Annotated in this window: 396 protein-coding genes, 1 other RNA gene, 8 pseudogenes and 1 CRISPR repeat array (2 of these 406 only partly in view); of the genes and pseudogenes, 233 read left to right on the top strand and 172 right to left on the bottom strand. The window is 68.0% G+C overall.

Going from position 1 to position 449,704, the window contains the following annotated elements:
- The 4 genes in view from L1Z78_RS25390 to L1Z78_RS25375 are tightly spaced (at most 11 nt apart) and all read left to right on the top strand, a layout consistent with a single transcriptional unit that may run on beyond the window.
- On the top strand, positions 1 to 269 hold the final stretch of the coding sequence (locus L1Z78_RS25390) for an acetate--CoA ligase family protein (protein WP_234639100.1). The gene continues 1,822 nt to the left of window position 1, outside the view; 269 of the gene's 2,091 nt are visible here — the last part of the coding sequence; the start codon falls outside the window, past its left edge; its stop codon occupies positions 267 to 269.
- Positions 266 to 1,627 carry an acetyl-CoA carboxylase biotin carboxylase subunit gene (locus L1Z78_RS25385; protein ID WP_234639099.1) on the top strand — a complete coding sequence of 454 codons (1,362 nt, stop codon included), beginning with the start codon at positions 266 to 268 and terminating at the stop codon, positions 1,625 to 1,627. The genes L1Z78_RS25390 and L1Z78_RS25385 overlap by 4 nt, the downstream gene beginning before the upstream one ends.
- Positions 1,628 to 1,638: 11 nt before the next feature.
- A complete protein-coding gene (locus tag L1Z78_RS25380) occupies positions 1,639 to 1,863 on the top strand; it encodes an acetyl-CoA carboxylase biotin carboxyl carrier protein subunit (protein ID WP_234639098.1) in 225 nt (74 codons plus the stop codon).
- Positions 1,860 to 2,315 (top strand): PaaI family thioesterase, encoded by a 456-nt coding sequence (locus L1Z78_RS25375; RefSeq protein WP_234639097.1) that lies wholly within the window; start codon positions 1,860 to 1,862, stop codon positions 2,313 to 2,315. The genes L1Z78_RS25380 and L1Z78_RS25375 overlap by 4 nt, the downstream gene beginning before the upstream one ends.
- 5 nt (positions 2,316 to 2,320) lie before the next feature.
- Here L1Z78_RS25375 and L1Z78_RS25370 read toward each other — a convergent pair whose 3' ends face one another.
- Genes L1Z78_RS25370 through L1Z78_RS25360 form a run of 3 tightly spaced genes read right to left on the bottom strand, consistent with a single transcriptional unit; the run spans position 2,321 to position 4,856 of the window.
- Positions 2,321 to 2,749 carry a hypothetical protein gene (locus tag L1Z78_RS25370; protein ID WP_234639096.1) on the bottom strand — a complete coding sequence of 143 codons (429 nt, stop codon included), beginning with the start codon at positions 2,747 to 2,749 and terminating at the stop codon, positions 2,321 to 2,323.
- Positions 2,750 to 2,784: 35 nt separating this feature from the next.
- Positions 2,785 to 4,173: a heavy metal sensor histidine kinase gene (locus L1Z78_RS25365; RefSeq protein ID WP_234639095.1), complete on the bottom strand. Its 1,389-nt coding sequence runs from the start codon at positions 4,171 to 4,173 to the stop codon at positions 2,785 to 2,787.
- Complete coding sequence (locus L1Z78_RS25360; protein ID WP_234639094.1) at positions 4,170 to 4,856, bottom strand: heavy metal response regulator transcription factor; 687 nt, start codon at positions 4,854 to 4,856, stop codon at positions 4,170 to 4,172. Before L1Z78_RS25360 ends, L1Z78_RS25365 begins: the two co-directional genes overlap by 4 nt.
- A gap of 155 nt (positions 4,857 to 5,011) precedes the next feature.
- Here L1Z78_RS25360 and L1Z78_RS25355 point away from each other — a divergent pair, with 155 nt between their 5' ends.
- From L1Z78_RS25355 to L1Z78_RS25335, 5 genes are all read left to right on the top strand, one after another.
- Positions 5,012 to 5,386 carry a hypothetical protein gene (locus L1Z78_RS25355; protein WP_234639093.1) on the top strand — a complete coding sequence of 125 codons (375 nt, stop codon included), beginning with the start codon at positions 5,012 to 5,014 and terminating at the stop codon, positions 5,384 to 5,386.
- A gap of 137 nt (positions 5,387 to 5,523) precedes the next feature.
- Positions 5,524 to 6,858 (top strand): TolC family protein, encoded by a 1,335-nt coding sequence (locus L1Z78_RS25350; protein WP_234639092.1) that lies wholly within the window; start codon positions 5,524 to 5,526, stop codon positions 6,856 to 6,858.
- A complete protein-coding gene (locus L1Z78_RS25345) occupies positions 6,855 to 8,222 on the top strand; it encodes an efflux RND transporter periplasmic adaptor subunit (RefSeq protein ID WP_234639091.1) in 1,368 nt (455 codons plus the stop codon). Before L1Z78_RS25350 ends, L1Z78_RS25345 begins: the two co-directional genes overlap by 4 nt.
- Before the next feature lie 23 nt (positions 8,223 to 8,245).
- Positions 8,246 to 11,446 carry an efflux RND transporter permease subunit gene (locus L1Z78_RS25340; protein ID WP_234639090.1) on the top strand — a complete coding sequence of 1,067 codons (3,201 nt, stop codon included), beginning with the start codon at positions 8,246 to 8,248 and terminating at the stop codon, positions 11,444 to 11,446.
- A 203-nt stretch (positions 11,447 to 11,649) separates the two neighbouring features.
- Positions 11,650 to 12,000, top strand: coding sequence for a DUF4148 domain-containing protein (locus L1Z78_RS25335; RefSeq protein WP_234639089.1), 351 nt, complete (start codon positions 11,650 to 11,652; stop codon positions 11,998 to 12,000).
- Positions 12,001 to 12,052: 52 nt separating this feature from the next.
- Here the strand turns inward: L1Z78_RS25335 and L1Z78_RS25330 are convergent, their stop codons facing one another.
- Positions 12,053 to 12,475 carry an XRE family transcriptional regulator gene (locus L1Z78_RS25330; protein ID WP_234639088.1) on the bottom strand — a complete coding sequence of 141 codons (423 nt, stop codon included), beginning with the start codon at positions 12,473 to 12,475 and terminating at the stop codon, positions 12,053 to 12,055.
- Positions 12,476 to 12,595: 120 nt separating this feature from the next.
- Between L1Z78_RS25330 and L1Z78_RS25325 the strand changes: the two genes are divergently transcribed.
- Positions 12,596 to 13,615 carry a hypothetical protein gene (locus L1Z78_RS25325; protein WP_234639087.1) on the top strand — a complete coding sequence of 340 codons (1,020 nt, stop codon included), beginning with the start codon at positions 12,596 to 12,598 and terminating at the stop codon, positions 13,613 to 13,615.
- Between the two features lie 6 nt (positions 13,616 to 13,621).
- Here the strand turns inward: L1Z78_RS25325 and L1Z78_RS25320 are convergent, their stop codons facing one another.
- The 3 genes from L1Z78_RS25320 to purU all read right to left on the bottom strand — a co-directional run bounded on the left by L1Z78_RS25320 (position 13,622) and on the right by purU (position 17,055).
- A complete protein-coding gene (locus L1Z78_RS25320) occupies positions 13,622 to 15,133 on the bottom strand; it encodes an FAD-linked oxidase C-terminal domain-containing protein (RefSeq protein WP_234642264.1) in 1,512 nt (503 codons plus the stop codon).
- A 151-nt stretch (positions 15,134 to 15,284) separates the two neighbouring features.
- Positions 15,285 to 16,178: a LysR substrate-binding domain-containing protein gene (locus tag L1Z78_RS25315; protein ID WP_418921652.1), complete on the bottom strand. Its 894-nt coding sequence runs from the start codon at positions 16,176 to 16,178 to the stop codon at positions 15,285 to 15,287.
- 28 nt (positions 16,179 to 16,206) lie between these two features.
- Entirely contained in the window at positions 16,207 to 17,055 is an 849-nt protein-coding gene (gene purU / locus L1Z78_RS25310) for a formyltetrahydrofolate deformylase (protein ID WP_234639085.1), read from the bottom strand.
- Between the two features lie 73 nt (positions 17,056 to 17,128).
- Here purU and L1Z78_RS25305 point away from each other — a divergent pair, with 73 nt between their 5' ends.
- Positions 17,129 to 19,084: a putative bifunctional diguanylate cyclase/phosphodiesterase gene (locus L1Z78_RS25305; RefSeq protein ID WP_234639084.1), complete on the top strand. Its 1,956-nt coding sequence runs from the start codon at positions 17,129 to 17,131 to the stop codon at positions 19,082 to 19,084.
- 64 nt (positions 19,085 to 19,148) lie between these two features.
- Here L1Z78_RS25305 and L1Z78_RS25300 read toward each other — a convergent pair whose 3' ends face one another.
- Positions 19,149 to 20,012, bottom strand: a complete 864-nt coding sequence (locus L1Z78_RS25300; RefSeq protein ID WP_234639083.1) for a ChaN family lipoprotein — start codon at positions 20,010 to 20,012, stop codon at positions 19,149 to 19,151.
- 148 nt (positions 20,013 to 20,160) lie between these two features.
- On the opposite strand from L1Z78_RS25300, the gene L1Z78_RS25295 reads away from it, so the two are divergent.
- Positions 20,161 to 20,334: a hypothetical protein gene (locus tag L1Z78_RS25295; RefSeq protein WP_234639082.1), complete on the top strand. Its 174-nt coding sequence runs from the start codon at positions 20,161 to 20,163 to the stop codon at positions 20,332 to 20,334.
- 4 nt (positions 20,335 to 20,338) lie between these two features.
- Here L1Z78_RS25295 and L1Z78_RS25290 read toward each other — a convergent pair whose 3' ends face one another.
- Genes L1Z78_RS25290 through L1Z78_RS25280 form a run of 3 tightly spaced genes read right to left on the bottom strand, consistent with a single transcriptional unit; the run spans position 20,339 to position 24,661 of the window.
- Positions 20,339 to 21,580: an MFS transporter gene (locus tag L1Z78_RS25290; RefSeq protein WP_234639081.1), complete on the bottom strand. Its 1,242-nt coding sequence runs from the start codon at positions 21,578 to 21,580 to the stop codon at positions 20,339 to 20,341.
- Complete coding sequence (locus L1Z78_RS25285) at positions 21,577 to 22,626, bottom strand: class I SAM-dependent methyltransferase (protein ID WP_234639080.1); 1,050 nt, start codon at positions 22,624 to 22,626, stop codon at positions 21,577 to 21,579. The genes L1Z78_RS25290 and L1Z78_RS25285 overlap by 4 nt, the downstream gene beginning before the upstream one ends.
- Positions 22,627 to 22,660: 34 nt before the next feature.
- Entirely contained in the window at positions 22,661 to 24,661 is a 2,001-nt protein-coding gene (locus tag L1Z78_RS25280; RefSeq protein ID WP_234639079.1) for a TonB-dependent receptor, read from the bottom strand.
- A gap of 129 nt (positions 24,662 to 24,790) precedes the next feature.
- Here L1Z78_RS25280 and L1Z78_RS25275 point away from each other — a divergent pair, with 129 nt between their 5' ends.
- Together L1Z78_RS25275 and L1Z78_RS25270 are read left to right on the top strand one after the other, a co-directional pair.
- Positions 24,791 to 25,744 carry a helix-turn-helix domain-containing protein gene (locus tag L1Z78_RS25275; RefSeq protein WP_234639078.1) on the top strand — a complete coding sequence of 318 codons (954 nt, stop codon included), beginning with the start codon at positions 24,791 to 24,793 and terminating at the stop codon, positions 25,742 to 25,744.
- A gap of 233 nt (positions 25,745 to 25,977) precedes the next feature.
- Positions 25,978 to 28,416 carry an adenosylcobalamin-dependent ribonucleoside-diphosphate reductase gene (locus L1Z78_RS25270; RefSeq protein WP_234639077.1) on the top strand — a complete coding sequence of 813 codons (2,439 nt, stop codon included), beginning with the start codon at positions 25,978 to 25,980 and terminating at the stop codon, positions 28,414 to 28,416.
- Positions 28,417 to 28,439: 23 nt separating this feature from the next.
- Here the strand turns inward: L1Z78_RS25270 and L1Z78_RS25265 are convergent, their stop codons facing one another.
- Positions 28,440 to 28,895, bottom strand: a complete 456-nt coding sequence (locus tag L1Z78_RS25265; protein WP_234639076.1) for a thioesterase domain-containing protein — start codon at positions 28,893 to 28,895, stop codon at positions 28,440 to 28,442.
- A 104-nt stretch (positions 28,896 to 28,999) separates the two neighbouring features.
- Between L1Z78_RS25265 and L1Z78_RS25260 the strand changes: the two genes are divergently transcribed.
- From L1Z78_RS25260 to L1Z78_RS25245, 4 genes are all read left to right on the top strand, one after another.
- Positions 29,000 to 29,572, top strand: coding sequence for a hemerythrin domain-containing protein (locus L1Z78_RS25260; protein ID WP_234639075.1), 573 nt, complete (start codon positions 29,000 to 29,002; stop codon positions 29,570 to 29,572).
- Positions 29,573 to 29,655: 83 nt separating this feature from the next.
- A complete protein-coding gene (locus L1Z78_RS25255; RefSeq protein WP_234639074.1) occupies positions 29,656 to 30,753 on the top strand; it encodes an AbrB family transcriptional regulator in 1,098 nt (365 codons plus the stop codon).
- A gap of 369 nt (positions 30,754 to 31,122) precedes the next feature.
- Entirely contained in the window at positions 31,123 to 31,551 is a 429-nt protein-coding gene (locus L1Z78_RS25250; RefSeq protein WP_234639073.1) for a hypothetical protein, read from the top strand.
- 123 nt (positions 31,552 to 31,674) lie between these two features.
- Positions 31,675 to 32,790 (top strand): PDDEXK nuclease domain-containing protein, encoded by a 1,116-nt coding sequence (locus L1Z78_RS25245; RefSeq protein ID WP_234639072.1) that lies wholly within the window; start codon positions 31,675 to 31,677, stop codon positions 32,788 to 32,790.
- A gap of 16 nt (positions 32,791 to 32,806) precedes the next feature.
- Here L1Z78_RS25245 and L1Z78_RS25240 read toward each other — a convergent pair whose 3' ends face one another.
- The 8 genes from L1Z78_RS25240 to L1Z78_RS25205 all read right to left on the bottom strand — a co-directional run bounded on the left by L1Z78_RS25240 (position 32,807) and on the right by L1Z78_RS25205 (position 42,297).
- Entirely contained in the window at positions 32,807 to 33,373 is a 567-nt protein-coding gene (locus L1Z78_RS25240; protein WP_012203049.1) for a glycerol-3-phosphate responsive antiterminator, read from the bottom strand.
- A gap of 1 nt (position 33,374) precedes the next feature.
- A complete protein-coding gene (locus L1Z78_RS25235) occupies positions 33,375 to 34,910 on the bottom strand; it encodes an FAD-binding oxidoreductase (RefSeq protein WP_234639071.1) in 1,536 nt (511 codons plus the stop codon).
- Entirely contained in the window at positions 34,904 to 36,595 is a 1,692-nt protein-coding gene (locus L1Z78_RS25230) for a glycerol-3-phosphate dehydrogenase/oxidase (RefSeq protein ID WP_234639070.1), read from the bottom strand. Before L1Z78_RS25230 ends, L1Z78_RS25235 begins: the two co-directional genes overlap by 7 nt.
- Positions 36,592 to 38,133: an FGGY family carbohydrate kinase gene (locus tag L1Z78_RS25225; protein ID WP_234639069.1), complete on the bottom strand. Its 1,542-nt coding sequence runs from the start codon at positions 38,131 to 38,133 to the stop codon at positions 36,592 to 36,594. Before L1Z78_RS25225 ends, L1Z78_RS25230 begins: the two co-directional genes overlap by 4 nt.
- Positions 38,134 to 38,146: 13 nt before the next feature.
- On the bottom strand, positions 38,147 to 39,595 hold the full coding sequence (locus L1Z78_RS25220; protein WP_234639068.1) for an MFS transporter: 1,449 nt from the start codon (positions 39,593 to 39,595) through the stop codon (positions 38,147 to 38,149).
- A gap of 244 nt (positions 39,596 to 39,839) precedes the next feature.
- On the bottom strand, positions 39,840 to 40,133 hold the full coding sequence (locus tag L1Z78_RS25215; protein WP_234639067.1) for a DUF3567 domain-containing protein: 294 nt from the start codon (positions 40,131 to 40,133) through the stop codon (positions 39,840 to 39,842).
- A 216-nt stretch (positions 40,134 to 40,349) separates the two neighbouring features.
- Entirely contained in the window at positions 40,350 to 41,516 is a 1,167-nt protein-coding gene (locus tag L1Z78_RS25210; RefSeq protein WP_234639066.1) for a DUF3108 domain-containing protein, read from the bottom strand.
- Between the two features lies 1 nt (position 41,517).
- The gene (locus L1Z78_RS25205; protein WP_234639065.1) at positions 41,518 to 42,297 is read right to left on the bottom strand and encodes an IclR family transcriptional regulator; all 780 of its coding nucleotides are present in this window, start codon (positions 42,295 to 42,297) and stop codon (positions 41,518 to 41,520) included.
- Positions 42,298 to 42,422: 125 nt separating this feature from the next.
- On the opposite strand from L1Z78_RS25205, the gene L1Z78_RS25200 reads away from it, so the two are divergent.
- From L1Z78_RS25200 to L1Z78_RS25180, 5 genes and pseudogenes are all read left to right on the top strand, one after another.
- Positions 42,423 to 43,445, top strand: coding sequence for a fumarylacetoacetate hydrolase family protein (locus tag L1Z78_RS25200; protein WP_234639064.1), 1,023 nt, complete (start codon positions 42,423 to 42,425; stop codon positions 43,443 to 43,445).
- Positions 43,445 to 44,437, top strand: a complete 993-nt coding sequence (locus L1Z78_RS25195; RefSeq protein WP_418921718.1) for a TraB/GumN family protein — start codon at positions 43,445 to 43,447, stop codon at positions 44,435 to 44,437. Before L1Z78_RS25200 ends, L1Z78_RS25195 begins: the two co-directional genes overlap by 1 nt.
- An 80-nt stretch (positions 44,438 to 44,517) precedes the next feature.
- Positions 44,518 to 45,491, top strand: a pseudogene (locus tag L1Z78_RS25190) (Bug family tripartite tricarboxylate transporter substrate binding protein).
- Positions 45,492 to 45,678: 187 nt separating this feature from the next.
- A complete protein-coding gene (locus tag L1Z78_RS25185; protein ID WP_234639062.1) occupies positions 45,679 to 46,143 on the top strand; it encodes a helix-turn-helix transcriptional regulator in 465 nt (154 codons plus the stop codon).
- On the top strand, positions 46,140 to 47,411 hold the full coding sequence (locus tag L1Z78_RS25180) for a type II toxin-antitoxin system HipA family toxin (protein WP_234639061.1): 1,272 nt from the start codon (positions 46,140 to 46,142) through the stop codon (positions 47,409 to 47,411). The genes L1Z78_RS25185 and L1Z78_RS25180 overlap by 4 nt, the downstream gene beginning before the upstream one ends.
- Positions 47,412 to 47,439: 28 nt before the next feature.
- Here the strand turns inward: L1Z78_RS25180 and L1Z78_RS25175 are convergent, their stop codons facing one another.
- Positions 47,440 to 49,191, bottom strand: coding sequence for an ABC1 kinase family protein (locus L1Z78_RS25175; RefSeq protein ID WP_234639060.1), 1,752 nt, complete (start codon positions 49,189 to 49,191; stop codon positions 47,440 to 47,442).
- Positions 49,192 to 49,273: 82 nt separating this feature from the next.
- A complete protein-coding gene (locus L1Z78_RS25170) occupies positions 49,274 to 51,349 on the bottom strand; it encodes a molybdopterin-containing oxidoreductase family protein (protein ID WP_234639059.1) in 2,076 nt (691 codons plus the stop codon).
- Between the two features lie 172 nt (positions 51,350 to 51,521).
- Between L1Z78_RS25170 and L1Z78_RS25165 the strand changes: the two genes are divergently transcribed.
- From L1Z78_RS25165 to L1Z78_RS25150, 4 genes are all read left to right on the top strand, one after another.
- Positions 51,522 to 52,682: an ABC transporter substrate-binding protein gene (locus L1Z78_RS25165; protein WP_234639058.1), complete on the top strand. Its 1,161-nt coding sequence runs from the start codon at positions 51,522 to 51,524 to the stop codon at positions 52,680 to 52,682.
- Between the two features lie 26 nt (positions 52,683 to 52,708).
- Positions 52,709 to 53,917 (top strand): M20 aminoacylase family protein, encoded by a 1,209-nt coding sequence (locus L1Z78_RS25160; protein WP_234639057.1) that lies wholly within the window; start codon positions 52,709 to 52,711, stop codon positions 53,915 to 53,917.
- A 98-nt stretch (positions 53,918 to 54,015) separates the two neighbouring features.
- Entirely contained in the window at positions 54,016 to 54,705 is a 690-nt protein-coding gene (locus L1Z78_RS25155; RefSeq protein WP_234639056.1) for an ATP-binding cassette domain-containing protein, read from the top strand.
- Between the two features lie 89 nt (positions 54,706 to 54,794).
- Positions 54,795 to 55,049: an acyl-CoA-binding protein gene (locus L1Z78_RS25150; protein WP_234639055.1), complete on the top strand. Its 255-nt coding sequence runs from the start codon at positions 54,795 to 54,797 to the stop codon at positions 55,047 to 55,049.
- Positions 55,050 to 55,109: 60 nt separating this feature from the next.
- Here L1Z78_RS25150 and L1Z78_RS25145 read toward each other — a convergent pair whose 3' ends face one another.
- The gene (locus tag L1Z78_RS25145) at positions 55,110 to 56,120 is read right to left on the bottom strand and encodes an isopenicillin N synthase family dioxygenase (protein WP_234639054.1); all 1,011 of its coding nucleotides are present in this window, start codon (positions 56,118 to 56,120) and stop codon (positions 55,110 to 55,112) included.
- A gap of 604 nt (positions 56,121 to 56,724) precedes the next feature.
- On the opposite strand from L1Z78_RS25145, the gene L1Z78_RS25140 reads away from it, so the two are divergent.
- Genes L1Z78_RS25140 through L1Z78_RS25115 form a run of 6 tightly spaced genes read left to right on the top strand, consistent with a single transcriptional unit; the run spans position 56,725 to position 61,556 of the window.
- Positions 56,725 to 57,753 (top strand): ABC transporter substrate-binding protein, encoded by a 1,029-nt coding sequence (locus L1Z78_RS25140; protein WP_234639053.1) that lies wholly within the window; start codon positions 56,725 to 56,727, stop codon positions 57,751 to 57,753.
- Between the two features lie 10 nt (positions 57,754 to 57,763).
- Entirely contained in the window at positions 57,764 to 58,279 is a 516-nt protein-coding gene (locus tag L1Z78_RS25135) for a nucleoside deaminase (protein ID WP_234639052.1), read from the top strand.
- Between the two features lie 38 nt (positions 58,280 to 58,317).
- Positions 58,318 to 59,355, top strand: a complete 1,038-nt coding sequence (locus tag L1Z78_RS25130) for an ABC transporter substrate-binding protein (RefSeq protein WP_234639051.1) — start codon at positions 58,318 to 58,320, stop codon at positions 59,353 to 59,355.
- A 55-nt stretch (positions 59,356 to 59,410) separates the two neighbouring features.
- Positions 59,411 to 60,253: an ABC transporter ATP-binding protein gene (locus L1Z78_RS25125; RefSeq protein ID WP_234639050.1), complete on the top strand. Its 843-nt coding sequence runs from the start codon at positions 59,411 to 59,413 to the stop codon at positions 60,251 to 60,253.
- Positions 60,254 to 60,288: 35 nt separating this feature from the next.
- Positions 60,289 to 61,056: an ABC transporter permease gene (locus tag L1Z78_RS25120; protein ID WP_234639049.1), complete on the top strand. Its 768-nt coding sequence runs from the start codon at positions 60,289 to 60,291 to the stop codon at positions 61,054 to 61,056.
- 14 nt (positions 61,057 to 61,070) lie between these two features.
- Positions 61,071 to 61,556, top strand: a complete 486-nt coding sequence (locus L1Z78_RS25115; protein ID WP_234639048.1) for a nucleoside deaminase — start codon at positions 61,071 to 61,073, stop codon at positions 61,554 to 61,556.
- A gap of 10 nt (positions 61,557 to 61,566) precedes the next feature.
- Here L1Z78_RS25115 and L1Z78_RS25110 read toward each other — a convergent pair whose 3' ends face one another.
- On the bottom strand, positions 61,567 to 63,303 hold the full coding sequence (locus L1Z78_RS25110) for a phosphoethanolamine transferase (RefSeq protein ID WP_234639047.1): 1,737 nt from the start codon (positions 63,301 to 63,303) through the stop codon (positions 61,567 to 61,569).
- A gap of 124 nt (positions 63,304 to 63,427) precedes the next feature.
- Here L1Z78_RS25110 and L1Z78_RS25105 point away from each other — a divergent pair, with 124 nt between their 5' ends.
- Both L1Z78_RS25105 and L1Z78_RS25100 read left to right on the top strand, forming a co-directional pair.
- Complete coding sequence (locus L1Z78_RS25105; protein WP_234639046.1) at positions 63,428 to 64,102, top strand: response regulator transcription factor; 675 nt, start codon at positions 63,428 to 63,430, stop codon at positions 64,100 to 64,102.
- Positions 64,095 to 65,522, top strand: a complete 1,428-nt coding sequence (locus tag L1Z78_RS25100) for a sensor histidine kinase (RefSeq protein ID WP_234639045.1) — start codon at positions 64,095 to 64,097, stop codon at positions 65,520 to 65,522. Before L1Z78_RS25105 ends, L1Z78_RS25100 begins: the two co-directional genes overlap by 8 nt.
- Here L1Z78_RS25100 and L1Z78_RS25095 read toward each other — a convergent pair.
- Positions 65,474 to 66,730, bottom strand: coding sequence for an aminopeptidase (locus tag L1Z78_RS25095; RefSeq protein WP_234642263.1), 1,257 nt, complete (start codon positions 66,728 to 66,730; stop codon positions 65,474 to 65,476). The genes L1Z78_RS25100 and L1Z78_RS25095 overlap by 49 nt on opposite strands.
- Before the next feature lie 22 nt (positions 66,731 to 66,752).
- Here L1Z78_RS25095 and L1Z78_RS25090 point away from each other — a divergent pair, with 22 nt between their 5' ends.
- The 3 genes from L1Z78_RS25090 (at position 66,753) to L1Z78_RS25080 (ending at position 69,050) form a co-directional block, all read left to right on the top strand.
- Positions 66,753 to 67,361, top strand: coding sequence for a hypothetical protein (locus L1Z78_RS25090; protein ID WP_234639044.1), 609 nt, complete (start codon positions 66,753 to 66,755; stop codon positions 67,359 to 67,361).
- 92 nt (positions 67,362 to 67,453) lie between these two features.
- Positions 67,454 to 68,716, top strand: a complete 1,263-nt coding sequence (locus L1Z78_RS25085) for a class I SAM-dependent methyltransferase (protein WP_418921651.1) — start codon at positions 67,454 to 67,456, stop codon at positions 68,714 to 68,716.
- A 10-nt stretch (positions 68,717 to 68,726) separates the two neighbouring features.
- Positions 68,727 to 69,050: a DUF1840 domain-containing protein gene (locus L1Z78_RS25080; protein WP_234639042.1), complete on the top strand. Its 324-nt coding sequence runs from the start codon at positions 68,727 to 68,729 to the stop codon at positions 69,048 to 69,050.
- Between the two features lie 36 nt (positions 69,051 to 69,086).
- Here L1Z78_RS25080 and L1Z78_RS25075 read toward each other — a convergent pair whose 3' ends face one another.
- Positions 69,087 to 70,070, bottom strand: a complete 984-nt coding sequence (locus L1Z78_RS25075; protein ID WP_234639041.1) for an aldo/keto reductase — start codon at positions 70,068 to 70,070, stop codon at positions 69,087 to 69,089.
- Positions 70,071 to 70,181: 111 nt separating this feature from the next.
- Here L1Z78_RS25075 and L1Z78_RS25070 point away from each other — a divergent pair, with 111 nt between their 5' ends.
- Both L1Z78_RS25070 and L1Z78_RS25065 read left to right on the top strand, forming a co-directional pair.
- Complete coding sequence (locus tag L1Z78_RS25070) at positions 70,182 to 71,066, top strand: LysR family transcriptional regulator (protein WP_234639040.1); 885 nt, start codon at positions 70,182 to 70,184, stop codon at positions 71,064 to 71,066.
- A 53-nt stretch (positions 71,067 to 71,119) separates the two neighbouring features.
- Positions 71,120 to 71,626 carry a hypothetical protein gene (locus L1Z78_RS25065; RefSeq protein WP_234639039.1) on the top strand — a complete coding sequence of 169 codons (507 nt, stop codon included), beginning with the start codon at positions 71,120 to 71,122 and terminating at the stop codon, positions 71,624 to 71,626.
- A gap of 83 nt (positions 71,627 to 71,709) precedes the next feature.
- On the opposite strand, the gene L1Z78_RS25060 is transcribed toward L1Z78_RS25065, so the two are convergent.
- The 8 genes from L1Z78_RS25060 to L1Z78_RS25025 all read right to left on the bottom strand — a co-directional run bounded on the left by L1Z78_RS25060 (position 71,710) and on the right by L1Z78_RS25025 (position 81,725).
- Entirely contained in the window at positions 71,710 to 72,699 is a 990-nt protein-coding gene (locus tag L1Z78_RS25060) for a tripartite tricarboxylate transporter substrate-binding protein (protein ID WP_234639038.1), read from the bottom strand.
- 268 nt (positions 72,700 to 72,967) lie between these two features.
- On the bottom strand, positions 72,968 to 74,215 hold the full coding sequence (locus L1Z78_RS25055; RefSeq protein WP_234639037.1) for a phenylacetate--CoA ligase family protein: 1,248 nt from the start codon (positions 74,213 to 74,215) through the stop codon (positions 72,968 to 72,970).
- A gap of 192 nt (positions 74,216 to 74,407) precedes the next feature.
- On the bottom strand, positions 74,408 to 75,241 hold the full coding sequence (locus tag L1Z78_RS25050) for an ABC transporter ATP-binding protein (RefSeq protein ID WP_234639036.1): 834 nt from the start codon (positions 75,239 to 75,241) through the stop codon (positions 74,408 to 74,410).
- A 191-nt stretch (positions 75,242 to 75,432) separates the two neighbouring features.
- On the bottom strand, positions 75,433 to 76,749 hold the full coding sequence (locus L1Z78_RS25045) for an ABC transporter substrate-binding protein (protein ID WP_234639035.1): 1,317 nt from the start codon (positions 76,747 to 76,749) through the stop codon (positions 75,433 to 75,435).
- A gap of 215 nt (positions 76,750 to 76,964) precedes the next feature.
- On the bottom strand, positions 76,965 to 78,029 hold the full coding sequence (locus L1Z78_RS25040) for a branched-chain amino acid ABC transporter permease (RefSeq protein ID WP_234639034.1): 1,065 nt from the start codon (positions 78,027 to 78,029) through the stop codon (positions 76,965 to 76,967).
- 21 nt (positions 78,030 to 78,050) lie between these two features.
- The gene (locus L1Z78_RS25035; RefSeq protein WP_234639033.1) at positions 78,051 to 78,980 is read right to left on the bottom strand and encodes a branched-chain amino acid ABC transporter permease; all 930 of its coding nucleotides are present in this window, start codon (positions 78,978 to 78,980) and stop codon (positions 78,051 to 78,053) included.
- A gap of 10 nt (positions 78,981 to 78,990) precedes the next feature.
- Positions 78,991 to 79,776: an ABC transporter ATP-binding protein gene (locus tag L1Z78_RS25030; RefSeq protein WP_234639032.1), complete on the bottom strand. Its 786-nt coding sequence runs from the start codon at positions 79,774 to 79,776 to the stop codon at positions 78,991 to 78,993.
- A gap of 14 nt (positions 79,777 to 79,790) precedes the next feature.
- Positions 79,791 to 81,725, bottom strand: coding sequence for an AMP-dependent synthetase/ligase (locus tag L1Z78_RS25025; protein ID WP_234639031.1), 1,935 nt, complete (start codon positions 81,723 to 81,725; stop codon positions 79,791 to 79,793).
- A gap of 318 nt (positions 81,726 to 82,043) precedes the next feature.
- On the opposite strand from L1Z78_RS25025, the gene L1Z78_RS25020 reads away from it, so the two are divergent.
- Positions 82,044 to 82,775, top strand: a complete 732-nt coding sequence (locus L1Z78_RS25020; RefSeq protein ID WP_234639030.1) for a Crp/Fnr family transcriptional regulator — start codon at positions 82,044 to 82,046, stop codon at positions 82,773 to 82,775.
- Between the two features lie 15 nt (positions 82,776 to 82,790).
- Here the strand turns inward: L1Z78_RS25020 and L1Z78_RS25015 are convergent, their stop codons facing one another.
- The 3 genes from L1Z78_RS25015 to L1Z78_RS25005 are packed head-to-tail and all read right to left on the bottom strand — an operon-like array spanning position 82,791 to position 86,129.
- Positions 82,791 to 83,999, bottom strand: coding sequence for a CaiB/BaiF CoA transferase family protein (locus tag L1Z78_RS25015; RefSeq protein ID WP_234642262.1), 1,209 nt, complete (start codon positions 83,997 to 83,999; stop codon positions 82,791 to 82,793).
- Positions 83,999 to 84,964, bottom strand: a complete 966-nt coding sequence (locus L1Z78_RS25010; protein ID WP_234639029.1) for a Bug family tripartite tricarboxylate transporter substrate binding protein — start codon at positions 84,962 to 84,964, stop codon at positions 83,999 to 84,001. Before L1Z78_RS25010 ends, L1Z78_RS25015 begins: the two co-directional genes overlap by 1 nt.
- A 13-nt stretch (positions 84,965 to 84,977) precedes the next feature.
- Complete coding sequence (locus tag L1Z78_RS25005; RefSeq protein ID WP_234639028.1) at positions 84,978 to 86,129, bottom strand: acyl-CoA dehydrogenase family protein; 1,152 nt, start codon at positions 86,127 to 86,129, stop codon at positions 84,978 to 84,980.
- 99 nt (positions 86,130 to 86,228) lie between these two features.
- On the opposite strand from L1Z78_RS25005, the gene L1Z78_RS25000 reads away from it, so the two are divergent.
- Positions 86,229 to 87,053 (top strand): IclR family transcriptional regulator, encoded by an 825-nt coding sequence (locus L1Z78_RS25000; RefSeq protein ID WP_234639027.1) that lies wholly within the window; start codon positions 86,229 to 86,231, stop codon positions 87,051 to 87,053.
- A 27-nt stretch (positions 87,054 to 87,080) separates the two neighbouring features.
- Here L1Z78_RS25000 and L1Z78_RS24995 read toward each other — a convergent pair whose 3' ends face one another.
- Complete coding sequence (locus tag L1Z78_RS24995; RefSeq protein ID WP_234639026.1) at positions 87,081 to 87,656, bottom strand: hypothetical protein; 576 nt, start codon at positions 87,654 to 87,656, stop codon at positions 87,081 to 87,083.
- Between the two features lie 499 nt (positions 87,657 to 88,155).
- Here L1Z78_RS24995 and L1Z78_RS24990 point away from each other — a divergent pair, with 499 nt between their 5' ends.
- Positions 88,156 to 89,610 carry a pseudouridine synthase gene (locus L1Z78_RS24990; RefSeq protein WP_326491958.1) on the top strand — a complete coding sequence of 485 codons (1,455 nt, stop codon included), beginning with the start codon at positions 88,156 to 88,158 and terminating at the stop codon, positions 89,608 to 89,610.
- 58 nt (positions 89,611 to 89,668) lie between these two features.
- Here L1Z78_RS24990 and L1Z78_RS24985 read toward each other — a convergent pair whose 3' ends face one another.
- From L1Z78_RS24985 to aqpZ, 3 genes are all read right to left on the bottom strand, one after another.
- A complete protein-coding gene (locus L1Z78_RS24985; RefSeq protein WP_234639025.1) occupies positions 89,669 to 90,349 on the bottom strand; it encodes a Fe2+-dependent dioxygenase in 681 nt (226 codons plus the stop codon).
- A gap of 133 nt (positions 90,350 to 90,482) precedes the next feature.
- Positions 90,483 to 92,708 carry a TonB-dependent receptor gene (locus L1Z78_RS24980; RefSeq protein WP_234639024.1) on the bottom strand — a complete coding sequence of 742 codons (2,226 nt, stop codon included), beginning with the start codon at positions 92,706 to 92,708 and terminating at the stop codon, positions 90,483 to 90,485.
- Between the two features lie 217 nt (positions 92,709 to 92,925).
- Entirely contained in the window at positions 92,926 to 93,630 is a 705-nt protein-coding gene (gene aqpZ / locus L1Z78_RS24975) for an aquaporin Z (RefSeq protein WP_234639023.1), read from the bottom strand.
- A 236-nt stretch (positions 93,631 to 93,866) separates the two neighbouring features.
- On the opposite strand from aqpZ, the gene htpG reads away from it, so the two are divergent.
- From htpG to L1Z78_RS24955, 4 genes are all read left to right on the top strand, one after another.
- Positions 93,867 to 95,813, top strand: coding sequence for a molecular chaperone HtpG (htpG, locus tag L1Z78_RS24970; RefSeq protein ID WP_234639022.1), 1,947 nt, complete (start codon positions 93,867 to 93,869; stop codon positions 95,811 to 95,813).
- Positions 95,814 to 96,178: 365 nt separating this feature from the next.
- Positions 96,179 to 99,787, top strand: coding sequence for an IPTL-CTERM sorting domain-containing protein (locus L1Z78_RS24965; protein WP_234639021.1), 3,609 nt, complete (start codon positions 96,179 to 96,181; stop codon positions 99,785 to 99,787).
- 152 nt (positions 99,788 to 99,939) lie between these two features.
- A complete protein-coding gene (gene xrtH / locus L1Z78_RS24960) occupies positions 99,940 to 100,476 on the top strand; it encodes an exosortase H (protein ID WP_234639020.1) in 537 nt (178 codons plus the stop codon).
- A 10-nt stretch (positions 100,477 to 100,486) separates the two neighbouring features.
- A complete protein-coding gene (locus tag L1Z78_RS24955; protein ID WP_234639019.1) occupies positions 100,487 to 101,242 on the top strand; it encodes an exosortase H-associated membrane protein in 756 nt (251 codons plus the stop codon).
- Between the two features lie 36 nt (positions 101,243 to 101,278).
- Here L1Z78_RS24955 and ureG read toward each other — a convergent pair whose 3' ends face one another.
- The 10 genes from ureG to L1Z78_RS24905 all read right to left on the bottom strand — a co-directional run bounded on the left by ureG (position 101,279) and on the right by L1Z78_RS24905 (position 109,145).
- Positions 101,279 to 101,920: an urease accessory protein UreG gene (gene ureG / locus L1Z78_RS24950; protein ID WP_234639018.1), complete on the bottom strand. Its 642-nt coding sequence runs from the start codon at positions 101,918 to 101,920 to the stop codon at positions 101,279 to 101,281.
- Between the two features lie 22 nt (positions 101,921 to 101,942).
- Complete coding sequence (locus tag L1Z78_RS24945) at positions 101,943 to 102,659, bottom strand: urease accessory protein UreF (RefSeq protein WP_234642260.1); 717 nt, start codon at positions 102,657 to 102,659, stop codon at positions 101,943 to 101,945.
- Entirely contained in the window at positions 102,652 to 103,308 is a 657-nt protein-coding gene (gene ureE / locus L1Z78_RS24940; RefSeq protein ID WP_234639017.1) for an urease accessory protein UreE, read from the bottom strand. The genes L1Z78_RS24945 and ureE overlap by 8 nt, the downstream gene beginning before the upstream one ends.
- A 5-nt stretch (positions 103,309 to 103,313) precedes the next feature.
- Positions 103,314 to 105,017 carry an urease subunit alpha gene (ureC, locus tag L1Z78_RS24935; protein ID WP_234639016.1) on the bottom strand — a complete coding sequence of 568 codons (1,704 nt, stop codon included), beginning with the start codon at positions 105,015 to 105,017 and terminating at the stop codon, positions 103,314 to 103,316.
- An 11-nt stretch (positions 105,018 to 105,028) separates the two neighbouring features.
- The gene (locus L1Z78_RS24930) at positions 105,029 to 105,346 is read right to left on the bottom strand and encodes an urease subunit beta (protein WP_234639015.1); all 318 of its coding nucleotides are present in this window, start codon (positions 105,344 to 105,346) and stop codon (positions 105,029 to 105,031) included.
- 15 nt (positions 105,347 to 105,361) lie between these two features.
- Positions 105,362 to 105,973, bottom strand: a complete 612-nt coding sequence (locus L1Z78_RS24925) for a HupE/UreJ family protein (protein WP_234639014.1) — start codon at positions 105,971 to 105,973, stop codon at positions 105,362 to 105,364.
- An 11-nt stretch (positions 105,974 to 105,984) separates the two neighbouring features.
- Complete coding sequence (locus L1Z78_RS24920; RefSeq protein WP_012203116.1) at positions 105,985 to 106,287, bottom strand: urease subunit gamma; 303 nt, start codon at positions 106,285 to 106,287, stop codon at positions 105,985 to 105,987.
- Positions 106,288 to 106,304: 17 nt separating this feature from the next.
- On the bottom strand, positions 106,305 to 107,210 hold the full coding sequence (locus tag L1Z78_RS24915; RefSeq protein ID WP_234639013.1) for an urease accessory protein UreD: 906 nt from the start codon (positions 107,208 to 107,210) through the stop codon (positions 106,305 to 106,307).
- 191 nt (positions 107,211 to 107,401) lie between these two features.
- Positions 107,402 to 108,610, bottom strand: coding sequence for an MFS transporter (locus tag L1Z78_RS24910; RefSeq protein ID WP_234639012.1), 1,209 nt, complete (start codon positions 108,608 to 108,610; stop codon positions 107,402 to 107,404).
- 46 nt (positions 108,611 to 108,656) lie between these two features.
- Entirely contained in the window at positions 108,657 to 109,145 is a 489-nt protein-coding gene (locus tag L1Z78_RS24905; protein WP_234639011.1) for a RidA family protein, read from the bottom strand.
- A 123-nt stretch (positions 109,146 to 109,268) separates the two neighbouring features.
- On the opposite strand from L1Z78_RS24905, the gene soxR reads away from it, so the two are divergent.
- The gene (gene soxR / locus L1Z78_RS24900) at positions 109,269 to 109,742 is read left to right on the top strand and encodes a redox-sensitive transcriptional activator SoxR (protein WP_234639010.1); all 474 of its coding nucleotides are present in this window, start codon (positions 109,269 to 109,271) and stop codon (positions 109,740 to 109,742) included.
- A 21-nt stretch (positions 109,743 to 109,763) separates the two neighbouring features.
- Here soxR and L1Z78_RS24895 read toward each other — a convergent pair whose 3' ends face one another.
- Positions 109,764 to 110,933, bottom strand: a complete 1,170-nt coding sequence (locus L1Z78_RS24895) for an MFS transporter (protein WP_234642259.1) — start codon at positions 110,931 to 110,933, stop codon at positions 109,764 to 109,766.
- A 270-nt stretch (positions 110,934 to 111,203) separates the two neighbouring features.
- On the opposite strand from L1Z78_RS24895, the pseudogene L1Z78_RS28025 reads away from it, so the two are divergent.
- Positions 111,204 to 111,685: pseudogene (locus L1Z78_RS28025) on the top strand (hypothetical protein).
- Positions 111,686 to 111,763: 78 nt separating this feature from the next.
- Here L1Z78_RS28025 and L1Z78_RS24890 read toward each other — a convergent pair.
- Positions 111,764 to 112,714: a diguanylate cyclase gene (locus tag L1Z78_RS24890; RefSeq protein ID WP_234639009.1), complete on the bottom strand. Its 951-nt coding sequence runs from the start codon at positions 112,712 to 112,714 to the stop codon at positions 111,764 to 111,766.
- Positions 112,715 to 112,832: 118 nt separating this feature from the next.
- Positions 112,833 to 113,894 carry a serine/threonine protein kinase gene (locus L1Z78_RS24885; RefSeq protein ID WP_234639008.1) on the bottom strand — a complete coding sequence of 354 codons (1,062 nt, stop codon included), beginning with the start codon at positions 113,892 to 113,894 and terminating at the stop codon, positions 112,833 to 112,835.
- A gap of 64 nt (positions 113,895 to 113,958) precedes the next feature.
- Between L1Z78_RS24885 and L1Z78_RS24880 the strand changes: the two genes are divergently transcribed.
- Positions 113,959 to 114,699 (top strand): 2'-5' RNA ligase family protein, encoded by a 741-nt coding sequence (locus tag L1Z78_RS24880; RefSeq protein ID WP_234639007.1) that lies wholly within the window; start codon positions 113,959 to 113,961, stop codon positions 114,697 to 114,699.
- On the opposite strand, the gene L1Z78_RS24875 is transcribed toward L1Z78_RS24880, so the two are convergent.
- The 4 genes from L1Z78_RS24875 to L1Z78_RS24860 form a co-directional block, all read right to left on the bottom strand.
- Complete coding sequence (locus tag L1Z78_RS24875; protein WP_234639006.1) at positions 114,700 to 115,116, bottom strand: organic hydroperoxide resistance protein; 417 nt, start codon at positions 115,114 to 115,116, stop codon at positions 114,700 to 114,702. It abuts the gene before it with no gap.
- A 64-nt stretch (positions 115,117 to 115,180) separates the two neighbouring features.
- Positions 115,181 to 115,648, bottom strand: coding sequence for a MarR family winged helix-turn-helix transcriptional regulator (locus L1Z78_RS24870; RefSeq protein WP_234639005.1), 468 nt, complete (start codon positions 115,646 to 115,648; stop codon positions 115,181 to 115,183).
- A 76-nt stretch (positions 115,649 to 115,724) separates the two neighbouring features.
- Positions 115,725 to 116,540: a crotonase/enoyl-CoA hydratase family protein gene (locus L1Z78_RS24865; protein WP_234639004.1), complete on the bottom strand. Its 816-nt coding sequence runs from the start codon at positions 116,538 to 116,540 to the stop codon at positions 115,725 to 115,727.
- A gap of 153 nt (positions 116,541 to 116,693) precedes the next feature.
- Entirely contained in the window at positions 116,694 to 117,542 is an 849-nt protein-coding gene (locus L1Z78_RS24860) for a 3-hydroxybutyryl-CoA dehydrogenase (protein ID WP_234639003.1), read from the bottom strand.
- A gap of 145 nt (positions 117,543 to 117,687) precedes the next feature.
- Between L1Z78_RS24860 and L1Z78_RS24855 the strand changes: the two genes are divergently transcribed.
- Positions 117,688 to 119,280, top strand: a complete 1,593-nt coding sequence (locus L1Z78_RS24855) for a GMC family oxidoreductase (RefSeq protein WP_234639002.1) — start codon at positions 117,688 to 117,690, stop codon at positions 119,278 to 119,280.
- 13 nt (positions 119,281 to 119,293) lie between these two features.
- On the opposite strand, the gene L1Z78_RS24850 is transcribed toward L1Z78_RS24855, so the two are convergent.
- The 7 genes from L1Z78_RS24850 to L1Z78_RS24820 form a co-directional block, all read right to left on the bottom strand.
- The gene (locus tag L1Z78_RS24850; RefSeq protein ID WP_326491957.1) at positions 119,294 to 119,707 is read right to left on the bottom strand and encodes an ABC transporter permease; all 414 of its coding nucleotides are present in this window, start codon (positions 119,705 to 119,707) and stop codon (positions 119,294 to 119,296) included.
- 31 nt (positions 119,708 to 119,738) lie between these two features.
- On the bottom strand, positions 119,739 to 120,953 hold the full coding sequence (locus L1Z78_RS24845; protein WP_234639001.1) for a GGDEF domain-containing protein: 1,215 nt from the start codon (positions 120,951 to 120,953) through the stop codon (positions 119,739 to 119,741).
- 75 nt (positions 120,954 to 121,028) lie between these two features.
- A complete protein-coding gene (locus L1Z78_RS24840; RefSeq protein WP_234639000.1) occupies positions 121,029 to 122,525 on the bottom strand; it encodes an AMP nucleosidase in 1,497 nt (498 codons plus the stop codon).
- 3 nt (positions 122,526 to 122,528) lie between these two features.
- On the bottom strand, positions 122,529 to 124,601 hold the full coding sequence (locus L1Z78_RS24835) for a putative bifunctional diguanylate cyclase/phosphodiesterase (RefSeq protein WP_234638999.1): 2,073 nt from the start codon (positions 124,599 to 124,601) through the stop codon (positions 122,529 to 122,531).
- A 250-nt stretch (positions 124,602 to 124,851) separates the two neighbouring features.
- Complete coding sequence (locus L1Z78_RS24830; protein ID WP_234638998.1) at positions 124,852 to 125,355, bottom strand: GlcG/HbpS family heme-binding protein; 504 nt, start codon at positions 125,353 to 125,355, stop codon at positions 124,852 to 124,854.
- A 146-nt stretch (positions 125,356 to 125,501) separates the two neighbouring features.
- Positions 125,502 to 126,143 (bottom strand): response regulator transcription factor, encoded by a 642-nt coding sequence (locus L1Z78_RS24825; protein ID WP_234638997.1) that lies wholly within the window; start codon positions 126,141 to 126,143, stop codon positions 125,502 to 125,504.
- On the bottom strand, positions 126,140 to 127,681 hold the full coding sequence (locus tag L1Z78_RS24820) for an ATP-binding protein (protein WP_234638996.1): 1,542 nt from the start codon (positions 127,679 to 127,681) through the stop codon (positions 126,140 to 126,142). The genes L1Z78_RS24825 and L1Z78_RS24820 overlap by 4 nt, the downstream gene beginning before the upstream one ends.
- Positions 127,682 to 127,755: 74 nt before the next feature.
- Here L1Z78_RS24820 and L1Z78_RS24815 point away from each other — a divergent pair, with 74 nt between their 5' ends.
- From L1Z78_RS24815 to cas6f, 9 genes are all read left to right on the top strand, one after another.
- Positions 127,756 to 128,748, top strand: a complete 993-nt coding sequence (locus L1Z78_RS24815) for a cation diffusion facilitator family transporter (protein ID WP_234638995.1) — start codon at positions 127,756 to 127,758, stop codon at positions 128,746 to 128,748.
- Positions 128,745 to 129,215, top strand: coding sequence for a D-aminoacyl-tRNA deacylase (gene dtd, locus L1Z78_RS24810; RefSeq protein ID WP_234638994.1), 471 nt, complete (start codon positions 128,745 to 128,747; stop codon positions 129,213 to 129,215). Before L1Z78_RS24815 ends, dtd begins: the two co-directional genes overlap by 4 nt.
- Before the next feature lie 100 nt (positions 129,216 to 129,315).
- On the top strand, positions 129,316 to 131,091 hold the full coding sequence (locus L1Z78_RS24805; RefSeq protein WP_234638993.1) for a dipeptidase: 1,776 nt from the start codon (positions 129,316 to 129,318) through the stop codon (positions 131,089 to 131,091).
- Between the two features lie 117 nt (positions 131,092 to 131,208).
- On the top strand, positions 131,209 to 132,222 hold the full coding sequence (cas1f, locus tag L1Z78_RS24800; protein WP_234638992.1) for a type I-F CRISPR-associated endonuclease Cas1f: 1,014 nt from the start codon (positions 131,209 to 131,211) through the stop codon (positions 132,220 to 132,222).
- The gene (gene cas3f, locus L1Z78_RS24795) at positions 132,219 to 135,689 is read left to right on the top strand and encodes a type I-F CRISPR-associated helicase Cas3f (RefSeq protein WP_234638991.1); all 3,471 of its coding nucleotides are present in this window, start codon (positions 132,219 to 132,221) and stop codon (positions 135,687 to 135,689) included. Before cas1f ends, cas3f begins: the two co-directional genes overlap by 4 nt.
- Positions 135,690 to 135,693: 4 nt before the next feature.
- A complete protein-coding gene (csy1, locus tag L1Z78_RS24790; RefSeq protein WP_234638990.1) occupies positions 135,694 to 137,145 on the top strand; it encodes a type I-F CRISPR-associated protein Csy1 in 1,452 nt (483 codons plus the stop codon).
- Positions 137,142 to 138,212, top strand: a complete 1,071-nt coding sequence (csy2, locus tag L1Z78_RS24785) for a type I-F CRISPR-associated protein Csy2 (protein ID WP_234638989.1) — start codon at positions 137,142 to 137,144, stop codon at positions 138,210 to 138,212. The genes csy1 and csy2 overlap by 4 nt, the downstream gene beginning before the upstream one ends.
- Positions 138,213 to 138,266: 54 nt before the next feature.
- Entirely contained in the window at positions 138,267 to 139,295 is a 1,029-nt protein-coding gene (gene csy3, locus L1Z78_RS24780) for a type I-F CRISPR-associated protein Csy3 (protein ID WP_234638988.1), read from the top strand.
- 5 nt (positions 139,296 to 139,300) lie between these two features.
- Positions 139,301 to 139,867: a type I-F CRISPR-associated endoribonuclease Cas6/Csy4 gene (cas6f, locus tag L1Z78_RS24775; RefSeq protein ID WP_234638987.1), complete on the top strand. Its 567-nt coding sequence runs from the start codon at positions 139,301 to 139,303 to the stop codon at positions 139,865 to 139,867.
- A 130-nt stretch (positions 139,868 to 139,997) separates the two neighbouring features.
- Positions 139,998 to 145,006: a CRISPR direct-repeat array (repeat unit 28 nt; unit sequence GTTCGCTGCCGCGTAGGCAGCTCAGAAA).
- Positions 145,007 to 145,114: 108 nt separating this feature from the next.
- On the opposite strand, the gene L1Z78_RS24770 is transcribed toward cas6f, so the two are convergent.
- The 3 genes from L1Z78_RS24770 to L1Z78_RS24760 form a co-directional block, all read right to left on the bottom strand.
- Positions 145,115 to 145,375, bottom strand: coding sequence for a hypothetical protein (locus L1Z78_RS24770; RefSeq protein ID WP_234638986.1), 261 nt, complete (start codon positions 145,373 to 145,375; stop codon positions 145,115 to 145,117).
- Positions 145,376 to 145,638: 263 nt separating this feature from the next.
- Positions 145,639 to 146,397: a sulfite exporter TauE/SafE family protein gene (locus L1Z78_RS24765; RefSeq protein WP_234638985.1), complete on the bottom strand. Its 759-nt coding sequence runs from the start codon at positions 146,395 to 146,397 to the stop codon at positions 145,639 to 145,641.
- A gap of 149 nt (positions 146,398 to 146,546) precedes the next feature.
- Positions 146,547 to 147,491, bottom strand: a complete 945-nt coding sequence (locus L1Z78_RS24760) for a LysR family transcriptional regulator (RefSeq protein WP_234638984.1) — start codon at positions 147,489 to 147,491, stop codon at positions 146,547 to 146,549.
- Positions 147,492 to 147,612: 121 nt separating this feature from the next.
- Between L1Z78_RS24760 and L1Z78_RS24755 the strand changes: the two genes are divergently transcribed.
- The 3 genes from L1Z78_RS24755 to L1Z78_RS24745 are packed head-to-tail and all read left to right on the top strand — an operon-like array spanning position 147,613 to position 150,891.
- Positions 147,613 to 148,584: a Bug family tripartite tricarboxylate transporter substrate binding protein gene (locus tag L1Z78_RS24755; RefSeq protein ID WP_234638983.1), complete on the top strand. Its 972-nt coding sequence runs from the start codon at positions 147,613 to 147,615 to the stop codon at positions 148,582 to 148,584.
- A gap of 22 nt (positions 148,585 to 148,606) precedes the next feature.
- Entirely contained in the window at positions 148,607 to 149,863 is a 1,257-nt protein-coding gene (locus L1Z78_RS24750) for a CaiB/BaiF CoA transferase family protein (protein ID WP_234638982.1), read from the top strand.
- 41 nt (positions 149,864 to 149,904) lie between these two features.
- Complete coding sequence (locus L1Z78_RS24745) at positions 149,905 to 150,891, top strand: MDR family oxidoreductase (protein ID WP_234638981.1); 987 nt, start codon at positions 149,905 to 149,907, stop codon at positions 150,889 to 150,891.
- A 24-nt stretch (positions 150,892 to 150,915) separates the two neighbouring features.
- Here L1Z78_RS24745 and ybeY read toward each other — a convergent pair whose 3' ends face one another.
- Together ybeY and L1Z78_RS24735 are read right to left on the bottom strand one after the other, a co-directional pair.
- Positions 150,916 to 151,374, bottom strand: coding sequence for an rRNA maturation RNase YbeY (gene ybeY / locus L1Z78_RS24740; RefSeq protein ID WP_234638980.1), 459 nt, complete (start codon positions 151,372 to 151,374; stop codon positions 150,916 to 150,918).
- 43 nt (positions 151,375 to 151,417) lie between these two features.
- Positions 151,418 to 152,395, bottom strand: coding sequence for a PhoH family protein (locus L1Z78_RS24735; RefSeq protein ID WP_234638979.1), 978 nt, complete (start codon positions 152,393 to 152,395; stop codon positions 151,418 to 151,420).
- A 125-nt stretch (positions 152,396 to 152,520) separates the two neighbouring features.
- Between L1Z78_RS24735 and ruvA the strand changes: the two genes are divergently transcribed.
- Both ruvA and ruvB read left to right on the top strand, forming a co-directional pair.
- Positions 152,521 to 153,093 (top strand): Holliday junction branch migration protein RuvA, encoded by a 573-nt coding sequence (gene ruvA / locus L1Z78_RS24730; protein WP_234638978.1) that lies wholly within the window; start codon positions 152,521 to 152,523, stop codon positions 153,091 to 153,093.
- Positions 153,094 to 153,100: 7 nt separating this feature from the next.
- Positions 153,101 to 154,168, top strand: coding sequence for a Holliday junction branch migration DNA helicase RuvB (ruvB, locus tag L1Z78_RS24725; RefSeq protein WP_234638977.1), 1,068 nt, complete (start codon positions 153,101 to 153,103; stop codon positions 154,166 to 154,168).
- 10 nt (positions 154,169 to 154,178) lie between these two features.
- On the opposite strand, the gene L1Z78_RS24720 is transcribed toward ruvB, so the two are convergent.
- From L1Z78_RS24720 to L1Z78_RS24700, 5 genes are all read right to left on the bottom strand, one after another.
- Positions 154,179 to 154,895, bottom strand: coding sequence for an MgtC/SapB family protein (locus tag L1Z78_RS24720; protein ID WP_234638976.1), 717 nt, complete (start codon positions 154,893 to 154,895; stop codon positions 154,179 to 154,181).
- A 63-nt stretch (positions 154,896 to 154,958) separates the two neighbouring features.
- Positions 154,959 to 157,718, bottom strand: a complete 2,760-nt coding sequence (mgtA, locus tag L1Z78_RS24715; protein WP_234638975.1) for a magnesium-translocating P-type ATPase — start codon at positions 157,716 to 157,718, stop codon at positions 154,959 to 154,961.
- Positions 157,719 to 157,736: 18 nt separating this feature from the next.
- On the bottom strand, positions 157,737 to 158,120 hold the full coding sequence (locus tag L1Z78_RS24710; protein ID WP_234638974.1) for a hypothetical protein: 384 nt from the start codon (positions 158,118 to 158,120) through the stop codon (positions 157,737 to 157,739).
- A gap of 211 nt (positions 158,121 to 158,331) precedes the next feature.
- Positions 158,332 to 158,544 (bottom strand): hypothetical protein, encoded by a 213-nt coding sequence (locus L1Z78_RS24705; RefSeq protein ID WP_234638973.1) that lies wholly within the window; start codon positions 158,542 to 158,544, stop codon positions 158,332 to 158,334.
- Between the two features lie 253 nt (positions 158,545 to 158,797).
- A complete protein-coding gene (locus L1Z78_RS24700) occupies positions 158,798 to 160,672 on the bottom strand; it encodes a lysoplasmalogenase family protein (protein WP_234638972.1) in 1,875 nt (624 codons plus the stop codon).
- Between the two features lie 168 nt (positions 160,673 to 160,840).
- On the opposite strand from L1Z78_RS24700, the gene L1Z78_RS24695 reads away from it, so the two are divergent.
- Positions 160,841 to 161,851 (top strand): Bug family tripartite tricarboxylate transporter substrate binding protein, encoded by a 1,011-nt coding sequence (locus L1Z78_RS24695; RefSeq protein ID WP_234638971.1) that lies wholly within the window; start codon positions 160,841 to 160,843, stop codon positions 161,849 to 161,851.
- Positions 161,852 to 161,881: 30 nt separating this feature from the next.
- Here L1Z78_RS24695 and L1Z78_RS24690 read toward each other — a convergent pair whose 3' ends face one another.
- A complete protein-coding gene (locus L1Z78_RS24690) occupies positions 161,882 to 162,523 on the bottom strand; it encodes a histidine phosphatase family protein (protein WP_234638970.1) in 642 nt (213 codons plus the stop codon).
- A gap of 82 nt (positions 162,524 to 162,605) precedes the next feature.
- Positions 162,606 to 163,106, bottom strand: a complete 501-nt coding sequence (locus L1Z78_RS24685; RefSeq protein WP_234638969.1) for a DUF2501 domain-containing protein — start codon at positions 163,104 to 163,106, stop codon at positions 162,606 to 162,608.
- A 351-nt stretch (positions 163,107 to 163,457) separates the two neighbouring features.
- On the opposite strand from L1Z78_RS24685, the gene L1Z78_RS24680 reads away from it, so the two are divergent.
- From L1Z78_RS24680 to L1Z78_RS24665, 4 genes are read left to right on the top strand one after another with little or no spacing between them, the layout of a single operon-like run.
- Entirely contained in the window at positions 163,458 to 165,050 is a 1,593-nt protein-coding gene (locus tag L1Z78_RS24680; RefSeq protein WP_234638968.1) for an ABC transporter substrate-binding protein, read from the top strand.
- Positions 165,051 to 165,056: 6 nt separating this feature from the next.
- Positions 165,057 to 166,022, top strand: coding sequence for an ABC transporter permease (locus L1Z78_RS24675; RefSeq protein ID WP_234638967.1), 966 nt, complete (start codon positions 165,057 to 165,059; stop codon positions 166,020 to 166,022).
- Positions 166,019 to 166,957 carry an ABC transporter permease gene (locus tag L1Z78_RS24670; RefSeq protein WP_234638966.1) on the top strand — a complete coding sequence of 313 codons (939 nt, stop codon included), beginning with the start codon at positions 166,019 to 166,021 and terminating at the stop codon, positions 166,955 to 166,957. Before L1Z78_RS24675 ends, L1Z78_RS24670 begins: the two co-directional genes overlap by 4 nt.
- A complete protein-coding gene (locus tag L1Z78_RS24665; RefSeq protein WP_234638965.1) occupies positions 166,954 to 168,669 on the top strand; it encodes an ABC transporter ATP-binding protein in 1,716 nt (571 codons plus the stop codon). The genes L1Z78_RS24670 and L1Z78_RS24665 overlap by 4 nt, the downstream gene beginning before the upstream one ends.
- A gap of 51 nt (positions 168,670 to 168,720) precedes the next feature.
- Here L1Z78_RS24665 and L1Z78_RS24660 read toward each other — a convergent pair whose 3' ends face one another.
- From L1Z78_RS24660 to L1Z78_RS24645, 4 genes are all read right to left on the bottom strand, one after another.
- Complete coding sequence (locus L1Z78_RS24660; RefSeq protein ID WP_234638964.1) at positions 168,721 to 169,392, bottom strand: DUF4136 domain-containing protein; 672 nt, start codon at positions 169,390 to 169,392, stop codon at positions 168,721 to 168,723.
- Positions 169,393 to 169,471: 79 nt separating this feature from the next.
- Complete coding sequence (gene ttcA, locus L1Z78_RS24655) at positions 169,472 to 170,428, bottom strand: tRNA 2-thiocytidine(32) synthetase TtcA (RefSeq protein WP_234638963.1); 957 nt, start codon at positions 170,426 to 170,428, stop codon at positions 169,472 to 169,474.
- Between the two features lie 4 nt (positions 170,429 to 170,432).
- Positions 170,433 to 170,804 (bottom strand): dihydroneopterin aldolase, encoded by a 372-nt coding sequence (locus tag L1Z78_RS24650; protein WP_234638962.1) that lies wholly within the window; start codon positions 170,802 to 170,804, stop codon positions 170,433 to 170,435.
- Between the two features lie 39 nt (positions 170,805 to 170,843).
- A complete protein-coding gene (locus L1Z78_RS24645; RefSeq protein WP_234638961.1) occupies positions 170,844 to 171,629 on the bottom strand; it encodes an SDR family oxidoreductase in 786 nt (261 codons plus the stop codon).
- 116 nt (positions 171,630 to 171,745) lie between these two features.
- Here L1Z78_RS24645 and L1Z78_RS24640 point away from each other — a divergent pair, with 116 nt between their 5' ends.
- Entirely contained in the window at positions 171,746 to 172,759 is a 1,014-nt protein-coding gene (locus L1Z78_RS24640; protein ID WP_234642258.1) for a class I SAM-dependent methyltransferase, read from the top strand.
- A 19-nt stretch (positions 172,760 to 172,778) separates the two neighbouring features.
- Here the strand turns inward: L1Z78_RS24640 and L1Z78_RS24635 are convergent, their stop codons facing one another.
- Positions 172,779 to 173,666, bottom strand: a complete 888-nt coding sequence (locus L1Z78_RS24635; RefSeq protein WP_234638960.1) for a hypothetical protein — start codon at positions 173,664 to 173,666, stop codon at positions 172,779 to 172,781.
- A 139-nt stretch (positions 173,667 to 173,805) separates the two neighbouring features.
- Here L1Z78_RS24635 and L1Z78_RS24630 point away from each other — a divergent pair, with 139 nt between their 5' ends.
- From L1Z78_RS24630 to L1Z78_RS24620, 3 genes are all read left to right on the top strand, one after another.
- The gene (locus L1Z78_RS24630) at positions 173,806 to 174,000 is read left to right on the top strand and encodes a DUF2905 domain-containing protein (protein ID WP_234638959.1); all 195 of its coding nucleotides are present in this window, start codon (positions 173,806 to 173,808) and stop codon (positions 173,998 to 174,000) included.
- 74 nt (positions 174,001 to 174,074) lie between these two features.
- The gene (gene trxC, locus L1Z78_RS24625; RefSeq protein ID WP_234638958.1) at positions 174,075 to 174,509 is read left to right on the top strand and encodes a thioredoxin TrxC; all 435 of its coding nucleotides are present in this window, start codon (positions 174,075 to 174,077) and stop codon (positions 174,507 to 174,509) included.
- A 231-nt stretch (positions 174,510 to 174,740) separates the two neighbouring features.
- Positions 174,741 to 178,193: an autotransporter outer membrane beta-barrel domain-containing protein gene (locus L1Z78_RS24620; RefSeq protein WP_234638957.1), complete on the top strand. Its 3,453-nt coding sequence runs from the start codon at positions 174,741 to 174,743 to the stop codon at positions 178,191 to 178,193.
- 36 nt (positions 178,194 to 178,229) lie between these two features.
- On the opposite strand, the gene L1Z78_RS24615 is transcribed toward L1Z78_RS24620, so the two are convergent.
- A complete protein-coding gene (locus L1Z78_RS24615; RefSeq protein WP_234638956.1) occupies positions 178,230 to 178,913 on the bottom strand; it encodes a response regulator transcription factor in 684 nt (227 codons plus the stop codon).
- 65 nt (positions 178,914 to 178,978) lie between these two features.
- Between L1Z78_RS24615 and L1Z78_RS24610 the strand changes: the two genes are divergently transcribed.
- The 4 genes from L1Z78_RS24610 to L1Z78_RS24595 all read left to right on the top strand — a co-directional run bounded on the left by L1Z78_RS24610 (position 178,979) and on the right by L1Z78_RS24595 (position 182,398).
- Positions 178,979 to 180,931, top strand: coding sequence for a sensor histidine kinase (locus L1Z78_RS24610; protein WP_234638955.1), 1,953 nt, complete (start codon positions 178,979 to 178,981; stop codon positions 180,929 to 180,931).
- 28 nt (positions 180,932 to 180,959) lie between these two features.
- The gene (locus L1Z78_RS24605) at positions 180,960 to 181,097 is read left to right on the top strand and encodes a hypothetical protein (protein WP_234638954.1); all 138 of its coding nucleotides are present in this window, start codon (positions 180,960 to 180,962) and stop codon (positions 181,095 to 181,097) included.
- A gap of 9 nt (positions 181,098 to 181,106) precedes the next feature.
- Positions 181,107 to 181,331 (top strand): hypothetical protein, encoded by a 225-nt coding sequence (locus L1Z78_RS24600; RefSeq protein WP_234638953.1) that lies wholly within the window; start codon positions 181,107 to 181,109, stop codon positions 181,329 to 181,331.
- 236 nt (positions 181,332 to 181,567) lie between these two features.
- Positions 181,568 to 182,398, top strand: coding sequence for an IPTL-CTERM sorting domain-containing protein (locus L1Z78_RS24595; RefSeq protein WP_234638952.1), 831 nt, complete (start codon positions 181,568 to 181,570; stop codon positions 182,396 to 182,398).
- A gap of 3 nt (positions 182,399 to 182,401) precedes the next feature.
- On the opposite strand, the gene L1Z78_RS24590 is transcribed toward L1Z78_RS24595, so the two are convergent.
- Complete coding sequence (locus tag L1Z78_RS24590) at positions 182,402 to 183,655, bottom strand: multifunctional CCA addition/repair protein (RefSeq protein ID WP_234638951.1); 1,254 nt, start codon at positions 183,653 to 183,655, stop codon at positions 182,402 to 182,404.
- 36 nt (positions 183,656 to 183,691) lie between these two features.
- A complete protein-coding gene (locus L1Z78_RS24585; RefSeq protein ID WP_234638950.1) occupies positions 183,692 to 184,384 on the bottom strand; it encodes a glutathione S-transferase family protein in 693 nt (230 codons plus the stop codon).
- Positions 184,385 to 184,472: 88 nt separating this feature from the next.
- On the opposite strand from L1Z78_RS24585, the gene queC reads away from it, so the two are divergent.
- Positions 184,473 to 185,225: a 7-cyano-7-deazaguanine synthase QueC gene (gene queC, locus L1Z78_RS24580; RefSeq protein ID WP_234638949.1), complete on the top strand. Its 753-nt coding sequence runs from the start codon at positions 184,473 to 184,475 to the stop codon at positions 185,223 to 185,225.
- Between the two features lie 165 nt (positions 185,226 to 185,390).
- Here the strand turns inward: queC and L1Z78_RS24575 are convergent, their stop codons facing one another.
- Entirely contained in the window at positions 185,391 to 185,963 is a 573-nt protein-coding gene (locus tag L1Z78_RS24575; protein WP_234638948.1) for a 5-formyltetrahydrofolate cyclo-ligase, read from the bottom strand.
- A 15-nt stretch (positions 185,964 to 185,978) separates the two neighbouring features.
- Between L1Z78_RS24575 and L1Z78_RS24570 the strand changes: the two genes are divergently transcribed.
- Together L1Z78_RS24570 and L1Z78_RS24565 are read left to right on the top strand one after the other, a co-directional pair.
- Positions 185,979 to 187,958 carry a lytic transglycosylase domain-containing protein gene (locus L1Z78_RS24570; protein WP_234638947.1) on the top strand — a complete coding sequence of 660 codons (1,980 nt, stop codon included), beginning with the start codon at positions 185,979 to 185,981 and terminating at the stop codon, positions 187,956 to 187,958.
- Positions 187,959 to 188,066: 108 nt separating this feature from the next.
- Complete coding sequence (locus tag L1Z78_RS24565; protein WP_234638946.1) at positions 188,067 to 188,630, top strand: DUF4124 domain-containing protein; 564 nt, start codon at positions 188,067 to 188,069, stop codon at positions 188,628 to 188,630.
- Positions 188,631 to 188,639: 9 nt separating this feature from the next.
- Here the strand turns inward: L1Z78_RS24565 and L1Z78_RS24560 are convergent, their stop codons facing one another.
- The 5 genes from L1Z78_RS24560 to L1Z78_RS24540 all read right to left on the bottom strand — a co-directional run bounded on the left by L1Z78_RS24560 (position 188,640) and on the right by L1Z78_RS24540 (position 197,258).
- Entirely contained in the window at positions 188,640 to 189,320 is a 681-nt protein-coding gene (locus L1Z78_RS24560; RefSeq protein ID WP_234638945.1) for a Fe2+-dependent dioxygenase, read from the bottom strand.
- A gap of 77 nt (positions 189,321 to 189,397) precedes the next feature.
- A complete protein-coding gene (locus L1Z78_RS24555) occupies positions 189,398 to 191,698 on the bottom strand; it encodes a catecholate siderophore receptor Fiu (RefSeq protein ID WP_234638944.1) in 2,301 nt (766 codons plus the stop codon).
- A 198-nt stretch (positions 191,699 to 191,896) separates the two neighbouring features.
- Positions 191,897 to 194,215 (bottom strand): catecholate siderophore receptor Fiu, encoded by a 2,319-nt coding sequence (locus tag L1Z78_RS24550; protein ID WP_234638943.1) that lies wholly within the window; start codon positions 194,213 to 194,215, stop codon positions 191,897 to 191,899.
- 234 nt (positions 194,216 to 194,449) lie between these two features.
- The gene (locus tag L1Z78_RS24545) at positions 194,450 to 195,409 is read right to left on the bottom strand and encodes an MBL fold metallo-hydrolase (protein ID WP_234638942.1); all 960 of its coding nucleotides are present in this window, start codon (positions 195,407 to 195,409) and stop codon (positions 194,450 to 194,452) included.
- A 148-nt stretch (positions 195,410 to 195,557) separates the two neighbouring features.
- Positions 195,558 to 197,258: an AMP-binding protein gene (locus L1Z78_RS24540; protein ID WP_234638941.1), complete on the bottom strand. Its 1,701-nt coding sequence runs from the start codon at positions 197,256 to 197,258 to the stop codon at positions 195,558 to 195,560.
- Between the two features lie 174 nt (positions 197,259 to 197,432).
- Here L1Z78_RS24540 and L1Z78_RS24535 point away from each other — a divergent pair, with 174 nt between their 5' ends.
- Positions 197,433 to 198,416: an esterase/lipase family protein gene (locus L1Z78_RS24535; protein WP_234638940.1), complete on the top strand. Its 984-nt coding sequence runs from the start codon at positions 197,433 to 197,435 to the stop codon at positions 198,414 to 198,416.
- Here L1Z78_RS24535 and phhA read toward each other — a convergent pair.
- Together phhA and L1Z78_RS24525 are read right to left on the bottom strand one after the other, a co-directional pair.
- Entirely contained in the window at positions 198,359 to 199,249 is an 891-nt protein-coding gene (gene phhA, locus L1Z78_RS24530) for a phenylalanine 4-monooxygenase (RefSeq protein ID WP_234638939.1), read from the bottom strand. The two genes, L1Z78_RS24535 and phhA, sit on opposite strands and share 58 nt — an antisense overlap.
- Positions 199,250 to 199,313: 64 nt before the next feature.
- Positions 199,314 to 200,390, bottom strand: a complete 1,077-nt coding sequence (locus L1Z78_RS24525) for a Bug family tripartite tricarboxylate transporter substrate binding protein (RefSeq protein WP_234638938.1) — start codon at positions 200,388 to 200,390, stop codon at positions 199,314 to 199,316.
- A gap of 376 nt (positions 200,391 to 200,766) precedes the next feature.
- Between L1Z78_RS24525 and L1Z78_RS24520 the strand changes: the two genes are divergently transcribed.
- From L1Z78_RS24520 to rfbC, 10 genes are all read left to right on the top strand, one after another.
- Positions 200,767 to 201,249: an Lrp/AsnC family transcriptional regulator gene (locus L1Z78_RS24520; RefSeq protein WP_234642257.1), complete on the top strand. Its 483-nt coding sequence runs from the start codon at positions 200,767 to 200,769 to the stop codon at positions 201,247 to 201,249.
- A gap of 125 nt (positions 201,250 to 201,374) precedes the next feature.
- Entirely contained in the window at positions 201,375 to 202,100 is a 726-nt protein-coding gene (locus L1Z78_RS24515) for a GNAT family N-acetyltransferase (RefSeq protein ID WP_234638937.1), read from the top strand.
- A gap of 107 nt (positions 202,101 to 202,207) precedes the next feature.
- On the top strand, positions 202,208 to 203,089 hold the full coding sequence (locus tag L1Z78_RS24510; RefSeq protein ID WP_234638936.1) for an HlyC/CorC family transporter: 882 nt from the start codon (positions 202,208 to 202,210) through the stop codon (positions 203,087 to 203,089).
- A 43-nt stretch (positions 203,090 to 203,132) separates the two neighbouring features.
- Positions 203,133 to 204,770 (top strand): apolipoprotein N-acyltransferase, encoded by a 1,638-nt coding sequence (gene lnt, locus L1Z78_RS24505; RefSeq protein WP_234638935.1) that lies wholly within the window; start codon positions 203,133 to 203,135, stop codon positions 204,768 to 204,770.
- Between the two features lie 186 nt (positions 204,771 to 204,956).
- Positions 204,957 to 205,481 carry a bifunctional 3-hydroxydecanoyl-ACP dehydratase/trans-2-decenoyl-ACP isomerase gene (gene fabA, locus L1Z78_RS24500; protein WP_234638934.1) on the top strand — a complete coding sequence of 175 codons (525 nt, stop codon included), beginning with the start codon at positions 204,957 to 204,959 and terminating at the stop codon, positions 205,479 to 205,481.
- Positions 205,478 to 206,701, top strand: coding sequence for a beta-ketoacyl-ACP synthase I (gene fabB / locus L1Z78_RS24495; protein WP_234638933.1), 1,224 nt, complete (start codon positions 205,478 to 205,480; stop codon positions 206,699 to 206,701). Before fabA ends, fabB begins: the two co-directional genes overlap by 4 nt.
- A gap of 165 nt (positions 206,702 to 206,866) precedes the next feature.
- On the top strand, positions 206,867 to 207,937 hold the full coding sequence (gene rfbB, locus L1Z78_RS24490; RefSeq protein WP_234638932.1) for a dTDP-glucose 4,6-dehydratase: 1,071 nt from the start codon (positions 206,867 to 206,869) through the stop codon (positions 207,935 to 207,937).
- A complete protein-coding gene (gene rfbD / locus L1Z78_RS24485) occupies positions 207,934 to 208,836 on the top strand; it encodes a dTDP-4-dehydrorhamnose reductase (RefSeq protein ID WP_234638931.1) in 903 nt (300 codons plus the stop codon). The genes rfbB and rfbD overlap by 4 nt, the downstream gene beginning before the upstream one ends.
- A 41-nt stretch (positions 208,837 to 208,877) precedes the next feature.
- Positions 208,878 to 209,768 carry a glucose-1-phosphate thymidylyltransferase RfbA gene (gene rfbA, locus L1Z78_RS24480; RefSeq protein WP_234638930.1) on the top strand — a complete coding sequence of 297 codons (891 nt, stop codon included), beginning with the start codon at positions 208,878 to 208,880 and terminating at the stop codon, positions 209,766 to 209,768.
- The gene (gene rfbC / locus L1Z78_RS24475) at positions 209,765 to 210,310 is read left to right on the top strand and encodes a dTDP-4-dehydrorhamnose 3,5-epimerase (RefSeq protein ID WP_234638929.1); all 546 of its coding nucleotides are present in this window, start codon (positions 209,765 to 209,767) and stop codon (positions 210,308 to 210,310) included. Before rfbA ends, rfbC begins: the two co-directional genes overlap by 4 nt.
- Positions 210,311 to 210,380: 70 nt before the next feature.
- Here the strand turns inward: rfbC and L1Z78_RS24470 are convergent, their stop codons facing one another.
- From L1Z78_RS24470 to L1Z78_RS24460, 3 genes are all read right to left on the bottom strand, one after another.
- A complete protein-coding gene (locus L1Z78_RS24470) occupies positions 210,381 to 210,797 on the bottom strand; it encodes a hypothetical protein (protein ID WP_234638928.1) in 417 nt (138 codons plus the stop codon).
- Positions 210,794 to 211,516: a DUF433 domain-containing protein gene (locus L1Z78_RS24465; RefSeq protein ID WP_234638927.1), complete on the bottom strand. Its 723-nt coding sequence runs from the start codon at positions 211,514 to 211,516 to the stop codon at positions 210,794 to 210,796. Before L1Z78_RS24465 ends, L1Z78_RS24470 begins: the two co-directional genes overlap by 4 nt.
- 103 nt (positions 211,517 to 211,619) lie before the next feature.
- Entirely contained in the window at positions 211,620 to 212,495 is an 876-nt protein-coding gene (locus L1Z78_RS24460; protein ID WP_234642256.1) for a LysR substrate-binding domain-containing protein, read from the bottom strand.
- Between the two features lie 169 nt (positions 212,496 to 212,664).
- Here L1Z78_RS24460 and L1Z78_RS24455 point away from each other — a divergent pair, with 169 nt between their 5' ends.
- The 6 genes from L1Z78_RS24455 to L1Z78_RS24430 all read left to right on the top strand — a co-directional run bounded on the left by L1Z78_RS24455 (position 212,665) and on the right by L1Z78_RS24430 (position 220,064).
- Positions 212,665 to 214,116 carry an NCS1 family nucleobase:cation symporter-1 gene (locus L1Z78_RS24455; protein ID WP_234638926.1) on the top strand — a complete coding sequence of 484 codons (1,452 nt, stop codon included), beginning with the start codon at positions 212,665 to 212,667 and terminating at the stop codon, positions 214,114 to 214,116.
- A 10-nt stretch (positions 214,117 to 214,126) separates the two neighbouring features.
- Positions 214,127 to 214,852 carry a GntR family transcriptional regulator gene (locus L1Z78_RS24450; protein WP_234638925.1) on the top strand — a complete coding sequence of 242 codons (726 nt, stop codon included), beginning with the start codon at positions 214,127 to 214,129 and terminating at the stop codon, positions 214,850 to 214,852.
- A 157-nt stretch (positions 214,853 to 215,009) separates the two neighbouring features.
- A complete protein-coding gene (locus L1Z78_RS24445) occupies positions 215,010 to 216,053 on the top strand; it encodes a putative 2-aminoethylphosphonate ABC transporter substrate-binding protein (protein ID WP_234638924.1) in 1,044 nt (347 codons plus the stop codon).
- Between the two features lie 15 nt (positions 216,054 to 216,068).
- A complete protein-coding gene (locus L1Z78_RS24440; protein ID WP_234638923.1) occupies positions 216,069 to 217,142 on the top strand; it encodes an ABC transporter ATP-binding protein in 1,074 nt (357 codons plus the stop codon).
- Positions 217,139 to 218,917, top strand: coding sequence for a putative 2-aminoethylphosphonate ABC transporter permease subunit (locus L1Z78_RS24435; protein ID WP_234638922.1), 1,779 nt, complete (start codon positions 217,139 to 217,141; stop codon positions 218,915 to 218,917). The genes L1Z78_RS24440 and L1Z78_RS24435 overlap by 4 nt, the downstream gene beginning before the upstream one ends.
- A gap of 31 nt (positions 218,918 to 218,948) precedes the next feature.
- Entirely contained in the window at positions 218,949 to 220,064 is a 1,116-nt protein-coding gene (locus L1Z78_RS24430) for a TIGR03364 family FAD-dependent oxidoreductase (RefSeq protein ID WP_234638921.1), read from the top strand.
- A 12-nt stretch (positions 220,065 to 220,076) separates the two neighbouring features.
- On the opposite strand, the gene L1Z78_RS24425 is transcribed toward L1Z78_RS24430, so the two are convergent.
- Both L1Z78_RS24425 and L1Z78_RS24420 read right to left on the bottom strand, forming a co-directional pair.
- The gene (locus L1Z78_RS24425) at positions 220,077 to 221,243 is read right to left on the bottom strand and encodes a zinc ribbon domain-containing protein (protein ID WP_234638920.1); all 1,167 of its coding nucleotides are present in this window, start codon (positions 221,241 to 221,243) and stop codon (positions 220,077 to 220,079) included.
- Between the two features lie 73 nt (positions 221,244 to 221,316).
- Positions 221,317 to 222,423, bottom strand: coding sequence for an SPFH and helix-turn-helix domain-containing protein (locus L1Z78_RS24420; protein ID WP_234638919.1), 1,107 nt, complete (start codon positions 222,421 to 222,423; stop codon positions 221,317 to 221,319).
- Positions 222,424 to 222,707: 284 nt separating this feature from the next.
- Here L1Z78_RS24420 and glyQ point away from each other — a divergent pair, with 284 nt between their 5' ends.
- From glyQ to L1Z78_RS24390, 6 genes are all read left to right on the top strand, one after another.
- On the top strand, positions 222,708 to 223,646 hold the full coding sequence (glyQ, locus tag L1Z78_RS24415; protein WP_234638918.1) for a glycine--tRNA ligase subunit alpha: 939 nt from the start codon (positions 222,708 to 222,710) through the stop codon (positions 223,644 to 223,646).
- A 35-nt stretch (positions 223,647 to 223,681) separates the two neighbouring features.
- The gene (gene glyS / locus L1Z78_RS24410; RefSeq protein WP_234638917.1) at positions 223,682 to 225,796 is read left to right on the top strand and encodes a glycine--tRNA ligase subunit beta; all 2,115 of its coding nucleotides are present in this window, start codon (positions 223,682 to 223,684) and stop codon (positions 225,794 to 225,796) included.
- Positions 225,797 to 225,850: 54 nt separating this feature from the next.
- Positions 225,851 to 226,420 (top strand): D-glycero-alpha-D-manno-heptose-1,7-bisphosphate 7-phosphatase, encoded by a 570-nt coding sequence (locus tag L1Z78_RS24405; protein WP_234638916.1) that lies wholly within the window; start codon positions 225,851 to 225,853, stop codon positions 226,418 to 226,420.
- A 121-nt stretch (positions 226,421 to 226,541) separates the two neighbouring features.
- Complete coding sequence (locus L1Z78_RS24400) at positions 226,542 to 227,282, top strand: lysophospholipid acyltransferase family protein (protein WP_234638915.1); 741 nt, start codon at positions 226,542 to 226,544, stop codon at positions 227,280 to 227,282.
- A gap of 16 nt (positions 227,283 to 227,298) precedes the next feature.
- Positions 227,299 to 228,183 (top strand): M48 family metallopeptidase, encoded by an 885-nt coding sequence (locus tag L1Z78_RS24395; protein WP_234638914.1) that lies wholly within the window; start codon positions 227,299 to 227,301, stop codon positions 228,181 to 228,183.
- A gap of 84 nt (positions 228,184 to 228,267) precedes the next feature.
- Positions 228,268 to 228,708, top strand: a complete 441-nt coding sequence (locus L1Z78_RS24390; RefSeq protein ID WP_234638913.1) for a rhodanese-like domain-containing protein — start codon at positions 228,268 to 228,270, stop codon at positions 228,706 to 228,708.
- Between the two features lie 4 nt (positions 228,709 to 228,712).
- Here the strand turns inward: L1Z78_RS24390 and L1Z78_RS24385 are convergent, their stop codons facing one another.
- Genes L1Z78_RS24385 through L1Z78_RS24375 form a run of 3 tightly spaced genes read right to left on the bottom strand, consistent with a single transcriptional unit; the run spans position 228,713 to position 231,889 of the window.
- A complete protein-coding gene (locus tag L1Z78_RS24385) occupies positions 228,713 to 229,876 on the bottom strand; it encodes a CaiB/BaiF CoA transferase family protein (RefSeq protein ID WP_234638912.1) in 1,164 nt (387 codons plus the stop codon).
- Entirely contained in the window at positions 229,876 to 230,886 is a 1,011-nt protein-coding gene (locus tag L1Z78_RS24380; protein WP_234638911.1) for an NADPH:quinone oxidoreductase family protein, read from the bottom strand. Before L1Z78_RS24380 ends, L1Z78_RS24385 begins: the two co-directional genes overlap by 1 nt.
- Before the next feature lie 4 nt (positions 230,887 to 230,890).
- Positions 230,891 to 231,889 carry a tripartite tricarboxylate transporter substrate binding protein gene (locus L1Z78_RS24375; RefSeq protein WP_234638910.1) on the bottom strand — a complete coding sequence of 333 codons (999 nt, stop codon included), beginning with the start codon at positions 231,887 to 231,889 and terminating at the stop codon, positions 230,891 to 230,893.
- A 151-nt stretch (positions 231,890 to 232,040) separates the two neighbouring features.
- Between L1Z78_RS24375 and L1Z78_RS24370 the strand changes: the two genes are divergently transcribed.
- A complete protein-coding gene (locus tag L1Z78_RS24370; protein WP_234638909.1) occupies positions 232,041 to 232,940 on the top strand; it encodes a LysR family transcriptional regulator in 900 nt (299 codons plus the stop codon).
- Between the two features lie 3 nt (positions 232,941 to 232,943).
- On the opposite strand, the gene L1Z78_RS24365 is transcribed toward L1Z78_RS24370, so the two are convergent.
- The gene (locus L1Z78_RS24365; RefSeq protein WP_234638908.1) at positions 232,944 to 233,879 is read right to left on the bottom strand and encodes a LysR family transcriptional regulator; all 936 of its coding nucleotides are present in this window, start codon (positions 233,877 to 233,879) and stop codon (positions 232,944 to 232,946) included.
- A 103-nt stretch (positions 233,880 to 233,982) separates the two neighbouring features.
- Here L1Z78_RS24365 and L1Z78_RS24360 point away from each other — a divergent pair, with 103 nt between their 5' ends.
- Positions 233,983 to 234,957: a Bug family tripartite tricarboxylate transporter substrate binding protein gene (locus L1Z78_RS24360; protein WP_234638907.1), complete on the top strand. Its 975-nt coding sequence runs from the start codon at positions 233,983 to 233,985 to the stop codon at positions 234,955 to 234,957.
- Positions 234,958 to 235,133: 176 nt separating this feature from the next.
- Positions 235,134 to 235,892, top strand: coding sequence for an Asp/Glu racemase (locus L1Z78_RS24355; protein ID WP_275444451.1), 759 nt, complete (start codon positions 235,134 to 235,136; stop codon positions 235,890 to 235,892).
- 59 nt (positions 235,893 to 235,951) lie between these two features.
- On the opposite strand, the gene lysM is transcribed toward L1Z78_RS24355, so the two are convergent.
- The gene (gene lysM / locus L1Z78_RS24350) at positions 235,952 to 236,422 is read right to left on the bottom strand and encodes a peptidoglycan-binding protein LysM (RefSeq protein WP_234638906.1); all 471 of its coding nucleotides are present in this window, start codon (positions 236,420 to 236,422) and stop codon (positions 235,952 to 235,954) included.
- Positions 236,423 to 236,607: 185 nt separating this feature from the next.
- Here lysM and L1Z78_RS24345 point away from each other — a divergent pair, with 185 nt between their 5' ends.
- The 20 genes from L1Z78_RS24345 (at position 236,608) to L1Z78_RS24250 (ending at position 257,096) form a co-directional block, all read left to right on the top strand.
- On the top strand, positions 236,608 to 237,420 hold the full coding sequence (locus L1Z78_RS24345; RefSeq protein WP_234638905.1) for a type III pantothenate kinase: 813 nt from the start codon (positions 236,608 to 236,610) through the stop codon (positions 237,418 to 237,420).
- Positions 237,421 to 237,587: 167 nt separating this feature from the next.
- Positions 237,588 to 239,294: a type II secretion system ATPase GspE gene (gene gspE, locus L1Z78_RS24340; protein WP_234642254.1), complete on the top strand. Its 1,707-nt coding sequence runs from the start codon at positions 237,588 to 237,590 to the stop codon at positions 239,292 to 239,294.
- Complete coding sequence (locus tag L1Z78_RS24335) at positions 239,287 to 240,504, top strand: type II secretion system F family protein (RefSeq protein WP_234638904.1); 1,218 nt, start codon at positions 239,287 to 239,289, stop codon at positions 240,502 to 240,504. The genes gspE and L1Z78_RS24335 overlap by 8 nt, the downstream gene beginning before the upstream one ends.
- A 32-nt stretch (positions 240,505 to 240,536) precedes the next feature.
- Positions 240,537 to 240,977 carry a type II secretion system major pseudopilin GspG gene (gspG, locus tag L1Z78_RS24330; protein ID WP_234638903.1) on the top strand — a complete coding sequence of 147 codons (441 nt, stop codon included), beginning with the start codon at positions 240,537 to 240,539 and terminating at the stop codon, positions 240,975 to 240,977.
- A gap of 62 nt (positions 240,978 to 241,039) precedes the next feature.
- Entirely contained in the window at positions 241,040 to 241,486 is a 447-nt protein-coding gene (locus tag L1Z78_RS24325) for a GspH/FimT family pseudopilin (RefSeq protein ID WP_234638902.1), read from the top strand.
- Complete coding sequence (locus L1Z78_RS24320) at positions 241,486 to 241,890, top strand: type II secretion system protein (protein ID WP_267966994.1); 405 nt, start codon at positions 241,486 to 241,488, stop codon at positions 241,888 to 241,890. Before L1Z78_RS24325 ends, L1Z78_RS24320 begins: the two co-directional genes overlap by 1 nt.
- Positions 241,887 to 242,570 carry a prepilin-type N-terminal cleavage/methylation domain-containing protein gene (locus L1Z78_RS24315; RefSeq protein ID WP_234638900.1) on the top strand — a complete coding sequence of 228 codons (684 nt, stop codon included), beginning with the start codon at positions 241,887 to 241,889 and terminating at the stop codon, positions 242,568 to 242,570. The genes L1Z78_RS24320 and L1Z78_RS24315 overlap by 4 nt, the downstream gene beginning before the upstream one ends.
- A 47-nt stretch (positions 242,571 to 242,617) precedes the next feature.
- Positions 242,618 to 243,358, top strand: coding sequence for a general secretion pathway protein GspK (locus L1Z78_RS24310; RefSeq protein WP_234638899.1), 741 nt, complete (start codon positions 242,618 to 242,620; stop codon positions 243,356 to 243,358).
- Between the two features lie 65 nt (positions 243,359 to 243,423).
- Complete coding sequence (locus L1Z78_RS24305) at positions 243,424 to 244,563, top strand: PilN domain-containing protein (RefSeq protein ID WP_234638898.1); 1,140 nt, start codon at positions 243,424 to 243,426, stop codon at positions 244,561 to 244,563.
- The gene (gspM, locus tag L1Z78_RS24300) at positions 244,560 to 245,135 is read left to right on the top strand and encodes a type II secretion system protein GspM (RefSeq protein WP_234638897.1); all 576 of its coding nucleotides are present in this window, start codon (positions 244,560 to 244,562) and stop codon (positions 245,133 to 245,135) included. Before L1Z78_RS24305 ends, gspM begins: the two co-directional genes overlap by 4 nt.
- A complete protein-coding gene (locus L1Z78_RS24295; protein ID WP_234638896.1) occupies positions 245,132 to 245,860 on the top strand; it encodes a hypothetical protein in 729 nt (242 codons plus the stop codon). The genes gspM and L1Z78_RS24295 overlap by 4 nt, the downstream gene beginning before the upstream one ends.
- Before the next feature lie 38 nt (positions 245,861 to 245,898).
- Complete coding sequence (gene gspD / locus L1Z78_RS24290) at positions 245,899 to 248,436, top strand: type II secretion system secretin GspD (RefSeq protein WP_234638895.1); 2,538 nt, start codon at positions 245,899 to 245,901, stop codon at positions 248,434 to 248,436.
- Between the two features lie 199 nt (positions 248,437 to 248,635).
- Entirely contained in the window at positions 248,636 to 248,938 is a 303-nt protein-coding gene (locus tag L1Z78_RS24285; protein WP_234638894.1) for a hypothetical protein, read from the top strand.
- Between the two features lie 224 nt (positions 248,939 to 249,162).
- Positions 249,163 to 250,863 carry a cell surface protein gene (locus tag L1Z78_RS24280; RefSeq protein ID WP_234638893.1) on the top strand — a complete coding sequence of 567 codons (1,701 nt, stop codon included), beginning with the start codon at positions 249,163 to 249,165 and terminating at the stop codon, positions 250,861 to 250,863.
- 107 nt (positions 250,864 to 250,970) lie between these two features.
- A complete protein-coding gene (locus tag L1Z78_RS24275) occupies positions 250,971 to 251,873 on the top strand; it encodes a peptidylprolyl isomerase (RefSeq protein WP_234638892.1) in 903 nt (300 codons plus the stop codon).
- A 218-nt stretch (positions 251,874 to 252,091) separates the two neighbouring features.
- A complete protein-coding gene (locus L1Z78_RS24270; protein ID WP_234638891.1) occupies positions 252,092 to 252,892 on the top strand; it encodes an ABC transporter permease in 801 nt (266 codons plus the stop codon).
- Entirely contained in the window at positions 252,889 to 254,178 is a 1,290-nt protein-coding gene (locus L1Z78_RS24265; RefSeq protein ID WP_234638890.1) for an ABC transporter ATP-binding protein, read from the top strand. Before L1Z78_RS24270 ends, L1Z78_RS24265 begins: the two co-directional genes overlap by 4 nt.
- Before the next feature lie 3 nt (positions 254,179 to 254,181).
- Positions 254,182 to 255,243: an acyltransferase gene (locus tag L1Z78_RS24260; protein WP_234638889.1), complete on the top strand. Its 1,062-nt coding sequence runs from the start codon at positions 254,182 to 254,184 to the stop codon at positions 255,241 to 255,243.
- A 49-nt stretch (positions 255,244 to 255,292) separates the two neighbouring features.
- Positions 255,293 to 256,192, top strand: a complete 900-nt coding sequence (locus tag L1Z78_RS24255; protein WP_234638888.1) for a class I SAM-dependent methyltransferase — start codon at positions 255,293 to 255,295, stop codon at positions 256,190 to 256,192.
- A 43-nt stretch (positions 256,193 to 256,235) separates the two neighbouring features.
- The gene (locus tag L1Z78_RS24250) at positions 256,236 to 257,096 is read left to right on the top strand and encodes a class I SAM-dependent methyltransferase (protein ID WP_234638887.1); all 861 of its coding nucleotides are present in this window, start codon (positions 256,236 to 256,238) and stop codon (positions 257,094 to 257,096) included.
- Positions 257,097 to 257,144: 48 nt separating this feature from the next.
- On the opposite strand, the gene L1Z78_RS24245 is transcribed toward L1Z78_RS24250, so the two are convergent.
- Positions 257,145 to 260,972 (bottom strand): methyltransferase domain-containing protein, encoded by a 3,828-nt coding sequence (locus L1Z78_RS24245; protein ID WP_234638886.1) that lies wholly within the window; start codon positions 260,970 to 260,972, stop codon positions 257,145 to 257,147.
- A 436-nt stretch (positions 260,973 to 261,408) separates the two neighbouring features.
- Between L1Z78_RS24245 and L1Z78_RS24240 the strand changes: the two genes are divergently transcribed.
- The 6 genes from L1Z78_RS24240 to slmA all read left to right on the top strand — a co-directional run bounded on the left by L1Z78_RS24240 (position 261,409) and on the right by slmA (position 267,451).
- Positions 261,409 to 262,182 carry a glycosyltransferase family 2 protein gene (locus L1Z78_RS24240; protein WP_234638885.1) on the top strand — a complete coding sequence of 258 codons (774 nt, stop codon included), beginning with the start codon at positions 261,409 to 261,411 and terminating at the stop codon, positions 262,180 to 262,182.
- A gap of 5 nt (positions 262,183 to 262,187) precedes the next feature.
- Complete coding sequence (locus tag L1Z78_RS24235; RefSeq protein WP_234642253.1) at positions 262,188 to 263,291, top strand: glycosyltransferase family 4 protein; 1,104 nt, start codon at positions 262,188 to 262,190, stop codon at positions 263,289 to 263,291.
- Between the two features lie 122 nt (positions 263,292 to 263,413).
- The gene (gene argB, locus L1Z78_RS24230) at positions 263,414 to 264,304 is read left to right on the top strand and encodes an acetylglutamate kinase (protein ID WP_234638884.1); all 891 of its coding nucleotides are present in this window, start codon (positions 263,414 to 263,416) and stop codon (positions 264,302 to 264,304) included.
- Between the two features lie 125 nt (positions 264,305 to 264,429).
- The gene (locus tag L1Z78_RS24225; protein WP_234638883.1) at positions 264,430 to 265,149 is read left to right on the top strand and encodes a response regulator transcription factor; all 720 of its coding nucleotides are present in this window, start codon (positions 264,430 to 264,432) and stop codon (positions 265,147 to 265,149) included.
- Positions 265,150 to 265,186: 37 nt separating this feature from the next.
- Positions 265,187 to 266,674 carry a sensor histidine kinase gene (locus tag L1Z78_RS24220; RefSeq protein WP_234638882.1) on the top strand — a complete coding sequence of 496 codons (1,488 nt, stop codon included), beginning with the start codon at positions 265,187 to 265,189 and terminating at the stop codon, positions 266,672 to 266,674.
- Positions 266,675 to 266,755: 81 nt separating this feature from the next.
- On the top strand, positions 266,756 to 267,451 hold the full coding sequence (gene slmA / locus L1Z78_RS24215) for a nucleoid occlusion factor SlmA (protein WP_234638881.1): 696 nt from the start codon (positions 266,756 to 266,758) through the stop codon (positions 267,449 to 267,451).
- A 130-nt stretch (positions 267,452 to 267,581) separates the two neighbouring features.
- Here slmA and L1Z78_RS24210 read toward each other — a convergent pair whose 3' ends face one another.
- Together L1Z78_RS24210 and L1Z78_RS24205 are read right to left on the bottom strand one after the other, a co-directional pair.
- Positions 267,582 to 269,549, bottom strand: a complete 1,968-nt coding sequence (locus L1Z78_RS24210) for an AAA family ATPase (protein ID WP_234638880.1) — start codon at positions 269,547 to 269,549, stop codon at positions 267,582 to 267,584.
- A gap of 2 nt (positions 269,550 to 269,551) precedes the next feature.
- Positions 269,552 to 269,797, bottom strand: coding sequence for a hypothetical protein (locus L1Z78_RS24205; RefSeq protein ID WP_234638879.1), 246 nt, complete (start codon positions 269,795 to 269,797; stop codon positions 269,552 to 269,554).
- 440 nt (positions 269,798 to 270,237) lie between these two features.
- On the opposite strand from L1Z78_RS24205, the gene L1Z78_RS24200 reads away from it, so the two are divergent.
- From L1Z78_RS24200 to L1Z78_RS24160, 9 genes are all read left to right on the top strand, one after another.
- Entirely contained in the window at positions 270,238 to 270,933 is a 696-nt protein-coding gene (locus L1Z78_RS24200) for a TetR/AcrR family transcriptional regulator (RefSeq protein ID WP_234638878.1), read from the top strand.
- A gap of 45 nt (positions 270,934 to 270,978) precedes the next feature.
- Positions 270,979 to 272,784, top strand: coding sequence for an acyl-CoA dehydrogenase C-terminal domain-containing protein (locus L1Z78_RS24195; RefSeq protein WP_234638877.1), 1,806 nt, complete (start codon positions 270,979 to 270,981; stop codon positions 272,782 to 272,784).
- A 70-nt stretch (positions 272,785 to 272,854) separates the two neighbouring features.
- On the top strand, positions 272,855 to 273,295 hold the full coding sequence (locus L1Z78_RS24190) for a DUF2147 domain-containing protein (protein ID WP_234638876.1): 441 nt from the start codon (positions 272,855 to 272,857) through the stop codon (positions 273,293 to 273,295).
- Positions 273,296 to 273,349: 54 nt separating this feature from the next.
- Complete coding sequence (locus tag L1Z78_RS24185) at positions 273,350 to 275,752, top strand: 3-hydroxyacyl-CoA dehydrogenase/enoyl-CoA hydratase family protein (protein ID WP_234638875.1); 2,403 nt, start codon at positions 273,350 to 273,352, stop codon at positions 275,750 to 275,752.
- Between the two features lie 23 nt (positions 275,753 to 275,775).
- Positions 275,776 to 276,972 carry an acetyl-CoA C-acyltransferase gene (locus L1Z78_RS24180; RefSeq protein ID WP_234638874.1) on the top strand — a complete coding sequence of 399 codons (1,197 nt, stop codon included), beginning with the start codon at positions 275,776 to 275,778 and terminating at the stop codon, positions 276,970 to 276,972.
- Between the two features lie 161 nt (positions 276,973 to 277,133).
- Positions 277,134 to 278,039 carry an alpha/beta fold hydrolase gene (locus L1Z78_RS24175; RefSeq protein ID WP_234638873.1) on the top strand — a complete coding sequence of 302 codons (906 nt, stop codon included), beginning with the start codon at positions 277,134 to 277,136 and terminating at the stop codon, positions 278,037 to 278,039.
- A gap of 37 nt (positions 278,040 to 278,076) precedes the next feature.
- Positions 278,077 to 278,907 carry an acyl-CoA thioesterase gene (locus L1Z78_RS24170; RefSeq protein ID WP_234638872.1) on the top strand — a complete coding sequence of 277 codons (831 nt, stop codon included), beginning with the start codon at positions 278,077 to 278,079 and terminating at the stop codon, positions 278,905 to 278,907.
- An 18-nt stretch (positions 278,908 to 278,925) separates the two neighbouring features.
- Positions 278,926 to 279,720 (top strand): enoyl-CoA hydratase, encoded by a 795-nt coding sequence (locus L1Z78_RS24165; RefSeq protein ID WP_234638871.1) that lies wholly within the window; start codon positions 278,926 to 278,928, stop codon positions 279,718 to 279,720.
- On the top strand, positions 279,714 to 280,205 hold the full coding sequence (locus L1Z78_RS24160) for a thioesterase family protein (protein WP_234638870.1): 492 nt from the start codon (positions 279,714 to 279,716) through the stop codon (positions 280,203 to 280,205). The genes L1Z78_RS24165 and L1Z78_RS24160 overlap by 7 nt, the downstream gene beginning before the upstream one ends.
- Before the next feature lie 34 nt (positions 280,206 to 280,239).
- On the opposite strand, the gene L1Z78_RS24155 is transcribed toward L1Z78_RS24160, so the two are convergent.
- Positions 280,240 to 281,625, bottom strand: a complete 1,386-nt coding sequence (locus L1Z78_RS24155) for an MATE family efflux transporter (protein WP_234638869.1) — start codon at positions 281,623 to 281,625, stop codon at positions 280,240 to 280,242.
- Positions 281,622 to 282,098, bottom strand: a complete 477-nt coding sequence (locus L1Z78_RS24150) for a MarR family winged helix-turn-helix transcriptional regulator (RefSeq protein WP_234638868.1) — start codon at positions 282,096 to 282,098, stop codon at positions 281,622 to 281,624. The genes L1Z78_RS24155 and L1Z78_RS24150 overlap by 4 nt, the downstream gene beginning before the upstream one ends.
- Before the next feature lie 221 nt (positions 282,099 to 282,319).
- Here L1Z78_RS24150 and L1Z78_RS24145 point away from each other — a divergent pair, with 221 nt between their 5' ends.
- Positions 282,320 to 282,991 (top strand): bactofilin family protein, encoded by a 672-nt coding sequence (locus tag L1Z78_RS24145; protein ID WP_234638867.1) that lies wholly within the window; start codon positions 282,320 to 282,322, stop codon positions 282,989 to 282,991.
- Between the two features lie 75 nt (positions 282,992 to 283,066).
- Here the strand turns inward: L1Z78_RS24145 and L1Z78_RS24140 are convergent, their stop codons facing one another.
- Positions 283,067 to 283,543 (bottom strand): acyl-CoA thioesterase, encoded by a 477-nt coding sequence (locus L1Z78_RS24140; protein WP_234638866.1) that lies wholly within the window; start codon positions 283,541 to 283,543, stop codon positions 283,067 to 283,069.
- Positions 283,544 to 283,584: 41 nt separating this feature from the next.
- On the opposite strand from L1Z78_RS24140, the gene L1Z78_RS24135 reads away from it, so the two are divergent.
- Entirely contained in the window at positions 283,585 to 285,411 is a 1,827-nt protein-coding gene (locus L1Z78_RS24135; RefSeq protein WP_234638865.1) for an ABCB family ABC transporter ATP-binding protein/permease, read from the top strand.
- A 4-nt stretch (positions 285,412 to 285,415) separates the two neighbouring features.
- Here the strand turns inward: L1Z78_RS24135 and L1Z78_RS24130 are convergent, their stop codons facing one another.
- Positions 285,416 to 287,359: an alpha/beta hydrolase family protein gene (locus tag L1Z78_RS24130; protein WP_234638864.1), complete on the bottom strand. Its 1,944-nt coding sequence runs from the start codon at positions 287,357 to 287,359 to the stop codon at positions 285,416 to 285,418.
- 153 nt (positions 287,360 to 287,512) lie between these two features.
- On the opposite strand from L1Z78_RS24130, the gene L1Z78_RS24125 reads away from it, so the two are divergent.
- From L1Z78_RS24125 to L1Z78_RS24090, 8 genes are all read left to right on the top strand, one after another.
- On the top strand, positions 287,513 to 288,277 hold the full coding sequence (locus L1Z78_RS24125; RefSeq protein WP_234638863.1) for a GntR family transcriptional regulator: 765 nt from the start codon (positions 287,513 to 287,515) through the stop codon (positions 288,275 to 288,277).
- 62 nt (positions 288,278 to 288,339) lie between these two features.
- On the top strand, positions 288,340 to 289,419 hold the full coding sequence (locus tag L1Z78_RS24120) for an aromatic ring-hydroxylating oxygenase subunit alpha (protein WP_234638862.1): 1,080 nt from the start codon (positions 288,340 to 288,342) through the stop codon (positions 289,417 to 289,419).
- Between the two features lie 86 nt (positions 289,420 to 289,505).
- Positions 289,506 to 289,988 (top strand): MarR family winged helix-turn-helix transcriptional regulator, encoded by a 483-nt coding sequence (locus L1Z78_RS24115; protein WP_234638861.1) that lies wholly within the window; start codon positions 289,506 to 289,508, stop codon positions 289,986 to 289,988.
- 233 nt (positions 289,989 to 290,221) lie between these two features.
- On the top strand, positions 290,222 to 291,571 hold the full coding sequence (locus L1Z78_RS24110; RefSeq protein WP_234638860.1) for an MFS transporter: 1,350 nt from the start codon (positions 290,222 to 290,224) through the stop codon (positions 291,569 to 291,571).
- A 21-nt stretch (positions 291,572 to 291,592) separates the two neighbouring features.
- A complete protein-coding gene (locus tag L1Z78_RS24105; RefSeq protein ID WP_234638859.1) occupies positions 291,593 to 292,666 on the top strand; it encodes an aromatic ring-hydroxylating dioxygenase subunit alpha in 1,074 nt (357 codons plus the stop codon).
- A 27-nt stretch (positions 292,667 to 292,693) separates the two neighbouring features.
- Positions 292,694 to 293,665: a PDR/VanB family oxidoreductase gene (locus L1Z78_RS24100; RefSeq protein ID WP_234638858.1), complete on the top strand. Its 972-nt coding sequence runs from the start codon at positions 292,694 to 292,696 to the stop codon at positions 293,663 to 293,665.
- A 62-nt stretch (positions 293,666 to 293,727) separates the two neighbouring features.
- Positions 293,728 to 294,675 (top strand): 2-hydroxyacid dehydrogenase, encoded by a 948-nt coding sequence (locus tag L1Z78_RS24095; RefSeq protein WP_234638857.1) that lies wholly within the window; start codon positions 293,728 to 293,730, stop codon positions 294,673 to 294,675.
- Positions 294,676 to 294,767: 92 nt separating this feature from the next.
- Complete coding sequence (locus L1Z78_RS24090) at positions 294,768 to 295,169, top strand: LysR family transcriptional regulator (protein ID WP_234638856.1); 402 nt, start codon at positions 294,768 to 294,770, stop codon at positions 295,167 to 295,169.
- A 396-nt stretch (positions 295,170 to 295,565) separates the two neighbouring features.
- On the opposite strand, the pseudogene L1Z78_RS24085 reads toward L1Z78_RS24090, so the two are convergent.
- The 3 genes and pseudogenes from L1Z78_RS24085 to L1Z78_RS24075 form a co-directional block, all read right to left on the bottom strand.
- Positions 295,566 to 295,886: pseudogene (locus L1Z78_RS24085) on the bottom strand (transposase); the annotation flags it as partial.
- A gap of 136 nt (positions 295,887 to 296,022) precedes the next feature.
- A complete protein-coding gene (locus L1Z78_RS24080) occupies positions 296,023 to 296,838 on the bottom strand; it encodes a hypothetical protein (protein ID WP_234638855.1) in 816 nt (271 codons plus the stop codon).
- A 62-nt stretch (positions 296,839 to 296,900) separates the two neighbouring features.
- Positions 296,901 to 297,300, bottom strand: a pseudogene (locus tag L1Z78_RS24075) (transposase); the annotation flags it as partial.
- A 9-nt stretch (positions 297,301 to 297,309) separates the two neighbouring features.
- Between L1Z78_RS24075 and L1Z78_RS24070 the strand changes: the two are divergent.
- Positions 297,310 to 297,735, top strand: a pseudogene (locus L1Z78_RS24070) (NAD(P)-dependent oxidoreductase); the annotation flags it as partial.
- A gap of 18 nt (positions 297,736 to 297,753) precedes the next feature.
- Here the strand turns inward: L1Z78_RS24070 and L1Z78_RS24065 are convergent.
- On the bottom strand, positions 297,754 to 298,500 hold the full coding sequence (locus L1Z78_RS24065) for a TetR/AcrR family transcriptional regulator (protein WP_234638854.1): 747 nt from the start codon (positions 298,498 to 298,500) through the stop codon (positions 297,754 to 297,756).
- 354 nt (positions 298,501 to 298,854) lie between these two features.
- Here L1Z78_RS24065 and L1Z78_RS24060 point away from each other — a divergent pair, with 354 nt between their 5' ends.
- Positions 298,855 to 299,187, top strand: a complete 333-nt coding sequence (locus tag L1Z78_RS24060; protein WP_234638853.1) for a hypothetical protein — start codon at positions 298,855 to 298,857, stop codon at positions 299,185 to 299,187.
- On the opposite strand, the gene L1Z78_RS24055 is transcribed toward L1Z78_RS24060, so the two are convergent.
- Together L1Z78_RS24055 and L1Z78_RS24050 are read right to left on the bottom strand one after the other, a co-directional pair.
- The gene (locus L1Z78_RS24055; protein WP_234638852.1) at positions 299,184 to 299,600 is read right to left on the bottom strand and encodes a hypothetical protein; all 417 of its coding nucleotides are present in this window, start codon (positions 299,598 to 299,600) and stop codon (positions 299,184 to 299,186) included. The two genes, L1Z78_RS24060 and L1Z78_RS24055, sit on opposite strands and share 4 nt — an antisense overlap.
- A gap of 3 nt (positions 299,601 to 299,603) precedes the next feature.
- Positions 299,604 to 300,023, bottom strand: coding sequence for an LIC_13387 family protein (locus L1Z78_RS24050; protein WP_234638851.1), 420 nt, complete (start codon positions 300,021 to 300,023; stop codon positions 299,604 to 299,606).
- Between the two features lie 179 nt (positions 300,024 to 300,202).
- On the opposite strand from L1Z78_RS24050, the gene L1Z78_RS24045 reads away from it, so the two are divergent.
- On the top strand, positions 300,203 to 300,808 hold the full coding sequence (locus L1Z78_RS24045; RefSeq protein WP_234638850.1) for a TetR/AcrR family transcriptional regulator: 606 nt from the start codon (positions 300,203 to 300,205) through the stop codon (positions 300,806 to 300,808).
- Positions 300,809 to 300,866: 58 nt separating this feature from the next.
- Here L1Z78_RS24045 and L1Z78_RS24040 read toward each other — a convergent pair whose 3' ends face one another.
- From L1Z78_RS24040 to L1Z78_RS24030, 3 genes are read right to left on the bottom strand one after another with little or no spacing between them, the layout of a single operon-like run.
- Positions 300,867 to 301,910 (bottom strand): DctP family TRAP transporter solute-binding subunit, encoded by a 1,044-nt coding sequence (locus tag L1Z78_RS24040; RefSeq protein WP_234638849.1) that lies wholly within the window; start codon positions 301,908 to 301,910, stop codon positions 300,867 to 300,869.
- Between the two features lie 32 nt (positions 301,911 to 301,942).
- Entirely contained in the window at positions 301,943 to 303,241 is a 1,299-nt protein-coding gene (locus tag L1Z78_RS24035; RefSeq protein WP_234638848.1) for a TRAP transporter large permease, read from the bottom strand.
- Positions 303,238 to 303,783, bottom strand: a complete 546-nt coding sequence (locus L1Z78_RS24030) for a TRAP transporter small permease (protein ID WP_234638847.1) — start codon at positions 303,781 to 303,783, stop codon at positions 303,238 to 303,240. Before L1Z78_RS24030 ends, L1Z78_RS24035 begins: the two co-directional genes overlap by 4 nt.
- A 205-nt stretch (positions 303,784 to 303,988) precedes the next feature.
- On the opposite strand from L1Z78_RS24030, the gene L1Z78_RS24025 reads away from it, so the two are divergent.
- From L1Z78_RS24025 to L1Z78_RS24005, 5 genes are all read left to right on the top strand, one after another.
- Positions 303,989 to 304,924, top strand: coding sequence for a LysR family transcriptional regulator (locus L1Z78_RS24025; protein ID WP_234638846.1), 936 nt, complete (start codon positions 303,989 to 303,991; stop codon positions 304,922 to 304,924).
- Positions 304,925 to 305,355: 431 nt separating this feature from the next.
- Positions 305,356 to 306,255: a transporter substrate-binding domain-containing protein gene (locus L1Z78_RS24020; protein ID WP_234638845.1), complete on the top strand. Its 900-nt coding sequence runs from the start codon at positions 305,356 to 305,358 to the stop codon at positions 306,253 to 306,255.
- A 115-nt stretch (positions 306,256 to 306,370) separates the two neighbouring features.
- Positions 306,371 to 307,123 (top strand): amino acid ABC transporter permease, encoded by a 753-nt coding sequence (locus tag L1Z78_RS24015; protein ID WP_234638844.1) that lies wholly within the window; start codon positions 306,371 to 306,373, stop codon positions 307,121 to 307,123.
- Between the two features lies 1 nt (position 307,124).
- Complete coding sequence (locus L1Z78_RS24010) at positions 307,125 to 307,796, top strand: amino acid ABC transporter permease (protein ID WP_234638843.1); 672 nt, start codon at positions 307,125 to 307,127, stop codon at positions 307,794 to 307,796.
- A gap of 26 nt (positions 307,797 to 307,822) precedes the next feature.
- Positions 307,823 to 308,560 carry an amino acid ABC transporter ATP-binding protein gene (locus L1Z78_RS24005; RefSeq protein ID WP_234638842.1) on the top strand — a complete coding sequence of 246 codons (738 nt, stop codon included), beginning with the start codon at positions 307,823 to 307,825 and terminating at the stop codon, positions 308,558 to 308,560.
- A gap of 77 nt (positions 308,561 to 308,637) precedes the next feature.
- On the opposite strand, the gene L1Z78_RS24000 is transcribed toward L1Z78_RS24005, so the two are convergent.
- The 9 genes from L1Z78_RS24000 to L1Z78_RS23960 are packed head-to-tail and all read right to left on the bottom strand — an operon-like array spanning position 308,638 to position 318,955.
- Positions 308,638 to 309,393 (bottom strand): ABC transporter permease, encoded by a 756-nt coding sequence (locus L1Z78_RS24000; protein ID WP_234638841.1) that lies wholly within the window; start codon positions 309,391 to 309,393, stop codon positions 308,638 to 308,640.
- Positions 309,390 to 310,196 carry an ABC transporter ATP-binding protein gene (locus tag L1Z78_RS23995; protein ID WP_234638840.1) on the bottom strand — a complete coding sequence of 269 codons (807 nt, stop codon included), beginning with the start codon at positions 310,194 to 310,196 and terminating at the stop codon, positions 309,390 to 309,392. The genes L1Z78_RS24000 and L1Z78_RS23995 overlap by 4 nt, the downstream gene beginning before the upstream one ends.
- Entirely contained in the window at positions 310,193 to 311,212 is a 1,020-nt protein-coding gene (locus tag L1Z78_RS23990; RefSeq protein ID WP_234638839.1) for an ABC transporter substrate-binding protein, read from the bottom strand. The genes L1Z78_RS23995 and L1Z78_RS23990 overlap by 4 nt, the downstream gene beginning before the upstream one ends.
- Positions 311,213 to 311,236: 24 nt before the next feature.
- Positions 311,237 to 312,457 carry a xanthine dehydrogenase family Fe-S subunit gene (locus tag L1Z78_RS23985; protein ID WP_234638838.1) on the bottom strand — a complete coding sequence of 407 codons (1,221 nt, stop codon included), beginning with the start codon at positions 312,455 to 312,457 and terminating at the stop codon, positions 311,237 to 311,239.
- Complete coding sequence (locus L1Z78_RS23980; RefSeq protein WP_234638837.1) at positions 312,454 to 313,338, bottom strand: FAD binding domain-containing protein; 885 nt, start codon at positions 313,336 to 313,338, stop codon at positions 312,454 to 312,456. Before L1Z78_RS23980 ends, L1Z78_RS23985 begins: the two co-directional genes overlap by 4 nt.
- A 10-nt stretch (positions 313,339 to 313,348) precedes the next feature.
- The gene (locus tag L1Z78_RS23975) at positions 313,349 to 315,730 is read right to left on the bottom strand and encodes a xanthine dehydrogenase family protein molybdopterin-binding subunit (RefSeq protein ID WP_234638836.1); all 2,382 of its coding nucleotides are present in this window, start codon (positions 315,728 to 315,730) and stop codon (positions 313,349 to 313,351) included.
- 33 nt (positions 315,731 to 315,763) lie between these two features.
- Positions 315,764 to 317,248, bottom strand: coding sequence for a TRAP transporter large permease (locus L1Z78_RS23970; protein WP_234638835.1), 1,485 nt, complete (start codon positions 317,246 to 317,248; stop codon positions 315,764 to 315,766).
- Positions 317,245 to 317,805 (bottom strand): TRAP transporter small permease subunit, encoded by a 561-nt coding sequence (locus L1Z78_RS23965; RefSeq protein WP_234638834.1) that lies wholly within the window; start codon positions 317,803 to 317,805, stop codon positions 317,245 to 317,247. The genes L1Z78_RS23970 and L1Z78_RS23965 overlap by 4 nt, the downstream gene beginning before the upstream one ends.
- 40 nt (positions 317,806 to 317,845) lie before the next feature.
- The gene (locus tag L1Z78_RS23960) at positions 317,846 to 318,955 is read right to left on the bottom strand and encodes a TRAP transporter substrate-binding protein (RefSeq protein WP_234638833.1); all 1,110 of its coding nucleotides are present in this window, start codon (positions 318,953 to 318,955) and stop codon (positions 317,846 to 317,848) included.
- Between the two features lie 319 nt (positions 318,956 to 319,274).
- Between L1Z78_RS23960 and L1Z78_RS23955 the strand changes: the two genes are divergently transcribed.
- The 4 genes from L1Z78_RS23955 to L1Z78_RS23940 are packed head-to-tail and all read left to right on the top strand — an operon-like array spanning position 319,275 to position 322,707.
- Complete coding sequence (locus L1Z78_RS23955; RefSeq protein ID WP_234638832.1) at positions 319,275 to 319,580, top strand: non-heme iron oxygenase ferredoxin subunit; 306 nt, start codon at positions 319,275 to 319,277, stop codon at positions 319,578 to 319,580.
- A complete protein-coding gene (locus L1Z78_RS23950; protein ID WP_234638831.1) occupies positions 319,580 to 320,878 on the top strand; it encodes an NAD(P)/FAD-dependent oxidoreductase in 1,299 nt (432 codons plus the stop codon). Before L1Z78_RS23955 ends, L1Z78_RS23950 begins: the two co-directional genes overlap by 1 nt.
- 12 nt (positions 320,879 to 320,890) lie before the next feature.
- Positions 320,891 to 322,180, top strand: a complete 1,290-nt coding sequence (locus tag L1Z78_RS23945; RefSeq protein WP_234638830.1) for an aromatic ring-hydroxylating dioxygenase subunit alpha — start codon at positions 320,891 to 320,893, stop codon at positions 322,178 to 322,180.
- Positions 322,181 to 322,182: 2 nt separating this feature from the next.
- Positions 322,183 to 322,707 carry an aromatic-ring-hydroxylating dioxygenase subunit beta gene (locus L1Z78_RS23940; RefSeq protein ID WP_418921650.1) on the top strand — a complete coding sequence of 175 codons (525 nt, stop codon included), beginning with the start codon at positions 322,183 to 322,185 and terminating at the stop codon, positions 322,705 to 322,707.
- A gap of 217 nt (positions 322,708 to 322,924) precedes the next feature.
- On the opposite strand, the gene L1Z78_RS23935 is transcribed toward L1Z78_RS23940, so the two are convergent.
- The gene (locus L1Z78_RS23935) at positions 322,925 to 323,428 is read right to left on the bottom strand and encodes a MarR family winged helix-turn-helix transcriptional regulator (RefSeq protein WP_234642252.1); all 504 of its coding nucleotides are present in this window, start codon (positions 323,426 to 323,428) and stop codon (positions 322,925 to 322,927) included.
- A gap of 117 nt (positions 323,429 to 323,545) precedes the next feature.
- On the opposite strand from L1Z78_RS23935, the gene L1Z78_RS23930 reads away from it, so the two are divergent.
- Genes L1Z78_RS23930 through L1Z78_RS23915 form a run of 4 tightly spaced genes read left to right on the top strand, consistent with a single transcriptional unit; the run spans position 323,546 to position 327,015 of the window.
- The gene (locus L1Z78_RS23930; RefSeq protein WP_234638828.1) at positions 323,546 to 324,508 is read left to right on the top strand and encodes an amidohydrolase family protein; all 963 of its coding nucleotides are present in this window, start codon (positions 323,546 to 323,548) and stop codon (positions 324,506 to 324,508) included.
- A 9-nt stretch (positions 324,509 to 324,517) separates the two neighbouring features.
- The gene (locus L1Z78_RS23925; protein WP_234638827.1) at positions 324,518 to 325,369 is read left to right on the top strand and encodes an alpha/beta fold hydrolase; all 852 of its coding nucleotides are present in this window, start codon (positions 324,518 to 324,520) and stop codon (positions 325,367 to 325,369) included.
- The gene (locus tag L1Z78_RS23920) at positions 325,356 to 326,408 is read left to right on the top strand and encodes a 2,5-dihydroxypyridine 5,6-dioxygenase (protein ID WP_234638826.1); all 1,053 of its coding nucleotides are present in this window, start codon (positions 325,356 to 325,358) and stop codon (positions 326,406 to 326,408) included. Before L1Z78_RS23925 ends, L1Z78_RS23920 begins: the two co-directional genes overlap by 14 nt.
- A complete protein-coding gene (locus L1Z78_RS23915; protein ID WP_418921649.1) occupies positions 326,383 to 327,015 on the top strand; it encodes an isochorismatase family protein in 633 nt (210 codons plus the stop codon). Before L1Z78_RS23920 ends, L1Z78_RS23915 begins: the two co-directional genes overlap by 26 nt.
- Positions 327,016 to 327,026: 11 nt before the next feature.
- Here L1Z78_RS23915 and L1Z78_RS23910 read toward each other — a convergent pair whose 3' ends face one another.
- Complete coding sequence (locus L1Z78_RS23910; RefSeq protein ID WP_234638824.1) at positions 327,027 to 327,950, bottom strand: MurR/RpiR family transcriptional regulator; 924 nt, start codon at positions 327,948 to 327,950, stop codon at positions 327,027 to 327,029.
- A gap of 76 nt (positions 327,951 to 328,026) precedes the next feature.
- Here L1Z78_RS23910 and L1Z78_RS23905 point away from each other — a divergent pair, with 76 nt between their 5' ends.
- Together L1Z78_RS23905 and L1Z78_RS23900 are read left to right on the top strand one after the other, a co-directional pair.
- A complete protein-coding gene (locus tag L1Z78_RS23905) occupies positions 328,027 to 329,196 on the top strand; it encodes a M20 family metallopeptidase (RefSeq protein ID WP_234638823.1) in 1,170 nt (389 codons plus the stop codon).
- Between the two features lie 14 nt (positions 329,197 to 329,210).
- Complete coding sequence (locus L1Z78_RS23900) at positions 329,211 to 330,227, top strand: Bug family tripartite tricarboxylate transporter substrate binding protein (RefSeq protein ID WP_234638822.1); 1,017 nt, start codon at positions 329,211 to 329,213, stop codon at positions 330,225 to 330,227.
- A 24-nt stretch (positions 330,228 to 330,251) separates the two neighbouring features.
- On the opposite strand, the gene L1Z78_RS23895 is transcribed toward L1Z78_RS23900, so the two are convergent.
- Genes L1Z78_RS23895 through L1Z78_RS23865 form a run of 7 tightly spaced genes read right to left on the bottom strand, consistent with a single transcriptional unit; the run spans position 330,252 to position 339,517 of the window.
- The gene (locus tag L1Z78_RS23895) at positions 330,252 to 331,232 is read right to left on the bottom strand and encodes a Bug family tripartite tricarboxylate transporter substrate binding protein (protein ID WP_234638821.1); all 981 of its coding nucleotides are present in this window, start codon (positions 331,230 to 331,232) and stop codon (positions 330,252 to 330,254) included.
- Between the two features lie 45 nt (positions 331,233 to 331,277).
- Entirely contained in the window at positions 331,278 to 332,543 is a 1,266-nt protein-coding gene (locus L1Z78_RS23890) for an alkyl sulfatase dimerization domain-containing protein (RefSeq protein ID WP_234638820.1), read from the bottom strand.
- Positions 332,540 to 333,895: a DUF1254 domain-containing protein gene (locus L1Z78_RS23885; protein WP_234638819.1), complete on the bottom strand. Its 1,356-nt coding sequence runs from the start codon at positions 333,893 to 333,895 to the stop codon at positions 332,540 to 332,542. The genes L1Z78_RS23890 and L1Z78_RS23885 overlap by 4 nt, the downstream gene beginning before the upstream one ends.
- Positions 333,892 to 335,268, bottom strand: a complete 1,377-nt coding sequence (locus L1Z78_RS23880; protein WP_234638818.1) for a DUF1254 domain-containing protein — start codon at positions 335,266 to 335,268, stop codon at positions 333,892 to 333,894. The genes L1Z78_RS23885 and L1Z78_RS23880 overlap by 4 nt, the downstream gene beginning before the upstream one ends.
- A gap of 28 nt (positions 335,269 to 335,296) precedes the next feature.
- The gene (locus L1Z78_RS23875; protein WP_418921648.1) at positions 335,297 to 336,277 is read right to left on the bottom strand and encodes a Bug family tripartite tricarboxylate transporter substrate binding protein; all 981 of its coding nucleotides are present in this window, start codon (positions 336,275 to 336,277) and stop codon (positions 335,297 to 335,299) included.
- Positions 336,274 to 338,439: an acetate--CoA ligase family protein gene (locus L1Z78_RS23870; protein WP_234638816.1), complete on the bottom strand. Its 2,166-nt coding sequence runs from the start codon at positions 338,437 to 338,439 to the stop codon at positions 336,274 to 336,276. Before L1Z78_RS23870 ends, L1Z78_RS23875 begins: the two co-directional genes overlap by 4 nt.
- A 10-nt stretch (positions 338,440 to 338,449) precedes the next feature.
- Positions 338,450 to 339,517 (bottom strand): porin, encoded by a 1,068-nt coding sequence (locus L1Z78_RS23865; protein ID WP_234638815.1) that lies wholly within the window; start codon positions 339,515 to 339,517, stop codon positions 338,450 to 338,452.
- A gap of 153 nt (positions 339,518 to 339,670) precedes the next feature.
- Here L1Z78_RS23865 and L1Z78_RS23860 point away from each other — a divergent pair, with 153 nt between their 5' ends.
- The 6 genes from L1Z78_RS23860 (at position 339,671) to L1Z78_RS23835 (ending at position 344,818) form a co-directional block, all read left to right on the top strand.
- A complete protein-coding gene (locus L1Z78_RS23860) occupies positions 339,671 to 340,399 on the top strand; it encodes a Crp/Fnr family transcriptional regulator (RefSeq protein WP_234638814.1) in 729 nt (242 codons plus the stop codon).
- A gap of 6 nt (positions 340,400 to 340,405) precedes the next feature.
- A complete protein-coding gene (gene pyrC, locus L1Z78_RS23855) occupies positions 340,406 to 341,446 on the top strand; it encodes a dihydroorotase (protein WP_234638813.1) in 1,041 nt (346 codons plus the stop codon).
- A 204-nt stretch (positions 341,447 to 341,650) separates the two neighbouring features.
- A complete protein-coding gene (locus L1Z78_RS23850; RefSeq protein ID WP_234638812.1) occupies positions 341,651 to 342,556 on the top strand; it encodes an NYN domain-containing protein in 906 nt (301 codons plus the stop codon).
- Positions 342,553 to 343,371 carry a DUF3025 domain-containing protein gene (locus L1Z78_RS23845; RefSeq protein ID WP_234638811.1) on the top strand — a complete coding sequence of 273 codons (819 nt, stop codon included), beginning with the start codon at positions 342,553 to 342,555 and terminating at the stop codon, positions 343,369 to 343,371. The genes L1Z78_RS23850 and L1Z78_RS23845 overlap by 4 nt, the downstream gene beginning before the upstream one ends.
- Before the next feature lie 81 nt (positions 343,372 to 343,452).
- Positions 343,453 to 344,331: a protease HtpX gene (gene htpX / locus L1Z78_RS23840; RefSeq protein ID WP_234638810.1), complete on the top strand. Its 879-nt coding sequence runs from the start codon at positions 343,453 to 343,455 to the stop codon at positions 344,329 to 344,331.
- A 163-nt stretch (positions 344,332 to 344,494) separates the two neighbouring features.
- Complete coding sequence (locus tag L1Z78_RS23835) at positions 344,495 to 344,818, top strand: hypothetical protein (RefSeq protein WP_418921717.1); 324 nt, start codon at positions 344,495 to 344,497, stop codon at positions 344,816 to 344,818.
- Between the two features lies 1 nt (position 344,819).
- Here the strand turns inward: L1Z78_RS23835 and L1Z78_RS23830 are convergent, their stop codons facing one another.
- On the bottom strand, positions 344,820 to 345,731 hold the full coding sequence (locus L1Z78_RS23830) for a LysR family transcriptional regulator (RefSeq protein ID WP_234638808.1): 912 nt from the start codon (positions 345,729 to 345,731) through the stop codon (positions 344,820 to 344,822).
- Between the two features lie 297 nt (positions 345,732 to 346,028).
- On the opposite strand from L1Z78_RS23830, the gene L1Z78_RS23825 reads away from it, so the two are divergent.
- The 16 genes from L1Z78_RS23825 (at position 346,029) to L1Z78_RS23750 (ending at position 364,468) form a co-directional block, all read left to right on the top strand.
- Positions 346,029 to 348,146: a 3-hydroxyacyl-CoA dehydrogenase NAD-binding domain-containing protein gene (locus L1Z78_RS23825; RefSeq protein ID WP_234638807.1), complete on the top strand. Its 2,118-nt coding sequence runs from the start codon at positions 346,029 to 346,031 to the stop codon at positions 348,144 to 348,146.
- 107 nt (positions 348,147 to 348,253) lie between these two features.
- A complete protein-coding gene (locus tag L1Z78_RS23820; RefSeq protein WP_234638806.1) occupies positions 348,254 to 349,435 on the top strand; it encodes an acetyl-CoA C-acyltransferase in 1,182 nt (393 codons plus the stop codon).
- Positions 349,436 to 349,445: 10 nt separating this feature from the next.
- Positions 349,446 to 350,642: an acyl-CoA dehydrogenase family protein gene (locus L1Z78_RS23815; RefSeq protein ID WP_234638805.1), complete on the top strand. Its 1,197-nt coding sequence runs from the start codon at positions 349,446 to 349,448 to the stop codon at positions 350,640 to 350,642.
- Between the two features lie 22 nt (positions 350,643 to 350,664).
- A complete protein-coding gene (locus L1Z78_RS23810) occupies positions 350,665 to 351,801 on the top strand; it encodes an acyl-CoA dehydrogenase family protein (RefSeq protein ID WP_234638804.1) in 1,137 nt (378 codons plus the stop codon).
- Positions 351,802 to 351,817: 16 nt separating this feature from the next.
- The gene (locus tag L1Z78_RS23805; RefSeq protein WP_234638803.1) at positions 351,818 to 352,618 is read left to right on the top strand and encodes an oxepin-CoA hydrolase, alternative type; all 801 of its coding nucleotides are present in this window, start codon (positions 351,818 to 351,820) and stop codon (positions 352,616 to 352,618) included.
- A 40-nt stretch (positions 352,619 to 352,658) separates the two neighbouring features.
- A complete protein-coding gene (locus L1Z78_RS23800) occupies positions 352,659 to 353,912 on the top strand; it encodes a CaiB/BaiF CoA transferase family protein (RefSeq protein WP_234638802.1) in 1,254 nt (417 codons plus the stop codon).
- A gap of 81 nt (positions 353,913 to 353,993) precedes the next feature.
- Positions 353,994 to 355,013 carry a Bug family tripartite tricarboxylate transporter substrate binding protein gene (locus tag L1Z78_RS23795; RefSeq protein ID WP_234638801.1) on the top strand — a complete coding sequence of 340 codons (1,020 nt, stop codon included), beginning with the start codon at positions 353,994 to 353,996 and terminating at the stop codon, positions 355,011 to 355,013.
- A 65-nt stretch (positions 355,014 to 355,078) separates the two neighbouring features.
- Positions 355,079 to 356,092 (top strand): Bug family tripartite tricarboxylate transporter substrate binding protein, encoded by a 1,014-nt coding sequence (locus L1Z78_RS23790; protein WP_234638800.1) that lies wholly within the window; start codon positions 355,079 to 355,081, stop codon positions 356,090 to 356,092.
- Positions 356,093 to 356,099: 7 nt separating this feature from the next.
- Positions 356,100 to 357,074, top strand: coding sequence for an NAD(P)H-dependent flavin oxidoreductase (locus tag L1Z78_RS23785; RefSeq protein WP_234638799.1), 975 nt, complete (start codon positions 356,100 to 356,102; stop codon positions 357,072 to 357,074).
- Between the two features lie 35 nt (positions 357,075 to 357,109).
- Positions 357,110 to 357,859: an electron transfer flavoprotein subunit beta/FixA family protein gene (locus L1Z78_RS23780; protein ID WP_012203332.1), complete on the top strand. Its 750-nt coding sequence runs from the start codon at positions 357,110 to 357,112 to the stop codon at positions 357,857 to 357,859.
- A gap of 113 nt (positions 357,860 to 357,972) precedes the next feature.
- Entirely contained in the window at positions 357,973 to 358,905 is a 933-nt protein-coding gene (locus L1Z78_RS23775; protein ID WP_234638798.1) for an electron transfer flavoprotein subunit alpha/FixB family protein, read from the top strand.
- Positions 358,906 to 359,030: 125 nt separating this feature from the next.
- A complete protein-coding gene (locus tag L1Z78_RS23770) occupies positions 359,031 to 360,017 on the top strand; it encodes a tripartite tricarboxylate transporter substrate binding protein (RefSeq protein ID WP_234638797.1) in 987 nt (328 codons plus the stop codon).
- A gap of 86 nt (positions 360,018 to 360,103) precedes the next feature.
- A complete protein-coding gene (locus L1Z78_RS23765) occupies positions 360,104 to 361,648 on the top strand; it encodes a class I adenylate-forming enzyme family protein (protein WP_234638796.1) in 1,545 nt (514 codons plus the stop codon).
- Between the two features lie 56 nt (positions 361,649 to 361,704).
- Entirely contained in the window at positions 361,705 to 362,475 is a 771-nt protein-coding gene (locus tag L1Z78_RS23760) for a class II aldolase/adducin family protein (RefSeq protein ID WP_234638795.1), read from the top strand.
- A 7-nt stretch (positions 362,476 to 362,482) separates the two neighbouring features.
- Positions 362,483 to 363,412: a 2-hydroxyacid dehydrogenase gene (locus L1Z78_RS23755; RefSeq protein WP_234638794.1), complete on the top strand. Its 930-nt coding sequence runs from the start codon at positions 362,483 to 362,485 to the stop codon at positions 363,410 to 363,412.
- 69 nt (positions 363,413 to 363,481) lie between these two features.
- Positions 363,482 to 364,468, top strand: coding sequence for a tripartite tricarboxylate transporter substrate binding protein (locus L1Z78_RS23750; protein WP_234638793.1), 987 nt, complete (start codon positions 363,482 to 363,484; stop codon positions 364,466 to 364,468).
- A 567-nt stretch (positions 364,469 to 365,035) separates the two neighbouring features.
- On the opposite strand, the gene L1Z78_RS23745 is transcribed toward L1Z78_RS23750, so the two are convergent.
- Positions 365,036 to 366,055: a GlxA family transcriptional regulator gene (locus tag L1Z78_RS23745; RefSeq protein ID WP_234638792.1), complete on the bottom strand. Its 1,020-nt coding sequence runs from the start codon at positions 366,053 to 366,055 to the stop codon at positions 365,036 to 365,038.
- An 85-nt stretch (positions 366,056 to 366,140) separates the two neighbouring features.
- On the opposite strand from L1Z78_RS23745, the gene L1Z78_RS23740 reads away from it, so the two are divergent.
- Positions 366,141 to 367,505 carry an amidohydrolase gene (locus L1Z78_RS23740; protein WP_234638791.1) on the top strand — a complete coding sequence of 455 codons (1,365 nt, stop codon included), beginning with the start codon at positions 366,141 to 366,143 and terminating at the stop codon, positions 367,503 to 367,505.
- Here L1Z78_RS23740 and L1Z78_RS23735 read toward each other — a convergent pair whose 3' ends face one another.
- Both L1Z78_RS23735 and L1Z78_RS23730 read right to left on the bottom strand, forming a co-directional pair.
- The gene (locus L1Z78_RS23735; RefSeq protein ID WP_234638790.1) at positions 367,506 to 368,054 is read right to left on the bottom strand and encodes a VUT family protein; all 549 of its coding nucleotides are present in this window, start codon (positions 368,052 to 368,054) and stop codon (positions 367,506 to 367,508) included.
- Positions 368,051 to 369,835: an NAD(P)/FAD-dependent oxidoreductase gene (locus tag L1Z78_RS23730; RefSeq protein WP_234638789.1), complete on the bottom strand. Its 1,785-nt coding sequence runs from the start codon at positions 369,833 to 369,835 to the stop codon at positions 368,051 to 368,053. Before L1Z78_RS23730 ends, L1Z78_RS23735 begins: the two co-directional genes overlap by 4 nt.
- Before the next feature lie 304 nt (positions 369,836 to 370,139).
- Here L1Z78_RS23730 and ggt point away from each other — a divergent pair, with 304 nt between their 5' ends.
- Positions 370,140 to 372,131, top strand: a complete 1,992-nt coding sequence (ggt, locus tag L1Z78_RS23725; RefSeq protein WP_234638788.1) for a gamma-glutamyltransferase — start codon at positions 370,140 to 370,142, stop codon at positions 372,129 to 372,131.
- A gap of 1,069 nt (positions 372,132 to 373,200) precedes the next feature.
- A complete protein-coding gene (locus L1Z78_RS23720) occupies positions 373,201 to 374,154 on the top strand; it encodes a tripartite tricarboxylate transporter substrate binding protein (protein WP_234638787.1) in 954 nt (317 codons plus the stop codon).
- A 6-nt stretch (positions 374,155 to 374,160) separates the two neighbouring features.
- Here the strand turns inward: L1Z78_RS23720 and L1Z78_RS23715 are convergent, their stop codons facing one another.
- From L1Z78_RS23715 to pcaB, 3 genes are read right to left on the bottom strand one after another with little or no spacing between them, the layout of a single operon-like run.
- A complete protein-coding gene (locus tag L1Z78_RS23715) occupies positions 374,161 to 375,561 on the bottom strand; it encodes a class II fumarate hydratase (RefSeq protein ID WP_234638786.1) in 1,401 nt (466 codons plus the stop codon).
- Between the two features lie 4 nt (positions 375,562 to 375,565).
- Positions 375,566 to 376,561 carry a tripartite tricarboxylate transporter substrate-binding protein gene (locus tag L1Z78_RS23710; RefSeq protein WP_234638785.1) on the bottom strand — a complete coding sequence of 332 codons (996 nt, stop codon included), beginning with the start codon at positions 376,559 to 376,561 and terminating at the stop codon, positions 375,566 to 375,568.
- Positions 376,562 to 376,597: 36 nt separating this feature from the next.
- A complete protein-coding gene (gene pcaB, locus L1Z78_RS23705) occupies positions 376,598 to 377,980 on the bottom strand; it encodes a 3-carboxy-cis,cis-muconate cycloisomerase (protein WP_234638784.1) in 1,383 nt (460 codons plus the stop codon).
- A 97-nt stretch (positions 377,981 to 378,077) separates the two neighbouring features.
- Between pcaB and L1Z78_RS23700 the strand changes: the two genes are divergently transcribed.
- The gene (locus L1Z78_RS23700) at positions 378,078 to 378,824 is read left to right on the top strand and encodes a GntR family transcriptional regulator (protein WP_234638783.1); all 747 of its coding nucleotides are present in this window, start codon (positions 378,078 to 378,080) and stop codon (positions 378,822 to 378,824) included.
- Positions 378,825 to 379,003: 179 nt separating this feature from the next.
- On the opposite strand, the gene L1Z78_RS23695 is transcribed toward L1Z78_RS23700, so the two are convergent.
- The 13 genes and pseudogenes from L1Z78_RS23695 to L1Z78_RS23635 all read right to left on the bottom strand — a co-directional run bounded on the left by L1Z78_RS23695 (position 379,004) and on the right by L1Z78_RS23635 (position 394,243).
- Entirely contained in the window at positions 379,004 to 379,306 is a 303-nt protein-coding gene (locus L1Z78_RS23695; RefSeq protein ID WP_234638782.1) for a BrnA antitoxin family protein, read from the bottom strand.
- The gene (locus tag L1Z78_RS23690) at positions 379,281 to 379,559 is read right to left on the bottom strand and encodes a BrnT family toxin (protein WP_234638781.1); all 279 of its coding nucleotides are present in this window, start codon (positions 379,557 to 379,559) and stop codon (positions 379,281 to 379,283) included. Before L1Z78_RS23690 ends, L1Z78_RS23695 begins: the two co-directional genes overlap by 26 nt.
- A gap of 133 nt (positions 379,560 to 379,692) precedes the next feature.
- Positions 379,693 to 381,507: an ABC transporter ATP-binding protein gene (locus L1Z78_RS23685; protein ID WP_418921716.1), complete on the bottom strand. Its 1,815-nt coding sequence runs from the start codon at positions 381,505 to 381,507 to the stop codon at positions 379,693 to 379,695.
- Positions 381,392 to 382,006 carry a hypothetical protein gene (locus tag L1Z78_RS28200; protein ID WP_418921715.1) on the bottom strand — a complete coding sequence of 205 codons (615 nt, stop codon included), beginning with the start codon at positions 382,004 to 382,006 and terminating at the stop codon, positions 381,392 to 381,394. Before L1Z78_RS28200 ends, L1Z78_RS23685 begins: the two co-directional genes overlap by 116 nt.
- Positions 382,007 to 382,257: 251 nt before the next feature.
- Positions 382,258 to 382,671: a hypothetical protein gene (locus tag L1Z78_RS23675; protein WP_234638778.1), complete on the bottom strand. Its 414-nt coding sequence runs from the start codon at positions 382,669 to 382,671 to the stop codon at positions 382,258 to 382,260.
- A 332-nt stretch (positions 382,672 to 383,003) separates the two neighbouring features.
- A pseudogene (locus L1Z78_RS28195) lies at positions 383,004 to 383,189 on the bottom strand (RHS repeat-associated core domain-containing protein); the annotation flags it as partial.
- Positions 383,190 to 383,527: 338 nt separating this feature from the next.
- Complete coding sequence (locus tag L1Z78_RS23665; RefSeq protein ID WP_234638776.1) at positions 383,528 to 383,848, bottom strand: barstar family protein; 321 nt, start codon at positions 383,846 to 383,848, stop codon at positions 383,528 to 383,530.
- On the bottom strand, positions 383,845 to 388,704 hold the full coding sequence (locus tag L1Z78_RS23660) for an RHS repeat-associated core domain-containing protein (protein WP_234638775.1): 4,860 nt from the start codon (positions 388,702 to 388,704) through the stop codon (positions 383,845 to 383,847). The genes L1Z78_RS23665 and L1Z78_RS23660 overlap by 4 nt, the downstream gene beginning before the upstream one ends.
- A 30-nt stretch (positions 388,705 to 388,734) precedes the next feature.
- Complete coding sequence (locus L1Z78_RS23655) at positions 388,735 to 389,169, bottom strand: DcrB-related protein (RefSeq protein WP_234638774.1); 435 nt, start codon at positions 389,167 to 389,169, stop codon at positions 388,735 to 388,737.
- A gap of 15 nt (positions 389,170 to 389,184) precedes the next feature.
- On the bottom strand, positions 389,185 to 391,287 hold the full coding sequence (locus L1Z78_RS23650; protein WP_234638773.1) for a type VI secretion system Vgr family protein: 2,103 nt from the start codon (positions 391,285 to 391,287) through the stop codon (positions 389,185 to 389,187).
- A gap of 208 nt (positions 391,288 to 391,495) precedes the next feature.
- Positions 391,496 to 392,260, bottom strand: coding sequence for a hypothetical protein (locus tag L1Z78_RS23645; protein ID WP_234638772.1), 765 nt, complete (start codon positions 392,258 to 392,260; stop codon positions 391,496 to 391,498).
- A 178-nt stretch (positions 392,261 to 392,438) separates the two neighbouring features.
- On the bottom strand, positions 392,439 to 393,473 hold the full coding sequence (locus L1Z78_RS23640; RefSeq protein WP_234638771.1) for an LLM class oxidoreductase: 1,035 nt from the start codon (positions 393,471 to 393,473) through the stop codon (positions 392,439 to 392,441).
- Positions 393,474 to 393,553: 80 nt separating this feature from the next.
- Positions 393,554 to 394,243, bottom strand: coding sequence for a glutathione S-transferase family protein (locus L1Z78_RS23635; RefSeq protein WP_234638770.1), 690 nt, complete (start codon positions 394,241 to 394,243; stop codon positions 393,554 to 393,556).
- A 101-nt stretch (positions 394,244 to 394,344) separates the two neighbouring features.
- Here L1Z78_RS23635 and L1Z78_RS23630 point away from each other — a divergent pair, with 101 nt between their 5' ends.
- Positions 394,345 to 395,241, top strand: a complete 897-nt coding sequence (locus L1Z78_RS23630; RefSeq protein WP_234638769.1) for a LysR substrate-binding domain-containing protein — start codon at positions 394,345 to 394,347, stop codon at positions 395,239 to 395,241.
- A gap of 144 nt (positions 395,242 to 395,385) precedes the next feature.
- Here the strand turns inward: L1Z78_RS23630 and cysK are convergent, their stop codons facing one another.
- The gene (gene cysK / locus L1Z78_RS23625; protein ID WP_234638768.1) at positions 395,386 to 396,303 is read right to left on the bottom strand and encodes a cysteine synthase A; all 918 of its coding nucleotides are present in this window, start codon (positions 396,301 to 396,303) and stop codon (positions 395,386 to 395,388) included.
- A gap of 128 nt (positions 396,304 to 396,431) precedes the next feature.
- Here cysK and L1Z78_RS23620 point away from each other — a divergent pair, with 128 nt between their 5' ends.
- Positions 396,432 to 397,376, top strand: a complete 945-nt coding sequence (locus L1Z78_RS23620; protein ID WP_234638767.1) for a LysR family transcriptional regulator — start codon at positions 396,432 to 396,434, stop codon at positions 397,374 to 397,376.
- A gap of 5 nt (positions 397,377 to 397,381) precedes the next feature.
- Here the strand turns inward: L1Z78_RS23620 and L1Z78_RS23615 are convergent, their stop codons facing one another.
- From L1Z78_RS23615 to L1Z78_RS23600, 4 genes are all read right to left on the bottom strand, one after another.
- Complete coding sequence (locus tag L1Z78_RS23615) at positions 397,382 to 398,746, bottom strand: amidase (RefSeq protein ID WP_234638766.1); 1,365 nt, start codon at positions 398,744 to 398,746, stop codon at positions 397,382 to 397,384.
- 50 nt (positions 398,747 to 398,796) lie between these two features.
- Positions 398,797 to 399,474 carry a DUF2848 domain-containing protein gene (locus L1Z78_RS23610; RefSeq protein ID WP_234638765.1) on the bottom strand — a complete coding sequence of 226 codons (678 nt, stop codon included), beginning with the start codon at positions 399,472 to 399,474 and terminating at the stop codon, positions 398,797 to 398,799.
- 74 nt (positions 399,475 to 399,548) lie between these two features.
- Positions 399,549 to 400,868 carry an MFS transporter gene (locus L1Z78_RS23605; protein WP_234638764.1) on the bottom strand — a complete coding sequence of 440 codons (1,320 nt, stop codon included), beginning with the start codon at positions 400,866 to 400,868 and terminating at the stop codon, positions 399,549 to 399,551.
- A 253-nt stretch (positions 400,869 to 401,121) separates the two neighbouring features.
- Entirely contained in the window at positions 401,122 to 402,021 is a 900-nt protein-coding gene (locus L1Z78_RS23600; protein ID WP_234638763.1) for a DMT family transporter, read from the bottom strand.
- A 96-nt stretch (positions 402,022 to 402,117) separates the two neighbouring features.
- Between L1Z78_RS23600 and L1Z78_RS23595 the strand changes: the two genes are divergently transcribed.
- Both L1Z78_RS23595 and rnpB read left to right on the top strand, forming a co-directional pair.
- Positions 402,118 to 402,912, top strand: coding sequence for an AraC family transcriptional regulator (locus tag L1Z78_RS23595; protein ID WP_234638762.1), 795 nt, complete (start codon positions 402,118 to 402,120; stop codon positions 402,910 to 402,912).
- A 56-nt stretch (positions 402,913 to 402,968) separates the two neighbouring features.
- An RNA gene (gene rnpB / locus L1Z78_RS23590) (RNase P RNA component class A) lies at positions 402,969 to 403,394 on the top strand.
- A 50-nt stretch (positions 403,395 to 403,444) separates the two neighbouring features.
- Here rnpB and L1Z78_RS23585 read toward each other — a convergent pair.
- Both L1Z78_RS23585 and L1Z78_RS23580 read right to left on the bottom strand, forming a co-directional pair.
- On the bottom strand, positions 403,445 to 404,188 hold the full coding sequence (locus L1Z78_RS23585; RefSeq protein WP_234638761.1) for a S4 domain-containing protein: 744 nt from the start codon (positions 404,186 to 404,188) through the stop codon (positions 403,445 to 403,447).
- Positions 404,189 to 404,231: 43 nt separating this feature from the next.
- Positions 404,232 to 405,902 carry an MBL fold metallo-hydrolase gene (locus L1Z78_RS23580; protein ID WP_234638760.1) on the bottom strand — a complete coding sequence of 557 codons (1,671 nt, stop codon included), beginning with the start codon at positions 405,900 to 405,902 and terminating at the stop codon, positions 404,232 to 404,234.
- Between the two features lie 115 nt (positions 405,903 to 406,017).
- Between L1Z78_RS23580 and dapF the strand changes: the two genes are divergently transcribed.
- From dapF to L1Z78_RS23450, 26 genes and pseudogenes are all read left to right on the top strand, one after another.
- Entirely contained in the window at positions 406,018 to 406,878 is an 861-nt protein-coding gene (gene dapF, locus L1Z78_RS23575; RefSeq protein ID WP_234638759.1) for a diaminopimelate epimerase, read from the top strand.
- A complete protein-coding gene (locus L1Z78_RS23570) occupies positions 406,875 to 407,588 on the top strand; it encodes a DUF484 family protein (RefSeq protein WP_234638758.1) in 714 nt (237 codons plus the stop codon). The genes dapF and L1Z78_RS23570 overlap by 4 nt, the downstream gene beginning before the upstream one ends.
- A 13-nt stretch (positions 407,589 to 407,601) precedes the next feature.
- Positions 407,602 to 408,621 carry a tyrosine recombinase XerC gene (locus tag L1Z78_RS23565; protein ID WP_234638757.1) on the top strand — a complete coding sequence of 340 codons (1,020 nt, stop codon included), beginning with the start codon at positions 407,602 to 407,604 and terminating at the stop codon, positions 408,619 to 408,621.
- Between the two features lie 132 nt (positions 408,622 to 408,753).
- Positions 408,754 to 409,863, top strand: a complete 1,110-nt coding sequence (locus tag L1Z78_RS23560) for a CobW family GTP-binding protein (RefSeq protein WP_234638756.1) — start codon at positions 408,754 to 408,756, stop codon at positions 409,861 to 409,863.
- Positions 409,864 to 410,082: 219 nt separating this feature from the next.
- Positions 410,083 to 410,889: pseudogene (gene dksA / locus L1Z78_RS28120) on the top strand (RNA polymerase-binding protein DksA).
- Between the two features lie 45 nt (positions 410,890 to 410,934).
- Positions 410,935 to 412,711: pseudogene (locus L1Z78_RS23550) on the top strand (STAS domain-containing protein).
- Between the two features lie 50 nt (positions 412,712 to 412,761).
- Positions 412,762 to 413,307, top strand: a complete 546-nt coding sequence (hslV, locus tag L1Z78_RS23545; RefSeq protein WP_234638754.1) for an ATP-dependent protease subunit HslV — start codon at positions 412,762 to 412,764, stop codon at positions 413,305 to 413,307.
- A 102-nt stretch (positions 413,308 to 413,409) separates the two neighbouring features.
- Entirely contained in the window at positions 413,410 to 414,729 is a 1,320-nt protein-coding gene (hslU, locus tag L1Z78_RS23540) for an ATP-dependent protease ATPase subunit HslU (protein ID WP_234638753.1), read from the top strand.
- 408 nt (positions 414,730 to 415,137) lie between these two features.
- A complete protein-coding gene (mraZ, locus tag L1Z78_RS23535) occupies positions 415,138 to 415,566 on the top strand; it encodes a division/cell wall cluster transcriptional repressor MraZ (protein WP_234638752.1) in 429 nt (142 codons plus the stop codon).
- A 15-nt stretch (positions 415,567 to 415,581) separates the two neighbouring features.
- Positions 415,582 to 416,511 (top strand): 16S rRNA (cytosine(1402)-N(4))-methyltransferase RsmH, encoded by a 930-nt coding sequence (gene rsmH, locus L1Z78_RS23530; RefSeq protein WP_234638751.1) that lies wholly within the window; start codon positions 415,582 to 415,584, stop codon positions 416,509 to 416,511.
- 40 nt (positions 416,512 to 416,551) lie between these two features.
- Positions 416,552 to 416,836 (top strand): cell division protein FtsL, encoded by a 285-nt coding sequence (gene ftsL / locus L1Z78_RS23525; protein ID WP_234638750.1) that lies wholly within the window; start codon positions 416,552 to 416,554, stop codon positions 416,834 to 416,836.
- A complete protein-coding gene (locus L1Z78_RS23520) occupies positions 416,833 to 418,581 on the top strand; it encodes a peptidoglycan D,D-transpeptidase FtsI family protein (RefSeq protein ID WP_234638749.1) in 1,749 nt (582 codons plus the stop codon). The genes ftsL and L1Z78_RS23520 overlap by 4 nt, the downstream gene beginning before the upstream one ends.
- Positions 418,578 to 420,107 (top strand): UDP-N-acetylmuramoyl-L-alanyl-D-glutamate--2,6-diaminopimelate ligase, encoded by a 1,530-nt coding sequence (locus L1Z78_RS23515; protein WP_234638748.1) that lies wholly within the window; start codon positions 418,578 to 418,580, stop codon positions 420,105 to 420,107. Before L1Z78_RS23520 ends, L1Z78_RS23515 begins: the two co-directional genes overlap by 4 nt.
- Positions 420,104 to 421,519 carry a UDP-N-acetylmuramoyl-tripeptide--D-alanyl-D-alanine ligase gene (locus L1Z78_RS23510; protein ID WP_234638747.1) on the top strand — a complete coding sequence of 472 codons (1,416 nt, stop codon included), beginning with the start codon at positions 420,104 to 420,106 and terminating at the stop codon, positions 421,517 to 421,519. Before L1Z78_RS23515 ends, L1Z78_RS23510 begins: the two co-directional genes overlap by 4 nt.
- Positions 421,510 to 422,688, top strand: coding sequence for a phospho-N-acetylmuramoyl-pentapeptide-transferase (mraY, locus tag L1Z78_RS23505; protein WP_234638746.1), 1,179 nt, complete (start codon positions 421,510 to 421,512; stop codon positions 422,686 to 422,688). Before L1Z78_RS23510 ends, mraY begins: the two co-directional genes overlap by 10 nt.
- A gap of 4 nt (positions 422,689 to 422,692) precedes the next feature.
- Positions 422,693 to 424,669 (top strand): UDP-N-acetylmuramoyl-L-alanine--D-glutamate ligase, encoded by a 1,977-nt coding sequence (gene murD / locus L1Z78_RS23500; RefSeq protein ID WP_234638745.1) that lies wholly within the window; start codon positions 422,693 to 422,695, stop codon positions 424,667 to 424,669.
- Complete coding sequence (gene ftsW, locus L1Z78_RS23495) at positions 424,666 to 425,931, top strand: putative lipid II flippase FtsW (protein WP_234638744.1); 1,266 nt, start codon at positions 424,666 to 424,668, stop codon at positions 425,929 to 425,931. Before murD ends, ftsW begins: the two co-directional genes overlap by 4 nt.
- Positions 425,928 to 427,019, top strand: coding sequence for an undecaprenyldiphospho-muramoylpentapeptide beta-N-acetylglucosaminyltransferase (murG, locus tag L1Z78_RS23490; protein WP_234638743.1), 1,092 nt, complete (start codon positions 425,928 to 425,930; stop codon positions 427,017 to 427,019). Before ftsW ends, murG begins: the two co-directional genes overlap by 4 nt.
- Entirely contained in the window at positions 427,016 to 428,449 is a 1,434-nt protein-coding gene (gene murC / locus L1Z78_RS23485) for a UDP-N-acetylmuramate--L-alanine ligase (RefSeq protein ID WP_234638742.1), read from the top strand. Before murG ends, murC begins: the two co-directional genes overlap by 4 nt.
- Entirely contained in the window at positions 428,446 to 429,417 is a 972-nt protein-coding gene (locus L1Z78_RS23480; protein ID WP_234638741.1) for a D-alanine--D-alanine ligase, read from the top strand. The genes murC and L1Z78_RS23480 overlap by 4 nt, the downstream gene beginning before the upstream one ends.
- Positions 429,414 to 430,217, top strand: a complete 804-nt coding sequence (locus L1Z78_RS23475) for a cell division protein FtsQ/DivIB (RefSeq protein WP_234638740.1) — start codon at positions 429,414 to 429,416, stop codon at positions 430,215 to 430,217. The genes L1Z78_RS23480 and L1Z78_RS23475 overlap by 4 nt, the downstream gene beginning before the upstream one ends.
- Before the next feature lie 83 nt (positions 430,218 to 430,300).
- A complete protein-coding gene (gene ftsA / locus L1Z78_RS23470; protein ID WP_234638739.1) occupies positions 430,301 to 431,530 on the top strand; it encodes a cell division protein FtsA in 1,230 nt (409 codons plus the stop codon).
- A 119-nt stretch (positions 431,531 to 431,649) separates the two neighbouring features.
- On the top strand, positions 431,650 to 432,888 hold the full coding sequence (gene ftsZ, locus L1Z78_RS23465) for a cell division protein FtsZ (RefSeq protein ID WP_234638738.1): 1,239 nt from the start codon (positions 431,650 to 431,652) through the stop codon (positions 432,886 to 432,888).
- 92 nt (positions 432,889 to 432,980) lie between these two features.
- Positions 432,981 to 433,904: a UDP-3-O-acyl-N-acetylglucosamine deacetylase gene (lpxC, locus tag L1Z78_RS23460; RefSeq protein ID WP_234638737.1), complete on the top strand. Its 924-nt coding sequence runs from the start codon at positions 432,981 to 432,983 to the stop codon at positions 433,902 to 433,904.
- Between the two features lie 13 nt (positions 433,905 to 433,917).
- Complete coding sequence (locus L1Z78_RS23455; protein WP_234638736.1) at positions 433,918 to 434,094, top strand: hypothetical protein; 177 nt, start codon at positions 433,918 to 433,920, stop codon at positions 434,092 to 434,094.
- Positions 434,095 to 434,171: 77 nt separating this feature from the next.
- A complete protein-coding gene (locus L1Z78_RS23450) occupies positions 434,172 to 435,023 on the top strand; it encodes an alpha/beta fold hydrolase (RefSeq protein ID WP_234638735.1) in 852 nt (283 codons plus the stop codon).
- On the opposite strand, the gene ruvC is transcribed toward L1Z78_RS23450, so the two are convergent.
- From ruvC to L1Z78_RS23420, 6 genes are read right to left on the bottom strand one after another with little or no spacing between them, the layout of a single operon-like run.
- Positions 435,017 to 435,565 (bottom strand): crossover junction endodeoxyribonuclease RuvC, encoded by a 549-nt coding sequence (ruvC, locus tag L1Z78_RS23445; RefSeq protein WP_234638734.1) that lies wholly within the window; start codon positions 435,563 to 435,565, stop codon positions 435,017 to 435,019. The two genes, L1Z78_RS23450 and ruvC, sit on opposite strands and share 7 nt — an antisense overlap.
- 17 nt (positions 435,566 to 435,582) lie before the next feature.
- On the bottom strand, positions 435,583 to 436,299 hold the full coding sequence (gene mtgA, locus L1Z78_RS23440; protein WP_234638733.1) for a monofunctional biosynthetic peptidoglycan transglycosylase: 717 nt from the start codon (positions 436,297 to 436,299) through the stop codon (positions 435,583 to 435,585).
- Between the two features lie 7 nt (positions 436,300 to 436,306).
- Complete coding sequence (gene aroE / locus L1Z78_RS23435; RefSeq protein WP_234638732.1) at positions 436,307 to 437,167, bottom strand: shikimate dehydrogenase; 861 nt, start codon at positions 437,165 to 437,167, stop codon at positions 436,307 to 436,309.
- 34 nt (positions 437,168 to 437,201) lie between these two features.
- On the bottom strand, positions 437,202 to 438,065 hold the full coding sequence (locus L1Z78_RS23430; RefSeq protein ID WP_234638731.1) for an energy transducer TonB: 864 nt from the start codon (positions 438,063 to 438,065) through the stop codon (positions 437,202 to 437,204).
- A 41-nt stretch (positions 438,066 to 438,106) separates the two neighbouring features.
- Positions 438,107 to 440,176 carry a ribonuclease catalytic domain-containing protein gene (locus L1Z78_RS23425; protein ID WP_234638730.1) on the bottom strand — a complete coding sequence of 690 codons (2,070 nt, stop codon included), beginning with the start codon at positions 440,174 to 440,176 and terminating at the stop codon, positions 438,107 to 438,109.
- A 59-nt stretch (positions 440,177 to 440,235) separates the two neighbouring features.
- Positions 440,236 to 440,820, bottom strand: a complete 585-nt coding sequence (locus L1Z78_RS23420) for a YqiA/YcfP family alpha/beta fold hydrolase (protein WP_234638729.1) — start codon at positions 440,818 to 440,820, stop codon at positions 440,236 to 440,238.
- 194 nt (positions 440,821 to 441,014) lie between these two features.
- On the opposite strand from L1Z78_RS23420, the gene rodA reads away from it, so the two are divergent.
- The 4 genes from rodA (at position 441,015) to L1Z78_RS23400 (ending at position 446,308) form a co-directional block, all read left to right on the top strand.
- Complete coding sequence (gene rodA / locus L1Z78_RS23415; RefSeq protein ID WP_234638728.1) at positions 441,015 to 442,184, top strand: rod shape-determining protein RodA; 1,170 nt, start codon at positions 441,015 to 441,017, stop codon at positions 442,182 to 442,184.
- A 351-nt stretch (positions 442,185 to 442,535) separates the two neighbouring features.
- Positions 442,536 to 443,996 carry a metalloprotease TldD gene (tldD, locus tag L1Z78_RS23410; RefSeq protein WP_234638727.1) on the top strand — a complete coding sequence of 487 codons (1,461 nt, stop codon included), beginning with the start codon at positions 442,536 to 442,538 and terminating at the stop codon, positions 443,994 to 443,996.
- A 94-nt stretch (positions 443,997 to 444,090) separates the two neighbouring features.
- Positions 444,091 to 444,726 carry a hypothetical protein gene (locus L1Z78_RS23405; protein ID WP_234638726.1) on the top strand — a complete coding sequence of 212 codons (636 nt, stop codon included), beginning with the start codon at positions 444,091 to 444,093 and terminating at the stop codon, positions 444,724 to 444,726.
- A 424-nt stretch (positions 444,727 to 445,150) separates the two neighbouring features.
- Positions 445,151 to 446,308, top strand: a complete 1,158-nt coding sequence (locus L1Z78_RS23400) for a 3-deoxy-7-phosphoheptulonate synthase (protein ID WP_234638725.1) — start codon at positions 445,151 to 445,153, stop codon at positions 446,306 to 446,308.
- A 58-nt stretch (positions 446,309 to 446,366) separates the two neighbouring features.
- Here the strand turns inward: L1Z78_RS23400 and L1Z78_RS23395 are convergent, their stop codons facing one another.
- Positions 446,367 to 446,735, bottom strand: a complete 369-nt coding sequence (locus L1Z78_RS23395) for a YqcC family protein (RefSeq protein WP_234638724.1) — start codon at positions 446,733 to 446,735, stop codon at positions 446,367 to 446,369.
- A 234-nt stretch (positions 446,736 to 446,969) separates the two neighbouring features.
- Between L1Z78_RS23395 and L1Z78_RS23390 the strand changes: the two genes are divergently transcribed.
- Positions 446,970 to 447,287, top strand: coding sequence for a hypothetical protein (locus L1Z78_RS23390; protein WP_234638723.1), 318 nt, complete (start codon positions 446,970 to 446,972; stop codon positions 447,285 to 447,287).
- A 70-nt stretch (positions 447,288 to 447,357) separates the two neighbouring features.
- Here the strand turns inward: L1Z78_RS23390 and mpl are convergent, their stop codons facing one another.
- Positions 447,358 to 448,797: a UDP-N-acetylmuramate:L-alanyl-gamma-D-glutamyl-meso-diaminopimelate ligase gene (gene mpl, locus L1Z78_RS23385; protein WP_234638722.1), complete on the bottom strand. Its 1,440-nt coding sequence runs from the start codon at positions 448,795 to 448,797 to the stop codon at positions 447,358 to 447,360.
- Positions 448,798 to 449,037: 240 nt separating this feature from the next.
- On the opposite strand from mpl, the gene L1Z78_RS23380 reads away from it, so the two are divergent.
- A complete protein-coding gene (locus L1Z78_RS23380; RefSeq protein ID WP_234638721.1) occupies positions 449,038 to 449,646 on the top strand; it encodes a hypothetical protein in 609 nt (202 codons plus the stop codon).
- Between the two features lie 10 nt (positions 449,647 to 449,656).
- Positions 449,657 to 449,704, top strand: partial view of a TlpA family protein disulfide reductase gene (locus L1Z78_RS23375; protein ID WP_234642251.1) — the beginning only. It continues 495 nt past the right edge of the window; 48 of the gene's 543 nt are visible here — the first part of the coding sequence; it begins with the start codon at positions 449,657 to 449,659; its stop codon lies beyond the right edge, outside the window.

Raw genomic sequence — 449,704 nt, 5'->3', positions numbered from 1 at the left:
TGCAGTTCCTTGTCGCCCCCTTCATTGCCCGGCAGGCGCTGGATGCCATTGCGCGCCTGGCCATCGCCCCGGCCTTTGCGGCCGTTCGCGGCATGCCCGCCGTGGAGCTGCAGGCCGTGGCCGCCATGATGGTGCGGCTGGGCGACTGGATGCTGGCCCAGGGCGGGCGCGTGCAGTCGGTCGATGCCAATCCCGTGCTCGTGGCGCGCGGCGCGCAGGCGCCGGTCATCGTCGATGCCGTGGTTTGCCTGGCCCGGGAGGACGCATGAGCGACGCCATCCATCCGATCCGCCGCGTGCTGGTCGCCAACCGGGGCGCCGTGGCCGCGCGTGTGATCCGCACGCTGCGGCGCATGGGCCTTGAATCCGTGGCCGTGTACTCCGAAGCCGATGACGGCCTGCCCTATGTGCGCGCGGCCGACCAGGCCGTGTGCATAGGCCCGGCGCCCGCCGCGCAAAGCTATCTGGACCCCGCGCGGCTGCTGCAGGTGGCGCGCGAGACGGGCGCCGATGCCGTGCACCCGGGCTACGGCTTTCTCTCCGAGAACGCGGAGTTCGCCGAGGCGGTGCAGAGCCAGGGCCTGTGCTTCATCGGCCCCTCGCCGCACTGGATACGCACGCTGGGCCACAAGACCCAGGCGCGGGCCTTCATGGCCGCCCAGGGTATGCCGCAGGCACCCAGCTCGGCCGTGCTTCACGGCCTGCAGGAGGCGCAGGCCGAGGCCGCGCGCATCGGCTTTCCCGTGCTGGTCAAGCCCGCAGGCGGGGGCGGCGGCATCGGCATGCTGCCCGCGCACGATGCACAGCAGTTGGAGGCTGCCTGGTCCAAGGCCAGCGGCATTGCCGCCAAGTACTTCGGCACGGCCGAGCTGTACCTGGAAAAGCTGATCGAGTCGCCGCGCCACATCGAGTTCCAGGTGCTGGCCGACCGCCATGGCGCGGTGCGCGTGCTGTTCGAGCGCGACTGCTCGGTACAGCGCCGCCACCAGAAGGTGGTGGAAGAGGCCCGCCCCGCAGGCATTCCCGCGCAGGCCCTGGCCGACATGCGGCAGCTGCTGGCCGGCCTGCTGGCGCGCACGGGCTATGACGTGATCGGCACCGTGGAGATGCTCTACACGCCGCAGCACGGCTTTGTCTTCCTGGAGATGAACACGCGGCTGCAGGTCGAGCATGCGGTGACCGAGGAGATCACGGGCATCGACATCGTCGAGGCCCAGATCCGCCTGGCCGCCGGCGAGCGCATGCGGGATGTGCTGCCCGCCGAGCCCGTGGCCCGCGGCCATGCCATCGAGGCGCGCATCTATGCCGAAGACCCCGTGCGCTTCCTGCCCTCGCCGGGGCGCCTGGACCGCTTCGAGATGCCCCAGGGCGAAGGCCTGCGCGTGGAGACCGGCTATGCCCAGGGCTGCAGCGTCACGCCCTTCTACGACCCCATGGTCGCCAAGCTCGTGGCCCATGGCAGCGACCGCGCCCAGGCCATCGTGCGGCTGCGCCAGGCGCTGGCGCAGACCCGCATCGAGGGCGTGAAAACCAATATTCCCTTCATCGAACGCATCCTCGGCCACGCCGATTTCCTGGACCTGCGCATCGATACCAGCATCGCCCAGCGCGTGCTGGCCCACCTTTGAAAGGCATACCCATGACCACCACCCCGAACATGATCACAAGCCCCATCGCCGGCCTCGTGGCCGCCGTGGAAGCCGCCGAAGGCGGCACCGTCGCACTGGGCGACACCCTCATCATCGTGGAGTCCATGAAGATGGAGATTCCCGTGGAAAGCGAGGTGGCCGGCACCGTGCGCCGCATGCTCGTGGCCGTGGGCGAGCCCGTGGCCGAAGGCCAGGCGATTGCGGAGATCGGATGAACGCCGCTGGAATCTCCACCGCCCCGGACCTTGAGGCCGCCGCGCTGGCGCGCGGCTACTTCGGCATCGACGTGCCCTTCATGTCCCATATCGGCCTGGAGCCCGTGAGCCTGGCGCCCGGGCTGGCCCGCACGCGCCTGCCCATGCGCCCGCACCTGGCCAACAGCCGGGGGCATGGCCATGGCGGCGTGCTGATGAGCGCGCTGGACTTCACGCTGAGCGCGGCCGCGCGCTCGTCCAACCCGCTGGGGCTGGGCGTGGTGACCATCGAGATGAGCACGCATTTCCTCGCCTCGGCCACCACCGACCTGCTGGTCGAGGCACGCGTGCTGCGCGCAGGGGCGCGCACCGTGTTCTGCGAGGGCAATGTGCTGGACAGCGCGGGCCAGGCCGTGTGCACGGCGCGCGCGGTCTTCAAGCTGCTGGCGCTGGAGGGCGCCCAGGCCGCCTGACCGGTTCAGGCCGCTCCGTCCTCGGGCGCCTGCGGCAGCAGGTGCTGGCCGATCTGCTGCCAGGCCTTGGCCGCGTCATGCTGGCCGCCGAACATGTGGCAGCTGGCCGCCGTCATGGCCAGGCGGCCGTTTTCGGGTTCCAGGTCGAACGCCAGCTCGCATTGCGCGGCGGCGTTGCGCCACATCACCACGGCGTCTGGCGAGTCTTCCTTTTGCAGCGCATGGGCTTCGGCCATCCAGGCCTGGGCCAGGCGAAACGCGCCCTCGGCTTGGTCGGGGTCGGCCTTGTGGGCCAGGTAGAACTGCTTGCCGGCCTGCTGCCACAGCGCCCGGGCCTGGGCAAAGTCCTGGGTGGCGGCCCGCTGCGCCTGGGCCACCAGGGCATTGCCTTCGGCCAGCAGCGTTTCGTAGGAGGAGGGGGCGTCTTGCGTCATGGGGCGCCATTGTGCCGCCGCCCCGGTGCCTGTGTTCAGGCCGGGGAATCGCGCGGCGGGCCCGGGCTGTCCGGCAGCTCCAGGCCGATGCGCGTGAAGCCGCCTTCGGACTCGGCAAAGCAGCGCCCGCCATGCATGCGCGCGATGGCCGCGACGATGGCCAGGCCCAGCCCATGGTTGCGGTCGGCCTGGCTGCGCGCGGCGTCGGCGCGGTAGAAGCGGTCGAACAGGCGCGGCAGGTGCGCAGGGTCGATGGCCGGCCCCTGGTTGAGCACGGCCAGGGCCACATCGCCGGCCCCAGAATGGCGTATGCAGGGGCGCGCGCCGATCTGCACGGTGATGGTGGAGCCGCGCGCGGCATACCGCGTGGCATTGCCCATCAGGTTGGACAGGGCCCGGCGCAGCAGCCTGACGTCGACCTCGGCGGCGGCATCTCCCTCGACGCTGACCTGCAGGTCGGCCTCGTGCAGCGCGGCCTCGTGGAACTCGATGACCTCATGGGCCAGCGCGGCCAGGCTGGACACGGGCGCCAGTCGCGCGCCCTGGCCACGGTCGGCATGCGAGAGGAACAGCATGTCGGCCACGATGCCCGCCACGCGCCGCAGGTCCTCCAGGTTGGAGGCCAGCACCTCGCGCAGCTCGGCCTCGCTGCGCGGCTTGCGCAGGGCCAGTTCGCAGCTGCTGATCAGCGTGGTCAGCGGCGTGTTCAGCTCATGGGCGACATCGGCGTTGAAGGCCTCCATCTGCCGGTAGGCGGCCGACAACTGGTCGAGCAGCGTGTTGAACTGGGCGACCAGCGGCCGCAGCTCCTGCGGCTGGCCGCTGGGGTCCAGGCGCCGCTGCAGGTCCTGGGCCGAGAGCTGGCGCGTCTGCTCGGTCAGCTCGCGCAGCGGTGCCAGGCCCAGCCGCACCAGCCAGATGCCCGACAGCGACACGGCCAGCGAGCCGCCCACGGCCGCCAGCGCCAGCGTCCAGGCCAGCAGGGACAGGCGCCTGTCGTCGCCGCTGCGGTCCAGCGTGAGCGTGGCGAAGGCGGTCTGCCCGGTGTCCGCGAGCACCACCTCGAAACCGCGCTGCATGGTGCGTCCCGCAGGGGCCAGGCGCTTGCGTTCGTAGATCACCTGCCCCCGGAAATCGGTGATGCGCAGCGACAGCTCGTCCAGGCCGGTGAGGAAGTCGTCGAGCATGTGGGCCATGCCGGTCGGCTCGTGGACGTTGCGGCTTTCGGTCATCAGATGCAGCACGGCCTGCTGCTTGATGTCCAGTGTCTCGTGCTGGTGCTGGTCGAACGTCATGGCCGCCACGACGTAGACGGCCATGCAGACCAGGCCCAGCCCCAGCATGGTCTGCAGCGCCAGCCAGCGCGAAAGGCGTCGTCCCAGGTGGGGAATGTCCACGGCGGGAGCGTCGCTGTCCTGGCTCACGGCGCGCGCGACTCCAGCACATAGCCCATGCCGCGCACCGTGTGCAGCAGCGGCTGCTCGAAGGGCTGGTCCAGCTTCAGGCGCAGGCGCCGCACGGCCACCTCGACCACGTTGGTCTCGCTGTCGAAGTTCATGTCCCAGACCTGGGAGGCCAGCTCGGTGCGCGACAGCACCTCGCCCTGGCGGCGCAGCAGCAGGCTCAGCAGGTTGAACTCCTTGGCCGTGAGGTCCAGCCGCTGGCCGGCGCGCGTGGCGCGGCGCCGTATCAGGTCCAGCTCCAGGTCGGCCATGCGCAGCATGGTGGTCTCGGGAGCCACCTGGCTGGGTCCGCTGCGGCGCAGCAGCACATGGATGCGGGCCACCAGTTCGGAAAATGCGAAGGGCTTGACCAGATAGTCGTCGGCACCGCCTTGCAGGCCCTTGACGCGGTCCTCGACCTGGCCGCGCGCGGTCAGCATCAGCACCGGCGTCTGCTTGGACTGGCGCAGCGCGGCCAGGACGGCCAGGCCATCGATGCCCGGCAGCATGCCGTCGAGCACGATGAGGTCATAGGACAGCTCGGTGGCCAGGTGCAGGCCATCGATGCCGTCGTGCGCGACATCGACCACGAACCCCTCCTCGGTCAGGCCCTTGCGGAGGTAGTCGGCCAGCTTGATTTCGTCTTCGACGACCAGCAGTTTCATGCAGGGCATTGTCGGTGAATGCCTCCATTTGTGGAGATGACAAATTTGTCATTTTTCGGTCAGGAGGGGGTCGCTGCGCTGTTTCTAGAGTCGCCAGGGTCCACAATGCAATCTCCATCGAGTCCCACCCTCCGTCCGTCCAGCCCGCCTGCGCCATGACCCGGCACCGTTTCACTGCACTCGCCATCCTCGTGATCGCCTTGCTGTTCCAGTGGACCTGGGCGGCGGCGGCAGGTCTGTGCCGCCATGACGGGCATGAGAACACGCACTTCGGCCACCATGGCCATGTGGCCAGCCTGCACGTGAAGGATGCGGGCCAGGCCGGCGCCCAGGCAAAGACCCTGGACGACGGCACGGCCTCCTGGCCGGCCTCGGATTGCGGCTGCTGCCACGCCTGGGTGGCGGCCCCGTCGCTGGAGCGGCTGGCACCTGCCGCCGTGCCGTCGCCGCCGGCCGACTTCTCCGAACCTCCTCCACGCTACGACTCCGTGGCGGAATTGCGGCCCGACCGTCCTCGCTGGCAGGGCTGACGCCGGCCGCTGGCGCGAGCCGCCAGGGCTTTCGGCCCGCATCCGCGCGGGTCGCCCCGATCTCGCTTGCGCATCCCTCACAGAGCTGCGGCCTCGCCGCATGCCCGGGCCATCCGGTCCGGGCCAGGAGTTTCCTTATGCTTTCATTCCCGTCCTTTCCGATGAGGACAATCCGCCAGGGCTGCTGGAGCGCGGTGGCCGTGGCGGCGTGCCTGGCAGCGGGCGCGGTGGCCGCCGCCGAGCCCGCTGGCGACAGGGCCAGCACCGCATCGGCTGCCGTGGCCTTGCCGGTGCTGACCCTCGAACAGGCCACGGCCCTGGCGCTGGAGAACAATCCCGACCTGCGCGCCGCGCGCCAGGCGCTGGCCGCCAGCGAAGGCTCGGTGCTGCAGAGCCGGACCCGGCCCAATCCGGAGCTGTCCTTCCTGCAGGAGGACACGCGGCGTTCCACGCGCACGGTGACCATGCAGTGGAACCAGACGGTGGAGATCGGCGGCAAGCGCGCGGCCCGCATGCGCGTGGCCGAGCGCGGGCGCGATGTCGCACTGGCCGATCTGGCCGGTGCCGAGGCCGCGCTGCGCGCCGACGTACGCGCGGCCTTCTATGGCGTTCTGGCCGCGCAGCAGCGCGTGCAGCTGTCGGGCCAGACGCTGGAGATCGCCCGCAACGTGCGCGAGTCCGCCGCCAAGCGCGTGGCGGCCGGCAAGATCCCGCCGCTGGAGGAGACGCGGGCGCGCGTGGCCGAGTCCGGTGCCCAGCTGGAGCTGGGCCGTGCCCAGTCGGCCCTGCGCGTGGCGCGCAGCCAGATGCAGGCGCTGTGGGGCGATGCCGTGCGGCCCTACGGCGAGGCCGATGGGGCCGTTGACGACCTGCCCGGCGTGCCTTCGCTGGCGTCCCTGCAGAAGCGCATGGAGCAGGCACCGGTCCTGTTGGGCGCGCGCCAGACCCTGGAGCAGCGCCGCGCTGCCGCGGACCTGGAAAGCGCCCGCCGCATTCCCGATCCCACGCTGAGCCTGGGCGTCAAGCGCGCCACCGAGGTGGGCCGCAACCAGCTCGTGGTCGGCATCTCCGTGCCCCTGCCCGTGCTCGACAGCAACCGGGGCAACCAGCTGCAGGCGCTGCGCCTGGCCGACCAGGCCGAGGACCAGTTGCAGGCCACACGCATCCAGCTGCAGACGCAACTGTTCGAGGCCCGCGAGCAGCTGCAGACCAGCCGCCTGCAGGCCGGCCAGCTGTCGGGCGAGGTGCTGCCTGCCGCGCGTTCGGCCTATGAACTGGCCTCGCGCGGCTTCGCGCTGGGCAAGTTCGCCTATATCGACGTGCTGGACGCACAGCGCACCTGGTCCGAGGCCCGCGTCCAGTACCTGGACCAGTTGCTGGCCACCCACCGCGCCGCCGCCGACATCGCCCGCCTGCTGGGCGAGGAACCCGGCCTGACACCCCAATCCGAACCCGACCGTGCCGCACCATGAACCCCACACCTTCCACCCCTGCCATGACACCGCGCCGTACCCTGGTGGCGATTGCCGCCATCCTCGCGCTGGGCGCACTGGCCGCCGTGCTGATCCTGCGCAGCGGCCCTGATACGGGGGCCGCCAAGTCCGACGGCCATGGCCACGGGCACAGCGAGGCTGCAAGCCATGCCGATGAAGAACACCACGGCAGCGCTGCGGGCGGCAAGGCCGCCTCCGGTGCAGCAGAACACAAGCACGACGAAGGCCATGCGGACGACGAGCACCATGAGGAGTCCAAGGACAAGCCGGCCCCCAAGGCCGGTGCCGAGGCCGGGCATGACGACGACGAGGGCCTGATCGCCATGGATGCCCAGCGCACCCGCACGGCCGGCGTGTCGCTGGCCGAGGCGGGCCCGGCCACGGTGCGCTCCGTGCTGCAACTGCCCGGCGAGATCCGCTTCAACGAAGACCGCACGGCCCACGTGGTGCCGCGCGTGATCGGCGTGGCCGAGAGCGTGCCCGCCAACCTGGGCCAGGTCGTGAAGAAAGGCCAGTTGCTGGCCGTGCTCAGCAGCGCCACGGTGTCCGAGCAGCGCAGCGAGCTGGCGGCCGCGCAAAAGCGCCTGGCGCTGGCGCGCACCACGCATGCGCGTGAAAAGCAGCTGTGGGAGGAAAAGGTCTCGGCCGAGCAGGACTACCTGCAGGCCCAGCAGGCGCTGCGCGAGGCCGAGATCGCCGTCTCCAACGCGCAGCAGAAGCTGGCCGCCACCGGCGCGGGAGCGGGGGGTGCGGGCGGGCTCAACCGCTTCGAGCTGCGCGCACCCTTCGATGGGGTGGTCGTGGAAAAGCATTTGTCCGTGGGCGAGGCCGTGCAGGACTCCACCCAGGTCTTCACCATCTCCGACCTGCGCTCGGTCTGGGCCGAGATGCGCGTGGCCGCCTCCGACCTGCCCGCCGTGCGCGTGGGCGAGAAGGCCACGGTGCGTGCCACGGCCTTCGACTCCGCGGCCACGGGCGAGGTGGCCTACGTGGGCTCGCTGATCGGCCAGGACACGCGCACGGCGCCGGCCCGCATCACCCTGCCCAACCCCGATGGCGTCTGGCGCCCGGGCCTGTTCGTGAACGTGGAGCTGACGGCCTCCTCGCAGCAGGTGCCGCTGGCCGTGGCCAGTGCGGCCATCCAGCGCCTGGAAGGCCAGCAGACCGTGGTCTTCGTGCCCGTGCAGGGCGGTTTCCGCGCCCAGCCCGTGCGCATCGGCCGCACCGATGCCAAGAACACGGAAGTGCTGGAAGGCCTCAAGCCCGGCCAGTCCTACGTGGCCGAGGGCAGCTTCGTGCTCAAGGCCGAGCAGGGCAAGGCCACGGCCGAACACGCGCATTGATGCGTTCATGAACGGAGCACTCCATGTTTGAACGCATCATCCGATTCGCCATAGAGCAGCGCTGGCTGGTGCTGCTGGCCGTGCTGGGCATGGCGGGCCTGGGCATCTACAACTACCAGCGCCTGCCCATCGACGCCGTGCCCGACATCACCAATGTCCAGGTGCAGATCAATACCCAGGCCAGCGGCTATTCGCCGCTGGAGACCGAGCAGCGCATCACCTATCCCATCGAGACGGTGATGGCCGGCCTGCCGAACCTGGAGCAGACGCGCTCTCTGTCGCGCTACGGCCTGTCCCAGGTCACCGTGGTGTTCAAGGACGGCACGGACATCTACTTCGCGCGCCAGCTCGTGGGCGAGCGCATACAGCAGGCGCGCGACAGCCTGCCTGCGGGCATCACGCCCACGCTGGGCCCCATCTCCACGGGCCTGGGCGAGATCTACCTGTGGACCGTGGAGGCCGAGGAGGGCGCCAGAAAACCCGACGGCACGCCCTACACGCCCATGGACCTGCGCGAGATCCAGGACTGGGTGATCAAGCCGCAGCTGCGCAACGTGCCCGGCGTCACCGAGATCAACTCCATCGGCGGCTATGCCAAGGAGTACCTGGTGGCGCCCGCGCCCGAGAAGCTGTCGGCCTACGGCTTCACGCTGGCCGACATCGTCACGGCGCTGCAGCGCAACAACACCAACGTGGGTGCGGGCTACATCGAGCGCCAGGGCGAGCAGTACCTGATCCGCGCGCCGGGCCAGGTGCGCGGCATCGAGGACATCCGCGAGGTCATCGTGGGCTCGGCCCAGGGCCTGCCCATCCGCATCCGCGACCTGGCCGAAGTCGGCCTGGGCCGCGAGCTGCGCACGGGCGCGGCCACCGACAACGGCCGCGAGGTGGTGCTGGGCACGGTGTTCATGCTGATCGGCGAGAACAGCCGCACCGTCTCGCGCGCCGTGGACCAGCGCATGGCCGAGATCAACCGCGGCCTGCCGCACGGCGTCAAGGCCATCACCGTCTACGACCGCACCAACCTCGTGGACAAGGCCATCGCCACGGTCAAGAAGAACCTGGTCGAGGGCGCGGCCCTGGTCGTGGTCATCCTCTTCCTGTTCCTGGGCAACCTGCGCGCGGCGCTGATCACGGCGCTGATCATCCCGCTGTCCATGCTGTTCACCTTCACGGGCATGGTGCAGTACAAGGTCAGCGCCAACCTCATGAGCCTGGGGGCGCTGGACTTCGGCATCATCATCGACGGTGCCGTGGTCATCGTGGAGAACTGCGTGCGCCGCCTGGCCCACGCGCAGGAGGCGCGCGGCAGGCTGCTGACGCGCAGCGAACGCTTCCACGAGGTGTTCGCCGCGGCCAGGGAGGCACGCCGCCCGCTGCTGTTCGGCCAGCTCATCATCATGGTGGTCTACCTGCCCATCTTTGCGCTCACCGGCGTGGAGGGCAAGATGTTCCACCCGATGGCGCTCACGGTGGTCATCGCGTTGGCCGGCGCCATGCTGCTGTCCATCACCTTCATTCCCGCCGCCATCGCGCTGTTCATCGGCAAGAAGGTGGGCGAGAAGGAGAACCGCCTCATGGGCTGGGCGCGCCGCGCCTATGCGCCCGTGCTGTCGCGCGTCATGGCCGCGCCGGCCGTGGTGCTCACGGCCGCCGGCGTGGCCGTGGCGCTGTCCCTGCTGCTGGCCACGCGGCTGGGCAGCGAGTTCGCGCCCAACCTCAACGAGGGCGACTTCGCCATCCAGGCGCTGCGCATCCCTGGCACCAGCCTCACGCAATCGATAGAGATGCAGATCCAGATCGAGAAGACGCTGAAGAAGGAGTTCCCAGAGATCGACCGCGTGTTCGCGCGCACCGGCACGGCCGAGATCGCCTCCGACCCCATGCCGCCCAACATCTCGGACGGCTACATCATGCTCAAGCCCCGCAGCCAGTGGCCGGACCCGGCGCGCCCGCGCGAGGAACTGCTGGCCGCCGTGCAGGCTGCGGTGGACCGTGTGCCGGGCAACAACTACGAGTTCTCCCAGCCCATACAGCTGCGCTTCAACGAGCTGATCTCGGGCGTGCGCAGCGACGTGGCCATCAAGATCTTCGGCGACGACATGGCCGTGCTGGAGAAGAACGCGCAGACCGTGGCCGGCATGCTGCAGCAGATCGCGGGCGCCTCCGAGGTCAAGATCGAGCAGACCTCGGGCCTGCCCATGCTCACCGTGCACATCGACCGCGAGAAGGCCTCGCGCCATGGCCTGAACATGGGCGACGTGCAGGACGCCATCAGCACGGCCATGGGCGGTACCGAGGCCGGCACGGTGTTCGAGGGCGACAAGCGCTTCGACATCCAGGTGCGCCTGCCCGACATGGTGCGCAACGACGTGGAGGCCCTGGGCCGCCTGCCGATCGCCCTGCCGCGCGGTGCCGACGGGCGCATCGGCTTCGTGCCGCTGTCGGCCGTGGCCCGCTTCGAGATCGCGCCCGGCCCCAACCAGGTCAGCCGCGAGGACGGCAAGCGCCGCATCGTGGTCAGCGCCAACGTGCGCGGGCGCGACATCGGCTCCTTCGTCGGCGATGCCCAGCAGAGCCTGGAGAGCCTCACGCTGCCGCCCGGCTACTGGACGCGCTGGGGCGGCACCTTCGAGAACCTGGAGTCCGCGACCCGGCGCCTGCAGATCGTCGTGCCCGTGGCGCTGATGCTGGTCTTCGTGCTGCTGTTCGCCATGTTCGGCAACGTGCGCGACGGGCTGGTCGTGTTCACGGGCATTCCCTTCGCGCTCACGGGCGGCATCCTGGCGCTGTGGCTGCGCGACATCCCGCTGTCCATCTCGGCGGCCGTGGGCTTCATCGCGCTGTCGGGCGTGGCCGTGCTCAACGGGCTGGTGATGATCTCCTACATCCGCTCGCTGCGCGAGGAAGGCCGCAGCGTGTTCGATGCCGTCACCGAAGGCGCGCTCACGCGGCTGCGCCCCGTGCTGATGACGGCCCTGGTCGCCTCGCTGGGCTTCGTGCCCATGGCCATCGCCACGGGCACGGGCGCCGAGGTGCAGCGGCCGCTGGCCACGGTGGTGATCGGCGGCATCCTGTCGTCCACCATCCTGACGCTGCTGGTGCTGCCGCTGCTGTACTGGCTGGTGCACCGCAAGGATCCTTCGGAAGCCCAGGGCGGCGGTGACGGCGACGGGCCGGTTTCGGGAGGGGCTCTGCCCCAGGGCGGTGTACCCGCCGTTTGACGGCGGATCCGCCCTTGACAGGCCACGGCAGGCTGCCGTGGCCTTTTTTTTGCGAAGTTGTGTGTCGGAAATATGACAGCAATGTCACCACCCTGTGCGGCTGCCGTGGGGGGCCGGTTTCTACATTGGAGTCCTCTCCCCGGCGCCCTGCCCTGCGGGGCGTGGGGAGAACGAATAACCAACGCCCTGAAAGGAACCCGACCATGACGCAACGCCGCTTCCCCTCCGCTTCCCTGATCGCTGGCCTGGCCGCCGCCGCAGCCCTGGCGCTGCCTGGCGCCGCGATGGCCGCAGGCTATGTGCACCCGGCCAACAACGAGGCGGGCGCCACCATCCACCCCTCGCATTTCCAGAGCAGCAAGACGCGCGCCCAGGTCATGGCAGAAGCCGCGGCGGCAGTCCGTGAGGGCGGCAGCTCGCGCTTCAACCAGGGTGTCTATCCTGCCCAGGCACAGCAGGCGGGCTCCGGCAAGACGCGCCAGGAAGTGATCAACGAGCTGCTCCAGGAAACGCCGGCACAGCGCGATGCACGCCAGCGCTCCATGGGGGGCTGATACGGGCGGGGCCGCTGGTGCCCGTCGACGAAGCCGCTGACGCGCCGCATGCTCAAGAGCCTGCGGCGCGTTCCGCTTCCTCGGCCTCGTGGGCGCGGGCGATGGCCAGGATCACGTCGCGCGCCAGCCGGCGCTTGGGCACGGGCAGGCGCAGATAGATCTTGAACAGTTCGTTGTCCTCGTAGCCCAGTCCTGCGGACCAGCTGCCCTTGGGCTCGCGCACCTCGCGTACGGGCTGCGGCGCGCGGATGAATTCTTCCAGCGGCACCTGCAGCCAGTCGGCCAGCGCTGCCAGTTTCTTGTTGTCGGGCATGGTCCTGCCCAGCAGCCACAGGCGCACACCGTGCAGGGACATGGGCTTGCCCCAGAAACGGGTATTGAATTCGCGCTCCAGCACGGAGGGTTTGGCCTCATAGCCCCGGGCCTCCATGGAATCACGTAATTTCTGCGCAAACCGCTGCTTTGCATCCTGCATGCGGGAACGCTATGGGATAAGTCCGGGAGCGCAGTGACTATTGAAACAAATCACGTTGACAGCTTGATTGATAGTTAACATCCAGGGCCGAACCTGGAAATCACATGCGGAGGAGGACACATGCGTTGGCAACGAATGTGGCCGTCGGCGGCGGGCCTGGTCCTGCTGCTGGGCGGTTGCGGCGGTGACGATGGCGGGGTCCTGGCCGTCAAGGCGGCTCCCTGGGGCGCCGCCTCAGGCACCTCGATAGGCCGGGTGCTGGGGGAGCGGAAGGCCTGCGCACGCAGCACTTGGCGCAGCGTGGGCGATGGGGGCGGTGGCCGCATCGTCGAGTACGCCTGCGAGCGCGACGGTGTGCATGGCTACCTGCAGGCCAGACTGCGCCAGGAGGGCGAACTGTTGCAGCGCGGTGCCCAGGGCGAGCAGGCGCGGTTCGAGGCCCGGCTGCGCGGAGGCTGGCGCGAACTGCTGGGCCTGCAGCGCCAGCGCCAGGAGATGCTGGCCCGCCACGCGCTCGAAGCCCGCAAGGAGGATGAGCGCATGCGTCGGCACCTGGAGGACATGCGCCTGCTGGAGGAGATGCGGGACTGCCGCAGCTTCCGTCCGCAGCAACTCAGTGCCGAGGCCTCCCCGCAGCGGCTGGTGCTGTCCGCCGAAGCCTGCGCACGCACGGGCCGCGCCGCCGTGGCCATCTATGGGCGCGAGCGGGAGCAGGTGCTGGCCCGGCTGCGCGCGGAGCTGCCGCGCCATGACGAGGCCCGCCTGGGGCGCGAGGCCGCCTTGCAGGCCCTGGACCGCACGCTGGAGCAGCAGGAGGCGGCCATGCGCCGGCAGGAGGAGGACAGGCCCGAGGCCGGCGAGCGCATACGCCAGGCCCTTGCAGGGCAGATGGAGACCATGCGCCGGCAGATGAGCCTGGTCGGCCGCGTGCGCGAGCGCATGCGCTGGAATGTGAGCGGCCCGCGCGTCACCTATCTGGACACGGCCGTGGCCATGGAGTGCGGCATGCGCACGCTGACCCAGGCCGTCGCGCTGGAGACCCTGGCCGAAGACCTGGCCGAGGACCTGTCCGTGCCCCGGCAGGGCAGTACGCTGGCCCGCGTGATCGATGGATTGTGGATGCGTTGCAGCAGGCCTTGAAACGCCCTAATACCTGGGCAGGTCCGGATGGGCGATCTGCCCGCCGCGCACCAGCATCTTCCCGTACTCGGCGCAGCGGTTGAGCGTGGGAATCACCTTGCCGGGGTTGAGCAGGGCCTGCGGGTCGAAGGCCGCCTTGAGAGCGAACATCTGGTCGTTCTCGGCCGTGGTGAACTGGGTGCACATGGAGTTGAGCTTTTCCACGCCCACGCCATGCTCGCCCGTCACCGTGCCGCCCATGGCCACGCTGGTCTCCAGGATGTCGGCGCCGAACAGCTCGCAGCGGTGCAGTTCGTCGGGGTCGTTGGCATCGAACAGGATCAGCGGGTGCAGGTTGCCGTCGCCCGCGTGGAAGACGTTGGCGCAGCGCAGGCCGTATTTCTTCTCCATCTCCTGGATGGCCAGCAGGATGTCGGCCAGGCGCTTGCGCGGGATGGTGGAGTCCATGCACATGTAGTCGGGGCTGATGCGCCCGCTGGCGGGAAAGGCATTCTTGCGCCCGCTCCAGAAGCGCAGCCGCTCGGCCTCGCTTTCGCTCACCGTGATGGCCGTGGCGCCCGCGCTGCGCAGCACTTCGCTCATGTGGGCGATCTCTTCCTCGACTTCCTCGGGCGTGCCGTCGCTCTCGCACAGCAGGATGGCCTCGGCCGTGAGGTCGTAGCCGGCCCTGACGAAGTCCTCGACAGCGGCCGTCATGGGCTTGTCTATCATCTCCAGCCCGGCCGGGATGATGCCGGCCGCGATCACGGCGGCCACGGCGTCGCCGGCCTTGCGCACGTCGTCGAAGCTGGCCATGATGCAGCGCGCCAGTTGGGGCTTGGGGATCAGCCGCACGGTGACTTCGGTGGTCACGGCCAGCATGCCTTCGCTGCCGACCAGGATGGCCAGCAGGTCGAAGCCCGGCGTGTCCAGCGCCGTGGAGCCGAACTCCACCGGCTCGCCCTCCACGGTGAAGCCGCGCACCTTGAGCACGTTGTGCACGGTCAGCCCGTACTTGAGGCAGTGCACGCCGCCCGAGTTCTCGGCCACGTTGCCGCCGATGGTGCAGGCGATCTGGCTGCTGGGATCGGGCGCGTAGTACAGGCCGAAGGGCGCGGCGGCCTCGCTGATGGCCAGGTTGCGCACGCCGCACTGCACCACGGCCGTGCGGCTGGCCGCGTCGACCTGGAGGATCTTGTTGAACTTGGCCAGCGACAGCGTCACGCCCATGGGATGGGGCAGTGCACCGCCCGACAGCCCGGTGCCCGCGCCGCGCGCGATCACGGGCACCCGGATGGCGTGGCAGGCACGCAGCACGGCCTGGACCTGGGCCTCGGTCTCGGGCAGGCAGACCACCAGCGGGCGCTGGCGGTAGGCCGTGAGGCCGTCGCACTCATAGGGCGTGGTGTCCTCGGCATGCCACAGCAGGGCATGCGCGGGCACATGGCGGGCCAGCGCGGCCACGACCTCGGCCTGGCGCCGTGCGCGCTCGGAGACTGTGGGCTGCTGGTGGGCCGCATCGGCGGCGGCCGAGGCCATGGCGCCGGGAGCGGGGCTGGCTGGGGAGCTGGCGGAAGTCATGGAGCCTGACTTTAGGCGATGCCGCCGTCTTTGTGCAGCGGGACTGCGCTGATGTTTATTGCAACGGCGCGTGAAATCCGTGAAATCCGCGAAATCAGTTATGGGCGCCTCAGCAGGCCATCGCCCTCTTCAACCATTCCGCGAAGGCGGCGCACTCCCAGCGGTCCATGGTGCCGGTCCTCCAGCACAGGTAGTGCGCATGTGGGCTGGCCGTGTCCACGTCGAACAGGCGCACCAGGGTGCCGTTGTCCAGCCAGGGCGCGCCCAGCTTGTGGCGCACCAGGGCGATGCCCATGCCGGCCGAGGCCGCGTCGCACATCAGGCCGATGTCGTTGAACTGCGAGCCCTCGTGCGGCTCGGGCCAGTCCAGCCCGGTGGCGCCGAACCAGGTGCGCCAGGGCTCCAGCGGGCTGCGCAGCAGCGGCATGCCTTCCAGGTCCTCGGGCTGCTCGAACGGGCCGTGCTCGCGGATGAAGGCCGGCGAGGCCAGTGGCGTGACCATGTCGCGCGCCAGCTCGATGTGCTCCACGTCGGCATAGTGTCCGGGGCCGAAGCGCACCATCAGGTCGGCATCCTCGGCGATCACGTCCAGCAGCGGGATGGAGACCTGCAGCGCGATGTCGATCTCCGGGTAGGTCTCCGTGAACTGGCGCAGCCGGGGAATCAGGATCACGCGCGCGAAGGTGGGCGTGACCGCGAGCTTGAGCCGCCGCCGGCCGGGCGCCGTCACCTCGCCCGGAAAGCGCTGCAGCGCGCCCAGGCCTTCGCGCACATGGGCCAGGTAGGCGCTGCCCTCGGTGGTCAGCGAGAAGTCCGAGCGGCCGAACAGCCGCGTGCCCAGGATCTGCTCGAGCTGGCGCACGCGGTGGCTGACGGCGCTGGGCGTGACGCACAGCTCCTCGGCCGTCTGCGTCACGCTGCGCAGCCGCGCCAGCGCCTCGAAAGTGAGCAGGCACTGTATGGGCGGGATGCGGCGCGCGCCGCTGCCGGCCCACGGGTTCATGCTGGCCATGGACGGCAGGGGGCTGGCGTCAGCGGAAGACCACGGTCTTGTGGCCGTTGAGGATGACGCGGTGCTCGCTGTGCCACTTGACGGCGCGGGCCAGCACCTGGCTCTCGGTGTCGCGGCCGCGGGCCGTCAGGTCCTCGACGGTGTCGGTGTGGTCGGCGCGGGCCACGTCCTGCTCGATGATCGGGCCTTCGTCCAGGTCGGCCGTCACGTAGTGGGCGGTGGCGCCGATCAGCTTCACGCCGCGGTCATGGGCCTGGTAGTAGGGCTTGGCTCCCTTGAAACTGGGCAGGAAGCTGTGGTGGATGTTGATCGCACGGCCGGCCAGCTTGGTGCACAGGTCGTTGGACAGCACCTGCATGTAGCGGGCCAGCACCACCAGCTCGGCGCCTTCGGCCTCGATGATCTCGAACTGCTTGGCCTCGGCCTGGGCCTTGGTCGCGGCCGTGACCGGGATGTGGTGGAAGGGGATGTTGTAGCTGGCGGCCAGCTGGTAGAACTCGCGGTGGTTGCTGATGATGGCGCGGATGTCCACCGGCAGCAGGCCGCTTTTCCAGCGGAACAGCAGGTCGTTGAGGCAGTGGCCTTCCTTGCTGACCATGAGGACGGTACGCATGGCCTCGTCCTTGGCGTGCAGGCGCCACTTCATCTGGTACTGGCCGGCCAGCTCGGCCAGGGCCGCCTTCAGGGCGGCGGGATCGCAGCCGTTGCAGGCGAACTGCACGCGCATGAAGAACAGTCCGGTGGCCGGGTCGTTATACTGCGCGGCCTCTTCGATGTTGCCGCCCTGTTCGAGCAGAAAGCCCGAGACGGCATGTACCAGACCGAGCCGGTCGGGGCACGAAAGGGTAAGAATATAGGCTTGGGTCATAGCGGCGCAATTGTCGCAGCATGCACACGACCCTGCGCAAGTCACACGTTCTACGAACGTTCTGAGGAACACCATGCAAGATCAGGGAGAGCAGCCCCGAATACCGCTCTGGGGCGCCATGACCCTGTATGTCTGCGCCGGTCTGTTGTGGCTCTGGGGCGTGGAATGGCTGCTGGCGCACCTGCAGATACCGCCCGGACCGGCGGGGCAGCGGCGCATGCTGTCCTCGGTGGCCCTGGTGCTGGTCACGGCCCTGGGCGGCGGCTGGATGCTGTGGCGCCTGCGCTGCGGCGAACGGGCTGCCCGCGCCGCACTGCAGGCCGGCCGCGAGGCCGACGAGCGCCAGCGCCTGGCCACCGCCGTGGTGGACAACACCATGGAAGGCGTGGTGGTCACCGACGCGCGCAGCCGCATCCTGTCGGTCAACGGCGCCTTCACGCGGCTGCTGGGCTATACCGAGCAGGAAATGCTGGGCCAGACCCCGCGCATGTTCAAGTCCGGCCGCCACGACCAGGCCTTCTACGAAGCCATGTGGGACAGCATGCGCGCCACGGGCCACTGGCAGGGCGAGATCTGGAACCGGCGCAAGAATGGTGAAATCTTCCCCGAGCGCATGTCGCTGAGCGCCGTCAGGGATGCACAGGGGCGGGTCACGCACTACGTGTGCATGTTCACCGACATCTCGGCCGAGAAGGCACGCGAGGCCCAGCTCGAATTCCTGGCCCACCGGGACATGCTCACCGGCCTGCCCAACCGCGTGCGCTTCACCACCATGCTGGAAGAGGCCGTGGCCGAGGCCGCAGCCACCCAGGGCGCGCTGGCCGTGATGCTGCTGAACATCGACCGCTTCAAGGACGTCAACGACAGCTATGGCCATGCCATAGGCGACCAGGTGCTGCGCCACATCGCGGCCCGTGTGCACGACTCCCTGGGGCCGCAGGACCAGATAGGGCGGATGGCCGGCGATGAGCTGGCCGTGCTGTTCAAGGGCATGAGCGAGCGCGGCGACGCCATTGCCCGCGCGCGCCAGCTGATCGCGGCGGCCGGCCAGCCCTGGAGCTCGCCCGACGGCCTGTCCGTGACGGCCGGCGTCAGCGTGGGCATCTGCATGTACCCGTCCCATGCCGGCAATGCGCAGGACCTGCTCCAGGGCGCGCATGCGGCCGTCTATGGCGCCAAGTCGCGCAGCGGCCGCGCCTGGTGCTTCTTCGAGGAAGACATGACCCTGGCAGCGCGCGAGCGCCTGGCCATGGAGGCCCGCCTGCGCCAGGCCATCGAGCTGGGCCACCTGCGCCTGCACTTCCAGCCCCAGATCGACCTGGCCACGGGCCGCCTCGTGGGCGCGGAGGCCCTGGTGCGCTGGCTGGATCCCGAAGAAGGCCTGATCTCTCCGGCGCGCTTCATTCCCGTGGCCGAAAGCTCGGGCGTGATCGGGCCGCTGGGCCTGTGGGTCTTGCGCGAAGCCTGTGCCCAGGGCCAGCGATGGCGCGAGCAGGGCCTGCCCGAGATGACCATTGCCGTCAACGTCTCGCTGCACCAGTTCCTGCTGACCGACATCGCGGGCGCCACCGCCGAGGCGCTGGCGACCACGGGCTTCGCGCCGCACTGCCTTGAGCTGGAGATCACCGAAAGCGCGCTGGCCGAGCGCCCCGAGGAGGCCCTGGCCGTCATGCGGCGCCTGCGTGCCCAGGGACTGCGGCTGGCCATCGATGACTTCGGCACGGGCTACTCCTCGCTGGCCCACCTCAAGCGCTTTCCGCTGGACCTGCTCAAGATCGACCAGGGCTTCATCCGCGACATCCCGCACAGCGCGGACGACATGGCCATCAGCGGCTCGGTGATCGCGCTGGGGCATGCCATGGGGCTGAAGGTGCTGGCCGAGGGGGTGGAGACGGCGGAGCAGCTGGCCTTTCTGCGCGGCAAGGGCTGCGATTTCTTCCAGGGCTATCTGTGCAGCAAGCCGATGGCGGCGCAGGCGTTCGGGGAGTGGGTGCAGGGCAATGAGGGGATGTGGCCCGTGGGCTGCTGAGCCTTGCCGTTCCCGATGGCTGTCTTTGGACCGGCAGGGTCAAGGGGCAACGGACCCGGCCAGCTCAGCCGGCATCCGCCCGGGGCGCTGGCGGATTCCTGAACTTCTCCCGCAACTCCACGCAGTGGTCCCTGGCTGGCAATGCATCCGTCGTCTGCAGCCAGTCCGCATCCGCCGCATGCGCCAGCGACTGCTCCCCCGCCTGTGCCACGGCCACCTTGGCCCCCGTGCCCTCGGGCAGCCAGGTTGGAATGCCCACGCCGCGCAGCACATGGCCCCTGCCGGCCACCAGCAGCACGGTCTTGCCCGGACGGACCGCCTCCCGGGCTGCCTCGGCCATGCTGGCATCGCGGGCCAGCTGGATGCGCGCCATGGGCGCCAGCTGGGAGGTGGGCAGCAGGTCGCAGTGGCCTTCGCGGATGGCGTCGAGCTGGCGCTGCCAGCCGTCGGGGGGCAGATGGTGGTCCAGGCGCTCGTCGCGCATGGCCTCGTGCATGCGCCGGCGCGGCAGGTTGCCGCCGAGCACGGGCACGCCCGCGCGCACGGCCGCCATCACCACGGCCCGGTAGCGGGGCCAGGGCCAGTCGGCATCCTGCCAGTGCAGGGCCTGCTGCACCACGTCCTCGGCGGCGTCGCGCCCCAGGTTGGCGGTCGATCCCGTGCGCGGCGCCATCTCGATCACCAGCGCGGCCAGCCGCTCCTGGCCGGCCAGCTGCTCCACCGTGGCCCGCTGCCAGGCCTGGTGGGCCTCGGCGTCGTGCTGCTCGCCCAGCAGCACGATAGGTGCGCCGGCCCACTCCTGCAACTGCTGGCTCCAGTTGCGCGCCGTGGTGGGCGGGAGGGTGCAGCCGGCCAGGGCGGCCGCCAGCAGGGCCGCCGCAGCCAGGCCGGACAGGCGCGAAGAGGGAGTGGGTCGTGGCTCTTGCATCCCGCCATGCTAAACACTGCCTGCGCGCTGCGGCGGCATAGGCCATGCGGGCGTTGGGGGCAGCCGTGCCGGGTGCACGCATGCTGCGCCGCGCTGCGCCGCTGTGGCAGGATGGCGCGGTTCAAACGCATGTGAGAGGGGGCGCATCTTGGCGCTGTACCGGGACATCAAGAGCCGATTGATTGCCGACATGCTGGCCGATGGCGGCACGCGCGTGCCGGGGCTGGCGCGCCACGACCGTGCCCTGGCCGCGCAGGCGCAGGGGCTGGAACTGCCGCCTGCGCTGCTGGCCCAGCTGCGCGCGCTGGCGGCGGCCGTCTGACCGCTCAGCGTGCGTCCTGCGCGGCCCACCCATCTCCCGCACAACGCAACGCCCACAGCCACGCCAGCCCCGCCGCCACTGCCAGCCCGGCCAGCATGGCCGCCGCACCCGCGGCGTCCAGCGCTACGCCGGCCGCCAGCGGCACCAGCATGCGGCTGCCCGCGAACAGGCTGGCCTGCAGGCCGTAGTCGAAGGCCTGCCGGCGCGGGCGGGCGAACTGCATCATCAGCCCGAACACGCAGGCCGAGGAGGCGCCCATGGTCGCCGCCACGCACAGCGCGGCAGCGACCATGCCGGGCGCGGGGCCGCCCGCCGCGACCACGGCGGCCAGCAGGGCCAGGGCCGCGACGTTGAGCGCCGCATACAGCGGCAGGGCGCGCGCCGTGCCCAGGCGCCGCGTCAGCGCGGGCGAGGCCGCCGCTGCCAGCGCCGCCACCACGCCGCCGCCCATGCCGGCCAGCAGGGCGGCCTGGGCGGGCGCGAAGCCGTGGTCCAGCATCAGCGGCTTCAGGTAGAACCAGGCCGCGCCGATGAAGGGGAAGTAGCTGACCAGCACCAGGGTCCAGCGCCGGGCGCCGGGCTGGGCGCCATAGCCGCGCACCATGGCGGCCAGGCCTTCGCGCGCCGGTGCCTGTGCATCGGCCGGCACGTCGTTCGGCTCGCCGCCGACGATGCAGGCCAGCAGCAAGGCGCCCAGCCCCAGCGCGCCGGCCAGGCACGCAAAGGGCGCACGCCAGCCCCAGCGCGCCTGCACCAGCAGCATGGCGCCCCCGCCCACGATGGCGCCCAGCGACAGCGCCGCCGCGCGCACGCCACCGGCGCGCATGCGTTCCTCGGGCGGCAGCAGGCGGATGGCCAGTGCGCTGACGGGAATGTCGGCCCAGGTCGCGGCCAGCGCGGCGGCGCAGGCCAGGCCGAACAGCCAGGCGCGCTCGGCCAGCAGTTCCTGCCAGCCCAGGGCCAGCAGCACGCCCGCATAGCCCAGGCACAGGACCAGAGCCCAGGCGCGGTAGCGCGGGCCGCCCGAGGCGCCGCGTGCCTCCACGGGCGCGGCCAGCGCGAACTTGACCAGCGCGGGCAGGCCCGCGAGCTGGAACAGGCCGATGGCCGTGCCCGACCAGCCATGCTGGCGCAGCACCAGCGGCAGGCCCAGCCACAGGTAAACGCTGGGCGCCGTCAGCGCCAGGTGCAGCCAGCCGAACAGGGCCTGCAGCAGCCAGGCAGGACGCGGGCTGGCGGCCTTCATGGCGCGGCCTTGCGTGCCACCAGCACCGCCAGCGGCGCCAGCGGGAAGTCCCGCGACTCGCTGCGTTCGATGCGCCCGAAGCCGGCCCGGGCCAGCAGCGCCTCGATCTCGCCGCGCCGCGTCACGCGGCGGCCCAGCAGGCGCATGGGCAGGTAGCAGGGCAGGGTGCGCAGCGCGGCCTCGGGCGTGTCGTCCACCTCGGCATGGGCGCAGACGAAGACGCCGCCGGGTGCCAGCGCGTCGAAGACCTTGGCGATCACCGCCGCCGCATCGGGCACGAAGTGCAGCACGGACGAGCACCAGACCAGGTCGTAGCCGCGGCCTATGCCGTCCTGCGCCAGGTCGCCGCCCAGCGCGGTGAAGCGCTCGGCCAGGCCGGACTGGCGGGCGTTGTCCGCAGCCACGGCCACGGCCTCGGGCCAGTCGAAGACGCTGGCCCGCAGCGCGGGATGCTGGCGCAGCAGGGCCAGGGCGATCCATCCGGGGCCGCCGCCCAGGTCCAGCATGTGGCGCGCGCTGGCGGCTTCGGGCACCTGTTGCAGCAGTCGCAATGCAGCGGGCACGCTGACGGCGCGCTGCTCCTGGCCGATCTGGGCGCGCGCGGCGGCGGCCCAGCCTTCGGCATTGCCGGTGGCCATGGGCGCGCCGTCGCCTTGCGGGCCATGCTCCACCAGGCCGCGCAGCAGCGAGGCCGAATGGCGCAGCGAGCGCAGGCGGAACAGCCAGGCCGCGCCGCAGGACTCGGGCGATGCGCTGTGCAGGTAGCGCAGCGCGTCGGTGGCGAGCAGATAGCTCACGGGCTGGTGCTGGCCGCGCCGCAGCAGGCCCATGGCCCACAGCAGCTCCAGCCAGTGGGCGGTATTGGCCGTGTGCCAGCCCTGGACGCGGGCCAGCTCGGCGGCCGTGTGCGGCGTGGCCAGTCGGTCCAGTGCGCCGGATTCCAGGGCCAGCACCAGGGCCTCGGACTGGACCTGGGCGGCGGCCAGGTTCCACAGCGGCTGCAGGGCGTGGCCGGTGGCGGGAGAGGCGGGGGGATGGGTCGTCATGGAAGATCCTTCATCGTGTCGTTGCATGCTGTCGTCACATGCGCCAGGTCAGGCGCACGCCGAACTCGCGCGGCGGGCTGTAGACCACGACCTGGCCGTTGAGGTAGCCCACGGCGTCGTAGCGGCGGTCGGCCGCGTTGCGCAGGTAGGCGGCGATTTCCCAGGGGCCGCTGGCATAGCCGGCCGACAGGTGCACCAGCCCGTAGCCGGGGCGGCGGTAGCTGTTGGCGGCATCCAGATAGACCTTGCCCGTGCCCTGCACGGCGGCCTGGGCCCACCAGCCGCGGGGCGCGTCGTAGCGCAGGGCCACATGCAGGTTGGCGTCGGGTGCGAAGGGGTTGCGCCGGCCGTCGTAGACGGCATTGCCGTCGCGGAACGTGCCGAAGCGCGTGCGGTTCAGGCCCAGCGCGGTCTTGAGCTGCCAGCCGCCGCCGAACACATAGTCCAGCTCCAGATCCAGCCCCGTGGAGCGCGCCCGCGCCGCATTGGTGATGTAGACCACGCCCGGCAGGCCCATCTGCTGCACCTGCATGTCGCGCACCTGCTGCGTGTAGAGCGAGGCCGCATAGCGCAGCCGCTGGCCCGGCAGTCGGCCCTTGGCGCCGACTTCCCAGGCGCGCACGGTCTCGGGCTCGTAGGCCGCATAGCCCATGGCGGGCGAGAACACGTTGAAGCCGCCCGCGCGGTAGCCCTCGCCGAGGCTGGTGTAGACCTGGGCCTGGGGCGACCACTGGTATTGCAGCGACAGCTTGGGGCTGAAGCGCGACCAGTCGTCGCTGCGCGCCGCCGCGCCCACGGGCGCGAGTTCCACGCGGTTGCGCTCGATGCGCGCGCCGGCCGCCAGCGTCCAGCGCTCGGCCAGGGGAATCGTCCAGTGCGTGAACAGTGCCGCCGTGCTGCCTTTCAGGCCCGCCGTGGGCTGCATCAGCGCAGCGGGCAGCTTTTGCTCATAGCGCAGGTCATGGTCGTCGCGGTCCAGGTACAGGCCCGCCAGCCAGCGGGCACCGCCCAGGGCCTGCGATTGGCCCTCCAGGCGCAGTTCCTGCGAGGTCGTGGCCAGGCGGTAGTCGCGGCCCACGTGCAGCAGGTCGGCGGGCTGGAAGTCCGTGTCCTGCAGCACGCGGTCGTCGAACACATTGCGTGCCGTGATGGAGCGCAGCTTCAGCCCCGAGGCGAAGCGGTGCGACACATCGAGCGACAGCGTCTGCCCGCGCGAGCGGTTCCAGCCCGCCGTGCCCGAGTTCACCGTGGCGCGCGGCGCGCTGATGCTGCCCCATTGCGCGGCGCCATCGTCCCAGCGCTGCAGGGCATGGCGCAGCGTGGCCTCGGTATCGGCCGTGGGCGTCCAGCGCAGGGCCAGGCGGCCGCTTTGGCGCTCGCGGTCGTCCACGCGCTCGCCCGTGCCCTGGTGGCGGATGAAGCCGTCCTGCGCGCGCCATTCGCCCGACAGGCCGATGGAGAGCTGGCCCGGCACCAGGGCGCGGCCCAGCTCGAAGCTGCCTGCGCGCTGGCCGTGGTTGCCGGCCTCGGCGCTGATCGATGCATGGGGCGTGTCGCCGGGCTGGCGCGTGGTGATGCTGACCACGCCCGCTTCGGCATTGCGGCCGTACAGCGTCGATTGCGGGCCGCGCAGCACCTCCACGCGGTCCACGCCCTGCAGGCTGTGCTCGAAGCCCTGGGCCATCAGCGTGGGCACGCCATCGACCAGCAGCAGCGTGGACGATGAGAACGACACGAAGTTGGCCGTCAGCCCGCGCATCACGGGCGGCTGCACGCCCGACTGGCCGAAGGCCTGGAAGCTGAAGCCCGGCACCTGGGCCGACAGCGCATCCAGCCCGCGCACGCCCGCCGATTCCAGCGCGGCGCCATCGAAGGCGGAGACGCTGGCGGGCACGGCGTCCAGGTTCTCGGCCTGCTTGTTCACGGTGACCGTGATCTCGGGCAGGGGGGCGTCGGGCGCCTGATCCTGGGCGGCGGCCACGCAAGGGGGCAGGGCCAGCACCAGCGCGGCGGGCCAGCGAAGGGGGAAGGTCATGGTGTTCTCGTCCTCTCCAAAGGGCATCTCGTTGGCATCCGATGCTAGGGAAGATGAGAATCGCTATCATTTGAAAACCTATGCGCGCCGGAGCATTTCGTATGCGCAGCGCATCCACACCCGCCCGCCATGCCTTCCCGCACCCCGTCCACCTCGGCCCTGCCACAGCCCTGCGCGCCGGGCTGGACGCGCCACGCCCTGCCGGCCGAGCTGGGCGACTGCCACTGCGAGCGCTTCACGCTGGGCGACGGCATCGTGCTGGCGCGCTCGCACTACTGCCCGCTGCGCGACCTGGTGGAGGAAAGCGTCCATGCCGACCGCTCGGACCAGGGCCGCACCCTGGTCATCACGCTGGGGCTGGCGGGGGATTCAGGGTTTGTGGCGCGCAGCGGCGCCACGCTGCGCTTCGGCGCGGGGCAGACCACGCTGGCGGCCTTTCGCGGCAGCCAGGGCGAACGCCACTACGCGGCCGGCCAGCCGGTGCGCCAGCTGCGCCTGCTGCTGTCGGGCGCGGCGCTGGACCGCTATCTGGGAGCCGAGCTGTCGCAGCGCATCACGCAGGTGGACGGCGTGCGCCAGCTGGACCGCCGTGCCTCGCTGCCCGGCAGCCTGGCCCTGGTGCGCCGGCTAATGCAGCCCGCCAGCGCCCAGCCCACCGATGCGCTGGACCGCCACATCGCCATGCTGGGCCTGGCCGCGCTGGAGCTGCGCCACCTGGCGCCCGCGCCACAGCGGCCCGAGGCGCCGCCGCGCTGGTCCGCCGACGACCTGGCCCGGCTGGAGCGGGCGCGCGAACTGCTGACCTCGCACATGGACCGCGACCTGACCCTGGCCTACCTGAGTGCCGCCGTGGGCCTGAACGAGCACCGCCTCAAGCAGGGCTTTCGCGCCGTCTTCGGCAGCACGCCCCAGGCCCTGCTGCTGGAGCTGCGCATGCGCCGCGCCTGGGCGCTGCTGGAGACCGGCTGCCAGGTGGCCCAGGCCGGCTGGCAGGTGGGCTATGCGCATCCGTCCAACTTCAGCGCGGCGTTTGCGCGGTTTTACGGACGCAGCCCCAAGTCGGTGTTCGGGCGCCGCTCCTGATCCTTTTCGCCAAGTGCGCCATTCCAGGGTCCGCGCAAGGGTCATGGTGCCGGGGTGCCTGAAGCCCGTCCGCGCCTTGCTGGCAGGCGGGCGGCTTGCGTTGCCGCAAGCTCCGTGCAGGGCCGCCGCCCCCAATTCCGCCCGGTTGGCGCATGATGGACAGCTGTCTGTCGCCCGAGTCCCGAGCCCGTGCCAGGGACAGCGGCAGGCCAGTCAACACGGGAGCCATGCCAATGCATCGCGACAACCTGGGCCGCGCACAGGACGCGGCGGATCTGCAGCCCATCAGCCTCGATGTGCTGCGCGAGAAATACCTCAAGGACGGCGAGACCGGCGTGGGCCAGCTCTACGCCCGCGTGGCCCGCGCCCTGGCCTCGGTCGAACCCGAGGCGCGGCGCGCCGAATGCGAGGCCCTGTTCCTGGCCAACCTGCAGGCCGGCGCCATCGGCGCCGGGCGCATCATGAGCGCGGCCGGCACCGACCTGCAGGCCACGCTGATCAACTGCTTCGTGCAGCCCGTGGGCGACTGCATCCAGGGCGTGGACGACGGCGGCTACCCCGGCATCTACGAGGCCCTGCGCGAGGCCGCCGAAACCATGCGCCGTGGCGGCGGCGTGGGCTACGACTTCTCGCGCATCCGCCCCCGGGGCGCCGAGGTGCGGGCCACCGCCTCGCTGGCCTCGGGCCCGTGCAGCTACATCAACGTCTTCGACCAGTCCTGCGCCACCGTGGAAAGCGCGGGTGCGCGGCGCGGCGCCCAGATGGGCGTACTGCGCATCGACCATCCCGACGTGCTCGAATTCATCACCGCCAAGCGCACGCCGGGCCGCTGGAACAACTTCAACGTCTCGGTCGGCGTCAGCGACGCCTTCATGCAGGCCGTGGCCGAAGACCAGCCCTGGCACCTGGTGCACCGCGCCCGCCCCGGCGCCGCCCTGCTGGAGCAGGGTGCCCACCAGCGCGAAGACGGCCAGTGGGTCTACCAGACCGTGCAGGCGCGCACGCTGTGGGACACCATCATGCGCTCGGCCTACGACTTCGCCGAGCCCGGCATCCTCTTCCTGGACCACATCAACGAGGACAACAACCTGCGCTACTGCGAGGAGATCGCGGCGACGAATCCTTGCGGCGAACAGCCGCTTCCGCCCTACGGCTGCTGCGACCTCGGCCCCGTCATCCTCACGCGCTTCGTGCGCCATCCGTTCGGTTTCGCGGGCGAGCCTGCGTTTGACTTCGAGGCCTTCGAGCGCGCCGTGGCCGTGCAGGTGCGTGCACTGGACAACGTGCTGGAGCTGACCTGGTGGCCGCTGCCGCAGCAGCGCGAGGAAAGCGAGGCCAAGCGGCGCATCGGCGTGGGCTTCACGGGCATGGGCAATGCGCTGGCCATGCTGCGCCTGCGCTACGACGCGCCCGAGGGCCGGGCCATGGCCGCGCGCATTGCCGAGCGCATGCGCGATGCGGCCTATGGCGCCTCGGTGGAGCTGGCGCGCGAGAAGGGGGCCTTCCCCCAATTCGACGCCGATGGCTACCTGGCCGAAGGCAGCTTCGCCAGCCGCCTGCCCGAAGCGCTGCGCCAGCGCATACGCCAGCACGGCATACGCAACAGTCACCTGCTGTCCATCGCGCCCACGGGCACGGTCAGCCTGGCCTTTGCCGACAACGCCTCCAACGGCATAGAGCCGCCGTTCTCCTGGACCTACAAGCGCAAGAAACGCACGGCCGATGGCGGCAGCGCCGAGTACGCGGTCGAAGACCATGCCTGGCGCCTGTACCGCTCGCTGGGCGGCGACGTGCAGCAACTGCCCGACTATTTCGTCAGCGCGCTGCAGATGCCTGCGGCCGGCCACATCGCCATGATGCAGGCCGTGCAGCCCTTCGTGGACACGGCGATCTCCAAGACCGTCAACGTGGCGGCCGACTATCCCTACGAGGACTTCAAGGACCTGTACCGCCAGGCCTGGAAGGCCGGCCTCAAGGGCCTGGCCACCTACCGGCCCAACACCATCCTGGGCGCGGTGCTCGAAACCCATGCGCCCGCGCCTGCCGAGCAGCAGGCCGCGCCTGCGGCAGTGCCGGGCACCGCGCCCGACCCGCTGCGCAGCGTGATCGAAAGCCGCCCGCAGGGCGCGCTGGACGCCGTGGCCGAGAAGATCGAGTACTGGACCCAGCAAGGCCCCAAGCGCCTGTACCTGGTCGTCTCCTTCCTGCCCGTGGTCCTGCCCGATGGCCGCAAGGTGGACCGCGCCATCGAATTTTTCATGCCCGTGGGCCAGAGCGGCGAATCCCAGCAATGGGTGACCTCCAGCATGCGCCTGCTGTCACTGGCCGCGCGCGGCGGCTTCCTGGAGCGCGCTCTGAGCGACATGCGCAAGGTGGCCTGGGACCGGGGCCCCGTGCGCCTGGGCACCCACCAGCGGGACGACGGCACGCGCGTGCCCATGTGGCACGACTCCGAGGTGGCCGCCATCGCCTATGCGGTGCAGAACATCCTGGCCCGGCGCGGCAGCGGCGCACCGCCCGCGCCATCGCCGCTGCCCGAGCCCGAAGCTCTGGCCACCGACCCCATGGTCATGGCCGGCCGCAAATGCGAGGAATGCGGCGCCCATGCCGTGATCCGCAAGGACGGCTGCGAGTACTGCACGGCCTGCGGGAACCTGGGGAGCTGTGGATGAGGGGCGTGCGCGCGGGGCGCCTGTCAGCGGTGCAGCACGTACTGACCCGTGAAGCGGACGGCGTCCGCCTGCGCGCCTGCGTTCACCACGCGCGCCTGCAGGACCAGCCTGGCGCGGCCATGGCGCGCATAGGTCGCCAGGAAACGGTCCCACTGCGCCTGCGGGGGCGCATCGCACAGGGCCAGGGCGTCGCCCGTCACGGGCAGGGGATAGCTGATCTGGGATTCATGGATAACGATGTGCCCGTCGGCAATGCCTTGCTCGCGCAGCCGCAGGTGCAGCCAGCCCCAGCCCGCGAGCACGGCGCCGCAGTACAGGCTGCCACCGAACATGGTGTGCTTGTGGTTGACATTGGCCTGCAGCGGCAGCTGCAGACACAGTTGGCCGTCACGCCAGTGGAGCACCCTGAGACCCATGCTGCGGGTCAGGGGGATGTCCTGGTGAAGTACGGATTCGAGATACTCGCTGTCCTGGTTCATGCAAGGTCCTTGGGCTGGGCTGCGCGCAAGTGCCGGCACTCCCGCAGCGGCCGCCATCATAGACAGCGGCCGGCGCCAGCGAAGACAAGGGAAAGGACCGACGCATGAACCGCCATGCCGCCCCCCGTCCACGCGGCCTGCCGTTGTGGAACGCGCCGGCCGTGGGCTTCGAGAAGCCCTTCGAAATGCTCGAGGCCTGCCACGAGCGCGTGCTGCGCATGCTGGCGCTGCTGGAACGGCTGCGCGTGCATCTCCAGACCAAAGGTTGCGATGACAGCGCACGCCAGGCGGCGCGCGACATTCTGCGCTACTTCGACCAGGCGGCGCCGCTGCACCATGAGGACGAGGAGCTGCATGTCTTCCCGCCGCTGCTGAAACAGGGCGATGCGCAGACCGTGGCCCTGGTGCAGCGTCTGCAGCGCGAGCACGGCCTGATGAGCGCCGACTGGGCGCTGGCACGCCGGCCGCTGCTGGACATGGCCGAGGGGCGGTCCCAGGGCTTTGGCGCGGCTGACGAGGAGCTGTTCGAACGTTTCGCGGCCTGCTATGCCAGCCATGTCGAGAATGAAGAGCGGCTGGCCTACCCCCAGGCGCGCGGCCTGCTGCCGGAGGCAACGCAGGCGGCCATGGGCCGCGAGATGGCCGTGCGCCGGGGCGCGGACCTGTCACGGAGGTAGCGCTGCGGCGGCGCCGCCGACAGCACGCGGGAGCCGACGCGGCGATACTCGCAGGCTTTGGACCTGTCTTCGCCTCGCCTGCCATGCCCGAGCGCCGCCCCCTTTTCCTGCTTCGCATCGCACTGACCCTGCTGGGCGCCTTCGCTGCCGCCCAGCTGTGCCTGTGGCTGCGCACGCCGCTGCCCTGGATGCTGGGGCCGCTGATCGCCACCTCGCTGGCCTCCATCCTGGGCGCGCCCACGGCCAGCTCGGGCCGGCTGCGCAACGGGGGGCAGTGGATCATCGGCGCCTCGCTGGGCCTGTATTTCACGCCGGCCGTGGTGCAGTTGATCGCGGGGCTGTGGTGGGCGATTGCCGTGGGCATCGCCTGGGCGCTGCTGCTGGGCTGGGGCTTCGGCGCCTGGCTGTACCGCGTGCATGCTCCACGCATGCCGCAGATTCCGGCCGCCGAGATGCGCGCCACCACCTACTTCGCGGGCGCCATCGGCGCGGCGTCCGAGATGACGCTGCTGGCCGAGCGCGAGAACGCGCGCACCGACCTGGTGGCGGCCAGCCACAGCCTGCGCCTGGTCATCGTCACGGTGACCATTCCGTTTGCGCTGCAGTGGAGCGGCATGCACGGGCTGGAGGGGCTGACGCCGCCCAGCATCCGCATCGTCGAATGGCCGGGGCTGGCGCTGCTGGCCGTGCTCACGGGCCTGGGCGCCTGGGCCATGGACCGGCTCAAGCGGGCCAACCCCTGGTTCCTGGGCGCGCTGCTGGTGTCCATGCTGCTGACCATGTTCGGGCAGGAGCTGTCGGCCGTGCCCCAGGTCCTGGTCAATGCTGCGCAGCTGGTGATCGGCGTCAGCCTGGGCGTGCGCTTTCGGCGCGAATTCCTGCACACGGCGCCGCGCTGGCTGGGCTCCGTCGCCGTGGGCACGGTGGGGCTGATGGTGATCTGCGCGGGCTTTGCCTGGCTGCTGCACCTGGCGGTGGACCTGCCCTGGGTCACGCTGCTGCTGGGCACCTCGCCGGGCGGCATTGCCGAGATGGCCATCACGGCCAAGGTGCTGCAGCTGGGCGTGCCCGTGGTCACGGCCTTCCAGGTCTGCCGACTGATCGCCGTGCTGCTGCTGGTGGCGCCCATGTTCCGGTGGCTGGAGGCGCGCGGGCGCTTCGGTGGCCGGGCCGTGCAGTAGGACCACCCGGCCGCCCTTTTTTGCCGCTAAACTGCCCGCAAGCCGAAAGGCCCGGTGCGTAGAAACACCTTCCGTAGCGTTGCAGCCCCCACGTTCAAGCGGGGCTTTGTCATGCCTTATCTCGTCGGATTGGCGCATTCGCTTGCGCCTGTTCGCAAGGTTTCGGGCGTGGTGGGGGCTATCCGCAAGGACGCCCGCACGACTACGGACGTGTTTCTAACCACCACGTCCACCTTGTTGCGCGTAGAAACGCATCGGGTGGTTTCTGTGATCTCGTAGGAAAACAGACCATGACCGTATCCATCTCCACCAGCCAATGCGCTGTGCCTGTCCCCACCTGTCCCCTTCGCCCTAAGGAGGACTGACACCATGGCCTCTCGTAAAAACGCTGCCCGCGAGGCAGCGCAGGCGCAGCCTTGCCCGCAATCCGCCCGGCCCACCTGGCCCACCTGGCAGCAGGCCATGCATGTCTCCCTGGTCATGGTGGAGGGCCTGCTGGTGTCGCTGACCCATGCCTGCCGCAACCAGCGGGGACACAATGCGCGCCAGTTCGAAGTGGAATGCGCGGTGGAACTGGCGCTGGCCCACATACGGCGCATGCAGGCCGACCCGCCGCCCGACCACGAGGCCTTCGAGCAGCAATGGCGCATGGCGGCCAGCGCCGTGCAACTGGCCGACAAGGCCTTCAAGCTGCCACGCTCACGCTATGGCCGTTCGCTCAGGGACATGCGCCTGCATTTCGATCTGCTCAAGGACCTGGTGGAGCGCGTGGAGGTAAGGGGCCGGCGCGCGGCCTGAGGGGCCGGGCTCCGGGCGCAGTGTCCGGCAGCGCCATGCGTGCTGCGTTGGGCGCAGTGGCGCAGCACCAAGGCATTGGCCGGGCCACAGGCCCGGGGTATTCTGGGCCGAGGAGGTGACAGCATGACAAGGAAGACGCCTGCGGCGGGTGACCCTGCCGCCCTGCCGGCTGGCTATGCCGGTATCCATGGGGGCATCGTGGAGTTGCTGGACGCCGCGAGGCAAGCCGCGGCCCGCAGCGTCAATGCGTTGATGACCGCCAGCTATTGGGAGATTGGGCGCCGGATCGTCGAAGCCGAGCAGAAGGGGCGCAGACGCGCCGGCTATGGCGAGCAGTTGATGGAGAGGTTGTCCACCGATCTGAGCGACCGTTTCGGGCGCGGATTTGGCGTCAACAACCTGCAGAGCATGCGGCGCTTCTTCCTCGTATATCCACAGACTGGAATTTCCCAGACACCGTCTGGGAAATTGAGTTTGTCCGAACTGGCCCAGGTTTTCACGTTGCCATGGTCCGCCTATGTCCGGCTGCTGTCGGTCAAGGATGACCATGCCCGCCGGTTCTACGAGGCCGAGGCGTTGCGCGGTGGCTGGAGCGTGCGCCAGCTCGACCGGCAGATAGGCAGTCAGTTCTACGAGCGCACGGCCTTGTCCAGGGACAAGGCGGCCATGCTCGTCAAAGGGTCCGTGCCAAGGCCCGGGGATGCCGTGACCCCCGACGATGCGATCAAGGATCCGTATGTGCTGGAGTTCCTCGACCTCAAGGACGAGTATTCGGAGTCCGACCTAGAAGCGGCCCTGATACAGCGGCTGGAAGACTTCCTGCTGGAGCTTGGCGAAGGCTTCACCTTCGTCGGGCGGCAGCGTCGGCTGCGGATCGACCAGAACTGGTACCGCGTGGATCTTCTGCTCTTCCATCGCAAGCTGCGCTGCCTGGTCATCATCGACTTGAAGCTGGGCAGCCTGACCCATGCCGACGTGGGGCAGATGCACATGTACTGCAACTATGCCAAGGAGCATTGGGCCTACCCGGATGAGAACCCGCCCGTGGGTCTGATCCTGTGCGCCGACAAGGGCCATGCCCTGGCGCGGTATGCGCTGGATGGCTTGCCGACCAAGGTGATGGCGGCCAACTACCGGATGGTGCTGCCGGATGCCGAGTTGCTGCAAAAAGAGCTGGAGAGCACTCGACGCATGCTGGAGTCTCGGCGATTACTCCGCACTGATGCCGGCCAAGCATGACGCTTGCCTCAGCCCTTCACCACAGCCCACTGTCGCTGGTCGACACCGCAATCGCGCCCCCGGCCAGCGCCTGCTGCACCTGCTCTTGCGAACACACGAAGCCCGAGGCCACGAGCGGCGGCAGGATGCGGCGCTCCGCTTCGGTGATGTGGGCCAGCATGGGGGCGGGCATGATCTGCACGAGGTTGGGGTCGCTCTGCTCCACGGCCTTGATGCTGCGCGGCCAGGTGGAGCGGTCGGTGACGAAGACTTTTTGCATGGTCAGCAGCCCGGCCTTGTTGGCGCGCTGGATGGTGGCCACGCGCGTGGACAGCAGGCTGCTGGCGCCCAGGTCCACAAGGTAGTCCACGCCGCCCTTGTCGGGCGAGATGCCGTCGCAGCTGTCGATGTTGACGATGGCGATCTTGCCCGCCCCGGTGATGGTGGAGATCACCGAGCGCAGGCGGCGCAGTTCGATGTTGGCGACGATGGCGACTTCGGCCTGGCTGGCCAGCAGCGCGTCCATCTGCTCGGCCCCGTACAGGGTGGCGATGACGGGGCGGCGCGCCAGCCGCGCGCCCAGGGAGTTGTCCGGGCGGCCCATGTCAGAGTTCCAGCCCCAGCTTGCCGGGGTTGAGCAGGTTCTTGGGGTCCAGCATGCGCTTGGCCGCCTCCAGAAGGGGGAAAGCCGTGCCCAGCGCCTGGCGCATGTAGGGCGCGCGCAGCAGGCCCACGCCGTGGTGGTGGCTGAGCGTGGCGCCGTGGCGCAGCAGCACGGCGTTGGCCGCGTCCCAGGCCGCGCGGTACCACTGGGCGCGCTGGTCCACGGCCACCTCGCCGCGCAGCGAAAAGTACAGGCAGGCGCCATCCACATAGGCATGGGACTGGTGGGCAGAGCCGGCCAGCGTGCCGGGCACGGCCTGCAGTGCGGCGACCACTTCCTCGTAGATGGCCGGCAGGTCTTTCCAGGGCCCGCACATCTCCAGCGTGTCGGCGACAAAGCCCGGGCCTTTCTTGAAACCCTCGGCGCTCTTGCCGGTCAGGTAGCGCGTGTCCAGCCAGCGCTCCAGGGTGGCGGCGCCGTCCAGTCGTTCACCCAAAGGTGCGCACACACGTTCGCAGATGGCCATGACGGCATCGACGATCTCGGGCGCGCCTTCGTCGGCGATCAGCAGCACGTGGAGGTCGCCGCGGCCGAATTGCACGCCGCTTTCCAGCGCGTCGTACAGCCGCAGCGCGGCGGGGTTGGCGCCTTGCTGCAGGATCTGGCGGCAGGCCTCCAGGCCCTGGGCAAAGCTGGCAAAGCCATAGGCGACGGCGCGGCCGTGGTCGGGCAGGCGGTGCAGCTTGAAGCGGATGCGCACGATCACGCCCAGCGTGCCTTCCGAGCCGATGAACAGCTGCTGCAGGTCCGGGCCGATGGCCGCGCGCGCGTAGCCGCCCACGGTGACCAGGCGGCCATCGGCCAGCACCACGTCCATGCCGTGGACCATGTCCTCGATCTTGCCGTAGCGCGTGGACAGCTGGCCCGCGCCCCGGCAGGCCACCCATCCGCCCACGGTGCTGATGCCGAAGGACGAGGGCCAGTGGCCCATGGTCATGCCGTGGCGGCCCTGTATGGTTTCCTCGAACACGTCGCCGAACATGCCGGCCTCGACTTCGACGATCTGGCTTGTCTCGTCCATGGCGATGAAGCGGTTGAGTTCGCACAGGTCCAGCACGATGCCGCCGCGCAGCGGCAGGGCCGCGCCCGTGACGTTGCTGCGCCCGGCCGAGACGGTGACGGGGATGGCGTGCTGGTCGGCAATGCGCATCACGGCCTGCACCTGCTCGACGGTGGAGACATGGGCGATGACGGCCTGCGGCGTGGCCGGGTGGCCCGAGGTCTCGGCCACCATGGTGCGTGCCCACCAGTCGCGCGTGCCGGCCACGACCTCGGCGTGCGCGGTCTGCACGCGGTCGCAGGCGGCGCGCAGCGCCGCGAGCACGGCCTCGGGCACGGTTACGGGTTCGTGCTGCAGGTTGGAGGAAGGACCTTCGGATGCAGGTGCGGCCTGCGCCGCCCAGCCTGGGGTCGTGGGGGCGCCCACCACGTAGTTGCGGCGGTTGTAGCCGCGGGCGATTGCGTCTTTGCTCAGCATTGGATATCTCCCATCAAGATCTGTTTTTCGCGTGTGGTGGCGCGGCGGTAGTCGTGGACCTGTTGCGCGACCAGGGCCGCTGGCAGTCCGAGTTCTTCGGCCAGGATCTCGCCCACGCGCTGCGCGGCGTGGGCCGAGGCATCGCGCGCCATGAGGCGGGCGCGCAGGCGGCGCGAGAGCACGTCGTCCACGCTGGCCGCCATTTCGTGGCGCACGGCGTAGAGGACCTCGGCCTCGGTATGGGGCAGTCCCTGCACGATGGGCCGGGCCAGTTCGGGGCGTGCGGCCAGCAGGTCGCTGACGAAGCGCGCCTCCGTGCCGTAGCGCTCGCCCAGGTGGGCAGACAGGCCGCCCGTGGCCGTGATGGCCTGGGCGTCGTAGCCGGCCGCGCCCAGCACAAAGGCCGAGGTGGTGGTGCAGCGCGTGCGCCGGCCCAGCAGCTTTTCCACGGCGTCCACGGTCTGCTCGGCCATGTGGCGCGAGGTGGTGAGCTTGCCGCCCACGATGGTGACCAGGCCGTCGGCCGCCACATGGATCTCGTGGTTGCGCTTCATCTCCACGGTCTTGCCGCCGGGCGGGCCGACCAGGGGGCGGCAGCCTGCGATGGAGCCGACCACATCCTCGGGCGACAGGTCCACCTTGAGTGCGGAGCGTGCGCCTTCCAGCAGGAAGTCCAGCTCGGTGCGCGTGCAGTGCACATCGTCCAGGCCGCCCGCGTAGTCCTCGTCGGTGGTGCCCAGGTAGGAGACATCGCCCCAGCGCGTGATGGTGGCCCGCCGGCTGCGGCCCGGCACGGGAATGGTGACGGTGCAGTCGTTGCGTATGCGCAGCCAGGGGATGGCCACGTGCACGCCCTTGGCGGGGCGCACGTGCAGCCGGGGCTCCTGGCCGGGCTTGCGGCCATCCCAGTCGCGCAGCCACACGCCCGTGGCCATGACCACGCTGCGCGCGCGCACCGTGATCTCGCGGCCATCGGCCTGGACGATGGCGCCATCCACGCGGCCGTGGGCGTTGCGCGTGACGGCGGTGGCCTGGCCGTGGTTGAGCACGGCCGCGCCGTGGAAGGCCGCGGTGCGCGCCACGGCCAGCGTGAGCCGCGCATCGTCCACGCGCGCGTCGAAGTACATGTAGCCGCCCAGCAGCTGCTCTTCGCGAAAGCTCGGGCAGTGCGACAGCACCTCGGCCTTGCCCAGCTTGCGGTGCAAGATGCCTTCGCGCCAGCCGCCGGCCAGGTCATAGGTCCACAGCAGGCTGCCGAAGGCCTTGGCCAGGCGGGCGTCGAAGACGCCGTCGCGCTCCATCACGGGAAACAGGAAGGGCAGGCGCTGCACCAGGTGGCGCGCATTGCGGCGCAGTCGCTGGCGCTCCAGCAGCGAGTGCCGCACCAGGGCCAGGTTGCCCTGCTCGATGTAGCGCAGGCCGCCGTGCACCATCTTGGAGGACTTGGACGAGGTGCCGGAGGCGAAGTCGTCCTTCTCCACCAGGGCCACGCGCAGGCCGCGCAGGCTGGCGTCCAGCGCCGCATAGACGCCGGTGATGCCGCCGCCGATGACCAGCAGGTCGAAGGCCTCGTCACCCAGCCGCGCGAGCTGGTCCGCGCGCTGCAGCTGCAGCGGCGCGGTCTGGGTCAGTGCGGCGCTGTCCCTGCGTTCCTTGCGTTCATTGCCAAAGGGCCATTGCATCATGCGCAGCCCTCCAGGGCGGCGCTGCGCCCGGGGGCCCGGGCGCGGGCCAGTTCGTCGCCCACGCGGGCGCGCCAGATGCGGCGGCGCTCGCCGCGCTCGTCGGCGGCCATGCGCGGGGTGAAGACCGCTTCGGTGCGCAGCGTGGCGCAGGCCTGCTCCAGCCCGTCCCACAGCAGGCCTGCGCTGCCGGCCATGAAGGCGATGCCGCGCAGGCTGGCCTTGTCGGTATCGGCCAGGCGGCGCACGGGCAGGCCGCCCAGGTCGGCCTGGATCTGCAGCAGGGCATCGCTGCCCGACAGGCCGCCGCCCACCAGCAGTTCGCCCACCTCGGTGCCCGAGGCGGCCTCGTCCGCCTGCACGCAGGAGGCCACGGAATGCGCAATTCCTTCGAGGATGGAGCGCGCCAGCTGCGGCCGCGAGGTGGCCATGGACACGCCCGAGATCGAGGCCCGCGCGCCCGGCTCCATGGCAGGCAGGCGCAGGCCGGTGAGCGCGGGGATGAAGACCAGGTCGGCCGGCGTTTCGGCATCGCCGGCCAGGGCGCTGATCTGCTGCGGGTTGTCGAACCACTGCAGCTTCTCGCAGATCCAGTTGAGCGCCGAGCCGGTGGTGGGCACATAGGTCTCGATGGCATAGCGCGAGACACCGCCCATGCGCCGCGCCGTCATGGTCAGCGAGCTTTCATGGGCCGCGTCATGCGCGGGCAGTTGGGTGCCCGTGAGCACATCGACGAAGCTGCCCGTGCCATGCACGCACAGCGCCTGGCCCCGCTCCAGGCAGCCCAGGCCCACGGCCGCTGCATGCTGGTCGCCCGCGCAGGCCAGGATGGGCACGGCCAGGCCCAGAAGATCGGTGCGCGTGCGGCCGAAGTCCTGCACGTCCTCGCACAGGCGGGGCAGCAGCTTGGCGGGAAATTCCAGCGCGTCCAGCCAGTCCTGCAGGTAGCGGTGCTCACCCAGCGCATAGGCATTGCCCGAAGTCACATTGGTGGGCGTGGTGACCACGGCGCGCGCATCCGACAGATGCCACAGCAGCCAGGAGTCGATGGTGCCGAAGGCCAGGCGGCGCTGCTGCCAGGCACGGGCCACGGCCGCATCCTCACGCAGCTTGCGCGCGGCCCACAGGTAGGGCGAACGCACGCCCACGGGCCGGCCCGCGTGGCGGATCAGCCGGGCGTCCCAGTCGCCGGCCAGCAGGGCCAGTTCGTCGCGGTGGCGCGAGTCCTGCCAGACCATGATGGGCGCCAGCGACCGGCCCGTGACCGTATCCCAGAGCACGGCCGAGCAGCGCTGGTTGGCGATGGCCAGGGCCTCGATCTGCTGGCCGCTGCCCCGGGCGCGGGCGATGGCGCGGCGGCACACGTCCAGCGTGCGCTCCAGCAGCAGGTCGGCGTCCTGCTCGACCACGCCGGGGCGCGGGCAGTGGACCTGCAGCGGCAGGTAGTCCTGGGCGGACACCTGCCCGTCGCGCCCCACGACGGCGGCGCGCGTGCCCGAGGTGCCTTCGTCGATGCAAAGGATCACGGCTTCATGGTGCATGGGGAGATCTTTCTCAGGCAATGGATTGGGCCGTCTTGGCGGGCGGGGCGGCGTCATCGGCGAACTGGGGAGCGCCGGGCTCGTCGTCGGGATTCACCGTGGTGCGCGTGGGGTCCCAGCGGATGGAAAAGCAGACCACGCTGGCCACCAGCGGCACCACGGACAGGATGAGGAAGGTGTTCTCCAGCCCGTACTGCTGGCGAAACAGCGGAAACACCAGCAGCCCCAGCGCCGCGCCCATGGCGCCCAGCGCGCCGATCACGCCATTGGCGCCCGCGCGCAGCTCGCTGCGGAAGGACAGCGTGGACAGGCTCTTGCCGTTGGCGCCGGGCCCGCCCGAGTGAAAGAGGATGAACAGCGAGGGCACGGCCACGGCCAGCCAGATGGGCATGCGGCCGTTGAACAGGCCCAGCACCAGCAGCATCAGGAACACCAGCGCAAAGCCAAAGGCCGAGGCCCGCCGCAGGCCCAGGCGGCGCCCGATGACGGGCGACAGGAAGCCGCCGACGATACCGAACACGTTGAACACCAGCGCGCCCAGCGTGGCCTCGCGGAAGTCCTTGCCGAACAGCGAGGCGCTGATCAGCGGCAGGTACCAGCCCACGGCGAAGTACTGGATGGACTGGCCTATCTGCACCGTGGCCGCCAGCACGGTGCGCGGCAGGTAGATGCCGCGAAAGATCAGCAGCACATTGGCCAGGCCGCGCCGGGCCGGGTTGAGCACGGGCAGGCGCTCGGCGGGCGGCGCGGCCCTGAAGGTCTGGCCGTAGATGCGCGTCATGGCGCGGGCCGCGTCGTCCAGCCGCTCCTTGCGTGCCAGCCAGGTCGGGCTTTCCACCAGCAGCGCGGCCTGCAGGCCCAGGATGGACACGCCGAACACGGCGGTGGCCGCGACCGAGTAGCGCCACAGCGAATCGCCCACGTCCCAGGAGTGGAACCACAGCGCCAGCACCAGGTTGCTGCATACGGCCATGTACCACATGCCCTGCCAGACGTTGAGCCGGCTCTTGAGGCGTGCGGGCGTGAACTCGGCCAGCACCGCCATGGCGATGGCGAAGTCGATGCCATAGGCCGCGCCCACGAAGAAGCGGCCGAAGAGGATGGTGGCGTAGTCGGGCGCCATGCTGACCAGCAGCGCGCCGGCCACGGCCAGCACCTTGGCGATGACCAGCGGGCGCATGCGGCCCCAGCGGTCGGCCATCCAGCCGCCGATGGGGTTGAAGGCGATGGACACCCAGGAGGCCAGCGACGTCATCCAGGCCACCTCGGCCGGCGTGAGCTGCTGGTCGCGCGTCATGGGGCCCAGGCCCACGCTCAGCGCGGAGTTGGAAAAGGCGTCGAGGAAAAGGCCGCCGAGCGCCAGCCACCAGATGGTGCCGGCACGGCCCGAGATGCCGGGGCGTTCGTCGATATGGGCGATGACATCCTGAACGCCGCGGATCCTGTGGATGCTGGTCTGCATGCTGGCCTCCTGTGTTTCTGCAAGAGGCCGGCAAACCGTACAGGCGCGACAAGACCATCTCACAGATGGTCTTCAAATCTTGAACCTGTGCCCGGGATTCTAGGGAGCGGGCAGGGATCGCGGATCGGTGAAAGCCCGGGGCCTGTCCGCATGCCCAGCAAAAAGCCCGCCGCACCAAGGATGCGGCGGGCTTGCCGAAGGCTTGTCCACCCGGTCCCTTCACGGGGCCGGGTGCCCTGTCCTGTCAGTGCACCACGACGGGCTGCTGGGCCAGGCCGGCGTAGCGTTCCAGGGCGTCCTCGACCTCTTCCTCGGTCGGGGCGTCCTGCTGCCAGGCGATGATCTGCTTCTGGAACATCTCGGCCCAGGACCCGTCCAGGTACACCTCCTTGCCCGAGCGCTTGTCCACGATCTCGAAGCCGTGGCGGGGCAGCTGGGGCGGTGCATCGGCGGCCGCAGGGCCGGACGCTGCGTCCGGATCCACATCGGGACGCAGATGGAGCACCACAAAGGATTCGGAGTCGTAGAGCATTTGCATGGTGTTCCCTTTCTTGCCCGTTGCCGAGCATCGCACAGCACAGATGGCTGCGAAGCGCCGGATTTCAAGGACCGTGGGGCCCCCTGTCCACCGCAGGCGCTTGCACACAGTATTCCATGGATTGGCATGCTCGGCGGCGGGCGCCGTCGGCCGCGCTGTGGTAGGCGGGCGGCAGCGGCGCCTGCCAGTGCCGGCCTACCGGGAAACTCCCTGGGATCAGGGCGCCTGGCGGCTCTTGAGCTGGAGGTCGGCGAAATCGCCGTTGTCCTGGGCCAGGCGGATGCGCACGGGCAGGTATTGCAGGCCGGGGGCCAGCCACAGCGAGGCTTGCTGGTCGTCGCCGGGCGCCGTGACCTTGTCCAGGCGCAGCGCCGGCGTGCTGCCCATGGGCAGGTCCAGGGTCTCGGTCTCGCCCACGCGAAAGCTCCAGCGGTCGGCGCGCCGCGCGCTGACGGTGATGAAGCTGATCTGCGAGCCCGCCGGGTAGCGCTGCGGCGCGCCCGCCAGCAGGGCGGACAGTTGCAGGAACACGCTGAGACGGTCCTGGGCGCCCGGGGCGATGGGGGCATCCGGCGCGCCCGAGCTGAAATGCGCCGTGTTCTGTTCGAAGGCCAACTGGGCCGACTGCTCCTTGCGGGCCTTGTCGTCGAAGCGGCGCGGCTCCAGGCCCTGGGCGGTGATGCGGCCCTCGCTGGCCTGCGAGCGCGAGCCCAGCAGGAACAGGCTGACCTCCTGGCGGGCCTGGTACTGGCCGTTGGCATGGCGCCAGACCAGCTCGGCGCTGGCCGAGTAGTTGAAACGCTTGGCCTGTCCCGTGACGGCAAACGACAGCCGAGCAGGGTCGGGCAGTTGCACGGGCACGGGCGCGTCGGAAGCCAGCGGCGTGCCGCCCGGCGAGGTGATCTCCATGCCCTGGGGCGTGCCGCCCGTGGGGGCGGGCTGGAGCTCGGGCCGGGGTTGCGCCTGGGCGGCGGACTGCGGTGCAGGGTCCGCACCGGCCAGCTCCGTGCCCGTGTCCGTGCCGGCCACGGGAGTGTCTGCCGTGGAGGCTTCGGCCGGCGCTGCGGAGGGCAGGGGTTCCACGGTCTCGCGAATGGGCGTGTCCAGCGGTTCGGGCGCCGCCACGGCCGGCGCAGGGTGCCGGACCGGGGGGCGGGGCTTGGGCTGTGCCCTGGCAGGGGCCGGCGTGTCGGGTACCGCGGCGGGCTGCGCGGTCGGTGGGGAGGGTGGTTCGGGCAGGGACAGAGCGCGTGTCTGCAGGGCAGCCACCTCGGTGCGCTGCGACGGGATCTGGTTCCACAGCGGCAGGCCCAGCAGCGCCAGCGCATGCGCGCCCAGCACCGCGGCGGTGAGCAGGGGAAGAGCGCGCTGGCGCCGGTCCATCTCAGGCCTTCCAGCCGAGATCACGGGAGAGCTGCTCGCAGGCCAGGCGCAGCGGCGCATCGATGGCGCCGCCGTATTCGGGGTCGAAGGTGGCGACCGAGCCCAGCGTGGTCAGCCCCAGCACGATATGGTCCGAGGCGTCGAACACCGGTGTGCAGAACGCGACGATGCCGGGCAACACGGTGTCGACCACGCGCGCCGTGCCGCGTTCGCGCACCTCGGCCAGCATGGCGTCTATGGCCTGGGGCGTGAGCGGCAGGTCCTTGCGCTGGCTGCGCCGGGCGTGCTCGACCTCGGGGTCCAGCAGCGCGGCCGTGGCCTCGCGCGGCAGCCAGGCCGCGAAGCAGCGCCCCGTGGCCGAGGCCAGCATGGGCATGACATCGCCCAGGCGCAGGTTGGCGGTGACCGAATGGGCGCTTTCCTCCCAGTGCACGATGGTCGGCCCGTGGTTGCCCCAGACGGCGATGGCCGTGGTGTGCCGCAACTGTTCCGTGAGCGCGGGCATGCGTTCGCGCGCCAGCCGCACGGGGTCCAGCCGCGCCAGCGAGGCCAGGCCCAGCTTCAGCGAGGCGGGCCCCAGGTCGTAGCGGGAGGTGCGTGCGTCCTGGGTCACCAGGCCGATGCGCTGGAAGCTCACCAGGTAGCGGTGGGCCTTGGCGGCGCTCATGCCGGCGTCGGAGGCCAGGTCCTTGAGCATCTGGGGGCCGCATGCGCGCGTCAGCGCCTCCAGCAATGTGAAGCCGACCTCGACGGACTGTATCCCTGCGCGTTCCTTGTCCATTGCAATAGAATTGTGTTTTGTTTAGTTAAATCAATTTAACTTATCGTAATTTGTGGCGGGGCGCGGAGGGAATCCGACGCCCTGTCCCAGGCCGCGGTCGCGCAGCGAAGGCACGGAAAGACACCATGAAACTTGCCACTTACAAGGACGGATCGAGGGATGGGCAACTGGTCGTGGTCTCGCGCGACCTGGGCCAGGCCCATTATGCGACCGGCATCGCGAGCCGGATGCAGCAGGTGCTGGACGACTGGAGCTACATGGCGCCCCAGCTGCAGGATCTCTACCACCAACTCAACAGCGGCAAGGCGCCCCATGCCTTTGCCTTCGATCCGCGCCAGTGCATGGCGCCGCTGCCGCGCGCCTACCAGTGGGCCGACGGTTCGGCCTACATCAACCATGTGGAACTGGTGCGCCAGGCGCGCGGCGCCGAGGTGCCCGCCAATTTCTACACCGACCCGCTGATGTACCAGGGCGGCAGCGACGATTTCCTGGGTCCCTGCGATGAGGTGGTGGTACCCAGCGAGGCCATGGGCATCGACTTCGAGGCCGAGATCGCCGTCATCACGGGCGACGTGCCCATGGGCGCCACGCCCGAGCGCGCGCTGGGCGGCGTGCGCCTGGTCATGCTGGCCAACGATGTGAGCCTGCGCAACCTGATACCGAACGAGCTGTCCAAGGGCTTCGGCTTCTTCCAGTCCAAGCCCGCCACGGCCTTCAGCCCCGTGGCCGTGACGCTGGACGAGCTGGGCGATGCCTGGAAGGGCGGGCGCCTGCACCTGACACTGCAGTCCACCTGGAACGGCCGCAAGGTCGGCATGTGCGATGCGGGCGAGGACATGAGCTTTCATTTCGGCCAGCTCATCGCCCATATCTGCAAGACGCGCAATGTGCGCGCCGGCTCCATCGTGGGCAGCGGCACCGTGAGCAACAAGGGCGTGGAAAGCGGCAAGGGCAAGAACAAGCGCATGGAGTGGCCCAGGGGCTACAGCTGCATTGCGGAGAAGCGCTGCATAGAGACCATCCAGGACGGCGAGCCCAAGACCGAGTTCATGCGTTTTGGCGACACGATCCGCATCGAGATGAAGGGCAAGGACGGCCAGAGCATCTTCGGCGCGATCGACCAGACCATCGCCGAGCCCGCCGAATGATGCCCGCCATCATCTGCCGGCTGCGCCGTGGCCTGGCGACCCTCGCGCTGCTGCCCGTGGCCATGGCGTTTGCCGGCTCCGGGCCTGTCCAGCCTCCTGCGGCCTGCCCGCCCGAGGCCCGCATGCCCGGTCCGGACGAAATGCAGGCCCTGCAGCGCAAGGCGCGGGACCGGGGGCTGCTGTGGCGCGTCGAATACCGGGGCCGCACCAGCTGGCTCTACGGAACCATGCACGCCGCCAGGCGCGAATGGAGCGTGCCGGGCCCCGGGGTGACACAGGCGCTGCGCGCCTCCGACAGCCTGGCGCTGGAACTGAACATTCTCGACCCCGAGGTGATGCAGGCCGTATACGCCGGTCTGCGGGCCCGGCCCGACGCGCCGCCGCTGCCCGCGGATCTCGGCCGCAGGCTGGACGAGCAACTGCGCCTGGCCTGTGCCGGCCCTGAACTGGCCGCACTGCGCCCCGACGCCCAGGTGATGACCCTGCTGTCCCTGGCCGGCCGCGGCGAGGGGCTGGACGCGGCCTATGGCATCGATTTCTCGCTGGCCGGCATGGCGCGCGCGCTGAACAAGCCCGTGCTGTCGCTGGAGACGCCCGAGCTGCAGCTGCGTGAACTGGTCTCGGACGATCCCGCGCGCGTGGCCGAGACCGTGGAGTCCGGCCTGCGCCAGCTGGAAAGCGGCATCGCCTCCCGCAAGCTGGGCCTGATCGCGCGCGTCTGGGCCGATGGCCGCATCCATCTGCTGGAGAACCTTCCCGACTGGTGCGACTGCATGGCCAATGCCGCCGAGCGCGCCGACTACGACCGCATGGTCTATGGCCGCAACCCCGGCCTGGCGCGCGAAGTGGCGCGGCAGATTCGCGCCGGCCGCAGCGTGTTCGCCGCCGTGGGCGCCCTGCACATGGTGGGGGCGCGCGGCCTGCCGGCGTTGCTCGCCGCCCAGGGCTTCAAGGTGCAGCGCGTGGAGTTCCCCGCAGCCAGTCCGTCCTGAACCACACGGCCGCTGCCGCCATGAACAAGAACAACAGTGCGAGGCCAGGACCATCCACCCCCATCCCACAGGAGACAACAATGGACCGTAGACAATTTCTGACCGCCATGGCGGCCTCGTCGGCTGGCATGGCCGCGCCCTTCGCGCAGGCGCAGGACTGGCCCGCCAGCACCATCCGCTGGGTCGTGCCCTACCCGCCGGGCGGCGGCACGGACGTGCTGGCGCGCACCGTGGCCGAGGCCATGCGCCAGGCGCTGAACCAGACCATCGTGGTGGACAACCGCCCCGGCGCCTCCACCAACATCGGCGCGCAGATCGTGGCCACGGCCAAGCCCGACGGCTACACCATCATGTCGGCCGACAACGCCGTGCTGGCCTACAACGAGCACCTGTTCAGCAAGCTGCCCTTCCACCCCGAGAAGGACTTCACCTACATCGGCGGCATCAGCCGCTTCCCGATGGCGCTGGTGGTCAATCCGAACTTCGAGGCCAGGACCTTCAAGGACTTCCTGGCCTACGTGAAGGCGCATCCGGGCCAGGTCAACTATGCCTCGCCGGGCAATGGCTCACCCACCACCTGGCCATGGAGATGTTCAAGAACCGCACCGGCACCTTCCTGACCCACATCCCCTATCGTGGCGCCGCGCCTGCGCTGGCCGACGTGATGGGAGGCCAGGTGCCCTGCATGTTCCTGGATCTGGCCTCGGGCCTGCCCGTGATCCAGTCGGGCAAGGTCCGCGCCCTGGCCATCGGCACGGCCAAGCGCGTGCCCGGCCTGCCCGAGCTGCCCACGCTGGCCGAGGTCGGTGTGCCCGATACCGAGGTCTATGCCTTCCAGGGCATCCTGGGCCCGGCCAAGATGCCGCCCGCCGTGGTGCAGCGCCTGAACGTCGAGCTCAACAAGGCGCTGGGCAATCCCGCCGTGGTCAAGCGCATGCAGGACTTCGGCATGGAGGCGCTGCCAGGCACGCCCGAGCAGTTCCTGGCCATGTCGCGGGCGGAGTCCAGGCGCTGGGGGGCGATCATCAAGAGCGCGGGCGTGAAGCTGGATTGAACCGGTGCCGTCTGGGCCTGCCCTCTGCTGGAGGGCAGGAAAATACGCCAATTTATTCATAGATGATGAATTTCCGTAGTGATACGGATACCTATGAATAAGTTGGCGTTGTTGTTTCTGCAGGAGTCGATCTGGGTTCGATTATTCATAAAGTTGCGTGAAAACGGTATTTGACTACCATCTATGAATGCCCAAGAAGAATGCCGCTCCCTCGGAGTACCCGCAGGCCGTGCTCCAGCAGATTGCGTTGCTGGCGCAGAACATCGTCATCGCCCGCAAACGCCGGGGTGAGACGCAGGCCCAGTGGGCCCAGCGGCTGGGCGTGTCCCAGCCCACCATGGCGCGCATCGAGCGCGGCGATCCCTCCGTCTCCGTGGCCTCCTATGTGATGTGCCTGTGGCTGATCAATCAGGCCCGGGGCCTGGCCGACCTGATTGCACCGCCCAACGACCACGCGGCGCTGGAGCGCGAGGTCGCCAAAGTCCGTGGCCGGGGCATGCCCGGTCCCAGATCCGCTCCCAGGCGTGGCGCCGAGCCCGCCACCGGACCCGTCGCCCAGGTGCATGAGGCCGTGCGGAAGGCCCAGGCGAGCCGGAATGCCACGGCCGCAGGCCTGGCCGATCTGCTGACGCAGAAGGCCTCGCGTCCATGACCGCCGCTGCTGCCGCACCCGGCATCCATCCGCGCAGCTATGTGCCCCAGGACCGGCTCTACGCCTGGGCCCTGGTGAATCCCGCCGCGCCCACGCTGATCGGCGAGATCGGGCTGTCGCCGCTGGTGGCCGATTGCGCCAGCTTCGCCTATGCGGCCGACTGGTGGCAGTTCCCGCTCAGCGAGGATTTGCCCTTGCTGGCCGGTACGGTGTTCAGCGCAGGCGAAAAGGGCAGCGCGCCCGGCGCCCTGGACGATGCCCGCCCCGACCGCTGGGGCGAGCGCATCATCCGCCACATCGATCGCCCGGCGCGGCTGTCCATTCTGGAGATGCTGCTGTTTGCGGGCGACGACCGTTTTGGTGCGCTGGGCGTGTCCGTCTCCGCGCAGCAGTACATTCCGCGCCAGCTGGGACCCTACGCCCGGGTGCAGGATCTGGCGCAGTTGGCGGTTGCCCTGGAGGATGTGCAGACGCAGACCCCCATTGCGGCAGACATGCAGCGGCTGATACAGCCGGGCGTCACGCTGGGCGGCGCCAGGCCCAAGGCGCTGCTGCAGACGTCTTCCGGCAGCAGCGTGGTCAAGTTCGGGGAATTGGGCGATACGGTCGATGTCCCTCTGATCGAGCACGCCACCATGACGCTGGCCGCCCGTGCGGGCATCCAGCCGGCGGTCACGGCCGTCTTGCCGCTGTCCGCGCGTCGGCGCAGGCCCGCCCATGCGCTGAGCATCGAGCGCTTCGACCGCGCCGGCCCCTACCGTGTGCACTGCCTTTCAGCCAGGACGGTGCTGCGCGCCGCCGGGCTGCAGGACAGCTATGGTGCCCTGGCCTCCATGCTGCTGCGCCTGGCCCACCCACAGCGCCAGGCCGCCATGCGGCAGGAGCTTTTCAAGCGAATGGTGTTCAACATCCTCATGGACAACACCGACGACCATGAGCGCAACCACAGCCTGTGCCTGGGCTTTGACGGCTACTACCAGCTCTCGCCAGCCTACGACGTGGTACCCACGCTGCAGAACCTGGGCTACCAGCAGATGGAGGTTGGTGAGCATGGCACCGAGTCCACGCTGGACAACGCGCTCACCGGCATCGGCGAGTTCGGCCTGCAGCGACCGCGCGCCATCGAGCTGATCCGCGAGGTGGTGCAGGTCGTCGATGGCTGGCAGCCGCACTTTGCGCAACTGGGCGTGGACCCGGCCGACATGGAGCAGCTGCGCCACAGCATTGAGCGCGACGCGCTGCGGTTGCAGCGGGATGCCTTCCGCTAAAACCCGTGTGTGCAGCCCGTGACAGCCATCAATCCAGCGCCTTCTGCCGGCGCATGGTGATGAACAGGACGGCCAGGCTGGCGCCAGCGCCGGCCACGCCCAGGGCGGCGAACAGGGGAACGCCCCACAGGCGCGGGCCCATGGTCAGCAGGCCGGGGGCCAGGCCGAGGATGAAGGCGCCGGAGACCACGGCCAGGGCCAGCCGGGTGGCGGCGCGTTCCAGTGCGAGCGAGAGGCGGTCGATGTGGCGTATGTCCAGGTCGGCCTGCACCCGGCCCGAGCGCAGTCTTTGCATCACCAGCCGCAGGGTGTGCGGCGCGTCGTCGGCCAGTTCCATCCACTGCGCCATGGCGGCGCGGCGCTGGCGTGCCAGGCTGCGCAGGGAGTAGCGCTGCAGCAGTTGGGCCTTGACCAGGGGCGTGGCGGTCTCGACCACGTCGAACTGCGGATCGAGCTGCAGCAGCACCTGGTCGGCGGTGATCAGGGCCTTGAGCAGCAGGGCCATGTCCGCCGGCAGGGCCACGCCGGTTTCCCGGGCCAGGGCCATGAAGTCCTGCAGTGCGCGCGACATCACCAGCCGGCCACTGCCCGCGCCGGGGCCGTGGCGGGTGACGAAGCGGTCCACGGCGACCTCGATGCGCGCGGCCGAGGGGGAGGCATGGCCTGGCGACTCGTTTTCGGCGGCCCAGTCCAGCAGCACGCCGGCGAGGCTGCGGCTCTGGCCCTCGACCAGGGCGCGCATCAGGCCCAGCACCTGGCGCCGGCGCCGGGGCGACAGGCGGCCGACCATGCCGAAGTCGATGAAACCCACGCGGTTGCCGGGCAGGGCCAGCAGGTTGCCGGGATGGGGGTCGGCATGGAAGAGCCCGTCGCGCAGCACCATCTGCAGGAACGCCCGGGCGCCCCGGCGCGCCAGCAGCGGGCCATCCAGCGCGGGGTCGGTGCCCACGGCCGAGGCCGGGACGCCGGCCACATAGTCCTGCACCAGCAGGCGCGGCCCGCTCAGGGCCCAGTGGATGCGCGGCACGACGATCTCGTCCTGGTTCGCGAAGTGCGCGGCCACGGCGTCGCCGTTGTGGGCCTCGACGGTGAAGTCCAGTTCCTCGCGCAGCGCCTGGCCCAGCTGGCGCGTGACCTCGCGCGGGCGCAGGCGGGCCAGCTGCGGCCACTGCGCCTGGGCCAGCAGCGCCAGGTGTTCGAGCAGGCGCAGATCGGCCTCGATCTGCGGGCGCAGCCCGGGGCGCTGGACCTTGACTACGACATCGATGTCCGGGCCGGGAATGGCTTCGTTCGCGTCACTGCCCTCCTGACGTGCGGTCTCGGCCTTGAGCCGGGCGCGGTAGACCTGGGCGATGGAGGCCGAGGCCAGCGGGACGGGGTCGAAATGCGTGAACACCTGGTCCACGGGCAGGCCCAGCGATTGCTCGATCAGCGGCCGGGCGGTTTCCCAGGGCAGGGGCGCGGCATGGCTGTGCAGCTGCTGCAGCGCGGCCGTCCATTCGGGCGCGAGCAGGTCCGAGCGTGTGGCCAGGATCTGGCCCAGCTTGACGAAGCTGGGCCCCAGGTGCTCCAGCGCCATGCGCAGGCGTTCGGGGCGGCTGGCATCGAGCGGGTGTTCGGCGGCGGGGCCGGGGCTGGAGCTGGCCATGCCGCCGCGTGGCGCGAAGCGGGCCAGGCCCAGCGTGTCCACGAGGTCGGCCAGTCCGAAGCGCAGCAGCACGCCGACGATTTCCTGCAGCCGGGCCCGGTCGCGCACGGCGACCACGGCGGTTTGCAGCATGGGCATCTCCTGTCGGTGGTGGCGATGCGGTCCATTGTGCCGACACCGGCGGGCCCGCGCGCCATGCCCCGGATAAGCGCCTTCAGGCTGTGGCGGCCAGCCGCTGCACCTGCACCGCGCAGTCGTAGAAGCTGGGCGCACGGCCCAGGTCGGTCAGGCGCTGGTGGGTCAGTTCGTTGACGTTGGTGCCGTTGTCGCCGTGCTTGCGCCACCAGATGCCCAGCCCGTTGACCACGCCCTGGCGTGCGCGGCCGTTGAGCGTCGCGTGGCATTCGTAGCTGCCCCGGTCGTTGAAGACGCGTACCCGGTCGCCCTCGGCCACGCCGCGCCGCGCCGCATCCTCGGGGTGCAGTTCCACCAGGGGGCGGCCCTCCATGGTGCGCAGGCTCTTGACGTTGACGAAGCTGCTGTTGAGGAAGTTGCGCGCGGGCGGCGAGATCATGGCCAGCGGATAGCGCGGGTCGGTGTCGCCGGTCTCGTAGTTGGGCAGGTAGTCGGGCAGCGGGTCGAGCCCTCGCCGTGCCAGCTCGGCGCTGGCGAATTCGCAGCGGCCCGAGGGCGTGGCGAAGCCGCCCTCGGCGAACGGCGCCTCGGGAAGGGCCAGGGTGGCGAAGCCCTTGTCCAGCAGCTCGGCGAAGTCCACGCCGCGCCCTTCGAAGGCCTCGCGGCACAGCTGCTCGTCATCCGTATGGAAGTGGGGCGCGGCGAAGGCCGTGTCATGGGCCGCCATGTGCGCGGCCAGGTCGCGGAAGATCTGTGCATTGCTGCGTGCCTGGCCCAGCGGCGCGATGGCGGGGCGGTTGAGCAGCACGTCGGTATGGCCATAGCTGCCGTGGATGTCCCAGTGCTCGATCTGCGTGGTGGCGGGCAGCACATAGTCGGCCAGATCGGCTGTGTCGGTCATGAACTGCTCCAGCACCACGGTGAACAGGTCCTCGCGGGCAAAGCCCGCCACGACCTTGGCCGACTCGGGGGCCACGGCCACGGGGTTGCTGTTGTAGACCACGATGGCATCCACGCGCGGGCCGAAGGCCGCATCGCCCGGGTGCAGCAGCGCGTCGCCGATGGTGCTCATGTTGATGGTGCGCGGGCGGCGATCGCCGAGCAGGCGCGGCATCTGCAGGTGCGCGCGCTGCGCGGGCAGGGCGCCCGAGGCGGACAGCAGCAGGCCGCCCGCGCGGTGGCGCCAGGCGCCGACCAGGGCCGGCAGGCAGGCGATGGCGCGCACGGCATTGCCGCCGCCGCGCGCGCGCTGCACGCCGTAGTTCAGGCGGATGGCGGCGGGCGCGGTCGTGCCGTAGTCGCGCGCCAGCTGGCGGATCTGTTCCACGGGCAGGCCGCAGACCTGGGCCGCGCGCTCCGGCGGCCATTGCAGGGCGCGCTCCCTGAGCGATTCCCAGCCCAGCGTGTGCCGCTCGATGTAGTCATGGTCCAGCCAGCCGTGGGTGATCAGCTCGTGCATCAGCGCCAGCGCCAGCGCGGCGTCGGTGCCGGGCAGCAGCTGGAGGTGCTCGTGGCACTTGTCGGCCGTCTCGGTCTTGCGCGGGTCTATGCACACCAGGCGCGCGCCGTTGCGCTTGGCCTCCAGCGCGTAGCGCCAGAAATGCAGGCTGCTGCCGATGCTGTTGCTGCCCCAGATGAGGATCAGCCGGCTTTCGATGAAATGCTCCACGCGCATGCCCAGCTTGCCGCCGTAGGTCAGGGCCAGGGCCTCGCCGCCCGCGCTGGAGCAGATGGTGCGGTCCAGCAGCGAGGCGCCCAACTGGTGGAAGAAGCGCCGGTCCATGCTCTCGCCCTGGACCAGGCCCATGGTGCCCGCGTAGCTGTAGGGCAGGACGGACTCGGGGTCGCGCGCCGCCAGGGATTGCAGCCGTGTGGCGATGTCGGCCAGGGCCTCTTGCCAGGACACGGGGCTGAACTGCCCGCTGCCCTTGGGGCCCGTGCGCTTGAGCGGTGTCAGCACACGCTCCGGGTGGTAGCTGCGCTCGGTGTACTTGCTGACCTTGGCGCAGAGCACGCCGCCGGTGTGCGGATGGGCGGGGTTGCCCTGGACGCGCGTGGCCACGCCGTCCTGCACCGTGGTCACCAGCGAGCAGGTGTCGGGGCAGTCGTGCGGGCAGGCGCCCAGGACCTGGGAGGTTGGCGTGGCGGAGGACATGGTGGGCGAGGCTTTTTTGGGAATGGGTACGAAGTCTGCGTAAAAACCGTGAAAGGCCAGGGGCGGCGCGGGACTTGCGCGCCGGATGCGCAGCTTGTCCTTATTATGCGGACCCTTCCGGCGGCCTGCATGGGGCGGGAGCGCCGACTCCCGTGACGACGACAGGTATTTCATGCACCGACCAGAGACGGCCTTCAGCCGCAGACAATTCATCGCAGCAGGCACCGCTGCCGCGGCAGCCGCGTGGAGCGGCGTGGCGCGCTCCCAGGATTCCGGCGGCACCATCGTGCTGGGCCAGTCCTGCGCAATGACCGGGCCTGCGGCCCAGATCGGCCAACCCTTCCACGAGGGCGCGAAACTGTATTTCGAGCAGCTCAACGCCCAGGGTGGCGTGGGCCGGCGCAACATCGAGCTGCGCGTGGTCGACGACGGCTACGAGCCCGAGCGCTGCGTGGCCAATACCCAACGCTTCCTGTCCGACGACGTGTTCGCGCTGTTCGGCTATGTGGGCACCTCGACCAGCATGGCCGCGTTGCCGCTGCTGCAAAAGGCGCGCGTGCCCTTGTTCGCGCCGCTGACCGGCGCCGACGCGTTGCGCCAGCCCCAGCTGGCCCACCTGGTCTACAACGTGCGCGCCTCCTATGCCGACGAGACGGCTCTGATGGTGCGCCATCTCACCGGCCTGGGCCTCAAGAAGGTGGCCGTGCTGCACCAGAACGATGCCTACGGGCAGTCGGGCTTTGAAGGCGTGAAGGCGGCCCTGGCCGCCAAGGGGCTGGAGCCCGTGGGCGCGGCCACCGTGGAGCGCAATTCCGCCAACGTGGCGGCGGCCGTCAAGGCCCTGGTGCCGCTGGGGGCCGACGTCATCGTGCAGATCGTCACCTGGTCGGCCAGCGCGGCCTTCGTGCGCGCCGCGCGCCAGGCAGGCTTCGGCGGCCAGTTCTACAACGTCTCCTTCGTGGGAACCCAGGCGCTGGCGGAGGCGCTGGGCAAGGACGCCGAGGGCGTTGTCGTGACCCAGGTCGTGCCATCGCCCTTCCAGACCTCGCGCCAGATCACGCGCGAGTTCCTCACGGCCATCCAGAAGGGCGGTGGCAAGCTGGCGGCCAGCTACTCCAGCCTGGAGGGCTACCTGACCGCGCGGGTGTTCGCCGATGCGCTGCGCCAGGCTTCGTCTGGCGGCAAGCCCACGCGCGACGGCCTGGTGGCCGCGCTCGATGGCCTGCATGGCCAGCAGGTGGCCGGCTTCCCTCTGGTCTTCAAGGCGCAGTCCACCAGGCAGCGTTTCGTGGAGTTGTCCATGCTGACCGCCGACGGCAAGGTCCGGGTGTAGGCTAGCGCCATTCGAAGGAGAACCCCATGGCCTTGCTGCAGGAACTGCTGGACAGCGCACCCGAGATCACCGCGCTGCGCCGCGACATACACGCCCATCCCGAACTGTGCTTCGAGGAGTTGCGCACCGCCGACCTCGTGGCCCGGCAACTGCAGGACTGGGGCATCGCCGTGCACCGGGGCCTGGGCCGCACGGGCGTGGTGGGCACCATCCACGGGCGCGACGCAGGTGCCTGCGGCCGTGCCGTCGGCCTGCGCGCCGACATGGACGCCCTGCCCATGCAGGAGTTCAACACCTTCGAGCATGCCAGCCGCCACGCGGGCAAGATGCACGCCTGCGGGCATGACGGCCACGTGGCCATGCTGCTGGGCGCGGCCCAGTACCTGGCGGCGCACCGCGACAGCTTCGAGGGCACGGTGCACCTGATCTTCCAGCCGGCCGAGGAGGGCGGCGGCGGCGCGCGCGAGATGGTCGAGGACGGCCTGTTCACGCAGTTCCCCATGCAGGCCGTGTTCGGCATGCACAACTGGCCCGGCATGCGCGCGGGTGCCATGGCCGTGGGCCCGGGGCCGGTCATGGCGTCGAGCAACGAGTTCCGCATCGTCGTGCGCGGCAAGGGCGGCCATGCGGCCATGCCGCACATGGTGATCGATCCGCTGCCCGTGGCGGCCCAGCTCATCCTGGGTCTGCAGACCATCGTCAGCCGCAACGTCAAGCCCATCGAGGCCGGAGTGGTCTCGGTGACCATGGTGCACGCGGGCGAGGCCACCAACGTCGTTCCCGACAGCGTGGAGCTGCAGGGCACGGTGCGTACCTTCACGCTGGAGGTGCTGGACCTGATAGAGCGGCGCATGAAGGCCCTGGCCGAGAGCATCTGCGCCGCGCATGACACGCGCTGCGAGTTCGAGTTCGTGCGCAACTACCCGCCGACCATCAACTCCGCACCCGAGGCCGAGTTCGCCCGCCGCGTCATGGCCGAGGTGGTGGGCGAGGCCAACGTGCTGCCCCAGGAGCCTTCCATGGGCGCCGAGGACTTCGCCTTCATGCTGCTGGAGAAGCCCGGCGCCTACTGCTTCATCGCCAATGGGGACGGTGACCACCGTGCCATGGGCCACGGCGGCGGGCCCTGCACCCTGCACAATCCCAGCTACGACTTCAACGATGCGCTGATCCCGCAGGGCGCCACTTTCTGGGTGCGGCTGGCACAGCGCTGGCTGGCCGAGCCCACGCGCTGAGGAACTGCCGCGCGGCCTGACATGTTCATGTCACAGGGGGCGCATAGCATGCGCCCCCTGTGACATCCTTCCCCTTTCCTGCGGACGGCCCCCCGGGCATGGCACTGCATATCCGGCAACGGCGCCTGCGCCATGGCGGGCAGGCCGCGGTCCAGACCATGGACCTGCGGATCGCGCCCGGCGAAATCCTGGCCCTGTCGGGCCCGGCGGGCTGCGGCAAGACCCGTGTGCTCAGGACGCTGGCCGGCCTGGATCCGCCCGGGCACGCTGCCGTGGACCGCGATGGCTGCCGTGTGTCCTGGGGCGGCGCATCCTCTCCTTTCCCGATGCGGGACCTGGGCCTGGTGCTCCAGGGCGACAATCTGTCGTCCGACATGAGCGTGCAGGGCCATGTGGGGTTGCCACTGGCACTGCGCGGACTGCCGCAGGCCCAGGTTCGCGAGGGCGCCCTGCAGGCGCTGGCATTGCTGGGGTTGCAAGGCATGGGCGAGTACCGGCCCGCCAGCCTGTCGGGCGGCCAGCGGCAGCGCGTGCTGCTGGCGCGCTCCCTGGTGGCGCGACCACGCCTGGTTCTATGGGACGCGCCGCTGTCACTGCTGGGCCGAGACCTGCAGAAAGCTCTGTGGCTGGAGCTGGCAGCGTTGCTGCGCCATCTGGGCTGCACGGCCGTCTACGCCACGCAGGACTTCGAGGAGGCGTGCGCCATCGCGGACCGCGTGGTCGTCATGGACCACGGACGCATCCCGCAGGAGTTCGTCCCGGCGGCGCGGTTGGAGGCCGCCGACTGAGGTGGATGTCAAAAAAAGCACGATCGTTCTAAATCGCGCTTTTTTCGCTACACTGTGCCGCTACACGAACCGCCCACAGGAGACCCGCCATGTCCGATCTGAACGCCGCCTTCGAGGCCGCCGTCAAGAATTCCACCTCGATCAGCGAGCGCCCCGACAATGCCACGCTGCTCAGGATCTATGCGCTGTACAAGCAGGCCACCGAGGGCGACAACGAGGCCAAGAAGCCCAGCTTCACCGACATGGTGGGCCGCGCCAAGTGGGATGCCTGGGAAAAGCTCAAGGGCGCGACCACCGACGAGGCCAAGCAGCAGTACGTCGATCTCATCGAGTCGCTGCGCTGATCCTCGCCACCCCTGATCGCCGACAAGGCCCCGGACTCCGGGGCCTTGTCGTTTCCAGCCTCAATACCTGTTGGAGAAATTGGCACTGATGCGCTGGCGCAGGTATTCGGCGCCGGTGATGGGCGGATATTTCCGGCCCGGCCCCTCGATCACCGCATCCTCGTTGGCCTGGCAGAAGAAGGCCAGGCTGTAGCGGGCGCCCTGGTATTCATGGGGCAGCGGGTTGCGCACGCGGTGGAAGTTGCTGGGCAGCTGGTCGTCGCTCCAGCGCGTGAGCATGTCGCCGATGTTGCAGGTGATCACGCCTTCGACGGGGTCCACGGGCGTCCATTGCTGGCCTTCGATTTCCTTGCCCGGCAGCACCTGCAGGCCGCCCTGGCCCGCGCGCTGGAACAGCAGGGTCAGGCAGTCGAAGTCGGTGTGGGCGCCCGCACGCCACAGGCCCAGCTCGTCCTGGAGCGCGGGATCGACGGCGAAGTAGTGCAGCATGCGCAGCGTGCTCTGGTAGGCAGGCACCGAAGGGTCGTGGGCGCGCGTGAAGAAGTCCGCGTCAAAGCCCAGCTTGTAGGCAAAGCACGACAGCAGCTGCATGCCCACCTGCCAGCACTGGCGCTCGAAGCCCAGCGTGGCCTGCTGAAAGCCCGGCAGTTCCTGCTCGGTGGGCCACAGCCCGGCCATGCGCGGGCGCGTGACCTGGTAGGACTCCTTCTGGTCGGGGGTGCGCGTGGACGGCCGGATCTGGGCCTTGTGCTCCCAGCCCGCATTGCGCGACAAGGGCCATTGCGCCTTGACCTCGGGCGGCAGCGCGAACAGCTGCTCGGCACGCTCGAATGCTGCGTCGATGTCGGGCTGGGGGATGCCGTGGCCCGACACCTGGAAGAAGCCGATCTCCACCGAGGCCTGCCACAGGGCCTCGGCGATCTCGGCCTTGCGGTGCGCGAAATCGGAGATGTCGATGACGCGCACCTCGCGCGTGCGGATCTCCTCGCCCTGGCCGCCCATGCGGGCCTCCTTGGCCAGTTCGCCCAGCGCGTAATCGGAAGGCAAGGCAGGGTTGGCAAGCGTGTTCATGGTCTGTTTCCTTTGCCGCAACGGCAGTGGCAAGGGACGCGACGGCCCGGGGCCGCGCATCGCTCTTGAAGTGGTGGACAGGGCAGGGGAGGCCACCAGGCTGCCTCCCCACCCGCTTCAAGAGCAATGACCCGCGCCGGCAGGACCGGCATGCTGAACGCTTCTACTCTTGCCCATCACCCAAGCAAACAGCGCGCCAGCCCCCAACTGCCCGTAGTCCTCCCGGCCAAGTCCCATCGTGGTGCAGTTCGGCCCCAGCCCTTGGCGCCTTGCCCGCATATGGCGGGTTTTGCACCAAGCTGATGCATGCCGCTCCATGCGGTCAAAACTGGCGCGGCCCAAGCGCGGGGACGCCGAGCAAGAGCCGCCTCGCGGCGATGGCGTCGTCCCCCTCCCTCGCGAAGCGAGTAGAGAGGCGCCGTGCAACGGGGGAAGCGGCGCAGCCGCTCAGGGGGTGGTACGCACTTTGCATACAAGGACCCACGAGTAGAAGCGTTCAGCACGCGCCCTGTGCGCGTTGCCCGGAAATTGCTCATGTCGCACCGGCTGCGGGCCCTGGCCCGCCCGGTCCCATCGTTCGATCGAGGCCTGAGAGTTCCCCACCATGCAACGCCGTCATTTCATCGCCGCCCTGCCCGCCGTCTGCGCCTGCGCCGCGCTGCCGCGCGCCTTCGCCCAGGGCAAGGCGCCAATCCCGCTCAAGTTCACGCTGGACTTTCGCGTGACCTCGCAGACCGCGCCCTTCTTCGTCGCCCTGCAAAAGGGCTACTACCGCGACGAGGGCCTGGACGTGGGCATCGACGTGGGCTCGGGCTCGGTGGCATCGATCACCCGCGTGGCCAGCGGCGCCTACCAGCTGGGCCTGGGCGACATCAGTTCGCTGATCGAATTCCAGGCGCAGAACCCGGGCGCGGCGCGCGTGCAGGCGGTCTACCAGTACTACAACCGTGCGCCGTTCGCCATCATCGGTCGCAGGGACCGGGGCATCACCGGCGAGTTCGCCAGCCTCAAGGGCAAGAAGGTGGCCGCCGCCGCCGTGGAGTCCACGCGCCGCGTCTGGCCGATGGTGGCCCAGCGCCAGGGCCTGCCCGCCGACCTGTTCGCCTGGTCCACCACGGAGTTCTCGGCGCGCGACAACGTGGTGGTGCGCGGCGACGTGGATGCGGCCACCTATTTCCATGATTCGGCCGTGTCGCTGTTCGCGCGCATGCCGGCCGAGCAACTGTCGGTGCTGCGCTATACCGACGCGGGCGTGCAGCTGTACGGCAATGCCATCCTGGCCTCCAGTGCCCTGGTGGCCGAGCAGCCCGCCGTGGTGGCGGCCTTCCTTCGCGCCAGCAACCGCGCCATCCTCGAATGCCTGGCCCAGCCGGCGCTGGCCGTGGCCGCCGTGCGCCAGCGCGAGCCCATCCTGGACGAGAAGCTGGAGGCCGCGCGCTGGGCCATCACCGCCCAGTACCTGGCCGCGGCCGACACGCGCCGCCATGGGCTGGGCGATGTCGATGCCCCGTTGCTGGCCCGGCAGGTGGAGCAGGTGGGCCAGGCCTTCGGCCTGAAATCCGTGCCGTCATCGGATGCGCTGTTCAACCGGGCCCTGCTGCCGCCGCTGGCCGCCCGCATGGCCAAGGCCTGAGGAGACGGACATGAACGCTCCCCTCCCCGCACTGCCGGAACAAGCCACGCTGGATGAGCGCGACGGCCTGTACCTGCGCCGCGCCATCGCCCTGGCCGACCGGGCCCGCGAACGCGGCAACCGGCCCTTCGGCGCCCTGATCGTGGCACCCGACGGCCGCGTGCTTGCCGAGGCCTCGAACGCCAATGGCGAGAGCGGCGACTGCACGGCCCATGCCGAGCTGTCGGCCATCCGCCTGGCCAGCCCCCTGTTCGACCGTGCCCAACTGTCCGGCGCCACGCTGTATTCATCGGCCGAGCCCTGCGTGATGTGCGCGGGCGCCATCTTCTGGTCGGCCATCGGCCGCGTGGTCTACGGCATCGATGCCGTGCGCCTGCGTGCCTTCCGTGGCGAGCGCCTGGACCAGAAGGATGCCGAGCTGTCCTGCCGCGACGTGTTCGGCGCCTCGTCCCACGCCATCGAGTGCATAGGCCCGGCCCTGGTTGCCGAGGCCTCGGCGTCGCACGAGGGCGCCTGGAAGCCCTGAACCCCCTGTTTTTCATTGCCATCAGAGAGGAAGCCACCATGCAAAAACGACTGTTCCTGCACACCGTCCTGGCACTGTCCGCCAGCGCGGGCCTGGCAACAGGCCCGACACAGGCCCAGGCCGCCACGCCGCTGAAGTTCCAGCTCGACTGGCGCTTCGAGGGGCCGGCCGCCTTTTTCCTGCAACCCGCCGCCAAGGGCTATTTCAAGGAGGCGGGGCTGGACGTGGCCATCGACGCGGGCAGCGGCTCGGGCGGCGTGGTGCAGCGCGTGGCCTCGGGCGCCTATGACCTGGGCTTCGCCGACCTGGCGGCGCTGATGGAGTTCCAGGCCAACAACCCGGACATGCCCAATAAGCCGGTGGCCGTGATGATGGTCTACAACAACACGCCGGCCTCGGTGATGGCGCTCAGGAAGAGCGGCATCACGAAGACGGCCGACCTCACGGGCAAGAAGCTGGGCGCGCCGGTGTTCGACGCAGGCCGCCGGGCCTTCCCGCTGTTCGCCAAGGCCAACCAGGTCGGTGCCGTGCAGTGGACGGCCATGGACCCACCGCTGCGCGAGACCATGCTGGTGCGCGGCGACATCGATGCGATCACTGGCTTCACCTTCACCTCGCTGCTGAACCTGGAGGCGCGCGGCATCAAGGCGGCCGACGTGGTGGTCATGCCGTTCGCGGACCATGGCGTGAAGCTCTACGGCAACGCCATCATCGCCAGCCCGAAACTGATCAAGGAGAACCCGGCGGCGATCAAGGCCTTCCTGCAGGCCTTCGCCAAGGGCGCCAGGGAGGTCATCGCCAACCCGGCCGCCGCCATCGCCTACGTGAAGGAGCGCGACGGCATCGTCAATACCCAGCTGGAGACGCGCCGCCTGCAGCTGGCCATCGACACCGTGGTCAACAGCGCCGATGCGCGCGCCGAGGGCTTCGGCCAGGTCGTGCCCACGCGGCTGTCGCTCATGGCCTCGCAGGTCTCCGACGTCTACGCGACCAAGACCCGCGTGAACGCGGCCGAGGTCTGGAACGGCAGCTTCCTGCCGCCCGCCGCCGAACTGAACATCCTGCCCAAGAAATGATCTGCCGGGCGTGTCCGCCATGGGGCGGCACGCCGGCCCTTGCCCCTTGCCTGCCATGAAATCTCCCACATCCGACTCCGACCCCGGCGACTTCTTCGTGGAGTTCCGCGACGTCTGGCTTGCCTACAACGAGGAGTTGCTGCGCGCCAACCACTTCGCGGTGGAGGCCATCGACCTGCAGGTGCGGCGCGGCGAGTTCATCGCCATCGTCGGGCCCTCGGGCTGCGGCAAGTCCACCTTCATGAAGCTGACCACGGGGCTGAAGATGCCCTCCATGGGCCGCATCCTGGTGGACGGCCAGCGTGTGACCGGGCCGCTGAAGATCTCGGGCATGGCCTTCCAGGCGCCGTCCCTGCTGCCCTGGCGCACCACCGTGGACAACGTGCTGCTGCCGCTGGAGATCGTGGAGCCGCACCGTTCGCAGTTCCGCGTCAGGCGCAAGGAGTACGAGGCCCGCGCGCGTGCCCTGTTGCAGAAGGTGGGCCTGGGCGGCTTCGAGGACAAATACCCCTGGCAGCTGTCCGGCGGCATGCAGCAGCGCGCCAGCATCTGCCGCGCGCTGATCCACGAGCCCCAGATGCTGCTGCTGGACGAGCCCTTCGGCGCGCTCGATGCCTTCACGCGCGAGGAACTGTGGTGCGTGCTGCGCGACCTGCAGGCCGAGCAGGGCTTCAACGTCATCCTGGTCACGCACGACCTGCGCGAAAGCGTGTTCCTGGCCGATACCGTCTATGTGATGAGCAAGGGTCCGGGCCGCTTTGTGGTGCGTCGCGACATTGCGCTGCCGCGCCCCCGCGACCTGGAGCTGACCTATACGCGCGAGTTCACGGACATCGTGCACGAGCTGCGTGGACACATCGGCGCCATGCGCAAGAGCGGCGCGGCCATCCATCAGTAAAACCCATCCAGTCAAGCGAATCGGAATCTCTCCCCATGCACAAGAAATACGCGGAACGCTGGGCACCCTGGGTGCTTCTGGCGGCGGTCATCCTGCTGTGGCAGGTCATCTGCTCGGCCTTCGAGGTCTCGGAGTTCATCTTTCCCAGTCCCTGGGCCATCGGCAAACAGCTGGCCGAGTTCAGCGGCATCATCGCCGCCCATGCCTGGCGCACCTACTGGGTGACGATGGCGGGCTTCGGCCTGGCCATCGTCGTGGGCGTGCTGCTGGGCTTTCTGATCGGCTCCTCGCGCCTGGCCTATGCGGCCTTCTATCCGCTGATGACGGCCTTCAATGCCCTGCCCAAGGCGGCCTTCGTGCCCATCCTGGTGGTGTGGTTCGGCATTGGCGCGGGCCCGGCCATCCTCACGGCCTTTCTGATCAGCTTCTTCCCCATCATGGTCAACATCGCCACGGGCCTGGCCACGCTGGAGCCCGAGCTGGAGGATGTGCTGCGCGTGCTGGGAGCGCGCCGCTGGGACGTGCTGATCAAGGTGGGCCTGCCGCGCTCCATGCCGTACTTCTACGGCTCGCTCAAGGTGGCGATCACGCTGGCCTTCGTGGGCACCACGGTCAGCGAGATGACGGCGGCCAACGAGGGCATCGGCTACCTGCTGGTGTCGGCCGGCTCATCCATGCAGATGGGACTGGCCTTCGCGGGCCTGATCGTGGTGGGTGCCATGGCCATGGCCATGTACGAGCTGTTCAGCGTGGTCGAGAAGCGCACCACGGGATGGGCCCACCGGGGCTCCCAGGGCGAGTGAGGGAGAATCCGGCCATGACGCCTCTGACCGACGAACAGGCCGCCCGCCAGCTGCGGCGCGCGGGCGCCGTGGCCGAACGGGCCATGGCCATGGGCCGCCACCCCTTCGGCGCGCTGCTGCTGGCGCCCGACGGCGAGACCGTGCTGGCCGAGCAGGGCAACATCGACACCGTGAACCACGCCGAAGCCACGCTGGCGCGCACGGCGGCAGCCAACTATCCGGGCGCCTACCTGGCGCAGTGCACCCTGGTCACGACCTTCGAGCCCTGCGCCATGTGCGCTGGCACCATCTACTGGGCCGGCATAGGCCGCGTGCTCTACGGCGCCGAGGAAACGGACCTGCTGGCGCTGACCGGCAGCCATCCCGAGAACCCCACGCTGTCCCTGCCCTGCCGCGAGGTCTTCGCGCGCGGCCAGCGCGTGGTCCAGGTGACCGGCCCGGTGGCCACCGTGCGCCAGGAGATGCTGCAGCCCCACCGGGGCTTCTGGCAGCAGCGCTGAAGACGGCCGGTCAGCTGCGGCAGCCGGCCAGGGCGTCCAGGGGCTTCTGGTAGGTGGGGCTGGCCACGTCCAGCAGGCCCAGTGTCGTGTGATAGAGGTTGTCGTGCGACAGCGGCGCATCGAGCTGTCCGCGCACGCAGCGCTCGGACACGCCCGTGCGCGCGCCCAGGTTGCCCAGCCAGGCGACCATGGGAATGTGCTTTTGTTCGTCCGGCGCCATGGCGTAGGGCATGCCGTGCAGGTAGATGCCCATCTCGCCCAGGGATTCTCCATGGTCCGACATGTAGATCATGCCGGTCTGGTACTGCGACTGCCGGGCGGCCAGCCAGTCGATGGTCTGCGACAGGAAATGGTCGTTGTAGCGGATGGAGTTGTCGTAGACGTTGACCACCTGCTCGCGCGTGCAGCTGGACAGCGCATTGGTCAGGCACTCGGGCTGGAAGGGCTTGGTCTCGGGCGTGGAGCGCTTGTAGTAGGCCGGGCCATGGCTGCCCATCTCGTGCATGACCAGCACCACGCCGCGTTCGCGGCGCTCGCGCGGCAGGGCCTCGATGCGTTCGTCCAGGCCGCTGAGCAGGATGCCGTCCAGGCATTCCCCGTCGGAGGAGCACAGCGCCTTGCCGTCGGCGGTGCCCAGGCGGTCGGCCGTGCTGGTGTTGGGAATGCGTTCGCACACGCCCTTGCAGCCGGCCTGGTTGTCTATCCACAGCACGGCCAGGCCGGCGTTGTACAGCACGTCGACGAGGTTGTCGTAGTCCACCTTGCTCTTGTAGAAGCCCGCGCGGCCGAGGTGGGAGAACATGCAGGGAACGGATTCGCGCGTGCTGGTGCCGCAGGAGGTGACATTGCTCCAGTTGAGCACCTGCCGCTTGGCCAGCTCCGGCGTGGTGTCGCGCGCGTAGCCGTTGAGGCCCCAGTTGGCGGCGCGGGCCGTCTCGCCCACCACGATCACGAACAGCGGAGGCTTGCGCTCGGCCGCGTAGGTGGCGCCCAGCGTGGCACCGGCGGCGATGCTGGCGAAGGGGCGCTTGGGCCGAAGGATGGGCTTGAGCGCGGCGTCCAGCGTGGCCAGCACGGGGCTGACGGGGTTGAGCATGTGGCGCATCCAGAGGTTGTTGCGGATCACGGGCGCCAGCTCCCGGTACGAGGCGAAGACGGAGACCGCCACCAGCAGCAGCGCGGCGGCCAGCAGTGTCAGCGTGCGCAGCACCGTCTGCGTCGAACTGCGAGGGCGACTGACGCGCAGCCGCAGCAGCCAGGCCGTGGGCAGGCCGGCGACCAGCAGCAGCTGCAGCAGCAGGTGGGGGTTGAACAGGTCGCTGCTCTCGCGCCAGTCGGTCTGCAGGATGTTGTTGACCATGCCGCCGTCCATCACGGTGCCATAGGCCACCATGAAGTACTGGGCGCCGCCGGCCACCAGCAGCAGGGCGATCCATAGCGGCTTCATGCCGCGCGGCCAGGCCGTCAGCGACAGCAGCAGCAGGATGCCGCCCAGGCCCAGGGGCAGCAGCCGCAGCAGCAGGGGCAGCAAGCCGCCGTCATAGCCTTCCAGGTGGGGCAGGCGCAGCCACAGCGCCCAGTTGGTGGTCAGCAGCAGCCACAACGAGAGCACGATCACCACGGCTTGCGGGGAGCGCGGCGCGCTCCAGACCTTGCGCAGCCCCTCCAGGATGCGAGCCGGGCCAGGCGTGCGCAGGGACGAATCGGCGCCAGGCAGGCGCGCGGGGGCGGTCAGACGATGGGACATCGCGCCAGCGTAGAATTTCAAGCTTAAGAACATCTGAACCCCGCGTTCAGCTTGCGTTCAGCTTGTGCTGCGCGGCAGCACCGTCCGAGATGGCCCCCGGGGGCGTCCATACGTTCAGACATCCATGCGAATCCTGCTGGTCGAAGACGACGAGGCCCTGGCCCAGGCCGTCAGCAGCTACCTGCGTTCCAAGTCCTTCCTGATCGACAGCGTGCCTTCGCTGGAGCAGGCGCGGGCCTGCCTGGCCGGCGCCAGCTACGCGGCCGTGCTGCTGGACCTGCACCTGGCCGATGGCGACGGCCTGGCGCTCATGCCCACGCTGCGCCGCCTGGCCCAGCCGCCCGTGACCATCGTGCTGACGGCGCGCGACCAGGTCAGCGACCGCATCCGGGGGCTGGACGCCGGTGCCGACGACTACCTGGTCAAGCCCTACGACCCCGAGGAGCTGCTGGCCCGCCTGCGTGCCATCAGCCGGCGTGGCGGCGGCCTGCAGGGTGGGCAGGACGCCGTGCTGCGCCTGGGCACCCTGGAGATCGACCTGGCCCGGCAGATGGTGCGTGACGGGGGCCGCACCCTGCTGCTCACGCCCAAGGAGTGGGCGCTGCTGCGCGTGTTCACGGCCCAGCCCGGTCGCGTGCATGCGCGCGAGCATCTGCTCGATGCGCTCTACGGCTTCGACGCCGAGGCGGACAGCAACACGCTGGAGGTGTTCATCAGCCGGCTGCGCCGCAAGCTCGGGCGCGAGCGCATCCTGACCGTGCGCGGCACGGGCTACCGGCTGGCCGTCGAACATGGATGAGCCGGTGCGCTACAGCCTGGCGCTGCCGCCGCGCCTGGCCGACCAGCTGGCCCGCGAGCTGACGCTGGCGCTGGCCGCCGTCTGGATGGTCTGCCTGCTGGCCCTGGCCTGGTATGTCAGCCACATCGTGCACCGCAACTTCGACCAGGAGATGGTGGACAGCGCCCACCGCCTGCTGGAGGTGGCCGTGCACCAGCTGGAGCAGCAGGACCACTCCAGCGATGGCGTACAGCATCCCCACGTGGCCCGGCAGCCCGGCGACGAAGCCGAGGATCTGGTCTACCAGTTGCAGGACCGCCATGGCAATGTGCTGCTGCGCACCCAGGCTGCGCCCGTCGCGGCCTTTCCCGTGCCCATGCGCGAGGGCTTCCATGAACGCGAGGGCTGGCGTATCTATGTGGTCGCACATCCCCGCCAGCCCCTGTTCCTGACGCTGGCCGACCCCATGGTCGAGCGCAGCGAGGCATTGCAGCGCGCACTGCTGGCGCTGGGATCGGTCATGCTGGTGACGCTGGTCCTGATGGGCTGGGTGTTGCGCGCCACCGCACGCCGGCGCCTGCGCGTGCTGCGCGACATGCAGCTGCAACTGAGCGAGCGTGGGGGCGCCAACCTGGAGCCACTGGACCTGGCGGCCATGCCGCGCGAGCTGTGGCGGCTGGGCCGGGGCATCAACCACCTGATGCAGCGCCTGTCGCACGCGCTGCAGGTCGAGCGCTCGATGGCGGCCAATGCGGCCCATGAGTTGCGCACGCCGCTGGCGGTGGCCACGCTGCGTCTGCAGACGGCCCTGGACAAGGGAGTGGACAACGCGGATGTGCGCGCCGCCCACGCGGCGCTGGAGCGGCTGCGCCAGCGCACCGAGAAGCTGCTGCAGCTCTCGCGCGCGGCCTCCGGTTCGGCGCTGGCCCAGGACGATGTGCGCCTGGACGCGCTGGCCAGCATGGTCGCCTCCGAGTTCTGGCAGCAGTCGGAGTCCACGCAGCTGCGGCTGGATGTGGTGCTGCCCGAGCAGCCCTGCGGGCCCGTGGCCGGCGACGTGGACACGCTGGCCATCGCCTTGCGCAACCTCGTGGAGAACGCGCTGCGCTACAGCGAAGGCTCCGAGGTGCTGCTGGAGGTCTGCGACAGCCGCACCGTGCAGGTGCGCGACGAGGGGCCGGGCATGAATGCGACGGCGCTGGGCACGGCGCGCGAGCGGCATGTGCGCCATGTGGACGAGTTGCGCATGCCCCAGGGCGCGATGCGCGAACTGGCGTCGCCGGGCTATGGGCTGGGCCTGTCCATCGTGTCGATGATCGTGGCCCGGCATGGCGGCCGGCTGGAGCTGCAGTCGCCGCCGCCCGGCAGTGCCAGCGGCCTGCTGGCGCGCATTCACCTGCCTGGCGCGGAACCCTCCCGGGACGCCGACGCGCCGTCCTGATCCCGGGCGCAGGCGGGCGGGACCGGCGCGCCCGCCGGCATGTGGGCGCACAGCCGGGCGGTGCGCTGCGCCACGGGCAGGTCGGCCCACTGCCGGACCTCGGCATAGAAGCGCTGCCAGCCCTTGGCCGAGTCGCCACCGGCCTGCCGCCGGGCTTCGTTCCACAGCACGGTGAAGGCAGGCACCCAGTCGTCGTAGGCGGCCAGCGCGCCGAAGCTGGCATTGTTGGCCTCGGCCACCCACCGGTCCATGCGCGCCTGGTGGCGGGCGTATTGCTGGCGCTGGGCCTCGGTGGCCAGCAGCGCGGCGTCCGCATGGCGCCATTGCTCGCGCAGCGTGGCGTAGTCCTCGCGGAACTGGCGGTAGATGCCGGCCTTGGCCTGTTCCATGTCGGCGCCGCGCAATGCCGGGTCCTGGAACAGCTGCTGCAGCGCCTGGCGCGTGCGTCCCGTCAGCGCGCGCCACTGCGTGCGGCGTGACTGGCCCGCCTCCCAGCGCGCCCGAGCGCCGGGGCTGGCCTCGGTTTCCAGCCACAGGGGCGTGCCCAGCCGCTCCACGGCGGTGGCGAAGGATTCGTTGAAGGCCGTGTCGCCGGCCACGTAGACGACCTGGTGGGCCAGCTCGTGGAACAGCAGGCCTGCGAATTCGCCCTCGCCCCAGCCGACGAAGGTGTTGAGCAACGGGTCGCCGCCCAGCCAGTTCAGGTAGCCCAGCGTGGAGTAGGCGGGCACGCCGTAGGTGCTGGACTCCAGGCCCTGTCCGGCCAGTTGCCGCGCCTGGGCGATGGCGTCGGCTTCGGCGAAATAGCCGCGGTAGCCCACGCAGCCGGCCACGGGGAAGCACCAGCGGTGCAGCTCCAGGCTGTCGTGCGGTGCGGCCACCACGTTCCACACCGCGAAGGGCCGCTGAAGGTCGGCGTAGCGCCGGTAGCTGGCGTTGTCGGGCAGGCCCAGGCGGTCCACGGCGAAGCTGCGCATGCGCTGTGCGGAACGCAGGCGCTCGCGCAGCGCGGGAGCAAGGTCCGCATCCTGCAGCCACTCGTCAATGGGGCGGCTGGCCTGCAGCAGGTGCAGTTGCCCGCGCAGGCTCTGCCAGTAGTAACCCATTCCGTCACCGGCGCCCCGGGTGGCGCAGCCGCCCAGCAGCAGGCCTAAGCCCACCAAAAACGCAGGCAAGCCACGCCTGACTACACTCAAGCCTTCACGCACCCCTGGCCTCCTTGCTGCTTTCATGGACTTCTTCACGCTGGCGATCATTGTCTTCATCGCAATCTACCTGCTCAAGACACAGGAACAGCGCCGGCATACCCTTTTGCTGGCCCAATATCTGGGGCGGTTTCAGATCGAGAAGCTGATGGGGGGGCTGATCGAAGGCTATCTGCGCGCCCTGGGCGAGAGCGACGAGCAGCGCCGTGCCCAGATCTGGACCGTGCTGGACAACACCGAGGCCAGCCTGGCCGAGCAGTTCCAGCGCTTCGCCAAGGAACTGGCCACGGCCGAGCCGCAGCGCACGCGCGTGAACACGCTGCCGCTGGCGCTGCCCTACCTGGACCGGCTGTTCCCGTCGTCGGGCTTCGACCTGCGCGAAGCGATGCAGCTGCATGCGCGCGGCATCGCCGCCGTGCGCGTGGCCGACAGCGCCAACGAGGACGAGCGCCGCGCGCGCGCCTTCATGATGACGGCCGAGCTGTTGCTCATGCAGTACACCTGCCATTGGTTTTGCAAATCGCGGGCCGTCGCATCCTTGCGGCTGGTCGCTCGCCACAAGACACCCTTCGAGCAAGTGCTTGCTTCGGTGTCCGCCCAGACCCGGCGCGACTATCAGCAGCTGATTTCCTGAGGGAAAGCGTCCGGCGAGATGGCGCCGGGCCTTGCTGCACGCGGTCCTGGCCGCGGTTGACGCAGTGCATGATGCTGTCAAGAATGAACAGCATGACACAAGTGCTGAGCTCCATCGAGGCGCGGCTGGCGTCTCTTCCCGTTTCCGTGGCCGTGGTCCTGCCGTCCGGGCAGCGCGCCGGGCCTGCGGATGCCCAGGTGGTCCTGCATTTCCAGAGCCTGGCGGCCATGGCCAGCCTGGCCGCAGGACAGATCGGCACCCTGGGCAGCGCGGTCGTCGAAGGGCTGGTGCAGGTCGAAGGCCGCATGCGCGACGTGATGGCGGCCGCGGCCAGCCTGCTGCAGGCCGACCCGGTGCGTGGCACTTCCCACTGGTGGGTCCACGCCATGGCCCGCATGCGCTCCATGGCCGCGCACACGCTGGCGCGCGATGCCCGGCAGGTCCAGTTCCACTACGACATCTCCGACGACTTCTACGGCCTGTGGCTGGATCCGAGGCGTGTCTATTCCTGCGCCTATTTCCGCGATCCGCAGATGACGCTGGCCCAGGCCCAGGAAGCGAAGCTGGACCACATCTGCCGCAAGCTCGACCTGCGGCCCGGCGAGCGTTTCCTGGACATCGGCGCGGGCTGGGGTGCGCTGCTGCTGTGGGCGGCGGAGCACTACGGCGTCACGGCCACGGGCATCACGCTCTCGCACAACCAGCACCGCCACGTGCAGCGGCTGATCGCCGAACGCGGGCTGCAGGACCGCGTGGACATGCAACTGCTCGACTACCGCGCGCTGGCACCCGGCCAGCCTTTCGACAAGATCGGCTCGGTGGGCATGTTCGAGCATGTGGGCCAGGCCCAGCTGCCCGAGTATTTCCAGGCCGTGCACCGCCTGCTGCGGCCCGGCGGCCTGGCCCTCATCCATGGCATCACGGCCGGGGGGGTGGACAACACCCAGCTGGGCGCCGGCATGGGCGAGTTCATCGACCGCTACATCTTCCCGGGCGGCGAGCTCATGCATGTGAGCCGCGTGCTGCACGACATGGGCCACAGCGGCCTGGAGATGGTGGACACCGAGAACCTGCGCCCCCACTACGCGCGCACGCTGTGGAACTGGTCCGACGCGCTGGAGGCGCAGCTGCCCGAGGCACAGCGCATCCTGGAGGCGCACGCGGATGCCGAGGGCGCCGCCAAGGTGCTGCGCGCCTACCGCCTCTACCTTGCCGGCTGTGCCATGGGATTCGAGCGTGGCTGGATCGCCCTGCACCAGATGCTGTGCACGCATCCCGACGGCCGGCTGGAGACCGGGTCCATGGTCGGTGCGCAATCGGGCTATGCTTTCAACCGCGAGTACATGTACCGCTGAAAGGATTGCCATGCTCTACAAGTTCAAATCCCGCGCCACCGCCGACGTCATCATGCTCGAGTCCAACGGGCGCCAGGTCCTGGAGATCATCGGCAAGACGCCGGGGGCCAGCGGCATCATCACGGCCCAGCAGATCCCGGCCGCCATCGAGGCGCTGGAAGCGGCCGTGGCCGACGACGATGCCCGCCGCAAGGCCCGCTCCGACGAGTCGGCACAGGAGGGCGGCCAGGACGATGCGGCTCTGGCCGATGCCGTCAGTCTGCGCCAGCGCGCCGCGCCCATGATCGACATGCTGCGCCGCAGTGCCGCCGAGGGCCGCGACGTCACCTGGTGACCGGCCTGACGGCGAGAGGGTGGCCTGACGGCCTGCTCAGGCGTTGACGCCCTTCATGCCTTCCTCCGTATAGCGCTGCCCGGCCACGGGCAGTTCGTCGCTGGCGCGCCGCAACTCGTCCAGCTCGGCGGGCGACAGCGTGATCGACAGCGCTCCCAGGTTGTCCTGCAGGTGGGCAATGCGCCGGGTGCCCGGGATGGGCACTACGTCCGGCCCCTGCGCCAGCAGCCAGGCCAGGGCCACTTGGGCGGCCGAGCAGCCCTTGCGCCGTGCCAGGGCGGACACCCCCTCGACCAGCGCCTGGTTGGTGTCGATGTTGCCGGGCTGAAAGCGCGGCAGGCTGGCCCGGAAATCGCCTTCCTCGAAGGCCGTTCCGCCATGAAAGCGCCCTGTGAGAAAGCCGCGCCCCAGCGGCGAATAGGCCACCAGGCCCACGCCCAGCTCGCGGCATGCGGGCAGCACTTCGTGCTCCACCTCGCGCGTCCATAGCGAGTACTCGGTCTGCACGGCCGTGACCGGGTGCACGGCATGGGCGCGCCGCAGCGTGGCCGCGCTGACCTCGCACAGGCCGATGCGGGCGATCTTGCCTTCCTGCACGAGCCGGGCCAGGCCTTCCATGGTCTCCTCGATGGGCCGGGCCGCATCGATGCGGTGCACGTAGTACAGGTCGATGCGCTCCACGCCCAGGCGGCGCAGCGAATCCTCGCAGCTTTGCCGGGCGTACTGCGGGCTGTTGTCCAGGCTGCGCCGGTACTCGCCGGCCTTGCGCACGATGCCGAACTTGGTGGCGATCTTCACGCGCGGCCGGCGCGAGGCCAGGAACCGGCCGATCAGCTCTTCATTGTGGTGCGGCCCGTAGATGTCGGCCGTGTCCAGGAAATCGATGCCGGCATCGACGGCGTGGCCCAGCGCCTGCAGCGCCAGGGCATCGTCGCGCGGGCCATAGAACTCGCTCATGCCCATGCAGCCCAGGCCCAGGGCGGATATCGACAGATCGTGGCCAAGCGTGCGTTGTTGCATTGCACTTCCTCCTGCTGAAACAAGGCCGCAGTATGGTTTTTCCGCGCAGGCCTGCCTACTGCGAAAATCGCGATTCGATTTTCCATTTCCGGAAAGACAAGGAGCCTGGCATTGCAGTGGGACGACGCCCGCATTTTCCTGGCCATCGCCCGGACGGGCAGCCTCAGCGGCGCGTCCGCGGCGCTGGGGCTGGGCGTGGCCACGGTCTCGCGCCGCCTGGACCGGCTGGAGGCCGCGCTGGCCGTGCCCTTGTTCAGCCGCCACCAGAGCGGCTATCGGCTCACGGATGACGGGCAGGCGCTGCTGGCGCCGGCCGAGGCGCTGGAGCATGCGGCCCGGGCCCTGGGCGAGGCAGCCCACAGCCAGGCGCAGGTGGCGGGCGTGGTGCGGCTGGCCACGGCCGAGAACCTGGCCAATCCGCTGATCTTGCCCTCGCTGGCGCAACTGTTCGAGCGCCATCCCGGCCTGCGCGTGCAACTGGTCAGCGGCGTGCAGACACTGAACCTGCACCGGCGCGACGCCGACCTGGCCGTGCGCATGACCCAGCCTGCGGCCGGCCACCTCACCATACGGCGCCTGGGCACCCTGGGTTTTGGCCTGTATGGCGCGCCGGCCTATGTGCACAACCGCATCGCGCAGGCCGGTGCTGCGCCGTTCGATGGCGATGCCTTCATCGGCTGGGACGAGGACCATGCCCATCTGCCCGCGGCCCGGTGGCTGGCCCGTACCCTGCGCGGGCGGCCACTCAGGCTGGAGACCAATACCCTGTCCGCGCAGCTGGCCGCCGTCGAGGCCGGGCTGGGGCTGGCGGTCCTGCCGCACTTCCTGGCGCGGCGTGGCGGTCTGGCCTGCGTCGCGCGGCAGCTGGGCGCGGACCAGCCGATCTGGCTGGCCATGCATGCCGATCTGTGCCATTCGCGGCGGGTGCGGGCCGTGGCCGATCACCTCATCGCGCTGTTCGAGGCCCAGCGCGCCGACCTCGAAGGTCTGGCCTGAGCCCGGTCCGTGGTAAACACGGCATCCGGAGATACCGAAGAGAAAGGACTTTCATGCATCGCCACTGCCGACCTCTGCCCTGGCTGGCCGCGCTGGCCGCCTCGGTGGCGCTGGCCGCCTGCGCGGACAGGCCCAGGGCATCCGCCGGCCCGCAGGCGCCGCCGGGGGCGGCCGCTGCCGTCTATTCCCTGCTGTTCCTGGACAATGCCTCCAACCTGGGCCCCAAGGCCGCAGCCTACTGCGTGGGCAATGGCCGCGGCTGGGCGCTGCTGGATCCCGACGCCGGCACACTGGCCCTGCTCGGCGGCCAGTCCCTGGTCCGCCCCGCTTCCGCCTGCGACGTGGGCAAGGGGGGAGAGCAGGTGCTGGACCGGGCCAGCGGCCGCCCGGCCCTGATGTTCGGCGTCGAACTCGTGCACTGCACGGCCACCGGCGCCGAATGCCTGCTGCGCGGCAGCTACTACGAAGGGCCCGGCAATGCGCAGAGCAACCTCTACAACGCCAGGCTGCGCGGTGGCGTCTGGCAGGCCGTGATGGCGCTGCGCGGGCCGGCACCCTGAGGTATCGCCCCCATGAAAAAACCCGGCAGGGCCGGGTTCTTTCGGGGGATGTCGGAGCGATCAGCCGTACCGCGGCTCCAGGCTCAGTCGGCGTAGGTGCCCGCCGCCTTGATGACCTTGCCCCACTTCTCGATCTCGGACTGGACGAACTTCTTGTGGCCTTCGGGTTCGATGCGGCCGTCGCTGGCGATCACGGCGCCCAGGGCTTCCTGGCGCTTGATGAACTCGGGGTCCTTGAGCGCGGCCTTCATGGCTTCGTTGACCTTCTTGACGATGTCCGCCGGCGTGCCCTTGGGCGCGTACAGGCCGTGCCAGATGGTGACCTGGAAGTCGGGCACGCCCACTTCGGCCAGCGTCGGCAGGTCCTTGAGCGCGGGCATGGTCAGGCGCTTGGGCGTGGTCACGGCATAGGCCTGGACCTTCTTGGCCGTGATCTGGCCCGTGGTGTTGGTGGTCTGGTCGCACAGCAGGTCGACCTGGTTGCCGATCAGGTCGGCAATCGCAGGTGCGGCGCCCTTGTAGGGCACGGGCGTCATTTCCGTCTTCATGGCGGACTGCAGCATCAGGCCGCACAGGTGGGAGGCGGAACCGATGCCGGCGTTGGCCAGGTTGACCTTGCCCTGGTTCTTGGCGATCCAGTCCTTGACCTCGGCGAAGTTCTTGGCCGGCAGCGAGGGGCGACCGATCAGGGTCATGGGCACGTCGTTGATGATGCCGGCGTACTCGAAGTCGCCCAGCACGTTGAACGACAGCTTGCGGTACAGCGACGGGATCGTGGACATGCCGATGTGGTTGATCAGCAGTGTGTAGCCGTCGGGACGGGCGCGCGCGGCCTTGGCCGTGCCGATGGTGCTGCCCGCGCCGTCGGCGTTGTCCACCACGATGGTCGCATTGTTCAGCTGCTTGCGCATGGATTCGGCCAGATCGCGGGCCACCTTGTCGGTGGGGCCACCTGCGGTGAACGGCACGATGAGGGTGATCGTCTTGCCGGCGGCAGGGTAGTCCTGGGCGTGGGCGCCGACGGCCGCACCGGCGGCCAGCGCGATCGCTGCGATCTTGAACAATGCTTGCATGGTGTCTCCAAGTGAATAGCGTGCAAATGATAGGGGGCGATGCGCATCCACCCTTGAGGGCAAACACGCAAGAAAACCGAATGCACGGGGTGACGGATTTTAAGAATTGTTTCTATTGCGTCGCAGCAGATTCCCTTTGGATTGATCTAGTGCAAACCCTGGGAGCCTTGACAGATAACGCTTTTTCAGGAGCAGGCATGTCCCGATCGCAGGGGCGCCGTCCCCCTCCCGCAGGAGAGGGGGACGGCGCCCAGCGCCTCAGGGGGTGCTACCGATACGAGCGCGCATCTTCGATCACCTTGCCATCATTGGGCAGGGTTCCGGGCAGCACCATCTGCACGTCGCCGCGCAGCTTGGTGACTTCACGCACCGCATCCGACAGCTGCTGGGCCAGCCCGGGCGAGGTCTCGCGTGTTTCCACCAGCAACTGCATCTGGTCATTGGCCATTTCGCCCGTGACCACCAGGCGCGCCTTGCCGACCTGGGGGAAGCGGCGCACCACCTCGGCGATCTGGCCGGGATGTACGAACATGCCGCGCACCTTGGTGGTCTGGTCGGCGCGGCCCATCCAGCCCTTGATGCGGACATTGGTGCGGCCCGTGGGGCACTGGCCCGGCAGCACGGCGGAGAGGTCGCCCGTGCCGAAGCGCACCAGCGGATAGTCGGGGTTGAAGGTGGTGACCACCAGCTCGCCCACCTCGCCGGCCGCCACGGGGTCGCCCGTGCCGGGGCGCACGATCTCGACGAGGACCTGCTCGTCCAGCACCAGGCCTTCGCGGGCCTCGGTCTCGTAGGCGATCAGGCCCAGGTCGGCCGTGGCATAGCACTGGTAGCCGGCGATGCCGCGCTCGGCCAGCCAGTCGCGCAGCGAGGGCGGGAAGGCCTCGCCCGAGACCATGGCCTTGGTCACAGACGCGATGGACAGGCCCATCTCGATGGACTTCTCCACGATGATCTTCAGGAAGCTGGGCGTGCCCACGTAGCCGGCGGGCCGCAGATCGGCCATGGCCTGCACCTGCTGCTCGGTCTGGCCCGTGCCGCCCGGGAATACCGTGCAGCCCAGCGCATGGGCGCCGCTTTCCATCATCGAGCCGGCGGGCACGAAGTGGTAGCTGAAGCAGTTGTGCACCAGCTCGCCGGGCCGAAAGCCCGAGGCATGCAGCGCGCGCGCCATGCGCCAGTAGTCGGCGCGGCGGCTCTCGGGTTCGTAGATGGGGCCGGGGCTGCCGAACAGCCGGGGCATGGGCTGGCCCAGGCCGATGGCGTTGAAGCCGCCGAAGATCTGCGCGGGCCGCTGCTCGGCCTGGCGCTGCAGCAGCTCGTACTTGCGCGTCACCGGCAGGCGGGCCAGGGCCTCGCGGCTGGTGATCTGCGCGGCATCGACGCCGGCCAGGATCTGGGCGAAGGCGGCTGAGTGTTGCTGCGCATGGGAGATCTGCCGGGGCAGGGCGGCCAGCAGCGCCGCTTCGCGTTCGTCAGGGGTGCGCGTCTCCAGCGCGTCGTAGAAGGCACTCATGGCTAGTCCTGTAGGTGGAAAGGGCAGATGGAGTCCGGCCAGTGGTGAAAGAAAGATTCCAACAATCCTTGTGCCGCCCCTTGCCCGCGAAACCGGCGCGGCCCAACCCCAGGGACACCGAGGAAGGGCCGCCCCGCGCCGAGGGTGTCGTCCCCCTTTCAGGGGGAAGGCGCGAAGCGACTCAGGGGGTATTCATGCAAGCCAGCGCTTGCGGCGCTTGTAGCTTTTCACGTCCTTGAAGCTCTTGCGCTCGCCACCGCCCACGCCCAGGTAGAACTCCTTGACGTCCTCGTTGCTGGCCAGGTCGGAGGCAGCGCCGTCCATGACGATGCGGCCGCTTTCCATGATGTAGCCGTAGTCCGCGTACTTGAGGGCCATGTTGGTGTTCTGCTCGGCCAGCAGGAAGGTGACTTTTTCCTTGCTGTTGAGGTCCTTGACGATGTGGAACACCTCCTCGACGATCTGCGGCGCCAGGCCCATGGAGGGCTCGTCCAGCAGCACCATGCGCGGATTGGCCATCAGCGCGCGGCCGATGGCGCACATCTGCTGCTCGCCGCCCGAGGTGTAGGCCGCCTGCGAGGTGCGACGGGTCTTCAGGCGCGGAAAATAGTTGTAGACCTTTTCCAGGTTGGCCGCGATCTCGCCCTTGTCGGTGCGCGTGTAGCTGCCGGTCATCAGGTTTTCCTCGATGGTCAGGTGGGCGAAGCAGTGGCGTCCCTCCATGACCTGGACCACGCCGCGCCGGACCAGGTCCGAGGGGCTGAGGTTCTCGATGCGCTCGCCCTCCAGCTCGATCGTGCCCTTGGTGACCTCCCCGCGCTCGCCCTTGAGCAGGTTGGAGATGGCGCGCAGCGTGGTGGTCTTGCCCGCGCCGTTGCCGCCAAGGATGGCCACGATGCTCTCGCGCGGCACCTGGAGCGAGACGCCCTTGAGCACCAGGATCACATGGTTGTAGATGACTTCGATGCCATTGACCACGAGCAGCGGAGCGCTGGCGGCCGGGGCTAAGGTGGATGCGGTGGTCATGGCGTCGTCCATGGGCGTTGATACAGAGATGGATGCGGTGGCCGCAGCTTGCGAAGCATCTCGGTGGACCGCGCGCAGCGTATGAAACTGGCGCGGCCCAACTCAGAGACACCGAGGAAGGGCCTATGCCGGCCGCGCCGCCCCGCCCCGAGGGTGTCGTCTCCCTTTCAGGGGGAAGGCGCGTCAGCGCCTCAGGGGGTGCAACTCCTCACTTTTACGTTCTTTTCCTTGGCGTACTTGTCCGCGTACTCCTTGACCAGCGGCTCGACCATGGACTTGTCGGCCTGGTACCAGTCGGAGACCACTTTCCACTTGGCGCCGTCCCACTGGGCGATGCGCGACCAGTCGGTGCCCAGGTGGTTGTCGCAGCTGGTCTTGACGGGGCGGATGATCTTGCCGAAGCCCAGCTCGTTGAGGCGCTCTTGCGTCAGGTTCAGGTTCTCCAGGCCCCAGCGCACCTGCTCGGAGGTCATGACCTTGCCCTTGCCGAACTTCTCCTGCGCGGTGCGGATGGCCTCCACCTGCAGCATGGAGATCACCATGCCGCGCGTATGGGCCATGGCGCCCAGTTCCTTGGGGTCGGTGGCGGTGCCCTGGCCCTTGTCGTAGACCATGGACTTGACGTCCTCGTGCACCTTGTCGTGCTCGGCCGTGTTGTGGATGGTCACGGTGTTGTAGCCCTTGGCGCCAGCGCCGATGTCCTTGACGTCATGGTCCGAGCCGGCCCACCAGATGGCGTACATCTTCTCGCGTGGATAGCCCGTGGCCTGGGCCTCGCGCACGGCCGTGGGCGTCATCACGCCGGCCGACCACAGCAGCACATAGTCGGGGCGCTGCTGGCGGATCTGCAGCCAGGTGGATTTCTGTTCCACCCCGGGCGCGGTCACGGGCAGCAGGGTCAGGTCGAAGCCTTCCTTGGCCGCGCGCTTTTGCAGCAGCGGGATGGGTTCCTTGCCGTAGGGCGAGTCGTGGTAGACCAGGGCGATCTTCTTGCCCTTGAGGCTGCCCTTTTCCTTCTTCAGGATGTCCTGGATGATGGAGTCGGCGGCCGTCCAGTAGTTGCCCAGCAGCGGGAAGTTCCACTCGAACACCTTGCCGTCGGCCGACTGCGACAGGCCGTAGCCCGTGGTGATGATGGGCATCTTGTCGCCGGGCGCCTTGTCGGTCACGGCGAAGGTGATGCCGGTGGACTGGGGATCGAAGCCGGCGGCGCCGCCGCCCTTGCCCTTCAGGCGCTCATAGCATTCCACGCCCTTGGCCGTGTCGTAGGCCGTCTCGCATTCCTCGTAGGCGATCTTCACGCCATTGATGCCGCCCTTGGCGTTGACCAGCTTGATGTAGTCCTGCTTGCCGTCGGCCCATGGAATGCCCAGGGGCGCGAACTGGCCCGTGCGGTAGACCAGCAGCGGCACGAACTGCTCCTGGGCCTGGGCGGCAGGGGCCGCCACGAGGCCGCCGATTCCGGCGGCGACGGTGGCGGCGGCGATGGCGACTTTCTTGAACATCATGACGTTGTCTCCTAGTTGGCTGGGGAAGATTCCCCGGTTATCCGGCACTCTGTGGCGCCTTGCGTCGATCAGAATCAAACATCCCATATTTCCTGGCGCCATGTTGGAAACTGGCGAGGCCGAGATCAGGGACACCGAGCAAGGGCCGCCCCGCAGCGAGGGTGTCGTCCCCCTTCAAGGGGGAAGGCGCGAAGCGACTCAGGGGGTACTCCATCTCAATGCGGGAAGGGCCAGACGCGCAGCTTCTGGCGGGCCGTGGCCCACAGTTTGGCCAGGCCATGCGGCTCCACGATCAGGAAGAACACGATCAGCGCACCGAAGATCATGTGCTCCAGGTAGGTGGCCGTGGCCGTGGACAGCGGCAGGCCCAGCCAGTGGGGCACCTGGTTGAGCAGCAGGGGCAGCAGCACGAAGAAGGCCGCGCCGAAGATGCTGCCCACCACCGAGCCCAGGCCGCCGATGATGATCATGAACAGCAACTGCAGCGAGCGGTCCAGGCTGAAGGCCGCGGGCTCCCAGGCGCCCAGGTGCACGAAGCCCCACAGCGCGCCGGCCACGCCGACGATGAAGCTGCTGACGGCAAAGGCGCTGAGCTTGGCGTAGGTGGGGCGGATGCCGATCACGGCGGCGGCCACGTCCATGTCGCGCATGGCCATCCACTCGCGGCCGATGGCGCTGCGCACCAGGTTCTTGGCGGCCAGGCCCAGCACGCACAGGATGCCCAGGCACAGCAGGTATTTCTCCATGGGCGTGTCGATCTTCCAGCCCGCGATGGACAGCGGGCCGGCGCTGACCGAGCCCGAGGAGGAGTTGTTCGTCACCCAGGCGGCGCGGCTGGTCAGCCAGTCCATGAAGAACTGGGCGGCCAGCGTGGCCACGGCCAGGTACAGGCCCCGGATGCGCAGGCTGGGCAGGCCGAAGACCACGCCGAAGACCATGGCCAGCACGCCGCCGCCGATCAGGGCCACCAGCAGCGGCATGCCCTCGAAGCGCGCCTGCAGGTTGTAGGCCGCATAGGCGCCCACCGCCATGAAGGCGCCGGTGCCCAGAGAGATCTGGCCGCAGTAGCCGACCAGGATGTTCAGCCCCAGCGCCGCCAGCGACATGATCAGGAAGGGGATCAGCACGGCCTGGAAGGTGTAGTCGCTGACCGCGAAGGGAATCACCAGGAAGGCGAAGGCCAGCAGCAGCACGATGGCCCAGCGGTCCTGGGCGACGCCGAAGATCTGCTGGTCGGAGGCGTAGCTCGTCTTGAATTGACCGTTCTCACGATAAAACATGGTGCAAGTTCTCCGTAACGGTCAAACGCGATCAATGATTTTGTCGCCGAACAGCCCCTGGGGCCGCACGAGCAGGAAGCACAGGGCCAGGCCGTAGGCGAACCAGGTCTCGATGCCGCCGCCGACCAGGGGGCCCAGGTAGACCTCGGAGAGCTTTTCGCCCACGCCGATGATCAGGCCGCCGATGATGGCGCCGGGCAGCGAGGTCAGGCCGCCCAGGATCACCACGGGCAGGGCCTTCAGGGCCACCAGCGACAGCGAGTACTGCACGCCCAGCTTGGAGCCCCAGATGATGCCCACCACCAGGGCCACGCCGCCGGCCACCGACCAGACGATGACCCAGATGCGCGACAGCGGGATGCCGATGGACTGGGCCGCCTGGTGGTCGTCGGCCACGGCGCGCAGGGCGCGGCCGGTCTTGGTCTTCTGGAAGAACACGCTGAGCGCGGCCACCAGCAGCGCGGCGATGCAGGCCGCGTACAGGTCTTCCTGGCTCAGCAGCACGCCGCCCTCGAACAGGCCGTCGAGGATGAACATGGGGTCCTTGGGCATGCCCACGTTGATGCTGTAGACGGCGCTGCCGAAGATCATCGGGCCCAGGCCGTCGAGCAGGTAGGCGATGCCCAGCGTGGCCATCAAGAGCGTGATCGGCTCCTGGTTGACCAGGTGGCGCAGCGCCAGCCGCTCGATCACCCAGGCCACGACCACCATGATGGCCAGCGACACGCAGATGGCCAGCAGGTTGGTGAACCAGCCGGCCTCCAGGCCGGTCCACTTCGGAATCCACTCGGAAAAACGCGCCATGGCCAGGGCCGAGAACAGCACCATCGCGCCCTGGGCGAAGTTGAACACGCCCGAGGCCTTGAAGATCAGCACGAAGCCGATGGCGATCAATGCGTACAGCGTGCCCACCATGAGGCCGCCGAACAAGGTTTCCAGGAAAAATCCCATGTCTGTCCCCTCAGTGGCTCGTGCCAAGGTAAGCGCGGATCACGTCTTCGTTCTGGCGCACCTCGTCGGGCGCGCCGTCGCCGATCTTCTTGCCGTAGTCCAGCACGACCACGCGGTCGCTGATGTCCATGACCACGCCCATGTCGTGCTCGATCAGCACGATGGTGGAGCCGAACTCGTCGTTGACATCGAGGATGAAGCGGCACATGTCCTGCTTTTCCTCCACGTTCATGCCTGCCATGGGCTCGTCCAGCAGCAGCACCTGGGGCTGCATGGCCAGGGCACGGCCCAGGTCCACGCGCTTTTGCAGGCCGTAGGGCAGCTGGCCCACGGGCGTCTTGCGGTAGGCCTGGATCTCGAGGAAGTCGATGATGTGCTCGACGAACTCGCGGTGGCGTATCTCCTCGCGCGCGGCCGGGCCAATGCGCAGGGCCTGCATCAGGATGCCGCTTCTGATCTGCAGGTTGCGGCCGGTCATGATGTTGTCGATCACGCTCATGCCCTTGAACAGCGCCAGGTTCTGGAAGGTGCGCGCCACGCCCATCTCGGCCACCTGGCGGCTGTTCATGTGGCTGAAGGTCTTGCCCCGGAAGGTGATCGAGCCCTCGGACGGCGTGTACACGCCGTTGATGCAGTTGAGCATGGAGCTCTTGCCCGCGCCGTTGGGGCCGATGATGGAGCGGATCTCGTGCTCGCGCACATTGAACGAGATGTCCGTCAGCGCCTTCACGCCGCCGAAGCGCAGGCTGATGTTCTTGATGTCCAGGATGACATCGCCGATCTTCTTGTGTGCCATTGCAGCGACTCCCTTCAGGCCTTGGCCGCGGACGCGGGATGGGTCTTGGCATCGACGATGGACAGCGTGGCGCTGACGCTGCCCGTGCGGCCATCCTCGAACTTCACCTGCGTCTCGATGAACTGCTCGCGCTTGCCCGTGTACAGCGCATCGACCAGCACGCCGTACTTGTCGGCGATGAAGCCGCGGCGCACCTTGCGGGTGCGGGTCAGCTCGTCGTCATCGGGGTCCAGCTCCTTGTGCAGCACCAGGAAGCGCGCCACCTGGGTGTCGGCCATGCCGGCCTCGGCGGCCAGGTCGGCGTTCACCCGGGCCACGCAGTCGGCCACCATCTCCAGCACCTTGGCCTTGGAGGCCAGGTCCACATAGCCGCCATACGGCAGGCCCTGGCGTTCGGCCCAGTTGCCCACGGCCTCGTAGTCGATGTTGATGAAGGCGCAGACCTGGTCGCGGCCGTGGCCGAAGCACACCGCCTCCTTGATCTGGGGGAAGAACTTGAGCTTGTTCTCGATGTAGTTGGGCGCGAACATGGCGCCGCGCGCGGTCTTGCCCACGTCCTTGGCGCGGTCGATGATGCGCAGCTGGCCGCCGGCATCGATCAGGCCCGCGTCGCCCGTGTGGAACCAGCCGTCGGCGTCGATGACCTCGGCCGTGGCGTCGGGGCGCTTGTAGTACTCCTTGAGCACGGACACGCCCTTGAGCAGCACCTCGCCGTTGTCGGCGATCTTCAGCTCGATCCCGGGCGCCGCCTGGCCCACGCTGCTCAGCTCCACCTGGCCGTCGCGCTGGATGCAGACATAGGCGCAGGTCTCGGTCTGGCCGTACAGCTGCTTGAGATTGATGCCGATGGAGCGGAAGAAGCGGAACAGCTCGGGGCCGATGGCCGCGCCCGCCGTATAGGCCACGCGGATGCGCGACAGCCCCATGGCGTTGCGCAGCGGGCCGTAGATGCACAGGTCGCCCAGCGCGTACTGCATGCGGTCGAGCAGGCCCACGGGCTTGCCGTCCAGGATGTCCGACCCCACGCGGCGTGCCACGGCCATGGCGCGCTCGTACATCCAGCGCTTGAAGGGCGCCGCATCCTCCATGCGGATGGACACCGAGGTCAGCATGCCCTCGAAGATGCGTGGCGGCGCGAAGTAGTAGCTGGGGCCGATCTCGCGCAGGTCGATGGACACGGTCGATGCCGACTCGGGGCAGTTGATGGTGAAGCCGGCCACCAGCCATTGCGCGAAGGAAAACAGATGGTCGCCGACCCAGGCCGGGGGCAGGTAGGAGATCACGTTGTCGCCAGGGCCCAGGCGGTCCACCTGGGCGCCGCCGCGCGCCGACTCGCCGAAGCTGCGGTGCGTCTGGCACACGCCCTTGGGCTTGCCCGTGGTGCCCGAGGTGTAGAGGATGACCGAGACATCGTCGGGCGACAGTGCGGCCAGCATCGCATCCCAGGCGCCCGGGTGCGCGGCATCCCAGTCCTTGCCCTTTTGCAGCAGGGCCTCGGTGCTGATCAGACCCGGCTGGTCGTAGTGGCGCATGCCACGCGGGTCGTCATAGACGATGTGCCGTATGCCGGGCACGTGTTCGCGCACCTCCAGCAGCTTGTCCACCTGCTCCTGGTTCTCGGCGAAGGCGAAGTCGATCTCGGCATCCTCGATGACGAAGCGCATCTCGGCGGCCACGGCATCCTGGTACAGCGGGATCGGCACGCCGCCCAGCGCCTGCACGGCGATGAAGCCCATGTAGACATGGGGCCGGTTGTCGCTGACGAAGGCCAGGTTCTGGCCACGCGCCATGCCCAGCGCGGCCAGGCCGCAGGCCATGTGGCGCACGGTGTCCAAGGCCTCGCTCCAGCTCCAGGTCTGCCAGATGCCGTATTCCTTCTCGCGCAGCGCCGGCGCCTGGGGGCGCTCGGCGGCATGCTGGAGCAGCAGGTGCGGGAACGTGGTCGTCATTCCATGTCCTTGGGAGTTCGATGAACGGGTGCCGCGGAACCCTGGGGCCCAGGCCGCAGCAAACCGGCTTGGACTGCATCCTAGGTCTGGCTTTGACGTCGTGGTGTCTGTTTGACGACAATTTGAGGGAAAGCCATCATCGGGAAAACCTGCCGTAACAAATGGTGCCAAAAGGGTCGCTTGCGTTGCATCAGGGCTTGCATTGCCGGGGGACGGACATTTCGCTGCCATTGGCGGGCACCGGCCTGCTCGTGGAAATCCCGCTTACGCGGGCCGCCGGGCTCGGGCAATGCTTGGATGGTTTTTGATGAACCATCCATGAGCCAAGAACTGTCACTGCACCAGCGCCGGCGCGCGCCACGGTCCGAGGAACTCGCAGGCATTCCCTGGCTGGCCGTGCTCCAGCCCGCCGAGCGGGAACGCGCCCAGAAGGCGCTGGTCGTCGGCGATGCCCAGCCGGGCGACTATGTCTGCCGCACGGGCCGGGCCCCTACCTACTGGTTCGGCGTGGTCGAAGGCCTGCTCAAGATGAACACCGACGGCGTGGACGGCGCCAGCATGACGCTGGCCGGCCTGCCACCGGGTGGCTGGTTCGGCGAGGGCACGGCCGTCAAGCGCGAGCCCTACCGCTACAACGTGCAGGCCATACGCAGGAGCGTGGTCGGCGGCCTTCCCATCGACACCTTCCACTGGCTGCTGGACCACTCCATCGGCTTCAACCGCTTCGTCATGAGCCAGCTCAACGAGCGCCTGGGCCAGTTCATCGCGGCCCGCGAGATCGACCGCCTCACCAATCCTGACCTGCGCGTGGCGCGCAGCCTTGCGGCGCTGTTCCATCCGCTGCTGTACCCGGGCGTGGGCGATGTGCTGCGCATCACCCAGCAGGAGCTGGCCTACCTCGTGGGCCTGTCGCGCCAGCGTGTCAACGAGGCCTTGTCGGTGCTGCAGCGCGAGCATGCCATCGTCGTCGAGTACGGCGGATTGCGCGTGCTCGATCTGGAGGCGCTGCGCAGCGGGCTGTTCACTGCCCAGCGCAAGGTGGCGGCCTGAGGGGCGCCTCGATTCTCAGATCACGCCCTCCAGACGCAACTTCTCCTGCTGCCGCGCATCCAGCCCCAGGGCGGCATAGATGGCGGCGTTGTCCTGGCCCGTGGCCGGGCCGGTGCGGGGCGAGGGCGCCGTGCGGCCGGTGAAGCGCGGCACGGGTGCCGGTGCGGTGAGGGCGCCCAGTGCGTCGTCCGCCAGCGTGATGAAGCTGCCGCGCGCCGCGAAATGCGGGTCCGCCAGCGTGTCCTGGGCCGAGTGGATCCTGCTGAACGGAATCTCCCGCGCGGCCAGCGCCTGGGCGGCCTGGGCGAAGTCGCGTTCACGGCACCAGCGTGCAACGATGGCGTCGATGTCTGCCAGGTTGCGGATGCGTGCGGCGTTGTCCGCGAAGCGCGCATCCGCCGCCAGCGCGGGTTGTTCCATGGCCTCGCACAGCCGCGCAAAGATGGCATCGCCCGTGGCCACCACGGTCAGCCAGGCGCCGTCACGGGTCTGGTAGACGTTGGACGGCGCGGTGTAGCCGGCGCGCGAGCCCATGCGCGAGCGCGCCCTGCCACCGAGTTCGTATTCGGCCGCCAGCGGGTCCAGCAGGCGCAGCAGGGCCTCGGTGGCGGACAGGTCGATCTCCAGGCCGCGCCGCCGGGCCGCAGGCAGGGCGTTGCGCTCGGCCAGGGCTGCCGCGATGGCGAAGGCGCCGAACAGTCCCGCCACCACGTCGCCCAGCGGGTAGTTCATGTGCTGGGGCGGGCCATCGGCCTCGCCCGTGAGGTGGGTGAAGCCGCTCATGGCCTCGAAGATGCGCGCAAAGCCGGGGCGGCGTGCATAGGGGCCGGTCTGGCCGAAGCCCGTCACGCGCAGCACGATCAGGCGCGGGTTGTGCGCATGCAGCGTGGCCAGGTCCAGGCCCCAGCGGTCCAGGGTGCCGGTGCGGAAGTTCTCCACGAGCACGTCGAAATCCGCGATCAGCCGCAGGAACAGCGCGCGGCCCTCGGGCTTGCGCACGTCCAGCGAGACGCCCTGCTTGCCCCGGTTGGCCGTCTTCCAGAAGATGGCGTGGCCTTCATGCACGGGCGCCAGGCTGCGCAAGGTGTCGCCGCCGCCGGGCAGCTCCAGCTTGACCACCTCGGCGCCCAGGTCGCCGCACAGCGTGGCCGAGAAAGGGGCGGCCAGCACCGTGGCCATGTCGAGGATGCGCACGCCTTCGAGGGGGTAGCCATGGCGTTCCATCACTGGCCTTTCAGGTCCACGTTCTTCATCACGGGCTCCCAGGCGCGGCGGTCTTCGGCCACGCGCCGGTGGAAATCCGCCGTCTGCGTGGGCAGCGGCGTGGCACCCAGGCGCACCAGCTTGGCGCGTGTCTCGGGCAGGGCCATGGCCTTGGCCAGCGCCTGGTTGAGCGTGGCCACGATCTGCTGCGGCGTGCCTTTGGGCGCGGCCAGGCCCACCCACAGGCCGGTATCGAGGCCGGTCACGCCCAGTTCGGCAAAGGTGGGAATGTCGGGCGCGGCCGCAGAGCGGCTCTTGCCGGTCTGCGCCAGGATCCGGATCTGCCCGCCCTGCATGTAGGGCAGGGTGCCGCCCAGGTTGTTGCACATCACGGGGATGTGGCCGGCCATGAGGTCGTTGACGGCCGGGGCGTTGCCCTTGTAGGGCAGGTGCTGCATCTTCGTGCCGAGCCGGTGGTTGACCATCTCGCAGACCAGGTGCGAGGGCGTGGCCGTGCCCGCCGAGCCGAAGGACAGCGTGCCGGGCTGGGCCTTGTCGGCGGCCACCAGTTCGGCCAGCGTGCGGTAGGGGGCCTTGGCGTTGACGGCGATGACGTTGGGCAGGTCCGCCACCAGGCCGATGTACTCGTAGTCGGTCAGCGGGTTCCACTTGAGGTGGGCGTGCACATGGGGTAGGAAGACATTGCTCAGGCCCGCCATCAGCAGGGTGTAGCCGTCAGGGGCGGCGCGCGCGACCAGCTCGGAGCCGACCAGGCTGCCGGCGCCGGGCCTGTTCTCCACCACCACGGGCTGGCCCAGGGCCTGGCCCAGTTCGACCGACAGGGCGCGGGCCACGAGGTCGGTGCTGCCCCCGGCCGGGAAGGGCACGATCACGCGCACGGGCCGCTCGGGAAAGGCGGCATGCGCGCAGGCGCACAGCATGAGCAGGCCCATGCCTGCCAGGGAGGTTCTGGGGGCGGTTTTCATGGCGTCTCCGGTGTCAGCCGCGCTCGCGCAGCATGTGCCTGGCGATGTTGAGCTGGTGGATCTGGCTGGTGCCCTCGTAGAGGCGGAACACGCGCACATCGCGGTAGTGGCGCTCGATGGGGCTGAAGTCGGCCACATAGCCGGCGCCGCCGAACATCTGCACGGCGCGGTCGGCCACGCGGCCGCACATCTCGGAGGCGAAGTACTTGCACATGGAGGCGGACAGTGCCACGTCCTCGCCGCGGTCGCGGGCGCGCGCGGCCTCCAGGATCATGGACTGGGCGGCGAAGATCTCGGTGCGGCAGTCCGCCAGCAGGGCCTGCACCAGCTGGAAGTTCGCCACCGGCTGGCCGAACTGGCGGCGCTCGCTCACATGCGCCAGCGCCAGCTCCAGCATGCGCATGGCCGGGCCCGTGCACAGCGCGGCCAGGTGCAGGCGCTGCTTGTTGAGCACCTTCATCACGGTCTTGAAGCCCTGGCCCTCGCGCCCGCCGATGATCTGGTCGGCCGGCACGCGGCAGCCGTCGAAATGCACGTCGGAGACGGGCGAGCCGGCCTGGCCCATCTTGCGGTAGGGCTGGCCGGTGGACAGACCCGGCGAACGCTCCACGAAGAAGGCCGTGAGTCCTTCGCTGCCCGTGCTGCCCTGCTGCGTGCGGGCGATGACGGTGAAGACATCGGCCAGCGGTGCGTTGGTGATGAAGCGCTTCGTGCCGTCCAGCACGTAGTGGTCGCCCTCGCGGCGTGCCGTGGTCTGGATGTTGCTGGCTTCGGAGCCCGCGTCGGGCTCGGTCAGCGCCAGGCAGCCCGTGAGCTCGCCGCGCGCCATGCGCGGCAGCCAGCGCTGCTTTTGCGTCTCGGTGCCATCGGCGACCAGGGCCTCCGAGCCTATGCCGGTGTTGGTGCCCACGCGGGCGCGCAGCGCCACCGAGGCCTGGGACAGCTCGAAGGCGCACAGCACCAGTTCCTCGGTACTCAGGCCCAGGCCGCCGTAGGCCCGGGGAATGCTCCAGCCGAAGTAGCCCTTGTCACGCAGCTCCTGGACCACGGCGGGCGGAATGTCGTCGTCGCGCTCGACCTGCTCTTCCAGCGGATGCCAGCGGTGGCGGACGAAATGGCGGATGTCTGCAATCAGGGCCTGCAGGCGGGCGTCGTCTTGGATCATGGGCCGCACTGTAGGAAGCGCGGCGGCGGAGGCCGCACTGCCGTTTCAATTATTGAAACGCAGTTGCGGCATGGCGCCCGGCTTCCGCACAATCGCTGCGTGACCCAAGCACCGATCGCCCATCAGCCCAGGGACTCGCAGGATGTCTGCCGCATCCGTGAGCAGGACCCGTATTTCGCGGGCACGCTGGCCAAGGGGCTGATGATCCTGCAGTGCTTCGTCAGCGACCCGCGTCCGCATGCCAACAGCGAGCTGGCCCGGCGCCTGGGCCTGCCACGGCCCACGGTATCGCGCCTGTGCCGCAGCCTGCAGACCATGGGCTACCTGGACCATGACGAGCGGCTGGACCGCTACTTCGTCGGCCCGGCCGCCGTGGCCCTGGGCTACCCGTATGTGATCAACACCCCGCAACTGGCCCAGCTGCGCCTGCCCATGCAGGCCCTTGCCGATCGTGTGAAGGGGGCCGTGTCGGTGGGCGTTGCCATGGATCTGGACGTGGTCTACCTGGAGACCTGCGCCTGGGAGGGCGGCACGCTCAAGCGCCCGGGCGTGGGGGCGGTGCGCGGCGTGCTGGAGACCGCCATGGGCCGGGCGGGCCTGGCACAGCTCGGGGTCGGCGAGCAGCAGCACTTCCTGCAGCGCGTGCAGCACCAGCGGCCCGATGAATATGCGCGCTGCCTGGACAACGCCAGGGAGAGCATTGCCCGATATCAGGACAGGGGCTTCGCGGTGAACATGGGGGATTCCGGCCTGGGTGTCTGTGCCGTGGGCGCGGCCTCGCGCATCCGCTATGGCACGCGCCGGCTGCTGTTCAACTGCGCCGTGCCCGGCCTGCGCATGCCGGGCCGCGCACTGGTCCGGGACGTGGGCCCCCAGCTCGCGCAGCTGGTGGCCCTGTGCGACCGGCTGCCCGCGGACCGCTGAGCGGCGGGCGGGCAGCAGGCTCCGGATTCAGAAGATCGCCAGCACGAGGCCGATGGCCAGCAGCACGCCGAAGGCGATCCAGCCGTTCTTCTGGTCCAGGCCGCCGATCTGGCGCAGTGCGTCTTCGCGCGCGCCCCCCGTCAGCCCCATCTGGTTGATCTGCTGTATGCGTGTGACCAGCCATTGCAGATAGGTGCGCTTGACGGTGAACGAAATGGCCACGGCGATGCCCAGCACGCGGCCGGCGCCGGCCGTGCCGGGCATCAGCAGATTGATGATCACAAGCGTGACGAAGGCGACCACGGCATAGGCGTAGACCCGGCGCGCAATCGCCCAGGACACACCCATGAAAGGAATGGCCGTCCAGCAGGGACTGAGCCCGGCAAAGAAACCTTTTTTGCCATTGACCATGCGCTCCCAGAGCGGGCGGTATTTTTCCGCATTCTCCCCGATGGCGGTTTCCATATCGGACCACTGGATTCCGGTCAGGTCCATCTTGGTGATAAGAAGTGCCTTGAATTGTTCTTTCAATGGCGGAGAGTTCGATAGATGGGGTGTATCGCTCATGGTTTTCCTTGCTGAATGAGGCTGGAGTATGGGCATGAAGGCCCGGAGGCCGCAACGGGCAATGCGCACAGGTCGCCGTATCGAAGAAGGCTCTTGGCTTCCTGGCGCGCGCCATTCTATGGCGCGACAGGCATTCCATTGCGAATCGAATGATCCGCATTGCCGTGGATGGGAATGGTGTGCAGCGGGGTGGAAAACTATTTATTACATAAGGAACGATATGTTTCGCATGCCTTCATTCGGAATTCTGGCCGGTTTGCGAAGTTTCTTTACTCATCGGTTCTTGCTGGTCTTTTGAAAACCGGTGCGATGGCATATCGGGGCGGATACAACGCATGCCGTTGAAGGTCGATGGCTTCCCATATCGTCGGGCATGTGCGCCGTGCCGGCCGTGGGCTGCAGGTGCCCAGGTGCGGTGCCGGCGGCTGCGTCCCGGGCCGGGCACGGCGAGGCCGGCCCGATAGCCGAGCGCAATGCCCGTATTGGTCGCAGGGCGCCGCCGTGGCGGGCCGTGGCGCGCGACAATGGCGGCCTGATGTCATCCCCTACTTCTTCCAAACCGCCCCGGCCCGGCACCGACGAGGCGGCAGCGCCCTCGGCGCGCCCTGTGCTGCGCCGTCCCGCCAAGCCCCAGGCCGAGCCTGCCGGCGATTCCCGCCGCCCCTCCTCCGGTGGCGCGGGCAAGTCCGCAGGCGCACGCGGTGCGCGCGGCGACCGCAATGAACGTGGCGACCGCAACGAACGCGGCGGGCGCAATGAGCGCTACGAGCGCTCCGACCGGCGCGATGCCGCCCCCCGCGCCAGCGCACGGGACCAGCGTCCCCGCACGGGCGGCTTCGGCCGTGCAGAGGACCTGGAACGCTCCCAGCCTCGTGGTGACTGGCGCGAATCCGGCGGCGGCGAAGGCCGTGGCCCGCGCGAGCAGCGCGACACCCGTGAGGCACGCCCCCCGCGTCCACCGCGCCAGGACGAGCGCCGCGATCGGCCCCATGGCCAGCGCGACGAGCGGCCACGCGAAGGATTCCGTGATGGTCCGCGCGAAGGCGGCTTCCGGGACCGTCCCCGTGACGATGTCCGCGGGCCCCGCCGCGACGATGCCCGTGGCCCGCGCCGTGATGTGCCGGCCGAACCTGCCTACCGCCCGCTCAGCGGCATCCGCACCTATCGTCCTGCCGATGGCGGCAGCCGAGAGATCCCCGTCAAGCGTGCCCCCGCGCCCGTGCAGGCGCAGGTGCCCGGTGCCGTGCGCATCAACAAGCGCCTGGCCGACATGGGTCTGTGCTCGCGCCGCGAGGCCGACGAATGGGTGGAAAAGGGCTGGGTGCGTGTCAATGGCGAAGTTGCCGTCATGGGCCAGAACGTCGTGGCTTCCGACCGCATCACGGTGGAGCGCGAGGCACGCGAGCGGCAGGACCAGCAGGTCACGATCCTGATCCACAAGCCCATGGGCTACGTCAGCGGCCAGGCCGAGGATGGCCATGAGCCTGCCGTGACCCTGGTCACGCCACAGAACCACTGGAACCAGGACAGCAGCCGCACGCGCTTCAACTTCGCGCAGCTCAAGGGCCTGGCGCCCTGCGGCCGGCTGGACATCGACTCCGTGGGCCTGCTGGTCCTGACCCAGGACGGCCGCGTGGCGCGCCAGATCATCGGCGAGGACTCCGAGGTGGACAAGGAGTACCTGGTGCGCGTGACCTATGGCGACCGCGACATCGACGTGCAGTCCGTGTTCCCGGCCGAGCAGCTGGAGCGCCTGCGCCACGGCCTGTCGCTGGATGGCGAGGCACTCAAGCCCGCCCAGGTGGACTGGCAGAACCCCGAGCAACTGCGCTTCGTGCTCACCGAAGGCAAGAAGCGCCAGATCCGCCGCATGTGCGAGCTGGTGGGCCTGCGCGTCGTGGGCCTCAAGCGCATCCGCATCGGCCGCGTGACGCTGGGCAACCTGCCTGCAGGACAGTGGCGCTACCTCGGTGCACATGAGAGCTTCTGACGCCTCGTGAGCCCCTGCTCCGCCTGCCGCGTGCGCTCGCACAATACATGCTGCAGTTCTAGGCCTGCGACCACATCCTCAACAGGTTGTGGTAGGTGCCCGACAGCGCCGAGAGGCTGGGGTCGCCCGGGTGGCGCACCGTCAGCTGCTGGATCTGCTGGTCCAGGTCGAAAAGCAGGCGGCGCTTTTCGTCCGAGGCCACGAGGCTGTGGGTCCAGAAGAAACTGGCATAGCGCGTGCCGCGCGTGACCGGGTTGACGCGGTGCAGGCTGGTGCCCGGGTAGACGATGGCGTCGCCCGCGGCCAGTTTCACGCTCTGGTGACCGAAGCTGTCCTCCACGACCAGCTCGCCGCCCTCGTATTCGTCAGGCTCGCTGAAGAACACCGTGGTGGACACGTCGCTGCGCACCTTGATGGCCGTGCCGGGGATGGTGAAGATGGCGTTGTCGATGTGGTTGCCGTAGGTGCCGCCGCCCTCGTAGCGGTTGAAGCGCGGTGGCAGCACCTTCAACGGCAGCGCCGCCGACATGAACAGCGGGCTGGCGCCCAGCTTGTCCAGGATGAGGTCGCCGATGGCCTGGCCCGCCGGGCTGTCCAGCGGCAGCTGCAGGTTGGCCTTGACCTGGGCCGCGAGGTGGCCTGCCGTGGCGCGGCCGTCCTGCCATGCGGCCTGCTCCAGTGCCTGGCGGCACTGGCGTACTTCGTCGGGGCTGAGCAGGGCGGGTATGCGGAGCATCATGGCAGGCGGTCCTCAGGGGCGGAATCAATGAGTGTCCCGCAAAAAAGCCCCGCAGGCGGCGATGGCCTGCGGGGCTTTGCGGTGATCTGCGCAGCGTCAAGCCGCTGCGCGTTCGCCTGGGGCGATCGGCAGATCAGTACGTCCACTTGAGCGAGGCCACGGCCGAGCGGCCTGCCGCCATGGTCGCGTAGTGGGGCGAACGCACGCCGCTGTAGTAGACCTTGTCGCCCAGGTTGTACAGGTTCAGCTGCAGAGTCAGGTTGCGGTCGATCTGGTAGGCCACCATGGCGTCATAGCGCGCATAGCCATTGGCGCCCTTGGTGACGATGCCGCCATCCACCGTGGAGCGGATATAGCCCTGGTTCACGCTGCTCTGGGCGTAGATGCCCAGGCCGATGGTGAGCCTGGCCATGGGCTTGTAGCTGGTCCACAGGCTGAAGCTGTGCTTGGGCGTGTTGGGAAACGGCAGGCCATTGGCCACGTTGCCCGCACCCGCGTTCTTCTGCTCGCTGTCCATGTAGGTGTAGCCGCCGAAGACGCTCAGGCCGGGCAGCACGCTGCCCGAGAAGCCCAGCTCCACGCCGTTGACCACCTTGTTGCCACCCATGTAGGTGACGCCGTTCTCGGTGATGCGCGCGTTGGTCACATCGTTGCGGAATAGCGCGGCGGTCAGCGCCAGGCGCTTTTCCATCAGATCCCACTTGGTGCCCAGTTCCAGCGAGCGGGTCTTCTCGGGCGCCAGATTGGCCAGCTGGTCGGTGGAGATGCCCAGGTCCTCGTTGCCATTGCCCAGCATGGAGCCGCCGGGGCGCGAGGAGGTGCCGATGCTGGCGTAGATGCTGCCGTTGGTGGCCGGCTTGTAGACCAGGCCCAGCTGGTAGTTGAACAAGGTGTCCGAGCGGCTCAGGTCATAGGCCGGCGTGTTGCGGCCGGCGGGGCCGGAAGAGCTGAGCTTGTAGTGGTCCATGCGCAGACCGGCATTGAGCAGCCACTGGTCGTTGAACTTCAGCGTGTCGAAGCCGTACAGGGCGACGGTGTCGATCTGGTTGTGGCTGGGGGAGCCCAGGGTCACGGGCAGGTTCCACAGCGGGCTGCTGTCCGGGTTGTTCAGCGAGGCGCACCACAGGCTGGCGGCCGTGCAGGTGGTGTTGGTGGTCTGCACCGCCGCCGTGCGGGATTCGGCCTTTTCCTTGGACAGCTCCAGGCCGAAGGCGTAGCTGTGGCCCACGCCGCCGGTCTGGGCCTTGCCCGTGAACTCCGAGAGGTTCTGCAGCGTCTTGATGTCGGCCACGCGTGCATTGCCGCGGCGGAACACGTAGCCGTTGACCACGTTGCCCTTGCTGTCGTCGGGCTGGGTCCACAGGTAGTCCTGCTCGGTCTTGCTGTAGCGCAGGCTGTTGCGGAACTTCTGGGTGTCGGTGAACCTGTGCTCGACGGTGGCCGTGAACAGGTCGCTCTTTTCCTTTTCGTAGTCGCGGCTGGTCAGGCCGTACCAGTTGTCGCGGTTGCCGCCGTAGGTGGGCCGGACCACGCTGCCGCCGGGCAGGCCGGCCGCGGCCGTGTTGCCGTACAGGTAGGGCACGCCGCCATCGGGGATGTTGTCGGTCTGCAGGTGCTGCCAGGACAGCGAGACCTCGGTGGGCGTGCCCATGCCGAAGGTCACGGTGGGGGCGATGCCCCAGCGCTTGTTCTCGGGACCGTTGCGGCCGGGAACGTCGGCATCGTGCACCATGGCGTTCAGGCGCAGGCCCACGCCTTCGCCGAGTACGCGGTTGGCGTCGATGGTGGCACGCTTGTAGCTGTCGGTGCCCAGGCCCACGTCACCCGTGATGAAGTTCTCGTTCCTGGCCTTCTTGGTCACCAGGTTGATGGAGCCGCCGGCACCGCCACGGCCTGCGTAGGCCGAGTCCGCGCCCTTGATGACTTCCACGGCTTCCAGGTTGAACACCTCGCGCGTGCCGGCCGCGATGTCGCGCATGCCGTCCACGAAGGTGCTGGCCTGGGCGTCCATGCCGCGGATGAAGGGCTGGTCGCCCGAGGGGTTGCCGCCTTCGCCATTGCCGAAGGTGATGCCGGGTGTGGAGCGCAGCGCGTCCTGCAGGCTGGTGGCGCCGGTCTGCTTGATGATTTCCTCGTTGATGACCTGCACCGTCTTGGGGGTGTCCACCAGCGGTGCGGTGAACTTGGCCGAGGAGGCGTTGTCCGTCTTGACCGGAGCGTCGGTTGAGGACGTCACGTTCACGGTGCCCAGGGTGGTGTTGGCCTGGGCAAGGGCCGAGGTGCCCGCGAGGCTCAGGGCCGCGGCAAGGGCCAGCTGGGTGAGGTTCGCGGGGGGGAGGATTTGTTGGAATGTGTGCATGTTCGCTCCGATGAAAGCCCGCGAATTGTTATTGCGAATCACTAGCGTTCGGTTTCTATTTCGTAAAGTTGGCCTGTTTGACCCAGGTAAAAGTCCTTCTCGTTGCCGTCAAGCAACAAATGAAAACCGTGTTTCACCAAAGGTTCAAGCAAAAAAAGGCGGCTGTCGCCAGCCGCCGGGGTTTTCTGCCAGGCGCCTCGTGCGCCCCTGCGTGGCCTTACTCGTCGGCCGGGCCTGCCAGCAGGGCCTTGTAGATCACGGCACCGATCAGGGCGCCTGCAATCGGGGCCACCCAGAACAGCCACAGCTGCGAAATCGCGATCTCCGGGCCGAACAGGGCCGGGCCCGTGCTGCGTGCCGGGTTGACCGAGGTATTGGTCACGGGGATCGAGATCAGGTGGATCAGCGTCAGGCACAGGCCGATGGCCAGGCCGCCGAAGCCGGCGGCGGCCCGTTTGGCCGTGGCGCCCAGGATGACGATGAGGAAGATGGCGGTCATCACCACCTCGGTGACCAGGGCCGCCGTCAGGCCGTAGCCGCCCGGCGAATGCGTGCCGAAGCCGTTGGTGGCGAAGCCGCCGATGTCGGCGCCGGCCTTGCCCGTGGCGATCACATAGAGGATGGCCGCGCCCGTGATGGCGCCCAGCACCTGGGCCACGACGTAGCCGGGCACCTCGCTCCAGGCGAAGCGCCCGCCCATGGCCAGGCCCACGGAGACGGCCGGGTTGAAGTGCCCGCCCGAGATGGGCCCCAGGGCGTAGGCGCCCGTGACCACGGTCAGGCCGAAGGCCAGCGAGACGCCGACCAGGCCGATGCCCACCTGCGGGAAGGCGGCGGCCAGCACGGCCGCGCCGCAGCCGCCCAGGGTCAGCCACAGGGTCCCGAGGAATTCGGCGGACCATTTTTGAACAGAGGTGTGCATGGAAAATCTCCAGAAGCAGGCCCGCCGCTGCGCCCGGGCCCTGCGCGCACTGACCGCCCTGCGGCGGAAAGTGGCGTTGTTATAGCCCCGCTCCCGCGCTGGCGTGAGGGCGAAAAAGTGAACAATCGTCCCGGGCTTGCGCTGTCCACCGGTCGGTAGGATCTTGATAATGCGCACGCCGGCCCGAGATAAGGGCTGATTTTTTCTCTGTTGTGAACCCATAGGACACCGTCTGCATGAGCAAGCAAACCCATTCCTTCCAGGCCGAAGTCGCACAACTGCTGCACCTGGTCACGCATTCGCTGTATTCCAACCCCGAGATCTTCCTGCGCGAACTGGTCTCCAACGCCTCGGATGCCTGCGACAAGCTGCGCTTCGAGGCCCTGAACAATGCCGCGCTCTATGAGGACCAGCCCAACCTGGAGGTGCGCGTGTCCTTCGATGCCTCCGCCAAGACGCTGACCATCGCCGACACCGGCATCGGCATGAGTGCGCAGGAAGCCATCGACAACCTGGGCACCATCGCCAAGAGCGGCACCAAGGCCTTCATGGACAAGCTGTCGGGCGACCAGAAGGCCGACTCGCAGCTGATCGGCCAGTTCGGCGTGGGCTTCTACTCGGGCTACATCGTGGCCGACAGGATCACCGTCGAGACGCGCCGCGCGGGCCTGCCCGCCTCCGAGGGCGTGCGCTGGACCAGCGGCGGCACGGGCGAGTTCGAGGTCGAGCAGATCGAGCGGGCCCAGCGCGGCACCAGCATCACGCTGCACCTGCGTCCCGAGGCCGAGGAGTTCCTCAACGGCTGGAAGATCAAGCAGGTCATCGCCAAGTATTCCGACCACATCAGCCTGCCCATCCTCATGGAAAAGGAGGAATGGAAAGATGGCGAGAACGACCAGCCTGGCGCCATGGTCAAGACCGGCGCATGGGAGACCATCAACAAGGCCAGCGCGCTGTGGACGCGTCCCAAGAAGGACATCACGGCCGAGCAGTACCAGGACTTCTACAAGGCCATCAGCCACGATTTCGAGGCTCCCCTGACCTGGAGCCACAACCGTGTCGAGGGCAATACCGAGTACACGCAGCTGCTGTACATCCCTGCCAAGGCCCCGTTCGACCTGTACAACCGCGACAAGAAGGCGGGCGTCAAGCTCTACGTCAAGCGCGTCTTCATCATGGACGATGCCGAGGCGCTGATGCCCGGCTACCTGCGCTTCGTCAAGGGCGTGATCGACTCGGCCGACCTGCCGCTGAACGTCAGCCGCGAGCTGCTGCAGGAAAGCCGCGATGTGCGCCTGATCCGCGATGGCTCGACCAAGCGTGTGCTGTCCATGCTCGAGGACCTGGCCAAGCACGACCGGCACGAGGCCTCCACCGACGCCGAAGGCGTGACCGATGTGGTCAGCGAGGAGGACAAGGCCAAGGAAGGCAAGTACAGCCAGTTCTACGCCGAGTTCGGCGCCGTGCTCAAGGAAGGCCTGGGCGAGGATTTCGCCAACAAGGAGCGCATCGCCAGGCTGCTGCGCTTTGCCTCGACAACCAGCGAGCAGGCCTCGGTCTCGCTGGCCGACTACAAGGCCCGCATGAAGGAAGGCCAGGACGCCATCTACTACATCACGGCCGACACGCTGACCGCTGCCCGCAACAGCCCGCAGCTGGAAGTCTTCCGCAAGAAGGGCATCGAGGTGCTGCTCATGGCCGACCGCGTGGACGAATGGGCCATGGGTTACCTGACCGAATTCGACGGCACGCCGCTGCAGTCCGTGGCCAAGGGCGCCGTGGACCTGGGCAAGCTGCAGGACGAGGAGGAGAAGAAGGCCGCCGAGGAAGCCGCCGAGGCCTTCAAGCCGCTGCTGGCCAAGCTCAAGGAGGCCCTCAAGGACAAGGCCGAGGACGTGCGCGTGACCACGCGCCTGGTGGACTCTCCCGCCTGCCTGGTGGTACAGGACGGCGGCATGAGCCTGCAACTGGCACGCCTGCTCAAGCAGGCCGGCCAGCAGGCGCCCGACGCGCGGCCCGTGCTCGAGGTCAATCCCGAGCATCCGCTGGTCAAGAAGCTGGACGGTTCGGTGCATTTCCATGACCTGGCCAACATCCTGTTCGACCAGGCCGTGCTGGCCGAGGGCGGCATGCCCGAGGACCCGGCCGCCTACGTCAAGCGTGTGAACGCGCTGCTGGCGTGAGTTCCTCACAAGGATTGCCCAGGCGCATTCCCTAGGCCTCAGTGCCTGCTCACTGCCGCGCAAATGCGCGGCAGATCAGCCTTCCAAGCCGGTGCCAGCCAAGCTGCCACCGGCTTTTTCACGTCTGCGCTCCGTGAGGAAAACCGGCAATCGATGGCGGACTCACAAAAAACTCACAAACACTTCCAAATACTCACTTTTGTTAAATATTACAGATCGTATTTACTTTTGGTAATAAAGAACCATCATGCCTCCTTTTGGTGCGTCCGGTTGTCGGCTTTTTGACAGAGCTGTGTCAGCCGGGCATCTCGCGCGCCCATGCCTGCGGCATTCGGCGCTGTCAACGAAGCAAAAGAGAGGTTTGTATGGCTTTCACGAGAAAGGGCTGGCTGGCGCGTGCGCTGCTGTCCGGCGGCTTGCTGGCAACGGCGGCTGCCGTGGCGGCGCCGGCCGACACCGACATCCTGGTCAACCAGGATGGTCTCTACGACGGGCAGGACGCATCGGCAGGCCCTGCCGGCGGCACCTTCACCTATGTGGCCAAGGTCAGGCACAACAACATCGGTCCCGACGCCGTTGGCGTCACCCTGACCGAGGTGCTGCCCGTGGGCGCCGTGTTCCAGGGCTACAGCAGCAGCCCGGGCGGCATCACCTGTACGGCACCGGCTGCCGGCACGGTGCTCACCGCGGCCAACAACACGCTGGTCTGCAACATCGGCAGCCTGGCGCCTGCCGATGGCTTCAAGTCCGTGGCCTTCCAGGTCATCCTGCCGGTCGTGGGCACCAACTGGCGCGCCGTGGCCAGCGCGCGCATGGCCTCGCCCGACTACGACAACGACCAGAACAACACGCAGCTCGATCGCAACTTCACCACCACCGAGGCGGCCGACCTGGCCATTGCGGTGGCGGCTCCCGCCAGCGTGGCCAACGGCGGTGCCTTCCAGTACACCATCGACGTGCAGAACAAGGGCCCGTCCGAGGTGCCGGCCGGTGGCCGTACCGTGGTGCGCTTTCCCGTGCCCAACGGGGCCGTGATCACTGGCGCGCCTGCAGGCAGCGGCTGGAGCTGCACGCCCGCCACGGGCTATCCGCTGATCTCGGGCGAACTCAGCTGCACGCGCGGCGGACCCGTGGCGCCGGGCGCCGTGCTGCCGGCCATCACCGTGCCGGCCATCGCCAACATGAGCGGCACCATTGCCGGTGCGGCCAGCGTCAAGGGCTACAAGGACGCCAGCACCGAGATGCCTGACGGCCAGTCCGGCAATAACACCGCCGGCGCCGCCGTGGTGTCCAGCGGCAGCGAGTTCGTGGATGTGTCACTGCGCAAGCAGGTGGCGCCCACCGTGCTCGATGCGCTGCAGGCAACCGATGTGATCTACACGCTGCAGCCGCGCCGCGAAGGCGGCTCCCTCGTACCGCGCGATCTCACCATCACCGACACCCTGCCGGCCGGCGTGACCTTCACGGGCTTCGAGGGCAGCACGGCGCCCTGGAATTGCGGCCACAACAGCGGCACCATCACCTGCACCCACGCGGGCGAGTACCCGGTGGCCGGCTACGCCAACATGCAGGCCATCCGCTTCAGGGCCAGCGTGGCTGCGGGTGGAACGCCGGGTGCGCAACTGGTCAACCAGGGTGTGATCGGCGTGCCGCCCGAGCTCAACGAGCCCAACAAGAGCAACAACAGCGACAGTGCGGCGGTGAGCTTCAGCAACGACGCACGGCTGCGTCTGGTCAAGGCCGGCCCCAGCCGCCCGGTGCTGGCGGGCCAGGAGTTCAGCTACACGATCACGGTGACCAACAACGGCCCCATGCCCGTGCTGCCGAATCAGCAGATCACCGTTTCCGACAACCCTGCGGACGGTCGCATGGCCATCGTCGGCATGTCCGGCGCAGGCACCGGCGCGGGTGACTGGACCTGCTCCACCCAGAGCTGCACCTCGATGGCAGGCCTGGCCGTGGGCGCCAGCCGCCAGATCACGGTCAGGGCCAAGGTCACGCTGGCCTCGGGCTATCTGGACTTCACCAACAATGCCTCGGCGGGCGTGATCGGCCGGGACAATGCGTCGGCCAGCACCTCGGCCACGGTCACCGTGTCTGCCGACAAGGTGGATGTGGGCATCGTCAAGAGCGTGGTCAGCCCCGTGCCGCCGGCCTCCATCAAGAGCGGCGAAGAGGTCACCTACCAGCTGGTGGTGAAAAACCATTCGGCCACCACGACCGTGACCAATGTGCGCGTGCGCGATTCGCTGCAGTCCCTGGTCAAGCAGACCGACGGCGTGCGCATCGTGGGCGGCAACCCGGTGGACGAGGCCGGCAACCCCGTGCCCTACAAATACCCGGGCGGCGGCTATGTCTCCAGCCGCATCGTCTCCGGCGTCAATGCCAGCTGTGGCACTCCTTCGGGCAATGCCAACAGCGAGACGCGCGATCTGACCTGCGACATCACCTCCATGGCGCCGGACGCCGAAGTGGTGATCGAGGTCGTGATCCGCCCCAAGCGCGCCACCACCGGCAGCTATGCCAACGCGGCCTCGGCCCAGTCGCTGGACATCCATGACGCCGATCCCGGCAACGATTCCTCGACGGCCAGCATCACCGTGCAGGCCATCGCGGAAATCGCCGCGCAAAAGCAGGTCTCGCCCAAGGTGGCGGCTGCGGGCGAACCCATGACCTATACGGTCACGGTGCCCAACTACGGCCCCTCGTCGGCCGCCAATGTGACGATGAGGGATGTGCTGCCTGCGGATGCCATCTTCATCGGTACGCCCACGGTCTCCGGCGGCGGCACCTGCACGCCGGCCGCCACCGATGGCATCAGCGGCGGAACGCTGGAATGCGCCTGGGCCAATCCGCTGGCTGCAGGTTCGCAGTACACGGTGAGCTACAGGATGCGCTCGCGCGGCGACCTGGCCGCCGACACGGAGATCGCCAACACGGTCGCCGTGGACACCACCACCGAGGAACTGACCAAGGCCAACAACCAGGCCGAGGCCAAGGCCAGGCTCAAGCGTGCCGAGCTGGACGTGAACATCAGCATGCGCCACACGTCCGACGGCCTGGTGCTGGGCGAGGACACGGAATACACCATCACCGTGACCAATTCCGGCCCTTCCTACGCCACCCAGGTGGTCGTGACAGACAAGTTCCCCGCATCGGGCTCCACGGCCACCTTCAGCTACCAGAACGGCCTGACCCTGGCCGGCATTCCCGGAGCTTCCGCATCCTGGTGCGGCGTGCAGCCGGCGCTGAACGCGACCAGCGGTCCCCTGCAGTGCACCATCCCTTCGCTGGCACCGGGCCAGAGCCTGACCATCAAGTTCAAGATGCGGGCGCAGGATCTGCCAGGCAGGGCTTCGGGGGGCACCATCTACCACGAGGCTTCGGTCAAACCCTTCGAGACGGAATGGCTGAGCAATGGCGGTGACGTGATCGTCAACAACACGACCACGGACCGCACCTCCACCAGCCGCCTGGGCAATGCCGTGGATCTGGGCATCGGCAAGCAGGGGCCGGCCGGTCCGCTGGACGATGGCGATACCGCCACCTACACCCTCACCGTGACCAACTATGGCCGCGATCCCCAGTCGCCCGCGGGCGCCTCGGTGACCGATGTGCTGCCGGCGGGCCTGGAGTTCATCTCGGCATCGGCGGGCTGCAGCTACGCCGGCGCCACGCGCACCGTGACCTGCGGCGTGCCGCAGCTGGCCAAGGGCGGCACGGCGGTCTTCACGCTGGAGACCCGGCTGGAAAAGCCCTACAAGGGCGCCCGCCCGCTGAGCAACTCGGCCTCGGTCTCGGTGCCCGGCGACGGCAACCCGGACAACGACAAGAGCACGACCACCACGCCGCTCAAGCCGGGTCCGGACAACACGGCCCGCATCCCCACGCTGTCGCAATGGGGCCTGGTGCTGATGTCGTCCCTGCTGGCGCTGATGGCGCTGGGCGCGGTGCGCCGGCGCGAGCATTCGTGATGGCTGTCCTCTGACGGCAAGGGCCGGTGGCGTGGCGCACGCCCCGGCCTTTGTTGTCATCAGGCCATCCGAAGATAATGCGGGGGCCTGTAGAGGGAAACTGTGTGCAACTGCCAGGTCGCAGGACCGGCAACCAAGACCTACGACCTGCCATGCTGCGCTTCTTTCTGATCTTTCTCGCCATCCAGCTGACGATGTTCGGGCTGAACCTGCTGAGCTGGGTGCAGCAGCACATCGTGCTGCCCTGGACGTCCTTCCTGGCCCATGTCTGTGCCTCGCTGGTGACCTGGTTCGACAGCACTGCATCGGCCGCGGGCAAGGTGCTGTGGAACACGGCCACGGGCTTTGGCGTGTCCATCGAGGCCGGCTGCAACGGGCTGGAGGCCTACATCGTGCTGTTCGCCGCGGTGATGGCCTTCCCCTCGTCGTGGCGCCAGAAGCTGGTCGGGCTGGTGGCCGGCTTCGTGGCCGTGCAGGCCATCAACGTGCTGCGCGTCATCAGCCTGTTCTATCTGGGCCAGTGGAGCACCACGGCCTTCAATTTCGCGCATGAATACCTGTGGCAGGCGCTGATCATGCTCGACGTGCTGGTGTTCTGGCTGCTGTGGGTGCGCTGGAGCGGCCGCAGGAGTCCGTCGCAGGACGGCGGCGCCGAGCCCCCGCTGCCCCCTGCCGCCGTGGCGGCCTGAGGAACGCCCGATGATCGGACGCAATCCCATCTCGCGTTTCGCCGCCCTGGCCATGGGCGGCATCGTGGTGCTGACCCTGGCCTGGACGCTGGCGGCCGGCTGGCTGGCCGTGCCGGTCTCGGGCATGAGCAAGTGGGTCCTGGAGAGCGCCGCCAGCGGCTGGGTGCAGCGTGTGGAGCTGGAGGCGCCGCGCAACCTGGTCGTCAATTCCTCGGTCCAGGTGTCCAACGAGCAGACCGGCTGGCGCCGCGCCGAGGCCATCGTCGAGGTCGACCCCGCCCGCTACGGCTACGGTCTGCCGGTGCTGGTGGCGCTGCTGCTGGCGGCCTGGGGGCCGGGTCGGTGGTGGCGCATCGCGCTGGGCTATGTGGCGCTGCTGCCGCTGCAGACCTTCAGCGTGGTCTCGCAGGTGCTGATGCAGCTGTGCCTGGTGGCCGGCCTGGACCTCAATGTGCTGGGCATACAGCCGTGGCAGCTGGAAGCCATCGTCTATGCCTACCAGATGGGCGGGCTGATGGTGCCCACGCTGTGCCCGGTGCTGCTGTGGCTGGCGCTGGACATGGGTTTCGTGCGCCGTGTGCTGCTGCCGGCCTGGAACCGCAGCCGGGCGCCTGCCGTCGCACCGCAGCCCATGGTGGCGCCCAAGCCATCGGCATGGCGCCAGACCGATGGTGCCGCCACCTCCACCGGCCATCCGCTGGTGTCCTCCAGCAGCGCGGCCACCCTGCCCAAGGCCAAGGCGACCAGCCATACGCCACAGCGCTGAGGGCCGGTTGCGGGGTCGGCTGCGGGGCCGATCGGATCAGCCCTGCGCGGGCATGGGCGGCAGCAGGCCGCGTTCGGTGATGAAGTCGATCACCTCGCGCAGGCCCAGGCCGCTTTTCACGCTGCCCATCACATAGGGCTTGTGGGCGCGCATGCGCCGGGTGTCGGCTTCCATGATGTCCAGGTTGGCGCCCACGTAGGGCGCCAGGTCGGTCTTGTTGACCACGAGCAGATCGCTCTTGGTGATGCCGGGTCCGCCCTTGCGCGGAATCTTCTCGCCACCGGCCACGTCGATCACGTAGAGGGTCAGGTCCGACAGCTCGGGGCTGAAGGTGGCGGCCAGGTTGTCCCCGCCGCTTTCGATGAAGACGATGTCGGCCTCGGGGAACTGGCGCAGCATGCGGTCCACGGCCTCGAGGTTGATGGAAGCATCTTCGCGTATGGCCGTGTGCGGGCAGCCCCCGGTCTCCACGCCCATGATGCGCTCGGGCGGCAGGGCCTCGGCCACCGTCAGCAGGCGCTGGTCTTCCTTGGTGTAGATGTCGTTGGTGATGACCACCAGGTCGTAGTGCGCGCGCATGGCCTTGCACAACATCTCCAGCAGCGTGGTCTTGCCGGAGCCGACAGGGCCGCCGATGCCGACGCGCAGCGGGGGGAGTTTCTTGGTGCGGGTGTTCATGGTGGACTGGGGGAAAGGTTGTTCAGGAGCGGAAGAGCCGGGAGTACTGGTGTTCGTGCCGTGCCTGCAGCACGCTCCATTGGGGCAGCATGGTGTCCAGCCGGGGCGGCATCTCGCTGGCGCGGCGGCGGGCCTCGCCCACGGCCTGCCCCAGCAGCGGATGCAGGGCCAGCAGCAGGCTCTGGCCCGCCACCTGGCCCAGCGGCACGGCCTTGATGGCGGCGGCCACCTGGTTCTCCAGCCAGGCAAAGCCATAGGCCAGCAGGGCGTGGTCCTCGTCCGCATCCACGGCGGCGCAGGCGCAGGCAAAGGCCGTGGGATAGGCAAGGCCGGGTCCCTCCACCAGGGCGCCCAGTTGTGCGATGCGGGGCGCAAAGGCCTCGCCCCCCCAGGGCACAGCGCGCAGCAGGCTGTGCAGCGACCAGCCCATCTGCAGCGTCTCGGCACGGGCCTCGCGGCTGTCGCGGCTGGCAATGAACCACTGGTTCCATTCGTGCACCGCACCCTCGTCGCCTGCGCTCCAGGCCCTGCGCAGCAGCAGCCACAGCGGCGCCTCGCAGCGTGCAAAGCCGTGGACCAGCGCATCGGCAATCCAGGTGCGCGCCGTGCCGGCATCCGTGACCAGACCGTGCTCGATGGCGGCTTCCAGCCCCTGCGAATAGCTGAAGCCGCCCACGGGCAACTGGGGCGAGGCCAGGTGCAGCAGGGCGCACAGGCCCTGTATCGACAGGTCAGCCATGCGGATGGTCGTGGCCGTGCCCGTGTCCGCAGCAGCCTTTGTGAGCATGGTCATGGCTGTGGTCGTGGCCATGTTCATGCCCGTGGGAATGATCGTGGGAATGGTGGTGGGCGTGGCCGTGTGCGTGCCCATGGTCATGCAGCGCATACACGCTTTGCGCCAGCGCCTGGTCCTCGGCAAAGCTGGCGTCATGACCGTGGCGGTGGCCGCCGCCATAGGCGCCGGCCTCGGGCTCGAAGGGCGCATCCACCAGGGCCACCTGCGCGCCCAGGCGCAGAAGCATGTCATGCAGCACGGGGTCGTTTTCCAGGTGCAGGTGCGTGGGCGTGACCTCCACCGGGATATGCCGGTTGCCCAGGTGGTAGGCCGCACGCAGCAGGCCCAGCGGCGTGGCCGCCGTCACGCGCAACACCGCCTGGGGCGCTGCGCGCACGGCGACCAGGGAGCCATCCTCGGCCACCAGCACATCGCCGCCGCGCAGCACGCTGCCGCGCGCCAGCACCACGGCCAGATCGCGCCCCGTGGAGTCTGTTGCCGCAAAACGGCTCTTCTGGCGCATGTCCCAGTCCAGTTCCAGCGTGGCGGCGCGCCTGACCAGCACGGCGGCAAGGCCCCCGCCCTGGGGCATGTGTTTGTTGACGGTGAGCATGTTGATCAAAACAGAAAATACCGCTGCGCCATCGGCAGCTCGGTGGCGGGCTCGCAGGTCAGCAACTGGCCGTCGGCGACGACCTGGTAGGTCTCGGGATCGACGCTGATGTCGGGCTGCCAGTCGTTGTGCACCATGTCGCGCTTGCTCACGCTGCGGCAGTGCTCCACCGCCACGGTGCGCTTGCGCAGGCCGTAGCGGCCGGCCACGTCGGCCTGCTGCGCGGCCTGCGAGACGAAGGTCAGGCTGGCCGGCGCCACGCCGCTGCCCTGGCCTGCGAACATGGGGCGGTAGTGCACGGGCTGGGGCGTGGGGATGCTGGCGTTGGGGTCGCCCATGGCGGCGCTGGCGATGCTGCCGCCCTTGAGGATGAGGCTGGGCTTGACGCCGAAGAACGCAGGGCGCCACAGCACCAGGTCCGCCAGCTTGCCCACTTCCACCGAGCCCACGACATGGGCGATGCCATGGGTGCGTGCGGGGTTGATGGTGTACTTGGCCACGTAGCGCTTGACGCGGAAGTTGTCGTGGCGCGCGTTGTCGCCCGGCAGGCTGCCGCGCTGGACCTTCATCTTGTGCGCCGTCTGCCAGGTGCGCAGCACGACCTCGCCCACGCGGCCCATGGCCTGGCTGTCGCTGGAGATCATGGAGAAGGCGCCCAGGTCGTGCAGGATGTCCTCGGCCGCGATGGTTTCGCGGCGGATGCGGCTTTCGGCGAAGGCGATGTCCTCGGCAATCGATGCGTCCAGGTGGTGGCAGACCATGAGCATGTCCAGGTGCTCGTCCAGCGTGTTCACCGTGTAGGGGCGCGTGGGATTGGTCGAGGACGGCAACACGTTGGCCTCGCCGCAGACCTTGATGATGTCCGGTGCATGGCCGCCGCCCGCGCCTTCGGTGTGGTAGGTGTGGATGGTGCGGCCCTTGAAGGCGGCGACCGTGGCTTCCACGAAGCCGCCCTCGTTGAGCGTGTCGGTGTGGATGGCGACCTGGGTGTCGGTCTCGTCGGCCACGCCCAGGCAGCAGTCGATGGCGGCGGGCGTCGATCCCCAGTCCTCGTGCAGCTTCAGGCCGATGGCGCCGGCGGCGATCTGCTCGCGCAGCGGCGCGGCCTGGCTGGCGTTGCCCTTGCCCAGCAGGCCGATGTTCATGGGGTAGCCGTCCACGGCCTGCAGCATGCGCTCCATGTGCCAGGGGCCGGGCGTGACCGTGGTGGCGAAGGTGCCCGTGGCCGGGCCCGTGCCGCCGCCGATCATGGTGGTCACGCCGCTGGTCAGCGCCTCGTCGATCTGCTGCGGGCAGATGAAGTGAATGTGGGTGTCGATGCCGCCGGCCGTGACGATCATGCCCTCGCCCGCGATGATCTCGGTGCCGGGCCCGATGACGATGGTCACGCCCGGCTGCATGTCCGGATTGCCGGCCTTGCCTATGCCTGCGATCAGGCCGTTCTTGATGGCGATGTCGGCCTTGACGATGCCCCAGTGGTCGATGATGACGGCATTGGTGATGACGGTGTCGGCGCAGTCCGCCGCCATGCGCTGGCTCTGGCCCATGCCGTCGCGGATGACCTTGCCGCCGCCGAACTTGACCTCCTCGCCGTAGATGGTGTGGTCCTTCTCGATCTCGATGACCAGGGCCGTGTCGGCCAGCCGCAGGCGGTCGCCCACGGTGGGGCCGAACATCTCGGCATAGGCCTGGCGCGTGATGCTTGCCATGAACGTACCTTTCAGAGAGGTCCCATCACCTTGGCGTTGAAGCCGAAGATGATGCGGTCGCCGGAGATTTCCACGAGTTCCACGGTGCGCTCCTGCCCGGGCTCGAAGCGCACGGCCGTGCCGGCCGCGATGTTCAGCCGCCAGCCGCGCGTGGCGGCGCGGTCGAAGTGCAGGGCCTCGTTGACCTCGAAGAAGTGGAAGTGCGAGCCCACCTGCACGGGCCGGTCGCCGGTGTTGGTCACCGTGACGGCCTGCACGGGCCGGCCTGCGTTGAGGACGATCTCGCCGGGCTCGGCCAGCAGTTCGCCGGGGATGGTGCGTTCGGTCATCGAGGGCTCCCTGGCTCAGCCGGCCAGCGCCACGGCGCCATAGCCCATGGCGGCCACGCCGGCCAGGCGCGCGGCCCAGGCCCTCGCGCCGCCGCCGCGCAAGGCCCGGCCGAAGGCCACGCCCAGCGCATGCAGCATCAGCGTGGTGCCGACCATGCCCGCCATGTAGGCCCAGAACACGGCAGGTGCCAGCGCATGCGGGAAGACCTCGCCATGGGCAAAGCCGTGGAACAGCGCGAAGGCGCCCGCCAGCACCATGGCCAGGGCCACGGGCAGGCGGCGCTGGGCCACCAGCAGCAGGCCGAAGGCCAGCAGCGAGGCGGCCACCATGGGCTCCACGGCCGGCAGTGCCAAAGGGGTCTGCGTCAGCGCCAGGCCCAGCGCCATGCAGGCGGCAAAGGCCACGGGCGGCAGCCACTGGCGCTTGAGCATCAGCCCGCACCACAGACCCAGCGCCACCATGGCCAGCAGATGGTCCAGGCCCGCGATGGGGTGGGACAGCCCGGCCATCAGGGCCTGCATGGCGCCGTCGCCGGCGTGCAGGTGCACGCCGGCCCCCGTATGGGCGCTGGCGGCCGTGGCGGCGGCCAGCAGGGCCGGTGCGAGCAGAAGGCGGGGATGGAACATGGCGGATCTCCTCAAACGATCGGATGGTGGACGGTCACGAGCTTGGTGCCGTCCGGGAAAGTGGCTTCGACCTGGATGTCCGGGATCATTTCTGGAATGCCCTCCATCACATCGGCGCGCGTCAGCACCGTGGTGCCCAGGTGCATGAGCTCGGCCACGGTCCTGCCGTCGCGCGCCCACTCCAGCACGGCGGCGCTGATCAGCGCCACGGCCTCGGGGTAGTTGAGCTTCAGGCCGCGCGCCTTGCGCCGCTCGGCCACCAGGGCGGCGGTGAACAGCAGCAGCTTGTCTTTTTCACGGGGCGTGAGTTCCATTGGTCAGTCTCCGTTGATCAGGTGGCCCACAGGCGGGGAGGGCGGGCTTCTTGGTTCAGCAGGGCCGGGCGCAGCAGGCGCCAGCCTTCATGCAGCACGGCGCGCGCGGCCTGCATGCGCCGCGCCAGCACGCGCAGCAGCAGCACGGACGGAGCACCGCCCTGGCCGGCCAGCAGGCTGGCGCCGGCGCGCACCTCGTCGCTCCAGGGCAGGGTGGTGGCCAGTTGTTCATTCAGGCCCGCCAGCGCACCGCCTGGGTCCGGCGCTGCCGCCCAGAGGCTGGCCTGGATCGGAAAGCCGGCCCAGGCCACGGGGCTGTCCAGCAGCGTGTCGGTGGAGCGCAGTTCGCCCTGCTCCAGCCACAGGGGCAGGCCGCCATGGCACAGGCGGTTGTCCAGGCGCAGGCGCGCCGCTGCGCCGTGGCCCTGCCATTGCTCGCCTGCGCCGTAGCGGCCCAGCACCACGGCATCCCAGCCGATGGCGCGCGCGCCAGGTGCCAGCTCCAGCTCCAGCGCCATGGTGGCGTCGGCGCCCGCGAACAGCATGTTGTCCTGGGGCAGCCATTCCAGCGTGGCGCCTTCCTCCACGCGCAGCCGCACGCGTTGCGCGGCCGGCCGGCCCTGGGACTTGTACCAGCGCGTGGCTCCGGGTGTTGTCAGCAGGGCGTGGGCGCCGGGCGCCACGCAGACATCGATCCTCAACTGGTCGCCCCCGGCGATGCCGCCCGGCGGATGCAGCAATACCGCGTGGCAGATGCCGGGCCCTTCGGGATGCAGCGGTTTCTGAACACGCAGGGGGCCGCTGTGGCGTGCCTGCGCCAGCACCGTGCCCTGGGCCGCGCGCCGCTCGAAGCGCAGGTCCAGCAGGGCCTGCCAGCCGGCACAGGCGGCAGAAGCAGCGGTTGTCTGGGGGATGGCGGGCATGAAGGATCGGGCGTGCAGGATGGTGCAAACGCCCTCCTTCATGCATTAAGCGTGCCAATGTGGTGCGCCACCGGGTTGCGCCTGCCTGGTGCGCGCTGCCCCGGATTGGTGCAATGGTTGCACGCCAGTGCATGCGCCATGGCACGCTGGTGGTGCCTGCGGCGCTGCCCAGGCCGCGGGCTGGTGCAGGCCTATGGGGCGCGGCGGGCCAGCGTCCGGTCCCGGGCGACCACGGCCAGCGTGGCCAGGCTCAGCGCCAGGCCCGCGAGGCTGGCGCCCGACCAGCCCCAGTGCAGCCAGACGTAGGAGCCCACGGCCGAACCCAGCGAGGCGCCGATGAAGTAGCCCGTCATGTAGACCGCGTTGATGCGCGAGCGTGCCGCAGGCGCCAGTGCGTAGATCACGTTCTGGTTGCTGATGTGCAGGGCCTGCAGCGCGGCATCGACGATGAGCAGGCCCGCCAGGAACCACCACAGACTGGTGCCGCCCAGCCACAGGGCCCCCCAGCCCGCCAGCATCAGCAGGCCGCCGGCCAGCGTCGTACGCTGCTCCAGGCCCCTGTCTGCCAGGCGGCCCGCCATGTTGGCCATGAGGGCGCCCGCCACGCCGACCAGGCCGATCAGTCCGATCTGTGCATCGCCCAGGCCATAGGCCGGCCCTGCCAGCAGCAGCGCCATGGTGGAGAACAGCACGCTGACGGTGGCAAAGCCCAGTCCGCCGATCAGGGCGCGGCTGCGCAGGCGCGGCTGCTCGCGCAGCAAGGTCAGCAGCGAGCGCATCACCTGACCGTAGCCGATGCGCTGGGATGGCCGTGCCTCGGGCAGCACGCGCCGCAGCGCCAGGGCCGTGCCCGCCGTGGCGATGGCGCCCGCCCAGTAGACGGCGTTCCATCCGCCCAGGTCGGACAGGACGCCGGCCACGCTGCGCGCGGCCAGGATGCCGATCAGCAGGCCGCTCATGACCAGGCCCACGGCGCGCCCGCTGGCGCCGGGCGCCGCGAAGCTGGCCGCCATGGGCACCAGCACCTGGGCCGCGACCGAGAACAGGCCCGTCATCAGCGTGCCGGCCGCCAGCAGCCCGAAGCTGTGCGCCATGCCGCTGGCCAGCATGCCGAGGGCCGCCAGCAGCATCAGGCACAGCACCAGGCGGCGGCGCTCCAGCATGTCCCCCAGCGGCACGAGCAGCAGCAGGCCCAGTGCATAGGAGACCTGAGCCATGGTCACCGTCAGCGAGGCACGCGCCTCGCTGATGCCCAGATCCACGGCGATGGAGTGCAGCAGCGGCTGGTTGAAATAGTTGGCGCCCGCGCACAGGCCGCAGGCCGTGGCCATGAGCAGCAGGGTGCTGTGTGGCAGCACGGGGGTCGAGGTGGCGGACAGGGCAGGGGGAGAGCTGTGCATGGGATCAATGCCTGTGGTGTCGGGTGGTGGGTGGCTGCCGCATGGTTCAGACCCACAACGGTGCCCGCGCGGGCCGGTCCGTGACCGGCAGCGCGGCCACGGCATCCACCTCGATCAGCATGCCTGGCAACGCCAGCCTGGGCACGGGGATCAGGGTGCAGGCCGGAAAACGTGGCAGGCCTTCCTGACCGGGCCCGCCTGCGCTCCAGTGCCGCCGTACGGCGGCCTGCCAGTCGTTGAAGCGCTGTTCCGAATGGTCGACGATGAGCAGCGTCAGCTTGACCACCCGGTCCATGTCCGCGCCCGTGGCCTGCAATGCGAGCTTCAGATTGGACAGGGCCTGCACGGCCTGGGCCGCGAATTCCGGGGGCAGATCACCCGCCTGGTTCTCACCGCCCTGACCGGAGACGAACACCCATTGTGCCGGTCCCTCGACGGCGACCACGTGCGTGTAGCCGTTGGGGGAGGCATCGTAGAGACCATCGGGCTGGAGATGGTGGAGCGTGGGGGGCGTCTGGAGCGCGTCGTGTTGCATATCGTGACTCGAATCTGTGGATGCCGGGAGTGGCGAGGCTGGCAGTTTGAAACCTCAACCATTGTTGAGGTCAAATGTCCTCCCGCTTGGGCCTACTAGGGCCGGGCCTATTTCTCCTTCGCCATGCCTCCGTCCTTTCCCGCACCTGCCATCCTTTTCGAGCCTGAAGCGCCAGCCATTCTTTCCGTTGGCGAAGTCGCCAGGCGCAGCGGCATCACCGTCTCGGCCCTGCACTTCTATGAGCGTCAGGGCCTGATCGAGAGCCTGCGCACCGCCGGCAACCAGCGCCGCTACGCGCGGTCCGTGCTGCGGCGCGTGGCCGTCATCAAGGTGGCCCAGCGCATGGGCCTGCCGCTGGCCGATATCGCTCAGGCATTGCAGAGCCTGCCCAGCGGACGCACGCCGACGCAGGCCGACTGGTCCGCACTGTCGGCACGCTGGCGCCAGGCGCTGGATGCGCGCATCGAAGGCCTCACCCAGCTGCGCGACCAGCTCGACGGTTGCATAGGCTGCGGCTGCCTGTCCCTGAAGGTCTGCCCTCTGCGCAACGATGGCGACTGCCTGGCCGAAGGCGGCCCCGGTCCGCACTTTCGCTGAAGCCGGGCCGGTCGGCGCCTGTCAGTGTCTGGGCATGGGCAGGGTGGGCGTGCGCGTGCACATCCAGCCCAGCCAGGCGGCCAGCGCGCCCATGACGATGCAGTAGGCGACCAGGGCCTCGGTGAGGCCGATATGGTCGGACAGCCAGCCCAGGCCCAGGATGGGCACGATGGTGCCTACATAGCCCACCACCAGATAGGTGGACAGCAGGCCCGTGCGGTTGGCCGGCGTCGAGACCTTGTTGACGATGGACATGCCGGCCAGATTGCACAGGCCGTGGCCCGCCGCCGTGGTGATGACGCTCAGGGCGAACAGCAGGGCCGAGCCGACGAAATTGTTGACCAGCAGCAGCAGATTGCAGGCCACCAGGCAGGCGAAGCCCAGGATGGCCGAACCCTTGGTCGGGCGCGGGCGTGCCAGGTACTGGAAGCCTGCCGAAAGGAACAGGATCACGCCGATGGACAGGCCGGACACGGCCGGACCGTGCCAGGGCACCATGCGCTGCATGAAGCTGGGCGCCAGCGAGGCGAACAGGCTGAACATGCCGAAGGCGCAGAACGCACACATGCCGCCCAGGGCGTAGTGCCGCGCGAAGCGCCGCTCGGGCAGCGTGATGGTGGGCATGAAGTCGCGCCAGTTCAGCGCGGGTGCCTGCTCCGGTCGCTGGTCGGCCGGCCCGGGGATGCGCACCTGGTACAGGGCGTAGATGGCCAGCAGGCCCAGGCCCAGCGAGGGGATGTAGGCCGAGACCAGCGGCCGGGGCAGCCACTGGGCGATCAGCCCGCCGACCACGGGGCCCAGGCCGAAGCCGAAGGCGATGGTCAGGCTGGTCGTGGCCGCGGCGCGCTGCAGGTCGCCCCGGTTGTTGAGCCGCGTCATGCCCACCGAGGCCGAGGTCGTGATCAGCCCCGAGGCCACGCCGATGACCACGCGGCCCAGCGCGAAGCTGGGCACGTTCCAGGCCATGGCCGAGACCAGAACGCCCAGCGTCATCAGGATCAGGCCCGCGCGCAGCACGGCGACGAAGCCGAAGCGGTCCGTCAACCGGCCCAGGAACAGCAGGCTGGCCAGGGCGCCGAACATGTAGGCGACGAAGATCTGCGTGATGTGGCTGGGCAGCAACCCCCAGGCCTGCTGGTAGAGGGGATACAGCGGGCTGGCCAGGGCCGTGCCCATGACGCCCACGCACATGGAGAAACACACCCACGCATAGGGTGGCCAACGGGTTTGCATAAAAGGGTGCGAGAAGAGGGAAAAGCGGCTGCCGGCAAGGGCGCTGCCGACAGCGCAGGGCATCTGGAATGACCCCCGGGACAATGGGTGAATTCTAGGAAACCCGCGCGCAGCAGGTGCGGTGGCTCCCGCGAGCCCCTGGCTGGGACCCGGGCATATGGCTGTCATGCGGCGGCCACGCGCGGGTGTACCCTGTAGCGGTCACTTGCATTCATCCAAGAATCCGGTATGCCAGCTCCCTGCTTTTCTTCCCTCTCTTGGCCGCGCGTCTGCCCGAAGGCCTGGACTCTGCTGGGCGCCTGCGCGCTGTTGCTGGGCGGCTGCGGCTCGGTGGGAGGGGGCGTGGGTATCGGCATCCCTGTCGGGCCGGTGTCTGTGGGCGTGGGACTGGGCAGCGGCGGGCTGAGTGCCGGCGTCGGTACGGGCGTGGGGCCGGTGGGCGTCGGCGTGGGGTCAACCAGAGCGGCCAGGTACTGGGCAGCGCGGGGGTGGGGGGGCCTCCACGGGCGTGGGGGGGCGCAAGGGTCGGCGTGGGCGTGGGCTCGTCCACGGTGCTCCATGACCCGCAGCGCAGTGCCTCCCAGCCCTCCCCGCGGATGGCGCAGGAGCCCGGGCCCGTGGCACCTTCCCCGGCCCCCGCGGGTGCCGTGCAATGGCGCGACGCCAGCGGACAGATCGTGCCGGCCTGCCGGGTGGAAGGCCGCTGCTGAGTCAGGGCCCCTGGGTTTGCATGCAGTTTCCCCCGGAGCAGCAAGGCAAGTGGCGCCGCCGCCCGGAGGGAGTTCCTTTCAATCCGACCAGGCGATGCGGTCCCGCCCGGCTCCCTTGGCCAGATACAGGCGGCGGTCGGCGTCGGCCAACAATTGCTGGGCGCTGTTGGAGGGCGAGGGCACGATGCTCGCGATGCCCATGCTCACGGTCAGCGCCGCGCCCAGCGGCGAGGCTGCATGGGGCAGGTCCAGCGCCCTGAGTGCATCGACGATGCCCTGGGCCACCAGCACCGCTCCGTCCAGCGCGGTATGCGGCAGCAGGCAGACGAACTCTTCCCCGCCATAGCGTGCCAGCAGGTCGCCTGGGCGGTGCAGCGCGCCCTGGATGGCATGGGCCAGCTGGCCCAGGCAGTCATCGCCGACCAGATGGCCGTAGTGGTCGTTGTAGGCCTTGAAATGGTCCACATCGATCATGACCAGGGACAGGGGCTCGCCCAGCCGCTGCAGGCGCAGGAACTCGCGCGCCAGCTGGGCGCCGAAGAAGCGGCGGTTGGCCACTCCCGTGAGCCCGTCGCTGTGCGACAGCAGCTGCAGCATCTGGCGTTGCTGCGCGATCTGCAGATGGGTGCGCACGCGCGCCTTCAGCACGGGCGAGCGAAAAGGCTTGGTCACGAAGTCCACCGCACCCAGGTTCAGGCCCAGCTCCTCGCAATGGGGCTCGGTCAGCGCGGTGAGGAAAATGACGGGGATGTGCGCGGTCTCCAGGTCCGTCTTCAGACGCCGGCAGACCTCGAAGCCATCCATCTGCGGCATGCGGATGTCCAGCAGGATCAGGTCGGGCTGGTGCTGGCGGGCCAGGGCCAGTGCCTCCTCGCCGGTGTGCGCCACGAGCAGGTCGCACAAATCCTTGATCACATGGCCGATGACGGCGGCATTGTCCGGAACGTCGTCGACCACCAGCACCTTCTGCGCGGCAGGCAAGGGCTGTAGCGGGTTGGGCAGTGACGGTGGAAAGGCGGAGTAGGGCATGGCCTGGCGGATTTCGGGCCGAGAATACCCCGGAACCCCTCAGGCTGGATAGGGCATGGGGGTCAGGGACAATTTGTAAAGATTTCTGTCCCTGATGTGACAGACGACTTGATGTCGGTCAAGCGTACAGCGGCTCTTCCTGCATGGCCTCGATCTGCTCGTTGAGCATGTCCACCTGGCCGCGCCAGTAGTCGGGGGTTCCGAACCACGGGAAGTTGATGGCGAAGATGGGGTCATCCTGGCGCCGTGCCAGCCAGGCGCTGTAGTGGATCAGGCGCAAGGTGCGCAGCGGCTCGATCAGGGCCAGCTCGCGCCGGTCGAAGGCGCGGAACTGCTCATAGCCGTCCAGCAGGGCGCCCAGCTGGCGGGTGCGCTGGGCGCGGTCACCAGACAGCAGCATCCACAGGTCCTGCACGGCCGGGCCGGTGCGCGCGTCATCCAGGTCCACGAAGTGCGGCCCGCCACGGCCTTCGTCGTCCAGCGGCGTCCACAGCACGTTGCCGGGATGGCAGTCGCCATGCAGGCGCAGCGTGCGCGCTGCCTGCAGGCCGAAATGGCCCGTCGCACTCAGGCCGTCGGCGGCGGGTGCCATCAGATCCAGCGCGCGCTGGCAGGCCGCCTTCCAGGCGGATTCCACCTCCAGCGGAATCATCTGCTGTGACAGCAGCCACTGCATCGAATCCTGGCCGAAGCCGGCCAGGTCCAGCGCCGGGCGGTGCGCGAAGGGCCGTGCCGCGCCCACGGTATGGATGCGCGCCAGAAACCGCCCGATCCACTCCAGTACCTCGAAATCATCGAGTTCGGGCGGCCGCCCACCGCGCCAGGGGCTGACCGAGAAGTCGAAACCCGCATGGCTGTGCAGGGTGGCGCCCCCCAGCACCAGTGGCGCCACGGCGGGCACCTCGGCCGTGTGCAGTTCGGCGCTGAACGCGTGCTCTTCGAGGATTTGCTCGCGGCTCCAGCGGCGCGGGCGATAGAACTTGAGCACCACGCGCTGGCCGTCTTCGAGCACGGCCTGGTAGACGCGGTTCTCGTAGGAGGCCAGGGCCGTGAGCCGGCCGTCGCCCCACAGGCCCACGGCGGCCAGGGCGTCGAGCACCACGTCGGGCGTGAGCCGGGCATAGGCGTGGCGGGCCTGCGGCGAGGCGTCGAGATCGGGATCGTGCGGTGTGGCGGACATGGGGCGATTGTCGCCGGGCTGGCTTAAGCTCTGCACCTGTCTGTCCTCCACCGATTCGCGCACCGTGCCGCTGCTGCCCCATTTCCTGCAATCGCATGCCATCGCCAGCGTTGCCGCGGGCGCATCCGAAGCGCAGGACGGTGGCGCCGATGACTGGCGCGGCTGGCATCGCGGCCGCAAGCGTTATGCGGTCTGGGTGCTGGAGGTCGATGCGCAGGCTGCCGTGCGGCAGGCCTGCGCACAAGCGCGCGCCCAGCTGGCCGATGCCCTGGTGCCGCGCTACCGGCGGCAGTGGCATGTGACCGTTGCCACGGCGGGCTTCCTCGACGGCGATGCGGCCTTGCCCGATGCCTATGGAGTGTTGCAACTGGCGCGGGATCTGCACGCGCTGCAAGCCATGCCGGCCGCCGCGCTGCAACTGGAGTTCGGTGGCTGGGGCAGTTTCGAGATGGCGCCCTACCTGATGGTCCGCGACACGGACACTGCGGGCGCCACGTTGGCGGGGCTGCATGGCGCACTGGTGCCGGCCGGGCGGGAACTGGCGCTGACCGAGCCGCTGCGCCCCTATGTGCCCCATGTGACACTGGGTGCATGGAGCGGCGCCTGGCCGCGTGCCCGGGTGCAGCAATGGATCGGCGGCCTGCCGGGACTGGAGCCCTGGCAGGCCGCGCTGGACGAGATCGCGCTCGTCAGCTATGCGGCCGGCGAGCCGCACGGCCCGCTGGCCTGCCATGCGCGCTACGACCTCAGGAGCCGCCGGCTGCGCTGGCTGCAGCGGCCGGACAGATGGTGCGCCGGCCTCTGATCAGGCCAGCGTGATCTGCACGTCGATATTGCCGCGCGTGGCGTTGGAGTAGGGGCAGACCTGGTGGGCCGCATCGACCAGGGCCTGGGCCTGGGCGCGGTCCATGCCGGGCAGGCTGACCTTCAGGCGCGCGGCGATGCCGTAGGCGTTGGGGATGGTGCCCAGGTCCACTTCGGCGTCAATGGCCAGGTCCTGGGGCAGGGTGATCTTCTGCTTGCCGGCCACGGCCTTGATGGCGCCGATGAAGCAGGCCGAGTAGCCCGCGGCGAACAACTGCTCGGGATTGGTGCCCGTGCCGCTGGTGCCCGGCGAGGACAGGGTCACGTCCAGGCGGCCATCATCGGTGCGCGAGGCGCCATCGCGGCCGCCGGTGGTGTGGGCGCGGGCGGTGTACAGGACTTTTTCGAGCTGGGCCATGGTGTCTTCCTTTGGCAAAGATATCCGGCTGTGCGGACGGGTGGAGGAAATCGTCGGGTCGTCTTCAGTCGTTGTCGCGTGGCGCCAGGCGCTCGCGCAGCGTGCCGAGCTGCCGCGTCAGGGCCTGCAGTTCGGGCAGGGTGCACTGGGTGCTTTGCAGCACGCACGGGGGAATCTTTTCGGCTTCGGCGCGCAGCGTGCGGCCCTGTTCCGTGAGCGTGATGCGCACGCGCCGCTCGTCGCTGGCATCGCGCAGCCGTGCCAGCAGGCCCGCGCCTTCCAGGCGCTTGAGCAGGGGCGTCAGCGTGCCCGAGTCCAGGGTCAGCCGTTCGCCGATCTCCGACACGGTCAGGCCGTCACGCTCCCAGAGCACCAGCATGACCAGGTACTGCGGATAGGTCAGGCCGATGCGGTCGAGCAGGGGCTTGTACAGCTTGGTCATGGCCAGCGATGCCGAGTACAGCGCGAAGCAGACCTGGTTGTCCAGCTTGAGCAGTTCGGAGGTGTCGATGGGCATGGTGTTGCTTGGCATGGGGTGAATTATTGCTGTCAATTAAATTGTGCGCAATATTTTTGCGAAAAAACCCCGACGAAATCGGGGTCGCAGGCTATCGGCCCGTGAAACGCGCCGGCCGCTTCTCGATGAAGGAGCGGACACCCTCGGCGGCGTCCTCGCTGTTGGCGAGACGCTGCTGCACGGGGATGAAATCGGCCACGGCGGCGGCCTGGCCCAGCTCGATGGCCTTGAGCACGTTCAGGCGCGTGGCGACCACGGCCTGCGGGGCCTGGGCGGAGATCCGCTCGGCAATGCGAAAGGCCTCGTCGAGTTCCTGGCCGGCCGGGACCACCTTCTGCACGAAGTTCAGGCGATAGGCCTCGGCACTGTCGAACTCGTCGGCCGTCAGCAGGTGCAGCATGGCATTGCCCACGCCGGCGCGCTCGGCCATGCGCAGCGTGGCACCGCCCGTGGGCATGATGCAGCGCTGCACCTCCAGTTGCGAGAAGCGGCAGTCGTCGGCCGCCACCACGATGTCGGCGCCCAGCATCAGTTCGATGCCCACGGTGAAGCAGATGCCCTTGACGGCCACGACCATGGGCTTGGCGCGGCGGCGGTAGCCGGTCAGGCCGTAGTCGTGCGGTTCGACCAGGCCCTGGGGTATGGCCTTTTTGCCCGTGCGCAGGAATTCGGCCATCACCGGCAGGTCCAGCCCCGCCGTGAAATGGCTGCCGAAGGCGTGCAGCACGCCAACGCGCAGCTCGGGATCGTCTTCCAGGCGGGTATAGGCCTCGGCCAGCTGCTGGAACATGGGCGGCGTCCAGCCGTTGCGCTTGGCGGGGCGGTTGATGCCGATCAGCAGCACATGGCCGCGCACTTCGCAGCTGATGCAGCCTTCGGGCGGCGGGGTGGGGGTGTCGATGTCCATGGGTGTCTCCTGCGCTGCAACCATAGTGGAGCGCCGGGGACGCCGCAGTCGCGCAGAAGACGCCCGGGCCAGGCAGGGCGCATCCAGGAAAAAAGGCGAAGGAGGGCGCCTGCTGCGCCTTCACTTCGCCTTCACGCTGTCGCGGGATACCGATCAGTAGGTGTACACGCCGCGGCCCGTCTTGCGGCCCAGGCGACCGGCGGCCACCATTTCCTTGAGCAGCGGGCAGGGGCGGTACTTGCTGTCGCCGAATTCCTTGAGGTAGACCTCCATCACGGCCAGGCACACGTCCAGGCCGATCATGTCGGCCAGGGCCAGCGGGCCGATGGGCTGGTTGCAGCCCAGCTTCATGCCGGCGTCGATGTCCTCGGCCGAGGCCAGGCCCTCGGACAGCACGAAGAAGGCTTCGTTGATCATGGGCACCAGGATGCGGTTGACCACGAAGCCCGGGGCGTTCTTCACGGTGATGGGGCTCTTGCCCAGGCGCTCGGACAGGGCCTTGACGGCGGCATGCGTCTCGTCGCTGGTCTGCAGGCCGACGATGATCTCCACCAGCGCCATCATGGGCACGGGGTTGAAGAAGTGCATGCCGATGAACTTGTCGGCCCGGGTCGTCACGGCGGCCAGCTGGGTGATGGAGATCGACGAGGTGTTGGTGGCGACGATGACGTCGGCGTCCAGCAGGCCATCGAGCTGCTGGAGGATCTTGACCTTGAGCTCGTAGTTCTCGGTGGCGGCCTCGATGACCAGCTGTGCGCCCTTGAGGGCGGCGTAGTCGGTGGAAGTCTTGATGCGTGCCAGGGCCGCGGCCTTGTCGGCCTCGGTCAGCTTCTCCTTCTTGATCAGGCGGTCCAGGCTGCCCGAGACGGTGGCCAGGCCCTTCTGGACGGCGGCATCCGAGATGTCCACCATGACCACATCGATGCCGGACACCGCGCAGGCCTGCGCGATGCCGTTGCCCATGGTGCCTGCGCCGATGATGCCTACGGTTTGAATTGCCATGACTGTCAGTCTCCTCAAACGAACAAAGTGAATGCGATCCAGCGATCGTAGCGGGATTCGGAGCATCCACCGGGTTTGCCCCGGCTTGCGGCGCCGCGCAGGCGACTGCAACAGTGGATGGCTACACCGCAGGGAAGGGGCAGGCATGCTGGATTACATCGTGATCGGAGGCGGCTCGGCGGGCTCGGTGCTGGCCGGGCGGCTCAGCGAGGATGCGCAGACGCAGGTGGCGCTGCTGGAGGCCGGGCCGGCCGACTCCAGCGTGCTCATCCACTGTCCGGCGGGCATGGCCGCCATGGCCAAGGGCGGGCGCCACAGCTGGGGCCTGTCCACCGTGCCCCAGCCGGGCCTGGGCGGGCGGCGTGGCCACCAGCCGCGCGGCAAGGTGCTGGGCGGCTCCAGCGCGGTCAACGCCATGGTCTATGTGCGCGGCCAGCCGGCCGACTACGACCACTGGGCCGCCCAGGGCAATCCGGGCTGGAGCTGGAGCGAAGTCCTGCCCTACTTCCTGCGCGCCGAACACAACGAGCGCGGCGCCGACGCCTGGCATGGCACGGGCGGCCCCCTGAACGTGGCCGAGCTGCGCGATCCCAACCCGCTGTCGCAGGCCTTTGTGCAGGCGGGCGTGCAGGCCGGCCATGCGCACAACGGCGATTTCAACGGCCCGACGCAGGAAGGCGTGGGCCTCTACCAGGTCACCCAGCGCAATGGCGAGCGCCACCACGTGGCCAAGGCCTATCTGGCGCCGCACCGCGCGCGGCCCCATCTGCGTGTGGAAACCGGTGCCCAGGTGCTGCGCATTCTGTTCGAGGGCCGGCGCGCCGTGGGCGTGGAATACCTGCAGGGCGGCAGCGTGCGCCAGGCGCACTGCCGGCGCGAGGTGCTGCTCAGCGGTGGCGCGCTGCTGTCCCCGCAACTGCTGATGCTGTCAGGCGTGGGGCCGGGCGAGCACCTGCGTTCGCTGGGCATCGATGTCGTTCACCACCTGCCTGGCGTGGGTGCCCATCTGCACGACCACCCGGATGTGGTGCTGGTGGTCGATGGTCCCCAACTGGCCGACAGCTTCGGCCTGTCCCTGGGAGGCGTACGCAGATTGCTGGCCGCCGTGGGCCAATGGCGCAGCCAGCGGCGCGGCATGCTGACCACCAATTTTGCCGAGGCGGGCGGCTTCATCCGCAGCAGCCCCGGCGAGGCCGCGCCCGACCTGCAGCTGCACTTCGTGGTGGCCAAGCTGGTGGACCATGGGCGCAAGACGGTCTGGGGCCACGGCTATTCCCTGCATGTCTGCGTGCTGCAGCCGGCCAGCCGCGGCAGCCTGCGCCTGGCCAGCGCCGACCCGCTGGCCCTGCCGCTGGTGGACCCGGCGTTTTTCTCCGACGCGCAGGACCTGCGGCGCATGGTGAACGGCGTGCGCCGTGCGCGCGAGATCCTGGCCCAGCCTGCGCTCGCCGGTCTGGGCGGACGGGAGATGCCGGCCTCGGCCCGCGCGCAGGACGATGCGCGCATCGAAGACTTCATCCGCAGCCATGCCGACACCATTTATCACCCCGTGGGCAGCTGCCGCATGGGGCCGGGGCCCATGGACGTGGTCGATGCGCAGCTGCGCGTGCATGGCATCCAGGGGCTGCGCGTGGTCGATGCCTCGGTCATGCCGCGCATCGTCAGCGGCAACACCAATGCGCCCACGGTGATGATCGCGGAGAAGGCGGTGGACATGATCCGCGCCGCAGCGCGCTGAAGAACGGCCGGATTCAGGCCCTGAAGCGCCTGCGCGTCATCGCCAGCGCAAACCAGTAGGCTGCCACCGTGGTGGCGGCCAGCGCCAGGCCGTGGCGCAGCGGGTGGGCCGGCCATTCGTCCATGAACAGCGGGCGTACCAGCTCCACGGCATTGGTCAGCGGCAGCCAGTCCGAGGCCAGGCGCACGGCCTCGGACAGCTGCTCGCGCGGGACGAACATGCCCGACAGGAACATCATGGGCGTGAGCTTCAGCGTGAAGTAGTAGGTGAAGAAGTCGTAGCCCTGGGCCAGGGCGTTGGAGATCAGCGCGATGCTGGAGAACATGATGCCCGCGCACAGCAGCACCGGCCAGGACACGAGCAGCTTGGGTGAGTGGCTGATGCCCAGGGCCAGCATCACGCCCAGGATGGCCGTGACCGCAGGCATCGAAGAGCATGGACATGCGGTGACCCTGGGGCTAGGGGCCGGTGGCCAGCACCGAATCGGAGGTGCGGTCCGGCGCCGTGCCCGCCGGGCGCTGTTCAGGGGGACCCAGCCGTACCATCGTCCAGCAGTCGCGCCCGCGGCGCTTGGCGGCGTAGAGCGCGGCGTCGGCCGGTGGCAGCATCAGCTCCAGGCACAGCCCGCTCCAGACCTGGGGGGTGTGGGCGCAGCCGGCGCTGAAGCGCACCTCGAAGCCCAAGGTCTGTACCGAGGCCTGGAGCAGCGCGGACTGCAGCCGGGTGCACAGGCTGTCCACGCCGTCTGCCGAGGTGTAGAGCAGCAGGCAGAACTCCTCGCCGCCCCAGCGCGCGGCGATCTCGTCGCCGCGCAGCTGCTGCTGGAGCAGCCGTGCGAACAGGCACAGTGTCCGGTCGCCCATGGCATGGCCGTGTTCGTCGTTCACATGCTTGAAGTGGTCCAGGTCCAGCATCACCAGGGCCAGTGGCTGGTGGTGGCGCTGCGCATGGGCCAGCATGGCGGGGGCGCGTTCCAGCAGGGCGCGGCGGTTGGACAGTCCGGTGAGCGTGTCCTGAAGGGCCATGTCGCGCAGTTGCTGGCTGGTCTCGTCGCGCCAGGCCACGAGCACGGCCACCATCAGCAAGGTGCTGCTGAGCGTGGTCAGCAGCGCGAAGATCTGGTTGGCACCGCTGTCCGCGGTGAAACTGGGCAGCCAGGGCGTGGCCAGGGCCAGGTAGCTGCGAACGAGCAGCATCAGCCCCATGAAGGCGGCCACGCCGCACATCAGATAGCGCCAGCTGTGCGCCACGGGCCGGTGCGGGCCCAGGCACAGGCCGGCCAGCGCCAGCAGGCACAGCCCGTGGATGGCGCTGAACCAGCCGGTGCGCAGGGCCATCTGGGGCAGCAGCAGCGCAAAGCCCAGCGGTCCCAGTGCGCACAGGGCGATCAGCCCGCGCTCCAGCAGCGGCGGGCGCGGGCCCAGCCACTCGCGCAGGGCACGCGCCATCTGCCATTGCGCCATCGCGGCGCAGGCCGCCGCAGCCAGGGAGAGCAGGTCGCGCCACGGCAGGCCCTGCGGCAGGCGGCTGGCAGCCAGGATGAAGGTCCAGGCCAGGGCCTGGAGCAGGAAGAAATGCTGGGCATGGCGCGCGGCACCACTGACACGGCGGCCCATGGCCAGGGGCAGGGCCGCCGACATGGCCATCATGTTGATGGCCACGACGGCGGTCATGGAAAAGAAGTCCAGGGGCGGCAGCGTCGATGGCATGGGCGTCCCTGGATGACGGTGCGGCTCGAGGCGCGGGCGCTACTGGAACGCCACCTCCGCGAAGCTGCGCAGCTTGCGGCTGTGCAGGCGCTGGGAGCCACCGTCGCGCAGGATGTCGATGGCGCGCATGCCGATGCGCAGGTGCTGGTCCACGCGCTCGCGGTAGAAATGGTTGGCCATGCCGGGCAGCTTGATTTCGCCGTGCAGCGGCTTGTCGGAGACACACAGCAGCGTGCCGTAGGGCACGCGGAAGCGGAAGCCGTTGGCTGCGATGGTGGCACTTTCCATGTCCAGTGCCACGGCGCGACTCTGGCTGAAACGGCGCTGGGGCAGGTTGTCGGGCAGCAGCTCCCAGTTGCGGTTGTCGGTGCTGGCCACGGTGCCGGTGCGCATGATGCGCTTGAGGTCGGGGCCGTCCATCTGCGTCACGTCGGCCACGGCCTGCTGCAGCGCCAGCTGGATCTCGGCCAGCGCGGGAATGGGCACCCACAGCGGAAGTTCCTCGTCCAGCACATGGTCCTCGCGCACATAGGCGTGGGCCAGCACATAGTCGCCCAGCTGCTGGCTGTTGCGCAGTCCCGCGCAGTGGCCCAGCATCATCCAGGCGTGCGGACGCAGCACGGCGATGTGGTCGGTGATGGTCTTGGCGTTGGCCGGGCCCACGCCGATGTTGACCATGGTGATGCCGCTGTGGTCTGCGCGCACCAGGTGGTAGGCCGGCATCTGCGGCAGGCGCGGCGGCGGCGTGCCCAGCTCGTCGCCCGCCTGGGCCGGCAGCCCCGTGCGGCGCGTGACCACGTTGCCGGGCTCGATGAAGGCGATGTATTCGCTGTCCTCCCTGGCCATCTCTGCATGGCCCAGGCGGATGAACTCGTCGATGTAGAACTGGTAGTTGGTGAACAGCACGAAGTTCTGGAACCACTCGGGCTGGGTGCCCGTGTAGTGGCGCAGCCGGTGCAGCGAGTAGTCCACGCGCGGTGCCGTGAACAGCGACAGCGGCAGCGCCTGGCCGGGCTGCGGGCGCCAGGTGCCGTTGGCGATGCCGTCGTCCATGGATTCGAGGTCGGGCAGGTCGAAGACGTCGCGCATCAGCAGGCGCCGCTCGCGCGACAGCGTACCTTCGATGTGGTCGTTCTCGGCGAACGAGAAATGGATGGGGATGGGCTTGTCGCTCAGTCCCACCTCCAGCGGCACGCCGTGGCTCTTGATCAGCAGGCGGAACTGCTCGGCGTAGTAGCGCGAGAAAAGGTCGGGGCGCGTGAGCGTGGCCTCGTGCGTGCCCGGGCCCTCGACGAAGCCGTAGGCCAGCTGCGTGTCCGCGCGCGCCACCGTGGAGGTGTGCATGCGAACGAAGGGGTAGTAGGCATGGATGGGGGCGGCCGGCGTCTCGCCCGTCACGAAGCGCTGCATGGCCGAGCGAAGGTGTTCGATCTGTTCGCGGTAGAGCTGCTGGACATGCTCCAGGGCCCGCAGGGGGTCGGTGTGCAAGGTGGCCGGGGCCCTTTGGGCCTGCGAGGGGTTGTGAAGCAAAACCATGCTCTATTGTCGTTGGACTGGGTGACTGTTGTGCAACTGCCAGGCCCGTGCCCGCTCGGCAGGCAGGGGCGGTGCCACGAGGTACCCCTGCATCATGCCGCAGCCCAGGTCGCGCAGAAGGGCCAATTGGGCCGGTGTTTCCACGCCTTCTGCCACGATGTCCAGGTGCAGGCTGCGCCCCATCTGCACGATGGCGGTGACGATGGCCGTGTCGTCCTCGCTATCGGGGACGTCGGCGATGAAGGAGCGGTCTATCTTGAGCTGGTTGATCGGGTGGCGGCGCAGATAGGCCAGCGAGGAATAGCCGGTGCCGAAGTCGTCGATGGCCAGGCCCACGCCCAGAGCCTGCAGCGCCTGCAAGGTGTCCTGCACCTGTCCGCTGGTGTGCATCAGCGTGGATTCGGTCAGCTCGATATGCAGCCAGCGTGCCTCCAGGCCGGTCTCCTCCAGCACCTGTGCCACTTCGCGCGCCATGTCGCGCTGGCGAAATTCCAGCGCCGACATGTTGACCGACAGGGGCACGGGCGCCAGGCCCTCGTCCTGCCATTGGCGTGCCTGTCGGCAGGCCTCGCGCAGAACCCAGTGGTCTATGGCGGAAATCAGGCCGCGTGCCTCGGCAAAGCCGATGAACTCGCCGGGAAGCACCAGGCCGCGCTGGGGGTGGCGCCAGCGCACCAGCGCCTCGAAGCCCGCCAGGCGGCCATCGGCGGTGAAGGTCTGGGGCTGATAGTGCAGCTCGAACTCGTTGCGTTCGAGGGCGCGGCGCAATTGCTGCTCCTGCATCAGCATCTGGGTGGCCTGGCCACTGGGGGCGGGGGCGTAGAACTGCAGGTTGCGCCGGCCGCTGTCCTTGGCCATGTGCATGGCGGTCTCGGCGCGGTTGAGCAGCTCCTCCGGCCCCAGGCCATCGCCCGGGTACATGGCGATGCCCATGCAGGGCGATATCACCAGCGGCGTGCCCTCGATGGAGCAGGGCGCCTCGATGATGCGTTGCAGGTGGCTGGCCTGGGTCTCCGTCTCCTGCGGGTCGAGGTCGCCCGTGAGCACGACCACGAACTCGTCGCCGCCCACGCGCGCCACCAGGTCGTGGGAACGCACGCTGCCGCGCAGGCGCTGGGCGACTTCGCACAGCAGCAGGTCGCCCGCGTGGTGGCCCAGCGAGTCGTTGATGGTCTTGAAATGGTCCAGGTCGATGATGATCACGGCCAGGGCGCGTTGCTGCACCGAGGCCAGCGACAGCGCCTGGCGCAGCAGCTGGTTCAGGCGCACGCGGTTGGGCAGCTGGGTCAGCTGGTCGTGCTGGGCCAGGAAGTCCATGCGCTCCTGGGCCAGCTGGCGCAGCGTGATGTCGCGCACCAGCACGATGCGGTAGGGCTCGCCGTCATCGGGCATGGTCTTGGCCTCGATCTCCACGGGGATGCGGTGGCCGTCCTTGTGCTGTATGGCCCCGTCGAAGCGGTCTTCGCGGCCGCTGCGCATGTACTGCAACGCATAGAGGCGGTATTCGGGGCAGATGTAGTCGAGTATGGGCCGCCCCACCAGCTCGTCCAGGCTGTAGCCGGCCAGGCGCGACAGTGCCTCGTTGCCATCGATGATGAGGCCGTCGCGGTGCATGACGATGGCTTCGGTCGTGACCTCGGTGAACTTGCGCATGCGTTCTTCGCTGTCGCGCACCTTCTGCGCCACCTGGTGGTGGTGGCTCACATCGGTGATCTGCACCACGGCGCCCTGCAGCCTGCCGTGCTCGAAGTGCGGCAGCAGCATCGACTCGATATGGCGTGGCGGGCCGCCGGGCTGGGGCACCTCGCGCTCGTAGCGCACATGCTCTCCGCGCAGGCCGCGCTCCACATGTGGCGCGATGACCTGCCACACGGACTCGCCCACGATCTCGCGCACCGTCTTGCCCACCGCCTCGGCGGGCGTCAGCCCGAAGTTGCGGGCGTAGTGCACATTGGCAAAGCGGCAGCGCAATGTGCGCGCGTCAAAATAGGCCAGCATGGCTGGCGCAGTGTCGGCGATCAGCTGCAGCAGCGCATCATGGGCATCTGGATGTTGCGCGTCGACGTTCTCTGGCATGCGTCCCCCTCGCAGGGGATTTATAGCGGAATCGTAGAGATTTTGATAGCACTGCGTAGGTGGGTAAGCGGCCGCTGACACCTGGGGCCGCGTGCCGCTGTCCGGCGGTTGGAGCAGCGTGTACCCGCTGTCTTTTTTTTGCAGCGTCACCTGGCCGGCGCAGGGCAGTCACGTGTGCTCGCACATTCCTGCCGGCGCGAAACGCCCGGGCCGACGCCTTGCGCGAACCCGGGCCTTGGGGGCGGGCCGGTTACTTGAGCAGGTCCTGCACCTGGCCCAGCGCGGTCTGGGCGCATTTGTCGTCCAGGTGGCCGCCCGGCGCACCGCCGATGCCCACGGCGCCGATGACCTCGTTGCCCGCCTTCACGGGCAGGCCACCGCCCAGCAGCAGATAGCCGGGGATGTTCACCAGATTGGCGGCGCCGGGGTTCTTCTGCGCGCCTTCCATGATGGCCAGCGTGCTGTTCTTGGCCGAGGCGGCGGTGTAGGCCTTCAGGCGGCTGGCCTCCAGCGTGTGCGGGCCGGCGTTGTCGGCCCGCTGCACGGCGCGCACGGTGCCGGCACGGTCCACCACGGTGGCGGTGACGGCATGGCCGTCGGCCGCGCAGGCGGCCACGCTGCGTGCCGCGATCTGGTTGGCCAGCTCCAGCGACATGTTCTTTTCCGTGCGCACGGCGTCGGCCTGGGCCGCGGTGGCGATCAGGCCCAGCGTGAGAGCGGCAAGGGTGGCGAGGGCGGTGGCGGGGCGTGGCATGTGGTTCTCCTTGAGGGTGGATGGACCCCGGGGCGCGGGGCCCTGGCGGCATGCATGCAATGTAGGAAACGCCACCGCCGCACACCATTCGGACGGCTACGCCCGGCGCTGCGTAGAAATACGGAGGGGCCGAAGAAGGTGCCGGCTCAGCCGCCGGGCGAGCCGTCCGCCAGACGGGCATAGCGGCGGATCAACTGAGCCAGGCTGGGCGCCTCCAGCTTGGCGAACAGGTTGGCGCGGTGGGTCTCCACCGTGCGCGGGGACAGCTCCAGGCTGCGGCCGATCTCCTTGTTGGTCAGGCCCTGGACGATCAGCGACAGCACCTCGCGCTCGCGGGCGGACAGCTGGGCAAAGCGCTGCTGGGCGTCCCGGTCGCCCTGCTGGCGCTCGCGCGATTGCACATGCTGGCGCACGGCACCCTGCAGGGCCTCGATCAGCACCTCGTCGTCCACCGGCTTTTCGAGGAACTCCGCCGCACCGGCCTTGAAGGCCCGCCGGCACATGTCCACCGTGCCGTGGCCGGTGAGCAGGATCACCGGCTGGTCCACGCCCTCGTCCGTCAGCCGGGTCAGCAGCGCCAGTCCGCCCATGCCGGGCATGCGCACGTCCAGCACGATGGCACCGATGCTGTGCCGATCGAACCGCTCCAGGAACTGCAGCGGATCGGCCCAGCGCTGCACGCGCAGGCCGACCGTCCCTATCAGCAAGGCCAGGCTGTCGCGTACCGCCTCGTCGTCATCGACCAGATGGATCAGCGGGGAAAGGTCCTGGGCGGGTGCGGCGGTCATGGGGCGGATGCTTGTACGGGGTCGGTGGGGGCCGCGGGCAGCAGCAGCTCGAAGCGTGCTCCGCCGACCGTGGAGGGTGTGGTGGATGCGCCCAGCGCCAGGCTGCCGCCCATGGACTCGGCCAGGCTCTGGCTCAGCGTCAGACCCAGGCCCAGGCCCTGGGCGCGGCCCGTGGCAAAGGGGGTGAACAGGCGCTGGCGCATGTCGGGTGCCACGCCAGGGCCGTTGTCCTGCACGGCCACCAGCAGCCGGGCGTCGCTGCGTGCCAGCTCCACGAGCAGGTGGCGGCCCGCGGGCGGCTGCCCGTCCATGGCCTGCAGTGCATTGACCAGCAGGTTGTGCAGTATCTGCTGGAGGGCGACGGGGTCGGCCTGGGCGGCCGGCAGATCGGTGGCAGCCTGCACCCTGGCCTGGACCTGGCGGCGGCGCAGCTCGGGCTCCAGCAGGTGCAGGGCCTCGGCCACGGCCTGGGGCAGGTCCAGCGCCCCGGCCTGCGGCGCCAGGCCCGGGCGCTCCACGAGGCGGCGCAGCCGCCCCACCACGGCGGAGGCGCGCTTGGCCTGCTCCGCAGCCCGCACCATGGCCTGGCGTGCCGCGTCGATCTCGGGGGGCTCCTCGGCCAGCAGCCGGCGTGCGGCCTGGCTGCTGGAGAGCACGGCCGTCAGCGGCTGGTTCAGCTCATGCGCCATGCCGGCGGCCAGCTCGCCCAGCGTATTGAGCCGCGCCACCTGGCCCAGGCGCAGCAACTGCTCGGCGCGGCGCTGCGCCACGCGCTGGCGCAGCAGGGAGCGCAGCACGGCCATGAGCAGGGCACAGCCTGCGGCCCAGCCCAGCATGGCCGTCCAGGGCAGCACCGCGGCGTTCAGCGGCTGGCGCAGATGCAGGACCAGGGGCTGGCTGGGCGAGGCCAGGGTCTTGCTGACCTGCCAGGACCAGTCTGCCCAGCCGGGCGGCTCCCGGCGCACGGGCCCGCCTTCCTGGATCACGAACGCCTGCCCGCCAAGGGTCAGCCAGGCGCGCACCGCGCTGGTGGCCGGGGGCAGGGGCCATTCGTCGGCCGGGATGGTGGCGCGCAGATCCAGCAGCAGCGCATAGCTGGCGGGCAGCCCGGCCTGCACCAGGTACAGGCGTCCCTGGGCCAGATCGGCCAGGGCCAGTTCGGCGTGGCCGCTGGCCTGGGAGCGGCGCTCGGCCTCGGCCATGCCAGAGGGCCAGGGCGCGGGCCAGGGCGCGGGCCAGGGCGCGCCCTCGGCGGCGCCACGGCGGGCCGCATCGAGTACCTGGGGATACAGGCGCGGCAACTGCTTCCACGAAGCCTCCCCGGCACTGGGCTGGCGAGGCTGGAGCAAGGCCAGCGTGCCCAGGATGGCATCATGCTGCACCATGCGCTGGCTCAGCAGCCGGTGGGCAATGCGGGCATCGGTGTCGAACACCTCGCGCAGCGCCTGCAGGCGCGCGTGCGCCAGCCAGGCCGCGCCGCAGCCCGCGGCCAGGGCCCAGGCCAGCACCCACCATGCCGATCGCCGCCACCAGTTCATGGCGCGGATTCTGGCATGCGGGGCCGCGCAGGCGGTGGTCTAATCCGGGGCAATTCCACCCACCGCAGCGCAGCATGGCCGAGAACCCCTCCTCTTTTGCTTCCGTCGCCGACGCCTCCTGGATGGCGCCGCACAGCCTGCTGCGCCTCTCGGTGGCCGTGGCCCTGCTGACCATCGTGCTCAAGACCCTGGCCTGGTGGCTGACGGGATCGGTGGGGCTGCTGTCGGACGCGCTCGAATCCTTCGTCAACCTGGCCGGCGCCGTGTTCGCGCTGGCCATGGTCACCATCGCCAAGCGGCCGGCCGACACGGATCATCCCTACGGGCACCACAAGGCGGAGTACTTCTCCGCGGGCTTCGAGGGCATCCTGGTCATCGGGGCCAGCCTGGCCATCGCCTGGGCCGCCGTCGCGCGGCTGTGGAACCCGCAGCCGCTGGAGCAGCTGGGCTGGGGCCTGGCGCTGTCCGTGGTCAGCTCCGCCCTCAATGGGCTGCTGGCCGTGGCCATGCTGCGCTCGGCGCGCCGGCACCGGTCGATGGCGCTGGAGGGCGACGCGCGCCATCTGCTCACCGATGTCTGGACCTCGGCCGGAGTCGTCATCGGCCTGCTGGCCGCATCGCTCACCGGCTGGCTGTGGCTGGACGCGGCGGTGGCCATCGCCGTGGCGCTCAACATCTGCGTGCAGGGTGCGCACTTGGTCTGGCAGTCCTCCCAGGGCCTGATGGACCAGGCCCTGGACGCCCCCGAGCGCCTGCGCATCGATGTGGTGCTGGACCGCCACGCCCACCGCGAGCAGGGCGTGGTCTTCGACAACATCTCCAGCCGCCGTGCGGGCGAGCGCAGCTTTGCCGACCTGCACATGCATGTCCCCGGTGACTGGAGCGTGGCCCGCGCCGCGCGGCTGCGCACCGAGATCGAGGCCGAACTGCTGCAGGCCGTTCCCGGCCTGTATGCGCGCATCGAACTGCTGCCCCTGGGCATGCAGACCGCCATGGAGGCAGCCATCGAGGCGGCGGGCCAGGCGGACACTTCTTCCACAACCATCGACGAGAGCCCCCGACCATGATCAGCATCCTTCAGCGCGTGAAAGAGGCGCGCGTGGAAATCGACGGCCAGGTTGCCGGCCGCATCGGCGCCGGCCTGCTGGCCCTGGTCTGCGCCGAGCGCGGCGATACCGAGGCCGAGGCCGACCGGCTGCTGGCCAAGATGCTCAAGCTGCGCATCTTCGCCGACGAGGCCGGCAAGATGAACCGCAGCGTGCAGGACCTCGACGGACAGGGCGCCTGCGGCGGACTGCTCATCGTCAGCCAGTTCACGCTGGCCGCCGACACCGGCGGCGGCAACCGCCCCAGCTTCACGCGTGCCGCGCCGCCGGCCGAAGGCGAACGCCTGTACGACTACATCGTGCAGCGCGCGCGTGCCCTGCATCCCGAAGTCGCCACGGGACGCTTCGGCGCGGACATGCAGGTGCACCTGCTCAACGACGGGCCCGTGACCATTCCGTTGTCCATCGCGCCCGCCGCCCCGGCTTGACCTGGGGTGGAAGCTGGCGTCATTTGCGAGTGCGGCCCGTCCTGAAGACACCTGCAAAGACCGTATTCTTGCGGCCTCAGCATTCAACGACAGACCGACCATGAAGAACCACCCGTTCAAAGCCTCCACCCTGGCCCTTGCCATGAGCATGGCCCTGGCGTGGAGCGGCGCGGCCGGCGCCGACACCCTCAAGAAGCCCGCGCTGGACGCCCTGGCCCAGGCCCAGCCCCGCCCCGCCGATTTCGCCGGCTTCCTGCGGCAGGCCGCCGCCAGCCAGCCCGAAGTCGCCCAGGCCGTGCAGCGCCATGCGGCAGGCGCCGCTCTCGCGGGCGACGACCTGACGAACATTGCGCGCCTGCTGGGCCTGTACACGCGGCTGACGCAGGAGCAGGCCGTGCTGTCCAGCATCGAGCGCATGGTCGCCCTGCCCACCGTGCGCGACCCCAAGGTGGCGCCGCACGAAAGCCCGGCCATCCTCGCCTTCGGCGCGCTGGTGCAGCAGATGGCCAAGGACTTCGGCCTGCAGTACCGCAACGTGGACAACCGCATCTTCGAGGTCACGCTGCCCGCGAACGCGGCCCGTGCCACGGACGCCGGCGCCGATGAATTCGGCATCCTCACCCATGCCGACGTGGTACCTGTCGTTCCCGCCGAATGGGTGCTGGACGGCCAGGCCATCGACCCCTTCAAGGTCACGCGCGTGGGCGACAAGCTCTACGGGCGCGGCACCATCGACGACAAGGGGTCGATTGCCACCGTGCTGTTCGCCATGAAAGCCGTCAAGGACAGCGGCCTGCCGCTGTCGCGTGGCATCCGCCTCATGATCGAGACCACGGAGGAGACCGGCGGCGACGCCATGAAGTACTACCAGGGCAAGACCACGCTGCCGGCCTACAACATCGTGCTGGACAGCAAGTACCCCGCCGTCGTCGCCGAGAAAGGCTCGGGCGCGCTCAAGGCGGTGTTCGACGACGTGAAGGCCGATCCCGCCGTCCCTGCCATCACCGCCATGGCCGGCGCCGCCTCGGCGAATGCCATCGCCCAGACCGCGACGGCCGGCATCACGGCGACCGATGAGGCTGCCATCGCCGCCATCGCCGCACGGCTGGAGGCCGCCAAGGGCGACTTCACGGCCAGCTATGCGGGGCAGGGCGGCCCGTTCGCCATCGACATCCAGCGCAGCGGCACCACGGCCACCGTCAAGGTCACGGGCGCATCGGCCCATGGCTCGCGCCCCGAGGAAGGCGTCAACCCTGTGCCGCGCCTGACCTTGTTCCTGCAGCAGGTGCTCATGCCCACCCAGGGCGTGGCCCTGGTCCAGTCCAATGCCTACACCCAGGCCGTGCGCTACATCAACGGCGCCTTCGGCCTGGACTACCTCGGCAAGCAGTTGGGCGTGGCCTATGCGGACGACTTCATGGGCCCGCTGACCCTGTCGCCCAACCTCATCAAGGCCGTGGACGGAAAGCTTGAAGTCACCACCAACGTGCGCATGCCGCGCGGCAAGACGCCCGAGCAGCTGCAGGCCGAGGTGCAGCAGCGCATCACCCGCTGGAGCGAGGCCGCCAAGGTTCCCCTCAGCCTGCAATACACCCAGGGCCACTGGATGGCGCGCGACCCCAAGGGCGCCTGGCTGGCCACCCTGCTCAACATCTTCGGCGACACCACGGGCCTGGACGCCCGGCCCGTGTCCACGGCCGGCAGCACCACCGCGAAGTTCATGCCCAACGCCATCAACTTCGGCCCCGCCATGCCCGGCAAGAAATACACGGCGCACAACGCGCTGGAATACAAGGAGGTGCCGGACCTGCGGGCCGACATGCAGATGTTCACCGAGATGCTGGTGCGGATCGGGAATCTGAAGCAGATGCAGTGAGCATTGGCAATCCGCCGAATGCAAAGGCGCCTTGTGAAAGCGAGGCGCTTTTTCATTCCCGGGACGAGCCATCGAAGGGGATTGGCAATTTGATACAACCTCCCGTGGGAGGCTGCAATGCAGGACATCAAAAGCCAGGATCTCAAGACCATTCTTCATTCCAAACGCGCCAACATCTACTACCTGGAACATTGCCGTGTCCTGGTCAATGGCGGGCGAGTGGAATACGTGACAGACGCCGGCAAGAAAAGCCTGTACTGGAATATTCCCATCGCCAATACCACCAGCATCCTGCTGGGGACGGGTACCTCCATCACCCAGGCTGCCATGCGGGAGTTGGCCAAGGCGGGTGTACTTGTCGGCTTTTGCGGGGGTGGGGGCACCCCGCTGTTCAGTGCCAACGAGGTGGATGTGGAAGTGGCCTGGCTGACTCCGCAAAGCGAATACCGGCCCACCGAATATCTGCAGGCCTGGGTGAGATTCTGGTTCGACGATGAACTGCGCCTGCAGGCGGCCAAGCAGTTGCAGGCCTGGCGCTTGCAGCGCTTGCTGTCCGAATGGAATACCCGCTCCCTGCGCGAAGCGGGTTTTGCGATAGACATCGAGCGCCTCAAGGCCCTGGTGCAGCAATTCACGGGGCTGATTGCCCACGCGCCTGATGTGATGACGCTGCTCACCGACGAAGCCCGACTGACCAAGGCATTGTTCAAGCTCGCGGTCGATGCCGTCGGCTATGGGGACTTCACGCGTGCCAGGCGGGGCACGGGCACCGATGAGGCCAACCGCTTCCTTGATCACGGCAACTATCTGGCCTATGGCCTGGGCGCCACGGCGACCTGGGTATTGGGGCTGCCGCATGGCCTGGCGGTGCTGCATGGCAAGACACGGCGCGGCGGCCTGGTGTTCGATGCGGCCGATCTGGTCAAGGACGCGGCCATCCTGCCGCAGGCCTTTCTGTCGGCCATGCGTGGCGATGACGAACAGCAGTTTCGCCGCCAGTGCATTGAAGCGCTCACGCGCAGTGAATCGCTGGACTTCATCATCGATACGCTCAAGCTCATCGCCACCGATACGGCCCGCATGGCACGCCCCGAAGCGCCTGGACCGGATGGCACAGGAGGTGGCGAATGAATGTGCTGCTCGTGTCCCAATGCAGCAAGCGGGCGTTGACGGAAACGCGCCGCATCCTCGACCAGTTTGCCGAGCGCCGTGGCGACCGCACCTGGCAGACGCCCATCACCCAGGCGGGCCTGGACAGCCTGCGCAAGCTGCTGCGCCAGAGCGCGCGCAAGAACACGGCCGTGGCCTGCCACTGGATTCGCGGGCGCGATCACAGCGAGCTGCTGTGGATCGTCGGGGACGCGCGCCAGTTCAATGCCGAAGGGGCCGTGCCCACCGATACCACCACCCGCAACGTACTGCGCGCCGAGGATGAAAGCCACTGGCACCATCTGCCGCTGATGACGGCGCTGGCCGCGCTGGCGGCCCTGGTGCACGACCTGGGCAAGGCCACCAGGGCGTTCCAGGAAAGGTTGGGAAACCCGGGCCTGCGCGAGCGCAATCACTATCGCCATGAGTGGGTGTCGGTGCGGTTGTTCCAGGCCTTCGTGGGCCATGACGATGATGCGGGCTGGCTGCGGCGCCTGGCTGAAGAAGGTGCCGATGCCGGGGCATTCGAGACACAGTGGACCCGGTCGCTGCTGCGGGACGGCATCGATGAGCCGAAGGCCATGGAGCGGCTGCCCTTCGCAGCGCTGCACAGCGCGCCGCTGGCCCAGGCCGTGGCCTGGCTGGTGCTGACCCACCATCGCCTGCCTTGCATGCCCGTGCCGGTCGGCCGGCAGGGGGCCGATGACGACCTGGAGTCCGATCGCCGCCAGTGGTCACGCTTCGGCGCACGTCCCCGTTTCGTCAACAGCAATGAGATCGAGCGGTTGCTGGAATGCATCAGTGCCGACTGGAATGAGCCGCGCGAAGCAGTCGATGCCGCCAAGGTCCGCGCCCATTGGGACTTTCCAAGCGGTCTTCCGGTGTCCACCGCGCCCTGGCGCAGGCAGGCCGCACGCTACGCGCGCAAGCTGCAGGAGCTGATGGCCCGGTCCATGGATGCACAGGCCCTGGCCGACCCTTTCACCCTGCATGTGTCGCGCCTGTGCCTGATGCTGGCCGACCACCATTACTCCAGCATCGAGGACGAAGTCCGGCGCAAGCCCTACCGCAACGCCGGCTACCCGCTGTACGCCAACACCCGCAAAGGCCAGGGGCCAGCACCGTCCTTCAACCAGACGCTGGACGAGCACCTGCTGGGCGTTCAGGCCCATGCCACGCTGGTGGCGTGCTCGCTGCCCACGCTGGCACGCAGCCTGCCGGCCCTGCTCAACCATCGCGGCCTCAAGAAACGCAGCAGCAACCCGCGCTTCCAGTGGCAGGACAAGGCCGCCGACCTGGCGGCCAGCATGCGCCACCGCAGCGCCAGCCAGGGCGCCTTCATCGTCAACATGGCGTCCACGGGCTGCGGCAAGACGCTGGGCAATGCCCGCATCATGAACGCGCTGGCCGATCCCGCCGTGGGCATGCGCTGCGCCTTCGCCATCGGGCTGCGCACACTGACGCTGCAGACAGGGCGCGTGTTCCAGAACGACCTGGGCCTGGGCGACGAGCAGCTCGCCATCCAGGTCGGTGGCGCGGCCAGCCGCGCGCTGTTCGAGCACTGGGAGGCACAGGCCGAAGCCAGCGGGTCGGCCTCGCGCCAGGCGCTGCTGGACGAAGGCGGCCAGGTGCTCTTCGAGGGCAATGATCGGCACCCGCTGCTGCAGCGCCTGACCGACGATGCCCAGGTGCGTTCCCTGATCGCCGCGCCCGTGCTGGCCTGCACCGTGGACCATCTGACGCCTGCCACGGAAAGCCTGCGCGGTGGCCGCCAGATCGCACCCATGCTGCGGCTCATGACGAGCGACCTGGTGCTGGACGAGCCCGATGACTTCGACATGGCCGACCTGCCCGTGCTCACACGGCTGGTGCATTGGGCGGGCCTGCTGGGCTCGCGCGTGCTGCTGTCCTCCGCCACCTTGCCGCCCGCGCTGGTGCGGGGCCTGTTCCTGGCCTACCGCGCGGGACGCGAGATCTGCCAGCGGCACCGTGGCGAGCGGCCCGGCGAGTCCATCGCCATCTGCTGCCTGTGGATGGACGAGTTCCACCAACAGGCGCTGGACTGCGCCGATGGCCCCGCATTTCGCGCGGGCCATGACAGCTTTGTGCAAAAGCGCGTGGCCCGGCTCGCCAAGGCCGAAGTGCGTCGCCTGGCCACCCTCGTGCCCCTGCCTGCCCAATGGCACGGTGCCGACCTGGCGATACGGCGCCGCGACTTTGCCCGCATCGCGCTGGAGCAGGCCTGGCAGTTGCACCAGCGCCCGCAAAACCACGCCATCGACCCCGCCAGCGGCAAGCGCGTGAGCTTCGGGCTGGTCCGCATGGCCAACATCGATCCGCTGTTCGACGTGGCGCTGGCGATGTACGGCCAGGGCGCTCCCGCGCTGGGCGTGCGCGTGCACCTGTGCGTCTACCACTCGCAGTTTCCGCTGCTGGCGCGCTCCAGCATCGAGCGGCAGCTGGACACCGCGCTGGACCGGCGTTCCCGGGACGGCGCCGACCCAGTCTTCCAAAGGCCGGCCATCCGCGCACTGATCGATGCCAGCCCCGAGCCGCATCAACTGTTCATCGTGCTCGGCTCGCCGGTCACCGAAGTGGGCCGCGATCACGACTACGACTGGGCCGTGGTCGAGCCCTCGTCCATGCGCTCGCTGATCCAGCTGGCCGGGCGCGTGCGGCGGCATCGGCCGGGCGCGGTGGGCGAGGCCAACCTGCGGGTGCTGGGCAGCAATCTGCGGGCTTACGAAAAGCCCGGCCGGGCGGCATTTTGCAAGCCGGGGTTCGAGATGGACCCGGTACCGGACAAGACGGACTCGGCAAGGTACTTCCATTTGCGCTCGCACGATCTGCAGGCGCTGCTGGCAAAACACACGAAAGGCGAAGTGCCATGGCCCGTGGACGCCCGCGCGCGCATTGAAGTCGCCAATGAACCGCTGCACCCCGGCAGGCACCTCGTGGACCTGGAACACGCCCGCATGCACGACGCCATGCTGCCGCGCGAAGCCGGCAGCCCGCACGCCCCGCCCGTGCTGCGCGACGCCAGCCTGCACTGGAGCAGCCCCGCCCGCCTGTGGCTCACCGGCCTGCTGCCGCAGTTCCAGCGCTTTCGCTATGACCCGCTGCCGCGCGTGGATGTGGTGTTTCTGCCGGACGAGGAGGAAGAGGGCTTGCAACTGCACCGCGTCGTGGATGGCCAGCGGCGGGGCGACACGCTGTATGTGCCGGTGCAGGACAGCCTGCTAGCCCTTCAGCCGTTGCATTTCACCGGGAAGGAGTCCGTCACGCCCTGGGGGCAGGTGGATCTGATGCGGGAACTGGTGGCCCTGGCGGAGGGCAAGGGGATGTCGCTGGGGGCGTGCGCGGCACGGTATGCCGTGGCCAGCCTGCCGGACAAGGCGCAGGGGTGGCGGTTTCATGATGTTCTGGGTTTCAACAGAAAGGAGGGCTGAGAACTTGACCGAAGTAACGCAACCTACAGAGCGAAGCTTGAAGGTCCTGCAAATCATGCTGGATCATGTTGCGACGCGATTACGGGCGGCTTTGACCCGTTTGGAGGGAAAGGACGACGCTGCTACAAGAAAGCGCAAGGAAGATGCGCAGGAAAAGTACCAGCTAGCCTCGATTCTGGAAAAAGGGGGCAGAGCAGCCCCGGCAATTGCCTTGGCGAGCCATACCGCAAAGGGAATTCATCCAGACCTGAAGGTCAAGGAGGCTACGAACCTCGCAGTGGATTTTTCCGGGCTCCCTTCGCTCAAAGAAATTGGTTCCCATGTCCTGGCGCCCGGCAACGGTTTGATGGATACCACTGGAGATGGCGCATACAACGCGGCCGCATACGAGCTGTATCTGCTCTTGGATTGTCCGTTTGAGGGGCAGACGCTGGGTTCCCTTTTGGCATCTCATGACGATGATGTGATGTTTGCATTCAGCCAAGGCACTGATGGCGAGACCGATAAGCCATTGCCGTGGTCACGATTGCTGGATGAGAAATGCCCCAAACCAGCGGTGCATGGGCGCAGCAAGCAAATCTACTGGCTTGCAAAGGGAGTTGATCCGTCTGATGACAAGGCATATGAAATCCTTGCGCCGCTATACCCAGCATCGCTGGTGCATGAGGTTTACAAGCAGGTTCATCAGCATCGCTTTGGTGAAACCAACAAGGCTGCTCGCCAAGCGCGTAAGGACAAGAAAGCATACGACGGCGTATGTCATGAGTATCTCCATCTGGCGGTGCAAAAGATGGGTGGAACAAAGCCACAAAACATCTCTCATCTCAATAGCGAACGCTTGGGTACGAACTATCTGCTGGCCTCACTGCCGCCCGTCTGGCGCAGCAACGAGATCCGGCTGCCTGTGCACGCCAGTTCCGTGTTCGAGAAGGTATTCATTGGCCGCCCGCAAGTGCGCAAGACCGTGCGAGAACTGCGCGCCTTTCTCGCTTCTGATCCGACGCCAAACCTGGAAACCCGGCAGCGCCGCAGTTCACTGATTGACGAGCTTCTCGATGAGATGGTGTCCTTGGCCGGCGAGTTGCAGCAGGCGCTTGCACCTGGGTGGACGCGCGAGACCGAGCGCTTTGAGCGTCTGGTGTCTGAAGAGCAATTGTGGCTGGACCCTCTGCGCACCGAACTGCCTGGCGAGGCTGATTTCGCTGACAGGTGGCTAAAGATGGATTGGCCGGCAGAGGTTGGCAAACGCTTCGCCAACTGGCTCAACAAGCAGCTCCTTGGCCAACTGCCCGTCGGCGACGCCGAAGCACGCGAGTGGAAAAAGGAACTGCTCACCGACGAGGACGGCTTTGTGCAGCAACTGCGCGAGCTGCGTAAACGGCTGGATGCGCCGGCCTATATTCCCATACGCAAAACACACGATGAGCTGGTCGGGCACAAGGAGGGGGCGGCATGACGCAAGCCATCCTGACTTTTCCCCATCTGCGCGTGCAAAACGCCAACGCCATCTCCAGCCCGCTCACCCACGGCTTCCCGTCAATCACGGCTTTTACCGGCCTGATGTGGGCGCTGGAGCGCAAACTGGCGCAGGCCGGCATCCCCTTGCGACTGCATGCGGTGGGCGTGGTCTGCCACCACCACCAGGAGCAGGTGACCCAGGGCTATGTGCGCAGCTTCAACCTCACTCGCAACCCGGTGGACAAGGACGGCAGCACGGCCGCCATCGTCGAGGAAGGCCGCATCCACCTCGATATCTCCCTGGTTTTCACCGTCTCGGAAAAACGCGCCGCAGGCACGGCGGCCACCCTGGTGCAGGGTGCCGGCGAGCAGATGCAGCAATGGGCCGACAAGGCCGGCGAGGTGCTATCGCAGATGCGTGTGGCGGGCGGCAGCCTGCTGCCCACCCGTGCCGCGCCGGGCCGGCGAGTGCGCCCCAGGCTGTCCGTGCTGGCCGAAGACGCCACGGAGCGCAGCCGCCAGTTCCGCGAATGGCGGCGCCAGTGGCTGCCCGGCTTCGCCCTGGTGGGGCGGGACGATCTGCTGGCAGACCGCCTGCAGCGGTTGCGCGCCAAGGCCCCGCAGACCACGCTGCTCGACGCCTGGCTGCATGCCGCGCGCTTCAACCATGAGCCCGTGGCGCCCGAGCCGGGCCAGCCTGCGCCCGCCGACGGCAAGCAGCCCTGGGCCGACCCCTGGCGCGGCCCCGGCAGCGGCTGGACCGTGCCCATTCCCGTGGGCTATGCGGCGCTGTCCCCCCCGCATGCGGCGGGTGAAGTGCTCAACAGCCGCGATGCCACGACGCCGCTGCGCTTCGTGGAGTCGGTGTACTCCCTGGGCGAATGGATCAGCCCGCACCGCCTCACGCACCTGGAGCAGTTGCTCTGGCACGCCGAAACCGATGAGGCCCGGGGCCTGTACCGCTGCCGCAGTGGCTATGCGCCTGACCCGGCCCAGATCGACGGCGCCGCAGACCCCGCCGACACCGGGGCGCAAGACGACGATGACGCCTATCCCTACACCTGAGCACCGTCCTCTTTGCTCCGACCTTCACAACGCATTGCCCAAGGATTGATCACCATGTCGAACGCTCTCAAGACCGCTTCCGTCCTCGCCTTCGAACGCAAGCTCGACCCCTCCGACGCCGTCTTCCACGCAGGCCGCTGGGACGACCAGGCCGCATCCGCATCCTGGGCACCCGTGCGGCTGCAGGAAAAGTCCGTGCGCGGCACCATCTCCAACCGCCTCAAGACCAAGGACCAGGACCCCGCCAAGCTCGACGCCGCCATCGAAAACCCCAACCTGCAGACCGTGGACGTAGCCGCCTTGCCCCCCGATGCCGACACGCTCAAGGTGCAGTTCACGCTGCGCGTGCTGGCCGGCGCGGGCACGCCCTCGGCCTGCAACAGCGCCGAATACCAGGCCAGGCTGGCGCAGATCGTGCATGCCTATGTGGCGGGCCACGGATTCACTGAACTGGGCAACCGCTATGCGGCCAACCTGGCCAGCGGCCGCTTTCTGTGGCGCAACCGCGTGGGCGCGGAAAGCGTGCAAGTGCAGGTGGTCCATCTCCAGGACGGCAAGGCGGCCAAGGCGTGGTCCTTCGACGCCTTGGCGCAGAACCTGCGCAAGCTGGACGGACTCGACGAACAAGTCCAGTCGCTGGGCGCCGTGATCGCCGACGGCCTGGCCGGCCGGCGCCATGTGCTGCTGCAGATCACGGCCTTCGTGCGGCTGGGCGCCGGCCAGGAAGTCTTCCCGTCACAGGAGCTGATTCTCGACAAGGCCAGCACCAAGAAGAGCAAGACGCTCTACCAGATCGGCGAAAAGGGCCAGGAAGTCGCCGCCATCCACTCCCAGAAAATCGGCAACGCCCTGCGCACCATCGACACCTGGTACGACGGCGCGCAGGACCTGGGACCCATCGCGGTCGAGCCCTATGGCTCCGTCACCACCCAGGGAAAGGCCTACCGCCAGCCCAGGCAAAAGCAGGACTTCTACACACTGCTGGACGAATGGCTGCTCAAGGACAAGGCGCCCGCCGTGGAGCAGCAGCATTTCGTGATGGCCGTGCTGATCCGTGGCGGCGTGTTTGGCGATGCGAGCTGAGCGCCATGACCACGCACTACATCGACATCACGCTGCTGCCCGACCCGGAGTTCAGCCATGCCCACCTGCTGGGCGCGCTGGTCGCCAAGCTGCACCGCGCCCTGGTGCAACTGGGCAGCGCTGACATAGGCATCAGCTTTCCCGGCTACAGCCTGCGTCCACGCACTCTGGGCACCATCCTGCGCCTGCATGGCAGTGAACCTGCGCTGCGCGGCCTGATGGAACAGCCCTGGCTGCAGGGCATGCGCGATCACGTGCACTGCACGCCGCCAGCTTTGGTACCAGAGGGCGCCGTGCCCTACCTCGTGCAACGCCGGCAATTCAAGACCAGCCCCGACCGCCTGCGCCGCCGCCGCATGCGCCGCAAGGGAGAAAGCGCCGAGCAGGCCGCTGCCGCCATCCCCGACAGCGTGGAGCGCACCCCGGACCTGCCCTACGTGCAACTGCGCAGCGCCAGCACCGGCCAGCCGTTTTGCCTGTTCGTGGAGCAGAAAGCGGTGCAGGGCATGGCGGGCCAGGAGGGCTTCAACACCTACGGGCTGAGCCTGGGAGCTGCTGTTCCCTGGTTCTGACCCTTTTTCTGGCGGCCTGTGGGGTCGCCTTTCAAATCAACAACTTGGCGACGCCTCGGAATTTTGGGGTGTTTTCGGGTTTGGGGTGAAAGTTCTTTAAAAATCCATGAATTGGGAGGATTTTTGTCTAGTTCGCTGCCGCGTAGGCAGCTCAGAAATCTACGGTGCGCGCCGTGATGGGGCGCTTCAAGTTCGCTGCCGCGTAGGCAGCTCAGAAATCCAGGTACTTGCGCAACACCGGCAGCTTGCCGTTCGCTGCCGCGTAGGCAGCTCAGAAAGTGTCCAGCGGCTCAGTGAGAGAGCGCACCGCGTTCGCTGCCGCGTAGGCAGCTCAGAAAGCCCCATGTCAACTCTTGCCGCGTTTCGTTCCGTTCGCTGCCGCGTAGGCAGCTCAGAAAAGCAAGCTGGGCTGGCGGTGATGGAGTGCGGGGTTCGCTGCCGCGTAGGCAGCTCAGAAATGGTGGATAGCGCGTTTCGTTCCCGGTCCCATGTTCGCTGCCGCGTAGGCAGCTCAGAAATCAACCTGGTCAAGTGCGCCCTTGATCAGGGCGTTCGCTGCCGCGTAGGCAGCTCAGAAAGGATTCAGCCGGGAGTTCGTGTTGTGCCTACACGTTCGCTGCCGCGTAGGCAGCTCAGAAATTACAAAAAGAGTTTGAGAATTGGCGCGGAAAGTTCGCTGCCGCGTAGGCAGCTCAGAAATAGTGATTTCATGGCGGTAGATTGCGCCCTCAGTTCGCTGCCGCGTAGGCAGCTCAGAAAATGGCACGTCCTTGCCGTTGTTCGCGACCAGTGTTCGCTGCCGCGTAGGCAGCTCAGAAAGTTGTGCAGCACGTGCCCGTTGTCATCGTCGCGTTCGCTGCCGCGTAGGCAGCTCAGAAATCGAGGGCGGATGGGGCCATGCGCCGCACTTCGTTCGCTGCCGCGTAGGCAGCTCAGAAAATCCACTTCGACCTTCCCGCTGCGAAGAAGGCGTTCGCTGCCGCGTAGGCAGCTCAGAAAAGTACCGACGCTGGGGCAACGGGAGCGCAGCAGTTCGCTGCCGCGTAGGCAGCTCAGAAAAGAAAGCGAAAGAATTGTGGCTCGATGGTCCTGTTCGCTGCCGCGTAGGCAGCTCAGAAAGGTGCTCTGGGAGTGTCTCGGTGCCTTGCGGTGTTCGCTGCCGCGTAGGCAGCTCAGAAAAAAATCCATTCAATACCTTCTTTTTTTGGAGCGTTCGCTGCCGCGTAGGCAGCTCAGAAAGCAGCATCACCGAGCTGGAGCACCTGCGCCAGGTTCGCTGCCGCGTAGGCAGCTCAGAAAAGACGCAGGCAAGCGTTTGGGGCATCGCACGAGTTCGCTGCCGCGTAGGCAGCTCAGAAACAAGCCGGCCAACAGCCCTGCGCCGGGGGTCTGTTCGCTGCCGCGTAGGCAGCTCAGAAATGCCCGCTGGCGCGCTTGCGATGGAGCTGGGTGTTCGCTGCCGCGTAGGCAGCTCAGAAAACCACAACTTGCCCATACCGCCAACGGGATCGGTTCGCTGCCGCGTAGGCAGCTCAGAAATGAGCTGCAACGCTGTCTTGCTGAGCTTCGAGGTTCGCTGCCGCGTAGGCAGCTCAGAAATGAGCTGCAACGCTGTCTTGCTGAGCTTCGAGGTTCGCTGCCGCGTAGGCAGCTCAGAAAAGGAGCTGCGCATTCGTGCTCACGCTGCCATTGTTCGCTGCCGCGTAGGCAGCTCAGAAAGCTGCGGCCGCGGCGCCTGCGCTAAAGCTGCAGTTCGCTGCCGCGTAGGCAGCTCAGAAAGAAGAGTACGCCACTCATCGCATGCATCACTAGTTCGCTGCCGCGTAGGCAGCTCAGAAAAGGTGTGATGACGGGCACCGGCTTGCGTTTGCGTTCGCTGCCGCGTAGGCAGCTCAGAAAGTGCCACCGGCGCCGCCGTTGTTGGTCACGTCGTTCGCTGCCGCGTAGGCAGCTCAGAAAATCGCTCCCAGAATCTGAAGCATCAGTCTGCCGTTCGCTGCCGCGTAGGCAGCTCAGAAAAGCTCACGGACGACGAATGGGCGCGCGTGACCGTTCGCTGCCGCGTAGGCAGCTCAGAAAATTGCCAGTGGTTTTTTTCGTCCCACTCCATGGTTCGCTGCCGCGTAGGCAGCTCAGAAAAGCTTGAAGCCAGGGGCCAAAGCGGCATCATCGTTCGCTGCCGCGTAGGCAGCTCAGAAAGCCCTTGCCCTGGCGCTGCTTCTTCGTGATGCGTTCGCTGCCGCGTAGGCAGCTCAGAAAAATGTGGACCGGCAGAGTGCGTATGCGTCGAGGTTCGCTGCCGCGTAGGCAGCTCAGAAATCGATCTGCAGCCGCGTGCCCTGTGCGCCCTGGTTCGCTGCCGCGTAGGCAGCTCAGAAATACAGCACGACGGCGCGCAGGTTGTCCACGAAGTTCGCTGCCGCGTAGGCAGCTCAGAAAACGAAGGGCCGCGCGTTGGTGTTGCCCGTGAGGTTCGCTGCCGCGTAGGCAGCTCAGAAAAACACTTAGGGCAGCATTTGTACGCACGGTACGTTCGCTGCCGCGTAGGCAGCTCAGAAAACCATCGATGCCATGAAGGCATGTGCAGGGTCGTTCGCTGCCGCGTAGGCAGCTCAGAAACAGTCGTGTTGGTTGACTTCACGAACCCCGGAGTTCGCTGCCGCGTAGGCAGCTCAGAAAAGCGCGCGGCAGCCCCTGCTGGCGGTCTCGCTGTTCGCTGCCGCGTAGGCAGCTCAGAAAAAGTCATCGCGTGTCACCAAGTCCGCGACGGAGTTCGCTGCCGCGTAGGCAGCTCAGAAAGCCAGGAGCTGTCTGGCAAGGATGGCGGCCCAGTTCGCTGCCGCGTAGGCAGCTCAGAAACACACGAGCACAGCAAGACCGGGAACGAAATTGTTCGCTGCCGCGTAGGCAGCTCAGAAAATAGAGCCCGGTCCCGAAGGGATGCGCCCTGCGTTCGCTGCCGCGTAGGCAGCTCAGAAAATCCACGAGGACAGGCTCCGCGCCGTAAGGATGTTCGCTGCCGCGTAGGCAGCTCAGAAATGTCCTCGCGTCTGCGGCAGGGGGCTAGCTATGTTCGCTGCCGCGTAGGCAGCTCAGAAAACTCGCGGCACGCATCGCTTGCAACATCGATTGTTCGCTGCCGCGTAGGCAGCTCAGAAATGATTGCAGCGCGTAGCGTCATGTAATTTGCGGTTCGCTGCCGCGTAGGCAGCTCAGAAATCGATGGCCGGCCGGTTCTCAATCAGCACGCCGTTCGCTGCCGCGTAGGCAGCTCAGAAACTGGGTAGAGGGTGGCCGTGGGCGTTCCTTCTGTTCGCTGCCGCGTAGGCAGCTCAGAAAAGTCAAGGCTCCAGAGATTCAGCCGCTATTTAGTTCGCTGCCGCGTAGGCAGCTCAGAAAGACAGATGGAACTTTGTCGAATCGTATTTGGAGTTCGCTGCCGCGTAGGCAGCTCAGAAATGCTTTGCACGGACCTTGATTTGTCCCGCGCCGTTCGCTGCCGCGTAGGCAGCTCAGAAAAAGCTGAAGGAGACAGCGGCCGAGTTGGATTGGTTCGCTGCCGCGTAGGCAGCTCAGAAAGCTGCTTCTTTGCCGCGCGGCGCTGAGCTCTGGTTCGCTGCCGCGTAGGCAGCTCAGAAAAGAACGATGCTCAAGAGCCGCGCAAAGCCTGTGTTCGCTGCCGCGTAGGCAGCTCAGAAATGACCATCGGCGCCGTCATTGAAGGCCGCAACGTTCGCTGCCGCGTAGGCAGCTCAGAAATGAGGGAATGTCTGGCAGCCAGCCAACATCGCGTTCGCTGCCGCGTAGGCAGCTCAGAAATATCCCCCTCACTCCTCTGGCCACGAAGTCATGTTCGCTGCCGCGTAGGCAGCTCAGAAAGTCTTGTCGCCCAGGTGCACCCCGGAAGGAGTGTTCGCTGCCGCGTAGGCAGCTCAGAAATTTCACCAAGTCGGTGATGGCCTCGCCAAGCAGTTCGCTGCCGCGTAGGCAGCTCAGAAATGTCTTCGCGCGGTTGATCGTCAGGAACTCCTGTTCGCTGCCGCGTAGGCAGCTCAGAAAGTGGCTGTACGGGTAGTTGTAGTAGACCTGCGGTTCGCTGCCGCGTAGGCAGCTCAGAAAAGGACGCGCGAACGTGCAGGCCTTGCCTTCGAGTTCGCTGCCGCGTAGGCAGCTCAGAAAAGCCGGACATTCCTCTGGTGTCTGAACATCCTGTTCGCTGCCGCGTAGGCAGCTCAGAAAGCAACTGGAAGCGGGTCGGTCTGTACGGCGCAGTTCGCTGCCGCGTAGGCAGCTCAGAAACGCGGCTCTTCGTGGAAAACGGGTTGTCTCGGGTTCGCTGCCGCGTAGGCAGCTCAGAAACGTGACGCTGGCGTCCTGCGGCTTCTTCGCTCGTTCGCTGCCGCGTAGGCAGCTCAGAAACGAGGGGCCACCACCGCCTTCGGGCACGTCGTGTTCGCTGCCGCGTAGGCAGCTCAGAAATGTCCTGCGGATGTCTATTCGACTGTTGGGCGGTTCGCTGCCGCGTAGGCAGCTCAGAAAAGCTGGTCCACGGTCGTGATCTGGTTGCTCATGTTCGCTGCCGCGTAGGCAGCTCAGAAATTCGCTGTAGCCCGACCAGTACCAGGTCTCCCGTTCGCTGCCGCGTAGGCAGCTCAGAAAGTGCCGGCCTCTGCGATGAATGCGGCATTTGCGTTCGCTGCCGCGTAGGCAGCTCAGAAATTGTGCCTCACATATTCGGCCGTCATCCCCTCGTTCGCTGCCGCGTAGGCAGCTCAGAAAAACGGCTCGGTGTCAGTGACGCTGCCGGCCTTGTTCGCTGCCGCGTAGGCAGCTCAGAAACAGTTCGTTGTCCCGGTGGCGTGGCCCCGGCAGTTCGCTGCCGCGTAGGCAGCTCAGAAACTATAGCCACGTCCTGCCAGGCAGTTGGCGATGTTCGCTGCCGCGTAGGCAGCTCAGAAAACGGCCAAGTAACGCCTAGGCTGACCCCAACGGTTCGCTGCCGCGTAGGCAGCTCAGAAATGCTGGGTAGGTTGACTTCACGAACCCCGGGCGTTCGCTGCCGCGTAGGCAGCTCAGAAAGTGGGGGCAGTGCCGGTGATTTCCATGTGGCCGTTCGCTGCCGCGTAGGCAGCTCAGATGAGATAGCCCCCTGATTCCCCGGCCCCGTCCTATCGCCTATCTTTGGCGATAGGCACAGGACTGTGCATATGAGTAGGCATACGGAGATGGTAGCAAGGCGTTTTTTCGTCAGGACAGCCAGTAGATGGCAAGGCTGACGGCCGCGAAATAGAACGCGAACCCGATCACCGATTGGCCTGCCGTGGTGATGACGCGCCGGCCACCGATCCTGTACGAAAGCGCGCCAGCACCGCTGTGGATGCGGTGCCTGTCGGAATGAATGCCTTCGCTTTGCCAGCGGCCCCGGCTGAAAAGATGAATCAGCGCCTGTGCGGTGAACAGGGCAACGAATTCCAGCAAGGCAAAGACAAGATAGGCGAGTGCTTCCATGGCATTTCCTGAGAGGTGATATGCGTGCCTGTGCACCGGCTTCAGGCACGCGGGCCGCTGCGCTGCTGCTTCCCGTTGGGATTGCTCGATGACTTCCAATGGTACGTCGTGGCGTTTGAGTACCTTGATCAGGCGTGCAGCCTGCGGCTCTTTGCGCAGCAAGACGGGCCATGGAGAAGTGATGTCGCGCGCAGGGGCGCCGAGATTTTGCAGGCGCCGAAGCCCAGGGCACAGGCCAGGAAAGCCTGGCACACGCCCTCGCCTCACTGCCGCCAGAAAAACACCCCCGCCATCACCAGCCCCGTCAGCACGATGCCCGCGCGCAGCCATTCGGGCGGGATGCGGCGTGCCAGGCGGGCGCCGCCGTAGCCGCCGGCGGTGGCGGCCACCATCATGACCAGGGCCTGTTCCCACTGCACCACGCCGCCGGCCGCATAGATGGCGACGGCGATGGCGGTGAGCAGGGCGGAGACCAGGTTCTTCATGCCGTTCATGGCGTGCAGCCGGGTCTGGCCCAGCAGGCCGAACAGGGCCAGCAGCAGGATGCCCAGGCCGCCGTTGAAGTAGCCGCCGTAGAGGGCCACGGCCAGCATGCCGGCGCCGGCCTTGATGGGGCTGGCATGGGCTGCATGCTCGCTGGCGCCCTTCGATGCCCAGCGGCGCAGCTGGGGCGCGAAGGCGAACATGGCGGTGGCGGCCAGCAGCAGCCAGGGGACGACCTTGCGGAACAGGTGGTCGGGCGTGACCAGCAGCAGGGCCGCGCCCAGCGAGCCGCCCAGCAGCGACAGCGCGATGACGCCGCGCATGCCCAGCCCGGGTGGGGGTTCGATATCCTGCCGGAAGCCCCAGGCGCCGGCCGCGTAGCCGGGCAGCAGGGCCACGGTACCCGTGGCATTGGCGGCCACGGGTGGCACGCCGGTGAAGACCAGGGCGGGCAGGGTCAGGAAGCTGCCGCCTCCGGCGACGGCGTTGAGCGCGCCGGCCACGAAGGCGGCGGTCATGAGCAGGGCGATGTCCCACATGGTGTTGTCTCCTCCGGTGCTTGGCGGGGCCAGGCTGTTTTTGGTTGGGGACCGATCTTAGTGGCTGGGGCAGGGCAGGAGCTGTCGCATCTGCATGGAGGCCGGGTCAGTGCTGTTTTGCAAAAAAGGACAGGCCATGCCCTGGTCGACTACGGCGGTTGGGGTTCCTCGGGCGTCAGGCCCAGCGTGTCGCGCAGCAGTTGCACGCGCGGGTTGGCGACGGCGCTGCGGTAGATCAGGGCCACGGGGCCCGTGGAGATGGCGGGCGTGACGTGCAGCCTGCGCACGCCCAGCGCGCGGGGCGAGGCCTGCAGCGTGGATTCGGGCACGGCGCTCAGCCCCAGGCCGGCGCGCACCAGCTGCAGGTTGGTGAACGGGCTGGTGGATTCGATCACCGGGGTGGGCGCCATCACGCCTTCGCGGCGGAACACCTCTTCCATCATGCGGCGCAGCATGGAGCTGGGTGCGGGCAGGATCCACGGCTGGCGTGCCAGGTCTTCCCAGCGGTTGCCGCGTGCGCGGCCTGCCGGGTGGTCCAAGGGGGCGATGACGGCAAAGCCGGTGTCGAACAGTTTTTCGTAGCGCAGGGGCTGGCCTGCGGCTTCGGGCAGCTCGGTGGGGTAGCTGGTGATGAGGGCGTCGAGCTGTCCGTCCAGCAGGCATTGCACGAGCAGGGGCACGCGCTCTTCCTTGAGCTGTACCCGGATATGGGGCTGCTGGCGGGCCATGCGGGCCAGCACGCCGGGCAGGTAGCCCTGGGCGACGAAGGGCGGGGTGCCGATGCGCAGCAGCGTGATGGCCGACCGCTGGGCAGCCTCCTGGCCCAGGTGTGTCAGCTCGGCCAGCAGCATGGCCGCGCCGCGCAGGGCGATCTCGCCCTGCGCGGTGGGCTCCAGCCCGCGCGCATGGCGCACGAACAGGGGCACGCCGAAGGCCGCCTCGATCTCGCCCAGCGCCTTGCTCAGCGCGGGCTGGGTCAGGTGCATGAGGCCGGCCGCGGCGCGCAGGCTGCCGCCCTGGCGCAGGGCCAGCAGCAGTTGCAGGTGCTTGAAGCGCAGCCGCGACAGCAGGCGTTGCGGGTCGAAGTCGTGCATGGTGCGGGCGTGGCTGGAGTGATTACCAGAGGTTTTCTATCCATCCAAACATATCACTATTGGATATGGGATCGCCGTCCTATCCTGGACCCACGACGACAAGCGACAAGGAGACAGGACCATGGACCGACGAGTGTTTCTGGCGGGCGGCCTTGCAGGCGCCGCGTGGCCCCTGGCGCGGGCCAGTGCCTTTCCCAGCCGCCCCGTGCGGGTGATCTCTCCGTATGCGGCTGGCGGCGGGCCTGATGTTCAATTGCGCCAGGCCGGCCCGGTGCTGGGGGAGATCCTGGGGCAGCCCATCGTGATCGAGAACAAGGTGGGCGCGGCCGGCGTGCTGGCCGCGCAGTATGTGGCGCAGCAGCCCGCCGACGGCTACACCTGCCTGATGGGCTCCAACACCCATCTGATCCAGAAGTTGCTGCAGCCGGGGCTGCGCTTCGATCCCGTCGGCGATTTCGCGCCGGTCAGCAATCTGGCGTCCTCGCCCACGGTGCTGGTGGTGCGCGCCGATGCGCCCTGGCGCACGGCGCAGGAGCTGGTCGCCGGGTTGAAGGCCCGGCCCGCGCAGGCCAACTACGGCTCGGGCGGCATAGGCACTTCGGCCCATCTGGCGGGCGCCACGCTGGCCTCGCTGGCGGGTCTGCAGGTCACGCACATTCCGCTGAAGGGGTCCGTGGAGATCGCGGCGTCGCTGATCCGGGGCGATACGCAGTATGCGTTCCCGGTGGCGGGCACCGGCATTCCGCAGGTGCAGGGCGGCAAGCTGCGTGCGCTGGCCGTGACCAGCCGCAAGCGCCTGGCCCAGTTGCCCGAGGTGCCCACGCTGCAGGAGGTGCTGGGCAGCGAGCTGGCGGTGCAGGAGTCGTGGTTCGGGCTGTGGGCCCCGGCCAGGACGCCGGCTGCCGTCGTCGAGCGGCTGCACGCCGCCGTGCGCCAGGCTACCGCGCAGCCCGCGCTGCGCGCCTCTTTCGAGGCCGTGGGCAATGAGGCCGTGGCCAGCGTCTCGCCGCAGGCTTTTGCCGATTTCGTGCGCAGCGAGAACCGCAAGTGGGCCGCGATCATCGAGCTGGCGGGCATCACCGCCAACAGCTGAACCAGGGAAAGGCAGGACGGGAATGGACAAGCCGTTGCAAGGAGTGCGCGTCATCGACATGTCGCACGTGATCGCGGGGCCGCTGGCCTCGCACTACCTGGCCCAGCTCGGGGCCGAGGTCATCAAGGTCGAGCCCACGCGTGGCGAGGTCATGCGCAACAGCCGGGCGCCCGGCGAGCCCGGGGGCGGCATGCCTTCGGGCTTCGTGGCGCTCAATGCGGGAAAGCGTTCGCTGGCGGTGGACATCCGCCAGCCCGAGGGCGCGGACATCGTGCGTGCCCTGGCGCGCACGGCCGATGTGTTCATCGAGAACTTCCGCCCCGGCGTGGTGGCGCGCCACGGCCTGGGCTACGAGGACATCCGCGCGCTGCGCCCGGACGTGGTGTATTGCTCGATCTCGGGCTTCGGCCAGCAGGGCGGGTGGGCGCAGCGGGGCGCCTACGACCATGTGGTGCAGGCGCTCACGGGCATGATGATGATGGCCGGGGGCGACGAGGATGCTCCGCCCGTGAAGGTGGGCTTTCCCGTGATCGACGTGGCCGTGGGCATGCTGGGGGCGCTGTCGGTCACGGCGGCCCTGCACCAGCGCAACGCCTGGGCGCCTGGCGAGCGGCGCAGCCAGCACATCGATGCCTCCATGCTGCAGGCCTCGCTGATGCTGATGTACCCGCATGCCTGCACCTGGCTCACCCACGGCGTGGAGCCACGGCGCGTGGGCAACCGGGGCTATACGGGGAGCCCGGCGGCCGACACCTACCGGTGCGCCGACGGCTGGCTGTCCACGGCCGCCAACACGCCGCAGCAGTTCCGCAGGCTCGCCAGAGTGCTGGAACTCGATGCCCTGTGCGAGGACGCCACGCTGCTCGACCTCGATGCCTTCAACGCGCCCGAGGGCGGCTTTGTCGCCGCGCGCGATGCGTCCGCGCTGCAGCGGCTGCAGGCATGTCTGGCCGAGGCCTTCGCCGCACGCAGTGCACGGGACATGGAAGCCCGGCTCAACGCCGTGGGCGTGCCTGCCGCCAGGGTGCGGCGCCTGGGTGAATTCCTGGGCGAGGCCCGCGCCGCCGGCACCGTGTCACCTGTGAGCTATGGCGCTGGCGGCGCTGCGGTGGACACTCCGGGGCTGGGGTTCCGGTGGATGGATGCCGAGCCCCTGCCAGGTGCGCCGGCCCCCGTCCTGGGCGATGGCAACCTTGCGCTGCTGCGTGAGCTGGGGATGGCGGATGAGGCCATCGCCCGCCTGTGCCGCAGCGGCGTGCTTGGCGCGCCGCAGTCCTGATTGCCTTTGTATTCCTTTGCCACTGCCTTGCTGGAGACCCCATGTTCAAAGCCTTGCTGCTGACCCAACCCGTACCGCGTGAAACCCGTGCCGAGTGTGTGGAGCTGGACGAAGCCAGCCTGCCCGCCGGCGCGGTGCGCGTGGCCGTCTCGCATTCCACGCTCAACTACAAGGATGCACTGGCCATCACGGGGCGCTCGCCCGTGGTGCGACAGTTCCCCATGGTGCCGGGGATCGACCTGGCCGGCACGGTGCTGGACAGCGAGGACGCGCGTTTCCAGCCCGGTGACGCCGTGCTGCTCAATGGCTGGGGTGTGGGCGAGACGCACTGGGGCGGGCTCGCCCAGCAGGCGCGCGTGAACGGCGACTGGCTGATCCGCCGGCCCGAGGCCTTCAGCGCACGGGATGCCATGGCCATAGGCACGGCCGGCTATACGGCCATGCTGTGCGTGATGGCGCTGCAGGCGCATGGCATCACGCCTTCCAGCGGCCCGGTGCTGGTGACGGGGGCCAATGGCGGCGTGGGCAGCATTGCCGTGGCCCTGCTGTCGCGCCTGGGTTTCGAGGTGCACGCCGGCACCGGGCGGCCCGAACAGGCCGAGCATCTGAAGGCGCTGGGCGCGGCCGAGATCGTGGAGCGCAGCAGCCTGGATGCGCCGGGCAAGCCGCTGCAAAAGGAGCGCTGGGCGGCGGCCGTGGACAGCGTGGGCAGCCATACGCTGGCCAATGTGTGCGCCAGCCTGCGCTACGGCGGCTGCGTGGCGGCCTGCGGGTTGGCCCAGGGGCTGGACCTGCCGGCTTCCGTGGCACCGTTCATCCTGCGTGGCGTGTCGCTGCTGGGCATCGACAGCGTCTATGCGCCGCAGGCGCGGCGCGAGCAGGCCTGGGCGCGGCTGGCTGCCGAACTGCCGCGCGAGGTGCTGGAGCGCAATACCGAAGAGGCGGGTCTGGCCGATGCGGTTGCGCTGGCGCACAGGCTGCTTGCCGGCCAGGTGCGCGGCCGGATCGTCATCGATACGGCGCGCTGAGGCCCGCGCGGGCCCTGGTGCCGCCTACTTGGCGTAGGGGTCGGCAAAGCCCAGCTCGACCATGATCTCGGTCTCGTAGGCTTCCATTTCCTCGGCGTCCTGCTCGCTGGTCTCATGGTCCCAGCCCTGGGCATGCAGCGTGCCGTGCACCAGCAGGTGGGCGTAGTGCTCCTCCAGCGTCTTGTTTTGCTCGCGCGCCTCGCGCTCGACCACGGGGGCGCACAGCACCAGGTCGGCCATGGCCGTGGGCTCCTGCTGGTAGTCGAAGGTCAGGACGTTGGTGGCGTAGTCCTTTTGCCGGTACTCGCGGTTGAGCTGCTGGCCTTCCTCGGCATCGACGATGCGCACGGTGATTTCGGCATCGACGGCCAGGGCATGGCGTATCCAGCGCGTGACCTTGCTGCGCGACAGCACGGCGCGGTGGGCGGGGGCCTCGGCAAAGCGCCCGAATTGCAGGGACAGTTGCAGTTGGTTCAGGGACATGGGGTGTGGGCGCCTGTGCTCAGGCGTCTGCTGCGGTGTGGGATCAGTCGGCGGCGTGGTGGCGGGCCAAGGCGCGGCGTGCCGGCGCCGCCTGGCCACGGGCGTCATAGGCGTCGACGATGCGGGCCACCAGCGGGTGGCGCACCACGTCGGCGCTGGTGAAGTGGTTGATGGCGATGCCCTTGACGCGCTTCAAGACGCGCTCGGCATCGATCAGGCCGCTCAGGGCGCCCTTGGGCAGGTCGATCTGGCTGACGTCGCCCGTGACCACGGCGCGGGCGCCGAAGCCGATGCGCGTGAGGAACATCTTCATCTGCTCGGGCGTGGTGTTCTGCGCCTCGTCCAGGATGACGAAGGCGTTGTTCAGCGTGCGCCCGCGCATGAAGGCCAGAGGCGCGATCTCCAGCACGTTGCGCTCGAAGGCCTTTTGCACCTTCTCGTAGCCCATGAGGTCGTAGAGCGCGTCGTACAGGGGGCGCAGGTAGGGATCGACCTTCTGCGTGAGGTCGCCGGGCAGGAAGCCCAGGCGCTCGCCCGCTTCCACGGCCGGGCGCGTGAGCACGATGCGCTGCACGGCGCTGCGCTCCAGTGCGTCCACGGCGCAGGCCACGGCCAGGTAGGTCTTGCCGGTGCCGGCCGGGCCGATGCCGAAGGTGATGTCGTGGCGCGCGATGTTCTCCAGGTAGGCCGCCTGGTTGGCGGTGCGCGCGCGCAGGTCGCCGCGCCGGGTGGACAGCTGGATGGCATCCTGGGGCTCCTCGATGAGTTCGGCGTCGCCGGCCAGCATGAGCTGCAGCGAGTCCTCCAGGATGGGGTCGTCTGCCATCTCGTAGAGGGCCTGCAGCAGCTCCAGGGCGTCGTTGGCCTTGGCCTTGGGCCCGTCGATCTTGAACTGCTCGTGGCGATGGGCGATCTTGACGCCCAGCGCATCCTCGATGGTGCGCAGGTGCACGTCGGCCGGGCCGCACAGGTGGCCGAGCCGCAGGTTGTTGTGGGGAGTGAAGGTGTGGCGCAGGATCACGCGGATAATTCCAGAGATTCCGGGCGGCAGCCGGCGCGAGGGCGCGGTGCCATACCCTGTGAATGGGCCGGCGTTCGGTTGCGGACGGGCATGAAAAGCCGCCCCCAGGGCGGCAAAGGACACCAATGATAGGCAAATTGACAGGAACGCTGCTGGAAAAAAACCCGCCCGAGGTGCTGGTGGACTGCGGCGGCGTGGGCTACGAGGTGCAGGTGCCCATGAGCACCTTCTACAACCTGCCGGCCAGCGGGGCCAGGGTCAGCCTGCTGACGCACTTCGTGGTGCGAGAGGATGCGCAGCTGCTGTACGGCTTCGGCACGCACAGCGAGCGCCAGGCTTTTCGCGAACTGATCAAGATCACGGGCATCGGCCCGCGCATGGCGCTGTCGGTGCTCAGCGGCATGAGCGTGGAGGACCTGGCCCAGGCCGTGACGCTGCAGGAGGTGGGACGCCTGGTGAAAGTGCCGGGCATCGGCAAGAAGACGGCCGAGCGCCTGCTGCTGGAGCTCAAGGGCAAGATAGGCGCCGACACGGGCGCGCAGTCGCTGTTCGTCAACAACGACCAGAACGACATCCAGCAGGCGCTGATGGCGCTGGGCTATTCCGACAAGGACGCGGCCGCCGCCCTCAAGAAGCTGCCGCCCGACGTGGGCGTGACCGAGGGCATCAAGCTGGCGCTGAAGGCGCTGGCCAAGTGAGCGGCGCATGAGCATCCATACCGACGACTTCGGCCAGGGCTTCGCCGCGGACAAGGCGGCCGAAAAGCCCCGCATGATCTCGGCCGCGCCGGTCTCGCGCGGGGAGGAGGCGCTGGAGCGCGCGCTGCGCCCCAAGCTGCTGCAGGAGTACGTGGGACAGGCCAAGGCGCGCGAGCAGCTGGAGATCTTCATCGGCGCGGCCCGCAAGCGCAGCGAGGCGCTGGACCACGTGCTGCTGTTCGGCCCGCCGGGCCTGGGCAAGACCACATTGAGCCACATCATCGCGGCCGAGCTGGGCGTGAACCTGCGCCAGACCAGCGGCCCCGTGCTGGAAAAGCCCAAGGACCTGGCGGCGCTGCTGACCAACCTCGAACCCAACGATGTGCTGTTCATCGACGAGATCCACCGCCTGTCGCCCGTGGTCGAGGAAATCCTCTACCCGGCGCTGGAGGACTACCAGATCGACATCATGATCGGCGAGGGGCCGGCGGCGCGCTCCATCAAGCTGGACCTGCAGCCGTTCACCCTGGTGGGTGCGACCACGCGCGCGGGCATGCTGACCAATCCGCTGCGCGACCGCTTCGGCATCGTGGCGCGGCTGGAGTTCTATACCTCGGATGAACTGGCCCATATCGTGCGGCGCAGCGCGGGACTGCTGAACGCGCCCATCGACGACGAGGGTGCCTTCGAAATCGCGCGGCGCTCGCGCGGCACGCCGCGCATTGCCAACCGCCTGCTGCGCCGCGTGCGCGACTATGCCGATGTGCGTGGCGACGGCCGCATCACGCGCGAACTGGCCGACCGCGCGCTGGCCATGCTCGATGTCGATCCCCAGGGCTTCGACATCATGGACCGCAAGCTGCTGGAGGCCGTGGTGCACCGCTTCGACGGCGGCCCCGTGGGCCTGGACAACATCGCGGCCAGCATCGGCGAGGAGGCGGGCACCATCGAGGATGTGATCGAGCCCTACCTGATCCAGCAGGGCTTCTTGCAGCGCACCCCGCGCGGGCGGATGGCGACCCAGGCTGCCTACCGGCACCTGGGCCTGCAGGTCCCCGGCGACGACGCCAGCTGAGGACGGCTCACTACTCTTCGGTGCCGGCGTTCCAGAAGGCCTGCAGCACGCCGGGCAGGGCCTCGATGGCGGCGATGACGCGGTCCAGCTCGTCGGAGTCCACCGAGGTGGCGTAGAGCATGGCCTCGATCTCGGTGTCCTGCGGGCCGAAGGCATGGGTTTCCACGCCGCGAACGGGGTAGCTGGCGTTCTCCAGCAGCTCCAGCATCTGCTCGCGCACATCGCCCTGGGCGCCGCGGTGGCAGATGGCGTAGACGTAGTAGGTCGATTCCGTGGATTCGTCATCCACCGGGCGGCGGTTGATGCGGTTGACCACGGGGCGCAGCAAGGTGTTGCTGGCCAGCACGAAGAGCGTGGCCAGCCCCGCCTCGGCCACCAGGCTGGCGCCCGCGCAGGCACCCACGGCGGCCGAGCCCCACAGCGTGGCCGCCGTGTTCAGGCCGGTGATGTTGGCGCCTTCCTTCATGATGGCGCCCGCACCCAGGAAGCCCACGCCCGAGACCACGTAGGCCACCACGCGCGTGGCGCCCTCGGCCCCGCCCAGGCGCACGGCCAGGTCCACGAAGACGGCCGCGCCCACGGCGACCAGGGTGTTGGTGCGCAGCCCCGCCGTGCGCTGGCGCACCTGGCGCTCCAGGCCGATGAGGGCGCCGAACACGAAGGCCGTGGTCAGGCTGACGAAGGTGTCCAGCATGGCGCCGGGGTTGAAGTTCTGCAGGGCCAGCATGTGCTTGCGAGCTTTCCTGGTGAATGGGTTGAAGGGGCGTTGAAAGAGGCGATGAAGGGTGCGTCACTGCCAGCCGTAGCGGCGGATGTAGACGCGCTTGAGCAGCGTGGCCAGGCAAGCGTAGCCCAGCAATATGGCAATCATCCACGGGAAGTAGCCCGCAGGCAGCGCCTCCAGCTTGAAGTACCCGGCCAGCGGCCCCATCGGCAGGAAGATGCCGGCCGCCATCACGGCCGCCGTGGCCAGCAGCAGCGGCCAGGACGGGCGGCTTTGCAGGAAGGGGATCCTGGGCGTGCGGATCATGTGCACGATCAGCGTCTGCGTGAGCAGCCCGATGACGAACCAGCCCGACTGGAACAGCGTCTGCTGCTCGGGCGTGTTGGCGGCGAAGACGAACCACATCAGCGCGAAGGTCAGGATGTCGAACAGCGAGCTGACGGGCCCGAAGAACACCATGAAGCGGCCCAGGTCGGCCGGGTTCCAGCGCAGCGGCTGGCGCACCAGTTCGTCGTCCACGTTGTCGAAGGGGATGGCGATCTGCGAGAGGTCGTACAGCAGGTTCTGCACCAGCAGGTGCAGCGGCAGCATGGGCAGGAAGGGGATGAAGGCCGAGGCCACCATCACCGAGAACACGTTGCCGAAGTTGGAGCTGGCCGTCATGCGGATGTACTTCAGCATGTTGCTGAAGGTGCGCCGGCCCTCGATCACGCCCTGCTCCAGCACCATCAGGCTTTTTTCCAGCAGGATGATGTCGGCCGCCTCCTTGGCGATGTCCACGGCGCTGTCCACGCTGATGCCGATGTCGGCCGCGCGCAGGGCCGGCGCGTCGTTGATGCCGTCGCCCATGAAGCCGGTGATGTGTCCGTTGGCGCGCAGCGCATGCACGATGCGCTCCTTGTGCAGCGGCGTGAGCCGGGCGAACAGCTGGTGCCGCTCCACCGTCTGGCGCAGCATCTCGTCGTTCATGTGCTCGATCTGGGTGCCCAGGATGATGTGGTCTGCAGGAAGCCCCACATCGCGGCAGACCTTGGCGGCCACCAGTTCGTTGTCGCCGGTCAGCAGCTTGACGGCCACGCCGTGCGAGGCCAGGGCGGCCAGGGCCTCGGCCGTGGTCTCCTTCGGCGGGTCCAGGAAGGCGATGTAGCCGATCAGGGTCAGCTCGCATTCGTCGGCCACGCTGTAGTCGCTCTTGTGCGGTGGCACTTCCTTCATGGCCACGGCGACCACGCGCAGGCCTTCGCGGTTGAGCTCGCGCGTCACGCGGCGCACGCGGGCCAGCTGCTCCTCGTCCAGCGGGCGCGTGCCGTCGCCGTCGCGCAGCCGGGTGCAGGTCCCCAGGATTTCCTCGACCGCACCCTTGCAGATCAGCTCGTGGTGGTGGTTGCGCTCGGCCACCACCACGGACATGCGGCGGCGCTCGAAGTCGAAGGGTATTTCATCGACCTTGCGGTAGTCCTCGGCCACGCGCATCTGGGTGTGCAGCTCCACATGCTCCAGAACCGCATGGTCCAGCAGGTTCTTCAGGCCGGTCTGGTAGTGGCTGTTGAGGTAGGCGAAGCGCAGCGTCTCGTCGCAGGGCTGGCCGAAGGCATCGGTGTGGCGTTCCAGCACGATGCGGTCCTGGGTCAGCGTGCCGGTCTTGTCGGTGCACAGCACGTCCATGGCGCCGAAGTTCTGGATGGCGTCCAGGCGCTTGACCACGACCTTGCGGCGCGACAGCACCACGGCACCCTTGGCCAGGGTGGAGGTCACGATCATGGGCAGCATCTCGGGCGTCAGGCCCACGGCCACGGACAGCGCGAACAGGAAGGCCTCGGCCCAGTCGCCCTTGGTGTAGCCGTTGATGAGCAGCACCACGGGCACCATCACGGCCGCGAAGCGGATCAGCAGCCAGCTGATGCTGTTGACGCCGGTCTCGAAGGCCGTGGGTGCGCGGTCGTTGGAGGTCACCCGCGTGGCAATGGTGCCGAAATAGCTGCGGTTGCCCGTGGCCAGCACCACGGCCAGGGCCGTGCCCGAGACCACGTTGGTGCCCATGAACAGCAGGTTGCTGGCCTCCAGCACGCCGGTGCCATTCGATGCACTGGCGTCAGGGCGCTTTTCCACGGGCAGGGATTCGCCGGTCATGGCGGCCTGGCTCACGAACAGGTCCTTGGCGCTGAGCACGCGGCAGTCGGCAGGAATCATGTCGCCGGCCGACAGCACGATGAAGTCGCCGGGCACGACCTCGCGCAGCGGCACCTCGTAGCGGCGCGCCTGCTGGCCGAAGCCGCTGTGCGGCGCGTCGGTGGCCTCGGCGTCGGCCGGCACCGGCGGACCGCCATTGCGGCGCAGCACCGTGGCCGTGCTGCTGACCAGGGCCTTCAGGCGCGCGGCGGCGCGGTTGGAGCGGCCTTCCTGCACGAAGCGCAGCAGCGTGGACAACAGCACCATGGAGCCGATCACGAGGGTGGCCTTCACATCCTCGGTGGCATAGGAGACCACGGCCAGCAGCGTCAGCAGCAGGTTGAAGGGGTTGCGGTAGCAATACCAGAGGTGCAGCCAGGCGGGCAGCGGCTTTTCGTGCTCCACCTCGTTGGGGCCGAAGCGCGCGAGCGCGGCACGCGCCTGCTCGCGGCTGAGGCCATCCTCGCTGGAGTCGGTGCGTGCCAGCACGGCGGCGGCATCATCGCGCGAGGCGCGCAGCAGCTCGCGCGTGAGGGTCGGCGATACCGAGCGCGAGTGGTGCGCGGCCGTGCCCGAGGGCAGGGCATTGCGCCGGAACAGCCCCAGGGCATGGCGGCTGCGCAAGAACGCCTGGAACAGGTGCTTGAGGGCTTTCATGGCGACCTCCCTGGCGGCTCAGGCCTGGCTCGAACGAAGGGTGGCGCGCAGCCAGTGCCAGTTGCGCTGGCAGGCGCACAGCAGGCGGCGGCGCAACGGCGGGCGGGCCACGGTGGCCGACTGCAGCCATTGGCGCCGCGCATGGGCAGGCAGGTGGCGGTAGACCTCGGCGCGCTCCTGCGCCGCCAGCAGGGACAGAACGTCGGCCTGCTGGCGCTGCGTGAGCGCCATGAGCGCATGGGCGAAGGAATCGGGGCCGTGTTGCACCAGCAGGGCGTGCAGGTGGCCGGTGTGGCGCGCCGAGATGGCGGCATGCAGGACCCGCTGCAGCGTGCTGGCGCGGGAGGTGCTGGCGCGTGGTGCGGCGGGCGCGGTGCGCAGCGGGGTGATGAGGTGTCGCATGGCGGGCTTCTTTCATTGCGGCCGAAAGAAGCCCGGCACTTCTCCATCAACGGATGTGCGCGGGCCTCCCGGCCGGGGCCTTGGGAAGGAATGGAGTGGCCGCAGGCGTGCGCGGCCAGACCGCAGGGGCGGTGTCAGGGCAGGATCGACTCGGATCGGGGTCCATGGCGGAACTCCTTTCTGATGGATGAAGGAGGGCGGCTGCGCGCGTTCAGCGCGGCTGCAGGCTCAGGAAGCTGCGGATGCGATGCGTGGGCCAGCTGGTCTGCAGGTCCAGGTGCATCGCGTTTTCCATGGCCGAAGGGGCTTGCGCCTGCATCTGCGCCTGCGGTGCGGCCAGGCACGGGCCGACGGCGCCGGGGCGCGGCGCGGCAGCGGCGCGCTGCAGGCCTTGCACGGCGGGGCGGACGAACGGTGTGGTCATGGCTTTCTCCTTGGCGAGCCAGGAGGACCGCCGTGAGGCAGGGCCGTCAAGCAGCGCGCTCCGGCCGGCTGCCGGGGGCAGCGGGAGACGCGCATTCAGTGAGAGAGCAGCCCTTGAAACGCCGCTCATCCTGCGACCATGCACGGGGCATGTGCGGTCAGGACACCTGTTGCGCCGCAGCGCAGGGCTTCAAGGTAAAACGCAGCAATGGATGGGAGCCGACCGGCATGGCCGCCCCCATCACGGGAGTCGGTCAGTCAGCCAGCAGCGAAGCCATTGCGGCGCGCTGTTTGTCACTGGTTGAACTGGCACTGTCCACGGGGGACTCCTGAAATTGCGATCCCCCGATTGTGCCGCGGGTACTGATCCGGGTCAACCCTGAGGGCTGCCTGCGGACCGCGAGCCAGCCCTGCACGATGAGCAACTGCGCGGCGTAGTAGGTGGACAGCACGCCGGCCTGCGCGCCATCGAAAGGCTGCACGAAGCGGTTGATGGCCAGCACCGAATCGCTGGCCATGAAGAAGCACGCACCGGCAGCCACGCACCATGCGGCACCGCCGCCCATATGCCACGCGCGGCCCAGGGCCTGGGCCGCCATGAGCGCGATGACCAGCACATAGGCGGCCACGGGCAGGCGCAGGGCCTCGGGCAGGCCACCCTGCCAGAGGAAGGTATACATGCCTGCACCCAGGGCCAGCGTGGTGGCCAGCGATGGGCGGTGGGCGAACCATGGTGCGTCCTGGCGCAGCAGCACGATGTACGCCAGGTGTGCCAGCAGAAAGCTCGCCAGGCCGGGGATGAACAGGTCGGGCAGCATCAGGAAGACATCGCCAGCCATCGAGGCCGCCAGCGCCGCAGCCAGCCACCAGGCGCCGCGTGCGGGGCGGACCAGGGCGGCGAAGGCCGCGCTGCCGCGCCATTGCAGGCCGACGGCGGTCAGCGCAAAAACCATGGCCATGGGCTTGAACAGCCAGTGCCAGTGCTGCAGCCCCAGGGCGCCGGTCGCCGTGGCCAGCGCGCCGGCCTCGATGGCCAGGGCCATCCACAGGCTGATGCGTCCCTGCATGGCCGCGCCCAGCGCCCACTGGCAGGCCAGCAGCACGGCGAACCACAGCGCGTTGTCTGCCATCGGCGAATGGTCGGCATGCCACAGGAACAGCGACACGCCACCGATCAGCGCCACGAACTGAAGGCCGGCGAACCAGCGCAGGCCGCGCGCCATGCCCGGCGCATAGAGCACGCGGTGCGCATCCAGGTCGAACTCCGGCCTGGGAAAGCGCTGGGCCACATCGGCGGGCCGCCAGCCCGGTGGCTTGAGCCAGACGCGCAGCTTGTCGCTCCAGCGCCGCGCATGCCAGCTGTCATGGATCAGCTGGCGGTAGACCACGGCGTTGGCCCACAGTGGGTCCCAGCTTTGCAGCAGGCCGCGCGTGCCGTAGACGCAGGGCTGCCTGTCGTCCTCGGGCCTGAAGGTGCCGAACAGGCGGTCCCAGACGATGAGGATGCCGCCGTAGTTCTTGTCGAGATAGCAGTCGTTGACGGCATGGTGCACGCGGTGGTTGCTGGGCGCGCAGAACCAGCGGTCGAACCAGCCCAGGCGCCGCACCTGCTCGGTATGGACCCAGAACTGGTAGAGCAGGTCGATCAGGCCCACGATGGCGAAGACCAGCGGCGGCACGCCGGCCAGCGCCATGGGCAGGTAGAACAGCCAGCCCAGCAAGGCGCCCGAGCTGGTCTGGCGCAGCGCGGTCGAGAGGTTGTAGTCCTGGCTCTGGTGGTGCACGGCGTGCGCGGCCCACAGCACGGCCACCTCGTGGCCCATGCGGTGCAGCCAGTAGTAGCAGAAATCGTAGAACAGCAGGGCCAGCAGCCAGCCAGGGATGCTGGTCCAGAAGCCGTCGTCGCGCCACAGCGCCAGGTGCTCGAAGGCCAGCGTGTACAGGCCTATGCGCAGCAGCGTGGTGAAGACGGCGCTGGTCTGGCTGAGCATGCCCAGGCTGATGGAGCTGATGGCATCGGCCAGGCGGTAGGCATTGCGGCCGCGCCACAGGCTCACGCCCCACTCCAGAGCGATCAGCAGCAAAAAGGCCGGCGTGGCGAAGACGATGACTTGGCTGGGTGAAAGCATGGTCGGCCCATTCTGGACAGGACGACGGGGTTGTGCCTTAGGCGAGAACCCTAGGACACGGAATCACAAGGGTTGAAACGGATTGCAATAAATAAATTGCCATGGCAGGAAAAATGCGTGCTATGGCAGAATCGCCCGCTTTCCACGCGCTGGCAGTCCTGTGCCCTGATGCCTCTCTCACGCCGCTCCCTGGTATCGGCCGCCACCCTGGTGGCCTCGGTCCTTGCCGCTGCGCCCGCAGCCCTGGCAGCACCGGCCGCAACCGCCGCGCCGGCCTGGCCCGCGGGCGGGCCCATCACGCTGATCGTGCCGTTCGGCGCCGGCACCGACGTGGATGCCACGGCGCGGCTGATCGCCGGCAAGCTGGGCGCGCGCCTCAAGCAGTCCGTGGTGGTGGACAACGTGCCGGCCTCGGGCGGCGTGCTGGGCGTGAGCAAGGTGGCGCGCTCCCATGCCGACGGCTACACGCTGCTGCTGGGCTTCGACGGCCCCGTCAGCATCGCGCAACTGGTCAATTCCTCGGTGCGCTATGACGCCGAGCGGGATCTCGCCGCCGTGGGCCTGGTCACCGTCGCTCCCATGGTGATCGTGGCCCGCCCGGGCCTGCCCGTGCACAACCTCAACGAATTGATCGCCATGGCGCGCGCACGGCCCGGAGCACTGACCTATGCCACTCCGGGCGTGGGCACGGTGCTGCACCTGGCCATGGAAAGGCTGCAGGAGCGCGCCCGGATCCGCCTGGTCCACGTGCCCTATCGCGGCGTGGCGCAGGTGAGCAGCGAGGTGCTGGGCGGTCAGGTCGATGTGGGGATTCTGATGACGACGGGCGCGACGCCGCTGGTGCAGCAGAAAAAGCTCGAAGGCGTGGGGGTGACCTCGGCGCAGCGCATCGATGCCATCCCGGGGGTGATGAGTTTTGCCGAGGCGCCCGATCTCAGGGGCTCGGAACTGTACGCCTGGACGGGGCTGTTCGCGCCGGCGAAAACGCCCGAGGCCGTGGTGCAGCGGCTGGCCGAGGAACTGGGCCGGGTGCTGCAGATGCCCGAGGTGCGCAAGCGGCTGGAGGATGGCGGTGCCACGCCGGGCTCGGGGACGCCAGCCACCTTCGCGGAGTTCCTGAAAAAGGAAAAGGCGGGCTACGCCCAGATCGTGAAGTCCGCGAACATCCAGCTGGAGTGAGCCGGGGCCGCGCCAGCGGGCCGCGGGCCTTCAACTGAACACTTCGTCGCGCGCGCCGCCTTCCAGGTGCTGCACATCGCCCCAGCCGACCAGGCCCAGGCCCTGGGGCGTCCACAGCAGCCGGTTGATGGCGGCATTGCCCAGGGCCCAGGTGCGCGGCGCCTGCAGCTCCTGGCGCGTGGCCAGGCGGTACAGCACATCCATCACGCCGCCATGGGCGACGATCACGATCTGCTCGCCCGCGTGGAGGGCGGCCAGCCGGTCCACCGTGGTGGCAATGCGCTCGCGCAGCATCCGCAGCGATTCGCCACCTCCGGCGGGCACGAAGTCGGGATCGCGCTTGCGCCAACGCAGCGCATCCTCGGGGTGCGTCACCTCGATCTCGGCAAAGGTCTGGCCTTCGAAGCTGCCGAAGCAGCGCTCGCGCAGGCCCTTGTCCGCCGCCAAGGGCGCGCCCGTGGTCCGTTCCACGGCCTGTGCCGTGGCGTAGGCACGCAGCAGGTCGCTGCTGTAGATGGCCGAGACCGCCTCGCCCGCGAGGGCCTTGCCGGCCTGCGCAGCCTGCCAAAGCCCGATGTCGTTGAGCGGAATGTCCAGATGCCCCTGGATGCGGGCGTCCACATTCCAGGCGGTTTCTCCGTGGCGGATGGCGATGATGCGCGTGGCTTGCATGAGGGACTGGCGTGGGATGCTGCAAAAAGAGCAGGCATTGTCCCGCAAGCTGCGGCAGGCTGCTTGATCCTCCAGCGTGGGGTCAGATCAGGCTTTTTGCGTTGTCGAGGACGAAGTCGCAGGCCTTTTCCTTGAGGTCGCCCTTGAGCTTGTCGATGCTGAAGCTCTTGCCGTTGGCACCGGTGACCAGTCCTCCCAGACCGCCCTGGAAGCCCGCGTCCTTGGGCTCTTCCTGCTTTTGCATGCCCAGCTTGCCCAGCAACTGGTCCTTGACCTGGGCAGCCTTGTCGGCGTTGAGGTAGTTGTTCTTCATGCAGTAGGTGATGACGCCCGCCGCATTGCCGGCCGTGGCCGAGGGGCTCAGGCCCAGGGCCGACAGCGCGCCGGCACCGCCTGCGCCTGCGCCTGCGCCCAGCATGCCGCCCAGCGGCGAGCCGCCATCGGTACCGGCCGTGGCAGCGGCCTTGTCGCCGCCCAGCCCGGAGGCCTGGCGCAGCGTGTCGCCCAGGCCCGATGCCTGGGCCGGCAGGGCGCCCAGGCCCAGCGTGGCGCACAGCAATGCGCCGGCAATCGATGTCTTCATGGATGCTTCCTTTCCGCGGGACCCGCAGGCTCGATACAGGCTCTGAAGTTAGCACGCCGCATGGCGGGTGCAGGTTGCCGATTGCAAACCTTTGCCAGCGCCTGCCATGGACGGGGAGTGCCGGTGTCCCGCGTTTTCACTAGCAGCCAAACCCCGGCGCGTCTCCATGATGGCCGCTGCATCGGTGGCGGGATTGTTATTTGGAAATCTCTTTTAAGTATAAAAATCAATCCAGCAAGCAAGAAAAGTTATTTAAAGTGGGGCGCGCCAAATGGCCCGTTTCTTGAAGAGCCAGGGCTGCCGTGTCGCAATGACCGCCGCCTTTCCAACCATTCCAAGGGGAGCAGACAAATGACCATGAAGACTCTGGGCCATGCCTTGCTGGCCGCCGGCCTGTTGACCTCGGCCGTGCTCGCGCAGGCCGAGACCGTGCGCTGGGCCCGTGGCTCGGACCCGACGACACTGGACCCGCACGCCTTCAACGTGGGCACCAATTTCGTGCTGCTGCACCAGATCTACGAGACCCTGGTGATCCGCTCCGCCGATGGCAAGCTGGTGCCCACGCTGGCCACCTCGTGGAAGATGACGTCCGATCCATCGGTCTGGGAGTTCAAGCTGCGCCCCAACGTCAAGTTCCACGACGGCACGCCGTTCACTGCGCGCGACGTGGTGTTCTCGCTGAACCGCGCCAAGGGGGACAACGCCCAGGTCAAGTCCCTGCTGTCCTCGATGGAGGAGGCCAGGGCCATCGACGACCTGACCGTGCACGTGAAGACCAAGGGCCCGAACCTGATCTTCCCGGACAACCTGACCAACCTCTTCATCATGAGCGAGAAGTGGTCCAAGGCCAATGGCGCCGAGACCACGCAGGACACGGCCAGCAAGACCGAGAATGGCGCCACGCGCGCGGCCAACGGCACGGGCGCCTATGTGCTGGCCAGCCGCGAGATCGATTCCAGGACGGTGATGAAGCTCAACCCCGACTACTGGGGCAAGGGCCAGTTCCCGCTGCAAGTGACCGAGCTGGTCTACTTGCCCATCAAGTCGCCTGCCACGCGCGTGGCGGCCCTGCTGTCGGGCGAGGTGGACTTTGCCCAGGACATTCCCGCGCAGGATGTGGCGCGCCTGAAGCAGGACAAGCGCCTGCGCATCAACGAAGGTCCCGAGAACCGCTCCATCTTCCTGGGCCTGAACGTGGGCGCCTCCGAGATCAAGAGCAGCAACGTCAAGGGCAAGAATCCGCTGGCCGATCCCAAGGTGCGCCAGGCCATCGAGCTGGCCATCGACCGCGATGCGATCAAGCGCTCGGTGATGCGTGGCCTGTCGATTCCGACCGGCGTGCTGGCACCCTCGTTCGTCAATGGCTACAGCAAGGCCTTTGCGGCCTATCCCAAGTCCGATCCGGTCAAGGCCAAGCAACTGCTGGCCGAGGCGGGCTACCCCAACGGCTTTTCCATCACGCTGAACACGCCCAACGACCGCTACGTGAACGACGAGGCCATCGCCACGGCCGTGGCCGGCTTCCTGGGCCGCGTCGGCATCAAGACCGAGGTCTCGGCCCGGCCCATCGCCATGCACAGCGTGTCCATCACCAAGGCCGAGACCGACTTCTACCTCTTCGGCTGGGGCGTGCCCACCTATGACTCGGCCTATATCTTCGACTTCCTGGTGCACACGCGCGGCAAGGACAACCGCGGCGCGCAGAACGCCACGGGCTTCAGCAATGCCGATGTGGACAGCAAGATCGTGTCCCTGTCCTCGGAGAGCGACAAGGCCAGGCGCGATGCCACGGTCAAGAGCATCTGGGAAGTGGTGCAAAAGGAGCGCTTCTACATTCCGCTGCATGACCAGGTGATCCACTTCGCCTCGGTGCAGAAGATCAACGTGCCCGTGCACCCGGACAACGCGCTGCACTTCAAGTTCGTCAAGTTCGAGAAGAAGTAGGCGCCGATGCTGGTCCATCTGCTGCGCCGGCTGGGCCAGTCCGCCCTGGTCCTGCTGGCCGTCTCCTTCGTGTCCTTCATGGTGTTCCGCCACATCGGCGATCCCACCATCAGCCTGCTGGGCGAGGATGCCACCGTGGCCGAGCGCGAGGCGCTGACCGAATCGCTGGGCTTCAACAAGCCGGTGCCCCTGCAGTACCTGGCCTATGTGGGCCGGGTGCTCCAGGGGGACCTGGGGATTTCCTACCGGCTCAAGCGCCCGGTGAGCGAGATCATCTTCGAGCGGCTGCCGGCCACGCTGGAGCTGGCGATGACGGCGGCGCTGTTTGCCTTGGTCATCGGCGTGGCGCTGGGCGTGTACACGGCGATACGGCGCGAGGGGTGGCTCAGCCGCTCGATCATGACCGTCTCCCTGGTCGGCGTGTCCCTGCCCACCTTCCTGATCGGCATCGGCCTGATCTACGTGTTTGCCGTGGAGCTGCGCTGGCTGCCGTCCTTCGGGCGTGGCGAGACGGTGAAGATCGGCGGCTGGGAGAGCGGCATGCTGACGGCCTCGGGCTGGGCCGCGCTGATCCTGCCGGCCATCACGCTGGGGTTCTACAACATGACGCTGATCATGCGCCTGGTGCGCGCCGAGATGCTGGAGGTGCTGCGCGCCGACTACATGCGCTTCGGCCGCGCGCGCGGCCTGCGCGAGCGCGACCTGTACTTCGGCCATGCGCTGCGCAACACCTGGATCCCCGTGATCACCATCGCCGGGCTGCAGCTGGGCTCGCTGATCGCCTTCGCCATCGTCACCGAAACCGTGTTCCAGTGGCCCGGCGTGGGCCTGCTGTTCATCTCCTCCATCCAGGGCGTGGACGTGCCGCTGATCGCGGCCTACCTGATGTTCATCGCGCTGCTGTATGTGGGCATCAATCTGGTCGTGGACTTCCTTTACGTAATCGTCGATCCGCGCCTGAGGAACCGATGACTGAATCCGTCAAACAAGCAACTCTTCCCACGGGCTGGCGCGCCAGTGATTCGCCGGTCAAGCGCGCCTTCGCGCGCTCGCGCCTGGTGCAGGTGGCGGCGGCCGTGCTGGTGCTGATCGTGCTGGCCACGCTGCTGTCGCCCTGGCTGGCCTGGCAGAACCCCTTCGATCCCGCCAACCTGGACCTGATGGATGCCTTCACGCCGCCGGGGCAGGCGGGCACCAGCGGCACGCTGTATGCGCTGGGTTCGGACGACCAGGGCCGCGATGTCTGGAGCGCGATCCTCTACGGGCTGCGCATGTCGGTGCTGGTGGGCGTGTCGGCCGTGGGCCTGTCCCTGCTGATCGGCGTGCCGCTGGGACTGGTCTGCGGCTATGCGGGCGGCTGGTTCGACACGCTGATCATGCGCATCGCCGATGTGCAGCTGACCTTTCCCGTGATCCTGGTGGCGCTGCTGGTCTTCGGCATCGCGCGCGGCCTGTTGCCCGAGGGCTATCGCGACGACATGGCGGTGTTCGTGATCGTCATCGCCATCGGCCTGTCCGACTGGGTGCAGTACGCGCGCACCGTGCGCGGCGCCGTGATGGTGGAAAAGCACAAGGACTATGTGCTGGCCGCGCAGCTCATCGGCCGCAGCCGCACCGCCATCCTGACCCGGCACATCCTGCCCAACCTGCTGGCGCCGGTGCTGGTGATCGCCACCATCAGCTTCGCCCATGCCATCGTGGCCGAGTCCACGCTGTCCTACCTGGGCGTGGGCCTGCCGCCCACCCAGCCGTCGCTGGGCACGCTGATCCGCATCGGCCAGGGATTTCTGTTCTCGGGCGAATGGTGGATCCTGCTGTTCCCTTCGCTGGTGCTGCTGGCGCTGGCGCTGTCCGTCAACCTCGTCGGCGACTGGCTGCGCGACGCCTTGAATCCCAAGCTGCAATGAGCACCCTCCCAGAACCAGGACTGTCGCCCGTGCTCAGCGTGCGCGGGCTGTCCGTGACCTTCGACACCTACAAGGGGCCCGTGCAGGTGCTGGACGACGTGTCCTTCGACATCGCGCCCGGCGAGATCCTGGGCGTGGTGGGCGAGTCGGGCGCCGGCAAGTCCATGACGGGCGCGGCCGTGATCGGCCTGATCGAGCCGCCGGGCCGCATCTCGGCCGGCACGGTGCAACTGCGCGGCGAGCGCATCGACACCTTGCGCGGCGAGGACCTGCGCCGTGTGCGCGGGCGGCGCATCGGCTCCATCTTCCAGGACCCGCTGACCAGCCTGAACCCGGTCTACACCATAGGCCGGCACCTGGTGGAGACCGTCCGCACCCATCTGCCCGTGTCCGAAAAAGAGGCCCAGGCGCGCGCCCTGGCCTTGCTCGAAGAGGTGGAGATCCCGCAGGCGCGCGAGCGCATGGCCCAGTACCCGCACCAGTTCTCGGGCGGCATGCGCCAGCGCGTGGCCATTGCCCTGGCCTTGTGCGCCGAGCCCGAGCTCATCATCGCCGACGAGCCCACCACGGCGCTGGACGTGTCCGTGCAGGCCCAGATCATTGCGCTGCTGCGCCGCGTCTGCAAGGAACGCGGCGCCGCCGCCATGCTGATCACGCACGACATGGGCGTGATCGCCGAGACCGCCGACCGCGTCATGGTCATGTACCAGGGCCGCGTGCTGGAGACCGGCCCGGTGCGCCAGGTGCTGGATGCGCCGGGCCAGCCCTATACCCAGGTGCTGATGGCCGCCATCCCCAGCATGCATCAACGGGTGCAGCGCCTGCCCGTGCCAGAGGTCGGCGGCGGCCCGGCCGCGTCCGCCGTGCCCTGGCAGCCCAAGGCCGATGCGCAAACGCCTGCGGCGGCTCTGCTGGAGGTCAGGGGTCTGTGCAAGGAATTCGACCTGTCCAGCGGCTGGCTGGCACGGCTGCTGACGCGCGAGGAAAAGAAGATCCTCAAGGCCGTGGACGGCGTCAGTTTCGCGATCCGCAAGGGCACGACCTTCGGCCTGGTGGGCGAGTCCGGATCGGGCAAGTCCACGGTGGCGCGCATGGTGGCGGGGCTGACTCCGCCGACCGGCGGCACGGTGCTGTTCGACGGCGTGGACAAATGGAGCCCGGCCGCGCAGACCGTGGCCATGCGCCGGCGCTTCCAGATGATCTTCCAGGACCCGTATGCCAGCCTGAACCCGCGCTGGACGGTGCAGGAACTGATCGCCGAGCCCTTGCAGGTGCTGGGCCTGACGGCCAGCCGGGATGAGACGGCCGAGCGTGTGCAGGAGGCGCTGCGCCGTGTGCGCATGAAGCCGGACGATGCGCGCAAGTACCCGCACCAGTTCTCGGGCGGGCAACGCCAGCGCATCGCCATCGCGCGCGCCCTGGCCAGCCGGCCCGAGTTCATCATCTGCGACGAGCCGACCTCGGCGCTGGACGTCTCGGTCCAGGCCCAGGTGCTCAACCTGATGCGCGACCTGCAGGAAGAGTTCGGCCTGACCTATCTGCTGATCAGCCACAACCTGGCCGTGATCCGCCACATGTGCGACGACATCGGCGTCATGCAGCGCGGCCGGCTGGTCGAGGCCGGCGACGCGGCCGCCGTGCTGGATGCGCCGCAGCATGACTACACGCGGGCGCTGATGGCCGCCGTGCCTGACATCGCGCACGTGCACTAGCAAAAGAAAAAGGCCTGCGGAAGCAGGCCTTGGACGCACCGGCGGCGAGGGTCATTGGGCCGGAGCCGGGGCCGGGGCCGACGCTGGCTTCGCAGCGGCGCCAGCCTGCTGCTGCTCGGGCCCGATGGTGGTGCGCACCACGCGCGAGCCCCTGGGCGGGTTCGGGAAACCGGTCAGTGCCGCATCGAACAGGACGCCGAAGATGGCCGGGTCGTCGGTCCAGACATCCTGGCGCTGGGCCGAAGTCTCATAGACGATCTGCTGCGTGCCGGCATTGCGCATCACGATGCTCACGGCGCGGTAGTACTCCAGCGGGGGGCCGTCGAACATGAAGCTGCCGCCGAAACCCATGCCCCAGCCGCGCCCATAGCCCAGGCCCCAGCCCCAGCGCGGGCCACCCCAGCGGTCGTAGTAGGGCCAGGCGGCATAGTCGCGCGCGTAGCGGGCATCGGCGCCGATCTGCACGACCAGGCTGGCCCGGGTATCGTCGCGCTGCAGGCCCACGCGTGCCAGGGCCTGCTGGGCCTGGGATTCGATGGCGGCGAAGTGTGCCTGTGCCTCGCGCTGCGAGGGCAGCACCTCCAGGCGGTAGGTGGGCGGCGCGGGCAGGGCGCTCAGCGTGGAATAGCTCTGGACGGTGCTCTGGACTTCACGCACGCTGGCGCAGCCCGTGAGCAAGGCCGTGGCCGTCAGCGCGATGGCATGGATGCAGCGCAGGTTCATGATGGACTCCTCGATCGAAAAAAAGGCCCGCTTGCACGGGCCTTCGTTGGAGTGGGGCGTATCGTTGTTGGTTCAGCCGTCAGGACAGTTGTACCACTTGCAGGCCCGGCAGCGCCGCGGAGACGGGCAGTTCCTCATGGTCAAAGGCCATGTCGCCGTTGGGGTCGGCGATGCCGGTGGCCCTGGCATTCTTGAAGTCGTGCAGCTCGGGGTCCATCATGTGCGTGGTGACGATGTGGCCCATGGCGCGGAACATGCTTTCCACGCGGCCGGGGAATTTCCTGTCCCACTCGCGCAGCAGCTCCCCCACGGCCACGCGCTGCAGGCCGTCCTGGCTGCCGCAGAGGTTGCAGGGGATGATGGGGAAGTTCTGGTACTGGGCCCAGCGCGTCGTGTCCTTCTCCGGCACGTAGCACAGCGGGCGGATCACCACATGCCTGCCGTCGTCAGACACCAGCTTCGGGGGCATGCCCTTCATGCGGCCGCCGTAGAACATGTTGAGCATCAGCGTCTGCACGATGTCGTCGCGGTGGTGGCCCAGGGCGACCTTGGTGCAGCCCAGCTCGTCGGCCACCTTGTACAGGATGGCGCGGCGCAGGCGCGAGCACAGGCCGCAGGTGGTCTTGCCCTCGGGCACGACGCGCTTGACGACGCTGTAGGTGTCCTGGGTCTCGATGTGGTAATCCACGCCGATGCTCTTGAAGTACTCGGGCAGCACGTGGTCGGGAAAGCCGGGCTGCTTCTGGTCCAGGTTCACGGCCACCAGTTCGAACTTCACGGGTGCGCGCTTTTGCAGCTTGCGCAGCACGTCCAGCAGGGTGTAGCTGTCCTTGCCACCCGACATGCAGACCATGATCTTGTCGCCTTCCTCGATCATGTTGAAGTCGGTGATGGCGCGGCCCACCTCGCGGCACAGGCGTTTTTCGAGCTTGATCTGCTCGCGCTCGATCTTGATCCGTTGGCTGCCCGCGTCGGAGGCGGGCGTTTCGGAGGCGGCCTCTTCGGCCAGCCAGGGGTTGTCGGTCACTGCGTTCATGGGTTCACCATTGTCCTGTCTCGACGCGAATGGCCACTTCGCAGTCGTCAAAAATTTCGAGCTTGGCGATCTTCACGCGCACGCCCAGCACGCCGGGCAATTGCATCAGGCGCTGGGCCAGCTTGCCGATCAGGCTTTCGAGCAGGTTCACGTGCTCGGCCGTGCACTCGTCGATGATGATCTGGCGCACCTTGCGGTAGTCCAGCACATGCAGGATGTCGTCGTCGCGCGGTGCCAGGGGCTGCGTGCCCAGGCTCAGCTCGGCATCGACCAGGATGGGCTGGGGGGTTTTCTTCTCGTGGGCGAGGATGCCCAGGTTGGCGTCGAAGCGCAAACCCGTGAGCGTCAGGATCTGTTGTCCGGTGGCGGAGGTCATGGGGAAAAGCCGTGGAGTGTGGGCAAGCGCGGCAGGCGCCTACATCATGGAAAAGTCACGCTCGAAGCGCTGCAGGTGCTGGCCGCCGTCCACCAGCAGCGTGGTGCCGGTGATGGACTGGTTGTCCAGCGCGAAGCACACGGTGGCGGCGACATCGGCGGCGCTGGAGGAACGGCCCAGCGGGCTGAGCCGGTGCAGGGATTCGAAGCGCTCCTGGCTCAGCAGGTGGCTGGTCAGCGTCAGGCCCGGAGCCACGCCGACCACGCGCACACGCGGTGCCAGCGCCAGCGCCAGCATGGTGCCCGCCGCCTCCAGTGCGGCCTTGGACAGCGTGTAGCTGAGGAAGTCGGGGTTCTGGTTCCAGAGCTTCTGGTCCAGCAGGTTGATCACGGCACCACTGGCGTGCTCCTCGCTGGCGGCCACACGCTGCTCGATGTGGGCGTGCAGCGCCTGGGCCAGCAGGATGGGCGCGCCGGTGTTGCTGCGCAGATGTGCTTCCAGCGCCACGTAGCTGAAGCTCGTGGCGTCGTCGTGCTCGAACAGCGAGGCGTTGTTGACCACGGCGTCCAGGTGGCCGAAATGCGCCACGGCGCGCGGTACCAGCGAACGGACCGAATCTTCATCGAAGAAATCGGCGTCCAGGGCCGCGCTGTCGCCGGCCAGCTCGGCGCAGGCGGCTGCGGTCTCCAGCGCCTCGTCGTGCGAGTCGCGGTAATGCACGGCCACCTGCCAGCCCGCGCTGGCAAGCGCGAGCGCGATGTCGCGGCCCAGGCGGCGGGCCGCGCCGGTCACCAAAACTGTGCGTGTTCGGGCAGGGGAGGACATTCGAGGACAATGTACGGATCGTGACGACAGAACCCTCAATTTTAACGGCGGCCCTGCAAACCCGTGTTGCGCAAGAGATTGCGTCCTCGGGAGGCTGGCTGCCTTTCGACCGTTTCATGGCCCTGGCGCTGTACGAGCCAGGCCTGGGCTACTACGCCAACGACACCGCCAAGTTCGGGCTGATGCCTGCATCGGGCAGCGATTTCGTGACCGCCCCGGAGATGTCCCCGGTCTTCGGCCAGTTGCTGGCGGCCCAGGTGGCCGAGGCACTGCAGCGCACCCATACCCGGGAGGTCTGGGAGTTCGGCGCGGGTACGGGCGCGCTGGCGCTGCAGGTGCTGGACGAGCTGGCCGCGCTGGGCGTGCGGCCCGACCGCTACACCATCGTCGACCTGTCGGGCACGCTGCGTGCGCGCCAGCGGCTCAGCCTCGTCAAGCACGAGGGGCTGGTGCACTGGGCCGATGCGCTGCCCGAGCGGCTCGAAGGCGTGGTCATCGGCAACGAGGTGCTGGACGCCATGCCGGTGCAGTTGCTGGTGCGCAAGTCCGGTGTCTGGCACGAGCGCGGCGTCGAGCTGCTGCCGGACGGCGGATTCGGCTGGCAGGACCGGCCCACGCCGCTGCGCCCGCCCGTGGAGGTCGAAGGCGAGCATGACTACCTGACCGAGATCCACCTGCAGGGCGAGGCCTTCATGCGCACGCTGGGCGAGCGCATGGCGCGTGGCGCGGCCTTCTTCATCGACTACGGCTTCGGCGAGTCCGAGTACTTCCATCCGCAGCGCCACATGGGCACCCTCGTCTGCCACCGCCTGCACAAGGTGGACGACGACCCGCTGTCCGACGTGGGACTCAAGGACATCACGGCCCACGTGAACTTCACGGGCACGGCCGTGGCCGCGCAGGAGGCGGGCTTCGAGGTGCTGGGCTATACCTCGCAGGCCCATTTCCTCATCAACTGCGGCCTGGGGCCCAAGCTGGATGCGCTGGCCCAGGGCCCGCGCGCCATGGCCGCCAAGCTGATGATGGAGCATGAGATGGGCGAGCTGTTCAAGGTCATTGGCCTGGCCAAGGGCGTGCAGCCCTGGGATGCCATGGGCTTCGTGCGCGGGGACCGCAGCCACCGGCTGTAGGCCCCCGGGCGCCCTGTGCTCAGCGCCTGACCACCGTGCCGTTCCTCACGTCGTAGACCGTCTGGTCCTTGAGGTGGATGCGGTAGATCTCGCGCGTGACGTTGCCGGCGAATCCCAACTCCACGATGGACAGCTGGTCGAACGTGGTCGTGAAGCCGCCGGGCAGGATGCGGTTCAGGCGCGCTGCGGTCTCTCCCATGGCGCGCTCGATCTCGGGCGTGAACGCGGACTCGCTGTAGACCAGGGTGTTGTGCGGGTTGTGGCTGCGCACTTCCTTGCCCGACTGCACCTGGTTGATGCCGCTGACGCCCACGCTTTGCACCATGGCCTTGGCCGAATCGCTCATGCGTGCATAGACCGGTCCGGTCACGCGCGGCAGCGGCCCGTCGCGCAGCGGCGCCATGGCGGCCGTGGCGCGGGTGTTGAAGTCCATCATGGCCTCGTAGGCGGGGCCCGACTTGACGATGCCCAGGTCCAGCCACCAGGGCTTGCCCGCGCCCTTGGCGGCCTCGGTGGTATAGAAATTCTTCAGGTGCACGTCCTGCAGCACGGGGGGCAGGGCCGGCAGGGCGGCGAGCATCCTGCGCGGGGTGGCGGGATCGGCGCTGTGGATGTGCACCACGGTGACATGGGGCAGGTTGAAGGTGTTGGCCTCGGCCACCAGCTTCAGGCGCAGCAGCTGCTCCTGCACCACGGGCGTGACCTGGCTGTCGATGATGGCCGTGGCATCGGCCGGCAGGCGGTACACGAGGCCGTAGGTCGTCTGGTGGGCTCGAAAATCGCTGCGCTGCAGAGCGCTGTTGTCGATGGCGCCGGGCGCGGTGGCGGGTGCCGGTGCGCTGGCGCAGGCCGTCAGCAGGGCGGCGGGCAGGGCCGCGAGAAGGAAGTGCCAGGATGTGCGTTGCATGGTGGGGTCGTCTTGTTGCGGCACTGAGCCATGGTGGAAAAAGGGCGGTGTGTCCCGGAGCCTCCCGCCACGGGACTTTCGCACTGTAGGACGCCCATATGTCCCGCCCATGACGCGCCGCCGCCTTACACTGGCCGTCATGATCCGCTGGCTCCTCGTCATCTTCCTGGCACTGCTGCTGTTCAACGGCCTGCATGCCTGGCTGGAGCGCATCGGACTGGGCCGCCTGCCCGGGGATTTCCGCTTCCGCATCTTCGGCCGCGTGGTCTTCCTGCCCATTGCCAGCACCGTGGTGCTGAGCCTGATCGCCGCGCTCATCGCCAGGCTGGTCTGAGCCCGGCTTGAAGCGCGGGCCTGCCGTCCGCATATGCAGGCATTGCCCCCAGGAGTTCCGAACAAGAGGCCGCCATGTCCGACAAACTGCATTTCGTCTGCCCCCATTGCCACACCACCAACCGCGTCGCGGCCGACCAGCTCGGCAGCGCACCGGACTGCGGCAGCTGCCACCAGCCGCTGGTCACGGGCCGGCCGGTGGCGCTGGATGCACAGAGCTTTGCCAGGCATGTGGGGCGCAGCCAGGTGCCCGTGGTGGTCGATTTCTGGGCCCCCTGGTGCGGCCCCTGCCGCATGATGGCGCCCGCCTTCGAGCAGGCAGCCCAGGCGCTGGCGCCCGGTGTGCAACTGGCCAAGCTGGATACCGAGGCCCATCCCCAGGCCGCCGCGCCCTACAACATCCGCAGCATTCCGACCATGGTGGTGTTCCGGGAAGGCCGCGAGATCGCCCGCGTGTCCGGCGCGCTGCCCGCGGGCGAGATCGTGCGCTGGGTGCGTTCGGTTGTCTGATTCTTCGGACGGCCCACAGGGCTCGTCCCTGCTGGCGCTGCGGGGGAGCCCCCTCGTTTTGCGTGACCAGCCTCCTAGGATTTGAAGGCATAAATCAGAACTTTCTTAGAGATGCACGGCGGTCTTCTTCCCTAGATTCGTTGCACGGATCAACGGGCCCGCGCAGGCGGGCCGGGGGAGCATGCACCTATCCAGGTTGCTGCTTTCCCCATGCACAGGGAGGGCGACACCATGAACCGGATTTTTCGAAGCCTCTGGAATGCGGCGCTTGGCGCCTGGGTGGCCGTGGCGGAAACCATGCGCGCGCGTGGCGGCGTCGCTCTTGGTGGTGCAGGGCTCGTCCTTTTGGTACCCGGCGCCGCGTTGCCGCAGCAGGTCAATGTGGGGCCCGGCCAGACGCTGACGGGGGATGGCGTCTCCTTCATCGCCAGCCAGACAGGCGGCGGCGCGGCCGTCCAGGTGAACCAGGGCGTGCTCAGCGTGGAGGGCGGGCGGATCGATATCACCGCTTCGGGAAGCGGGGCCAAGGGCGTGGTGGTGGATGGTGGCTCGAATGCTTCCGCCTCCCTCAGGCTCGGCGCAGCTGCGGGGGACATCGCGAACATCCGTGTGTCAGGTGCCAGCACATACGGGATCTATGCGCTGACGGCGAGCCCACGCAGCACGGTCGACATCTCTCTGGAGCGGGTGGACCTGCTGGTGGAGGACGCCAATCCTGCAGGCCGTGGCGTCGGTATTTTCCTCAACGCACGGGGCCGCTTGAAGCTGCTGGATACCACCATCCGGGCACACAGCGGCATCGATCTCTTCGGGCTGGACTCGGCGCTCCTGCAACGGGTGCGGATCGTGGCCGGCAACGGCGTCGGCCTGGCTGTAGGCGCGGGGGGGCAGGTGATCAACAACACGCCTTCCCAGGTCGAGGTGCGCGATTTCGACATCGTGACCGGCGTGGATCCCGCCACCGGGCAACCCATCGGAACTTCCGGTTCCTACGGCATCCTGTCGGGTGGGTACGCGGACACCCTGCTGTCGGGGGGACGGGTGCAGACCTACGGGAACAATGCCCATGGGATCTGGGCATGGGGGGATGCGGACAAGCCTGGTCCGGTCTCCATGCGTGTCCGTGATGTGGATATCGTTTCACAGGGCGATGGCGCCTACGGCGTGGAGAACACTTCCGTGCGTTCCGAAATCACAGGGGGACGCATTCTGACCCGGGGGGCCGGCGCCCACGGCGTGGCCGCAGGAGGCGGGATCACCTTCATCGAGCAGAACGGCAACATCGTTCGCTGGCAGGCCTCTCAGGTCAGCGTGGATGGAACCAAGATCACCACGCAAGGCCGGCGTGGCTACGGGCTGGTCGCGCATGGTGGAGCGATAGACGCCAGGAATGTGTCCATCACCACTTCGGGAAACACCGCCTATGGCGTCCTGGCCAACTCTTCGCGCACCGTCGAATCGTCGGGCCGGGTACTGCTGGTGGAGAACTCCTCGGTCTCGTTGACGGGCGCCACGGTCATGACCTCGGGAGAGAGCAGCCATGCAGCGGTTCTCATCGGTGATGGCACGCTGGACATCACCGACTCCACCATCGAGACCCAGGGAAAGAGTGCGGCGGGGCTGGCCTACGGTTCACGGAGCGGGCAAACCCGGGCGGGGACGTCGCGCATCTCCGGCTCCACGGTCCGCAGCGAGCAATCGGCAGCCGTCTATGTGGCCGGAGGGATAGACACCCTGGTTCTGAGCGACTCCACGGTACAGAGCAGGGCACCCAAAGGTGTGCTGCTGCAACTGGACCGAACGCTGGGTGGCGATCTGACGGTGCTGGCCGAGAGATCCCGGCTGAGCGGGGACCTGGACCTGAGGGCCGGCCCCGCTGAACGCCTTGCGCTCGAATTGCGGGACCATTCGGAGTTCACAGGCGCGGCCCGCGATGGCCGTGGCCAGGCGGGCTCCATCGCCCACCGTGTCAGCATCGATGGCACCAGCCGCTGGAACCTGAGTGGCGACTCGACGGTGAACGATCTGGTCAACGACGGGACGATTGCCTTCGTGTCTCCCTCGTCCCAGGACTTCAAGACACTGACCGTCGAAGGCGACTACACCAGCAACAACGGACGGCTGATGCTCAGCACACGGCTGGGGGACGACGGCTCGCCGACCGACAAGGCCATCTTCAAGGGGCAGGTCCAGGGCGTCACACGGGTTGCCGTGGCCAATGCCGGCGGCCTGGGCGCAAAGACCCGGGGTGATGGCATCCGCGTCATCGAGGCCCCCAAGGCGGGCCAGGGCGCCTTCGTGCAGGATGGCCGCATTGCCGCAGGCGCCTACGACTACACGCTGCACGAGGGGGCGCAGGGAGGCGCTCAGGACGGCAACTGGTATCTGCGTTCTGACTACAACGCTCCACCGCCACCGCCACCGCCGCCGCCACCGCCACCGCCACCGCCACCGCCGCCACCACCGCCACCACCGCCACCGCCACCGCCACCGCCACCGCCGCCGCCACCACCGCCACCGCCGCCACCGCCACCGCCACCGCCGCCACCACCACCGCCACCACCACCACCGCCGCCACCACCACCGCCACCGCCACCGCCACCGCCACCGCCACCGCCACCACCGCCACCGCCACCACCACCGCCACCGCCACCGCCACCGCCACCGCCACCGCCACCAGTGCCCGAGCTCCCCAATTACCGGCCCGAGGTGCCTCTGGCCATGGCAGCCCCGGCGCTGGCTCAGCGCCTGGGTCTGGGCATGCTGGGGGCGGGGCTGCACGACCGTATCGGCGGGCAACTGGGCGGTGAAGCCGCGCAGGGCCTTTGGGCGCGCGCATTTGGTGAGAGCGGGTCCGTCGGCCGGCGCGATGGCAGCGACGCCGCGCGGCTGGAGGGTTTTCGCCGCCATGGGCCCGGCTACGATCTGCGCGCCTCCGGTCTGCAGATGGGCAGGGATGTGCAGCGCATCCACGGGGCCGATGGTGGGCAGGTGCGCGCCGGCTTCTATGGGGGGCTGGGCCGCATCAATGGCGATGTGCTGGCGGTCTACGCAGGCAGGGCCGGGTCCGTGGCCATGGACGCCTATGCACTGGGCGCCTACTGGAGCCGTTGGGGCGATGCGGGCTGGTATGCCGACGCCACGCTGCAGGGCATGCGCTACGGCCGTGTCCGGATGCACTCCAGCCTGGGCGAGTCCCTGCGCACGGACGGCTGGGGCCTGGCCGCTTCCCTGGAAGGCGGATACGCGCTTGCCCTGGGCGACGGCTGGAAGGCCGTGCCACAGGCGCAACTGCTGTACCAGCGCACCAGCCTGGCAGACGTCTCCGACCGCTTCGGACACATCCGCTTCGACGCGGCGGATGCCATGTACCTGCGCCTGGGCGCTCGCCTGGAGCAGGACTGGGCCCCACCGGGCGGCGAGCGCATGCTGCTGTGGGCGCGGGCCAACCTCTGGCGCACCATGGGCTCCGCGGCGAAGACGACCTTCACCACGCTGGACGGCAGCCACCCGGTGACATTGCGGACGGGGCTTGGCAGGACCTGGGGACAGGTCGGTGTCGGATTCACGGGGCGGCTGGGGCCGCGTGCAAGCCTGTCGGGCTCGCTGGATTACAGCCAGGGCTTCGAGACAGGGCGCGACCAGGCCGTGACGGGACGCCTGCTGTGGACCCTTGCATGGTAGGGGGCGGCCAGGTCTCCTCGGGGCCGCGCCCGGCCGTCAGGCCTGCACCTGGGCGGGCAGGTAGAAGCAGTAGCCGCTGTTGCGCAGCGTCTTGACGGGCAGCTGCTGGCCGCAGGCCTCCTCGACCTTGCGGCGCAGCCGGCGCATCTGGGTGTCCAGGCGGCGCTGATCGTAGTCCAGGTAGTCGGCCCCCAGCGCCTGCACGATCTGGCGCCGGCTCACGCTGGCGCCGGCCTGGCCCATGAGGCAACGCAAGACCAGCAGATCCTGCTGGGAGAGCGCCACGGGCGGGGCCGAAGGGGGCAGCAGGCGACTGGGGCCCAGTTGCAGCAGCCAGCGCGCCTGGCGCTGCTCCAGTCCCAGACGCCGCGCCAGCGCCGCCAGCGTGGCCTCCAGCTCGTCGAGGTCGCAGCCCTTGCCCAGGTAGTGGTCCGCGCCGGTCTCCAGTCCGCCGATGCGGTCGGCACTGGTGTTGCGGGCACTGAAGACGATGATGCCCAGTTGCTGCCCCTGCTGGCGCAGGCGCTGGATCAGGGCCAGGCCATCGCCGTCGGGCAGTCCGATGTCGATGATGGCCAGCCGGTGGCGCCGCGCATCGAAGTGGCGCTCGAACTCCTGCAGGCTGGCCACGCACTGCGGCGCATAGCCCAGGCCCTCCAGGAACTCGCCGAGTTCGTGGCGCAGCACAGGCTCATCTTCGAGCAGGATCACATCGGGCATGGAGACCGGGGGGTGAGGGTGGGGATGCCGCTGGTGTAGGCTGGCGGCCCCGTGGTGGACTTCAGATGCGATATTACCGTGCGACCTTTCTCCTTCTGGCGTGGCTGCTGTGCCCGTGGCTGGCGTCGGCCCAGATGCTGTGGCTGGATCCGGACGTCCCCATGCAGGCCACGGCAGGCCACTGGCAGCGGCTCGATGATGCCTCGGGCCTGCTGGATGCCGCGCAGGCCGATGCGTCACCCGCCTGGGCTCCGCTGCCCGCGCACCTGAATGCCAGCTTCACCTCGAAGGCGGTGTGGCTGCGCATGTCGGTGCAGGTGCAGCAGCCTGGCAGCTGGATGCTGGTGATGGGCAATGCGCTGCTCGACGAGGTGCAGGTCCATGTGCGCCGGCCTGGCGGCCCATGGCAGTTGCTGGGCAGGAGCGGCGAAGACCTGGAGCGCGCGGCCTGGCCCGTGGACTACCGCAGCCCGGCCTTCCAGTTCGATCCCTGGATCGCCGGGGACTATGAGCTGCTGGTACGCCTGCGTGCGCAAAATGCGCTGGTCACGCGCATCGATCTGTGGCAGCGCCTGGCGTTCGACAACCAGACACGGCGCGAGGCCCTGTCCTTCGGCCTGTACTTCGGCCTGTACCTGCTGCTGATCGGCGTGCAGCTCGTGTTCTGGCTGGGAACGCGGGCGCCGTTGAGCGGTGTGTTTCTGGTCTATATCAGCGTATGCGTGCTCAACGAAGTGCTGTCTCTTGGACTGGTGCAGCAATTGACGGGCCTGCCCGGCTTCTGGAGCGATCGCCTGCTGGGCTGCGGCATTGCCGCCGCCTTGGCGATCTCCTCGCAGCTGGCCTGCGGCCAGCTGGGGCTGGCAGCCCTGCATCCGCAGCGGGTGCGTGTGCTGGTGCAGCTGCTGTGGCTGTTCAGCCTGTGCTGCATGCTGTCGGTGCTGCTGGGGCACTATGCGGCAGGCATGGTGCCGGTGCAGGTCCTGACGCTGCCGCTGGCGGTGGGTTTTCTCGTGCTGGCGCTGTGGTTGTGGCGGCACGGACATGCCCCGGCGCGCTTTTTCGTGCTGGCCTTCGGCATCTTCTATGCCGGTGTGGTGATCTCCTTCCTGCGCAACCTGGGCTGGCTGCCCATGAACGCGCTGACCGCCCTGGTGTCCACCCATGCCTCGGCCCTGGGCACCATGGTGCACATGCTGCTGTTGAGCGCCTGGATCATCGGCGGCCACGAGCGCCGCCGCCGTGCGCGGGAGCGGGAGCAGGCCCATCTCGAAGCGGAGCTGGCACAGCGCCAGGTGCGCGAGAGCGAACTCAGCGAGGCCCTGGCGCTGGAGCGGCGCGTGCGACAGGAGCAGCGCGACTTCGTCGCCATGGTCTCGCACGAACTGCGCACGCCGCTGGCCATCATCATCACCAGCGCCCAGCAGCTGGCGCGCAACCTGACGGCGCCGCCCGACAGGACCCTGGCGCGCAGCCACCATATCCGCGAGGCGGCCCAGCGCCTGCTGGCATTGGTGGACGACTGCCTGGCCGAGGACCGCATGGCCGATCCCCAGCCCCATGCCGAGCCGCGCCTGGAGCCCTGTGACCTGCATGCGCTGGTGGACGGGTTGTGCCAGGACTTCCCCGTGGGGCGCATCGTCTGTGACATGGGTGAGGACGCGCGCCATCTGCACACGGATGCCGGGCTGCTGCGCATCGCGGTGCGCAATCTGCTGGCCAATGCCGACCGCCATACCCCCGAGGGGCTGGGCGTGCGGCTGCGTCTGGTGCGCGATGGCGCCAGCGTCGCCCTGGAAGTCTCCAACCCGTCGGAGCCGATCGCGCCGCAGGACCAGGCGCAATTGTTCGAGCGCTACTACCGTGGACGCAATGCATGGCACAGGCCTGGCGCAGGGCTGGGGCTGTATCTGGTGCGACGCATCGCAGAGCGGCTCGGCGGCAGCGTGACGCTGGTGACTTCGGGGGGAGAGCATCCCGTATGCCTGCGTGTGGTCCTGCCCATGACAGGCCCCTGAACATGGAACGCGCTTTCGGAGGGCGCTGGTGCGCATTCGTCATGCTCTGTACAAGGGCAGCTTCGATCCGGCCAATCCCACAGACAACCTGGTCGGCTGTGATGATGACAGTGGCATCGGCTTGCTGCCCAAGTTCGCGGCCTCTCTGGAGGCGTCCACGACCTAGGTGATGGTCGTGACCTCCTACCAAGCAACCCCCTTCACGGGCGTGGCCACCATTGACCCCGTGACCGGTGCCTTGACGCTGCTGTCCGCAGGCACCACCACCATCACGGCATCGCAGGCAGCTCAGGCGGACCCACTGCCCTTTGCCGAAGGGGCGGAAACCGCCCTGCTGACGGTGGCGGCTGCGCCTGCCATCGTTGCTGAGCCCCGGCCCGTTCCTTCGCTGTCCGAATAGGGCGTGGTGCTCATGGCATCCTGCTCGTCTTGTTTGGCCTGAGGGGGCTGAGGCTGCGCCGCTGATCCGCACGCCGGGGCTGGCCGCTCGGCAATGGCTTGGACGCGGGCTCGCCTGCGTGGTTTGGTCGAGGCTCACGCCATAGCGGCCATTGCTCAGATTCGCTCAGATTCGATGCGGAGATGCTTGCTAGATTTCGTTTCAATTGTTTCTTGACGTATCTAGACTAATCAAGCATGGGAAATATCCAACGGAATCTGTCGTGGCTGTTTTTGGCCGTCGCGGCGCATTGCTTGCCCGGCGCAGCGATTGCCGCCACATCCACGACAGCGACTTCCAACGGCGTAAGCACCTTCACCGTGGCCAGCAGTCCGCTGGGCGGGATCGCTGGCTGCGGCATTGTGGCCGGTGTTCACTACTATGGCGCCACCAGCTTCACCACCACGAGTGCAGCGAGCTACTCTTTCACAGGCACGGCTCAGACGGGGACGACCGATTCGTTCCTCGCCTTGTACAAGGGCAGCTTCAATCCCGCCAGTCCGACGGTCAACCTGGTCGGCTGCGACGATGATTCTGGTGGCAACCGCCTGCCCAAGTTCGTTGCCAACCTGGAGGCCGCCACGACCTATGTGATGGTCGCGACCACCTACGGCGCGGCCCCCTTCACGGGCAATGTCGCGTTTTCCGCTGGCATTGCACCCAACATCAGCCTGGCTCCGCTGAGCGCGGCCGTCGGCGCGACGGGCCGCTCCATGGTGGCGACCAGCGACAGCCCCATGCCGATCACCTATGCGAGCAGCAATCCTGCCGTGGCGACCATAGACCCCGCCACTGGCGCCGTGAACCTGCTTGCGGTAGGCACTGCCGTCATCACGGCATCGCAGGCGGCACAGCCGGATCCGCTGCCTTTCGCCGCAGGGGCGAAGGCAGTGCCACTGACGGTGACGGCGGTGCCGGTCGCCCCCGCCGGACCCCAGCCCGTGCCCACTCTGTCCGAAGTGGCCACCCTGTTGATGGCTACGCTGCTGGCGCTGTTCGGCCTGGGTCGGCTGCGCCGTCGTCGCTGAGCCTCACGCCTGGGCCAGCCACCCGGCCACGGCCTGGGCGCGTGCCGCCTGCACGGCTTCGCCGATGGCCTTGCCCTGCTTTCCTCGCGCGACGGCCTGGGCCGCGACTTCTGCGGTGGAGATGGACAGGGCCGCGGCCAGCGCATCGCGCAGGCGCGGGCGCTGGGGGTAGGGCCTGTCCTCGAAGCCCAGGCGTCCGCGTGCATCGCATTCACAGGCCATGAGGGCCTGCTCGAAGCGCGCGGGCTTGCGGATGGCATCGCAGCGCTCCAGCAGGCGCACGATGGCGGCGGCATTGAGATCACCGCTGCGGTGGATGTTGCCGTGCTCGCGGGCCACCACGTCGCCCAGCTCGCGGCAGTCCGTGGGTACGCGCAGGCGCTCGCCCACCCGCTGGGCGAGATGGGCGCTGCGCTGTTCGTGGCCGATGTGGCGCGGCAGCACGTCGGCCGGCGTCGTCCCCTTGCCCAGGTCGTGGACCAGGCAGGCGTAGCGCACGGGCAGCGGCGCGTCCAGCTGCGCGGACATGTCCAGCACCATCATGGCGTGCACGCCGGTGTCCACCTCCGGGTGGTATTCAGCGCGCTGGGGTACGCCCCACAGCTGGTCCAGCTCGGGCAGCAGCACGGCCAGCGCGCCGCATTCGCGCAGCAGCTCGAACATGCGCGAGGGGCTGCGCTCCATCAGGCCCCGGCTGATTTCCTGCCACACGCGTTCGGGCACCAGCGCATCGACCTCGCCGGCCGCGACCATCTCGCGCATCAGCGCCAGGGTCTGCGGCGCCACACTGAAATCGTCGAAGCGCGCGGCAAAGCGCGCCACGCGCAGGATGCGCACGGGGTCTTCGCGGAAGGCGTCGGTCACATGGCGCAGCACCTTGTCCCGCAGGTCGGTCTGGCCGCCGTAGGGGTCGACCAGGGTCGCGTCGCCGCCGTCCCAGTCCTCGGGCGCCGCCATGGCGTTGATGGTCAGATCGCGCCGGGCCAGGTCCTGCTCCAGCGTGACATCGGGGGCGGCCTGCACGACGAAACCCCGGTAGCCCTGGCCGCTCTTGCGTTCGGTGCGCGCCAGCGCATATTCCTCATGGGTTTCGGGATGCAGGAAGACGGGGAAGTCCCGTCCCACGGGCATGAAGCCGCGCGCGGCCATCTGCTCGGGCGTGGCCCCGACCACGACCCAGTCGTGATCGTTCACGGGCCGGCCCAGAAGGCGGTCGCGCACCACGCCGCCCACCATGTACACCTGATATTCGCTCATGCCCCGATGGTAGGGCCTGGCGGGGCGTGGCCGCTCTCAGCCGGCCGCAGGCGCGCTGCGGTAAGGCTCCTCGAACGGCCGGAAGTCATGCTCGGCCAGGGCGCCCTGCACCCAGTCCTGCACGCCCGGCAGGGCGCGCACACGGCGTACATAGGCGTCGATGGCCGGTGCCACCGGCAGCTCATAGGTCGCCAGGCGCATGCAGACCGGGGCGAAGAAGGCGTCGACGATGCTGAACTGGTCGAACAGCATGGGGCCGCTGGCCGTGGTCAGCAGCGGTTGCCACAGTTCGGACAGATGCTGGACGTCGTCGCGCAGGTCCGAGCGCTCGGCCCACAGCCGAGCGCCGACCTCGGGCAACTGGGCCTCGATGTTCATGGGGCACAGGGAGCGCAAGGCGCCGAAGCCGCTGTGCATCTCGGCACAGAGGCTGCGCGCGCGGGCCCGGTTCAGCGCCAGCATGGGCCACAGGTGCTTTTCGGGAAATTTCTCGGCCAGGTACTCACAGATGGCCAGGCTGTCCCAGATGGCCATGCCTTCATCCATGAGCACGGGCACGCGGCCGGAGGGCGACAGCGCACGGGCACGCTGCTTGAAGGCGGACTGCTCGTCGAAACTGTCGAAGCGCAGCATGACCTCCTCGAAGGCGATGCCGGACTGGCGCATCAGCACCCAGGGGCGCATGGACCAGGACGAGTAGTTCTTGTTGCCGATATAGAGCGTGAGCATGGCCGCAACCTCCGAGATAAGACCTGGAGCTTAGCAAGAGCGGCGGAAAAGCCCATGTAGGAGCCGGGCGCTGCCTGCCCACGGTCTAATGCAAGCCATGCAAACCGATTCCATTTCCCCCCAGGCGCCGGATGCGCGCCACAAGGCGGCGCTGGTGCTGTTCTCCGGCGGCCAGGATTCCACGACCTGCCTGGCGCAGGCGCTGTCGCTGTACGAGCGGGTCGAGACCCTGGGCTTCGACTATGGCCAGCGCCACAGCGTGGAGATGCAGGTGCGCCAGCAGGTGCGCGAGCGGCTGGCTGCCGATTTTCCCGAATGGGCACCGCGCCTGGGCGAGGACCATGTGCTGTCGCTGGACGTGCTGCAGCAGATCGGCGGCTCCTCGCTGACCGAGGACGTGGCCTTCGCCATGCAGGCCGACGGCCTGCCCAACACCTTCGTGCCGGGCCGCAACCTGCTGTTCCTGACACTGGCGGGCGCGCTGGCCTACCGGCGCGGCCTGTCGGTGATCGTCACCGGCGTCTGCGAGACCGACTATTCCGGCTACCCCGACTGCCGCGACGACACCATGAAGGCCATGCAGCTGGCGCTGAACCTGGGCCTGGAGCGGCGCTTGCGCATCGACACCCCGCTGATGTGGATAGACAAGGCCCAGACTTGGCAGATGGCCCACGACCTGGGCGGCGACACCCTGGTCGAACTCATCCGCCGCGACACCCACACCTGCTACCAGGGCACGCGCGACACCCTGCACGACTGGGGCTACGGCTGCGCCACCTGCCCCGCCTGCGACCTGCGGTCGCGCGGCTGGAGTCAGTGGCAGGCAGGCCGCACCCCCTGAGCGGCTGACGCCGTTTCCCCCTGTTGCACGGCGCCTCTCTACCCGCTTCGCGGGGGAGGGGGGCGTACGGGCAGCCGGCGACACCCTCGGTGCGGGGCGGCACGGCCGGCCTAGGCCCTTCCTCGGTGTCCCTGGTTTGGGTTGCGCCAGTTTTGTCCGCCGCTGTTAAATCGGCCAGACGACACCGTGGTCATTCAGGATGGCGTCCAGCGGCAGGTCGTGCGGCTCGGGCTCGAAATCGTCCACGTAGCCGCATCCGTAGCCCAGCCCCACGGTGAAGGGCCTGGGCTGCAGCTCGGCCAGCGTGCGGTCGTAGAAGCCTCCGCCATAGCCCAGGCGGTAGCCGCCGGCGGCATAGCCCACACAGGGGACGAACAGCAGGGTGGGGGTGAGGATCTCGGTGTCCTTGGGCTTGGGAATGCCGTAGGCATCCTCCTCCATGGGACAGCCCGGATACCAGGCGTGAAAGCTCAGCGTCTTGCGTTGCTTGTCGATCACCGGCAGTCCGATGCGTCGCCGTTGTGGGGTACCCTGTAGCTCGCCATCTTCCTTCCAGCGGTGAAGGGCGGGCAGCGGATCGAACTCCCCCTTGATGGGCCAATAGGCGCCGATCACGGTATCGGGCCGCTGTATCAGCCAAAAGCGCATGACCTGCTGCAGTGCGTCGGCGCGCTGCAATCGGTCGGGAAGGTTCAGGCGCTGGTCTATCAAGCTGCGGCGCAGGGCTGCTTTGTCCATCAGATAATTTCCTCCATGCACTGGCTGAAGATTTTGACACCGCTTCTGGCGGCTTCCCTCTGGACCACCGCAGCCACGCCTGCGCTGGCGCAAAACCGTGGCGACGATGTCCTGCTGGAAATGCAGCAGGCCTTTCGCAAGGGCGACAAGGCCAAGCTCACGCAGCTGCTGCCTTCGGCGCGTGGACATGTGCTCGAACCTTGGGCCGCGTACTGGGAACTCAAGGCCCGGCTGGAAGAAGCCGGTGCCGACGAAATCCTTGCATTCTTCAAGCGCTGGAGCGGCACCTACCAGGAGGACCGGCTGCGCAACGACTGGCTGCTGCTGCTGGGCCAGCGCCGCGACTGGGGCATGTTCGACCAGGTCCACGGGGCGTTTCGCATGCGCGACGATCGATCGGTCAGCTGCTATGCGCTGCTGATCGACAACCTCAAAGGCCAGCCGGCGGCCAACCTGGGCCAGCAGGTGCGCGACCTGTGGTGGGCCCAGCGCGATGCCGACGACGGATGCACCTACGCTGCCGGCGAACTGTATGCGGCCAAGCTGATCAGCGAGCCCGAAGTCTGGCGCAAGGCGCGCCAGGCGGCCGAGGCCAACCGCCAGAAGGCCGTGCGCGATGCCGTGGCCATCGTCGCGCCCGAGGCCCTGCCCCAGGTGGCGCAGGTGTTCGCGTCGCCGGCCAAGTACCTGGCGGGCCAGACGCGTGTGCGCGGCGCCGTGCCCAAGGAGCTGGCGCTGCTGGCGTTGATCCGCATGGCCTCCAGCGATCCGGCGGCGGCCGCCACCCAGCTGGAAGGCGGCTGGGGGGCTCGGCTGACGGCCGAGGAGAACAACTGGGCCTGGGGCGTGATCGGCAAGCAGGCCGCGCTCAAGCTCCAGCCCGAGGCGGCCGGCTATTTCGGCAAGGTGCGCAAGGATGGGGACCTCAGCGACGAGCTGCTGGCCTGGAAGGTCCGCGCCGCCTTGCGTGCGGGCGACTGGCGCACGGTGCGCCGCGCCATCGATGCCATGGGCGCCGAGCGCACCGACTCCGCCTGGACCTACTGGAAGGCGCGTGCCCTGCTGTCCGGCCGTCCCAGCGAGCAGGAGCGCGCCGAGGCGCGTCAGCTGCTGGAGGACATGGCCGGCCCGGGCAGCTTCTACGAGCAGCTGGCACTGGAGGAGATCGGACAGCGGGTGGTGCCCCCGCCCCAGCCGGCGCCGCCGACCGCCCAGGAAAAAGCCGCTGCCCGCGCCAATCCGAGCCTGGCGCGCGGCCTGTATGCCATCCAGAACGGCCTGCGCAGCGAGGGCGTGCGCGAGTGGAACTATGCTACCAACCTGCACCAGGCTGGCGGCATGAACGACCGCGAGCTGCTGGCCGCGGCCGAGCTGGCCTGCCAGCAACAGGTCTGGGACCGCTGCATCAACACCAGCGAGCGCACGCGCAGCTTCGCGGACTGGAGCCAGCGCTTTCCCATGCCATTCCATGACACGGTGCTGGCGCGCTCGCGCTCCATCGGGCTGGATCCGGCCTATGTCTATGGCCTGATCCGCCAGGAAAGCCGCTTCATCATGGATGCGCGCTCGGGCGTGGGCGCCTCGGGCCTGATGCAGGTCATGCCGGCCACGGCGCGCTGGACGGCACGCAAGATCGGCATGACCGATTTCTCCCCGTCCATGATCAATGACCGCGATGTGAACATCACCATCGGCACGGCCTACCTGAAGCTGGCGCTGGATGACTTCGACGGCTCCATGGCCCTGGCCGCCGCCGGCTACAACGCCGGTCCGGGCCGGCCGCGCAACTGGCGCAACGGCCCGGTGCTCGATGCCGCGATCTGGGCCGAGAACGTGCCTTTCACCGAGACACGCGACTACGTGAAGAAGGTGCTGTCCAACACCACCAACTACGCGGCGCTGATCACGGGCCAGCCCCAGTCGCTCAAGAGCCGCCTGGGGACGATCGGTCCGCGCGATGCGGCCACGCCCGACCCGAGCAAGGACCTGCCCTGAGCCGCACTTGACATTCCTGCGGGGTGGCGTGGCACCCGCTGCCGCTACACTTGGTTACCAAAAACGGGGCCGCATGGCGCGGTACCGGCTACCGCAGAGGGTTCAGGAATGACGACAACATGGAGCCGCGCGGCCTGGGCCGCGCTGGGCCTGGCGTGGGTGTGCACGGCAGCCGCTCAGCCCGTCTACAAATGGGTGGATGCCGAGGGGCGGACCCACTATGGATCCCAGCCCCCCAATGGCCAGGACAACATCGGCGAGATCAAGGTCTCGCCCAATGGCAGCTCCGGCGCCGGGGCGGGCCGTTTCGGCGAGGAGCGCAATCCCGACGGCACGAAGAAGCTGCCCAGGCAGGCACGCGAGATGGTCGATGGCGTGGCCAAGGGCCTGAGCAAGGTGGATGCCAAGGAGGTGCCGCTGAACTGCACGGCCGCCGTGGACAACATCCGCTACCAGGTGGACACCATGATCGAGAACGGGGAAAAGAACGTGCGGGGCGGCTACATGACGCAGGCGCAATTCGATGCCACGGCGGGCAAGTTCCGCGAGGCGCGCACGCATGCCACCGTGGCCGACTGCCAGGCCGCCACGGGCCGCTCCAAGGCCATGTACCAGTGCATGTCCAACAGCTACAACCATCTGGTGGGCTGCGCCGAAAAGCACAAGCCCTGAGCCCCTGCCTCAGGTCTCGGCCCACATGCGCAACAGGTTGTGGTACTGGCCCGTGAGGGCGACGGTCTCCCCGGTCTCGCCCAGCCGTTCGCGCAGGCGCTGTATGGTCTGGTCCATCTCGAACAGCATGGCACGCCGGGCGTCGTCGCGCACCATGCTCTGCGCCCAGAAGAAGGAGCACACACGTTCGCCGCGCGTGACGGGCTCCACGCGGTGCAGGCTGGTCGATGGGTAGAGGATCAGGTCGCCGGCAGGCAGCTTGACCTCGTGCGTGCCGTAGGTGTCCACCACCACCAGCTCTCCGCCGTCGTAGTCCTCGGGGTCGCAGAGAAAGAGGGTGCTGGAGACATCGGTGCGCATCCACGGATGCGGGCCTGGCAGATGACGTGCCGCCCCGTCCACATGGAGGCCGTAGGTCTCGCTGTCGGCATAGCGGTTGAACAGCGGCGCCATGGTGCGCGCAGGCAGCGCGGCGCTGAAGTACATCGCGCTGGCAGCCAGCGCCTGCTGGATGATGCGGCCCTGCTCCAGGGCCACGGGCGAATCCTCGGGCAACTGCCGGTTGCGCTTGACGCGGGCACCCTGGCTGCCCGCCGTGGCGCGGCCGTCCGTCCATTCGGCGCCGTCGATGGCCATGCGGATGGAGGCGACCTGTTCGCGCGTGAGCACGTGGGGGATGTGCAGCATCATGGTGCGGATCCTTGCTGGGCAAGCCCCGGCAGGGCCGGGGCTTTGCGGTGGTTGCCGGCGTTGCGCGCCGTGGGCGTTCAGAAGCGGAAGTTCGCCGTCACGCGTACCGAGCGCGCAATACCGGGGAAGTAGCGGTAGCCGCTCTTGTTGATGGCCGCCACGTACTCCTTGTCGAACAGGTTGTAGAAGTTCAGCTGGATGTCCGCATTCTTGTTGATGCGGTAGCTTGCCATGGCGTCGAAGACCCAGAAGGACTCCGTGAAGTTGGGTGTGCCCACGGCGCCATCGGTGCCGCGCTTGAGGCCGCCCGAATAACGCGCGCCGCCGGCCAGCGTCAGCCCGAACGGAAGCTGGTAGCTGGTCCACAGCGAGAACGCATTCCTGGGCGTGTAGGTCAGGCCGCTGGATCCGTCTTGGGCGACGTTGGTGCCTGAGTTCACCTTGGTGTCTTGCAGCGTGTAGCCGGCGGTTACGCCCCAGGCCGGGGTGATCTGGCCGGTGGCGCCAAGCTCCAGGCCCTGCACGGTCTTCTTGCCGGTCTGGCCCACGGTGCCATCGGGGTTGGTGACGATCTCGTTGGTAATCTCGGTGCGGAACAGCGCGCCGGTCAGCAGCAGGCGCTTGTCCATCAGCTCCCACTTGGTCCCGATTTCGGCGGTCTTGGCCTTTTGCGGGTCCATGTTGGGGTTGTTGGCATTGTTGGCGGCCGTGGACAGCGTGAAGTTGCTGCCGCCCGGCGGCTGCTGCGACAGCGCGTAGTTCACATAGACGCTGCCGTTGGGCGCGGGCTTGTAGAGGGCGCCGACCTTCCAGCTCAGCAAGGTGTCCGAGGCTTCCAGGCCGCTGGCGCTGGGCAGCACGGTGCCTGCGGGGTTGCTGCCGCAGGCGGGGCCGCTGCGTCCGCCGCACACGGCCAGCGCGTCGTAGCGGGTCTTGTAGCGGTCCAGGCGCAAGCCGGCATTGGCCTGCCACTGGTCGTTGAGCTTGAGGGTGTCGAAGGCATAGAGCGCGAAGGTGTTGGTCGCGCCATGGCTGTCGGCACCGTTGCGTGCCCAGCTCAGGCCGGAGTTGGCCAGTTGGGGATCGTAGAGGCTGGCATTGGGCCAGGCGCCCGTGGTGGCCGTGCCGTAGTTGCTCTGCTTTTCACGGGTGATCTCCACGCCCGTGCTCAACTCGTGGCGGATGCTGCCCGTGGCCAGCTTGGTGGTCAGATTGGTCTGGTTGGTGACGATTTCGTTGACCTGGTTCTTGAAGGTCGGCAGGCTGCGTGCCACGGTCCAGTCGGCGGGATTGTTGCTGTTGTTGCTGGACAGCGTCATGAAGGCCGTGAGCAGATAGTCCTGCCTGGTGCGGCCCCAGCGCGTGGTGTTGCGCAGCGTGGTGTCGGGCGTGAAGTCGTGCTCCACGCGCAGCGTGACCATGTCGGCAGTCACGTCGTCATGGTCGGCACTGGTTCCGTAGAAGCGGCTGGGGTCCACGGGGCGGCCCGCGTTCAGGCGCGCATCGGTGTTGCTGTAGCCTGGAAGGCCGATCGTGGGCACGCCACCGTCGGGCACATTGCTCTGCTTGACATGCAGCAGGTTCAGATAGGTGCGCGTGTCGGTGTTCAGACCGAAGGCGAAGGATGGAGCGATGCCCCAACGGTCGTTGGCCACGCGGTCGCGGCCGGCCACACCCGCGTCCTGCGCCATGGCGTTGAGCCGGAAAGCCGCGCCGCCCATGCCGGCCAGGCTCTTGTTCCAGTCCACGGTCGAGCGTTTGTAGCTACCCGACCCCGCTCCCAGCGAGGCGCCGAAGCTGTCGACCAGGCTGGGCTGCTTGGTGACCATGTTGATGGCTCCGGTCGGGGCGCTGCGGCCGTAGTCGGTGCTGGCCGGACCCTTGGTGACCTCCACTTGCTCGGTGTTGAACACATCGCGCGAGATCGATCCCATATCGCGTACGCCATCCACATAGATGCTGTTGGAGGTATCGAAGCCGCGCATGTAGATGGCGTCACCGGTGCTTGTGTTTCCGTTTTCGCCGGCATAGAAGGTGCCGGCGCCGGGCACGTTGCGCAGGACCTCGGTCAGTGTGGTCGCCCCCTGTTCCTGGATGACTTGCTCCTTGATGACGGAGAGGGTCTGCGTGGTATCCACCTGGGGCTGGGTGAACTTGGGCGAGGACAGTTGCCCAGGCTCGTAGCCGGTGCTGCGCGTGCCTTCGACGGTCACTTCCTTGAGGCTGGGCGCTGTCCTGGCGCTGGATGGCGTGGTCTGGGCCAGGGCGGGCAGGCCCAGGGTTGCAATAGCGGTGGCCGCTGCGATGAGACTGGCCGAAGACGAGCGGTCGGCGCGGCCATGTTTGCGGCTTTTGATGTACGAGTTGGAGTTCGCCATGTTGGAGGAAGCGCGAGGAAGAGCGCATGGGCGGTGGAAGTGCTGGCTTGCTGGCCGGGCGGCTTGCACAGCGGCTCCGGTGCTGGCTGGAACAGGCAATTCTTGCCTGGATCGCGAATGATAATGATTCTTAATAAAAATATAAGAATGATCGGATATGCGATGGCTTGTCCGTTGCCGCCCGGCAACAACCCGGCGTCAGAACTTCAACGTGGCGATCAGCCGGGCCGAGCGCGCGGCCCCTGGTATGTAGCGCCCGCCATTGCTGTTGAGGCTGGCGACGTACTTCCTGTCGGCCAGGTTGTAGATGTTCAGCTGCAGGCGCAGTTGGCTGTTGACGTCATAGGCCATGAAGCCGTCGTAGACCCAGTAGGCCTGGGCTTCGGGCATGTTGGTGATGGCCGGCACGGTGGCGTTGCTGACCTGGCGTGCCAGCCGGTCCATGTAGCGGGCTCCGCCGCCCACGGTCAGGCCGTTGCGGAAGCGGTAGGTGGTCCAGCTCGTGAAGCTGAGCCGGGGCGACCAGTTCAGGCGGGCCCCGGTCTGGGTGGCGGTGCCCTGTTGCACCTTGGTGCTCATGTGCGCCAGGCCGGCGCTGATCGCCCAGGCCGGTGTGATCTGGCCGACGGCACCCAGCTCCACGCCCTTGACCTGCTTCCTGCCGTACTGGGTGACGACGCCGGTGACGGGGTCGATGGTGCCCAGGTCGTTGCGCACGGTGGTCTGGAACAGGGCGCCTGTCAGCAGCAGGCGGCGGTCCAGGATGTCCCACTTGGTGCCCACTTCGAGGTTGGTGGCCTTGGAGGGGTCCATGCTGGAGTTGTTGATGTTGCCCTCGGTGGCGCTGAGCGCGAAATTGCTGCCACCCGGCGGCTGCTGCGAGGTCGATACGCCGGCATAGAGGCTGCCGTGCTCCAGCGGCTTGAAGTTGAACCCGAGCTTGGTGCTCAGCAAAGTGCCGCTGCTGCGCAGCGAGGTGAGGGTTTGCAGGCCGGTGGCCGCAGCAGGCGCCGAGGTGTTGTCATTGGCGCTGCGGTAGCGGTCCAGCCGCAGGCCGCCGGTCAATTGCCACTGCGGGTTGAGATCGATGCTGTCAAAGGCATAGATCGCCAGCGTTCGGGTAGTGCCTTTGTTGAGCTGGCCCGTGTAGCGGATGGCCTGGCCGGTGACCGGATCGTTGACGTCGGGCGCGTAGAGGTCGGCCGGCGGCACGGTGCCGGCACCCGTGCGGCCCTTGGTGGTCTGCTTTTCGTGGATGAGCTCCACGCCCGCGTTCAGGGCGTGGCGCAGGGCTCCGGTGTCGAACGCGGTCGTCACGCTGGTCTGGTGGGTCAGCAACCGGTTGTCCTGCCAGCGCAGCTGGCGCGAGCGCGATGCGGTCCAGGTCCAGAGGTCGGGCCGCGCCACGGCATTGGCTCCGCTGCCGTCGCCAACGATGGCCCCTGTGCCGGTGAGCAACTGGTCGATGCTGCTGCGGCCCGCACGCGTGATGTGGCGTACCGTGGTGCCTGGCGACAGGTCGTGTTCCAGGCGCAGGGTGGCCTGGTCGAGATCGGTTTTGCTGAAGTCACCCAGGCTGCCGTAGAAATTGGAGGAATCCACGGCCGGGAAGCGGGTGATGCCGGCCGCGGCGAGCAGCGCGCTGTAGTAGCCCGGCAGCCCGATGGTGGGCACGCCGCCGTCGGGGCGGTTGTCGTAGCGCAGCACCTGCATGTCGGCCAGTACCCGCGTGGATGTGCCCAGGCCGAAGGCGATGGACGGCGCGATGCCCACCCCCTTGTTGCGGACATAGTCGCGCCCCGCCACGCCGCGGTTCTGTGCCATGGCGTTGAGGCGCAGTGCCGTGGTGGCGTCCAGCTGGCGGTTCATGTCCACGGTGGCGCGGTTGTCGTCGGCCGTGCCCGTGGACAGGCGGGCCTGGGACAGATCGCCGGCAAAGGGCAGCTTGGTGCTCATGTTGATGCTGCCCGAGGGGGCGGCGCGTCCGTACTCGGAGCCTGATGCGCCCTTGACGATCTCGATCTGCTCGATGTTGAAGGTGTCGCGCACCGAGCTGCCCAGGTTGCGCACGCCATCGATGAAGATGTTGCCCGTGGTGTCGAAGCCGCGCATGAACACGTTGTCCTTGCCGTTGGAGTTGCCTCCCTCCCCCAGCAGCAGGGTCACGCCCGGCGTGTTGCGCAAGGCTTCCTGCAAGGTGGTGGCCTCCTGCTCTTCCAGCACTTCGCGGCGGATGACGGACAAGGTCTGGGGCGTGTCCAGCAGCGGGCGCGTGAATTTGGCGGAGGACGCCTTCTCCGCCTTGTAGCCGCCCTCACGCCGGGCACGTACCTGGACTTCCTTGAGGGCGGTTTCCTGCGCCGCCGCTGTGCTGGCCTGCGCCTGGGCCGGCGCGGGCAGGCCCAGGGCCATCAGCGCGGCCGCGATGCCCGCGGCATGGGGCCGCGTGGCGATCGTGCCGTGCTTGCGGCCGGTGATGTGGTGGGGTGTGTGGTGGATGGTGTCGTGCTGGGTCATGCCCGCCTCCCTCGCTGTGCATGGATGGATGCTGGCTGGCGGGGGGCGGCTGGACGCTGGGCGTCATGTGGCAGGCCTGGGGCTCGCTCCGGTCAGGCGCATGCCTTGGCCGCCAACGGGAGCGTCGACGCAAGAAGGCCTGTGCCATACCTGCGAATGCTAATCATTCCGATTGACAAAAACTATCCAGGAATCGTCTTAATTTCTTTTTCTTCTATCGATGGCCTGCTTGCTTCAGGCATTGAGGACCCAGCCACCATCGCGCCGTGCGGCTCCAGATTGCACGAGCGCCTCCAGCAGCGTGCCTACCCAGTCCTGGATGGGCTCCTGGTGGAAGTAGCCCGCATGCAGCATGCCGAAATAGGGCGTGGCGGCCAGCCAGCTGCGCAGCTCGGCCTCGCGCACGCGCTGCCAGTCCAGCAGCCGGTACTTGAGCAGCACCTTGGCCGCATAGAGTGCATGGCGCTCGGGTGCGCGCACGAAGCCGTCCAGGCGCCGGCGCGCCGTGTCCAGTGCCGTGGCGACGTCCGTGAACACGCCGCCGTGGCCCGGCACGACGATGCGTGGCGTCAGGCCCTCGATCACGTCCAGCGTGGCCGCCACCTCGTCGAAGGCGCCCAGGCCCTCGATCTCGGGGAACACCACGCCGAAGCCGTTCTCCCAGAGCGCGTCGGCCGAGATCAGCGTGCCGCTGGCGGGCTCGAACAGGATGATGGAGTGCGGATCGTGCCCGGGCGCGGCATGGATCTGCCAGTCGCGCCCCGACAGCCGCAGGCTGCTGCCGGGCCGGAGCACGCCGGTCAGCGTGAAGCGCGGGCATTCCTGGCCCGTGGGCGTGTAGCTCAGGGCATCCGGGTTCCAGTCCCGCACGAAGGCGGCCTGGCCCGGAGCGGTATAGGTGGCGGCCCGGGGCCAGCGCGCCTGCAATGCCGCATTGCCGCCGCAGTGGTCGCTGTGCAGGTGGGTGTTGAGGATGCGCGCCAGCGGCTGACCCGCCAGCGTCTGCTCGATCAGCAGCACGGTCTGCTGCGCATGGCTGACGTAGCCGGTGTCGACCACGGCCGCGCCGGCGTCGTGCGGGTCGTCGGGCGCGGCTGCGAAGACGATGTTGTTGGCCGACAGCCAGCCACGCTCCAGCACGGTCATGCCGAGGGGCAGCGCAGCGGGGGCGGTGCAAGCGGGAAGGTCGTTCATCGATGTAGATCCTCGGGCCAGCGTAGCAACGAAGGCCGGTCAGGGCTGACGCCCGGGCTACAGCCGGCCTGTGCCGGCCGCAATGCATCGCATCGCCGGGAGGCTGACGTCCCTCTCAGGGGGCGACGCGAAGCGACTCAGGGGAGCGTCAAGCCGGGTCGCGCAGGGCGCGCCTGAGGATCTTGCCCACGTTGGTCTTGGGCAACTCGTCGCGGAACTCTATCTGGCGCGGGCGCTTGTAGCCCGTGAGCTGGTCATGGCAGTAGCGCATCACCTGGTCCTCGGTCAGCGCGGGGTCGCTGCGCACCACATAGACCTTGATGGCCTCGCCCTGGCGCTCGTCGGCCACACCCACGGCGGCGCATTCGAGCACGCCGGGGCACAGGGAGATCACGTTCTCCAGCTCGTTCGGATAGACGTTGAAGCCGCTGACCACCATCATGTCCTTCTTGCGGTCGATGATGCGCGTGAAGCCCTCGGCGTCCATCACGCCAATGTCGCCCGTGCGCATGTAGCCGTCCGCCGTGAAGGCCTTGGCCGTTTCCTCGGGCTGGTTGTAGTAGCCGCGCATGACATTGGGGCCCTTGATGCACAGCTCGCCCGGTTCACCCTGGGGCAGGTCGCGGCCCTCATCGTCCTTGATGGCGATGGAGATGCCCGGCAGCGGCAGGCCGATGGTGCCGCTGAAGGCCGTGGCGGTGACGGGGTTGTTGGTGCCGATGGCACAGGTCTCGCTCATGCCCCAGCCCTCGATCATCACGCTGCCCGTGACCTGCTGCCACTGGCGCGCCGTGCCTTCGCTGGCGGCCATGCCGCCGGCCTGGGAGACGCGCAGCTGCGAGAAGTCCAGCGCGCGGAACTGCGGGTTGTTGAGCAGGGCGTTGAACAGCGTGTTGACCGCCGGCAGGATGTGGAAGGGCCGCTTTTGCAGCACCTTGACGAACTTGGGGATGTCGCGCGGGTTGGGAATCAGGCTCAGGCTCGCGCCCATGCGCATGGCGAACAGGCTCACGGTGAGCGCGAAGATGTGGTACAGCGGCAGCGCCGCGATGATGTGCGTGTCCTGGGCGTTGACGCGGCCGTGCAGGGCGGGCGTGAACCAGGCGTGGGCCTGCAAGGTGGCGGCCACGATGCAGCGGTGTGTTAGCACGGCGCCCTTGGACAGTCCCGTGGTGCCTCCCGTGTACTGTAGGAAGGCCACGGCGTCGAGCCCTGCCTGGCTGGGCCGCAACTGCAACCGGCTGCCGTGTGCCAGGGCCTGGGGAAAGGTGGTGACCTCGCGCACGGCCCCGCCCGCGCCTTCCAGCGGCAGGCTGTAGGCCGGCACCATCTTGGCCAGATGGCGCACGGCGAAAGTGATCCATTTCCCATACGCGCCGCCCAGCAGGTCACCCATGGCGGTGATGCAGACATGGCGTATGGCGCTGCGCCCGATCACGTCGGCCAGGGTGTGGGCGAAATTCTCCAGGATGATGATGGCCGTGGCGCCGGAGTCCCTGAGCTGGTGCTCCAGCTCGCGCGGGGTGTAGAGGGGATTGACGTTGACGCAGGTGAAGCCCGCGCGCAGCACGGCCGCCATGCTCACGGCGAACTGCGGCACATTGGGCAGCATGATGGCCACGCGCGCGTCGGGCTCCAGCCCCAGTCCCTGCAGCCAGGCGCCCAGGCGGGTGGACAGCTGGTCCAGCTCGCGGTAGCTCATCCAGCGGTCCATGCAGACCGAGAAGGGCTGGTCCGCATGCCGGGTGAATGCCTCCTCCAGCAGGTGCGTGAGCGAACGGTATTGCTCGGGATGCACCTCGGAGGGCACATCGGCGGGATAGTTCTTGAGCCAGGGCGCAGCGTCCATGCAGGGTACCTTGGGTAGCGAATAGGGCCGGAGAGGCGACGAAGCAGGCGCCGGCTGGCCGGTCGCCGCTGCGGCTGATTCTGTTCAGACCGGTGCTTTGCGGTCTACGCGGGGTTGTCCTAGGAACGCGGCTTTGTGCTACGTTGGCCGCCTTGCCGAGGAGGATGGGCCGACGTGAACGCGCGCATTTTGCAGATGGTGGTGCTGGGTACGCTGACGGGTGCATGGGCCTGGCTGGCCGCGTGGTGGCCGCGCTCGCCCGGATTGGCGCTGGCGGGGGCATTGCTGTGCCTGTGCTGGCCGGGCCTGCACCTGGCCTTGCAGATGGTGTTGATGCGCTGCGTGATACGCCGGGCCGGAGCACCCGTGCCGGCCTGGTCTACCGTGCTGCGGGCCTGGCTGGCCGAGTGGCGGCTGGCGGTGCAGGTGTTCGGCTGGCGTCTGCCGTTCAGGGCCCGGGCCGAGGTCGACGGCAGGCCCGGGCACAACGCGGCCGGGCAGGTCGGCATGGTGCTGGTCCACGGCTTTTTCTGCAACCGCGCCGTCTGGGCTCCCTGGCTGCGAAGGCTCAAGGCCCGGGGCATCGCCTGCTCGGCCATGACGCTGGAGCCCGCACACGGCGCCAGCATCGATGCCATGGTGGCCGATCTCGACGGCTGCGTGCGCCGCATGGTTGCGGCCACGGGGCAGGCGCCGCTGATCGTGGCGCACAGCATGGGCGGACTGGTGGTGCGTGCCTGGTTGCGCCAGCTGGCCCCTGCGGCACGCCGCGAGCTGGCGGCCCATGTGGTGACGCTGGCCACGCCGCACCAGGGCACCTGGATGGCGCGCTTCGCCCATGGCCTGCCGGCGCTGGAGATGCGCCAGGCCAGCGCCTGGCTGCGCGGGCTGGGCCCACCGCCGCCGGAGGTGGCCTTCAGCTGCTGGTGGAGTGCCTGTGACAACATCGTCTTTCCGCCACCTGTGGCCACGCTGCCCGGCCAGGATGCGCACCGCCTGGACGACGTGGCCCATGTGCAGCTGGTGTTCGACGAGCGAGTCTGGCGCTTTTGCCTGGCACTGCGCGAGCGGCTCCAGGCCGATGCCGTGGACGCTGGCGCCTACAGCGGCAGTGCCGCCTCGCCCGGCTCCAGCGCATCGGCGGCGATCGTGGGCTGATGGCGCAGCTTGCGGTACAGCGGCTCGAAGTCGGCGGCCGTGAGGTCGAACAGCTGCTGCAGCTCGTCGATCACGAAGTAGGTGTGCTGGTAGGTGTCGATCTTGTAGAGCGTGCGCATGGCGCGTTCCAGCGACAGCGGCAGGCGCCGGGGGTCGGGGCTGCGCACCGAGTGCTGGAGTTCCCCGCTGGAGCTGAGGATGCCCGCGCCATAGGCGCGCAGGCCCCCTTCCTCGCGGATCAGGCCGAACTCGATCGTGTACCAGTACAGGCGCGACAGCATCTCGCAGGCCCCCAGTTCGGCCGCCTTGAGGCCGCCCTGGCCATAGGCCTGGATGTAGTCGGCGATGACGGGGTTGAACAGCAGCGGCACATGGCCGAACAGGTCGTGGAAGACATCGGGCTCGACGATGTACTCGAACTCCTCAGGCTTGCGGATCCAGTCCGTGACGGGGAACTTGCGGTTGGCCAGCAGCGAGAAGAACGGAACTTCCGGGATCAGCCCGGGCACGCCGACGATCTCCCATCCCGTGGCGCGGCGCAGGCGCTCGTTGATCTCTTCGAAGCGCGGGATGCGGTCCTTGGCGCCCAGCGAGGGCAGGGCGTCGATGAAGTGCCGGCTGGCCAGCCCCGGCAGCAGGGCGCACTGGCGCTCGTACAGGCGTCTGTAGGTGTCGTGGTCGGCCTCGGTGTAGGCCGCGTAATCCTGGGCGCAGGTGTAGTCCTCGCTGGCGCGGCTGTAGTCGCCGCGCGGCGGACGGTCGGCCTGGCCGTAGACCACGGGGGCCACGCCTGCGGCGTGCGAGGTGGGGGCGGCGACAGCGGTGGTCATCATGGTGCTCTCCTTGGCGATGGCAGGTGCCGCCCCGGGCCGGGGGCAGGCAATGCACCTGCGCGGCTCAGAGCTGGCGGATACGGGCGGCCTGCACCAGCAGGCCGTATTTGCTGTGCTCGGAGCGCACGAAACGCGCGAACTCCTGCAGCTGAAGGTCTTCCTGCAGCACGCCCATGGCGGCCAGGGTGTCCTGCACGGGGCTGCTGCGCATGGCCTGCGAGAACGCCGAGGCATGGCGTTGCGCCAGCTCCGCGGGCCAGCCGGCGGGTGCGAACAGTCCGAACCAGTTGGCCAGGTTGAAGCCCGGCACCGTGTCGTTGAGGCTGGGAACCTCGGGCAGCAGCGGCACGCGCTCCAGCGTGGTCACGGCGATGGCCTGCAGCCGGCCTGCGCGGATGTGCGGCAGGGACGAGGCCAGGCTGTCGAACAGCAGGTCGGCCGAGCCGTCGAGCAGGGCCGAGAGCGCCGGCTGCGTGCCGCCGAAGGGCAGGTGCAGCAACGGCAGTCGCGTGAGCATCTGGTACATCTCGCCCGACAGGTGGCCGCTGCTGCCCGGACCGCCCGAGGCGTAGCGCAGCGGCTGCCGGTGCCGCGCCAGATAGCGCTGCAGGTCCAGCGGCGTGCGGATGCGCCACTGGCGCGCCAGGTCGCTGCGCATCACCAGCACGTTGGGCATGCGCGCCACCAGCAACAGCGGCTGGAAGTCGCGCAACGGGTCGTAGCCCAGCTGGGGCTGCAGCCAGGGCAGCACGGCGTGGGTGGCGGCGGCACCCATCAGCAGCACGCGGTCCTGGGCAGTCGCCTGGGCGACCAGGTTCGATCCCTTGGCTCCCCCATCCCCGGGCACGTAGAGAATGCTGATGGGCCCCAGCCTGGGACTGCTGGCCTCCACCAGGGGCCTGGCCGTGCGGTCCAGCGGGCCTCCGGCTGCGTAGGGCACGATCAATGTAAGGGCGTCCGGCTTCGCGTCGCGAGCCGGCGGCTGGGGCTGCGCTGCCGAGGGCAGCCACGGCAGCAAGGCCAGAGCCGAGAGCAGGCTGCGCCGCGCGCGACGGGCCGACAGCTGCGGGCCGGCTCCCTTGGGGCTGGCAGCCCGGGCATGGCGTGACATGGCGCGGTAGGCGTCGTGGCGGGGCGTCATGGCGTGAAGCGAAATGGAGGCGATCCCCGCAGTATAGGCAGCGCGGGGCCGCACACAGGGGCTGCCGGCGCACGGCCTGTCCTCGCTCGGCGGTTTGCGCGCCGGCTTGGGCTTCGGCCTGGTTCAGCGGGGCAGTCATGGGGTCTCCGGCCATTTCGGTGCAGGACGCTCGGACAGGCTCCCTGGTCGGTGCCGGCGTCCTCGCGATCGGTGCTGCCACTGTAGGCGGGAGGGGCTTCAGCTTTTTGCCGTTTGTCCGTGATGGGAAAATGCAGAATGCATGAAAATTGCGAGATTCTCTTGTTTGTCGCAATTTATCTTGTTAATTCGGGTTAACCCTGAAGAAAATTTGCACTTGAATACGGACTCCATCGCCATGAGCGCCACGCACACCATCGACAAGCTGGACAGGGCCATTTTGCGCCGCCTGCAGGCCAACGGCCGCGAAACCTATGACGTCATCGGGGAGCAGGTCGGCCTGTCTCCCAGTGCCGTGCTGCGCCGGGTCAAGCGCCTGGAGGACGGGGGCGTGATCGATCGCTACGTGGCCCTGGTCCAGCCCGAAACCGTGGGCCTGGGGCTGACGGCCTACCTCAATGTGCGCCTGGAAAAGTATGCAGAAACCAGCAAGCGCAATCCCATGGACGTATTCCGCGCCAGCGTGCAGACTTGGCCCGAAGTCGTGGAGTGCGTTGCGCTCACCGGCGAGATGGACTACCTGCTGCGCGTGGTCGTGGCCGACATGCAGCACTACACGCGCTTCGTCATGGACACCCTGCTCAAGCACCCCAGCGTGCAGGACTGCAAGACCAGCTTCGTGATGGACCGTGTGAAAGTCACCACGGCCGTCCCCCTGTAGGTCGCGCGGCTCGGACGGGGTTGGCAGGAGAGGCATGCAACTGGTTTGCATGCCAAGACCTTACGGTTTTGTTGCATTGCAATATCCCGATTGCCGGACCTCGGGTTTTTACCTATATTTGAGCCATGAATGCATCCAAAGACTGGTTGAAGGCGTCCTGGCAGGCTGGCCGGGACATGTTGCGTGCGAGCGCAGGCCAGCCGCACCGCCCCGATGGTCGCTCCGCGTCCATGGTGCCCATCCGTTCGCTGGGCCCCGCCCACCGCGAGCGTGTGGTGGCGCATTTGCTCAAGCTCGACGAAGGTGACCGCTACCTGCGCTTCGGCTATGCCGCCAGCGACGAACAGGTGCGCCGCTACGCCATGCAGCTCGATTTCGAGCGCGATGACATCTTCGGCATCTACAACCGCCGTCTCGAGCTGATCGCCATGGCGCACCTTGCCTTTGCCCCGCATCCCGAGCACAAGAGCTGCGCCGAGTTCGGCGTTTCCGTGCTCAAGCAGGCGCGCGGCCGCGGCTATGGCGGGCGCCTGTTCAACCGGGCCGTGATCCATGCGCGCACCAAGGGCGTGTCCATGATGTTCATCCATGCGTTGTCGGAGAACACGGCCATGCTGAAGATCGCACGCAAGGCCGGTGCCACCATCAAGCGCGATGGCTCCGAGTCGGAGGCCTATCTCCAGTTGCCGCCGGCCGGCATCGACACGCACATGGCGTCGCTGATGACCGAGCACATCGGCGAGGTGGACTACCAGCTCAAGAAGCAGGCCAAGCAGTTCTGGGATTTCCTGGCCGATGTGCAGGAGATCCGCCGAGGCGTCCAGGACGGGCGCCACCAGGCTGGAGAGTGAGCCGCAGAACGTCGCAAAGGGGATTGGCGCCGCGCCTGAGAGGCTGACGGCGCAATCCGCTATCCTTGCGGCTTGTCCCACTACCGCACGTCCTGCACTCCAAGACAGTGTCCGACCCCCATCCTGCGCGCTCTTCCGAGAAGGAAGGCAAGCGAAGCTTCCTGCAAAAGGTGGCCGAGTTCATCCACCCGGCTCCCGAATCCCCTGACGAGCTGATCGAGACCCTGGCCGACGCCGAGGACAAGCAAGTCATCGGCCCCGAGTCCCGCGTCATGCTCGAACGCGTGATCCGCATGGCCGACATGACGGCGGGCGACGTCATGGTCGCGGCTCCCCGCATGGATCTGGTCAACATCGATGCCCCCTTCGATGAGCTGCTGCACCAGGTGATCACCACCGCGCATTCGCGCTTCCCGGTCTACCAGGGCGAGCGCGAGAACATCATCGGCATCCTGCTGGCCAAGGATCTGCTCAAGCTGCAGCGTTCGCCGGGCCTGAACATTCGCGCCCTGCTGCGCCCCGCAGCCTTCGTGCCGGAAAGCAAGGGCCTGAACGACCTGTTGCGCGAATTCCGGGGCAATCGCAACCATCTGGCCGTGGTCATCGACGAGTTCGGCCGCGTGGCGGGGCTGGTGACCATCGAGGATGTGCTCGAGGAAATCGTGGGTGAGATCGAGGACGAGTTCGACATCACCGAGGACGAGGGCGATATCTTCGCGCTGGCCGACAACAGCTACCGCGTGGCCGGTGACACCAGCATCGAGCATGTGAACGAGGCGTTCGAGGTGGCGCTGCATGCGCGCGATCCCGAGGACGAGTTCGACACCATCGGCGGGCTGATCGCCCACGAGATGGGCCATGTGCCCAAGCGCGGCGAACAGGTCCATCTGTCGGGCCTGGAGTTCACCGTGCTGCACACCAAGGGCGGTGCCGTGCGCTGGTTCAAGGTGGTGCGCGATCCGGCAGCCGACAGCCTGCTGCGCAGTTGAGGCCTGTCTGCCCTGATCCTGTCCTGATCCTTTTTTCCGGCCGATGTCCCTGTCCCGCTCTTTCGCCGTCCCGCAAGATGGTCAACGCATGGGGCGCACCGTGGGGAGCATGCTGCTCCTGCTGGCGGGCGCGGCCCAGGCCCTGTCCCTGGCCTGGCCCTGGGCGCGCGGCCTGGGCGAAGGGCCACTGAGTCTGGTCGGCGGCTATGGCCGTCCGCTGTGGTGGCTGCAAATCCTTTCGCTGGCCGTGCTGGCGCGCGCGTTGCAGACATCGCAGCGCCCGGCCCAGGCGGCAGCGCGGGCCATGGCGTTCGCCACGGCCTGGCTGGTGGCCACCTTCTGGTGGCTGTTCATTTCCATGCATGTCTATGGCGGCCTGCCCGCGCCGCTGGCGGTGGCCGCCGTGCTGGCGCTCGCCGCCTTCCTGGGCAGCTATTACGCCGTGGCCGCCTGGGGCTGGCACCGGCTGCGCCCTGCTGGCGCGGCGGGCGCCGCCCTGGCGTTCTCCGCCGTCTGGACGTTGGCCGAGATGGCGCGCGGCTGGCTGTGGACCGGCTTTCCCTGGGGCGCGGGCGGCTATGCCCATGTCGAGGGGCCTTTGTCCGTGCTGCCGCGCTGGATCGGTGTCTATGGCACGGGCGCCGTGGCGGCCTGGCTGGCCTTCTGGCTGGCACGCTGGGGCAGCTCCAGGCAGGGGCGCCCGCAGACGTCCAGGCAGGTAGTGGCCGTGGCAGCACTGGCCGTTGCCTGGGCCGGTCTGTGGTGGCTGCGCGATGCCGCCGTCAACGACCCTGCGGCCGAGCGGCCCGCGCTGAGCGTGGCCTTGCTTCAGGGCAACATCCCGCAGGACGAGAAATTCGAGGCCGGCAGCGGCATTCCGCTGGCGCTGGGCTGGTACGGGCGCGAACTGCGCGCGGCCACCGCCCAACTGGTCGTGGCGCCCGAGACGGCGGTGCCGCTGCTGCCCCAGCAGCTTCCCGAGGACTACCTGGACCTGTTGCGCGAACCCTATCGGAAGCCCGGCGGGCGCCAGGCGGCGCTGCTCGGCATTCCGCTGGGCTCGGAGGAGGCCGGCTACACCAACTCGGTCGTGGGCTGGCAGCCCGGCCAGTCCCAGGACTACCAGTACGACAAGCACCATCTGGTGCCTTTCGGGGAATTCATCCCGCCCATGTTCCGCTGGTTCACGCAGATGATGAACATACCGCTGGGCGACTTCAACCGCGGTGCGCTGGGCCAGCCTTCCATGGCCTGGGCGGGTGAGCGGCTGTCGCCCAACATCTGTTACGAGGATCTGTTCGGCGAGGAACTGGGCGCGCATTTCGGCCATGCCGGCACGGCGCCGACGGTGCTGGTGAACTTCAGCAACATCGGCTGGTTCGGCGACAGCGTAGCCATAGACCAGCATCTGGCGATCAGCCGCATGCGTGCCCTGGAGTTCGAGCGGCCCATGCTGCGCGCCACCAATACAGGGGCCACGGTGGCCATAGACCATCGGGGCCGCGTCACCCACGCCCTGGCGCCCTATCAGCGCGCGGTGCTGGAGGCCACGGTGCAGGGCCGCGACGGCTTGACACCTTATGCCCGCTGGGTGCACGCCGCCGGACTGGTGCCGCTGTGCCTGCTGGCCGTCGCCGTGGTGGGGCTCGGGTGGATCAGGCGTCGCGGGGCGCCGGACTAGGGGCCGGGCCAAGGCCGCAGACCTGAACCGGCGTGGCTTTTGTGGCAGAGTTTTGATGCGGCCTCGGGGTTTTGTTGCACGCCGGCAACGTTCACCCCCGATAATGCGCGGCTGCATGGTCCGCCGCGGGCCGCACCCATTCAGAGATAGAGGTGGCATCGATGCCGCCGTGGAGCACGTTAGACAATGGCCGATTCTTTTTCGTATGAGCAACTGATCGCTTCCGGCGAAGGCAAGCTGTTTTCCGCTGACAGCGGACGCCTGCCGCTGCCACCCATGCTGATGTTCGACCGCATCACGCATATCGACAGCGACGGCGGCGCCCACGGCCTGGGCAAGATCGTGGCCGAACTCGACATCAAGCCCGATCTCTGGTTCTTCGACTGCCATTTCCGTGGCGACCCCGTCATGCCCGGCTGCCTGGGCCTGGACGCCATGTGGCAGCTGATCGGCTTTTACCTGACCTGGCTGCGCCTGCCCGGCCGTGGCCGCGCCCTGGGCGCCGGCGAGGTCAAGTTCACGGGCGAAGTGGGTCCTGACGTCAAGCTGGTGACCTACGAAATCGACATCAAGCGCGTGATCAAGCGCAAGCTCAACATGGCCATCGGCGACGCGCGCCTGCTGGCCGACGGCAAGGAAATCTACGTGGCCAATGACCTGCGCGTGGGCCTGTTCCTGCGCGAGGGTGAAGGCCAGGGAACGGCAGCATGACCAAACGTCGCGTAGTCATCACCGGCGCGGGCATCGTCTCGTGCATCGGCAACGACCTGGGTACCGTGGAGGCCTCGCTGCGCGAGGGCCGCACCGGCATCAAGGCCATGCCGAAGTTCACCGAACTGGGCATGCGCAGCCAGGTGGCCGGTGTGCCGGAGATCGACGTCGAGGCACGGATCGATCGCAAGCAGCTGCGCTTCATGGGCGATGCGGCAGCCTATGCGCAGATCGCGCTGGAAGACGCCATCGCCCAGGCGGGGCTGACGCCCCAGCAGGTCAGCCATCCGCGCACCGGCCTGATCATGGGCTCGGGTGGCGGCTCGCCGGCCAACCAGATCGAGGCGGCCGACACGCTGCGCGAAAAAGGCATACGCCGCGTGGGCCCCTACCAGGTCACGCGCTGCATGAGCTCCACGGTTTCCGCCTGCCTGGCCACCAATTTCAAGGTCAAGGGCATCAACTACTCCATCACCTCGGCCTGTTCCACTTCCGCGCACTGCATCGGCGCGGCGGCCCAGCAGATCGCATGGGGCATGCAGGACGTGATGTTCGCGGGGGGCGGCGAGGAACTGTCCTGGGGCATGGCCCTGCTGTTCGATGGCATGGGCGCCATGTCCAGCAAGTACAACGACCAGCCCGAGAAGGCCTCGCGCGCCTATGACGCCCACCGCGACGGCTTCGTGATCGCCGGCGGCGGCGGTGCCGTGGTGCTGGAAAGCCTGGAGCATGCCCAGGCCCGTGGCGCCAACATCCTGGCCGAGGTCGTGGGCTTCGGCGCCACCAGCGATGGCGAGGACATGGTCGCGCCTTCGGGCGACGGCGCCATCGCCTGCATGCAGCAGGCCCTGGAAGGCATCGAGGGCGGCGTGGACTACATCAATACCCACGGCACCTCCACCCCCGTGGGCGACATGCAGGAAGTGCGCGCCATGCGCACGCTGTTCGGCGACCGGGTGCCGCCGTTTTCCTCCACCAAGTCGCTGACCGGCCACTCGCTGGGCGCCACCGGTGTGCAGGAGGCCATCTATTGCATGATCATGCTGAACCAGGGCTTCATCGCAGGCTCGGTCAACGTGGACACTCCCGATCCGGCCCTGGGTGACATGCCCCTGGTCACGCGCACGCGGGACGCCGAGCTGAACACCGTGCTGTCCAACAGCTTCGGCTTCGGTGGCACCAATGCCTCGCTGGTGCTGCGCCGCTGGCAGGGTCGGTGACGGCAGGCCTGGGTGTGTAAAAGGCGTGTCCTGAAGGAAAAAGCCCGCCTGGCGCGGGCTTTTTTACTGCCGAGCACCGACAATCGACCGGGTCGAAGAAGGGCCGGGCACCTGCTGCTGCCGGCCTTCCACATCGAGAACAATGAAAATTTGCAAGGTTGAACCATGATTCTTGTCACAGGCGGCGCCGGCTTCATCGGCGCCAATTTCGTGCTGGACTGGCTGGCGGCCGGCGATGAGCCCGTGCTCAACGTGGACAAGCTCACCTACGCAGGCAATCTCAAGAGCCTGGACAGCCTCGGCGGCGATGCACGCCATGTCTTCGTGCAGGCCGACATCGGCGACGGCCAGACGCTGGCCCGCCTGCTGGCCGAGCACCAGCCGCGCGCCGTGGTCAACTTCGCGGCCGAAAGCCATGTGGACCGCTCCATCCACGGCCCCGAGGACTTCATCCAGACGAATGTGGTGGGCACGTTCCGCCTGCTCGAAGCCGTGCGCGGCTACTGGAGCGCGCTGGACGCCGGGCCCAGGCAGGCATTCCGCTTCCTGCATGTGTCCACCGATGAGGTCTACGGCAGCCTGGCCCCTGACGCCCCTGCCTTCACGGAAAACCACAACTACGAGCCCAACAGCCCGTATTCGGCCAGCAAGGCCGCCAGCGACCACCTGGTGCGCGCCTGGCACCACACCTACGGCCTGCCCGTGCTGACCACCAATTGCAGCAACAACTACGGCCCGCTGCATTTCCCCGAGAAGCTGATCCCGCTGATGATCGTCAACGCGCTGGCCGGCAAGCCGCTGCCCATCTATGGCGATGGCATGCAGGTGCGCGACTGGCTCTACGTGCGCGATCACTGCAGCGCCATCCGCCGCGTGCTGCAAGCCGGCGCCGTGGGCGAGACCTACAACGTGGGTGGCTGGAACGAGAAGCCCAACGTCGAGATCGTGAACACGGTCTGCGCGCTGCTCGACGAACTGCGCCCCAAGGCCGACGGCACGAGCTACCGCACGCAGATCACCTATGTGAAGGACCGTCCCGGCCACGACCGGCGCTATGCCATCGATGCGCGCAAGCTCGAACGCGAGCTGGGCTGGAAGCCTGCCGAGACCTTCGAGACCGGCATTCGCAAGACCGTGCAGTGGTACCTGGACAACCCTGAGTGGGTGGCCGACGTGCAGTCGGGCGCCTACCGCGAGTGGGTCAGCCGCCAGTACACGGACGGAGCGGGCGCATGAAGCTGCTGCTGCTGGGCAAGAACGGCCAGGTGGGCTGGGAGCTGCAGCGCAGCCTGGCGCCGCTGGGCGAGCTGATCGCACTGGACCGCAAGGGCGATGGCAGCGGCCAGGGCCTGTGCGGCGACCTGTCCCGCCCCGAGGAGCTGGCGCAGACCGTGCGCGCGCTGCGGCCCGACGTCATCGTCAACGCGGCGGCCCACACGGCCGTGGACAAGGCCGAGGGCGAGCCCGAGCAGGCCCGCCTGCTCAACGCGCTGGCGCCCCAGGTGCTGGCGCGCGAGGCGGCGGCCCTGGGGGCCCTGCTGGTTCACTACAGCACCGACTATGTCTTCGACGGCAGCGGCAGCGACGCGCGCGGCGAGGCCGAGGCCACGGCCCCGCTGTCGGTCTATGGCGGCAGCAAGCTCGAAGGCGAGCAGTTGATCCAGGCCTCGGGCTGCCGCCACCTGATCTTTCGCACCAGCTGGGTCTATGCGGCACGCGGCGGCAACTTCGCCAAGACCATGCTGCGGCTGGCCCAGGAGCGCGAGACGCTGAGCGTGATCGACGACCAGTGGGGTGCGCCGACCGGCGCGGACCTGATCGCCGACGTGACGGCCCATGCCATCCGCCAGGTGCAGCGGCAAGGCGGCGATGAAGGCCTGTACCACCTGGTCGCGGGGGGCGAGACCACCTGGCATGCCTACGCCAGCCACGTCATCGCCATGGCCCGGCAACTGGCGCCCGACCGTCCATGGACGGTCCGACAGATCCAGTCCGTTCCGACCACGGCCTTCCCCACCCCGGCGCGGCGCCCGCTCAATTCGCGCCTGGATACCGAACGCCTGCAACAGGTTTTCGGCCTGCGCCTGCCGCACTGGCAAGCCGGCGTGGACCGCATGCTGCAGGAAATCATCTGAGCGCGGCTGCGCGCTCCGAGAGGAATGACATGACCCATGACATGACCCCGCAACGCAAGGGCATCATCCTGGCGGGTGGCTCCGGCACCCGCCTGCATCCGGCCACGCTGGCCATCAGCAAGCAGCTGCTGCCGGTCTACGACAAGCCCATGATCTACTACCCGCTGAGCGCGCTCATGCTCGCGGGCATCCGTGAAATCCTCGTGATCAGCACGCCGCAGGACACGCCGCGCTTCGAGCAGTTGCTGGGCGACGGCTCGCAATGGGGCCTGAAGCTCGAATACGCGGTGCAGCCCAGCCCGGATGGCCTGGCCCAGGCCTTCCTGATTGCCGAGGATTTCCTGGCCGGCGCTCCCAGCGCCCTGGTGCTGGGCGACAACATCTTCTACGGCCATGACTTCCCCAGGCTGCTGGAACGCGCCCATGGCCGCGATGAGGGCGCGACGGTGTTCGCCTACCACGTGCAGGATCCGGAGCGCTATGGCGTGGCCGAGTTCGATGCCCAGGGCCGTGTGCTCTCCCTCGAGGAAAAGCCCCGGGAGCCCAGGAGCAACTACGCGGTCACGGGCCTGTATTTCTACGACGGCCAGGTCGTGGAACTGGCCAAGTCCATCAAGCCCTCGGCACGCGGCGAACTGGAGATCACCGACCTCAACCGTCTGTACCTGGAGCGCGGCCAGCTCAACGTGGAACTCATGGGGCGCGGCTACGCCTGGCTGGACACGGGCACGCACGACAGCCTGCTCGAAGCCGGCCAGTTCATCGCCACGCTGCAGCAGCGCCAGGGCCTGAAGGTGGCCTGCCCCGAGGAAATTGCCTACCGGCAGGGCTGGATCGACCCTGCCCAGCTCGAAAAGCTGGGCCAGGCACTGGCCAAGAACGGCTACGGCCAGTACCTGCTGCAGGTTCTCAAGGAAAAGGTGCACGCATGAAGGCGACTTCCCTGGCCATCCCCGAGGTGATGCTGATCGAACCCCAGGTCTTCGGCGACGCCCGTGGCTTCTTCCTCGAAAGTTTCAACCAGCAGGCCTTCAACGCGGCCACCGGCACCCGCTTCGAGTTCGTGCAGGACAACCACAGCCGCAGCAGGAAGGGCGTGCTGCGCGGCCTGCACTACCAGCTGCCGCCCCACGCCCAGGGCAAGCTCGTGCGCGTGGTGCGCGGCGCCGTGTTCGACGTGGCCGTGGACATCCGCAAGGGCTCACCGACCTTCGGCCAGTGGGTCGGAGCCGAGCTGACCGAGGACAACCACCGCCAGCTGTGGGTGCCGCCAGGCTTCGCGCACGGTTTCCTGGTGCTCAGCGATAGCGCGGACTTTCTCTACAAGACCACGGCCTACTATGCACCCCAGTCGGACCGCGGCGTGGCCTGGGACGATCCGGCCATCGCCGTGCAATGGCCGCAGCTCGACGTGGAACTGTCGCTGTCGGACAAGGACCGCAAGCAGCCTCTGCTGGCGGATGCCGAGCTGTAGGGTCGATTGCTGCGGCCCCGTGGATGGCTTCACAGCCATCCACGGGGAGGCGGCCCTGGCGCAGGAAGTTTCAGATCTGCTGGAAACGTCCGCTGATGCTCCAGGGAACTTCCATGGCAGCTTTTTCGGTGGCGCATGCCTGAGCGACGATACGAGGCCACCAGTGGACGAATTGCGCTGACAGTTCCCAATACTGCCTGCTTGCCCAGGACTTCTGCAACACGAAAACGGAAAGCCCATACTGGCGCAGAACCTGGCGCTCGGCGCCCTTTTGCTTGCGAAATCCATCTCGGGAAATGATGGTCCATCGTGCTCCCCGGTCCTGCCCCAGAGTGGTCAACCATGTGATGTCCTGGGTATCTGCGGGAAACAACTCCGTGAGGTGGACAACCTTATCGATATGCCCCGGCTCAAAGCGGTCTGCCCCCAAGCACGCAATGGCTGCCGCCAGGCTCGGCGGCATGTTCGCATCAAACAGAAAATTCAATGCTCGCTCCGCTTGAGTTCAAGCTCAAAGCGGATGGCTGCCTCCACCGCTCGTGGAGGCACTTTGTAGACGCGTGCTGTGATGGCCGCGGCTTGTGCGTCGCCGCCTTCGGCGAGATAGGAGGCCAACAGGATGCTGGTCGGCGTTCCGGTGGTTTCGATGATGGGGGCACCGAACTGGCGGCCTGGGTCGATGACGATGGGTGCCTTCTTTCCAGCGGGGTACCAGCGACTGGCCTGCTTCTCGCTTGCGTCATAGACGATGCCCTCGTACAGGGAAGGCTTGATGATGTCCTTGAAGACCGACTGCCTGCTTTTGAGATCCACCAGCGAGTTCTCGTGCGCTTCCTCGGACAGCGCTTCCGCGTAGATGGTCCTGCCATCTGTCCTGAAGCGCGGAATGGTCATGGGATGGGTGACCCCATAAAGCTCGCCGGCTGTCGTCAGGCAGCGGCGGATGACACTCAACGGAACGCCATGGCGCCTGAACTCCCGGATGAAACGCAACTCCAGCAGATCCCGGAAGCCAATGACCTTTTCATCAAAGTCCTCGTTGAACAGTTCGTGCGTCCACAGCGGCTGGCTGTACGTGCGCGACTGCGCCTCGCCTGGCGTCTTGCGGTAGTGGTAACCGAAGAGCCAGCGATGGATGTCCCGCGTCGGCACGTCAATGAGGCGCGATGCTTCCGGGACAGAATAGATGCCGGTTCCCTTGTACATAGCCGCACAAGTCTACTACGGATGCCATCGGGAACTGCTGCCTGTGGTCGCCTGAAAATCGTTGTGCCACAACGATTTACGCTCTTTCAAGAGAGTCTTGCACCTAGTCCGGCAGCACCCCGCCCGGCACGGCCTCGGCCAGGAAGCCCGCGATCAGTCGTGCCTGGCGGCGCTCGCGCAGGCAGTACAGGTACTCGGGCAGGCGCGGCACGGGGCCTGTGAAGGGCAGGACCACGATGTCGGGGTGGGCCGAGGCCTCATGCCGGGCGAAGACGCTGATTCCCATGGCGCGGATCACGGCCTCGCGTATGCCTTCCCGGCTGGCGATTTCCATCACGTGGCGCGGCGCCAGACCGGCGGCGGCCAGCATCTGTTCGGTCAGCTGGCGCGTCATCGATCCGCTTTCGCGCAGGATCAGCGTGTCGTGCACCAGGTCGCACGCCTGCACCTGGCTGCGCTGCGCCAGCCGGTGGCCGCGATGCACCACCAGGGCCAGCGGGTCCTGGCCCAGCTCCAGGCGCAGCAGGCGTGGATCGCTCTCCAGGTGGGATGAGGTCGCCAGGTCCACCTGGTAGTCCACCAGCGCCTGCACCATCTGGCGCGAGTTGCCGCCCACGATGGCGACTTCCACGCGCTCGAAGCGCTGCTGGTAGCGCTTGACGATGTCCAGCACGTAATAGGGCGCCGTCGCGCCGATGCGCAACTGGCCCTGGCTGGCATCGCCCGAATGACGCAGGGCCGACTCCAGCTGCACGGTCTGCAGCAGCAACTGCTCGACCAGGGGCAGCAGGCGCAGGCCCGCGTCGGTGATGGACAGGCGACCGCCTTGGCGATGGAACAGCTCCACGCCGTAGTGCTCCTCCAGCGTGCGGATCTGCGTGGTGACCGTGGGCTGGCTCAGGCGCAGCTGACGTGCGGCCTGCGTGATGCTGCCCAGGCGGGCGACCCAGAAAAAGGACTTGAGCTGCGTGACGAACATGGTGGAACGGGGCATGGATGCCCGGCGCCATTTCACCATGGAGCGGCGATGCCCGGGCGCACGGGTAACCCCCGGCACGGGCATCGGTCCGGCAACGGCACACTTCTTGCATACCAGTTTGCGTGCCAGTTTGTGTGCCAGTCATCTCCAAGAACCAAGGAGCGCATCGATGGATATCCGCAACCCGTCCCCCGGTCTCTACAACGAAGACCTGGCTCCCACCAGGGACCGCCGCTGGGGCGCCTTCAGCATCTTCAACGTCTGGACCTCGGACGTGCACAGCCTCTGGGGCTACTACCTGGCGGCCAGCCTGTTCCTGCTGTGCGGCAGCTTCGTCAACTTCCTGATCGCCATCGGCATCAGCTCGCTGGTCATCTTCTTTCTGATGAACCTGGTGGGCTACGCGGGCGAGAAGACGGGCGTGCCCTACCCGGTGCTGGCGCGTGCCTCGTTCGGCGTCTGGGGCGCGAATCTGGCGGCCCTGGTGCGCGCCATCGTGGCCTGCTTCTGGTACGGCGCGCAGACGGCGGCGGCCTCGGGCGCCATGGTGGCGCTGCTGGTGCGCAACGAGTCCCTGCTGTCCTTTCACCAGACCACGCACTGGCTGGGCCATTCGGGGCTGGAGGTGATCTGCTATGTGGTGATCTGGGGGCTGCAGCTGCTCATCATCCAGAAGGGCATGGAGACCGTGCGGCGATTCCAGGACTGGGCCGGGCCTGCCGTGTGGATTGCCATGCTGGTGCTGGCCATCGGCCTGTGCGTGAAGGCCGGCGGCTTCAGCTTCGACCACGGCATTCCCATGGACGTGCTGCTGGACAAGACCAGGGACGCGGGCGTCAGCGGGGCGCCGGGCAGCTTCTGGGCCCTGATGGCCGTGGGCGCCACCTGGATCACCTACTTCGCCGCGCTGTACCTGAACTTCTGCGACTTCTCGCGCTATGCGAAGAACAAGGAAGCGGTGGCCAGGGGCAACCTGTGGGGACTGCCGGTGAACCTGATCGCGTTCTCGCTGGTGGCGGGCATCACCACCATCGCGGCCTTCAAGGTCTATGGCGAGGTGCTGCTGCACCCCGAGCAGATCTCGGCCAAGTTCGACAGCTGGGTGCTGGCCCTGCTGGCCGCCGTCACCTTCGCCGTGGCCACGCTGGGCATCAACGTGGTGGCCAACTTCGTCTCGGCCGCGTTCGACATCTCCAACGTCTTTCCCCGGCGCATCGACTTCAAGCGCGGCGGCTACATCGCCGCGCTGATCGCGCTGGTCCTGTATCCGTTTGCACCATGGGAGGGCGGCGCCGCCCACTTCGTGAACGCCATCGGCGCCACCATGGGGCCACTGCTGGGCATCATCCTGGTGGACTACTACCTGGTGGCCAAGGGGAACATCAACGTGGCCGCGCTCTATGACGAGCATGGCGAATACCGCTACGAGGGCGGCTGGAACGTCAACGCGCTGATCGCCACCGGCATCGGCAGCGTGTTCTCCACCATTCTTCCCAACTTCACCCGCCTGCTGCCCGTGTGGTGGGGCACCTACGGCTGGTTCTTCGGCGTGCTGATCGGTGGTGGGGTGTACTGGGTGATGGCCACGCTGCGCCCGCGCCGCATTCCCGCAGCCACCTGAGGAGCCCGCCATGACCGAGCCGCAGGATGCACAGCCCACCGGGCCGGCGCTGATCGCCGAGCGCGTCATGCGCTCCATCGTCGAGCGCAAGCTGCGCCCCGGCGAACGCCTGGGCGAGAAGGAGCTGGCCGAGGTCTTCGGCGTGAGCCGCACCCTGGTGCGCGAGGCGCTGATGCAGCTGCAGGCGCGCGGCTTCGTCGAGGTGCGCTCGCGACAGGGCTGGTACGTGGTCGAGCCTTCGTTCGAGGAAGCCCAGGAAACCTATGCCGCGCGCCGCGTGCTGGAGCCCGGCCTGCTGCGCGACGCGGGCCGGCCCCTGCAGTCCGCCATACGCACGCTGCGCCAGCATGTGGCCCAGGAGCGCGGCGCCATCGCCGAGGCCGACAACGCCGGCCACCGCAGCGTGCTGCTGGCCGACTTCCACGTCTGCCTGGCGCGGCAGATGGGCAACCGCTTCCTCACGGCCATGATGGCCGACCTGTCGGCGCGCACCACCCTGGTGTCTGCCCTGTACCAGTCGCAGACCGAGGCCCGGCACTCCAACGCCGACCACGAAGCCATCGTCGATGCCCTGGCGGCCGGCGACATGGCGCGTGCCGAACAGCTCATGCGCGAGCACATCGACGCGCTGGCCGCGCGGCTGGACGAGAACCTCGCCCACCGTGCACGCCTGCAGGACCGGCTGCTGGATGCGCTGCAGCCGCAGATGGGGCCACGAAGAGGCTCCGGCAGGTAGCGGAGATGGGCGGGCTGGATGCACCCAAATCCGCCAATACCCGCTTCGCCGAATTTCCGCTGTGTGACACAGGCGTTTCACCTGCGCTTCCTACAGTGGGCGTCAGAGGTGGCCCGTCGGCCGCCTGCCGACGAACCCACCACGGAACCGCCACGCCATGCGCAACACTCTCGCCTCCTGGGGCCGCCGCCTCGCCATCGCCTCTGCGGCGCTGACCGTCGCCTCATTCGCCAGCCTGGCCCATGCCGCCAAGACCGAGCTGCTGGTCTACAGCGCGCTGGAGGCCGACCAGATCAAGGCCTACAAGACCGGCTTCGAGAAGGCCCATCCCGACATCGAGCTCAGGTTCGTGCGCGACAGCACGGGCATCATCACGGCCCGCCTGCTGGCCGAGAAGGCCAATCCCCAGGCCGACGTGGTCTGGGGCGTGGCCGCCACCTCGCTGATGCTGCTGGACAAGCAGGGCATGCTCCAGTCCTACGCGCCCAAGGGCCTGGACAAGGTGCGCGCCAACATGCGCGACCCGCGCCCCCAGCCGACCTGGGTGGGCATGGACCTGTGGTCCTCGGCCATCTGCTTCAACACCGTGGAGGCCGGCAAGCGCAAGCTGCCCGTGCCCGCGAGCTGGGCCGACCTGGTCAAGCCTGAATACAAGGGCACGGTCACCATGCCCCATCCCGCCTCCAGCGGCACGGGCTACCTGATGGTCGCCGCCTGGCTGCAGATCATGGGCGAGGACAAGGGCTGGGCCTTCATGGACGGCCTGCACCAGAACATCGGCGTCTACACCCACAGCGGCTCCAAGCCCTGCCGCCAGGCCGGCGCGGGCGAGTTTCCCGTGGGCCTGAGCTTCGAGTACCGCGCCAGCAAGACCAAGAAGGACGGCGCGCCCATCGATATCGTGTTTCCCAAGGAGGGTCTGGGCTGGGACGTGGAGGCCACGGCCATCCTCAAGACCAGCAAGAAGCAGGAAGCCGCCAAGGCCCTGGCCGACTGGGCCGTCACGCCCGAGGCCAACAAGCTGTATGCGGCCAACTTCGCCGTGCTGGCCCTGCCCGAGGCGCAGGAGAAGCTGGAGTTCATTCCTGCCGACCTCGAAAAGCGGTTGGCGAAGAACGACTTCGATTGGGCTGCCGCCAACCGCGACCGCATCCTGGCCGAGTGGAGCCGCCGTTACGAAAGCAAATCGGAAAAGAAGTAAGTCGAGGGCCACGCCATGCTGCGCATAGACCATATCGCCAAGCGCTACCGCGAGCAGCAGGTGCTGCGGGGCATTGACCTGAGCGTGGAGGCCGGTGAGTTCGTGAGCCTGCTGGGGCCTTCGGGCTGCGGCAAGACCACGCTGCTGCGCATCGTCTGCGGCATCGACATGCCGGATGAGGGCAGGGTGCTGTTCGAGGGCGAGGACATCACGCGCTGGCCGGCCGCGCGGCGCGGCTTTGGCGTGGTGTTCCAGAGCTACGCGCTGTTTCCCAACCTCACGGCCGCGCAGAACGTGGCGTTCGGGCTCAAGGGGCAGCCTTCGGGTCAGGCGCGCGAGCGCGTGGCCGAGATGCTGTCCCTGGTGGGCCTGGGCGCACAGGCCCAGCGCTACCCGGCCCAGCTGTCGGGTGGCCAGCAGCAGCGCGTGGCCCTGGCCCGCGCGCTGGCGCCCCGGCCGCGCCTGCTGCTGCTGGACGAGCCGCTGTCCGCGCTCGATGCCCAGGTGCGCACCGAGCTGCGCAGCGAGATCCGCCAGTTGCAGCGCCAGCTGGGCATTGCCTGCATCATGGTCACGCATGACCAGGAAGAGGCCTTGTCCATGGCCGACCGCGTGGTGCTCATGCACCAGGGCCGCATCGAGCAGCAAGGCTCGCCCGAGCAGCTCTATGCCCGGCCCGTGAGCCGGTTCGCGGCCGGCTTCGTGGGCCGCATGAACCTGCTGCCGGCCACAGCCGAATCGGCGGACCAGGTGCGTATCGGCGAGGCCAGCCTGCGCTGCGCGCTGGCCGGCTTCGAGCCTGGCGCTGCCCTGCTGGTGGGCGTGCGGCCCGAGAGCGTGGTGCTGCACCCGGCCCAGCCCACGGCATTGCCCAACCTGTTCCGCGCCCGCGTGGCGGAGACCTCCTTCCTGGGATCGATGGCCCTGGTGCGCCTGTTCAGCCCCACCCTGCAATGCCAGATCGACGCCCAGTGGCCGCTGCGCCACGACGTGGGACTGCCCGACTGGCTGCAGGGCGAGGTGCTGATGGAGCTGCCCGCCGCCGCGCTGCAGCCGCTGGCGGCGCCCGACGCGAGGAAGGCCGCATGAGCGCGCATCCCATGGACACGGCCATTTCCGTGCCTGTGCCCGTGCACGTGCCGGCGGACCGCTCCGTTCCGGTGCGCCGCAGCGCGCCTGCAGGGCCCGTGCGTCCGCGGGAGCGCAGCGCAGGCTGGGAGCGCTGGTGGCTGGGCGCCCTGGTGCTGGCTGCCCTGGCCTGGCTGCTGGCCACCATCGCCCTGCCCGTGGCCAGCCTGCTGGGCCGCAGCTTCCGGGACGATGCCGGCCACTTCACGGGCCTGGCCCAGTTCATCGCCTATGCGCGCACATCGGGCGTGGCGCGGTCGCTGTTCAACAGCCTGTGGCTGTCGGCCGCCAGCAGCACGGTCTGCGTGCTGCTGGCCTATGCCTACGCCTACGGCGTGGTGCGCAGCTGCATGCCGCTGGCGCGCTGGTTCCGCGCCCTGGCCCTGGTGCCGCTGCTGGCACCTTCGCTGCTGATGGCCATCAGCCTGATCTACCTGTTCGGCAGCCAGGGCCTGCTCAAGGGCTGGCTGCTCGGCGGATCGGCCTATGGGCCCTTCGGCATCATCGTGGGCTCGGTGCTCTGGACCTTCCCGCATGCGCTGATGATCCTGTGCACCACGCTGGCCTCGGGCGATGCGCGCCTGTACGAAGCCGCCGCCACGCTGGGCGCCAGCCGCTGGCGCAGTTTCCGCGAGGTCACGCTGCCGGCCAGCCGCTACGGGCTGATGATTTCCTGGATCGTGGTCTTCGTGCTCGTGGTCACGGATTTCGGCGTGCCCAAGGTCATCGGCGGGAACACGGCCATGCTGGCCACCGACATCTACAAGCAGGTCATCGGCCAGCACAGGCTGTCCATGGGTGCCGTGGTGGCCATGCTGCTGCTGGTGCCTGCCGGCCTGGCCTTCGCGGCCGAGCGCCATCTGCGCGCACGCCAGGCGGCCACCATGGGTGTGCGCTCTGTGCCGCTGGTGCCCCAGCCCCATGCGCCGCTGGACCGCGCTCTGTTCGCCTATTGCGCACTGGTGGCGCTGGCGCTGCTGGTCGTGATGGGAACGGCCGTGATGGCCTCGCTGGTCAGCTACTGGCCCTACGACCTCAGGCTGAGCTTCAAGAACTACCGCTTCGACATGATGGATGGTGGTGGCTGGGCCAGCTACGGCAACTCGCTGTCCATGGCACTGGCCACGGCGGTGCTGGGCGCGGCGCTGAGCTTCCTGACGGCCTACCTGGTCGCCAAGCCCGTGCACTGGGCGCGCACACGCCAGTGGCTGCATGCCGTGGCCACGCTGCCCATGGCGGTGCCGGGGCTGGCGCTGGGCCTGGGCTACATCCTGTTCTTCAACGCCCAGGGCAATCCGCTGCATTTCCTGTACGGCAGCCTGTCCATCCTGGTGCTGTGCACGGTGGCGCATTTCTTCTCGGTGGCCCACATCACCCAGCTGGCCGCGCTGCAGCAGCTGGACGCCGAGTACGAGCGCGTGGCCGATTCCATGGGCGTGGCCTTCTGGACGCTGCTGTGGCGCGTGCACCTGCCCGTGTGCCTGCCGGTGGTGATGCAGGTGGCCGGCTATTTCTTCGTCAATGCCATGACCACCGTGTCGGCCGTGGTCTTCCTGTACGCGCCCGAGACGACGCTGGCCTCGGTGGCGGTGCTGGCCATGGACGACGCGGGCGACACCGCGCCCGCGGCCGCCATGGCCACGCTGATCTTCGCCACGGCGGCGCTGGGCCGGCTGCTGATCGCCGCGCTCGATGCCTGGGTGCAGCGACGCACGCAGCGCTGGCGCCAGCGCTGATTTCCCCTTTCTGTCCCTTTCATCCTTTCCCATGAAGAACTACAACCTGATCGTGGTGGGGGCCGGCATTGTCGGCCTGGCCCACGCCTATGCGGCCGCGCGCCGTGGCCGCAGCGTGCTCGTCATCGAGCGCGACGCGGCCTGCATCTCGGCTTCCATCCGCAACTTCGGCTTCGTCACCGTCACGGGCCAGCAGGCCGGCGCCCACTGGCAGCGTGCCATGCGCTCGCGCGACACCTGGGCCGAGATCGCGCCCCAGGCCGGCATCGAGGTCGTGCACCGCGGCCTGTGGCTGACGGCGCGCCGCGCCAGCGCCGAGGCCGTGGTCCATGCCTTCCTGAGCACCGAGATGGGCGAGCGTTGCGAGCTGCTCACGCCGGCCGAGGCCGCCGAACGCCACCCGGCGCTGCGCACCGAAGACCTCAGCGCCGTGCTCTACAGCCCGCATGAACTGCGCGTGGAGTCGCGCACGGCCATCCCCCGGCTGGCGCGGTGGCTGGAGCAGGCGCTGGGCGTGGATTTCCGCTTTGGCGAAGCCGTGCTCGAAGTGGCCGCGCCGCTGGTGCGCAGCGCGCGTGCCAGCTACCGTGCGGAACGCGTCGTGGTCTGCAACAACGCCGATCCGGGCGGCCTGTTCGCCGGGCTGTGGGCGCCTCACCGCATCCAGCTGTGCCAGCTGCAGATGCTGCGCGTGCGGCCGCAGGCCGGCTTCAGGCTCCAGGGCTCGGTCATGGGCGATCTGAGCATGGTGCGCTACGAGGGCTACAGCGCCCTGCCCGAGGCCGCAGCGCTGCGCGCCGAACTGGAGCGGCAGGAGGGCGAGAGCCTGGCCCACGGCATCCACCTGATCGCCGTGCAAAGCGCCGATGGCAGCCTGGTCGTGGGCGACTCCCACCACTACGGCGCCGCGCCCCAGCCCTTCGCCAGCGAGGCCGTGGACCAGCTGATGCTGCGCCACATGCAAGAGGCCCTGCGACTGCGCGATGCCCAGGTGGTGGAGCGCTGGGTGGGTGTCTATCCCAGCGCGCCCGACGCGCCTTGCAGGGTGCATGCGCCCGACGAGGCCACGCGCGTGGTGGCCGTCACGGGCGGGTCGGGTGCCAGCACGGCCTTTGGCCTGGCCGAGGAGGTGTGGAGCGCATGGTGAGCGGCGGATGCATTACTTGCCGAACATCACCCACAGCAGCGCCAGCACCAGGACCGTGGCCAGCACGGCCAGCGTGATCTTGAGGGCGCTGTAGGGGCGCTCCCCGGCGATCTGGCCCGTGTAGCCGTTGGCCACGATCTGGAAGGTCTTGCTGCCGTAGGTGTAGCCGACCAGCCAGACCGGCACGAGGATGTGCTTGAAGGTGCGGCCCTGGTAGTCACGCTGCATCTGCAGGTTGCGATAGGTGTCGCCGGGCACCTGGCGCGCGCACAGGGCGCGCAGCTGTTCGTCCATGTCCTGCTCGTTGAGCCGTGCGGCCTTGCCCAGGTCGATCTGGTAGCGCTCCACGGTCCAGCCGCGCACGAACTCGGGGGTGTAGGGCTTGAGGTCGGTGGTGGTGGGAAAGGGCTCGACCTGGCGCAGCAGGTTGCCATGCACGCCCACGGTGCCGGGCACCAGCTCGTCGTCGAAGAAATGCGCCAGGCTCCCCGAGGCCGGCTCCCAGCGCACATGGCGCACCTGGCGCGTCTGCGTGTTGCCGTTGCTGTCGCGGTAGGTCTCGGTGGTGTAGTAGTAGTACCCTGCTTCGGCCCACCAGTCGGCATTGGCATGGGCGTCGAAGGTCCAGTAGGGCAGGTAGACGCCGTGCAGCGTGTCGGTCAGCGCGGCGGACTTCAGGCGGTTGGGCGCGAACCAGCGGCTGCCGTACCACTGGCGTATGCGGTCGCGGATCTGGCCGTCGCTGATCTTGAAGGGCAGGATGCTCTGCGGCGTGATGGCATCGCCCTGGTCCTCGTGGGCCACGATGGCGGGTGAGCCGCAGAAGTCGCAGCGCTGGGCCACGGTACGGTTCACGAAGACCGAGATCGCCCTGCAGTTCTGGCACTGGACCTCGTAGCGGTCCTTGGTGCCCCAGCCCCGGCCGGCCTTGGGGTTGCGCAGTGCCTCGGCCAGGTCCTGCTCCACGACGTCGCGGCCCAGTTCCTCGCGCGTTTCCTCGCTCCAGGGCACGGTGGTGCCGCAGTACGGGCATTTGAGCGCCTGGGCCTGGGCATTCCATTCGAGGTTGGCGCCGCATTCGGGACAGGGGTGCTTGCGCACCATGGCGGGCGCGGCGGCGGCAGCCTCCCAGGAGCCGGAGGCGGGAGTGGAGGAAGAACGGGGGGAGGGCGCGCTCACGGCATCGGTCCTGAAAAACGGGATGCGGCGCCAGGCGGGGCCTGGCGCCGCAAGGGCTCACACCACGCGGGAATCAGCCGCGCAGGAAGTCGTCGAGTGCCGCCTGGGCGATGCGCCACTGGCTGCCGATCTGGCGTGCCTTGAGGTTGCCGGCCTGGATCTCGGCCAGCACATCGGCCTCGCTGACGCCCAGCACCTGGGCGGCCTGGGCGGGAGTCAGCACCTGAAGCCCGCCAGCGGCAGGTGCGGCCGGCGCCTGGGCCGCCTGGGCGGCGGCGGGCGAGAACGGATCGGACGCCGGGGCCTGGCCGGCAGGCGCGCCGCCGCCCTGCATGCTCTTCATCATCTCCTGCGCCATGCCGAAGCCCATGGCCATGGTGGCGGGCAGGGTGGCCGCGGCGGCACCTTCGCCACCTGTCGTCATGGCCTGGCCCATCTGGTACTTGACGTAGTCGTTGAGGTTGCCGATGGCCGTCATGCTGGAGCGCTTGTCGATGGCCTGCTCCACCTCGGGCGGCACGGAGACGTTCTCCAGCACGAAGCTGGTGATCTCCAGGCCGTACTTCTCGGTCATGGCCGGGTTGATCAGGGGCAGCAGCGCGTCGCCCAGCTCGCCATAGCGCTGGGCCACGTCCAGCACGGGCACCCGGGCCTTGGCCAGCGATTCGGTGAAGACGCTGATGATGCGCGAGCGCATGGTGTCGGCGAATTCGTCGATGCGGAAGTTCTGGTCCGTGCCGGCCACTTCCTTGAGGAACCTGGCGGGCTCGACGATGCGGAAGTCATAGGTGCCGAAGGCGCGCAGTCGCACGGCGCCGAAGTCCTGGTCGCGCACCATCACGGGGTTGGAGGTGCCCCACTTGTTGCCCGTGAACAGCCGCGTGTTGATGAAGTAGACATCGCACTTGAACGGCGAGTTGAAGCCGTACTTCCAGCCCTGGATGGTGGACAGGACGGGGATGTTCTGCGTGGCCAGGGTGTGCTTGCCGGGGCCGAACAGGTCGGCGTACTGGCCGGCGGAGACGAACTGCACCTGCTGCGACTCGCGCACGATCAGCTGGGCGCCGTTCTTGATTTCCTTGTCGTCGTCGGGCCAGCGGTAGGAGAGCGTGTCGCGCGAGTCATCGGTCCACTCGATGATCTCTATCAGTTGCTTGGTGATGATGTTCATCAGGTTCATGGCAGGCTCCGAAGCGGTGGTGGTCCACGGAAAAAGGCAATCGCCCATTCTAGGGCGTGCCTGTGGCGGCGGGTTGGCGGCAGGCGGCTGCGGTCGTGTGCAAATTGTTAAAAAGGTGAGCTGCAGGCGCTTGCGGGCATGCGGTTTCGAGGTCGAGCCAGGGCGATGCCGGGGGCCACGGTGCGCAGGGGCGGGCGCCGCCTTAAAATCGTCGTTTGCGCGGCGCAGGCCGCCTCTCATTCACCGGCGCGGCCCCGGCCCGCGTGCGACGCCTGAAACAAGTCATGCTCACTTTCCAACAAATCATCCTCAAGCTGCAGTCCTACTGGGCCGACCAGGGCTGCGCGCTGCTCCAGCCCTATGACATGGAAGTGGGCGCGGGCACCTCGCACACCGGCACCTTCCTGCGCGCGCTGGGCCCCGAGCCCTGGAAGGCCGCCTACGTGCAGCCCAGCCGCCGTCCCAAGGACGGCCGCTACGGCGACAACCCCAACCGCCTGCAGCACTACTACCAGTTCCAGGTGGTGCTCAAGCCCGCGCCCGACAACATCCTGGAGCTGTACCTGGGCTCGCTCGAAGCCCTGGGCTTCGATCTCAGGAAGAACGACATCCGCTTCGTCGAGGACGACTGGGAGAACCCCACGCTGGGCGCCTGGGGCCTGGGCTGGGAAGTCTGGCTCAACGGCATGGAGGTGACCCAGTTCACCTACTTCCAGCAGGTCGGCGGCATCGACTGCAAGCCCGCCACGGGCGAGATCACCTATGGCCTGGAGCGCCTGGCCATGTACCTGCAGGGCGTGGACAACGTCTACAACCTGACCTGGACCGACGGCCTGAGCTATGGCGACGTCTACCACCAGAACGAGGTGGAGCAGTCCACCTACAACTTCGAGCATTCGGACGCGGATTTCCTGTTCACGGCCTTTGGCGCCCATGAGAAGCAGGCCGTCCACCTGATCGACGAGCAGCTGGCGCTGCCGGCCTACGAGCAGGTGCTCAAGGCCGCCCACACCTTCAACCTGCTGGATGCGCGCGGCGCCATCAGTGTGACCGAGCGTGCCGCCTACATCGGCCGCATCCGCAACCTGGCCCGTGCCGTGGCCAAGGCCTACCTGGACAGCCGCGCGCGCCTGGGCTTCCCCATGGCGCCCAGGGCCCATGCCGACGAAGTGCTGGCCGAGCTGGCCAAGGCCGCCGAACAACAGGGCAAGAAGGCCGCCTGAGGCTGCAGCTCGCCGCCGCGAAAGAACACCTGACCATGAACGCATCGAATCTTCTTGTTGAACTGTTTGTCGAAGAGCTGCCCCCGAAGGCGCTGCAAAAGCTGGGCGACGCCTTTGCCGGCGTGCTGTTCGAGCAGCTCAAGGCCCAGGGCCTGCTGGCTTCCAGCGAGGCGCGCCTGACGGCCTATGCCTCGCCGCGCCGCCTGGCCGCCCACATCACCGAAGTCCTGCCCCAGGCCGAGGACAAGGCCGTCTCGCAAAAGCTCATGCCCGTCTCCGTGGGCCTGGATGCCGAAGGCAGGCCTACGCCGGCACTGCTCAAGAAGCTGGCTGCCCTGGGCGCTGGTGAAGAGGCCGTGGCCGGCCTGACCCGCCAGGGCGAAGGCAAGGCCGAAGCCCTGTTCCACGCCTCCACCGTGCGCGGCGTGCTGCTGGCCGACGGCGTGCAGAAGGCGCTGGACGAAGCCATTGCCCGGCTGCCCATTCCCAAGGTCATGCGCTACCAGCTGGCCGATGGCTGGAGCAGCGTGAACTTCGTGCGCCCGGCCCATGGCCTGGTGGTGCTGCACGGCACCGAGGTGCTGATCGGCGTCAAGGCCCTGGGCCTGACGGCCGGCCCGGCCACGCATGGCCACCGCTTCGAGGCGGCCGTGGACCCGGTGGTCATCCGCTGCGCGGACGACTATGCCGAGCAGCTGCGCGAGGAAGGCGCCGTCATCGCCGGCTTTGCCGAGCGCCGCGCCGAGATCGCGCGCCAGCTGCAGGCCGCCGCCGAGCGCGTGGGCGGTGGCGTGCGCCCCATCGAGGATGAGGCCCTGCTGGACGAAGTCACGGCCCTGGTCGAGCGTCCCAACGTGCTGGTCTGCGAATTCGAGAAGGAGTTCCTGGACGTGCCGCAGGAATGCCTGATCCTGACCATGAAGGCCAACCAGAAGTATTTCCCGCTGCTGGATGCCGCAGGCAAGCTGACCCATCAGTTCCTGGTGGTCAGCAACATCAGCCCGCAGGACGCCAGCGCCGTCGTCGGCGGCAACGAGCGCGTGGTGCGCCCGCGCCTGGCCGATGCCAAGTTCTTCTTCGACCAGGACCGCAAGAAGACCCTGGCCTCGCGCGTGGACGGTCTGGGCAAGGTGGTCTACCACAACAAGCTCGGCACCCAGGGCGAGCGCGTGGAGCGCGTGCGCTCCATCGCCAAGAGCATTGCCCGCCAGCTGGGCGACACGGGCCTGGCCCAGCAGGCCGACCTGGCCGCGCAACTGGCCAAGACCGACCTCGTGACCGACATGGTGGGCGAGTTCCCCGAGCTGCAGGGCACCATGGGCCGCTACTACGCGCTCAACGACGGCCTGGACACGGCCGTGGCCGATGCCATCGAGGACCACTACAAGCCGCGCTTCGCGGGCGACGAGCTGCCGCGCGGCAACGCCGGCGTGGTCGTGGCCCTGGCCGACAAGCTGGAAACCCTGGTGGGCATGTTCGGCATCGGCAACCTGCCCACGGGCGACCGCGATCCGTTCGCGCTGCGCCGCCATGCGCTGGGCGTGATCCGCATGCTGGTCGAGAAGGACCTGGCCCTGGACCTGGAGACCCTGCTGGTCAGCGTGCTGCCCGCCTTTGGCGACAAGATCGAGGACGCCACGCCCCAGCTGGCCGACTTCATCTATGACCGCCTGGCCGGCAACCTGCGCGAGCAAGGCTTCTCGGCCCAGGAAGTGGACTCCGTGCTGGCCCTGCGCCCGCAGCGCCTGTCCGACGTGCAAAAGCGCCTGGAGGCCGTGCGCGCCTTCGGCGAGCTGCCCGAGGCGCCGGCCCTGGCCGCCGCCAACAAGCGCGTGGGCAACATCCTCAAGAAGGCGGACCAGGCCGTGCAGGCTCAGGTCGATGCGGCCGTGCTGGCCGAAGCCGCCGAAAAGGACTTGTACGCCGCGCTGCAATCGGTGGCGCCCAAGGCGCAGCAGCAGTTCGCCGCCGGCGACTACACCGCCAGCCTGCAGACCCTGGCCGCGCTGCGCGCGCCGGTCGATGCCTTCTTCGAGCATGTGATGGTCAATGCCGAGGACCCGGCGCTCAAGGCCAACCGCCTGGGCCTGCTGGCCACGCTGCACGAAGCCATGAACCAGGTCGCCGACCTGTCGCGCCTGGCCTCCTGATCCCGTGGCGGCCTGTGCCGCCCGGGCCCGCGTCTTCCTTCCTGGGACCCGACCATGAAAATTGCGATCCTGGACCGTGACGGCACCCTCAACCAGACTGGCGAGGAGGGCTTCATCGGCTCCGCCGAGGCCTGGAAGGCCCAGCCGGGCGCACTCGAAGCCGTGGCGCGTCTGAACCGCGCGGGCTGGCATGTGGTGGTGGCCACCAACCAGCCGGGACTGGGCCGTGGCCTGTTCGATGTGACCGAGCTCAATGCCGTGCACGCGCGCATGCACCGCGAGATGGCGGCTGCCGGTGCGCGCGTGGACGCCGTGTTCTACTGCCCCCATGCACCGGACGAGGAATGCCATTGCCGCAAGCCCGGCACGGCGCTGTTCGAGCAGATCGCCGAGCGCTTCGGCGTCGAGGGGCACCAGCTGTGGGTCATCGGCTCCTGTGTCGCCCACCTGCAGGCCGGCTCGGCCATGGGCGCGCGCCTGCACCTGGTCTGCACGGGCGCCAGCGCCGGAGTGGCGCTGGATGGCGCGCTGCCGCCGGGCCTGCCGTCCGGCACGCAGCGCCATGCCAGCCTGGCCGCGCTGGCCGATGCCATCATCCCGCCTGGTGCCGCGCCAGCGCCCTGAACGGCGCCTGGTCACGCGTGGCTTGCGCACAATGCTATCTTTGTGAGTTCCGATTCCCGAGGGCGCGAGGCCCGGGCCTGCCGCCCGGTCCCCGCGCCGCCTTCTGCCCCAGACTGTCGCCATGTCCCTGATCCGCTCCACCCTCCACATGCTCTGGATGGGCATCACCGTGATCCCCTACACCCTGGCCGTGCTGCTCACGCGCTGGCTGGGAGGTTCGCCGCAGCGCGTGTATGCCGTGGCGCGCGCCTGGCTCAAGCTGTCGGTGGACAGCGCGCGCGCCATCATGGGCATGCGCTACCGGGTGCAGGGCATGGACAACCTGCCCACCGATCCGAAGCAGGGCGTGGTGCTGCTGGTCAAGCACCAGTCCACCTACGAGACCTTCCTGATGCCGGCCATCATGCCGCGACCGCTGGCCTATGTGTTCAAGAAGGAGTTGCTCATGGTGCCCTTCTTCGGCTGGTCCATCGGCAGCCTGGACATGATCCACATCGACCGCAAGCACGGCTCGCGCGCCTTCCACAAGGTGGTCGAGCAGGGCAGGCGCCTGCTGGCCCAGGGCACCTGGGTCATCATGTTCCCCGAGGGCACGCGCATCCCGCGCGGCGAAAAGGGCGAGTACAAGACCGGCGCCACGCGCCTGGCCATCATGACCGGCGTGCCGGTCGTGCCCATCGCCGTCACCTCGGCCAAGTGCTGGCCCCGCAAGGCCTTCATCAAGACGCCGGGCATGGTCGATGTCTCCATCGGCAAGCCCATCGCGTCCGTGGGCCGCAAGCATGACGAACTCATGCAAGAGGTCGAGCAATGGATCGAGGCCGAAATGCGCCGCCTCGACCCCGAGGCCTACAAGGGCTGAAGCCTGCGGGGCCGGCATGGCGAACGCGGCGCAGCGCATCCTGGACTGGCTGGTGCCGCCCGCCATCGATAGCGTGGACGGCCGGTTGCAACCGCGCCGCGCTCCCGCAGGCGCTGCGCCGACCCCGGCGTCGCCCGAGGGCCTGCCGGTACCCTCCGATGCCAACCGGCAGGCCGTGCTCCAGGGGCAGGTGCTGCACTACCGGCTGCAGCGCTCGCGCCGGCGCACCATAGGCTTCACCATCGGTGCGCAAGGGTTGGTCGTCAGCGCGCCCGCCTGGGTGGACATGGCCGCCGTCGGGCAGGCGCTGGAGGCCAAATCGGGCTGGATACTGCGCAAACTGCGCGAGGCCGGGCAGCGCCAGGCCACGCAGCAGGCGGCACGCATCCGCTGGGAGCATGGTGGCGAGGTCGGCTACCTGGGCCGCCCCCTGGTGCTGTGCCTGACGGGGGGCGATGCCCAGCCGCTGCGCACACGCCAGACACACCGCGAGCAGGCGGCCGATGGCGGCCAATCTCTGCACCTGCCGCTGGCACCGGGCGCTTCGGCGGCCGAGGTGCGTGCCTGCGTGCAGGCCTGGATGCTGCGCGAGGCGCGCTCCTGGTTCACCGCCAGCCTGCAGCGCCATGCGCCCTTGCTGGGCGTGCAATGGACCAGCCTGCGCCTGACCAGCGCGCGCACGCGCTGGGGCAGTGCCAACACGGCGGGCGCCATCCGCCTGAACTGGCGGCTCATGCAGCACGCGCCCGAGGTCATCGACTACGTGGTCGTGCACGAGCTGTCCCACCTGCGCCACATGGACCACAGCCCGCGTTTCTGGGCCACGGTGGCCGGCGTGCTCCCCGGCTGGCAGGCGCAACGCCAGGCGCTGCGCGACAAGCTGCTGCCGCCCTGGGAGTAGGCGGGGTGGATGCGGGCGCATGGGGTGGACAGGACGGTTATTCTTGCCGTGCACACAACCGCGTCCTACTCAGAAAGCCCATCCATGACCGCAAGCTCTCCCTTTCCCGCCGCCATTGCCCTGACCGTCCAGCCCGCGCAAGGCTATGCCGGCGACATTCCGGCCGAACTGGCCTGGCAATGGCAGCAGTCCGGCGAGGCCGTGCTCGTCGATGTGCGCACCGACGCGGAGCGCGAATGGGTGGGCCGCGTGCCCGGCGCCGTGGCCGTGGCCTGGAAGCAATGGCCCTCCATGGCCATGAACCCCGACTTCGACAGCCAGTTGCGCGCCGCCGTGCCGGCCGGCGGCAAGGTCGTGCTGCTGTGCCGCAGCGGCGTGCGTTCGGTCGCGGCGGCCCAGCGTGCCGCCCAGCTGGGCATCGAGGCCTACAACATCCTCGAAGGCTTCGAGGGCGATGTGGACGCCAATGGCCAGCGCGGCCATGTCGGCGGCTGGCGCCTGCGCGGCCTGCCCTGGCGCCAATAGCGCATCACACGCTCCAGGCTCGGCGCAGCCCGAACTCCTGCAAGACGGCCTGGGTATCGGCCCCCAGCGCGGGCGGCACCAGCGCCCCGGCATCGCGGACCTGTCCCGGCAAGCGTGGCAGCGGCAGTCCGGGCCATGCGCAGCCGGGCGGCGTGCGCTGGAACAGACCCTGGCTCAGTGCCTGGGGGTCGTCCACCAGGTCGCGCGGCTGGCGTACCCGACCGAACAGGATGTCGTGGGCCTGGAAAAGCCTCTCCCAGTGGGCCAGCGGCTGGCCCGCCAGGGCTTGCGCCAGGCGCGCCGACAGGGCGCGTGCATGCGGCAGGCGCCCCGCGCTGGTGCGCAGTCGCGGGTCCTGCCGCCAGTCCTCGAAGCCCAGCACCTCGCACAGGCGCGTGAACATGGCGTCATCGAGCATGCTCACGTAGAGCGTTCCGTCGGCCACGGGAAACAGGCCCGTGGGCGCGTTGAAGGCGGCCGCCTCCGCATCGGGGAACATGGCGTCATCAACGATCAGGTAGGACTGCAGGGCCGCACAGACCTGCAGCATGGACAGCTCCAGATGCCGGCCCCGGCCCGTGCGCGCGGCCTTGAACAGCGCCGCCGTGGCGCACTGCGCGGCATAGAGGGCCGTGGCCAGGTCGGCCAGCAGCAGGCCGATGCGGTGCGGTGCACCCGTGGCCGGGTCGCGGTTGGCATGCATGAGGCCGGCATAGGCCTGCATGGTGGTGTCCAGAGCCGGCAGCCGGGCCAGCGGCCCCTGGCTGCCGTAGCCGGAGATGGACAGATAGACCTGCCGTGGATTGAGCGCGGCCAGTAGCCCGGGATCGGCACCCATGCGCGCGGCCACGCCAGGGCGGAAGTTCTGCACCACCACGTCGGCGCGCGCGGCCAGCGCCTGGAGGTCGGCGCGGCCCTCGGGCGTGCGCGTGTCCAGCACCACGCTTTGCTTGCCCGCATTGCAGGCAATGGCGATGGCGGTCTGCCCGTCGCCGCGGCTGCGGCCCATCTGGCGGCTCCAGTCGCCGCCGGGTGGCTCGATCTTGATCACCCTGGCCCCCTGCTGGCGCAGCAGCAGGCCGCAGTAGGGGCCCGCAACGCCCTGGCTCAGGTCCAGCACGGTGATGCCGGACAGCAGCGGATCGTCGTCGATGGAAGGTGCTTGCATCAGAAATCCAGGATGACTTTGCCGACGGCGCGGCGGGACATGGTGGTGTCGATGGCCTGCAGCCATTGCGCCAGCGCAAAGTGCCGGGTGCGCGGCGGTGCGATGGCGCCGCTGGCGACGGCGGACGTGATCTGCCCGACCATGTCCTGGACGGCGCCGGCATGCTCGGCGCGCTCGTCGGTCAGCCCCCAGCCGATGTAGCGCCCGTAGTTGAAGCCCCGCACGGCCAGGTTCTTGACCAGCAGCAGGTTGGCGGGGATCTGGGGAATGCGCCCGCTGGCGAAGCCGATGACCAGCAGGCGCGCATCGGGCGCCGCGCAGCGCAGCGAGGCGTCGAACAGGTCGCCGCCCACGGGGTCGAAGACCAGTTGCACCCCGCCTGCGGGGCACAGATCCTTGACGGCCTGCGCCAGCCTGGCGGGGTCGGAGGGCAGGGCGTGGGCTGCTCCATGGGCCAGCGCGGCCAGGCGCTTTTCCCCGGTGCTGGCCGTGGCGATGACGCGCGCGCCCAGATGGCTCGCGATCTGTACCGCCGCCATGCCCAGGCCGCCGCTGGCGCCATGCACGAGCAGGTTGTCTCCCGGTCGCAGCCGGCCCGCCCACTGCAGTGCCGACCAGGCCGTGGCATAGGTGATGGGCAGGGCGGCGGCCACGGCCAGGGGCACGGCGTCGGGCAGGGCGTAGACGGTGTGGGCCGAGGCCACGGCCTCCTGTGCCAGCGCCCCCCAGTCCAGCGCGGCGATGACGCGCTGGCCAGGCCGCAGATGGGCGACGTCGGGCGCGGCCTCCAGGATCTCGCCGGCCACCTCGGTGCCGGGGGTGAAGGGCAGGGGCGGGCGCCGCTGGTAGGTGCCGGCCACGAACAGGCTCAGCGCAAAGCCGATACCCGCGTGCCGCACACGAATGCGCACCTGGCCGGGCAGCAGGGCAGGCCGTTGCAGCGTCTGCAGCACGAGCTCGCTCCAATGGCCCCAGTGGGTGCAGACAAGCGCCTGGTAGTGATCGGCCATGGGCCTACTCCAGGCGGATGTCGAGGTCACGCACCAGTTGCGCCCACTTGGCCCGGTCGGCGCGCAGCGTGGCGGCAAAGGCCTGGGGCGTGCTGCCCACGGGCTCCAGATTCAGTCCATGCAGCCGTTGCACGATCCCGGGCTGACGCACCAGCCGGGCGACTTCGCTCGACAACTGCCCGGTGATGGCCGATGGCGTACCTGCCGGAAGCAGCAGGCCCATCCAGGCATCGGGCTCGAAGCCCTGGTGGCCCAGCTCCAGGAAGGTCGGCACCTGCGGCAGCAGCGCCGAACGCTGCGCGCCCGTGATGGCCAGCGGCAGGATGCGCCCGGCCTGCAGCAGCGGCATGGCGGTTCCCACGGCGATCAGGCCCAGCGGGACATGGCCCGCCGCCAGGTCGTTGCCCAGCGGTACACCGCCCTTGTAGGGTGTGTGCGCCATCCGCAGCCGGGCCTGGCGCTTGAGCAGCTCGCCCAGGATATGGCCCGTGGTCCCCACGCCATAGGAGCCGTAGGCATATTGGTCCGGCGCCGCCGCGATGGCCTGCACGAGGCTGTCCAGGTCGCGGTGCGGCGAGGCGGCTGGCACGGCCAGGATCACGCTGGACCTGGCCACCAGGCCCACGGCCTCGAAGTCGGCGATCGGGTCGTAGCCGATCTGCGGGTACAGGGCCGGGTTCTGCACATGGGCCGTGAAGGTCAGCAGCGCGGTATGGCCGTCGGCGGGGGCCTTCGCGACGAACTTGGTGCCCGTGGTGGTGCCCGCTCCCGGGCGGTTGTCCACGACCACGGGCTGGCCCCAGCGCTCGGCCAGTCCCTGGCCCAGCAGGCGCGCCACGGCGTCGTTGACATTGCCGGCCACCGAGGGCACGACGATGGTGATGGGCTTGTATGGATAGGCGACGGGCGTGGCCGCCATGGCCGCCGGGGCGAACAGCCCCGCGCCTGCGCACAGGCCGAAGCGGCGGCGCGTGATGGCCGCCTTCTGCGATGGTTGCCGCATGTCTCGTCTCCTGGTGTTCGGGGGCCTGGCACGGCGCGCCGGCAAAAGCCAGTCTAGGTATCCCGTTGGCGCGCTGGTATTCCTTGCTGGAAACTTGGAATGCCCGCCGGGCATGCCTGGGCGCATGCCGGCTTTCACGAGGGACCGGCACATGCGCATCGACGATCTGGAGCTTTTTGTCGCCGTGGCCGAGCACGGCAGCCAGCAGCGCGCGGCCGAGGCCCGCGGCCTGTCCCAGTCGGCGCTGTCCAAGGCCATGGCGCGCCTGGAGGCCGAGGCCGGCCTGGCCTTGTTCGAGCGCGCGGCCAAGGGGCTGGCACTGACGCGCGCGGGCGAAGGGATGCTGGCCCATGCGCGCGCCGTGCTCCAGTCCATGCAGGGGCTGCGCAGCGCGCTGGACGCGCAGCGCGCCAGCCGCGCGGGCCAGGTGCGCCTGGGCTCCATCCCGTTTCTGATGCCATCCCTGGTCTCGCCGCTGCTGGCACGGTTTTTCGTGCAGCGCCCGTTGGCGACCTTCTCGATAGAGACCCACCTGAGCGCGCGCCTCATGGCCTTGCTGCGCCAGGGGGACATCGACCTGGCCCTGGTGGCCGTGCCCGCCCAGCTTCCCGCGGAAGTGGAGTGCAGCCTGCTGGGCCCCATGCGCATGCAGGTCGTGGCGCGCGAGGACCATCCACGGCGCGCCATGCTGCGCGGCTGGCCGGATCTGGCTGGCGAACGCTGGGCCATGCCCGCGGCATCCCTGTACCTGCGCCAGTGGCTGGACGAGAAGTTCGCCCTTGCGGGGCTGGCGCCGCCCCGCGTGGCGGTGGAGAGCACGGCCTCCCCCGTGGCATTGGCCCAGCTGCTGCGCCAGTCCGATCTGCTGGGCCTGATGCTGTCGCGCGTGTTGCGGCAGCCCGAAGGCCAGGGCCTGGCCGCCCTGGCGGGCGAGGGCATGGCCTGGAGCCATGGACTGGCCGTGTGCTGGCGCCGTGCCAGCCAGCCGTCGCCGTTGTGCCTGGATTTCCGCGAGGCGGTCATCCAGTGGTGCCGGGAGCACGGAATATGAACGTCAGCGCGCCGGGCGGTTGAAGTCCATGGCGGCGGCCCGTGCCTGCACCATGTCGACCAGCGCCTGCGCGGGTCCGGACAGGGCGGCGGGCGAGCGCATGGCCAGCAGCAGGCGCCGTCGCGTGTCGATGCCGGACAGCGGGCGCAGCCGCAGCGCGCGCGTGACCACATGGGGCAGGCTGGCGGCGCGCGGCAGGATGGCCACGCCCAGGCCGACCGAGACCATGTGGCACATGGCGTCGAAGCTGCGCACCTGGATGCGGACCTTGACGGGCCGGTTCGCCGCCTCGGCCTCGGCCGCGATGCGGCGCATCAGCGAGGTCGAGCGCGCCAGGCTCACGAGGTCATGCTCCAGCGCGGCGGCGAAGGGCACGGGCGCGTGGTCCGGGCCATCGAGCGCATGGCCGCGCGGCACGACCAGCACCAGTTCGTCCACGTCGCAGACTTCGGCGTGCAGCCCCTCCAGGGCCGTGTTCTCGCCGACGATGGCCAGTTCCGCCGCGCCGCTGAGCACGGCGCGCGCGGCGTCCTCGCTGAGCGCATCCTCCAGGTCCACCGATACGCCCGGGTGGGCGGCCGCGTAGTCGGCCAGCAACTGGGGCAGGAAACCCGCGAAGGCCGAGGCATTGGCCCACAGCCGCAACTGGCCCGTGGCGCCGCCGCGAAAGTCATCGATGGCCAGCGCCAGCTGCTCCAGCCGGGCCACCACGTCCACCGCATGGTGGTACAGGCTTTGGCCGGCGGGCGTGGGCACGACCCCGCGCTTGCTGCGCACCAGCAGGTGCACGCCGCAATGCTGCTCCAGCTCGGCCACGCGCTTGCTGGCCGCAGCCAGGGACAGGCCCAGCGCGCGCGAGCCCGCCGTCAGGCTGCCCGCATCGACGACAACGATGTACAGGCGCAGTGTGAGCAGATCGAAACGATGCAGGTTGATCAAGACCCATCCTTCAGGAAAATCGAAGGATATCTCAACGAGATACGACTTTGCACAGGCCCCGTCGGGGCCAAGAATGCGCGCATACCAAGACAAGGAGACAAGAATGAAGCGACGCTTTCTTCGCCAGGCCGCCAGCCTGGCCACCCTGGCCTGCCTGTGCGCAGGCACGGCATGGGCCCAGGCCTATCCGGCCAAGTCCATCACCCTCGTCGTGCCCAACCCGCCCGGTGGCGTGGTGGACACGGCGGCGCGCCTGGCCTCCGATCCGCTGACGCGCCTGCTGGGCCAGTCCGTGGTGGTGGACAACCGGGGCGGGGCCAGCGGCAACATCGCCTACCAGATGGTGGCCCGCGCGCCCAAGGACGGCTACACGCTGCTGGCCTCCTACTCGGCCTACCACGTGGGCAATCCCGCGCTGTTCCCCAAGCTGCCCTGGGCCCAGTCCGAGCTGGCGCCCGTGGGCCTGATCGTGGCGGCCACCAACGTGATCGCCGTCCACCCCTCCGTGCCCGCGAACAACCTGCAGGAGTTCATCGCCTACCTGCGCAAGAACCCGGGCAAGGTCAACTACGCCTCCCAGGGCAATGGCTCGCTGTCGCATGTGGGCACGGCGGTTTTCGCGCAGACCACGCAGACGCAGATCACCCATGTGCCCTACAAGGGCTCCGGTCCGGCCATCCAGGACGTGCTGGCCGGGCAGGTGCAGATGTTCATCACCACGCCGCCCTCCGTGCTGGGCCATGTGCAGACCGGCAAGCTCAAGGCCCTGGCCGTGACCAGCAAGAAGCGCCATCCCATGCTGCCCGACGTGCCCACCACGGCCGAGGCCGGCCTGCCCGGCTTCGAGCTGGAGGCCTGGGTGGGTCTGTTCGCGCCCGCGGGCACGCCGCCCGAGGCCATCGACAGGCTGTCCACCTCGCTCAAGACGGCGCTGGAGTCGCCCGACGTGCAAAAGCGCGCGGCCTTGCAGGGCGTGGAGCCGCGCTTCCTGGGGCCGCAGGCACTGGCCGCGCTGGTGCAGCGCGAGACCGATCACTGGGGAAAAGTGATCAAGGCCAACCACATCACCATGGATTGATGCGAGGCACCCCCTGAGGCGCTTTGCGCCTTCCCCCGTTGCACGGCGCCCTCTCTCGCTTCGCGGGAGGGGGACGACACCCTTGGTGCGGGGCGGCGCGGCCGGCCCAGGCCCTTCCTCGGTGTCTCTGACTTTTGGACGCGCCAGCTTTATGTCCGGCGCCATGGAGAACTGATATGACAGAAAAAACCCATTTCCGCATCGGGCAGATCGTGCCCAGCTCCAACACCACGATGGAGACCGAGATCCCCGCCATCCTGCGTGCGCGCGAGGCGGTGGCGCCCGAGCGCTTCACCTTCCACTCCAGCCGCATGCGCATGAAGAAGGTGACCAAGGAGGAACTGGCCGCCATGGACGCCGACAGCGACCGCTGCGCGCTGGAGCTGTCGGACGCGCGCGTCGATGTGCTGGGCTATGCCTGCCTGGTGGCCATCATGAGCATGGGCAACGGCTACCACCGCGTCTCCGAAAAGCGCCTGCACCAGCGCACCGTGGACAACGGCGGCCCCGCGCCCGTGGTCACCAGCGCCGGCGCCCTGGTCGACGGCCTGCATGCCATCGGCGCGAAGAAGGTGGCGCTGCTGGCGCCCTACATGAAGCCGCTGACCAAACTGGTCATCGACTACATCGAGAACGAAGGCATCGAGGTGGTGGACAGCATTTCGCTGGAGATCGCCGACAACCTGCAGGTCGGTGCCCAGGATGCGCGCGCGCCCATCGAGATCACGCGGCGCCTGAACACCGCCAATGCCGATGCCGTCATCGCCTCGGCCTGCGTGCAGATGCCCTCGCTGCCCTCGGTGCAGCCCATCGAGGACCGGGTCGGCCTGCCGGTGCTGTCCTCGTCGGTGGCGACCACCTACATGATGCTCAAGCGCCTGGGCCTGCCGACGGCCGTGCCGGGCTTCGGTGCATTGCTCAGCGGCAGGTACTGAGCCAGTCCGCCAAGCAAAAAGGGCCGCATTGCGCGGCCCTTGTCATTGAAGCGTCCGGATCACAGCGCGGGGATGCGCAGCTTCTGGCCGGGGTAGATCTTGTCGGGGTGGCTCAGCATGGGCTTGTTGGCCTCGAAGATCACCGGGTACTTGTTGGCATCGCCATAGAACTTCTTGGCGATGGCCGACAGCGTGTCGCCGCGCACCACGTCGTGGTACTGGGCCTCGGGCTCGGGGTTGGTGACCGTCATCAGGTTGTCCACCGACTGCACGCTGGAGACGTTGCCGCAGCACAGCGTGACCTTTTCCTTGACGGCCTGCGTGGGAGCCGTCCCCTGCACCGTGACCTTGCCCTGCGAGCCGTCGAACTGCACCTTGACGTCGCTGACGCCCAGGTTCTGCGTGCCGATGTAGGTCTCTATGGCCTTGGCCGCCTTGGCATTCAGGTCTTGCGCAGGCTCCGCCGCCTGTGCGGCGCTGCCGCCGAACAGCTTCTCGCCGGCTTCCTTGATGAAACTGAACAGTCCCATGGGTGACTCCTGTTGGTGGGTGGAAAAAGGGAAAGGCCAATGTAACGCCTAACCGTGGCAGTCAATGCCGGTGCGCCGCGCGCCATCCGGATTTTTGACATTTGGGCGATCTTTGCGCTGGCGTCCTCGGTGAGTTGTCGTCCATGGCCGACGCCATCCTTTGGAAAACTCCGATAATCGCGCCCATGACTTTCCTGGCCATAGACATCGGCAACACCCGCTTGAAATGGGCGATGTACGACGCGCATCGGCCTGGCGCCACCTTGCTGGCGCACGGCGCGGAGTTTCTGGAGCACATCGAGCACCTGGCCGAAGGGCCGTGGAGCGACCTGCCCACGCCCACGCGCATGCTGGGCTGCGTGGTGGCCGGCGACACGGCGCGCAGGCGCGTGCATGACCAGATCGACATGATGCTGGGCTGGGATTTCGAGCCGCAATGGGCCGTGCCCGGCGCGGCCGAGGCCGGTGTCACCAACGGCTACGACTTTCCCTCGCGCCTGGGTGCCGACCGCTGGGTGGCCATGATCGGCGCACGCCACCACATCCTGCAGCGCGGGCCCGAGCGCCCCCTGATCGTGGTCATGGTGGGCACGGCCGTCACCGTGGATGCGCTGGACCAGCATGGCCACTTCATGGGCGGGCTGATCCTGCCCGGGCACGGCATCATGCTGCGCGCCCTGGAAAGCGGCACGGCCGGCCTGCATGTGCCCACGGGCGCGGTGACGCCTTTTCCCACCAACACCAGCGACGCGCTGACCAGCGGCGGCACGTACGCCATCGCCGGTGCCGTGGAGCGCATGTACCAGCATCTGTACATGCACTGCAGCATGGAGCCGGCCTGCGTCATGGCCGGCGGCGCGGGCTGGAAGATGGTGCCCAGCATGACGCGGCCCTTCGAACTGGTGGACAACCTGATCTTCGAAGGCCTGCTGGTCATGGCCCAGCGCCGCTGGGGCGATGCCAGCGGCATGGCGGCCACGGCGGTGAAGGCGGCCTGACCCGTCGGCCCTCGTGCACCGTGGTGGTGCGCGCAGGAGCGTGGAGGGCACGCCGCGTAACAGTTGATGACAGAAACAGGCCGGCCAGCACGCGTGCAATGGTCGCCTTTCATGGGGGAAGCGGCGACAGTGGATAATCCGCCGCAATGTCTTCCACCAATCACGTCATGGAACCGATTGCCGGTGTCGAGGCCCCGATCAAGGGGCGGCTGGGCGAACGCCTGCTTTCCGCCGGCAAGCTGAACGAGCGCGATCTGCAAAATGCCCTGCAGGCGCAGCAGGAGCTGGGTGGCTACCTGGGCCAGGTGCTGGTCCAGCTGGGCGTGGTGGCGGAGACCGACGTGGCCCAGGCGCTGTCCGAACAGCTGCAGCTGCGCTGGCTGCGCGCCGAGGAATTCCCCGACCTGCTGCCCGATGTGCCGGGCCTGCTGCCCAGCTTCCTGGATGCGCAGTGCGTCTGCCCCATCGCGCTGCAGGACGGCGTGCTCGAAGTGGCCATGTCCGTGCCGCAGGACCCCTTCATCAGCAAGGCGCTGCGCCTGGCCACGGGGCTGCAGATCAAGCCCGTGCTGGCGCTGGAGGCCGACATCCGCAAGGCGCTGTCGGAAGCCTCCCAGGAGCAGGCCGCCGAAGAGGGCCAGGACTGGGAGTCCGAGGCCACGGGCGGCGATTTCGTCGAGCATCTCAAGGACCTGGCCAGCGAGGCCCCCGTGATCCGGCTGGTCAGCGGCATCATCTCGCGCGCCATCGAACTGCACGCCTCCGACATCCACCTGGAGCCCTTCGAGGCCGGCCTGCAGGTGCGCTACCGCATGGACGGCGTGATCCATGCCGCCGAGCTCGTGCCGCCACGGCTGAGCGCCGCCGTGGGCTCGCGCGTCAAGCTGCTGGCCCACCTGGACATCGCCGAGCGCCGCCTGCCGCAGGACGGCCGCATCAAGACCCGCGCCAAGGGCCGCGAGCTGGATCTGCGCGTGTCCACCGCGCCCACGGTCCACGGCGAAAGCATCGTCATGCGGGTGCTGGACCGCGCCAGCGTGCGCCTGCGCCTGGAGACCATGGGCTTTGCGACCGACACGCTGGGGCGCTTCAACGAGCTGCTGGCCAAGCCCCACGGCATCGTGCTGGTCACGGGGCCCACGGGCTCGGGCAAGACCACCACGCTGTACGCGGCCCTGTCCAAGATCGACGCCGTCTCCAACAAGATCATCACCGTCGAGGACCCGGTCGAATACCAGCTCGACGGCATCAACCAGATCCAGGTCCATCCACAGATCGACCTGACCTTCGCCAACGCCCTGCGCTCCATCCTGCGCCAGGACCCGGACATCATCATGATCGGCGAAATGCGCGATGGCGAGACCGCGCAGATCGCCGTGCAGTCCGCGCTGACCGGCCACCTGGTGCTGTCCACGCTGCACACCAACACGGCCGCCGGCGCCGTCACCCGCATGCGCGACATGGGGGTGGAAAGCTATCTGATCACCTCCTCGGTCAATGGCGTGCTGGCCCAGCGCCTGGTGCGCACGCTGTGCCAGCAGTGCAAGCAGCCCGATACGCTGCCGGCCACGGCCATCGAAGGCAGCGGCCTCAAGCGCTTCATGAACGAGGGCTCGACCATCTACCGCGCCGTCGGCTGCGAGCACTGCCGGGGCACGGGCTACAAGGGCCGTACCGGCATCCACGAGCTGATGGTCATCGACGAACCGCTGCGCCGCGCCATCATCGAGGGCCAGGACGCCAACGCCCTGCATGCGCTGGCGGCCAGGAGCGGCATGCTCAGCCTCTATGAAGACGGCCTGCGCAAGGTGGCCTCGGGCGCCACCACGCTGGACGAGGTGCTGCGCGTGACCCAGGACCAGAGCGATGCCTGATTACAGCTGGGAGGCCGTGGACAGCCGCGGGCAGATGGTCAAGGGCACCTATTCCGCCGCGGCCGTGGCCGAGGTGGTGGTGCATCTGCGCAAGAGCCGGCTGTCGCCCATCAAGGTCGAGGAGGCCGCCGGCCTGGGCAATGTGCCGCTGGCGGCCCGCACGCTCAAGAAGGGCCGCATCAAGGCCGACGACATCCAGGCCATGACCACCGAGCTGGCCATCATGATGCGCGCCGGCCTGTCGCTGGACAATGCGCTCAAGGTGCTGGTGGAGATGAGCCACAAGCTGCAGATGCAGGCCATGCTCCAGTCCGTGCTGGAAAGCGTCAAGGCCGGCATGCCGCTGAGCCAGGCCCTGGGCAAGCACCACGACCTGTTCGGCGACTTCTATATCAACATGGTGCGCTCGGGCGAGGCCAGCGGCCAGATGTCGGGCGTGCTCAACCGGCTGGTGGAGCACATGGCACGCCAGCGCGCGCTGCGCGACAGCGTGGTCTCGGCCACCATCTACCCGCTGATCCTGCTGACCGTGGCCGTGCTCTCGCTGGTGGCCATGCTGGGCTTCGTGGTGCCGCAGTTCGAGCAGCTGTTCAACGACATGGGCGACGCGCTGCCCCTGCCCACGCAGTTCGTTATGGGGCTGGGCCATGCATTCCGCAGCTACGGCTGGGCCGTGTTCCTCGTGGCCGGTGCCCTGGGCTGGGTCTTTGCCCGCTGGGCCAGGAGCCCCAAGGGCCGGCAGACATGGCAGTCCTGGCTGCTGGGCCTGCCGGGCCTGGGTGGCGTGGTGCGCAAGTACCAGCTCACCTTGTTCAGCCGGTCGCTGGGCACGCTGCTGGGCAATGGCGTCACGCTGCTGACGGCGCTGCGCATCGCCAGCGACACGGTCTCCAATGTCGCCATCCGCGAGCGCCTGGAAAAGATGGGCCCCATGGTCAAGGAGGGCCATCGCATGGCCCATGCCGCCCAGAAAACCGGAGAATTCGAGCCCCTGGCCCTGAACCTGGTGCGGGTCGGCGAGGAAACCGGCCGCCTGGGCGACATGATGCTGGAGCTGTCCAACATATTGAACCGCGAGGTGGAAAACGCGATCAAACGCCTCCTGACCATGCTGGAGCCGGCGCTGATCCTGGTCCTCGGTATCCTTATCGCCTCCATCATCGTGTCGATCCTGCTCGGAATCCTGTCCGTCAACGATCTGGCCGTGTGATGAATCTGAATTGTCTGAAAGGTATGTAGAAGATGATGCGCATGCAAAAGCAACTGTCCCCTCGCGCCCGCAAGCGCGGCTTCACGCTGATCGAACTGCTGGTCGTGCTGGCCATCCTGACGCTGCTGGCCGGCCTGGTGGGGCCGCGCGTGCTCAACCAGCTGGGCGGCGCCAAGTCCAAGACCGCGGGCGTGCAGATCGCCGACATCGAGAAGGCGCTGGAGCTGTACAAGCTCGACGTGGGCCGCTATCCCACCTCGCAGCAAGGGCTGGAGGCGCTGGTCAAGCAGCCGGCCGGTGTCGCCGGCTGGGCGGGCCCCTACCTCAAGGGCGGCGTGCCCAACGACCCCTGGAACAACCCCTACCGCTACACCTATCCGGCCGCCAACGGCGACCTGGAAATCCTCTCGCTGGGCGCCGACGGTGCCCCGGGGGGCGAGGGTGAAGCGGCCGACGTGCGCAACACCAAGTAACCAGCTAGCTGTCCAGCACCGCTGCCGCAACCGTTGCCATGCCGTCTCGCCAAGGATGAGTCTTGAAGCGCGCTCAGGGTTTCACGCTGATCGAGCTGCTGGTGGTGTTCGCCATCCTCGGCGTGATCATCGGCATCATCCCGCCTGCCATGGGCAAGCTGCGCGATGCCGTGGACTACCGGCAGACCGTGCAGGACGTGACGGCCCTGCTGCGCAAGGCGCGCCAGCAGGCCACCCTCCAGGGGCAGCCCGTGGCTTTCGCTGTCAATACGAATAGCCGCCAATATGGCATTGCCGGGCAGACCCCGGCCAGGTTGCCGGACAGCCTGACCGTGCAACTGACCACGGCGGCCGGCATGGCCCTGGCCGACGGCAGCCAGACCATCGTCTTCCTGCCCGAGGGCGGCGCCACGGGCGGCAGCATCTCGCTGGCGCGCGGGCAAGGCGGTGCCGGCGTGCGCCTGCGCGTGGACTGGCTGTCCGGCCAGGTCACCAAAGAGGCCCTGTGATGCGTCGGCGTGCCGCTTCCCGCCCCCGGGTGCGGGGCATGACCCTGCTGGAGCTGCTGGTGGCGCTGTCCATCATGGCCATCTCCCTGGCGCTCATCTACCGCGCGGTCGGCGGCTCGGCCCGGGGCGTGGCCAAGCTGGAGCAGAACCAGGGCGTGGCCCTGCTCGCCGACTCGCTGCTGGACGCCTTTCCCATGGTCGATCCCGGCGGCACCCAGGCCTCGGGGCAGGATGGCGCCTATGCATGGCAAGTGGCCTCGGCACCTTTCCCCGTGAGCGACCTGCCCGAGACGGCGGTCCGGTTGCACGCCCTGCGCATCACCATCTCCACCGAAGGCCGCAGCTGGGTGTTCGAGACCCTGCGCCCCCAGCGGCCTCCGCAGCCAGGCGAGGTGATCCGATGAGCCCGCGCCGCACGGTGCCGGCCGGGCAGCGGGGCTTCACCCTGGTGGAGCTGCTGGTGGTCATGGCCTTGCTGTCCCTGCTCATGCTGGGGCTGGCCTCGGCCATGTCCACGGTCTCCCAGACCCAGGAGCGTGTCGATGCACGGCTGGACCGCATGGACCACCAGCGCGTGTCCATCGGCTTTCTACGCTCCGTCCTGGGCCAGGTCTCCGCCGTGCGGCGCCAGGCGGGCCTGCGCAAGCAGGGCGAGAGCGAACTGTTCTTCGAAGGCGGCCCGCAGGGCATGCGCTGGCTGGGCATCATGCCCGCGCGCTTCGGCATGGGCGGGCGCACCCATTTCCAGCTCTCGGTCGAGGGCGATGCCCTGGTGCTGCGCTTCGCACCCTGGCAGGGCCCCGACGTCATGCCCGACTGGGGGCAGAGCCAGTCCTACGTGATCGATCGCGGCGTCACCGCTTTTGCCTTGCGTTACCAGAACGCCAAACTGGGTGTGGCACATTGGCAGCCGCAATGGGGACCCGAAAAGGACAACGACAAGGAATTGCCCTCCGCCGTGCAGATCGAGCTGCAGTCGGCGTCAGGGGCGTGGCCGATGATGGTCGTTGCCATGAACACACCCGCAGGCTCAAACCCCGCCAGTTCGATGCGGGCCACCCTGGGTGGAGGCACGGTCTGGTGAGAGTTCGTTCAATCGAGTCGGTGCGCCGGCCTGGCGCGCAGCGTGGAATGGCCCTGGTGCTTGTGCTCTGGATCGTGGCCGCTCTGGCTATCTTCGCAAGCAGCCTGGGGCGCGTGGTGCGCAGCGAGGCCTCGGTCATCGGCGTGACCCGGCAAATGGCCGAGGGCCGGGCGCTGGGCGAAGCCGCCATCTACCAGGTGTTGCAGCGCATTGCCGTCAAGCCCATGGAGTTTCGCGACTATGCCGTGGCCCCGGTGCCAACGCCAAAAGGGATAATAGAGGTTGCCATCCTTCCCTGGAGTGGTCTGGTGAACATCAACGACGCGCCGCCAGCTTTGCTGGCGCTGCTGCTGTCCAGGGCGGCAGGCCTCGGCGGCGGAGCCGCCGAGGCGTTGGCCCAGGCCATTGTGCAGGCGCGCAACGGCGTGGACAATCGCCAGCCGCTGCGCCCGGCCTGGGATGCGCCTGAAGACCTGCTGCAGGTGCCCGGTATGACCTATGCCATTTTTTCCAGCATACGGGACTTCATCGTGGCGGATTCGGATGGGCGCGGGGTTGTGAGTCCCGGCGCTGCTCCGGAAGCGCTCAGGCCGTGGCTGGAAGGGGGGGGCATTGCGTCACAGCAGGGCCTGTCGGGTTCGCGATACTCCCTCATTGCGAAGGTGCCGTTCGACGGCCTGGGCGAGGCATGGGTCATGCGGCAGGTGGATGTGACCGGTCCAAGCGGTCCCGGGCGCTTGCCATGGACCGTGCTGTCCGCCTCGCAGACCTGGAAAGGGCGCTTGTAGCGCTTCAAGTGCCAAGAAAGGAAGAATTTCAATATGGCTCAATGTGAAAGCGGGAGGGGGTATCCATGCCGCTGCTGAGTTCCGACGCGAAGCTGTTCGGCATCGACCTGACTTCATTGGGCGACCAACTGCGTGAGGCATGGCTGCAACTGGCGCGCCAGCCTTGGGTGCGGCGGTGCGTGCCGCGGTTTTCCATCCAAGTGGTGGCAGGAGATTCCCGGCCTGATGGTGTGGCCTGGGTCAGGGGCGATCGCCTCGACTGGGCTGCGCAGTCCGATGGTGCAAGGACTGCAGCGCCTGCCTATGCAGCGGTTCTGCTGTCTTCCGAGCAGGTGCTGGTACGTACGTTGCGCCTGCCCGCCATGTCACCCAAGGCGTTGCGTGGGGCTGTGGGGCTGGATGTGCAGATGATGACGCCCTTTACCGAGGCGCAGACGCTCTGGGCCTTTGCGGTCCGCGCTCCGGGCAGTGTCTCTTCTGCGCAGCAGGTCGACGTGGTGATCACTTCGCGCGATCAGGTGCAGCGGGTCTTGAGGGAGCAAGGCTCCCGGCTGCCTGTCGGCAGGCAGCCCGAGGTCTGGGCGGAGTCCGGGGCGCAGCCGATCATGATGACCGGGTTTGGCGAACAGCCCCGTCTGGCGCGCGAGGCACGTCAGCGCATCTGGCTGTTGACCGGAATGTTGACCGCGGTCGCGTTGGTTGCGGCCCTGGCCGCCACGCCGACGGCGCAGCTGTATCTGCGTGCCCAGGACGCCGGTACCCAGTTCGCCCGGTTGACCCAGTCTACCCGTGACGTCGTGGCCAAGCGGCAGGCGCTGGTGACTGAGGCAGAAAGCGTCTCCGCACTGCTGGAGCGACAAAAGCAGCAGATCGATCACCTGCGCGTGATGGCCCTCCTGACGCGGGTACTGCCCGATGACACGGCGGTGCAGCGCGTGCAGTTCAGGGGGGACAAGCTCACGGTGCAGGGCTTGAGCGACGATACTTCTGAAGCCGTGCGCCTGCTGTCCAAGGAGCCGGGCTTGCGCGATGTGCGTCTGCCCAGCGCCGTGACCCGGTCCTCGCGGACCAGCAAGGAGAGCTTCACGCTGGAGGTCACGCTGGATCCGGCAGTGCTCGGCGTGCATGCCGTGGAGGATGCCAAAGTCGTGCCTGAAGCCACAGATGCACCCGCCGCATCCACTGCGGCGAAGGAGGGTGCATGATGGTCGCCAAGCCAAGACTGCCCTTGCGCCAGATGGCGATACTGTCGATACCGGCCCTGGCCCTGCTGATCCCCCTCGTTGCCGGCGGGCTGTGGGTCCATGCCAAGCACAACTGGGGCCAGAGCCAACTGGACCTCGTGGAACCGCGCTATGCGCGGCTGCTGGGACTGCAGGAACAGGCAGAGGAAATCCAGCAGGCTCTTGAAAGCTTGGCCGACGCCAAGGCCAAGCATGTCTATCCCGGCGAAAGCGATGCCACGCAGACCGGAAATGCGGTACAGCAGCGCTTGCGCACTGCCCTGGACCGTGCCGGCCTTGCCATCGTCAGCAGCCAGGTGCGTCCCAATCCGGAAGAGGGAACCTATGAGCGCATCGACGTGGTGATGTCCACGGAAGGCGAGTGGACCGCCATTCAGATGGCACTTCTGTCCTTGCGTGACATCAGTCCCACTGTCTGGCTCGATGACCTGGAGGTCAACCTGCCCGGCAGCCTGCAAAATGCCAGCCCCCGTGTGGCGCCCAGGTTGAGTGCGCAATTCACCTTCAGCATTCTCCGGAGCAAGACACAGTGAAGCAGATCAACTGGCTGGGGTGGGGTCTCGGAGCCGCCCAGGTATTGCTGTGTGCCGCCTTGGCTGCGGCCTGGCTCACGCCGCAGATGCAGGTCAAGGACAGCAGGTGGGCGCCGCCCCAGCCCCTCAAGACGGATATCAGGGCGCTGTTGCCCACGTTGCCTGAAGCGCCGGCTTCCGGAACGCGCCAGGAGGATCAGTTGATGCTCCAGATGCAGGAGCGGCCTTTGTTCGCTCTCAGCCGCCGTCCGCCACCGCCGCCAGCGCCAGCGAAGAAGCCCGACGAGGAACCGGCAGAGCAGGATCAATGGGCCAAGGCGAAAATCATGGGATTGTTTGATGGCGCCGTCAGTGGGGCCATCGTGCAGTACGCGGGCAAGGAGCAGCGCCTTCTGGTGAGCCAGAGCCTGGGCGGGTGGACGCTGTCGCGAGTTTTCGATCGGGAGATCGAACTGGAGAGCGGGGGGCGCAAGCGCCGCCTGCCATTGACCAGGCCTGCAACTGTAAAAGCAGGGGGAATGGGCAGCGCCTTGGCACCCATGGCTATTCCTCCACGTGCCCAGAGAGGCACATTCGCCGTCACCCGTTCGCAGCCGACGCAACAGCCGCAGACCGTCCAGCCTGCTCCTGTCACGCCGGCGCAGCACAGCGATTCGGCACCCGTGCCGCAGGAAAGCCCATCCCGGAATGAGGGCGCAAGCCTGGGCGGTGGAGTGGTCCGGTAAGGGCCTCCCCGCAACTGAAAGAACAGCCGAGAAAATCTATGCAACTGTCCAATCGACCTATCCGAACAGCCTTGGCGCTTGCCGTCTGCCAGTTGCTGCTGGCATGCGCCCAGCCTGCCAAGAACAATTTCGTCAGCCACTTCGGCAGCGATGCCGCCGGTGGATATGTGTTCCTGCCTGAAGGCGATGACGGGCGGGAGGACGCCAAGAAGAAGCCTGCCACAGAAGCCGACAGTCCCAAGCCGCGGATATTGGAGGGTACGGGCAAGCTGCTGGGTGAGGCCAAACCCCTGCCGGCCGTGACGGGCAGTCCCGTCAAGCTCAATTTCGAGGATGCTCCCCTGTCCCAGGTGGTCCGCACGGTTCTGGGGGACATCCTGTCGCTGGACTATGTGCTGCATCCGCCGATCAACGGCAACATCACGCTGAGTACGCGCAACGCCATTCCTGCCGATCAGGCTCTCAACCTGCTTGAGACCGCGCTGCAGGCCAATGGCATGGCCATGGTGCGCGATGCGCGCGGCACCTACCATGTGGGCCGCGTCGATGCGCTCAAGAGCATAGGAGCCACCGTGCGCCAGGCTGCGCCTGACAAGCCGATCGCGCCAGGTTACGGGACCATCATCGTGCCCCTGCAATACATTGGCGCGAACGAGATGGCTTCCATTTTGCGGCCCATGGTGCCCGGTGATGCCATCGTGCGCGTGGACAACATCCGCAACCTGCTGGTGATGGCCGGTTCGCGGGCCCAGGCGGAAGGCTGGCTGGACATGGTACGCACTTTCGATGTGAACCTGCTCGAAGGCATGTCCGTGGGCGTGTTTCCCCTCAAGTATGTCTCCATCCAGGAAGTCAGCTCGGCGCTGCAGATCATGAGCGGAGGCGGTTCCGGGGCTGCCGCCCCTGGCGCACCCGGTGCCGCGGCCGGTTCGGCCAGGCCAGGCGCTGCCGCAGGCGCCGCACCTGCGGCCGGTGCCGGCGCGGGAGCCGTGACGGCGCTGGGCGAGGGCAACCCCATGTTCGGCGCCCTGCGCATCATCCCCATCGAGCGTCTCAACAGCATCATCGTCATCACGCCGCGCGCCGCCTATCTGGACGAGGCGCGGCGCTGGCTGGCCAAGCTGGACCAGCCGGGTTCCGGAGGATCCCAGCCGCAGTTGAACATCTACCGCGTGCAGAACGGCAATGCCAGGCATCTGGCCAGCGTGCTGGCCGGCATATTCGGCGGCTCCACGGGCGGCAGCACGGCCAACAGCGGCGTGGCGCCGGGCCTGGGAACATCGACTTCCGGCAACAGCGGATTCGGCAACAGCGGGTTCGGCAACAGCGGGTTCGGCAACAGCGGATTCGGCAACAGCGGATTCGGCAACAGCGGATTCGGCAACAGCGGATTCGGCAACAGCGGATTCGGCAACAGCGGATTCGGAAACAGCGGCTTTGGCAATAGCGGCTTTGGCTCGAGCACCGGGCAACGCTTTGGCTCTACGACGAACTCGGGCTTTGGGGGCCAGACCGGAACGGGCCAAGGCATGGTCGGTGCGAATCTCGGCAGCGTTCGCGTCATGGCCGACGAACTCAACAACTCCGTGCTGGTCTGGGGTACGCCAGCTGAATTCGAGCGCATTGAAGCTTCGCTCAAGAAGCTGGACCTGCCGCCCACCCAGGTGCTGATCGAGGCCAGCATCGTGGAGGTCACTCTCAACGACACATTGCGCTATGGCCTGCAATGGGCCTTCAGTGGCGATGTCGGTAACAAGGGCTACAGCGGAAATGGCGGATTGCTGGGGCAGGCAGGGGACCAGCGCCCACCTGGCGCTACATCATTAGACACAGCCACAGGAGGGCTGGGCGGTCTGAGCCTCGGGCAGGGCTTTAATTACACGCTCAAAAACTCCTTGGGCAACATCAAGGCCGTGCTGACTGCTCTGGCGGGCAAGACCCAGGTCAAGGTGGTCGCCAGTCCTACGCTGATGGTGCTGGACAACCATCCGGCGGCTATCGCCGTCGGTACGCAGCAGCCCTACAAATCCGGCACCACGGTGACTGGGACCTCGGGGACCGCCATCGACAACTTCTCTTACAAGGATACGGGGGTGAATTTGCAGGTCGTCCCGTCCGTCAATGCCGGCAATCTGGTCACTATGACAGTCAATCAATCGGTGACAGATGTCGGCGCGATGGATGAGGTGACTCGGCAGCGCGCGTTCCTGCAGCGGCAGATCTCGAGCCGTGTGGCCGTGCGGTCGGGGGAATCCATCGTCATGGGAGGGCTGATCCAGGAGAATTCGAATGAAGGCCGTTCGGGCATACCTTATTTGTATGATCTGCCCGTGGTCGGCAATCTGTTCGGCTCCACCAACAACTCGGGCGCCCGCACCGAGCTCATCGTCATCATCACCCCGCGCGTGGTGCGCACCGACGTCGACGTGCGCGAGGTCAGCGAAGACCTGCGCGAGCAGATGCGCTCCCTGTCGCCACTCCTCAAGTCCTCGGGTCGTTCCGTACCTGAGGATGTCTTCCCGGTGCCTTCCAAGGCTTCGGTGGAGGTGGGGCCTCTCACGCCGGCTTCCAGGTAAGCGGACAGGTCTTTGGAACGTTCGGACCCTGCCTGCCTCGAAACTTCTTTCTGGAGAAAACCATATGAGCAACAAGACAATCAAACAGCCTCTTGCACGGGGCGCGCGATGGATGGCGTGGGCGGCCGGGGCGGCCTGTCTGGCACTGGTGGCGGGATGCGCCACCACCTCCGATGAAGGCAAGACTGCGGAGGACATCGTGAACGCACGTTCCGCGGCCTATCTCAAGGCGCGGCAAGCTGGCGAGGTGGACAAGGCCTACGAGTACCTCACGCCCACCTACCGCAAGCTCAAGGACAAGGAGCGCTTCAGCCGGGAAAACGGTGGGACGACCGCACTCAAGGGGGGCGAGCTGATTTCCACCGAGTGTGAGCCGACGCGTTGCGTAGTGCGTCGCAACTTCACGGCCAAGGTGCCCAGCATTCCCAATGCGGACATCCCCATCAGCATGACCGAGGCCTGGGTGATCGAGGATGGCAAGTGGTGGCTGCACCTCGACTAAATAGCGTGAACGGACTCCTGCACTATTGTGTGCTTGGGTGAACGTCGGGGATAATGCGCCGTCCCTGTACCGGTGCTGGCCAGGCAAGTGTTGTTTTTTTCGCAAAAGCATGCTTGGGCGCCTCCAAAAAGCCACATGGGGGCGTAACTGGCTGTGCTACGATTCCTCGGCGATCAATCGTGGTGGTTGCAACTACCTTATCTTTTTTACTGGAGATAGTTCTTATGAAGAAAAATGTTCTGGCCCTGAGCATTGCTGCCATGGTTGGTGGCCTGGGCTTTGCAGGCGCTGCATCGGCTGGCGTGATCGTCGGTACGGGTGCTGCTCCTACGGCTGCTGTGCTGGGTGCATCCAACGCCCAATCGTTCGCTCTGAGCGAAGGCGGCACGGGCCACAACCTGGTGGTGCCTTACTTCTCCGCTCAGAACGGCAACATGACCGTTCTGCACCTGGTGAACACTGACACCCGTAACGGCAAGGCCGTCAAGGTGCGTTTCCGCGGCGCTGCCAACTCCGACGACCTGATGGACTTCCAAGTCTTCCTGTCGCCCCAGGACGTCTGGACCGCTGCCGTGTCGCAAGGCGCCAATGGCGTTCTGCAACTGGCCAGCTCGGACAACACCTGCACGCTGCCCCGCCTGAACTCCGCTCCCGGTGCGTCCGATGGTGCCAAGGCTGCCAACGCCGTGGGTTACTTCAACGGCACGACCGGCCGTCTGAACCCCAAGCTGTCTGACGCTGCACGTGCCAACGGCTCGCGTGAAGGCTACGTTGAAATCTTCAACATGGCTGACATCCCCAGCGCTGCTGTCTATGGTTCCACCACTGACGCACAGTCGGCCCTGTACAAGACCATCAAGCACAACGCCGCTGGCGTGGCTGCTTGCGACAGCACCGTGCTGAACCCCGCCGTGCTGACCACGGACTGGACCACCGAAGCTACCGCTGCTGCCCGCGGCCTGGCTACCCCGACCACGGGTCTGATGGGTGACTGGTACATCATGAACGTGCCGCAGACCACCACCTTCTCGGGTGCTGCCACGGCTCTGACGGCTGTTGATGGTGCGAATGGCACGGGTGCTGCTGCCCGCGGCAACTACGTGCTGTTCCCCCAGCGCGCTACCCCTGTCGACGCAGCCACGGCCAACCAAGTGACGGCCGACCCGCTGTTCCGTACGGTGAACGTGGGCCTGGAGAAGGATGCTGCTGGTGCTGTGACCGGCGGTACCTTCAACAACCCCGTGATCCGTGCTGGCCTGTACGACCTGCCCGACATGTCCACGCCTTACTTCGGCGCGCTGAGCAACACTCAGCCCCTGACGCAAGCTCAGGCACTGTCGCAAGCTCTGGCCGTGACCCAGGTCATCAACCAGTACGCCAACGATGCCAGCATCTCCGGCAAGACCGACTGGGTGTTCTCCATGCCCACCCGTCGCTACAGCGTGGCTCTGAACTACAACGGCGCAAACGCAAACAATGCTGCTGTCCGCGTGTTCTCCTCCGACATCCTGAACGGTGGTGTTGCGTTCTTCCACTCCGGCAACACCGAAGTGACGAACGAAAACGCTGATGCTCGTATCTGCGTGGCTGCCGATGGCCAGTCCTTCTTCGGTCGTGAAGAGCAATTCCGTGAAGACGGCGCTGTTCTGTCGCCCGGTGAAGTGGCTACCTTCCGCTTCTGCGGCGAAACCAGCGTGCTGAGCTTCGCTGACGCAAACGGCAACTCCGTTCTGGCCGCTACCGTGGCCCGTCAGGACACCGGCAACTCCGCCTTCAACCGCGGCTGGGCTTTCGCCAACGTGACCAACGGCGGCGCTGGCCTGCCTATCCTGGGCGCTTCCTTCCAGAAGCTGACCAACCCCAGCGCTGGCGCTGGCTTCTCGGGCACCTACGGTATCACCTGGCCCCACCGCTACGCTCGCTAATTTGTTTGCGTAAGCAAGCAACTTAGTCGCTAAGTAGCACTCTAAGAAAGCGGGACGAAAGTCCCGCTTTTTTTATTTCTATCGACGAAAAAATGGCAAGCATGCGAATGACCAAGACTGCTTTTTCCTCTCTGCCGCGCACCGCGCTGGCCCTGGCCTTGATGGCTGGCTGCCTGCTGGGTGCCGGCGCCCGCGCCGACGAAGCCCAGGCTTTGATGGATGGCCCGGCCCGGATCACGACCAGCGACGTCAACGCCGATGCGCTGCGCACGCCGGACGCCCTGCGCAGCCAGGTGTTGTCCGACCCCAAGCGGGTCGAGCAGATCGTCACCAGCCTCTATGTGCGCCGCGCCCTGGCTGATGAGGCGCAAAAGCAGAAACTGGTGAAGCAGGCGGATCTGGATGCCGTCATGCGCCTTGCGCGCGACAAGATGCTGTCGGACGCCTGGTTGCAGAACATGCAGACCAAGCACAATCTGTCGGATGCGCTGGCCGAATCCCAGGCGCGCAATGCCTACAATGCCAAGCCGGATCGCTTTGCGCACCTCGAGCAGGTGCAGGTGCGCCACATCCTGATTGCCGGCGATACCCCTGAATCCAAGGCCAAGGCAGAGCAGTTGCTGGTCCAGCTCAAGTCTGGCGCCGATTTCGCGGAGCTGGCCAAGGTCAATTCCATCGACAAGGGCAGCGCCGCCAAGGGTGGAGATCTGGGCTATTTCGAGCGTGGCCGCATGGTTCCTGAGTTCGATGAGGCCGCTTTCGGGCTGGACAAGCCTGGTGCCCTGAGTGCACCCGTGAAGACCAAGTTCGGCTACCACATCCTGAAGCTGGAAGCCCGTCGCCCCGCAGGTGTGCAACCTTACGCGGAGGTGCGTGAGCAGCTCGTGGCCGAGGTGCGTGCCAAGGCCGTGCAGGATGCCATCGACAAGGAGGCGGAAAAGCTGCGTGCCAAGGGCACGCTCAAGCCTGATGCCATCAAGGCATATAGCGAAAGCGTCAAGAAGCACTGAGCCTCTTCTTGCTGGCTGCACGGATGCCGGGCCCGATTGCGCAGGGGCCGACGCTGCGTACGTCGAGCACATGCAGCAAAAACTGACACTCTTTGCGCGGTCTGCCTGATAAAGGCCGGCACAGACCTTGCGTCTTGCGCGAAAATGCGAGGTTTGGCATGAACGAAGTGCCGCTGCGTCGTCCCGCGACGTGGGCGGCACTTTTTGCATAACGACGCATGTACTCTTTAATCGGCGAATGCCGCGCGCTGTGGCAGGCCCGCGGCCTGCTGTGGGTGATGACCCGGCGCGAGGTGGCGGCGCGCCATGCGGGCACGGCCGCAGGCGTGCTCTGGCCCTATCTGCAGCCGCTGCTGACGGTGGCGGCCTACTATCTGGTGTTCGACGTAGTGTTCTCCATGCGCCTGGGAGACAACGCGCCCACGCATGCCGTGGGCGCGTTCCTGGTCGTGGGCGCCTTGCCCTGGATGGCGTTCTGCGATGCCACCTCGCGTGGCATGAACAGCCTGATCGAGGCGGGCGGCATCCTGCAAAAGAACCCGCTGCCGCCCGTGCTGTTTCCGCTGCGGGCCGTGCTGGCCAGCAGCGTGATCTTCGGGCCGCTGCTGCTGCTGGTGGCGCTGGCCTATCTGCCGCAGCATGGCTTGAACACCTCCATGCTGGCCCTGGTGCCGCTGCTGCTGGGCCAGTTGCTGCTGTGCTCGCTGCTGGCCTATGCGCTGGCCATCCTGACGGCGGCGTTGCGCGACGTGGGGCAACTGGTGACCTTCCTGCTGTCGGTGGGCATTTACCTGTCGCCCATCCTGTTTCCCCTGGCGCTGTTTCCCGAGCGCTGGCGCTGGGTGCTCTGGGCCAATCCGATGACGGCGCTGGTGCTGGGCTACCAGAACGTGTTGCTGCAGGGCCTGTGGCCCCAGCCCGCGGTGTGGGTTGCCCTGGGCGCCTGGCTGCTGGTGCTGGCCGTGCTCCTGAACGGCCTGGTGCGGCGCAGCCGCGATCAACTGGTGGACTGGCTATGAACGCCAAGCATGTCGAACTGCCCGATGACCTGGTCCTGCGTGTGCGCGACCTGGGCAAGGAGTACAAGCTGTATCCGTCGCCGCGCGCGCGCTTCAAGGCGCTGCTGACGGGCGCGGCCACGCACCGCAGCCATTGGGCGCTGCGCGATGTGTCCTTCGAGCTGCGCCGGGGCCAGTGCATCGGCGTGATCGGCGACAACGGCGCGGGCAAGAGCTCGCTGCTCAAGCTGCTGGCAGGCACCTTGCAGCCGAGCTGCGGCCAGATCGAGCGCGTGGGCCGGGTGACGGCCATCCTGGAGCTGGGGGCGGGCTTTCATCCCGATTTCAGTGGCCGGGACAATCTGTATTTCGGTGGCAGCCTGATCGGCATCAGCCCGGAGCGCATGCGCGAGCTGGAGCCCGAGATCGCGGCCTTTGCCGAGCTGGGCGAGGCCATGGAGCGCCCGGTCAAGACCTATTCATCGGGCATGACCGTGAGGCTGGCGTTTGCGCTGGTGACGGCGGTGCAGCCCGACGTGCTGATCATCGACGAGGCCCTGGCCGTGGGTGACCAGCATTTCCAGAAGAAGTGCATAGAACGCATCATGGCGTTCCGCAACAGCGGCTGCACCATTCTGTTTTGCTCCCACAGCCCCTATCACATCCGCCACCTCTGCGATGCCGCGCTGTGGCTGCGTGGCGGCCAGGTGGCGCAGTTCGGCGATACCGAGCCGGTGCTGGCGGCCTACGACCTGCACACCCGCGAGCGACAGGAGCGCGAGCAGCGCGCGCTGGCAGGCGTCGCAGACACCGAGACCCCGGGCCAGGCGCCGGAGCCGCAGCCATCCTGCGACGTGGCTGCACCTGCCTCGGGCCCCGTGGCGGCCGTGGACAGCGGCTCGGCCTGCATTCTGTCGGTGGAGGTCAAGGATCTGGCGGAGCCCGTGGACGATCAGCCGGGCCTGCTGCAAAGCCAGGACCTGGTGGTGACCATCACGGCGCGTGGGCGGGGCGACGAGCGCCCGCACATCGGCTTCATGATCGAGCAGTCCAAGGGCGTGGGCATCACCTCGCTGGCCACCCATGAAGATGGTGCCTTTCCGCGCCAGCTGCCGGATGGAACCTGGCAGACGGTGCTGACCTTCCCCGACCTGCCGCTGCACAGCGGTGACTACGTGATCAGCGCCTTCCTTTTCGATGAGACGGGACTGGCGGTCTATGACGAATGGTTCCAGTTCCGGCATCTGCGCTTCATCTTTCCCAAGCCGTTGCCGGGGCTGGTGCGCCTGCCTCACCACTGGAGCTGACGCATGGGCCAGGACCTGACGGGATTGCAGCAGCGGTCCTTGCCTGCGGGCGAGGCCAGGGGGGGCATCGATCCACGGCTGAACCTGCTCAAGGTACTGGCCTCCTTCGGCGTGATCATGGTGCATACGGCGGTGCTGCGTGTCTCGCAGGTCGATGTGCACAGCCTGGGCTGGTGGGTGGCCAATATCGGCGATGCGGCCGGCCGCTTCGGCAGCTCCATGTTCGTGATGGTCGGCGGCGCGGTGCTGCTGGCCCGGCCGGCGGAGCGCGACCCCTGGGGCATGGTGGGGCAGCGTCTGTCCCGGCTGCTGCCCGCGCTGCTGTTCTGGTCGGCGTTCTACTTTGCCTGGAGGCAGTGGATGTGGGGCGGCATCACATGGCAGGGCATCGTGCAGGACGTGGTGCTGGGCAGTCCCTGGTACCACCTGTGGTTCATGTACATGATGCTGGGCCTGTACCTGATGATGCCCGCCATGCGCTATGCCGTGCTGGGTGTCGGGGACGGGTCCGGCTGGCGTCATCTGCTGGTGGTGGCGGCGGGCATGACCTGGTTCGCCTCCATCGCGCAGACCCTGCAAAAGACTTCGCATGCCAGCTTCATCGGCCTGGCGCCGCTGTTCGTGGTCTATTTCCTGGGGGGCTACTACCTGCTGCGGCGTCCGGTGCGCATCGCGGGCTGGCTGCTGTGGCTGGGGGTGCTGCTGGCCGTGGCCGGCATGGCGGCAGGCGTGGCCCTGGCCTATCCGGTGCTCAAGGACTGGGCCTTCGTGCTTTTCTACAGCAACCGCAGTCCTTTCGCGATGCTGCTGACGTTCTGCCTGTTCCTGCTGGCGCTTCGCCTGCCGCCGCAGTCCGTTCCCCGCTGGGTGAATCACCTGGGCAAGGCCACGCTGGGCATTTATGCCATCCACCCGTTCTGGATCGACATGCTGGCGCGCTGGGGCTGGGGCCTGCCGCAGGCAGGTGGCTACTGGCCGGTGCTGACACTGCTGGTGTTCGTGCTGTCTGCCCTGACATCGCTGGCGCTTTTTTCGATCCCCCGGCTGCGGCGCCTGGTGAGCTGACATCCACTGCGGCCCGGACCCCGGCTGCGCGCAATCTCCGAGATACCCGATGAACACGACGAATTCCATCCCCACGACACTCAGCCCCGGACAATGCCTGATCCAGGAAGCACGGCAACTGCTGGCGCAGGGCGACCGCACGGGCGCGGCCCAGGTGCTGGTCCGCGCCCGGGGCGAGCGCGATACGCTGCTGCAGGCCCACGAACTGATCGAGGCGAACGGCCTCGTGGGCTCGTTCTCGAACATCATGGGGCTGGAGTGCCGCATCTCGCCGCAGGACGATATTTTCGGCTTCTTCCGTGGCCACCACTCCAGCCTGAACCCGCTGCGCGACTATTTCGCCGATGGCTGGCGCACGCTGTCGGAACTCATGCTGCTGCTGGAGGCCGTGGACAAGCCGCTGCTGCGCACGGCCAGCGTGCTGGAGTTCGCCAGCGGCCATGGCCGCTTCACGCGGCATCTGGTCAAGGCGCTGGGGGCCGAGCGTGTCACGGTCTCGGACATCGTGGTCGATGCCGTGGATTTCTCCCAGCAGACCTTCGGTGTGAAGGGCTTTGCGTCGGCCAGCGTGCCGGAGCAGGTACGCTGGCCCCAGCAGTACGAGCTGGTGTTCGTGCTGTCGCTGTTCAGCCATCTGCCGCGCTCGACCTGGACGCGCTGGCTGCAGGTGCTGCGCGATGCGGTGGCGCCCGGCGGCTTGCTGGTCTTCAGCACGCACGGCGTGAAGGCGGCGGATTTCGACAGCGTGACGCTGGATGAAGACGGATTTTTCTTCGCGCCTTCCAGCGAGTCGAATGCCATCGATGCCCATGAGTACGGCACGGCCTTCACCTCGGAGCGTTTCGTGCTCGATCGCATCGCCGAGACCTGGGGCAGCGATGCGCTGCGCCACCGTTCGCTCGTGCATTTCTGGAACCACCAGGATGCCTATGTGCTGCAGCGGCTGTGAGCGGATCCGGGCTGTTGACAGAACCAAGAGGGGCGATTGAAGAATGAGTTGGATGCTGCGGTTGCAGGAACGGCTGTTTGGCCTGGCGCCATGGGATGCCGGCAGGATCACGGACGAATGGTTCCGTGCGCATTTCCACTATGCGGCCGATCTGGCCCATGACTGGCTGGGGCGCTCGCTGGACCTGTCCCGGGCACGGTTGCTGAATTTCGGCTGCGGCGATGGCATCACGGACCTGGCCCTGGTGCTGCGCCATGGCGCGACGTCCATCCACGGCATCGACATCCGCCAGGAGTACGCCAAGCTGCCCCGCATCGCACGCGAGCAGCTCGGCATGTCGCGCATCCCTGCCGCGCTGAGCTTCGAGACCATCGTGCCGAATTCGCCGCTGGCGGGCCGGCATGCCGGCTACGACGGCCTGCTGAGCTGGTCCACCTTCGAGCATGTGCAGCGCGACAAGGTACTGCCCATCCTGGCGGACCTGCATGCCTGCCTGCGGCCGGGCGGGGTGTTCTTCCTGCAGATCGAGCCGCTGTTCCATTCGCCCTGGGGCTCGCATCTGCGCCGCTATGACGATGTGCCCTGGCACCACCTGATGGCCTCGGAAGAGGAGTTGTGGAGCATCATCGAGAAGCACGAAGGCCCGCTGGACGCCGCCGAGGTGGACTTCGGTTTTGCCGATTTCGGCGTGGACGGCTACAAGCGCTTTGTCTTCAAGGAATACCAGGCGCTGAACCGGCTGACGGCCGATGAGCTCATCGATATCGCACGGCAGGCCGGCTTCGATGTGCTGCGCGAGGAGCGGCGCCATGTGGACATGCCCATCCCCGAGGCGCTGCAGGGCCGCTATCCCGAAGATTGGCTGCGCAACAACGAAATCCTGCTGCTGCTGGGCAAGTCCTGAGTGCCCTGCCCGGGCGCGCCGTGCCGGCGGCGCCCGTGGCTTCGCGGCTCAGGCCTGCAGCCAGTTCTTGACCCTGCGCTGCCAGTGTGCGGGAATGCGCCTGGCCACGCCGCGCAGGATCGGCATGGACCGCAGCCGGGCCAGGGCCGCCAGGGCCATCGAACTGGCGGCATGGGCTTCGCGCTGGAGGCGGTGGGTGGCCAGGAAGGCGGCGGGCAGCGGCTGGAGTTCGGCCGGGCCTTGTGGCTGCAGCCCTTGCAGATAGTCCTGGGCATAGAAGGAATCGCCCGGCCGCGCCTGGACTGCTCCGGCGGCCTGGGGCACTTCGGGCGCCTGTCGTTCGATGAAATGGTTCTGGCGCACTTGCGTGAAGAAGTCCAGCCACTGTGCGGTGCTGGCGTCCCAGGCGTGCACCCAGGACCATGGCCGCCCGGCCAGACGCTCGGGGAAGGCGCCGATGTCGGGTGCGACGATGGGCAGGCCGGCGGCCAGGCAGGCGCTGAGCGTGTAGCTGTAGGTCTCCGGCCATTGCGCGGGGAACCAGGCCAGGTCGGGCTGCAGCCACTGCAGCAGCGCGGGCAGCTCTTCTTCCTTGTAGCCTCCATGCACGGTCAGCCGTGCGCGCGGCTGGGTCTGCAGGCTGCGGTAGGCGTAGCCGAGCAGGTGGAACTCCACGGGGCTGCCGCGCCTGGCGGCTTCCTGCGCCACGGCCTCCAGCACATCGGCGCCCTTGATGGCGCTCATGGCCCCCAGCACGACGATCTTGAGCGGCGCCGTGGCGGCCAGGGGCCGGACGGCGGGGGCTGGCAGCTGTGCGGGCAGGTCGGTGTGCGCGACGGCCTGGACACGCGCCCCGGGCACGAAGCCGGCCATCCGGGCGGCCGTGTCCTGGCTGGGCGCGAGCACATGCCGTGCGTTGTTCAGCAGCAGCGCATTGCGGTGCCGCCACTGGGCCACGGTGCCGGCATAAGGGGCCGCATCGCCGGGTTCGCAGCAGCCGCATTCGCCGGCGCGCGGCGGTGCGATGTAGCGGTTGTCGATGCCGGTCAGCGAGATGTTCTTGCAGTAGGCGTAGAAGTCGTGGGCCGTGAAGTCATGGGCCGTACCCAGGCGGGCGGGAAGGTCCAGGATGGCTTCGCTGTGACCCAGCAGGTGCTGGTAGTGCACATGCACTACGCCCAGCTGGCGCAGGGCCTGCACCAGCTCTTCCATCTGGTCGGCGACGCGGAAGGCCAGCTCGAACGCCTCCTTCTCCTCGGCGCGCCGCAGCACCACGGTGCCGCCAGCCGCGGGCGAGAGCGTGAGGAACAGGGCCTTGCCTTGCAGGTGCTGTGCCAGCTCGCGCACATGGCGCACCGTGCCGCCCGCGCGGTCATGCAGGACGGCCAGCACCACGGGCTGGTGCGCGGCCTCGGCCTGCAGGCGCGCCACGTCCAGCGCGAGGCGTGCCGTGCGTGCCGGGTCCGCCTGGACGAAGGCCATGACGTCGGCTTCATAGCGCGGGTGCAGCCTGCGCAGGGTTTCCATGGCGGCGCGCTCGCGCGGGCTCTTGCTTTCCCCGAAGCTCACGCCGCCAGTGTGCAGGACGAAGGTGTCCAGCAGATGCAGGTTGCGCCAGCCGGCGGCCGCGGCGCGCTGGCAGAAGTCGTTTTCCTCGCCATAGCCCTTGCCGAAGTGCTCGGTGTCGAACAGGCCGACGGCATTCAGGCTGTCACGGCGGATGTACATGCAAAAGCCCACGCCGGTGGGCACATCGACCACCTGGCCGGGGTTGGTGCGGGCACACAGCGCGTCGATGGCTGCGGTGTCCATGCCGGCGGGCAGGTCGTTGCCCTCGCAAAAGCGGGGGTAGCTGCAGATCGTGGCGTTGTTGGAGAACGGCGTGACCGAGGCGATGCGCGCATCGCCATAGGCTGCCCGCCGGATGCGGTCCAGCCAGTCGTTGGCGACCACGGTGTCGCTGTTGAGCAGCAGCACGTCATGGGCGGTGTTCAGCGCCATGCCGCGGTTGACGGTGCCGACGAAGCCGAGGTTTTCCTCGTTTTCCAGCAAGGTGATGCGAGGTTCCTGCGCGGCTTTCTCGCGAAGCCAGGCCGTGACCTCGGGCTCGGGGCTGGCATCGTTGATGACCACCAGCTGCCACGGCGTGCGGCACTGGCTGGCCAGCACCGATTCGATGCAGTTGCGCGTATCGTCCAGGCCCCGGTAGACCGGGACGATCACGTCCACCGGCTGCGGCGGCATGGATTGGGGGACGGGAACATGCAGGGGGACAGGGGCAGGCGCTGGCGTGCGGCCCAGCAGACGGTCGATGCGCATCTTGGCGTGGACGAGGGGGCGGGTGGCCCGGAAGACGGTGGAGTTCTCGATGTCGCGCAGGTGCTGTTCCAGCCGGGCGAAGTCCCTCTGCACGCGGGTGGCCTCCTGCTGCCAGAGGGCGCGTTCCTTGCTTTGTGACTGGTGGCTTTCCTCCAGCAGCGTGTTGCGGTGCTGAAGACTGTGGATCAACTGGTCGCGCTGCTCGGTCTCCCGGGCCAGTTGCCTGGCCTGCTCATCGCGTTGCCGGGCCGCCTGCTCGCTTTGCTGTTCGTGCACCATGCGCTGGGTATGCAACCGATCTTGCAGTTCGCCTGCCTTGCTGCGCTCCTGCGCGAGTTGCTGCTGCAGTGGCTGCATAGCGCCGGACAGGGCGAGGTAGTCGGCCGACATGGGCCAGCCCAGCTCGACTTCCAGCGAGGCACCCCGCAGCGCGGCCAGGGTCTCGGCCGCGATGGGCAGCTCGAACCAGGGGTCGTCGCCGGTCAGCAGCAGCATCAGGGCGAAGGCGCTCGCGGGATGGGGGCCGCTCCAGGCGACCTGGTGGTTCGGCCGCTGCCCCAGCAGGGCCATGGCCGAATCCTCGGGCCGCCATTGCCAGACGGGGGTGCCCTGGGCGTCCAGCAAGGCCAGCCGGTACAGGTGCACGAAGCCCGGGCGGTCGGCCAGGTCCAGGCGCAGATGGCTCAGGGAGGTGTTGTGCTCGGGCAGTGCGAAGCGAACCGTCTGCCGGGGCTGGCCGATGACGCCGGTGGCCGAGAGCTTGTGGCCCTCGTCATAGCGGCCGGCGCGGGCCATGTAGAGCTGGGCGGTGAACAACGCATGCCCCTCGGGATAGTTCACGGGGGGCTCGATCGGCTGCGCCTGCGCGACCGGGGCGGCGCTGGCGATGAACTGGTAGGCCAGCGCGTCCGGCGTGGCCAGCAGGTAGCGGGCGACGGCAGGCGGCAGGCTGTCGTAGGCGACGCGGAACTCCGACTCGGGCAGAGCCCGCTCTATGGTGTCGATGTCGTCCACCTGCCAGCGCTGCTCCGCCAGGAAGCGCGACAGCGAGCGCCGCGTGAAAAAGCGCAGGTGGGTGCGGTCCAGCAGGCCCTCCTGCCGGTAGCGGAATTCGCCGTGCAGCAGCTCGGCCACCAGGCCGCTGTAGCCCGCGTTGGGCACGGAGATCAGCAGCCGGCCCTGCGGCGCCAGCCGCTCGCGGCAGGCGGCCAGGATGCGTTCGGGCTGGCGCAGGTGTTCCAGCACGTCGGCGCAGACGATGTAGTCGTAGCGCGCTTCACCGAAAAGCCGGTCCAGGTCGCAGTCCTCCAGGTCGGCGACATGGACCTGCCGGTAGAACGGGGCGGCATGGCGCGCCTCTTCCTGACTCAGCGTGACGCCATCGCAGATGCACTGCTTGTGCTCGGCGAGGAAGGCACCCAGCGCCCCGCTGCCGCAGCCCAGGTCCAGCACATGGGACTGCGGACGGACGTGGCCGGCCAGCACGGACAGCGATGTACGCTCGTTCAGGTCGATGGTGCGCAGGTAGACGTGGGGATCGGGAATGGGTGTGGTCATAGCAGGTGGGGTGCCGGACAAGGCCTTGGCGGGACTCAGGCACCGGCCGCCTTCATCCAGAGCGCAGGCTCCGGCCGCGCCCACAGTGGGCGACCAGCGAAGGCCGCGCAACGCAGGCGGCATGGCTCATGGATTCTGGACAAGGCTGATCAGGTGGCATGCCGTCTGGCAGCAAGCGGTTCAGCCCCATCCACGGGAAAGAGGCCGGAAATAATCCCGGGAGTCCGGGTGGCAGATTGTCGCGCATCATAATCCCGCCCACCGCAGTGACTGCATGGCGTGGCTGGTTAATGGCATTTTGTGCGGTTGTTGCATTTTTTTGCATCCCGGCATATTCGCTGACGCCAGCGGACCGCCATTCGCTGAATACTCTGGGCCCCTGTCGAGATGGGGCGAGTGCCCGGGCTGGGGCTGGAAGATCTGAAGGGCAGTATTGATGGATTCATCGTTGGTCGTGTCAGTGGTCAGCCACGGGCATGGCGCTCATATCCAGAGGCTGCTCGAGTGCCTGGTTTCGGCGCTGCGCGCGCGACCGTCGCGCGTGGTATTGACGCTCAATATCCCGGAGGCGGATCCCGTGGCGCCGGCCGCCGGCTGGCCCTTCGCATTGGAGATGCGGCGCAATGCACGGCCCCTGGGCTTTGGCAGCAACCACAATCGGGCGCTGGCACAGGCACGGGAGGCCTTTGTCTGCGTGATCAATCCTGATGTGTGCTGGCCTGCCGGAGAAGATCCTCTGGACGGGCTTGTGTCGCGGGCGGCAGGCGCAGGGCTGGCGCTGGCCTACCCCTGTCAGGTCGGCGAGGATGGCGGGTTGCAGGATTTCGAGCGGGAATTGCCCTCCGTCTGGAATCTGCTGCGGCGCAAGCTGGTTGGGCGCGCCGAGCGGCGCGTGGAATGGGTCAATGCGGCCTGCCTGGTGATGCAGCAAGACAGCTGGCTGCGGCTGGGCGGGTTTGACGAAGGTTTCTTTATGTACTGTGAGGATGTGGATCTGTGCCTGCGCCTGCGCGTGCAGGGCGGAGAGCTCAGGCGCGCCGATGTGTGCGTCGTGCATGCGGGGCAGCGGGCGAGCCGGCGCAACCTGCGCCATGGCGCCTGGCATGTGGCCAGCCTGCTGCGCCTGTGGAGCCGGCCGGCCTACTGGAAGGCCAAGGCCCTGCCGCAGGCAGCGCCGTCGCTGCGCGCCCTGCGCGGGGAGACATCGTGATCTGGATGTCGGTATTGGCCTTCATGGTGTCCTGCGCGGGTTGCGCGGTGCTGCTGCGCTGGGCCCGGCAGTACGCCAAGAGTTCCTACGGCTATGACAAGCCGCAGCGTTTCCATGTGGGGGAAGTGCCGCGGCTCGGCGGCGTGCCCATGTTCCTGGGTCTGGCCGTGTCCTGGGGGGCGGGCACCTGGCTGAGCATGCGCGGAGACCCTTCGTCGCTGCGCATGCAGCTGTGGGTGGTCGTCTGCCTGGCTTCCATGCTGCCGGCCGTGGCGGGCGGCGTCATCGAGGATGTGTCACAGCGCCTGAGCGTGCGCTACCGGCTGGTGCTCACCCTGCTGAGTGCCGTGCTGGCCGTCTCGCTGTGCGGGCTGACCGTGCCCCGGCTGGGCTGGCCCTGGCTGGAACAGGCCCTGGGCCCGGCCATGCCCTGGCTGGGCGTGGGCCTGGCGGTGCTGGCCCTGACGGGGTTGCCGCACGCCTTCAACATCATCGATGGCTACAACGGGCTGGCCGGCATGGTGGCCACCATCATCTGCCTGGCGCTGGCCCATGTGGCCTTGCAGGTGGGCGACCGGACCCTGGCCGCCATGCTGGTGACGCTGGCGGCCGCCACCTGCGGCTTCCTGGTCTGGAACTACCCGCGCGGCATGATGTTCGCCGGCGATGGCGGGGCCTATGTCTGGGGGCTGGCGATCGCCCTGGCCAGCATCGCACTGGTGCAGCGCAATGCCGCGGTATCCCCCTGGTTTCCGATGCTGCTGCTGATCTACCCGGTCTGGGAGACGGTGTTCTCCATCTACCGCAAGCTGATGCGCGGCATGTCGCCGGGCATGGCGGACGCGCTGCATTTCCATCAGCTGATCTACCGGCGCATCGTGCGGGGCGTGTTCGACGACGATCTGGCGCGGCGCATGCTGCGTCGCAACAACCGGACCTCGCCCTATCTGTGGGCCTTCACGCTGCTGACCGTGGTGCCGGCCCTGCTGTTCTGGAGCAATACGCCGGTGCTGGTGGGCTTTTGCCTGCTGTTCGTGGTCAGCTACGTGGCCGCCTATCTGGCCATCGTGCGCTTCAAGCTGCCGGGGTGGATGCAGAACAACGGGTGACGGGCGGGGCCGCCGTGCCTGGCAGGGGCCGTTCCGTCATCCATGCCTGCAACACTGCCACGCAGTTGCGGCACAATGCCCGCCTTGTTGTTTGACTACTTCCACGCCCCCGGGCTAGCACCATGAACGATATCCTCTCGATTGCCCCCCGCGACAAGGCCGAAATCCTCGCCCAGGCCCTGCCCTACATCCGCAAGTTCCATGGCAAGACCATGGTCATCAAGTATGGCGGCAACGCCATGACCGACCCGGCCCTGCAGGCCGACTTCGCGGAAGACGTGGTGCTGCTGAAGTTGGTGGGCATGAATCCGGTGGTGGTGCACGGCGGCGGGCCGCAGATCGAGACGGCGCTCAACCGGCTGGGCAAGAAGGGCGAGTTCATCCAGGGCATGCGCGTGACCGACGCGGAGACCATGGAAGTCGTGGAGTGGGTGCTGGCCGGCGAGGTGCAGCAAGACATCGTGGGCCTGATCCACCAGGCCGGCGGCAAGGCCGTGGGCCTGACCGGGCGCGATGGTGGCCTGATCCGCGCGCGCAAGCTGAAGATGGTCGACAACAAGGATCCGAACATCGAATACGACGTGGGCCAGGTGGGCGACATCGTCTCCATCGACCCCAGCGTGGTGCGCGCGCTGCAGGATGACGCCTTCATCCCTGTCATCAGCCCCATCGGTTTCGGCGAGGAGAACGAGAGCTACAACATCAACGCCGACGTGGTCGCCAGCAAGCTGGCTACGGTGCTGCAGGCCGAAAAGCTGGTGCTGCTGACCAACACGCCCGGCGTGCTGGACAAGGCCGGCAACCTGCTGACCGACCTGACGGCGCGCGAGATCGACGCGCTGTTCGCGGACGGCACCATCTCGGGCGGCATGCTGCCCAAGATCAGCGGCGCGCTGGACGCGGCCAAGGCCGGCGTCAATGCCGTGCACATCATCGATGGCCGCGTGCCGCACTCCATGCTGCTGGAAATCCTGACCGACCAGGCCTACGGCACCATGATCCGCAGCCATTGAGGCCCGATGGCGCGGACGCTGCGGTTCGCGTTACCATCGGACATGGCCCGGGCGTGGTCTGACGGCCGGAGCCGGTTTCTCTGCAAGCCGCCTTTGGGGCGGCTTTTGTTTTGGTGGGTATGGATATGCGTTTGCTTCTGGTGGAAGACGATGTGATGGTGGCCAGCGGCATCAAGCTGGGGCTGTCCGATGCGGGGTATGCCGTGGACTGGGTCGGCAGTGCCGAGCGTGCCCTGGAGGTGCTGGCGCAGGAAGCCTTCGACCTGGCCGTGATCGACATCGGCCTGCCGGGCATCGACGGGCTGGAGCTCACGCGCCGCCTGCGCAGCAGCGCGGTGGAAAGCTCGGCCATGCCCGTGCTGATCCTGACGGCGCGCGATGCGCTGCAGGATCGCGTGCAGGGACTGGACCAGGGCGCCGACGACTACATGGTCAAGCCCTTCGAGCTGCCCGAGCTGCTGGCGCGGTTGCGCGCGCTGCTGCGGCGCTCGCAGGCCGCCACCTCGGCGGTGCTCAGCTTCGGCCCCATCGAGCTGGACACGGCAGGCCGTCGCGCCGGTGCACGCCAGCCTGTGCAGGACGATGAGGCCGAGGGCAAGCTGCTGCCCATCGACCTGGGGCCGCGCGAATGGACGGTGCTGGAGTACCTGCTGATCCACGCTCCCAAGCCTGCCAGCAAGGACAAGCTGCTGCAGGCGCTCACGGGCTGGGACCGGGAGATCACGCCCAACGCGGTCGAGGTTTATGTCTCGCGCCTGCGCAGCAAGCTGGAGCCGCATGGCGTGGCCCTGCGCTCCATCCGGGGCTTCGGCTACCGGCTGGAACTCTCGCATGCGGCGCCCTGATGGGCGGCCGCCGCATGGCTCCAGGCGCTGACTGCCCATGACGGCCAACCTGCGCCTACGCCTGCTGGTGCTGCTGGTGGTGCCGCTGACGCTGCTGGCCTTGATGGGCGGCTGGTTCGGCTATCGCTCGGCCGACGAGGCCTCCACCCAGCACGACCAGCGGCTGCTGCGCCTGCTGCCCGCGCTGGCCGACTCGGTCCTGGCCCCATCGATCGCCGAGGGCACGCCGCCACTGGTGGCGTTGACGCCGGCCATCGAGGATTTCCTGCGCCAGCGCGGCAACGATGTGGGCTATGCGGTGGGGGATCTGCAAGGCCATGTGGTCGCGGGCGATACCTGGATCCGCTTCGATGTGCCCTCCACGCCGCTGGCCGAGTTCCACAGCCAGGAGCATGACGGCCTGACCTACCGCGTGGCCGTGATGCGCGCGGAAACCTATGGCGCGGGGGAGATGGTGCTGGTCCTGGCCGATGGCGGCGATGTGCGCCAGCAATGGGTGCGCCAGCTGCTGCTGCACGTGCTGCTGCCCAGCGTGCTGCTGATCGCCGGAGCGGGGATCGCGATCTACTGGTCGGTCAGCCGGGCCTTCCGGCCGCTGCTGACGCTGACCCAGGCCGTGGAGAGACGCTCGCCGCGCGATCTCAGCCCCATCCCCGAGCACAGCACGCCCGCCGAGGTGCGTCCGCTGGTGCGTTCGCTCAACCGACTTTTCGCGCTGGTCAATGCACAGACCGAGGGGCAGCGGCGCTTCGTGGCCGATGCCGCCCACCAGCTGCGCACGCCGCTGGCCGCGCTCCAGGCCCAGGTCGAGGCCTGGGCATTGAGCGCCCAGGCCGCGCAGGCCGAGGCCCGGCGCAAGGGCACCGAGGCCCAGGTGGTGCTCGGTGTGACGCAGATCGAACAGTTGCGTGATGCCACGCGGCGCACCTCGCAGCTGGCGCGCCAGTTGCTGGCGCTGTCGCGCGCCGATGCCCGCAGTGCCGAGGTGCAGCCGCAGCAGCAGGTGGACCTCAAGGAAATGTGCGAAAGCATGCTGGAGATGTTCTTCGACCAGGCCAGTGCCAAGGGGCTGGACTTCGGCCTGGACGTCGCGCCGGCCAGCATCTGGGGCCACAGCTGGCTGCTGCGCGAACTGGTGTCCAATCTCGTGGACAACGCCATCAAGTACACACCGGCCGGCGGCAGTGTCACGCTGCGTTGCGGCATGTACCATGGAGTGGCGCAGTCCGGCACAGAGCCTGCGGACTGGGCCTTCCTGGAGGTCGAGGACGATGGGCCCGGCGTGCCCGAGGCCGAGCGCTCGCAGATCACCCAGCGCTTTTACCGCGCCCAGGGTGCCGCGGGCGATGGCACGGGGCTGGGACTGGCCATCGCCGACGAAATCGCCCTGCTGCACCAGGGCAGCCTGGGCTTTGCCGCAGGCGCGCAGGGCAGGGGCCTGCTGGTACGCTTGGAACTTCCATTGCAGATGCCGGCCGTGCTCTCGGAAACAGTAGCAGCGCAGTCAGCAGGCGTGCGATCCTGACGGCTGCGCTCGTGGGGACAGCTTTGTGCGGGACGCCGCCGGGGGCTGTGAGAGAATTACTTACAAATAGTTGATCTGCTTATGTCCGAGTCTGAAGTTCTGTCGCCTTTATCCGCTCCTGGCGCCGATGTCGTTTCCGACGAAGCCGCCCCCGCTTCCGCCCCCACGCCTGCGCGCAAACGCCCCAAACCCGGGGAGCGGCGCGAGCAGATCCTGCAGGCGCTCGCGGCCATGCTGGAGAAGCCCGGCGCAGAACGCATCACCACGGCGGCGCTGGCTGCCCACCTGGGCGTCAGCGAGGCGGCCCTGTACCGCCACTTCGCCAGCAAGGCGCAGATGTTCGAGGGCCTGATCGAGTTCATCGAGCAGTCCGTCTTCACGCTGGTGCAGCAGATCGTCGGACGCGAAGCCGCCGAGGAAGACCGGCCTGCCACCGACGGCATGCGCCAGGCCAGCCGCGTGATCTCCCTGGTGCTGCAGTTCGGCGAGCGTAATCCCGGCATGGTGCGCGTCATGGTGGGCGATGCCATCGTCTTCGAGCACGAGCGCCTGCAGGCCCGCATGAACCAGTTCTTCGACCGCATCGAATCCACGCTGCGCCAGTGCCTGCGTCCTGCGGCGGGTGCACTGGGGTCGTCGGCACCCACGGTGGATGCCCAGGTGGCGGCCAGCGTGCTGACCTCGTTCGCCCTGGGCCGCCTGCAGCGCTATGCACGCTCGGGCTTTCGCCGCCTGCCGACCGAGCACCTGGAGGCCAGCCTGGCGCTGATGGTCTGAGAGTGCCTCGCTCCATGGAAAGCCGCCCGCCTTGTGCCGGCGGCTTTTTTCATGGACATGTCTGTCAAGGTAGAAACTGCCTTCTTGGAGGCAGTGGCCACGCGAGGCGAGAGCGAGGCCCTCAGGCCCCCTACTGCCTGAACGCCGCCAGGCGCGCCGCGAACGGCTCCAGCACCAGGGACTCATCGGGGCCTGTGTGGGCCGCCACCGCGATGTGGACGCCGCCTTGCGCCATCAGCGCCTGCATTTCCGGCTGGGTGACCATGCCGTGGTCCATGAGCGCGTCCACCAGGCCCGTGAAGGCCCGGCGGTGCTCGCGCAGCAGGGTGTGGGCGCGGCGGTACTGGCCTTGCAGCAGCTCCTCGATGGCGGCGTTGCTGGCCTGCACATCGGTGTTGAGGTGGTTGTCAAGCTCCACCGTCACGTCGGTGCGGGACAGGCGTTCGCCGAAACCGTGGTGGCGCACATGGCGCGCGGCCTCGGCCGTGACCTGCCTGTAGTCCTGCTCCGCCCCGGTGGTGCAGGCCATCTCGCCGAACACCAGCTCTTCGGCCACGCGGCCCGCCAGGCCCACGCACATCATGTCCAGCGCATTCTGGCGCGTGGTGGCCTTCAGGCCCGCGAAGCTGTTGTAGCCGCCCTCGAACGAGGCGATGTTGATCTTGACCTCCTGCGGGGCCTGGCCGAACAGGAGGCAATAGACCAGCCCGTGGCCGGCCTCGTGCACCGCGAGCAGGGCCCGGAAATCGGCGTTGGCGCGCTGCTTGAGTCGGTTGAGCTCCAGCGTCACGGCGAAGCGCGCCTGCTGCATCCGTCCCTGGGTATCGGCGCCGCTGGCCACCAGGTGGCGCCTGTCCGGCGCCAGCGCGATGCCGAAATCCTGCGCCAATGGCAACTGCTGCTCCAGCACCCACAGCGCGGCATTGACCAGGTTGGCACTCAGGATGGCATGCACGGACGAGAACAGTGGGCGCGTGCCCTGGGCGGGGAACACCGCATTCGCATACAGCTCGCCGAGCACGTCCTGGCCGATGGCAAAGCGCACGCCGCACTGGGCGGCGATGTCGTCGCAGTACCGTGCGCACAGGTTGCGGATCAGCCGTTCATAGGTGGCCTTGCTGAAGGATGGGTAGATGACATGCTCGTTGCCCAGCCGCGCGATCTGCTCGGGCTTGAAGCGTTCGCCCAGTGCCTTCTTCACGTCGATGAGCGACAGTTTGCGCGTGAGGCGGTGGAAGATGTCGGCGTCGGTGTCGCAGTCCTCCACGCGCTGCGCGGTCTCGTGGTACATCTCGTCGAGGTTGCCGCACACGAAGATGAGCAGCTTGCTGTAGTCGGTCTCCCAGGCATGGTGCGTTTGCTGAAAGCGCATGAACAGCGCCTGGACCTGGGCGGGCGGCCACTGCATGATCTCGGTCAGCGGCTCGTGCAGCTTGAGCATGCGCTTGAGCTCCTGCGCGTCCCAGACGTCGAGCTGGAAGCGGTAGGGCTTCTTGCCGGCGCGCTCGTCCTCTTCGTCATCGCGCTCGGCTTCATAGTGCGCTTCCGCCAGCTTGCGCTCGATGTTGGCCAAGGCGCTCAGGGCCGGTGGCAGCCGGCCATCGGACAGCAGCGTCCAGACATCCTGGTAGCGCTCCACCTTGACGTCGGCGCCCTTGGTGTCCACCGTGCGAAAGCGCTGGAATTCATCCAGCACCAGCACGCCGGGCATGCCCTCGGAAATGCCCGAGTCGCCCAGCATGCCGGAGATGGAGGAGCTGCGGTAGCTGGCGCCGTGGCTGAAGCCGTCCATCTGCACTTCCACGAAGCGGTCGTAGAAGCCCAGTAGCTGTGCCAGGCGCCGCGTCAGCTGGGTCTTGCCCGTGCCGGTGAGGCCCCACAGGCAGACGATGACGGGGCGGCTGATGAGCTGGGGCAGCACATACCAGGCGCGGATGGCGTCGATCACGCGGTCGATCACTTCGTCGATGCCGAACAGTTCGGCCTTGAGCTGTCTTGCGGCATCGGTCAGTGCCTGCTGGCGCTGTATCAACTGCGCGGGATCGACCGGGTGCAGGTGCCGCGGATGTGGCGGCAGGGATGCGGTGATGGCTTGCATTTTCAATCGTTCAGGAAAGGGTTTCTCAGGGCCTTGCGCAAGGCCACGCGGTCCGCGCGGCGCTGGGCCCCGCGGGATCGGATGTGCCTGCCTGCCGCGCTCGACAGGCTGCGCTCGGCCAGCGCCGCAGCCACGGGGTTGCGCGGCGGGCCGCAGTCTTCGAGCCTCAGGACCAGGGGCTGCTTCATGCGGCGCAGCTTCTTGACTTCTCCCAGGGCATAGGCCCGGGACGCTTTTTTGGCACTCATGTGCGTTCCACCAACAAAAAACCCCGGCGGAGTAGCCAGGGCTTGCGCGGCGTGGAAGTGCCGAGGGCCATGGCTGGAGCTGTGCGCGCACAGTCCAGCCGGGGCGGTGGACCGTGGTCAGACGGGTGCGGTGTGGAAGTCAGACATATCGGTGCTCTCCTGAGGTTCATCCTGGCCATGCGCGGGGATGCGCGCCGGATGCCGAAGAAGCGGCCATTGTGGTGATGTGCGCCGGTGTTGGCAACGAAATGCGTTGCAGGGTGGCGGTGGTGTCGCGCCAAACGGACACAGCGGTATGGGCAAGACGGTGTCGCCGATCCGCCGATTGCCCGTCGGCGATGAGGTCAGTCGCGTGGCTAGGTGTTTTCCCCTGGGTGTCTTCGCTGCGACATGCTTTCCATGCAAAATAGCACGAACGTTCGTTTTCATAAGAATTCCGCATGTCCAGCGTTTCCGCCCCACGCCGCACCACCCGTACGCCGGTCGAACCCAAGGCCGGCGCCGCCGTTGCCGAGGCCGCCGCGCCCGCGCCGCGCCGCGCCCTGCACAAGGGCCAGCAGACCAAGGCCACCATCGTCGAGGCGGCCCTCAACCTGGCCACGCACATCGGCCTCGAAGGCCTGTCCATCGGTGCGCTGGCCGAGCTGACGGGCATGAGCAAGTCGGGCGTGTTCGCGCATTTTGGCTCGCGCGAGGAGCTGCAGATCTCCGTGGTCCATGAATACCACGACCGCTTCGAGCAGGAAGTGTTCTTTCCGGCACTCGAGGCGCCGCGCGGCGTGGCGCGCCTGCGCGCGCTGTTCGACAACTGGATGAAGCGCACCTCCATCGAGCTGGACTCGGGCTGCATCTACATCAGCGGCGCCGTGGAGTTCGACGACCGCACGGGGCCGGTGCGCGATGCGCTGACGGCCTCGGTCCAGACATGGCATGCGGCCATGCGCCGCACCATCGTGCAGTGCCGCGAAAGCGGCGACCTGCGTGCCGATGTGGACGAGAACCAGCTGCTGTTCGAGATCCACGGCCTGATCCTGGCCCTGCACTACGAGGCGCGCTTCCTGCGCAACGAAGGATCCATGCAGCGTGCCATCGACGGCTTCGAGAGCATCCTGGCGCGCTACGCCAACCCGGCCTGATTTTTCCGCATCCACCGCAACACCCGACATCACAGGAGAAGACAAATGCCCAGCTACAACCCGCCCCTGCGCGACATGCAATTCCTCATGCACGAGGTGTTCAAGGTCACTGACGACTACCGGCAGATGTCCGCCCATGCCGAGGTGGATGCCGACACCATCAATGCCGTGCTCGAGGAGGCGGGCAAGTTCGCGGCCAATGTGGCCTTCCCGCTGAACATCAGCGGCGATGCCGAGGGCTGCGTGCTGAACAAGGAGACCCATGAGGTCACCACGCCCAAGGGCTTCAAGGAGGCCTACCGCAAGTACGTGGAGGGTGGGTGGCCCGCGCTGTCCTGCGACACGGCCTACGGCGGCCAGGGCCTGCCCTTCGCGGTCAATTCGGCGCTGTACGAGATGCTCAACAGCGCCAATCAGGCCTGGACCATGTACCCGGGCCTTTCGCACGGCGCCTATGAAGCGCTGCACGCCCATGGCACGGAAGAACAGAAGAAACTGTATCTGCCCAAGCTGACCAGCGGCGAGTGGACCGGCACCATGTGCCTGACCGAGCCCCATTGCGGTACCGACCTGGGCCTGCTGCGCACCAAGGCCGAGCCCGTGGCCGGCGCGCCCGAAGGCACCTACAGGATCACCGGCAACAAGATCTTCATCAGCGCCGGCGAGCATGATTTCACCGAGAACATCGTCCACCTGGTCCTGGCCCGCCTGCCCGATGCGCCCCCCGGCTCCAAGGGCATCAGCCTGTTCGTCGTGCCCAAGTTCGTGGTCAAGGCCGACGGCTCGCTGGGCGAGCGCAATCCCATCTTCTGCGGTGCGCTGGAACACAAGATGGGCATCCACGGCAATGCCACGGCCCAGATCAACATCGACGGCGCCATCGGTACCCTGGTGGGCCAGCCGAACAAGGGCCTTCAGGCCATGTTCGTGATGATGAATGCCGCGCGCCTGGGCGTGGGCAACCAGTCGCTGGGCCTGACCGAGGTGGCCTACCAGAACGCCCTGGCCTATGCCAAGGACCGCCTGCAGATGCGCAGCCTGTCGGGCACCAAGGCCAAGGACAAGCCGGCCGATCCCATCATCGTCCACCCCGATGTGCGCCGCATGCTGCTGACGGCCAAGGCCTATGCCGAGGGCGGCCGCGCCCTGGTCACCTACTGCGCCTTCCTGATCGACAAGGAGTTCAACCACCCCGACGAGAAGGTGCGCAAGGACAGCGCCGAGCTGGTGGCGCTGCTGACGCCCATCGTCAAGGCCTTCATCACCGACAACGGCTGGACGGCCACCACCATGAGCCAGCAGGTCTATGGCGGCCATGGCTTCATCACCGAATGGGGCATGGAGCAGTTCGTGCGCGATGCGCGCATCAACATGATCTACGAAGGCACGAACGGCATCCAGGCGCTGGACCTGCTGGGCCGCAAGGTGCTGGGCAACCAGGGTGCCTCGCTCAAGAAGTTCGGCAAGCTGGTGGCCCAGCTGGTGGAGGAAGAGGGCGTCAACGAGAAGATGGCCGAGTTCATCAACCCCATCGCCTACCTGGGCGACCAGATGACCAAGTTCACCACCGAGATCGGCTTCAAGGGCATGCAGAACCCCGACGAGGTGGGCGCGGCGTCCGTGGACTACCTGCGTGTGGCGGGCCACCTGGTGTTCGGCTACTTCTTCGCCCGCATGGCCCAGGTGGCGCTGCGCGAGATCGCCAAGGGCAATACCGACCCGTTCTACCAGGCCAAGCTGCAGACTGCCCGCTTCTACTTCGCCAAGCTGTTCCCCGAGACCGCCACGCTGATGCGCACGGCCCGTGCTGGCAGCAAGTCGCTGATGGACACGGACGCGGCCCTGGCCTGATCCTCGGTTCTCGGCAACGGAGCGCCGGGCCCGCGGCCCGGCCTCCCTCTCAAGGAGAAAGGGGTTTGAAATGAAGGCATATCAAGCACTGGCAGCGATGGTCCTGGGCCTGGTGGCGGCTGCTGCACAGGCGCAGACGACGCCCGTTGGCCTGTGGAAGAGCGTGGACGACAAGAGCGGCGAGGCCAAGTCCGAGATCCGCATTGCCGAGAACGAAGGCGTGGTCACGGGCCGCATCGAGCAGATCCTGCGCAAGGGCGCCGATCCGGCCGCCACCTGCACGGAATGCTCGGACGACCGCAAGGGCCAGCCGCTCAAGGGGCTGGAGATCATCCGCGGCGCCAGGAAGGCCGAGGGCAAGGACGTCTGGGAGGGCGGCAAGATCCTCGATCCCGAGAACGGCAAGACCTACACCCTGCGCCTGACCCCCATCGAGAACGGCGCCAAGCTCGAGGTGCGCGGCTCCATCGGCCCCTTCGGCCGCACCCAGACCTGGGTGCGCGTGCAGTAAACCATTCCGGAGGGTGGCCGCAGCGGCCTCCTTCCTCCCACTTGTGGAACATCCATGTCCCGATTCAATGTGAAGAAAGTCGCCGTGCTCGGCGCTGGCGTGATGGGAGCGCAGATCGCCGCCCATCTGGTCAATGTCAAGGTGCCCGTGGTGCTGTTCGACCTGCCCGCCAAGGAAGGCCCGAAAAGCGGCATCGCCGAGCGCGCCATCGCCAACCTCAAGAAGCTCAAGCCTTCGCCCATCGGCGTGGCCGAGGACGCGGACCTGATCCAGCCCGCCAACTACGAGGAGCACCTCAAGCTGCTCAAGGGCTGCGACCTGATCATCGAGGCCATTGCCGAGCGCATGGACTGGAAGCTCGACCTGTACACCAAGATAGCGCCCCATGTGGCCAAGCTCGCCATCGTGGCGTCCAACACCTCGGGCCTGTCCATCACCAAGCTGTCCGAGGCGCTGCCCGACGCGATCAAGCCGCGCTTTTGCGGTATCCACTTCTTCAACCCGCCGCGCTACATGCCGCTGGTGGAGCTGATCGCCACGCCGACCACGCAGCCCGTGGTGCTGGACCAGCTCGAAGCCTTCGTCACCAGCGGCCTGGGCAAGGGCGTGGTGCGCGCCAAGGACACGCCCAACTTCATCGCCAACCGCATCGGCATCGCCGGCATGCTGGCCACCATGAAAGAGGTCGAGAACTTCGGCCTGACCTTCGACGTGGTCGATGACCTCACCGGCAAGAAGCTGGGCCGTGCCTCCAGCGGCACCTTCCGCACGGCCGACGTGGTGGGCCTGGACACCATGGCCCATGTGATCAGGACGCTGCAGGACAATCTCAGCGCCGAGACCGATCCCTTCTACGCCAGCTTCGGCACGCCGCCCGTGCTGGCCAAGCTGATCGAGCTGGGCAACCTGGGCCAGAAGGCCAAGAAGGGCTTCTACAAGAAGGTCGGCCGCGACATCCTGCAGTTCGAACTGGACAGCGAGGACTACGTGCCCGCCGGCGGCAAGGCCGACGAGGTCTATGGCCGCATGCTCAAGAAGCCCGCCGCCGAGCGCCTGAAGCTGCTGCGCAATGCCGAGGGCGCGCAGGGTCGCTTCCTGTGGGCCATCCTGCGCAACAGCTTCCACTACGCGGCCATCCATCTGGAGAGCATTGCCGAGTCGGCACGTGATGTGGACCAGGCCATGCGCTGGGGCTTCGGCATGAAGCAGGGCCCGTTCGAGCTGTGGCAGGAAGCCGGCTGGCTGGAAGTGGCGAAGATGGTCCAGGAGGACATTGATGCCGGCAAGGCATTGAGCAAGGCGCCCCTGCCCAGGTGGGTCTTCGACGGCCCCGTGGCCGAGGCCGGTGGCGTGCACACGGCGCAAGGATCGTGGAGCCCCGCACTGGGCCAGTTCGTGCCCCGCCGCGTGCTGCCCGTCTACGAGCGCCAGATCTTCCCCGAAAAGCTGCTGGGCGAAGACAGCCTGCCCGACTGGAGGACGGCCGGCACGACGATTGCCGAATCCAAGGCGCTGCGCACCTGGACGCTGGATGGCCAGGTGCTGATCGCCAGCATCAAGAACAAGATGCACGCCATCAGCCCCGAGGTCATGGAGGCCCTGATGGAGGCCGTGGACGTGGCCGAGGCCGACTTCCAGGGCATGGTCATCTGGTCGGGCGACGCGCCGTTCAGCGTGGGCGCCGACCTGGAGGCCACCATGCCGGCCTTCGTGATCGGTGGCGCCGACGCCATCGAAAGCGTGGAGCAGGAGCTGCAAAACCTCATGCTGCGCATCCGCTATGCCCAGGTGCCCGTGGTCGCCGCCATCCATGGCATGGCGCTGGGCGGCGGCTGCGAGCTGGCCGTCTACAGCGCGCGCCGCGTGGCCCACATGGAAAGCTACATCGGCCTGGTGGAAGTCGGCGTGGGCCTGGTGCCCGGCGCGGGCGGCCTGACCTACATCGCGCGCCGCGCGGCCGAGAACGCCGCCACCAGCACGGGCAAGGACCTGCTGCCCTTCCTGACCGAAGGCTTCACGGCCGCGGCCATGGCCAAGGTGGGCACCAGCGCCATCGAATCGCGCAAGCTGGGCTACCTGCTGGACAGCGACCTCATCGTTCCGCACAAGGACGAGCTGCTGTTCGTCGCCATCAACGAGGCCAAGGCCATGGCCGCCGGCGGCTGGCGCCCGCCGCTGCCGCGCAGCTTCCCGGTGGCGGGCCGCAGCGGCATCGCCACCATCAAGGGCTCGCTGGTCAACATGCGCGACGGCGGCTTCATCAGCGAGTTCGACCAGCATGTGGCCAGCCTGATCGCCGAAGTGGTCTGCGGCGGCGACGTGGATGCAGGCACCCTGGTGGACGAAGCCTATCTGATGAAGCTCGAACGCAAGGCGTTCTGCCATCTGATCGGGCATCCCAAAACGCATGAGCGCATTCTCGGAATGCTCAACACCGGCAAGCCTGTCCGCAACTGAGGCAGGCCGAGGAGAGACAAGACATGAAGCAAATCCAAGACGCCTACATCGTCGCCGCCACGCGCACGCCCATCGGCCGCTCGCACAAGGGCTTTTTCCGCAACTACCGTCCCGACGACCTGCTGGCGACCACGCTGAAGGCCGCTCTGGACCAGGTGCCGGGGCTGGACCCGGCCGCCATCGAGGACATCATCTGCGGCTGCGCCATCCCCGAGGCCCAGCAGGGCCTGAACGTGGCGCGCATCGGCGCCGTGCTGGCGGGCCTGCCCACCAGCGTGGGCGGCATCACCGTGAACCGCTTCTGTGCCTCGGGCCTGTCGGCCGTGGCCATGGCGGCCGATCGCATCCGCGTGGGCGAGGCCGATGTGATGATCGCGGCCGGTGTCGAGAGCATGAGCATGGTGCCCATGATGGGCAACGCACCCTCGCTGTCGCCATCGATCTTCGAGCGCGATGGTGACGTGGGCATCGCCTACGGCATGGGCCTGACGGCCGAGAAGGTGGCCCAGCAGTGGAAGGTCTCGCGCGATGCGCAGGACGCCTTCGCGCTGGAATCGCACCGCCGTGCCCTCGCGGCCCAGCAGGCCGGCGAGTTCAAGGACGAGATCACGCCCATAGCGGTCACCGACCGCGGTCTGGACCTGGCCAAGGGCGAGCCCGTGGCGCGCACGCGCACCGTGGACCTCGACGAAGGCCCGCGTCCCGACACCAGCCTGGAAGGCCTGGCCAAGCTGCGCACCGTGTTCGCGGCGCGTGGCTCGGTGACGGCAGGCAACAGCTCGCAGACCAGCGACGGCGCGGGCGCGCTGATCCTGGCCAGCGGCGCCGCCGTGCAGCGCTTCGGCCTCACGCCGCTGGCGCGCTTCGTGAGCTATGCCAGCAAGGGCGTGCCGCCCGCCATCATGGGCATCGGCCCCATCGAGGCCATCCCGGCCGCGCTGCGCTATGCCGGCCTCAAGCAGGACGACATCGACTGGTTCGAACTCAACGAAGCCTTTGCGGCCCAGTCGCTGGCCGTGGTCAACACGCTGGGCCTGGACCCCGCCAAGGTCAACCCCATGGGTGGCGCCATCGCCCTGGGCCACCCGCTGGGTGCCACGGGCGCCATCCGCTCGGCCACCGTGGTGCATGCGCTACGCCGCAAGCAGCTGCGCTACGGCATGGTGACCATGTGCGTCGGGATGGGCCAGGGCGCCGCCGGCATCTTCGAGCGGGTGTAGCACCACCCCCTGAGCGGCTTTGCCGCTTCCCCCTCTCTTGCACGCGGGAGGGGGACGACACCTTCGGTGCGGGGCGGCCCTTCCTCGGTGTCTCTGAGTTGGGCCGCACCGGTTCTGTACCTGGTGCCCTTGCAAATTGCGGCACCGAAAAGGAGACCGCCATGGAACAGCAGCAATTGGTCAGCGACGGCGCCACGCTGGCGCTGCGCGTCTACACGCCCGAGGGGCCGCCGCGCGCCAGCGTGGTCATCGGCGGCGCCATGGGCGTGCGCCAGGCCTTCTACGAGGCCTTCGCCACCTGGCTGGCGGGGCAGGGCTACCGCGTCACCAGCTTCGACTACCGGGGCCACGGCGACTCGCTGCAAGGCCCCCTGCGCGAAGTCCGTGCCGATCTCTGCGACTGGGCGCGCGACTACGAGGCCGTGATTGCCCATGCCAAGGCACAACTGCCCGACCAGCCGCTGTTTTTGGTCGGCCACAGCCTGGGCGCCCAATTGCCCGGCCTGCTGCGCGCGCCGCAGCGGGTGGATGGCCTGCTGAGCGTCGCGGCCGGCAGCGGCTACTGGCGCGACAACGCGCCGCGCCTCAAGCGCATGGTTCCCTATTTCTGGCATGTGCTGGTGCCCGTGGCCACGCGCCTGTGCGGCTACTTTCCGGGCCGGCGCCTGCGCAAGGTGGGGGATCTGCCGGCCGGCGTCATGCTGCAGTGGCGGCGCTGGTGCCTGGATCCGCGCTACAGCGTGGGTGCCGAGGGCGACGCGGCGGCGCGCAGCTATGCGGCCGTGCGCTTTCCGGTGATGGCGCTGTCCATGAGCGACGACGAACTCATGACCTTGCGCGGCACCCGGCACCTGTTCGCGCTGTACGCCAATGCGCCCAGCCATATCGAGCACATCGAGCCGAAATCCCTGCAACTGCGGCGCATAGGACACTTCGGATTCTTTCGCGCCGAAATGCGTGAAGCACTCTGGAGCCGGGCCGAGGCCACGCTCGCGGCCTGGGTGAAGAAGCCCGTGCCGGCAGGCGAGTACCCGCGCTTTCCCTCACTGTCGGAGTCGCCGGCTTGACGGACGCGGGCGCCGCTTGCCATCACACTCATCTGCCATGAGCACAGACATCCATCCTCTCGACCAGGCCGTGGCGCTCGCGCCCACCGGCGCCGTGGGCCACTACCAGGGCCAGACCACGCAGGACTACTGGAACATGGTGGGGCCGTATGGCGGCATCACTGCGGCGTCGCTGGTGCGCGCCATCCAGCAGCACCCGCTGTGCCTGGGCGATCCGCTGTCCATCACCGTGAACTACGCGGCGGCCCTGGCCGAAGGGCGCTTCGACATCGAAGCCCGGCCCGTGCGCACCAACCGCTCCACCCAGCACTGGCTGCTGACCATCACCCAGCCCGACCAGGATGGCGATGCCCAGGTCGTGACCACGGCCACCGCCGTCACGGCAGTGCGGCGCAGCACCTGGGGCGGCACGGACCTGGCCATGCCCGAGGTGCCCGCGCCCGACCGCGTGCCGCGCGTGCCGCCACTGGGCGGCGTGGAGTGGCTCAACCGCTACGACATGCGCTTCCTGGACGGCATCATCCCCCAGGCCTGGGATGGCCGGGAGTCCGACAGCCTGACGCGGCTGTGGGTGCGCGACCATCCGCAGCGTCCGCTGGATTTTTGCGCGCTGGCCGGCGTGGCTGACGTATTCTTCCCGCGCGTGTGGCTGCGCCGCGCGCAGCGCACCCCGGCGGGCACGGTCTCCATCACCGTGTACTTCCATGCGGGGCGCGAGGAACTCGCCGCCGCGGGCACGGGCCATCTGCTGGCCCAGGCGCGTGGCCAGGAGTTTCGCAACGGCTTCTTCGACCAGAGCGCCCAGCTGTGGAGCGAGGCCGGCGTGATGCTGGCGAGCAGCCACCAGATCGTGTATTTCAAGGAATAGGCAAGGGCACAGACCATCATGAGCGAAAATACCCAGGACATCCTGGTGCACACCGAAGCCGGTGTCTGCACCATCACCTTCAACCGCGCCGACAAGAAGAACTCCATCACCGAAGCCATGTACGCCAGCATGGCCGATGCCCTGGCCCAGGCGGCCGAGGACACGACCGTGCGCTGCGTGGTCTTCCAGGGCGACATGGCCATCTTCAGTGCCGGCAACGACATCGCCGACTTCCTCAAGCAGTCCGCCGGCGGTGCTCCGAAGCAGGAGGCGGGCGAGCGCCCCGTCTGGCGCTTCCTGCACAACATCGCCGCCTTTCCCAAGCCCGTGGTCGCCGCCGTCTGCGGCCCGGCCGTAGGCATAGGCACCACCTTGCTGCTGCACTGCGATCTGGTCTATGCGGGCGACAACGCCGCCTTCTCCCTGCCCTTCGTGAACCTGGGCCTGTGCCCCGAAGCGGCCTCCAGCCTGCTGCTGCCCCAGATGCTCGGCTACCACCGCGCGGCCGAGGCCCTGCTGCTGGGCGAGCCCTTCCTGGCCGAAGCCGCCCTGGAAGTGGGCCTGGTCAACCGCGTCGTGCCCCCCAGCGAATGCAATGCACTGGCCCAGGCACAGGCCAGGAAGCTGGCCGCCAAGCCGCTGTCGGCCCTGATCGAAACCAAGCGCCTCATGAAGGCCGGCCAGTCCGGCTTGGTGCGCGAGCGCATGGCCGAGGAGGGCGCGAGCTTCGGCAAGCTGATGTCTGGCCCTGCTGCCAAGGAGGCGTTCACCGCCTTTATGGAGAAGCGCAAGCCGGACTTCAGCCAGTGCTGAAATCCACGAAGGCCTCCACGGTGCCCGTGCAGTTCGAGCCCGAGTTCATCGCCGGGCTGCGCGACGTGTTCGAGCGCCAGATCGCCTTCAACCAGGTGCTGGGCCTGCGCATCACCGAGGTGCGGCCCGAGCGCGTGGAAGGCCGCATCGCCATGCGCCCCGAGCTGGTGGGCCATGCGGCCTACCAGCGCATCCACGGCGGCGTGATCAGCGCGGGGCTGGACTCCATGGGCGGCCTGGCGGTGATGGCCGCCATTGGCGCCAAGCACATGGATGACGCGCCGCTGCAGCGCCTGCACCGCTTCGCTCGCCTGGGCACCATCGACCTGCGCGTGGACTACCTGCGTCCCGGCATCGGCAGCGAGTTCATCCTGCGCGCCGAGGTGCTGCGCCTGGGCTCGCGCGTGGCCAATACGCGCATGGAGTTCCTGGCGGCCGACGGCACGCTGCTGTCCACGGGAACGGCTGCGTACATCGTTTCCTGAACCATGGCCGCCCTGAAGGGGCGGCCTCTGCCGTTCACCAGCGCGCGCGCCACACGGCCCATGCCGTGCCCGCGCCATAGGCGGCCATGGCCACGGCCACCAGGATGAACAGGGACAGGGCCGTGCCGTGGCCGCTGGCCATCAGCCAGCTGCCGCCGCCCACCACGATCAGCAGGCGCACCGTGCCGGCCAGCACCGGCGCCCACACACGGCCCGCGCCCAGCGAGGCGAAGTACAGCACCAGCCCCAGGCCGAACAGGCCGAAGGCCGGTCCCACCGTGCGCAGGTACAGGTCGGCATGGGCCAGCACGGCCGCATCGCTGGTGAACAGGCCCGACCACAGGCGTGGCCAGGCGATGACCACCAGGCCCAATGCACCCAGCAGGGCGGCCGCCATGGCGCCGCCCGTCCAGGCCACGCGCCGCGCACGCGCCACCTGGCCCGCACCCATGGCCATGCCCACCATGGGCACGGCGGCCATGCCCACGCCGAAGGCCATGGGAATCAGGAGGAACTCCAGCCGCTGGCCTATGCCGTAGCCGGCCAGGGCCATGGGGCCCAGGCGCGCCACCATGCCCGTCAGCAGCAGCGCGGCCAGTGCCGTCTGCACCGGCGACAGGCAGGCCAGGGCGCCCACGCGCAGGATGTCGCGGAACATGGGCCAGGACAGGCGCGGGTTGCGCCAGGCCAGTTGCAGGCGCTGCTGGCCCCATTGCAGATAGGCAAGAAAGGCGGCCACGGCCAGCGCCATGGCCACGATGTTGCCGATGGCCACGCCCGGCATGCCCCAGCGCGGCATGGGCCCCAGCCCCAGGCCGAGCGCGCCGCCGACCACGATCTGCACCAGGGCCGCCGCAAACACCACGGCCGAGGGCAGGCGCATGTTGCCCGTGCCGCGCACCACCGAGGCCAGGGTGTTGCACAGCCACACCAGGATGGCGCCGCTGAACAGCACGGCGCCGAAGCCCGTGGCGGCGGACAGCACCTCGCCACTGCCGCCCAGCCAGCCGTAGAAGGTGGCGCCGCACAGCACGAAGACGAGTGAATACAGCAGGCCGGCGATGGCGCCGATCACGATGGCGTGCAGCGCCAGGGCCGAGGCGCGCTGCGCGTCGCCCGCGCCCAGCGCGCGGCTGATGGCCGAGGACACGCCGCTGCCCATGGCGCCGTTGCTCATCATCTGCGTGAGCATGGCCAGCGGGAACACCAGGGCCATGGCCGCCAGCGACACCGTGCCCAGGCGGCCCACGTAGTAGGTCTCCGCCACGGCCACCAGCACCGACATGCTCAGCGCCACCATGTTGGGCACGGCCAGGCGCAGCAGCGTGGAGGCGATGGGGCCTTGCAGCAGCGGGTGGGCCGCTGCCGGTGTGGCGGCGGCCGGCGCAGGGCCCCCGGGCGTGGGCAGGGTGGTGCTCATGCGTCGCTCTCCACCGTGGCGGTTTCCAGCACGGGCAGCATGCCCAGCACCAGGCTCTCCAGCGCGCCTATGCGCTCGGCTCCGCACAGCTCGCGCACGCGTTGCTGGGCCTGGCGCCACAGCGCCGCGGCTTCGCGGATCTTGACCAGACCTTCGGGGGTGACGACGACGCAGCGGCTGCGTGCATCGGCCCCGGGCACCAGTGCTATGCAGCCGGCCTGCTGCAGCGTGCGCAGGTTGCGGGTCATGGTCGTGCGATCGGTGTGCAACTGCTCGGCCAGGGCCGAGACCGTGGGCGGTCCGTCGGGCGCACGCCGCGCCTGCATCAGCAGGCTGAACTGCGTGCCGCGCAGGCCGCTGGGTGCCAGCGTGTCGTCGTAGAGCTGGGAGATCTTGCGCGACAGGCTGCGCACCATGAAGCAGGTGCAGACCGGATCGGAGGCCTGGGGCCCAAGAGAGGATGGAGACGGCATGTGGAGGCTGGAGTCAGGTGGCGGGAATTTGGATAAGTGTAGATGCACGTATTGATCTGTGTTTGTCCTGTGCACGACGCCTTGCGTGCATGGTGTGTGATCCCGCAAGGCTTGCAAGCACATGAAACGGGAGAACCATCTCGTTACCGTTATTGCGAGATGCCGTCATTTGTTGCCAGTTCGTGTGCGTAGCATCGGATTTTTCCGAAGGAGACCCACCCATGGCTGTTCAGAACCCGTTCTTTGGCAAGCGCGACAACGATGCATTCACCTCACGTAACACGCTGGGCAGCGGTGTTGGCTCTGCGGGTTCCAGCGGCACCAGTCCCTCGGGCGCCCTGAACTCCGGCTCCGGCCTGGGGACACCCGTGACCCAGCGCCAGGCGGCTGCGGCGCCGGCGGAGGAAGCCTCGGGCGGCAGCAAACTCACCGTGGGCCCCAACATCAAGCTCAAGGGCGTGGAGATCACGGACTGCGACACCCTGGTGGTGGAAGGCACGGTCGAGGCCACCATGGACTCGCGCGTGATCCAGATCGCCGAGCAGGGCGCCTTCCACGGCACGGCCGAGATCGACATCGCCGAGATCCATGGCGTGTTCGACGGCACCCTGACCGTGCGCGAGAAGCTGGTGATCTACGGCACGGGCAAGGTCAGCGGCAAGATCCGCTACGGCAAGGTGGTGATCGAAGAGGGCGGCGAACTCACGGGCCAGATCGAGGCGGGCTCCTCGCCGCGCTCGTCCTCGTCGAGTTCGGCCGTGGCGTCCGGCGCCTCCAGCCTGTCTTCCTCGTCGGCCGCCTCCAGCGACAGCGCCGCCAGCAGCTCCGCTGCCCTGGCTGCGGCCAGCGCAGCCGCCTCGCTGCAGCCGCGCGTCACGCCATCGCTGGCCTGAGCCATTCCTGCACCGGAAATGAAAAAGCGACCTGCGAAGGTCGCTTTTTTCATGGCTGCACAGGCTCAGGCGGGTTCAGCCGGCCTGCTGCTGCTTGCGTTCCGCATTGCGCTCGGCCGACGCGCGCCAGGAACGCACCTGCTCATTGTCCGGCAGCGACTGGGGCTTGCCCTGGGCGTCGATGGCCACATAGGTCAGCAGGGCTTCGGTCACCTTGACGAAGCGGCCCTGGTCGGCGAAGCGCTCGGCATAGACCTCGACATCCACCGTCACCGAAGTGCGGCCCACGCGCTGCACGCTGGAGTAGAACGACAGGATGTCGCCCACGCGCACCGGTTGCTTGAAGATGAACTCGTTGACGGCCACGGTGACCATGCGGCTCTGGCCCAGGCGCGATGGCAGCACCGAGCCTGCCAGGTCGACCTGCGCCATGACCCAGCCGCCGAAGATGTCGCCATTGGCGTTGACGTCGGCGGGCATGGGGATGACCTTGAGCACCAGCTCCTTGTCTGCGGGCAGGGGATGGGGTGGGAGGTCGGGGCGGGGAGGCATGGGCACAATCAGGTCAATATAACAACCGAGAATTGTCTGTCATGCGACGCGAAAGCGCTCCCACTCCGGATTTACCCTTAGTCTCGACCCCGGCACCGTCCCGGGACTGGAATGCATTGCGGCGGCTGCTGCCCTATCTGTGGCAGTACAGGTGGCGCGTGCTGGCCGCGCTGCTGTTCATGGTCGGCGCCAAGCTCGCCAACGTGGGCGTGCCCGTGCTGCTCAAGCACCTGGTCGATGCGCTGGACCTCAAGCCCGGCGATCCGCGGGCCGTGCTCGCCGTGCCCGTGGCGCTGCTGCTGGCCTACGGCCTGCTGCGTTTTTCCAGTTCGCTGTTCACCGAGCTGCGCGACCTGGTCTTCGCCAAGGCCACGCAGGGCGCCTCGCGGGCCATCGCGCTGTCCACCTTCGAGCACCTGCATGCGCTGAGCCTGCGCTTTCACCTGGAGCGCCAGACCGGCGGCATGACGCGCGACATCGAGCGTGGCGTGCGCAGCACCGAATCGCTGATCTCGTACTCGCTCTACAGCATCCTGCCCACCTTCATCGAGATGGGCCTGGTGCTGGGCATCCTGGCGTTGCGCTTCGATGTCTGGTTCGCGGCCATCACGCTGGCGGCGCTGGTGTTCTACATCACCTTCACGATCACGGTCACCGAGTGGCGCACGCGCTTTCGGCGCGAGGCCAATGCCCAGGAGTCTGCGGCCCATGCCAAGGCCATCGATTCGCTGCTGAACTACGAGACCGTCAAGTACTTCGGCAACGAGGCCTTCGAGGCGCGCCGCTACGACGAGAACCTGGAGCAGCTGCGCCGCGTGCGCCTCAAGAGCCAGAGCACGCTGAGCCTGCTCAACTGCGGGCAGCAACTGATCATCGCCACGGCCCTGGTCGCCATCCTCTGGCGCGCCACGCAGGGCGTGGTGGACGGGCGGCTGTCGCTGGGCGACCTGGTCATGGTCAATGCCTTCATGATCCAGCTGTACATCCCGCTGGGCTTCCTGGGCGTGATCTACCGCGAGATCAAGCAGAGCCTGACCGACCTGGAGCGCATGTTCACGCTCATGGACAAGGAGCGCGAGGTGGCCGATGCGCCCGGGGCCCGGCCGCTGTCCGTGGAGGGCGGCCCGCCCGAGGTGCGCTTCGAGCACGTGGACTTCGCCTACGACCCGGCGCGTCCCATCCTGAAGGACGTGAGCTTCACCATCCCCGCCGGCAGGACCGTGGCCGTGGTCGGCCCTTCGGGGTCGGGCAAGAGCACGCTGGCGCGGCTGCTGTTCCGCTTCTACGACGTGCAGGGCGGCCAGGTGCGCATCGCAGGCCAGGACCTGCGCGCGCTGACCCAGGACAGCGTGCGCCGCGCCATCGGCATCGTGCCCCAGGACACGGTGCTGTTCAACGACACGGTGGAATACAACATCGCCTATGGCCGGCCCGGCGCGGGCCGCGAGGAGGTGGTGGCCGCCGCGTGCGCGGCGCGCATCCACGATTTCATCGAAGCCACCCCCGAGGGCTATGCCACGCGCGTGGGCGAGCGGGGGCTGAAGCTGTCAGGCGGGGAAAAGCAGCGCGTGGCCATCGCGCGCACCCTGCTCAAGAACCCGCCCATCCTGATCTTCGACGAGGCCACCTCGGCCCTGGACTCGGCCAACGAGCGCGCCATCCAGGCCGAGCTGCACAGCGCCGCGCAGAACAAGACGGCGCTGGTGATCGCCCACCGCCTGTCCACCGTGGTCGATGCGCACGAGATCCTGGTCATGGACGCGGGCCGCATCGTCGAGCGCGGCAGCCACGCCCGTCTCATCGCGGCGGGCGGGCGCTATGCGGACATGTGGGCCATGCAGCAAAGCGGGGAGGCCGCTGCGCTGTAGGCCCTCAGGGCTTCAGGTGCGCGCGCAGGAAGCGCTCCATGGCCTCGTAGAACTCGAACTTGTTCTCGTCGTTGTGGAACCCGTGGCCCTCGTTGTCCTTGACCATGTACTCCACTTCGACGCCGCGCTCGCGCAGCGCCTTGACCACCTGGTCGCTCTCGTCCTTGTTGACGCGCGGATCGCGCGCGCCCTGGGCGATGAACAGCGGCGCCTTGATGCGGTCCACGTGCAGGGCCGGCGAGGTGGCGGCCAGGCGCTCGCTGTCCTTCTCGGGGTCGCCCACCATGGCGTGCATCTGGTCCAGCAGCGGCTTCCAGTAGGGCGGGATGGTCTTCATGAAGGTGAACAGGTTGGACACGCCCACATAGTCCACGGCGGCGGCGTACAGCTCGGGCGTGAAGGCCGCGCCGGCCAGCGTGGCGTAGCCGCCGTAGCTGCCGCCGTAGATGGCGATGCGCGCGGGGTCGGCAATGCCCTGGGCGATGAGCCACTGCACGCCGTCCGTGATGTCGTCCTGCATCTTCAGGCCCCACTGGCCGAAGCCGGCTTCCCAGAAGGCGCGGCCATAGCCCGTCGATCCCCGGAAGTTCATCTGGAGCACGGCATAGCCCCGGTTGGCCAGGAACTGCACCTCGGCGTTGTAGCCCCAGCCGTCGCGGGCCCAGGGGCCGCCGTGGGGGTGGATGATGCAGGGCAGGTTCTTCGCCGCGCGGCCGGCCGGCAGCGTCAGGTAGCCGTGGATGGTCAGGCCGTCCCGGCTGGTGTAGCGGATGGGCTGCACGTGCGACATGTCCGCCTCGGGGATGGCGGGGTTGATGTCGGCCAGCCTGGCCAGCGTGTCGGCGGTCGCGTCGTAGAGGTAGCGCGCGCCCGGCGTGCGGTCGTTGTAGGCGGCGACGATGAACTTGTCCTCGGCGCGGTTGCCGCCCTGGATGGCGAAGTCGTAGCCGGGCAACTGCGCCGCCAGCCGGCCGTACAGGGCCCGGGTCTCGGCATCGAAGAAGTGGTACTGGGGCTTGTCGGTCTGGTAGGCGGCCAGGGTCAGCACGCGGCGCTTGCGTGAATAGGCGGCTGCGTCGAGGTCCACCTCGCCGGGCACGAAGATCTCCTCTTCCGCCTCGGGCGTGGCCGGGTCGATCACCACCAGGGCCAGCTTGTCCCGGCCCCGGTTGGACAGCGCGTACAGCTTGCGGTCGTCGAAGGTAAAGAAGGCCGGGCTGACGTTGGTGCGGTAGTCGGTGGCCACCAGGGTGCGGAACTCGGCGGACTCGTCGTCGCGGTAGAGCAGGGCCGTGTTCAGGCCGTCGCTGGCCACGGCCGCGCGCACCCGGCCCGCGTGGTCCGTGCGCCAGCCGACGATGTTGCCGGGGTTCTGTGCCACCAGGGCGGCGGCGCCCGTGCGCACGTTGACGCGGTAGACATCGAAGACCTCGGGGTCGCGCCGGTTGTGGCTGATCAGCACATGGTCGGGATCGTCCTCCAGGTCATCCTCGATGCCGGCGCGCACGCCGTCCCATGGCGTCAGGTCGCTGGCCTCGCCGGTGGCGGCGTTGACGGCCAGCACGTGGAAGTTCTCGTCGCCGCCGAAATCCTTCTGGTAGAGCACCACGTCCGAGCCCTTCCAGAAGAAGTTGCTGATGTCGCGCTCGGTCTCCGCCGTGAGCCGGCGGGGTTCGCCGACGGGCTGGCTGCCGTCCAGGGGCTGGACATGGATGTTCATGCGCGCAGGCTGGCCGTTCACGCTGACGGGTTGCATGAAGCCCAGCATCGCGCCGTCATCGGACAGGCGAAAGAAGCCGCGCTCGGGGTTGCGGAAGAAGTCCTTGAGCGGGTAGGCGGGTGGCGGGACGAGGGAGCGGGCGGCCTGTGCGGATGGGGAAGAAGACGTCGGCAAAAGAGACCTCCGGGGTGGCTGTGGCAGGGAAAACGGACGCACCCATGATGCCATGGCACTGTATTCAAGCCGGCAGATCGCAAGCCTTCTGGCTTGCGAATGTATACATCTATATAGGTTTTACCCTTGGTTCAGGCAAATTACTGGCCATAAATGGCCTTGTTTGTATACATTTGACCCGGTCTCGCATCAAAACCCACGAAGAACATGAGCCCACCTCTGGTCCCCGCCAGCGCCGAACAGGAAAGCCATTCCCAGGTCATCAAGGCCCAGCTGCAACTGCGCGAGATGATCCTCGCGGGCGAGTTGCCCGCGGGCGAGCGCATTGCCGAGCTCACCGTGGTGCAGCGCCTGGGCATCTCCCGCACGCCGGTGCGCGCCGCGCTGATGCGGCTGGAGCAGGAAGGCCTGCTCGAAGCCATGGCGGGCGGGCGCGGCTACCGCGTGCGCCTGTTCTCCGAAGCCGATGTGGCCGACGCCATCGAGCTGCGCGGCACGCTCGAGGGCCTGGCCGCGCGCTGGGCGGCGGAGCGCGGCGTGGCCGAGCCGCTGCTGGCGCGCGCCGGGCGCTGCCTGGACGCCATCGACCGCGTGCTGGAATCGCCCGACTGGGGCGATGAAGCCTTCTCGCGCTATGTGGCGCTGAACTCCGAATTCCACGACCTGCTGCACGCCATGGCCGACAGCAGCGTCATGCAGCGCGAGCTGGAGCGCGTGGTGCGCATGCCCTTTGCCTCTCCCTCGGGCTTCGTGCTGGCGCGCGCCGGCTCGCCGCGCGCGCGCCACAGCCTGCTGATCGCCCAGGACCAGCACCGCCAGGTGCTGGACGCCATCGCCGCGCGCGAAGGCGCGCGGGCCGAGGCGCTGATGAAGGAGCACTCGCGCATCGCGCGCCGCAACCTGCGCGAGGCCGTCAGCGAGCCCGGCAGCCATGCCGTGCCCGGCGTGCAGCTGATACGCGCCCAGGCCTGACGCGGCGCAGCTTTCCCCTGGCGGCCGAGCAGGCCGCAGATACCCAAAAAAAGGAGACCCCCATGAGCACATTCCCCAAGAACACCTGGTACGTGGCGGCCACGTCCGAAGAGATCCAGGACAAGCCGCTGGGCCGGCGCATCTGCGGCGAGCGCATCGTCTTCTACCGCTCGCTGGAAGGCATCGCCGCGGTCGAGGACTTCTGCCCGCACCGGGGTGCCCCGCTGTCGCTGGGCTTTGTCTGCGAAGGCAAGCTGGTCTGCGGCTACCACGGGCTGGAGATGGGCTGCGACGGCAAGACCATCGCCATGCCGGGCCAGCGCGTGCGCGGCTTTCCCGAGATCCGCAGCTACCCCGTGGCCGAGCGCCATGGCTTCATCTGGGTCTGGCCCGGCGACAAGGCCCTGGCCGACACCGCGCTGATTCCCGAGCTGCCCTGGCACGACAACCCCGAATGGGCCTACGGCGGCGGCATGTTCCACATCCAGGCCGACTACCGGCTGATGATCGACAACCTCATGGACCTGACGCACGAGACCTATGTGCACGCCAGCTCCATCGGCCAGGCCGAGATCGACGAGACGCCCTGCAAGACCGAGACGCGCGGCGAGGGCGCCGATGTCGAGGTGGTCACCAGCCGCTTCATGCACGACATCCCCGCGCCGCCGTTCTGGAAGATGGCGCTGCGCAGCAACGGCCTGGCCGACGACGTGCCCGTGGACCGCTGGCAGGTGTGCCGCTTCACGCCGCCCAGCCATGTGCTGATCGAGGTCGGCGTGGCCCACGCGGGCCATGGCGGGTACGACGCGCCGGACGAGCACAAGGTCTACAGCATGGTGGTGGACTTCATCACGCCCGAGACCGAGGAGTCCATGTGGTACTTCTGGGGCATGGCGCGCCGCTTCAATCCGGGCGACGCCGAGGTCACGGCCCGCATCCGCGAAGGCCAGCACAAGATCTTCAGCGAGGACCTGGAGATGCTGGAGCTGCAGCAGCGCAACCTCGGCGCCCACCCCGATCGCAAGCTGCTCAAGCTCAACATCGACGCGGGCGGCGTGCAGTCGCGGCGCGTCATCGACAAGCTGATCGCGCAGGAGCAGCAGGCGGCGGCCGTGGCCGAGCTGGCAACTGCGGCGGCCTGAAGGCACGGGGACCGGCATGAGAGGCGCTGCGCATGGAGTAACCTCGGCGGGCTTCAACCCCGTGGCCGCAAGGCCTGCCGCCCCCGATGGACCATTCCGCCTCCGATCCGCTTTCGCTCGACCTCTACGACCAGCCGGGCCACCTGATCCGGCGCGCGCAGCAGATCGCGGCGCAACTGTTCCGCGATGTGCTGGGGCCCGAGGTGACGCCCGTGCAGTACGCCATCCTGCGCATGCTCCAGGAAAAGCCGGGCATCGACCAGGTCACGCTGGCACGCCTGGTGGCGCTGGACAACTCCACCACGGCCGACATCGCGGCGCGGCTGGAAGCCAAGGGCTGGGTGCGCCGCGAGATCCTGCCCCGGCGCCAGCGCAGCCTCACGCTCACGGCCGAGGGAGAGGCCATGCTGCGCGGCTTCGTCCCCAATGTCCACGAGCTGCACGAGCGCATGCTGGCCGCGCTGGAGCCTGCCGAGCAGGCGGAGTTCAAGCGCCTGCTGCGCAAGTTCGTGCAACTGCACGACGGGCAGGACGGGCGCGATGCCGGCGATACGCCGTCTTCCGACTGAGGGCCGCGCCCCCGCCGTGAACAGGGCCTGAACCGCGCCGCTGCGGGAAATCCCCGGGCTTGATGCCCATCATGATTCAGTAAACTGAATCACATTCAGTATGCTGAATCAAATCCAGAAAGCCTGGCAAAAGGCTTCACCCAGGAGACCACGATGACCCATCCCTTGCCATGGCGGCTGCGCGCCGCGCCATCCCTTGTCGTTTGCCCCAGGCGGGCACAGGAGCGGCGGCCATGAGCGCCGATCTGCGCTCCAGCGTCGACCAGCGGCCCATGACCGGCTTTCAGTGGTCGGTGATCGCGCTGTGCATGGTGCTCAACATGATCGACGGCTTCGACGTGCTGGTCATGGCCTTCACGGCCTCGGCCGTGTCCGCGCACTGGCAGTTGAGCGGCGCCCAGCTCGGCTTTCTGCTCAGTGCCGGCCTGTTCGGCATGGCCGCCGGCTCGCTGCTGATCGCGCCCTGGGCCGACCGGCTGGGTCGCAGGCCGCTGATCCTGGCCTGCCTGGCCGTCTCCGGCGTGGGCATGCTGGGCTCGGCCTGGAGCCAGAGCGCCACCCAGCTCGCCGCGCTGCGCGTGCTCACCGGCCTGGGCGTGGGCGGCATCCTGGCGTGCAGCAACGTGATCGCCAGCGAATACGCCTCGCAGCGCTGGCGCAGCCTGGCGGTGACGCTGCAGTCCACCGGCTATGCGCTGGGCGCCAGCATCGGCGGCTCCATCGCGGTATGGCTGCTGGGCCACTATGACTGGCGCGCGGTCTTCCTGTTCGGCGGTGGCGTCACGCTGGCCGTGCTGCTGCTGGCCTGGTGGCGCCTGCCCGAATCCATGGACTTCCTGCTGGCGCGCCGGCCCGAGCGTGCCCTGTCCCGGCTCAACGCCCTGGTGCGCCGGCTGGGTCTGCCTTTGCTGGACGTCCTGCCGCCGGCAGCGCCCGCATCGGTGCAGCGGGCGCGCGGACCGCTGCAACTGCTCGCGCCGGGCCTGCGCCGGCCCACGCTGCTGGTCTGGCTGTCGTTCTTCGCGGTGATGTTCGGCTTTTACTTCGTCATGAGCTGGACCCCCAAGCTGCTGGCCGCCTCGGGCCTGACGCCCGAGCAGGGCGTGACCGGCGGCGTGCTGCTGAGCCTGGGGGGCATCCTGGGCGCCACCTTGCTGGGCCTGTTGGCCGCGCGCTACCCCGTGCACCGCGCGCTGGCCGGCTTCATGCTGGCCACGGCCGTGCTGCTGTGCTTCATCGTCAGCAACCCGGGTTCGCTGGCGCTGTCGTATGCGCTGGCCTTTCTGATCGGCGTCTTCGTCAACGGCTGCGTGGCCGGGCTCTACGCCATCGCCCCCATGGTCTATGGCAGCGAGGTGCGTGCCACGGGCGTGGGCTGGGGCATCGGTGTGGGCCGCATGGGCGCCATCGTCTCGCCCATGGTCGCAGGCACGCTGCTCGATGCCTCGTGGTCCGCCAGCCAGCTGTATGTGGGCTATGGCGCGACCTTCGTGCTCGCCGCCGTCATCGTGTCCCTGCACCGCCTGAAGGGCCCCGGCGCCGACACGCCCGCAGCGGGGCGCCAGGCGCTGTCCGCGCATTGAACGAAGCAAAGGAGACTCCCCATGCCCGAAGTCGCCATGGCCCCCTGCGTCGCACCGGCCTTTCCATTGGACCAATGGTATGTCGCAGGCTTTGCCTGGGAATTGAAGGACGCGCCGCTGGCGCGTACCCTGCTGGGCCGCCCCGTCGTGCTGTTTCGCACGCCCGACGGCAGCGTCGCCGCGCTGGAGGACCGCTGCTGCCACCGCGAGCTGCCGCTGTCCTGCGGTACGGTGGAGGTGCGCGGCCTGCGCTGCGGCTACCACGGCCTGCTGTTCGACCGCGCGGGCCGGTGCCTGGAGATCCCGGGCCAGCAGCGCATACCGGCCAAGGCCTGTGTGAAGTCGTTCGAGCTGCGCGAGCGCGACCAGATCCTGTGGATCTGGATGGGCGCCACGCCCGGCTCCGTCCCCACCGAAGAGCCGCCCGCCTACCCCGTGCACGGCGATCCGCGCTATCGCTTCGGCGGCGGTGTCTACCACTACGACGCGCCCTACCAGCTCATCCATGACAACCTGCTGGACCTGAGCCACCTGGGCTATGTGCACCTCAAGACCATCGGCGGCAATGCAGCCATCCACATGAACGCCGAGCTCAAGGTCAGCCAGGAAGGCGACATGGTCAGGGTCGTGCGCTGGATGCCCGACTCCGATCCTCCGCCGACCTATGCGGCCGCCTGGCCGTTCAAGGGCCGCATCGACCGCTGGCAGGAGGTGGAATTCCACCCCTCGCACGTGCGCATCTGGACCGGCGCCATGGACGTGGGCGGCGGCAGGCTGGACGACCCGCTGCGCGACGGCTTCCACATGCGCGGGTTTCACGGCGTGACCCCCGAGACCGAGCACACGGCCCACTACTTCTGGACCATCGCCACCAACCCGCACCCGCAGATGCAGGACCCGACCCAGCTGGTGATCGAGCAGACGGCGGCCACCTTCGAGGAGGACAAGGTCGTCATCGAGGCCCAGTTCCGCAACCAGCAGCGCTTCGGCGCACGCCCGGTCATCGACATCCACGTCGATGCCGGCCCCAACCGCGCGCGCCGCGTCATTCAGCGGCTGCGCGAGGCCAGTGCCCAGGCGCTGGCCACCGCCTGATTTCCCCCGGAAGATCCACGATTTCCCATGCAAACGAACGCCACTCTCCAAGTACGCATCGCCCGCAAGCACACCGAAGCCCAGGACATCTGCAGCCTGGAGCTGGTGCCGCTGGACGGCCACAGCCTGCCGGCCTTCACGGCTGGAGCGCACATCGACCTGCACCTGCCCGGCGGCCTGGTGCGCCAGTACTCGCTGTGCAACGACCCCGCCGATGCGGCAAGCTACGTGGTCGGCGTGCTGCGCGATGCGGCCTCGCGCGGCGGCTCGGCGGCCGTGCACGAGCAGCTCGGCGAAGGCCAGCAGATCACCATCGGCGCGCCGCGCAACCTGTTCGCGCTGCACGCGGGCAGACCCGCGCGCCACCTGCTGCTGGCCGGGGGCATCGGCATCACACCCATCCTCGCCATGGCGCGGCAGCTGGCGCGCGAAGGCGCGGACTTCGAGCTGCATTACTGCGCGCGCTCGCGCGACCGCATGGCCTTTGCCGGCCTGCTGCAATCCATGCCCTGGGCGGGCCAGGTGCATCTGCACCTGGATGATGAAGCGGCAAACGGCGCGCTGGACATGGCTGCGCTGCTGGGCAGGCCGCAGCAGGATCTGCACCTGTACGTCTGCGGCCCCAGGGGCTTCATGGACGCGGCGCTGGACCAGGCGCGCGCATCGGGCTGGGAGGAGTCGCGCCTGCACTACGAGTTCTTCGCGGGCGAGGCCGCGGTGCGCGAGGGCGACGCGGGCTTCGAGGTCGAGGTCGCCAGCACGGGCCAGGTGGTGCGCGTGGCGCCCGAACAGACCGTGGTCCAGGCCCTGGCCGCCATCGGCGTGGAGGTGCAGACCTCCTGCGAGCAGGGCGTGTGCGGCACCTGCCTGACGCGCGTGCTCTCGGGCCAGCCCGAGCACCGCGACATGTACCTGACCGAGGACGAGCAGGCCGCCTGCGACCAGTTCCTGCCCTGCTGCTCGCGCGCGAAGTCGTCCAGGCTGGTGCTGGATCTCTAGGTTCAGGGCTCGGCAGCGCAGAGCGGCGGACAATGGGGTTTTCCCGTTCCTCGCTCCATGCCATGCAAGCTGTCCTGCTCGTCCTCAACTTCAACGCCGATGCCCACCTGCGCCAGATGGCCCAGGCCTTTCCCGACTTCGAGCTGATCTATGCGCCCGATGCCGCACAGGGAGAGGTGGCCATCGCCGCCCATGGCGCGCGCATCCAGGCCGTGCTGACGATCGGCTCCATCGGCCTGTCGGCCGCGCAGATGCAGCGCCTGCCCGCATTGCGCCTGGTCTGCGCCCTGGGCGCGGGCTACGAGAACATCGATGTCGCCCATGCGCTGGCCCATGGCATTGCCGTGGGCAATGGCGCCGGCACCAATGACGACTGCGTGGCCGACCACGCCATGGGCCTGGTGATCGCCTCGGTGCGCGGCCTGGTGCGCCTGGACCGCGCCACGCGCGACGGTGTCTGGCGCACGGCCCTGCCGCTGCCGCCCAATGTCTCCCGCAAGCGCCTGGGCATCCTGGGCCTGGGCGCCATCGGTGCCAAGATCGCCCGGCGCGCGCTGGGCTTCGACATGGAGATCGGCTACCACAACCGCGGTCCGCGCCCGGAGCTGTCGTATCGCTACTTCGACGGGCTGCTGCCGATGGCGCGCTGGGCCGACGTGCTGCTGGTGGCCACGCCGGGCGGTGCAGAAACCCGCCATCTCATCAATGCCGAGGTGCTGGACGCACTGGGCCCGCAGGGGCATCTGGTCAACATCGCTCGCGGCAGCGTGGTCGATACGACCGCGCTGGCCGCAGCCGTGCGCGAAGGCCGCCTGGCCGGTGCGGGCCTGGATGTCTACGAAAGCGAGCCCGCGCCGCCGGCCGAGCTGCTGGAGCTCGACGCCGTGGTGCTCACCCCGCATGTGGGAGGCTGGTCGCCCGAGGCCGTGCAGGCCTCGGTGGACCGCTTCATCGCCAACATGCGCTGCCATCTGGAGGGCAGGCCGCTGGTCTCGCCGGTCACGGCCTGAGCCCTTCAGCGTATTGCAGCCCATCTTTGACAAGAGCATTTCAGGCCGAAACAATTTGCGCAGCGAACTCCATATTGCCTTGGCCATGCCACGTGAATAAAGCCGAAATCGATGCTGTGTATCTGAATTTGCTGAGGGTCTTTGAAGGGTTGATGGCAGAGGGTGCAGCCAGCCGCGCCGCCATTCGACTGGGGGTGACCCAGCCTGCGGTCAGCGCTGCACTGGGTCGCCTGTGCGTGCTCTATTCCGACCCGCTATTCGAGACAATAGGTCACTGGCTTTGTCCTGCCACAAGGGCCGATGAGTTGGATCTGCTCATGGAAGAGGCTCCTCAGCGATGCCGTCAGGCGCTGGCTACATCGACGCTGGGCAGCGAAATAAAGGGACGATCGATTAGAATAGGTCTGCCGGATGACCGTAAAATTGCCTTGGACAGCCATTCGCTTTTGATGCTGAAAAAGCACCTGCCGGGGCTGGCCATAATATTCGCGTGAACCCACAGCGATCTGGCGCAGGCTATGCTCATGTGCCATCACATCGACGTTGCCATCGTTGCGAGTGGGCTGAAATTCCTGCTGGTGACAGAGCATTGTCTTGGGAAGGGTGAATATCTTTGCCTGGCCGGTAAGAATACTCCTGCGCCAAAAACCGCTGAGGAGTATTGCCGCTGTCCCCATCTGCTCGTATCGTCCAGTGGTTTCGTGGGTATCGTTGATGAAGGTTTTAGCGCTGCAGACTACAGGCGAATGATCAAGGCATACATTTCACATTTTGCGGTTGCCCCTTTTTTGCTGGCTGATTCGGATCTGACTGTTATGGTGCCCGTCCATGCAGTACGGGCTATAGAAAGAATAAGCACTCTCAAGAAAATTAGAATGCTTCGTCGATCAGCTGGACTGCAATGTGCGCCCATCCATTGCCTCGGCACTGGGCTGGCCCTGGCGACCTTGCGCAACGCGGATGATGGAGTAAAGGTCGGACGCCGTGGCATCGAAGCAACCCGCATCCAGCCATCGCCGGCTTTGTTGGTAGACCGCCTCCCACGGTGGCAGGTCATTGGGCAGCAGCCGCCTGGGTGCACCTGCTCGAGTTAGCCAGCGTTAGGCTTTGAAGATCTCACGCAAATCATGCACACGCTGCGGTACGTGCTGGGCCATCAGTGTGAGGTAGGGTACAGAAAAGCTCCATTCTTCATCGCTGACGCCGGTTGGCTAGGGCTTGCGAGGCATCGCCGAACTCTACCCGGGCTACCGGTCGCGAGGAGCGAAAATTCATAACACGCATCTAAGATGCGATGATTTTTCTGCGTCGTAGAATGAGTTCATATGAATTGAAGTGGATGCTGGTTTAAAAAATCTCAATTACTCCATACTCTGCGGCAGAGAATTTCCCGCCTTCAGAAGAAGCGCGTGCAATGACTGCCTTGCCGCCAGTGCCGGCAAGGGCAGGATACATATAGCAACCCACGGAGACACGAAGATTGGCAACTGGTATGGAGCCAGCCATGACAAAACCATTGCTGTAGCATCCGGGGATACCTCGAGCAACGACAGACAGAGCTAGCTCGCCTCCTCGGGCGACGGAAAAGTCTACGCCTGCACTGGCAGAAACCAATGAATAGCTGCCAGCCCTGGGGTATGGATCGTAGCTCAAAGATACAACAGGCCGATAATCCCATTGATCACCAGGGTAATAGTAACTCGAGCTTTTGCTCTTTGAGTTCTGCTTTGGGATTTCATTAGCCTCGCAGCTAACTGGGAAATTTCTTTCGTCTTCACCAATTACCATCCTGATGCCTTTGCTGAGCTGTTTGTCACCCTGCATTTCGCATATTTTCTTATTGAATTCCATGGCGTCAGGAGTTTGAAGTTCGGAGTCATAAAGGTAGCCGCCACTGGCTAGTTTGATCAGATGAATTGTGACGACTCCCTCCATTCCAACCATTGCACCTGAGAATTTACGCGCAATCATTGGAATTCCATTTTTTTCGATCTCCTCATTTCCCAAAAATGGATCTTGTGCCAAGCTGGTCAAAGATGCCGCTGTCAATGCAATTCCCATTGCAGATTTTTTGAGCATGATTCTCCCCTCTATCCCATTGTTGCGAAGTTGAGCTTGCTTTAGCGCGCGCCAAGCAAAAGAAGTGTAGATGATTGTGCGCATAGTTGAGAATGAGAATCGATATCATTTGTGTGGGTTTAGCCTGTGATAGCTACTAGGAAGCTCTACGTCGTATGCTCCCCGAGCGGTACATCACAACCGAGGTCCTGAAGCCGTTTGAGTAGTCGGCGGATTTTCTTGGGCTTGTCCTGGCGATCGAAGTGTTCGTTGCCCAGCGGTGGGCATCGATGCGGCCACGGCAAGGATGGCCTTCTTGGCGCCGCGGCGGGCTTTGATGCGCAGGAGTTGGGCACGCAAGTAGCTGGTCTTGACGCGCACGGCAGCCCAGGCGGCAGCGACCAAGGTGGTCTTGATCCAGGTCCTGCTCTTGCGCACGCGCGTGGAGCGGCGCTTGCCGGCGCTCTCGTCGCTGCACGGACACAGCTCCGCTCAGGACACAGGATCGTCCGCAGTGGAAAAGCGCGACATGTGCACGTCGATCTCCGCCACCACGACGCTGGCCGTCGGCTACCAAACCGCAGCCCGCGCAGAGGGCTGCCCTACCGCTACTTCAGTGACCTGCTGTCCCTGGCGCAGTGGGCCGACGTGCTGCTGGTGGCCACGCCGGGCGGTGCAGAAACCCGCCATCTCATCAATGCCGAGGTGCTGGACGCACTGGGCCCGCAGGGGCATCTGGTCAACATCGCTCGCGGCAGCGTGGTCGATACGACCGCGCTGGCCGCAGCCGTGCGCGAAGGCCGCCTGGCCGGTGCGGGCCTGGATGTCTACGAAAGCGAGCCCGCGCCGCCGGCCGAGCTGCTGGAGCTCGACGCCGTGGTGCTCACCCCGCATGTGGGAGGCTGGTCGCCCGAGGCCGTGCAGGCCTCGGTGGACCGCTTCATCGCCAACATGCGCTGCCATCTGGAGGGCAGGCCGCTGGTCTCGCCCGTCACAGCCTGAAAGGCGCCGAGACAGGCGTCAGCGGTGGCTCGTCCGTTGCTGCGGCCGTGCCTGCAGCAGGCCGATGAAGTAGTTCAGCACCCGGGTTTCCGCATTCGTCGCCTGGACGGGCTGCTGGGCCGGGCACGCTGCGTCCCACTCTGCCATGTGGCCATCGACCGCCATGCGTGCCAGTCCATAGACCAGCGCCCGTGCTGCCAGCTGGGCCAGGCCCGTGTCGGATCTGCTGCCCAGCGCTTCACCGAGCAGCGACTGCATATGGGTGCGGATGGCATCGTTGTCCGTGCGCAGGCTGGCGGAGGACTCGTAGTCGATCAGACGCCGGTCGCTGACCACCTGGAAATGCTCTGGATAGTCCCGCGCCCAGTCCAGGTAGGCCTGTCCGATGGCGCCAAAGCGTGTCAGTGGCGCTTCGTGCACCGCCGATTCCAGCGCCGCTTCCACCCGCTGGCGCAACTGCGTGGTGGCCTGCTCCGCCACGGCGGTGAGCAAGGCCGTGCGATTGGCGAAATGGCGGAACGGAGCGCCGGGGGACACACCTGCGCGCTTTGCGGCTTCGCGCACGCTCAACTGCTCCACGCCGCGTTCAGCCACCAGTTGCACGGCTGCGCACACCAGTGCTTCGCGCAACTGTCCGTGGTGGTAGGTGTCGCGCACCGCGGGCTTTGTCGGAGCGGGCACCCCCTCCGTGGACTCTTTTTCATGCACGCCGCTCACGGTGTTGCGGGGCGTGTGGTGACGGCTGGCAGGGGGTGTGGGAGACATGCGCCCAATATAGCCAGGACTGATGCAGGCAGGCGGCAACAAGGCTGGGCATCCCCTGGCAAACCGCTCGGTTCGTTCCTTTTTGCACGAGTCGCCACAGGAATGTAATCGCTGATTATTTTTTGAATTAGACTGCGGCTGACGGATGTATTCGCTGATTACATTTGTGTTCAGGCATCTGTCCAGGAGCCCTCCATGAAGTCAATGCAATGGTCTCGTCGGTGCGCCCGCACCCTGACCTGTGCCGGTCTGGCACTGTCGTGTTCCCTGGCCTGGTCGCAAGCGGCCGATGGTCCGCCGGCGGCGGAGCCCACAGCCCGTCTGGAGATCGTTTTCCCGCCGCCAGGAAGCACGGTGTCAGCAGGCCGTGACGGAGATCGCAGCGTGGGCGTGGTCGTCCAGAGCAACTACCGCCTCATGCCTGCCGGCCAGTGCGGCGGTGACAGGCGTTGCGGCCACCTTCACCTCAAGGTGGACCCGCAAGGGGATTCCTGCAATCTGCCTGGACGACCCTACAACAGCATGAACAGCGATGTGGGCGGCAGCCTGATCCGCGCGCATCTGGGCGCATGCCCTGAGTGGCAGGGCGAGCATGTGATCGGTGTGCTGCTGGCGGATGACCACCACAAGCCGGTCCTGGTGGATGGCAAGCCTGTCACGGCCACCGTCAAGGTGCGGGTGAATTAGCGGGTCGGGCCGGCCAGATGCAGCAGCCCCATGGCCAGGCACAGGGCCGACGAGACATGCCAGAAGCGGTCGCTGTTGCAGGGGAACCTCGGCTTCAGCCAGGGAAAGGCCGCGGCCCGCGCCAGGAACAGCAAGCCGGCAGAGCCCAGCAACGGTTGCATGAAGGGCGCGGGGGGCAGGATGCCCGCGCCTGCCAGTGCACAGGCGGCGAACAGCGACAGCAGCATGCCGATGGCCGCCGATACCAGCGGCGGATACCAATGGCCTGCCTCGGCCATGTGCGCCATGCGCTCGCCGGCGCCCAGCAGGCGCAGTGCCGGTGCGCCCCAGGCGATGCAGGCGAAGTGGGCGAGGGCGGCAGCTGCGTCCAGCAAGGCCGCTGCCACCAGGGACAGGCGGGACAGCTCCTGCATGGCTCAGTGCGCAACCAGCGCCAGCAGACCTGCCGCCAACAGACACAGGCACAGCAGCAGCCCGCGTCGGGGTATGGAGAACCAGCAGGCACGCGCGATCCACAGGTAGCCGGCGGCCATGCACAAGGCCCAGGCCGCCAGCAGCGGATGGCGGCTGAACAGGGTGGCATCGCTGAGCGCCAGGCCGCACAGCATGCTGCCGAAGCCCATGGCTCCCAGGCTGTGGCTGGCATTGAAACCGGTCCAGGCGCGCCACATGTCGGTTTCGCGCGTGATGTGCAAGGGCGTGCGGCGCATGGCCGCGATCAGGGTGGCGTCCACCGGATCCAGCCGGTGGCCGTGCAGCGTGTACAGCAGGTGGATGGCGCCCAGGGCGGCCATCAGGGCGCCCGCAAGAGCGATCAGTGTGGCGGGCCAGTTCATCGGTGTACCTCGCGGGCCTTGGCAGGCTTCTTCGTATTCAACATGGCGCAGTTGGATCAGAGAGATTGCGATCACTGTAGCCACTAAACTGGCGCCCTGAAACTCGCCTTGTGCTCAGGTTTTTCCGCATGCCTCCCCGTTCATCTCAGACCATTGAATCCCAGAGGAGAAGGCAGCCCGTGCAGGCGCGTTCCCAACGCACGCTGGCGGCCATCTTGCAGGCAGCTGCTCAGATTCTGGTCAAGGAGGGGGAGGGCGCACTCACCACCAACCGCATCGCCGAGCGTGCGGGCGTCTCCATCGGCACGCTCTACCAGTACTTCCCCGACAAGCAGGCCATCTTCCGAGCCATGGTCGACGGCCAGCGCCGCGAGGCCATCGCGGCCATCGAGGCCTGGCTGGAGAAGGCCTCCGAGCAGGGGCTGGAGCGGGAGGCCGTGGCGCGTGGCGTGATCGTCCGCATCGTCGACGGTTTCGCAGGCCGCACGCCCGCGCGGCGCAAGCTCGCGCGCTTTGCCTGGCGGCAGGATGGCGACGAGCGCATCGCCCTGTCCATGCGCGAGACCGCCGAGCGCATGGCCGCCCACCTGCAGCGCTGGGGTGGGCCTTCGCTGTCCCATGCGCGCCTGTACGTGGCCACGCGCGCCGTGCTGGGTACGGTGCGTTTTGCCTCGCTGGAGGCGTCGCCGCTGATCGCCTCGGGGGTGCTGGAGGAACTGTTGTGCGAGATGGGCACGGCCATGCTGATGCCTGCCGGCGCAGGGCAGGACGGGTCAACGCCATAAAAAAAGGCCCCGCGATGCGGGGCCTTCTACTGGAGCGTGGCGATCAACCAGTAGCATTCTAACGATTTCGGGCGGCGATGGCCTTCTCGGCCACATCGACCAGGTCGGTTCCCACCTGTTGCTTCCATTTGTCGTAGACGGGACGCGTGGCCTTGACGAAGGCTTCGCGTTCCGTGGGCGACAGCTGGGTCACGGTCACGCCGTTGGCGGCCAGCTCCTTGAGCAGGGGCTTGTCGGCCTCGATCATGCCCTTGCGCGCGATCACGATCTGCTCCTTGGCGGCATCGATGGCGGCCTGGCGCACGATGTCCTGGTCTTCCTTGGTCCACGTGGCCCAGATGTCCTTGTTGACCACGAAGATCAGCGGGTCGTTGATGTAGCCCCACAGGGTCAGGTGCTTCTGGCCCACGGACTGCAGCTTGGCGGCCATGTAGACCGACACCGGATTTTCCTGGCCATCCACGGCGCCGCTGGCCATGGCGGGCTGGGCATCGGCCCAGCTCATCTGCGTGGGGTTGGCGCCCAGTGCGGTGAAGGTGTCCAGGAACAGCGGCGAGCCCACGACGCGGATCTTCAGGCCCTTGAGGTCGGCGGGGGTCTTGATGGCGTGCTTGGAGTTGCTGATTTCGCGGTAGCCGTTCTCGCCCCAGGCCAGCGGCACCACGCCGGCCTTTTCCAGGCGCTGGAACAGGCGCTTGCCGGGCTCGCCGTGCGTGAGCGCGTCGGCGGCCGCGTAGTCGGGCATGAGGAAGGGCAGGGCGAACAGGTTCAGCTCCTTGATCTGGGGCGACCAGTTCAGCGTGGAGCCCACGGCCATGTCGATCACGCCCTGGCGCAGCGCGCTGAACTCGCGCGTCTGGTCGCCCTGGATCAGGGACACGCCCGGGTACAGCTTGATGTTGATGCGGCCGCTGGTGCGCTCGCGCACCTTGTTGGCCCAGATCTCGCCGCCCTTGCCCCAGGGGAAGGCCGTGCCCAGCACCAGGGACATGCGGTACTCGCTCTTGTACTTGGCCGGGGTCTGCGCCATCACGGGCGTGGCCGACAGGGCCAGGGCGGCGGCCGCGGCCAGGCCGCTGGCGAGGAAGCTGCGAAGTTTCATTGCGAAGGTCTCCTTGTTGAATTGTGGGGAAATCAGTAGCCCAGGCGAGCGGGGAGCCAGAGAGCGAGCTGCGGGAAGGCGATCACGGCGATCATCACCAGGAACATGGCCAGCAGCATGGGGCCGACCCAGCGCACGGTGGACTCCATGCGCACGCCCGCGATGCGGCAGGACACCATCAGGTTCACGGCCAGCGGCGGCGTGAACTGGCCCAGCGCCACCTTGAGCGTGAGGATGACGCCGAACCAGACCGGGTCCCAGTGGTAGTGCTGCATGATGGGCAGCAGCAGCGGCACGAAGATCAGGAAGATGGAGATGCCGTCCAGGAACATGCCCACGGTGATCAGCAACAGGATCAGCAGCGCCATCACGCCGTACTCGCCCAGGCCCGAATTCACGATGGCCTGCGCCACGGGATCGATCACGCCCAGTGTGGACAGCGAGAACGCGAAGATGCCGGCCAGCGAGACCACCAGCAGGATCACGGCCGACAGTTCGCCCGCCTCGCGCAGGATGGGATACAGGTCGCGCACCGTGATGGTGCGGTGGATCACCATGCCCACGAACAGGCCGTAGAACACGGCCACCACGGCGGCTTCGGTGGGCGTGAACCAGCCCGCGCGCATGCCGCCCAGGATCAGCACCGGCGCGGCCAGGCCCCAGGAGGCCTCGCGCAGGCTGCGCCAGAACGGCGGGCGCGGCATGGAGGCTTCCAGCGCTCCCATCCTGTGCTTGCGCGACATCCACACGGCCGGCACGATCAGCGCCACGCCGGCCAGGATGCCGGGAATCATGCCGGCCGCGAACAGCGCCGGCACCGAGGCGCCGGGCACCAGCACCGAATAGATGATGAAGGCCACCGAGGGCGGGATCAGGATGTCGGTGGCCGCGGCCGCGCCCACCACGCTGGCCGAGAAGCTGCCCGGGTAGCCGGCGCGGCCCATGGCCGCGATCATCACGCCGCCCACGGCGGCCGCGTTGGCCGGGCCGGAGCCCGAGATGCCGCCCAGGAACATGGCCACGGCGATCGCCACCAGGGGCAGCATGCCAGGGCCACGCCCGACGATGGCCACGGCGAAGTTCACCAGGCGCAGCGCCACGCCCGAGCGGTCGAAGATCGAGCCCACGAGCACGAACATGGGAATCGCCAGCAGCGGGTACTTGCCCAGGCCGGCGTAGAAATTCTGCGGCACGGCCAGCAGGCCGAACCACTGCGTGTCGGGGCTGGCCAGCGCGATGGCGGCGGCGCCCGCCAAGCCCAGGGCCGCGCCGATGGGCACGCCCAGGAACATCAGGCCCAGGAAGGCGATGAAGAGCAGCGTCGCGATCATGGCGCCTTCTCCCCGGGGGCGTCCTCGAAGGCACCGGGGCGGCCCTGGCGCCTGAACAACTGCAGCGCGCGCGCCGTGATCAGCGCCGAGCAGATGGGCAGCCACATCGAATACCACCACTGCGGCACGCCGATGCCGGGCGAAGTCTCCTCGAAGCGGTAGTCGTCCCAGACCACGCGCACGCTCAGGGCGGCGATCACGGCGAACAGCAGCGCCACCATCAGCGTGCCGAAGCGCGCCAGGCGCCGGCGGCGCAGGGCGCTGCCGCTGTCGGCGAAGTACTCGATGCGGATATGCGCATTGCGCGCCACGGCCGCCGAGCCCGCGACCATGGCCAGCAGGATCATCAGGAAGACCGAGATCTCCTCGGTCCAGGCGAAGGAGGAGGAGGTGAAGTAGCGCACCAGCACATTGGCGAAGGTGATCAGGGCCAGCAGGGCCATGATCGCCACGGTGAGCCAGTCCTCGATGCGCAGCGAACGCGGCTCGTCCGGCTGCGAAGGCGTCTCAGCGGCGCCGTTTTCGGTGGGAGGGGAAGACATGGACGCGGGGAGTCAGAAAAGTACACATGGCAGGGCAGATGCAGTCACTGAGCTTCCTCGGCGTCGTGTGCCGGGGGCCGTGAGGAAAAAATGTCACATTGGGTAAATGCGGCGCAGCGCCATTATGTGCGCATCCTTGCTGCGTGCCAGACGGGCCATCCCTGGCCGTCAGCCTCCCGCCACGGCCCAGCGGATAATGGCGCCCATGGAAACCAAATGGCTAGAAGATTTCGTCAGCCTCGCTGAAACACGCAGTTTCAGCCGCTCGGCCCAACTGCGCCACGTGACCCAGCCCGCGTTCTCGCGCCGCATCCAGGCCCTGGAGGCCTGGGCGGGGACGGACCTGGTGGACCGCAGCTCCTACCCGACCCGGCTCACGCCGGCTGGCAAGACCATGTATGACCAGGCTCTGGAGATGCTGCAATCGCTGCAAAGCACGCGCACCATGCTGCGTGCCCATGTCAGCGCGGGCAAGGGCATGGTGGGCTTTGCCGTGCCGCACACGCTGGCCTTCACCTTCTTTCCCAACTGGGTCTCCAGCGTGCAGGCCCAGTTCGGCCCCTTCCGCAGCCGGCTGTTCGCGCTCAATGTGCACGATGCCGTGATGCGGCTGGTCGAGGGCGGCTGCGACCTGCTGATCGCCTACTTCCATCCGTCCCAGCCCTTCCAGCTCGATCCCGCGCGCTACGAGATGGTCAGCCTGGGGCATGAGGTGCTGGCGCCCTATACGCGTCCCGACGCCGACGGACAGCCCATGCACCTGCTGCCCGGGCGCCAGGGCCAGCCCCTGCCCTATCTGGGCTATGCGCCCGGCGCCTACCTGGGGCGCGTGACCGAGCTCATCCTCAAGGAATCGGGCGAGGCCGTGCACCTGGAGCGTGTCTACGAGACCGACATGGCCGAAGGCCTCAAGGCCATGGCGCTCGAAGGCCATGGCGTGGCCTTCCTGCCCTTCAGCGCCGTGCGCAACGAGCTGGAGGCCGGCCGCCTGGTCAGCGCCGCACCGGCCGGCAACGATGGCTTTCGCATGGACATGGAAGTGCGCGCCTACCGCGAAAAACCGACCAGCAAGGATGCGCCCCAGGGCGTGGCCGGAGCGCTCTGGAATTTCCTGCTGGAGCAGGGCGAGACCATCGGCTGAGACGCCGTTTTGTCCGGGCGGTGACACGAAGGGGCGGTACAAGCGCAGTACACGCCCCTTTTTGATGCATGGAGAGCCCGAGTTGGTGAGCGGGTTATGCCTAGGGTAAATACCTATTATGCATGCCGTGCATAACGCCTTCTGCAAACGGCATTGGCTGCGCCACAGCGCATGGCATTAGAGTGCGCGCACAGCAAACATGCGGTGCGCGGGCCCGTCGGCAGGTTTGAACAGGCAGAAATGGCGTGTGGTGGCACGGCTGTTGCTTGTAGGAATCAAGCTGATGTGCAGGAAAGCCCTAGCACGCATCGATGCGTTGGCACCTTCCGTGATTGCACAATATGTGTCACATCGTAGATCGTGCGAGCCAGCCACTAGCGGCTCGACCGTCCCATCCAAGACCGTTTTCGTCCTCATCTCAGGAGAACCGTATGAAGAAGCATTTGTTGGCCATCGCCGTGACCGCCCTGGCCGCAGGCAGCGCTTTCGCGCAGGCTGGCGACACCCTGGCCAAGATCAAGTCCAGCGGCAGCGTCACGCTGGGCGTGCGTGAATCCTCGGGTCTGGGCTACACGCTGGGCAACGGCAAGTACGTGGGCTTCCATACCGAGATGGGCGAGCGCGTGCTGGCCGACATCCAGAAGCAGCTGGGCCTGGCCAAGCTGGACGTCAAGTTCCAGCCCGTGACCTCGCAGAACCGCATTCCTCTGGTGACCAACGGCACGGTGGACCTGGAGTGCGGCTCCACCACCAACAACCTGGCCCGCCAGAAGGAAGTGGCCTTTGCCGTGACCACCTACGTGGAGGAAGTGCGCATCGCCGTCAAGGCCAACTCCGGCATCACCGGCATCAAGGACCTCAACGGCAAGACCCTGGTCACGACCACGGGCACCACCTCGGTGCAGACCCTGCGCAAGAACAAGCGTGCCGACGGGCTGACCTTCAAGGAAGTCATGGGCAAGGACCATGCCGACAGCTTCCTGATGCTGGAAACCGGCCGCGCCGACGCCTTCATCATGGACGGCTCCATCCTGGCCGCCAACATCTCCAAGTCCAAGGCTCCGGCCGACTACAAGATCGTCGGCGAAACCCTGTCGGTCGAGCCCATCGCCTGCATGCTGCGCAAGGACGACCCCGCCTTCAAGAAGGCCGTGGACGACTCCATCAAGCGCCAGATCGCCGATGGCTCGCTGGCCAAGCTGTACGACAAGTGGTTCATGCAGCCGATTCCTCCGGCCAATGTGAAGGTGGGCCTGCCCCTGTCCGATGCCACCAAGGAAGCGTGGGCCAATCCCAACGACAAGCCCATGGAGTCGTACGAAGTCAAGTAAGTACCAGTTGAATGCCGCCCCTTCTGCCATGCGGTTGGAAGGGGCGTTTTTTGTTGCGGCGCCGTTTTTTTGCCGGTAGTGCATTTTTCAAGAATCTGAATAAAGAGGTGCTCCTATGAGTTGGGATTGGCAGGTGTTCTGCCAGGACACCATTACCCAAGAGGTGGGTCAAAGCTGCTTCGGCAAGAACGGCGACATCACCTACCTCGACTGGATGCTGTCGGCCTGGGGCTGGACCATTTCCGTGTCGTTGCTGTCCCTGCTGATCGCGCTGATCGTGGGGTCGCTGATCGGCACGCTGCGCACACTGCCCGACCGCCCGTGGATCGTGCGGCTGGGCAATGCCTGGGTGGAGTTGTTTCGCAACATTCCACTGCTGGTGCATATCTTCATGTGGTACCACGTGGTGCCGTCGATCTTCCCTGCGCTGAAGTCGCTGCCGGGCTTCGTGCTCGTGGTGCTTGCGCTGGGCTTCTTCACCTCGGCACGTATCGCCGAGCAGGTGCGCTCGGGCATCCAGGCGCTGCCGCGCGGACAGCGATACGCGGGCATGGCGCTGGGCTTCACCACGTTCCAGTACTACCGCTACGTGCTGCTGCCCATGGCGTTCCGGATCATCGTCCCGCCGCTGACCAGCGAAACCATGAACGTGTTCAAGAACTCGTCCGTGGCCTTCGCCGTGTCCGTGGCCGAGCTGACCATGTTCGCCATGCAGGCACAGGAGGAGACCTCGCGCGGCATCGAGATCTACCTGGCCGTCACCGGCCTGTACGTGGTCTCCGCCTTTGCCATCAACCGCATCATGGCCTTCATCGAGAAGCGCTCGCGCGTCCCGGGCCTGATCGCTGCCAGCGGCGGAGGACACTGACATGAACCTGCAAATCGACTGGTCGTTCTTCACCTGGGATCTCTTCAGCAACTTCGTGCTGAAGGGCCTGTACTTCAGCGTCACGCTGACCATCATCGCCACGCTGGGCGGTGTGGCCTTCGGCACCGTGCTGGCGCTGATGCGCCTGTCGGGCAAGAAGTGGCTGGATGTGCCCGCCACCATCTACGTCAACGGCATGCGCTCCATTCCGCTGGTGATGGTGATCCTGTGGTTCTTCCTGCTGATGCCGCTGCTCATCGGCCGCCCCATCGGCGCCGAGGCTTCGGCCATCATCACCTTCATCGCCTTCGAGGCGGCCTATTTCAGCGAGATCATGCGCGCGGGCATTCAGTCCATCCCGCGCGGCCAGGTCTTCGCGGGTCAGGCCATGGGCATGACCTATGGCCAGAACATGCGCCTCGTGGTGCTGCCGCAGGCCTTCCGCAACATGCTGCCGGTGCTGCTGACCCAGACCATCATCCTGTTCCAGGACACGTCGCTGGTCTACGCCATCGGTGCCTACGACATGCTCAAGGGCTTCGAGGTGGCCGGCAAGAACTACGGCCGTCCCATCGAATCCTATCTGGCCGCTGGCGTGACCTATTTCGTGCTGTGCTATTCGCTGTCCTGGATGGTCAAGCGACTGCACAAGAAGATCGCCATCATTCGATGAGCCTGCACCCCATTTGAGGAATTGCAATGATTGAACTCAAGAACGTCTCCAAGTGGTACGGCAGCTTCCAGGTGCTGACCGACTGCTCCACCAACATCCAGAAGGGCGAAGTGGTCGTGGTTTGCGGCCCTTCGGGCTCGGGCAAGTCCACGCTGATCAAGACCATCAACGCGCTGGAGCCCTTCCAGAAGGGCGAGATCTTCGTGGACGGCGTGGCCGTGCACGATCCCAAGACCAACCTGCCCAAGCTGCGCAGCCGCGTGGGCATGGTGTTCCAGCACTTCGAGCTGTTCCCCCACCTGTCGGTGACCGAGAATCTGACCATCGCCCAGGTCAAGGTGCTGGGCCGCAGCCCGGACGACGCCAAGAAGCGCGGCCTGAAGATGCTGGACCGCGTGGGCCTGACGGCGCACAAGGACAAGTTCCCGGGCCAGCTGTCGGGCGGCCAGCAGCAGCGCGTGGCCATTGCGCGCGCACTGTCCATGGACCCCATCGTGATGCTGTTCGACGAACCCACCTCGGCGCTGGACCCCGAAATGGTCGGCGAAGTGCTGGACGTGATGATCGGCCTGGCCAACGAAGGCATGACCATGATGTGCGTGACCCACGAAATGGGCTTTGCCCGCAAGGTGGCCAGCCGCGTGATCTTCATGGACGTGGGCGGCAAGATCCTGGAGGACTGCTCCAAGGACGAATTCTTCGGCAACCCCGAGGCACGTCAGCCCCGCACCAAGGAATTCCTCAACAAGATCCTGCAGCACTGATGGCGCCGCCGCGAGGCGGGCCGGTCCAATCAAACAAAGGGCGCTTCGGCGCCCTTTTTCATATCTGTGTGAAAGCCTCAACGCCAGGCCGTGAACCTGCGCTCCGCCCAGGCCAGCGCCCCGTACAGCCCCAGCCCCATGAAGGCCAGGATGACCACGGCGGCAAAGACGCGCGGGGTGTCGAAGGTGCCCTGCGCGCTCAGGATGACGTAGCCCAGTCCGCGCTGCGAGGCCACGAATTCGCCGACGATGGCGCCCACCAGCGCCAGCGAGATGGCCACCTTCATGCCCGCCAGCATCGACGGCAGGGCGCCCGGAAGCCGGACCTTGAAGAAGAAGTCTCGCCGCGATCCCTTGAGCACCCGCCCCAGGTCCAGCACGTCGCCGGGCACCGAGCGCAGGCCGTGCACGGAATCCACGATGACGGCGAACACCGCGATCAGGAAGGCGATGGCGATCTTGGGCTCGGAGCCCGTGCCCAGCCAGATCACGAACAGCGGGGCGATGGCCACCTTGGGCACGCTGTTCAGGCCGATGATCAGGGGGTAGACCGTGTGCTCGAACAGCCGCGAGCCCACCAGCAGCGTGGCCAGCAGCACGCCGACCAGGGCCGCCAGCACGAAGCCCGCCAGGGTGGTGAGCAGCGTATAGGCCGCGTGGCCCAGGTAGAAATGCCATTCACCCCACAGTTCGGCCAGCACGGCCGTGGGGGGCGGCAGCGTGATCGGCTTGATCTCCAGAAGGCGCACCAGGGCTTCCCAGGCGATCAGGAAGAGGGCCATCGACAGCGTGCCCAGCAGCCAGCGCCGGGCCGGGTGTTCCCGGGGGGTCATGCGGCCACTCCTTCGTCGAGCCGTCCCGGCGCTTCGCTGATCAGGCCCATCTGCTGGAACAGGGCGCGGATGCGCTGGGTGTGGCGGCCGAACTCGGGCGTCTCGCGCACGGCCAGCGGGCGCGGCCTGGGCAGGTCTATGTCGATGATGTCGGCGATGCGCCCGGGCCGGGGCGAGAACACGACCACGCGGTCGGCCAGGAACACGGCCTCGGCAATACCGTGGGTCACGAAGACGACGGTGTTGCGCGTCTCCAGCCAGATGCGCTGCAGCTCGGCGTTCATCTGGTCGCGGGTCAGCGCGTCCAGCGCGCCGAAGGGCTCGTCCATCAGCAGCAGGCGCGGCTGGTCGATCAGCGCGCGGCAGATCGCGGCGCGCTGGCGCATGCCGCCCGACAGCTGGCGCGGGTACTTGCCGCCGAAGTCGGACAGCCCGGCCAGCCGCAGCAGCTCGTGCAGGGGCTGCCGGTAGGCGGCCAGCGGCTTGCGCGCGAATTCGATGGGCAGCAGGATGTTGCGCTCGACGGTGCGCCACTCCAGCAGCGCGTCGCGCTGGAACACCATGCCGACATGGTCCGGGGGGCCGGCCACCGCGCGGCCGTCCACCAGGAGGCCACCCGATGTGATCTCTTCCAGGCCCGCGATGCAGCGCAGAAAGCTGCTCTTGCCGCAGCCGCTGGGCCCGAGGATGCTGACGAACTCGCCCGCGCGGATGTCCAGCGAGATGCCGTCCAGCGCGGTCAGCGGCGGCTCGCCCGGATAGAGCTTGCGCACGTCGTGCGCGGTGATGGTCGATGCGTTCATTTCGGAACCTCCGGCGCAGGGCGGACCAGGTCGGGCACGAAGAAAGCGTTGCCATCCTTGATCGACTTGAGCAGGCCCGCATCGGTCAGCGTCTTCACCGCCGCGCTGAAGTCCGATGCGACCGGCGTGCCCAGCCGCTGGCCGGCCGGTGGCGGCAACTGGAAGAAGCCCCTGAGCGCCTGGAGCTGGCCGCGCAGCACGGCCTTGTCCAGCCGGGCCTGGGGCCGCTGGGCGATGAGGGCCTCGACGGCCTCGTCCTCGTGGCCGTTGTAGATGTACTGCCAGGTGGCCGCGACGATGCTGGTGAAGCGGGCGATGGGCTCGCGGCGCGCGGCGATCCGCGCTTCGGTGGCGAACAGGCCGAAGCTGGGCATGCTCAACCCGTGGTCCGCGAAGCGGATGGCCTGTGATGGACGTGTCTGCGACACCACGGGCAGGAAGAAGGGAATGGTCGAGAAGGCTGCGTCGGCGCGCCCCGCCGCATAGGAGGCGGCCTTGCCGGCCGCATCGATGTTGACCAGTTCGAGGTCACTGCGTTTGAGGCCGCCTGCGGCCAGGAAGGCGTCGATGAAGGGCGCCTCCAGCGAGCCGGCGGTATAGGCCACCTTCCTGCCCCTGAGATCGCCGGGGCCCCGGATGCCGCCATCGCGCGGCACCAGCAGCCCGATGTCGCTGAGGCGGGCAAAGACCGCGATGGCCTTGACGGGCAGGCCCTTGTCGCGCGCGATCATCATCGAGGCCAGCGCGGCATGTCCGACGTCGAACTGGTCGCCGCCGCCCACGATCTGCACCGTGGTCACCGAGCCATTGCCGTCTTCGAGCTGCACGTCCAGGCCCGCCGCCTTGAACCAGCCCTTGTGCTGGGCCAGGTGCATGGCGGCCTGCACGCCCCAGGGCGTCCAGTCCATGCGCACCTTGATCTTTTCCAGCGGCTGGGCCGTGGCGGGGGCCGAAAGTGCCAGGCCGAGGCCGGCCAGCGCCAGGCCGGCGGCCCTGCGGGTGAGGGGACTGTGCATGGAGGTCTCCTGACAAGGATGGGATCAATCGCTGCGCTGGAAAAGCCGCTTCAAGCGCGACCACAGCACCGACAGGCCCAGGCTGAAGGCATTGAGCCGGGCGGCGGGCAGGGGCTCGCCGGGTGCGCGATCCGGGTCCATGCGCAGGGCCACGTTGCGGCCGAACTCCTGGATCAGCCGGGCCACGAAGTCCTTGACCAGGCCGGAGCGCGAGAACTGCGCCAGCGGGCCTTGCAGGGAATAGAGCAGATCGACCTCCACGCGGGTCGTCGTGGCATCGACCTCGACCAATCGGTAGGCGACATCGCCGTTGGCGCGCGATTTGCTGACCGAGTCCTGGCCCGCGCCCCTGAGCGTGGCCGAGCGCGCGGCCTCGTCGCGCTCCAGGCGGGCCGCGCCGTTGAAGCTGGCCGACATGGGGCCGAGCTGTATGGCCACGCGGCCCTTGATGCGGTCTCCCGTCTGCTCGGCCAGCTCGGCGCCCGGCAGGCAGCCTGCCACGGCCGGCAGGTCGGCCATGAACTGCCAGACGGCCTGTACGGGGTAGGGCACGGTGAAGCGGCCCTGGATGCGGGTGCCGCCCTTGACTTCGGCGCCCGCTTGCGCACCCGCTGCCTGCACGGATGGCCCGGGCAAGGCCTGCGCCTGCGCCTCGGGCAGCAGGCCCGTATCCGTGGCCTGGAAGGTCTGGAAGGGCGCATCGTCCCCGCCCAGGGCGGGAGCCTGTCGGAACACGCGCGGCTGGGCGGCGCGCAGCGCCGAGACGGCGGGCACGCCATCGCCCCGGCATTGGGCGAGCACGTCCAGCACCGCGTTGACGATGCCCATGTAGCCCGTGCAGCGGCACAGGTTGCCCGAGAGTTCGACGCGCACCAGGTCTTCGTCGGCTTCGGGAAAGCGCAGCACGATGTCGCGTGCGGTCGCCAGCATGCCGGGCGTGCAAAAGCCGCATTGCAGCGCGTGGTGGCGCGAGAACGCGGGGCGCAGCAGCGCCATCACCGGGTCGTCGCCATGGCCTTCGACCGTGGTCACGGCCTGGTGGTCGCAGGCGACCGCGAAGCTGATGCACGAGCGCACGGGCTGGCCGTCCAGCAGTACCGTGCAGGCGCCGCAGACGCCGTGCTCGCAGCCCAGGTGGGTGCCGGTCTGCCGCGCTTCTTCGCGCACGAAGTCCGCCAGGTGCATGCGGGGCGCCACGTCGCGGCGGACAGGCTGCTGGTTGATGGTGATGGTGACGGCGGTCATGGCTTTTTCTCCGGCTCCGGCAACGGCCCCGATGTCTGCTCCAGTACCGGCCCCAATACCTGTTCCAGGCAGCGCAGCACGGCGGTGGTGATCCGTTGGCGGTCGATGCTGTCCTTGGTGGGGGCCGAGGCTGCGACGGCCTCGTCGATGCGTGCCCTGGATGGCAAGGCGCCGGATCCGGCCACGAGCGCGGCGATGGCCGGCAAGGGCCGGGGCGCACCGTCCAGCGCGCCGATCACCACGCGCGCGAAACCGCGCGGCGGATCGAACACGGCGCAGCAGCTGGCTTCGGCGAACTCGCCGGTCTTGCGGCAGAACTTGGCATAGCCCCAGCGTGCGCTGGCGTCCAGCTGTGGCACATGGATGGCGGCGATGATCTCGCCGGGCGCCAGCGCGGTGGTGTAGGCGCCCTGCATGAAGCCTTCCATGGGCAGCATGCGCGCGCCGCCGGCCGAGCGCAGTTCGAGCCGGGCGGCCAGCGCCGTCATGGCCAGCACCCAGTCGGCGGCCGGGTCCGCATGGGCCAGGCTGCCGGCCACGGTGCCGCGGTTGCGGATGGCCCGGTAGGCGATGCCGCCCGCCACGGACTGCAGCAGCGTGCCGCGCAGCGGCGCGTGGAGGCCGTCCTCGATCTCGGCATGCGTCACGGCGCCGCCGATGCGGATGGTGGCGTCCCGGCCCGAACCCGAGACCGTGACCTCGCGCATCTGCGGCAAGGCCGCTATATCGACCACGGCCCGGGGCCGGGCCAGCCGCAGGTTGAGCATGGGGCCCAGGGACTGGCTGCCGCCCAGGGCCTTGGCGCCAGGCGTGTCTGCCAGGTGCTGCAGGCCCTCGTCCAGCGTGGCGGGGCGGATGTATTCGAAAAGTGCTGCTTTCATCCTGGCTCCTTCACGCGGCCTGTAGGCTTTGCGCCTTCTGCGCCTGCGCCCGCTCCAGCGCCTCCAGCAGGCGGCGCGGCGTCAGCGGCGTGTGCGAGACCTCGGCGCCCAGGCCCTGGATGGCGTCGTTCACGGCGTTGAAGATGGCGGCCGGCGGTGCGATGGCGCCGCCTTCGCCCATGCCCTTGGCACCGAATTCGGTGTGCGGCGATGGCGTCTCGAAGTGGTGTATGCGCATGCGCGGGACCTCGGTGGCGCCGGGCAGCATGTAGTCGGCCAGCGTGGAGGCCAGGGGCTGGCCGTTGCCGTCGTAGGGCGTTTCCTCGTAGAGGGCCGTGCCTATGCCCTGGGCCACGCCGCCATAGGTCTGGCCTTCGACGATGAGCGGATTGACCATGGTGCCGCAGTCCTCGACGATCACGTAGTCGAGGATCTCGACATGGCCGGTATCGGTGTCCACCGCCACGGCCACGGCATGGCTGGCATAGGTGAAGGCGCCCGTGTCCACGGCGGGCTTGAAGCCTGCCGTGGTCTCCAGGCCCGCGCGGTCGACGTCGGCGGGCAGGCGGTCGGGGCGCAGGTACCAGGCCTGGGCGATCTCGGCGATGGTGACCGTGCCCTGCGGTCCCACCACGCTCGCGCCCGCCAGCGCCACCTCCTGCGCGTCGGCCTGGAGAAGATGCGCGCCGATGTGCAGCAGGCGCGGCGCCAGCAGCTTGCAGGCGCGCGAGACCGCGCCCCCGGACATGACCAGCGAGCGCGAGGCGTAGGTGCCCGTGGAGTAGGGCGTCTGCCCCGTGTCGCCGTGCACCAGCCGCACGCGGGCGATGTCCACGCCCAGGATCTCATGGGCGATCTGGGCGAAGCTGGTCTCCATGCCCTGGCCGTGCGAATGCACGCCGACGCGGATCTCCAGGCCGCCATCGGGCGTCAGCCGCACGGTGGCCGAGTCGAAGCCCGGTATCACCGGCGTGCCCCAGGCCGCGAACACCGAGGTGCCGTGGGCCGATTGCTCGGTATAGGTGGCAAAGCCCACGCCGATCCGCCGCCCGTCGACCTCGCCGCGCCGCTGGCGCTCGCGCAGGGCGTCGAAGCCGATCATCTCGTGCGCCTTGCGCAGGCTGGCCGGGTAGTCGCCGCTGTCGAAATGCTTGTGGGTGACGTTGACATAGGGCATCTGTTCGGCCGGCACCAGGTTCTCCAGCCGGACCTCCCAGGGTTCGCGCCCGGCCGCGCGCGCCACGGCGTCCAGGGTCAGCTCGATGGCAAAGCACACGCCGGTGCGCGCCACGCCGCGGTAGGGCACGAAGCCGGGCTTGTTCGTGGCCACGCATTCGGTCAGGCAGCGGTAGCCGCGAAAGGCGTAGGGGCCGGGCAGGTTGCCCACGGCCTGGCCCGGCTCCAGGCCGATGGTGAAGGGCCACACCGAATAGGCGCCGCCGTCGATGACGATGTGGGCGTCCAGGGCGAGGATTTTTCCGCGCTCGTCGGCGTAGGCCACCATGTCGTAGTGGTGCTCGCGGGTGTTGGCGCCCGCGATCAGGTGCTCGCGCCGGTCCTCCAGATAGCGGAAGGGCCGGCGATGGGTCTTGGCCAGCCAGGCCACGCACAGCTCTTCCTGCTGCAGCACGCACTTGTAGCCGAAGGCGCCGCCCACGTCGGGTGCGATCACGCGCACCTGCTCCTGGGGCAGGCCCAGGCATCGGGCGAGGATGGTGCGGATCATGTGCGGCACCTGGGTCGCGGTGTAGACGACCAACTGGTCCGCCTGGTGGTCCCAGCAGGCCAGCACGGCCTTGCCTTCCATGGGCACCATGCAGTGGCGCGCCAGGTCCATGGAGCGGCGCACCACCAGCGTGGCGGACCGGGCCAGTTCGTCGAAGCGCGTGTCGGCCCTGAGCGTGACGAAGCGGTTGTGCGTCCAGCCGTCATGCACGAAGTCCTGCCGCGCGGCCAGCGCGCTGGCGGTATCGGCATAGACGGGCAGGTCCTCGAAATCGATCTCCACGGTCTCGGCCAGGTCCTCGGCCTCGGCGCGCGTGGGCGCGAAGACCATGGCCACGGGCTCGCCGACGAAGCGCACCTTGCCGCTGGCCAGTGGCGGCTGGGCCGAGGACTGGTAGCTGGGCAGCGCGGACTCGGCGACGATGTCCAGCGCATCGGCCATGGCCTCGCGCAGCACCACGCGCCCGCCGGCATCCTGCGGCAGCCGCGCGCCCACGATGCGGGCGTGGGCGAAGGGGCTGCGCAGGAAGGCCACCTCGCTGAGCAGGGGCATGCTCATGTCGGCGACGAACTGGCCGCGCCCGTGCAGGTGCCGCGCATCTTCCTTGCGCTGCACGCGCGCGCCGACACCCTGGCCCTGGACCTGTTCATGGGGACTGTGTTCCATCGTGTTCTCCTGGCTGCCTGTTCTCTCGGGTTCTCACTTGGCCTCGCCGCCGAAAAGCCGGGACAGGTCGTCGCGCTCCCGGTCGGGGTCCGGTGTTTCCTGGTGGTTCTGGAAGTTGAGCTGCACCTTGTCGGTGTCCACGGCCTGCTCCTTGTCCAGGAAGGCGGTCACGGTCTGGGGCACGAAGATCACGATGGCCACCAGGATCAGCTGCATCGCCACCCAGGGGATGGCACCCAGGTAGATGTCCCTGGACAGCACCTTGCGCGGCAGCTTGCCTTCCTTGTGCAGCTGGTCGGAGATGCCGCGCAGGTAGAACAGCGAGAAGCCGAAGGGTGGGTGCATGAAGCTGGTCTGCATGTTCACGCAGATCAGCACGCCGAACCACACCAGGTCGATGCCCAGCTTCTGGGCCACGGGGGCCAGCAGCGGCAGGATGATGAAGGCGATCTCGAAGAAGTCCAGGAAGAACGCCAGGAAGAAGATGAAGACATTGACGGCGATGAGAAAGCCCAGCTGCCCGCCGGGCAGGTGGGCCAGCATGTCCTCGATCCAGACGCCGCCGCTGACCCCCTGGAAGACCAGTGAGAAGGCGCGCGAGCCGATCAGGATGAACACCACCATGGCCGTCATGCGCATGGTGGCCGCCATGGCGCTGCGCAGCAGCGGCCAGCTCAGGCGGCGGTGCAGCGCGGCCAGGAGGAACGCCCCCAGCGCGCCCATGGCGCCCGCCTCGGTCGGCGTGGCGACGGCCGTGTCCAGGCCGGGCAGCCCGCCCATGGAGCCCAGCACCGCGAAGATCAGAAAGGCCGAGGGAATGATGCCGCGCAGGCACTTGCCCCACAGCGCCCAGCCGTGCAGCTGGCGGGCCTGCTTCGGGATGCCGGGCACGTCGCCGGGCCGCAGCCGCCCCACCAGGAAGGTGTAGAGCACGAACAGCAGCACCTGCAGGATGGCCGGCCCCCAGGCTCCCTTGTACATGTCGCCCACCGAACGGCCGAGCTGGTCGGCCAGGACGATCAGGCACAGCGAGGGCGGCACGATCTGGGTGATGGTGCCCGAGGCCGACAGCACGCCCGTCGCATAGCGCATGCTGTAGCCGTAGCGCATCATCACCGGCAGCGAGATCATGGCCATGGCGATCACCTGGCCGGCCACGGTGCCCGTGATGGCGCCCAGGATGAAGCCCACGATGATGACCGAGTAGCCCAGGCCGCCGCGCACGGGGCCGAACAGCTGGCCCATGGAGTCGAGCATGTCCTCGGCCAGGCCGCAGCGCTCCAGCACGCAGCCCATGAGCGTGAAGAAGGGAATGGCCAGCAGCAGGTCGTTGGACAGGATGCCGAACACATTGAGAGGCAGCGCAGACAGAAAGCCGGCCGGAAACCAGCCCATGAAGATGGCGATGCCGCCGCAGGCCACGCCCAGCGCAGCCAGGGAAAAAGCCACCGGAAAGCCCAGCAGCAGGATGGCGACCAGGGCCCCGAACATCAGGGGCGGGAAATGCTCGAGGCTCATTGCAGCGGCCTCTCGTAGTGCGTGCGCATCGGATGGCGGTTGCCCAGCCACAGCAGGCGCTTGGCGATCTCGACCACGCCCTGGAGCACCAGCAGGCCGAAGCCCAGCGGCAGCAGCAGCATGGCGGGCCAGCGGATCAGGCCGCCCGCGTTGGGCGAGGACTCGCCCGAGCGCAGCATGTCCACGAACAGCGGCCAGGACATCCAGGCGAACAGCCCCATGACGGGCAGCAGGAACAGGACCAGCCCGAACAGGTCCATGAACACCTGGGCCCGCGCCGACCAGCGTCCGTAGAACAGGTCCACGCGCACATGCTCGTTCATGCGCAGCACCTGGGCCGCGCCCAGCATCACGCCGGCGCCGAACAGGTACCACTGGATCTCCAGCCAGCCGTTGGAGCTGGTGCCCAGGGCAAAGCGCACGATGGCATTGCCGCCGCTGATCACGCAGGCGGCCAGCAGCGCCCATTGGGCGAGCACGGCGGCGCCGTCGCTCAGGCGGTCGATGGCCCGCACCCAGGCGGGCAGGGCGCCGTCGTTCGGCGAAGGGGATGTCATGGGGCGGTCCTCGGCGGGCGGCGCGGCAGGCGCCGGGGGCTTATTGCGTGACGCGGGCGAAGGTGTAGTTGTCCAGCTCCGCCTCGGCCACGCGGAACCAGCTGGCCTGGTCGCGGCGGAACTTGAGCCAGCCGGGCAGCAGGGCCTTGAAGTCCGGGTTGGCGGCGGCCAGTTCATCGAACAGCTCGCCGGATGCCTTGAACGCGGCATCCATCACGGGACGCGGAAAGTACGACAGCCTGGCGCCCTGGCCCACCAGGCGCTTGAGCGCCTCGGGATTGCGAAAGTCGTAGTCGGCCAGCATCTTGACGGTCTGCTCGTTGGCCGCGCACTCGAAGGCCGCCTTGTAGGCCGGTGGCAGCGCGTCCCAGGCCTTGGCGTTGACCATGGCCGTGATGGAGGCGCTGCCCTCCCACCAGCCGGGCGCGTAGTAGTACTGCGCCACCTTCTGCAGGCCCAGCTTGGCGTCGTCATAGGGTCCTATCCATTCGGCGGCGTCGATGGTGCCTTTCTCCAGCGAGGGATAGATGTCGGCCGCGGGAATCTGCTGCGGCACCGCGCCGAGCTTGGACATCACCATGCCGCCAATGCCGCCGATGCGCATCTTCAGGCCCCTGAGGTCCTCCACGCGCTTGATGGGCTTGCGGTACCAGCCGCCCATCTGCACGCCCACGTTGCCGCAGACCAGGTTCACGATGCCCTGCTTGCGGTACATCTCGCGCAGCAGCTCCATGCCGCCGCCGAACTGCATCCAGGCGTTGTGCTGGCGTGCATTGAGGCCGAAGGGCAGCCCCGTGTCGAAGGCCACCGCCGTGTTCTTGCCGATGAAGGCCGAGGCCAGCACGTGGTTGCATTCGATGGTGCCGCTGCTGACGGCTTCCATGTTCTGCGCGGGCGGCACGATCTCGCCGCCGGCGAAGCACTGGATCTGGAACTTCCCCTCGGTCAGCTCGGCCACGCGCTTGCACAGGTGCTCGGCGGAGCCGTACATGGTGTCCAGGCTCTTGGGCCAGCTGGTGGACATGCGCCACTTGACGCTGGCCGATGCCCGGGCGGGGGTCTGTGCCAGGACCGCCGGCGCCGAAGCCGCGCCGGCAAGGCCCGCGAGACCGGCAAGGGCGGAGTGGTGGATCAGGCTGCGTCGCTGCATGGGAACTCCCTGGGTGTGGGGCCGGCCTGCCCTGGGCCGTAGGTCTGGATGGGTTGGGCTTATGTGATCAGCGTACTGAGTGAATTTTGCGTAGTCAATGCAGATGGTGGGAAGTGCTTTCCCTTATTTCCATGTCCGGCTTGATACGTGGGAAGCCCTTGGATACCGTGATCTTCATTCTTGAATGCCGCATGCCTTGATGTTTTGTGCATTGCAAAAATCAAGCTGCACAGTGTGGTGTTCTTCAGGAAAGTACTTAGTTCTTGCTTTTATTCGATCAGTACACTGAAGTTAATTCATGTGCAACCGAGGACAAGACATGACCTGGACCAAGATCGCGACCACCGACCAGCTGGGTGAGGATGAAGCCCTGGCCATCCGTGTCGGCGAGCTTCATCTGGCGCTTTTCCAGAGCGCGGGCGCCTTCCATGTGACGGACAACGTGTGTACGCACCAGTACGCGCTGCTGTCCGAGGGCTATGTGGAGGACGGCTGCGTGGAATGCCCGCTGCACCAGGCGCGCTTCGACCTGCGCAGCGGACAGGCGCTGTGCGCGCCGGCATCGCAGCCGATCCGTGTCTATCCGGTGCGCGTCGAGGGCGCCGATGTCCTGGTGGATGCGTGATGGCCGCCATGGATCGGACCATCCTCATCATCGGCGCGGGCCAGGCCGGTGCCACGGCGGCGGCGTGCCTGCGCTCGTTCGGATTCGAGGGCCGCATCGTCCTGGTGGGGGCCGAGGCCGGGCTGCCGTATGAGCGCCCCCCGCTGTCCAAGGGCGTGCTGTCCGGTGATGTGGCGCCGGACGCGATCGCGGTGCACCCGGCCGGGTTCTACGCGTCGCAGCGCATCGAAGTGCTGGCGGGCCTTGCGGTCACCGACCTCGATGTGGCGGCGCGACAGGCCCGCCTGGGCGACGGCCGGCGCATCGGCTATGACCAATGCCTGATCGCCACCGGCGGCCGGGCGCGCGGCCTGCCCCGGCTGCCTGCGGGAACGCCGCGCGTGCACTATCTGCGCTCCGCGCAGGATGCCGCCCGGCTGCGCGAGGATTTGCTGCGGCACCGGTCCCTGCTCATCGTGGGCGGCGGTTTCCTGGGCCTGGAGCTGGCCTCGACCGCGCGCGGCATGGGGCTGGAGGTCTGCGTGCTGGAAAGCGCACCGCGCCTGCTGGCGCGCGCCGTGCCGCCCGTGTTCTCGCAATGGCTGGGCCAGCGCGCGCAGGACGCCGGTGTGGACCTGCACCTGGAGGCCGTGGTCGGCGACCTGCATGCGGATGGCCACGGCGTCACGGCCGTGCCGGCGGGCCACGGGGTGCTGCGGGCCGACATGGTGGCCGTGGCGGCCGGCCTGGAGCCCGACGTGGACCTGGCCCGGCGCGCGGGGATTGCCATCCACGGGACCAACCACGGCATATGCATAGATGGCCTCGGCGCGACCAGTGCCCCCCATGTCTTTGCCGCCGGCGACTGCGCCAGCCAGTTCCATCCGCACCTGGGCGCCGAACTGCGCCTGGAGTCCTGGCAGAGCGCCAACGAGCAGGCCCGCATCGCGGCCGCCGCCATGGTCGGCGCCTCCACCCCGGGTCTGTCGGCCCCCTGGTTCTGGAGCGACCAGTTCGGCTGCAACCTGCAGATGCTGGGCATGCCCGTGCCCGGGCTGACCTATCGATGCCGCCGGGAGGCGGACGATGGCGCGCAGGCGCCCCGCTTCCTGCTGATGGGCGCGAGCGACGGCGGCCAGATCCTGCACGCCATCGCCGTCAACGCAGGCGGCGAGCTGCGCACCCTCAGGCCGCTGGTGGATGCCGGGACCGCCTGCGATCCCGTGGCGCTGTGCGATACCGGCACGCCCCTGCGCCAGCAGGTGCGCGCCTTGCTCCAGACCCCCACCCCTGCCCCTTCCCCCGCGAGCCATCCCTGACGGAGACTTCCCATGCACAGCACCCACGCCTTGCTCAACCGAACGGCGCAGTCCAAGGAACTGCCGCTGGACCAGTGCGTCTGGCCCGAAGACGCGCTGCACTTCATCCCCGACTGGGTCTACACCAGCGAGGCCGTCTATGCCCGCGAGATGGAGCAGATCTTCCGGGGCCGCTCCTGGAGCTATGTGGCGCTGGAGGCCGAGATCCCCGAGCCCGGCGACTTCAAGCGCTCCTACGTCGGCGACACGCCCGTGGTGGTCTCGCGCGCCGAGGACGGCAGCGTCCACGTCTTCGAGAACCGCTGTGCCCACCGGGGCGCGGAGTTCTGCCGCCACAGCCTGGGCAACACCCGGGAGTTCGTCTGCCCCTACCACCAGTGGTCCTACGACCTGAAGGGCCACCTGCAGGGCGTGCCGTTCAAGCGCGGCGTGAACAAGGCCGGCGGCATGCCCAAGGGGTTCGACAACGCGGCGCACGGCCTCAGGCGGCTGCATGTCGCCACGCGCCATGGCGTGGTCTTCGCCAGCTACGCGGACGACGTGGAACCGCTGCAGGACTACCTGACGCCCGAGATCCTCGAAGACTTCGACATGGTCTTCAACGGCAAGAAGCTCAAGATCCTCGGCTACTACAAGAACGAGCTGCCCTGCAACTGGAAGATGTACCACGAGAACCTCAAGGACCCGTACCACGCGACCTTGCTGCATTCCTTCCTCGTCGTCTTCGGCCTGCTGGTCGCGGGCAACAAATCGGCCATGATCGCCGACCCCGTGCATGGCCGGCACGGCACCATGGCCTCGGCCAAGTCCGAGGACAAGTACGCCCAGGTCAGCAGCGAGAACAAGAAGGAGATGCGCTCCTTCCACGAAGGCATGCAGCTGCGCGACGAGCGCTTCCTGGAGTTCGTCAGGGAGTGCGACTCCCCGTGGTCCGTGACCATGCAGACCATCTGGCCCAACCTCGTCGTGCAGCGCGAGATGAACACCCTGGGCGTGCGCCAGATCGTGCCCAACGGCCCCCACAGCATGCTCATGCAGTGGACCATGTTCGGCTACGAGGACGACACCGAGGCAATGACCCAGCATCGCCTGCGCCAGGGCAATCTGATGGGCCCGGCAGGCTTTCTGGGGCTGGAGGACAACGAGGCCATGAAGTTCGTGCAGGAAGGCGTGCGCCGCTCCAGCACCGGCCTGAACGTGATCCAGCTCGACGCCGACCGCGTCGGCAGCTCCGACTCGCTGATCTCCGAGGCCGCCATCCGCGGCATGTACCGCTACTACCGCGGCGTGATGGGGTTCTGAGCATGGCCATGCCCACCCAATGCCTGTACCGCCCCTGCGCCATCCCCCCGGAACGCGCGCTGGCCCTGGTGCGAGAAATCGAGTGGTTCAACAGCGAATACTGTGCCGTGCTGGACGCCGGCCTCGTGGAGCAATGGCCGATGTTCTTCACCGAGGACGCCATCTACCGCATCACGGCCCGCGAAAACGCCGAGCTGGGCCTGCCCGTGGGCCTGGTCTACGCCCAGGGCCGCGCCATGATGCACGACCGCGCCGTCGCCATCGCGCGCACCCAGATGTTCGCGCCCCGCTACCACCTGCACCTGGTCACCAACACCCGCGTCATCGACGAAACGCCCGATGGCGAAATCGCGGCCCAGGCCCACTTCCTGCTGCTGCAGACCCTGGTGGAAGGCCCCAGCACCCTCCACCTGGCCGGCAGCTTCCACGACCGCTTCACACGCCAGGACGGCCGCCTGCTGCTGCGCGAGCGCCAGGCGATCTACGACACCACCATCATCGCCAACGACCTGGTGTATCCGCTGTGATGAATGCATTGCGAAAGCTGAGCGCCCAGCAGCCGGCGCGACCCAAAGCCAGCGACGCACAGCAAGAGCCGCAGCGTCCGAAACTGGCGCGACCCAACTCAGGGACACCGAGCAAGGGCCGCCCCGCAGCGATGGTGTCGCCGGCTGCCCGTACGCCCCCCTCCCCCGCGAAGCGGGTAGAGAGGGGGAAGCCGCGCAGCGGCTCAGGGGGAGCCTTTCAATACGTTCTCAGCACCGTCCGACTGAACTGGTTGTTGGCCTCGACCAGGCGCCGCATCAGGTCCATCAGCATGCCGCGCTCGGCGGGTCGCAGCGGCTCCAGCAGGCGCTCCTGCGCGCGCTGCATGTCGCCATGCAGCGCGGCCACGGTCTGCTGGCCCAGCGCGGTCAGCCGCACATGGCGCGTGCGCTTGTCGGCGGGGTTGGGGCGGCGCTCCAGCAGGCCGCGTTCTTCCAGGCGCTTGACCACGTCGGCCGTGGTCGTGCGGTCCAGGCCCACTTCCTGGCCCAGCGCGGTCTGGTCCAGGTCGGGCAGGGCCGAGACGGCCGACATCAGCCCGTACTGCACGGGCGTGATGTTCTGCGACTTGAACTCCTCCAGGAACATGGCCACGTGGATCTGGTGCAGGCGGCGGATCAGAAAGCCCGGGCGGGCCCACAGCAGTTCCTTGGCCGGGTCCACCTCGCCGGCCGTCTCCGGCGTGCCGCCGGGGGCTTGCACGGGTGCGTTTGCGGGCTGCTGTTTCACTTTCACGTTGCGACCTCTCGTTTGTAAGTGTGCTGAAGATTGTAGCGATGGCCCGCTCTTTCCCTCCCTCATCCCTGCCGGAGACAACCGATGAACCAGACCCGCAAAATCGCCTTCGAAGAGCACTTCATGGCACCGGGCTTCGAGCGCTATTCGAAAGCCTTCCTGCAATTCATCGCCCCCGAGACGGCCGAGGAACTGGGGCGCCGCCTGGCCGACATCGACAGCCTGCGGCTGCAGGAGATGGACCGTGCCGGCATCGCCCTGACCATCCTGTCCCAGACCGGGCCGGGCGTGCAGGGCGAACCCGACCGCGCCACCGCGATACGCAGCGCAGCGCAGAACAACGACTACCTGGCCTCGCGGATCGCCCGCCACCCCACGCGCTTCGCGGGCTTTGCCGCGCTGGCCATGCAGGACCCCAAGGCGGCCGCCACGGAGCTGGAGCGCGCCGTCACCCAGCTGGGCTTCAAGGGCGCGCTGGTCAATGGCCACACCCAGGGCGCCTACTACGACGACCCGGCCTGTGACGTGGTCTGGGAACGCCTGCAGGCGCTGGAGGTGCCGCTGTACCTGCACCCCATCGATTTCCCCTGCATCCCCCAGACCCTGGCGGGCCACCCCGAGATCCAGGGCGCCGCCTGGGGCTGGGGCGTGGAGACGGCATCGCATGCGCTGCGCCTGCTTTTCGGCGGCGTCTTCGACCGCTTTCCCGGCCTCAGGATCGTGCTGGGCCACATGGGCGAGGGCCTGCCGTTCCAGCGCTGGCGCCTGGACAGCCGGTTCGCCGCCTATCCCTTCGGCGTGCAGCTGCAGCGCCGGCCTTCCGAATACATCGGCAGCAACATCCTCATCACCACCTCCGGCGTCTGCTCGCATGCGGCCCTGGCCGGCGCCATTGCCGAGATGGGCGCCGAGGCCGTGATGTTCTCCGTGGACTATCCCTACGAATCCACCGAGGTCGCGGCGGCCTTCATCGAGAGCGCGCCGCTGGACGAGGCCACGCGCGCGCTGGTATGCCACGGCAATGCCGAGCGCCTCTTCAAACTCTGAAAGCCCGCCATGCGCACCATTGCAAGCTCCCATCTGTACGGCGCCCACATCCACGCCAACGGCATACGCCAGCACTACCTGCGCTACGGCGGACAGGGACCGGCCGTGGTCATCGTGCCCGGCATCACCAGCCCGGCGGCGACCTGGGGCTTCGTCGCCGAGCGCCTGGGCCGGCACTGCGACACCTATGTCCTGGATGTGCGCGGCCGGGGCCTGTCACAGGCCGGCGACACGCTGGACTACGGGCTCGACGCCTGCGCCGCCGATGTGGCGGCCTTCGCCGCCGCGCTGGGCCTGGCGGACTACCGCCTGGTGGGCCATTCCATGGGGGCGCGCATCGGCGTGCGCGTGGCACGGCGCCATCCGTCGGGGCTGGCCAGGCTGGTGCTCGTCGATCCGCCCGTGTCCGGGCCGGGGCGCAGGCCCTATCCCTCGCAACTGTCCTGGTACATCGACTCCATGCGCCTGGCCCGGCAAGGCATCTCGGTCGGACAGATGCGCCCGTTCTGCCCGACCTGGTCCGAGGCGCATCTGCGCCTGCGCGCGCAATGGCTGCACACCTGCGACGAGCGCGCCGTCAGGGCCAGCTTCGAGGGCTTCCAAGCGGACGACATGCATGCCGACCTGCCCCATGTGACCGTGCCCACCCTGCTCATGGCCGCGGGCCGGGGCGGCGTGATAGCGGATGTGGACATCGAGGAGATGCAGCGCCTGCTGCCCGGCCTGCGCACCGTGCGGGTGCCGGGCGCCGGCCACATGATCCCCTGGGATGACGAAGAGGGCTTCTACGCGGCCTTCGGCGACTTCCTGGGCACCCCCCTGACCCCCATGCCCGAAAGGAAGGACCATGCCCGTCAGTGACCACCAGTTGATCAGCGCCTTCAGGCAGGTGCTGGCGCTCTCCCGGCTGGAGCGCGGCCAGTCCGTGACCGTGCTGACCAGCGCGTCCACCCATCCCCAGACGCTGGCCTGCGCCCTGGTCGCGGCCCAGGACCTGGGCGCCATCGTCAACCGGCTGGACCTGCCGCCGGTCAATGGCGAAAAGGCCCACAGCCGCGACAGCCTGGCCTACCTGGGCACCACGGCGCTGACCGGCAATGCCCCTGCGATCGCGGCGCTCCAGGCCAGCGACCTGGTGCTGGACCTGATGACCCTGCTGTTCTCCCCCGAGCAGCACGCGATCCTGGCCGGCGGCACCAAGATCCTGCTGGCCGTGGAGCCGCCCGAGGTGCTGTGCCGCCTGGTGCCCACCGAGTCCGACCGCGCGCGCGTGCAGGCTGCCGCCGAGCGCATCCGCAAGGCGCGGCGCATGCACGTGGCCTCGGCCGCGGGCACCGACCTGCGCTGCCCGCTGGGCCAGTTCCCGGTGATCGCCGAGTACGGCTTCGTGGACGAGCCCGGCCGCTGGGACCACTGGCCCAGCGGCTTTGCGCTGACCTTTCCCGACGAGGGCGGGGCCAGCGGCACCATCGTGATCGACGAGGGCGACATCCTGCTGCCGCAAAAGCGGTATGCCGGCAGCCGCATCGTGCTGACGGCGGACAAAGGCTACGCCACGCGCATCGAAGGCGGCGTCGATGCTGCCATGCTGCGCGACTACATGGCGGCCTTCGACGACCCCGAGGCCTTCGCCATCTCCCACATCGGCTGGGGCCTGCAGCCGCGCGCGCGCTGGTCCACCCTGGGCCTGTACGACCGCGAGGCGACCATCGGCATGGACGCCCGCGCCTTCGAGGGCAATTTCCTGTTCTCGCTGGGCCCCAACAACGAGGCCGGGGGGCAACGCACCACGGCCTGCCACATCGACATTCCGCTGCGCAACTGCACGGTGCGCCTGGATGGCGAGGAGGTCGTACGGGAAGGCCGGGTACTGGATGGAGGACACCCCCATGCACGCTGAGATCGCCACCTACGAACAGCAGGGCTTCGGCGCCCCGCTGCCCCTGCACGGCCCGGTGGGCCTGCTGATCGTCGATTTCGTCAACGGCTTCGCCGACCCGGCCGTCTTCGGCGGCGGCAACATCCGCGCGGCCATCGCCCGCACCGTGCCCCTGCTCGCGGCCGCGCGCCAGCGGCGCTGGGCGGTGGCGCACAGCCGCATCGTCTATGCGGATGACGGCGCCGACCACAACATCTTCTCGCTCAAGGTGCCGGGCCTGCTGGGGCTCAGGGAGCATGCGCCGGACAGCGCCATCGTCCCGGAACTTGCCCCGGCCGCGGGCGAGCTGGTGGTGCGCAAGACCGTGCCCTCGGCCTTCTTCGGCACCGCGCTGGCGCCTTGGCTGGCCCAGCGCGGCGTGCAGACCCTGCTGGTCGCGGGGGCGGTGACCAGCGGCTGCGTGCGTGCCAGCGTGGTCGATGCCATGTCCTGGGGATTGCGGCCCGTGGTGGTCGGCGACTGCGTGGGCGACCGGGCCCTGGGGCCGCACGAGGCCAGTCTCTTCGACATGGCGCAGAAATACGCCACGGTGCTGGACCGGGACCGGGCGCTGGAGCTGCTGGCCTAGGCCAGGCCAGGCTAGGCTTTGCGCTTGCGCCCCGCAGTGCGTGGCGCGGGCCGGATCAACTGGTCGTCGAACTGCCGCCACAGCGCATCGCGCCGTGCCAGTACTTCGGACACGCTGGCGTGGCGCAACTGGGCCACGGCCGAGACCAGGGCGTTGCACAGGAAGAAGGCCGCCGTGTAGGAGTGGAACGGCGAGGCATTGGCCGTGTGCACCTGCAGCCAGTGGCTGGCCAGCGGCACCAGCGGCGCCGTGGGGCTGTCGGTGAGGGCCAGCACCTGACCGCCAGCCTCCTTGAAGCGCCGCGCCAGCTCCGTAGTGCCGCGCGCGTAGAGGCTGACGCTGAAGGCCAGCAGGATGTCCTGCGGGCCCACCCACAGCAGCTGGTCTATGGGCGATACCGCGCCCACGTCCAGCTCCTGCACGCCGGGGCGGCACATGTTCAGGTGCAGGGCCAGCCAGGCGGACACGGGGGCGCTGTTGATCTGGGCGAGCACAAAGATGCGCCCCGGTCCGTCCTCGGCCAGCCGCCTGGCCATGGCCTCGAAGGCGGCGCTGTCCAGGCCCTCGCGCGTGGCCTGGATGTTGTGCTGGTCGTGCAGCAGCGCGTCGTCCACGCATTCGATCAGGCTGCGCTGCGTGCCCAGGGTCACGGGCGCGCGCTGGGAGGCTGTCTGCAGCAGGGAGGTGACCTCGCCTCGCGCCTCGCGCTGGGCCTCGGCATAGCTGGCATAGCCCAGCTTGGCGAACAGCCGCACCACGGTGGAGGCGCTGGTGCCCGTGCGCGTTGCCAGCGACGTGGCCGATTCGAGCAGGACATGGGGATATTCGCGGCCCAGGGTCTGGGCCAGCCCCTGTTCGCTGGCCGTCAGCAAGCCGCCCTGCCGGGCCAGGCGCTGTGGCAGCAATGGCACGGAGTTCTGCAATGCTGAATTCATTGATTTCCTTTTGTGAAATGAATATTGCAAAATAGAGCCAGGCATGCAACGGTGCATGCATCTGGAGATTTCAACCGTGCAGGATACCTTCGAAGAAAGCCGCGCGCAGCAGCGCGCACGGCTGCTGGAATGGCTGGGCGGCCAGCAGCAAGCCATGCAAGAGCTGTTGCAGAAGATCGTGGACATCGACAGTGGCAGCCGCGACGAGGCCGGCGTCACCGCCGTGGCCCAGGCGCTGCGCGAGCGGCTGGAGGCGGCGGGCGTGCCCGTTCGCTTCGAGCCCGTGCCGGGCTACGGCGTGCTGCTGCATGCCGATGTACCCGGCGCTGCCGAAGGCGCGCCCATCTACCTCATGGGGCACATGGATACCGTCTACCCTGCGGGCACGGTGGCGAAGCGGCCGTTCCGCATCGAGGACGGGCGCGCCCACGGGCCCGGCGTGGCCGACATGAAGTCCGGCCTGGTGCTCAACGTCTTCGTGGCCGAGGCCTTTGCGCGCTGCGGCGGGCTGGGCGCGCCGCTGAAGCTGTTCTTCTCCTGCGACGAGGAGATCGGCTCGCCCGCCACGCGCCAGGCCATCATGGACCAGGTGCGCGGCGCGCGCGCCGTCTTCAACGCCGAGCCCGGCCGCGTCAGCGGCAACGTGGTGACCAGCCGCAAGGGCTCGATGGCCGTGGAGTTCGAGGTGCAGGGCGTGGCCGCGCATGCGGGCATCAACCATGCGGCCGGCGCCAGCGCGCTGGAAGCCATGGCGCGCAAGCTGCTGGCCCTGCATGCGCTGACCGATCCCGCCACGGGCACCACGACCAACGTGGGCGTGCTGCAAGGCGGCATCGTGCCCAACATGGTGGCGCCACATGCCAGGGCCGAGCTGGACGTGCGCTACACGGCCGAGACCGATCCCGATGCGTTGATGGAGCGCATCCGCGCCATCATCGAGGAGGAGTCCGTGCCCCGCACCCAAGGCCGCGTCACGGCCGTGCGCCGCACCCTGCCCATGGCGCCCACGCCCGATGCGCTGCTGCAGCTGTACCGGCGCGGTGCGCAGTCGGTGGGCTTCGACGTGCAGGGCGAGTTCACGGGTGGCGCGGCCGACAGCGGCCTCACGGCCTCGGTGGGCGTGCCCACGCTGTGCGCCACCGGCCCCGTGGGCGGCCACCCGCATACCGAGCGCGAGTACTGCGAGCTGGCCACCTTCGTGCCGCGCGCGCAGGCCGTGGCCCTCGCCATCTTCGACCATCCTTGATTCCGCTGATACCCATGAAAAACCTGTCCGTGAACGCATCTCTGCCCACCCGCCGCAAGCTGCTGGGCACCGGCCTGGCACTGGCCGGCATGGCCGCAATGTCGCCGCTGGCCGCGCAGGCCGACGACAAATACCCGTCGCGCCCCATCACCTTCGTCGTGCCCTTCCCGCCGGGCGGCTCGGTGGACATCATGGGCCGCCAGTACGCCGAGCCCCTGTCGCGCATCCTGGGCGTGCCCATCGTGGTCGAGAACCGCCCGGGCGCCGGCGGCTCGGTCGGCACGCAGTACGTGGCCCGCGCCAAGCCCGACGGCTACACGCTGGTCGTGTCCTCGCAGAGCAGCCACCTGGCCAATCCGCTGACCCAGCCCAAGGTGGGCTACGACCCCATCAAGGACTTCGAGAACATCGCCATCCTGGGCCGCCAGCCGAATGCGCTGATGGTGCATTCCAGCCTGCCCGTCAGGAACTTCCAGGAGTTTCTCGAGTATGTGAAGAAGCGCCCCGGCCAGGTCAACTACGGCAGCGCCGGCATCGGCAGCATGGGCCAGCTCAACGTGGAGATGCTCAAGGCCGCCACGGGCATCTTCGCCACGCACATTCCCTACCGTGGCGGTTCGCCGCTGGTGACGGCGGCCATCGGCAACGAGGTGCAGTTCATCCTCGACAACCTGGTCTTCATGCTGCCCCATGTGCAGTCGGGCAAGGTGCGTGCCCTGGCCGTGGCCTCCGAGCAGCGCCTGGCCGTGCTGCCCGACGTGCCCACCATGGCCGAGGTCGGCTACCCGCAGCTGAACCTCAGCTCCTGGACCGGGCTGGCGGCGCCGGCCGGCACGCCCGAGCCCATCGTCCAGGTGCTGCACAAGGCCATCCGCCAGGCGGCCACCGCGCCGGCCATGGTGGCCAACCTCAAGGAGCGCGGCGTGTTCGTGCCCGAGGACATGACCCCCGCCGCCTTCGAGAAGATGATGTCCGAGCGCCTGGTGCGCTTCGGCGAGGTGGTGCGCAAGGCGAACATCGTGGCCGAGTGAATCTCCGTCTGCCTCGGTTCCTCCTCAGTCCAGCTGCACGCCCACCTCGCGCACCAGCCGGCCCCAGTCGGCAAGGTCCTGGCGCAGCGTTTGCGCGAACTGCGCGGGGGTGGTTGGTGGCAGGTCGGTCAGGTTGAGTTCGGCCAGCTTGCGGGCCGTGGCCGGTTCCTGAAGCAACTGGTTGATGGCCGTGTTGAGCCGGTCCACGATGGCCTGGGGCGTTTTCGCGGGGGCGAAGACGCCATACCAGGAGTAGTTGTGGAACGGGTAGCCGGCCTCGGTCAGGCTGGGCAGCCCGGGCTGGGAAGGAATGCGCTTGTCGCCGCTGTGGGCCAGGGCGCGCACCCGGCCCGCGCGCACCAGCTCGACCGTGGACGAGGTATCGGCGAAGGCCGCCTGCACCTGGCCGCCCAGCAGCCCCTGCACGCAGGGGCTGCTGCCCTTGTAGGGCACGTGCTGCATCTGCAGGCCGGCCTGCTTGTTCAGGAATTCCATGGTCAGGTGGCCGCCCGAGCCCTGGCCCCAGGAGCAGTAGCTGATCTGGCCGGGGCGCGCGCGCACGTAGTCCACGAATTCCTTGAGCGTGTGCACCGGCAGGTCCCGGGAGACCAGCAGCAGGTTGCCCGCGCGGCCGATCTGGGCGATGGGCGCGAAGTCCCTGACCGGGTCGTAGGGCAGCTTGCGGTACAGGCTGGGATTGACGGCCATGGAGGCCGTGTAGGTGAACAGCAGCCGGTAGCCGTCCGGTGCGCCGCGCGCGGCGAGTTCCACGCCGACCAGGCCATTGGCGCCGGGCCGGTTGTCCACCACGAAGGGCTGCTTGAACAGCCGCGTCAGACCCTCGGCGAACACGCGTGCGATGGTGTCCGTTCCGCCGGCCGCGGCCGTGGGCACGACCAGCGTGACGGGGCGCTGGGGGTAGCTGGCGGCGTCCTGGCTCCGGGCCAGGCCGGCCAGGGCCAGCAGGGCGGCTGCCAGCAGGGCAGGCCTGTGCATCGTCTTCATGCGCTTGTCTCCTTGTCTTTGTCTCTGCGGCGCGGCGCGGTGCCGTCAGCGTATGCCGAAGCGCGCCTGCGTGCCCTGTTCGATCATGTCCGCGCCGACCCGGTAGAGGTTGCGCGAGACATAGCTGTCCACCTCGCGTGCGCGCTCGCGCAGCCAGGCGGCCTTGAGCTGTCGGGCCCTGGCGATCTCGGGCGCCTCGCCGCCCGCCGTGGCGAGCACGTCGATCACATGCAGGGCCAGCTGCCACTGGCCGGCATCGGCCAGGGCCTGTGCGCTGGCGATCAGGCCGGCCTTGTCGGTGATGGCGGCCGCGATGGCGGCGCCGGCCGCCTCGGGCGACGCCGGGTGCAGCGTGGTCGGATTGCGGTCCCACCAACCGTTTTCCGAGCGGTAGATGTCGCGCGCGATGTAGCTGGGGTCGCCGTAGCTGGGCTTCATCCAGTCCACGCCGAACAGTTCCGGGGGATAGACCATGGCGGCCAGCATCTGTGCCTCGTTCATGCCCTCGTTCATCAGGCGCACGACTTCGGCGCGCAGCCAGCGCAGCGCGCGCGCCGTGTGCAGCAGCACCTGTTGCACGGCCTCCTCGCCCTCGATCACGGGGCCGAACTCGCGCACCGCCTTGAGTGGGCGCAGCGCGGCCATGGCCTCCAGCGTGCCGGCCCAGCGCACGGTGTCGCGCAGCGTGCGAAACGGCGTGCCGATGTTGGGGATGGAGTCCAGCAGCGCCGGGCCGCCGTACAGCACGCGCCGGGCAGGGCTCCACAGGGCGATGGCGTCATCGGTCTCCGAGGGCGCCCAGAACAGCTCGACGCGCTGCTCGCCGCTGCCGATCTGCAGGCGGGTGTCGAAGGTTTCGGTGGGGTCGTGCATGGCCAGGCGCTGCGCGAAAAAGCCCGGAGAGCGGTTGAACTGGATCTCGGCCATGCGGTGCTGCAGCGCCTCGGTCTCGCGGTAGCGCGCGTGGCGGCGCGGCAGGTGGGCGTGGGCGATCAGGCGCGGCACGGGATCGCCGCGCGATGCCGCATGCTCCAGCCACAGCGGCATGCCGGCGTTGTAGCCGATGTGGCCGTGGCTGTGGCACAGCGCATGCACGGGCGCGTCGCTGATCCTGCGCAGGCTGGCGATCATGTCGCGCGTGACCTGGCCGCCGGGGCCGGCATCGATGACCACCAGACCGGCATCGGTCTCGGCCACGAAGGACTGTCCCTGGCCGCGCAGGATGTGCAGGCCCGGGGCCACGGTCTCGCTGCCCGTGCCCACGAGCAGGAAGGGTTTTTCGTCCGAGGGTTTGTCGTCTCTGGCGTTCATGGGGTCTCCTGGTCTTCCTCGAGGGGCGGCAGCGCATGGCGGCCATCCTGCAGTCCGGGCCCGGGCACGTAGGCACGCAGGCACAGGTAAAAGCCGTCCGGCGGCGCGGGCAGCCAGTTGGCGCGCGCGTCCTCTGCGGCTGGCGCGCCATGGCGTATGTGCAGGGTCAGCCCGCCGTCCGCATCGCGCCGCAGGCCCGGCGTGCGGTCGCCGATGGCGTAGCGGTCCAGCGGGTTGTCCACCAGCATGTAGTCGTGCGCGCCGTACAGGGTCAGCGACCAGAAGGCCTGGACGGGCGGCAGCGCGCCGGGCGCGAAGCGCAGACGGTAGCGCCGGCTGCCATGCAGGGGCCGGCCCCGGGCATCGTGCCAGGCCATGGGGTAGACGGCCTCGCGGCTGTCCAGCATGCCGATGTACTTGAGCGCGACCTGGGCGCGTGCCAGGTAGTCGTCGCCGAAGCCGTCCTCGACGCGCGGCGGCATGTCCCAGCCGGAGTCCAGGCGCCGGCCGGCCGGGGCGGCGCGCAGCCGGGGCAGGACCTGGTCCAGCGCCTGTTGCAGGGCTGCGCACTGCGCCGCATCGGGCGCCGCAAGTGCGCTGCCCAGGCCCAGCTTGGCGAAGCGCGCCACCCGGGCGGATTCGTGTCCGGGCGGCGGGTTGCCGCGCAGCGCGGCATTGACCTGGGCGGCATAGTGGGTCGCCGTGGCGGGTGCCTGCGGGTCGCAGCCGGGGTCGAAGCGGCGGGCCGAGGGCGTGGCGCCGGCCTGCCAGTCGGCCAGCGGGCGCACGCTGAAGCCATCCTGCAGCGCGTGCACGGCGGGCAGGTCGTCGGGCCCGTCCACGAGGATGCGGCCTATCACCCACAGCCAGGGCGTGGGCGCCGCGATATGGGCGCCGGGAGTGTCGAAGGGGGCGGGGGGCCTGCCCTGCCAGCCGGGCGGCGTGACCAGGAAGGAACGCGCCGCCGTGCCCGTGAGCCGCTGGCCGATGTGGGCGAAGGGGTTGGTGAAGAAATCCAGCAGGCCCAGCACGTAGTAGCGCCCGGCCGTATCCGGCACGTCGATGACCAGGGGGCCGGCGCCCAGGTCCAGCCAGGCATTGGTGTAGAGCGTGTCGTTGTTGGGCGTGACCACGCGGCTGGTGCCGGCGCGCAGCAGCTGGCGCGCATGCACGAACTGGTTGCACCAGCGCAGCGCGGCGCCCGCCGGCTCACCGTTGGCCTGCCGCCGGGGCGAGGTGGCCGCGCGCATGCGGGCCATCTCGTACAGCGGGTAGGTGTAGACCACGGCCTCCTCGGCCAGGGCCACCAGGGAGGCGGTGGCATCCCGCGCGGCGGCGGCCGGCGTGTTCATGCGGCCTCCTGGATCGGGGGAATGGACCAGCCGCGCACGCCTTCACGCGGGTGGTACATGCGCAGGATCAGGTAGAAACGCCCGGCCGGCGCGGGCAGCCAGTTGGCGGTGTCGCGCGCGGGCGGCGTGTGGCCCAGGTCGATCTGCAGGCTGCCATCGGCCTCGCGGCGCAGTCCCGGCGTGCGGTCGCCGATGGAGTGGCGTGCGATGGCATTGCCGTAGAGGAAGCGGTCGGCGTCATAGAGCGTGACCGACCAGAAGGCGTCGGCCGGTGGCATGTCGTCGGCCGCGAAGCGCAGCACATAGCGGCGGTTGCCGTCCAGCGGCTGGTGGTCGGCGTCGTGGTGGGCGGCGGCATAGATGGCCTCGCCCGTGGCCAGCGCGCCCAGGCCCAGGTAGGCGGTGCGCGCGCGGCCCAGGTATTCGCTGCCGTAGCGGCCGGTGGCGGTCGCCATGCTCCAGGGCCGGGGCGCACGGTGGCGGCCCTGGGCGGCGACGGTGAGCACGCCGTCGGCAAAGCCTTCGATCAGGCCCTGGCGCACGGGCTCCTCCAGCTGGTCCCAGGCCATGTGTGCATCGGCCACGATGCCGGCCTGGCCGAACCAGGCCAGCAGGCCCCGGTCCTCGGGACGGCCGGGCGCCTCGGCCAGTGCATGGCAGAGGTTGGCGAAAAAGCGGGGTGCGACCTCGGTGGCGGGTTCGTGGTTCTCGAAGGCGGCGGCCATCGCGTCCACGGGTGGCCCCACCCAGTTTTCCACGGCGGCGGGCCTCGCCCCCGCAGGCGTGCCCGGCGCGCGCGCCAGGTGGATGTCGGCCTGCAGCGCGCGGGCCGCGGGCCAGTCGGGCGCGTCGCCCACCACGGTGCGTCCGATCAGCCAGACCAGTTGGCTGGGGCAGTGCACCAGGCGGTGTCCGGCCAGGTGCTCGGGCACCGAGCCGCCTGGGCCGACCAGGACCACGGTCTCGCCTGCGGGGTCGCAGTTGCGCGGTCCCAGGTTCTCGAAGTTCTCGGTGTAGGCGTCGTACAGGGCCAGCACGAAATAGCGCCCCGGATGGGCGGCGCTGGAGGGCACGGTGAGTAGGCGCGGACCGTCGGCCAGGTGGATCCAGGCCAGGGAGTACAGCAGGTCGTTGGCGGGCGTGACCACGTCGCGGTCCTCGTGGGTGGAGGGGCGCTGGCTGTGGTGCAGCGTGTCGAAGTCGCCGCGCATGTCCAGGCCCAGGCCGGTCTGGCGCGCGGCGCCGGGGTCGGTCTGCAGGCGGCAGGTGCGGTAGGTCTCGATCAGCGGATAGCCGTAGACGAAGGAGGCCAGGCCGATGGAGCGTGCCAGGGTGCGGCGGACTTCGGGCAGGGAGGGGGCGGTGGTGGTCATGGTCAAGGTGGGACGAAGAAGAGCGGGGTCAATCGAGAGTCACGCCCGTGGAGCGCGCCAGGTCCAGCGCCACGGGCAGGAAGGCGGCATAGGCGGCGCCGGCTTCGGCGGGGGTGTTGCCCCTGGGCTCCAGGCCCAGGGCCTGCACGCGCTGGCGCACCGGGGGCTCGCGCATCACGGCGCCCACCTCGCGGCCCAGGCGCTCGACGATGGCGTCGGGCGTGCGCGCGGGCACCATCAGCGAGATCGATCCGGTGATGGCGTAGACGGCCTCCCGGTAGCCTTGCTCCGCGAAGGTGGGCACGTCGGGGAGGACGTTGCTGCGGGCGGGCCCCGCCACGGCCAGGGCGCGCAGCTTGCCGGCGTCGATGAAGGGCTTGAGCGTGGCGGCCGAGCCCAGCGTCATCTGGATCACGCCGCTGATGAGGTCGATGGACATGGGCCCCTCGCCCTTGTAGGCCACGTGCAGCGACTGCAGGCCGTAGGCCTTGTCCATGAAGACCTGCACCTGGTGCGGCTGCGTGCCCGCGCCCCAGGACCCCATGGCGTACTTGCCCGGCGACTGGCGCACGGCCTCGACCAGGGACTTGAAGTCCCTGGCCGGCACGGCCGGGTTGACGGCCATCACCATGGACGGCGTGACCACGTCCGAGACCATGCGCAGCTCGGTGCGCGGGTCGTAGGGCAGCTTCCTGTAGAGCACGAGATTGGCCGTGATGGGACCGGGCACGGTCAGCAGCAGGGTGTAGCCGTCGGGCGCGCTCTTGGCCACATGCTCGGTGGCGATGATGCCGCCCGCACCGCTGCGGTTGTCCACCACCACGGGCTGGCCCAGGCGCCTGGCCAGGCCTTCCGCCAGGATGCGCGCCACGGTGTCGGTGGAGCCGCCGGCCTGGTATTGCACGACGATGCGCACGGGGCGGGACGGATAGCGGTCCTGGGCGAGGGCGGCGCCGCCGCCCAGGGCGGTTGCGGCCCACAGGGCGGCGCTCAGCACGGAGGTTTTCATGGAAGCCTTTCTGCAAGGGAGGGCAGGGGTGTCGCGGCGCATGCGGCCTCCCGTCCGATGACCAGCGCGTCGACGGCCACACAGCCTCCCTCGGCTCGCGGGCGGGCGATCAGCGGATTGATCTCGGCGCTGTCCAGCGTGGCGCCCGCCTGTTCGGCGAAGCCGGCCAGCGCGCACAGCGTGTCGGCGATGGCGTCCAGGTCCACGGGGGCGCGGCCACGCGCACCGTCCAGCACGGCGAAGGCGCGCAGCTCGCGCACCATGGCCAGTGCGTCATCGCGGGTGACGGGCAGCACACGCAGCGAGACGTCGCGCAGGATCTCGGAGTGGATTCCGCCCAGGCCGAACATCAGCACCGGGCCGAAGACGGGGTCGCGGTGCACGCCGGCAATGCACTCCACGCCGCCCTGCACCATGGGTGCGGCCAGCGCTCCGTCGATGCAGGCCTCGGGCCGCGCCTGGCGCGCGCTGGCCAGGATGCGCGCGAAGGCGGCTTCGCCGGCCCCCGCATCGGCCAGATTCAGCGCCACACCACCCACATCGGATTTGTGCGGGATGTCGTCGCTGTGGACCTTGAGCACGATGCGGCCGCCCAGTGCCTGCACGGCCTGTGCCGCCTCCTGTGCCGTGCGTACCAGCCGGTGCGGGACCACGGGCACGCCGGCCTCGGCGAGCAAGGCCATGCTGCGTTGCTCGGACTGCGCACCGGGCGGCAGGGGCCGTGCGCCATGCGCACCCGGCGCAGCGGGCTGCGCGGCGCACACCGGAGCTTTCGGCAGGGATGCCAGCGCGCCGATGCAGCGGATGGCCGTGCCCGGATCGGCGAACACCAGGCAGCCCATGGCCTCCAGCGCATCGCGGCGCTCGGGCGGGCACAGGGTGCTGACGGCCAGCAGGGTGTCGGGGTGCTCCGCCCGCAGCTTGCGCACCAGGGCCTGGAGCACGGGCCAGAAGGCATCGGACAGGCCGCCCGCCGCGAAGAAGCCCAGCCAGCTGTCGAAGCGCCGGTCGGCCAGCATCAGGGATGCGCTGCGCTCCAGCAGCGTCATGTCGTTGGTGACCTGCCCGGTGATGTCCACCGGATTGCGCGGCGCCGCGAAGGGCACCCATTCGCGCAGCTGGCGCTGGGCCGCATCGGACAGCGGCGCCACGTCCAGGCCCGCTGCGCTGGCGTCGTCGGCCATCATGGCACCCACGCCGCCCGAGACCGTGAACAGGCCGATGGACTTTCCCCTGGGTGCCCTTGCGATGGAGGCGCTGGCCGCCAGCGAGAAGAAGTCGCTGATCGAATGCGCGCGCAGCACGCCGTAGCGGCGGAACACGGCGTCATGGACGGCGTCGTTGCCCGCCAGCGAGGCCGTATGCGAGGCGGCCGCCGCCGCGCCCAGCGCGCTGGTGCCCACCTTGCACATGACCACGGGCTTGCCATGCGCCTGCGCCAGGGCCAGGGCCGCGCGCAGCCGGGGGCCGTCGCGGCAGCCTTCCATGTAGGCCATGATCACGTCGGTCTCGGGGTCCTGGGCCAGCCAGGCCAGGCCATCGGCCAGCTGCACGTCGGCCTCGTTGCCGGTCGTGGCCCACAGGGACAGGCCCAGTCCGCGCTCGCGCGCCAGACTGTAGGCATAGGCACCGAAGGCGCCCGACTGGCTGACCATGCCGATGCGCCCGGGCCGTACCAGGCCCGCGCCCGGTGCGGGCGAGAAGGTGGCATAGACCTGGTGGCCGGGCCGCATGAAGCCCAGGCAGTTCGGACCGATCAGGCGTATGCCCGCCGCCCGTGCGCGCTGCGCCAGGGCCTGCTGGGCGGCCGTCCCCTCGGCGCCGGTCTCGGCATAGCCCGATGAGAAAAGCACCATGGACCGCACACGCGCGGCGGCTGCATCCTCCAGCACGCCGGCCACCTGCGACTGCGGCACGGCGACGATGGCCAGGTCCACGGGCGCGCCGATGGCGGCCAGCCGTTCATGGGCGGGCAGGCCCTGCACGCGGCCGGCACGCGGATTCACGGCATACAGGTCGCCGCCATAGCCGAAGCGCAGCAGATAGTCCAGCGGGATGCCGCCGATCTTGCTGGCCTGGTCCGAGGCGCCGACCACGGCGATGGAGCGCGGCGCGAACAGGGCGTCGAGTCGGGCGGTGTCGAAGAAATCGCTGTCGGTCATGGGGCCGTCCTCAGAAGTTGTGGCGCACACCCAGCGCAAGGGACCGCACGCCGTCGCCGCTGTTGGTGGCCACCGGCACGTTGGCGATGGCGGCCGAGGCATTGGCCGCATTGCCCAGCTGCAACCAGCGCGCGTACAGCTGGGTGCGCTTGCTCAGCGCATAGTCGTAGCCCAGCGTCCAGGTGTTCTGGGCGCGGTCCGTGCCGCCGACCTCGCGCCGCGCCACCGAGGCCAGCAGCCGGGAGCGTGCATCCAGGCTCCACTCGGCGCCCAGCTGGACCAGCTTCGCCTTGGGGGTGCCAGAACGGTCCACACGGTTGACGACGTAGTTGCCCGTCAGGCGCAAAGGGTCCAGTGCGTCCCAGCTGGCCGACAGGGCCTGGTAGTGGCTGGTGGCGGGCGTGGCCACGGGTGCGGCGGCGCTGCCTTCCACGGATTTCTGGAAGCTGTAGGCCAGGAACCAGGGTTTCTGGTTCCAGCCCAGCGTGGCGCCATGGAGGCGGCCGTTGCTGCTGTGGGGGGAGGGCGCTTCGCCGAAGGCGTAGGCCAGGTCCACCAGCCAGGGCTGGCTGGCCGGCGTGCGGTAGCGCAGCATGTTGTTGGCGCGGGCGGCGAAGGGGCGCATGCCGGGCTGGGCATCGGTGGCGGAGACCAGATTCAGCGAGGAGAACAGCGCGTTCATGCCCAGCGGGTCGGCGCGGAACAGGGCGCTGAACATGGGCGTGTACATGCGGCCCATCTCCATCGATCCCCAGCCGCCGTGCAGCCCGACGAAGGCCTGGCGAGTGAAGGCCAGGCCCGGGCCGGGGATGGTGCCCAGGCCCGTGTCGGGCGCCACGCCGGCTTCGAGCATGAACTGGGCGCGCAGGCCGCCGCCCAGGTCCTCGCGGCCGCGAAAGCCGACGCGCGAGGCCGCGCTGCCGCCATCCTCCAGACGGCTCAGGCGCGTGGCGCCCGATTTCGCGCTGTTGATGTGGACGTCGACGATGCCGAACATCTCCACGCTGCTGCCCTGCGCCCACGCGCCGGTGCCCAGGGCCGCCATGCCGCCGGCGGCCAGCCAATGCTTGTGCTTCACGAACTTGTCTCCTTGGTAGCGCCCCGGATGCTTTGCCCGGTGGCTTGCTTGCTACTATCCCGAGCGGCAGGGGATGCACTCTGTCAAGCCATTGACAAATGGCGGCACATGGGCCCCGGACTAACCCGCGGCCTGTGAATTCGCGAGACAACCATGCGTTCCAAGCCTGCCCCCGAAGCCGATCCGTCGGCGCTGATCCGCCGAGCGTTGGGCCTGTGCCGCATGCTGCGCAACTGGCCCGCCGAGGTGCTGGACGAGCTGGCCGCGCTGTCGCGCCTGGGCCGCTACGGGCGCCACCAGCAGGTGCGCGCGGCCGACCCCAGGCGGCGCGAGGTGCTGGTGGTCGCCTCGGGCTGCGTCGAGGTCGGCGGCGTGGACGCCATGGGCGCGCGCTTCGTGCTGTCCATGCACGGCGCGGGCGACATCGTGGGCCTGGCGCGGCTGCTGGAGGACACGCAATTCGTCTACGACTACCACGCGCACGAGCCCACGGTGCTGGTGGAGATACCGGGCGAATCCTTCCTGGCCCTGCTCGACGCCCACCCGCTGCTGTGGAAGGACATCTGCCTGCTGGTGCTGGCACGCATGCACGAGCTGATCGTCATCCAGCAGCGCCACGCCTTCGGCAGCCTGGACAACCGCGTGGCCGAGCTGCTGGCACGGCTGGCACAGACCCATGGACAGCCGGCGGCGGATGGGCGGGGCGTGGTACTGCGCATCTCGCAAAGCGACCTGGCGGCCATGCTGTCGGTCTCGCGCCAGACCATCAACAAGGAACTGCGCCTGCTGGAGCAGCGCGGCCTGCTGCACGCCGCCTATGGACGATTGACCCTGCTGGACCTGGCGGGCCTGGCCGGCGGCGGCACGGCGATGGGACAATAGCGCACCATGACCGCACCCCTCGACACCCTCACGATCACCCGACCCGACGACTGGCACCTGCACGTGCGCGATGGCGAAGCCATGCGCAGCGTGGTGCCGCACACGGCCGCGCAATTCGCGCGCGCCGTCATCATGCCCAACCTCAAGCCGCCGGTGACCACGGCCGCCCAGGCGCTGGAGTACAAGCAGCGCATCCTTTCGGCCGTGCCCGAAGGCCTGGCCTTCGAGCCGCTGATGACGCTGTACCTCACCGACAACCTGCCGCCCGAGGAAATCGTGCGCGCCAAGGCCGCCGGCGTCGTCGCCTGCAAGCTCTACCCGGCCGGCGCCACCACCAACAGCGACCACGGCGTCACCGACCTGCGCAAGATCTACCCGACGCTCGAAGCCATGCAGCGCGAAGGCCTGCTGCTGCTGGTGCACGGCGAGGTCACCAGCAGCGACATCGACCTGTTCGACCGCGAGGCCGCCTTCATTGACCAGCACCTGATCCCGCTGCGCCGCGACTTCCCCGAACTCAAGATCGTCTTCGAGCACATCACCACGCGCGAGGCCGCGCAGTACGTGACGGGGGCCGACCGCTTCGTGGCCGCCACCATCACGCCCCAGCACCTGCTGTTCAACCGCAACGCCATCTTCACGGGCGGCATCCGTCCCCACTACTACTGCCTGCCCGTGCTCAAGCGCGAAACCCACCGCCTTGCCCTGGTCGAGGCGGCCACCAGCGGCTCGGCCAAGTTCTTCCTGGGCACGGACAGCGCCCCGCACGCGGCCCATCTCAAGGAACACGCCACGGGCTGCGCGGGCTGCTACAGCGCCCACGCCGCCATCGAGATGTACGCCGAGGCCTTCGACAAGGCCGGCGCCCTGGACAAGCTCGAAGCCTTCGCCAGCTTCAACGGCCCGGACTTCTACAGCCTGCCGCGCAACACCGGCACCATCACCCTGGCGCGCGAGAGCTGGACACCGCCCGACAGCTTCGCCTTCGGCGAGGCGCAGTTGAAGCCCCTGCGCGCGGGCGAGGCCTTGCCCTGGAAGCTGGTTTAGGGCCTGTTCACCCTCATGTGGGGTCGCGAAGCTGTCTGCCAGCCCGCCAATCAAGGCGCGCGACGCCGTGCGTGTGCCCACACGCACAAGGAGCGCAACGCCGAGTGGCGGGCTGGCAGGCAGCTTCCCTTCGGGCAACGCGATCCCCAGATGAGGGTGAACATGCCCTATGCTGAGGGCCCAGCCACCCGCCAGAGGATTGCCATGCCTGAGCCGCAACCGCGCATCGCCTTGCTGATCGACGCCGACAACGCGCCGGCCGAGATGATCGACGAGATCCTGACCGAGCTGTCGACCTTCGGCGTCATCGACATCCGGCGCGCCTACGGGAACTGGACCAAGCATTCCCTGGGGGGCTGGCAGCGCAAGCTGCTGGACTTCGCGCTGCGGCCCATGCAGCAGTTCGACTACTCCAAGCACAAGAACGCCACCGACATGGCGATGACGGTGGATGCGATGGAACTGCTCTACACGGAGCGGCCCGACGCCTTCGGCATCGTCTCCTCGGACGCCGACTTCACGCCCCTGGTCATGCACCTGCGCTCCAAGGGCGCGGCGGTCTACGGCTTCGGCATGGCCCAGACGCCCCAGCCCTTCGTCAACGCCTGCTCGCGCTTCCTGTACCTGGAGGCGCTGGGCGATGCGGCTCCGGCCAATGGTGTCGAGGCGGGGCAGGACAGCGGGCAGGCGGTGCCGCCCGTGGCGGCGCCGGCCGCAGCAGCCGCACAGGCGCAACCCGTGCCCCGCAACGGAGGGGACAAGGAACGCCCACCCGCCGGACAGGAGACCGTGGCCGAGGCCCAGCCATCGGCCCAGCGCCCCTGCCTGCGCGTGCCCACCCAGGAATTGCGCCAGGACACCCGCCTGCTGAACCTGCTGCGCAGCGCCGTCAACGCCACGCAGGACGAAAGCGGCTGGGCCCACGTGGGCGCGGTGGGCGCGCAGATCGGCAACAAGGCCTCGTTCGACGCGCGCAACTATGGCTATGCCACGCTCACCAAGCTGCTGGCCGCCACGCAGGCCTTCGAGATGCGCGACGAAGGCACCTCGCGCGTGGCCGTGCGCGACAAGCGCCAGGCCAGGGCGCAAGCCCGGCCGGCGGCCAATTGACCTTCTCTGCCATCGACTGGCGGGCACCTTGGCTGCATGGACTGCGCGCGCCGGGCGAGGCCGCCTGCGCGCTGCTGGCGCAGGGCCTGCCCGTCTGGCGGGCCTTGCAGCCGCTGGCCGACACGCAGGAGCTCCCCTGGCGATTCGTGCCGCAGCAGGACCTGCCCGAAGGCATGGCCTACGAGCAGTTCATCTTCGAGACGCGCTGCATTCCCACGCGCGACAACCTGCACGACTTCTTCAATGGCCTGATCTGGCTGCGCTGGCCCGCGCTCAAGCGCCGCTGCAACGCCTTGCAGGCCGGTGCCATCGCCGAGGCCGGGGTGGGCGCGCGGCGCGGGCCGCTGCGCGATGCCGTCACCGTGCTGGACGAGAACGGCGCCCTGCTGCTGGCACCGGCCGCCCTGTGCGAGGCCTTGCGCCACAGGCGCTGGCGACAACTGTTCGTCGAGCACCGCGCGCTGTGGCAGCAGGCCCGGCTGCTGCCCATCGGCCATGCGCTGCTGGAAAAGCTGGTGCATCCGCGCAAGCCCATCACCGCGCATGTGCTGTGCGTGCACACCGATGGTGCACGGCAGCCGCTGCCGCGGGACGCCGCACAAGCGGACATCGACGGGTGGCTGGCCGGCAGCGAATGGTTGCAGGCCGGGGTGCTGGCGCGCAAGCCGTTCGCGCCTTTGCCCCTGCTCGGAATACCGGGCTGGTGGCGCGAGAACGAGAACTTTTCCTTCTATGATGACTCTCTCGTGTTCCGAGCGCCCCGTTCCGTACAAGCATCACAACAAGGAATGACAACGGCGCAGCGCCTGGCTTGAAAACAGCCGGGTCGGGCCTTACTTTTCAACGCTGTAGGGCCCAGATCCTTCCCCTTTCCCCACTTTGTGGAGAACCCACTGATGAAACGCATCGCACTTTTTCTTTTGACCAACGTCGCCGTCGTGGTGGTGCTGGGCATCGTCGCCAGCCTGCTGGGCGTCAACCGCTATCTCACGTCCAACGGCCTGAACCTCGGGGCCCTGCTGGGCTTCGCCTTCATCATGGGCTTTGGCGGCGCCATCATCTCGCTGCTGATCTCCAAGCCCGTGGCCAAGTGGAGCTCGGGCGTGCACGTGATCAACGAGCCGCGCAATGCCGATGAGGCCTGGATCGTCAACACCGTGCGCGGTTTCGCCGACCGCGCCGGCATCGGCATGCCCGAAGTCGGCATCTACGAGGGTGAACCGAATGCCTTCGCCACGGGCGCGTTCAAGAACTCGGCCCTGGTGGCCGTGTCCACGGGCCTGCTGGAAGGCATGACGCGCGAGGAGGTCGAGGCCGTGATCGGCCACGAGGTCGCCCACATCGCCAACGGCGACATGGTGACCATGACCCTGATCCAGGGCGTGATGAACACCTTCGTGGTCTTCCTGTCGCGCGTCATCGGCTACGCCGTGGACAGCTTCCTGCGCAAGAACGACGAAAACAGCTCGGGCCCCGGCATCGGCTATTACGTGACCACCATCGTGCTGGACATCGTGCTGGGCTTCCTGGCCGCCATCATCGTGGCCTGGTTCTCGCGCCAGCGCGAGTTCCGCGCCGACGCCGGCGCCGCCCAGCTCATGGGCCGCAAGCAGCCCATGGTCAACGCCCTGGCCCGCCTGGGCGGCATGCACCCGGGCGAACTGCCCAAGAGCGTCGCCGCCATGGGCATCACCGGCAACATCGGCAAGCTGTTCTCGACGCACCCCCCGATCGAGGAGCGCATCGCTGCACTGCAAAACGCGCAGAACCTCTGAGCGACCGATCCCGCCGCTACGTTTGGCGGCGGATCTTTACCCAGGCTTCACAAGCCCCTGTCAACAACCGGCAGGGGCTTTTTCGTTGTATCTGCATGGCCGCCGAGAGTGCGGCCAGGAGTGCATCGTGAAGTCTCTTGCTGTTTCCTCGGCCGGCCGCCGCATGATCCCGGCCCTGGCCCTCGTGGCCGCCACTGCCGTCCTGACCGGCTGCGTCGTGGCACCCGCCTACCCCGTGGCGCCCTCGGGCGAAGTGGTCTATGCGCCCATGGCGCCGCCGCCACTGCAGACCGAGGTGATCCCGGTCGCGCCTTCGCCGGTCCATGTCTGGATCGCCGGCTCCTGGGGCTGGGGTGGCGGCCGCTATGCCTGGCGGCCCGGCTACTGGGCCGCGCCGCCGCATCCCGGCTACGGCTGGCGCCCCCACGCCTGGGAGCATGGCCCGCGCGGCTGGTACCAGCGGCCCGGCGGCTGGTATCGCCGCTGAGTCAGGCGGGCGTCGCGTCGGCGCCGCCTGCCTGGCCTGCCTTGGCCAGCAGGAAGTCGATGCAGGTGCGTACGGCGCGTGTCTGGTGGCGATCGGGCAGGTACAGCAGGTACATGTGGGTGCCGAAGATGCTGAGCCGGTACTCCTGCAGGGTCAGCAGCACTTCGCCGCTGGCCACCTTGTCCTGCACCACATAGTCGGGCACCAGGCCCACGCCCAGGCCCGCCAGGATGCCCTGGCGCAGGAAGGGGAAGTGCTCCGAGATCATGGTCGGCGCCAGCAGCACCTCCTGGCGCTCGCTGCCCTGGTAGGCCGACAGGCGCAGCTGGCGGCCCATCACGCCGGCCGTGATCAGCGGGCTGTTGCGCAGCTCGTAGAGCGTGCTGGGCAAGCCGTGCTGCTGCGCATACTCGCGTGAGGCACAGGCCACGTAGTGCACATTGCCCAGGCTGCGCGCGATCACCGACAGCGGCGGCTCCTGGATCACGCGGATGGCGATGTCCACCTCGTCGCGCAGATGGTCGGCGCGGTTCTCGAACAGCACGTCCAGCACGATGGCCGGATACAGCCGCTTGAACTCGATCAGCCAGTCGCTCATCACGATCTGCCCATAGCCGCTGGGCACGCTCAACCCCACGCGCCCCGCCATTCCCTGTCCCAGCGACGTGATCGTCTCGCGCGCCGACAGCATCTCGTTCTGGATCGCGCGGCCATGCTCGTACATCCGCAGGCCCACCTCGGTCGGTTCCACGCGCCGCGTGGTGCGCCGCACCAGCTGCACCCCCACCGACTTTTCCAGCTGCGTCAGGTGATAGCTCACATTGGCCCGCGTCATCTTCAGCTTGCGCGCCGCCTGGCTCAGATTGCCGCTGTCGATGATTTCCACCAGCAGCGTCAGCGAATTCAGATCCATTTCAGTTCACCAAAGCAAAACGGCAAGCGTAGGAGCAGAGCCTTCAAAACCGGCGGGGCCCAACACCAGGGACGCCGAGCAAGAGCCGCCTCGCGGCGGGGGCGCCTAGCTGAGGGCGTTGTCCCCCTCCCCCGCGAAGCGGGTAGAGAGGGGGAAGGCGCGTAAGCGCCTCAGGGGGTGCTTAACACTGTCAAATCCGTTTTTACAGTCTGTCAATCATTCATGGGATTGTAAAGAACCATTGTCGTGGCAAGAATGGATGTTTTGAGTGGAAAACCCAAGTTCGGAGACATGCAGATGAGCGAACAAGCCCAGGCTTCCGTGGTCCAGACACGCCGTGACGGCGATGTGCTGGTGGTCAGCATCAACAACCCTCCCGTGAATGCCCTGGGCCAGGCCGTGCGCGCCGGCCTGCTGGCCGCCGTGGAGCAGGCCGAATCGGATGCTGCCGTCAAGGCCGTGCTGATCGTGGGCGAGGGCAAGGCCTTCATCGCCGGTGCCGACATCCGCGAATTCGGCAAGCCCGCCATGCCGCCGTCGCTGCCCGAGGTGCTCAACCGCATGGAAGCCTCCAACAAGATCGTGGTCGCCGCCATCCATGGCCCTGCCCTGGGCGGCGGCCTGGAAGTGGCCATGTCGGCCCATTACCGACTGGCCTTGCCGGCTGCCCAGCTCGGCCTGCCCGAAGTCAACCTGGGCCTGCTGCCCGGCGCCGGTGGCACGCAGCGCGCACCGCGCCTGATGGGCGTGGCGGCAGCCGCCGACCTCATGCTCACCGGCAAGCACCTGTCGGCCAAGGCCGCGCTGGCCGCCGGCCTGGTGGACAAGCTGGTGGACGGCACCGACGCCACGGCCGCAGGCCTGGCCTATGCCAACGAGCTGCTGGCCGCCCAGGCCGCGCCGCGCCGCACGCGCGACATTGAAATCGCCGACAAGCCCGCTGCCCTGGCTGCGCTGGACACGCTGGCGGTCGACACCGCCAAGAAGAGCCGTGGCCTGTTCTCGCCCCTGAAGATCGTGGAATGCGTGCGCGCCGCCGTGGAGCTGCCCTTCGACGAAGGCATCGCCAAGGAGCGTGCCCTGTTCGTGGAATGCCTGAACAGCCCGCAGCGCGCCGGCCTGATCCACGCCTTCTTCGCCGAGCGCGAAACCGCCAAGATCCCCGAGGCCAAGGCCGCTGCGCCGCGCCACTTCGCCAAGATCGCCGTCATCGGCGGCGGCACCATGGGTGCCGGCATCACGGTGTCCGCGCTGGACGCGGGCCTCACGGTGACCATGATCGAGCGCGATGCCGACTCCATCGCGCGCGGCCAGGCCAATGTGGAGAAGGTCTACAACGGCCTGATCGCCAAGGGCCGCATGACCGAGGAGGCCAAGGCCGCCATCCTGGCCCGCTACACACCCAGCACCTCCTATGACGCAATCCGAGATGTGGACCTGGTGATCGAGGCCGTGTTCGAGGACCTCGAAGTCAAGAAGGCCGTGTTCAAGGAGCTGGACCGCGTCTGCAAGCCGGGCGCCGTGCTGGCCACCAACACCTCCTACCTGGACATCGACGCCATTGCCGCCGCCACCTCGCGCCCGCAGGACGTGATCGGCCTGCACTTCTTCAGCCCCGCCAACATCATGAAGCTGCTGGAGATCGTGGTGCCCGCCAAGGTGGCGCCCGACGTGGTGACTACGGCCTTCGAGCTGGCCAAGCGCATGAAGAAGGTGCCTGTGCGCGCCGGCGTCTGCGACGGCTTCATCGGCAACCGCATCCTGGCCGTCTACAAGCAGGCTGCCGACTACATCATGGAAGACGGCGCCAGCCCCTACGAGATCGACGAGGCCGTGCGCGGCTTCGGCTACCCGATGGGCCCGTTCCAGGTCACCGACCTGGCCGGCGGCGACATCGGCTGGGCCACGCGCAAGCGGCGCGCGGCCACGCGCGATCCCAAGGCCCGCTACGTCGAAGTGGCCGACCGCGTCTGCGAGCGCGGCTGGTTCGGCCAGAAGACGGGCCGGGGCTTCTACCTCTACCCGCAGGGCGCGCGCGTCGGACAGCCCGACCCCGAAGTGCTGGCCATCGTCGATGCCGAGCGCGCCAAAAAGGGCGTGACGCCGCGCCAGTTCACCCCCGAGGAAATCATGCGCCGCTACATGGCCGCCATGGTCAACGAAGGCGCCAAGGTGCTGGAGGAGGGCATCGCCCTGCGTCCGCTGGACATCGACGTGACCTTCCTGTCCGGCTACGGCTTCCCGCGCTTTCGTGGCGGCCCCATGAAGTGGGCCGACATGCAGGGCCTGGACAAGGTGCTGGCCGACATCCGCGAATTCGCCAAGGAAGATGCGCTGTTCTGGAAGCCCGCGCCCCTGCTCGAAAAGCTGGTCGCCGAAGGCCGCGACTTCGAAAGCCTGAACAAGGCGGCATAAGCCGCCCCCGCGTTCCCCGCCATGCCCTTGACCCGCTCCGTCCAACGCAGAGCGGGCAGGGCCGTGCACAACCACAACAATTTTCCAGAGACAAGCAAGGACCGACCATGCGCGAAGCCGTCATCGTTTCCACTGCCCGCACGCCCCTGACCAAGTCGCACCGCGGCGAGTTCAACGTCACGCCCGCCGCCCAGCTGGCGGCCTTCTCGGTCAAGGCCGCCGTCGAGCGCTCCGGCATCGACCCGGCCATGATCGAGGACCTGATCCTGGGCTGCGGCAACCCCGACGGTTTCCAGGGCCGCAACCTGGGTCGCCAGGCCGTGCTGCGCGCCGAGCTGCCGCTGTCCATCGCGGGCACGACCATCACGCGCTACTGCGCCTCGGGCCTGCAGTCCATCGCCGTCGCGGCGGGCCGCATCGTCGCCGAAGGCGTGGACGCCATGATCGCGGGCGGCGTGGAGACCATCTCCGGCATCCGTCCCGGCAACAACCTGCCCACCGACATGGACCCCTGGCTGGTCGAGCACAAGCCCGCCCTGTACATGGCCATGATCGACACGGCCGACATCGTGGCGCGCCGCTACGGCATCCGCCGCGAGGACCAGGACGCCTTCTCGCTGCAAAGCCAGCAGCGCACGGCCGCTGCCCAGGCCGCCGACCTGTTCAAGGACGAAATCATTGCCTGCGCCACGCGCATGGCCGAGAAGAACAAGGACACGGGCGAGATCACCTACCGCGACGTGGTCGCCACCCAGGACAACTGCAACCGCGCCTCCACCACGTTGGAAGGCCTGGCCAAGCTCGAGCCCGTGAAGGGCCCGGACCAGTTCATCACGGCCGGCAATGCCTCGCAGCTGTCCGATGGATCCTCGGCCTGCGTGCTGATGGAAGCCAAACAGGCCGAGCGCCTGGGCCTGTCGCCGCTGGGCGCCTTCCGGGGTTTTGCCGTGGCCGGCTGCGAGCCTGACGAGATGGGCATCGGCCCGGTCTTCGCCGTCCCCAAGCTGCTGGCGCGCCACGGCCTCAAGGTCGAGGACATCGACCTGTGGGAACTCAACGAGGCCTTTGCCTCCCAGGCCCTGTACTGCCAGCGCAAGCTGGGCATTCCCAACGAGCGCCTGAACGTCAACGGCGGCGCCATCTCCATCGGCCACCCCTTCGGCATGACGGGTGCGCGCCTGGCGGGCCACATCCTGCTGGAAGGCCAGCGCCGCAAGGCCAAGTGGGGCGTGGTCACCATGTGCATCGCAGGTGGCATGGGCGCCGCAGGCCTGTTCGAAATTTATTGAGGACACAGCAATGGATTTGCAATTCACCCCCGAAGAACTGGCCTTCCGCGACGAGGTTCGCAGCTTCCTCAAGGACAAGCTGCCCGAGGACCTGTCGCACAAGGTCAAGAACGGCCTGCAACTGAGCAAGCAGGACATGGAGCGCTGGCACGCCATCCTCAACGCGCGCGGCTGGCTGGCCAACCACTGGCCCGAGCAGCACGGCGGCCCGGGCTGGAGCGCGGTGCAGAAGTTCATCTTCGAGCATGAATGCGCGTTGGCGGGCACGCCGCGCATCGTGCCCTTCGGCCTGAGCATGCTCGGCCCCGTGCTCATCAAGTACGGCAACGAGGCGCAGAAGGCCCACTGGCTGCCGCGCATCCTCAATGGCGCCGACTGGTGGTGCCAGGGCTATTCGGAGCCGGGTTCGGGTTCGGACCTGGCCTCGGTCAAGACGTCTGCCGTGCGCGATGGAGATCACTACATCGTCAACGGCCAGAAGACCTGGACCACGCTGGGCCAGCACGCCAACATGATCTTCTGCCTGGTGCGCACCAACCGCGAGGCCAAGGCGCAGCAGGGCATCAGCTTCCTGCTGGTGGACATGAACTCGCCCGGCGTGGAAGTGCGCCCCATCATCACGCTGGACGGCGAGCACGAGGTCAACGAAGTCTTCTTCACCGACGTCAAGGTGCCCGTGGAGAACCTGGTCGGCGAAGAGAACAAGGGCTGGACCTACGCCAAGTACCTGCTGACCTACGAGCGCACCAACATCGCGGGCGTGGGCTTCTCGGTGGCCGGCCTGGAAAAGCTCAAGGCCGTCGCCGGCCGCATGCTGCGCAATGGCAAGCCGCTGACCCAGGACCCGCTGTTCGCGGCCCGCCTGGCCAAGGTCGAGATCGACCTGGAGAACATGAAGACCACCAACCTGCGCGTGATCGCCGCCGTGGCCGGCGGCGGCGTGCCGGGCGCCGAAAGCTCCATGCTCAAGATCCGCGGCACCGAGATCCGCCAGGAAATCCTGTCCCTGGTGCGCCGCGCCATGGGCCCCTACGCCGCGCCCTTCATCGAAGAGGCCCTGCAGGCCGGCTACGACCAGCCCGCCATCGGCGACGCGGCTGCCGCCACGGCCGCCGCCGCGTACTTCAACTACCGCAAGCTGTCGATCTTCGGCGGCTCCAACGAAATCCAGAAGAACATCATCTCGAAGATGATCTTGGGCCTGTGACCGGCAGCAAGGAATACGGAACATGAACTTCGAACACACCGAAGACCGCCGCATGCTGGCGGACAGCCTCAACCGCTTCGTCTCCGAGCAGTACGCCATCGAGGCGCGCAACCACGTCGCCTATGGCGAGGAAGGCCACAGCCCGCTGCTGTACGGGCAGTTCGCGGACATCGGCGCCATCGGCGCGCTGTTTCCCGAGGACGCGGGCGGCTTCGGCGGCCAGGGCTTCGACATCAGCGTGGTCTTCGAATGCCTGGGCCGCGGCCTGGTGGCCGAGCCGCTGCTGGGCGCCCTGGTCGTGGGCCAGGCCCTGATCGCGGCCGGCAGCGATGCGCAAAAGGAACAACTGGCAGCCATCATCGACGGCACGTCCATTGCGGCCCTGGCCCATGACGAGCCGGGCAGCCACTACGAGCTCAACAACGTCGCCACCACGGCCGTGCGCAGCGGCGACGGCTGGGTGCTGAACGGCGCCAAGGGCGTGGTCGCCTTCGGCGAGAAGGCCGACCTGCTGCTGGTCTCGGCCCGCACCTCGGGCAGCCAGTACGACGAAGCCGGCATCAGCCTGTTCCTCGTGCCCGGCCATGCCGCAGGCATCCACAAGCGCGGCTACAACCGCATCGAAGGCGGCCGCGCGGCCGAGCTGGTGCTGGACCAGGTGCAGGTCGGCGCCGACGCCCTGCTGGGCGCCGAAGGCCAGGGCCTGTCCCTGCTGGAGCGCATCAGTGGCTACGCCGTGCTGGCGCTGACCGCCGAGGCCGTGGGCGCCATGGACGTGGCCAAGGACCAGACGCTGGAATACCTGCGCACGCGCAAGCAGTTCGGCGTGCCCATCGGCAGCTTCCAGGCCCTGCAGCACCGCATGGCCGACCTGCTGCTGGAAGTGGAGCAGGCGCGCTCGGCCGTGATCAACGCGGCCGCCGCCATTGCCGACGAAGACCGCGTGGCGCGCGAGAAGGCCCTGTCGGCCGCCAAGTACAGCATCGGCCGCATCGGCACCCTGGTGGCCGAGGAAAGCATCCAGATGCACGGCGGCATCGGCATGACCTGGGAGCTGCCCCTGGCCCACTACGCCAAGCGCCTGGTCATGATCGACCACCAGTTCGGCGACGAGGACCACCATCTGTCGCGTTACATCGCACTCGGCTCGCAACACTGAGCCAAGGAAAGCCGCCATGACCGAAGCGAACCAAGTCCTGCTGACCCGCCGCGAAGGCGCCGTGCTGGTGCTGTCCAACAACAACGTGGCCGCGCGCAATGCGCTGTCGCCCGAGTTCTACGCGGCCGTCACGGCGGCGTTGAAGAGCGCGGCGACCGACCCCACCGTGGGCGCCGTGGTGCTCACGGGCGAGGGCGGTCATTTCTGCGCGGGCGGCGACCTGCGCCAGCTGGCCAGGCGCCGCGAGCTGCCGGTGGAGGAACGCCGCGCCAAGCTCGAAGGCCTGCATGACCTGATCCGCAGCGTGCGCGACTTTCCCAAGCCCGTGATCGCCGCCGTCGAAGGCGCGGCGGCCGGCGCGGGCCTGTCCCTGGCCCTGGCCTGCGACATGCTGGTGGCCGCAAAGAACGCCGTGTTCTCGGTGGCCTACGTCAAGGTCGGCCTCACGCCCGATGGCGGCGCCACCGCCTTCCTGGCCGAGTTCGTCTCGCGCCAGGTGCTGACCGAGCTGTGCCTGACCGGCGAGCGCATCAGCGGCGAGCGCCTGCATGCCTTGGGCCCCGTCAACCGGCTGTCCGAACCGGGCCAGGCCCAGGCCGACGCCGTGGCGCTGGCCGCCCAGGTGGCCACCGGCCCCGACCAGGCCATGGCCCTGATCAAGGACCTGTGCCGCCAGGCACCGCGCAACACGCTGGAAGAACAGCTGGAGCTGGAGGCGCAGTACATGGTGCGCTCGCAGGAGAGCGAGGAATCCCGTGAAGGCATCGGTGCCTTCCTCGAAAAGCGCAGCGCCGACTTCACAAAATTGCGCGGTTGACCGCTCGATAGAAACAAGACTTTCCAAGGAGACAAGGCACATGGCCGACAGCCACAACGATCAGAACCAGGACATCGACTTCCCGCTGGAGGGCGTGCGCGTGCTCGATCTGTCGCGCGTGTTCGCGGGGCCGCTGTGCGGCATGGTGCTGGCCGACTTCGGCGCCGAGGTGGTCAAGGTCGAGCACCCGGGCCGCGGCGACGACACGCGCGACTGGGGCTTGCGCATCGGCAAGACCGAGACCACCTACTACAACAGCATGAACCGCAACAAGCGGTCCATCACGCTGGACCTGCAGACCCCCGAGGGCGTGAAGATCGTCCACGACCTGCTGCCCCAGTTCGACGTGGTCATCCACAATTTCAAGACCGGCGGCGCCGAGAAGCTGGGCCTGGGCTACGAACAGCTCAAGGCCATCAAGCCCGGCATCATCTACTGCGCCGTGGCCGGCTACGACAGCAGCGGCCCCGAGGCCAGGCGCCCCGGCTACGACCTGGTCATCCAGGGCGAGGCCGGCCTCATGGCGCTCAACGGCGAGGCCGGCACGCCGCCGCTCAAGTTCGGCGTGGCCGTGGTCGATCTCATGACCGGCATGTACGCGGCCCAGGCCATCCTGGCCGCGCTGTTCCGCCGCGAGCGCACGGGCAAGGGCCGCCTCATCGAGATGGCGCTGTACGACAGCGGCATCATGATCACCGGCTACTACGGCCTGGACGCCATGCAGCTGGGCCACGACCCCGAGCGCTACGGCAATGCCCACCCCTCCATCGTTCCCTACGGCATGTACGAGGCCGCCGACGGCCCGCTGATCATCGCCGTGGGCAACAACGCCCAGTTCGACAAGTTCTGCCGCCAGGTGGTGATGCGCCCCGACATCGTCGAGGACGAGCGTTTCTCCACCAACGTCAACCGCGCCAGGAACCGCCTGGAGCTGGGCCCCATGCTCAAGGAACTGATTCGCTCCTTCCCGCGCGATCTGCTGCTGGAGCGCCTGACGGCCGCCGGCATCCCCTGCGGCCGCGTGGCCGGCCTGCACGAGGCCCTGACCAGCGAGCGCACGCGCCGTGGCGGCCTGCTGCAGGACATGCCCCACCCCGTGGTCGGCACCACGCCCGTGTTCGCGCCGCCCTACCGCCTGGACGGCCAGCGCCTGCCCATCCGCCATGCACCGCCCACGCTGGGCGAGGGCACGCGCGAGGTGCTGCACCGGCTGCTGGCGCTGGACGATGCGGCATTGCAGGCGCTGCAAGCCAAGGGTGTCCTGACCTTGCCCCAGGAGCCTTCCTCGAACTGATTTCCCCGGTTTGCCCCCGGACCCCCAGAAAAAGCCGCGCAAGACGGCGAATACACACAGCGACTTCACAGGAGACAAGCCATGAGCACCCCAGTCACACGCCGCGACCTTCTTCAAGGGCTGGCCGCCATCGGCGGCACCAGCCTGCTGGCCACGGGCGCCACCAGCGCCCTCGCACAGGCCGCCAAGCCGGCCGCATGGCCCACCAAGCCCATCCGCGTGGTCGTGCCCTTCAACGCGGGCGGCGCCACCGACATCATGGCGCGCACCATCGGCGAAGTGCTGGCCAGGCGCGTAGGCCAGCCCGTGGTGGTGGACAACCGCGCCGGCGCGGCCGGCATCCTGGGCACCGATACCGTGGCCAAGGCCGCGCCCGATGGACACACGCTGCTGCTGTCGCTCAGCACCTCCATGCTGATCAACCAGTTCCTCTACACCAAGCTGCCCTACAACCCGCAAAAGGACATCGCCCTGATCACCCAGGTCGCGGCGGCGCCCGTCACCCTGGTGGTCCACCCCTCGGTGCCGGCCAGCAACATGAAGGAGCTGCTGGCCTACGTGAAGGCGAACAAGGGCAAGCTCTCGTACGGCTCCTGGGGCGTGGGCTCGTATGCCCACCTGGCCGGTGCCTACATGAGCAAGACCATGGACGCCGACATGACCCATGCCGCCTACAAGGGCGAGGCGCCCATGATCCAGGAGCTGATCGGCGGCCAGTTGCAGATGTGCTTTTCCAGCGCGCTCAACACCAAGCCCTTCATCGACTCGGGCAAGCTCAAGGCCATCGGCGTCACCGGCAAGGAGCGCATGGAAATCCTGCCCAAGGTGCCGACCATCTTCGAGCAGGGCGTGACCGACGACGCCTATTCGATCTACGGCTGGGTGGCCATGGGCGCGCCGGCCGGCACGCCCAAGGAGATCGTGGACGCGCTTTACGGCCACCTGCGCGAAATCATCAAGGACCCCAAGGTGCTGGAGCGCATCTCGGGCGCGGGCTTCATGCCCATGATGAACAGCCCCCAGGCCTTCCGGGAGAACTACCAGCGCGACATGCCCATCTGGAAGGCCTTGGTCGAAGAGGCTGGCGCGAAGCTTGATTGATTTTTCCGGCCCGCAGCAGCGGGCCGCCACCGACGACTGCTGAGACAGCTATGAGAGGAGACTTCATGTACACGCGCAATCCCGCATCCCCGGCACGCCCCACGCGGCGCAGCGTTCTGGCACTGGCCGCCGCGCCGCTGCTGGCCGGAATGGCCGGCGGCGCGCTGGCCGAGACCGACTGGCCCAGCAAGATGCTGCGGCTGGTCGTGCCCTTCCCGGCGGGCGGACCCACCGATACGGCATCGCGCATCGTGGGCCAGAAGCTGGGCGAGCGCCTCAAGCAGACCGTGGTGGTGGAAAACCGCCCCGGCGCCTCCGGCTCCATCGCGGCCGTGCAGGTCGCCAAGAGCCCGGCCGACGGCTATACGCTGATGATGCTGGCCACGCCCACGCTGCTGGCGCCGCACCTGTACAAGAAGGCCGGCTACGACACCGTCAAGGACTTCACGCCCGTGGCCACGGTCTATGACCTGCCCATCGTCATCGTGGTCAATCCCACGCTGCTGCCCGACGTCACCGACCTCAAGAGCCTGATCGCCCATGCCAAGGCCCAGAAGACCGCGCTGAACTACACCAGCTCGGGCGCCGGCAGCTTCGGCCACCTGAGCATGGAGCTGCTCAAGCAGATGGCCGGCTTCGACATGCAGCACGTGCCCTACAAGGGCGGCGTGCCCGCCATCACCGACACCATCGGCGGCCAGGTGCCCATCATGTATGCCGACCTCGTGGCCGCGCTGCCCCACATCCAGGCCGGCAAGCTGCGCGCCATCGCCGTGGGATCGCCCCAGCGCGTGAGCATGCTGCCCGACACGAAGACGATCGCCGAGCAGGGCATCAAGGGCTATGACGCCGTCTCCTGGGGCGGCCTGCTCGCGCCCAAGGGCACGCCCAAGGCCGTGGTCGACCGCATCGCCAGCGAGGTCCAGCAGATCCTGGCCGACAAGGACATCCAGAGCAAGCTGCTCAACGCCGGCGCCATCGCCGCCTTCCAGAACCCCGCCCAGCTGGGCCAGCGCATCCAGCAGGACTACACCCGCTGGGGCCAGCTGATCCGCGACAAGGGCATCGCAGTGGAGTGACACGGACATGAAGACACGCATCACCGAACTCTTCGGCATCGAGCACCCCATCATCCAGGGGGGCATGCACCATGTGGGCCTGGCCGAGCTGGCCTCCGCCGTCTCCAACGCGGGCGGCCTCGGCATCATCACGGGCCTGACCCAGCGCACGCCCGAGCTGCTGGCGCGCGAGATCGCGCGCTGCCGCGAGATGACGGACAAGCCCTTCGGCGTCAACCTGACCTTCCTGCCCTCGGTCAACCCGCCCGACTATCCGGGCTACGTCAAGGCCATCATCGAAGGCGGCGTCAAGGTCGTGGAGACGGCAGGCAACAACCCGCAGAAATGGCTGCCCGCGCTCAAGGAGGCCGGCATCAAGGTCATCCACAAGTGCACCTCGGTGCGCCACGCGCTCAAGGCCGAGGCCATCGGCTGCGACGCCATCAGCGTGGACGGCTTCGAATGCGGCGGCCATCCGGGCGAGGACGACATCCCCAACTTCATCCTGCTGCCGCGCGCGGCCGAAGAACTGAAGATTCCCTTTGTCGCCTCGGGCGGCATGGCCGACGGCCGCTCGCTGGTGGCTGCGCTGGCGCTGGGCGCCGAGGGCATCAACATGGGCACGCGCTTCATTGCCACCCAGGAAGCGCCCGTGCACGACAACGTCAAGCAGGCCATCGTCGCGGCCAGCGAGCTGGACACGCGCCTGGTCATGCGCCCGCTGCGCAACACCGAGCGCGTGCTGACCAACCCGGCCACCGAACGCCTGCTGCAAAAGGAGCGCGAGCTGGGCTCGGCCATCACCTTCGCCGACATCGCGCCCGAAGTGGCCGGCGTCTATCCGCGCATCATGCATGACGGCGACATGGACGCGGGCGTCTGGTCCTGCGGCATGGTGGCCGGCCTGATCCACGACGTGCCCACGGTGCAGCAACTGATCGACGGCATCATGGCCCAGGCCCATGCACTGATCAACGAGCGGTTGGCCGGTCTGGCCCGCTGACCCTGAACCTTTCAAAACCAGAAAAGAGCTTTCTCATGAAAATCCTTGTACCCGTCAAACGTGTCGTGGACTACAACGTGAAGGTCCGCGTGAAGTCGGACGGCACGGGCGTGGACATCGCCAACGTCAAGATGAGCATGAACCCCTTCGACGAAATCGCCGTCGAGGAAGCCGTGCGCCTGAAGGAAAAGGGCGTGGCCACCGAAGTCATCGCCGTCTCCTGCGGCGTGGCCCAGTGCCAGGAAACCCTGCGCACGGCCATGGCCATCGGTGCCGACCGCGGCATCCTGGTGGAGACCACCGAGGAGCTGCAGCCCCTGGCCGTGGCCAAGCTGCTCAAGGCCCTGGTGGACAAGGAGCAGCCCGGCCTCATCATCCTGGGCAAGCAGGCCATCGACGACGACGCCAACCAGACCGGCCAGATGCTGGCGGCCCTGGCCGACCTGCCCCAGGCTACCTTCGCCTCCAAGGTCGAAGTGGCCGGTGACAAGGTGAATGTGACGCGCGAAGTCGACGGCGGCCTGGAAACCCTGGCCCTGAGCCTGCCGGCCGTCATCACCACCGACCTGCGCCTGAACGAGCCGCGCTATGTCACGCTGCCCAACATCATGAAGGCCAAGAAAAAGCAGCTGGACACGGTCAAGCCTGAAGAGCTGGGCGTCGACGTGGCCCCGCGCCTGAAGACGCTCAAGGTGGCCGAGCCCGCCAAGCGCGGCGCTGGCGTCAAGGTGCCGGACGTTGCCACGCTGGTGTCCAAGCTCAAGAACGAAGCCAAAGTGATCTAAAGCAACAGGCCCCCACGCTCCCCTTGCATGCGCAAGGTCCGCTGCCCCCCAAGGGGGCCCTCGCGGCTTGGGGCGGCCCGGCGCCGCTCAAGCATTGAACTGAAAGGAATTCCATGACTGCACTGGTTATTGCAGAACACGACAACGCTTCGATCAAGAGCGCCACGCTGAACACCGTCACGGCGGCGCTTGCCTGCGGCGGCGACGTGCACGTGCTGGTCGCTGGCGAGAATGCCGGCGCCGCCGCGCAGGCTGCGGCCCAGATCGCTGGCGTGTCCAAGGTCATCCATGCCGATGGCGCAAGCCTCAAGGACGGCCTGGCCGAGAACCTGGCAGCGCAAGTGCTGGCCATTGCCGGCAACTACAGCCATATCCTGTTCCCCGCCACGGCCAGCGGCAAGAACGCCGCGCCGCGCGTGGCGGCCAAGCTCGATGTGGCCCAGATCAGCGACATCACCAAGGTGGCCAGTGCCGACACTTTCGAGCGCCCCATCTACGCGGGCAACGCGATTGCCACGGTGCAAAGCGGCGACAAGATCAAGGTGATCACCGTGCGCGGCACGGGCTTTGATGCAGCCGCAGCCACCGGCGGCAGCGCCCAGGTCGAGCAGCTGGCAGCGGCCGGCGACAACGGCAAGAGCAGCTTCGTGGGCCGCGAGGTGACCAAGAACGACCGCCCCGAACTGACGGCGGCCAGGATCATCGTCTCCGGTGGCCGCGCGCTGGGCAGCAGCGAGAAGTTCAACGAGGTCATGACCCCGTTGGCCGACAAGCTGGGCGCCGCCATCGGCGCCAGCCGCGCGGCGGTGGACGCGGGCTATGCGCCCAACGACCTGCAGGTGGGCCAGACCGGCAAGATCGTCGCGCCCCAGCTGTACATCGCGGCCGGCATCTCCGGCGCCATCCAGCACTTGGCCGGCATGAAGGACTCCAAGGTGATCGTGGCGATCAACAAGGACCCCGAGGCGCCGATCTTCTCGGTGGCCGACTACGGCCTGGAAGCCGACCTGTTCCAGGCCGTGCCCGAGCTGGTGCAGTCGCTGTAAGAACGCAAGACACCGCACCGGGAGGCGGTGCCAACGGGCCCGGGTGAAGCATCCGGGCCCTGGCCAGAGCGGCACACAAGGCATGTGCCCCGGCCTCACCTGGTTCAGAGATGCAGGAGACAGACATGCAGATTTCCATTGGCCGCCGCGGCTTCGCGCTCGCGGCTGCAGCCTTTGTGGCCGCCACCGGCGCCAGCGCGCCCGCCTGGGCCCAGGCCACCGACTTTCCCACGCGGCCGATCACGCTGATCGTGCCCTTCCCCGCAGGCGGCTCCACCGACCGCCACATGCGCACCCTGGCCGACATCGCGGGCAAGCAGCTGGGCCAGCCCATCATCGTGGAGAACAAGCCCGGCGCGGGCGGCACGCTGGGTCCGGGCAACATGGCGCGCACCGCCCGGCCCGACGGCTACACCATCACCCAGTTCCCCATGTCCATGCTGCGCATGGCCCACATGCAGAAGACGGCCTGGAACCCGCTCACCGACTTCACCTACATCATCGGCGTCTCGGGCTATACCTTCGGCTTCACGGTGCGCTCGGACTCGCCCTACAAGAGCTTCAACGAGTACATTGCCGCCGCGCGCAAGAGCCCCGGCAAGATCGAGTACGGCTCCACCGGCATCGGCTCCTCGCCCCACCTGCTGATGGAGGAACTGGCCGAGAACGCCAAGGTCACGCTCAACCACGTGCCCTTCAAGGGCAACGCCGACCTGCAGCAGGCCCTGCTGGGCGGCCATGTGGCCGCGCAAAGCGATGCCTCGGGCTGGGACACCTATGTGGACGGCGGCCAGATGCGCCTGCTCATGACCTTCGGCGAAAAGCGCACCCAGCGCTGGCCCGAAGTGCCCACGGCCAAGGAGCTGGGCTATGGCGTGGTCTCCACCTCGCCCTACGGCCTGGCGGGCCCCAAGGGCATGGACCCGGCCGTGGTGCGCAAGCTGCACGACGCCTTCAAGAAGGCCATGGACGATCCGCGCCACGTCGAAGTGCTCAAGCAGCTCAACCAGGACGCCTGGTACCGCTCGGGCGCCGACTATGCGCAATGGGCCAAGGACGCCTTTGCCAAGGACAAGGTCCTGATCGACCGCCTGGGCCTGGCCGCCAAGTAGGCCTGCCCTCCAATGCGCCCGCAGGGCCATGGGGCTCGCGGGCGCAGTCCGCTTGAGATTCGTGAATTCGTGAAACGGAGCCCCTCATGATTGTCTCCCTGCCTTCGCCCGATGCGCCATTCACCCCGCTGGCCGAGCTGATCCGCGCCCATGCGCGCCAGCAGCCCGGCCATGCCGCGCTGCGCGACGACCAGCAGACGCTGAGCTACGCGCAGCTTGACGCCCTCATGGACAGCGTGGCCGCCGCGCTGCAGCGCGACGGCGTGCAGCCTGGCCAGGCGATCGCCATCTGCGCGTTGAACTCGGTGCGCTATGCCGCGCTGTTCCTCGGCGCCCTGCGCGCGGGCGTGGTGGTGGCGCCGCTGGCACCATCGTCCACGGCCGACAGCCTGGCCTCCATGCTGCGCGATGCCCAGGCGCGCCACCTGTTCCTGGACAAGGCGGCCCAGGACCTGGTGCCCGCCGACGCCGGCCTGCAATGCATCTCGCTGGACGGCGTGGCGCCGGGCGGCGCCTTCGAGGACTGGCTGGCGCCCGAAGGCGCGCAGCCCGCCCCAGTCAGCGTGGAGCCGGCCGCGGCGTTCAACATCATCTATTCCTCGGGCACCACGGGGGTTCCGAAGGGCATCGTGCAGTCGCACGGCATGCGCTGGGCCCACATCAACCGGGGCAGCGTCTATGGCTACGGCCCCGAGGGCACGACGCTGCTGGCCACGCCGCTGTATTCCAACACCACGCTGGTGGTGTTCTTCCCCACGCTGGGCAGCGGCGGCTGCGTGGTGCTGATGCCAAAGTTCGATGCGGCCCGCTACCTGCAACTGGCCCAGCAGCACCGCGTCACCCACACCATGCTGGTGCCCGTGCAGTACCAGCGCATCATGGCGCTGCCGCAGTTTGGCGAGCATGATTTGTCCAGCTTCCGCGCCAAGTTCTGCACCAGCGCTCCGTTCCGTGCCGAGCTCAAGGCCGACGTGGTGGCGCGCTGGCCCGGCAGCCTGACCGAGTTCTACGGCATGACCGAAGGTGGCGGCACCTGCATCCTCGAAGCCCACCTGCACCCTGACAAGCTGCACACCGTGGGCAAGCCCGCCGAAGGCCATGACATCCGCCTCATCGACGAGGAAGGCCGCGAGGTCGGACCCGGCCAGGATGGCGAGGTCGTGGGCCACTCGGCCAGCATGATGACCGGCTACCACGGCCAGCCCGCCAAGACGCGCGAGGCCGAATGGTTCGACCCCACGGGCAAGCGCTTCATCCGCACGGGCGACGTGGGCCGGTTCGATGCCGACGGCTTCCTCACCCTGTTCGACCGCCGCAAGGACATGATCATCAGCGGCGGCTTCAACATCTACCCCAGCGACCTGGAAGCCCAGCTGCGCGCCCACCCGGCCGTGGAGGACGTGGCCGTGGTCGGCGTGCCCTCCGAGCAATGGGGCGAGACGCCCGTGGCCTACGTGGTGTCGCGCACGGGGCAGGCGGCCCTGCCCGAGGAGATCATGGGCTGGTACAACCAGCAGGCTGGCAAGACCCAGCGCCTGGCGGACCTGCGCTTCATTGCCGAGCTGCCGCGCAGCGCCATCGGCAAGGTGCTCAAGCGCGAGCTGCGCGACCAGTACGCGACGGGGCGCTGAACCGGCGGATGCTTTCTCCAAACGATGTCCACCACGTCCACCAAGAGGTACACCCCATGAGCAACGACACCACGATGTCCGAGGTCCGCCGCCAGGTGACGGCCGAGGAATGGCAGACCCGCATCGAGCTGGCCGCCGCCTACCGGCTGGTCGCCCACTTCGGCTGGGACGACCTGATCTTCACCCACATCTCGGCGCGCGTGCCGGGCCAGCCCGACCAGTTCCTGATCAACCCCTACGGCATGCTGTTCGACGAGATCACGGCCTCCAGCCTGGTCAAGGTCGATCACGAAGGCCGGCCGTTGATGGAGACCGAGTACGACGTCAACCCGGCCGGCTTCGTCATCCACAGCGCCATCCACGACGGCCGCCCCGAGGTGCAGTGCGTGCTGCACACGCACACGCGCCACGGCGTGGCCGTCTCGGCGCAGAAGGAGGGGCTGCTGCCCATCTCGCAGCAGTCCATCTTTCCGCTGGCGCGCCTGGCCTACCACGACTACGAAGGCGTGGCCCTGCGCGACGACGAGAAACCGCGCCTGGTCGACGACCTGGGCGACAGCAACTTCCTCATCCTGCGCAACCACGGCCTGCTGACCTGCGGCCGCAACGTGGCCGAGGCCGTGCTGGCCATGTACACGCTGGAGTCGGCCTGCCGCATCCAGATCCTGGCGCAGTCGGGCGGCGGCGAGCTGACCCGCATCCCGCAGGACATCATCAGCGATGCGGTCAACCAGTCGCGCCAGGTCACCAAGGGCAAGGGCGCGGGCCTGGCCTGGCCTGGCCTGCTGCGCCGTCTTGATCGAATCGATCCGAGCTACAAGGACTGAAAGAAACATGGGAATCCTGGTCAACATCCACCCGAGCATGGGCGCGCCCATCGTCGATGCGCTGCGCGCGCTGGCGCCCGACGTACCCGTCTGGGCGAGTCGCGACGAGGCGCCGGCCGACGCGGTCGAGGCCATGCTCGCCTGGAGCCTCAAGCCGGGCGTGCTGCCGGCCTATCCGGGCCTGAAGCTGCTGTGCGCACCCAGCGCGGGCGTGGACAAGCTGCTGGCCGTGCCCGACCTGCCGGCTGGCCTGCCCGTGGCGCGCACCGTCGATCCGCAGCAGCATGTGGAGATCGCCCAGTACGTGGTCGGCACCGCGCTGCGCCACACGCGCGAGCTGGACCTGTTCGCGCGCCAGCAGCAGGCCGGCGACTGGCTGCGCCGCCCCGTGCGCGCCAGCGCCGAATGCCGCGTGGGCATCCTGGGCCTGGGCGAAGTGGGCCGCTTCGTGGCCGGCGCCCTGCAGGCCATCGGCTATCCCGTGGCGGGCTGGAGCCGCAGCGCCAAGAACCTTCCCGGCCTGGCCACGCACAGCGGCGCCCAGGGCCTTGAGCAACTACTGTCCACCAGCGACATCCTGGTCTGCGCCTTGCCGCTCACGCCCGAGACGCGCGACCTGCTGGACCGCCGCACCCTGTCCCTGCTGCCGCGCGGCGCCTACTTCATCAACGTGGGGCGCGGCGAGCAGGTGGTGGAAGATGACCTGCTGGCCCTGCTCGACGAAGGCCACCTGGCTGGCGCCGCGCTGGACGTGTTGCGCGAGGAGCCGCCCCAGCCCGGCAACAAGGTCTGGCAGCACCCCAAGGCCTTCGTCACGCCGCACATCGCGGCCCAGGCTTCGGCCGACACCGTGGCCCGCCAGTGCCTGGAGAACCTGCGCCGCCTGCGCGCGGGAGAGCACCTGCTCAACCTGGTGGACGTGGGCCGGGGATACTGAGCCCTTTTCCCGCCGAACGCCGCGCTGTCGCGCGGCGTTTTTTCGCTGTACAAGAACCAAGAGACATCCATGCCATCGACATCCCGCCGCGGCTTCATGCAATCGACCGCAGCAGCGGCAGCCACCGCGCTCGCTCCCTCGGCCTGGGCGCAGAGCCCCTGGCCCTCCAAGCCCATCCGCATCATCGTTCCGTATACCGCAGGCGGCTTCACCGACCAGATGGCGCGCCTCGTGCAACTGGGCCTGCAAAAGGCCCTGGGCCAGCCCGTCATCGTGGAGAACAAGCCCGGCGCCAACAGCATCATCGGCGTGGACCAGATCGCCAAGGCCGTGCCCGACGGGCACACCTTCGGCGTGGTCATCGCGGCCTATGCGGCCAACACCACGCTCTACCCCAAGCTGCCCTACAACCCGAAGAAGGACCTGGTCGGCGTATCGCTCATGGGCGTCTCGCCCCTGGTCGCGGCCGTGGCCATGAACGCGCCCTTCAAGACCACGGCGGAGCTGATCGCCTACGCCAAGGCCCACCCCGGCAAGGTGGGCTTCGGCTCCTCGGGCAGCGGCTCCAGCGCCCACCTGACCACCGAGCTGATGAAGCTGCTCACCAAGACCGACATGGTGCACGTCCCCTACAAGGGCGCCGCGCCCGCGCTGGCCGACCTCATGGGTGGCCAGATTCCGCTGTTCCTGGACCCGCCGCCCAACCTGATCCAGCCCGCCAAGGCCGGTCGCATCCGCCTCATCGGCGTGGCCAGCGACAAGCGCCTGGCCGCGCTGCCCGAGGTGCCGACCTTCGTGGAGCAGGGCTACGACGGCCTGCTGGGCAGCACCTGGGCCGCCATGATCGCGCCGGCCGGCTTGCCGCGCGAGATCGTGCAGCGCATGTCCGCCGAGGTGTCGCGGATCATTCGCAGTGCGGAGGTGTCGCAGCGGCTGGAGCAGGTGATGGGGACGTTTGCGGAGGGGTCCACTCCCGAGGAGTGTGATCGGTTCATTGCTGCGGAGACGGAGAAGTGGGGGAGGGTGATTCGGGAGGCGAAGGTGACGGTGGACTAGGTTTTTTGGTCCGCTGGTCCGTTTTTTGTTTTTTGACCCTGCCGGGTGGTTGTTTTTCGGGGCCGGGGTTCGGCCCGGCGGCCGACCCGCTTTCTTGTCGCGCGACAAGAAAGCGGGGCAAAGAAGCGCGCCCCACTGCCCACGACCCTCCGCTTCGCTGCGGGCGACCTGCGTTGGGCAGAAGGGGGGAGGCTGGGGAACAGCCAACAGCCGGCGCCATCGCTCCGCTCGGCTTCAAACCAGGGGCCGAGCGAAGCGAAGGCCCGTACCAACTCCCCGTATGTCAGCGCCTGCGGCGTGGTGGTTGCGGGGTTGCAGTCCTGCCGAAGGACAGGACTGCTTCGTGATCTGACTCGCCGTGATGTTTGAGCGTAGCGCGCAGCGCGAAGAGAGTTTCACGGCGAACCCCGCAACCGCCACGACGCAGGTTGCCCGCAGCGAAGCGGAGGGTCGCGGACATTCGGGGTCGCCTTCTTTGGCCACCTTTCTTGGCGACCAAGAAAGGTGGTCGGCCGCCGGGCCGAGACCCGGCCTCGAAAAGCAACCACCCGGCAGGGGCAAAACCAATCAAGAAGCGCCCACCCTCCACCGCCTCCTCGGCGCCCTCAACGCATGCCTTTCCCGATAGGCCGCAGGCGCCATTCCCACATACCGCAAGAACACCCGCCGAAACGCCGAGGCATCCCCATATCCGCAGGCCAGCGCCACGGAGGGCACGCTCTCCAGCGTGATCTCCAGCAGCACCCGTGCGCGTGCGCAGCGCAGGCGGTGCAGGTGGTCCAGCGGGCTGTGGCCCAGCTCCTGCTGGAAGTGGCGCAGCAGCGTGCGCGGGCTGGTCGAGACCGCATCGGCCAGGGCAGGCAGGTCATAGGGCTGCTCCACGCGCGCCTCCAGCCAGGCGATGGCATGGGCCAGCACGCTGGTGCGCGTGGCGGGAATGCGGCGGTCCCGCAGGGCGGCGTGGGTGGTGCGTTCGCGCTCTGGATCGGGCTGGAGCACGGCGGCCAGTGCCGCCGCCAGGTCGTCGCCGAAGGCATGGCGCGTGAGCGCCACGGCCATGGGGGCCAAGGCCTCGGGGTGGGAGGCGCTGAGCCAGGGCCTGTCGTCCACGAAGGGCTGGCCCTCCGCCAGGGCGATGCCTGGGAAGTCCAGGCCGAAGCCACCCATGAAATACCAGGGCAGGGCCACGCGCCGGCCCTCGCAGCGGCCGCTGGCCGCAGCGAACCAGGCCGCACCGCCCTGCGTGCAGACGGCCAATCCCTGGTCGAAGGCCGTGGCGACGCGCCGCACCAGGGCGGGATGCGCCGCGACGATCTCGCGGATGGAGGGAATGTCGGGGCGGTGCAGCGCGCTCAGGAACAGCGCCTGTGCCGGACCGTCGGTGGCGGCACCTTCGGCCGCGTAGGGGAGCTGGGGCAATGACCGTCCCTGGTCGTCCACCCAGCGCCAGCCGAAGCGCGGGGCGCGCCGGCCCAGCCGCAGGTCCGCCAGCAGGTTGGCGTTGCGCAGCATCTCGACCAGGTGGGCGGCATGGCCGATGGCGCTGTGCTCCAGGCAGGGCAGTTCGACGACGAAGGTCTTGGGCATGGCGGTTTTGGCTCCTTGAATGGCGATTCTGCCGTGCCTGTCACGCAAGCTTCACTCTTAGCATGGCTGCTTCAGCCACTCTTTCATGGTCACGAAGATGCCCCAGACGCAGTGTTCCCGCTTCCGTTCCATCGCCCTGGCCGCCGGTCTGCTGGCCGCCGGCCTGCCGCTCGCCGCCTCGGCCCAGGGGCTCGATGCCCAGGGCCTGGCCGCCCTGGATGCCGCCATCCAGCCGCTGGCGCCCAAGATGGTGGATTGGCGCCGCGACATCCACCAGCACCCCGAGCTGTCGGGCCAGGAGGAGCGCACGGCAAAACTCGTGGCAGATCACCTGCGCCGCCTGGGCATGGAGGTGCAGACCGGCGTGGGCGGCACGGGCGTGGTCGGCGTGCTGCGCGGCGGACTGCCGGGCAAGACCGTGGCGCTGCGTGCCGACATGGATGCGCTGCCGGTGGCCGAGAAGACCGGCCTGCCCTTTGCCTCCAAGGCCAAGGCCCAGTACATGGGCAAGGAGGTTTCGGTCATGCATGCCTGCGGGCACGATGCCCATGTGGCCATGCTCATGGGCGCGGCCGAGGCGCTGGCCGGCATGCGCGCGAAGCTGCCGGGCACGGTGAAGTTCATCTTCCAGCCCGCCGAGGAAGGCGCCCCGGTGGAGGCCGATGCCCACGGCCATGTGCCCAGCTTCGGCGCCAAGGCCATGGTGGAGGCCGGCGTGCTCAAGGACGTGCAGGCCATCTACGGCCTGCACATCACGGCCAACCTGCCCTCGGGCATGGTGGGCTACCGCAGCGGGCCGCTGATGGCGGGCTCGGACAGCCTGAGCATCCAGGTCGAGGGCCGGGGCGGCCATGGCTCGTCGCCGTGGAATGCGGTCGATCCCATCGTCGCGGCCAGCCAGGTGGTGCTGGGCCTGCAGACCGTGGTCAGCCGCCAGCTCAACATCAGCCTGGAGCCGGCCGTGCTGACGATCGGCTCCATCCAGGGCGGCACGCGCTACAACATCATTCCGGACAACGTGGAGATGCAGGGCACGCTGCGCACCTTCGACGAGGACATGCGCCAGGAGGCGCACAAGCGCATCGCGGCCACGGCCGAGCAGATCGCTGCCTCCAGCGGTGCCAAGGCCAAGGTGCGCTTCGGTCCCGTGGCCTATCCGGTGACCACCAACCCCGCCGCGCTGACCGAGGCCTCGCTGCCCGCGCTCAAGCTGGCCATGGGCGGCAAGGCCATGGTGATTCCCAAGGTCAGCGGCTCCGAGGATTTCTCGGAGTTCCAGAAGGTGGTGCCGGGCTTCTTCTACTTCCTGGGCGCGCCGCCGGCAGGCCAGGATTTCAGCAAGGCACCGTCCAACCACTCGCCGCTGTTCGACATCGACGAGAAGCAGTTGCCCACGGGCGCGCGCTCACTGGCCGCGCTGGCCGTGGACTACCTGCAACGCAACCCTTGATCAGTGCGCTGCCGTTGCCCGCCACCACCGGGCGATGGCCAGGCGAAAGGGCAGCAGCAGCGCCACGCCCAGCACCAGCTTGACGCCCAGGTCGCCCAGGGCCCAGGTCACCCAGGGCTCGGCGGCGCCCGCGAAGGCGATGCTCCAGAACAGGAAGGTGTCCAGGCAGGCGGCCAGCAGCGTGGCCACCAGCGGGGCACGCCACCAGCGGCCCGCGCGCAGGCGGTGAAAGACCCCGATGTCCAGCCACTGCGAGGCGATGAAGGCCGCGCCCGAGGCCAGCGCGATGCGCGGCGGCGCCAGCACCAGCGAGGCCGCCACGGCCACGGCAAAGCCCACCCAGGCCACGCGCCGGGCCTGCTGCGGGCCGAAGCTGCGGTTGACCAGCTCGCTCACCAGGAAGGCAAACGGATAGGTGATGGCACCCCAGGTCAGCCAGTCGTTGATGGCGTACTGCACCAGGATGTTGGACGACAGCACCACCACGCCCATGGCCGCGATGGCGGCCAGCAGCTGGGTGCGCGACGGGGTGGTGAAGCGGCTGGTCATGCCGCGCCGCCTGAGCTTCTTGCTCCGGACGAGGGCAGGGGCAGCCCGAGGATGGCGCAGGCCACGGCCTCGCCCACCTTGACGCCGTCCACGCCGGCCGACAGGATGCCGCCCGCGTAGCTGGCGCCCTCGCCGGCCGGGTACAGGCCGCGCGTGTTCAGGCTGTGGAAGTCGGCGCCGCGGCCGATCTTCACGGGCGAGGAGGTGCGTGTTTCCACGCCGGTGAGCACAGCATCGCGCATGTCGTAGCCGCGCAGCTTCCTGCCGAAGGCCGGCAGGGCCTCGCGCATGGCCTCGATGGCATAGGCGGGCAGGGCGTGGTGCAGGTTGGTCAGCGTGATGCCGGGCTTGTAGGAGGGCTCGACCTCGCCGAGTTCGGCGGATTCCCTGCCCTCGATGAAGTCTCCCACCAGCTGGCCCGGCGCGTTGTAGTTGCGCCCGCCCAGCAGATACGCCTTGGTCTCCAGCTGGCGCTGCAGCACGATGCCAGACAGGGGGTGCAGCTCGCCGTCCTTGAGGTCTTCCACGCCGTGGGTCTTGCCGTCGAAGGCCCAGGCGAAGCTCTTGGCATCGCGCGGGTAGTCGGCGGGGTCGATGGCGCAGACCATGCCCGCGTTGGCGTTGCGCTCGGCGCGCGAGTACTGGCTCATGCCGTTCGTCACCACGCGCTCGGGCTCGCTGGTGGCCGCGACCACGGTGCCGCCCGGGCACATGCAGAAGCTGTAGACCGCGCGGCCGTTGCTGGCGTGGTGCACCAGCTTGTAGTCGGCCGCGCCCAGCAGCGGATGGCCGGCATGCCGGCCCCAGCGTGCGCGGTCGATGACGCTTTGCGGGTGCTCGATGCGAAAGCCTACGGAGAACGGCTTGGCCTCCATGTGCACGCCGCGCTCGTAGAGCATGGCGAAGGTGTCGCGCGAGCTGTGGCCCAGGGCCATCACGGCATGGTCGGTCTCCAGCCACTGGCGCTCGCCGCTGTCCTGGTCCAGCACCTCCAGGGCGGTGAGGCGGCGGTCCTCGCCTTCGCCTTCGATGCGCATGTCGCACACGCGCTGGCCGAAGCGGATCTCGCCGCCCAGGCGGATGATTTCCTCGCGCATGCCCTCGACCACCTTCACCAGCTTGAAGGTGCCGATGTGCGGATGCGCGGCATAGAGGATCTCGGGCGGTGCGCCATGGGTGACGAACTCCTGCATGACCTTGCGGCCCAGGTGGCGCGGGTCCTTGATCTGGCTGTAGAGCTTGCCGTCGGAGAAGGTGCCGGCGCCGCCTTCGCCGAACTGCACGTTGGACTCGGGCTGCAGCTCGCGCTTGCGCCACAGGCCCCAGGTGTCCTGCGTGCGCTCGCGCACCTGGCGGCCGCGCTCGATCACGATGGGCCGGAAACCCATCTGCGCCAGCACCAGGGCCGCGAAGATGCCGCAGGGCCCGAAGCCCACGACCACGGGCCGGCGCTGCAGGCCGGCAGGTGCCTGGCCCACGGGATGCCAGCGCATGTCGGGCGTGGGGTTCACATGGGCGTGGCCGGCGAACTGTTCCAGCAGCGCGGCTTCCCGGCCTTCGTCGGCCAGCGTCAGATCGACGATGTAGACGGCCAGCAGCTCGGACTTGCGCGCATCGAAGCTGCGCTTGTGCACATGCACCGAGGCGATGGCCTCCTCGGCAATGCCCAGCTGGCGTGCGGCCAGCGCCCGCAGCGGCTCCAGGGGCAGGTATTCGGTGTGGTTCTCGGGGTGGTATTGCACCGCCGAGAGGGGAAGCTTCAATTCGGAGACACGGATCATGGCTTGTAACTATCAAGCAGAGGGTCGGCGATGGTAAGGCAAAGCGGGCGTTCGCATCGGCGGCGGCAGGCACATCCCAGTGCCGAGCCGGGTTTCAAGGTGGCGATGATTTCGCGGGCATACGCTTGGTACGGAATTTGCGTGAATGCCCCGTCGCCCGGAGGCCGGACCGTCGGTCCGCATCGGCGGCTGCATCTGCGCGAAGTGGTGGTGGAACGGATGTAAGCTCGCGACAAGCCTGCGGGCGGGTGCTGCCCCAGGTGAACAAGATCAACGCATTCCACGCACCACAAGGAGACATTTCATGAAGCAACCCCCTTCCAGGCAACGCCTGCCCGCATGGCAGTGGATCGGCCTTGCGGCCGCCACGCCGCTGTTCCTCGCCTCCTGCGGCGGCGGTGGCGGCAACGGCGGATCGGGCCAGGACGACCTGGCCGCCTGCGCCATCACCTCGGGCGATGGCAGCGTGGTCGTGGGCTCGGGTCTGCCCGGCGATCCGGCCGCCCCCGAGCCCTCTTCGGGCTATCGCCTCGGAAAGAAGGCCTTGCACACCTCCAAGTACATGGTGGTCACGGCCAATCCGCTGGCCTCCAAGGCGGGCTGCGAAGTGCTCAAGTCCGGCGGCACGGCCGTGGATGCGGCCGTGGCCGTGCAGATGGTGCTGGGCCTGGTCGAGCCGCAATCGAGCGGCATCGGCGGTGGCGCCTTCATGCTCTACCGCGATGCGGCCACGGGCAAGGTCGTGGCCTATGACGGTCGCGAGACCGCGCCGGCCGCCGCCACCGAGAATTACCTGCGCTATGTGGACGATGCCACCGACCAGACGGCGCCCAAGCCCTCGGCGCGTGCCAGCGGCCGCTCCATCGGTACGCCGGGCGTGGTGCGCATGCTGGAACTCGCGCACAAGGACTACGGCAAGACCGCCTGGCCGCAGCTGTTCAATTCGGGCATCGACCTGGCCAGCAAGGGCTTCCCGATCAGCGGCCGCATGGCGGCCGCGCTGGAAGGCTCCAAGGTGGAACTGGCGCGCGATGCCGACGCCGCCAAGCTGTACTTCGATGCCCAGGGCAAGCCGCTGGCATTGGGCGCCAAGTTCATCAACCAGCCCTATGCCGACACGCTGCGCAGCATCGCCAACGGCGGTGCCGATGCCTTCTACCGCGGCGACCTGGCCCAGGCCATGGTCAGCAAGATCGCCGTGACGCAGACCGTCTCGGACGGAGCACCCATCACGCCCGGCAAGACCACGCTGCAGGATCTGGCCAGCTACGAGGCCAAGCGCCGCGAGGCCGTGTGCACCACCTACCGTGCGCGCTACATGGTGTGCAGCATGCCGCCGCCGTCCTCGGGCGGCATCGCCGTGGCCCAGGCCATGGGCATCCTGGAGAACTTCGACCTGAAGGCCTATGCGCCCACCGCCATCGATGGCGAAGGCGGCAAGCCTTCGGTGATGGGCGTGCACCTGGTCAGCGAAGCCCTGCGCCTGGCCTATGCCGACCGTGACAAGTACGTGGCCGACACCGACTTCGTGCCCCTGCCCGGCGGCTCTCCGGCGCGGATGCTGGACAAGAGCTACCTGCGCCAGCGCGCCGCGCTGATCTCCACGACCAAGAGCATGGGCACGGCCCAGGCAGGCAACTTCGGCACGCCTTCGCAGGGCGTGGTCGATGTCAAGGAGGCCGGCACCACGCACATGAGCATCGTCGATGCCAAGGGCAACGCACTGAGCATGACGACCACGGTGGAGTCCAGCATGGGCTCCTTCCACGTCACGCGCGGCTTCGTGCTCAACAACCAGCTGACCGACTTCGCGGCGATCCCCAGCACCGCCGACGGCCCGGTCGCCAACCGCGTGCAGCCCGGCAAGCGCCCGCGCAGCTCCATGGCGCCTACGCTGGTGTTCGACCTGAAAGCCGACGGCACCCCCGGCGACTTCAGGATGGCCACGGGCTCCCCGGGCGGCGGCACCATCATCCAGTACGTGACCAAGACCCTGGTCGGCGCCCTGGACTGGGGTCTGGATGCCCAGCAGGCCACGTCGCTGGTGGACTTCGGCGCGGCCAACAGCCCGACCACCAACGTGGGCGGCGAGCACCCGAACATCAACACGGCCAATGGCGGCAACGACGATCCGCTGGTCAGCGGGCTGCGGGCCCTGGGCCATGTGGTGTCGATCAGTGCGCAGTCCAGCGGCATCGGCACCATCCTGCGGGTGCAGCGCAATGGGCAGGCTCAGCTGGAAGGTGGGGCTGACCCGCGCCGTGAAGGACTGGTGCTGGGCGATACGGTTCGCTGATTGCGCATTGGCGACCAGGTGAGAGGGCGCTGCTGGCTGAGGCTGGTGGCGCCTTTTTGTTTTTGGGCTTTTTTGACCTTGCAGGCTGGTTGTTTTCTACTCTGTCGCGCCTCTGGCGACAGAGGCCGGGTCTCGCCCCGGCAGGCGACCTACTTTCTTGCCGCGCGGCAAGAAAGTAGGCAAAGAAGCGCGCCCCCACTGCCCACGACCCCTGCGCTGCGCTCCGGGGCGACCTGCGTTGGGCGGGATGCGGGGTGTGCCGCAGAACTCGCTGCGCGCTGGCGCGCTCCGCTCAAACAACTGCGGCAAGCTAGACAACGAAGCAAGCCTGTCCTTCGGCAGGCTTGCCACCCCGCATCCCGCCCAACGCAGGCGTGGTCAGAGGGGGAGGGCTAAGGGACAGCCAACAGCCAACAGCCAACAGCCAACAGCCAACAGCCAGCGGGCCGTCGCTGCGCTCGGCGGTTCAAACCAGGGGCCAAGCGAAGCGATGGCCCGTACCCGCTCCCCGTATGAACGCGCCTGCGGCGTGGTGGTTGCGGGGTTGCAGTCCTGCCGCAGGACAGGACTGCTTCGTCATCTGACCCGCCGTGATTGTCTGAACGCAGCGCGCAGCGCGAAGTGAGTTTCACGGCGAACCCCGCAACCGCCACGACGCAGGTTGCCCCGTAGCGAAGCGCAGGGGTCGCGGGCATTCGGGCGCATTTCTTTGCCTACTTTCTTGCTGCGCGGCAAGAAAGTAGGTCGGCCGCCGGGCCGAAACCCGGCCTCGAAAAACAACCACCCGGCAGGGACAAAAAAGGCAATGAACGGCGACAAGCCCGGCCCTGTAGCTGTCTCCTCAAGGACACGCTCCACCCACCGCGATGCGCACAAAAACACTCCCCACCCCTCGCAAACCCAGCAACCACGCCACCCCCGCTATCGAAGCCCCCAACCCGCAGGCGCACTGCGCGTTTTCCCCAGAAGCCCCAACGCTACGGGCTTGCCCGAGTCCATCGTCGGCATGCATCCCTCTAAATTGGACAGCAGCCAGTTCGGTTGTCGTGAGCCTCAGAGGAAGATGGAAATGCAAAGACGCGTGTTTGGCGCATGGATGTGCGCATCGGCCCTGGCCACCAGTGCATGGGCCCAGGACAGCTACCCCAACCGGCCCATCAGCCTGATCGTGCCCTATGGCGCGGGCGGCGTGACCGATGTGGTGGCGCGTGCACTGGCGCAGGGCATGGGCAGGCAGCTGGGGCAGACCGTGGTGGTGGAGAACAAGCCCGGCGCGGGCGCCTCCATGGGCGTGATGGAGATGCGCACGGCCAGGCCCGACGGCTACCGGCTCACGCTGTCGCCCGTGAGCATCTTCCGCCAGCCGCACATCCAGAAGGTGCAGTACGACCCGGTGCGCGACCTCAGCTACATCGCCACCTACATGACCTATGACTTCGTGCTGGCCGTGCCGCAGGACTCGCCGTTCAAGACCGTGCAGGACCTGGTCGAGTTCGCCAAGAAGAACCCGGGCGCCGTGGACTACGGCACGCCGGGCAAGTTCACGGCCAACCACGTGGTGATGGCGCTGCTGGAGCAGGCCACGGGCGCACGCTTCACGCATGCGCCGTTCAAGGGGGATGCCGAGGCGCTGAACTCGCTGATGGCCGGCCACATCAAGTCCGGCGTGTTCGCCAACACCGTGCTGCCGTACCTGAGCTCGGGCAAGCTGCGTGCGCTGGCATCGGCCTCGGAGGTGCGGCCCGAGGCCTTCGCCAACGTGCCCACGTTCCGTGAAGCCGGCTATGCCTTCGACGTGCCCTCGCCCCTGGGCATCGCCGGCCCGCGCGGCCTGCCGCCCGAGATCGTGCGCAAGCTCGAAGCCGCCATCAAGGCTGCCATGGACGACCCGGCCTTCCGCCAGGTGGTCGGCAACTACGGCGTGCGCACGCAGTTCCGGGGCAGCCAGGACTACACGGCGTTCGCGAAGAAGGCGTTCGAGGACGAAAAGAAGATCGTGCAGGGCATCGGCCTGGAGGATTGATGCCAGCTAGGCCGGCGGCAGTCCCGCCATGGCGCGCAGGTCCACCAGCCGGTCATACTCCCGGGCCGTGAGAAGGCCCAGCTCCACGGCCGCCTCGCGCGGCGTGGTGCCGCGCGCCATGGCCTCTCGCGTGATGCGTGCCACGGCGTCGTAGCCCAGCACCGGGTTGAGGGCGGTGGCCTGCAGCAGTGAATGCGCGACCTGCTGCTCCAGTGCCCCGGCGTTGGCCTGCAGGCCGGCCACCAGCCTTTCCGCGAACACGCGCACGGCGTCGGCCAACACGCGCATGGCGCGCAGCAGGTGGTGGATGAGCACGGGCTTGGCGACGTTGAGCTCGAAGTGGCCGGCCGATCCCGCCAGCGTCACCGTGAGATGGTTGCCCATGGCCTGGTAGGCGGCCTGGACCACGACCTCGGCCACGGTCGGGTTGCGCTTGCCCGGCATGATGGAAGAGCTCAGGCCATCGTCGGGAAACACCAGTTCCCCCAGGCCGCAGCGCGGGCCTGAGCCCAGCAGGCGGATGTCATTGGCCATCTTGGCCAGCGAACCGGCCACCACGTTGAGAGCGCCCGAGACCTCGATGAGCGCATCGTGCGCTGCCATGCCCTCGAACTTGCAGGGATTGGGTGTGACCGCCAGGCCCGTGAGCGCCTGTACTTCCTCGCAGAAGACCCGGTCGAATCCGGCCGGCGCGTTGAGCCCCGTGCCGGCCGCCGTGCCGCCCTGGGCCAGGCTCCACAGCCGGGGCTGGGTGGCCTGCAGGCGGTCCATGCCATGGCCGACCTGGTAGGCGAAGGCCTCGAAGCTCTGGCCCAGCGTCATGGGCACGGCATCCATCAGATGGGTGCGCGCCACCTTGAGCACGCCGGCAAAGGCCTGAGCACGCTCCTGCAGCCGCTGGCGCAGCAGGGCCAGCGCGGGCAGCAGCTGATCGCGCAGCTCCAGCGCCGTGGCCAGGTGCATCACCGTGGGAAAGCTGTCGTTGGACGACTGCGAGGCATTCGCATGGTCGTTGGGATGGACCGGGCTGCGCGTGCCCGGGGGCTGGCCCAGCATCTGGTTGGCGCGGTTGGCGAGGACCTCGTTGGCGTTCATGTTGGTCTGCGTGCCCGAGCCCGTCTGCCAGATGGTCAGCGGGAAGTGCGCGTCCAGCAGGCCGTCGCGCAGTTCGGTGGCAGCCGCCTCGATGGCGGCGCCGCGCTGGTCGTCGAGCACGCCCAGGCGCCGGTTGGCGCGCGCGGCGGCCAGCTTCTGGATGCCGAAGGCGTGGTACAGGCCGGCGGGAAAGCGCTCCTCGCCGATGGCGAACAGCTCCCGCGCACGCTGGGTCTGCGCGCCCCACAGCCGGTCGGCCGGGATCAGCACCGGCCCGAAGGCGTCGTGTTCGGTGCGTGTGTGCTCTGCCATGGCGTCAGTCCAGCGAGATCTTGGCGTCGGCCGCCACCTTGCGCCAGCGTTCGACCTCGGCGGCCGTGTGGCGCGCCAGGGCCTCGGGCGCGTACTGCTCGGCGGGCAGCAGGCGGATGCCCTGGGCGGCCATCCTGTCGGTCCAGGCCTTGTCGGCCAGGGCCTTGGTATAGGCCTGGTAGACCTTCTGCACCACGTCGCGCGGCGTGCCCCTGGGTGCATAGATGCCGTACCAGGTGGCGGCCTCGAAGCCGGGCAGCAGCTTCTGGCCCAGGGCCGCCGCGCCGGGGAACTGGGGCATGGGCTGGTCCGAGGTCAGGGCGATGGCGCGGATGCGCTCGCCCGCCAGCTGGGGCAGGGCGGTGTTGGTCTGGTCGAACATGGCATCGACCTGGCCCGAGATCACGTCGGTCATGGCCGGCGCCGCGCCCTTGTAGGCCACCTGGGTGATTTCCATCTGGGCGCGGCTGGCGAACAGGGCGGCCACCAGGTGCGAGGTCGAGCCCACGCCCGCGTTGCCGAAGTTGATGCGGCCCGGGTTCTTGCGGCCGAAGGCCACCAGTTCCTCGGCCGTCTTGTAGGGCGAGCCCTTGCCCACCAGCAGCACCAGGGGCGTGTCGGGGAAGCGGAACACCGCCTCGAAGTCCTTGACCGGGTCATAGGCCAGCTTCTTGTACAGCGACGGCGCCGCGCCCATGTAGCCCATGTGGCCGACCAGGAAGCTGTAGCCGTCGGGAGCCGCGCGCGCCGCCTTGGCCGCGCCGATGGTGCCGCCCGCGCCGGGCACGTTCTCGATGATGATCTGCTGGCCCAGCTGGGTGCTGGTGCGCTGGGCGATGTCGCGCGCCATGGCGTCCGTGGGGCCGCCGGCGGCAAAGGGCACGATCCAGGTCAGGGGCTTGGCGGGGTAGTTGCCCTGGGCCTGTGCCTGGGTGGTCGCGGCGAGGGCGAGGACGGTGGTCGCCAGGGCCAGGGCCCGGCGGGTCAGGGGGATGCGCATGTCTTGTCTCCTGTGATGGGTTGTTCTGTCGGGATGTCAGTGGCCGTGGGTGCGCGCGGCGCGGGACAGCGCCAGGGCGCGGTCCACCATCTGCGGGGCCTCGCCCAGGTAGTTGCGCGGGTCGGTCAGGCGCAGCAGGGCGGCGCGGTCGAAGTGGGCCGTGACCTCGGGCAGGCGTGCCAGGGCATCGGCCAGGGTGCCGCCTTCGGCGTTGACGCTGCGGCAGGCGGCGTAGACGATGTCGTGCGCCTGCTGGCGGCCGGTGTGCGGGGCCAGGCCCATCATCACGGCCTCGGCCACGATCAGGCCCTCGGTCATGTCCAGGTTGCGCGCCATGCGCTCGGGGTTGACGATGAGGCCGCCCAGCATGAAGCGCGCCTGGTGCAGGGCGCCGGCCGTGAGCACGAAGCTCTCGGGCAGGGCCACCCATTCGGCATGCCAGGGGCCGGTGGCGCGTTCCAGGTCCTGGACCATGGCGTCCAGCATCAGGCCCGCGTGCTGGCGCACGGCCTTGGAGGCGGCCAGCATCAGCTCGCTGGAGATGGCGTTGCGCTTTTGCGGCATGGTGCTGCTGGCGCCGCGCCCGGTGACGAAGGGCTCGAAGACCTCGCCGAACTCGGTGGCCGACAGCAGCATCACGTCGTAGGCGATCTTGCCCAGCGATCCCGTGACCAGGGCCAGGAAGTTCACGGCCTCGGCCAGGCTGTCGCGCGCCACATGCCAGGTGGTGGCGGGCACGCCCAGGCCCAGTTCCTCCATCAGCAGGGCCTGCACCTCCAGGCCGCGCCCGCCCAGGGAGGCCAGCGTGCCGGCCGCGCCCGCGAACTGCCCGACCAGCACGCGCGGGCGAAGCTCCTTCAGTCGCTCGGCATGGCGGTCGAACATGGCCAGCCAGATGGCAGCCTTGTAGCCGAAGGTGATGGGCAGGGCATGCTGCAGATGGGTGCGGCCGGCCATGGGCGTGTCGCGGTGGCGCTCGGCCAGGTCGGCCAGGAGGGTGCGCAGCGCGGCGATGTCGGCATCGACCAGGTCCAGCGCATCGCGCACCTGCAGCACGGTGGCCGTGTCCATGATGTCCTGGGTGGTGGCGCCCCAGTGGATGTAGCGGCCGGCCTCGCCGCATTGCTTCACCAGCTGGTGCACCAGCGGCAGTATGGGGTAGCCGACAATGTCGGTTTCCTTGCGCAGCAGCTCGAAGTCCAGATCCTGGAGGCTGCAGCGCTGCGCGATCTCGTGCGCCGCCTCGGCCGGTATCACGCCGCAGCGGCCCTGGGCGCGTGCCAGCGCGACCTCGACGTCGATGTAGCGCGACACCAGCGCGCTGTCGGCGAAGATGGCGCGCATGGCAGGCGTGCCGAAGGCGTCGCGGAACAGCAACGAATCGATGGCGGTGCTGGAGGTGAAGGACGGAATGGTCATGGAACAGGTTTGCGATTAAGTTCGGACATATCGTTATTTTTATTTATGTACGTACATTACGAGAATCAGGGTTTGCCTGGGGTGGAGGCCTGTGCCCATGGCTGAGACACGCTATGCCCAGGTGGCGCGCGACCTGTCCGAGCGCATCGCCTCGGGCGAATACGCCGTGGGCGGCCTGCTGCCCACCGAGCTGGAGCTGTGCGACCGCTACGGTGTGAGCCGCCACACGGTGCGCGCGGCGATTGCCGAGCTGCAGCAGTCGGGGCTGGTGTCGCGGCGCAAGAAGGTGGGTACGCGCGTGGAGGCGGCCCAGCCCCATGCGCATTACCGCCAAGCGCTGACCTCGCTGGAGGATCTGGTGCAGTTCGGCGCCACGCACGTGCGCGAGGTGCGCCGCATCGAGGAAGTGGTGCTGGACCAGGACCTGGCCGCCGAGCTGGACTGCCCGGCCGGCAGCCGCTGGCTGGCCATCTGCAGCCTGCGCCGCGATGGCGCGGCGCCGCACCTGCCGATTGCCTGGACCGTGGTCTATGTGGATGCGCAGCGCTTCGACACCCAGGAGCTGGCCGCGCATGTGCGCGCCGCGCCCGAAGTGCTGGTCAGCAGCCTGCTGGAGCAGCAGTACGGCCTGCGCATCGCCCGTGTGCGGCAGGCCGTGTCGGGGGCGCTGATTCCCGGGGCGCTGGCCGACGAGCTGCAGGCCCCGGCAGGCTCAGCGGCGCTGAAGATCGTGCGCCGCTACCTGGATACCGATGGGGAGCTGATGGACCTGAGCGTGACGCTGCACCCGGCCGGCCGCTATACCTTGCATACGCAGCTGGACCGGGATTTGACGAGTGTCTAGTGTGTTGTCCCATAAATTCCTGCACATGAAAAAAGCGTCTTCGCGTCCAGCGCGGCGTTGCAAGTCCTCGCGATAGCTACAGCTATCACTGCGGTTTGCGCCTTGCGCTGAACACGGATCCATCGATTTCATTTTTGTGCATTATTTACGGGACACCACACTTGCTGGCCACGGTGCGGCTATGCGGTCAGCTTGCCCTTGCGGACCGCTTCGCGCAGCACATGGTTGACGCGGGATTGCCAGCCTGCACCCGTGGCCTTGATGGCCTCCAGCACATCGGCATCCACGCGCATGGTCATGGACAGCTTGGGTTGCTCCAGCGTGGGCCGACCGCGCCGGCGCAGAGGTTGCAAGCTGGCAGCCAGTTCAGCGGTCAACTCCATCGCGTCCGGATCCGCCTTAATGCCCCGGTTGATCTGCGCGTCTTCTTCGGCAGTGGGGAGGATGATCCCGGTCTTACTGTGTTTCACGAGCTTTTTCATAGTGCTGAATCTCCCTGCTGTTCGCCTTGCGCAAGCCGATGATGCGCATCGTGTTCCCACGCTGAACGAACACCACTGAGTACAAGCGCGATGCCATCAGCGTGTAGCCCACTTCGCGCACTTCACCGTAGTCGCGGCGCGTGTCAGCCACACAAAGAACATCGGTCCAATCGATGTCCGCAGCCAAGGCTAGCGAGACGCCGTGCTTGTCGATGTTGGCAAGGTCCTTGGCCGGATCGAATTCGATGTCCACGAAAATTATTGTACGTACGTTAATTATCTCGTCAAGAAATTTTGTACTTACATTAATTGTCCCGTACAGAACAGGGTGGTGCGATCCGGGGCCGTAGCCGCGCACCCATCCGATGGGTGCGCGTGGCCAGCGTCTAGCCGGCCAGGTTGATGGCTTCAGAGCCCTGCTCGGCGAGGAAGCCGCCGCTCTGGTGCGCCCAGAGCTTGGCGTAGATGCCGCCCAGCTCCAGCAGTTGCTGGTGCGTTCCCTGCTCGACGATGTGGCCCTGGTCCATGACGATCAGGCGGTCCATGGCGGCGATGGTGGACAGGCGGTGGGCGATGGCGATCACGGTCTTGCCGTGCATGAGGCTGTCCAGGCTTTGCTGGATGGCGGCCTCGACCTCGCTGTCCAGCGCGCTGGTGGCCTCGTCCAGCAGCAGGATGGGCGCGTCCTTGAGCATGACGCGCGCAATCGCCACGCGCTGGCGCTGGCCGCCCGAGAGCTTGACGCCGCGCTCGCCGACCTGGGCGTCGTAGCCGCTGCGGCCCTTGAGGTCGGTCAGCGTCTCGATGAAGTCGGCCGCCTCGGCCTTCAGTGCCGCCGCGCGCATTTCCTCCTCGCTCGCGTCGGGGCGGCCGTAGAGGATGTTGTCGCGCATGGAGCGGTGCAGCAGCGAGGTGTCTTGCGTGACCATGCCCACGGCGCCGCGCAGGCTGTCCTGCGTCACCGTGCGGATGTCCTGGCCATCGATGGTGATGCGCCCGCCCTGGGCCTCGTGGAAGCGCAGCAGCAGGTTGACCAGGGTGGACTTGCCCGCGCCCGAGCGGCCGATCAGGCCGATGCGCTCGCCGGGGCGGATGTGCAGGTTCAGGTGGTCTATGACCTGCTTGCCGCCGTCCTTGTAGGCAAAGCTCAGGTCCTCGAAGGCGATGGCGCCCTGCGTCACCTTCAGCGGCCTGGCGTCCGGCGCATCCACGATGGTGCGCGGCTTGGTCAGCGTGAGGATGCCGTCCTGGATGGTGCCCACGTTCTCGAACAGGCCCGTCATCTGCCACATCACCCAGTGCGAGTAGCCCATCAGGCGCAGCGCCATGGCGATCACGGCGGCCACCACGCCCGCGCTGGCCTGGCCGGCCGACCAAAGGTACAGCGCCGTGCCCGTGGAGCCCAGCAGCAGCAGGGTGATCATCAGGTGGTTGGCGATCTCGAACTGGCTGACCAGGCGCATCTGCGCATAGCCCGTGGCCTTGAAGGCTTCCATGGCATTGCGCGCATACTCGGCCTCGCGGCGCGTGTGGGCGAACAGCTTGACGGTGGCGATGTTGGTGTACGCGTCGGTGACGCGGCCCGTCATCATGGAGCGCGCGTCGGCCTGCTCCTTGCCGATCTTGCCCAGGCGGGGCACGAAGTAGAAGCAGGCCGCGATGTAGGCGGCCAGCCACAGCGCGAACGGGATCATCAGCCGCCACTCGAAGCTGGCGGCCAGGATCAGGATGCCGATCATGTAGACGCTGACGCCCACCAGCACGTCGACCACCATGAAGATCACTTCGCGTACGGACAGCGCGGTCTGCATGATCTTGGTGGTGATGCGGCCCGCGAACTCATCGGCGTAGAAGGACATGCTCTGGCCCAGCATCAGCCGGTGGAACACCCAGCGCAGCCGCATCGGGAAATTGATGGCCAGCACCTGATGCATCACCGCCGTGTGAAAGCCCAGCAGCAGCACGCTGGACAGCAGGATGCCCGCGATGCCCCAGACCGTGCCGCGCTGCTCCTGCCAGAAGCCGGCGGGCGAGACGGCGGACAGCCAGTCCACCACATGGCCCATGATGGCGAACAGCGCCGCCTCATACACCGACAGCAGGGCCGAGGTCAGGGTCAGCAGCAAGATCCAGCCGCGCATGCCCTGCGTGCAGGCCCAGATGAAGGCGAAGAAACCCTTGGGTGGAACCTCGGGCTCGATGCTGGGATAGGGGGGAACGCGTTTTTCGAAGAAACCGAACAAGATTTTTGTACTCCTTGCGCTGGCCATCGTAGGCCAGAGTCGGGTTTGCCCCATGCCCGAAGAGCATGACCTTCTGGCGCAACATGGTTTGTAAGAAATCTCCACACAAACGCCTTACGCCCGACACGAATCCGGGGGGCTGGCGGACATCGCCCGTGCCAGATGCCAGGCGCAGCAGAACGGATTGTCCGAATCCGAAGCCGCCCAGCCAGACTCCAGGGCGCGACTCAGCATGCAGATTCTGGAAACAATGCACCGCCCGCACGGTGACAGGGATCAGGTCATGCAGGCCTTCGAAGGGCTGCTCGGCCCTGGGGTACAGGGCGCTGGTGCGCTGGGGGTGGCTTGCCACGGGCGCGTCGTTGTCAGGCTGCTGGGGCCACCATTGCTCCATGACCGCGCTGCCCCAGTGGCTGTAGCGCAGCTGCCATTGGATCTCGCCGGTGGCGGCGGTCAGCTCTTCGGGGGCGCTGTTGAGGTCGGTGTGGAATTACTGGCTGGTCTTTGTGACGATGCGTGGCTTGCTGAGAACTTTGCGGTGGATATCGTATTGATATTAGTAATATATAAACCGAGCGCCACGTTGAAATTACGCGAATATGAGTCTACTCTGTCAGTTGTAGGCGCATCAATTGAATTATTACATAAATAGAACTACATATTTTACGAGTGTGTAAAATATATGATGCATGTTTGAATTAAATATTCCTATCTGCATCTATTTTTTAAGAAAAGCCTATTTTCAATATTTTTTCTTGGAATTTTTATAATTTCATCATCATTTGATATGATTTCGTGATAAGAATATTTTATAGAGAAAAAATCAAAAGCACTACCCTCTATAATTAAGTTTTTTACTGAATCACTGTCGTATTCATTGATATTGCTAACGGATATTCCTGGGGATTCAAGCAAACCTTCTGATGAGGGAAGATTGGATTTGCAATGAAATTCTCTCAGATCGTTGAATTTAATTATATTAACATTTTTTAGTGGAATTATTTCTTTGTTAAAATTAATCCATTCACTGATAATGACTAATTGAAGATATTTTCTCCATTGAGAAAAATCAATATCAATTATTGTGGATTCAAAAAATAATATTTCCAATTCTGTTTTCATTTTCTTCTTGCTGGTATATGTTTTCCACCCATGATGGGACTTTCGCCTTGAACAACGCGACCAGAGCGATCCAGCCGTGCGCCGCCTTGGGTTTGAATTTCCCAATGGGGCTTCTGCCCAGGTACCAAGGCTTTTCCTGATCCGTCAAACTTAACCTCTGTGCCAGATTTAGGGTGCAAAAATCTAACTCTCCCAGTTTTTGTTCTCTCAATTATTCTAAATCCAAGTGCTTCGAGCTTCTTTCTACCACTATTGAAGCTTTCTCTCGCTAGGTTCAGTTTTTCTAGACCAGCTTTTTTTAGATTTTCAAAGCCAGCTATCTTGCATTTCTGCCACCCCCAAGGATCAATCCAATCCAGCGCATTGGGCGCATATTGGTATAGATTCATCCCTCCCGCCAGCCCGATAGGGTCCTGGCACAGGAAGCGCCCCGTGTCCGCGTCGTAGTACCGGAAGGTGTTGTAGTGCAGCCCCGTGTCCCTGTCCAGGTATTGGCCCTGGTAGCGCAGGTTCTGCTGGTGGGGGGGCAGGCCTTCGAAGGGCTGCTCGGCCCTGGGGTACAGGGCGCTGGTGCGCTGGGGGTGGCTTGGGGCGGGTTCTGGTGGCTTTCCCTCCTGCCACCATTGCTCCATGACCGCGCTGCCCCAGTGGCTGTAGCGCAGCTGCCATTGGATCATGAAGATCCCCGCTGAAGCATTCGCATTAGCGGCCTGACCTGTGCAGGTTCTACTGGGTCAATACAGCGGCGACTTGTGCTTATACAGGTAATGCAATTTTATATTTAACTAATTCTCATAATTGAATTTGCATTTCTTATTAATTTTAATAAAATTAATTTGGATCATTGTAAATGTGGTTAATTTGAGAATGAATAGTCAAATGATTTTTCTTTTCCAGGATAGCTCCAGTATCTTTTGTATAAATCAAATCTATCTATAGCCCATTTTAATCCGTGATTTGTGCCATCATTTGGTTTCTTTTTTGCTTTATTCATATTTGTCAACGTTACATGAATTTCTTTCTCAGAAATCCATCCTAGATCTTGCATATAGTCATCAACAACATACACTGAACTCCAGAAATTTGTTGGGAAATGAAATGCATCATTTAATTGATTTATGAATCCGTTCTGAGTCAAGCATTTGGCTATATCGATATTTACATCAAGTCTACTCATTCGCAATACCTCTTGAATTTTCTATAATGTTGTCCTGTGTAATAGACGCTTCCATCGCTTCCAATAACAACTCTTCTTTTCCCTCGATCCTTCCCCGCCTTTCGTCTTTCCTCGTCCGTAGGTGGGCGATCATAGTCATACTCTCTATATTCTATTTTTCTGCCATTTTTATCGTGCCTCGGTAATCTCTGCGCCCCTTCTGAGCCATCATTCTTAAATATTTGAGCATTGCCTTTATTTTTTTTCGAACGCTCGATTACCTCTTCGATACCGCGTTTCTTGCTGCGACCAAATTTACCTCGTCGCGGTGCCCACCCCCAAGGATCAATCCAATCCAACGCATTGGGCGCATATTGGTATAGATTCATCCCCCCCGCCAGCCCGATAGGGTCCTGGCACAGGAAGCGCCCCGTGTCCGCGTCGTAGTACCGGAAGGTGTTGTAGTGCAGCCCCGTGTCCCTGTCCAGGTATTGACCCTGGTAGCGCAGGTTCTGCTGGTGGGGGTGCAGGCCTTCGAAGGGCTGCTCGGCCCTGGGGTACAGGGCGCTGGTGCGCTGAGGGTGGCTTGCCGCAGGCGTGTCGTTGTCAGGCTGCTGGGGCCACCATTGCTCCATGACCGCGCTGCCCCAGTGGCTGTAGCGCAGCTGCCATTGGATCTCGCCGGTGGCGGCGGTCAGCTCTTCGGGGGCGCCGTTGAGGTCGGTGTGGAAGTACGCAATGGCCTGGGCCGTGATGGCCTGCTCGTCCAGCCTGTGTTCTATCCGCGCCAGGGCCTCGTAGCTGTCTTCATCGGTGTAGAGATAGGTGTGCGTCAGTGCGGTGGCGCTGTGCCGGGGCTCCCAGCTTTTTTCAGGCCTGGGCGCGTTCTGCGGCCATTCCTGCTGCAGCAGCCGCATGCCGCTCCAGGTGAACCAGCTGGTGGCCACGCTTTGCTGGCGCAGGTGGCCTTGCAGGCCCTGCGCGGGATGGGGCATGGGGTATTGGGCGCTGCTGCGGGTTTGTACCGCGATGCGCCGGCCCAGCACGTCGTAGTGGTAGCGCGTGATGCTGGCCTGGCCCTTGCGTTCGCTGATGGTGCAGGTGATCTGGTTTTCCGCGTTCCAGAAGATGCGCAGGTCTTGCCGCTTGCCGCTGACCTTGCGGGTGACGCGGCCCAGGCTGTCGTAGTGGTAGCGGATGTCCTGCCAGACCATTACACGGTTTTTCTGCACCAGGCCGTTGCTGTTGCCGGGCGTGAGGCGGGTGTGCAGGACTCTCAGGTTTTGCGCCTGCGCGGGCGGGGCACCGGCTGGCGCCGGAGGGGCCAGGGGGTTGGCGGGCAGGCGCATGGCCGCGTCGTTGGCGGCCCGGCCGGCGCTGCCCGCAGGTCCTGCATGCGCCGCGGGCAGCGCGTTGCTGGCCGCATCCCAGTGGTAGGCCTGGGTGAGGGCCGCGCGGGCCTGCGCGGGGATGCGCCTGCCTTCGGGCTGGGGGTGGTCGGGTGGCTGGTTGCTGCTGGCGATCAGGCGCCCCAGGGGGTCGTACTGGTAGTGCTGCTCGCCTTGCACGCGGTCGTGCCGTGCGCTGACCATGCCGGCGCGGTCGTACTGCCAGGCTTTGGTGAAGCCGTGGTGGCTGGCACGGCTGGCGCCGCCGGCCATGGCGTTGGCGATGGTCCTGGGCAGTTGCCCGTTGAGCACTTTCTTGTGGGTGATGCGGCCCATGCTGTCGCGTTGCAGCACCTGGTTGAGCAGGCCCTGGCTGCGATGGGTTTCCTGGTGCAGGGCATCGCGCTGCAGGTCGGTGACCACCACGCCGTCCAGATTGATCTGGTGCAGGTGGCCCGAGCCGTAGTGCAGCCACTGGATGCTCTGGCCACCGGGCAGCTCGGTGGCGGTGGTGTGGCCCAGCGCGTCGTGCTGGTGGCGCAGCGCGCGGATGCGCGGCGGCTCCAGGACCTGCACGTGGGCGAAGGCCGGGTGCAGGGTGGGCGAGGGGCGGTCGTTGCCCAGCCGGGTGCCCGCATGCGCCACGGCGGGCATGAGCAGGGCGTGGATGGTTTGCTGCTCGCCCACCAGGTCGCCGGCGGGTGACCAGGTCAGTTGCAGCTCGTCGAGCAGCGGTGGCCCGCCTTCGGCGGCTTGCGCGGCGGACCAGCCGTGGCGTGCCTGCGCATGGCGGGTGATGGCGATGATGCGTCCCAGCGCGTCGTAGCGGTACTGGGTACGGGTGTCGGTCGTGGTCTTGGAGATGAGCCGGCCCAGCAGGTCGCGCTCCAGCATGGTGGTGCTGGCCAGGCCATCGGCGTGGACGGCTTCGTCCTTCTGGACGATCCGGACGGGCAGGCCCATGGCATCGAGCTCGTAGCGCTTGGTGAGATCGTCCACGCCGATTTCTCCCACCAGCTCCCCGGCCGCGTTGCGGAGGAAGCGCGTGGCCTGGCCCAGGCCGTCTTCGAGGGTTTCCAGATCGCCCGCGCGGTTGTAGTGCAGGCGGATGGTGCCGCCAGCGGCGTCGGTCAAGGTGCTGAGCTGCCCGCTGGCCGTCCAGTCCGTGCGGGTGATGCGTACCGGCTGGGGTGCCTGTCCCGGCTCCAGCGCCTCGAGGTCCGTGGCGTCGGACGGCCCCGCGGCAGGGCTGATGGCGCGTGCGAGCAGGCCCGCCGTGTTGTATTGCCAGCGCTGCCATTGGCCATCCGGGGTGATCAGGCGCACGATGCGGTGCAGGGCATCGTATTCGCTGCGGGTGGTCTGTCCGTCGGCGTCGGTGCGTGTCAGCAGGCGGCCTTCCGAGTCATGTTCGAAGCGGGTGCGCCGGCCGGAGCAATCGGTGTGCTGCACCAGCAGGCCCAGTCCGTTCCAGACCCAATGGCTTGTGCCGCCGCGCTCGTCCACGATCCGGGTGACCAGGCCTTGTTCATCCACGGTGCAGGTCTGTTCACCGCCCGGGTGCGAGAGCCTGATCAGGTTGCCCTGGGCGTCGTATTCGGATGTGGTGCGCCGGCCCAGGGCATCGATTTCCTCGACCGGCAGCTCCAGCGCGGCATCCCACGCCAGGCGGGTCTGGGCGCCCAGCGGATCGGTCTGCGCGATGGGGTTGCCCTGGCTGTCGTATTCGATGGTCCAGATGCCGCCGTTGGGCTGCCGCACTTTTTCGAGCAGCCCCTGCTCGTTCCATTGCAGTTGCCAGCGGCGGTCCATGGCATCCACGTGGCCGAGCAGCAGGTAGCTTTGCGCCTGCCAGGTCCAGTGCTGGCGATGGCCGCTCTGGTCGGTGGCCTGGGTATGGCCTTGCCCGTCGTCGCCGGGCAGGCGGTACTCCAGTCGCAGCGATTCGCCGGTATTGGTGCTGTGCCGCACGACGCGCGGATGCTGCTCCGGGGCGAACAGTGCCCACTCGTAGGAGCTTTGCAGTCCGGTGGACACCGTGTGCGAGGCCATCAGCCCCGTGCCCGGGCCCTGGTCGTGCCAGCTGAAGCGCCGTGTGGTCTGGCCCAGCCGGTTGATGACTTCGACGAGCCTGCCACGTTCGTCATACCGGTAGCGCACCAGTTCAGCGGAGTCGATCAGTTGCTGGCAGCGGATCGATTCCACCCGGCGGCCGTGTTCGGCGCAGTAGTGCAGGTCGTAGATGCGCTTGGCGCTGTCCGCGACATGCAGCAGCCGGCCGGTTTCGCCGTTGGGGAACTCTTCGTAGCCCAGGGCGATGGCATTGCGGTTGCGGTCCTGGATGGAGCGCGGGCGAAGCACGCAGGGGCGGCCTTGGCGCACCTGCGGCAGCCTGGCGAAGTCGTAGAAAAGCCCGTCGGGATGGCGCGCGGCCCAGCCTCCGTCGGGCATGCGTATGAGGGTCCAGCCGTGGTTGACGATCAGCAGCGAATGGCCCGGCTGCAGGTGCCCGAAATCCAGCTTCAGGCCGTCTTCGTTGACCAGGTAGTGTTGCGGCTGGGCGGCGGCGTCCGTGCAGGTGTCGTCGTAGGCGGCCAGCTGCAGCTCGATCTCGAAGGGGGTGCTCCATCCTGGGCCGAACAGGGTTTCGGTACGCAGGTCGCGGCTGCTGTAGCAGCGCTGCCATGCCACCGGCAAGATGGCGGCCAGCGAGAAGTCCAGGTCGTCCTCGCCGCGCAGGTACTTGTGCCCCATGGCGGCATGGATGGGGCGCCGGCCCGATGCGCCCGGCACGCCTCCGCCTGCAAAGGTGGCGATCAGGTCGCAGATGGAGGTGAGCTTGAGCTTTCTCACATCCTTGATGGTCTTGACCAGGGCGACCGCATAGTTGATGTACTTCAGCCAGGCCGGGATTTCCGGCTTGATGGTGCGCAGGGTCTTGGTGGGGCCGCCAATCAGCACATTGGGGGAGCCCTCATGTGTCTTGGCATCGCAGGTGCTGCACTCTGTCTTGCGGTGGGCGGGCCAGTTGTTGACCAGCACGTTCTCGCTGCCTTGCGCCACGCATTCCGGCGGGCTGTGCCGGTCGCACTTGACGCCGTCTCCAGGCAGTGCGTCCGGCAAGGCCCGGGCCAGGTTCCTGGAGTTGACGAAGACGTTGGGCGAGCCGCCTGCGATCTTTCCCTCCACCACGGGCGGGAATTTGTCGTCTATCCAGCTGTGCGCCTTTTCATCCACCGCCTCCGCCGCCTCGTCTATCACATAGTTGGCGGCCAATGCGCCCGCGATCAGGACCGCCCCCGCGATCCACCCAATGGGCCCCAGGCAGGCCAGAAACACGGCGCCTTTGATGGCGGCGGTCAGGAGAACCCCACCGGCCAATCCGGCAACCACATTGGTGACAAGACTGGAGCCCGCCTTCAGCAGCATTCCAGCCAGGCTGGAATGCGCAATGGGGTCGTCGACACGCGCGGCCTTTAAAATGCTCATGGAAATTCAAGAGAAATGGATGATCGGTGATCAAAGATCGAATTTGAAGGATTGAACGGTCTTCACCCATTCGGTCTTTTCATCTTCGGACATTTCCTCTTTTGCATTCAGGCTGACAGTGATGAGGTATTTCTTCGCCCAGTGGAATGCGATATGGAACTGCCATGCATGCTCCTTGCCCATCCTGGCATAGGCATCGATCGAGATGGCGGGCCAGTTCTCCCCTGAGATCACCATCGATTTGACTTCGCCCACCTTCATGAGCTTCTCTTTTTTCAGGGCACTCACCTGCTCCCTCACGATGGCATCGAAGTCGGCATCGCCCGGCAGCATTTCCCTGGAAATGATCATGCGCCGCTGGCGGCCCTCCCTGGTGAGGAAGTGGACGATGTTCATGGACTCGTCCCTTTGCAGCTCACCGGGGATCTCGATCAGCGCTTCATTGGTTCTGTAGGCGAAAGGCATCAGGTCACCTCGAAATCATTCTTTGGGTGGAAACGTGTTTTCGACCTGGGCCTTGATGACGGCGTCGCCAAGCCTTTCATGGGGCGCCAGGTCTTCACTGTCATATCCATCCGGATTGAGCTGGAGGTTGCCGCTCCTGGTGAGGATGATCCCGTCCGCCTCCATGGCCGCCAGCAGGAATTGATTGCCCTTGATGACAACCTTTCCTTCCTTTGTCATGTGGAAAAGGCACTCGCCGCAGGTGATGGTGAATGTCTCCCCGGCTTCCAGGAAGACATGCCGGCCCACATTCATCTGGTGATCCTGGCCTATCCAGTCCTCCGCGTCTTTCTTGATGGTATGGGTGCGGTTGTCCTTGATTTTCAGAAGCTCGTTGTCCAGCACTGTTTCATCACGGGTTCCGACGATGGTGATGGTTTCGTTTTGCTGGACGAGTTCCGTGCGATTTTGTCCTATGGTGTTGGTTTCATTGCCATCCACATCCTTGGTTCTATTGGCACCGACCCATTTCGTCTCGTTGTTCTCGACCTCGGTGAGCTGATCTTTCTGCGCATGCAGCCACAGCTGCTCCGCACCGGCCTTGTCCTCGAAGCGCAGGACATTGGCCGTGCCCGGGCTGTTCTTCATGCCGTCGCCCGGCACGCCGCCCTTGCTGGAATGCGTCTTGATGCCCGACTGCGTCTTGTTGGCCGGCAGATCCCAGGGCGGTATCTGCAAGGCGTTGTAGACGCGGCCCGTGATGATGGGATGGTCCGGGTCGCCGTTGAGGAAGTCGACGATGACCTCCTGCCCTATGCGCGGGATGTGCATGCTGCCGTAGCCCGCCCCCGCCCAGGTCTGGCTGACGCGGATCCAGCAGCTGGAGTTCTCGTCCATCTTGCCGTAGCGGTCCCAATGGAACTGCACCTTCACGCGGCCGTACTTGTCGGTGTAGATCTCCTCGCCCGCGGGGCCCGTGACCACCGCCGTCTGCGGGCCCGTGGTGTGGGGCTTGGGCGTGCTGCGCTGGCTGCGGTAGGCCACGCTCTTGGGCACGGTGGCGAAGCTGATGCGGTAGGTGGTGGGGCTGTCCGTGCCCGCGCGCTTGGAGCGGCCGCTGCCGCCCGCGCCGTCGCTGCGGCGCACGTTCTCCTCGAAGCGGTAGGTGGCCGACTCGATCAGGTAGGGCTTGTTCTGGTCCTGGCGCGGGTACTTGCTGAGCGTGAACAGGTAGCCCGGCGCGATGTTGCGCGCGTTGCCCTCGCCCTGCGCCATCTCGCGCTGCGCCTTCTGCTGCTCGATGCGCACGCGGGCATAGTTCTCGCCATCGCCCTGCTGGGTGTAGCCGCCGGGCCAGTCGAAGATCTCGCGGCTGTCCTCGGTGTGGCCCGCAGGCTGGCGGTGGCGCGTGGTCAGGTCGGCCTTGGGGCGTTCGAAGTCGTAGTCGTCGGCCTCGAAGTGGCCCGAGGCGATGTCCTCGGCGAAGGTCCAGCCATCGATGTGGTCCTCGTCCTTCACGTGGGCCGCGCGGTCGCCCGAGTAGTAGGGGATGGTGGCAGGTCCGTTGGGCAGCGGGCTCAGCGAGCCGATGTCGTCGGCCAGCACCAGGGTGTGGCTGCCCTGGCTGTGGGAGAAGAAGAAGAAAATTCCCTCTTGCTCCATGAGGCGCGAGACGAAGTTGAAGTCCGACTCGCCGTACTGGACCATGTAGACCCACTCACGGTAATGGCCGGTGAGCTTGTTGTCGATGGAAAAGCCATAGGGCGCCAGCACTTCCTGGATGATGTCCGGTACCTTCTTGAACTGGAAGATCTTGAAGTCCGATCGGCGCGTGGCATGCCATAGCCAGGGGCGCAGCAGGGCTTCGTAGCTGAAAAAATCCCCGTCTCTGCCGGTGTAGGTGAATTGCGTCACCTGGCCCGAGAGATAGCGCTTTCCACCCCCGCCCGATTCCGTGGTGAGATCGATCTCCACGCTCATGTCCTTGCCCAGCAGGGCCTTGGCGGAGATGGAGGGGCTTTCGCTGATCAGGCTCACGCGGAATTCGAAGAGGCGGGAGATCTGCTCCTCTCCGGACAGGGTGCGGAATTCCAGTTGGTCGCCCAATGGACTGTGCGCCATGAAGGTACGGTTCGACATTTTCTCTCCCTTGTGGTTGGTGGTGAATGGTGGGTGCGGCCAATCAGGCGCGTGGATTGTCCTGGGGGGCAAGGGGCGGAATATGCCATTCCCGCAGCATGGGCTTCAGTTCGGCGGGCGGAGTATGGCGCAGGACGGCATGGCCGGGGGGCTCATGGCGATGGCGAATAAGTAACAATTGTTGTGGATCACTGGAAAGCACGGCGGCCTAGTGCAATCGTGAAAACTCCTGCCAACCCTCTTCGCCGAATTGTTCCGTGAGAGTGGACCTTGCATAGTCCCAGGCGATTCGCAGCACTTGCTGATGGGTCCTGCGCTTGATGGTCCAGGCTTTGCGGCGCAGCTGTCCCGGCCTGCTTTCGTTGCCTGCGACGAGGTACAGGCAGTCACAGCCTTTGCTGCCCTGGAAAACGACCTTCAGGCGCAAGCGCATGAATTGGGGCCGCACGGCGTCGAACCAGGCATTGAGCAGTCGCAGCCTTGCGTGCTCATCGGGCATGCCGGACAGACTGGCGGTACTCAAGGTGGCCGTCCAGGCAATCAGCCGGCCATTGATGCGCTTGGCAGAGACACCGGCAATGCCGGACGTATTGTTGGAACGCAGCATGGTGCGTTGCGTCAACTGGGTATGGGGCGGAAAAAGGCGCATGACCGCATCGCGGTAGGCGACGGCCCGCAGCCATGCCGATTCCTGGCCGCCATAGAGGCTGTCCGCGAAATGGCGCGCATAGGTCCTGCGGTGGCGCTTGATGCTGGCGGACCAGTGCAAGTGGCGGGTGCCAAGGCCCGACGCGATTCCTTCGACCCGGGTGACGCAATAGGTGTTTTGCAATGGAATGTCTTGCACGGTGTTCAGTTTTCCGATGATCCGCATGGCCTTTTGCCCGCGATGCCGGCTGGGCCGGATCGCGCGGTTTTGAGCAGTGCAGATGGTATGGAGGAAAGCGGATTGCCCACGTGCCATGGAGTCCATGACGCAATGGTGCGAACGTCATGTGCTAAAGACTACCACGTTAAATGCGTCGATGGTTTAAAACTATCGTGAAACGAAAGCATTATCAGAATATTCCTAGAAAGGGGTAGACCCTTTCCGATATTTCGACCATTTATTCCTTTTTTCGATCGGGTGGGAATGGGCCTGGGAGCACACGCTACCAGTCGGCTTGCGCAGGCTGCGGCCCCGGATGGGAAGGAAACAGCGGCAGCACTTCCTGCGCCAGTTCCTGGAGTATTTCGGACGCCGGTCGCCGCGAGTGCTGGATGCCCAGGGCCGCATGGTTGACGCCGGCATCGCGCCATCGGCCGAGCAGGTCGATCAGGCCCTGGCGCCCGGTTTGCAATAGATAGCCGCCGCGCAGCGGCGTGGGCGGATGGGCGGGGTTGTCCACGAGGTCCAGCCACTCGTTGGTGGCGTGGGGCCGAAAGCCCGCATCCGGGATCAGTGCGCGCCAGGCGGCGATCTTGCGGGCCAGGCGCAGCGGGCCTTCGGCCGTGTGCGTGGCGTCGGGGTAGGTCAGCCAGCCGTCGGCCTGGCGGGCGATCCACTCCAGCGGCTGGCCCGATGCGCCGGTGACCATCAGCGGAATGCTGCCGTGCACGGGCTGGGGCAGCAGCTCGGCCCCCGCAAAGCGGCCCAGCGGCGACTCGATGGCGATGCGCCCCGGGTGCATGAGCTGGCGCAGATAGTCCATCGATTGCGCAAAGAGCTCGCTGCGCTGGCCGTGGTCCAGGCCATAGGCGGGAAATTCCATGGGGCGGTCGCCCGAGGCCACGCCCAGCACCAGCCGCCCGCCCGACAGGCGGTCGATGCTGGCCGAAGCCTTGGCCACGTCGATGGGATGGCGCAGCGGCAGCACGGCGCTGCCCGTGGCCAGGGCGATGTGCCGTGTGCGCGCCGCGAGAAAGGCCAGGTAGGTGAAGGGATCGAAGAGCTGGCCGGCGTCGCCGAAGCCGGGGTCCAGCAGCGGCACGTCGCGCACCCAGGCCGCGGCGAAGCCTTGGCGGTCCAGGGCCTCGACCAGCCGGGCCTGGCCTTCCAGGACGCGCATGTCGCCGCTGTAAAAGCGCAGCGGCAGGAAGATGCCCAGCGTGAGTGCGCCCGGCGCGAACATGCGGCGGTAGCCGGGATGGCGGGCAAAGGCCTCGAAAGACGCGCCCATGGGCTGATAGGTGGAGGAAGAGGTCATGGGGTTCATCGGAGACAAGGGATGTCGGCCTGGGCAGGACCCGGGCCTTGGGGTGGTCGAAGCTGCGGGCCGGCGGCGCATCACGGGCCGGTGGCGGGCGCGGGCAGGGCGATGCCGCGCTGCACGGCGGGGCGGGCCGCCACGCGCTCGTGCCAGGCGCTCAGGTGGCGAAAGCCGCTGAAGTCGAAGTCGATGACGCGGGCGATATGGGTCCAGCCGAAATGGGCGATGTCGGCCATGGAATAGTCCTTGCCGGCCAGGTAGGCATGCTGCGAAAGGCGGGCATCCAGCGTGGCGAATGCCTCCTCGGTCAGGCGCCTGTAGCGCGCGACGGCCTCGGGGTTGCGGTGCTGGTCGAAGATCTCGAAGTGCACGCGCTGGCCCAGCAGCGGGCCCACGCTGGCCGCATGGAAGAGCAGCCACTGGATGGCCTGCCAGCGCTCGGGCGGCGCGGCGGGCATCAACCGGCCGGTCCTGTCGGCCAGGTACAGCAGGATGGCGGCGGATTCGAACAGCGTGACGCCATGCACCTCGTCCACCAGCACGGGGATGCGGCCATGCGGATTCAGGCGCAGAAAGCCGGGCCTGCGGTGCTCGCCCTGGTCGATGCGCACATGTTCCAGCGCATAGGGCAGGCCCAGTTCCTCCAGCGCGATGCTGATCTTGAAGCCGTTGGGCGAGCTGTCGCTGTAGAGCCTAAGGCTGGCGCCTGCCTGCGTGGAGGAGGGTTTCCGGGCAGGCTGGGGATGATGTAGATAATCTAAACTCATTGGCGCTCCTTGATGGCATGTGTTGATGGGTTCATCATCGTTTGGATATGCCAATTGGGGAAAACGATTTATCCTGTGGACAAGGTTTAGGAAAACTCATCATGGCTGCTCCCATTCCCTTGCTGGCGCTGCGCGCGTTCGTGGAGGTCGGCCAGCGCGGCAGCCTCCGGGCCGCCGCCGACGGCATGCATGTCACCCCGGGCGCGGTCAGCCAGCAGATCCGGCTGCTGGAAGAGCGCGTGGGGGTGGCGCTGTTCACGCGCGAGCGCCAGGGCCTGCGGCTGACCGAGGCGGGTGCCCGCGTCCATCCGGGGCTGCTGCAGGCCTTTGCGCAGATAGAGTCCTGCATGCAGGCGCTGGAGCGCATCCGCGCGCGGCCCACGCTCACGGTGAGCACCATGGCCAGCTTCGCCGCCGCCTGGCTGGTGCCGCGGCTGGGCCGCTTCAATGCGCTGCACCCCGGCATCGAGGTGCGCGTGGAGGCCAGTGCGGCGGTGGTGGACTTGCAGCGCAGCCACGTCGATGTGGCGCTCAGGCATGGCCTGGGCGAGTACCCGGGCCTGGAGGTGCGGCCTCTGATGGCGCCCGTGCTGGTGCCCGTGGCCCGCCCGGGCCTGGTGTCCGGTCCCCGCCGCATCCGCAAGCCGGCCGACTGCCTGGGGTATCCGCTGCTGCACGACAGCGAGCGCGCCGACTGGCCGCTGTGGCTCGCGGCCCATGGCGTGGCCGTCGATGACAGGGCCGGCGCCGGCATGGCCTATGGGGATGACTTCCTGCTGATCCGTGCGGCCGAGGCCGGCCAGGGCCTGGCCCTGGTGCCCCGGGAGTACGCCGCCGAGGAGATCGCGGCGGGCCGCCTGGTTCAGGTGCTGGACCGCCCCTGGCCCGCCCGCTTCGCCTACTACGCGGTCACGCGGCCCGAGTCGATGCAGCGGCCGGAGGTGCGGGCTTTCGTGGATTGGGTCACGCAGGAGGCGCAGGCCTCGTGCGCGCCATGAGCACGGCGGCCATGGCGGCCAGCACGGCCAGGCCGGCGGCGGTCCGGCCCGCGAAGAAGGTGCCGCAGGCCGATGATGAAAAACTGCGTGGCGCCAAGGAAAAAGGCCCCGATGGGGCCTTGTTTCGCTGTCGGTGCGCGCCGTTCAGGCCGGCAGAAAGCCTTCGACGGACAGGTAGCGCTCACCCGTGTCGTAGTTGAAGCCCAGCACCTTGGCGCCTGCGGGCAGCTCGGGCAGCTTTTGCGCAATGGCGGCCAGGGTGGCGCCCGAGGAGATGCCGACCAGGATGCCTTCCTCGCGGGCCGAGCGGCGTGCGTATTCGCGCGCGGGTTCGGCCTCGACCTGGATCACGCCGTCCAGCAGGCTGGTGTCCAGGTTCTTGGGCACGAAGCCTGCGCCAATGCCCTGGATGGGGTGGGGCGAGGGCTGGCCGCCCGAGATCACTGGCGATGCGGCAGGTTCCACGGCGAAGACCTTGAGCTGGGGAAATTTCGCCTTCAGCACGCGGGCCACGCCCGTAAGGTGGCCGCCCGTGCCCACGCCGGTGATCAGCACGTCCAGGCCTTCGGGGAAGTCGGCCAGGATTTCCTCGGCCGTGGTGCGCACGTGCACGTCGATGTTGGCGGGGTTCTCGAACTGCTGGGGAATCCAGGCGCCGGGCGTCTGCGCGGCCAGCTCCTGGGCGCGGGCGATGGCGCCCTTCATGCCCTTTTCCTTGGGCGTGAGGTCGAAGCTGGCGCCGTAGGCCAGCATCAGGCGGCGGCGCTCGATGCTCATGCTCTCGGGCATGACCAGCACCAGCTTGTAGCCCTTGACGGCCGCGACCAGGGCCAGGCCCACGCCGGTGTTGCCGCTGGTGGGCTCGATGATGGTGCCGCCGGGCTGCAGCGCGCCGGATCGCTCGGCATCCTCGACCATGGCCAGCGCGATACGGTCCTTGATGGAGCCGCCGGGGTTGCCGCGCTCGGACTTGACCCAGACGTTGGCACCGGCGCCGAACAGGCGGTTGATGCGCACATGGGGGGTTTTGCCAATCGTTTGCAGGATGTTGTCAGCTCTCATCGGACCTCCGCGAGTTGGGGTGGTGGTTGGACAGTGGGCAGCGCAGCCAGTGTGCGCGAACACGAAACAGTCATTTTGCACGCTGCTGTTCTATGCATGGGCTATATCGATATGGCTAACATCGCCGCATGAATCTACGGTTCCTGGAAACCTTCGTGCTGCTGGCCGAGCTGCGCAATTTCCGCATGACGGCCGAGCGCCTGTACACCACGCAGGCCGCCGTCTCCAGCCGCATCGCCACGCTGGAGCAGGAGTTCGGCGTGCGCCTGTTCGACCGCGGCGTGCGCGAGGTCACGCTGACGGCCGACGGGGCCAAGGCCCTCATCCATGCCGAGCGCATGCTCAAGCTCATGCGGGAGATGCGCGAGGACATGCTGGACAAGCAGGCCTATGCGGGCGTGATCCGCATCGGCGCCATCGAGTCCATCGTGCACAGCTGGTTTCCCGAGTTCCTGGCCTTGCTGCACCAGCGCTACCCGAGGCTGCGGGTCGAGATCGCTTCCGACACCACGATCCACATGTCCGAGCAGTTGCTCAAGGGGCAGCTGGATCTGTCCTTGCAGGCCAAGCCCGTGTCCTCGGGCGTCATCAGCCATCTGCCGCTGGGACAGTTTTCCATGCGCTGGGTGGCCAGTCCCTCGCTGGGCATCGGGGACGAGGCCCTGGGCCTGGCGGAGCTGGCGGCCTTTCCCATCGTCAGCTTTGCGCGCGGCACCGAGCCCGTGACCTACATCGAGCAGCTGTTTGCCTCGGAGATCGGTGCGACGGTGCACCTGAACTGCATCGCCTCGGTGGCGACCATGATCCGCGTGGTCTGCGACGGGCTGGGCGTGGCGACCCTGCCGCCGGCCATCATCCAGCGCGAACTGGCCGACCGGAGCCTGCGCCTGCTGCGCGTCGATCGCCAGTTCCCGTCGCTGCCGCTGGTGGCCTGCTATCGCAATGACCTGCAAAACCCGCTGACCGAGGTGGCAGCCCGCGTGGCCGAGGAAGCGGCGATTGCCTTCGCGCTCAGGCATGGCGCGGACACCGCCTGCCCGCCGGGCAGCGACCTTGCGCCTGAAAGCCGCTGAGTCCCTCAGTCCTGCGCCAGCAACTGTTCCACGGCCAGTGCCATGGACAGCAGGCGCCGGTCCTGCCCGCCCGCAGCGGCCAGGCTCAGGCCCACGGGAGCCTCGCCTGCCTGGTGGCAGGGCAGGGAGATGGCGCAGCCGTCCAGGAAGTTGATCAGCGTGGGGTTGCGCAGGATCAGGCCGTTGGAGCCGAAGTAGGCTTCGTCGCTGGCCGTGAGGCCGGCAATCTTCGGGGCGATTACGGGGACGGTGGGCATGATGAGCGCGTCATGGTCGGCCAGCTGCGCTTCGACGCGGGCAATCCAGTGCTTGCGGCGTGCCAGCAGGTCGATGTAGTCGGCCGCGCTGATGTCCTTGCCGCGCAGGATGCGCGTGCCCACGCGGGGGTCGTACTCGTCAAGGCGCGTGGCCAGGTAGCCCCGGTGCCAGGCCCAGGCTTCGGCCGCCGTGAAACCGCCCTTGGCATTGATTTCGGCCAGCTCGCCGAAGGGTTGGACCACGGCATGGGTGACTTGCGCACCGGCCTGGGACAGGCGCGACAGCGCAAGCTCCCAGGCGGCGGCCACGGCCGCGTCCATGCCGTCCAGCACCACGTTGGTGGGCGCCAGCAGGCGCAGGCCCTGCAGCGGCGCGGCATGCAGTTCTTGCAAGGGTTCGCCCGAAAGAATGGCGTCCAGCGTGGCGCAGCAGCGCACGCTGGGTGCCAGCGGGCCGATGGAGTCCAGGCTGGCCGACAGCGGCAGCACGCCTTGCATGCTCACGCGGCGCGCCGTGGGCTTGAAGCCGGTGAGGCCGCAAAAGGCCGAGGGAATGCGCACCGAGCCGCCCGTGTCCGAACCGATGCCGGCCATCGCCATGCCATCGGTGACCGAGATGGCGGCGCCCGAGGACGAGCCGCCGGGAATGCGCCCGCCATCCACGTCGCGCTGCCAGGGGTTGCGCGGCGTGCCGTAGTGCGGATTCAGGCCCAGGCCCGAGTAGGCGAACTCGGTCATGTTGGTCGTGCCCACGATGACGGCACCGGCCTGGCGCAGGCGCTGCACCACTTCGGCCGTGCGCTGCGCGGGCGGTGCGTCGGCCAGCAGGCGGGAGCCCGCCAGCGTGGGAAAGCCCGCGATGTCGAACAGGTCCTTGACCGAGATCGGCAGCCCCTCGATGGGCGAGCGTGCCAGGCCGGCGGCGCGCAGCGTGTCGCTGGCGCGGGCCTCGGCCAGGGCCGAGCCCTGGAAGACGCGCGTGAACACCTTGGGGCCTTCCCCCGCCATGGTCCGGGCCAGCGCCTGCTCGGTCAGTTGCACCGAGGAGGTTTCGCCGCCATGCAGGCGCTGTGATGCCTGTTCCAGGCTGGGCAGGGGAAGGGCTTGGGTCATGGGGGAAGTCCTGTGGGTGAAGGCGGGCGTGGGTGGATCGGAATCGCGGCTCAGGCCACGACGTCCAGCAGTTCGCTGCGGTAGCTGTGGCGGATGGAACGCTGGCTGCGGGGATCGTACAGCTCCATGGCGAACTGCGTCGAGGGGCGGATGCCACCGATGGCGCCCACCGTGCCGCAGGTCATGCCGCAGCCCTCGGGCAGCAGCTCCTTGCCGCCCGTGAAGCCCGCGATCAGGTCCCGGGGCGTGCGCAGGCTGGACAGCGTGCCTTCCTGGTAGAGGACCTCGCGGCCGTCTTCCTCGATCCACGAGCGCACGACCAGCTCGTCCCAGTGGCCGGCCACGTCGGCGAAGCGCCAGGCCTGGGTGGCCACGGGCTTGACGCAGGTTTGCTTGGAGAAGGCCACGCTGTAGGCCTCCAGCTTGCGGTCCGTGTGGTCGGAGGCCAGGCTCACGAACATCTCGCCTTCGTGCGTGAACACGAAGACCTCGACCTCGCCCGAGGAGTCCGGGCCCAGCACCTGCAGCGCGCTGCGCTGGCTCAGCTGGTTGCTGGAGATGCGGTAGTACAGCGGCACGGCGCTGGGGCGAGGGATGCCGATGGCGGCCAGCTCCTCGATGTGGTGCTCGATGGCCTCGCGGTCGCGGCCGGCCCAGCCGGCGACGATGAGCGTGTCGAAATCAGGAGCGAAGGTCTGGCCTTCGGGGGTGGTGAACTGCAGTTGCATGGCAGGGGATCCGGGAAAGGGGGCTTGGCCCCGCAGGACAAGAGGAAGGGCACGCGCCGGGCGGCGCGCGGCGGTCATTGCTTCTTGACGAAGAGCACGACCAGGAAGGCGGCGGCGAATTCCAGTGCCGCCACGAAGTACAGCCCCGAGGACAGCGAACCCGTGCTGGTCTTGAGCGCGCCGATCATGTAGGGCGCCACGAAGCCGGCCAGGTTGCCGATGGAGTTGATGAGGGCGATGCCGCCTGCGGCCGCCGTGCCGGCCAGGAAGGCCGCCGGAATCGACCAGAACACGGGAAAGGCCGCGAGGATGCCGATGGAGGCCAGCGTCAGCGCGCACAGGGCGAGCACGGCGCTGTGCAGCAGCAGCCCCGTCAGGATCAGGCCGGTGGCGGCGATCAGCGCGGCGATGGCGCAGTGCATGCGGCGCTCGCCGGTCCTGTCCGAGTGCATGCCGTTCCAGACCATGGCCAGCGTGCCGGCCAGGAAGGGGATGGCCGAGACCAGGCCGATCTGCAGATTGTTCTGGATGCCGATCTCCTTGATGATGGACGGCGACCAGAACGCGATGGTGGCGTTGCCGCTGACGATGCAGAAATACACGGCCGCGCACAGCCACACGCGGTAGTTGCGGCAGGCATCGAGGAAGGACACATGCTTGTGGCCAGCCTGGTTCTCGGCCTCCACCTCGGCCGTCACGGCACGCTGCTCGGCTGCGCTCAGCCATTGGGCGTTGGCAGGCTTTTCGGGCAGGTACAGCAGTACGAAGAAGCCGGCGACCACCGAGGGAATGCCCTCCAGGATGAACAGCCACTGCCAGTTGGCCAGATGGCCCACGCCCTGCATGCCGTTCATGATGGCGCCCGCGATGGGGCCTCCCACGGCGCCCGCGATGGCGAACGAGGTCATGAACAGGCTGTTGACGCGCGCCCGGTGGCGGGCCGGGAACCAGTAGGTGAGGTACAGCACCACGCCCGGGAAGAAGCCCGCCTCCACCACGCCGAGGACGAAGCGCAGCACGTAGAACATGGCGGGCGTGGTCACATAGGCCATGGCCATGGAGGCTGCGCCCCACAGGATGGTGATGCGTGCCAGCGTCTTGCGCGCGCCGATCTTCTCCAGCAGCAGGTTGCTGGGCACCTCGAACAGGAAGTAGCCGATGAAGAAGATGCCGGCGCCCAGGCCGTAGACGGCCTCGCTGAACTGCAGGTCGTCGAGCATCTGCAGCTTGGCGAAGCCCACGTTGACGCGGTCGATCCAGGCCAGGATGAAGAGCAGCACCAGGAAGGGAATCAGGCGCCAGGCGATCTTGCGGTAGGTGGCGTCCATGTCGAGGGACGATGCCTCGCCCGGGCCTTGGGCGAGGGGGTGTGCGGCGGATGCCGGGCTGCTCATGCGGGTCTCCTGTCTTCGAAACGGCGGCGGGCACACGTGCCGGGGTGGGGCGTGGCCTGTGTGTCGTGGGAACTTCAGGCGCCGGGCGCTTGAAATGGTTCCTGTGGCGGCAGTATCGAAAGGCAGGACAGGGCTGTCCAACAAGAAATTCTGAGCGCGCCTGAACGCAAATTCTTATGGGCTGTCGTGGTGCGGGTGCCGCACCGGCCTGCGGCGTGCGTGCACCATCAAGGATCGGAAAACCCCGGGTATTTCAGGCAGCCGCGGCCGCGCGCGGTGCGCGCAACGGCTGCTTCCACAGCTCGGCCAGCAGCAGGCCGCCGATGGTCAGCACGCCGCCCACCGCGTGGTAGGCGGCCAGCGGCTCGCCCAGGGCCATGAAGGCGATCACGGCCGTGAAGATGGGCACGAGGTTGAAGAACATGCTGGAGCGGCTGGGGCCGATGCGGGCCACCGACATCATCCACAGCAGCGGCGCGGCGATGGAGGCCATGATGCCCGCGAAGCCCACCAGCGGCAGGTTGGCCGCGTTCAGCCCGGTCCGGGGCGCGAGCAGGAACAGGGGCAACTGGGCGATCACCGCCACGATGATCTGCAGATACAGCAGCTGCACCGTGGCCAGGCGCGGCATGGGCCAGCGCTTGAGCAGGATGTTGTAGACCGCATAGGCCAGCATGGCCACCAGCATCAGCGCATCGCCGCCGTTCAGGCCCTGGGTGAACAGGGTGGACGGCTGTCCCGAGGACACGACCAGGGCCACGCCCGCGATGGCCAGCAGGCTGCCGACCAGGGCGCCCCGGCTCAGGCGCTGGCCCAGCATCGCGGTGGACAGTGCCAGCACCATCATGGGCGTGAGCGAGCCGATCAGGCCCATGTGCGTGGCCGACGTCATGTGGGCCGCGTAATAGGCCAGGCTCTGGTAGATGACCATGCCCAGCAGGCCCAGCACGATGAGCCGTGGCAGCAGCGGCCGGACGTCGGCGCGCTGGCGCCATATCGACGGCAGCAGGAAGGGCGTGAACAGCACGGCCGCCACCAGCCAGCGGTAAAAGCCGATCTCGGCCGCGCCTATGCTGTCGGCGGCCAATTTGCTGACCACGGTGTTGACCGACCAGATGATCACGGCGGTCAAAGGGAAAAGGTAAGACCCCATCGGAACACTCCTAAGACTGGTCCTATCATCGTTGTGTCTGACTTCAGGTGCATCCCTGGTTTCGGACAATCGATAGCGTAACCCGGACCATCCGCCATGCCCAGCCCCAGCAAGCCCATGCGCATCCAGAACGTCGAGGATGTGCCCGGCGATTACTTCTTCCGCTACGACGAGTTCGGCGCCCACACCGAGGCGCCGCCGCACAGCCACAGTTGGGGACACCTGAACTATGTGCCGCACGGCAGCATGCGCATGGAGACCCTGGGCGTGCGCTGGGTCGCGCCGCCGCAGTACGGCATCTGGATACCGCCGGGCGTGGTGCACAGCTGCTATGTGGCCCATGCCGTGGTCTACCGTTCGGTCTACCTGGCGCCTGCGCTGTGCGGGGCCCTGCCCGGGCAGCCCTGCTCGCTGCGCATAGGGGCCATCATCAAGGCCATCCTGGCCGACTTTGCCGTGCGCGACGTGCATATTCCGGCCTCCGACGCCGACCTGCGCCTGGCGCGCGTGCTCTACGACCAGTTGCTCGCCGTGCCGGTGGAGCCGGGCTACCTGCCGGCCGCCCAGCATCCGGCCCTGGTGGAAGTGCTTTCGGCCATGCGCGCCGCGCCGCACGACCATCGCAGCCTGGCGCAATGGGCGGCCAGCGTGCACATGACCGAACGCACGCTGGCGCGCCACTGCCAGCGTGAACTGGGCATGGGCCTGGGCGAGTGGCGCCAGCGCATGCGCTACCTGCAGGCCATCGACGCGCTGGAGGCCGGCCTGAGCGTGCAGCAGATCGCCTACGACCTGGGCTACAGCACGCCCTCGGCCTTCATCGCCATGTTCCAGCGCGAGGCCGGCACCTCGCCCGAGCAGTTCCGGCGCGAGTTCTGCACGCCGCCATGAGGCTGTTGCGCCATCTGCCTGCAGCCCGGCCCCAGCCGCGCGATAATGCCGGCCGTGAAGCACGCCAGACCGCCGCTGGTGCAATCGTGGAAACACGGCACTGGAGGAACGTCCGGACTGCACAGGGCAGCGTAGCAGCTAACGGCTGTCCACCGCGAGGTGAGGATCAGAGCAACAGAGACGAGTTTGGACGGAACCATCCCCCCCGGGTGTTCTGTGGGTCGGCGCAAGCCGAACCGGCTGGCGCAAGCCAGACGGTCCATGCGCAAGCATGGAACCCACAGCCACCTTGGACGGGAACCGTCCAAGGTGAAACGGGCAATCTCTACGCGCAGCAACACCAAGTAGGCACACGTTGACGGGGCCCCCGGAGTGTGCGGGTAGGTGGCACCGAGCCGGGTGGCGACACCCGGCCCAGATTAATGGCGGTCACATGCGGGCAACCGCGTGCACAGAATCCGGCTTATCGGCGCGCTTCACACTTTCTTCCGTGCCCTGCCCGCGGCAGGGCATTTCCATGGGGCTCCAGGCACTAGAAGCGCTCCCAGGGCATCATGTAGCGCCATTGCCCCTCGGGCACCTTGGCCAGCGAGACGCGGCCTATGCGCAGGCGGCGCAGGCTGACGACCCTGAGGCCGACTTCGGTGCACATGGCCTCGATCTCGTCGGGGGCGATGCCCTTGAGGGCGAAACGCAGATGGGTTTCGTTTTGCCAGCTCACGCGGCAGGGCGGCAGCTGGCGCTTGCCTATCGGCAGACCCGCCTTCATCAGCTCCAGGCCGTCCTCGTGGATCCGGCCTTCGACGCCGACGATGCATTCCTGCTCCAGCCACATGCCTTCCTCGCCCAGCTTGCGCGCCACGCGTCTGTCCTGGGTGTAGACGATGAGGCCGCTGGCCGGCAGCGGCAGGGGCAGGAAGGATTCGAGGTTCTTGAAGTGCTGGGCCAGCACCAGCAGCGGCATGGGCGTGTCCACCTGGGCCATGCTGGCCTCGCCCAGCAGGGAGTGCGCGCTGCGCACCCGTCCGTAGGGGCGGCCCTGGGTATAGCCCGCAGGCTTGTTCATCAGCAGGGTGACGGGTGGCACGGCCTCGGGCTGGGCGCCGCTGCGCAGCACGACCTGCTGGTCAGGGCGCACGCGGGTCTCGGGCAGTTGCACGACCTTGCCGTCCACCTGGACGTTGCCGGCGGTGATGTGCAGCTCGGCCTCGCGGCGCGAGCATTGTTCCTGTTCGGCCAGGCGCTTGGACAGGCGAACGCTTTCAGATTCAGACATGCGCGCAGCTTAACCAGATACGGGGCGGTCCGCGCGCTGCCGGTCATTGCCGGGTGCAGAGGGCCCGGATGCGCTCCACGTGGGCCAGCAGCGAGCGCTCGGCAATGGGCCACAGACGGGATGGGGCATCGTCATAGGCCAGGCGTACCCAGTCCTGCACGCTGCCGTCGGGCAGTTGCCGCATGGCGGCCAGCACCTTGGCCTCGCGCGCGAGGCGGTGGGCCTTGAGCCTGGCGATCGCCTGGCGCGCGAAGCCCAGCACGTAGCCGTGGGCCGGCAGGATGAACTGCGCGCCATGCGTGGCGCACAGTGCATCGAGCTTGTCCAGCGAGTCGATGTAGTCGCGCATGTTGCCGTCAGGCGGGTCGATGATGGTGGTGCTGCCGTTGAGGATGTGGTCGCCGCTGAACAGCAGGGCGTCTTCTTCCAGAAGGAAGCACACGTGGTTGGCCGCGTGGCCGGGCGTGAAGACGGCGACCAGCGTGTGGGTGGTGCCGCCCGGTGCATCGTGCAGCACGATGCGCTGACCATCGGCCAGCGCGTAGTCGGGCGTGAAGCGACTGGCCGGGCGGGCCGTGGGCGCCGATGGCAGGCCACCGATGGCCGGCCGCGGCCGGCCGGCCTGCACCGCCAGCGCCTGCAGCAGCGCGGCACCTGGCGAGTGGTCGGCGTGCGAGTGCGTGCACAGGATGTGGCGGATGTCGCCGCCGGCCGCATCGAACAGGCGCTGCACATGCCCGGCATCGGCCGGGCCGGGATCGATGGCCGCGTAGCCCGTGGACGCGTCGCCCACGAGATAGCTGTTGGTGCCCGGGCCGGTCATCACGCCGGGGTTGGGCGCGGTCAGGCGAAGCAGGTTCTTGCGCAGCGGCACGGCGCGTTCGCTCTGCCAGTCCAGCGTATGCAGGATCTGGCCGTCGGGGCAGACCATCTCCAGTTCGCCGAAGGGGGCTTCGTCCTCCATGTGGCGCGCTTCCTTGCCATCGAGAAAGCCCGTGCGCGGACAGCATTTCCATAGCGGCTGCTCGCCCGTCAGGGCGGCGAACACGGCATCGGTATCCGCGAAGCGGCTGAGCCGGTCCAGCGTGCGTATCGTGGGGAAGATCATGGGAAAGCCACCGGCATGGTGGCGTTCCAGCGCCTCCTGCGGGCGCACCCAGATGGGTTCGAACTGCTCGGAGCCGTCGGCGTCGGGTTCCTGGTCCTCGGGCATGCGCGCCACGAAGAAGGGCACGTCGAAGCGCCGGGGCTGGTCTCGGTCGGCCGTCCAGTGGGCCAGGTACCACAGGGCGTCCACGGCCAGGCGCAGGCCGCGCGCCTCGCACTGCGGCACCAGCGGCGCCTTGCGGTCCAGCGTGGCCAGCTCCGCGGCGGATACCGGCCGGCCCAGGGCGTCGTAGGCCAGCAGGATGCCGAGTTCCTCGAAAGTCTCGCGCAGGCCGGCGATGGCCTGGGTGATGCGCAAGGCGTCGGCGGCCTGGGCGGGGCGCGTGCTGGCGCAGGCATGGGCAGTTTCGGCGGCATCCTGGGCCTCGATGCCTCCGCCCGGAAACACATAGGCGCTGGGCACGAAGCTGGCCCTGGCCGATCTGCGCGTCATGAGGACTTCAAGTCCCGGGCCGCCGGCGCAGTCGCGCAGCAGCAAAACAGTGGAGGCCTTGAGCGTGTCTACGGGCTGGCGCTGGGGGTGCAGAAGCTGGCTGGAACGGGTCATGGGACCATTATGCGGATCGGGCCGCATCCCGCTGTTGCGCCGGAGACGCAACGGCCCCGGCGGGGCATGGCCACGGATTGCGCCACGGGATGCCTGCGCAGGGGATAATCGCGCCATGCAGATCCGCTTTTCCAAGATGCAGGGCGCAGGCAACGATTTCGTGGTGCTCGACGAAACCGCCGGCCCGCTGGGCCTGAGCGCAGCCCAGTACCGCTTCCTGGCCCATCGCCATTTCGGCGTGGGTGCCGACCAGATACTGACGGTGCGGCCTTCGCCCGCGGCGGGTATCGATTTCGAATATGTGATCCACAACGCCGACGGCGGCGAGGTCGAGCAGTGCGGCAATGGCGCGCGCTGCTTTGCGCGCTTCGTGCACGACAAGGGCCTGACCGACAAGCACGTGATCCGCGTGCAGACGCTGTCGGGGGTGATCGCCCCCGAGCTGCATGCCGACGGCCGTGTCACCGTGGACATGGGCCGGCCCGTGCTGGAGCCGTCGCTGGTGCCCTTCGATACCCTGGGCCTGGCGTCCCGGCCGCTGGGCGCGGGGCAGCAGTGGCCCTTGCAGCTGGGCACCGAGGCCACGGTCTGGATCGCTCCCGTCTCCATGGGCAACCCGCATGCCGTTCAACTGGTCGAGGATGTGGACCATGCGCCCGTGGCCCAGTGGGGCCCGCTGATCGAGCGTCATGCGCGCTTTCCCCAGCGCGTCAATGCGGGATTCATGCAGATCGTCGATCGCGGCCAGGTGCGGCTGCGCGTTTTCGAGCGCGGTGCCGGCGAGACGCTGGCTTGCGGCACGGGCGCCTGCGCGGCCGTGGTGGCGGGCATACGCTGGGGGCTGCTCGATGCGCGCGTCGATGTCCAGACCCGGGGCGGCCGGCTGACCATCGAGTGGGACGGCGGCGCTGTGCGCATGACCGGTCCCGCAGAGTTTGTTTTTGAAGGACAGATCGAGGTTCCTGACCAGCCATGAACAGCACTACCGATATCGCCGTCACCGAAGAGACGATTGCCGACTACCTGCTGCGCCATCCCGAGTTCTTCGAGCGCCATGCCGAGATGCTCTCGCGCGTGCAGCTGGTCAGCAGCCACAGCCCGCGCACCGTGAGCCTGCAGGAGCGCCAGGCCGAGATGCTGCGCGAGAAGATCAAGGGCCTGGAGCACCGCATCATGGACATGATGCGCCACAGCAGCGAGAACGCTTCCATCGCCGACAAGCTCCACGCCTGGAGCTGCGCCCTGGCCAAGGTCCAGGATCTGCGCGAGCTGCCCCATGCACTGACGGCCAGCCTCCAGCATCTCTTCGAGGTGCCCCAGGTCGCGCTGCGCCTGTGGGGCGTGGCGGGCGCCCATACCAGCAGCATCTACACCATGGGCGTCAGCGAGGATGCCAAGTCCTTCGCGGCCTCGCTGACCATGCCCTTTTGCGGGCCCAACATGGGCTTCGAGCCGGGTGGCTGGCTGGTGGACCCCGATGCGGCCCAGTCTCTGGCCCTGCTCACGCTGCATGACGGCGACAGCGGCAACCCGGCCCATGCCTTCGGCATGCTGGTGCTGGGATCGCCCGACCCGTTGCGTTTCGAGGCCACCATGGGCACGGAGTTTCTCTCGCGCATCTCGGCGCTGGCCAGCGCCGCGCTGTCGCGCATGCGGCCCGCGCCGCTGACGCTGGCCCGCGCCTGAGGCGCGCAAGCCCATGCCGGGAGCATCGGACCTGCCAGGGCTGGCGCAACCGGATGCGCTGGACCTGGCCACGCTGCCCGCCGTGTTCCTGGCCTATCTGGAGCATGTGCGCGTGCAAAAGCGCCTGGCCGAGCGCACCTGCCAGCTCTATGCGCTGGATCTGGCCCGGCTGGACGCCATGGCGCGCGATGCCGGCCTGGCGCCCTTGGCATTGCAGCCGGTCCATATCCGCCGCTTCGTGGCGCAGATGCATTCGCGCGGGCGCAGTCCGCGCGGCATCGCGCTCATCCTCTCGGGCTGGCGCAGCTTCTTTCGCTGGGCGGCGCGGCAGTCGCTGATCGCCTTCAATCCTGCCGAGGGCGTGCGCGCTCCCAAGGCGGCCAAGCCCCTGCCCAAGGCGCTGGGTGTGGACGATGCCGTGCAACTGGCCACCTTCGGCGACGTTCAGGCCGATCCCTGGATCGAGGCCCGCGATGCCGCCATCACGGAACTGCTCTACAGCTGCGGCTTGCGCGTGGGCGAACTGGTGGGCCTGGACGTGGCCCCGGGCAGGGACACGCAGCGCGAGGGCCGTGGCTGGATAGACCTGCAGGCCGCCGATGCCCATGTCCAGGGCAAGGGAGGCAAGCGGCGCAGCGTGCCCGTGGGCGCGGCTGCGGTGCAGGCGCTCCAGCGCTGGCTGGCCCTGCGCGAATCGGGCCTGGCGGGGGCGGCGGCGCAGGCGGCCCGGCAGGAAGCGGCCCTGTTCATCGGCCGGCGCGGCGAGCGCCTGGGCGCGCAGTCGGTCTGGGCGCGCCTGCGCCAGCGGGGGCAGCAGGCGGGTCTGAACTCAGGCGTCCACCCCCATGTGCTGCGCCATTCCTTCGCCAGCCACGTGCTGCAATCGAGCGGCGACCTGCGTGCCGTGCAGGAATTGCTGGGCCATGCCAGCATTTCCACCACGCAGATCTACACGCGCCTGGATTTCCAGCACCTGGCCCAGGCCTACGAGAACGCCCACCCGCGCGCGCTGCGCAAGGACGGCGACAAGTAGCGCCCCGGTTCCTGCACAACCCCGGCTGTGCCAGGCACTTGACAGCCTCGCTAAACTTGTCCGGACCGTCTTTTCGGCAAGGCCCATTCCTGACGGATGGGCCTTGCCGCTTCCCCTTTTGAAAGCAAACCCATGGCACTGATCCCCGTCACCATCCTCACCGGCTTCCTGGGCTCGGGCAAGACCACGCTGCTCAAGCGCGTGCTCAGCGAATCCCACGGAATGAAGATCGCCGTCATCGAGAACGAGTTCGGCGAGGAGAACATCGATACCGACATCCTCAGGACCGAATCCAAGGAGCAGATCCTGCAGATGAGCAACGGCTGCATCTGCTGCACCATCCGTGAAGACCTGCGCGAGACCCTGCAACTGCTGGCCGCCAAGCGCCGCAAGGGCCTGGTGGAGTTCGAGCGCATCGTGATCGAGACCACCGGCTTGGCCGATCCCGGCCCCGTCGCCCAGACCTTCTTCATGGACGACGAGATCGCCGAGACCTACCTGATCGACTCCATCCTGACCCTGGTGGATGCCAAGCACGCCAGCCAGCAGCTCGATGACCGCCAGGAAGCGCGCCGCCAGGTGGGCTTCGCCGACCAGATCTTCCTGTCCAAGACCGACCTGGTCAGCGAGGGCGAGAAGGACGCACTGGTGCACCGCCTCAAGCACATGAACCCGCGCGCGCCCATCCGTGCCGTGCATTTCGGCGAAGTGCCCGTGAGCGAGGTGTTCGATCTGCGCGGCTTCAACCTCAATGCCAAGCTGGACATCGATCCCGACTTCCTCAAGGAAGACGATCACGACCACAGCCATTGCGACCATGACCATGGCAAGTGCGAGCACGGGCATGAGCATGGGCATGAACATGACGCGCACTGCGATCATGACCACGGCCATGGACATGGGCATGGCGAGCACTGCAAGCATCCGCACCACCATCACCATGACGACGACGTCAAGAGCTTCGTCTACCGTGCCGACCGCGCTTTCGACCCTGCCCGCCTGGAGGACTTCCTGGGCGCCATCGTCAACATCTACGGGCCGCGCATGCTCCGCTACAAGGGCGTGCTGAACATGCAGGGCACGGAGCGCAAGGTGATCTTCCAGGGCGTGCACCAGCTCATGGGCAGCGACCTGGGACCGCAGTGGTCCGAGGGGGAGAAGCGCCAGAGCAAGATGGTCTTCATCGGCATCGACCTGCCCCAGGACATCCTCCAGCAGGGCTTGGAGCAGTGCCTGGTCTGAGGGGTTTGTGAACCTTTGTGAGAAAACCGGCCCGCGTTTGCTGACATCTGATTGACGGTGGCCTGCCCGCTTGCGCAGGCGGTCACTGTGCATCCCTGTAGGGTATGTGCAACGGCTTGCGCTCCCGTAGGGCATCGCTACAATCGCGCCCCTGTAGAGAGCCCGCAAGCCCCGTGGACTTCCCCGCAAGGGACTGTCCATACTGTGAGGAGACAGGAAGTGAGCGCCGAATCCAGCAAGAAGCCGACAGTGGCCGCCCGCGCCACGGCTGCGAGGAAGAGGGCCGTGGTCCCGGCTGCGGCCGGTGCTGCCGACCCGATCTCCCGCACCGGCCTGCAAGGGGGCTTCTGCGCACGCGGCATCCGCAAGGCCAGGATCGCCGCACCCCGCCGTGCGGGGAACGCTGCGGGCGGCGCACCCCAGGCGACCGTCTGTCCTGCATGGCATTCGACCCAGGCGCCCCGTTTGACAGTACCATCCATGGCCCCGTCCGAAGCCTTCGGCGCGGACTAAGTTAGCGAAACCAACACTATGCCTACCACTACGCAAACGCCTTCGTCGGGAGCGACGAAACGAGACCCCAAGCTGGCCAATGCCTGGAAGACCAAGTCGGCGGAAGAACTGACGGATGCCGAAGTGCTGGCCATGTCCGATGACGAGTACATGAACGAGAAGCAGATGGCGTTCTTTCGCCTCAAGCTGCTCAATCTCAAGCATGACATGCACACCAACGCAGGCGAGACGGCGGAAAACCTGCGCGAGGACACCGTGGTGGTTCCCGATCCGGCCGACCGCGCCACCATCGAGGAAGAGCACGCGCTGGAACTGCGCACGCGCGACCGCGAGCGCAAGCTGCTCAAGAAGATAGAGCAGTCCATCGCCCGCATCGACGCCGGAGACTACGGCTACTGCGACGAGACCGGCGAGCCCATTGGCGTGGGTCGCCTGCTGGCGCGTCCCACGGCGACGCTGTCGCTGGAGGCGCAGCAGCGCCGCGAGCTCAAACAGAAGATGTACGGAGATTGAGGCGCGGCAACGGCCTTCGGGCCGTTGGTGCTAATCTGACTCGCCATGGCAAAAGAAGAGAGCAGCAAATCGGGAGGGTTGTTGTCCAAGGTGGTGCGCTTCGTGCGCCACCCCACGGTCAACTGGTCCGATCTGGACGGCCTCGACGAGGACCAGGAAAGTCAGTACAGCAAGCAGGCGCTCAAGGAGATGATCGAGCGCAAGCGCCGCAACGACTTCGTGCGCAAGCGTGAATTCGAACAACTGCGCCGCCTGCGCCAGACCGAGATGCAGCAGGCGTCCCGGCCCGGCAGCGCCCCGGCCGCAGTGTCCGGGCCCCAGGCTCAGGGATCCCAGTTCCTCAGCAGCCTGCTGAGCTCCAAGTCCTCCGGAGAGCGTGCCGTCACGCTCAAGAAGATCGACGAGATCGAGGCACAGATGTCCCAGCAGTGGTGGAGGGGCAAGCAGACGGCCGATGCAACGACCATGCCCATGGCGCTGCCGGCAGGTGGCAATCCGGCGCCGGCCTCGTTCCGCAAGCCGCCGCCATCGGGTCAGATTCCCCTGCTCAGCGACGTGGTTCCACCGGCCATTGCTTCCGCTGCGGATGCGGCCGCATTCGCGACCACCTTGCCCATGGGCCTGGCGCCCGCGCCGCAGGTACCCTCCGTTTCCACGCCCCCCCCCCTCATCGACCCCCAGCCCATGGCGCGCCCCTTCGGCCGCTGGAGGGGCGACCGATTTCCTGCCGGCCTTCGCGGCCACCGAGGTGTCTCCTCCGCAACCCATGGACATGGTGCCGCCCTGTTTCGTGGTGTTCGAGCACGACGCCGACCTTGAGGAGCCGGCCATCCTGTTCGCCAACGGAGACACCGACGGGGCCGAGCAGGGCATGCTGGAGCTGATCGCGCGGCGCGACGTGCCCGCGCAGCTGCCGGTCTGGCTGGCCTTGCTGGACCTGTACCGTGCCGCCGACCGTCCGGCACAGTTCGACAAGGCGGGCATCGAGTTCGCCGCGCGCTTCGGTCGCTCCGCCCCCCAGTGGTTCGCCATGACGAAGCAGCGCTCCGGCGTGGTCGCTGCTGCTTCGGGGGCCGTGGCCCCGCAGGGGTGGCGCTGGAGTGCGCCAGCCCAGATCACGCCCAATGGCGTGACGGCGCTGAAGGTCTCCCAGGCCAAGGCTGGCGGACCCTGGACCCTGGACTGGGCGGCCGTGGCCGGCATCGACGAGGCGGCCGCCCCGGCGCTCGAGGCCTTGCTGCAGCAGTGGGCCGATACGCAAGGCGTGTTCGTGCTGCTCAATGCCGAGCGGCTGCTTGCACTGCTGGGCGCGCGCAGTCCCTCGGGCGATGGCAGCGTGGATACGCTGTGGTGGCGCCTGCGCATGGCGCTGCTGCGGTTGATGAACCGCCAGGATGATTTCGAGCTGGTGGCGCTGGACTATTGCGTCACCTACGAGGTCTCCCCCCCGCCGTGGGTGGATCCCGTTGCCCAGTGCATGACCCAGGCCGCAGATGCCGGCGCCCCCGAGGTACCGGCTCAATTCGGCCCTGTGGAGGAGCAGGCCGTACGGTTCGTGCTGGCTGGCATCATCGAGGGCGACGCCTCCTCCTGGCTGGATCCGGTGCAGGAGGGCGCCAGCCTGGGCGAGCCCGTGGTCATCGATTGCACGCAGCTGGTGCGCATGGACTTTGCGGCAGCCGGCTCCGTGCTCAACTGGGCGGCCCACATGCAGTCGCTGGGCCATGTGATCCAGTTCAGCCAACTGCACCAGCTGGTGGCCGTGTTCTTCAACGTGATTGGCATCCAGGAACACGCGCAGGTCAATCCGCGCAAGGACTGATTCGCGGGGCGCCCTTGACAAGGGAATGTCCGCCCTCATCTGCCACCGCTATGGAACAGTATCACGGCACCACCATCATCAGCGTGCGCCGGCAGACCCCCGAAGGCGTGCAGGTCGCCATCGGTGGCGATGGCCAGGTCACTTTGGGCAACATCGTCGTCAAGGGCACGGCGCGCAAGGTGCGCAAGCTCTACCACGGCAAGGTGCTGGCCGGCTTCGCTGGCGCCACGGCCGATGCCTTCACGTTGTTCGAGCGCTTCGAGGCCAAGCTCGAAAAGCACCAGGGCCATCTGACACGTGCTGCCATCGAGCTGACCAAGGACTGGCGCACCGATCGCGTGCTGCGCCGCCTGGAGGCCATGCTGGCCGTGGCCGATGCATCGGCTTCGCTCATCATCACCGGCAACGGCGATGTGCTGGAGCCCGAGCAGGGCATCGTGTCCATCGGCTCGGGCGGCGCCTACGCGCATTCCGCGGCCAAGGCGCTGCTGAACAACACCGAGCTGTCGGCCGAGGAGATCGTGCGCAAGTCGCTGGGCATTGCTGGCGAGTTGTGCATCTACACCAACATGCACCACACGGTCGAGACGCTCTGAGACCTCGGCGGCGGCCCCGTGCTGCCGTCTGGCCCCCTGAATTTGATAGCCGACAGGGTCCGTGCAACGGACGCCTGCGGCGGATTTGACCTCATAGACACCATGTCCTCTGCCATGACTCCCCAGGAGATCGTCTCCGAACTGGACCACCACATCGTCGGCCAGGCCGGCGCCAAGCGCGCCGTGGCCATCGCGCTGCGCAACCGCTGGCGCCGCCAGAAGGTCGCCGACGGCCTGCGCCAGGAGATCACGCCCAAGAACATCCTCATGATCGGCCCCACGGGCGTGGGCAAGACCGAGATCGCGCGCCGCCTGGCGCGGCTGGCCGATGCGCCCTTCATCAAGGTGGAGGCCACCAAGTTCACCGAGGTCGGCTATGTGGGCAAGGACGTGGATGCCATCATCCGCGACCTGGCCGAGGTGGCTGTCAAGCAGACGCGCGAGGCCGACATCAGGAAGCTGCGCCTGCGCGCCGAGGATGCGGCCGAGGACCGCATCCTTGACGTGCTCGTGCCCCAGGCCCGCAGTGGCGAGGTGGCTGCGGACAACACGGCGCGCCAGGTCTTTCGCAAGAAGCTGCGCGAAGGCCAGCTCGACGACAAGGAAATCGAGATCGATGTCGCCGATGCGCCGCCCCAGGTGCAGATCATGGGCCCCCAGGGCATGGAGGAGATGGCCGAGCAGTTGCGCGGCATGTTCAGCCAGATGGGTCAGGAAAAGCGCAAGACGCGCAAGCTGCGCATCGCCGAGGCCATGAAGCTGCTCACCGAGGAGGAAGCCGCCAAGCTCGTCAACGAGGACGACGTGCGCACGCGCGCCATCGCCAATGCGGAGCAAAACGGCATCGTCTTCATCGACGAGATCGACAAGGTCGCCACGCGCCAGGAGACCAGCGGATCCGATGTCTCGCGCCAGGGCGTGCAGCGCGATCTGCTGCCCCTGGTCGAGGGCACCAGCGTGACCACCAAGTACGGCATGGTCAAGACGGACCATATCCTGTTCATCGCCTCGGGCGCCTTCCACCTGTCCAAACCCAGCGACCTCATCCCGGAGCTGCAGGGGCGCTTCCCGATCCGCGTGGAACTCGATTCGCTTTCGGTCCAGGACTTCGAGGCCATACTGACCCAGACCCACGCCTCGCTGGTCAAGCAGTATCAGGCCCTGCTGGCCACCGAGGGCGTGACGCTGGAGTTCACTCCCGAGGGCATCACCCGGCTGGCCGGCATCGCCTTCGAGGTCAACGAGCGCACCGAGAACATCGGCGCACGCCGCCTGTCCACCGTGCTGGAGCGCCTGCTGGACGAGGTCAGCTTCGACGCCGCCAGGCTCTCGGGCCAGACCGTCACCATCGACGCGGCCTACGTGGACCAGCGCCTGCAGTCGCTGAGCCAGGACGAGGACCTCTCGCGCTTCATCCTCTGAGATCGCCGCCCGGCATGCCGTTTGCCGGGTGTCCGTGCCCCCCGGGGCCGGCCGTTGAGCCTGCGTTCCGAAGTGACTGCCCGCATTGGCGGGCAGTCACTTTTTGTAGGAGGGTCGCCCGAGTTGCACCCGGTCGCCAGCGAATTGAATCGTTGCAATTGCCTGCCGGCATTGAGAGTTCACTTGCAGTCACCCCCCTAAGTGCTTGTAAAGCCTTGGTTTTTTGTCAGTACTCACATTGCATTCGATCTCTAAGTCGTTGATTTCATTGCAAATAATTGTCCGTTCCCGGGTTGTGAAACACCAAATTGCTGCTACAGTGCAAAAAAGTGCAATTAAGTGGTGAAAGTTGCCTTTGTGGCCCGATGTCCGGGACGCGATGGCTCCAACCGACCGGGGTGACTGACCGTGTTTCAAGGGGCGTCCTCGCTGAATCTCGATGGAAAGGGGCGGCTGTCCGTGCCGACCCGGCATCGTGACGCCCTCCTGGCCATGGCCCAGGGCCAGGTCACCCTCACCAAACATCCCCATGGTTGCCTGATGCTGTTTCCGCGCACCGAGTGGCTGCAGTTTCGCGAGCGCATCGCGCAGCTGCCGATGTCGGCGCAATGGTGGAAGCGCATCTTCCTGGGCAACGCCATGGACGTGGACATGGATGCCACCGGTCGCGTGCTGGTGTCGCCCGAGTTGCGCGAGGCGGTGGGCCTGACCAAGGAGGTCGTGCTGCTGGGCATGGGCAACCATTTCGAGCTGTGGGACAAGGCCACTTATGAGGCACAGGAAGCGAAGGCCATGCAGGAGGAGATGCCTGCGGCCTTCCAGGATTTTGCGTTCTAGGAAAGAGGCGTTTTCTTGAATCAGCCGTTGCAACACATCACCGTTTTGCTCGACGAGGCCGTCGACGCGCTGCTGGACGGTGCCGCGCAGCCCATTGCCGGGCAGTGGGTGGACGCGACGTTCGGGCGAGGCGGACATTCCCGGCGCATCCTGCAGCGGCTGGGGCCGGATGGGGCCTTGCTGGCGTTCGACAAGGACCCGGACGCGATCGAAGAGGCAGCGCGCATCACCGATGCGCGTTTTTCGATTCGGCACGAGGGCTTTCGCCACCTGGCCGAGCTGCCCGCCGCCAGTGTGCGGGGCGTGCTGATGGATCTGGGCGTGAGCTCCCCCCAGATCGACAACCCCGAGCGCGGATTCAGCTTTCGCTTCGAAGGCCCGCTGGACATGCGCATGGATACCACGCGCGGCCAGAGTGTGGCGGACTGGCTGGCGGAGGCCGATGCGCAGCAGATTGCGGAGGTGATACGTGACTACGGCGAAGAACGGTTTGCTGGCCCCATTGCAAAGGCGATTGTTGCTCGACGCGAAAGCCAGGGGCCTCTCCGCAACACCGCGGAGCTTGCCGAGCTCGTGGCTGGCGCGGTCCGGACCCGCGAGGCTGGGCAGAACCCAGCGACACGCACATTCCAGGCTCTTCGGATTTTCATCAATGCCGAGCTTGAGGAACTCGAGCAGGCGCTAGAAGCCAGCCTGCGCGTGCTCGCGCCGGGCGGGCGCCTGGTGGTGATCAGCTTTCACTCGCTGGAAGACCGCATCGTCAAGCAATTCATCGCCAGACACTCCAAGGAAGTCTATGACCGCCGGGCGCCCTTTGCCGCGCCCACGCCCATGCGCCTGCAGGCGCTGGGCCGCATCAAGCCCGGAGAGGCCGAGGTCACCGCCAATCCGCGCTCGCGCTCGGCCGTGATGCGCGTGGCCGTACGTACCGAGGTGCCTGCATGAGTCGCGGCATCGGCTCCATGCGGCAGGGGAGGGACGGGGCATGCTGCGCCTGAATCTCATGCTGCTGCTGGCGGTGATGGCCAGCGCCGTCTTTCTCGTGCACACGCAGTACGAGTCGCGCCGGCTGTTCACCGAACTGGACAGGGCCGTGGCCGAGTCGCGCCGCCTGGCCACGGAGCAGCAGCGCCTGCAGGTGGAAAAGCGGGCGCAGGCCACGCCCCAGCGCATCGAGGTGATGGCGCGTGAGCGCCTGCAGATGAAGCCGGCCACGCCGGCCATCGCCCAGTACGTCAATGACGATGCGCGCACGGGAGTCGCTCCATGACACGCTCCGTGCTCTACACCTCCAGCCCCCTGCTGGCCTCCAAGACACCCTTGTGGCGCAGCAAGATGATCGTGGCCATGCTGGCCCTGGGCTTCGTCGGCCTGGGGGCGCGGGCGGCCTATGTGCAGGTGTTCGGCAACGACTTCTTCCAGCGCCAGGGTCAGGTGCGCTTTGCACGTACGCTGGAGTTGCCCGCCAACCGAGGCCGCCTGCTGGACCGCAACGGCCTGATCCTGGCCTCCAGCGTGCCGGCGGCCAGCATCTGGGCCATCCCGGAGGACGTGGAGCAGGACGACCCCGAGGTCAAGGCCAAGCTCAAGCAACTGGCGTCGCTCATGGAGATGCCGCTGCCCGCACTGATGGACAAGCTGGCCGACGAGGACAAGACCTTCGTCTGGATCAAGCGCCAGCTCGACTGGGATGTGGGCCAGCAGATCCAGGCGCTCAACATCAAGGGCATCTACCAGCGCAAGGAATACAAGCGCCAGTACCCCGAGGGCGAATCGGCCGCCCACATCGTGGGCTTCACCAACGTGGAAGACCAGGGCCAGGAGGGCATGGAGCTGGCGTTCGACAAGGAACTGGGCGGCAAGCCCGGTTCGCGGCGCGTGATCAAGGACCGCCTGGGCCGCGTGGTCGAGGGCGTGGGCGAGGAAGTGCCGCCCCAGGACGGGCGCGATATCCAGCTGTCCGTGGACAGCAAGGTGCAGTACTTCGCCTACCAGAAGCTCAAGGACCAGGTCATCGCCCACAAGGCCAAGGCCGGCAGCGTGGTGGTCATGGATGCGCACACGGGCGAGCTGCTTGCGCTGGCCAACTACCCCAGCTATGTGCCTGACAAGCGCAAGAACCTGACCGGCGAGCAGTTGCGCAACCGCGCCATCACCGACACCTTCGAGCCCGGCTCGACCATGAAGCCCATCACCATCGGTCTGGCGCTGGAATCAGGCCGGTTCAAGCCGGAAACACCGATAGACACCTCGCCGGGCCGCGTCAACGTGACCGGCTCGACGATTTCGGATACCCACAACTATGGCCTGCTGACCGTGGCCGGCGTGATCCAGAAGTCCAGCAACGTGGGCACGACCAAGATCGCGCTGCAGATGCCGGCCAAGGACATGTGGGAGACCTTCTCGGCCGTCGGCTTCGGCCAGAAGCCGCAGATCTCGTTCCCGGGCGCGGCCAGCGGACGCCTGCGTCCGTACAAGACCTGGCGGCCCGTCGAGCAGGCCACCATGGGCTATGGCTACGGCCTGTCCGCCAGCCTGCTGCAGATGACGCGCAGCTATACCGTCTTCGCCAATGGGGGGCGGGTGATTCCCGCCACCATGATCAAGACCGACGAGCCGCCCGTGGGCGTGCCCGTGTTCTCGCCGCGCACGGCCAACGAGGTGCGCAAGATGCTGGCCCTGGCGGCCGGTCCCGGCGGCACGGGCCAGCGTGCCCAGACCATCGGCTACTCGGTGGGCGGCAAGTCCGGCACGGCGCGCAAGCAGCAGGGCAAGGGCTATGCGGCCGGCAAGTACCGCGCCTGGTTCACGGGCATGGCGCCCATCGAGAACCCGCGCATCATCGTCGCCGTGATGGTGGACGAGCCCAGCGCCGGCACCATCTATGGCGGCACGGTGGCGGCGCCCGTGTTCAGCGAAGTGGTGCAGCAGACGCTGCGCCTGATGGGCGTGCAGCCTGATATGGAAGTCAAGCCCTTGATCGTCGCCAACCCCGTGGAGGAGCCTTCGCTATGAGCGACTCCCCAGCCATCGCCATGCTGTCCTCGGCTGCCGAGGCCGTCCATTGGCTGGGTGCCCGCCTGAAGGGGGCCGGCACGCTGCAGACCGACAGCCGCAAGGTCCGCCCCGGCGACGCCTTCATCGCCTGGCCTGGCGCGGCCACCGATGGTCGTGCCCATGTGGCCTCTGCGCTGGAGCGCGGTGCCGTGGCCTGCCTGGTCGAGGCCGAGGGAGTGCAAGCCTTCGGCTTCGGCGGCGAGCGCATCGCCGCGCTGCCCGGTCTCAAGGCCGCCACGGGCCTGATCGCCGACCAGTGGTTCGCGCATCCCAGCGGGCAGGTCGATGTGCTGGCCGTGACCGGCACCAACGGCAAGACCACCACGGCCTGGTGGCTGGCCCATGCGCTGGCCCGGGTGACGCTGCAGGGGCGCCGCGGATGTGCCCTGGTGGGCACGCTGGGCGTGGGCGTGCCGCCCGCGCTGGAGCCCACGGGCATGACCACGCCCGACCCCGTGCGGCTGCAGCGTGCATTGCGTGAATATGCCGACGCGGGCCTGGCAGCCTGCGCCATCGAGGCGTCCTCCATCGGCATCGTCGAGCACCGACTGGACGGCACGCGCATCCGCGTGGCGCTGTTCACCAATTTCACGCAGGACCATCTCGACTACCACGGCAGCATGCAGGCCTATTGGGAGGCCAAGGCCGCGCTGTTCGACTGGCCCGGCCTGCAGGCGGCCGTCGTCAATGTGGACGATGCGCACGGTGCGCGCCTGTGGGCACGCCTGCAGTCGCGTCCGCAGTCCGCCGCGCTCGATGTCTGGAGCATCTCCATCGAAGGCGCGGCGCGCCTGCAGGCCAAGGACATCGCTTTGGGCGCAGAGGGCCTGGGTTTCACCGTGATCGAGGCCGGCCGCAGCCTGCGCATGCACACGCGCATGGTGGGCCAGTACAACGTCTCCAACCTGCTGGGGGTGCTGGCCACGCTGCGCAGCCTGGGCCTGAGCCTGGACGATGCCGTCGCCGCCTGCTCCCACCTGGAGCCCGTGCCGGGGCGCATGCAGCAGATGGCCCAGCCGGGCCAGCCGCTGGTGGCCGTGGACTATGCCCATACGCCCGACGCGCTGGACCAGGCGCTGCGCGCGCTGCGTCCGGCGGCCGAGCAACGCCAGGGCAGGTTGTGGTGCGTGTTCGGCTGCGGCGGCGACCGCGATGCCAGCAAGCGGCCGCTCATGGGGCAGGCCGCCCAGAAGAATGCCGACTGCGTGCTGGTCACCAGCGACAACCCGCGCAGCGAAGTGCCCGGCCGCATCATCGACCAGATCCTGGCCGGCATGCAGCCGGGCGAGAACCTGCTTGTCCAGGCCGATCGCGCGGCGGCCATCGCCCAGGCGATCGCTCACGCCAGCGAACGCGACGTGGTGCTGATCGCCGGCAAGGGACACGAGGACTACCAGGAGACGGCGGGCCTGCGCCATCCGTTCTCCGACATGGCCGAGGCGCGCAAGGCGCTGGCGGCCCGTGAAGGAAAGAAGCGGTCATGATGACCTTGCAACAAGCGCTGGAATTGATCCGGTCGCAACTCCCCGAAGCCCGGCTGGTCGGAGACGGCCAGACCCAGCTCGCGCGCGTGCACACCGATACCCGCACGCTGCAGGCCGGGGACCTGTTCGTCGCCCTCAAGGGCGAGCGTTTCGATGCCAACCAGTTCCTGGCCCAGGCCCGCGAAGCCGGTGCGGCGGCGGCCCTGGCCCATGGCGGCCTGGAGGCGGCAGGCCTGTCCGGCATCGAAGTGCCCGACACGCTGCGCGCCCTGGGCGCGCTGGCCACGGCCTGGCGCGCGCGCTTCGCGCTGCCGCTGATCGCCGTCACAGGCAGCAACGGCAAGACCACGGTCACGCAGATGGTCGCCTCCATCCTGCGCGCCCATGCGGGCGAGGCGGCATTGGCCACGCGCGGCAATTTCAACAACTCCATCGGCCTGCCGCTGAGCCTGATGCGCATGACCGGCCAGCACCGCGTGGCGGTGCTGGAGATGGGCATGAACCATCCCGGCGAGATCGCCGAGCTGGCCGCCATCGGCCAGCCCACGGTGGCACTGGTCAACAACGCCCAGCGCGAACACCAGGAGTTCATGCACACGGTCGAGGCCGTCGCACGCGAGAACGGCAGCGTGCTGGCGGCCCTGCCGGCCGACGGCGTGGCCGTGTTCCCGGCCGGCGACACGTACACGCCGCTGTGGCATGAACTGGCCGGTGCACGTGCCTGTGTACTGTTCGGCGAGTCCGGCGACGGCGCCCAGGTGCATGCGCGCGATGCACTGTGGCTGGGCGATGCCTGGCAGTTCACGCTGGTCACGCCCGGGGGCGAGGCCCCGGTGCGCCTGCACATCGCCGGCCGCCACAACGTGCGCAATGCGCTGGCCGCGGCGGCCTGCGCACAGGCCGCGGGTGTTGCGCTGGCCGACATCGCGCGGGGCCTGAGTGCCTTCGAGCCCGTGCAGGGCCGTTCGCGCGCGCTGGGTGTGAACGTCGGCGGGCGCACCATCACCGTGGTCGACGACAGCTACAACGCCAACCCCGATTCGGTGGCAGCGGCCATCGAGGTGCTGCGCGAGCTGCCCGCGCCCCAGTGGCTGGTGCTGGGCGACATGGGCGAGGTCGGCGACCAGGGGCCGCAATTCCACGCCGAGGCCGGCGCGCTTGCGCGCAGCCGCGGCATTCCCCGGCTGTTCACGCTGGGCGCGCTGGGCGCATCGGCCGCGGCTGCCTTCGGTGAAGGCGCGCGGCATTTCGAGGACATGGCATCGCTGCAGCAGGCGGTCGGTGCCGCGCTGCCCGAGGCGGGCAGCATTCTGGTCAAGGGTTCGAGGTTCATGAAGATGGAGCAGGTGGTTCAGGCGGTCGAGGCGGCCGGCAAGGATGACGGTCGCACGAAGGAGGCCGCATGCTGCTGATGCTGTCGCAATGGCTGCAGGGCCTGTCGCCGGAATTCAGCTTCCTGCGCGTGTTCCAGTACCTGACGCTGCGCGCCGTGATGGCCGCGCTCACGGCCCTGGTCATCGGCCTGTTGGCCGGCCCGCGCCTGATCCGCATGCTGACGGCGCTCAAGATCGGCCAGCCCGTGCGCGGCTACGCCATGGAGACCCATCTGGTCAAGAGCGGCACGCCCACCATGGGCGGCGCGTTGATCCTGCTGTCCATCGCCGTCTCCACGCTGCTGTGGTTCGACCTGTCCAACCGTTTCGTCTGGATCGTGCTGCTGGTCACGCTGGGCTTCGGCACCATCGGCTGGGTGGATGACTGGCGCAAGGTGGTGAACAAGGATCCCGAAGGCATGCGTTCGGGCGAGAAGTACTTCTGGCAGTCCGTCATCGGCCTGCTGGCCGCGCTGTACCTGGTGTTCTGCATCTCCGAGAACTCCAATGCCCAGGTGTTCGAGCTGTTCGTGACCTGGGTGCAGTCGGGCTTCGCGCTGGACCTGCCGCCCAAGGCCGGCCTGCTCGTGCCCTTCTTCAAGGAAGTCAGCTATCCGCTGGGCGTGCTGGGCTTCGTGGTCATGACCTATCTGGTCATCGTGGGCGCCAGCAATGCCGTGAACCTGACCGACGGCCTGGATGGACTGGCCATCATGCCCGTGATCATGGTGGGTTCGGCCCTGGGCATCTTCGCCTATGTGACTGGCAACGCCGGTTATGCCAAGTACCTGCTTTTCCCGCACATCCCGGGCTCGGGCGAGCTGCTGGTGTACTGCGCGGCCATGGCCGGCGCGGGCCTGGCTTTCCTGTGGTTCAACGCCCACCCGGCCCAGGTCTTCATGGGCGATGTGGGCGCGCTGGCCCTGGGCGCCTCGCTGGGCACCATCGCCGTGATCGTGCGCCAGGAAATCGTGCTGGCCATCATGGGCGGCATCTTCGTGGTCGAGGCCCTGTCGGTGATGCTGCAGGTCACCTGGTTCAAATACACCAAGAAGCGCTATGGCGAAGGTCGCCGCCTGCTCAAGATGGCGCCGCTGCACCACCATTTCGAGAAGAGCGGCTGGAAGGAAACCCAGGTCGTGATCCGCTTCTGGATCATCACCATGCTGCTGTGCCTGCTGGGCCTGTCCACGCTGAAGCTGAGGTGATCGCATGAACACCGAAGACTTCAAGACCACGATCCAGGCTGCGGGCCATGAGCCTGTGGCCGCTGCGCCTGCGGTTTCGGCTTCGGCATCGGATGCGCCCGTCCCCTCGGAGGTGGTGGAGGCGGCCGCGCTCACGGTGCGGCCCGAGGGGGAGGCGGTCATTGAACCGGTGCCGGACACGTCTCCGGCCCACGGGCAGGCCGATGGTGCGGCCGGGCTGTCGGCGCCGGAGGCGTCTGAAGCGCCTGCGGCACCTGCGGCCATGACCGAGCCCGTGCCAGACATCTCCACGCTGACGGCCGCCCGGGATGCTGCAGCCTTCGTGGCCCAGATCTTCGCCGATCCCAGCATCTCCGACTCCGCCGATGCCGAAGTCACCCCGGTCGCCGCCGAGGCCGAAGCCGGAGGCGCCGAACCCGAACAGGTCCTGCCGCCCGTGGCCGCAGGCTGGCCTGGCCAGCAGGCCCAGCATCTGCAAGGCCAGCGCGTGCTCATCCTGGGCCTGGGCGCCTCGGGCCTGGCCATGGCGCGCTGGTGCGCGCGCTGCGGCGCCGAAGTCATCGTGGCCGACACGCGCCAGTCGCCACCGCAACTGCAGCAACTGGCCAGCGAACTGCCCCGGGTGCGCTTCGTGCCCGGAGTGCTCACGGCCCAATTGGTGGACGGACAGGGCCTGGGCCTGGTCTACCGTTCGCCCGGCCTCAGCCCCGCCACCGTGGCGCCGGTGGTCGACACCGCGCGCGCCCAGGGCCTGCCCGTGGGCGGTGAGCTCGATCTGTTCGCCATGGCGCTCAAGGCCCTGGCGGCGGCCCATGGCTACCGACCCACCGTGCTGGGCATCACGGGTACCAATGGCAAGACCACGGTCACTTCGCTGACAGGGCAACTGCTGGAACACGCGGGCCTGAGCGTGGCCGTGGCCGGCAACATCGGCCCCACGCTGCTGGACACGCTGACGCAGGCCATCGATGCCGAGACCCTGCCACAGGCCTGGGTGCTGGAGCTGTCCAGCTTCCAGCTCGACGGCGTGCAGATGTTCGAGCCCACGGCGGCCGCCGTGCTCAACATCACCCAGGACCATCTGGACTGGCATGGCAGCCTGCGTGCCTATGCCGATGCCAAGGCCTGCATCTTCGGCCGCGAGGGCATCATGGTGCTCAACCGCGAGGACCCCGAGGTCATGCGCATGCTGCCTGCCCCCGTGGTGCCGCAGGGCAAGCGCCAAAAGCCCCAGCAGCGTGCCCACATCACCTTCGGCGGCGACATGCCGCGCCGTCCCGGTGACTTCGGCCTCGAAGTGGTCGCTGGCATGACCTGGCTGGTGCGTGCCCACGAGGCCGACGAAACCGCCAAGGGCAAGGCCGCCGACGACCTGCACATCCAGCGCCTGATGCCCGCCGACGCGCTGCGCATCCGCGGGCGGCACAACGCCATCAATGCCCTGTCGGCCCTGGCACTGGCCAGCGCCGGCGGCTGCACGCTGGCACCGCTGCTGTACGGCCTGCGCGAGTACCGCGGCGAGCCGCACCGCGTCCAGCCCATCGGCCGCGTCGAAGGCGTGGAGTACTACGACGACAGCAAGGGCACGAACGTGGGTGCCACCGTGGCCGCGCTGTCGGGCCTGGGGCCTGACCACCGCATCGTGGTCATCCTGGGCGGGGACGGCAAGGGGCAGGACTTCTCTCCCCTGGCCGCGCCCGTGTCGCGCCATGTGCGCGCCGCCGTGCTGATCGGCCGCGATGCCGCCCTGATCCGCGCCGCACTGCAGGATTGCGGCGTGCCCCTGGTCGACGCCACCACCATGGCCGACGCCGTGGAGCAGGCCGCCTCGCGGGCCCATGAGGGCGATGCCGTGCTGCTGTCGCCCGCCTGCGCGAGCCTGGACATGTTCCGCAACTACGAGGACCGGGCCCACCAGTTCGTCGAGGCCGTGCGTGCCCTGGCCCTGGATGCCGGGCATGAGCTGGGAGGCGCGGCATGAGCACCCTGAACCAGGTCCTGGGCCGCATGCGCTCCTGGTTCGGAGGCGCGCAAGAGAAGGCCATCGATGTGCTGCCCGTGCGCCTGGGCGGACCCCAGTACCACCGGCCCACGCAGACGCCGGCCAGCGTGCTCGGCCTGGACCAGGCCCTGATCTGGGTGGTGATCGGGCTGCTGGCCTGGAGCCTGATCATGGTGTATTCGGCATCGATCGCGATGCCCGACAACCCGCGCTTCGGCAAGATCGCGCCCACCCACTTCCTGCTGCGCCATGCCATGTCCATCGGCATGGCCTTCGTCGGCGCGCTGCTGGCCTTCCAGGTGTCCATGGCCACCTGGGAGCGCATGGCGCGCAAGCTGTTCCTGGTGTCCCTGGTCCTGCTGGTGGCGGTGCTGATTCCGCACGTGGGCACCGTGGTCAACGGCGCGCGCCGCTGGCTGTCGCTGGGCATCATGAACTTCCAGCCGTCCGAGCTGGCCAAGTTCGCCGTGCTCATCTATGCGGCCGACTACATGGTGCGCAAGATGGAGGTCAAGGAGCGCTTCTTCCGCGCCGTGCTGCCCATGGGCCTGGCGGTGGTGCTGGTGGGCGTGCTGCTGCTGGCCGAGCCGGACATGGGGGCCTTCATGGTGATCGTGGTGATCGCCATGGGCATCCTGTTCCTGGGCGGCGTCAACGCGCGCATGTTCTTCCTGATCGCGGCCCTGGTGGTGCTGGCCTTCGTGATGATCATCGCCACCTCCGAATGGCGGCGCGAGCGCATCTTCGCCTACCTCAATCCCTGGGACGAAAAGCACGCCCTGGGCAAGGGCTACCAGCTGTCGCACGCGCTGATCGCCATCGGCCGCGGCGAGATCTTCGGCGTGGGCCTGGGCCGCAGCGTGGAGAAGCTGCACTGGCTGCCCGAGGCGCATACCGACTTCCTGCTGGCCGTGATCGGCGAGGAGTTCGGACTGGTCGGCGTGCTGCTGATCGCCGTCACCTTCCTGTGGCTGACGCGCCGCATCATGCTCATCGGCCGCCAGGCCATCGCGCTGGACCGCGTGTTCGCGGGCCTGGTGGCCGAGGGCGTGGCGATCTGGATGGGGTTCCAGGCCTTCATCAACATGGGCGTGAACCTGGGCGCGTTGCCCACCAAGGGCCTGACGCTGCCGCTGATGAGCTTTGGCGGCTCGGCCATCCTGATGAATCTGATAGCGATAGCGGTGGTGTTGAGAGTGGACTACGAGAACAAGCTGCTGATGAAGGGGGGGCACGCATGACGGCTCCGGCTTCCCAAGGCAGCCACCGCCAGCGCACGGCCCTGATCATGGCCGGCGGCACGGGCGGCCATATCTTCCCCGGCCTGGCCGTGGCCCAGGCGCTGCGCGAGCGCGGCTGGAACGTGCGCTGGCTGGGCGCGCCGGGCTCCATGGAGTCGCGCATCGTGCCGGCCCAGGGCTTTCCGCTGGAGACCATCGATTTCTCGGGCGTACGCGGCAAGGGCCTCATGACGCTGGCTTTTCTGCCCATGCGCCTGCTGCGCGCCTTCTGGCAGGCGCTGGCCGTGGTGCGTCGCGTCAAGCCAGACGTGGTCGTGGGCCTGGGCGGCTACATCAGCTTTCCCGGCGGCATGATGGCCGTGCTGGCGGGCAAGCCCCTGGTGCTGCATGAGCAGAACTCCGTGGCAGGCATGGCCAACAAGGTGCTGGCCGTCGTCTCCGAGCGCATCTTCACGGCCTTTCCCGGCGTTTTCGCCAAGGGCCGCTGGGTGGGCAATCCGCTGCGCCAGGCCTTCACCGAGCAGCCCGCGCCCGAGCAGCGCTTCGAAGGCCGCAGCGGTCCGCTGCGCCTGCTGGTGGTGGGTGGCAGCCTGGGCGCCAAGGCGCTCAACGAGATCGTGCCCCAGGCGCTGGCCCTGATCCCGGCCGAGACCCGCCCCATCGTGCTGCACCAAAGCGGCGCTGCCCAGATCGATGCGTTGCGCGCCAACTACGCGGCCGCCGGCGTGCAGGCCGAGCTGACCCCCTTCATCGACGATACGGCCCGCGCCTTCGCCGAGGCCGATGTCATCGTCTGCCGCGCCGGTGCCAGCACCGTCACCGAGATCGCGGCCGTGGGCGCCGCGGCCATCTATGTGCCCTTTCCGGCGGCGGTGGACGACCACCAGACCACGAACGCGCGTTTCCTGGTCGATGCCGGCGGTGGATGGTTGATGCAACAAAGCGCACTGACTGCCCAAAGTCTGGCCGAAATGCTACAAAATATGCAGCGAGCGACGCTGCTGGAGCGCGCTGGAAAAGCCAAGAAAATGCAAAAGACAGATGCCACCGCCGAGGTGGTCGCCGCCTGTGAGGAACTGGCCGCATGAAGCACGCCATCCATCACATCCATTTCGTCGGCATCGGTGGCGCCGGAATGAGCGGCATCGCCGAGGTGCTGCACAACCTGGGCTACGCCATCTCGGGCTCTGACCTGGCCGACAGCGCCACGCTGCGCCGCCTGGCCGACCTGGGCATCGCCACCCATGTCGGCCATGAGGCGGCCCATATCGAGGGCGCTGATGCCGTCGTCACCTCCACCGCCGTGCAGGCCGACAACCCCGAGGTGCTGGCCGCACGCGCACGCAAGATCCCCGTCGTGCCGCGTGCGCTGATGCTGGCCGAGCTGATGCGCTTCAAGCAGGGCATCGCCATCGCGGGTGCCCACGGCAAGACCACCACTACCAGCCTGGTGACCAGCGTGCTGGCCGAGGCCGGGCTGGACCCGACCTTCGTGATCGGCGGCAAGCTCAACAGCGCGGGTGCCAACGCCAAGCTGGGTCAGGGCGACTACATCGTGGTGGAGGCCGACGAGTCCGATGCCTCCTTCCTGAACCTGCTGCCCGTGATGGCCGTGGTCACCAACATCGATGCCGACCACATGGAAACCTATGGCCATGATTTCGGCCGGCTCAAGGGTGCGTTCGTCGATTTCCTGCACCGCATGCCGTTCTATGGCCGCGCCATCCTGTGCGTGGACAGCCCGGCCGTGCGCGAGATCCTGCCCCAGGTGGCGCGCCCCGTCACCACCTATGGCTTCGCCGAGGACGCCCAGGTGCGGGCCCTGAACGTGCGCGCCGAGGCCGGGCGCATGTGCTTCACCGTGCGTCGCCAGAACGGCCAGTCCTACCCCGACATCGATGTGGTGCTGAGCCTTCCCGGCGAGCACAACGTACTCAATGCCCTGTCGGCCGTGGCCGTCGCCATGGAACTGGAGATTGCCGACGAGGCCCTGCTGCGCGCCTTCGAAAGCTTCAAGGGCGTGGGCCGGCGTTTCCAGCGCTATGGCGAACTGGCTGCGGCCGATGGCGGCAGCTTCACCGTCATCGATGACTACGGGCACCACCCTGTGGAAATGGCGGCCACGCTGGCCGCCGCGCGCGGCGCCTTCCCGGGGCGGCGCCTGGTGCTGGCCTTCCAGCCGCACCGCTACAGCCGCACGCGCGACTGTTTCGAGGATTTCGTCAGGGTCATCGGCCTGGCCGATGCCGTGTTGCTGACCGAGGTCTATGCGGCCGGCGAGACACCCGTCGTGGCCGCCGATGGCCGCTCGCTGGCGCGCGCCCTGCGCGTGGCCGGGCGGGTCGAGCCGGTTTTTGTGGAAAACGTTGCCGAGCTGCCGGCGGCCATCGCCGCCAACGCGCGTGATGGCGACGTGCTGTTGTGCATGGGTGCAGGCTCGATCGGTGCCGTGCCAGGAAAGTTGGTTGAAATGCTTCAGAAACAAGGGCTGCAGGCGCAGCAGGGAGCCGCGCAATGAGCAGTTTCGGCAACGGAATCGATGTCAGGGGACTGGGCAAGGTGGCCGTGTTGCTGGGAGGCCGCTCGGCCGAGCGCGAGGTGTCGCTGATGTCGGGCGCGGGCGTGCTCAAAGCCCTGCTGTCGCAGGGCGTGGATGCCCATGCCTTCGATCCGTCGGAGCGCGACCTGGGCGAGTTGAAGAAAGAGGGCTTTGACCGCTGCTTCATCGCGCTGCATGGACGCTACGGGGAGGATGGCACGGTTCAGGGCGCACTGGAGCTTCTGGGCATTCCCTACACCGGCCCCGGCGTGATGGCCTCCAGCATCGCCATGGACAAGATCATGACCAAGCGCATCTGGCGCTTCGAGGGCCTGCCCACGCCGGACTGGCGCCTGGTGGCCAGCGCCGACGAGACGCGTGCCGCGCTGCAGGCGCTGGGCGCGCCCATGATCGTCAAGCCGTCGCGCGAAGGCTCGACCATCGGTCTGACCAAGGTCTGGACGGCCGAGGAATGCGCGCAGGCCTATGCGCTGGCCTCGAAGTACGACCCCGAGGTGCTCTGCGAGGAGTTCATCGCGGGTGACGAGACCACCTGCCCCGTGCTGGGAACCGGCGAGGGCGCCCACGCGCTGCCGGTGATCCGCATCGTCGCGCCCGAGGGAAACTACGACTACCAGAACAAGTACTTCACCGACGACACCCGGTACCACTGCCCCAGCGGCCTGCCTGCCGAGGAGGAGGCCGAGATCCGGCGCATCGTGGTCAAGGCCTTCCGCACGCTGGGCTGCCGCGGCTGGTCGCGTGCCGACATCATGATCCGCGCCAGCGACCGCAAGCCCTTCCTGCTGGAGATCAACACCTCGCCGGGCATGACCGGGCATTCGCTGGTACCCATGTCGGCCCGCGCCATCGGCGTGAGCTACGAAAGCCTGTGCCTGGGCATTCTGGCGAGTGCCGCCCTGGATTCGGAGTCGGAGCACGCATGAGCTACTCCCTGCCCGCCCCCTTCGACGTCAAGCTCATGAACGTGACCGCCACGGTCCTGTTCGTGGGCGTGGCCGCGCTGGGGCTGGCAGCCGTGAGCTGGTGGGCACTGCGCCATCCGGCATTCAACATCGGCCGCATCGTGGTCGAGGGTGAGCTGGTGCACAACAACGCCGTGACCCTGCGCGCCAACGTGGCGCCCGTGCTCACGGGCAATTTCTTCACTGTCGATCTCAAGGGCGCCAAGGCGGCCTTCGAGCAGGTGCCCTGGGTGCGCGAGGCCCAGGTGCGCCGCGACTATCCCAACAGCCTGCGTGTCATCCTGCACGAGCATGTGGCCGAGGCCTTCTGGGGGCCGGACTCCGGCACCGGCCTGGTCAACAGCTTCGGCGAGGTGTTCGAGGCCAACCTGGGCGAACTCGACCGCGAAGGCCTGCCGCGCCTGCAAGGCCCCGACGGCAGCGCCACGCAGATGCTGCAGATGTACCGGCTGCTGGTGCCGGCGCTGGGGCCGCTGGAGGTGGAGATCGACGGTCTCACGCTGAACCCGCGCGGCAGCTGGCAGTTGCGGCTGGCCAATGACGCGCAGATCGAACTGGGCGGCGGCAGCGTGGAGGCCGTGCTCCAGCGCGTGCAGCGCTTCGTGCGCACGCTGCCCCAGATCACGACCCAATACAAGCGCAAGGCGGACGCCATCGAGTCGGCCGACCTGCGTTATGAAGACGGATATGCGCTGCGGTTGCGCGGTGTGACCACCGGCGGCACGGCCAAGGCGCCGGCTGCGGTGCGTCCCCGACGCTGAGACGAGGCAGGACAGACACATGTACGCGCACACCACGCAGCGACACAGGCACAGGACAGAACCAACCGGGGGCGGATGCTGATATGGCAAGAGAATACAAAGATGTGATCGTCGGACTGGACATCGGCACGGCCAAGGTCATGGCCGTCGTGGCCGAGGTCCTGTACAACGGCGAACTCAAGCTCGCCGGCCTGGGCGTGGCTCCCAGCAACGGGCTCAAGCGCGGCGTGGTGGTGAACATCGATGCAACGGTGCAGAGCATCCAGCAGGCATTGAAGGAGGCCGAGCTGATGGCCGACTGCAAGATCCAGCGCGTGTGCACCGGCATCACCGGCAGCCACATCCGCGGACTGAACTCCAGCGGCATGGTGGCCATCAAGGACAAGGAAGTCACGGCCACCGACGTGGCGCGCGTGATGGAGACGGCCAAGGCCATCAACATCTCCTCGGACCAGCGGCTGCTTCTGGTCGAGCCGCAGGAATTCGTGATCGACGGCCAGGAAGTGCGCGAGCCCATCGGCATGAGCGGCATCCGCCTGGAAGCCAAGATCCACATCGTCACGGGTGCGCAGAGCGCGGCCGAGAACATCATCAAGTGCGTGCGCCGCTGCGGCCTGGAGGTCGAGCAACTGCTGCTCAACCCGCTGGCATCGAGCCAGGCCGTGCTTACGGACGACGAGCGCGAGCTTGGCGTGGCCGTGGTCGATATCGGCGCGGGTGCCACCGACGTGGCCATCTTCACGGGCGGCGCCATCCGCCACACGGCCGTCATTCCGATCGCGGGCGACCTGATCACCAGCGACATCGCCATGGCGCTGCGCACGCCGACCAAGGACGCCGAGGACATCAAGGTCGAAAGCGGCTATGCCAAGCAGCTGCTGGCCGACCCCGATGCCCAGGTCGAGGTGCCGGGCCTGGGCGACCGCAGCCCGCGCATGATCAGCAAGCAGGCGCTGGCCGGCGTGATCGAGCCGCGCGTGGAAGAGATCTTTTCGCTGGTGCAGCAGGTGGTGCGCGATTCCGGCTACGAGGAAGTGCTGTCCTCGGGCATCGTGCTGACCGGCGGCAGCGCCGTGATGCCGGGCATGGTCGAACTGGGCGAGGACATCTTCCTCAAGCCCGTGCGCCGCGGCATCCCCAAGTATTCGAGTGCTCTGGCCGACATGGTGGCGCAACCCCGCGCCGCCACCGTGATGGGATTGCTCGAAGAGGCCCGCCTGGCTCGCCTGCGCGGTTTCAAGGTGGCACAAAAGAGTGGGTCCATGAAGACCGCTTTTGGCCGTTTCAAAGACTTCATCGTGGGGAACTTTTGACATGTGCTTTCATCGACTGCGCATTACCGGCCCGCCCACCGGCTTCCGAATACCGGACGAAAAGACTGACCTTCCCCAAACGGTGGTGACCACTTATACAGAGCTACAGGAGAACCAACATGCCCATCGACATGATTGAAGTTGAAGAATTCAACCAGGGTACGCAGATCAAGGTGATCGGCGTTGGCGGCGGCGGCGGCAACGCCGTGGAGCACATGATCGCGCGCAACGTGCAGGGCGTGGAATTCGTCTGCGCCAACACCGACGCGCAGGCCCTTCTGCGCAGCAGCGCACACCGCACCATCCAGTTGGGCGGCAGCGGCCTGGGCGCGGGCAGCAAGCCCGACAAGGGCCGCGAGGCCGCCGAGGCCGCCGAGGACGACATCCGCACCGCCATCCAGGGCGCGCACATGCTGTTCATCACGGCCGGCATGGGCGGTGGCACGGGCACGGGCGCGGCACCCGTGATCGCGCGCGTGGCCAAGGAGATGGGCATTCTCACCGTGGGCGTGGTCACCAAGCCCTTCGAGTGGGAGGGCGGGCGCCGCATGGCCAACGCCGACAGCGGCCTGAACGAGCTCGAGGCCAACGTGGACTCGCTGATCGTGGTGCTCAACGAGAAGCTGCTGGACGTGCTGGGTGACGACATCTCGCAGGACGAGGCCTTTGCCCACGCCAACGACGTCCTGAAGAACGCCGTGGGCGGCATTGCCGAGATCATCAACGAGTACGGTCACGTGAACGTCGACTTCGAGGACGTGCGCACCGTCATGGGCGAACCCGGCAAGGCCATGATGGGCACGGCCAAGGCCGCAGGCCCCGACCGCGCGCGCATCGCCGCCGAGCAGGCCGTGGCCTGCCCGCTGCTGGAAGGTATCGACCTGTCGGGTGCCAAGGGCGTGCTGGTGCTGGTCACGGCGGCCAAGGGCAGCCTCAAGCTGTCCGAGTCGCGCCTGGCCATGAGCACCATCAATGCCTATGCCTCGCCCGATGCGCATGTGATCTACGGCGCGGCCTACGACGACACCCTGGGCGACGAGATCCGCGTCACCGTGGTGGCCACCGGCCTGTCGCGTCCCAACGCGCGCCGCCAGAACATGCAGGTGGTGCAGGGCGGCCTGCGCACCGGCACCGACAACATGAGCTACCAGCTGCCCTCTGCATCCATGGGCGCCGCCACGGCGGCGGCAGGCATGGTCGGCGGTGCGGCCGGCGGTGCCGACTACGGCAACAACATGTCGGTGCCCAGCGTCTGGCGCACCAACCGCACGCAGGCCGCGGCCCGCGTCGATGCCCTGGCTTCCGGCGGCATGGACGACCTGGAAATCCCGGCCTTCCTGCGCAAGCAGGCTGACTGAGCAGCGGCCGATACGGCTGCTGCATTGCCGTGATAGCGAAAGCCGTGCCGGGGCCATGCCCCTGCACGGCTGGCGCACTTTAAAATAGCCGGATGCTCCAACAACGCACCATCAAGACGATCACCCGTGCCGTGGGCGTGGGTCTGCACAGCGGCCAGCGCGTCGAACTGACGTTGCGCCCGGCGCAGCCCGACACCGGCATCGTGTTCCGTCGCGTGGATCTGCCGGAGCCCGTGGACATCCCGATCTCGGCCGAAGCCGTCACTGACACGCGCATGGCCTCCACCATCGGCACGGGCGGCGCCAAGGTGCATACCGTGGAGCACCTGATGTCGGCCATCGCCGGCCTGGGACTGGACAACCTCTACATCGACATCACCGCCGAGGAAGTGCCCATCCTCGATGGTTCTTCCGCTTCCTTCGTGTTCCTGCTGCAAAGCGCGGGCATCGAGCTGCAAAAGACCCCCAAGCGCTTCATCCGCGTGATCCGCCCCGTCGAGGTGCGCGAAGGCGAGGGCCAGAACCTCAAGTGGGCGCGCTTCGATCCCTACCACGGCTTCAAGCTGCGCTTCGAGATCGACTTCGCCCATCCTGCCGTGGACTCCACGGGCCAGTGCGTGGAGTTCGACATGGGCGAGGACAACTACACGCGCGACATCGCGCGCGCGCGCACCTTCGGTTTCACCAAGGACGTGGAGATGCTGCGCAGTCACGGCCTGGCGCTGGGCGGCGGCATGGACAACGCCATCGTCATGGACGATTACAAGGTGCTCAACAGCGACGGACTGCGCTATGACGACGAGTTCGCCAAGCACAAGATCCTGGACGCCATCGGCGACCTCTACCTGATCGGCAAGCCGCTGCTGGCCGCCTACAGCGCCTTCCGCTCGGGCCACGGCATGAACAACCAGCTGCTGCGCGCACTGCTGGCCCAGCCCGACGCATGGGAGCTGGTCAGCTTCGAGAGCGAGCGCCAGGCACCCAAGGGCTTCGCCCAGCCTGCCCGGGCCTGGTGAGGCCGGCGCCGCCATGCTGATCTTCCGCTGGCTGGCCACCCTGCTGCTGCTGGCTTCGGCCGTGTCCTTCGCCTTCTACCTGGGCACGGGCCGCCCGCACTACAAGCGCTGGGGCTTCATCATCCTCAAGTGGACCGTGATTGCCGGCGTGACCTTCTTCGCCGTGCTGTTCTTCGGGCGCATCGCCTGAGGGGGCGGCCACGGCACGCGGGCCCATCGGTCGTTGCCCGTCGTTATCCATCGCTGTGGGGAGGCTGACCGGCTGACATGAAGCAAATCCGGATCCGGGCTGGCGACGGCCACAGCATCACGCTGACGCGCACCGGTCCTTCCAAGGGGCCGATCGCGGCCATCACGCATGGCACTTTTTCCGGCTCTGCGTCCTGCGCACGGCTCGGCGCATATCTGAATTCCCAGGCCGTGGGATCATGGCTGTTCGACTGGCGTGGCCATGGGCGCAATGCGGACTGTGGCCATGACTACGATCTGGAAACCGTGGCCATGCACGACATCGGCAGCGCCATCGATGCAATCTGCCATGAGGAGCAGGGCCGGCCGCTGGCCCTGATCGGCCACAGCGGAGGTGGCATTGCCGCAGCCATCTGGGCCGCGCGCAATCCGGAACTGGCCCTTGATCGCCTCTCTGGCGTGGCACTTCTGGCCGCCCAGACCACCCATGCTGCCGCAACCCTGCTGGCCTGGGCGAAGATCCGGGGCTATCGGGCGTGGATAGGCCACCGCCACTGGATAGCCCCCAGCCGCAGGGTGGGACCCGAGGCGGAGAGTGGGCGGCTGATGCGCCAGTGGTGCCAATGGAACCTGGAGCGTCGGTTTGTGGGACGCGATGGAATGGATTACATGCAGGCGCTCTCGCGCGTCAGCCTTCCCGTCTTGGCGCTGGCAGGCTCCGGTGACCGGTTGATCGCTCCCTGGCAGGGATGCGAGGCCCTGGCCAGGGCCTTTGGCGGTCCGGATGTGCAATTCCTGCTGTGCGGCAAGGCCGGCGGCTTCAGGGAGGACTACAGCCACAGCCGGTTGCTGATGGCGGGCAATGCGCAGTCCGATGTGTTTCCCCGGATCGCGCAATGGATCCGTGACCGGGCCGGAGAGGTTCAGTAGACCCGTCCGCCCTTGTAGACCGCGTGCTGGCGCCGCTGCAGCTGCGTGACCTCGGCCATCTTCGTCATGGCCGCGCCGGCATGGGCGTGGGTGATGGCCAGGCCCAGGGCGTCGGCGGCGTCGGTGCCGGGCAGGCCGGGCAACTGCAGCAGGCGCTTGACCATCTCCTGGATCTGGCTCTTGGCCGCGCGGCCGTGGCCGGTCATGGCCTTCTTCATCTGCAGTGCGGTGTACTCGGCCACGGGCAGGCCGGCGTTGACCAGGGCCGTGAGCGCGGCGCCGCGTGCCTGGCCCAGCAGCAGGGTGGATTGGGGATTGACGTTGACGAAGACGATTTCCACGGCCGAGCTGTCGGGCTGGTAGCGGCCGGCGACTTCCGAGATGCCGTCGAACAGCAGCTTGAGCCGCCCCGGCAGGTCGCCGAGCGCGATGCCCGTGGTGCGGATGGTGCCGCTGGCCACGTAGGCCAGGCGGTGGCCGTCGACGTCGATCACGCCGAATCCCGTGGTCTGCAGCCCGGGGTCGATTCCAAGAATGCGCATGGCGTGACTGTAGCTGCTCAGGGGACCACGGCGCTGGGCATTCTTTGCATGACCACGCGTGTGCGCTGGAGCAGGTAGCTGGAGTTGGGCAGCTTCTCGAAGCGCTTGGGCTGGGGCAGCATCACGGCCAGGCGTGCGGCCTCGGCGCTGCTCAACTGGGAGGCGCTCTTGCGGAAGTAGTGGTGTGCCGCGGCTTCCGCGCCGAACACGCCCTGGCCCCATTCCACGCTGTTCAGATAGATCTCCAGGATGCGCTGCTTGCTCAGCATCAGCTCCAGCAGGTGGGTCAGCACCAGCTCCTGTCCTTTGCGCAGCAGGCTGCGTTCGCCCGACAGCAGCAGGTTCTTGGCCAGTTGCTGGGTGATGGTGGAGCCGCCATAGATCTTGGGCGCCTTGCCGTTGTCGGCCTTTTGCGCACGGGCCTCGGCGCGCTGGTTGCGTTCCCAGGCCTTTTCGATGGCTTCCCACTGCACGCCGTGGTGCTCGATGAAGCTGTCGTCCTCGGACGCGATGACGGCGCGCTTGAGCGCGGGCGCGATGCGGTCATAGGGCAGCCACTGCTGGCTCCAGCGCAGGCCCTCGGAGCTGCGCAGCAACTGCCAGGCCTCGGAGCGCTGAAAGGCCGTGGACTGCGGATCGACGACCACCATCAGCGCGATGCGCAGCACGAAGAACAGCTGCAGCAGCAGGCCGGCGCACAGCACCAGCACCAGCGCGCGCGCTACGGATCTCATGGATTCCTCAGCCGCCCTGGGCGATGTGGGCGCGCAGTTCGGCCAGCACCTGGGCCGAGGGGGGGCGCACGCCGCGCCATAGCGCGAACGACTCGGCGGCCTGCTCCACCAGCATGCCCAGTCCGTCGCGGGCCTGGGCACCATGCCGTCCGGCCCATTGCATGAAGTCCTGGGCAGCGGGGCCGTACATCATGTCGTAGGCCAGGCTGCCGGGGCGCAGCACGCTGGCTGGCACGGGCACCTCGGCACCCGCGAGGCTGCTGGCCGTGGCATTGATGACCACGTCGAAGTCCTCCTCCACGGCCTGCTGCTCCAGTGCGGCCAGCTCCACGCCGTATTGCGCGGCGAAGGCGGCATGGCGCTGGACCAGGGTCTGGGCGCGTTCGAGGGTCCGGTTGACGACCGCGATGCGGCGCGGGCGCTCGGCGATCAGTGCACCCAGCGCGCCCGCCGCCGCGCCTCCGGCACCCAGCAGCAGCAGATCGCGGCCGGCCAGCCCAACGCCTGCGTTGCGCACGATGTCGGCCACCAGGCCCAGTCCATCGGTGTTGTCGGCATGGATGCCATCCGCCGTCAGCACCAGGGTGTTGGCGGCGCCTGCCAGTTGCACGCGTTCGCTGGACGTGGTGGCCAGCTGGGCGGCTTCCAGCTTGAAGGGCACGGTGACGTTGCAGCCGCGCCCGCCTTCGGCGATGAAGCCGTGCACAGCCTCGGTGAAGTCTTGCAATTCCACATGCCGGCGCTCGTAGCGCAGGACCTGCCCGCACAGTTCGGCGAAGCGGGCATGGATCCAGGGCGAGCGGCTGTGCGCGACGGGATTGCCCATGACGCAGTAGCGGTCGGAGGAGGTGGCGGCAGCGGAAGTCATGTCGAAAAGCAAGGGTGCGAAGAGGGCTGGGGAGCTATTGCACTGTGGTTTGCAGCGTCTGCTCACGCGTGAACTTGAAGCGTGAGACCACGGCGATCTGGTCGGCCTTGGCGCGCATGGCCGGGCTGAAGTGGCCGAAGGGGCCGGCTGCGCGCGCGATGGCTTCCGCGCGCGTGTCCAGCATGCGGTTGCCAGAACCTTGCACGATCTCGGTGGCCAGCACGCGGCCGTCGTGGTTGACGGTCAGGATCATGACCAGCTCGCCATAGAGTTTCTTGCCGGCCTGCTCGGGGAAGTTTTCCGTGCCCTTGTCCTCGACCTTGCGGCGCAGGCCATCGTAGTAGATGGCGTAGACGGCCTCGCGCGTGGCGGGACTGATGTAGCGCTTCTTGGGACGCGCGTTTTCCTCGTTGATGCGTTTTTCTATCTCGGCCAGCAGCTTCACCAGCTGGCGGCGCTTTTCCTGCTGGGCCTGCTGTTCCCTGGTCTGCCTGGCCGCCTCGCGCGGGTCCAGCGGCGGCAGGGCCGCGATCTGCTTGCGCAACTGGGTCAGCATGACGGTCTGCTGCTCCTGCATGGAGTCGATCTGGCGCTGGCGTTCCTCGAAGTCTTCGCCCACGGCCGTGAGGGCCGAGTAGGGCATGGGGCTGGAGGCCCGCCCCTTGTCGGCCTCGCCGCCACCGGCCAGCGAGGTCTGGGCGATGGCCTGCGCCTTGTCAGGCTGCTCGTTGGCCCGGGCGTTGACCAGGATGACTTCCAGCGGCGTGTCCTGGAACACACGGTCGAAGCGTTCGGGGTCGACGAAGCGGAACGAAAGCAGCCCCGCGTGGATGGCGATGGAAACGCCCAGCGCCAACTGCAGCGTGCTCAGGGAACGGAGGGCGGTAGGCAGTTTCACGTCAGGTCGGGTCAGGGACTGTTGCAGGGGTGTGCGAGGGCTCAGGACTGGGCGGGGTCCGCCGCCGTGCCATCGGCCTCGTTCATGTCCACGGCGATGGCGATGGGGCCGGCCACGGCTTCCTCGTCGTCTTCGGCCGCATCCTCGCCACCGGCCGCGACCGCGTCGCCATCCAGGCGTTCGATCAGCGTGCCCGAGACATCGAGCGCGATCTCGTCGATCTCGCCCAGGCGCACGCGTACATGGGCACCGCGCGGCAGGCCGGTGACGCCCAGCACCGGGAAGACCAGGGGCAGGTCGTCGGCGCGCACCAGCAGGCCGCCGCCCATGCCTTCCTTGATGACGGTGGCCGTCAGTTCGGTGATGGCGTGCTGCTGCAGGTACTTGAGGGTCCAGAAGCGTTCCATGCCGGCCTGGTAGCCGTTGTAGGCGCTGTAGGCCCCGTCGAAGCTGCTGATGATGCCGAACAGCTCGGCGTCCTTGGGCTTGAACGGCGCGGCCAGCGCGGCGGTCTTGCCATGGCGCGCGCAGGCGATGATCTGCCACTGGTTGACCAGGTCCACGTAGCGGCGCAGCGGCGAGGTGGCCCAGGCATAGCTCTTGACGCCGATGCCGGCGTGGGGCAGGGCCTTGGTGGACATGCGCACCTTGATGCCGGGCGCCAGGCTGGCCTGGCTGCGGTAGATGCCGGGCACGCCCAGCTCGGCCAGCCAGCTACCCCAGGTGCTGTTGGCGACGATGGCGGCCTCGGCCACGATCAGGTCCAGCGGAGCGCCGCGCTTGCGCACGGTGATCTCCACCTGCTCGTTGCCCCGGGGCTCGGCACCGCCGTTGCCCACGAGGCGGAAGTTGTAGTCGGGCCGGTTGAAGTTCTCTGGCTTGCCGCGCACTTCCTCGCGCCGCGCCTTCAGGTGTTTCGCCCAGCGCTGCAGGAAGGTCAGCTCGGCACGCTTGCCCTGGAGGACTTCGGGCGTGTCCTCGACTTGCAGGGCCGGGTCGGCCAGCCATTGCTCGGTGACGATGTGGTCCAGCTTGTCATGGCGGAAGTTGACCTGCACCGGCACGCGCTCCAGCCGTGTCTCGCTGGCCGTGGTCTCCAGCGTGGCTTCGTCGATGGTCACGTACAGGGACACGGCGGGGTTGGCGCGGCCTTCGTCCAGCGTGTAGATCTGCACCACCTCGTCGGGCAGCATGGTGATCTTGTAGCCGGGCATGTAGACCGTGGACAGGCGCGAGCGGCCCAACTGGTCCAGCGGCGTGCCTGGGACGATCGCAAGGCCGGGCGCCGCTATGTGGATGCCCACGGTGACCGTGCCCGTGCCCAGCCCGCGCACGGACAGGGCATCGTCGATCTCCGTGGTGGCCGAGTCGTCGATGGAGAACGCCTGGACCTCGGCCAGCGGCAGGTCGGCCGGCGGCTGGGGGGCCTGCAGCGCGGGGAACTGGGTGCCCTTGGGGAAGTGGTCGAACAGGAAGCGCTTCCAGTGGAACTCGTAGGCCGATTCGATGGCGCCGGCCTTGTGCAGCAGGTCCAGGGGCGCCAGGCGCGTGGCGCGGCTGGCTTCGACCACGGCCTTGTATTCGGGCGCGTTCTTGTCCGGGCGGAACAGGATCCTGTACAGCTGCTCGCGAATGGGGGCCGGGCATTCGCCGGCGCCCAGCTGGTCGGCCCAGGCCGTGATCTGGGCCTGGATCTGCTTTTTCTTTTCGATGCCGGCCAGCGCCTGCTGGAGGATCTCGGCGGGCGCCTTCTTGAAGCGGCCCTTGCCGGCACGGCGGAAGTAGTGCGGTGCCTCGTAGAGGCGGAACAGCGCGCCGGCCTGCTCGGCCAGCGTGGCCTTGTCCGAGAAATAGTCGCGCGCAAGGTCGGCGAAGCCGAACTCCTCCTCGGGGGCGAATTCCCAGGCCAGGTCCAGGTCGATCTCGGCGGCCTGCGCCTGCGCCTGGGCGATCAGTTCTGCCGGAGCCGGCTTGTCGAACTTGAGCAGGATGTTGGCGGACTTGACCTTGACCCGTTTGCCCGAATCCAGCTCCACCTGTGCGGAGGTGTCTGCTTCGGAGAGGATGCGGCCGGCCAGGAACTTGCCGGCTTCTTCAAACAATGCGTGCATAGCCCGGTATTCTCCCACGCGGCGCATGGCTGCTGCCAGGCCGGCACCGTCCCGTGGCCTTATGCCAGGTTCAGGAATTCATCGAGCTGGGGCAGGTATTCCTCGAAATTGCTCAGTGCGTGGTCGCCGCCTTCCTGCACGATCTGGAGCGCATGCGGATAGCGCGCGCTCATCTCGCGCCAGTCCAGCACCTCATCGCCCTCGGCCGCCAGCAGCATCTCGGGGGCGGCCGGCGTCATGGCGCGCGTGTCCAGCGTGCGCAGCTCCTCGATGTACTCGCGGCGGAAGAAGAACCGCTCCTCGGGGTTGTGCCAGGCGGTCTGCTCGCCAATGTACTTCTCGAGGTCGCGGGCCGGGTTGACGGCGGGGTTGATCATCACGCTGCGGCAGCGTGCCAATTGGGCCACCCAGCTGGCGTAGTAGCCGCCCAGCGAGGAGCCGACCACGGCCATGGTCTCGCGCGGCCAGCTGCCTATGCCATCGGCGATCAGGGCGGCCGCCTCGCGCGGGGAGGGCGGCAACTGCGGGCTCCACCAGCGCACATGGGGATGGCGCGTGGCCACATGCTCGGCCAGGCGCCGGGCCTTGGTGGACTGGGGGGAGGAGCGAAAGCCGTGCAGGTACAGCAAATGGGTGGTGGTCATGGCGGCGCTCTCCTGTGCGTTGCTGGGGCCCGGCGCAGGACGCAGTCCGGGCGATGGCCCATTGTGGCGGCTGCTGCGGCGGCCGCCCAGCCGGGAAGGCCCGGGCCGACAGCTGGATGAAGGCAACCCTGCGCCGGGCTCGGCCGCATGGGCCACAGGATAATGGCGGCCCGTGCCCGTGACCGACCATCCCCGTGACCGAATTCGACAAGCCCTCCCTCTGGCAACGCGTTGCCCCGCTGCTGCGGGGCTTTGACTTCTGGTTGCTGCTGTTCGTGGGCATGCTGGCTTCGGCAGGGCTGGTGGCCATGTATTCCTCGGGCTTCGACCACGGCACGCGCTTCATGGACCATGGACGCAACATGCTGATCGCGGCGGGCCTGCTGTTCGTGGTGGCCCAGATTCCTCCCCAGCAACTGATGAAGGCGGCCGTGCCACTGTACATGCTGGGCGTGGCGCTGCTGGTGGCGGTGGCGCTGTTCGGCATCACCAAGAAGGGCGCGCAGCGCTGGGTCAACGTGGGGGTGGTGATCCAGCCCAGCGAGCTGCTCAAGATCGCCACGCCGCTGATGCTGGCTTGGTGGTTCCAGCGCCGCGAAGGCCAGCTGCGCGGCACGGACTTCATGATCGCCATGGTCCTGCTCATGGTTCCCGTGGGCCTGATCATGAAGCAGCCCGACCTGGGAACCTCGCTGCTGGTGATGGCCGCCGGCCTGTCGGTGATCTTCTTCGCGGGCCTGCCCTGGAAGCTCATCGTCCCGCCTGTGCTGGCCGGCGTGATCGGCATCACCCTCATCGTCTGGTACGAGCCCCAGCTGTGCGCCGACGGCGTACGCTGGCCCGTGCTGCACGAATACCAGCAGACGCGCGTGTGCACGCTGCTGGATCCCACACGGGACCCGCTGGGCAAGGGATTCCACATCATCCAGGGCATGATCGCCATCGGCTCGGGCGGTGTCTGGGGCAAGGGCTTCATGGCAGGCACCCAGACCCACCTGGAGTTCATCCCCGAACGCACGACCGACTTCATCTTCGCGGCCTATTCCGAGGAATTCGGGCTGGTGGGCAACCTGTTCATCATCGTCTCCTTCCTGCTGCTGGTCTGGCGGGGGCTGGCCATCGCCATCCAGGCCAGTTCGCTGTTCGCGCGCCTGATGGCGTCGGCCGTGGCCATGATCTTCTTCACCTATGCCTTCGTGAACATGGGCATGGTCAGCGGCATCCTGCCCGTGGTGGGCGTGCCGCTGCCCTTCATCAGCTATGGCGGCACGGCCATGGTCACGCTGGGGCTGGCGCTGGGCGTGCTGATGTCGGTGGCGCGCTCGCAGCGGCAGTTGCCGGGAGAGGGCGGCGGACCTCTTTGAGTGCCGCAGCGGGCGGCCGCAGCCGAACGCAAATGTCAAACAAAGTGGCAGCCGGCCTGCGGAACATGTCATGCTTTCCTGGTGATTCAGCGGGAAAAGCCAGTGTCCGCAAGCCTGATCTGCTCCTGTTTTCTGATGCCGAGGGGAGAGGCTGCTCTCTTGCCAGCGTCGCCGGGGCGCGGTACAAAGCAGACGTGGACATGGGCCAGCATGTCCACCATCCACGAGGATGCATGCCCACGGAATGCCGCTCAGCCTGGTGGGGCGGCATTCCGTTCTTTTTTGTACCGCCGGCGCGCAGGTCGCGACCGCTGCACGCCGAGGGCATGGCTGCCTCTCTACAATGGGTGCATGATCTCCCGCGAACCCACCCTTGAACGCCTGGCCACGGCGCGCCAGTTGCTGCTTGAACCCTTCGGGCTCGATGAAACCCATCTCGCGCGCGCACTGGCCCAGATCCGCAGCCATCAGGTCGACGACGCCGACCTGTATTTCCAGTACACACGTGCCGAAGGCTGGAGCCTGGAAGAAGGCATCGTCAAGACCGGCAGCTTCAGCATCGACCAGGGCGTGGGAGTGCGTGCGGTCAGCGGGGAGAAGACGGCATTCGCCTATTCGGACGATATCTCCGAGGCCTCGCTGATCGATGCCGCGCGCACGGTGCGCTCCATCTCGGGAGTGTCTCAGAGCAAGCGCGTGCGTGCCAATGCGTCGAAGATCGCACCGAGTCGTTCGCTGTATCCGGGATTGGACCCCATTGCCACGCTGGACAGCACGGCCAAGGTCGAGCTGCTGGGCAAGGTGGAAACGTTGGCCCGCGCCAAGGATCCGCGTGTCGTCCAGGTCATGGCCGGCCTGGCCAGCGAGTACGACGTGGTGCTCGTGGCCCGCGCCGACGGCACGCTGGCTGCGGATGTGCGCCCGCTGGTTCGACTGTCCGTGACCGTCATTGCAGAGCAAAAGGGCCGGCGCGAGGTCGGCTCGGCGGGTGGGGGCGGCCGCTTCGGCCTGGCCTATTTCAGTGACGAACAGATCGCCCAGTATGTGGACGAGGCCGTGAGCGCGGCCCTGACCAACCTCGAATCGCGCCCCGCACCCGCCGGCGAGATGACCGTGGTGCTGGGACCCGGCTGGCCCGGCGTGCTGCTGCACGAAGCCGTGGGCCATGGTCTCGAAGGCGACTTCAATCGAAAGGGCGCCAGCGCCTTCAGTGGCCGCATCGGCCAGCGTGTGGCCGCCAAAGGCGTCACGGTGCTGGATGACGGCACGCTGGCCGACCGCCGCGGCTCGCTCAACGTCGATGACGAAGGCTGCCCCAGCCAGAGCAATGTGCTGATCGAGGATGGCATCCTCAAGGGCTACATCCAGGATGCGATGAACGCCCGCCTCATGGGTGTCAAGCCCACGGGCAACGGCCGTCGCGAAAGCTATGCCCATATCCCCATGCCGCGCATGACCAATACCTACATGCTCGGCGGCGACAAGGACCCGCAGGAGATCGTGGCCTCGATCAAGAAGGGCCTGTATGCCACCAACTTCGGCGGTGGCCAGGTCGACATCACCAGCGGCAAGTTCGTGTTCTCCGCCAGCGAGGCCTACTGGGTCGAGAACGGCAAGATCCAGTACCCGGTCAAGGGCGCGACCATCGTGGGCAGCGGGCCCGAGTCGCTCAAGCACATCACCATGATCGGCAACGACATGCGGCTGGACAGCGGCGTTGGAACCTGCGGCAAGGAAGGCCAGAGCGTGCCCGTGGGCGTGGGCCAGCCCACGTTGCGCATCGATGGCCTGACGGTGGGCGGCACGGCCTGACGGCCGGGAGCCCCTGCCCGGTGCCCCCATGCAGGGCCCTGTCCTGCCTGCAGCGGCCTGCCGTGTCCTGCGGGCGCCGCATGGCGCCGATCCCATGACCCAGCTTTCCCTCCCTTCCCGGCCCGGCGCGCAGACATCCGCCCACCCGCTGCGCAGCCTTCCGGACCACTGGCGTGCCTGGACCAGCGAGTCGAGGCTGAGCCGTTTCTGGCGGCATGAGCTGCTCGTGGGCGACCTGCAGCCCATGCACCAGCAACTGGCCCTGCTGGCCGTGGCGCTGGATGAGGCCGTGCGCGTCCGCTATGCGGGCAGCGCACGCCCCGCCGTGGAGGAGGCCGTGCAGCAACTCGATCTGGCGGTGCTGGACCACCAGCACTTCCTCACCACGCTGGCCGCGGGATGGCGGACACTGTACGAATTTCCCGCCTACCAGCGCCTGCTGATGGGCTTCAGGCAAGCCGTGCATGCCTGGCAGCAGACCGTGCTAGTTGGCGATGCCCAGGAGCCCGAATATTTCAGGCGCTGCGAACGAATGGGGTGGCGCCTTCTGGGCCATGCATGCCTGTTGATCGACATGTTCGCCGAATCCGCTGCCGTTGCCGGCGAGGTGGATGTGACTGGAGTGCTGCCCCCTTGCGCGGGTCGTCCCCGGCGCTTGTGGCGCGCCCTGCGCCGTATCCTGCGAAGGCTGGCCGACGCTTTGCTGCAGCGCCGGACCGGCCGTGGATGATGCGCGAATGCATCGGCACAGGTTGTTGCAAGGATTCATGATTTCACGCAATAAAATTGCACATGCATGCTGAAATTTTGCTTACATGGAAATTTTATTGCGTTATTGTTTTTAAAAAGCAGTTTTCATGAATCTTCAATTTCCCCCCTCCCCTCTGGGAGGCATCGCACCGCGCATGCTTCAGGCACATGACCATGTTGCACTGCGAAAAATGACTGTGCTACATTGAACGCCATGCAAGCCCGTACCTCCTTTTACTTTTACTTTTGGTTCTCCTCCCCGGCGGAAGAGAGGTAAGCGCGCGCACCCGAACAAAGACCTCCCTCAGAACCGCCGAAGCTGCAAAGCCCGGCGGTTTTTTTGTTTTTCCCTCCGATTCTTCGCTCCGTTTTCCACGATCCATCTTTCCTCACGAAAGCAAGCAATGACTGCTCATCAAGCTTCCCTCGCCGATTCCTGGTATCGCGGCGGTTCCCAAAAGACTGGCCAGACCGACGACGCACGTATCAAGGACATCACCGTGTTGCCCCCTCCCGAGCACCTCATTCGCTTCTTCCCCATCCGCGGCACGGCCGTCGAAACCCTGATCGGCGATACCCGCCGCACCATCCACAACATCATGGCCGGTGAGGATGACCGCCTGCTGGTCATCGTCGGACCCTGCTCCATCCACGATCCGGCTGCGGCCATCGAGTACGCCCGTCGCCTGGCACCGGTGCGCGAACAGTACAAGGACACGCTGGAGATCGTGATGCGCGTGTACTTCGAGAAGCCCCGCACCACCGTGGGCTGGAAGGGCCTGATCAACGACCCCTACCTGGACCAGAGCTACCGTATCGACGAGGGCCTGCGCATCGCGCGCCAGTTGCTGATCGATATCAATCGCCTGGGTGTGCCGGCGGCCAGCGAATTCCTGGACGTGATCTCGCCCCAGTACATCGCCGACCTGATCAGCTGGGGCGCCATCGGCGCGCGCACCACGGAAAGCCAGGTGCACCGCGAGCTGGCTTCGGGCATTTCCGCTCCCATCGGCTTCAAGAACGGAACGGATGGCAATATCCGCATCGCCACCGATGCCATCCAGTCGGCCAGCCGCGGCCACCATTTCCTGTCGGTGCACAAGAATGGCCAGGTTGCCATCGTGAATACCGCCGGCAACCAGGACTGCCATGTCATCCTGCGCGGCGGAAAGACCCCCAACTACGATGCAGCCAGCGTGGCCGCGGCCTGCGAGGATCTGGACAAGGCAGGCCTGCCCGCGACGCTGATGGTCGATTGCAGCCATGCCAACAGCTCCAAGCAGCACGAGCGCCAAAAGGATGTGGCACGCGACATCGCCGGGCAGATCGGTGGCGGCTCGCGCAGTGTGTTCGGCGTGATGATCGAAGGCCATCTCGTGGCCGGCGCACAGAAGTTCACGCCTGGCAAGGATGACGTCGCGGCCCTGACCTATGGCCAGAGCATCACCGATGCCTGCCTGGGCTGGGACGATTCGCTGTCCACCCTGCAGGAGTTGTCCACGGCCGTGCAACAGCGCCGTGTCAGACAGTCCGAGCAGGCTGCGGCACTGGTCGCCGCCTGAGGCAGGAAAAACAAAACAGGGCCCTTACCGGCCCCGTTGTGCTTTTCCTGTCCCGCTTTCAGTGCGAGGGGGCTGGCTCGGAGGGGGTCAGTCCACCCTGGTTCAGCGTGTCGTCTATGGCCAGCAGCAACACCAGCAACTGGCGTTTGTCGAATTCCACGGGCTGGCTCCACTCATGCTCGGCCAGCGGGTGCACATGGCTTTGGCAGGGCAACTGGCCCTGGGCTTCTACCACGGCGCGCAGCCGGGGCAGGAACACCCACTGCAGCCACTCGTGCAGCTTGAGCGTGTCGTACATGAAAGGCATGGTCGAGGCCATGGCCTGGGGGCTGGGCGCCACGGTCGACCAGAGGCTCTGCGTGCGCAACTCGTCTTCGAGTTGCTGCAACTGGTCGAGCAATGTCTGGTGCGGTGTATCGGGCGTCATGCGGTGCTGTCCATCGGTAGCGGGGCCAATCGGCAGGCCATTGTACGGTCGCCCCGCAGCATGGGAGGTGCCCTGCCGACAAACCCTGCCGGCGGTGGTGTGGGCCTGCTTGAGGCATGTCAGCTTGTGCGAGGCAGGGAAAAGGCGCTTGCGGTTAAGCTTCGGGCATGAGCGACGGCCCTGCCTTCGATGAGGCGCTGACAGGCCATATCCAGTAATGATGAGAGGAGTTCCATGCGCAGCGAAGTGATTGTGGTGTTGGATGCCGGAAAGGAATACCGCACGGACACCAGCGGGCTCACGCCCATGAGTTCGGATGAAGGGCGGCAATGGCTGGACCAGCAGTTCATCTCCATGGACTGCGAGCCGTTGCGCGCCAGCGGCAAGGTCCTGCTGGCCGACAAGCTGGTGGTGGTGGCGCGCGCTGCGCGCACGCGCTCCGGGATGTTCGACGACGAGCAATGGCGCAACCGCTATGCCGTGGCTGCCCAGGCCGTACTGTCCAAGCCGCTGATCCGCGTGGATGTTCCGGCCATGTCCATCAGCTACTGACAGGCGCCGATCCCATGAACAAAGCCCGGGCATGCCCGGGCTTTGTTCATTGCGGTCCCTCCTTGCGGCTTCAGGCGGATGGCTGCAGGGCTGCCAGCAGCCTGGGGTGGATGCCGCCAAATCCGCCATTGCTCATGCACACCACGTGGTCCCCCGGGCGGGCCGCCGCGCGGACCTGCTCCACCAGCGTGCCGATATCGCCCGCGACCTGCGCCTTGTGGCCCGGGCCCACGCCCAGGGGGTGCAGCGCCTCGGCGGCATCCCAGTCCAGGCCAGCCGTGTGGCAGAACACCAGGTCGGCACTCTCCAGCGACCAGGGCAGCTGGGACTTCATGGTGCCCAGCTTCATGGTGTTGCTGCGCGGCTCGAACACGGCCAGGATGCGCGCCTGGCGTCCGAGCTTGCGGCGCAAGCCGTCCAGCGTGGTGCGTATGGCCGTGGGGTGGTGGGCGAAATCGTCGTAGACGGACACACCGCCTGAGACACCGCGCAATTCCATGCGGCGCTTGACGTTCTGAAAGCGTGCCAGGGCATCGCAGGCCTGGGCCGGCGTCACTCCCACGTGCTCGGCCGCCGCGATGGCGGCCAGTGCGTTGAGCTGGTTGTGCTCACCGGTCAATGCCCATTCGAGGCGTGCCACCTTGCGGCCACGGTGCAGCACATCGAAGGCTCCGGGATCGCCCTGGGCGCTGTAATCGCTGACCACCGCGCCGAAGCTGCTCACCTCGCTCCAGCAGCCCTGGTGCAGCACGCGGGTGATGCTCTCCTCGATGCCGTTGACCACGAGCCGGCCCGAGGCGGGGACCGTGCGTACCAGATGGTGGAATTGGCGCTCGATGGCCGCGAGATCGTCAAAGATGTCGGCGTGGTCGAACTCCAGATTGTTGAGCACGGCCGTGCGCGGCCGGTAGTGGACGAACTTGCTGCGCTTGTCGAAGAAGGCCGTGTCGTACTCGTCGGCCTCGATCACGAAGACCGGCTCCGCGCCGGCCGGCCCAGGGCCCGGGACGGGGCGGCTGGCCGCGCCCAGCCGTGCCGAGACGCCGAAATCCAGCGGCACGCCGCCGACCAGAAAGCCCGGCTGCAGGCCCGCGCACTCGAGGATCCAGGCCAGCATCGAGGTCGTGGTGGTCTTGCCGTGCGTGCCCGCCACGGCCAGCACATGGCGTGGGCAGGCGGGATGGTGCAGCACCTGCTCGGACAGCCACTGGGGGCCGCTGGCGTAGGGGACTCCGCTTTCGAGGATCGCCTCCATCAGCGGGAACTTGGGGCTGCCGTCGGCCAGCCGCGCACGGCTGACCACGTTGCCCACGACATACATGTCGGGTTCAAGCGCCATCTGCTCGGCGCCATAGCCTTCGATCAGCTCGATGCCCAGGGCACGCAGCTGGTCGCTCATCGGCGGATAGACGCCGGCATCGCAGCCGGTGACGCGATGGCCTGCCTCGCGCGCCAGGGCGGCCAGTCCCCCCATGAAGGTGCCGCAGATGCCCAGAATATGTATGTGCATGGCCGGGCATTCTACGGTTGCCGCCATGCCCGGGAGGGCTGTGGCTCGAAAACAGGAGCTTGCCGCGCAGCAGGCGCGGGCACCTGGAAACACAAGGTTGCCAAATTGTCCGTCGTGGCGGGAGCGGCCGGTGGGCAAAGCCCGTCCGGGGCCACCGGGGTCGTGGCTTGGGCCACAATGGGCCGGGCGTTCCTGCGGGACGTCATATATATATGCAGGGATACAGCGGATCGGAAAGCCATGGACCAAGCCACTGCCGAAATTGCCCAGACCGCCGCCCGCCTCGTGGTCGAGGAGGGGCTGGAATGGGGGCCTGCCAAGCACCGCGCACTGCGCCAGCTGGGCCTGCCCGCGCGCACGGCGCTGCCGGGCAATGACCTGGTGGAGGAGGCCGTGCGCGAGTACATCACCCTGTTCTGCGCCGATACCCAGCCCCGGGAGCTGCGGGCGTTGCGGGAACTGGCGCTGCAATGGATGCAGCGGCTGGAGCCGTTCCGGCCCCACCTGGCTGGCGCGGTCTGGCGCGGGACGGCCACGCGGCTGTCTGACATCTACCTGCAGCTGTTTTGCGATGACCCCAAATCCACCGAGATCGAGTTGATCAACCAGCATGTGGAGTACGAGCCCAGCACAGTGACGGGCTTCACGGGCCAGAGCGTGGAGGCCTTGAGCATCCATGCCTTCTGCCGCCCGCTCAACGAGGAGGTGGGCGTGCACCTGCTGGTCCACGACCTCGATGACCTGCGCGGTGCGCTCAAGCCCGACGCGCAAGGCCGCAGCCAGCGCGGGAATGCCGACGCGCTGCGCCGGCTGCTGGCCGAAGACGAGCAGGAGGCCGGCCATGGCTGATGTCGATTCGATGGATGCCGGTCAAAACACTTCTTCCCGGCGCCGCTGGCTCACGGGC

It is taken from the genome of Delftia tsuruhatensis, assembly GCF_903815225.1.
Lineage (GTDB): Bacteria > Pseudomonadota > Gammaproteobacteria > Burkholderiales > Burkholderiaceae_C > Comamonas > Comamonas tsuruhatensis_A.
The sequence above is the reverse complement of the archived record's forward strand: the minus strand, read 5'-3'. Positions and strand labels throughout refer to the sequence as shown.

Excerpts from the sequence above, each read along its gene's own strand:
- L1Z78_RS25080 (WP_234639042.1), top strand. The coding sequence starts at position 68,727 with ATGCTCTACAAGTTCAAATCCCGCGCCACCGCCGACGTCATCATGCTC.
- L1Z78_RS23405 (WP_234638726.1), top strand. The coding sequence starts at position 444,091 with ATGACCCAGCTTTCCCTCCCTTCCCGGCCCGGCGCGCAGACATCCGCC.
- L1Z78_RS25345 (WP_234639091.1), top strand. The coding sequence starts at position 6,855 with ATGAACCCCACACCTTCCACCCCTGCCATGACACCGCGCCGTACCCTG.
- L1Z78_RS24130 (WP_234638864.1), bottom strand. The coding sequence starts at position 287,359 with ATGGCATCATGGGTGCGTCCGTTTTCCCTGCCACAGCCACCCCGGAGG.
- L1Z78_RS25105 (WP_234639046.1), top strand. The coding sequence starts at position 63,428 with ATGCGAATCCTGCTGGTCGAAGACGACGAGGCCCTGGCCCAGGCCGTC.
- htpX (WP_234638810.1), top strand. The coding sequence starts at position 343,453 with ATGAAACGCATCGCACTTTTTCTTTTGACCAACGTCGCCGTCGTGGTG.
- L1Z78_RS24430 (WP_234638921.1), top strand. The coding sequence starts at position 218,949 with ATGAAGAACTACAACCTGATCGTGGTGGGGGCCGGCATTGTCGGCCTG.
- L1Z78_RS23730 (WP_234638789.1), bottom strand. The coding sequence starts at position 369,835 with ATGATCCGTGTCTCCGAATTGAAGCTTCCCCTCTCGGCGGTGCAATAC.
- L1Z78_RS23675 (WP_234638778.1), bottom strand. The coding sequence starts at position 382,671 with ATGAAAACAGAATTGGAAATATTATTTTTTGAATCCACAATAATTGAT.
- rfbC (WP_234638929.1), top strand. The coding sequence starts at position 209,765 with ATGAAGGCGACTTCCCTGGCCATCCCCGAGGTGATGCTGATCGAACCC.
- L1Z78_RS23450 (WP_234638735.1), top strand. The coding sequence starts at position 434,172 with ATGAAGCAAATCCGGATCCGGGCTGGCGACGGCCACAGCATCACGCTG.
- L1Z78_RS24760 (WP_234638984.1), bottom strand. The coding sequence starts at position 147,491 with ATGCACGACTTCGACCCGCAACGCCTGCTGTCGCGGCTGCGCTTCAAG.
- L1Z78_RS23870 (WP_234638816.1), bottom strand. The coding sequence starts at position 338,439 with ATGACCGACAGCGATTTCTTCGACACCGCCCGACTCGACGCCCTGTTC.
- L1Z78_RS24700 (WP_234638972.1), bottom strand. The coding sequence starts at position 160,672 with ATGCTTTCACCCAGCCAAGTCATCGTCTTCGCCACGCCGGCCTTTTTG.
- L1Z78_RS24100 (WP_234638858.1), top strand. The coding sequence starts at position 292,694 with ATGCAAACGAACGCCACTCTCCAAGTACGCATCGCCCGCAAGCACACC.
- L1Z78_RS24695 (WP_234638971.1), top strand. The coding sequence starts at position 160,841 with ATGCCTCTCTCACGCCGCTCCCTGGTATCGGCCGCCACCCTGGTGGCC.
- L1Z78_RS23560 (WP_234638756.1), top strand. The coding sequence starts at position 408,754 with ATGGCACTGATCCCCGTCACCATCCTCACCGGCTTCCTGGGCTCGGGC.
- L1Z78_RS24850 (WP_326491957.1), bottom strand. The coding sequence starts at position 119,707 with ATGCCTGCGGTCACGGCCATCCTGGGCGTGATGCTGGCCCTGGGCATC.
- L1Z78_RS23890 (WP_234638820.1), bottom strand. The coding sequence starts at position 332,543 with ATGAACGCCAGAGACGACAAACCCTCGGACGAAAAACCCTTCCTGCTC.
- L1Z78_RS23660 (WP_234638775.1), bottom strand. The coding sequence starts at position 388,704 with ATGAGCATTTTAAAGGCCGCGCGTGTCGACGACCCCATTGCGCATTCC.
- L1Z78_RS24260 (WP_234638889.1), top strand. The coding sequence starts at position 254,182 with ATGGGCCAGGACCTGACGGGATTGCAGCAGCGGTCCTTGCCTGCGGGC.
- ureC (WP_234639016.1), bottom strand. The coding sequence starts at position 105,017 with ATGGCAAGCATCACGCGCCAGGCCTATGCCGAGATGTTCGGCCCCACC.
- L1Z78_RS25075 (WP_234639041.1), bottom strand. The coding sequence starts at position 70,070 with ATGCAACAACGCACGCTTGGCCACGATCTGTCGATATCCGCCCTGGGC.
- L1Z78_RS24460 (WP_234642256.1), bottom strand. The coding sequence starts at position 212,495 with ATGTTCGTCACGCAGCTCAAGTCCTTTTTCTGGGTCGCCCGCCTGGGC.
- L1Z78_RS25185 (WP_234639062.1), top strand. The coding sequence starts at position 45,679 with ATGCCCAAGAAGAATGCCGCTCCCTCGGAGTACCCGCAGGCCGTGCTC.
- L1Z78_RS24590 (WP_234638951.1), bottom strand. The coding sequence starts at position 183,655 with ATGAGCGAATATCAGGTGTACATGGTGGGCGGCGTGGTGCGCGACCGC.
- L1Z78_RS23900 (WP_234638822.1), top strand. The coding sequence starts at position 329,211 with ATGAAAAACCTGTCCGTGAACGCATCTCTGCCCACCCGCCGCAAGCTG.
- L1Z78_RS23585 (WP_234638761.1), bottom strand. The coding sequence starts at position 404,188 with ATGTCTGAATCTGAAAGCGTTCGCCTGTCCAAGCGCCTGGCCGAACAG.
- L1Z78_RS23610 (WP_234638765.1), bottom strand. The coding sequence starts at position 399,474 with ATGCAACTGCAGTTCACCACCCCCGAAGGCCAGACCTTCGCTCCTGAT.
- L1Z78_RS24620 (WP_234638957.1), top strand. The coding sequence starts at position 174,741 with ATGAACCGGATTTTTCGAAGCCTCTGGAATGCGGCGCTTGGCGCCTGG.
- L1Z78_RS24965 (WP_234639021.1), top strand. The coding sequence starts at position 96,179 with ATGGCTTTCACGAGAAAGGGCTGGCTGGCGCGTGCGCTGCTGTCCGGC.
- L1Z78_RS23645 (WP_234638772.1), bottom strand. The coding sequence starts at position 392,260 with ATGGACTCCATGGCACGTGGGCAATCCGCTTTCCTCCATACCATCTGC.
- L1Z78_RS23965 (WP_234638834.1), bottom strand. The coding sequence starts at position 317,805 with ATGACATCCCCTTCGCCGAACGACGGCGCCCTGCCCGCCTGGGTGCGG.
- L1Z78_RS24995 (WP_234639026.1), bottom strand. The coding sequence starts at position 87,656 with ATGCCCATACTCCAGCCTCATTCAGCAAGGAAAACCATGAGCGATACA.
- L1Z78_RS23720 (WP_234638787.1), top strand. The coding sequence starts at position 373,201 with ATGCAAAGACGCGTGTTTGGCGCATGGATGTGCGCATCGGCCCTGGCC.
- csy2 (WP_234638989.1), top strand. The coding sequence starts at position 137,142 with ATGACGCAAGCCATCCTGACTTTTCCCCATCTGCGCGTGCAAAACGCC.
- L1Z78_RS24660 (WP_234638964.1), bottom strand. The coding sequence starts at position 169,392 with ATGAACCTGCGCTGCATCCATGCCATCGCGCTGACGGCCACGGCCTTG.
- L1Z78_RS25250 (WP_234639073.1), top strand. The coding sequence starts at position 31,123 with ATGGCCTCTCGTAAAAACGCTGCCCGCGAGGCAGCGCAGGCGCAGCCT.
- L1Z78_RS24010 (WP_234638843.1), top strand. The coding sequence starts at position 307,125 with ATGAACCTGCAAATCGACTGGTCGTTCTTCACCTGGGATCTCTTCAGC.
- L1Z78_RS25335 (WP_234639089.1), top strand. The coding sequence starts at position 11,650 with ATGACGCAACGCCGCTTCCCCTCCGCTTCCCTGATCGCTGGCCTGGCC.
- L1Z78_RS24610 (WP_234638955.1), top strand. The coding sequence starts at position 178,979 with ATGCGATATTACCGTGCGACCTTTCTCCTTCTGGCGTGGCTGCTGTGC.
- L1Z78_RS23810 (WP_234638804.1), top strand. The coding sequence starts at position 350,665 with ATGAACTTCGAACACACCGAAGACCGCCGCATGCTGGCGGACAGCCTC.
- L1Z78_RS24920 (WP_012203116.1), bottom strand. The coding sequence starts at position 106,287 with ATGGAACTCACGCCCCGTGAAAAAGACAAGCTGCTGCTGTTCACCGCC.
- L1Z78_RS25235 (WP_234639071.1), bottom strand. The coding sequence starts at position 34,910 with ATGCTGAGCAAAGACGCAATCGCCCGCGGCTACAACCGCCGCAACTAC.
- glyQ (WP_234638918.1), top strand. The coding sequence starts at position 222,708 with ATGCTCACTTTCCAACAAATCATCCTCAAGCTGCAGTCCTACTGGGCC.
- L1Z78_RS23875 (WP_418921648.1), bottom strand. The coding sequence starts at position 336,277 with ATGAAAACCTCCGTGCTGAGCGCCGCCCTGTGGGCCGCAACCGCCCTG.
- L1Z78_RS23940 (WP_418921650.1), top strand. The coding sequence starts at position 322,183 with ATGGCCATGCCCACCCAATGCCTGTACCGCCCCTGCGCCATCCCCCCG.
- L1Z78_RS23925 (WP_234638827.1), top strand. The coding sequence starts at position 324,518 with ATGCGCACCATTGCAAGCTCCCATCTGTACGGCGCCCACATCCACGCC.
- L1Z78_RS24575 (WP_234638948.1), bottom strand. The coding sequence starts at position 185,963 with ATGGACAAAGCAGCCCTGCGCCGCAGCTTGATAGACCAGCGCCTGAAC.
- L1Z78_RS23800 (WP_234638802.1), top strand. The coding sequence starts at position 352,659 with ATGGCCGACAGCCACAACGATCAGAACCAGGACATCGACTTCCCGCTG.
- L1Z78_RS24310 (WP_234638899.1), top strand. The coding sequence starts at position 242,618 with ATGGCCCTGGTGCTTGTGCTCTGGATCGTGGCCGCTCTGGCTATCTTC.
- L1Z78_RS24280 (WP_234638893.1), top strand. The coding sequence starts at position 249,163 with ATGAAGAAAAATGTTCTGGCCCTGAGCATTGCTGCCATGGTTGGTGGC.
- L1Z78_RS23735 (WP_234638790.1), bottom strand. The coding sequence starts at position 368,054 with ATGACCAGCCGCTTCACCACCCCGTCGCGCACCCAGCTGCTGGCCGCC.
- L1Z78_RS23605 (WP_234638764.1), bottom strand. The coding sequence starts at position 400,868 with ATGAGCAGCCCGGCATCCGCCGCACACCCCCTCGCCCAAGGCCCGGGC.
- L1Z78_RS24005 (WP_234638842.1), top strand. The coding sequence starts at position 307,823 with ATGATTGAACTCAAGAACGTCTCCAAGTGGTACGGCAGCTTCCAGGTG.
- L1Z78_RS24905 (WP_234639011.1), bottom strand. The coding sequence starts at position 109,145 with ATGCAACACGACGCGCTCCAGACGCCCCCCACGCTCCACCATCTCCAG.
- L1Z78_RS24025 (WP_234638846.1), top strand. The coding sequence starts at position 303,989 with ATGGAAACCAAATGGCTAGAAGATTTCGTCAGCCTCGCTGAAACACGC.
- L1Z78_RS25280 (WP_234639079.1), bottom strand. The coding sequence starts at position 24,661 with ATGACCTTCCCCCTTCGCTGGCCCGCCGCGCTGGTGCTGGCCCTGCCC.
- cas1f (WP_234638992.1), top strand. The coding sequence starts at position 131,209 with ATGCAGGACATCAAAAGCCAGGATCTCAAGACCATTCTTCATTCCAAA.
- L1Z78_RS25285 (WP_234639080.1), bottom strand. The coding sequence starts at position 22,626 with ATGACGACCCATCCCCCCGCCTCTCCCGCCACCGGCCACGCCCTGCAG.
- L1Z78_RS25160 (WP_234639057.1), top strand. The coding sequence starts at position 52,709 with ATGGCCTTGCTGCAGGAACTGCTGGACAGCGCACCCGAGATCACCGCG.
- L1Z78_RS24315 (WP_234638900.1), top strand. The coding sequence starts at position 241,887 with ATGAGCCCGCGCCGCACGGTGCCGGCCGGGCAGCGGGGCTTCACCCTG.
- L1Z78_RS24385 (WP_234638912.1), bottom strand. The coding sequence starts at position 229,876 with ATGCAAGCACCTTCCATCGACGACGATCCGCTGCTGTCCGGCATCACC.
- L1Z78_RS23455 (WP_234638736.1), top strand. The coding sequence starts at position 433,918 with ATGCTGATCTTCCGCTGGCTGGCCACCCTGCTGCTGCTGGCTTCGGCC.
- L1Z78_RS24375 (WP_234638910.1), bottom strand. The coding sequence starts at position 231,889 with ATGCGGCAACCATCGCAGAAGGCGGCCATCACGCGCCGCCGCTTCGGC.
- L1Z78_RS24435 (WP_234638922.1), top strand. The coding sequence starts at position 217,139 with ATGAGCGCGCATCCCATGGACACGGCCATTTCCGTGCCTGTGCCCGTG.
- mpl (WP_234638722.1), bottom strand. The coding sequence starts at position 448,797 with ATGCACATACATATTCTGGGCATCTGCGGCACCTTCATGGGGGGACTG.
- L1Z78_RS24925 (WP_234639014.1), bottom strand. The coding sequence starts at position 105,973 with ATGTTCCATCCCCGCCTTCTGCTCGCACCGGCCCTGCTGGCCGCCGCC.
- L1Z78_RS24080 (WP_234638855.1), bottom strand. The coding sequence starts at position 296,838 with ATGCGCACAATCATCTACACTTCTTTTGCTTGGCGCGCGCTAAAGCAA.
- L1Z78_RS23695 (WP_234638782.1), bottom strand. The coding sequence starts at position 379,306 with ATGAAAAAGCTCGTGAAACACAGTAAGACCGGGATCATCCTCCCCACT.
- xrtH (WP_234639020.1), top strand. The coding sequence starts at position 99,940 with ATGCTGCGCTTCTTTCTGATCTTTCTCGCCATCCAGCTGACGATGTTC.
- rfbD (WP_234638931.1), top strand. The coding sequence starts at position 207,934 with ATGAAGCTGCTGCTGCTGGGCAAGAACGGCCAGGTGGGCTGGGAGCTG.
- L1Z78_RS25020 (WP_234639030.1), top strand. The coding sequence starts at position 82,044 with ATGAGCCAAGAACTGTCACTGCACCAGCGCCGGCGCGCGCCACGGTCC.
- L1Z78_RS25005 (WP_234639028.1), bottom strand. The coding sequence starts at position 86,129 with ATGATCCAAGACGACGCCCGCCTGCAGGCCCTGATTGCAGACATCCGC.
- L1Z78_RS23970 (WP_234638835.1), bottom strand. The coding sequence starts at position 317,248 with ATGAGCCTCGAGCATTTCCCGCCCCTGATGTTCGGGGCCCTGGTCGCC.
- L1Z78_RS24845 (WP_234639001.1), bottom strand. The coding sequence starts at position 120,953 with ATGACCGCCGTCGTGGCCATCAACATGATGGCCATGTCGGCGGCCCTG.
- L1Z78_RS24615 (WP_234638956.1), bottom strand. The coding sequence starts at position 178,913 with ATGCCCGATGTGATCCTGCTCGAAGATGAGCCTGTGCTGCGCCACGAA.
- L1Z78_RS25315 (WP_418921652.1), bottom strand. The coding sequence starts at position 16,178 with ATGAACCCGTGGGCCGGCAGCGGCGCGCGCCGCATCCCGCCCATACAG.
- gspM (WP_234638897.1), top strand. The coding sequence starts at position 244,560 with ATGATGGTCGCCAAGCCAAGACTGCCCTTGCGCCAGATGGCGATACTG.
- L1Z78_RS25330 (WP_234639088.1), bottom strand. The coding sequence starts at position 12,475 with ATGCAGGATGCAAAGCAGCGGTTTGCGCAGAAATTACGTGATTCCATG.
- L1Z78_RS23930 (WP_234638828.1), top strand. The coding sequence starts at position 323,546 with ATGAACCAGACCCGCAAAATCGCCTTCGAAGAGCACTTCATGGCACCG.
- L1Z78_RS23915 (WP_418921649.1), top strand. The coding sequence starts at position 326,383 with ATGGAGGACACCCCCATGCACGCTGAGATCGCCACCTACGAACAGCAG.
- L1Z78_RS25055 (WP_234639037.1), bottom strand. The coding sequence starts at position 74,215 with ATGAGTGCCTTCTACGACGCGCTGGAGACGCGCACCCCTGACGAACGC.
- L1Z78_RS24640 (WP_234642258.1), top strand. The coding sequence starts at position 171,746 with ATGGCCCTGGCGCTGTACGAGCCAGGCCTGGGCTACTACGCCAACGAC.
- L1Z78_RS25225 (WP_234639069.1), bottom strand. The coding sequence starts at position 38,133 with ATGCACCATGAAGCCGTGATCCTTTGCATCGACGAAGGCACCTCGGGC.
- L1Z78_RS24825 (WP_234638997.1), bottom strand. The coding sequence starts at position 126,143 with ATGACCGCCGCACCCGCCCAGGACCTTTCCCCGCTGATCCATCTGGTC.
- L1Z78_RS24560 (WP_234638945.1), bottom strand. The coding sequence starts at position 189,320 with ATGATGCTGCACATCCCCCACGTGCTCACGCGCGAACAGGTCGCCTCC.
- rfbA (WP_234638930.1), top strand. The coding sequence starts at position 208,878 with ATGACCCCGCAACGCAAGGGCATCATCCTGGCGGGTGGCTCCGGCACC.
- L1Z78_RS25025 (WP_234639031.1), bottom strand. The coding sequence starts at position 81,725 with ATGACGACCACGTTCCCGCACCTGCTGCTCCAGCATGCCGCCGAGCGC.
- hslV (WP_234638754.1), top strand. The coding sequence starts at position 412,762 with ATGGAACAGTATCACGGCACCACCATCATCAGCGTGCGCCGGCAGACC.
- L1Z78_RS24755 (WP_234638983.1), top strand. The coding sequence starts at position 147,613 with ATGGACCGACGAGTGTTTCTGGCGGGCGGCCTTGCAGGCGCCGCGTGG.
- L1Z78_RS23615 (WP_234638766.1), bottom strand. The coding sequence starts at position 398,746 with ATGACCCAAGCCCTTCCCCTGCCCAGCCTGGAACAGGCATCACAGCGC.
- L1Z78_RS24040 (WP_234638849.1), bottom strand. The coding sequence starts at position 301,910 with ATGAAACTTCGCAGCTTCCTCGCCAGCGGCCTGGCCGCGGCCGCCGCC.
- lysM (WP_234638906.1), bottom strand. The coding sequence starts at position 236,422 with ATGGGACTGTTCAGTTTCATCAAGGAAGCCGGCGAGAAGCTGTTCGGC.
- L1Z78_RS23980 (WP_234638837.1), bottom strand. The coding sequence starts at position 313,338 with ATGAAAGCAGCACTTTTCGAATACATCCGCCCCGCCACGCTGGACGAG.
- L1Z78_RS23985 (WP_234638838.1), bottom strand. The coding sequence starts at position 312,457 with ATGACCGCCGTCACCATCACCATCAACCAGCAGCCTGTCCGCCGCGAC.
- L1Z78_RS25245 (WP_234639072.1), top strand. The coding sequence starts at position 31,675 with ATGACAAGGAAGACGCCTGCGGCGGGTGACCCTGCCGCCCTGCCGGCT.
- L1Z78_RS24065 (WP_234638854.1), bottom strand. The coding sequence starts at position 298,500 with ATGTCTCCCACACCCCCTGCCAGCCGTCACCACACGCCCCGCAACACC.
- L1Z78_RS25260 (WP_234639075.1), top strand. The coding sequence starts at position 29,000 with ATGAACCGCCATGCCGCCCCCCGTCCACGCGGCCTGCCGTTGTGGAAC.
- L1Z78_RS24635 (WP_234638960.1), bottom strand. The coding sequence starts at position 173,666 with ATGCAACGCACATCCTGGCACTTCCTTCTCGCGGCCCTGCCCGCCGCC.
- L1Z78_RS24855 (WP_234639002.1), top strand. The coding sequence starts at position 117,688 with ATGCTGGATTACATCGTGATCGGAGGCGGCTCGGCGGGCTCGGTGCTG.
- L1Z78_RS24105 (WP_234638859.1), top strand. The coding sequence starts at position 291,593 with ATGCCCGAAGTCGCCATGGCCCCCTGCGTCGCACCGGCCTTTCCATTG.
- L1Z78_RS23665 (WP_234638776.1), bottom strand. The coding sequence starts at position 383,848 with ATGAGTAGACTTGATGTAAATATCGATATAGCCAAATGCTTGACTCAG.
- L1Z78_RS24255 (WP_234638888.1), top strand. The coding sequence starts at position 255,293 with ATGAACACGACGAATTCCATCCCCACGACACTCAGCCCCGGACAATGC.
- L1Z78_RS23850 (WP_234638812.1), top strand. The coding sequence starts at position 341,651 with ATGCCTGAGCCGCAACCGCGCATCGCCTTGCTGATCGACGCCGACAAC.
- L1Z78_RS23960 (WP_234638833.1), bottom strand. The coding sequence starts at position 318,955 with ATGCAGCGACGCAGCCTGATCCACCACTCCGCCCTTGCCGGTCTCGCG.
- L1Z78_RS24125 (WP_234638863.1), top strand. The coding sequence starts at position 287,513 with ATGAGCCCACCTCTGGTCCCCGCCAGCGCCGAACAGGAAAGCCATTCC.
- L1Z78_RS24115 (WP_234638861.1), top strand. The coding sequence starts at position 289,506 with ATGGACCATTCCGCCTCCGATCCGCTTTCGCTCGACCTCTACGACCAG.
- ftsZ (WP_234638738.1), top strand. The coding sequence starts at position 431,650 with ATGCCCATCGACATGATTGAAGTTGAAGAATTCAACCAGGGTACGCAG.
- L1Z78_RS24420 (WP_234638919.1), bottom strand. The coding sequence starts at position 222,423 with ATGAACCTGATGAACATCATCACCAAGCAACTGATAGAGATCATCGAG.
- L1Z78_RS24015 (WP_234638844.1), top strand. The coding sequence starts at position 306,371 with ATGAGTTGGGATTGGCAGGTGTTCTGCCAGGACACCATTACCCAAGAG.
- L1Z78_RS24745 (WP_234638981.1), top strand. The coding sequence starts at position 149,905 with ATGTTCAAAGCCTTGCTGCTGACCCAACCCGTACCGCGTGAAACCCGT.
- mraY (WP_234638746.1), top strand. The coding sequence starts at position 421,510 with ATGCTGCTGATGCTGTCGCAATGGCTGCAGGGCCTGTCGCCGGAATTC.
- L1Z78_RS23860 (WP_234638814.1), top strand. The coding sequence starts at position 339,671 with ATGCGTTCCAAGCCTGCCCCCGAAGCCGATCCGTCGGCGCTGATCCGC.
- L1Z78_RS24890 (WP_234639009.1), bottom strand. The coding sequence starts at position 112,714 with ATGCCCTACTCCGCCTTTCCACCGTCACTGCCCAACCCGCTACAGCCC.
- ggt (WP_234638788.1), top strand. The coding sequence starts at position 370,140 with ATGAAGCAACCCCCTTCCAGGCAACGCCTGCCCGCATGGCAGTGGATC.
- L1Z78_RS24865 (WP_234639004.1), bottom strand. The coding sequence starts at position 116,540 with ATGGACATCGACACCCCCACCCCGCCGCCCGAAGGCTGCATCAGCTGC.
- ureE (WP_234639017.1), bottom strand. The coding sequence starts at position 103,308 with ATGCTCACCGTCAACAAACACATGCCCCAGGGCGGGGGCCTTGCCGCC.
- L1Z78_RS23650 (WP_234638773.1), bottom strand. The coding sequence starts at position 391,287 with ATGTCGAACCGTACCTTCATGGCGCACAGTCCATTGGGCGACCAACTG.
- L1Z78_RS23990 (WP_234638839.1), bottom strand. The coding sequence starts at position 311,212 with ATGCACAGTCCCCTCACCCGCAGGGCCGCCGGCCTGGCGCTGGCCGGC.
- queC (WP_234638949.1), top strand. The coding sequence starts at position 184,473 with ATGCAAGCCATGCAAACCGATTCCATTTCCCCCCAGGCGCCGGATGCG.
- L1Z78_RS24055 (WP_234638852.1), bottom strand. The coding sequence starts at position 299,600 with ATGCAGGAGCTGTCCCGCCTGTCCCTGGTGGCAGCGGCCTTGCTGGAC.
- L1Z78_RS24645 (WP_234638961.1), bottom strand. The coding sequence starts at position 171,629 with ATGTCCTCCCCTGCCCGAACACGCACAGTTTTGGTGACCGGCGCGGCC.
- L1Z78_RS25045 (WP_234639035.1), bottom strand. The coding sequence starts at position 76,749 with ATGATGTTCAAGAAAGTCGCCATCGCCGCCGCCACCGTCGCCGCCGGA.
- L1Z78_RS25030 (WP_234639032.1), bottom strand. The coding sequence starts at position 79,776 with ATGGCACACAAGAAGATCGGCGATGTCATCCTGGACATCAAGAACATC.
- L1Z78_RS25145 (WP_234639054.1), bottom strand. The coding sequence starts at position 56,120 with ATGAACACGCTTGCCAACCCTGCCTTGCCTTCCGATTACGCGCTGGGC.
- L1Z78_RS24395 (WP_234638914.1), top strand. The coding sequence starts at position 227,299 with ATGGCGAACGCGGCGCAGCGCATCCTGGACTGGCTGGTGCCGCCCGCC.
- L1Z78_RS24835 (WP_234638999.1), bottom strand. The coding sequence starts at position 124,601 with ATGCCAGAGAACGTCGACGCGCAACATCCAGATGCCCATGATGCGCTG.
- L1Z78_RS24770 (WP_234638986.1), bottom strand. The coding sequence starts at position 145,375 with ATGGAAGCACTCGCCTATCTTGTCTTTGCCTTGCTGGAATTCGTTGCC.
- L1Z78_RS25180 (WP_234639061.1), top strand. The coding sequence starts at position 46,140 with ATGACCGCCGCTGCTGCCGCACCCGGCATCCATCCGCGCAGCTATGTG.
- ureG (WP_234639018.1), bottom strand. The coding sequence starts at position 101,920 with ATGAACACCCGCACCAAGAAACTCCCCCCGCTGCGCGTCGGCATCGGC.
- L1Z78_RS24145 (WP_234638867.1), top strand. The coding sequence starts at position 282,320 with ATGGCTGTTCAGAACCCGTTCTTTGGCAAGCGCGACAACGATGCATTC.
- L1Z78_RS24465 (WP_234638927.1), bottom strand. The coding sequence starts at position 211,516 with ATGTACAAGGGAACCGGCATCTATTCTGTCCCGGAAGCATCGCGCCTC.
- L1Z78_RS24455 (WP_234638926.1), top strand. The coding sequence starts at position 212,665 with ATGGATATCCGCAACCCGTCCCCCGGTCTCTACAACGAAGACCTGGCT.
- L1Z78_RS24675 (WP_234638967.1), top strand. The coding sequence starts at position 165,057 with ATGCTGGTCCATCTGCTGCGCCGGCTGGGCCAGTCCGCCCTGGTCCTG.
- L1Z78_RS25240 (WP_012203049.1), bottom strand. The coding sequence starts at position 33,373 with ATGGGCCGCCCGGACAACTCCCTGGGCGCGCGGCTGGCGCGCCGCCCC.
- fabA (WP_234638934.1), top strand. The coding sequence starts at position 204,957 with ATGGCCGATTCTTTTTCGTATGAGCAACTGATCGCTTCCGGCGAAGGC.
- L1Z78_RS25380 (WP_234639098.1), top strand. The coding sequence starts at position 1,639 with ATGACCACCACCCCGAACATGATCACAAGCCCCATCGCCGGCCTCGTG.
- L1Z78_RS23775 (WP_234638798.1), top strand. The coding sequence starts at position 357,973 with ATGACTGCACTGGTTATTGCAGAACACGACAACGCTTCGATCAAGAGC.
- L1Z78_RS24830 (WP_234638998.1), bottom strand. The coding sequence starts at position 125,355 with ATGCCACGCCCCGCCACCGCCCTCGCCACCCTTGCCGCTCTCACGCTG.
- L1Z78_RS23760 (WP_234638795.1), top strand. The coding sequence starts at position 361,705 with ATGAGCAACGACACCACGATGTCCGAGGTCCGCCGCCAGGTGACGGCC.
- L1Z78_RS24270 (WP_234638891.1), top strand. The coding sequence starts at position 252,092 with ATGTACTCTTTAATCGGCGAATGCCGCGCGCTGTGGCAGGCCCGCGGC.
- L1Z78_RS24120 (WP_234638862.1), top strand. The coding sequence starts at position 288,340 with ATGAGCACATTCCCCAAGAACACCTGGTACGTGGCGGCCACGTCCGAA.
- L1Z78_RS24180 (WP_234638874.1), top strand. The coding sequence starts at position 275,776 with ATGAAGCAAATCCAAGACGCCTACATCGTCGCCGCCACGCGCACGCCC.
- L1Z78_RS24540 (WP_234638941.1), bottom strand. The coding sequence starts at position 197,258 with ATGGACGCTGCGCCCTGGCTCAAGAACTATCCCGCCGATGTGCCCTCC.
- gspD (WP_234638895.1), top strand. The coding sequence starts at position 245,899 with ATGCAACTGTCCAATCGACCTATCCGAACAGCCTTGGCGCTTGCCGTC.
- L1Z78_RS25155 (WP_234639056.1), top strand. The coding sequence starts at position 54,016 with ATGGCACTGCATATCCGGCAACGGCGCCTGCGCCATGGCGGGCAGGCC.
- tldD (WP_234638727.1), top strand. The coding sequence starts at position 442,536 with ATGATCTCCCGCGAACCCACCCTTGAACGCCTGGCCACGGCGCGCCAG.
- L1Z78_RS25360 (WP_234639094.1), bottom strand. The coding sequence starts at position 4,856 with ATGAAACTGCTGGTCGTCGAAGACGAAATCAAGCTGGCCGACTACCTC.
- L1Z78_RS23815 (WP_234638805.1), top strand. The coding sequence starts at position 349,446 with ATGGATTTGCAATTCACCCCCGAAGAACTGGCCTTCCGCGACGAGGTT.
- L1Z78_RS24955 (WP_234639019.1), top strand. The coding sequence starts at position 100,487 with ATGATCGGACGCAATCCCATCTCGCGTTTCGCCGCCCTGGCCATGGGC.
- L1Z78_RS24980 (WP_234639024.1), bottom strand. The coding sequence starts at position 92,708 with ATGCACACATTCCAACAAATCCTCCCCCCCGCGAACCTCACCCAGCTG.
- L1Z78_RS25370 (WP_234639096.1), bottom strand. The coding sequence starts at position 2,749 with ATGACGCAAGACGCCCCCTCCTCCTACGAAACGCTGCTGGCCGAAGGC.
- L1Z78_RS23825 (WP_234638807.1), top strand. The coding sequence starts at position 346,029 with ATGAGCGAACAAGCCCAGGCTTCCGTGGTCCAGACACGCCGTGACGGC.
- L1Z78_RS25375 (WP_234639097.1), top strand. The coding sequence starts at position 1,860 with ATGAACGCCGCTGGAATCTCCACCGCCCCGGACCTTGAGGCCGCCGCG.
- L1Z78_RS24550 (WP_234638943.1), bottom strand. The coding sequence starts at position 194,215 with ATGACCCAGCACGACACCATCCACCACACACCCCACCACATCACCGGC.
- L1Z78_RS24000 (WP_234638841.1), bottom strand. The coding sequence starts at position 309,393 with ATGACCCCCCGGGAACACCCGGCCCGGCGCTGGCTGCTGGGCACGCTG.
- L1Z78_RS23790 (WP_234638800.1), top strand. The coding sequence starts at position 355,079 with ATGTACACGCGCAATCCCGCATCCCCGGCACGCCCCACGCGGCGCAGC.
- L1Z78_RS24250 (WP_234638887.1), top strand. The coding sequence starts at position 256,236 with ATGAGTTGGATGCTGCGGTTGCAGGAACGGCTGTTTGGCCTGGCGCCA.
- L1Z78_RS24020 (WP_234638845.1), top strand. The coding sequence starts at position 305,356 with ATGAAGAAGCATTTGTTGGCCATCGCCGTGACCGCCCTGGCCGCAGGC.
- L1Z78_RS25320 (WP_234642264.1), bottom strand. The coding sequence starts at position 15,133 with ATGGCCTCGGCCGCCGCCGATGCGGCCCACCAGCAGCCCACAGTCTCC.
- L1Z78_RS25195 (WP_418921718.1), top strand. The coding sequence starts at position 43,445 with ATGCCCGCCATCATCTGCCGGCTGCGCCGTGGCCTGGCGACCCTCGCG.
- L1Z78_RS23745 (WP_234638792.1), bottom strand. The coding sequence starts at position 366,055 with ATGCCCAAGACCTTCGTCGTCGAACTGCCCTGCCTGGAGCACAGCGCC.
- L1Z78_RS23755 (WP_234638794.1), top strand. The coding sequence starts at position 362,483 with ATGGGAATCCTGGTCAACATCCACCCGAGCATGGGCGCGCCCATCGTC.
- L1Z78_RS24820 (WP_234638996.1), bottom strand. The coding sequence starts at position 127,681 with ATGAACTGGTGGCGGCGATCGGCATGGTGGGTGCTGGCCTGGGCCCTG.
- L1Z78_RS23635 (WP_234638770.1), bottom strand. The coding sequence starts at position 394,243 with ATGAGTTTAGATTATCTACATCATCCCCAGCCTGCCCGGAAACCCTCC.
- L1Z78_RS23520 (WP_234638749.1), top strand. The coding sequence starts at position 416,833 with ATGACACGCTCCGTGCTCTACACCTCCAGCCCCCTGCTGGCCTCCAAG.
- L1Z78_RS24305 (WP_234638898.1), top strand. The coding sequence starts at position 243,424 with ATGCCGCTGCTGAGTTCCGACGCGAAGCTGTTCGGCATCGACCTGACT.
- L1Z78_RS24275 (WP_234638892.1), top strand. The coding sequence starts at position 250,971 with ATGACCAAGACTGCTTTTTCCTCTCTGCCGCGCACCGCGCTGGCCCTG.
- L1Z78_RS24515 (WP_234638937.1), top strand. The coding sequence starts at position 201,375 with ATGAATGCATCCAAAGACTGGTTGAAGGCGTCCTGGCAGGCTGGCCGG.
- L1Z78_RS23765 (WP_234638796.1), top strand. The coding sequence starts at position 360,104 with ATGATTGTCTCCCTGCCTTCGCCCGATGCGCCATTCACCCCGCTGGCC.
- cas3f (WP_234638991.1), top strand. The coding sequence starts at position 132,219 with ATGAATGTGCTGCTCGTGTCCCAATGCAGCAAGCGGGCGTTGACGGAA.
- L1Z78_RS23715 (WP_234638786.1), bottom strand. The coding sequence starts at position 375,561 with ATGGCAGAGCACACACGCACCGAACACGACGCCTTCGGGCCGGTGCTG.
- L1Z78_RS23805 (WP_234638803.1), top strand. The coding sequence starts at position 351,818 with ATGACCGAAGCGAACCAAGTCCTGCTGACCCGCCGCGAAGGCGCCGTG.
- ybeY (WP_234638980.1), bottom strand. The coding sequence starts at position 151,374 with ATGTCCCTGAACCAACTGCAACTGTCCCTGCAATTCGGGCGCTTTGCC.
- L1Z78_RS25300 (WP_234639083.1), bottom strand. The coding sequence starts at position 20,012 with ATGCAAGAGCCACGACCCACTCCCTCTTCGCGCCTGTCCGGCCTGGCT.
- L1Z78_RS24885 (WP_234639008.1), bottom strand. The coding sequence starts at position 113,894 with ATGTCCGCCACACCGCACGATCCCGATCTCGACGCCTCGCCGCAGGCC.
- fabB (WP_234638933.1), top strand. The coding sequence starts at position 205,478 with ATGACCAAACGTCGCGTAGTCATCACCGGCGCGGGCATCGTCTCGTGC.
- L1Z78_RS24630 (WP_234638959.1), top strand. The coding sequence starts at position 173,806 with ATGATCCGCTGGCTCCTCGTCATCTTCCTGGCACTGCTGCTGTTCAAC.
- L1Z78_RS24050 (WP_234638851.1), bottom strand. The coding sequence starts at position 300,023 with ATGAACTGGCCCGCCACACTGATCGCTCTTGCGGGCGCCCTGATGGCC.
- L1Z78_RS23955 (WP_234638832.1), top strand. The coding sequence starts at position 319,275 with ATGACCTGGACCAAGATCGCGACCACCGACCAGCTGGGTGAGGATGAA.
- csy3 (WP_234638988.1), top strand. The coding sequence starts at position 138,267 with ATGTCGAACGCTCTCAAGACCGCTTCCGTCCTCGCCTTCGAACGCAAG.
- pyrC (WP_234638813.1), top strand. The coding sequence starts at position 340,406 with ATGACCGCACCCCTCGACACCCTCACGATCACCCGACCCGACGACTGG.
- L1Z78_RS23820 (WP_234638806.1), top strand. The coding sequence starts at position 348,254 with ATGCGCGAAGCCGTCATCGTTTCCACTGCCCGCACGCCCCTGACCAAG.
- L1Z78_RS24680 (WP_234638968.1), top strand. The coding sequence starts at position 163,458 with ATGACCATGAAGACTCTGGGCCATGCCTTGCTGGCCGCCGGCCTGTTG.
- L1Z78_RS24945 (WP_234642260.1), bottom strand. The coding sequence starts at position 102,659 with ATGGCTGACCTGTCGATACAGGGCCTGTGCGCCCTGCTGCACCTGGCC.
- cas6f (WP_234638987.1), top strand. The coding sequence starts at position 139,301 with ATGACCACGCACTACATCGACATCACGCTGCTGCCCGACCCGGAGTTC.
- dtd (WP_234638994.1), top strand. The coding sequence starts at position 128,745 with ATGATCAGCATCCTTCAGCGCGTGAAAGAGGCGCGCGTGGAAATCGAC.
- L1Z78_RS24220 (WP_234638882.1), top strand. The coding sequence starts at position 265,187 with ATGACGGCCAACCTGCGCCTACGCCTGCTGGTGCTGCTGGTGGTGCCG.
- L1Z78_RS24985 (WP_234639025.1), bottom strand. The coding sequence starts at position 90,349 with ATGATGCTCCGCATACCCGCCCTGCTCAGCCCCGACGAAGTACGCCAG.
- L1Z78_RS25165 (WP_234639058.1), top strand. The coding sequence starts at position 51,522 with ATGCACCGACCAGAGACGGCCTTCAGCCGCAGACAATTCATCGCAGCA.
- L1Z78_RS24355 (WP_275444451.1), top strand. The coding sequence starts at position 235,134 with ATGACAGAAAAAACCCATTTCCGCATCGGGCAGATCGTGCCCAGCTCC.
- L1Z78_RS24035 (WP_234638848.1), bottom strand. The coding sequence starts at position 303,241 with ATGATCGCGACGCTGCTCTTCATCGCCTTCCTGGGCCTGATGTTCCTG.
- L1Z78_RS23995 (WP_234638840.1), bottom strand. The coding sequence starts at position 310,196 with ATGAACGCATCGACCATCACCGCGCACGACGTGCGCAAGCTCTATCCG.
- L1Z78_RS23640 (WP_234638771.1), bottom strand. The coding sequence starts at position 393,473 with ATGACCTCTTCCTCCACCTATCAGCCCATGGGCGCGTCTTTCGAGGCC.
- L1Z78_RS24380 (WP_234638911.1), bottom strand. The coding sequence starts at position 230,886 with ATGGCCGATCACTACCAGGCGCTTGTCTGCACCCACTGGGGCCATTGG.
- L1Z78_RS23510 (WP_234638747.1), top strand. The coding sequence starts at position 420,104 with ATGATGACCTTGCAACAAGCGCTGGAATTGATCCGGTCGCAACTCCCC.
- L1Z78_RS24400 (WP_234638915.1), top strand. The coding sequence starts at position 226,542 with ATGTCCCTGATCCGCTCCACCCTCCACATGCTCTGGATGGGCATCACC.
- gspG (WP_234638903.1), top strand. The coding sequence starts at position 240,537 with ATGATGCGCATGCAAAAGCAACTGTCCCCTCGCGCCCGCAAGCGCGGC.
- L1Z78_RS25140 (WP_234639053.1), top strand. The coding sequence starts at position 56,725 with ATGCAACGCCGTCATTTCATCGCCGCCCTGCCCGCCGTCTGCGCCTGC.
- L1Z78_RS24570 (WP_234638947.1), top strand. The coding sequence starts at position 185,979 with ATGCACTGGCTGAAGATTTTGACACCGCTTCTGGCGGCTTCCCTCTGG.
- L1Z78_RS23395 (WP_234638724.1), bottom strand. The coding sequence starts at position 446,735 with ATGACGCCCGATACACCGCACCAGACATTGCTCGACCAGTTGCAGCAA.
- L1Z78_RS23620 (WP_234638767.1), top strand. The coding sequence starts at position 396,432 with ATGAATCTACGGTTCCTGGAAACCTTCGTGCTGCTGGCCGAGCTGCGC.
- L1Z78_RS24930 (WP_234639015.1), bottom strand. The coding sequence starts at position 105,346 with ATGACCGAACGCACCATCCCCGGCGAACTGCTGGCCGAGCCCGGCGAG.
- L1Z78_RS25205 (WP_234639065.1), bottom strand. The coding sequence starts at position 42,297 with ATGGACAAGGAACGCGCAGGGATACAGTCCGTCGAGGTCGGCTTCACA.
- L1Z78_RS23740 (WP_234638791.1), top strand. The coding sequence starts at position 366,141 with ATGGTCACGAAGATGCCCCAGACGCAGTGTTCCCGCTTCCGTTCCATC.
- L1Z78_RS24185 (WP_234638875.1), top strand. The coding sequence starts at position 273,350 with ATGTCCCGATTCAATGTGAAGAAAGTCGCCGTGCTCGGCGCTGGCGTG.
- L1Z78_RS24690 (WP_234638970.1), bottom strand. The coding sequence starts at position 162,523 with ATGCAAGCCACGCGCATCATCGCCATCCGCCACGGAGAAACCGCCTGG.
- L1Z78_RS24200 (WP_234638878.1), top strand. The coding sequence starts at position 270,238 with ATGTCCAGCGTTTCCGCCCCACGCCGCACCACCCGTACGCCGGTCGAA.
- L1Z78_RS25255 (WP_234639074.1), top strand. The coding sequence starts at position 29,656 with ATGCCCGAGCGCCGCCCCCTTTTCCTGCTTCGCATCGCACTGACCCTG.
- ruvC (WP_234638734.1), bottom strand. The coding sequence starts at position 435,565 with ATGCGCATTCTTGGAATCGACCCCGGGCTGCAGACCACGGGATTCGGC.
- L1Z78_RS23400 (WP_234638725.1), top strand. The coding sequence starts at position 445,151 with ATGACTGCTCATCAAGCTTCCCTCGCCGATTCCTGGTATCGCGGCGGT.
- L1Z78_RS24750 (WP_234638982.1), top strand. The coding sequence starts at position 148,607 with ATGGACAAGCCGTTGCAAGGAGTGCGCGTCATCGACATGTCGCACGTG.
- hslU (WP_234638753.1), top strand. The coding sequence starts at position 413,410 with ATGTCCTCTGCCATGACTCCCCAGGAGATCGTCTCCGAACTGGACCAC.
- L1Z78_RS23630 (WP_234638769.1), top strand. The coding sequence starts at position 394,345 with ATGGCTGCTCCCATTCCCTTGCTGGCGCTGCGCGCGTTCGTGGAGGTC.
- L1Z78_RS24165 (WP_234638871.1), top strand. The coding sequence starts at position 278,926 with ATGAGCGAAAATACCCAGGACATCCTGGTGCACACCGAAGCCGGTGTC.
- dapF (WP_234638759.1), top strand. The coding sequence starts at position 406,018 with ATGCAGATCCGCTTTTCCAAGATGCAGGGCGCAGGCAACGATTTCGTG.
- L1Z78_RS24875 (WP_234639006.1), bottom strand. The coding sequence starts at position 115,116 with ATGGCCCAGCTCGAAAAAGTCCTGTACACCGCCCGCGCCCACACCACC.
- purU (WP_234639085.1), bottom strand. The coding sequence starts at position 17,055 with ATGACCCAAGCCTATATTCTTACCCTTTCGTGCCCCGACCGGCTCGGT.
- L1Z78_RS24095 (WP_234638857.1), top strand. The coding sequence starts at position 293,728 with ATGCAAGCTGTCCTGCTCGTCCTCAACTTCAACGCCGATGCCCACCTG.
- L1Z78_RS24205 (WP_234638879.1), bottom strand. The coding sequence starts at position 269,797 with ATGAGTGCCAAAAAAGCGTCCCGGGCCTATGCCCTGGGAGAAGTCAAG.
- L1Z78_RS24860 (WP_234639003.1), bottom strand. The coding sequence starts at position 117,542 with ATGGCAATTCAAACCGTAGGCATCATCGGCGCAGGCACCATGGGCAAC.
- L1Z78_RS24565 (WP_234638946.1), top strand. The coding sequence starts at position 188,067 with ATGACGACAACATGGAGCCGCGCGGCCTGGGCCGCGCTGGGCCTGGCG.
- L1Z78_RS24805 (WP_234638993.1), top strand. The coding sequence starts at position 129,316 with ATGAAGAACCACCCGTTCAAAGCCTCCACCCTGGCCCTTGCCATGAGC.
- L1Z78_RS25125 (WP_234639050.1), top strand. The coding sequence starts at position 59,411 with ATGAAATCTCCCACATCCGACTCCGACCCCGGCGACTTCTTCGTGGAG.
- L1Z78_RS24815 (WP_234638995.1), top strand. The coding sequence starts at position 127,756 with ATGGCCGAGAACCCCTCCTCTTTTGCTTCCGTCGCCGACGCCTCCTGG.
- L1Z78_RS25170 (WP_234639059.1), bottom strand. The coding sequence starts at position 51,349 with ATGTCCTCCGCCACGCCAACCTCCCAGGTCCTGGGCGCCTGCCCGCAC.
- mtgA (WP_234638733.1), bottom strand. The coding sequence starts at position 436,299 with ATGAGATCCGTAGCGCGCGCGCTGGTGCTGGTGCTGTGCGCCGGCCTG.
- murD (WP_234638745.1), top strand. The coding sequence starts at position 422,693 with ATGAACACCGAAGACTTCAAGACCACGATCCAGGCTGCGGGCCATGAG.
- L1Z78_RS23785 (WP_234638799.1), top strand. The coding sequence starts at position 356,100 with ATGAAGACACGCATCACCGAACTCTTCGGCATCGAGCACCCCATCATC.
- L1Z78_RS24345 (WP_234638905.1), top strand. The coding sequence starts at position 236,608 with ATGACTTTCCTGGCCATAGACATCGGCAACACCCGCTTGAAATGGGCG.
- L1Z78_RS24670 (WP_234638966.1), top strand. The coding sequence starts at position 166,019 with ATGACTGAATCCGTCAAACAAGCAACTCTTCCCACGGGCTGGCGCGCC.
- L1Z78_RS23770 (WP_234638797.1), top strand. The coding sequence starts at position 359,031 with ATGCAGATTTCCATTGGCCGCCGCGGCTTCGCGCTCGCGGCTGCAGCC.
- L1Z78_RS25130 (WP_234639051.1), top strand. The coding sequence starts at position 58,318 with ATGCAAAAACGACTGTTCCTGCACACCGTCCTGGCACTGTCCGCCAGC.
- L1Z78_RS25100 (WP_234639045.1), top strand. The coding sequence starts at position 64,095 with ATGGATGAGCCGGTGCGCTACAGCCTGGCGCTGCCGCCGCGCCTGGCC.
- L1Z78_RS23945 (WP_234638830.1), top strand. The coding sequence starts at position 320,891 with ATGCACAGCACCCACGCCTTGCTCAACCGAACGGCGCAGTCCAAGGAA.
- L1Z78_RS25135 (WP_234639052.1), top strand. The coding sequence starts at position 57,764 with ATGAACGCTCCCCTCCCCGCACTGCCGGAACAAGCCACGCTGGATGAG.
- L1Z78_RS24265 (WP_234638890.1), top strand. The coding sequence starts at position 252,889 with ATGAACGCCAAGCATGTCGAACTGCCCGATGACCTGGTCCTGCGTGTG.
- L1Z78_RS24135 (WP_234638865.1), top strand. The coding sequence starts at position 283,585 with ATGCGACGCGAAAGCGCTCCCACTCCGGATTTACCCTTAGTCTCGACC.
- L1Z78_RS25230 (WP_234639070.1), bottom strand. The coding sequence starts at position 36,595 with ATGATGCAATGGCCCTTTGGCAATGAACGCAAGGAACGCAGGGACAGC.
- ftsW (WP_234638744.1), top strand. The coding sequence starts at position 424,666 with ATGAGCACCCTGAACCAGGTCCTGGGCCGCATGCGCTCCTGGTTCGGA.
- L1Z78_RS23425 (WP_234638730.1), bottom strand. The coding sequence starts at position 440,176 with ATGCACGCATTGTTTGAAGAAGCCGGCAAGTTCCTGGCCGGCCGCATC.
- L1Z78_RS25115 (WP_234639048.1), top strand. The coding sequence starts at position 61,071 with ATGACGCCTCTGACCGACGAACAGGCCGCCCGCCAGCTGCGGCGCGCG.
- L1Z78_RS25355 (WP_234639093.1), top strand. The coding sequence starts at position 5,012 with ATGACCCGGCACCGTTTCACTGCACTCGCCATCCTCGTGATCGCCTTG.
- L1Z78_RS25085 (WP_418921651.1), top strand. The coding sequence starts at position 67,454 with ATGACACAAGTGCTGAGCTCCATCGAGGCGCGGCTGGCGTCTCTTCCC.
- L1Z78_RS23700 (WP_234638783.1), top strand. The coding sequence starts at position 378,078 with ATGGCTGAGACACGCTATGCCCAGGTGGCGCGCGACCTGTCCGAGCGC.
- L1Z78_RS25110 (WP_234639047.1), bottom strand. The coding sequence starts at position 63,303 with ATGTCCCATCGTCTGACCGCCCCCGCGCGCCTGCCTGGCGCCGATTCG.
- L1Z78_RS24525 (WP_234638938.1), bottom strand. The coding sequence starts at position 200,390 with ATGACGCCCCGCCACGACGCCTACCGCGCCATGTCACGCCATGCCCGG.
- L1Z78_RS23830 (WP_234638808.1), bottom strand. The coding sequence starts at position 345,731 with ATGGATCTGAATTCGCTGACGCTGCTGGTGGAAATCATCGACAGCGGC.
- trxC (WP_234638958.1), top strand. The coding sequence starts at position 174,075 with ATGTCCGACAAACTGCATTTCGTCTGCCCCCATTGCCACACCACCAAC.
- L1Z78_RS23710 (WP_234638785.1), bottom strand. The coding sequence starts at position 376,561 with ATGCGCATCCCCCTGACCCGCCGGGCCCTGGCCCTGGCGACCACCGTC.
- pcaB (WP_234638784.1), bottom strand. The coding sequence starts at position 377,980 with ATGACCATTCCGTCCTTCACCTCCAGCACCGCCATCGATTCGTTGCTG.
- L1Z78_RS25200 (WP_234639064.1), top strand. The coding sequence starts at position 42,423 with ATGAAACTTGCCACTTACAAGGACGGATCGAGGGATGGGCAACTGGTC.
- ttcA (WP_234638963.1), bottom strand. The coding sequence starts at position 170,428 with ATGAACGCAGTGACCGACAACCCCTGGCTGGCCGAAGAGGCCGCCTCC.
- htpG (WP_234639022.1), top strand. The coding sequence starts at position 93,867 with ATGAGCAAGCAAACCCATTCCTTCCAGGCCGAAGTCGCACAACTGCTG.
- lpxC (WP_234638737.1), top strand. The coding sequence starts at position 432,981 with ATGCTCCAACAACGCACCATCAAGACGATCACCCGTGCCGTGGGCGTG.
- L1Z78_RS23950 (WP_234638831.1), top strand. The coding sequence starts at position 319,580 with ATGGCCGCCATGGATCGGACCATCCTCATCATCGGCGCGGGCCAGGCC.
- glyS (WP_234638917.1), top strand. The coding sequence starts at position 223,682 with ATGAACGCATCGAATCTTCTTGTTGAACTGTTTGTCGAAGAGCTGCCC.
- L1Z78_RS24175 (WP_234638873.1), top strand. The coding sequence starts at position 277,134 with ATGGAACAGCAGCAATTGGTCAGCGACGGCGCCACGCTGGCGCTGCGC.
- L1Z78_RS23780 (WP_012203332.1), top strand. The coding sequence starts at position 357,110 with ATGAAAATCCTTGTACCCGTCAAACGTGTCGTGGACTACAACGTGAAG.
- L1Z78_RS23750 (WP_234638793.1), top strand. The coding sequence starts at position 363,482 with ATGCCATCGACATCCCGCCGCGGCTTCATGCAATCGACCGCAGCAGCG.
- L1Z78_RS24650 (WP_234638962.1), bottom strand. The coding sequence starts at position 170,804 with ATGACCTCCGCCACCGGACAACAGATCCTGACGCTCACGGGTTTGCGC.
- L1Z78_RS24240 (WP_234638885.1), top strand. The coding sequence starts at position 261,409 with ATGGATTCATCGTTGGTCGTGTCAGTGGTCAGCCACGGGCATGGCGCT.
- L1Z78_RS25175 (WP_234639060.1), bottom strand. The coding sequence starts at position 49,191 with ATGCTGCAAACCGCCGTGGTCGCCGTGCGCGACCGGGCCCGGCTGCAG.
- L1Z78_RS25270 (WP_234639077.1), top strand. The coding sequence starts at position 25,978 with ATGCATCGCGACAACCTGGGCCGCGCACAGGACGCGGCGGATCTGCAG.
- L1Z78_RS23595 (WP_234638762.1), top strand. The coding sequence starts at position 402,118 with ATGCCCAGCCCCAGCAAGCCCATGCGCATCCAGAACGTCGAGGATGTG.
- L1Z78_RS24910 (WP_234639012.1), bottom strand. The coding sequence starts at position 108,610 with ATGCACAGCTCTCCCCCTGCCCTGTCCGCCACCTCGACCCCCGTGCTG.
- aqpZ (WP_234639023.1), bottom strand. The coding sequence starts at position 93,630 with ATGCACACCTCTGTTCAAAAATGGTCCGCCGAATTCCTCGGGACCCTG.
- L1Z78_RS23975 (WP_234638836.1), bottom strand. The coding sequence starts at position 315,730 with ATGGAACACAGTCCCCATGAACAGGTCCAGGGCCAGGGTGTCGGCGCG.
- L1Z78_RS24195 (WP_234638877.1), top strand. The coding sequence starts at position 270,979 with ATGCCCAGCTACAACCCGCCCCTGCGCGACATGCAATTCCTCATGCAC.
- L1Z78_RS24665 (WP_234638965.1), top strand. The coding sequence starts at position 166,954 with ATGAGCACCCTCCCAGAACCAGGACTGTCGCCCGTGCTCAGCGTGCGC.
- L1Z78_RS23880 (WP_234638818.1), bottom strand. The coding sequence starts at position 335,268 with ATGACCACCACCGCCCCCTCCCTGCCCGAAGTCCGCCGCACCCTGGCA.
- L1Z78_RS25275 (WP_234639078.1), top strand. The coding sequence starts at position 24,791 with ATGCCTTCCCGCACCCCGTCCACCTCGGCCCTGCCACAGCCCTGCGCG.
- L1Z78_RS24320 (WP_267966994.1), top strand. The coding sequence starts at position 241,486 with ATGCGTCGGCGTGCCGCTTCCCGCCCCCGGGTGCGGGGCATGACCCTG.
- ruvA (WP_234638978.1), top strand. The coding sequence starts at position 152,521 with ATGATAGGCAAATTGACAGGAACGCTGCTGGAAAAAAACCCGCCCGAG.
- L1Z78_RS24520 (WP_234642257.1), top strand. The coding sequence starts at position 200,767 with ATGAGCGCCACGCACACCATCGACAAGCTGGACAGGGCCATTTTGCGC.
- L1Z78_RS25035 (WP_234639033.1), bottom strand. The coding sequence starts at position 78,980 with ATGGGATTTTTCCTGGAAACCTTGTTCGGCGGCCTCATGGTGGGCACG.
- L1Z78_RS24840 (WP_234639000.1), bottom strand. The coding sequence starts at position 122,525 with ATGGTTTTGCTTCACAACCCCTCGCAGGCCCAAAGGGCCCCGGCCACC.
- L1Z78_RS24110 (WP_234638860.1), top strand. The coding sequence starts at position 290,222 with ATGAGCGCCGATCTGCGCTCCAGCGTCGACCAGCGGCCCATGACCGGC.
- L1Z78_RS23835 (WP_418921717.1), top strand. The coding sequence starts at position 344,495 with ATGATCCCGGCCCTGGCCCTCGTGGCCGCCACTGCCGTCCTGACCGGC.
- L1Z78_RS23795 (WP_234638801.1), top strand. The coding sequence starts at position 353,994 with ATGAGCACCCCAGTCACACGCCGCGACCTTCTTCAAGGGCTGGCCGCC.
- L1Z78_RS24245 (WP_234638886.1), bottom strand. The coding sequence starts at position 260,972 with ATGACCACACCCATTCCCGATCCCCACGTCTACCTGCGCACCATCGAC.
- lnt (WP_234638935.1), top strand. The coding sequence starts at position 203,133 with ATGTCCCTGTCCCGCTCTTTCGCCGTCCCGCAAGATGGTCAACGCATG.
- L1Z78_RS24585 (WP_234638950.1), bottom strand. The coding sequence starts at position 184,384 with ATGCTCACGCTCTATATCGGCAACAAGAACTACTCGTCCTGGTCCATG.
- L1Z78_RS24445 (WP_234638924.1), top strand. The coding sequence starts at position 215,010 with ATGCGCAACACTCTCGCCTCCTGGGGCCGCCGCCTCGCCATCGCCTCT.
- L1Z78_RS23515 (WP_234638748.1), top strand. The coding sequence starts at position 418,578 with ATGAGCGACTCCCCAGCCATCGCCATGCTGTCCTCGGCTGCCGAGGCC.
- murG (WP_234638743.1), top strand. The coding sequence starts at position 425,928 with ATGACGGCTCCGGCTTCCCAAGGCAGCCACCGCCAGCGCACGGCCCTG.
- L1Z78_RS23580 (WP_234638760.1), bottom strand. The coding sequence starts at position 405,902 with ATGACCCGTTCCAGCCAGCTTCTGCACCCCCAGCGCCAGCCCGTAGAC.
- L1Z78_RS24235 (WP_234642253.1), top strand. The coding sequence starts at position 262,188 with ATGTCGGTATTGGCCTTCATGGTGTCCTGCGCGGGTTGCGCGGTGCTG.
- L1Z78_RS24685 (WP_234638969.1), bottom strand. The coding sequence starts at position 163,106 with ATGAAGACATCGATTGCCGGCGCATTGCTGTGCGCCACGCTGGGCCTG.
- L1Z78_RS24225 (WP_234638883.1), top strand. The coding sequence starts at position 264,430 with ATGCGTTTGCTTCTGGTGGAAGACGATGTGATGGTGGCCAGCGGCATC.
- L1Z78_RS24370 (WP_234638909.1), top strand. The coding sequence starts at position 232,041 with ATGCGCATCGACGATCTGGAGCTTTTTGTCGCCGTGGCCGAGCACGGC.
- L1Z78_RS24210 (WP_234638880.1), bottom strand. The coding sequence starts at position 269,549 with ATGCAAGCCATCACCGCATCCCTGCCGCCACATCCGCGGCACCTGCAC.
- argB (WP_234638884.1), top strand. The coding sequence starts at position 263,414 with ATGAACGATATCCTCTCGATTGCCCCCCGCGACAAGGCCGAAATCCTC.
- L1Z78_RS23475 (WP_234638740.1), top strand. The coding sequence starts at position 429,414 with ATGAGCTACTCCCTGCCCGCCCCCTTCGACGTCAAGCTCATGAACGTG.
- L1Z78_RS25305 (WP_234639084.1), top strand. The coding sequence starts at position 17,129 with ATGCAAGATCAGGGAGAGCAGCCCCGAATACCGCTCTGGGGCGCCATG.
- L1Z78_RS24390 (WP_234638913.1), top strand. The coding sequence starts at position 228,268 with ATGACCGCAAGCTCTCCCTTTCCCGCCGCCATTGCCCTGACCGTCCAG.
- phhA (WP_234638939.1), bottom strand. The coding sequence starts at position 199,249 with ATGATGACCACCGCTGTCGCCGCCCCCACCTCGCACGCCGCAGGCGTG.
- L1Z78_RS25290 (WP_234639081.1), bottom strand. The coding sequence starts at position 21,580 with ATGAAGGCCGCCAGCCCGCGTCCTGCCTGGCTGCTGCAGGCCCTGTTC.
- L1Z78_RS23565 (WP_234638757.1), top strand. The coding sequence starts at position 407,602 with ATGCCGGGAGCATCGGACCTGCCAGGGCTGGCGCAACCGGATGCGCTG.
- ruvB (WP_234638977.1), top strand. The coding sequence starts at position 153,101 with ATGAGCATCCATACCGACGACTTCGGCCAGGGCTTCGCCGCGGACAAG.
- L1Z78_RS24030 (WP_234638847.1), bottom strand. The coding sequence starts at position 303,783 with ATGTCTTCCCCTCCCACCGAAAACGGCGCCGCTGAGACGCCTTCGCAG.
- L1Z78_RS24555 (WP_234638944.1), bottom strand. The coding sequence starts at position 191,698 with ATGGCGAACTCCAACTCGTACATCAAAAGCCGCAAACATGGCCGCGCC.
- L1Z78_RS23390 (WP_234638723.1), top strand. The coding sequence starts at position 446,970 with ATGCGCAGCGAAGTGATTGTGGTGTTGGATGCCGGAAAGGAATACCGC.
- L1Z78_RS25040 (WP_234639034.1), bottom strand. The coding sequence starts at position 78,029 with ATGTTTTATCGTGAGAACGGTCAATTCAAGACGAGCTACGCCTCCGAC.
- L1Z78_RS25350 (WP_234639092.1), top strand. The coding sequence starts at position 5,524 with ATGCTTTCATTCCCGTCCTTTCCGATGAGGACAATCCGCCAGGGCTGC.
- L1Z78_RS25265 (WP_234639076.1), bottom strand. The coding sequence starts at position 28,895 with ATGAACCAGGACAGCGAGTATCTCGAATCCGTACTTCACCAGGACATC.
- slmA (WP_234638881.1), top strand. The coding sequence starts at position 266,756 with ATGTCCGAGTCTGAAGTTCTGTCGCCTTTATCCGCTCCTGGCGCCGAT.
- L1Z78_RS23380 (WP_234638721.1), top strand. The coding sequence starts at position 449,038 with ATGGACCAAGCCACTGCCGAAATTGCCCAGACCGCCGCCCGCCTCGTG.
- L1Z78_RS24335 (WP_234638904.1), top strand. The coding sequence starts at position 239,287 with ATGCCTGATTACAGCTGGGAGGCCGTGGACAGCCGCGGGCAGATGGTC.
- L1Z78_RS25060 (WP_234639038.1), bottom strand. The coding sequence starts at position 72,699 with ATGCAAGCATTGTTCAAGATCGCAGCGATCGCGCTGGCCGCCGGTGCG.
- L1Z78_RS24140 (WP_234638866.1), bottom strand. The coding sequence starts at position 283,543 with ATGCCTCCCCGCCCCGACCTCCCACCCCATCCCCTGCCCGCAGACAAG.
- L1Z78_RS24710 (WP_234638974.1), bottom strand. The coding sequence starts at position 158,120 with ATGCGACACCTCATCACCCCGCTGCGCACCGCGCCCGCCGCACCACGC.
- L1Z78_RS25010 (WP_234639029.1), bottom strand. The coding sequence starts at position 84,964 with ATGAAAACCGCCCCCAGAACCTCCCTGGCAGGCATGGGCCTGCTCATG.
- L1Z78_RS25385 (WP_234639099.1), top strand. The coding sequence starts at position 266 with ATGAGCGACGCCATCCATCCGATCCGCCGCGTGCTGGTCGCCAACCGG.
- L1Z78_RS23910 (WP_234638824.1), bottom strand. The coding sequence starts at position 327,950 with ATGAATTCAGCATTGCAGAACTCCGTGCCATTGCTGCCACAGCGCCTG.
- cysK (WP_234638768.1), bottom strand. The coding sequence starts at position 396,303 with ATGAGAGCTGACAACATCCTGCAAACGATTGGCAAAACCCCCCATGTG.
- L1Z78_RS24545 (WP_234638942.1), bottom strand. The coding sequence starts at position 195,409 with ATGAACGACCTTCCCGCTTGCACCGCCCCCGCTGCGCTGCCCCTCGGC.
- aroE (WP_234638732.1), bottom strand. The coding sequence starts at position 437,167 with ATGACTTCCGCTGCCGCCACCTCCTCCGACCGCTACTGCGTCATGGGC.
- L1Z78_RS23920 (WP_234638826.1), top strand. The coding sequence starts at position 325,356 with ATGCCCGTCAGTGACCACCAGTTGATCAGCGCCTTCAGGCAGGTGCTG.
- L1Z78_RS24450 (WP_234638925.1), top strand. The coding sequence starts at position 214,127 with ATGACCGAGCCGCAGGATGCACAGCCCACCGGGCCGGCGCTGATCGCC.
- L1Z78_RS24360 (WP_234638907.1), top strand. The coding sequence starts at position 233,983 with ATGAAGCGACGCTTTCTTCGCCAGGCCGCCAGCCTGGCCACCCTGGCC.
- gspE (WP_234642254.1), top strand. The coding sequence starts at position 237,588 with ATGGAACCGATTGCCGGTGTCGAGGCCCCGATCAAGGGGCGGCTGGGC.
- L1Z78_RS24990 (WP_326491958.1), top strand. The coding sequence starts at position 88,156 with ATGTCATCCCCTACTTCTTCCAAACCGCCCCGGCCCGGCACCGACGAG.
- L1Z78_RS24720 (WP_234638976.1), bottom strand. The coding sequence starts at position 154,895 with ATGCTGGCCCTGCAGAACTTCAACCCCGGCGCCATGCTGGACACCTTC.
- L1Z78_RS24595 (WP_234638952.1), top strand. The coding sequence starts at position 181,568 with ATGGGAAATATCCAACGGAATCTGTCGTGGCTGTTTTTGGCCGTCGCG.
- L1Z78_RS24440 (WP_234638923.1), top strand. The coding sequence starts at position 216,069 with ATGCTGCGCATAGACCATATCGCCAAGCGCTACCGCGAGCAGCAGGTG.
- L1Z78_RS23885 (WP_234638819.1), bottom strand. The coding sequence starts at position 333,895 with ATGAACACGCCGGCCGCCGCCGCGCGGGATGCCACCGCCTCCCTGGTG.
- L1Z78_RS25050 (WP_234639036.1), bottom strand. The coding sequence starts at position 75,241 with ATGACCACCGCATCCACCTTAGCCCCGGCCGCCAGCGCTCCGCTGCTC.
- ftsA (WP_234638739.1), top strand. The coding sequence starts at position 430,301 with ATGGCAAGAGAATACAAAGATGTGATCGTCGGACTGGACATCGGCACG.
- L1Z78_RS25090 (WP_234639044.1), top strand. The coding sequence starts at position 66,753 with ATGGACTTCTTCACGCTGGCGATCATTGTCTTCATCGCAATCTACCTG.
- L1Z78_RS25210 (WP_234639066.1), bottom strand. The coding sequence starts at position 41,516 with ATGGACCGGCGCCAGCGCGCTCTTCCCCTGCTCACCGCCGCGGTGCTG.
- L1Z78_RS25015 (WP_234642262.1), bottom strand. The coding sequence starts at position 83,999 with ATGGAACGCCATGGCTACCCCCTCGAAGGCGTGCGCATCCTCGACATG.
- rfbB (WP_234638932.1), top strand. The coding sequence starts at position 206,867 with ATGATTCTTGTCACAGGCGGCGCCGGCTTCATCGGCGCCAATTTCGTG.
- L1Z78_RS24405 (WP_234638916.1), top strand. The coding sequence starts at position 225,851 with ATGAAAATTGCGATCCTGGACCGTGACGGCACCCTCAACCAGACTGGC.
- L1Z78_RS25340 (WP_234639090.1), top strand. The coding sequence starts at position 8,246 with ATGTTTGAACGCATCATCCGATTCGCCATAGAGCAGCGCTGGCTGGTG.
- L1Z78_RS23420 (WP_234638729.1), bottom strand. The coding sequence starts at position 440,820 with ATGACCACCACCCATTTGCTGTACCTGCACGGCTTTCGCTCCTCCCCC.
- soxR (WP_234639010.1), top strand. The coding sequence starts at position 109,269 with ATGCCTCCGTCCTTTCCCGCACCTGCCATCCTTTTCGAGCCTGAAGCG.
- L1Z78_RS24155 (WP_234638869.1), bottom strand. The coding sequence starts at position 281,625 with ATGAGCACCACCCTGCCCACGCCCGGGGGCCCTGCGCCGGCCGCCGCC.
- L1Z78_RS24870 (WP_234639005.1), bottom strand. The coding sequence starts at position 115,648 with ATGCCAAGCAACACCATGCCCATCGACACCTCCGAACTGCTCAAGCTG.
- L1Z78_RS25220 (WP_234639068.1), bottom strand. The coding sequence starts at position 39,595 with ATGCAGACCAGCATCCACAGGATCCGCGGCGTTCAGGATGTCATCGCC.
- L1Z78_RS24915 (WP_234639013.1), bottom strand. The coding sequence starts at position 107,210 with ATGCCCGCCATCCCCCAGACAACCGCTGCTTCTGCCGCCTGTGCCGGC.
- L1Z78_RS25150 (WP_234639055.1), top strand. The coding sequence starts at position 54,795 with ATGTCCGATCTGAACGCCGCCTTCGAGGCCGCCGTCAAGAATTCCACC.
- L1Z78_RS25120 (WP_234639049.1), top strand. The coding sequence starts at position 60,289 with ATGCACAAGAAATACGCGGAACGCTGGGCACCCTGGGTGCTTCTGGCG.
- L1Z78_RS25065 (WP_234639039.1), top strand. The coding sequence starts at position 71,120 with ATGCATCGCCACTGCCGACCTCTGCCCTGGCTGGCCGCGCTGGCCGCC.
- L1Z78_RS24190 (WP_234638876.1), top strand. The coding sequence starts at position 272,855 with ATGAAGGCATATCAAGCACTGGCAGCGATGGTCCTGGGCCTGGTGGCG.
- L1Z78_RS24765 (WP_234638985.1), bottom strand. The coding sequence starts at position 146,397 with ATGTGGGACATCGCCCTGCTCATGACCGCCGCCTTCGTGGCCGGCGCG.
- L1Z78_RS24170 (WP_234638872.1), top strand. The coding sequence starts at position 278,077 with ATGAGCACAGACATCCATCCTCTCGACCAGGCCGTGGCGCTCGCGCCC.
- ftsL (WP_234638750.1), top strand. The coding sequence starts at position 416,552 with ATGCTGCGCCTGAATCTCATGCTGCTGCTGGCGGTGATGGCCAGCGCC.
- L1Z78_RS24705 (WP_234638973.1), bottom strand. The coding sequence starts at position 158,544 with ATGACCACACCGTTCGTCCGCCCCGCCGTGCAAGGCCTGCAGCGCGCC.
- L1Z78_RS24895 (WP_234642259.1), bottom strand. The coding sequence starts at position 110,933 with ATGTGCGTGGGCGTCATGGGCACGGCCCTGGCCAGCCCGCTGTATCCC.
- L1Z78_RS23600 (WP_234638763.1), bottom strand. The coding sequence starts at position 402,021 with ATGGGGTCTTACCTTTTCCCTTTGACCGCCGTGATCATCTGGTCGGTC.
- murC (WP_234638742.1), top strand. The coding sequence starts at position 427,016 with ATGAAGCACGCCATCCATCACATCCATTTCGTCGGCATCGGTGGCGCC.
- L1Z78_RS23655 (WP_234638774.1), bottom strand. The coding sequence starts at position 389,169 with ATGCCTTTCGCCTACAGAACCAATGAAGCGCTGATCGAGATCCCCGGT.
- L1Z78_RS24150 (WP_234638868.1), bottom strand. The coding sequence starts at position 282,098 with ATGCCGTCTCCATCCTCTCTTGGGCCCCAGGCCTCCGATCCGGTCTGC.
- L1Z78_RS23480 (WP_234638741.1), top strand. The coding sequence starts at position 428,446 with ATGAGCAGTTTCGGCAACGGAATCGATGTCAGGGGACTGGGCAAGGTG.
- L1Z78_RS23895 (WP_234638821.1), bottom strand. The coding sequence starts at position 331,232 with ATGAAGACGATGCACAGGCCTGCCCTGCTGGCAGCCGCCCTGCTGGCC.
- L1Z78_RS25215 (WP_234639067.1), bottom strand. The coding sequence starts at position 40,133 with ATGCAAATGCTCTACGACTCCGAATCCTTTGTGGTGCTCCATCTGCGT.
- L1Z78_RS25325 (WP_234639087.1), top strand. The coding sequence starts at position 12,596 with ATGCGTTGGCAACGAATGTGGCCGTCGGCGGCGGGCCTGGTCCTGCTG.
- mgtA (WP_234638975.1), bottom strand. The coding sequence starts at position 157,718 with ATGAAAGCCCTCAAGCACCTGTTCCAGGCGTTCTTGCGCAGCCGCCAT.
- L1Z78_RS23570 (WP_234638758.1), top strand. The coding sequence starts at position 406,875 with ATGAACAGCACTACCGATATCGCCGTCACCGAAGAGACGATTGCCGAC.